The organism is Devosia sp. 919 (assembly GCF_013185965.1).
Classification (GTDB): Bacteria; Pseudomonadota; Alphaproteobacteria; order Rhizobiales; family Devosiaceae; genus Devosia.
The window spans coordinates 504,222-960,424 of sequence record NZ_JABAOL010000001.1 but is presented as its reverse complement, the minus strand read 5'-3'; the positions used below and the strand labels follow the sequence as shown (position 1 = coordinate 960,424).

Below are 456,203 nucleotides of genomic sequence, written 5' to 3'. Positions count from 1 at the left end.
CGCAAAAAGCCGATGCCAAAGCCTGCTTCCACCATGCGCACCAAGGCGGGGAAGCTTTCCACCCGCAGGCTTTCGGTCAGCTTGCGGCCGTCGCGGCGGGCGGCTTCGGCGAGCAGGCGATCGAGCGCGCCGGCATGGTGGATGCCCACAATGGCGTGCTCGGCGACCTCGGCAAAGGCAATGCCGCTGCGCGGCTCGAGCCGGGGCGCCAGCGGATGTTCGGGCGGCGCCAGCACCCAGACGCGGTCATCCTCGAAGGGGCGGGTTTCAAAGCGGGCGAAATCGTAATTGTCCGAAACAATGGCGACATCGGCGCGGCCTTCATCGAGCGCCAGCAGCGCGCGGGCGGCGCCCATTTCCATGATGTCGAGCCCGATGCCGGCATGGTTCTGGCTGTAGCGGGCCAGCAGTTCGGGCAGCCGGCCGGTCAGCGCCGAGCCGGTGCAGGCCAGGCGCAGGCTGCCGCGCTGGCCGGTGGAAAAGTCCACCATGGTGGCGTCGAGATCGGCAATGGCGCGCAGCACGGTGCGGCAGCCCTCGGCATAGGCGCTGCCGGCAGCGGTCAGGCGCACGCCATGGGCAGAGCGATCAAACAGCGCCGTGCCCAGCCGGTTCTCGAGATCCGATACACGGCGGCTGACGGCGGAGGACGCAATGCCCTCGCGCTCGGCGGCGCGCCCAATCGAGCCGGTATCGGCCAGCAGCAAAATCAGGCGTGCGGTGACGCTGTCGAACGGTGCCATCCCATCTCCCTGGCTGAGCCCACTGATAGGGGGTTCAGAGCACCAGGGAAAGGCCGCGCGCAAGATAGAAAATGCCGATGGCCGAGACGATCCAGCGCGTCCAGCTGCGGAAATTGGCGTCGGTCACGCGCTGCAGGATCCAGTAGCCGGCGCTGGTGCCGGCCACCGCGAAAGGCGCGGCGAGCGCCACGCCCAGCCATTCCCCGGCGCTCAGCACCATAGTGGCGTTCCAGTAGAACACCACTTTGGCCCCATGCGAGAGCACCTGCACCGCCGCCTTGGTCGCGACGATCCGCCGCCGGTCCATGGCTGTGCGGATGAAAAAGATATCAACGGTCGGCCCCGATACCCCGACCGCAAGGTTGAGCCCGCCCCCGAGTATGCCGCAAAGCACGGCGTGGTGCGGCTTGCTGGCATCGAGCCGCAGCCAATCGGCGGGAATCCAGACAAGGATCGGCAAGAGGCCAATGGCGATGCAAACGGCTGCGAGGTCGGGCGTATAGCGCACAATGAAGAGGATCGTGGCCGCCACCAGCAGCCCCAGTGTGATCCAGCCCATGATGCGCCAATCGATAAAGGCGCGGGACAGCCAGGCCCGCGACCCGTTGGCGATGATCTGGATGGCGCCCTGCACCGCAATGGCGGTGCCCACCGGCAGCAGCGCCAGCAATATGCCGAGGAGGATCAGCCCACCCGCCATGCCGAAGACGCCCGACAGGGTCGAGGTCAAAAACACCGCCCCCAACAGGGCAAGCACCGCTCCAAGGCTCAGCATCAGGGCTCCCCCACTTCAGCGGGGTTCATGCCCGGCAGGGCAGCCGCGCGCCAGCACGGATCGGGCATGGCCCGGTGCTTTCCTGGCATAGCTGGCGCGTCAGGTGGAGGCGGCCTTGGGGCCGGCGGCGATCACCTCTTCGGGGATGTCGTCAAAGGAGGCGTAGTTCATGTTGTAGAGCCGGGCATACAGCCCGTTCTTGGCCATGAGCTGGTCGTGATTGCCGTTCTCGATCAACTCGCCATTCTGCAGCACGATGATGCGGTCGGCCCCACGAATAGTGGCGAGCCGGTGCGCGATCACGAGTCCGGTGCGCCCTTCGAGCACGGTCAGCAGCGCCTTCTGGATCTGCCGCTCGGTATAGGAGTCGATATTGGCGGTGGCCTCATCGAGCACGAGGATCCTGGCATCGGCCACCAGCGCCCGGGCAAAGCTCAGCAGCTGGCGCTGCCCCAGGGACAGATTGGAGCCGCGCTGCTCGAGCATGGCGTCATAGCCATTGGGCAGCCGCTCGATGAACTCATGGGCGCCCACCGCCTTGGCCGCGGCAACCACCTGTTCGCGCGTGGCATCGGCCTTGTTGTAGCGGATATTGTCCAGAACGCTGCCGGTAAAGAGGAAGGGCTCCTGGAGCACCATGGCCACCTGCTCGCCCAGCGATTCCTGCGTTACATCGCGCACATCATGGCCGCCCACCAACACCGCGCCGCCCTGCACTTCATAAAAGCGGTGCACAAGGGCCATGGCGCTGGTCTTGCCCGAGCCGGTGGGGCCGACCAGGGCGACGGTTTCGCCCGGATTGACGCGGAAGCTGACATTTTTGAGCACGGGATGATCGGCGCGATAGCCAAAGGTGACGTTGCGGAACTCAACCGACCCATCCATGTCCCCGGTCAGCGCCACGGCGCCGGGCTTGTCGGCGATGTCGACGGGTACGTCGAGCACTTCGGTGATGCGCTGGCCCGAGCTCATGGCGCGCTGCATCACCGAATACTGCATGGTGAGCGAGCGGATGGGATCGAAAAAGCGCTGGATATAGAACAGGAACGTGACGATCACGCCCACCTGCAGCCCGCCATTGAGCACCATGGAGCCTCCCACCACGATCACAACAGCCATGGCGATGCCGGTGAGGCTATCAACGATGGGCACCATGACCTGGGCATATTTCGATGCGGTCAGCTGGGTCTTGAGGTTACCAAAGGCCTTGTCGTCATAGAGGTCGAAATTGACCCGCTGGCGATCGAGGTTCTGCACCGTGCGCACGCCATGAATGCCTTCGGCCAGGGCGCCCGCGGTGGAGGAATTGGTTTCGTGCGCGGCCATGAAGGCGGCCCGCGCCCGCGGCAGCCAGAAAATGCGCACGACGAACAGCACCGGCATGGTCGCGAGCGTTAGCAGGCCAAGTCGGAAATCAAGCGTCAGCAGCACGACGACAATGCCGACCAGCAGCACGATGTCGCCCACCGAGATCACGGAGGTTTCCAAAAACTCCTGCATGGAATTGACGTCACCCTGCAGGCGGCTCATCAGGCGACCCACTTCGGTCTTGTCCATGAAGGACAGCGACACGCGCTGGAGCTGGCTGAACATGGCGCGGCGCATATCGAACAGCACGTTTTCGGCCACTTCGCCGACCACGGTTTCCTGCACATAGCTGGCGCCGAAATTGAGCAGCACCACCACGCCAAAGGCCACGACGGCCCCGATCAGGTTGGCGTGATCGCCGCCTGCGGTCATGCCGCGGTCAATGGCAAAGCCGATGATCAGCGGAATGGCCAGCTGGGTCAGCGTGAAAACGATAACCGCCGCCACCGCCAGCAGCATGCGCCGGCGATAGGGATGCACAAAGGCCCAGATCCGGCGGATGGTCTTGGGATCATAGGCCTTGCCAAAGATTTCTTCCTCGATCCGGTGCGAACCCACCGTGGCGCGGGGCGGGCGCTGGCCGCGATCGACCGGAACGTCGTCGTCATGCTCGATAACGCTCATTGGGCCGCACTCCCCACGGCAAAGTCCTCGGCGTCGACCGGCTTGACCTGCAGGTCGTAGAGCGCGCGATAGCGACCGTTCTGGGCCAGCAACTGCTCATGGCTGCCGCGCTCGACGATCTTGCCGCCATCAAGAAACAGGATCTGGTCGGCATGCATCAGCGAACTCAGGCGGTGGGAGATGATGAGGGTGACGCGATCCTGCGCATAGCGCTTGATGGCGCTGCGGATGCGGTGCTCGGTGCCCGCATCGATGGCGGCGGTGGAATCGTCGAACACCATCACCGCCGGCTTGAGCACGAGGCTGCGGGCAATCGACAGGCGCTGGCGCTGCCCACCCGAAAGCGAGACACCCCGTTCGCCCACCACTGTGCCATATTGGGCCGGCAGGCCCATGATGTAGTTGTGCAACTGGGCGCTTTCGGCGGCCCCGGCAATGGAGCGCTCCTTGGCCCAGGGATCGCCATAGGCGATGTTGTTTTCGATCGTGGTGGTGAACAGGAACGAGTCCTGCTGCACCACGGCCACGGCGCGCCGGAGCGAGGCGAGGGTCACGTCGTTGACGTTCTGCCCGTCGATGGTCACAGCCCCGCCCGTCACTTCGTAAAAGCGCGAGATCAGATGGGCGAGCGTCGACTTGCCGCTCCCGGGGGCACCGACAATGCCGATGGTCTGGCCGCGCTTGGCTTCAAAGCTTACCCCGTCAAGCGTGGGATACAGTGCGCCGGGATAGGTGAAGTGCACATCCTCAAAGCGCAGCACGCCTTGGCCTATCTTCAGCGGGTTGGCCTCGGGCTTGTCATCGATCTCGAGCGGCTGGTCGAGAAAGTCGAACAGGCGCCCGCCACAGGTGGCGGCGCGGGCAAAGCTGTTGACCATCATGCCGAGCTGGCGCACCGGCATCTGCAGGATGGTCATGAAGGTCAAAAACGAAGCGAGCGTGCCCACGGTCATGGTGCCGTCGATGACCTTGTTGCCCCCGAACCAGAGCACCAGCCCCATGGCGGCAAAGAACGAAAAGGTCATGGCGCTGGTGTTGCGCACGCGAATGCCGACGCGGGTATGGGCGAGCTCCAGGGCTTCGGCCGAAGCGCGGTCGAACTTGGCGAGCTCGAAGTTCTGGCCCGAAAAGGCGCGCACGACGCGAATGCCGCCCAAATTCTCTTCCATCACACGGGTGACGGCGGACAACTTATCCTGCAGCATCAGCCAGGTCTTGCGCAGGGTCAGTTGCGCGACCGAGGAGCGCCAGGCGACAAAGGGCACAAAGCTCAGGCTCAGCACGCCCAGCAGCGGATCGGTCGAGATCAGCAGATACGCACCCAGCCCGATCAGCACGGACAGCAGCACCATGCGCACGAGCCCCGTCGAGAAGAACATGCGTACGCCATCGAGGTCGAGCAGCCCGATGGTGATGAGATCGCCGGTATGGATGCGGTCGTGGAAGGAAAAGCTTAGGCGCTGCACCTTTTCATAGAAGGCCAGGCGCAGTTCGTAGCCGATGGTGTGGCCCACCGATTCACTGAAATAGTTCTGCGCCAGGGTAAAGAGCCCGCGGGCCACAGACACGGCCAGCAGGAGCAGCGCCGTGGTCCAGAGCGCCCGCTCGCCGGCATCGCCCGCCACCAGAATGCCCTGCGCCTCGTCCACTGCGCGGCCCAGCAGACGCGGAATGGTCAGCTGCAGGCCCGCCGCGATCACCGTCGAGCCGATGGCAATGGTGACCTGCCAGGGATGGCGCAGCGTGAGCTTGGTGATGCGCCACAAGACGCCGGTGCCTTTACCGGCATGGACAGAGGCCAGGTGAGCGCGGGGGTCAGCGCGCCCACGGACGCGGCCAGCCGAGGGGGTGGTCACAGCAGATCCAGACTTCAAAAAGGGTGCTCCGGTGGGGCGCAGGGCAGCCACCGGGTGCGACAAATCAACTCGTGGAATTATTCAACGCCCATCGTCCGTACCATTCAAGAGGCAATTTGCGCAAAAAAGCGCCACGCCCGGCGCTTTGTGACGGAACTGTCACTTAGGTTGATTGAGCTCGGGATAGATTACGGCCGAGCAGCGCCGGTTGCCGGCATCGAGCAGGGCTTGCTGTTCTGGCGAAATGGTGCCGGAAAACACCGGATCCCACAGATCATTGGCTTCCACTGTCTCGAGCCCGCACTGGCAATAGGTGGTGCAGAGGCCAGGCGTCGTGCCGCCCTCGACGCAGGTGCGCTGGCAGGCATTGAGGAAGTCGGTTTGCCGCATGGCGATCTGGGGCTGCAGCCAGCCGGCCAGCGGAAACAGCACGGCGAGCAGCAGTGGCTGATGCACGAGATAGATCAGCAGGCTCCAGCGACCCATGGTTTGCAGCACCCGCGCCAGGGCGTTGGTGGGAGCGATGGCGGCAAGGCGCGCGCTCCAGCGCGAGCCAATCAACCAGCGCCCGGCCAGAAGCCCCAGCAGCACCACGCCAAAGGAGGGAAACACCGGCACGAGATCATTGGTGGGTGGCGCCACCGTCCAGAACCCCAGCCAGGACCAGGCCTTCGCGTTGAAGAGTTCGTTGGAGAAAAACGCGGGCAGCGCCAGCACCACAACCGCGATGAGCCCGATCACCCAGGACGGCGCCCGGCGCAGCGGCAGCGCCAGGAGGGTAAAGAGCGCAATGGCGTGCAGCACGCCGAAGTAAACGAAGGTGTCGGGGAAGGCGATGAGGGTCGCAACCGTAATCGCCAGCGCTCCCAGGACCAACAACCCCCAGCGGCGCCAGAACCGGCGCCAATCGGTAGGGCCCCGGCTCCCAAGGGCGATCCCGACGCCCACAAGGAACAGGAAGCTATACAAAATGCTGCGGGCAAACAGCACCCAGCCCGGATCATAGCCGACATCGGCGGGGATGAAGCGGAAATAGGCGAGATCCCAGCACAGGTGATAAATGATCATCGCGATGATGGCGACGCCACGGGCGATATCGATCACCGGAAAGCGGGCGCGCACCGGTGGGGAGGCCAGTTCGCTCACCGCGCCCCATCCAGAATGGCCAGGAACGCCGCGCCATAGCGCTCGAGCTTGGCCTGCCCCACGCCGGGGATATTGAGCAGATCGTGCAACTTGGCCGGCCGGGTTTGCGCCATGGCGCGCAGGGTCGCGTCGCCGAACACCACATAAGGGGGCACGCCCTGCGCCTTGGCGATGCGCAGCCGTTCGGCGCGCAGGGCATTGAAGACGCCCATATCGGCCTCGTCGAGCTCCACCGCGCCCGCCAGCTGGCGGCGCACTTCCGCCGCTTTTTTGGGCCGATCCTGGCGCAGGGTGACGGTGCGCTCTTTGCGGAACACCGCGCGCGCCCCCTCCCCCAGCGTCAAGGCGCCATGGGCGGCATGGTCGACCCGCACCAGCCCCGAGGCCGTCAGCTGCCGCAGCACCGATTGCCAGGTGCGGCTGTCATGTTCCTGGCCCTGGCCGAACACGGCCTGCTTGTCGTGGCCAAAGCGCTCGACCTTTTCGGTCCGCTTGCCCAGCAGCACATCGATGATGTGCCCCGAACCGAAGCGCTGCCCGGTGCGATAAATCGCGGCCATGGCCTTGATCGCCGCTTCCGTGCCGTCCCAGCTGGCGACGGGCGAGCGGCAGGTATCGCAATTGCCGCAAGGGCCCTCGTAGACTTCGCCGAAATGGGCGAGGATCGCCTGACGCCGGCATTCGGCGGTTTCGCAGACGCCCAGGAGCGCATTGAGCTTGGCGTGTTCGACGCGCTTGATCTCGTCGGGCGCCCCGCCCTCGTCGATCATGCGCCGGCGCTGCACCGCATCGGCCATGCCATAGCTCATCCAGGCGTCGGCGGGCTGCCCGTCGCGCCCGGCGCGGCCGGTTTCCTGGTAATAGGCTTCGATCGAGGCGGGGAGATCGAGATGGGCGACATAGCGCACATCGGGCTTGTCGATGCCCATGCCGAACGCCACGGTCGCCACAAGGCACACATCCTCCTCGCGCAGGAAGATGTCCTGGTGGGCGGAGCGAAGGCCGGCATCCATGCCGGCATGATAGGGCAGGGCGCGAACGCCCTTACCCTCCAGCCATTGCGCGGTGTCCTCCACCTTGGCGCGCGACAGGCAATAGACAATGCCGCTTTCGCCCTTGTGCCCTTCGAGGAAGCGCAAGAGCTGAGCGCGGGCATTGTCGCGCTCGATGATGGAATAGGAGATATTGGGGCGATCGAAACTGGTCTCAAATACCCGCGCGCCCCCAAGCCCCAGCCGCTCGATGATATCGGCGCGGGTGGTGGGGTCGGCCGTCGCTGTCAGCGCGATGCGCGGCACGCCGGGAAACAGTTCAGTCAGCTGGGCCAGTTCGCGATATTCGGGCCGGAAATCATGGCCCCATTGACTGACGCAATGGGCCTCGTCGATGGCAAAGAGCGCAATATCGAGCCCATCCACCATGTTGCGGAAGCCCGGCGTCGCCACCCGCTCGGGCGCCACATAAAGCAAGTCCAGCTCGCCCCGACGCAACTGCCCGCGCACCTGGGCGGACTCTTCGGGCGAAAGCGAGGAATTAAGCGCCGCCGCCGCGACCCCGGCCTGGCGCAGCGCCTCGACCTGGTCGCGCATCAGGGCAATCAGCGGCGAGACCACAATGCCCACGCCATGCCGGCAGAGCGCGGGGATCTGGTAGCAGGCCGATTTGCCCGCGCCCGTCGGAAACAGCACCACCGCATCGCCGCCATCGGCGACATGGCGCACCACTTCTTCCTGCTGACCGCGGAAACTCTTGTGGCCGAACACATCGCGCAACACCGCCAGGGGATCGGGGCGAAGATCAAGCGAGGTGGTTTGGCTCAAGGCTGCTGCCATGTGATGGAGGGGCTCCGAAGCGGCGAATCCCGCCGCACCGTGCTTCGAGCATAGCTGAGCGTGACGGGCAACTCACAGCTGATTCAACAGCTAGACATAGCCCAGCGCGGTGAACTGGCTGTCGAACCACCACCAGCCCATTGCGGTCAGCGCCACGACGACGGCAAAGGCGATCCAGCCTGCAGCAGTCAGGTTTTTGTGGTCGGCCGTGCGATATTGGAAGCGCTCGCCCCCGAGCAGAAACACCAGCCCGAAGACGAGGCATAGCGGCACCAGCGCAAAGGCGCGCAGCTGATAGTGCACCTCGGGCGCGCCGCTTTGCGCCTGCCCGAGCGGCACCAGCAAAAAGAAATACAAAACCGCGGCGCCAATGGCGATCGCCGCCAATCCGCCCAGCCGCACCAAAACACTGCGCCCCATGCCTCACCCCCGCTGCATCGCGCAACAAGGAGTGGCATGGGGCCCTCAAGAGATCAATCTGCCGCCGGCTTAGCCCCCGACGATCTCGCCGCCATTGGGGTGGAGCACCTGACCCGAGATGTAGGAGCTCTCGTCGCAGGCCAGGAACAGGTGGCAGGTGGCCACTTCATTGGGCTGGCCGGGGCGCTTCATCGGCTGGGAGGCGCCGAATTCGGCCACCTTGTCCTCGGGGAAGGTGGCGGGGATCAGTGGCGTCCAGATCGGGCCGGGCGCCACGGCATTTACGCGAATGCCCTTTTCGGCAAGGCTGCCCGAAAGGGAGCGGGTGAAGGCCAGGATCGCGCCCTTGGTCGAGGAATAATCGAGCAACTCGGGCGAGCCGCGATAAGCGGTGACCGAGGTGGTGTTGACGATGGAGGCACCCGACTGCAGATGCGGCATCGCTGCCTGCGTCATGAAGAAGTAGCCGAATATATTGGTGCGGAAGGTCTTTTCCAGCTGTTCTTCGGAGATATCGGTGATCTCGTCCTGCGGATGCTGCTCGGCCGCATTGTTGACGAGGACGTCGATCTTGCCAAATTCCTCGATCACCTTGCCCACGACATTGTCGCAAAAGGCCTTTTCGCCCACATCGCCGCGCAGCAGCAGGACATTCTTGCCCTCCGCCTTGATCGCCTCGGCGGTGATCTTGGCGTCCTCGGTTTCCTCGAGATAAACGATCGCGACCTCGGCCCCTTCGCGGGCAAACAGCACCGCGCAAGCCCGGCCAATGCCGCTATCGCCGCCGGTGATGATCGCGACCTTGCCGGCAAGCCGCCCGTTGCCAGGGAATTTGGGGGCAAAATCGGGTGCCGGGCTCATTTCGGTTTCCCGGCCGGGCTGATGGTCCTGGTGCTGGGGCGGATTGATCTGGTCGTCGGACATGGGGGAACCTTCTGGGTTTGGTGGGGAACTAGTGCTTGCCGCCGGAGCCGGATTGCTTGCCCCCGCCATCCTGCTTGTTGACGGTGGCCCAGGCCCGGCGCTCGGCCTCGTCTTCAGGCAGGCCACGCTTTTCGTAGCCTTCCTCGATATGCTCGGCCTTGCGCTTTTGCTTGTCGGTGTAAGCGGATTTGTCGCTTTGAGGCATGGTGGATCTCCCTCTTGCGGAGCGGCAAAGGTGGACCAGCGCTGACGGGAAGGACCCGCGCGCTGCCGTCACTGCCAAGCCGTCGATAAAGGGAAAAAGATCGGGCGCCCGGATTGTTCCGCCGAGCGCACCAAGATTAGCCCAAGGGCAGCGGCCGGCTCAAAAAGGGCGAGCCCGGTTCGGCAAAGCGCCAGGGCGTATCGGCGCCCTTGGTGATGCCGATGCGCGGCCCGGTGCCGACGCGCGCCTCACCAGTTGCCGCCAGCAGGGCAAAAGGCGGCTCGTCGAGCGGCAGGCCATTGTGCCTGCCATCAATCCCCAGTGCCTGGCACAGCTTGCCCGGCCCCGAACAGAGCTGGCGATCGGGCAGGCCGCCCCGCCGCTCCCGCATCTGCGCGATGCCGGTGGTGGGCTCGAGCGCGCGGATCAACACCGCGCTGCCGGGCTCGCAAACGAAATTGAGGCACCAATGGATGCCGTAGATCTTGTAAACATAGGATTGGCCGGGCGGCCCGAACATCGCGGCGTTGCGCGGCGTCGGGCCCCGAAAGCTATGCGAGGCCGGGTCGGCCCCGTCATAGGCTTCCACCTCGACCAGCCGTCCGCCGACCCCGTCGACGAGCAGGGTCGCGCCGATCAGCTCGGCCGCGACCTGCGTCACCGGACGGTTGAAAAACGCTGCGCTTAGCAACGTTTGTGCCACTCAGGGATCCTTGAAGGCGACGCAGTCGATCTCGACCTTGCAATCCACCATCATGTGCGACTGCACGGCCGAGCGTGCCGGCGGATGTTCGCCGAAATAGCTCTTGTAAACGGCGTTGAAGCTCCAGAAATCGCGGGGATCATCGAGCCACACGCCGCAGCGCACCACATGTTCGAGCCCGTAGCCGGCTTCCTCAAGGATCGCGATCAGGTTCTTGATGGTCAGATGGGTTTGCTCGACGATGCCGGCGCCAACGATCTCGCCGTCCTTCATCGCGACCTGGCCCGAGACATAAAGGAAGCCGCCGGCTTCCACCGCGCGCGCAAATGGCAGGTTCTGCCCGCCCGCACCGCTTTTCTCCGCCCCATAGCGCTTGATCGGCATGTATCCGGCTCCTTTTCGATTTTTCCTTCTGGCCAAAACCTAGCCGCTTTCGCGCCCCCTTGCGCCCCGCGACCTCCAAAAGCCTGTGCAAAATCTTTGCGGACCGCCCGCGCAGAACCCGAGCGCCGCCGCCAACTCGATCAGTCCCCTCCCCCTTGAGGGGAGGGCTAGGGTGGAGGTCCATCGGCGGGTCACCAAACCCACCCCTCCCCAAGGAGGAGGGAGGGCAAATCACCCACATCTGGGATGAATGATCGGCCTGTTGGCCACTGATCGAAGTTAGTGCTTACCGCCGCTGCGATTGCCCTTGCCCAAGTCGCGTTCGGCCCGGACATCCTTGTCGAGCTTTTCGAAGCTTTCGATCAAACCATCGGTTTCGCCCTTGGCGCCGGCCTGCGCCTGGCGCTGGTTGACCACATTGGTTTGGTTGTCGCCTTGCAGGCTGTTCTTGCCCTGGATATCGGCGGCAAGGTCGAACTCGTCGAGGGTGGCGCCGGGCTCGCCCTGGCCGGCGGTTTTAGCGCCCTGCTGGCCGCCGCTGCGATTGCCGGTATTGCTGGAAGGATTGGCCATGTTGGTTCTCCTTTGGGTTGCACCAAAACCAACGTGTCCTTTCCCCAGATGTTCCCCCGCCATCGACTCACAGTCGCGCCAGCAAGCTTGCTGCAGTGGCGCTTTACGCCACCTGGGAGTGCACATAAGGTGGCAGCGCCGGGGGGCGTGAGGGTGGGACCAATGCGCTTGATGATGCGGAGTGTCGTGGTGCTTGGCGCCACGCTGGTTGCCATTCTGGCCAGCGGGGCGCTGGCTCAGCAAAGCCGCACCGAGCTGTTGCCCGGCATCGATCTGCCCGGCTTTGATTATGCCGTGCAACAGAACACCACCATCGGGGCCTGCCAGGCCGCCTGCGAAGACGACAATCTTTGCCGCGCCTTCACCTTCAACACCGAAGCGAACTGGTGCTTTCTCAAATCGGGCAGCGCCGATGAGGTCCCCTTCGCCGCCGCCAGTTCCGGCCGCGTCAGCCATGGCGCTTCCCCCGAAGAGATCACCGCGGCCCGCCAAACCGAACTGCCCTTTCCCGCCGCCGACCTGATCGATGCCGCCCGCCGCTTTGCCGCCGAGCTGGAACAAACCGATCCCCCGCCGCCCAATGCCAGCTATGCCGATCTCGTGGCGGAGGGGCGTGCTGCCGCCGCCGAAGCCAATCCAGCCGCCGCCATGTTGAACCTGCGCCAGGCGCTGGCGATCAACGGCAATGACCCCGCCGTTTGGCTGGAGCTGGCCGAGCTCGCCCTCACGCAAGCTGACGCAGTGGCCGGCCAATCCGAGGGCGACAACAGCTATGATCTGGGCGTGGTCGGCACCTCCGCCGCCCTCAACGGCTTTCTGGCGTCCGAAGGCGAAGCCGAGCGCGCCTATGGCCTGTCCCTCCTCGGCAGGGGCCTGGCGCGCCGCGAGATGTGGCGCGAAGCCATCGCCACCTATCGCGCCAGCATTGCCCTTGCGAATGATCCCGCCACTGCCGAGCGTCTCGAACAGGCCGTGGCCGAACACGGCTTTCGCGTTGTCTCGCATGAGGTGGATGCGGAAGCCGTATCGCCGCGCATTTGCGTTGTGTTTTCCGATCCCCTGCCCGCTGGCGATACCGACCTAACCCCGTTCGTCATGGTCGAAAACGCCCCCACGCTGGCGGTGGAAACCGAAACCAGCCAGATCTGCCTTGATGGTGCCGAACATGGCCGCCGTTACGAGATCCGCCTGCGCGCCGGCTTGCCTTCGGCTGACAACGAGACCCTGCGCAAAGATGTGGCGCTGAGTGTTTACGTGCCCGACCGCTCGCCCTTTGTGGGCTTTGCCAACAATGCCTATGTGCTGCCCGCGGGCCTTGGTGGCGGGCTGCCGATCTCCTCGATCAATGCCGAAACGGCAGAAGCCGTGATCTACCGCATCGGCGACCGCTCTATTGCCGCCGCCGTGCGCAATAATGTGTTTCGCGGCACCCTGACCGGCTATTCCGCCGAAACCGTCGCCAATGACTATGGCGAAAAGCTCTGGGAAGGCGAGGTCGACCTTGCCACCGGCGCGCGCAATGCCATGACCACGACCGCCCTCCCCGTGGCCGATGTTCTGGCCGGGGTGGCGCCCGGCGCCTATGTGATCACCGCCAGGGTCAAGGACAGCAAGAGCGAATATTGGGACGAGATCGCCACCCAATGGTTCATCGTCACCGATCTGGGCCTCACCACCATTGCCGGTGAAGATGGCGTGCATGCCTTTGTGCGCTCGCTGACCAGTGCCGAGTCGGTAGCCGATGCCAGCTTGCGCCTGGTTGCCGTCAACAACGAGATCCTGGGCGAAGGTCGCAGCGATGCGCAGGGGCGCTTCGACTTTGCGCCGGGCCTTGCCCGTGGCACCGGTGGCCGCGCGCCCCAGCTGCTCGTCGCCGAAACAGCTGCTGGCGACTATGCCTTTCTAGATGTGTCCCAGACCGCTTTCGATCTGACCGACCGAGGCGTCGAAGGGCGTCCCTCGCCCGGTCCGCTCGATCTGTTCGCCACCACCGAGCGCGGTGTGTACCGCCCCGGTGAAACCGTGTTCCTCACCGCCCTCTTGCGCGATAACCATGCCGATGCGGTCAAGGACCTGCCGCTGACCCTTGAGGTTGAGCGCCCCGATGGCGTCATTGCCTCGCGTCAATTGCTGTCCGACGGGGGTAGCGGCAGCTATCACCAGGCCCTGCCCCTGGCGGCCGAAGCCATGCGCGGCTCCTGGCATCTGCGCCTCCTGGCCGATCCCAAGGCCGAGCCGCTGGCCAACATCGCTTTCCTCGTGGAAGACTTCGAGCCCGAGCGGCTGGCCTTCGAGGTCACCGCCCCCGAGGGCCCCGTTGCGCCCGGCGAAACGGCAGCCATCGATGTTGCCGCCCGCTATCTTTATGGCGCCACCGCGCCCGATCTCAAGCTTGAGGCCGATCTGGTGCTGCGCCCGCGCACCACGCTCCCGGCTTTTCCCGGCTACCAGTTCGGCCGGCTCGATGATGCCATCGAGACGGACCGCCGCCCCCTGGGTGTCATCGCCACCACCGGCATTGACGGCACGGCCGCGGCCGAACTCGCCATCCCCGAGCTGCCCGTCACCACCAAGCCGCTCGAAGCGCAGTTGCTGTTCCGGCTCGTTGACACCAATGGTCGCCCCGTCGAGCGCAGCCTTACCCGCCCGGTACGTGCCGCGACCAACCTCATCGGCATCAAGCCCCTGTTTGGTACCGGCGACCTGCCCGAGGGCAGCGAAGCGCGGTTCGACATTCTCGTGGTCGGCCCCGACGGGGAACCCGTCGCCGCCACGGACCTGCAATGGACGCTGTCGCGCATCGAAACCAGCTACCAATGGTATCGCGACGGCAGCACCTGGAAGTGGGAGGCGATCAGCACCAGCCGCGAAGTCGCCAATGGCGAGCTCGACACCCCGGTCGATGGACCCGCCACCATCGCCGCACCCGTCGCCTCGGGCCGCTACCAGCTCGACATCGATAGCCGCGGCCCCGGCGCCACCGCTAGCAGCTACGGCTTTTATGCCGGCTACTACTATGCCGAAGCGGGCTCGGACACGCCCGACACGCTCCAGGTCGCCCTCGATAAACCAGCCTATCGCGCCGGCGACACCGCAACGCTGCGCCTTGAGCCGCAATTTGCCGGCACGGCGCTCGTCATGGTGGTCGATCAGGGCATCATCGACATGCTGGCCGTCCCCGTCCCGGCCGAAGGCACTTCGGTCTCGCTCCCCGTCACCGAGGCTTGGGGGCCGGGCGCCTATGTCACCGCCATTCTGTATCGCCCCTCCGACGCCGCCGAAAAGCGCATGCCCGCCCGCGCGCTCGGCCTCGCCTATGCCGATGTCGATCCCGGCGATCGCGTGCTCGATGTCAGCATCGAAGCGCCCGAGGTCACCCTGCCACGCCAGCCGGTGACCGCGCGCATCAAGCTCGGCAATGTCGCGCCGGGCAGCACCGCCTATGTGGCGGTCGCCGCCGTTGATCTGGGCATCCTCAATCTGACGAACTTCGCCACGCCCGATCCCGATGGCTGGTATTTCGGCCAGCGCCAGCTCGGCGTCGCCTTCCGCGATCTTTATGGCCAGCTGATCGATCCCATGCAGGGCCTGCCCGGCGCCATGCGATCCGGGGGCGATGGCGCTGGCGTCCGGCTGGGTACGCCGCCACCCACTTCGGTGCTCGTCGCGCTTCATTCAGGAACCGTTCAGGTTGATGGCGATGGGGTGGCCGAAGTGACGTTTGACCTGCCCGATTTTGCCGGCACCGTGCGCCTCATGGCCATGGCCTGGACCGATACCGCGCTAGGCCATGCCCAGGCTGATGTCGTGGTCCGCGACGCCGTGGTCACAACCCTCAGCCCACCCCGGTTCCTCCGGGACGGCGACACCTCGCGCCTCCTGCTCGAAATCAACAATATCGAAGGCGCAGCAGGAACTTACGCCCTGGCCATCAGCACCGGCGAAGGCCTTGTGGCGCAGCTGCCGCAGCCCGATGTGACCCTCGCGACCGGCGAACGGGTGGCGCTTGAGGTCGCGCTTTCGGGCACGAAAATCGGCGATTTCCCGCTCGAGCTCACCATCACCGCCCCCGATGGCACCACCCAAACCAAGCTCCTGACCCTGGGCGTGCGCGCCACCAGCAATCCCGCCACCACGCGCAACCTCCTGCCGCTCGAAGCCGGCGCCACCCTTGTGCTCGACGCCGGCGATTTCAATGGCTTGCTGCCCGGCACCGGTGAGTTGACCCTGGCGGTCGGCCCCATCGCGCGGCTCGATGTCCCCTCGCTCCTCGCCCAGCTCGACCGCTATCCCTATGGCTGCTCCGAGCAGGTCACGAGCCGGGCCATGCCCTTGTTGTACCTCAACAATACCGCATCCATGCTCGGTCTGGGCAACGATACCGAGCTTGATGAGCGCATCCGCGGCGCCATCAGGAGCCTCCTCGCCAACCAGAACTCGGGCGGCGCCTTCGGCCTTTGGGGCGCCTATGACACCACCGATCTCTGGCTCGACGCCTATGTCACCGACTTCCTGCTGCGCGCCAAGGCGCAAGGCTTTGCAGTTCCAGAGCAATCTCTCGAGATGGCGCTGGATAACCTTGCCAACCAGGTCGCCTACGCCAGCGAATTCACCGATGGCGGGGAAGGCATAGCCTATGCCCTGCATGACCTCGCCCGCGCCGGCCGCGCCGCCATCGGCGATCTGCGCTACTACGCGGAAGCCCGCCTCGACGCTTTCGCGACGCCCCTGGCCAAGGCGCAATTGGGCGCGGCGCTCGCGCTTTATGGCGATCAAACCCGCGCAGCTGCTGCGTTTTTGGCTGCGACCGACGCGCTCGCAGGGGGCGATGACCGTACCGGTTACCGCCCCGATTACGGCAGCCAGTTGCGCGACACCGCCGCTGTGCTGACCCTGGTTGCGGAGTTCGCCCCCGCCGGAGTTGATCCATCCGCTCTCGCCGCTCGCCTCAGCAAGCAGCGCAACACCGCCCAATACACCTCCACTCAGGAGGATGCCTGGACGCTCCTCGCGGCAGCAGCACTGGCCGACCAGACGGGCGCCAGCAGCATCACCCTTGCGGGCGAGCCCCTCGCCGGTGACATCTACCGGCGCTGGAGCCAGGAAGAGCTAAGCGAAAGCCCGGTCGAGCTGAGCAACACCGGCACCACGCCCACCGAAGCAATGGTGGCAGTGACGGGGGTCCCGGCCGTCGCCCCTCCCGCGAGCGAAAACGGCTTCAGCCTCAACCGGCAATATTTCCGCCCCGACGGCACCCCGGTCGACCCCACCGCCACCCCCATTGCCCAGAACGAGCAATTGGTGGTCGTGCTGACGGTCACCCCAACCACACTCGGCTCCGGGCAATATCTGGTGGTCGATCCCCTGCCCGCCGGCTTTGAGATCGAGAACCCGCGCCTGACGGGCGGTGAAGGCGTTGCCGATTTTGCCTGGCTGGAAGTCGCCACCCCCGCCCATGTGGAAGCGCGCACCGATCAATATGTCGCCGCCTTCCGCTACTGGTCCGAAGCGCCCGAGTTCTCGACGGCCTATCTCGTTCGCGCGGTCACCCCCGGCCAATTCGCCCTGCCTGGGGCTACGGTGGAGGACATGTACCGGCCAGAACTGCGCGCCAATGGGGGAGCCGGGAGCCTTGAGGTTGTCCCGGCCGGGCCATGAGCCCGGCCCTTCGTCGGCGGTGGGGCGCCCGGCGCCTCCTCGCGATCGGCCTCGTGTTGCTGGTTGTGCTGGGATCGGGCGGCGCCCTTTACCTGCGCGCGACCATCGAGGAAATCCGCGCCACTCTGCCGCCCCTGCCCGATCTGGCCACCATGCCGGTCTCGAGCGTCGTGGTGGACCGCGACGGCGCGCTGCTGCGCCCCTTCACCATCGCCGGGCGCTGGCGCTTGCCAACCACTTCCGATGCCGTCGACCGGCAATTCCTGCGCATGCTGCTGGCCTATGAAGACCGCGATTTTGCCAGCCACCATGGCATCAACTGGTGGTCGATGCTGCGCGCAGCGGGGCAGTTCGTTGGCGCGGGGGGGCGGATCGTTTCAGGCGGCTCGACCCTTTCCATGCAGGTCGCGCGGCTACTGGAGGGAGAGCCGACGCGCAATGGCTGGGGCAAGCTGCGCCGGATGGTGCATGCCGATGCTCTCGAGCGCGCGCTCAGCAAGGAGCAGATCCTTACCCTTTATCTGACCCTTGCGCCCTATGGCGGCAATCTTGAGGGCATTCGCGCCGCGAGCCTGGCCTATTTCGGCAAGGAGCCGGTCCGCCTCACCCCCGCAGAAGCTGCCCTGCTGGTGGCCCTGCCGCAATCGCCCGAAGCGCGCCGGCCCGATCGCGACCCGCAGGCGGCGCTGGCCAGCCGCAATCTGGTGCTGGAGCGGATGGTGAGCCGCGGCATTCTGACCGCCGACGATGCGGCAGCAGGCATGAGCGAACCGATCCCTACGGCCCGCCATCCCTTCCCTTTGCTGGCGCCCCATCTCGCCCAGGCCGCGCTCGTGTCAGCGCCCGGCCAACGCGAAATCCGGCTGACGCTCAAGCGCCCGCTCCAGGCCGCACTCGAGCGGCTGGGGGCGGTGCGAGCCGCCCAGTTGGGACCCGGCGTTTCGGTAGCAATCCTCGTTGCCGACCAGAGCAGTGGTGCCATTGTGGCTTCCGTGGGCTCGGCGGGCCTTTTTGCCGAGGACAGCGCCGGCTTTGTGGATATGACCAAGGCGGTTCGCTCGCCAGGCTCGACCCTCAAGCCGCTAATCTATGGGCTGGCCTTCGAACTGGGGCTCGCCCATCCCGAAAGCCTGATTGAAGACCGGCCCACCGCTTTTGGCAGCTATGTGCCGGTCAATTTCGATGGTTATAGTCGCGGGACGGTCAGCATCCGCCAGGCTTTGACGGAGTCGCTGAACATCCCTGCCGTGGTGGTGCTCGACGCCGTAGGCACTGCGCGGCTGGTGTCGCGGCTGCGCCGCGCAGGCGCTAACCCGCTCTTGCCCAAAGGCGCCGCGCCGGGGCTGGCGATGGGCTTGGGCGGCGTCGGGTTGACCTTGCGCGGTCTGGTTGGGGTTTATGCTGCGCTTGGCCGCGGCGGCACCCCGGTCCACTTGCATGAAACACTGACCCAGGCCGACGAACCACCACTGGCAGCCCCGGTGCTGGATGCCACCGCGGCCTGGTATGTCGCCGACATTTTGGGTGACGTGCCGCCGCCGCTCAATGGCTCTCCCGGCCGTATCGCCTACAAGACTGGGACCTCCTATGGCTACCGCGATGGCTGGGCGATCGGATTCGATGGTCAGACTGTGATCGGTGTCTGGGTTGGCCGCCCCGATGGCGCGCCAGTTCCGGGCCTTTCGGGTGTGTGGAGTGCTGCGCCGATCCTGTTCGAGAGTTTTGATCGGCTCGGGGCACCCGCCGTGCCTCTGCGCCAGCCGCCTCCGGGCGTGCTGCACGTGGCGAATTCGGAACTGCCTCAGCCCCTGCGCCGCTTTCGGCATCCTGATGAAACAAGGGTAGCCCAGCAGAGCGGGCCAGAGATTGCTTTTCCCCTCGACGGGGTCGACCTTGATCTGGGGCTCGCAGGGGGATCCGACAGCCCCTTGACGGTCAAGATCCGCAACGGCGCCCCACCCTTTACCTTTTTCGCCAACGGCGCGCCGATCGGGAGTTCGGCCTTTGCTCGCCAGAACAGCTGGCATCCCGATGGACCTGGCTTTGTTGAACTGGCCGTGGTCGATGCGCAAGGGCGCGCAGATTCGGCCACGGTGTTTGTTCAATAACGGCCATGACTTATGTATGCTCATTTGTGATGCAACCGAACTGGTTAGCCGTTTATTTACCGTGTTAGAAATCAGTCGGGGATTGCGTGTTGATCAAACTTGAGCGCCTGTTACCCAAAACTCGGGTGCCCTGGGACGCAGTGGTGGTGACCGTGCGGGAGTCTCTGGGGCGAACTGTGGCCGATGTTGCCGCAGTGGATGTAATCGCCGACTTTCCCCTGCCGGTGCCGGCGGCCCTGGCCGCCGCCGAGGAGCTACGGCGCAAGACGGGTCTCAACCGCATCGTCGTAATGGTGGAAGACGAGCGGCTTTGGCGCAATGACTGGGGCGAACTGGCCTGAAGTCACCGAAGTTCGCCGGCCGATACCTGATAAGCTGCCGCGGGCTTTACTTTCCCACCGCGAGCGCTTATTTGTGCAGCATACGCGTTTCCAGCCCAAGCGGCTGCGGATTTTCGGCGCGGCTTCCTTCGTTTTATTGCGCAGGTTTATCAACCGCAGGCTCATGGCCGAGCGGTTATTGAGCTCGACCTGATAGGGTTGGGAAGCGCTGCCATCGCCACGATGCTAACCATCATGGTCGATTTGCCGGAGAGCTGAAACCGAAGCGCGTTGTTCGCCCTTACTCGTCGAGGGGCAGGCTTGGCGGCCAGGTTCAATGTGAACCGACCGCCGAGGCGGCGCCGGATTGGTGCCAGCCAGCCCTCCCCTTGCCGAACCATCAACCCTGCGCGCGCCCAACTCTTTTTGGCCCGCAGGAACTCGCCCCAAAGCGCCACAGGCGCTCAGCGAGTTAGCATAGCCCCCGCTCCAGTGGGGCTCCTAGAACGAGACCGAATGACACATACCGACTACACTGCCCCCGCCGAGCTTTTCCTTGGCCGTGATCACCAGACTGCCTTCGAACAGGGGGCCAAGCGGTTCCCGACCGCTGCCCAGGCCATCCGCTTTGCCGTTGAGGAAGCTGCACCCGTGAGCCTGCATGGGGCACTGCTCCAGGTGGGCACCAAGGCTTATCGTAAGCATGAACTCACTCAGCTTTACCGCAGCGCCGATTTCCCGCTGCCGCGCAAGCACTGATCAACTTGGCGGCAACGCGCCGCACAACCTAGCTGCAAAGATCAACAGACCGGCGCCAGAAGTGATCTGGCGCCGGTCTTTTGTTTCGGGCGTGGTTTGCGGGTCGTCCGGCTCACGCGGCAAGCTTTACTGGATCTTGACGCCCGCCTCGGCAATCACTGGCGCCCAGCGCTGCACTTCGGCCTGCACATATTCCCCCAGTTCCTCGGGTGTGGAGCCGACCACAACAGCCCCTACTTCCGCCAAACGGGCCGTCACAGCGGGATCCTTGACCGCGGCGACCGCTGCCTCGTTAAGCTTGGCGATCACTTCGGGCGGCGTCCCAGCTGGCGCGAAAAGCGCATTCCAGGTGTTGGTTTCGTAACCGGGAACTCCAGATTCATCCATGGTCGGCAGGTCGGGGAAGCTGGGCGAGCGCTCGAGCGTCGTAACCGCCAGCGCCCGCAGCGTACCGCCCTTCATGTGCTCGCTCGCAGATGGCAGATTGTCGAAGATGATGGGCACGGCGCCGCTGATGGCGTCCACCAGTGCAGGGCCCGAACCCTGATAGGGAACGTGAACCATCTCCACCCCGGCCATGGATTTGAACACTTCGCCTGAAAGGTGGAGGGGCGTGCCATTGCCCGAAGAGGCGTAGGCATATTCTTCGGGCTTGCTCTTGAGCTCGGCAATCAGCTCCTCGACAGTGTTGGCTGGGAAATCAGGATTGACCAGAAGCACATTAGGCACCGTCACCAGCAGGGAGATCGGCGTGAAGTCGGCCACCGGATCAAAGGGCGGCGTGGTGTAAAGCGAGGCGCTGAGGGCATGGGTGGCGATGGTGCCCATCAGGATCGTGTAGCCGTCTGGAGCTGCGTCGGCCACCGCAGTGGCGCCGAGCACGCCCCCGGCACCGGCCTGGTTGACCACCAGCACCTGCTGGCCAAGTTGCTGGCTCATGGCTTCGGCAACAACGCGCCCCACCAGATCGGTGGAGCCGCCGGGTGCAAAGGGCACAACGAGGTTGATGGACTTGGTGGGGAAATTGTCTTGCGCCAAGGCTGGAGTGACCAGGGCTGAGGCGAGTGACAAGGCGGCGACAAGCAAAGACGTTGGTTGCATATATTCCTCCCGAATGATGGGGCGAAGCCGCTCTGCGGCGGACATTCGCCCGTTTGGTGTAGCTTGAAAAGCGGTCTCAGTCCTCCTCGACAAAAACCTCCTGCCGTTTCTTGCGGATATTGGGCAGCACCGCAATCACCACCGCCAGAACCGCCAGGGCGAGCAGGGTTGCCGAGATGGGCCGGGTGACAAAGATCATCGGATCGCCCCGCGAGATGATCATGGCGCGGCGCAGATGCTCTTCGAGCAGCGGCCCCAGCACAAAGCCCAGCAGCAGCGGCGCCGGCTCGCAACCGAACCGGATCAGCACATAACCGACAATGCCGAAGAACCCGATGGCATAGATGTCGTAGATGTTCTGGTTGATCGAGAAACACCCGATGCAGGCGAAGAGCACGATGGCCGGAAACAGCGCCCGGTAAGGAATGGACAGCAGTTTCACCCAAAGCCCGATCAGCGGCAGGTTAAGCAGCACCAGCAGGACATTGCCGATCCACATCGAGGCGATGATACCCCAGAACAGCGCCGGCTGGTCGTTGATGACGTTGGGGCCAGGCGTGATGCCCTGAAGAATAAAGGCACCCACCATCAGCGCCATCACGGGATGAGCGGGAATACCCAGCGTCATCAGCGGAATAAAGCTGGTTTGGGCCGCAGCATTATTGGCCGATTCCGGCCCGGCCACGCCTTCGATGGCGCCGTGTCCGAATTCCTGTGGATTCTTGCTCAGCCGCTTTTCAGCGGAATAGGAGGCAAAGGACGCCAGTATATGCCCGCCACCGGGCAGGATACCGAGCACCGACCCCAGTGCCGTGCCGCGCAGCACGGGCCCCGTGGAGCGGCGGAAATCTTCCTTGGTCAGCCACAGATTTTTGACGGCCTTGACCATGATCTCGCGGCCTTTTTCGACCTCCAGATTGCGCAGGATTTCGGCGACGCCGAAGATGCCCACGGCAACCGACACGAAGTTCAAGCCGGAATAAAGCTCGCGGATGCCGAAGGTGAAGCGCGGCTGGCCGGTATAGATGTCCTGCCCAACCATGCCCAGCAGCAGGCCCAGCACGATCATGGCGAGCGCCTTGAGGATCGAGCCATGGGCCAGGGCAATGGAGACCAGAAGCCCCAGCACGATCAGAGCGAAATATTCAGGCGCCCCGAAATTAAGGGCAGCGCGCGCCAGGGGCGGCGCGAAAAAGGCCAGCAGCAGCGTGCCAACGGTCCCGGCGAAAAACGAGCCCAGCGCCGCGGTGGCGAGGGCCGGGCCCGCCCGACCCTGCTTGGCCATCTGGTAACCGTCGATGGCGGTTACGGCCGAGGAGGATTCACCGGGCAGATTGATCAGGATCGCCGTGGTCGAGCCGCCATATTGCGCGCCGTAATAGATACCGGCGAGCATGATCAATGCGGTAGCCGGCGAGAGCGAAAAGGTAATCGGCAGGAGCATGGCGATGGTGGCGGTAGGCCCGATGCCGGGCAATACGCCCACCAGGGTGCCCAGCAGGACGCCGATGAAACAATAAAAAATGTTGATCGGATCGAGCGCGACGGAAAAGCCAAGTCCAAGCGAAGCAATGATATCCATGGCTGTCTCCTATCGCCCGAGCCAAGGGCCGACGAGCGGCACGGAAAAGCCAAGTCCGATCACAAAGATCAGCGCGCACATCACCGTCAGTCCCACCGCCAAGATCGCGGCAAAGACGGGCGAATTGTTGCGGCTGGCCATCGCGGTGGCGAACGCAGAAATGAAGACCACGGGCACAAAGCCGAGGCCCCGGATCGTTGCGGCAAAAAAGATGATCGTGCCGAGAATCAGCACGATCGCCCGCCAGGACGGCGGCGAACGTGTTTCCTTGTCGGGCTTGCCCAAACCGCTGATGGCGACGGCAGCGCCCAGCGCTACCAGTACCCCGCCCAGCATGAGCGGCATGAAGCCGGGGCCCATGCGGAAAGCCGTTCCGATTTCATAGTGGAGGGCTTCAGTGGCGAAGTAGGTCCCGAAGGCTACGAATAGCCCGCCCGAAACGAGCTCCTTAGTCGATGCATTGACCGCCATCAGCCGGTCACTCCTTTTTCTGCGCTCAGGTGCAGTGTCGATACGCCCGGGGGTGAGGCCGCGGCACATGGCGCCACGACCTCGACACTGGACAGCTCACGAAGGGCCGAATCCGGCCCCGCGCGCGTTATTCGGCGAACACGCCGGCGGCTTCGATGACACCCTTCCACAGCGCGATCTGGCTGGTCAGGGTTTCGGCAAGCGCTTCGGGAGTGGCTTCATCGGCAGACACCGGGACCGTGCCCAGTTCGGCAAAGCGGCTCACCACGGTCTCGTTGGCCAAAGCGGCTTGGAGCGCGGTTTCGAGCTTTTCGATGATGGCGGCATCGGTGCCGGCGGGGGCATAAAGGCCGTGCCAAACGCCGATCTCGAGCTCAAGACCGCCTTCGGCCGTGGTCGGCAGGTCGGGCAAATTGCTCAAACGGTCTGGCGTCGTCACCGCATAGGCCTTCACTTCGCCGGCCTGGATCTGGCTCGTCGTATTGGTGGTCTGGTCGCAGATCATGTCGATCTGGCCGCCGATGATGTCGGTCATGGCCGGGCCGGCACCCTGATAGGGCACGGTGGTCATTTGCGTATCAAGCGCGTTCATCAGCAGCATGCCGCACAACTGGCTCGCCGAACCGATGCCGGCATGGGCATAGGTGATGTTCTCGCCATTGGCCTTGATGTATTCAAGCAGCTCGGACAGCGTGCTGGGCTCGAAATCCTTGCGCGCCACCAGGGTCATCGGCACCGAAGTGATGAGCCCGATCGGCTCGAAATCGGTGGTCGGGTCATAGGGCAGACTGCGATAGAGGCTGGGCGCCGTCGACATGCCGATATGGTGCAACAGCAGCGTGTAGCCGTCATTGGGCGCGGTCGCGACCTGGCCGGCACCCAGCGTGCCGCCCGCGCCACCCACATTTTGAATCACCACCTGCTGGCCCAGATCGGCGCTCATCACTTCGGCAACAAGGCGCGCAACCGTGTCGGTCGGCCCGCCGGCCGAGAACGGCACCACGACCGTGATCGGCTTGGTCGGGTAATCCTGCGCGAAGGCGGTGGAGGCAAGGCCGAGGCCGGCAACGAAAGCGCCAGCGGCAAGGGCAGTCAAAGTCTTTTTCATTGTTGATCCTCCCGGGGGATAAGCAAGGGGCAGCAGATCGTGCCCACCCCGATGCTGGAAGCTTTGCAATCGCCGTGCCAAGCGGCATACGCAAGGCAGATATGCATGGAGCTTCTGGCGTGCTAGCAGTTCCGGCAAGAACTTGCCGAGCTTCTACCAAGATCTGGCAAAAACCTGCCAGGGAGACGAATGCCCCAACTCTTCACCCCATTGGCCAGCACCAACCGCGCGCAGCTGGCGCGAGCACTGGGCGCATTGGTGCTGGTGACCGCGGTAGGCTGGGCGTGCCTCGAGTTCGCCTTGGCCGGCGCGATCCGCAATGCTGGGCATGAAGCGGATCGGCGGCTTGCCCTCTTCGATCGCACGCTTGAGGCCATCATCGAGCGCTTTCATTATCTTCCCTCCTCGGTAGCCCTTGCCGCCGAAGCGCGCGACCTGCTGCAAAGCCCCGCCAACGACGAGTTGCGCGAGCGCGCCAATGGCTTTTTGTCCAAGCTCAATGATGCGGCCGGCGCGAGCGAATTGTTCATCATGAGCACGGATGGGCAGGTGGTCGCCGCATCCAACTGGTGGGCCTATGACAGCTTGCTCGGCGAGAAACTCGGCTATCGCCCTTATTTCGAAGAAGCGATGTTCGATGGCGACGCCAAATTCTATGCGGCGGGCACGGTCACCGGTGTTGCCGGCTATTTCCTGGCCCGCCGGATCGATGGCCCGGACGGGCCGCTGGGCGTTGCAGTGACCAAGATCAATCTCGGGGAGATCGAGGCGACCTGGTGGCGTTCGGGCGAGTTGATCGCCATTGTCGATAACAACGCTGTCGCCATCTTGTCGACGCGGCCGGACTGGCGCTATCGCCCGCTCCTGGCGCCCTCCCCAGCCGAGCTGTCCCGCATCACCGACCAGCGCCGCTATGGCGACGGGGGCTGGGTGGAAACGCCTATCGCCGCCGATATCTGGCCCTCGCGCGGCACCCAGCTGGCTTATCTCACCGGCCAGGACAGCGAAACCCGGGGCCTATTCACTGTCGATGAGATGCGCCTGCCCACCCATCAATGGCGGCTGGTGTCCTTTACGCCCATGACCCCGCTGTTCCGTTCGGCCTGGATTGCCGCGGCTGCGGGCGGGCTGGGCGCCGCGGCCGTGCTCCTCATCCTCGCGCTTCTCTGGCAACGCCAGCGCATCGTCGCCCAACGCCTTGCCGATCACGAACAGCTCGAGCAGCGCGTGGCCGAACGCACGGAAGCCGTTCACGTCGCCAATGAAGCTTTGCGCGCCGAGATTGCCGAGCGCATTCACGCCGAGCGCGCGCAGGCTGAAGCGCAGGCGGGGCTGGTGCAGGCGGCCAAGCTCGCCAGCCTTGGCCAGGCGCTTGCGGGGGTAGCCCATGAGGTCAGCCAACCCGTCGCGGCGCTGACCACGCACTTGGCCAGTGCCAAGCTCATCGCTACCCGCTCGCCCAATACGGATATCACCCCGATCCTGGTCACCATGGACAAGGTGGTCGATCGCCTCGCGGCCCTCACGAGCCATCTCAAGACCTTTGCGCGCAAGGACACGCGCACCGAACAGCAGTCCGAGCTGGGCAGCGTCATCAACAACGCCCTCGACCTCGTCGACCACAAGCTGCGCGCCTTTGGCATTGATGTGGAATATCAGCGCCATCGCGCCGCGCTGCCGGCCACCGGCAATCCCGTTCATCTCGAACAGGTTGTGATCAACCTCCTGTCCAACGCCGCCGATGCGATGGAACATAGCGCGGTGCGGGTGCTGTCAATTGGCGTGCACCGGCATGAGCGCAGCGCCGAGATAGTGGTCACCGATACCGGGACCGGCATCGCCCCGGCCGATCTGGGCAATGTCTTCGACCCATTCTACACCACCAAGGAAGTCGGGCGCGGGCTGGGCCTCGGCCTTGCCATATCCTATGGGCTGGTGCGCGATCTGGGGGGCGCCATCACCGTACGCAGCTCTCCCGAGCAGGGCTCCACCTTCACCGTCCGCCTTCCCCTTGCCCACTCCAGTGTTGCGGAGAAACTATTCGCATGAGCGATCCCCTGGTTCTAATTGTTGACGATGAGGAGATGGTGCGCACGGCCCTTGCGCAATGGTTGCGCCTCTCCGGCTTTGCCGTGGAGGTCGCGACCAGCGCCGCCGAAGCCCTGCTGGCGCTCGATGATGTGCATCCCGATGTAGTGCTGACCGATGTGCGCATGCCGGGGCTGTCGGGCATGAACCTGTTGCGCACTGTTCGTGACCGCGCGCTGCCCACCGAGGTCATCCTCATCACCGGTCATGGCGACGTGCCAATGGCGGTTGAAGCCATGCGCGCGGGCGCCTTTGATTTTCTGCAAAAGCCCTATGTGCCGGACGAACTCGTCGCCAGCCTGCATCGCGCCGTGTCGCAGGCCGCGCTCAAGCGCGAAATCGCCCAGCTGCGGCGGCGCCTCGATGGGGGCGAAAATGAACTCGCCGCCCGCCTGGTCGGCGCCTCAGGGATCATGGAAGAGCTGCGCCATGCCATCCGTGAGCTCGCCCCCATTCCCACCGACGTCGTGGTGCTGGGGGAAACCGGCACGGGCAAGGAAGTGGTCGCCCGGTGCCTGCATGATTTCTCCCCCCGCGCCAAGGGCCCGTTCGTCGCCGTTAACTGCGCCGCGATCCCGGCCGAGCTCATTGAATCGGAGTTGTTTGGCCATGAAGGGGGGGCCTTCACCGGCGCCAAGGGCCAGCGTATCGGCAAATTCGAGTTCGCCAATGGCGGCACGCTGCTGCTCGACGAGATCGAATCCATGCCCCTGCTCGCCCAGGCCAAGGTGCTGCGGGTGATCCAGGAGCGCACCGTGGAGCGCCTCGGCTCCAACCGGCAGATCCCGCTCGATCTGCGCATTGTTGCCGCGTCCAAGGTCGATCTGCGCGCCGAGTCAGAGGCGGGGCGGTTTCGCGCGGACCTGTTTTATCGCCTCAACATGGCGACGCTCCAGCTGCCCCCCATGCGTGAGCGCGGTGACGATTGCGTCATGCTGTTCCACCATTTCCTTGCCCAAGCCGCCCACCGCTTTGGCCGACCGGTGCCTCCGCTCCACCCGGCCGACATCAATGCCCTGGTGATGCATTCCTGGCCGGGCAATGTGCGCGAGTTGCGCGCCGCCGCCGAACGCTTTGCGCTAGGTCTTCACCCGTCGGGCCATTCGCTCCAGGCGATCCTTGATCCGCGCATCAAGGCGGTGCCAGTTTCGGGCCTGAGCCTGGCCGATCGTGTCGCGAGCTATGAACGGCACGTCATCGAGGCCGAACTGTCTCTCCACGCCGGCTCGGTCGCGGCCGTTGCCGAAACCCTCCAGGTCCCCCGGCGAACGCTTAGCGAGAAAATGACCCGCCTCGCGGTCCGAAGAAGCCTGCAGGAGACGTAAACGCATCTGGTTGCCAGCCGGCGCGGCCGCCGGCTGGCAACCGTCTCCCAAGGGAAAGCTGGCGCACTCACAACCGACCTCGCCGAGCACTGCGGCAAAGGCGGGTGGAATAATCTAAGTCATGGAAAAGAAGTGGCGCGCCCTAAGAGATTCGAACTCCTGACCCCCAGATTCGTAGTCTGGTGCTCTATCCAGCTGAGCTAAGGGCGCGCAGGCCATGTCTGGCCGCCTGGTGTGGGAGGCGGTTGGAACCGCTCTCTGCAGCAAGCGCGGCAACCCATACATGGGTGATCCGGGGTTGGCAAGGCCGTGCCGGGAAAATCCACAGGGCCTCACGACAAGCGCAGCGATAAGGGCAAGATCAGCTCGAAGCGGGTTCCCTGGTCCTGTTGGGCCAGCACCAGCCGCCCGCCATGGGCCTCGGCGATTTCGCGCGCGATTGCCAGACCAAGTCCGGTGCCGCCCGCGCGGGCGGAGCCTTCAAAGGCGACGAACAAATTGTCGCGGGCGCGCGGGGGGAGTCCTGGCCCATTGTCGCTCACCGCAATAACAAGGCCATCGTCGCGCTCCCCGGCGGATACGCTGACCTGGGGCGACTCCACCTTGACGCCAGCAGCCTCGAGCGCCTCACGGGCATTCTTCAACAGATTCACCAGCAATCGGCCGAGCTGGGTTTGGTCGACATTGAGGCGCAGCTCCTGAGGCGTTTCATTGTGGAAGCTGATCGTTGGGTGCCCCACAAGGCGGGCATCAAAGGCTGCGTCCTCCACCAGGGCACGCAACGCCACCGGCGCCAGTACCGGCAGCGCAGCGCTTTCACGGCCGTAATCCAGCACCGATTGGGCAAAGCCGATTGCCTTGTCGAGGGTGGTCACGAGGCGGGGCGCGAGGCGCTGCACCTTGGGATCGTCAAGGGTGGCCACCTGGTCGGACAGCAATTGGGCCGAGGTCAGGGTGTTGCGCAAATCATGATTGATCTTGGCGACGGCGAGCCCGAGATCGGCCAGATGCTGGCGCTGACGCAGCATCGAGAACAGATCGGCCTCCATGGCGGCCAGTTCCCGCTCGGCAATGCCGATCTCGTCGCGGCGGCCGGACGGGGCCAGGATCAGGCTCGCATTTTCCGGCGCCTGCCGGAAGGCCAGCATATTGGCGGTGAGCCGGCGCACCGGATAGATGAACAGCCGGCTGACCATCAGGTAAAGAGCCACGGCAGTCAGCGCGGCGATGATGAAGGACACCAGCACAATATCGCGGGAATAATCCAGCAGGTCCTGCCGCAATGGGCGTTCGGGCATCAGCACTTCAAGCAGGCTTTCGTCGACATCCCCCTCCCCCACAATACGCAGGGTCCGTCCCGGGCCGGCAAACAGCGTATCCATGGCACCCATGATCAAGGCAAAGGGATTGGATTCGCGGATATCGGCCGTAACCACGCGGTCGGGCGTGATCGGCTCGGTCAGCTCGATCATCTGACTTTGCCCTTCGCGCCGATACACAATGGCGTTGGCACCCGCCGAGGTCAAAAGCCGATCGGTGAGGCTGCGCGGGAGGGCTGGCACATCGGGCACGGCATCGAGCACGCGGGCTGCCACCATGCCGACGCGCATGCGGTCATTGAGCCAATTGGCGCGGAAGCTGGCGACGGACGGCAGATACACCACCACCTCCACCGTCAGGATCACGGCGATGATGGTGACAATGAGTTTGATGGACAGGCCGGAGAACCGGCCCGGCATAACATTGCGCGCGGCTGTCATCCCAGCCATTATAGTCAATTGAGGCGCGCTGGTAAGCCCCGCTCAGCCCAGCAAGCGCGGCAGCTTGAGACGGCGCCGTGTGGCGGGCGCAGATGCAGTTTTGCCCTCGAACTGCTCGGCCGCGCTACGCAGCACTTCGGCAAAACTGGGATGAGGCAGCACCAATTGCGCCAACTCGGCCACATGCAGGCGCCGCTCCATCGCAAGGACGATAATGGCCAGCATTTCGGCCGCCCCAATCCCGACCAGCGCCGCACCGGCAAGGGTTCCGTTATTGTTGACCACGAGCTTGGCGGCACCATGCGCAGCACCCAAGGCGCGGGCCTTCGGGTTCTCGCTCCAGTTGGCCCGCAAGATCTGCTGCCCGGATGCACCGTCGTGCGGCTCCGTGAGGCCGATCTGGGCCAGTTCAGGCGATGTCATCACCAGGGTGGGAGCAAGCTTTGAATTCGAGGTCTTCTTGCCCAGCAGCAGGCGGCCCAACAGCGCTTCGCCGGCGCGGCGCGCGGCATGGGGATGATTCTCGTTGGTAGCGCCGCCCACAGCGCTGACGCGATTATTGGTCGTACGACCGACCGCGCTCACCTTGATCTGCTCTGGCTGCTGGTCTGGGCGGGCGATGCCGGCCTTAGCAAGGTCCAACCCTTCGAGATCAGGGATGCGGCCCGTGGTCACCAGCAGGTGGGAGGCATCCAGCAAGGTGGTTTCGCCTCCGGAGTGCTGGAACTGCACCCCGATGCCCAGCTTGCGCGGCAAAACCGTAATTTCCACATTCTCGTGGAAGGCGATCCCCTCTTCCGCCAAGGCGCGCAGGAGAATGGCTCGGCTCTCCGCATCCGCTTCTGACAGGATCGCCCCGGGCGAGGTTAGCGTCACCTGGGAGCCCAGCCGGGCATGGACCTGTGCCAGTTCGAGTGCTGCGGCATCGCCGCCAATCACCACAAGATGGGTCAGCTTTCGCGTGTTGGCGACAATGGTGTCGGGGGTGAAAAACGGCACATCCTCCAGCCCGGGAATCGCCGGAATCTTCGGGGTGGCCCCCGTTGCAAGAATGAAGTGGTCGGCCCGGATGGTGGTCTGGCCGACAACCAGCGTTTGCTTGTCTGCAAATGCCGGGGCACCGGTGCGGATAACAATGCCAAGCGCCTGCAAACGCTCGGTCGAGCGCTCGGGGGCTAGTTCCGCCACGACGCGACTCACCTGCTCGCTAACCGTGCGGTGGTTGATCTTGGGCGGATCGCCGGCAAGACCGACCGCAGGGCCAGTTCGCCAGCTGTGGGCGCGCGCAGCGATACCGGCCAGGGCAGCTAAGGCCGCTGTCTGGGCCACTCCATCGCCCGCCTCGGGGTGACCGCGATCCACCAGCACTACGCTCGCGCCATAGCGGCGGGCGCGACACGCCAGTTCCACGCCCAGCGATCCGGCGCCAATGATGCAGAGATCAGGTTTGCTCAGTTCCGCCATTGCCGCTGGCCAAGGTAAAGATAGCGCGTTATGGGGCGATCCGCGGTTGAAAACAACAGCGCTCCGCTCTCCCCAGCCGATCTTGCGCAAGGGTGTGGTGGCGCGTTGACTTGCCGCCCCGTTTTGCCTATAGACGCCACCAACCGGCACCGTCCGAGCCCCGCGCTTGACCTGTGCCCCCATTTTCTTGCGCAAGCAGAGCCAATAAGAGGAACCGGGCGCAGGCGCGGTTTGATGTTATGAAGCGTACATATCAGCCCAGCAAGCTCGTGCGTGCCCGTCGCCACGGGTTCCGCGCCCGCATGGCAACCAAGGATGGTCGCGCGATCATCAACAAGCGTCGCCGCGACGGTCGCAAGAAGCTCACGGCCTGAGTGCCGCTGGCCGGATGACGGCCGTGGATGAAGCCGTAAGTTCCTTGCGTCGGCTGCGTAAGCGTTCGCAGTTTTTGCGGGCCGCCCGGGGCAATCGCGCCGGGCGTTCCGCCTTTTCGCTGCAGGCCATTGCCGCGGCGGATCCGGATGCGGGCATCGGCTTTACAGTTACCAAAAAAACGGGCAACTCGCCCCAGCGCAACCGCATCAAGCGCAGGCTTCGTGCGGCTGCGACCGAATGCGCGCCTTTTTTTCGGCCCGGCCATGATTATGTAATGGTCGGCAGGCCCGAAGCGCTCAGCGAGCCTTTCATTAAGCTGGTCAAGGACCTCGGCATCGCCATTGGGCGGGTGCACCAGGAGCGCTCACCAGACCAGCGCAACCCTTCGGGCCGCAGTGGCCACCGGAATCCCCGACCATGACAGACAACCGCAACGTGATCATCGCCATCATCTTGAGCATGGTGGTGCTGTTCGGCTGGCAGTTCTTTGTGGCAGGGCCGCAGCTGGAGCGCGCCCAGCAGCAGGCGCAGATCGCGGCGGAACAGGCCCAGAGCGAAGCGGCGCTCGCGACACCCGCGACCACCGAAGCGGGCACATCAGTTGCACCTGGCGCCATTGGTGCGGATGGCAACCCTTCTTATCCCGATCGCGAAACCGCCGTCGCGGCAACGCAGCGCATCACGATCGACACGCCTGACCTGCTCGGCTCGATCAACCTGACCGGCGCGCGGATCGACGATCTCGAACTCAAGCAATATCGTGAAACGGTTGAGCCGGATTCACCCATCATCACGCTGCTGACTCCGGCCGGCGCGCCCAATGCTTACTTCATCGAGCAAGGCTGGGTGGCCGCTGGCGGCGCCAATGTCCCGCTGCCCACCGCGCAAAGCGTATGGACGCTCGAAGGCGACAATACCGTTCTGACGCCCGAAACGCCGGTCACGCTGCGCTTTGACAATGGGGCGGGCCTTATTTTCCGGCGCACCTTTGCGGTGGACGAGCATTACCTGTTCACCGTCACCCAGAACGTGGAAAATCTCAGCCCCACCCAGGTGTCGCTGTTCCCCTATTCGCGGGTTGTTCGGTATGGAACGCCCAAGGTGCAGAACTTCTTCATCCAGCATGAAGGCCCGCACGGCGTCCTTGGCTCGAACAATCTCGTTTCGCTGAAATATAGCGATCTGCAGAAGGATCAGCGCCGCCAGATCGACAACACGCAGGGCTGGCTCGGCTTTTCGGACAAGTATTGGGCAACCGCCGTGCTGACCAACCCGCAGGCCAGCATCAACGCGCTGTTCTCCTGGAAGAACAATGCCGGCTATGACGATTACCAGACCAGTTTCGTGGAAACGACGCCGGTTGTAGTGCCACCAGGCGGCAGCGCCACGCACGAGACCTATGTCTTTGCCGGCGCCAAGGAAGAAGCCGTTATTGCCTCCTACGAGCAGCAATATGGCTTTGACCGGCTGGAGCTGTTGATCGACTGGGGCTGGCTGCACTTCATCACCAAACCCATGTTCCACCTGCTGACCTTCCTGCATGGTGTTCTGGGCAATTTCGGCCTCGCGGTCCTCGCGGTGACCGTGATCGTCAAGGCGATCTTCTTTCCGCTGGCGAGCCGTTCCTATGCCTCCATGGCGGCAATGCGACGCGTGCAGCCAGAGATGAAAGCCATCCAGGAGCGCCTCAAGGACGACCGTCCCGCCCAGCAACAGGCGATGATGGAGCTCTACAAGAAGGAAAAGATCAATCCGCTGTCTGGATGCTGGCCGATCCTGATCCAGATCCCGGTGTTCTTCGCCCTTTACACCGTTATCTTCATTAGCCTTGAAATGCGGCATGCGCCATTCTTTGGCTGGATCCGCGATCTGGCTGCGCCCGATCCCACCAATATCTTCACCCTGTTCGGCCTGATCCCCTGGGATCCGACCGCCCTGCCCCTGATCGGTGGCTTCCTGCATCTCGGCGTATGGCCCGTGATCATGGGCATCACAATGTGGGTGCAGATGAAGCTCAATCCGCCGCCGCCAGATCCGACTCAGGCGATGATCTTCAACTGGATGCCAGTGATCTTCACCTTCATGCTCGGCACCTTCCCCGCAGGTCTCGTGATCTACTGGGCCTGGAATAATACGCTCTCGATCACGCAGCAGTGGTTCATCATGAAGCGGCACGGCGCCGAGGTGAACCTCCTAGGTAACATCCTCGACAGCTTCAAGCGCAAGCCCAAGGCCGCCGAGCCGCCCAAGGCGTAATCGCCAAACACCACTATCCATGCTAGAGCCCGCCGGAGCCACACCGGCGGGCTCTGCCTTTTGAATGACGAGACCCCATGAGCGCACCAGACTATTCGCCCGACATCATCGAAAAAGGACGCCTGCTCTTCGCGCGCCCCTTTGTGTTCGTGAAAGGCTGCGTACGCATCGCCGACCTGCCGCCCATGGACAAGGTCGAGATCGCCTTTGCCGGGCGGTCGAATGTGGGCAAATCCTCGCTGATCAATGCCCTTTGCGGCACTTCGGGGCTCGCCCGCACGTCCAACACGCCCGGACGGACGCAGGAGCTCAACATCTTTGAGAGCACCAGCGCCGAGTTGCGCATCGTTGATATGCCGGGCTATGGCTACGCCAAGGCGCCCGAAGACAAGGTGCGCGCCTGGACCAAGCTCATTCACCAGTATCTGACCGGGCGGGCGACGCTGCGCCGGGTTTATGTGCTGGTTGATGGCCGCCACGGCCCCAAGGACAATGACCTGACGGTGATGAACGAGCTCGACAAGTCGGCCGTCAGCTACCAGATCATCCTCACCAAAGCCGACAAGCCTTCGGCGGAAGAGCTCAAAAAGGTCATCGCGGCGACCCAGGCGGCGATCGCCAAGCGCCCGGCGGCTCACCCGCAGGTGATCCTCACTTCCAGCGCCAAAGGCGATGGCTTGCGCGAACTGCGCACCGAAATCGCCATGCTGCTCGAGAGCTGAGCCCCCGCTCAGCGGCTGGCAAGGAAGCTCGCGATATAGCCCGCCACTGCCCGGCTGTCCGATGGCGTCGTGAAGGATGCACGCGCGGCCGCAACGACATTGTCGGCCGCAACGCCCTGACGCAGTTCAGCCAAAGCCAAAGCGTAGTCGTCGGTGAATTCGGGATGAGGCTGCAGGCTAAGCGCGGCCCCGTTGCGGTAGATCAGGCCGGCATTGGGCGTGAAAGCTGACGCGAGCAGGATCTGGGCTTCGGCGGGGGCCGTGATCACCTGATCCTGGTGCGAACAGCTGATCGCAAAGCTTGCTGGCGCCGCGCCCATGAAGGCGGGTTTGGCCACAACATCATAGCGGTGACGCCCGATACCCCAGCCTTTCTCGGATTTGCGCACCGTGCCGCGCAGTGCATCGGCCATGATCTGGTGACCAAAGCAGACCCCGACCATGGGTGTGCTCCGCGCATAGGCCCGGCGGATGAAGTCGCGCAGCGGATCGAGCCAGGGCAGATCGTCATACACCCCGGCCGATGAGCCGGTAATCAGGATGGCTTCCACCCTATCGAGGTCGGGCGGAGCGGCACCTGCTCCCACAGGCACCACATCATAGCTAAAATCGGCGCCGGCTTCCTCGAACATGCGCCGGAACATCGATGAATAAGGCCCGAAGCGCGAACGCAGTTCGTCGGGGACTTCGCCGGTCTGCAGGATTGTGAGTTTCATGAGGATGCCGATCGGATGGACCGTCGATCCTTATCGGACAAGCAGTTGCCCCTGCAAGACCGAGCTACGCCGTGGCGGGGACAAACCGCATCGCAACCCCATTGATGCAATAGCGCAAGCCGGTCGGGGCGGGACCATCCTCGAACACATGGCCCTGGTGGCCGCCACAATTGGCGCAGTGCACCTCGGTTCGGGTCATGAACAAAGAAGCATCCACTGAAGTGCCGACACCCCCTTCGATGAAGGTGTAAAAGCTGGGCCAGCCGGTGCCGCTATCGAACTTGGTGGCGGAGTCGAACAAGGCCTCGTCGCAACCGGCGCAGTGGAAAATTCCGGTGCGATGCTCGTCATTGAGCGGGGAGGTGAAAGCGCGCTCGGTGCCTTCGTGGCGCAGCACATCATAGGCGGCGGGCTCGAGCTTGGCCTGCCATTCGGCGTCGGTGAGCTTGAACGGAAAATCGCCTTCAGCGGCGCTGCTGTTGGCGGGGCGCAGCATCGAGAAGGCGCCGAGGGCTGCAACAGCACTGCCACCAAGCAAAATGGTTCGACGGGAAACGGCCACGGCATGCTCCTCAAAAAACCAGAACCGCCTGTGCGGCGGCGCTGATGGTGCAGTCTAGGTAGCGCTTGAAGGCTGCGCATCACAAGATTTGGTGAGGGTCCGCCCGAAGGCGAACCCCCTCAGCTTAGGGCGGGTGCGGCCGCCCCTCGCTGATTACATGTCCGACTTGGGCGTCAGCACGGCGTCGATCACGTGGATCACGCCATTGGACTGGATCACATCGGCAATGGTGACATTGGCGACGGTGCCGTTTTCGTCGGTAACGGTCACGCCGCCATCAGCTGCAGCGAGGGTCAGCGTGCAACCGCCAACGGTCTCGACTTCGTGCTCGCCGCCATCTTCCTCGACCATGGAGACGATGTCAGTGGACAGCGCCTTAGCCGGGATCACGTGGCAGGCAAGGATGGTCGCGAGCATTTCCTTGTTTTCGGGCTTGAGCAGGTTTTCGACAGTCCCTTCAGGCAGCGCCTCGAAGGCTTCGTTGGTCGGGGCCAGAACGGTGAACGGGCCCTCGCCCGAAAGCGTATCCACGAGGCCGGCGGCCTTTACGGCAGCAACCAGGGTGGTGTGATCAGCTGAATTGCTGGCGTTCTCGACGATGTTCTTGTCGGCAGACATGGCTGCGCCGCCGACCTCAGGATTATCCTGGGCAAAGGCGACGCCGCCAAAGGCGACGCCGCCAAAGGCGGTAACCGAGAGCATGGCGGTAACAGCAAGTGTGGAGAGCTTCATTGTAGAGTTCCTTCCTCGTGATTGTTTGCCCGTTATTGGCTCGGACATGGGAAGGTACGGAGGCCTGCCGTGGGCAGTTTCGGCGATTTCAGCACCGAAACCGAGAAAAGCGCTGAAACTTTTTGCCGCTCGGGTTCGTACGCCGGCAGCGCGTATTGCTTGAGAGACGACGTAGAAAAGGGCGCGAACCAGGTCGCGCCCTTGAACCACCCGAGCTAAGCAGAGGCCTCTGCTAGATGCGAGTGACCTGGCCCTGCGCCACGATCGGGCCGGTGGCCACCCCGGTGGGCGAGCCACCCTTGGGCTCTAGCGTCAGCGCCAGGCTCGAGCCTTCGCCCCAATGCTCGAGGATTTCGGGAGAAACCTTGACCTCGATCGCCTCGCCAATGGGCACAACGCCCATGGAGATCACGCTGTCATCCTCGATGGCCCAGAGTTCGAGGTCCTGGTCGGCCGCGGTTGCCCCGGAAAGAGCAGTCAACCGCAACGTTCCCGCGCCGTCGTAAAAGGCAAGGAAGCGAACATCGCTGCCTTCGGCCTCGAGCGCCGCCACCAATTGGGTCGTCAGCGCCTCGGCGCTGAGTTCGGGGCGCAGCAGGTTCGCGCCGATGGCGAACACGGCGATCGCCGCCGCTCCGGCCGCCACAGCGCGCCAGAACGCCAGACTATCCCAGAAACTGCCCCAGCCCCGGGCTGGCTCTGGCTGGCCGAACAGGCGCCCCTCGATCCGCGCCAGCAATCGCGCCGGCACCGGCGCTTCGGCGAACTCGGCATCCAGAGCGGCGAAGCTGGAGGTCCAGAAGTGCTCTTCTTCCTGCAGTGTCCGATCATCGGCGATCATCTCTGCCATGCGACGATGCTCATCCGGCCCGAGCAGCCCGAGCACATATTCGGCAACAAGCGCGCGTCGCCCGCTGGCATCTCCGCCGCTCTGATCACCCATGCTCATGCCGAAAGACACTCTCTTAATCTGAGCAAACTGCGCCGCAGCCAGGTTCGCATCGTGTTCAACGGGATGCTGTGCCGCTGGGCCAGCTCCTCATAGCTAAAGCCATCCAGATAGGCGCCGCGAACCGCTTCGGCCCGGTCGGGCTCGAGGGTTTGCAGGCAACTATCGATCTGCCCGCGGACCTGGCGATCCGCGGTCGCCTGCTCGGGGTTGGGTGCGTCGTCCGCAATATCGAGCGCCGTGTCGATGTCGTCGGCAACAGGGCGGCGGGCTCGCAAAATATCGAGCGAATGGTTGCGCGCCACGGCCACGAGCCAGCTGATCGGGCTGGTATGGCCAGGAACATAGCGATCGGCGCGCTGCCAAATCTTTACATACACCTCCTGGATAGCCTCTTCGGCTTCCGAGCGGTCCTTCAAGATACGCAGCACGACGCCGAATAGTTTCGCGCTGGTGCGCTCGTAAAGGCTGCGGAACGCCGCGCGATCGCGCAAGGCACAGCGGGAAATCAGCTCGGCGATCTCGGGGCTCGGTGTCTGCATAACCTGTGTTGTAGCGGGCGGCGGCAAATCCGCAAGGGCTCAGCGCATCGAGGCGTTGGCAAATGGCCGATAGCGTCTTTTCCTTTGCCGCGTCATGCTCTAGACCCTCAACCGTCTTTTGGCCCGCTTTGGGGAGAAATGGTCTGTCCATGACGCAGGAAAACAACACAGTCGACCGGTTCTCCCATGATGCGGGGATCCTGGCTCAGGCGCTGCCCTATATGCAGCGCTATGAAGGCAAGACCGTCGTGGTCAAGTATGGTGGCCATGCCATGGGCGACCAGGCCCTCGGCCAGGCCTTCGCGCGCGACATCGCGCTGCTCAAGCAATCCAAGGTCAATCCGATCGTGGTGCATGGGGGCGGGCCGCAGATTGCGTCCATGCTCAAAAATCTCGGCATCGAATCCAAGTTCGAAGGTGGCCTGCGCGTCACCGACCAGCGCACCATGGACGTCGTGGAAATGGTGCTGGCCGGCTCCATCAACAAGGAAATCGTTGCCCTCATCAATGCCGAAGGCGAATGGGCGATTGGCCTCTGCGGCAAGGACGGCAACATGGTCTTTGCCCGCAAGGCCGAAAAAAAGGTGCGCGATCCCGGGTCCCATATCGAGCGCGTGCTCGATCTGGGTTTTGTCGGTGAGCCGGTGGAAGTGGACCGCACCCTCCTTGACCTCCTCGCCCGCTCCGAGATGATCCCGGTGATCGCGCCGGTCGCTCCCGGGCGCGATGGCATGACCTACAACATCAATGCAGACACCTTTGCCGGGGCCATTGCCGGCTCGCTCGGCGCCAAGCGCCTCCTGTTCCTGACCGACGTGCCGGGGGTGCTCGACGCCAATGGCAAGCTGATCCCGGAACTGTCGGTGCGCGAAGCCAAGGCGCTGATCGCCGATGGCACCATTTCGGGCGGCATGATCCCCAAGGTCGAAACCTGCCTCGAAGCGCTCGACAATGGCGTTGAGGGCGTGGTGATCCTCAACGGCAAGACCCCGCATGTGGTACTGGTCGAACTCTTCACCGAGCATGGGGCCGGCACGCTGATCGTGCGCTAAGCCGGGCCGTTGTCACTGCCCAAAACACGAAGGCCGCCCCGAGGGGCGGCCTTTTTTTAGTGTTCCACCACCACTTGCGGGGCTGGAGCGCCCTGCCCCTGCCCGCCGCCACGCTTGAACAGCGGCACCGCCAGCAGCACGAGGAGGAAACTGGCCACCTGGTACCAAAGGGCAAAGCTCGCCGCATCGGCAAAGGCGATCTGGGGCATGTTGCCGGCGGCCAGTTCGCTCCCCAGCCGGCCAAAGAACATCTCGCCCACCAGCGCAATGCCCAAGGCACCACCCACTTGCTGAAAGGCCTGCAGCGCCCCCGATCCGGCCCCCGCATCGCGCGGCGGCACATAGCGCAGCACCAGCTGGAAGAGGGACGAAAAGCCCAGGCCCAGCCCGATGCCCGCAATCAGCAGTGGGGCGAGGAAGCTCCATTGATCGATGCTGTCGCGGGCGGCCGCAATGATGAAGTGGAGCCACAAGATCCCCGAGGACAGCAGGATGCCCGAGGCGGCGAGCCGGCTGCGCAGCTGGCGCGAACCCAGCCGCCCGGCAATAAACGAGGCCAGCAGCACGCCCACCGAAAAGGGCGTATTGGTCAGCCCCGATTGCAGCGGGGTAAAACCGAAGCCCGATTGCAGCAGCAGCGAAATCACCATGAACATGCCCGGAATCCCCGACGCAAAGACGGTGATCACCAAGGCACCAAACATGAAGTCCTTGTTGGTGATGAGGTCGAAGTTGAGCAGCTGTGGCTCGCCGAGGCGCGCCCGGTTACGCGTCCAAAGCGTAAAGAGGACGAGCCCGACCACCCCAGCCACAATCATCGCAAAGCACCAGGCCGGCCAGCCATAGGCACGTCCTTCGATGATGGGAAACACCAGCAGCACGATGCTGGCGCCGAACAGCACGATGCCGACATAGTCATTCTTGAGCCCGGCATGGCCTGGCAATCGGGGGATCAGCAGATAGCCTGCAACAATGGCGGCAATGCCCACCGGGATGTTGACGAGAAAAATCGGCTGCCATTCCAGACCGAACAGATTGGCGGAAATCAGCAAGCCACCCAGGATGGGTCCGCACACCGAAGCGAGGCCCGCCGACAAGCCGAATAGGGAAAAGGCCTGTCCTCGTTCATGGGGCGGAAAGGTCACCGTCGCGATGGCCAGCACCTGCGGCGTCATCATGGCGCCGGCAAGACCCTGGATCACGCGGGCGATGATCAGGAATTCGATATTAGGCGCCATGCCGCAAAGCGCTGAAGCGGCAGTAAAGGCGCCGACGCCCCACAGGAACATGTGGGTGCGGCCCACAATGTCGCCCAGCCGCCCGAACGGCAGCAGGCCTAGGGCGAAAGCCAGCACAAAGGCGGCAACCACCCATTCGATCTGGCTGTCGGTCGCCCCCAGCCCCTCGCGCATGCTGGGCAGGGCCACATTGACGATGGTCACATCGATCAGATTCATGAAGTTGGCGATCAACAGCACGAACAGCGCTGGCCAGCGCCGGGGATCGGCCGTGTCGGGCATGGCCGCCGACGCGGGATTAGCTGTGGACATGATCTTGCTTTCCTTGGACAGTGGTGGGAGCGCCAAAGGCGCGCTCAAGCTCGGCAAAGATGTGCTCGAGCGGGGTGCGAAGCGGCGTCCATAAACGCCAGTAATCGGCAAGGGTGCCGGTGGTGATGAGGGCAGCAGCCAGCGGGTCGAGGTCGGCGCGGAACGAGCTATCGGCGATGCCGAGCTCGAAGATCTCGGCGAACTGGCTACGCCAGAAGTCGTGGATGGGCGCCATGATCGCAGCGATCGCTTGATCGCGCCGGGCGCGCTCCATCATTTCGGTCAGCACGATGATAAGTTCGGGCGTTTCTTCCACCGTTTCGCGGAAGTCGTCGAATTCCAGGCGCAGCTGCTCCAGGGCACTCTTGCCGGTACGGGGCCGGCGTTCGGCCTGGGCCCGGAAGTCGGCTCGCAAGCTCTCGGCGACGAGGGCAACAAGGGCTTCCTTGCTGGGCACGTGATAGTGCAGGGTCGCGATGTTGATACCCACGCGAGCGGCAATGTCGCGCGTACGCAGGCCCCCCAGCCCGCGCTCAACAATGATTGCGCGCGCCGCCAGCGCTACGGCGCGCCGACGGTCATCGCCGCTGCAACGTTTGGGAAGGGGTTCGCTGGACATCGCGCTCAACTCTGGGGAGCGGGGTCCTAGCGCACCTGAAAGCGCCAATCAATCATTTGATTGGGACCGCGATGATTTTCAGCCATGCACTGATCGGCTGTTGACATCGCTGCTGGCGAGGTCGAGTTCCCCATTGCCATCGTTAGCGGAGCGCACCATGCAGGATTATGTCCGCCGGATCTTGACCTCCGCGGTTTATGAAGTTGCCCAGGAAACCCCGCTCGAGCGCTTGCCGCTGCTGTCGGCGCGCTTGGGGGCCGATGTGCTGCTCAAGCGCGAAGACCTGCAGCCGGTGTTTTCCTTCAAGATCCGCGGCGCTCATAACCGCATCGCCCAGCTCACCGCCGCCGAGCGCGTGCGCGGCGTCATCTGCGCCTCGGCGGGCAACCATGCCCAGGGCGTTGCGATGTCTGCCACGCGGCTCGGCATCCGCGCCATTGTAGTGATGCCCACCACCACCCCTACCATCAAGATCGGCGCGGTGCGCCGTCTGGGCGGCGAAGTGGTGCTGCATGGCGACGGGTTCGATGCCGCGCGTGCCCATGCCGCCGAGCTGGCCGCAACCCATGGCTATGTCGTCGTGCACCCGTTCGACGATCCCGATGTGATCGCCGGGCAGGGCACGATCGGGCTCGAACTCATGCGCCAGCAGCCCGGCTCGATCGGCGCCATCTATGTCCCAATCGGCGGGGGCGGGCTGGCAGCCGGCATTGCCGCCATCGTCAAGTTCCTGCGCCCCGATATCCGCGTCATCGGGGTCGAACCGGAGGAAGCTGCCAGCATGAAGGCGGCCATTGCCGCTGGCCATCCCGTGCCGCTCGACGAGGTGGGGCTGTTTGCCGACGGCGTTGCTGTGCGCCAAGTGGGCGACGAGACCTTCCGGCTCTGCCGCGAGCTGCTCGACGACATCGTGCTGGTCTCGGCCGACGAGATCTGCGCTGCGATCAAGGATATTTTCGATGATACCCGCGCCATTGCCGAGCCCGCCGGCGCCCTGGCGCTGGCCGGCTTGCGGCGCCAGGTCGAGCTGGGCACCGCCCCCAAGGGCCCGCTCATCGCCATCAATTCGGGCGCCAATGTCAATTTCGACCGCCTGCGCTATGTGGCCGAACGTGCCGAGATCGGCGAGCGCGCCGAAGCGCTCCTGGCCGTCACCATTCCCGAGCGTCCCGGCAGCTATCGCGATTTCATCCGGCTGATCGGCCAGCGCTCCATCACCGAATTTAACTACCGCTATGCCCATGGCGAAGCCGCGCGCATCTTTGTGGGCGTCAAGCTCAGCCGTGGCGACGCGGAAAAGGCCGAGATACTCTCGCTCCTCGCCAATGCGGGCCTCTCGGTCATCGACATGACCGACAACGAGGTCGCCAAGCTGCATGTGCGCCATATGGTCGGCGGGCGCGTCGCCAATCTGGCCGACGAGGTGATCTACCGCTTCCAGTTTCCCGAACGCCCCGGCGCCTTGCTGCGCTTCCTTGAGGGGCTGACTGAAGCCTGGAACATTTCGCTGTTCCACTACCGCAACCACGGTGCCGATTATGGGCGCGTGCTGGTGGGCATCCAGGTGCCGCCCGAAACCCGGGCTGCCTTTGAAGCCCATCTGAACGCCATCGGCTTTCCGTTCTGGGAAGAAACGGGCAACCCGGCCTATAAACTTTTCCTTGGAACCTGAGATCGGCGGAACCAGCAGGCGCTCCGGGGCGTCATGCTGTTGCCACCAACAGCCAGCATAGTCACCCTTCACCCCACTCCAAAAAGCGGAGCCGCCATGACGCCGACCAGAAACAAGCACCTTTTTGCCCTGGCCGGGATGGCCACCCTGGCCATGCTCCAGCCCGCCATGGCCTTGGATGCGCAGAGCTTTGTTGATCGGGTGGAGGCCATTTACGAGCCGCTTGGCTATGAGCTGAGCTTTGGCGAGGCAACGCTTGAAGGCGACACCATCGTGGCCAAGGCTGTTCGCATCGGCGTTGGCGGGACGGCCGGCGAGCCGGCGCCCTACACCGTGACGACCGACATTACATTTAGCGGCGTTACCGAGCTGGCCGACGGCGCCTATATGGCTGAAACGGTTACGGTTCCAGATATCGACACCGACTTTGCCACCGATCCGGTGGGGCACCTCACCCTCAAGGATGTGCGGCTCGAGGGCTTCTACCTGCCGGCCGGCGAGACGATCTCGGCCGATGCCGTGTTGCAGCTGGTGCGAGCGATCAAGACGGGGCCGATGACGGTGACCCGTGATGGCGCGCGGGTGGCGAGTGTCGCCTCCATGGAAGCGGTTTCGACCTTCAATCCCGAGCCTGGGACCGGGCCACTGGTGGATTTGACCTCGACGCTGGCGATCAATGACATTGTTCTGGACCTGTCGACCATGAAGGACGACGACCCCGAAGCCGCCGCTGACATTGAGGCCCTGGGGCTGACGCAGGTGCAGGGCGATGTCAGCCAGTCCATGAGCTGGGCCATGGCCGACGGGCATCTGGTGGTGGATAAGTTCCTGTTTGATTTCAACGATGTGGGCGCGCTCGACCTCCGGTTCGACCTGCTCGGCGTCACGCCGGCGCTGATGGACAAGCTCGGCAAGGCGCAGGCCGCGACCGAGGCGCAGGGCTATGATCCCGAGAGCAAGGAAGCCCAGGCCGCCCAGATGATGATGGGCATGGAGTTGCTGCAGGGCGTGACCCTGGTCGGCGCCTCGATCGCTTATGACGACGCATCGCTGGCCGACAAGGCGCTCGATTTGTATTCGGCAAAACAAGGAGTTGAGCGGGCTGAGCTGGTTGAAGGCCTCAAGGCCAGCCTGCCGCAGATGCTGGCGGGTACCGGCGTTCCGGCGCTGGCCGATCTCGTGACCGGGCCGGTTTCTGCGTTCCTTGATGACCCGCAGAGCCTTGAAATTGCTGTTCAACCGGCGAGCCCGACGACCCTCCTTGTGTTGACGGCTGCAGCGGCAAACCCCGCGGGATTGCTGTCGATGCTGGGGCTGGCGGTTACCGCCAACGAGTAAGCCCAAGGTGCCAAAAAGGCCGGTTCGCCGGCCTTTTTCTTCCCCCGATAGTGGTGAATTCATTTAGATGAACGTGTTATGAACGGCTTATGAACGAGCTTTTGCCGCCGCGGATTGCAAGCCTATCGCATGTGCAGGATTGGGTGTTTGATCTCGACAACACCCTTTATCCGCGCACCTGTAATTTGTTTGCGCAAATCGATATCCGCATCACCAATTACGTGATGGACCTGACGCGCCTAGACTTCGAGGCGGCGCGGGCATTGCAGAAAACCTATTACCGCGATTTCGGCACGACGCTGAACGGGCTGATGCATGGCCACAAGGTCGACCCCGACCATTTCCTCGATACTGTGCACGCGATCGATTATTCGCCCGTCGCCCCCCATCCCGAACTGGTGGAGGCCATTCGCGCCCTGCCCGGGCGCAAGTTCATTCTGACCAATGGCGATGTCAGCCATGCCCGCTCGGTGCTGCGCCAACTGGGTGGCGGGGATTTGTTCGAGCATGTGCACGACATCCGCGCCATGACCTTCGTGCCCAAGCCGCACCGGCAGGCCTATGAGGGTTTTCTCAAGGCCCACGACATCGATCCCAACCGGGCGGTGATGTTCGACGATCTCGAAAAGAATTTGCTGGCGCCCCATGAGCTGGGGATGTCCACCGTGCATGTGGTGGCCGGCGAGGACTTCGTGCATGACCAGGTGGAAGCCTGGGAACTCGGTCGTGGCGCCGGCGCGCATGTGCACCATATCACCGACGATCTGGCGCGGTTCCTGCGCGAGCTGCCCTAGGGGCTGCACCGCTACATAGTGTTGAGGTGCAGGATATTGCCGTCGGGGTCCTTGAACCAGACCATGCCGAAATCGCCGGCATGGTGGATGTCGCCCCGCAGCTCCATGCCCGGATAATGTTCGAACACCACACCTTTGGCAGCAAGATCGGCGGTAATCGCCTCAAGCTCGTCGCCGACGCCCCAGACCACGGCATTGGCCTGGTTGGTGCCGGCATAATCGGAGCGGTAGACGACAAGCCGGGTGCCGCCGGTACGAAAGGTCAGCACATCGTCGTCACCCCCTTCGAGCTCCAGCCCCAAAATGGTGCCATAGAAATGCTGCGCCCGCGCGATATCGCTGACTGCAACAATCGCCGAAGAGTCTTTCTGCTTGAGCATCCCATCCTCCCTGCAGGCTTATCCTGACCATGGCTGAGATCGGCCTTATTGTGCGCCCAGTGGGGGCGATGAAACAAGCCAGCACTGCTGACCTGCGCTGCTCGTGCGGTCCCCTTCGCGCTAGGCTGAAGCCATGAGCCAATTTGCTTCCCGCCGTCTACCACCGGTTCCCGAGGAAGCCGCCAGCTTTCGCGAACGCATGCGCAATCTGCGCCATCTCGGGCGGCTCCTGGCGCAGATCTGGCGGACCAGCCGGTTCCTCACCGCTGCAAGCATTGGATTGCGGCTAGTGGCGGCGGTGCAGCCGGTCGCCATGCTTTATGTGGGCAAGCTGATCATCGATGAAGTGGTGCGGCTTTCCGGCTCGCCAGCGCCTGGCTCAACCCTGGCGGAATGGTGGGCGAGCGGGTCGCTCAACACGATCGCGGTGCTGCTGCTGATCGAATTGGGGCTGGTGATCGGCTCGGACCTGCTGTCGCGCCTGACCGGCCTGGCGGATTCGGTGCTGGGAGAATTGCACTCCAATACGGTCAGCGTCGAGTTGATGGCCCATGCCGCCAGGCTCGATCTGCGCCACTTTGAATCGGCGGAATACCAGGACCGGCTGGAGCGAGCACGGCGGCAGGCCGCGGGCCGCAATGCGCTCCTGAGCCAGATCTTCGGGCAGGCCCAGGATATCATCACCGTCATCACGCTGGGCGCAGGCCTGTTTATGTATGCGCCCTGGCTTATTGCGCTGCTGCCCCTGTCCTTTGTGCCGGCGATCTGGGGCGAAACGCGGTTCAATACCCTCGCCTATTACCTCTCGCGCGGGCGCACTCCCGAGCGGCGCGAGCTGGAATATATCCGCCATGTCGGGGCCAGCGCCGAAACTGCCAAGGAGATCAAGCTGTTTGGCTTGGGCGGCTTCCTGATCAACCGGTTCCGCACCCTCGCGCAGACCATCTTTGTCGAGAACCGGCGCATCGCCATCCAGCGGGCGGGCTGGGGTGCGTTGTTCGCCGCCATCGCCACCCTCACCTATTACGGCGCCTATGGCTATATCGTTTGGCGCACCATCACCGGGGCTTTTTCCATCGGCGATCTCGCCTTTCTCTCGGGCTCGTTCCTGCGCCTCAATGGCTTGTTCCAGCGCATCCTGCTGGGCTTCACCAGCATTGCCGGCCAGTCGCTTTATCTCGACGATCTGTTCTCGTTTTTCGAGATCGAGCCCACCATCGTGCCGCCAGCCCATCCCAAACCCTTTCCCCAGCCGATCCGGCGGGGCGTGGAGTTCGAGAATGTCGGGTTCCGCTATCCCGATACGGATACCTGGGCGATCCGCAATCTGAGCTTTACCCTTGCCGCCGGGGAAACCTTGGCGCTGGTGGGCGAAAACGGCGCGGGCAAGACCACGATCGTCAAGCTGATGACCCGGCTCTACGACCCCGATGAAGGGCGGATCACCGTCGATGGCGTGGATCTGCGTGACATGCTGATCGAAGATATCCACGCCCATATCGGGGTGATCTTCCAGGACTTCATCCGCTATAGCCTTACCGCGCGCGAAAATATCGGCGTGGGGCGCATCGAGTTGCAAGACGACATGGACCGGATCAAGGCCGCGGCCGAGCAAAGCCTCGCCGATGGGGTGATCGCCAAGCTGCCCCTTGGCTATGAGCAGCCGCTGGGGCGCCTGTTCAACAAGGGCCGCGACCTGTCTGGCGGGGAATGGCAAAAGATCGCCATTGCCCGCGCCTATATGCGCGATGCCGAACTCATCATTCTCGATGAACCCACCGCCGCGCTCGATGCCAAGGCGGAAGCCGAGGTGTTTGCGCGCTTCAAGAGCCTTGCCGCCGGCAAAACCGCGGTGATCATCTCGCATCGGTTTTCAACCGTGCGCATGGCCGACCGTATCCTCGTGCTGGAAAACGGGGCGATCCTGGAATCCGGCTCGCACGAGGATCTGGTGGCGCTAGGCGGGCGCTATGCCGAACTGTTCGAGTTGCAGGCCGCCGGTTACCGCTAGGATGGGCATCTGAGCCCGTCCCTGCCGGGCCAGGGTCGGTTTTGGCCTTGGCAAGCTGCACAGAACAGCCTTAGCTCTGCCCGAGTCCTCAAGAGGTTGCATGATCACCCCGAACGACAGCCAGATCACCCTCATCGCCGAAACCTATCGTCTCCTGGGCGATCCGACGCGGTTGCGGGTAATGCTGGCTTGCCTGGCGGGCCCGATCGCCGTCGGGGACATTGCCCACACGCTCGGCGTGTCGCCTTCTCTCGTCAGTCACCATCTGCGCTTGCTGCGCTCGGCGCGCCTCGTGCGCGGCACGCGGCGTAACAAGCAGGTGTTCTACGAGGCAGAAGACGATCACATCGCCCATATGCTGACCGATATGATCGAGCATGTTGGCGAGGAACAAGGCGGAGACGCCGGGTCTTGATCACAGCAGCGTGTGAGTCTTGCATCCGACATATGAACAGCTATTCATATGATAGAGGATGAGGTGACGTGGATGAACGCAGATGGCCATGAGGGGGATGCCAGGGCGGCGGCCGGTGCGGGCGCAACTGTGGCCGGGCATGTCCACGATCACCACGATCATGATCACGCCTCCCACAGCCATGGGCACGACGATCATGGCCATCGCCATGATCGTGGCGGGCACAGCCACGCCCCTAAGGTCGGGGCCAATAATGAACGCGTGGTGCTGATCGGCTTTGCGCTGACGGCTGGCTTCATGCTGGTGGAAGTGGTGGCAGGATGGCTGTCGGGCTCGCTGGCGCTGATCGCCGACGCCGGCCACATGCTGACCGATGCGGCGGCCCTGCTGCTGGCCTGGGCCGCGTTCCGTTTTGGGCGGCGCGCTTCCGACGCCACGCACACCTTTGGCTTCATGCGGCTCGAAGTGGTCGCCGGGCTGGTCAATGCACTAACCCTGTTTGCCCTGGCTGGCTGGATCCTGTTTGAGGCGGTGCAGCGGGTGATGTCGCCCCAGCCGGTGCTGGCGGGGCCGATGCTGGTGGTGGCGATCCTCGGGCTGGGGGTGAACCTCCTCGTTTTCCGCACGCTCCAGGGCGGGGATAAGGATCACGTCAATATTCGGGGCGCCGCGCTCCATGTGCTGGGTGACATGCTGGGTTCTGCCGCGGCGATCGTTGCTGCCATCGCGATCTGGCTTACGGGCTGGATGCCGATCGATCCGATCCTGTCCTCCCTTGTTTCGCTGCTGATCCTGCGCAGCGCCTGGAGCTTGCTGCGCAATTCGCTGCAGATCCTGATGGAAGGAGCGCCCGGCAATGTGGTGGTGGAGGAGATCGGCCCGTTTCTGACCAAGACCGTGCCGGGGCTGGGGGCGGTGCGGCATATCCATGTCTGGTCCATCACCTCCAGCAAGCCCTTGGCGACGCTGGAAATCGCCCTTGCTCCCGGAGCCGACCCGGCTGCCGTTACCCGCGCCACCAAGGCGGCGCTGTTGGAAGCCTATGGCATTGCCCATTCCACGGTGGAAATCGATTGGAGCCAAAGCCCGACCCATTGTGCCCTGGGTGACGCAGCGGCGCCGGCCTGAGACGTCGCAACTGCCCACCGCGCGCCCCCTTGGCGCCGCCGCACATCCGGTTCCATCGGGCGGGCGAAAAATACCCCTTGGTCTGTTGTCGCAAACCCGTGTTCTCGGGGGGAACCAATTGGGGGTCGTTCCGATTGAGTCCCCGAACGCCACAAGGCAAATTAACCGAGGAAATCAACATGGCTGAAGAAAAGAATCTTAACGATTTGTTTCTCGATACGCTCAAGGACATCTACTACGCCGAAAAGCAGATCGTAAAAACTCTGCCTAAGATGGCCAAGGCTGCCCAGTCGCCCGAACTTGCTGCCGGCTTCGAACAGCACCGCGATGAAACCGACGTGCATATCGAACGCCTCGAGCAGATCTTCGAATTGCTCGGTAAGCCCGCGCGCGGCAAGACCTGCGACGCCATTCTCGGGATCATCGAGGAAGGCAAGTCCATCATGGACGAGTTCAAGGGCACGCAGGCGCTGGATGCCGGCCTGATCGCGGCGGCACAGGCCGTCGAGCACTATGAAATGGCCCGTTACGGCACGCTGCGCACCTGGGCCCAGCAGCTGGGGATGACCGACGCGGCCAAGCTGCTCGAGACCACGCTGGGCGAAGAAGAAGCGACCGACAAGAAGCTGACGACGCTCGCCACCGGCGAAGCCAACGCCAAGGCCGCCTGAGCCCTAGCAGGGGACTAAAATCAAGCCGGCAGGCCGCCCACGCGGCGGGGCTGCCGGCTTGCGCATGTTGCAATAACCTACTGTAATTTCAAGACAATTAAGGGAACTTCCGTCCGCTCGCGGCATTGTGTGCTCACTTGACGTCGGCCACGGAGCGGCCAAGGCGACGTTCTCTAGAACCTAAAGGAGTCGGAGCGATGAGCCCCCAAGATCCTAGTCAATTCTCAGCAGACCAGACATCGAGCACCGGCGGCGCCGCGGGGATCGTCCCCGATCAGGCCAAGCAGGACCTGAGCGCAGCTCAAGAACAGGCCAAGCACGATTTTGCTGCGGTCAAGGAAACCGCCAAGAGCGAACTTGACGCGGTCGCTCAGCGCGCGGCCGAAGAAGTGCGCAACCTCAAGGGCCAGGCGCAGGAACAGCTTGGCGCCGCGACGGAAAAGGCCCGCTCCTTTGCCAGCGAGCAAAAGGACATGGCCGCGGGCCAGCTCAGCGGCATTGCCTCGGCCGTGACGCGGGTTGCCGATGAACTCGACAACGACCAGCAGAGCACCATTTCGGGCTATGTCCGCGACCTGGCCAATGGCCTTAATCGCGCATCCGAAACGGTCCAGAACAAGAATGTCGACGACCTCGTGGGCATGGCCCAGGACTTCGGCCGCCGCCAGCCGCTGGCCTTCCTGGGCGTTGCAGCCCTGGCCGGCTTTGTGGCCAGCCGCTTTGTGCTGGCTTCCGCCAACCGCCGCAGCGGTACGGGCGGGCAGACTTCGGGTGAAACCGGCTATACCGGCAATTCCTCAAGCTATGCCAGCTCGGGCGGTTTTGCCACCGGCGGCAGCGGTTCGGGCACGGGTTCGAGCGATTATGGCACGGGCAGCAGCGGCTATGGCTCCACCGGCAGCACCGGTTCGACCGGCAGCACCGGCTCCAGCTATGGCTCGACCGGCGGCACGGGTTCGGGCACCGGCTCCAGCTATGGTTCCACCCCCGGCACCGGCAGTTCCTATGGTTCGACCGGCGGCAGCACTTCGGGTTCGGGCCTAGGCTCGGGCAGCGGCTACGGCTCGGGTTCCACGGGTGGTTCGACCACCCAGAATGGGGAGAAGGATAATGTCTAACGTCAATGACAGCCGGCCACTATCCGAGCTGATCGGCGGCCTTGCCGGCGACATCTCGAACCTGTTCCACAAGGAAATCCAGCTGGCCAAGGCCGAGGCCTCGGAAAAGTTCTCCCAGACCATGGGCGGGGTCGTGTTCCTCCTCGCCGGTGCCGTTCTGGCACTGGGCGCGCTGGGCGTGTTCCTCTCGTTCCTCGTGTCGCTGATTGCAGCGTTCTTCGAGGCGCAGGGCATGGACGAGACCATGGCCACTTCCATCGGGGCGATCATCGTCACCGTGGTGGTCGGCATCATCGCTTATGTGCTGGTGAACCGCGGGCTTAATGCCCTCAAGGCCAGCAACCTCAAAATGGAGCGCACGGCCTCTTCGCTTGGCCGTGACGCCGATGTGGTCAAGGAGAGACTCTAATGGCTTACGATGACGACAACAAAAGCTCGGCCGAACTCCAGCGCGAAATCGACATGCAGCGCAACCAGGTCGAAAACCGCATCGACCAGATCGCCGATCGCCTTTCGCCCGGCCAGTTGGTCGACGAGTTCATGGCTTACACCAAAGGCGGCGGTGGCGAGTTCATCGGCTCGCTGCAGCGCAGCGTGACCGCCAATCCCCTGCCAGTGGCCTTGCTGGGCGTGAGCCTGGCCTGGCTGATGGCCAAGCCCGGCGGTTCGTCCAAATCGGAGCGGACAACGACCACCCGCGCCTATGGCGACGATGCCTGGGATGACAGCATCAATGCGCGTCGCGGCTATGGCGCCACGGACTACGACACCGAAAGCGTTTATATCGAGGAAGAGTTCTATGACGACGAAGACTATCCCGTCGCCACGATCTCGGGCTCGAGCATGCAGCGGCTGGGCAGCGTCAGCGACGATGCTGGCCGCAACTACAGCGAGTTCACCGACGATTCCGGCAAGAAGTTCCGCGCCCTGACCGACAAGACGGGCCAGCGCGCCGGCCACTTCATGGATGAGGCGGGCAATCGCTTCAAGGGCTTCGCCGATGCCGGCGGCCAGCAGGTGCAGCATTTCCGTGACGAAGCGGGCAATCTGCTCGATGCGGCTACGGGCTGGGCCTCCCATACCTGGCGCCAGGCTCGTCGCAAGCTCCATGATGCCCGCGACGCGCTGAGCTCGGGTGCGAGCCATGCCGGCAGTGCCGCCAGCGGGCTGCGCAGCCAGGCAGGCCATGCCGGCAGTGCCATCCGCAGCCAGGCCGGTCATGCCGGTTCGGCGATCCGCCACCAGGCGGGCTCGCTCAACCACACGCTGATGGACCAGTTCCGTGAGCAGCCCCTGGTTGCCGGCGCCCTGGCTTTTGCCGCCGGTGCCGCCCTTGCCGCCACCCTGCCCCATACCGAGCAGGAAGACGCGCTGTTGGGTGAAAGTGCCGACCAGCTCAAGGCCATGGCCGGCGAGCAGGCCAGCCAGGTTTATGAGCAGGGCCGCGAAAAGGCGACCGAGCTTTATGAAACCGCGACCGGCAAGGCTGGCGAAATCTACCAGCAGGCCAAGGAAGGCGTTTCCAACGTGGCTGGGACCGCTACCACCTCTTCGACCGGGCAGTCCTCGACTGGCCAGGGCTCGACCGGAGAGTCGACGACCTGACCGAAAGAAAAACAAGGGAAGGCGGGTAACCGCCTTCCTCTTTGGGGGGAAGAATGCAAGACACGTCATCGCTTTACGCCGGTCAACAAGGTCGGGGGCGAGACGCTGCTGCGCCCACCGAGATCCCAGCCGCAGGCTGGAAAGACATTCTCTACCGCCTGTTCCGGTCCATCAATAATGACCGGATCCTGCTCACCTCCGCCGGCGTCACCTTTTACATGCTGCTGGCGCTGGTGCCGACGCTGACCTCCGTGGTCGCGATCTATGGCCTGTTCAACAGCACCACCGATGTTGCCAACCAGGTCGATCTGCTGGTGGGGCTGGTGCCCCCGGGCGGGCTCGAAATCATCCGGGACCAGCTGACGCGTCTCACCACGGAAAGCAGCCGCACCCTCAGTTTTACCCTTGTGATCTCCACCGCCATTGCGCTTTGGAGCGCGAGCGCTGGCGTCAAGGCCATGTTCGAGGCAATGAACATTGCTTATCACGAGCAGGAGCGCCGCCCTTTCCTCAAGCTCCAACTGATTGCCCTGTTGTTCACCCTGGGTGGCGCCGTGGCAGCGATCATGGTGCTGGCGACGGTGGTGATCCTGCCCGCCATTATTGCCCTGTTGCCGACTACCGGCGGGTTTGAATGGGTGGTGCGGGTCGCTTCTTATGCCGTGATGCTCCTGGTGGTCTGGCTGAGCATCGCAGCCATTTATCGCTGGGGACCCAGCCGCGAGGAAGCCAAATGGCGCTGGATCACCCCGGGCGCCGTTCTGGCCGTGGTGTTGCTCGGAGCGACCTCTATCGCCTTTTCCTGGTATGTCACCAATTTCAGCGACTACAACCGCACCTACGGCTCGCTTGGGGCCCTGATCGCGCTTTTGACCTGGCTGTGGATTTCGGTGACCCTCGTGATCCTCGGGGCCGAGCTCAACTCGGAAGTGGAGCACCAGACCGCGCGCGACTCCACCACCGGCCCCGAAAAGCCGCTGGGCGAACGCGGTGCCCATATGGCCGACCATGTGGGGCGGGTCTGGCCGTGGGACCGCAAGAAGCTGGAAAAACCACCCAAGCCGCCGGCCGAGCGCCGGCCCCTGCCCTGGAGCAGCCTCGCCTTTTCGGCTCCGGCAGCCTGGCTGCTCGGGCGAGCCCGCAAGCGCGGCAGGAGCTGACCCATATCTAGTGCAAGCCAAACGGGAGCCTGATCCGTGATCCCAACACATGCCGGCCTGCCCGGCAAAGAACCACGGTGAAACGCGATGCCGCGCTTCTTTTTCGATATTCACGACAGCGACGGCCTGTTCCGCGACGATGCCGGGCTCGAACTGGAAAACATGGATGTGGCGGTGGGCATGGCTCGCCGCACCCTGTCCGACATGGTGCGCGACGCGTTTCGCGACTCCCAAACCACCGAGCTTTCCGTGCAGATCCGCGATGGCAGCCAGGGTCCGGTAGTGCTGACCGTCAAGCTCGAAACGCGCGATGAAGCGGAGGATCAATCTAGGTGAGTGACATCAGCCAATTGGGCTCCTCAGACGTTGCTGGCAAAAGAGGATTCCCGATGAACCAAATGGCCGTCCCCGCCCACAAGACCATCCGCCGCGAACAGGAAATGAAGTTCGGCACCCAGATCACCGGATCGGGCGTGCGCTTCCGGCTGTGGGCACCCCAGGCGCAACGCGTCGAGCTCAGGCTGATCGGCGGGAAAACCCTGCCTATGATGGCGAGCGAGCGCGGCTGGTTCGAGCTCGAAGTGCCCGGCGTGGGCCCCGGCACACGCTACATGTTTGCCATCGACGGCGCGCTCGAAGTGCCCGACCCGGCATCGCGCTACCAGCCCCAGGATGTGGACGGGCCCAGCGAAGTGCTCGATCCGCTTTCCTATGAATGGCGCGACCTTGGATGGCGCGGCCGCCCTTGGGAAGAAGCCGTCTTTTACCAGCTCCATATCGGCACCTTCACCGAGCAAGGCACCTTCCGGGCGGCAATCGACAAGCTCGATTATCTGGTGGAGCTGGGCGTGACAGCGATCCAGCTGCTGCCGCTGGCCGAATTCAAGGGCGATTGGAACTGGGGCTATGACGGGGCGATGCTGTTCGCGCCCGATGCCAGCTATGGCCACCCCGATGATCTCAAGGCCCTGGTGGATGCCGCCCATGAACGCGGCCTGATGATGTTTGCCGACGTCATCTACAACCATTTCGGGCCCAAGGGGAATTACCTGCCCGCCTATGCCCCGGTGATGACCGAAAAGCACAAGACCCCCTGGGGCGCCGCCCTTAATTACGATGATGAAGGCGCCCATACGGTGCGCGACATCGTCTTTGCCAATGCCCGCTTCTGGATCAACGAATATCGCTTCGATGGCCTGCGGTTCGATGCGGTGCATGCGATCCAGGATACCGGCCCCAAGCATATGCTGCAGGACCTGGCCGAGCAGACCCGGGCCGCCACCGACGGGCGCTATATCCATCTGGTGCAGGAGAATTCCAAGAACCAGGCCGGCTGGTTCAAGCGCGGCTGGCATGGGGGACCGTGGCTCTATGATGCACAATGGAATGACGACGTGCATCATTGCCTCCATGTCGCGGCGACGGGCGAAAAGTTCTGGTATTACGAAAATTATGAAGGGCGCACCGACCTGCTCGGCCGCTCGCTCGCGGAAGGCTATGCCTATCAGGGCGAGATAACTCCGCATGAAGGCGAGCCCAAGGGCGAGCCCAGCGCCTTTTTGCCCAGCACCGCCTTTGTCGCCTTTATCCAGAACCATGACCAGATCGGCAATCGCCCCTTTGGCGAGCGGATTGGCCAGCTGGTGCCGGCAGCGGTGACGCGGGTGCTGGCCACGATCTATCTGTTGTCGCCCCAGATCCCGATGGTGTTCATGGGCGAGGAATGGGACAGCAAGCGCCCCTTCCTGTTCTTTACCGATGTGGGCGAGGATCTGGCCGAGGCCATCCGCAAGGGCCGCCGCGAAGAAATGCGCCATATGATCGGGGACAGCGAGCCCGACCGGCTGCCGCCCGACCCGATGGCCGAGGCAACGTTCCGGGCCTGCAAGCTCGATTGGGAAGAGACCGACGAGGCCGGGCCCACCAGCCATTTGTCGCTTTATCGAACCCTGCTGGCGTTGCGGCGCGAGGAAATCGTGCCCCGGCTTCGCGGCATGCAAGGCTATGCCGGGCGCTACCAAATCCTGGGCGACAAGGCGGTGCGCGTGAGTTGGACCCTGGGCGATGGCTCGACGCTGGTGTTGAGCGCCAATCTAGGCTCCGATCCCGTCAGCGGGGTCGATCTCTCCCATCCCCATCTCTGGGTCGAGGGCACTGTGAGTGGCGATACGCTCCAGCCCTGGAGTGCCGTTTATGACCTGCACCTCGCCCCCGCGCAGGGAACAACTGGGGTCCAGGACAGTTAATTCGGCACAAGAACCGGAGGCTCGAACAGTGCAACTTCACGTTTATCGTCTGTTGCCGGTGGCAAGGGAAGGCGACCCCAATTGGGGTCGCGCCGTCCCCCAGGGCGAAGTTGTGGTGCGGGCGCGCTCCTCGGGCGATGCCCGGGTGGTGGCCTCGCATGCGGAGGCGGCAGCGATTACCCTGCGCGAGCCATTGGCGACCACCCAGGTGGAAGCCAGCGCGCTACGCGACCCAAAACTTTACCATGTGGTGCAGGATGATAGCGGGCTTTACCCAAGCGACGGGCCGCGCACGGTGCTCAAGGCGATGTTCCAGGTGCCCGACGACTATATCGTGAGTTCAGACTAGGGGCTCACCCCCTAGTCGCTGCCTACATCGGCTTCGCTACCCTGCGGATCGGGCAATGAGCCGGTGCCGGGGGTTTTTTCGTTGTCGATCAGGTCTGGGCGCGCATGGGGACCGGCGGGCGGCATGGTGGAGGGCGCATCCTTACCGGGCTTGTGGTCGGGCTCGTCAGGCTTGGCGTCTGGGTGCTGGCTCATGGACTTAACTCCTTGTTGTCGAGGGAGAACGCGGCGTCCGAACGCCTGTTCCCTGCGCAGGGACGGGCTGCGTTATTGCCGGTTTGAAGACCTGGGCGCTCGGTGCTAGGGGTTTGCCGCGCCACCACAGCCAAAGGACGCGGATGTGAGCTCGACCGACGACATGGGCAAGGCCCCAACCCCGCTCAAGCGGCCCACCCGGCTGGGGGACGAGGTTTACAACGCCATTTACGGGCAGCTGATGTCGCGCCAGATTCCGCCAGGCGGGCGGGTATCGGTTGACCGGATGGCGCGTGAACTGGGCGTGTCGCAAACCCCGATCCGCGAGGCACTATCGCGGCTCGAGGCGCAGGGGCTGGTGGTCAAGACCCATCTCGTGGGCTACAGCGCCGCCGAGCAGCTCGATCGTGCCCGGCTCGAGCAGCTGTATGAATTGCGCTTGTTGCTGGAGCCGTTCGCCGCGGGACGCGCGGCCAAGGCGATGAGCGCGGAAGCGCGGGCCGGATTGAACAAGCTGGCCGAGGAGATGCGCGAAACCGAACAGGATCCGCCGGCGGAGGCTTATCGGCGCTTTGCGCGGCTCGATAGCGATTTCCACGATGCCATCGCCCAGGGCAGCGGCAATGAGCTGGTGCATGAAACGCTGACCAATCTGCACACCCATGTGCATCTGTTCCGATTGTTCTACCATGCACGCGCCACCAGCGACGCTCTCGAGGAGCACCAAGGGATCATCGATGCGCTGACCGCCGGCGATGCCAAGGCTGCGGAAGCGGCGATGCGCCACCATCTGGAGCGCTCGCGCGAGCGCTTCATTGGCGCGTTCGAGCGCTAAGGAGCATGGCTCTCGCGCACCCGATGGCGCACGAGAGCTGAAAAACGGGCCGCCTTAGGCCTTGGCGGCTTCCACCTGGATTTCCACCAGCACGTCGGGAGCAGCAAGGCGCGCTTCCACCGTGGCGCGCACCGGGGTGTGGCCAGCCACGACCCACTTGTCCCACACTGCGTTCATTTCATCGAAGGCCGCAATGTCGCGCAGCCAGATCGTGGCCTTGTAGACCTGTTCCTTGCTGGTGCCGGCATCGGCCAGCAGCGCGTCGATGCGCTCGAGGATCTCGGTGGTCTGCTCGGCGACCGAAGTGCCGCCGCGTTTGTCGGCGGTGATGCCGGCGAGGAAAACCGTATTGCCGTGGATGGCAACCAGGCTCATGCGGGGGCCGACATGCTTGCGTTCGATAGTCATGGCTCTTCCTTGTTGTTCTTGGGCGCCGCGCGGAGCGGCACGCAGCCTTTCTAGGCTGGGTCGCGCCCAGGAGCCAGCCCGCAGCGCCGCTATTGTGCTGAGGGAACAAGAGGAATGGGGTCGCTGCAATTGTTCGACACCCCCGTCCTACCCAGCAGCGTGAACCGGGGCAATGGAGGACGGGCGCACCCGGATGGAGAGGCTCGGACCCGCCAACAACCGCTAGTTTACCCTGCGCATTTACTTGGCCGTAATTTGGCGCTTGCTATGCAGGTTGCTGGCCTCGTGGCGGAGCGACACGCGGGGGATTGCAACTCCTCACATCCTTGGTTCAACTCCAGGGCGAGGCCTCCAGCATTTCGGCAGGTCCGGGGACGGCTTGGCTGCGACACGTGCGCTCCTCGGCAAGATAGTCTCTGGCAAGTCGGGGACGCGCTCCCCATCTGAGGGGTTTAGCGCGCAGGAGACGCCCATGAAGTGCCCCATCGATAACACCGAACTGGTGATGAGCGAACGCCAGGGGATCGAGATCGATTATTGCCCGCAATGCCGGGGTGTGTGGCTTGATCGCGGTGAACTCGACAAGATCATCGAGCGCGCAGCGCCACAACCCGTGGTGCCAACGCCGCAGCAGCCCTATGACGCGCCGCGCGGCCAGCAGCACCGCTATGGCGATGATGACCGTCGCGAGCAGCAGCAGCGTTATAGCGACGATGACCGCGGCTACCGCCCCAAGAAAAAGCGCGAGGGCTTTTTAGGCGAGATCTTTGATTTCTAGGGCCATGGCAAGGCGCTAGTCCGCCAGCCGCCAGATCGGACGGGTGAACCGGGGCGACGAGCCCCGGGTGGGGCGGTCAGCTCGCCAGGCGTTCGGCGTCCAGGGTGATGGTCACGATGATGCCTTCCTCGGACCAGTCGATATGAATGGCGCCGCCAAGCTGGCCCGCAACACTGCGCCGGATCAGCTGGCTGCCATAGCCTTCGCGGCTGGGCGGGCTGACGGGTGGGCCGCCGCGCTCGGTCCAGGCAAGGGTGACTTCCTTGTCAGTGGAGCTGCCCGAAATGTCGAGCATGCCGGCTTCAACCGAAAGGGCGCCGTATTTGAGGGAATTGGTGGCCAGCTCATGCACCACCAGCGCCAGGGTGGTGGCGGATTGTTCGCCGATGCCCATGCGCGGCACTGCGACGCGAATGCGCCCGCTAAAGGCGCCGGAATCGTCATAGGGCGCCAGCAGCACCGCGATCAGATCGCCCAGCAGGGCAGCCCGGCCCTGGTTGCCCGGCAGCGGGCGGACCACGTCATGGGCGCGCCCGAGGGCAGACAAGCGCTGGGTGAGCTCGCGCGCCATATCGGCCACGGTAGTGGTGGAGCGCGAAGTCAGATGCGTAAGCCCCGCCGCAATGGCAAGCAGGTTCTTGACCCGGTGGCTCATCTCGCCGGCCAGCAACTCATGGCCCTCCTCGGCCTGCTTGCGCCCGGTTACATCGAGAAACACACCCGACATGAAGTCGCCATGCATGCCTTCGTCATTGCCGAGGCCACGGGCCGAGACCCAGCGGATCTCCTGGCCCAGCAAGATGCGGAAGTCGATTTCATAGGCGCCGACCATCGCCCTTGTCGCGGTGAAGGCGGCGCGGACGCGATCGCGATCTGCCGGATGGATGCGCGAGGACAGATCCTCAAAGCTCACCTTGCTGGTGGGCGGCAGCCCCCACAGGACAAAGGCTTGCTCATCCATGGCGAAGGCGTCGCTGGTGACATTCCAGGACCACAAAGCGACGCCCGCGGCATGCAGGGCACGTTTGAGGTTGTTCACCTCCCAAAGGGGGTGGCTGTGGTCGCTAAATGGCATGTCGCCTCCGTTCCCTGATGGTTTGATCAGATTGCACCTGCCCGCGCCAGCTTTGTGGCGGGCAAGTGCCGCTGAAGTTCCCTAATTGTGCGGTATTGTCACGCAGGGGCAACCATTGCGGTCCCCGAGGGTTGAACCTAAAGCCCGTAGTGCACGCATTCGTGCCGCTTCCGGCAGGAACACTCCCCATGCAGCATTATCCAGCTGACGACCAGGTCGTCTCGCAGATCGAGACCGTTCGTACTGCCTCGCCGGAATGGGTCATCAGCACCGTCGAACTGGTTGAGCTGGCCGAAAATGCCGAGCGAGCCGCGGTGCAGACCAATCCCGAAACCGCGGAGCGCGCGCGCAAGCTGATCGTCGAAGTTGCCGAATGGCAGCAGAAGCTGAGCGAATGGCAGGGGCTGAACCTGTCGCCGCGTTTGAAGGCTGAACTGCGCATTCTCAAGGCAACGCTGGACGCCTCCATGGACGAGGCCAATGCCGCAGCGGCCGAACTGCACCTGCTGAACTAGCGCCCACGCCGTTGCCTTACCAAGCTGTCTGCATCGTAATCTGGATTGCCGAACCTTAACTGGCGAGCCAGGCCCAGCAGGAATCTACTTCTCCACCACCCTATGCTGGAGACAGGAAATGCAGCGCAGAGAGGCGATGAAGCTTGGGCTTGGAGCCGGGCTGGCGGTGAGCATGGCGGCCCTTTCCGGCCGCTCCTGGGCGCAGGAGGGGGATGCGAACCTGCAGTTCGATCCCGAGGCGTTCACCGAGCTGACGACCACGATCACCACCGCCGCGGGCGACCGCGAGGTGGTGTACCATTTCTACAAGGCCATTCCCTATGTGGCCCGGCCCGTGGACGTTACCTATCAATGCCTCAATGTCTCGGTGCCGATCCGCATTGATGGGCAGGCGGTGGATGCGTCCCAGGCGCCGATCCTCTTTGCCAACAGCGTGGGTGGCTACATGCCCTCCTCGGTGGCCAATGCTAATGGCATCGATGACAGCCCGCCCATGGGCCTGCCTCCCGGCGCGGCACCAGGCGGCATTCCGGGTGGTACTCCCGGCGGCGCGCAGGTGGAAAGCGGTGGCAATGCCATGCTCGACCGCGGCCAACGCGTCAGCAATGCCAAGCTGGCACTTGCCGCCGGCTATGTGGTGGTGGAGCCGGGCGCGCGTGGGCGCACCCTGACCAACAGCAATGGCGATTACATCGGCGTCGCGCCCGCCCCCATTGTCGATCTCAAGGCCGCGGCGCGCTATATCAGCGCCAATGCCGGCCGGGTGCCGGGCAACACCAAATTGATGGTGTCCTCGGGCGTCAGCGCCGGCGGGGCGCTTTCCGCGCTGCTCGGCGCTTCGGGCGATAACGCCATTTATGCCGATGCGCTGGCGGAACTGGGGGCCGCCGAGGGGAGCGACGTGATGTTTGCCTCAGGCGCCTGGTGCCCCATCACCGATCTTGAACATGCCGATATGGCCTATGAGTGGAACTGGGGTCAAAATCCCCTGCCCTCGGGGTCGCTGGTGGACAGCAAGCTGTCGAGTGCGCTGGCGGGCTTGTTCGAGGGTTACCAGGCCTCGCTCGGGCTGCAAGGTTTGGGCGATTTCGGGCCGCTCACCACGCGTACCTATGGCGATTACCTGGTGCAGACTTACTTGGCCCCGGCGGCCACGGCTTATCTCGCCGGTCTCTCGCCTACGGACCGGGAAAGCTACCTCGCCGCCAATCCCAACATCGCTTGGTCGGGCGGCAAGGCTGATTTCACCTGGGAAGAGTTCCTCGAGCATGTCGGCGCCCGCCGCAAGGGCGTGCCGGCCTTTGACGCGCTCGATCTCTCCACCCCCGAAAACAACCTGTTCGGGATCGATCAAACCGAGGCGCGCCACTTCACCGCCTTTAGCCTCCGCGAGGCGATGGGTGACCCCAATGCCGAACGCGCGCTCGATATGCCGGGCAAGGTCATCCAGATGAACCCGATGCCGTTCCTGCGCGAAGCCAACCCAACCCGCGCCAAGTTCTGGTGGTACCGCGTGGGCGCCAAGGATACCGACACCGCCCTTACCGTAGTCGGCAATCTCACTGCCGCCGCGCAAAAGCTGGGCGATGATGTCGATACCGCGTTTTACTGGGATGCCGGGCATGGCGCCAATGAGGACGCCGACGCCTTTATCGACTGGATCGGGGTGATCACCGGCTATCCCCCGTTCAGCCCGCCAGCCAAGCCGCCCGGCGGGGGCACCCAGGCTTCGGCAATCGGCGTGGCCTAGGCCACGTCGAGAGCGGAAAACAGCTCCACTTCGGAGTCGTAGTTGGCCAGCTCGGAAGCGGCGGTTTCGAGCAGCGACAGCCGGTGCAGCGCTGCCCGGTGCGCGCCGAGCTTGGTCTTGATCTGCTCGTTGAGCCGATCCACAAACAGGTTCGCCGCTCCATCGCGCCGCTTGATGCGCGAGCGCAGGTCTTCGAGCGCCTTGATCTCGGCATCGGCGCTTTTGCGCTTTTGCTCGGCATCGCTGATCTGGGCTTTTACCACCGAGCTCATCTGCTCGATGAAATCGACCCGATTGAGCGGCAGCGCCAAGCCCAGGGCGGTGCTGACGGCCGAATCAAACATGTCGGCCAGAACGACAACGACTTCCTGCCGATAATCGCGAACACCGGCCTCGTCGATCTCGCCGGTTTCGTCGAACAGGCGCTTGGCCACGGGATTGGACAAGATGCCAAAGGCCTGCACCACGGCGATGAAATGGGCAGCATCGCCACCCCGATCGGGATGGGCGACCCGCACGCTTTGCCGGTAGGCAGCCTTGATCGCCTTGGCGTCGGCCGCGCGCGGCACGCCCAATGTGGCGTATGGATCGGTTAGTTTCATGGACCCAAGATTATCAGACTGTGCCCGCCCGCAGCAATCCATGCGGCGCGCTGCGGCACCTTGCCCTCCGGCAAGCTCAGAGCTGGGCCTGGGCCACCGCCACCAGCGGCGAGCGGGCGCGCGCCAGATGCTGGCCGGCGGGCGCGGCGCCGGTGGGCTCGCCATCGGCCATCACGACGACGCCGCGCAGCATGGACAGCACCGGCCAGCCATTGATGTGCAGGCCCTCATAGGGCGTGTAATCGGCGCCATGGTGGAGCCGCGCCTGCTCGATCGGGGCGCTCTTGCCTGCGTCCCAGATGACGATATCGGCGTCTGAGCCCACGGCGATCACGCCCTTTTGGGGATAAAGCCCATAGAGTTTGGCATGGTTGGTGGAGCTCAGCGCCACAAAGCGCTCGAGATCGATCCGCCCTTTGGCGACGCCTTCGGAAAACAGGATCGGCAGGCGCGTTTCCACGCCCGGAATGCCATTGGGAATATAGCGGAAGCTCTGCTGGCCCGCAGCGCTCAGCTTGCCGTTGGGATCGTCATAGCGGAACGGGCAGTGGTCGGACGAGAAGATGTCGAAAACCCCCGTCTCGATGCCTTCCCAGCAATCGGCCTGGCTTTGCGTGTCGCGCGGCGGCGGCGAGCAGACGAATTTGGCGCCTTCCCAATCGGCGAGATCGAGATCGTCGGCGGTCAGCACCAGATATTGCGGGCAGGTTTCGCCCACCACCGCCCGGCCGCGCTCCTTGGCCGCGCGGATTTCGCGCATCGCCGGGCCATTGGAGACATGCACGATCACCACCGGCACATCCACCACTTCAGCCAGCGAAATGGCGCGGTGGGTGGCTTCGCGCTCCACCACCTGCGGGCGGGTCGTGGCGTGGTATTTGGGCTCGAACTTGGCCTGCGCCTCGTGCTTGCCGATGAGGTAGCGGATCGCATCCTCGTTCTCGCAATGCACCATCATCAGCGCGCCGGTTTCGCGCGCGCAATCCATGGTGGCGAGCACCTCGTCGTCATAAAGGCGCATGCCTTCATAGGTCAAAAACACCTTGAAGGAGGTATAGCCTTCCTCCACCAGCGCCGGCAGTTCCTGGCCCAGTACATTGGGCGTGGGGTCGGTGATGATAAGGTGAAAGCTCACATCGGCGTGGCAATTGCCCTCGGCCTGAGCATGATAGTCCTTGAGCACTTCGCGCAAGGACTGGCCCTTTTGCTGCAGGCAGAAGGGCAGCACCGTCGTCGTGCCCCCGCACACAGCCGACAGCGTGCCGCTGGCAAAATCATCGGCCATGACCGAGCCATCGCCCGAAGGCTGGGCGATATGGACATGGCTGTCGATACCGCCGGGCACCACGATCTTGCCGGTGGCATCGATCTGCTCGCTCGCGGTACCCAGATCGGTGCCGAGCGCCGCGATCACCCCGTCGCGAATGCCGATATCGCAGCGCTGCTGGCCATCGGCGTTGACGACAAGGCCGCCGTGAATGATCAAGTCGTAATGGGTCATGGCGGGCTCTTTCGGCACGGTTAGGGCAAAGGGGCTGGCGTCGGCAACGGCGTCAGCGCGATGCCGGCCGCGGCGGCGGTGTTGCGGATATGGGATTGCATGATCGCGGTGGCCCGGTCGCCGTCATGCCGGGACAGGGCATCCACCAGGGCGAAATGCTCGTTGGCGGATTCGGCGAAGCGCTGCGGCCGTGTCGCCGGCAGGGGATAGCTGCGGGTGGCGGCAAATTCATCGGCAACGCTCATGCAGAGGTTGAGCAGCAGCTTGTTGGGACAAACAGCCCAGATGGCGTGGTGGAAATCGCGGTCATGGTCCACGACGCCGACAAGATCATTGCGATCCCAGGCCGCGCACATCAACGTGGTGTGCTCGTTGAGGCGGGCCACCGTGGCCTGGGTGATGCCCGGCGCGACGAGATTGACCACGAGGCTCTCGAGATAAAGCCGCGTCTGGTAGATATCCTGCTTGTCATGGCGTCCACTTAAACCCCGGGGGGCGAGTTGGCCGCTGCCGCTGGGAGTGGTGCTGGCAATAAAGGTGCCGCGCCCCGGCTCGATACGCAAAAAGCCCAAGGTCTCGAGCATGGAGATGGTTTCGCGCAGGGAGGCACGCGAAATGCCAAGCTGGCGCGACAGCTCCAGCTGCGAGGGCAGTTGCTGATCGGGCTGCAACTGGCCCGTCTGGATCATCTCCTGCAGCTTTTGGGCCGCAGCGCTGGTGACATTTGACCGAGCCATACTCCCCCGAACCTATTGGGCACTCGCTGGTGGATCAACCGTTAGCGCGCGGGTCGGGCCCCGTCACCAGCAATGATCACCGAATAAGCACAGATTCAATCTTGCCCAAAAATCGACGCCAAGTTAGACCGGTCAGACCGGCCAGACCAGCATGCGAGTGGGCATGGCCTGCCGTACACTAGTGGATCGTGACTGCAACACATGCCAGCGCTATCGGCGCCTTAGAAGGGGATACACGATGAGATTACAGAGTTTTTTCGCCTCCGCTACACTGCTCGCAACCCTGGCCTTTGGCGGCCTGACCGGAGCCAGCCAGGCGGCTGACCTGACGGTTGGCGCCAATATCGGCAATGTGCCGTGGGAATTTCAGGATGCGTCCGGCACCGTTGTCGGCTTTGAAATCGACCTGATCACCGAAGTCGCCAATCGCCTCGGCAAGACCGTTGCCTTCGAGAACATCCCGTTCAACGGGCTTTTCCCCGCTGTGCAGTCTGGTCGCATCAACATGGCGGTCTCCTCGATCACCATCACCGACAAGCGCCTGGAATCGGTCTCCTTTGCCCAGCCCTATTACGACAGCGACCAGTCGCTGACCGTTCTCGCGGCCTCCGGCATCACCGGCACGGCCGACCTCAAGGGCAAGACCATTGGCGTCGATACCGCCTCGACCGGCGACATCTATGCCACCGAGAACACCGAAAAGCTCGGGCTTGCCGGTATCAGCCGCTATGAGGGCCTGACCCCCGCCATGCTCGACCTGCAGGCCGGCCGCATCGATGGCTATGTCAGCGATATTCCGGCGCTGCTTTACTACACCAAGGACAAGCCCGAGTTCAAAGTGGTCGAGCGCATCGTCACCGGCGAAAAATACTCGGTGATGTTCAACAAGGACGATCCGCTGGCCACCGAAGTCAACGCGGTGCTGACCACACTCAAGGGCGAGGGCTTCATTGCCGAGCTGCACGAAAAATGGTTCGGCGCTGCCCCTGAGGACACCACGTCGACGGTCGCCGTCCTCGACATGCCTGCGGCCCCCTGATCGGGCGAGCCCTTCTCAAGCGATGCGGTTCGCGCCGCATCGCCCTTCTTCTTAGCTAGGGTTGCCCGTTGGATATCGTCAAAACCTTTTTCAACTGGTCCGTCTTCGTGGACAGCCTGCCCCTGCTCCTGGCCGGGCTCTGGGTCACGGTGCAGCTGGGCGCCGCCAGTATCATCGCCGGGCTGATCCTGGGCCTCGGCGTCGCCTTGCTGCGCCTTTATGGCCCGACCATCGTGGGGCTCATTGCCAAGATCTATATCGACATCTTTCGCTCGATCCCGATCCTGGTTCTCTTGATCCTCGTTTATTACGCCCTCCCCTTTGTCGGCATCCGCCTCAGCTCGTTCTGGGCGGCCTGGACGGCGCTGACCCTCGTTTCGGGCGCTTACACCGCCGAGATCTTTCGCGCTGGCATCGAGGCCATTCCCAAGGGCCAGTTCGAGGCCTCCCAGGCGCTCGGGCTCAACTACCGCTACACCATGGTCGACGTGGTGCTGCCCCAGGCGGTGCGCATCGTCATTCCGCCGCTGACCAACAACTGCATCAATGTGATGAAGGACACCGCGCTCGCTTCGGTCGTGGCCATGCCCGACCTCCTCAAGCAAGCAACCCAGGCCCAGGCGCTTGCCGCCAATCCCACCCCGCTGATCGGCGCGGCGGTCATTTACCTGGCCCTGTTGTGGCCCATGGTCGTGGCTGTGTCCCAGCTCGAAAAGCGTTTCAAGGCAGGAACACGCTGATGGCGCCGTTTATCTCGATCAAGGGCGTCTCGAAGTCCTATGACAAGTTCCTCGCGCTCGACAATGTCAGCCTCGATATCGCGGCGGGCGAGGTCGTCTGCATCATCGGCCCGTCCGGGTCGGGCAAATCCACCCTTGTGCGCTGCGTCAACCTGCTCGAACAGTTTGGGCCCGGCGAGATCAGCGTCGGCGGCGTGCCGGTGCGCGCCGGCAAGGAACTGGCTGCGGTGCGCGCCGATGTGGGCATGGTGTTCCAGTCCTTCAACCTGTTCCCGCATCTGACAGTCAAGCGCAATGTCATGCTGGCCCCCATGCGCACCCGCAAGCTCGATGAAGCCACCGCCAGCGAACGCGCACTGACCCTCCTCAAGCGCGTGGGGATTGCCGAGCAGGCCGACAAATATCCCGGCCAGCTTTCGGGCGGCCAGCAGCAGCGCGTCGCGATTGCCCGTGCCCTCGCCATGGAGCCCAAGGCGCTCCTCTTTGACGAGCCCACTTCCGCGCTCGACCCCGAAATGGTGGGCGAAGTGCTCGATGTGATGCGCGGCCTCGCCCATACCGGGGTCACCATGATCGTCGTCACCCACGAAATGGGCTTTGCCCGTCAGGTCGCCGACCGCGTCATCGTCATGGAAGGCGGGCGCATCATCGAAGCGGGCACTCCAACCGAAGTGTTCGACCATCCCAAGCAGCAACGCACGCAAGATTTTCTCAAGGCCGTGCTGGCCCACTAACGCCACCCGCCCCAACCAGAGACTTGATAGATGAGCCTAGATCTCGATTTCGTTCGCAACCAGTTTCCGGCCGTGGGCAAGGAATGGGCGTTTTTCGACAATGCCGGCGGATCGCAGATCCTCGGGCGCTCGGTGGAGCGGATCACCGATTTCCTTCTTACCCGCAACGTGCAGACCGGCGGGTCCTATGATGTTTCGATCAAGGCCAAGGAAGCGGTGGAAGCCAGCCGCCGCGCCATTGCGACCCTGGTCAATGCCAGCCGGCCCGAAGAAGTCGTCATGGGCCCCTCGACCACCGTTTTGCTGCAGAACCTGGCCCGCGCCATGGCCAGCCAGCTCAGCGCGGGCGACGAGATCATCGTCACCAATGCCGATCACGAGTCCAATATCGGGCCCTGGATGAGCCTCAAGGAACGTGGCGTCGTCATCCGCACCTGGGAGGTCAATCGCGAAACCTTCGAGCTCGAGATCGAAGACCTGCTGCCTCTCTTTGGGCCGCGCACCAAGCTCGTGGCCGTCACCCATGTGTCGAACCTTCTGGGTACGATCAATCCGGTGGCCGAGATTGCCCGCATCACCCATGAGCATGGCGCGCGCATTTGCGTCGATGCCGTCGCCTACGCCCCCCATGGCGCGGTCGATGTCACCGGCTGGGATGTCGACTACTACGCCTTCAGCTTTTACAAGGTGTTCGGACCCCACCACGCCGTGCTCTACGGCAAGTATGAGCATCTGCTCGAGCTCGACGGCCTCTACCATTATTTTTACGGCAAGGACAAAGTCCCCCACAAGCTCGAGCCGGGCAATGTCAATTACGAGCTCTCCTGTGGTGCCGCGGGCATCGTCGATTACCTCGTCGAACTCGGTGGCAAGTCGAACAGCACGGGCGACGACCGCGCCAAGGTCGTGGCCGCATTCGGCCAGATCGTCGAGCATGAGCGCATCATCGGCGAGCAATTGCTGAGCTATCTGCGCGAGCGCAACGACACCCGCATCATCGGGCGCACCCATGCTGTTGCCGGCGAACGGGTGCCCACGATCAGCTTTGTCGTGGATGGCAAGGATAGCGGCGAGATCGCCAAAGGCATCGACCCCTACAAGATCGCCGTGCGCTTTGGCGATTTCCACGCCCGCCGGCTGGCCGAATATCTCAACCTCATGGGCAGCAGCGGCGTCGTGCGCGTCTCGATGGCCCATTACAACAGCCCGGCCGAGGTCGATGGTCTGATCAAGGCACTCGACGCTACGCTCTAGATTTTTCCTTTAGGCGAGAACCAAAGGCGGCGAGCACGGGCTTGCCGCCCTTTTTTGTTGGCGAGGGCCGTCTTGCTATCTCCTTGTCAGCACTGGCAAAGCGCCTTGGGACAAGCCGCGCAATATTGTTGACGGTCATGATCATGTTTCGTAGAAGCCGAAAACTGGTCACGGAGAGTCAACAAATGAAGCGCACTGCGGCAGCCCCCTTCGGACTGGCCCTGGCCATGGCATGGAGTCTCGGCGCCGGCTTGACGCTCGCCCAGGACGCAGCACCCCCAAGCCCGCCGCCCGCAGCGGTTGCGCCAACGACCATCACACCCGCAGCACCGGCTGCCGTGCCCTCGGCACCGGCTCCAGCTGTTGATACGGCCGCGCCGCTGCCGCCTCCCGCCACTGCTCCGGCCGACCTGCTGGCGCCCGAAGAGCCCCAAGCTGGCGTCAATGCCGACCTGCCACATGACCTTTCCCCCTGGGGCATGTTCATGGCTGCCGACTGGGTGGTCAAAGGCGTGATGATCGGCCTGCTCCTGGCGTCCGTCGTCACCTGGACGGTCTGGCTGGCCAAGACCCTTGAACTGGTTGGCGCCAAGGCCCGGCTGCGCCGCACCCTGCGCGCGGTTCAGGCCTCCACCACGCTGGCCGACGCAGCCACGGCCCTCACCGGCCGACGCGGCGCCGGTGTGCGCCTCGTGCAGGCTGCCCAGCAGGAAGTAGCGCGCGCCCACCAGGTCATCGATTTTGCCGCCAATAGCGGGCTCAAGGAGCGGGTTGCCTCGCGCCTCAACCGCATCGAAATCAGCGCCGGCCGACGCTTGATGCTGGGCACCGGCGTGTTGGCCAGCATCGGTTCGGTGTCGCCCTTTGTGGGCCTCTTCGGCACTGTCTGGGGCATCATGAATTCGTTTATCGGCATTTCGCAGGCGCAATCGAGCAGCCTCGCCGTCGTGGCCCCCGGCATTGCCGAGGCCCTGCTCGCCACCGCCATGGGACTTGTCGCCGCCATTCCCGCCGTCATTTTTTACAATATCTTCGCCCGCGCCATCACCGGCTATCGCCAGCAGCTGGGCGATGTTTCGGCGGCCGTTGAGCGCCTCGTCAGCAGTGATCTCGACCATCGCTATGTCGCGCGCCACCATCCCGGGGTGCTCCACCCCGCAGCGGCGGAGTAAGCCCACATGGCCGGCGGCATCCGCGAAAATTCGGGCGACGAGCTCGCCGAAACCCACGAGATCAACGTCACGCCGTTTATCGACGTGATCCTTGTCCTCCTGATCATCTTCATGGTCGCGGCGCCCCTTGCTACCGTCGACATCAATGTCGATCTGCCCGCCTCGAGCGCCGCCCAGGCGCCACGCCCCGACGAGCCGGTCTATGTCACCTTGCGCCAGGATCTGAGCCTGTCGCTGGACAACGACCCCGTTGGGCGCGAAACGCTCGGCACCGCGCTCGACACGCTGACGCAAAGTGATCGGGAAACCCGCATTTTCCTGCGCGCCGACCAGAGCGTCGATTATGGCGAGCTCATGGGCCTGATGAACCTGCTGCGCGCCGCCGGCTATCTCAAGATCGCGCTGGTCGGGCTCGAAACCGCCCCGCCGGTCGCTGCCGCCGCGCCCGCGCCATGACCGCAGCCGCCGGTTCAACCCCCATCGATGATGACGGCCGCGCCGGTTGGCGCGGCGTTTTGGTGTGGGCCGGCGCCTTTCTTGTCGTCCTGGGCACGCAAGGGGCCGGCGCCTATTGGCTCCTCAACCGTCCGCCCGAAGATTTTGCGCTCGCGGGCAACGCGCCCGAGGCCATCATGCTCGAGCTGGCGCCGCTCCCGGCCCCGCCCGAAACCGCACCGGCCGAACTCCCGTCCCAAGAGCCCGATCTCGCCCCCACGCCAGAACCGGTCGAGGAAGCCGTCGATCCCCCACCGCCCGAACCCGAGCCGATCATCGAGGAACCGCCCCCCGAGCCGGCCATCGAGCCACCGCCTCCTGAGCCCGAGCCAGAGCCAGAGCCCCTGCCGGAACCCGAGCCTGAGCCCCTGCCAGAGCCAGAGCCAGAGCCAGAGCCGCTGCCCGAACCCGAGCCCGTGGTGGAAGAGATCATTCCCGAGTCCGTGGAAGCACCCGAGCCCGCCGTGGTGGCGCCGTTGCCGGTGCAGCAATCGGCACGGCTGCTGGAGCGCCGCCAGCGCCCTCGGACCACCACTCCGCGCCCGCCTGCCCAAACCGCGCCAGCCCGCACCGCTGCGCCCACTGCCAGTGCTGCCGCCAAGCCGGCGCCCGCCGCCAGCGCCCAGCCCGCCGCGCGCCCATCGGCACCCAGCGTGTCGCCCGCCCGCTGGCAGTCGCAGCTGGTGAGCTATCTCAACCAGCGCAAGCGCTATCCGCGCGCCGCGCAGAACCGGCGCGAAGAAGGGCTCGTGCAGCTCGAATTTTCCATCGACCCGCGCGGCAATGTGCTGTCGGCCCGCATCGCGCGTTCATCGGGCTATCCCGATCTCGACGAGGCGGTGATGAGCATGATCCAGCGCGCTTCGCCCGTGCCCGCCCCCCCGGCCGAGCTCGCCCAGTCCCGCATGACCCTCACCATCCCCATCCAGTTCGAGCTGTGAGCGCCCGTGCCCGCCTCAGCCAAAGCTGGTGAGGAAGGCGCCCGTGACGGTGTGGTCGGGCGCGAGATTGTAGATGATCGCGTGCCGGTCGATGCAGGTGCAGGGATGGGAAATGCCGAACTCGATCACGTCCCCCACCTGCAGCACCACGCCTTCGGGCAGCGCCACAAACGCATGCTGGTCGTTGAGGCGCAGCACCGAGGCCTCGCCCAGATCGACCTGAGCCGGCGCGCCGTCGCGATACAGGGCGAGCGGGCGCGGCAGCCCCTGGTCCATCGCCACATCGCGCAGGCCCATGCCGCAGATCGCGAGCCCCGCCTCGGGCAGCGACAGCACTTCGGCCCACAGCCGCAGCGCCGGCTTGAACCCGCTCGAGGCCGAGCGGACCTGCCCGCCAATGCGGAATCCCTCACGCGCATCGAGCCCGGCAATGCCACGCTCATAGGTGCCATGGTCATGGAAAAAGATCGCGCCGCTGCGCAGCACCAGCCGGCAATCGGGGTCCGCCGCCACCGCCGCTTCCAGCCCCTTGACCACGAGGTCGAAATAGACCGACCCGCCGGCCGTCACGATCAGCGGCCGGCTGTCGCCCACCCGCGCCCGCACCAGCGGCAGGAAAGCGGCCGTCATCGCCATCAGCCCCTCGATGCGCTGCAGGGTTTCACTGGCGTCGGCGGTCGCGGCCGCCCCTTCATAGGTGGCAATGCCCGACAGTCGGAAATTGGCGGTTTCGGCCGCGAGGATCGCCTCGAGCATCGTGCCCGCCCCATCGGCGCTGCGCAGCCCCGCGCGACCGGTGCCGAACTCCACCAGCAGACCTAGCGCTGGCAGGTCGTCCCGCTCGCTCCAGGCGGCGCGAAGCGCCTCGAGCAGCGCAAGGCTATCCACGAACAGGTGGATCTCCGCATCGGGGTAGCCTGCCAACATGGCCGCCAGCCGGCGCGCCGCCGCGGGACCACCCACTTCATTGGCGAGGATCAGCCGGCGCTGGCCCGCGGCCAGCAACACGGCGGCCTGGCGGATATCGGCGACGGTCGAGCCCCAGGCCCCCGCGGCCAGCAGTGCCGCCGAAAGCGCGGTCGACATCGGCGTCTTGGCATGGGGCGCGATGGCGACGGCATGATCGTTCACATAAGCCAGCATCTCGGCGACATTGCCCGCAAACGCCGCTTGATCGAGCGAGATCAGCGGCAGCGCCATGGCGCCATCATAGGGCTTCCAGCCCTGCTCCCCGATCGCGGCCAGCGGCAGCGGCTGGTGACCCGGCGGAAAGCCGCGGATGCGCTCATCGATCACCGGATTGTCGCTGTTGGCCAGGTGCAGGTCAGACATGGATAGGCTCCGCCGGCCGTGGCCGGATTGGTTATCTTGGGGTCGCACCGGCGGTGCTAGCGCGCCCGAGGGGGGCAGGCAAGCCCACCCGCCCCGTCCCGCCGTTTCAATAGGCTTTCATCGCCTGCGCCAATGGCCGGCTTTGCAGATGCCAGGCCGGCAACAGGGCAATCACCAGCCCGAGCACCCAGATTGCCCCGGCCAGCAGCAGTTCGTCGCGCCCGATCGAGGGGCGCAGGGCAATGCCGATCTGCTGCTCGATGATCGCACTCAGCCCCAGCGACAGCAGATAGCCAAAGCCCAGCCCCAGGCTGACGCCGACGGTAAACAGCACGGCAATGAAGCCCCAGGCGATGGCGAAGATATAAAGTTTGGGCGCCCCGATAGCCCGCAGTGTCACAAATTGCGGCATCAGCAGGCGGAACAGGATCAACACACTCGCCACGATCGAGAGCATCACCAACGCTTGGGTGACCAGGGCCATCAGCGTCATCAGTTCGCGCACATCGCCCAGCGTCTGGTAGAGTTGGATCAGCACTTCGGCGGGAAAAAACGCCATGGACTCGTCGGTGTTGTATTCCTGGCGCAGCCGGTAAGCGTCGGCGACCGAAGCGGCCTTGAGCACCGCGGCGGGCACGCCCGGCGTTTCCCCTGCAAGATACGGTCCGCCAATAGCGTGCTCGTTGTGCTCGTGGCCATGCTCTTCATGGGCATGGTCGTGCCCCTCGTGGTCGGCTTCGGCGGTTGCTCCCCCGACTTCTTCCCCCTCGCTGTGCAGCAGGCCATGCAGGTCCCACACCAGTTCCACCGGCACGACGATGGCGCGGTCCCAGGGCGAGCCGGTCGCTGCCATCCGGCCCACCACCGTGATCTCGACATCATGGCCTTCGGCATGGTCGAGATCGGCCCCCTCGTGGGTGCCATGGGCGGGGGTGAAGCTGGTGCCGATTTGCAGCGGCACCGAGGCCCCCACCACCGCTTCGTTGATGGCCTCGAACACGCGCCCATCGAGCAGCGCGTCGTTGGACAAATGAGTAACCAGCGGCGCCGTCGCGCCCACCAGCGGGGCGCGCTGATAGCTGTCGCCGAAGGCCAGCGGCGAAGTGAAGGCGGCGCGCTCGTCATTGAGCACCCGCGCGGTCATTTCGGGGGACAGCAGCCGGGAGGAACCGGGCTGCAGGTAAACCGAGGTCAGCAGCGCATCGGTGCGGCTGCTGACCGGGGCAACCACCACATCGAATTTTTCCGCCGCCTGGGCGCTGCCTGATTTCAGCGCCCGTTCCTGGGACACGATGGCCACCGAAAGCGCGGTGCCCGCCACGATCAACACGATAAAAGCCAGCACCGTCATGCGATAGCGCAGCAGCGCGGCCAGAACGATGGGCCAGGGGTTCATAGCTGCACCTCGACGCTATCGGCGGCGGGATAAGCCCGCGATCCAGCCAGCAACTGGCCATCCTCGATCTCGAACACCTGATCGGCGCGTCGCGCCACCCGCTCGTCATGGCTGACGCAGATCACGGTTTTGCCCTGGCGGGCCAGGCGATGCAGTTCCTCGATGATGAGTTCGGCATTGGCCTTGTCGACGCTCGCGGTCGGCTCGTCGGCCAGCACAATGCCGGGCTCGAGCAACAAGGCGCGCGCCATGGCGACGCGCTGTTGCTGGCCGCGCGACAAGGCCTCCACCGGGCCCGAGCGCACCGGCACGTTGAAATGGGCCAGCAAGGCTTCGGCGCGTTCGCGCAATGCCGCTGGCGTCTTGAGATGGGTGAACCAGGCGGGCACCAGCACATTGTCGAGCGGGCCCAATTCGTCGATCAGCCGGAAATCCTGGAAGATCAGCCCGCAATTGTGCCGCCGCCAGGCGTCGCGCTTGCCTTCGCTCATCGTGTTCAGTGCCAGATCGCCCACCCGGATCGTGCCACCGCTGGGCTGCAGGATCGCCGCGATGATGTGCAGCAGCGTGGTCTTGCCCGACCCGGACGGGCCGATAATGGCGTAGAACCGGGCGGGCGCGAACTGTAGCGACACCGATTGCAGGGCCTCGATTTCCCCGCCGGTGCGATCGGCAAACCGCGCCGAGATATTGTCCAGCATGATCATTGCAGCAAGGTGCTCCTCCGCCCACCCCCGGGTGAGCCACCATCCCCGAAAGGTTGGCAATCGCTGCTGCGCCTGGCCGGTGCGCTCAGCGTGTGACGCTTCAGGGAACACCCGCCCGGGCCAGCAATCTGGGCAGTTGTTCATCGACGAATTTGCGGCTGATCGGTCCGGGATGGCTCAGCAATAGCCGGCCCTGCGGATCGATGACGAAACTATGGGGCAGCCCCACCATGCCGAGCCGATTGGCCACCGACTTGTCGGTGTCGGCGCCCGCCAGGGCATAGGGATTGCCGAGCTCGGCGAGAAAATCGGTGGCGTTTTCCGGCAGGTCGGTGACGTTCATGCCGGCGAGCACCACGCCCTCGCCGGCGGCAAGCTCCACCAGCAGCGGATGCTCGGCCCGGCAGGGCACGCACCAGCTGGCAAAGGCATTGAGCAGCGTGACCTGGCCCTGCAGCGCGCCCGCGTCAAACCCCGACCCCGCCAAGCCTTCGATGGGTTTGAGGGTAAAGGCGGGAAGCGGCGCGCCGAGCGCGAGCGCCGGGGCATTGTCCCGTTGCGCGCCAAACCACCAGAGCCCGGTGCCAATCGTGACCAGCAAGGCAAGGGCAATACCTTGACGCTTGCGCCAATGTGTCTGCCCGCTTGCTGCCGGACCCATCCCGCCGGGCCTTGCCTGTGCTAGGCCTCGTAGAAATCGGCATTGAGCAAGCGCACGCGGCTGACAAACCCGGTGGCCTCATCGGTTGCCGGGCCGATATCGAGAGTGCCCCGGGTCCAGATCAGCGTACCCGGATTAATGGCTTCCTGGCGTTCGCGCATCACCACGAAGATGATGGTGTCGATCCAGTCATCCTCGCTTTCGCAGAAGGGGCAGGATTCAACGGGCTGGTTGGACAGGACGAAAAAGTCGGAATCCACCTTGAGATGGGGCGCCATGAAGCCCTGGATCTCGACTTCGGTGCCGGCCAGTTCCTCAGCCCGGTCGGAAAAGGCCATGTCGTTGTCGTAGTCATAAAGCGAGCCCATGCGAATGCGGGTCGGCGCCGCAAAGCTCGGCAGGGTCAGGAGCGGCAGCGCAGCGAGGCCAACAAGGCCGGTGGTAAAATCGCGACGGGTGATCATTGCAGTTGTCTCCTCGAAATCGGGTGGGAGGCGGTGCAAAACCGCCTCCCACAAGAGCAAAAAACCCGCCGGCGGGGCCGGCGGGCGATTAGGACTTACTCTGCAGCCATGCCGGCATTGGCCAGCACGACAGCCAGGGTGGCCTTCATGTTGGGCAGGGTCTTGTCCTTGGCAGTTTCCAGCCATTCGTCGAGCGAATGGCCACGCCCGCCAATGCCGCTATTGGCGCCAATGGTGAGCGCAGGAATCCCCAGGCTCATGGGCATGTTGGAGTCGGTCGAACCAAAGCCTTCGCCCTTGAAGTCACCGATCGTGGCTTCGAAGGCCGCCTTGGTCAGCTGGAAGATCTCGGTGTCCTCGGCGGTCTTGCCGGCAGGACGCAGGCCGATCTGCTCGAGTTCAACCGTGATCGGGCCTTCGGCCACGGAACGGCGGGCGTTCTCATTGGCGGCAGCCTGTTCGGCGATCACCTTCATGCGCTCATGCACTTTGTCGAGTTCGGCGGGCTCATTGGAGCGCATGTCGATATCGGCGGAAACGCTGAAGGGGATCGAGTTGACCGAAGTGCCACCAGTGAGAATGCCGACGCTGTGCGTGGTCTTGGGCTCGGTCGGAACCTGGATCTGGGAGAAGGAGGTCATGAAGTCAGCCAGGGCATAGGCCGGGTTCACGAGGCCAAAGGCACCAAAGCTGTGGCCGCCCGGGCCCTTGAAGTGCACGCGATAGCGCACCGAGCCCGTACCACCCACGGTGGCGCTGCCGGCCGAGCCGCCTTCAACCGAAAAGAAGCCCTTGATCTTGTCGGCATATTCGCCCTCGTTGAAGAGGTAGCGCACGCCGCGCAGATCGCCCGGGCCTTCTTCGCCCACGGTGCCAACAAACAGGATATCGTCCTTGGTCTGGATCCCGGCATCCTTCATGGCGCGGGCATAGGCCAGGATAATGGCCGTGCTCATCTTGTCGTCACGCACGCCGGGGGCATGGGCCTCGGTGCCCTTCCACTCGATGGTGACATCGGTGCCTTCGGGGAACACGGTATCAAGGTGCGCCGAAACGACGAGGAACTTGCCGTCGCCTTCGGTACCCTTCCACACGCCGATGGCATTGCCTTCTTCGTCGACCTTGACCTCGGTCAGGCCCGAAGCTTCGAGCAGTTCGGCATAGCGGGCGGAAATGGCTTCTTCCATGAACGGGCCGGAAGGAATCTCGGTCAGTTCTTCGAATTCGGTGATCATCTGGTCGTAATTGGCGTCGAGATACTGCACGGCAGCATCGAACTTGGGATCGGCCAGGATGGAGTCAACAGCCTCGCCATAGGCTGCGGTATCGATAGGAGCGGCAGCTTCTGGTGCTGCCTCCTGCGCAAAGCTGGCGCCGCTCGCCAACATCGCTGCGGCCAGCGCGGCCGCCGATACAAACTTTGTACTGATGAAATTCACAGTCTTTATTCTCCCTACCTTGACCAAGCCCCAAGATCCGGCCGGGCAGAGTGGAAGAGGGATAACAAGCCCGTATTCGCCGAACCAAAGCAACTTCTCATTGCCCCATCAAACTTGGGGATTTTAAAGCTGGCAAGCCGTACTTTCAGGAAATTACGTATCTTCGCCGTAGTTCAAGGCCAACAAAGGAATTAATGTCCCCGCTTGTGGGGAGAAAGAAGTACTGCCCCGCCCCTCCGCGTGAAATGGTCTGTTCCAGCCGGCTCCGCCACTGCGCGAATGCAGCGCGATAGCGCTCCAGCACTGCGGGATTGAGCGACAAGTCGAGCGCTTCCCCGGTTTCGGCATCGCTGAGCCGCACCGGCCCGCTACCCAGCGCTGCTGGGTCGATCTCCTGGGGCGAAGCGAGGTGGATGGCCACGATGTCGTGCCGCGCCCCCGCCAACAGCTTGAACTGGGCGTCCACCCCCTCATCCATGAAATCGCCCACCAGCACCACCATGGCACGCGGCTTCATCTCGCTGCGCGCCTGGGCCAGCGCTTGGGAAAAGGGCGTGCGCCCGCCGGTGGGGCGTTTACCGAGCCAGTCAAACAGCATCTCGGCCCGGCTCTGCCCCTGCAACTGGGGCGACCAGTCCACCCGTTTGCCGCCGGACACGCCCAGTTGCACCCGGTCGCCCGAAGCCAGCGCGATGAAGCCCAGGACTTGCGCCAGAACAGCGCCGAATCGGTATTTCTGCGGCTCACCCGTGAGCATGGAGGCCGAGCCATCGAGCAGCACATAAACCGGCAATTGCCGGTCCACGAAATATTCGCGCACAAAGGGCTCGCCCAATCGCGCCAGCAGCCGCGGATCGAGTTTGCGCACATCGTCGCCCTCGCGGTAGGGCCGATGGGCGGCAAATTCCATGCCCGCGCCCTTGTTCTGCGAGCGCCGCTCGCCCACCCCCACCGAAGCCTGCGCCCGGTTGAGCCGGTAGCGCGCCACCACCAATTGCTCGAGCAGGCGCGAATCGGGTCTCACGCGACCGCCCGCACGCTTTGCTCAAAAAGCTTGCCCACCAGCGCCTCCAGCGACACGTTCTCGGCACTCCCTTCGAAATTGAGTTGCACCCGGTGCCGGAGCGCCGGCAGCAGCACGGCGCGCAGATCATCAAAGGCCACGTTGAAGCGCCCTGCCAGCAAGGCATGCGCCTTGGCCGCCAGCACCAGCGCCTGCGCGCCGCGCGGGCTCAGCCCAAAGCGGATAAAGCGCTGCACGTCGGCGCTTGCCCCCGGCGCCGAAGGCTGGGTCGCCAGCGCAAACAGCGCCACCGCCCGGCGCACATGTTCGGCAATGGGCACGGTGCGCACACTTGCCTGCAGCGCCAGGATTTGCTCGGGGGTCAGCACCTGTCGCGCCACCGGCTGCTCGGCGCCCGTGGTGGCCTGCAAAATCGCGGCCAGCGTTTCGGCGCTGGGATAGCCCACATCGATGCGGAACATGAACCGATCGATCTGCGCTTCAGGCAGGGCATAGGTGCCCTCCATCTCGATCGGGTTTTGCGTCGCGAGCACGCAAAAGGGCTGGGGCAGCGGCATGCTGGTGCCCGCGGCGCTGACCGTGCGCTCCTGCATGGCTTCAAGCAGCGCCGATTGGGTGCGCGGGGTGGCGCGGTTGATTTCGTCGGCCAGCAGCAGCTGGGTAAAGATCGGCCCCGGCTGGAATTTGAGCACATTGCGCCCGTCCGCTTCGGGCGTCAGCACCAGCGATCCCGTGATATCGGCCGGCATCAGGTCGGGCGTGAACTGCACCCGCGAAAAACTCAGACCCGTGACCTCGGCCAGCGTCTTGACCAGCAGCGTCTTGCCGGCGCCGGGCGGGCCTTCTAGCAACACATGCCCGCCCGCGATGAGCCCGATCAGCAATTGCTCGACAATTGCTTCCTGGCCCAGCACCGAATGACCGATCTCGGTGCGCGCCGCCCGCAGCGCCGCCAGCAGCGCGTCGAGCCCGTCGCGGTCGGCCGGCATCGGGGCGGGGCGCGTGGGGGAAAGAACTGTCATATCGGCTCCTCTGCGGCAGCCCGCCGGGGGCGGACCAGACGGGTGAAAAGATCGGAATAGCGAACCACCAGGTCCGCAATGAACACGAGGAGCGCCAGCCCGAGCCAAAGCGGCCCGGCCGGATCGAGCGACCAGCGCCCCGCCGGGGGCAATTCGAGCGCCGCGCCAGCAGCGTAGTGCCGCCCGCCCGTCGCGGCAACCAGCGCCGCCGCACCGTCGGGGCGCCGCAGCGGATCGAGGCGGGCGGGATAATCGAGATAAAGCGCGGTTTGTGCCTCCGCCTTCCCCGCATGGGCGACAAATTGGTAGGCCCCGGGCCCGCCGGCCACGAAACTGCCCCCGAACAAACCTTCCCCGGCGCGGTGCAATGGCACGACGTTTCTGCCGCCATCGGGCGCCACAGCTTCAAGCACCGGCTCTGCTGCATTGCCCGCCTCAGTCAACCGCAAATGCACCACATCGCCCTGCCGGCTCGCGCTCAAGCGCAGCCCCGGGGGCTCGGTAGCGGGCAAAAAGCTGCGCAGCGCCTGGGTGAAGAGGCGGGGATAGTCACTGCTCCCTTGCCAGGTCCGGGTCCAGTCGCCCGCCGCATCGGTGGTCATGGCCAGCACCTGCCCGGCGCCATATTGCCAGGAGGCCAGCAGCGGCACCGGCTCGCCGAATTGATCCTCAACCACCGCGTGGGTTGTTGCCTCCGGCTTGGGCGTGGCCAGCACAAAGCCTTCGATGGGCGGGAAGTCCTCGTCCATGCCGCGGAGGAACTGCGCGTCCCGGTCCAGCCAATAGGGTTGTGCCGGCCGCTCCTCGAGCGGCTCGCCGGCCAGCAACATGGCTTCCTGGGACAGGATGGAGGGGAGCGCGGCAAAATCACTGGTGGCGTGGAACAGCCCGCCCCCTTCGCGCGCCAGCATTTCGATCAGCTCGCGCTCGGAGCCCGCGCCGATCGCCACCGAAGAAACGGTAATATCGGCCTCCCCAATCGCCTCCATCAGCGTATCGTAATCGGCCGGCTGACTTTCCCCGTCGGTCATCACCACGATGTGGCGGGCCGAAGCGGTCACATCGCGCAATTGCTGGTAAGCGGTGACAAGCCCGCGATACAGCGCCGTGCCGCCCCCCAGGCTCACCTGATTGACCGAGCGGGCGATGAACTCCTTGTCCGTTACAGCGGTCATCGGCACGGTCAGGCGGGCGCCCGAGTCAAAGGTCACCACGGCCACTTGGCTTTCCGGGCTCAGCAGCTCGATTGCCGCCAGCGTGGCTTGCTTGGCGACATCGAGCCGGGTCAGTGGCCCCACCGGCTGCTTCATGCTGCTGGAGCGGTCGAGCACGAACACCATGGCGACGCCCGGCTTGTCGCGCGGCACCCGCGCGGAAATCGGCGAGATCGCATCGAGCGGGGTTTCCAGATAGCCGCCCGGACCAAAGGTGTTGGGTCCACCCAGGATCAGCAGCCCTCGCCCATGATCGGCAACCGCGGTTTGGATCAGTTCCTGCCGGGCAATGGTCAAGTCGATCGCCGGCAGGTTCATGAGGACGATCCCAGCATAATCGAGCCAGCCATCCAGCGTTTCGGGCGCCTCCGCGGCCGGCACGAGTTCGGCGTCAAAGCCCTGGTCCGCGAGCATGGCAGCAAACGCGGCGCCCTGCCCGGCTTGCCCCGCCAGCACGGCAATTCGCCCGGGCGGCAGCGCCGAAACAACGGTGCCCGCCACATTGTTGCGCGGCTCGGGGTCACCTGCCGCCACAACCTCCATCTGATAGGGCGTCAACCCCGCCGCCTGCACCGAAACCGGCACGGTGACGCGGTTGCTCCCGGTGGTGAGGGCAACATTGTCCCGCCATATCTCGCCCCCGTTATCTCTGACCACGATCTCGGCCTCAACCGGTGCCGGCGCCTGCACCAGCCCTACAAGCTCGATCCGGTCGCCGGCAAAAACCGGCGCGGGTGCACGCAAACTGACCGCAAGATCGCCCTGCCGGCTTTCCCCTCCCGCCACTGCATCAATGGGGATGCCGCGCTCCAGCAGACCCGCTGCGCGGCCCGGTTCAGGCCCCACATCCGCGCCCAGCACGATTCGACCCGGCCGGTCCGGCGGCAACAGTGCCGCCGCCAGTTGCAGCGCTGCGGTCCCGGAGCCGCTAAAGCCTCCTCCCCTTGGCGCCATCTCCCCGCTCGATAGTCGCGGCTGCTCGGCCAGCACGAGAGTTTCGGCCCCAGCCACCGGTGCGGCTTCCGGGCCGATAATGGCCACCGCAGCTTGGTCGGCTCGATAGATCCAGAGCGGCAGGTTGAACCAAGCCCCGAGCGCGAGGGCCAGCGTCAGCAGGCGCGTGCCCAATACGAGACGGCGGCGCCGGCCGGTCGCGCCGCGGCTCAAGAGCTCCCGGGTGGCAAAGCGCTCCTCGCCGCGCCCCGCCAGAACCGCCTCGATCAGCAGCACGGTCAGTGCCGCGCCGATCAGCCAGGGCCACAGCGCCACGGGGCGATCGGGCATGGCAATGGCTGCGCCACCGGTGGCGAGCCGACTTTCCGCCCCCACGAGCGGCGGCACCGCCACAAGGGCGCTCCGACCCTCCCGCTCCAGCTGATACAGCCCCGCCCGGTCCGGCACAAAAGCCCCGGCCAGCGTAGTGGCCGCGCCCGTTCCCGCGTCTAGCCGCCGCATTGTTCCGCCGGCGAGGCGCACATCGAGCGGGCACGTCACCCCAATCTCGCAATGCGGCTCCACCACGGCTCCCGGCAGCGGCCCGAGCAGTTCCATCAGATTGACCGCGAGAACCGCCAGCGCCGGCTGGCCGGCCCAGCTGCTCGCCGCGGGATCAAAGCCCAGCCGGAGGTCATAGCCTTCGGGCCGCCGGGCCAGCGTCACCAGCGGCGCGTCCCCGGCCCAGGCGATGATTTCCGCATCGGTCGGCGCCGGCTGGCGATAAGCCGCCGCGAAAACGAGGCTTTGCCACCCCATGGCGCGCGACAGGGGGTGATCATCGCGCCAGCCCGTCACCGCTGCGGCAGGCAGGGCCTTCGTCATTTCCCCCGCCTGATGCGCCGCACCGATCCACACCAGATTGGTGGCGGGCGCTTCCTCGACCGCCACCCCATCGATCAGCACCAGGTCAAAACGGTCGGCGTCAGCGGGCAGGCTCGCCGCTTCGGTTAGCGTCACGCCATCGATTGCCGCAAGCGCCTGCGCCAAGGGTTGCTCGCCCGGTCCCACATACAGAACGGCTCGTTCGGATGGGGCAGCATTGACCACAAAATCCACCCGATCGTCGAAGCCAGCTGCATCAGGCGCCAGTTGCACCGAAACAATGCCGGCGCCCGGCACGGCCAGGCTCTGGGTAAACGCCCCCGCCGCGGCCTGCTTGAAACTTAAAAGGGTTTGCCGCTCGCCACCCTGCGGCTGGAACTCGACTGTCACGACCGTTTGGTCCATGCGATCCGAGAAGGTCACTTCACCGGCAAGGGTCCATTCCTCCTGCCCGGCCGACGGTGGGGCCAGCACCGCCCGCACACCGGCATTGGCCGCAGGCGCCCCGACCGGCACCAGCGCCAGCCGCAAGCTGTCGTTGCGGACCAGGAAATCGGCAGGCGGCGCATCGGACACCACGATCACCTGGGTGATCTCGTCGGGGCGATGAAGTGTTTCCACCAGGGCGCGCGCGCCGGGCCAATCCGCCGCGCCGTCCTCGGGCGCAACCCGCGCCAGGGCATCGGCGAGGAGGTCGGGCAACATGGCCTGCCGCGCCAGTTCGGGGCGGGCGCTGTTGCCGGCAATGATTAGCGAATAGCGCGCCAGGTCGCCATCCCCCTCGGCATGCGCGCGGACCAGCGCTTCGGCCTCCGCGCGGCGCGTCGCAGTGCCGTTGCTCGCGCCCATGCTGGCGGAATTGTCGAGCACATAGATCCAATGCCTGATCTCGCGGTTGGCGCCCCAGAATGGCTGGCTGAGCGCCAGCACGATCAGCACCAGTGCCAGCAATTGCAGCAGCAGCAGGAGGCTTGGGCGCGGCCATTGCCACAGCGCCCGCATGCCGGTCGGCGCCATGTCGATCTGCTTCCAGATCATCAGTCCCGGCACCGTCACCGGACGACGGCGGCGCACATGCAACAGCGCGATCAGGATACCCAATGCCAGCAGACCCAACATGAATGGGGCCAGCAAACTCATGGCGCGATCTGCTCGTCGCGGCTGAACAAGCGCTTCACGGCCGGCGCGGCGCTTGGGGGAACGGCTTGCCGCACCACGGGCATGGCGTCCTGGCGCGGCCATTGCCGCTGCGCGACAGTGTCGTTGACCCGGCTTTGGCGCGCCTCGGTGGTTTCGCTGCTGCGCACCCGTTCGGCATCAATGGTTGTTCGCGCGGCCAGCGTCTGGCTTTCGGCAAACCCGGCCGGCGGCGGCAGGCTTGGCGCCGAGGCATTGGCAGCCGGACCCTCGCCGGTGCCGGCCATGTTGCTTTCGGCTTCCCCCGCCCCCTCTGCGGCGCCCTCGGCGGAGGGCTGGGGAGCGCTGTCATCAAAGCCCTCCTCCTCGCCCATGCCCGAGCTTTGCTGCTGGTTGGATGGCGGGGCAATGCCGAGACCCTCGCCTTCGTCTCCCGATGCCGGCAGCGCACTGGGCTTGACCTGCGCCGCATCGCCCGCGGGCGCCGCCGTTTCGCCCCCAGGCTGCCCTGCGCCGCCATTGCCGCCCGCGCCCGCGCCGGGATTGGCGGCATTGTTGTCGGCGCCGGCCGAGCGCGCGGCGGCCATGCGGTCAGCCAAGCCGGTTTCGTCGCCCTCAAAGGGCGGCCAATCATGGAGCGGATTGCCATAACGATTGCCGGCCCGGTCCAACTGCTCGGCAAGTTCACCGATCTCGGCCGAGTCGGGCCCGGCCTCGTCGAGCCCATCAGCAAGGGCCTGCATCTCCGCAGCGACTGCGGCCAGTTCGGGGTCGTCGCGCCGTTCGGCATCGGTCGCGATCAACTCGGCGGCGGCGGCAATGTCGCTGCCACTCACCTGGGCTTGCGCCGGAACGCTCAACCGCTCGCGGTCCCCTGCCACCGGCACGGCACCCACCCAATGGGCGGCAATGGCCAAGGTCACGGCGAGCAGCGGCGCTGCCATGGCCCAACCCATCCGTTTGGTGAACCACGGGGCCACTTGCGCCGGGTCGGCCTGCTCGGCCGCCTGCCCGGCATCGAGCAACAAGGCCTCACCCACTGGTCCGGCCTGTAGCCCGGGCACCACTTCAAGCGCACTGGCGAGCTTTTCGGCCAGCGCATAGCGATCGTCGGTTACCATCGCCAGCCGCACTGGCGCGGGCGCCTTCGCGGTGATCATGGCGGCGAAAATCGCAAAACCCAGCAGCCCCGCACCCAGCCCCAGCGCGATTGCGGCACCAGGATTGCCGGCAGTCAGGGTCCCGGTAGAAATGATAAATACGACGATGCCCGAGGCCAGGGCATAAAGCCCCGCCTCGACCAAGCGCAGCAGGCGCCAGCGATGGCGCAATTGTTCCAGCAATCGGGCCATGCTGGCCGAAGCGGATACAGGCAGTAGGTCAGAGTTCAGCCGCGACAAACTCAAGAATGGGCAAACCACGCTTGGGCCGGTGCACATCCCCGACCTTGCCGGTGATCCGATCAACTGCACGCCCAGCCGCATATACGACTTTAGTCTCACCTGGGGTGATCCAAGCAGCCGGTCACCCCGTTCAGAACCCGTTCATCTTTGTGGCTAAAAGGCGGAACGGGCCCAGCGTGACAGCAAAAGGCGCGGGAACAGGGGCGCTCGTCACACGCTTCCACTGCCATCCCGCGCCAGTATTAGCAAGTATACGCCAGTAATTCAGCCGGTCGACCCAATCGGAAATCCATTGAACTGATCGGAGTCAACGGCCGCGACAACGGTGTTTCCGGCCACGAAACTGGCGCCCCCGCCAAGCAGAACGCTCCGGACGATTTCCCGGAAAACTTCGCGGGACCGGAATGATCCTTCCACGATCAATGCAGCCAAGTCTTCAACGCTGACAATCTGCCCGTTGAAGGCAATGTCGGTCACGCCAATGGCCTGCAGCCGCACCAATAGCCTCAGTGCATCCTGGTCGTCTCCGGTCTCGACAAAATTCTGCACCGCCTGCAGGTACAGCCCTGGCTCGACGTCATAGGCAATCGCAGGCGCGGCAACGCTGGCCATCATCGTCGCTGACGCGATGGCGATGGTCAGTTTTCGAAGATCAGATCGTTTCATTTCAGGCTCCTTTGAAGTCCCGAACTCAATGTACCGCCCCAAGCTTGGTTCAAAGATACGCCAGCAGTAGTGGCCCGCCCGTTAGTTGTTTCGTAACAATCTTAGACACGCAAACGCGATTTGGACTGTCGCCTCTCGGCGCTTCTCCTTTTCACGCAGTATGATTTTGCGCGCGTTTTGCAGTAAATAGACCTGGCTGTGCCATTTTGGGACACTCAAGCAAGGTCCAGCAGGCACAAGTCCACTGCCACTGTTGCAAGCGCTGCCCCAATCCCACCGAGCTCGCCAACACCATCCTCGGCCGGTCCTTCCACGTAAAGATTGCGGACCCGGTCACGGCCGTACAGCAGGCCGAGCGCTATCGATACCCGGGTCTGGTCGGCGAAAAACTCTGCATTGGTATGGACTTGGCCAAAGGCATGCAGCGCAGAGCTGCGGGTTTCAGGGAAAACGAAATCGCCCGACCAGTCCAGCCGCGTCAAAGGAACCGTGTCGGGTAAGCGCGGCACGACGGGCGTGCCCCGGTCGCCCCGAGCCTTCTCGCAAACAACATCGACCTCTCCGGTGGATATGGTGCGGAAATGACCATCCACATTGTTGATGTTGGCCCCCTCGCGCAACACCATCCGGATCGCGTCCGCATAGTCCACACCGATCTTTGTGCCAGCAAACTCGAAGACTTCACCGCAATAGCGTGCCGTTAATATTGCTACCGCCAGAGGTAGGCTCTGGGATTTGAGGTCAATATCCTGCTGCCGAAAGATGATCACCGGCAACATGGGCAAAGCATCGGTATAGCAGTTGCTCGCAAGCTCCACGCGGGTTTCACCGAGAACGGGATCGTAGCTGGCCTCGAACTTCATGATCAGTGCCCCTTGGACCCAAGCGTAAGCTCGCTGAGTTCCCCGTTGGAGGCAATCTGATGGAAAAGGAGGCCGGTTTGCTGCTCAAGGCCGAACTTGAACTGGCGGATTTCATCATAGCCTTTGATCGGCGGCGAAACGAGGCAGTAGACTTGCCCCCGCTCGTTGTAGTCGGAAACGATCCGCAGGGTTTGCCCCATGGCCGAGCGCCCATTCACCATATTGAGGCAGGCCATGAGGGTGGAAAGATCGTTGAATTCTTCGGACCTGAGCACTCGCTCGCCGGCCTTGACCGCCAGGTCCTTCCAGTTGAAGGGAACCTCACGGTCGAGCTCCCCTTGCCGAACGGAAGTGAGATGGCAGGGAAGATGCAGCAAGGTTTCCATCTCGCCCTTGAGCTTTCTCGCCCGTTTGAGCCCCCGCACTGGCGCGGAGCGAAAGTAGATGGGCTGGTTAAGACCCGCCCGTCTGGTACACAGATCACCCGCAGACACGGCAAAGACCGATTCAAGCAAGCCGCCATTGACCTTGAAGCGCCCACTGGACGGCTGATCCTCCCCGGCTCCACCCGCAGCATCCGGCACGGCCTTTGCCGAAGCTCCGGCTGGGCCAGGCGTCGCCGCGGCGGTTGCGCCATCACCGGTGAAGGCAGAGATCGGGACATAGATTTGCCACTGCCCGACATAGCCTGGAATCAGCTCGGCGAGAGTATCGATCGACAGCTGGTTGCGACAGTAAACTTCGTTGTCGCTTTCTTTGGCTTTCTGCGCCAGACCTTCATTTTTGTTCCAGCCGTAAGTATTTACCACCCTGGTTCGCGCAGTTTGCCCATTTGATGCTTGCCGCGCCGTGCCCGTTATCGTTACGTTGCTTGAATGATAACGCCGCAGGGTTACGAAGCTGCCGGTATGGCCGATCTCAAAACCCATCACCGCCATGCGCAGGGCAAGATCGAGATCGGAGCCCAAAGAGAAAGCCTCATCATAGGGAAGCGCCTGCAGCACATCCCGGCGATAGAAGCTGGCGGGATGGGCGGTGATCTTGCCGGTGCCCCGCAACAAGGTCGCCGCAGTACGCTGCTTGCCGCTGTTGCGCTCGATCACGCCCGTGCTCTCGTCGAAATCGATCCAGCCCCCGTGCGAGCCATGGAGTTGCCCATTGCGCTCGAAATTGCGCAGGTGATCGCCCAGGCGGTTGGGCAGGGCAATGTCGTCATCATCGACAACGCAAATATAACGGCCGCGGGCGCCTTGGGTGATGAGGTTGCGCGCGCCGGGAATCGAGGCGATCTCCGTGGATTCGAGGCGAAGTAGCCCCCCGGCCCAAGCGATCTTGTCCAGGGACCTGCGCAATTCCTCCACTGCCTCTGGACTGGAGCCATTGTCGATCACGAGGATTTCGAAGTCTTCATCGATCTGGCCGCGGAAGCTGTCGATGGCTTCCCGGATCATGCGCAAATGGTTGGGGCGCTCGGTGGTGGCGATACCGAGAGTCACCAAAGGCGTACTGCCCTTGAGGACCTCTGGAGCCGCGAGTTCGGCGAAGTTGGAATGGGGAAAGAGCATCGAGCGCAGCACGCTCTTGTCGGTATGAGCGATTTTCTGGTTGGTTTGACGCAGCTTGAGGATGCCGTTCATGCCCGTCGAGGGCGCGTGCCAGACGTGGAAGATTTGCAGCGCTTGCGGATCGGCCCAGTGCAGGGTGCGGCCGGAGCGGCGCACTCGTTCGGCGAAATCGTTGTCCTCATTGCCCCAGCCCGTGAAGCGGGAATCGACGCCGCCGATCTCCTGCCAGGTGGAACGGGAGAAGACGACGAGGCCACCCTGCCCCCATTTGGCGCGCAAGCGGCCGTTCGGGCGTCTGCCCTCGAGTACCAGTGCCAAGGCATCGCCGACGGAATAGCTTTGGTGCAAGTCGGTCGCCTGGGCGATACCGACGCCCAGCCGCCCCGCGGCAGCTTCGGTGACCAGGCGCTCGAGTTCCCCCTTGCTGCTCGCCGAGATCAGCATGTCGGAATCCGCCTTGGCGATCACGTCGTTGACCGCCAGCAGAACGCCGGCATTGATGGCTTCGCCACAACTCCACACCTCGGCCTCGAGCCGAACCACGCTGGCTAGCGGCGCGATGTCGTCCCGGAGAACAATCGGCTCATCCGAGCCGAAATCGATCACCAAAATTTCGGTCAAAAAGGGCGCATCAAGCGCGGCAAAGCTGTCGATGCAGGCCTCTATCCGTTCGGTGGGCCAGTTGCGAACAGGAAGAACCAGCGAGAGCATGGGTGATATCCTTGCCGTCGAACCAACGGCGGCTCGCCGAACTCCTCAGGGATATGTCTCAAGCACGGCGCCACAACGGACCTCTAAGATGACCGCGGCGCTTTGAGTTAATCTCCAATCAGCAATGGTGCGTTTTCAGCGGCTAGTTTGTGGCAACATTTCACATCTGCCACCTGCAGCGGCCACGGCCGCGAGGATGCGCGCAGCGCATCCTCGATCCGGCATGGCTTAGGCCCACCGGGGACAGGGTTGCCGGGCTGGTCCCATCACGTGGGACCCACCCAATTGCCCCCCAGCGACTTAGCGCTGGCGGGCCTTGCGCGCAGCATAACGTCGATCCCGCTCAGCTTTGCGTTCAGCCGCTTCGGCTTCCTTCGCCGCCGCAGTCGCGGCCGCGTCAGCCTCGGTATTCAGGCTCGCTTCGGCTTGGGATTGGGCGGCAGCTGCCTGTTCAGCCGCTTTGCGCTCCGCTTCGGCTTGCTTGAGGCGCAGCTTTTCGGCCTCCCGGGCCTCACGAGCCACTGCGGCGGCTTCCTTTTCCGCCCGCTTGCGATCGAGCTCGGCCTGATCGGGCTTGGGGGCAGATTTCACCCGCTCAAGGAGCTGCTTTTTGGCTTCTAATGCGGTCTCCCGGCGCTTGGCAAAATTCTCTCTTTCATTCTTCACGGGCTTTCCTAACAAGGTCGTTGGCGATAATGGCGCCTTGATAAACGAAAAGCGGGCGATGTGGTGCAATTTGCCCGGTGCACAGTGTCGCTTTTTTCGAGTGCAACCGGGTCAGCGCCAAACCGGGGTTTAGGAAAACCGCCAAGCCCCAGCGTTGCCCGACCGGCACTCAGCGCTTCAGACTGCTTCCAAGGCCACCGCAATCCCTTGGCCAACCCCGATGCACATTGTAGCGAGAGCCCGCTTTTTGCCGCCGCGCGAAAGTTCCAGCGCCGCGGTTCCCGCGATGCGCGCCCCGCTCATGCCCAGCGGATGTCCAAGCGCAATCGCGCCACCATTGGCATTTACCTGCAGGGCGTCCTCGGGAATGCCCAACTGCCGCAGCACTGCGATGGCTTGGCTGGCAAAGGCTTCGTTCAGCTCGATATGGTCGAAATCGGCGGGGGCCAGTCCCAAGCGGGCGCAGAGCTTTTGGGTCGCCGGCACCGGACCCATGCCCATGATGCGGGGTGGCACGCCGGCCGACGCTCCACCCAAAATCCGCGCAATCGGGGTCAAGCCGTGCCGAGCGGCGGCCGCTTCGCTGGCGATGATCAGAGCCGCGGCGCCGTCATTAACGCCCGAGGCATTGCCAGCCGTCACGGTGCCGCCGGCAAACAGCGGGCGCAGCTTGCCCAGCGTTTCGAGGCTGGAGCCGGCGCGGGGATGCTCGTCAGTGGCAACGCTGAGGGGCTCCCCCTTTTTTTGCGCGATGGCGACTGGCACAATTTCGAGCGCCAGGCGGCCATTGGCTTGGGCGCGCAAAGCGTTTTCCTGGCTGCGCAAGGCAAAGGCGTCCTGCGCCTCGCGCGTGATTGCATAGTCACGCGCGACATTCTCGCCGGTCTGGGGCATGGAATCGACCCCATAAAGCGCTTCCATCTCGGGGTTGACGAAGCGCCAGCCGATCGTGGTGTCGTGGATCTCGGCATGACGCGAAAACGCTGTCTCGGCCTTTGGCATGACGAAAGGCGCGCGGCTCATCGATTCGGTTCCGCCCGCGATCAGCAACTCCGCCTCTCCCGCCCGGATAGCGCGGGCGGCGGTGATCACCGCATCCATCCCCGAGCCGCACAAGCGGTTGATGGTCGTGCCGGTGATGCCCACTGGCAGACCGGCCAATAAAAGGCTCATGCGCGCCACATTGCGATTGTCTTCGCCGGCCTGGTTGGCATTGCCGAAGATCACGTCGTCAACCGCTTCCCAATCGAGTTGCGAAAACTGGGCCATGAATGCCCGGAGCGGCACCGCTCCCAGATCGTCGGGGCGCACGGACGACAAGGCGCCGCCGAAGCGTCCAATTGGGGTGCGCCTATAGGCGCAGATGAAAGCGTGGGTCATTTCAGGTCCTCCGGAGCGGTGAGGTCGGCGATGTCGCCCTCGATGATCAGTTCGGCCCCGGTGAGCGCCTGCAGTTCCTCAAGGCGCACCCCGGCAAGCTTTTCGCGCAGCACAAAGCCGCGCGCGTCGATGTCGATCACGGCCAGGCTCGAGTAGACCCGGGTAACGCAGCCCACCCCGGTCAGCGGCAGGCTGCAGCGCTTGACTAGCTTGGGACGGCCATCCCGGGTGACATGGTCGGTAATCACCGCAACCCGTTTGGCGCCGTGCACCAGATCCATTGCCCCGCCCACTGCCGGCACGCCCTTGGGACCGGTGCTCCAATTGGCAAGATCGCCATTTTCGGCAACTTCGTAGGCGCCCAGGATCGCAACATCCAAATGCCCGCCGCGCACCATGGCGAAGCTGTCGGCGTGGTGGAAAAACGCAGCTCCGGGCTTGAGCGTCACAGCTTTCTTGCCGGCATTGATCAGGTCCCAGTCTTCTTCGCCCGCGGCGGGGCTCTCACCGAAGTTCAAAATGCCGTTCTCGGTGTGGAAGATGGCCTGCCGCCCCGGTGGCTGGAACTTGGCAACCATTTCGGGAAAACCGATACCCAGATTGACATAGGAGGCGTCCTGGATGTCCTGCGCGGCGCGCCAGGCGATCTGGGCGTTGGAGAGCTTGGGGGTCATGCGTAGGCTACTCCGGCGCGCATCAGCGCTTCTTCCTGTTGTGCATCTGCGATTTCAATGACCCGGTCGACAAAGAGGCCCGGGGTAATCACCTGCTCGGGATCGATCTCACCGGGCTCGACTACACGCCTGGCCTGCACGATGGTGAGTGCCGCGGCAGAGGCCATCAACGGCGAGAAATTGCGCCCCGCTTTGCGGTAGGTCAGATTGCCGTGGCGATCCGCCAGCTCCGCCTTGATCAGCGCTGCGTCGGCCTTGAGCCAACGTTCCTGCACATAACTGCGGCCATCGAACTCCCCGATCGGCTTGCCCGCGGCAAGGTCGGTGCCAAAACTGGTCGGGGTGTAAAAGGCCGGGATACCAGCGCCGCCGGCTCGGATGCGCTCGGCCAGTGTGCCTTGCGGCACCAATTCCAGCTCGATCTCGCCGGCCAGGTATTTCTCGGTGAAGGCGCGCGGATCGGCGGAGCGAGGGAACGAGCACACCATCTTGGCGACCATGCCGGCGTCGATCATTGCAGCGATGCCGATGCGGCCGTTGCCCGCATTGTTGTTGACCACCGTCAGGTTGTTCGGGCTACCCGTCTGCCCGAACTGATCGATCAGCGCATGGATCAGTTCTATCGGGGCGCCCGAGCCACCAAAACCGCCGATCATCAGTGTCATGCCCGATTGGATGCCTGCCAATGCAGCAGGCAGATCGGCGACCGTCTTGTCCATGAGCAACCCCTTTGCTGTTGCGCTGGGATACCCAAATGGTGGGTTGGCCGGCAATGTGAATTGTGCGATATCTGTTTTTTGTTGACATATCGCACAACGGACAGGTGACGGTGGCTGTATTGCAGCGCGACATGATGGGCGGGTTGGCCAAGGGGCTAGCGGCGATCGAAACCTTCACCGCCGAGCGCCCCCGCCAGTCCATTGCCGAGGTCTCCGCCGCTTCGGGGCTCGATCGCGCCACCGCGCGGCGATGCCTCCTGACCCTGGCGCAGCTGGGCTATGCCGATTACGACGGGAAATACTTCACCCTGACCCCGCGGGTGCTGCGTCTGGGAACGGCCTGCCTCGCGACAATGCCGCTGCCACAGCTGGTGCAGCCGCTGCTCGACCAGCTGTCCGAGCAACTGGGGGAAAGCTCTTCGGCCTCGATCCTTGATGGTGACGAGATCGTTTACGTGGCGCGGGCAGCGCAGCGGAAAGTGATGTCGATTGCCTTGATGCCGGGCTCGCGCTTACCCGCCTTTTGCACCTCGATGGGGCGCGTCATGCTCGCAGCCCTGCCGGAAAGCCAAGCGGCGGCCCGCTTGGCTGGACCACTGCCGCCGCGCACGCGTTACACCCGGACCCGGAGCCAGGATATCCTGGCAGAACTGGGCCGGGTGCGGGCCCAGGGATTTGCCTTGATCGACCAGGAGGTTGAGCTCGGCTTGCGCTCGATCGCCGTTCCGGTGATTACCTCGCGAGGGCAGACAGTGGCGGCCATCAATGTGGGCGTTTCGGCCAGCCAAGCTTCAATCGAGGCCCTGCCTGAGCTCTATCTCGCGGGCATGCAGTCCGTTCAGGCGGAGCTCAGGACAATGTTGCGCTGACCTATTCCCCTTAGGCGCGCCCCGGAACGTCTCGGGCCTGTTCCTCGTCCAAGGACAAAACTACCTTTCCCAACTGCTCGTTGGCATCCAGCACCGCGTGAGCCTGCTGGACCTGGGTGAGCGGGAACACCGAATGAATTCGGGTGGTCATACGGCCGGTTTCAAGAAGCGGCCAAACCTGGGCGACAAGTGCCTGCGCGATCTTTCCCTTATAGGCTGGCGGGCGCGGGCGAAGGGTGGATCCTGTGAGCGTCAGCCGACGCCGCACCAGATCGCGGATATTGACCTCGGCGGTGGGACCCTGGTGACTGGCGATGAAGACCAGCCGCCCGTCAGGGGCCATGAGATCGAGTTGCACTTGCACATTGGGGCCGGCCTGAGCGTCAAGCGCAACATCGACGCAATGTTCGCCAGCATGGCGGCGAATGGCGCCGGCCCAATCCTCGCGATAGTCGAACACGGCATCGGTCCCCAGTTGGGTGCAGGCATCCCGCTTTTCAGCGGTGCTGGCGGTTGCAAATACCCTGGCCCGCCGCAGCAGTTTGGCCATTTGAATACCGGCCATCCCAACGCCGCTGGAGCCGCCCTGAACCAGCAGCGTTTCTGCTTCGCCCAGCCGGCCCAACCAGATGATGTTGTTCCAGGCGGTGAACAGCGCTTCGGGCAGCGAAGCCGCCTCGATGAAGCTGAAGCCCGCAGGAACCGGCATACATTGCACAGCCGGCACGACAACCTGATCGGCATAAGCCCCACCATTGGTGAGGGCGCAAACTGCGTCGCCAATCGCAAGGCCCGAGACGCCCTCGCCCACCGCCGCGATCCGACCTGCAGCGTCGAGGCCGGGAATATTGGTGACGCCTGGCGGCGGCGGATAAAGCCCACGGCGCTGCTGGATGTCGGGGCGGTTGACGCTCGCGGCAAGCACCTGCAACAGGACTTCGCCCCGGCCAGGCACCGGCACCGGACCTTCAACGATCTGCAGCACTTCGGGCCCGCCAGGACGGGTAATTTCAACAATGCGCAAGCTGGCTTGCTCCTGTACTGGTGGAAGGGATCACCCGCCCGCGGGCTCATGGCGGAGCGCCGGGCAAAACGCCGCCGAACCGCACTGATCAAGGGACCGACCGATGCCGGCAATGACCCCGCCGGCTTGTATACGGTTTTTTGTCGTTGCCGGTGGACAGTTATCCGGCCAATCGCGACCACCTATCCACCCTTGCGCGGCAGCGACAAATCCGCTTTGAGTGAGTTCCGACAGGCGGAACGGAGGGGTGGATGCGGGAGCGTGACGACGAGGTGCGGGCGGCAAGCCGGGTGCTGGCCATTCTGCAGGCCATGAACCGGGAGCCGCACTCCACCATTCTGTCGCTGCATCAAACCACCGGGCTGCCGAAGCCAACCTTGGTGCGCCTGCTCAAGACCCTTGTGGGCAATGGCTTTGTCAGTAATGACCGGCGCCAGGCAGGCTACCAGATCACCTCCCTCGTTACCTCGCTCAGCAGCGGCTTTCACGGCGACCCGCTGGTGGTAGAGGCCGGGCGCGCCTGGGCAATGGAGCTCAGCGCACGCTTCAAATGGCCGGTTGCCATTGCGGTGTTTGACCGTAACGCCGTGATCGTGCGCTATTCCACGGTGCATGACAGCCCGATTTCGCCCTTTCACGCTACCATCAATATGCGGCTGAGCCTCTTTACCCGCGCCTTGGGCCGCGCTTTCCTCGCCGCCTGCAGCGACGCCAGGATCGAGGAGCTGCTGGCCGAGACATCTGCGGCGCCGGAGTTGGAGACCCCTTTGGATCGGGATCCCGACAAGGTTCGGCGCATGGTTCGCACCATCCGTGATCGCGGATATGCCATGCGCGATCCCGGGGCCGAACCGCGCACCTCCGACACGGTGGCGGTGCCGATCATGGGACGGGGTGGGGTGCAGGCGAGCATTGGCCTGACCTATTTCCGCACAGCGACCAATGCATTTGGCTCACGCGATGATTCCGTCGCCGCGCTCAAGCGCGCTGCCGAAGGCATCAATGCCGAGGTGGAACGGCTCACCGTGCATCGTGGCTAACCGTTCCGCGCAGCGGAATCAGCGCGGGGCAGCATTGTTCGATCGACATGCTCTAGCGAGGGTCGCTGCGTTGACTCGGTCGGTGCTCGCGCGCCGTTTCTGACTTTCCTGCCATTTGGACTTCCCACCATGACAATACATGCCGACCTTCTTGCCGCACTGATCTTCCTGGTCTTTGGCGCGATCGCCACGGTGGTGGGATGGGGCTATGGCTTTGGCACCTTCTCGGCCCTAGGGTCGGGCGCCATGCCGGTGCTTGCCGGGTGCGGCCTGTTGATCATGGGGGTCGCCCAACTGGTGCAAACGGCGGCAGCACGGCGGGCTGGACAGGCCTTTGTTTCCGCATTCCCCGGCGCCGAGATGCGCCCACTGCTGGTGATCCTGGCGGCAGTGTTGGCCTTTGGCCTGCTGGTGGGTCCCCTTGGATTGCTGCCCGCGCTGACGGCGCTGGTGTGCATCAGCTGGTTTGCCGAAAGTGGCGGGCGGCGGCTTGAGATGCTCGCCGTTCTGGTTGTCGTGGCAGTGCTGATTGTCGCCATCTTCTATTATGGCCTTGGCATCCCGTTCCGCCTTGTGGCCTGGAGGTTCTGAGCATGGATCTCTTTGCTTCGCTGGCCCTTGGGCTCCAGGTTGCCGTAACCCCGATCAACCTGATGTATTGCCTCCTGGGGGTGACCCTCGGAACCGCTATCGGCGTGCTGCCCGGCGTTGGACCGATCATCACCATCTCACTGCTGTTGCCGCTTACCTTCGGGCTCACGCCCGAAGCCTCGATCATCATGCTGGCCGGCATCTTTTATGGTGCGGCCTATGGTGGCTCCACCACGTCCATCCTCGTTAACTTGCCGGGGGAAGCGTCTTCGGCGGTGACCTGCATCGACGGCCACCAGATGGCGCGACAGGGCCGTGCCGGGGCGGCTTTAGCGGTAGCGGCGCTGGGCTCGTTTTTTGCCGGCACCATCGGCACCTTGCTGATCGCGCTCGCTGGGCCGCCATTGGCCCTTATCGCTATGCGCTTTGGCGCGGCAGAATATGCAGCCCTGGTTTTCGTCGCCCTGCTCAGCACCGCGGCGATGACGCGGGGTGGCGTGGTCAAGGGCGTCGGGGTGGCCCTGCTGGGGATGGCCTTCGGTTCGGTTGGCTCGGACGTGTCGACCGGCATGTTCCGGTTCACCTTTGGCATTCCCGAACTGCGCGATGGCATAGATTTCGCCGTGCTGGCAGTGGGACTGTTCGCCGTTGCCGAGATCATCGGCAATATCGGCGCGCCGCAGGGCGACGCAGTGTCCTCGCGGAATATTGGCCGGCTTTGGCCGAGCCGTGAGGACTTCCGGCGTTCCTGGCCAGCGGCGCTGCGCGGCACCGGCATGGGCGCGCTGCTGGGCGTGCTGCCGGGGGCTGGCTTGGCCATGAGCTCGTTCACCGCCTATATGGTCGAGCGCAGTGTTTCCAAGCATCCCGAGCAGTTCGGCAAAGGCGCCGTCGAGGGCGTTGCCGGGCCCGAATCGGCCAACAATGCGGCCTCCCAGACTGCCTTTATTCCCACGCTGCTGCTTGGCATTCCGGGCAGCCCGACCATGGCGCTGATGCTGGGGGCCTTCATGATCCATGGCTTGCAGCCAGGCCCGCGCATGATGGGTGACCATCCCCAGCTGTTCTGGGGGCTGATCGTTTCGATGTGGGTCGGCAATCTGCTTCTCGTGATCCTCAACCTGCCCCTGATCGGGCTCTGGGTGCGGCTGCTACGGGTCCCCTATCACTGGCTTTATGTGTTCGTGCTCGCCTTTGCCTGCGTGGGCGTGTTCACCATGGGCTCATCGAGCTTTGACATCTATTCGCTCGTGTTCTTTGGTGCCCTTGGCTACCTGCTCAAGGCGGCAGGGTGCAACCCGGCCCTTTTCATCCTCGGCTTCATTCTCGGGCCCATGTTCGAGGAGAATTTCCGGCGCGCCATGACCTTGTCGCGCGGCGATCCGATGGTGTTCCTTGAGCGCCCGATCAGCCTGACCTTCGTATTGATCGGCATTGCGGTGCTGCTGGCGACCACGACTTCCTTTGTGCGGCGTGGGCGGGCGGAGGTCACCGAGTGATGGCGACGGTCGAGCAAACGGCCGGTTGCCCGAGCTGCGGGAAGCCAGCCTAGGCGACGGCGACCGGATCGGTGTGCATGGCTTGGGATCGCTAGGGGCTGGCAGGCACGGTGGTGCCTGCCCTGCCGGATGTGTTGCCCGGCCGGTCCAGTTCACGCGCCCCCGCGAAGTCGCCTGGGACACGAGAACCGGTCATCACGCTTTGAGCTTGGCAAACAGGTCGTTGATGTCGTCGGCGCGCTCGAGCCGCAACAGCGATGCCAGGAGGGCGTTCGCCCGATCCGCGCCGATAACGTCATCGACATTGGCGTGGAACTTGGCGAAGTAAACACTGTCAGGCGCAGGGTTGCGGCGTGTGCCGACCATGTCCTCCACCGTATGGGTGAGGCTCCTGCCATCGGCCATCACCAGGGTCACCACTGCACGCGAGCGCGAAGTGTCGGCATCGGCCAGCGGATCGGCCACATGCACAACCTTGTCGGCGAGTGCATTGATGACCGGATTGCCCAGGCTTTCCTTGCTGTAGGAAGACTTGTTGAACCGCCCCAAGGCCAGCGCTTCCGCCACCGTATGCTGCAGGCTGATGCGGCCGTGCCAGGAGGTGCGCGGACGCCGCTTGTCCTCAACCGGCTCGCAAACGGTGCGGAAGGAGCGCCGCATGATCTCGCAGCGGATTTCGGCGATGTCCTCGAGGGCGAAGTCGTGCTGCGCCCGCAATTCCAGCGCGGCCGTAATGAAGGGCATCATCGTATAGGCGCATGGGTATAGCTTGGGCGCGATATTGAGCACTTCCCAGCGCGAACCCAGCCCCTCAACAAGGGTGTCAAAGCGGAATTGCACATCGGACTGAACATGGCTTTTGTACCAGCCAAAATTACCCTCGAACACGGCCGATGGCCCCGTCAGACCCTGCTGCGCCAGGGCAACGGCGCGGATGCCCGCCGCTGCGGCAAAGCCGACATGGAGGGTTTTGCTGTCGGCACCGTCCTGAAAGGCGCTGATCGAGCCCGCTGACAGGCTGGCGGCTGTTCCAACCGCATCGGCCATGACGCCGACCGGCAGGCCACGGAGCCGGGCTACTGCATAAGCGGCGCCAAAAACGCCATAAACGCTGGTCGGGTGGAAACCCACTTCATGCATGCGCACCGGGGAAACCAAGCCTAGGCGGCACAGGATTTCGGAGCCAACCAGAACCGCTTCAAGCAGTTGCCGGCCGGTCTGGGGCGTCTTGTGCGCTTCGGCCAGTGCCGCAGCCAGAATAACGCCCGTTGGATGGATATTGCTCGCGATATGGGTGTCATCGAATTCGAGCACCGCCGAAGCTACGCCATTGATGAAGGCAGCGCCGGCCAGCGAGGTTTCGGCAGCCTCGCCAAGGGCCTGCGCGCCCCGCCCCCCCCCATCGGCATCCTGCTGGGCGCGGCGCGCTGCTTCCACCGGGCCCAGCCGATGTGAGGCCAACATCACCCCAACCAGGTCAACTATGCGCAGCTTGGTGTGGTGAACCACCTCGGCGGGCGCATCATCGAGGGAAAAGCCAACGGCCCACTCGGCCAGTTGGGAACTCAAATTCGGCATGGGTGAGCCTTGATCGCAAAGAAAAACTGGCCGCAAGGCCGTTGTAAAGTACAGAGCAGTTGCAGCGCGGCGCGGGTGGAATGCAGCAGCCCCCTCGCGCCCGGCGGCAAAAATATAGCCGGCAGCAGATTGCCGCCGGCTACGGGGAGTCTCGCTTATTTTGCGAGGCCGATTTCGGTCAGCACTTCATCAAACCGGTTGTACTCAGCCTGCAATGCGGCACCGAGTTCCGAGCCGGGCATGAAGCGCGGCGACACGCCGGCCTTAACCAGCTTGTCGGCAAATTCGGGCGTGTCATTGGCGGCCTTGAGGGCGTCCTCGATCATGGCAACCACTTCGGCTGGCATGCCGGCCGGGCCCATCACCATCTGCCAGCCCGTACCGCTGATGCTGTCAATCCCCTGCTCTGCCAGGGCAGGCACATCGGGGAACTCGGCCAGGCGATCAGGGCCGGGAACGGCCAGCGGGGTCAGCGCGTCCTGGCGGACCTGGGGAATGGCGGCGGCATCCATCATGAACTGTACATCCCCCGCCAACACGGCCTGCACCACCTGGGCGGCACCGGTATAGGGGATGTGAGTTGCCTCGATCCCCATCGCATCAAGCATATCGACCGTGGCCACATGCCCGGTCGAGCCAACGCCGACCGAGCCGTAGTTCAGCTCGCCTGGGTGTTCTTTGCCATAGGCGATGAACTCTTCCAGCGTGGCCACAGGCAGGGTCTTGGACGAGACCAGCATGCGCACGGCTTCGCTGACATTGGCGATCGGGGTGAAATCGTCGAAGGGGTCAAAACCCACTTCGGCCATATGCGGCGCCGTGGTGAAAATGGCATTGCCGCCCAGCAACAGCGTGGAGCCGTCGGCAGCTGCGCGCGAGACCTGTTCTGCTCCAATGGTGCCGCTGGCGCCGCCAACATTTTCCACCACGAAGTTGACGCCCAGTCGCCGGCTGAGTTCGTCAGCGACAATGCGCCCCACAATATCCCCGGCGCCACCGGCCGCATAGGGCACCACCATGGTGACGGTGTCGACGGGATAAGCCTCCTGCGTCAGGCCAGGGGCAGTTGTGGCGGCGCTCAGCAGCACTGCCAGTGCTGCGCTGCATGCGATCTTGGATTGTTTTGTCATGTTTCCTCCCGTTGGCCCTTTTGGCGCTCAGGTCCATGTTTCTGCCATGACCTTGCCGCGCCCGATAAATGCCTTGGCCGCATTTCGCATATCGGAATAGCCGCTCATGCTCGCGCTGCATATTCCTCGCGCCGACCCGTCCTGGCCCTTTTTGGGCTTGCCGTAAATCAGTGTCCCTGCCCTGACTTGCGGTGAGCTAATACGGACATTCTCTTACAGTCGCCGTGCGTCAGCCCAAGCAAAGTTGGACCGTTCCGCAAGGAGAAACTCAGGGGTTATCTTCAAGCCCTGCGGACTTCCAGAGGTGCCCACGCATTCCCGCCCACGGGGCATGCAGTTTGTTGTCGCTTTTGTTGGCAGCGTGTCGGAACCTCGGCGTCCAGATCGTCGCTGGAGTGAGCCATGCTCGCGCCACCGATATTGAGGAGTCCAAAGATGATCCGAGCCACCATAGCTGCAGCCTTGCTGTTGACGGGTGCCCTGGCCCATGCCCAGGAAGCGCCCAAGGGCGACTATGCCGAGGTGAACGGCATGCGCATGTATTACGAGGTGTCGGGCCAGGGCGAGCCGCTGGTGGTGCTGCACGGCGCTTATATGAACATCCCCGCCATGGGGCAGATCATCCCCATGCTGGCCCAAACCCACACGGTTTATGCGGTGGAGCTGCAGGGCCATGGGCGCACCAACGACATCGATCGCCCGATCACCTATCCCAACCTGGCCGACGATGTCGCTGCCTTCATGGACGCCGTTGAGCTCGAAAAGGCCGATGTGTTCGGCTATTCCATGGGCTCGGCCGCGGCCCTGCAATTGGCCATTCGCCATCCGCAAAAGGTGGACCAGCTGGTTGCTGCCTCGGTTTCCTATGACATGGCAGGCGCGCAGCCTGAATATCACGCCATGATCCCCACGATGACGCCCGAAATGTTTGTGGGCACTCCGATGGAGGACGAGTGGAAAAAACTCGCGCCTAACGCCGAGGCGTTCCGCCCCTTTGTGGAGCGCTTGATCGCGCTCGAGCATGAACCCATGGCCTGGCAGGAGGATGTGAAGGCACTCAAGCACCCGGTGCTTATTATCGCCGGCGATGCAGATGTGGTGACGCTTGAGCATTCGGTGGCCATGTTCCGCCTCCTCGGTGGCGGGGCCATGGGCGATCTGGGCAATCCCCTGCCCGCATCGCGGCTCGCGGTTTTGCCCGCGACCTCCCACACCGCGGTGATCGGGCAGGCCAACTTGCTCCATGCATTCATCGAACCATTCCTGAAGGGTGAAGCGCCCAAGGGCATGTTCGACAACTAAGGTTCTTTCTAGCTTTGCCCGTCTCGGGCGGCTGCCCGTTCTTGAAGCTGGCTGCGGCAGCACCTAATAAGAAGTTATGCCCAAGCCCAAAGCCGAGATGAACACTGACAACTGGCTGCGCCAGGAATGGCCGCTGCCCAGTGCCGCCACTTTGGGCTCCTTTGTGCGCGCCAAGGGGATTGTGCTGGAAATCCGGGCGCGCCTGCCGGGCCCGGTGAAGAAGTCGCTCGACCTAGAGGCCGGCCGGCTGGTTCTGAAGCTGCCCCCCACCGCCGGGGCTGAGTTTACGGCGGCGTCGACGATTGTTGCCAAAGCCCTTGAAGGTATTGAAAGCCTGCCGGTGATCCCGCGCGAGATCGAGGATATCCTGACGATCTCCACCACTGAGCGCCACCGCTGGCTCAAGGATGGTCGCCTGCCTAGTGCTGGCACCCGCACAGTCAAGCTGGCCGGCCGCGCCAAGAAGATCACCTTCCACGTGTTCGACCCGCGCAAGGTCGAGGACATCCTTGATCGCGATATGGTGGTGAACTGGCGTGAAGAGGATGCGGCAACCAGAGCCGACAACCGGCGGCAGGCGGCCTGGAAGGCCAAGGTGAAGCGGGCGCAACAGAGTGGCACCGCAACTGCTGCTGCCCAAGAGAGCAGCCCTGACGAGGCCCGGCCGCAGCTGATTGGCTGGGAAGAGTTCGAGCGGGATGGTCCGCTGCGCTGATCTAGCGCTTTGTCCGGGTGGGAATATGCACCCCACCCGGAGCCAGGACAGGCCTAAGCCTTACTTGGTCGCAAAATAGTTGCCGAGCGCCTCGAAGGCCGGCAGGCTCGTCGGATCATTGGCCGAGTTGGTTGCTTGCGGATGGGAGCTGAACCGTGCGATCACCATCCGGGCTTCGGGATCGACATAGATGGACTGGCCGTGCACGCCCCGGGCCATGAAGGCGCCATGGGGGTTGTTGGTGATCCACCACATCGCCCGATAGCTCCAGCCCTTGAGCAGGTCATAGCCGGCCTTGGCAAAGGCTTCCGGGCTGCCGCCCGCACGGATACTGGTAATAGCTTCTTCGGGCACCAGTTGCTTGCCGTTGATGGAGCCGTTGTCGAGCATCAACTGGCCAATGCGGGCCAGATCGGTCAACCCGGCATTCAGGCCACCGCCTGCATAGGGCGTGCCGATCGAGTCCACCGTGTAGTACCCGGACTGATCCGCGCCCATCTGGCTCCAGATGCGTTCCGAAAGCACCTCGTTGATCGGCTTGCCGGTGACGCGGGAGATGATCCACCCCATCACGTCGGAATTAATGGTTCGATAGCCAAAGGCTTCCCCGTGTTCCCCGGATTTCTTGACGGTTTCCAGATACTGGAAATAGGTCCGGGGCCCCTTGTAGTCAGCGGGCTTGGGCAGAGGATTGCCCGCCGCCGAATAGGTCCAGATATCGGAATTAGGGTCGTTATAGTCTTCGGAATAGTCGAGCGCGGTGGTCATATCGAGCACCTGCCGCACCGTTGCATCGCCAAAACCGCTGTTCTCCAGCTCCGGGATGATCGAGCCGACGGTCGCATTCTCGTCGAGCTTGCCCTCCACCACCAGCGTTTCACCCAGGAGGCCCGTAACCGACTTGGTCACCGACATCAGGGCATGCTGGCCCAAATCGGTCAGGCAGCCTGAATAGCGCTTATAGACCACCACACCGTCATGCATGACGATGACGCCGTCCGAGTAGTTCGCCTGCAGCGACTCCGCCCATGTCATCGTGGTGTCGCCCCCGAGAGGGGTGAAGGTGATCGCATCAATGGCGGGATCGAGCACTTCCTCGAGCGGAACGGGGTCGGTCAGCCCGCGGCTGACATTAACGGTCGGCATCAGCTGGCGGAAATGGCAGACCGTCCAGCGCAGTTTGGGAAAGGCATAGGCGTCGGGATCATCGACGCGGATGATCTTGTCTTCAGGCGGCGGCGACCCAACCATCCAGCCCATCTTGTTGGGGTCAGATTCGGCGGCGTTGAGCACCGGTGCATCTTGGGCCAGCGCCGGAACCGCCAGCAGGGCGCAGAACAGGCCCGTCTTCAGGCTCAGCCTAGAAATTGACCACGACATTGACAAATCCTCCTGACCAAATCGTGTCCTTCTGGGTGATCTCGCGAATGCCTTCACCCGGGATGGACACGCTGAACCCGGCCGTCAAAAAGGCATTGGGGCTCAGAACGCGGTTGTACTCGATGAAAAAATCGTCGCTCAGATGGGCGTTGGTGACGCCAGCGATCTGATAGGGCTGGCCACTAACTTCGATGGTTCTTGCGCCCTGGCCGAACTGAATTGGGCTGCCCAACTCATTGGCCCGAATATGGGCGTAACGCAGCGTAATCGTATCCACCTGGGTCGGCTTGACTGAAAGCGCCAGTTGGTGCGCGTTGACATTGGAATTGTTGAAGACCAGGGATGACTTGGAGCCGGTGGCCCAGGCATCGGGACTGCCTTCGTAATACAGCGGATCGAAGCGTTCGAAGCGCGAGGTCGTGGGATCGTCGCCCGAAAAGGTCTGGAAGGTGTAGGACAGGGATGGTGTCCAGGGCGCATCGGCAAAGGTGTAGCCGATCTGCGCTCGCCCGCCCCAGGCCGACATGTCGATCCGTGGGTTCCATTCATAGGCGATGTCGCCAGACAGGAAGAAGCTCTCGTTCTCCGGATTGAACGGGTTGCCGCGACCATAAAGGTTGATGAAGCTGAGCCCCTTGCGTCCATCCGGGATCAAATCGGGCGCGCCGATGCCGCCGGGTGCCGCTTTGGGATAGGGCGACGTGGACTCCGGCACATGGCCAAGCGTGCCGCCGACAAAAGTTTGCGTCGTCTTGTCATAGCGCAGATCGACGCCGACGATCTTGGTGCCGGTTTCGTTGTCGCGCTGCTCGTTGGGCTCAAGGTAAAATGCCGTTCCCTTGACGTCATCGAGCCCGATCGTGCCCAAGGCTGCCATGCCCCACGCCTTGTGCGGTCCGAGCTTGAGGGCCCCGCGCTCAAAGCCGTTCGAGCCGCCATTGGCCAGGAGCATGCCACTGCCGGCAACGAAATCCCTCGGCCCCAGCGACAGATCGATGGTCGGGCCGTTCTGGTTGGTGGTGCGGAGCGCCAGATAGCCTTCTTCGAGGGTGATCGCCCCGGTATTGCCGGTATCGAACGCGTCAATGCCCAAGGTGCCAGAGGCAATGGCGGACACCTTGCCGTAAAGTACCACCGAATTGTCGAGATCAAGAGTAAAGCTCAGCCCCGGCTCGATATAGCCCTCCAACCATTGCGCGTCGGTATCGACGCCGGGGGCAACCAGATCGGCCAGATCCCAGAATAGATTGTGCTCGACGACCCCGTTCACACCGGCTTGCAGATGTCCGCGCAGCATGAAGCCATTTTGGTCGATCAGCAGCAGCGGGTCCTTGCCGCCTTGGCTTTGAGTAATTTGTTCCTGGCTAGCTTCATCCTGGCTGGATCGGTCCTGCCCCAAGGCAGCCGGAACAAAAACGAGACTGGCGCAGAACAGGATCGTGGTGGCGCCTTGGGCGCAAAGATGAGGCATAACCGATACCCACCTGATGTAACACTCCGGCTTGATGCCGGGCACGGCCAGTATTCGGCTGGCTCAAGCCAACCACAATCGGGGATTCCCTGAGAGACTTAGCTTCGCGTTGCTGGCGGGGAGCTAGAGTGGGCTGAGGTTATGGCGGATGGCGTAGCGCACCAGATCCACCGCCGAGCGTGCTCCGATCTTGCGCATGATGGTGGCGCGGTGCGTCTCGACGGTCTTGATGCTGATCCCCAGCAGCTGGGCCACCTCCTTATTGCCGAGACCTTCGGCGAGGTGGCGCACAACCTCGAGCTGGCGCGGCGTCATGGCATCGCCGCCACCTCCATCAGCCCGGCACAACGCGAGTTGCAAGCAGGCCTGTAGCTCCGCTTCAGAAAGCGCGGGCGAGAAAAATGGGCGGCCAAAATGGAGGGCACGAATGGCGCTGATGACGATCTCGGGTGGGTCGTTCTTGAACACGCACCCCTTGGCGCCGGCAAGGATCAGCTCACGAAGTTCGCTTTCCTCCCTTGGCAGTGAGAAGATAAGAACCTGGGACTCGGGACAGTCGATGCGCAACAGGTCCAGTATCCCGGTGCCCGCCAGATCCTGCATGGCGGGGTCGAGCAGCACGAGATCGGGGCGCAGCTGAAGGGCAAGCTGTACGGCATCGTGCCCGCTGCCTGCCTCGCCGCACACTTCAAGGCCAGGCTCGGCACCGATGAAGCGATGCAGGCCACTCCGGACCACCGGATATGCATCAGCCACCAATATTCTGATCAGAGGCCAGTCCATAGACTATCTCCGCCGACGACATGCCATGCCCACTACAACCTGTTGATCAAAGCAAACCATACGCCGCGCCACCCCTAATCGGTTTAGGGGTATTCATGTACTAAAGCCTGCAGAAACAGCCTAAAACTTGCCGGAGAGTCGCCGCGATCTGGGCAAGCGGCCAAGTATGGCTGCGCCAAGATGTTTTACATCACGGCGCTGGCAGGCGGTCCCACCGAGCCTGCCAATCGGGGAGGGCGCCAGAGCGCAACCGCTATTCAGCCGCGGTTGCGGCCACGCTTTCTGCGGGCTCTAGGGCGGCGGCAACGGCTTGGTCGATGTTCTCGAGCCAGACAAATTCAAGCCGCTCGCGCACATCTTGGGGAATGTCTTCATAGTCGCGGCGGTTGCGAGCTGGCAGCAGCACCCGCTTGATCCCGGCAGCCGCCGCGGCAACAACCTTTTCCTTGATGCCGCCCACCGGCAGCACAAGACCCCGCAGCGATATCTCGCCGGTCATTGCCGTATCGCTGCGCACGCGGCGGTCGAGCAGCAGCGAAACCAGCGCCGTCGTCATCGCCACCCCGGCGCTGGGTCCATCCTTTGGCGTAGCGCCCGCGGGCACATGCACATGGATGTCGCTTTTTTCAAACAGCAAAGGATCGATCCCCAGCACGCCCGCACGGCTCTTGACCAGGCTCATCGCCGCCTGCGCGCTTTCGCGCATCACATCGCCAAGCTGGCCAGTGAGGATCAGCGCCCCCTTGCCTGGGACGCGCGTGGCTTCGATGAAGAGGATATCGCCGCCCACCGGCGTCCAGGCAAGGCCGGTCGCCACTCCGGCAACCCCGGTGCGCATCGCTACTTCATTTTCGAAATGGGCAGGACCCAGCAGTTCCTCAAGATCGGCGGCCTTGATGCTGACCTTTTCGGCCGTGCCTTCGGCTACCCGCATGGCGGCCCCGCGCAGGACGCGACCGATTTCGCGTTCAAGGCCGCGCACACCGGCTTCACGGGTGTAGCTGTGGATGATGGCCTTGAGCGCCTCATCATCGATCTCGGCCTGGTCGGGGCGCAGCCCGTTGGCCTCCAGCTGCCGCTGGACCAGATAGCGCCGGGCGATCTGCAGCTTTTCGGGCTCGCTGTAGCTGGCGAGGCTGATGATTTCCATGCGGTCGCGCAGCGGCCCGGGAATGGTGTCGAGCATATTGGCCGTGGCGATGAAGACCACGCGCGAAAGATCGAAGGGTACGGCAAGATAATTGTCGCGGAAGGTCCGGTTCTGCTCGGGATCGAGCACTTCGAGCATGGCGGCGGAGGGATCGCCCTGGACGCCCCGGCCCATCTTGTCGATTTCATCAAGCATCATCACGCAATTGCGTGCCCCCGCCTTGCGGATGCCTTGGATGATGTTGCCGGGCAGCGCGCCGATATAGGTCCGGCGGTGACCGCGGATTTCCGCCTCGTCATGCACGCCGCCAAGACTGACGCGCACGAAGGGCCGGTTCATTGCCCGGGCAATGGATTGGCCTAGCGAGGTCTTGCCGACCCCGGGAGGGCCGACAAAGCACAAGATCGGCGCCTTGCCATCGGGGTTGAGCTTGCGAACGGACAGATACTCGATGATCCGGGTCTTGATCTTTTCGAGCCCGAAATGGTCCTCGTCGAGGATGCGCCGAGCCGCCGCGATGTCAATCGGGCTTTCCTCGGGCAGCGTCCAGGGCAGCTCGATCAGCCAATCGATATAGGTGCGGATCATGCCCGCTTCGCCGGCCGCTTCGGGCATTCTCTCATAGCGCCGCAATTCCTTGCGGCACTGGTTTTCCACCTCTTCGGGCATGCCGGCCTTGGCAATCGCCTCATTGAGATCGGCAATTTCCTGGGACTTGCCTTCGTCCTCGCCCAATTGGCGCTGGATGGCTGCCATCTGCTCGCGCAGCAGGGTTTCGCGCTGGCGCTCGTTGAGTGCGGTTCGCGTTTGCTGGCTGATTTCCTGGGAAAGCCGCAGCACTTCGACACGCTGCGCCAGGACGCGCGAAACCTTGTCCATGCGCGCCGTGACGTCGAGGGTTTCGAGGATCTCCTGCTTTTCCTCGGGTTTCATGTCCATATAGGCGGCTGCCAGATCCGCCAGCTGAGATGGCGAGGTTGTGCCCTGGATCGCGGCCAGCAATTCCTGGGGCACCTGGGGCAGCAGCTGCACGGCTTCAACCGCAAGGCGCTGCAAGTTGAGGAAACGTGCCTCGATTTCGGGCGAGCGCGTATCAACCTCAGGCAAATCAAGCACGCGCGCAACGGGGAACGGTGTTCCAGGGAAGTAATCGAGCACGCGGAACCGGTGCACGCCCTGGCACACCAGATGGTGCGACCCGTCGGGGGCCGTGATGTAGCGCACGATATTGGCCATAGTGCCGGTGCGGTGCAGGTCGTCGGGACCGGGATCGGCTTGCTGGGGATCGCGCTGCAGCACGATGCCGATCTGGCGTTCCTGCTTGACCGCCTGCTGGGCCGCGGCAATCGATTTGGGGCGCCCCAGCGTCAGGGGCACAACAATGCCGGGAAACAGCACCATGTCCCGGACCGCGACGATGATCAGGGAATCGCTGGGCAGTTCCAGGGGCTTGTCGTCGCTTGCGGCGCCTTGGGCATTCTGGGTATCGGTCACGGCACGATCTCCTCACCCGAGCTTGGTCAGGCTGAACACGACGCAGCCATTGGTGGCAAAGCGGCGCACGGAATAACGCCCAGGCGGCAGCGCAATGCGCCGTTCAAAGCGCCCTTGCGGCAGTTCCAGCCGATGGATCACCGCCGCACGCAGTTCGGGCGGCAAGGTCCGGCGGCCTGCCACTACCAGCGATCCGTCTTCGATGCCGGCTTCCACCTGTTCAGGATCGACACCCGGCAAGGCCACAAAGACCAGAACTTCGCGCTCGGTTTCCAGCACATCGATGGGCGGTTCCCAGCGCGGCTCGCGCGCGGCCGTCGCGGTCGAGATGCGAAAGAACTGGGATTGGATGCGTTCGGCGCGGGCCAGCGCCTCAAGCGCTTCGGAAAGCATCCAGTTGGGAGAGTCTGTTCTTGCCATTCGTGCTCTCCACGCGCTTGGCTTTGCCGGCACATCTAGGCTTGATGTCTGTCGGTGCGGCGGGAAGGCTTTGCCGGGTTCTTGGCGTGCCGCCGTCACACCGGACGGAGCGGGCCCACCCCATTGGGGTAGGCGGGCATTATTGCGGGCAATGCGCTCGTGCCCGGTCTGGTTCCGATCCTCGCTCGCCGCGCAGCACGCTGCCGGGCCCGCCAAAGTGCAGGAAAGAAGGGGTGCCCAAGGGGGTGGCCCCGGGCGTTCCCCCTACATGTTGGGTTCAGGGCTGCGCTTCGCCGCCCTCGATTTCACTGCGATCATGGTAAACATGATCTACCAGTCCCCAGTCGCGGGCTTGTTCGGGGGTCATGAAATTGTCGCGTTCGAGGGCCTTCTCCACTTCCTCATAGGTGCGGCCGCAATGCTTGGCATAAAGATTATGCATCCGCCGCTTAAGGCGCATGCTTTCCTCGGCATGCAGGAGAATGTCGGTGACCTTGCCCTGAAAGCCGCCGCTCGGCTGGTGCAGCATGATCGACGCATTGGGCAGGCAGATGCGGCTGCCCGGCGCGCCCGCCATCAAGAGGAACGATCCCGCGGACATCGCCATGCCCATGCACAGCGTTCCCACCGGCGCCTTGATGAACTGCATCGTGTCATACATCGCCATGGCCGAGGTCACCGCCCCACCGGGCGAGTTGATGTAGAGGTAGATCTCCTTTTTAGGGTTTTCCGCCTCAAGAAAGAGCAACTGCGCGCAGACCAGCGAGGCCATGTTGTCCTCGACTTCGCCATTGACGAAGATGATCCGCTCGCGCAGCAGGCGCGAATAGATATCAAACGATCTCTCGCCGCGGCTGGATTGTTCCACGACCATAGGGACGAGCTGCATCATGTCGCGCATCGGCGATCTCCGTTCGAACTTGCGGTTTGGCTAAGGTCAGGCGGCCAGCATCAGGGGGCCGCGCCGGTTATCATTGGCGCCGGCCGGGGCAAGCAGTGGGGCGTGGGTCAGGGTCAGCCAGGTTCCGCCTTCAGGGGTTGGGGTGAGCTCGAAGGTCACGAGGCTTTCCTCTGCCCCGAGGACGGCCCCCTGCCCCTGCTCGCGCCAGCGATAGGTGAGGGTACGGTTTTCCTCGGCGTTGACCACTGAAAGCTCCAGGCCCGGCGCAGGGCGCAGCCAGCGCTCCAGCAACACCGGGATGGTCAGCGCCCGCCACACCTGTTCAGGAGCGGCCTCGAGCGCGCATTCGAACACCAAGGCATCTGCATCGATCTTCACTGGTCCATCTCCTTGAGCACATCCTTGAGGGACTCGATGCGATCAGGCCAGAAGGCGCGATATCGAGCCAGCCATTGATGCAGTGGCGCCAAACCATCGGGTTCAACGCGGTAGTTGACGAAACGGCCCTCGCGCCGCTCGCTGATCAAACCCGCCTGACGCAGCACTGCCAGGTGCTGCGACATAGCGGGTTGGGATATCGCGAGGCCCTGTCTCAGTTCGGTCGCCGTCATTTCGGCGGCAGCAAGCCGCTCGAGCACACCACGACGGGTCGGATCAGCCAGGACCTTGAAGATATCCACGTCACTCATGTCCAACACATAAGCACAGACTTATGTGTCGCGGCAAGGTGGTGTTGTGGAGGGATTTGATGAAACTGCAATCCGGGTAGGCCGCCACGCCATACCCGGCAATCTCAGCGCAGCCAGCCCAGCCGGCTTTCCACCCGGCGAGCGCTGTCGCGCACCAGGGCGATGAGATCGGGGTCTTTTTGCTGCACTTTGTGTTCGGGTACCACGATCGACATGGTGGCGTGGCAGTGACCGCTCCGATCCAAGACGGGTGCGGCGATGCAGGCTACGGCATAATCGGACTCGCCGGCCTGGATGGAGAGGCCCTGCGCCAGCGCCTCATGGGCATTGTCGGCGAGCACCGCCGGGTCGGTTTCGGCCCGGCCGGTCGGGGACACGCGGGCGGAGCGCGCGAAGATGCCCAGCAGTTCGTCGCGTGGCAGGTGGCCGACCAGCAGCCTGCCCGAAGCGGTCCAGTTGAGCGGGCTGCGCGAGCCCACTCGAGAGCTGACATTGAACTGACCGGTGCCATCTTCCATGGCCAGCACCACCATCATGTCCTGGTCGCGGCCGCAGATCTGCACCGTCTCGCCCGACAGCCGCGCCAGTTCGTGCATCTCCTGGGTCGCCGCGCTCAGCAAATCGAGGCTGCGCGCATAGCTCAAGCCATAATGATACATCCGCGGGCCAAACCAGATCAGCCCGTTGCTGTCGCGGTCCAGCAGATCCTTGTCGACGAGATCGTCGATGATTGCATAAATGGTCGAGAGCGGCGCGCCGACCGCTCTCGCGATTTCGTAGGCAGTGGCGGATCGCTCGAGCTGCTGCAGATGATCAAAGATCTGCAGCGCCCGATCGATGCCGCTGGTGCGCGTACGGCGAACCGGCTCAGTTGCACTAAGGATGTCGCTCACTACTCTGTCCCGTCGTTCAACCGATGTGCCGCCCGTCTAGGCGTTTAGTCGAGCCACTTCAATATAGCAGCCTCTTGCGCACGCCAATGTTCATGGATTGGCGTGGCAATGATTTCATTGGAGCCGCGGGCCGCTTCGAGCTCTTCGACCAGCCGTTCGGCCACGACGGTTTCTTCATTGGGGTGCAGATTGCACGGGTCGAGGAAGAAGTGCCCATGCTCGGCTTCGTGGTCGCGCACGATGATGGGGCGCGGCCCGGTTGCTAGGGCGCGGGCAAGGTCCCAGGCCGTGATGCGTGCCAGTTCTGGATTGATCGTCACCTTAAGTCGATCCAGCGGATTGTCGGTGGGATCGGGCACAATGGTGGCGGTTACGCCGGCCTTGTCGGCCAGGGTTTCAAGCCAGAGATCGAGTGCGGCCTGTTCGCGCGCGCGGATGCCGTCGTGGTCGCGCACTTTCCAGGCTTCCAGAGCCGCGATGACGCCGGCAATGCCTTCCTTGCCCACCTTCATGCCCCGGCCGATGCCGCGGTTCTGCAGGTAGATGTTGCGGATCAATTCCTTGTCGCCGGCGCAGATACCCGAGGTCGGCCCACCCAGGAACTTGTGGCCCGAGTACAGCACCACATCAGCGCCATCGGCCAGGAACTTGCGCAGGTCGTATTCGGATGCGGCGTCGACGATCACCTTGACGCCGCGGGCATGGCAAATCTCGGCGAAGGTCTTGAGCGGGATCTGCGCGTAATCGACGACGTGGTGCGACACAACAAACACCGCAGCAACAGTCCGCTCGGTGATGGCGCCTTCAAGCTGATAGCCGTGGGCGCTGGTGGCCTGGCCGACCGGCACCACCTTGCCGCCGGCAATGCGAATGGCCTGTTCCACCGGCGCGCCATAGCTGACCATATGGCCGGTCTGGATCAGGACTTCATTCTTGAGGCTGCCCGCATCGGGAAGCTGCTCGATCGCCCAGAGATTGTCGCCCGTAATCGCGGCCGCCACAGCGAGACTGATCGCCGCCGAGCATGAAGCGGTGACAAAGCCGGCCTCGGCACCCGTCAGTTCGGCGATAGCGTCGCTGGCCCGTCGATGCAGGGCGCCCATTTCCACGAACTCGGTGAGGACGCGCGTAATGGCATCCACGGCTTGGGGAACGACGATCGAGGCGCCCAGGGAGGTCATGGTGCCCGAAACGTTGATCACCGGACGAAGTCCCAGCTGGCTGCGAATATCCTGTGTCATGCAAATAACTCTCGATTGATGGGCTGCCCGGTTGATGCGGCAGCGATTGGGTTGGGCCGGATCGGCTCAGTCAAAGGCGACGATGGCTTCGATTTCCACGGTGATCTGGTTGGGCAGCGAGCCAAAGCCCACGGCGGAGCGCGCATGCACCCCTTGCTCGCCGAACACTTCGATCATCAGATCCGAGCAGCCATTGATGACAGCGGGATGGGCCTCGAAATCGGGCGTCGCATTGACCATGCCGAGCAGCTTGACGATGCGGCGCACGCGCCCCAGATCGCCCAAGGCCGCCTGCATCACGGCAATCAGATTGATGCCGGTAAGGCGGGCATGGGCATAGGCCGCATCAACCGAAACATCGGCGCCCACCTTGCCGGTATGGAGCGTGCCGTCGGTCTCGGTTGGCCCCTGCCCTGACAGAAACAACAGCTTGCCATCGATCACATGGGTCACGAAATTGGCGATCGGCGAGGGCGCTGCGGGCAAGACGATCCCCAGCGCCTTGAGCCGCTCATAGGGGGACGCATCCGGGCGCGTGGCCAGCTCGGAAATGCTCATAAATGGAACTCCAACAAATACTATAGCTCGCCGTGGCGAATGCAGGCGACGTGATGATTGGCGCCGATATGCTCGACGGGCGGAACGACCCGCGCGCAAGCCTCGATGGCCATGGGGCAACGCGTGCGGAACACACAGCCCGAGGGTGGATTGATCGGCGAAGGAATATCGCCCTGCAGGGGCACATGGGTGCGCTTGCGGGTTGGATCGGGCACGGGAGCGGTCGCGAGCAAGGCCCGCGTATAGGGATGGCGCGGATGGGCGTAAACCTGGCGCGAGGGGCCGCGCTCCATCACCCGGCCGAGATACATCACCACGACTTCATCGCAGAGATATTCAACGACGCTTAGATCATGGGCAATGAACAGCATGGCCAGACCAAGCCGCTGCTGCAACTCGCTGAGCAGGTTCAGCACTTGCGCCTGCACCGAAACGTCGAGCGCGGAAACCGGCTCGTCGGCAACGATGAAATCGGGCTCAACTGCCAGGGCGCGGGCAATGCCGATGCGCTGGCGCTGGCCGCCTGAAAATTCATGCGGAAAGCGCCGGGAATAATCGGCTGGTAGGCCAACCAGGGTCAGCAATTCGGCAATGCGTTCACGCCGCTTGGTCCCGCGCGGATAACCGCGGGCATCAAGGGCTTCCCCGATGATGGCATCGATGCGCAACCGCGGATTGAGGCTCGAATAGGGGTCCTGGAAGACGATCTGCAGGCGCTTGCGCCACTCTTTCATCTCGCGGGGCTTGAGCGCAAAGATGTCGGTGCCATCAAAGATCGCCTGCCCGCTGGTGGGCTCAACGAGCCGCAGGATCGAGCGCCCGGCAGTGGTTTTGCCGGAGCCGCTTTCACCGACAAGACCCACGGTGGTGCCGCGCGCAATGTCAAAGCTCACATCTTCGACGGCATGGACGATCTGGCCGTTGCGGCCGCCAAAATGCTTGGTCAGCCCGCGCAGGCTCAGAAGGGGCTTGGTATCGACTGCCTCAATCATAGCTCATGGGTCCTGATGCAGCGCGAGAAGGTGTCTGGTCCTGCCGGGATCAAGGGCGGCAGGGCCGCTCGGCAGGCTGGGATGGCCATGGGGCAGCGCGGCTCGAAGGCACAGCCTGGCGGCAGATTGGTGATGGGGGGAACCGAGCCGGGAATGGAATACAGCGCCCGGCGCTCGCCGTCCTGCCCAAGGTCGCGTGTCGCATCGGGCGTGCAGGCCAGCAGTCCCTTGGTGTAGGGGTGCTTTTGGTGGGCGAACAGCGCATTGACTGGCGCTTGTTCCACCACGCGCCCGCCATACATGACCACGACGTCATGGGCGATCTCGGCTACCACACCAAGATTGTGGGTGATGAAGAGGATCGACATGCCGAACTGCGCCTGCAGGCGCTGCAGGAGATCGAGGATCTGCGCCTGGATGGTCACGTCGAGCGCGGTGGTCGGCTCGTCGGCGATCAGCAGCGAGGGGTCGCAGCTGAGCGCCATGGCGATCATCACGCGCTGGCGCATGCCGCCCGACATCTGGTGCGGGTAGTCATCCAGGCGCCGCGCCGCATCGGGGATCTCCACATGCTGGAGCATTTCGAGGGCCTTGGCCCGCGCCTCGCTGCGGCTCAGACGGGTATGGAGCGAGATCATCTCGCCGATCTGGTCGCCCACCGTATAAAGCGGGTTGAGCGAGGTCATCGGCTCCTGGAAGATCATCGCGATTTCGCTGCCCCGCATGGCGCGGAACTGGCTGGGCGCGAAACGCGCCAGATCGTGCACCTTCTCCTTGCGATCGCGGAACAGGATCTCGCCACCGGCAATGCGTCCCGGCTTGGCCAGCAAGCCCATGATCGACAGGCTGGTGACCGATTTGCCCGAGCCCGATTCCCCGACCACGGCGAGCGTCTTGCCGCGCTTGAGATCAAAGGTTACCCCGTCCACCGCCTTGGCGGTGGCGCGCTTGCTCTCGAACCAGGTCCGAAGGTCACGAACCGACAGGATGGTGTCTGCTGGCAGCGTTCCCGTCATGCAGTCCACCCGCAGCTGGGGCATTTGTGGCCCGGCGCTCCGGCGGGAATCGGGTGGTGGCGATGTGCAACCACGGCCTCGGCCCCCAGAATGGCGTAGCGTGGCTCAAAGGTCTGATGCAGCGTGCTCGTGGCGCCCTGGCTATCGGTCACCACCAGATCGCCATCGACGAGGTCGAACAAGGTGAACTCGGCCGGCTTGCCCTTGGCCAGCAGATTGTCGGCCGGCTTGCGGATCGCGCGCTTGGGCGCCGTGGACGAGGCGATGACCACATCCTCCATGCCCATGCCCAGCGAGAGCAGCTTGCTCATGGTGGTGGCGAGATCCCATACCGAAGTGTCGAGCGAGCGATTGTGCAGATCCGTGGAAATGGTGTTGGGCAGCAGACCCCGCTCGAGCGCGGCCTTGCCGACATCAAACGAGAACGACGCGCCGCCATGGCCGACATCGAGGATGATGCCGCGCTTGGCGGCGTCTTCGGCCAGCCGGAACAGATCATCGTCCTCGATGATCGAGCCGCCCTGCTTGCCGTTGAAGCAGTGGGTGACGATGTCGCCCTCGCTCAACAGGCCCAGCACGTCATCATAAAGCGGAGGGGGCTCGCCGACATGCACCATTACCGGCAGATCAAGCACGCGGCTCAGTTTTTTGGCCAGCTTGAGCGGCACCAGGTCCCAGCCGCCCGAGATCACCGCGCTGGCGCGAACCTTGATGCCAATGATGACGTCACGGTTTTCCCGGATCACGGCGATGGTGCGATCGAGATCGATCGAGCGCATGTCCTGCAGCTCGGTCACGCGGTTGCAGGCGACGAGGCCAATCGAGCCGAGATTGAGAAAGGCGTAGATGTTCTCGCGCGCCGGCTCGATGATGAATTCGCGAAGGCCATGGAAATTGGCTTCGCCGGCCGATCCCGCATCGACGATGGTGGTGACGCCACGCGCCGCGCCGCCCTGTTCGGGGCGAATGGAGATATCGGTGCCGCCATACCAGACATGGGCATGCAGATCGGTCCAGCCAGGTGAAATGAAGGCGCCGTTGGCGGCAACGGTCTTGGCGTTGTCAGCCGCCAGGCTCGCGCCGATATCGAGAATGGCCCCATCGGCGCCAACCAGCACATCGAGAACCGGCGGCAGTTCCGGCTGGGCGAAGCCGACGGGCTTGGCGCCCTTGATCAAGAGGTTCTGCGCTTGCGGTTTGAAACGGTTATCGAACATCAGACATCCTTGGCGAGGCGCGGATCAAGAAAATCGCGCAGACCATCGCCCACGAGTTGCAGTGAAAGTACGGTGAGGATGATGGCGCCGCCCGGGAACCACATGATCCAGGGGGCCTGTTCCAGATACTGGCGGCCTACGGAAATCATGGTGCCCCAGGTGGGGATATCGGGTGAAATGCCGACGCCCAGGAACGACAGCCCGGCTTCGGCGAGGATGGCATTGGCAAAGATGAAGGTTGCCTGCACCAGCAGGGGCGAGGTGACGTTGCGCAGGACGTGGCGCACCAGGGTAACATGCGTTGGCACGCCAAGTGCCCGCGCCGCTTCCACATAGGGCAGTTCGCGGATGACGAGCGTCGAGGCACGCACGACGCGAGCAAGCCGAGGCGCATAAACCACGCCAAGCGCGATTACCACATTGGTCGCCGACGCCCCCAGCGCCGCCACCAAGGCAATGGCGAGCAGGATATCGGGAAAGGCCATCATAGCGTCGATCAGGCGCGACACTGGCGTATCGAGCCTGCGGAAAAAGCCCGACATCAGCCCCAGGAACACCCCGATTACCGAGGCGAAAATCACCACGGCAAAGCCAACCGCGATCGAGGTGCGACCCGAATACAGCACGCGGGTAAGGATGTCGCGACCCAGATCGTCGGTGCCGAACAGATGCAGCCAGCTCGGTGGCTGCAGCCGGTTGCGCACTGACAATTGCGCGGGGTCATAGGGCGAAATAACCGGCGCCAGCAAAGCCAGCAGGATCATGGTGACGATAATCACCAAGCCCGCCAACGCCGTGGGGCGGCTGGCGATCTTCATCAGCAGATTGGGTTCGCGAAACCCGCTTTGTGCAACAGCAGCCATCAGTAACGCACCCGAGGGTCGACGAGGAGGTAGAGCATGTCGATGATGAAATTGACGAGGACATAAAGCCCGGCCACCACCAGCAGGGCACCCTGGATCAAGGGATAGTCGCGGCGCAGCACGGCTGAAACAATGAGGCTGCCCACGCCGGGCAGGCCGAACACGGTTTCAGTAACGATAGCGCCCGAGATCAGCAGGGCTGCGGTCAGGCCAATCACGGTTAGGATCGGGATCAGGGCGTTCTTGAGCGCATGCTTGACCACGACACGCCACTCGCTCATTCCCTTGGAGCGGGCGGTGCGCACATAATCATCGTTTAGGACATCGAGCATCGAGGCGCGGGTGAACCGGGTGATCAGCGCCGAGCTGATCAGGCCAAGGGTCGTCGCGGGCAGCACCAGGTGATGCATCCGTTCGCCAAAGCTGGCGCCAGGGCCGCCATAGCCGGAGGTATCGAACCACCCAAGCTGCACGGCAAAAACCTGCATGAAGATCAACCCGAGCCAGAAGCTGGGGACCGAGGCCGCGAACATGGCAAGTGCGGTTGCTGCCTGGTCAAACACCGAGCCGCGCCAATAGGCCGACAGCACGCCAACGGGCAAGGCGATCAGGGTCGCGATCAGCAGGGCAAATATCGTCAGGAAAAAGGTCGGTTCCGCGCGCTGCATCAGCGCTGTGGTCACCGGCATGTTGAGGAAGATGGACTGTCCGAAATCGCCGCGCAGTACGCCCCCGACATAGCTGATGAATTGCTGCGGAATGGAAGCATCTAGGCCAAGGCGCTGGCGCAGGCTGGCAATATCGGCTGCGGTTGCGTCGGGGCCGAGCATGACGGCTGCGGGATCGCCGGGCGTCACGCGCACAATGACAAACACGATGGTAACCACCAGCGCCATTACGACCAACATGCCGAATATGCGGTTGAGTGCGGAGCGGATCATGATGCTCTGGAAAATCCCCGTCGAAGCTGATGGACAAAAGGCCTGCCGCGACCGAAGACGCGACAGGCGGCACGAAGCCGGATAGGGACCTATTCGGTCAGATAGGCATTCCAGAAATAGGGCCATGGAGCGGGTGTTACGCCGTCGAGAGCCGGGTTCTGTGCGGCCAGGGCATTGAAGTTGCCGACCTTGTAGCCGGGTACTTCGTCATAGATGACCTTTTGGACCTCAACGAACAACTCGGCGCGCTTGGCCGGATCGCTTTCGGCATTAAAGGCTTCCAGGACCTTGTGCTTGGCATCGCTCACCCACCAGCCAGGGCCGGTGTCGGACATGATGCCCATCAGCGAAGGCTCGGGCAGGAACGGGCTGTGGGTGATGTAGACATCCCAAAGGGCCGGATCGGCGCGATTGGTGGTGAGCGTCGCCCACTCGACCACGTCCATTTGCACCTTGAAGCCGGCAGCTTCCAGGTAGGACTGGGCAACCAGTGCCATCTTGTAGTGGAACTCATACTGGCGGCTGGTCAGGATGCGCAGCGGCTTGGAGCCATCATAGCCGGCTTCCGCCAGCAGGGCCTTGGCTGTTTCGGTGTCGCCCATGGGCTTGTAGGCTTCGGTGCCAACATCGGAATGCCAGGCATAGCCTTCGGGATACCAGGCACCCTCGGCGGTGAAGAACTCGTCCGAACCAAAGGCGGCAAACAACATGTCCTCGGGCGCGAGCGCCGCCTGGATTGCCTTGCGCACCCGGATGTCGGAGGCGAGGCCTTCGGAATGGTTCATCATGAACACGGGCCAGCCGAATGGCGCAAAAACGACCGGTTCGGTGGCGCCACCGCTGATCTGGTCGAAAGCCTCGACCGGCAGTTGATCGACATAGTCGTACTGGCCAGCCACTGCCGCGCCGATGCGCGTGTTGGGATCGGGGACCGGCACGAAGCGGATTTCGTCGAGATACTGGTGCCGCGCACCGCCATAGCCATTGCCCTCGCCTTCAAGCGACTGGTAGCCGTCAAAGCGCACGAGCTGGATATACTGGTCAGGAACGCGCTGCTCGAGCTTGTAGGGACCGGTGCCGATGAAGCTTTCGAGCGGGTCCTGGCTGGCATTGGCCGCCGGAATGATGATTGCGGCCGCGTTGTTGAAGGCAAGGAGCGGCAGCAGTGGGGCGTAAGGCTTGCTCAGCGTGATAGTGACCGTGGCGTCGTCGGTTGCGGCGATGTCGGTGATGACTTCGGCTGCCTGCTTACCGCGGGTGGCAATCTTCATCCAGCGCTCAAGCGATGCGACCACATCGGCCGAGGTCATGACGCTGTCGTCGTGGAACTTGATGCCGGTGCGCAGCGGGATGGTATAAACGGTGCCGTCTTCCGAAATTTCGGGCATTGCTGCGGCGAGCAATGGGGTGGTGCCCCACTGGGCATCGAAGGTGTAGAGCGTTTCGAACATATGCTGGCTGACAATGCCGACCAAGTCGGCTGTCGAAGCCATCGGATCGAGCGTTGGCGGCTCCCCGATGGTTGCCACATCCACGATCCCGCCAGCCGTCTGGGCATAGGCCAGACCGTTGGCGGAACACAGGGCAACCAGGCTGGTCGCCAATGCTAGAGCAAAATGCCTCATTCCAATCCCTCCATGTTCCACAACAGTGGAACATATGTTGTTCTTACGGACTGATGGTTTCACTTCGAGCTAATTTGGTCAAGCGTCCGCGCAAAAAGAGGCTGGGCCGCTCCTGGGGGTGGGCAAAGGCTGCATTCCTGTCATGCTAGGCCTGAGGGCCTGCTGCTAAGCGCCGCGGGTGGCAACGTATCGCGCGGTTGAGCTTTGTAGTTGGCCAGCAAGAGATGGCATCAAGCCACTAGCAAAGGAGCCGCATGCAATGAGCGTTGGTTTAATCGGTCTGCTCGACGATATCGCCGGCATCGCCAAAGTGGCGGCGGCGTCACTCGATGATGTCGCGGGCATGGCGATGAAGGCCGGACTCAAGGCCAGCGGCGCCGTGATCGACGATGCGGCAGTTACTCCCAAATACCTCACCGGGTTTACCGCGGATCGTGAATTGCCGATCGTGGGCAAGATCGCGGGCGGCTCGATCAAGAACAAGCTGATCTTCCTGCTGCCGGCGGCCCTGATCCTGGGGACCTTCCTGCCCTGGGCCATCACGCCCCTGCTGATGCTGGGCGGCGCCTATCTTTGCTATGAAGGCGCCGAAAAAATCTGGCATCTGATGGCACCCAAAGCCGCCCATGCGCACGAAACTGGGCTGGAACCGGTGGCCCTTAGCCCCACCAACATGGAAGACACCAAGGTCGGCAGCGCCATCAAGACCGATTTCATCTTGTCCGCTGAGATCATGGCGATTGCTCTGGCCGAACTGCCAGGCGAAAGCTTTGTCACCCAAGCCATCGTGCTTTTCCTGGTGGCCGTCGGGATCACGGCTGCCGTTTATGGTGCGGTCGCGCTGATCGTGAAAGCCGACGATGCTGGCCTCTGGATGGCCCATCGCGGCGGCAGCTTCACTCGAGCTATCGGGCGTGCAATCGTCAAGGGCATGCCCTATTTCATGACCGGCCTGACCATTGTCGGCACTGCTGCCATGATCTGGGTGGGCGGCAGCATCATCGTGCATGGGGTGCACGATTTCGGGCTGCACGGGGTGGGCGACCTGATCCACGACGCAGCGGTGGCCGCGGCCGCGTCCCTTGGCGGCGTGGTCGGCTGGGTGGTCGAAACACTTGGCTATGCCATTGCCGGCCTGGTTGTGGGTGCAGTCGCGATCCCCGTCGTGGGCTATGTGATTTCCCCGCTCTGGACCCAGATCAAGAAGCTGCTCCCCGGCGCCAGGGCCGTGCGAGCCTAGTTCACGGGGATTACTTGCACCTGCTTGCGGCACACTCCTCATGTGCTAGGAAAGGAAGCAACGCCGTCTGTCTATTCAGCATTTCAGTCGCAGGGAGAAGATCTGCATGCACCCTGCGACTGCTGACTTGAACCGCCGGAGACTTCCCTCAGCACCCAAGAAGAGCATTGATCATGGAACGCGTCGGCATCGGCATCATTGGCACGGGCAAGATTTCCTCGGCCTATATCGAGGCCAGCAAGCACTTCCCCATCCTCGACATCGCCGCAGTGGCCGACCTCAATCCCGCGGTGGCCCAGGCCAAGGCGGATGAATATGGGCTGCGGGCCACGACGCTCGATGCCATTTTCACCGACCCCGCGGTCGACATCATACTCAACCTCACCATCCCCAAAGCCCATCTGGAAGTGGGCTTGCGGGCGCTGGGCGCGGGCAAGCATGTGTATTCGGAAAAGCCCCTGGGCATTTCCTTTGCCGAGGGCCAGCAGCTGGTTGCCGCCGCCCGCTCCAACAATCTGCGCCTTGGCTGCGCCCCCGACACCTTCCTTGGTGGTTCACACCAGACCGCCCGGGCCCTGGTGGACCAAGGCGTGCTCGGCACGCCAGTAGGCGGCACCGCATATTTCATGTGCCCGGGCCATGAGCGCTGGCACCCTAACCCCGCCTTTTATTATGAGGTTGGCGGCGGCCCCATGCTCGATATGGGGCCTTACTATATCACCGATCTGGTCAATCTCCTCGGCCCGGTAGCGCGCGTTGCCGGCGCTACCGCCACCCCGGTCAGCACCCGCACCATCACCGCCAAGGAGCGCGCCGGCGAGGTGATCCCCGTGCATGTGCCCACCCATGTGAGCGGCACGCTGATCTTCCAAAACGGGGCGGTGGTGCAGATCACCATGAGCTTTGACGTGGCTGGCCACCGCCATGTGCCGCTCGAGCTTTATGGCACCAATGCCACCCTGCTGGTGCCCGATCCCAATCATTTCGGCGGCCAGGTCGAGCTGTTGCGCAAGGGCGGGGAATGGGAAAATGTGGAGACGTCCCTTCCCTATGGCGAGGGCACCAATTACCGCTCCATTGGCTTGGCTGACATGGCGCATGCACTGCGCAGCAATCGGCCGCATCGCGCCAGCGGCGAATTGGCCCTGCATGTGCTCGAAGTGATGGAAGCCTTCGGCACTTCCATGGAGACCGGCCGGCATGTGGAAATGACCACCAGCGTGGAGCGACCGGCACCGATCAGCACTTCGCTCGCCGAGGGTCGCTTGGCTTAGCACACAAGCATCGAGGAGGATGCCGCTCCCCTAGCGCTGCTGCGCCAGACGCTGCCTAGGCGTAGCCGGCGAGCATTTGCGCGATGCGTCTGCGGATCCATGGCGATTGGCCCGCTACGGCAAGGAGGCGATCGCGCAGCCATCGCGGGGCTGGCGCTTGCAGGGTCGCCAGCTTCGTCAACCGACCCGTGCGGTTCAGGACCTGTTGTGCCATTGCCCGTCGTTGCCGGGCAAAATCGTCAAGCCCGGTGCCGCCCTGATGCAGGAAACCGGCCAAGGCGGAGGCCAGCGCTTCGGCATCGCGAAGTCCCAAGTTCATGCCCTGCCCGCCGGCCGGGCTATGGACATGGGCGGCATCGCCAACCAGGAGGAACGGGCCGGCGCGGAAACGATCGGCGAGCTTGTGGTGGACCTGGAAGCGCGAGCCCCAGATCACCTCATGAACCTTGACGCCACTGCTGGGACCGCGCAGCTCGAGCACACGCGTCACATCCGCGATGCTTGGCTGGGACGGCGCGTTTGCCAGTTGCGCGACCACCCGGAAGCGGGACCGGGACATGGGGGCAACAACCAGCGTGCCGCCTTGGGCAAAAAACAAGCTGACTTCGCTCGTCGCGATGGGCCAGTCCATGTGGACATCGGCCAGCAGGAACGAACCATAGGTCTCCCCCGGAAATCCAATGCCCGCCGCTGCGCGGACGAGGCTTTTCTCGCCATCGGCCCCGACGACGAACCGCGCCAAAACGTCCGCCTGGCCGGCTTTATCGTTGAAGGTGGCGAGGACCCTGTCCCCATCACGCACCAACTGGGTGACCTCCGCCGGTCGGCGCACGCAGTGGCCCAATTGTTCGAGCCGCGCGGTCAGGATCGCTTCGGTTTCGTCCTGCGGGATCATCAGCGCAAAGGGCGTCGGGCTGTCCAGCACCGAGAACTCGGCCTCGAGCAGCACCTTGTCGCGGTCGCGAACCTTGAATTGGGGCGCCTTGATGCCCTGGGCAATCAGCGGTTCGGCCACCCCGAGCCGCCCCAGGGTTTCCAGCGTTGCGGCGTGGATAACCGCGGCCCTGGAGGTGTTTTGCGCCTGCGGCAAGGCATCGACAATACGGAACTCCACGCCGGCTTGCGCCAGGCTGATGGCAGTGGCGAGGCCCGCCGGGCCGGCGCCGACGATCAGGGTGTTTATTGCTGTAGTCATAGCATTTCTCCCGTATGTAAACGCTTGCTTACATATGGATCACACGCTATGTCAACACTTGTTTACATGAGAAGGCATGATGGTCAGGAATTCTGAAGCCACTCAGGAGCGGCTGCTCGATGCAGCAAGGCGGCACTTTGCGGTGAACGGCTTCGAACGGACCACGGTCAGGGATATCGCAGCCGAAGCGGGAGTGAACGTGGCGCTGATCAGCCGCTATTTTGGCGGCAAGGACGAGTTGTTCGCCCGAGCCGTTGCTATCGATCTTGCACTGCCTGACCTCAGCGGGGTGCCAAAGGCCGAGATCGGCCGGCACTTGATCGAACACTTCTTCAAGCGCTGGGAAGGGCGAGAGGCGGACGACCTGCTCCGCGTGCTAGTCCGAACCGCTGCTACCAATAGCAGGGCCGCAGAAAAGATCCTCGCCATACTGCACGGCCAGATCCTGCCTCTGGTGGCGCGGCTTGCCGGCGAAAAGGGCGCGCAGCACCGCGCCAGCCTCATCGCTACACAAATCCTCGGCTTGGCTTATTGCCGTTACGTGCTGAACCTGGGCGATGATCAGCTCGACCCGGCGCAAGCGGTCGCAGCCATTGGCGCCACATTGCAGCGCTACCTGTTCGAGGATTCTTAGCAGCGGCGAATGCTCGCCCTTGCCGGGCCAACCGGAACGCGTTCGGGCGGTCACCGGATGATGCGACTTCCCGTGCCGCCGTCAAACAGGTGCAGAAGGCTGCTGTCAAAGGCAATGCCGATCCGTTCGCCGGGTTGTGCGCGGATCCGCTCGCGAAACACGCCAACGAGATCGTGCCCGCCCAGGTTAAGTGTAACCTGGGTTTCTGAGCCGGTCGGTTCGACCACGACCACCTCCGCCATGGTTCCAGCCGGATCGAGACGCAAATGCTCGGGACGCACGCCAAGGGTCATCGGGCCATCCTCTACCCCCGCCGGTAGCGCTCCCAAGTCGATAGTCGTTCCATCGGGGAAGCGAAAGGCGGAGCCGGCAAGCGAGCCGGCGATGATGTTCATTGCCGGAGAGCCAATAAAGCCGGCGACGAACAGATTGGCGGGATAATCATAGAGCTCCAGCGGCGTGCCGATCTGTTCGATATTGCCGGCATGCATGACCACGATGCGATCGGCCATGGTCATGGCTTCGATCTGGTCATGGGTGACATAAACGGTCGTCGTCTTGAGACGCTGGTGGTTCAGCTTGATCTCGCTGCGCATCTGCACGCGCAGCTTGGCATCGAGATTGCTCAAGGGCTCATCGAACAGGAAAAGCTGGGGACTGCGCACAATGGCCCGCCCCATCGCCACGCGCTGCCGCTGCCCGCCCGACAAATGGCGCGGATAGCGTTGCAGGTAGGGATCGAGGCCGAGCACGGTTGCAGCACTGGCCACCCGCTGCTTGATCTCGTCCCTCGGAACACGACCCAGCTTGAGCGAGAAGGCCATGTTCTCCTCGACGGTCATATGCGGGTAAAGCGCATAGGACTGGAAGACCATGGCGATATCGCGGTCCTTGGGCGCCAGGTCATTGACCACATTGCCGGCAATGGCGATCTCGCCCCCGGTGATGTCCTCGAGCCCGGCAATCATGCGCAACAGGGTGGATTTCCCGCATCCCGACGGGCCGACGAGAATTACGAACTCCCCGTCATTGATGTCGATGTTGACGCCATGGAGCACTTCGAGGCTGCCATAGTTTTTGCGAACGTCCCGGATCGTCACGGCGCCCATCTGTCCCTCCCAGATCGATGGTCAACGGTCACGAGCCAGCAGTTTCAAGACAGCTGGCCAAGGGCTGGCGCGTGTGGACACGCGTTCCGCCCTCCTCGACGAAACAGTGTCTGCACGCCTTGCCTGCAATCCTGTCTAGAACCAAGGGGCAGCCGGTTCAAGTATATTGTGGGACAAAAGATTGACTCCGCCGCAATATCTGTCCTAACTCTAGAGTATTCGCTGTCAATGATGGGACAAAAGCCTGCTTTGACTGTGATGGGCGCTAGAGCCAAAGAGCTCAGCCCCAAGGAGGATAATACAGCTTGCGATGATTGCTGACCCATAGGCTTGCTTCGCGAGCGCTTGGCCATGTTCCAACAGGAGGAAACGGAAACATGACGTCGGACAAGTTCAATCGCCGTGACATATTGAGAAGGGGCGGCGCGGCTGGCGTTGGCCTTTGGGCCGCAAGCCAGGGCCTGCCGGTTTTTGCCCAGGAGAAGCCAGAGGCCGAGCTGCCCCAAGGGAGCGCCGGCAAGCTGACGGTGATCCATCGCACCGAATATTTCGAGGCGGCACAGAACCTGTTCCGCGATGCCGTGGCCAAGTTCGCTGCCGCCAACAACGCCCAACTCGATATCTCCACCACCAATCCCGAGGCCTTTGGCGATTTCCTGGGCAAGATGTCGGCAGCCGTGCGGGCCGGCAATCCGCCCGATCTGGCCTATACCAGCACCGTTTCCATTCCCCAGATGCACCTGCTGGGCCTGCTCGAAGACGTCAATGACGTGGTCGAGGACGCCATAAGCCGCTATGGCAATGTCATGCAGGGCATCAATGCCGAAAGTATTGGCAAGATCGATGGTCGCTGGGTTGCGGTTCCCTTTATAGCCAACACCACGGGCGCCTTCTTCCGCAAGGACAAGCTGGCCGAAAAGGGTATCGACCCGGCAACCTTGCAGACCTGGGAGCAGCGCCGTGAGGCCGCTCTGGCCATCTCCGATCCCGCCAACGGCTTTTACGGCTGGGGCCTGACGGTCAACCAGTCCGGCGATGGCTGGGGGGTGGCAACCTCGATCCTCAACGCTTTTGGCGGCCACTTTACCGACGAAACCGGCATCAAGGTTGAGTTCGACTCGCCTGAAACCGTGGCAGCCTTTGAGTTCGTCCGCGAAACCTATGATCGCAACGGCAAATACGCCGCCATGTTGCCGCCGGGCGTGGAAAGCTGGGGTGATATCTCCAACAACGAAGCCTGGCTCGCTGGCAGCACCGGCTATACCCACAATCAATACTCGCTTTACGCGGCAGCAAAGCGCGACAACAATCCGGTCTTTGCCAACACGGTCATGCTGCCACAGCCCACCGCCAATAATGGCGATCACCGCAATGGTGGCGCCGTGGGCGGTTGGCTCACCATCTTCAAGGGCGCTCCCAATGTGGAGCTGTCCAAGAAACTGGCGCTCGAACTGCTCGATCCCGTTAACTTCACGCCCATGTCCACGGTCGCCGGCGGGCTCTTCATGCCAGCCTATCAAAGCCTGTGGACCGAGGAACTCCTCGCCGCCGATCCAAACTACGCGATCATCAAGGAGCAGGTGGACACCCAGGATCCCTTTATCGGGGCCTCCTGGCCAGCACCACCGGCCGCGCAGATCGACGCCATTCGCGCTCAGGGCGTGCTGGAGCAATCCATGGGCAATGTGATCTCGGGCCGCATGACCTCGCAGGAAGCAGTGACCGACGCGCACAACAAGATCGTCCAGATCTTCGAAGAAGGCGGCATTCTCTAGCCGGCCGCCGGCGACGGGTGTCCAACAATGCCCGTCGCACCAACGCTACCAATGCTGGACATTCCGGACATCGGCGGCCACCCGCAGGTGGGAGCGTCCGGCCCGATGGAGGTGCGCATGGACGACCGCATGAGTGTAACGATGGCACCTGTTTCCCGCCGGCTCGGCCTGCGCAAGCGGCTCGATGGCATCCTGGGGATGGACTGGAAGGTCGGCTATCTGTTTGTTCTGCCCATGGTGCTGATCATGGCGCTGCTGATCTTTTGGCCCTTTGTCAGTGCCATCTTCATCAGCATGACCTCGCTCAATTTCCTGACCGGCGAAACCACCAATGTCGGTCTGCGCAATTACCAGCGGCTTTGGGCCAGCAGCGACTTCCTGCAGGCCATGCAGAACACCATCCAGTTCACCTTCTGGTCGCTAAGCCTCAAATTCGTTATCGGCATGACCGTCGCGCTGATCCTCAACAGCCGCCTGCCGTTCCGCAGCCTGCTCAGCGGCATCATGCTCCTGCCCTGGATCGTCCCGGAAATCGTTACGGCTCTGGCCTGGAAGAGCATCTACGATCCCTTGTTTGGCGGGCTCAATCCGATCCTGCAGGGCGTTGGTGTCATCGACCGGCCGCTGGGCTGGCTGTCCGATCCCAATATGGCGATGGGCAGCGTCATCTCGGTCAATGTGTGGAAAGGCATTCCGTTTTTCGTCCTGCTGCTGCTGGCGGGCCTCAAGGCCGTCGATCGCGAACAGATCGAAGCGGCGCAGGTCGATGGCGCCAATGCGGTGCAGCGCTTCCGCAATGTGACCCTGCCCAGCCTGCGCTATGTGATCGTCGTCACCCTGCTGCTGTCGTTCATTTCCACCTTCAACCAGTTCGGCCTGCCCTTCCTGATGACCGGCGGTGGTCCGAGCGGGGCGACCAAGCTTTATTCCATTCTCGCCTATGAAAAGGCGCTGGGCTCGCTGCAATATGGTCCTGGCATTGCCGTCGCCTTCAGCGTCGCGCCGCTCATGGCGATCCTGATCTGGCTCCTGGCTCGCTTCATGCGCCAGGACGACCGGCGTGACGGCAGTGCCGAGCGGGGCCCCGGCTTGACCGACCGGCTGCTGGCGGGCGCGGCGCGGCTCGTCAACATCATCCTTGATCTGGTTTTCCTCCCCATCGAGCTGATCTTCGCCGGGCTCGAATGGATGGTCCGCCGCATTCGCGTTGCCACCGGGCGCCCTGCCGCCCAGCCGATCCTGCGACGCACCGCACGGTCCAATGCCGGCCCGCTCACCCGCTTGCTGGTCCTGGTGCCGTTCCTCGCCTTCGTGATCTTCCCTTTCTACTGGATCATCACGACCTCGCTCAAATCCACGCCGCAGATCAGTGAGCGTCGATCGATCTTCTGGCCCGATCCACCTACGCTGGAGCAATATTCCTCGCTGCTGCAGGATACGCCGTTCCTCACCTGGCTGATGAACTCGGCCTTTGTCGCCGCCCTTAGCACGCTGGTGTCCGTCGCCCTGGCGTCGCTGGCGGCCTATGCGCTGACGCGGCTGCGCTTTCGTGGCGCCGGCTTGCTGACAACGCTGCTGCTCATCACCTATCTGCTGCCGGGCACGCTGCTGTTTATTCCCCTCTACCAGACCCTGACCAATCTTGGCGTCATCAACAGCCACGCCGCCCTGATCATCACCTATCCGACCTTCCTGTTGCCCTTCGCCACCTGGGTGCTGATGGGCTATTTCCGCTCCATTCCGGTGGAACTGGAGGAAGCAGCCCGGATCGATGGCGCCAGCCGGCTTTATATTTTCTGGCGCATCACCCTGCCCTTGGCCGCGCCCGCAATCCTGTCGGTGACGCTGTTTGCCTTCACCAATGCCTGGAACGAGTTCCTTTTCGCCTTTGTGTTCATCACCAGCGAGTCGCTGCGCACGCTGCCTATCGGCCTGCAATCCATGGTGGTGGGAGATATCCTGCCTTGGGGCAAGCTGATGGCAGCCTCGCTGCTGACCGCCATTCCTGTTGCCGTGCTTTATATCTATGCGCAGCGCTTCCTGTCGGAGGGCCTGACAGTGGGGGCGGTAAAGGGGTGAACGAGGCATCGCGGGTCGGAAGGGCAAGCGGAGCGCTGAACGCCTCCGTGGTGCGCAGCTCCATCCCCTCCGCGGTGGACGGCATGGTCCTCAAGATCCGCGGCCTCATCTCCGATGGCGGATTGGGCGTGGGTGACAGCCTGCCGACGGAGCGGGAGTTGTGCGAGCGGTTCCAGGCCAGCCGCAACACAGTGCGCGAAGCCATGCGTATCCTCAAGGCCTATGGGGTGGTCTCGGTGCGTCCCAAGGTTGGCGCCACCATTATCGATGACCGGATGGAGCGGGCACTCGATCTGTTCTCGTTCAACACGCTCGACATCTCGCGGCGCACCTTCAACGACATCCAGGGCTTCCGCCGGCTCATCGAAGTGGGCTCGGTGGACACCATCTTCGATCAGATGCAGCCCGAGGACATCCTCGAGATGCGCAAGGTCAACGATCAACTTCGCGCCGCCGGCTCGATCGTGGAAGCGTCCGAGCTGGATTTCCGCTTTCACCTGCGCCTGGTGTCGATCCTCACCAATCGTGCGGTCACCGACGTTTATCGCATCATGAAGCCGATCATCATCCGCATCATGGAGCGCGCCAAGCAATTGCATAACTTCACCGGCGAAACCTTCGAGCAGCACGCGGCGGTGGTGGACGCCTTGGAGCAGAGGGACCGGATCCGCTACCAGTATGCGCTGCAATCACACCTGCATATCGGCATCACAGCCTTCCAGGATTATTCGGAGGAACCCTGAGGACGGGCGACGCACAGTTCAGTCTGGCCGCAGCAGCAGACCCGAGGCCAGGGAGCGGAACGCATCGACGGCCTTGGTCAGGACATGCTGAGGATTGTCGGAGGCGGCGATCCAGAGCGCCGCATTGAGGGCAGCGCCACTCAATAGCCGGGCGGCCGCTTCGGGATCAACGGGCTTGAGAACCCCGGCGGCCATGAGGTTTTCCACCGCGCGCTTGGTCACCTGCATGCAGTTGTTCTGGCTGGGCCATTGCGAGGGATCCCCCAGCACGGCCGGGCCGTCAAGCAACACAATGCGCTGAACCTCTGGGTCGAGCGCCATCTTGATATAGGCTTCCCCCTCCGCCAGCAGGGCCGACCATTCGTCACCCGCGCGCTCGCCGATGGCTTGTGCCTTCCCGGCCATCTCGCTGTCGATCTGGTCGACCACGGCCGCCAGCAGGCCCCGCTTGTCGCCAAAATTATGGTAGAGCGCGCCCCGCGTCAGGCCAGCATCGGCGGTCAGATCATCCATGGAGGCAGCGCTATAGCCCTTCTGCGCAAACGCCTTGCGGGCTGCGGCAACAAGCTTGCTGCGCGTTTCTTCCATCGCAACAGCGCGGGTTTTCGCCATTTCTCGTCATCTCTTTTTGCATACGCCGCGTATATCAGTTGACATACGGAATGCATGTCGAATATCAGGGCATACGCACCGTATATCAAATCAGCGTCCGGCGAAACCGCTGTTGCCTCGTCAAGTGCCGGACGGCCCACAGGAAAGAGAGATCGAGATGACTGAACGCCAAGCAATTTTCCCGGCCAACCGGCACGCCCTTTACGAGCAGCATGGCTATTCCGCAGCAATCCGCTCGGGTGACCTGCTGTTTGTGTCGGGACAAGTGGGCAGCCGGCCCGATGGCAGCCCGGAGCCGGACTTCGAGCGTCAGGTCCAACTCGCCTTTGACAATCTCAAGGCGATCCTCGCAGCCGCGGGTGGCGGTTTGGACGATATCGTTGACGTGACGACGTTCCACACCGATCCGGAACAGCAGTTCCCGACCGTCATGGCGGTGAAGCAACGAAATTTCACCACCACCCCCTACCCCAACTGGACTGCCGTTGGGGTGAACTGGTTGGCCGGCTTTGATTTCGAAATCAAGGTCATCGCCCGCATCCCGGCCGCGGCCGTCTAGCGAGCACGAGCACGGTTCTCCGTGGCCGGCCCGGCGTCCCTTGGTCGAGCCTCGCCGCCGCTGCCGGCCCCTTCCGCGCCTCGCTGGCCGCCCGCTATTGGCGATGATGTCAGCGGCCTTACCGGGGGAGTGGCGGCAGCCTTTTTTCTCCCGCTGTCGAAGAGCTCGACTGTGATCCGTCCTAGGACCGAGCGGCAAAACGAGAACGGGTTCTGATGAAACTGCATTTTAGTCGCAACCCCAATCCGAGGCTGGCAGTGGCCGTCGCCAAATATCTGGGCGCGGATATCGAGTTCCACTTCGCTGCACCCCGGGATCCAAGCCGAGCCGGGGACTATCTGCACCTCAACCCGAACTTGCTTTTGCCCATTCTCGAGGTTTCCCCGAGGCCGATTTGGGAAACGGATGCAGTTGCCTGCTTTTTGTCGCGACAGGTCGGATCGCAGTTTTGGCGCACCGATGCCGACGAACCCGAGATGATCCGCTGGATCAGCTGGGGCAAGGACAACTTCGTCAAAGCTTGTGACACCGTACATTGGGAGCGCGGCACCAAGCTCCGTTACGGTCTCGGGCCCTACGATGCCGCTGCAGTTGCGGAGGGGCTCGAGCGGTTTCACACCGCAGCGCAGCTGCTCGAGGCTGAGCTGGCGAATCGCACCTGGCTCGTCGGGGACGCTGTGTCTTACGCCGATTTCCGCATGGGCACATTCCTGCCCTTCAACGATATCGCGCGACTGCCCATCAAGGATTACCCGGCCGTGAGCCGCTGGTACCGGCGGATGGAGGCCATCGAGGCATGGCGAGATCCCTTCGCGGGAACCACTGCCCCCGAGCTTCCTCCCGTGCCAAGCTGATCATCGAGCCGACACCACGCGCGCAAACCTGGCTGCGGGGTGTAGACATCCAAGGATCGGCAGCACATGAATTTGGTGCTGCCACAACTGACCTCAGAGGCCATGGCTGAGTCGCTCTCCATTCTGTTGATTGACGACAACGCCATTCGGGCCTCGATCATCGAGGCCGGTTTGCGCGAAGCGGGACACGCAACGGTGCAGATCGTCACCGACATGGAAGATGTGGCTGGCCGAATTCGCGCGTTTGCGCCCGATGTCGTCATTGTCGATCTCGAAAATCCCAATCGCGATGTGCTCGAGCATTTCTTTGCCCTCAGCCGCACGATCGAGCGGCCCATCGCCATGTTCGTCGACAAATCGGACCCCGCCGAAATCGAGGCTGCGGTGGAGGCCGGGGTTTCGGCCTATGTGGTTGATGGATTGCGCAAGGAGCGCATCAAGCCGATCCTCGACATGGCCATTGTGCGGTTCCGTGCCTATTCCCGGTTGCGCAACGAACTCGAAGCCGCCCGTTCGGAACTTCAGGGGCGAAAGATAATCGAGCGCGCCAAGGGTATCCTGATGCGGACCCGTGGCTTTTCCGAAGAAGAGGCCTATGGGCTGCTGCGCTCCACCGCCATGAACCAGAACCGCAAGATCCTCGAAATCGCGCAGGCGCTGGTGACGGCTTCCGAGCTCCTGGGACCATGAAGAGGGACACAGCATGGGCCTGACCCAAATTGTTGCCGGCTATGTGCCGCTGCTCGACAGCGCCGTGCTGCTGGCCGCGGAAGAATTCGGCTTTGCTGAAAGCGAAGGGCTGCACCTGCATCTGGTGCGCGAAACCTCCTGGGCCAATATCCGCGATCGCGTCGCCATCGGACATCTGGACGTCGCCCATATGCTGGGGCCGATGCCGATCAGCGCCAATCTGGGGCTAACGCCACTCGATGCCGCCGTGATTGCACCCATGGCGCTGGGCTTGGGCGGCGCCGCAATCACCATGTCCATGGCGGTGTGGGCCGCCATGGCCGCGGCCGGCGCGCCCGAAGATGGCTCGCCGGGGCCCGTCGGCGCGGCACTGCGCGAAGTTGTCTTGCGGCGGCACCGCGCGGGCGAGCCGCGCTTGCGCCTGGCGGTGGTGCATCCGGAAAGCGCCCACAATTATGCGCTGCGCTACTGGCTGGCCGCTTCCGGTATCGACCCCGATCGTCAGGTCGACATTGTCATCGTGCCCCCGCCCCTCCAGGCTGATGCCCTCGCAGCCAAGCGCACCGATGGTTTTTGCGTCGGGGAGCCCTATGGCTCGATGGCTGTCGCGCGCGGGGTCGGACGCATTGTCACCACCAAGGGGCAGATCTGGCAGATGAGTCCCGACAAGGTTCTGGGCACAAGGCTGCAATGGGCGCAGCGCTACCCCGAACAGCTCGCCGCATTGCTGCGCGCCGCGACGCGAGCGGCACGCTGGTGCGAGGATCCGGCCAACCACTCGGCGCTCGCAAGCATGCTGGCGCGCGATGACCGGCTGGGTGTGGAGGGGGACCTGCTGTTGCGGGCCATCACGGGCCGGCTCGAATTCGAAGCGGGCAAGGAACATGCAATGTCCGAATTCTTCGTGCCCTATTCCCGCGCGGCCAACTTCCCCTGGGTCAGCCACGCTCTGTGGTTCTACTCGCAGATGGTGCGTTGGGGTCAGGTCGCCCATAAGCCAGAGCATGCGGCGCGTGCCGCAGCGAGCTACCGGCCCGACCTCTACCGCGCCGCGCTTTCGGGTATAAACATGCCCGTGCCTGGCGCGAGCAGCAAGATCGAAGGCGCCCTCGCCGAGCCGACCGAAATGGGCGCGATCGGCGGTCGCCTGACGCTGGGTCCAGATATGTTTTTCGATGCGGCGCAGTTCGATCCGGACCGGCTGGACGATTACATTGCCGCCCAACAAAGTTGACCAAGAAAGATGCAGCTTGCTGAACTGCCGGGCAAAGGCAGGGCTGTGCTTGGATTATCGCAAACCGGCGGAGTTCAGCTAAGCACCTGATCCAGCGTTCGTATTGTGCCGCCCGACTGTTTGGCACGTTTCCTGCACTACCATTTTCGAGCGCTCCGGCGCACTGACTTCGGCGTCCAATGAAGGGCGCCACATCTTTGGCAACGCCGCCAACCTTCAGAAGCCTCGTCTTGCGACGGGGGTCCTGCTGGTTGGCGGCGTTTTCGTTTTTGGTTTCCGGGTCCGATCACGACCCAAGCTTGATGGGAAGAACATGGCCGAAAAACTCGTCATCATAGGCGCCGGCATGGCCTCTGGCCGGATGCTGGAACATTTGTTCGAGGCGGCGCCTGGCCGGTTCGATGTCACCCTGTTCGGCGCCGAGCCGCGGGGCAATTACAATCGCATCATGCTTTCGCCGGTGCTGGCCGGCGAGAAGCGCTATGAAGATATCGTGACCCACGCTCCAGACTGGTACGCCAGCCATGGCGTCCAATGCCGCTTCGGCCAGGCGGTCACCAGGATCGACCGCCAAGCCAGGACGGTGTGGGCCGAAGGCGTCGAGACCCGCTACGACCGTCTGGTCATCGCCACGGGCTCAGCCCCCTTCATCCTTCCCATTGCAGGCCGAGACCTGCCGGGCGTCCGCGCCTTCCGCGACCTCGATGATGTAGACGCCATGGTGGCGATCGCCGGGCAACCCGGCGCCAAGGCCGTGGTCATCGGCGGGGGCCTGCTAGGGCTTGAAGCGGCGGCGGCGTTGCGCAGGCGCGGCATGGATGTGGTGGTGCTGCACCTGGCGGCCCATCTCATGGACCGGCAGCTCGATGCAGCCGCCGGCTATCTTTTGCAGCGCGAGCTGGAAGGACGCGGCATCAAGGTCCACTGCAAGGCGCAAACCAAGGCCATTCTGGGCAATGGCCGGGCGGAAGCCGTGTTGCTGGAGGACGGCACGGTTTACCCGGCAGACCTTGTGGTCATGGCGGCCGGCATTCGACCCGAAACCCGGCTGGCGACCGATGCGGGCATCGAGGTCGCCCGGGGCATTGTCGTCAACGATGCAATGGCCACTTCCGACCCGGACATTCTCGCTGTGGGCGAATGCGTTGAGCACCAGCAGACAGTCTACGGCCTGGTCGCGCCGCTTTATGAGATGGCCAGAGTCGCGGCCAGTTCTCTCCTCGGCGTGCCGGCCCGGTTCAGCCCGGTCAAAACCGCCACGCAGCTCAAGGTAACCGGGGTGAACCTTTATTCGGCCGGCGACTTCGCCGAGGCCGACGACCGCCAGGAGATCGTGCTGCGCGATGCTGCGGCTGGCGTCTACAAACGGGTGGTGCTCAGGGACAATCGGGTGCTGGGCGCGGTGCTTTACGGCGATACGGCCGACGGCAACTGGTTCTTCGACCTCCTCAAGCGCGGCACCGATATCGCCCCGATGCGCGATACGCTGATCTATGGCCAAGGCTATGGGGGCGGCGCTGCCGTCGATCCCTTGGCTGCGGTTGCGAGCCTCCCTGCTGACGCCGAAATCTGCGGCTGCAACGGCGTGTGCAAGGGCGCCATCACCGGTGCCATCGCCGCCCGGGGCCTGACCTCGCTCGATGAGGTCCGCGCCCACACCAAGGCCTCCGCCTCCTGTGGCTCCTGCACGGGGCTGGTGGAAAAGTTGCTGATGTCGACCCTGGGCGACCGCTACAATCCGGCGGCGATCCAGCCCATGTGCCCCTGCACCGAGCTTGGCCATGACGAAGTGCGCCGCTTGATCATCGCGCAAGAGCTCAAATCCATCCCCGCGGTGATGCAGGAATTGGGCTGGAAAACCTCCTGCGGCTGCGCCAAGTGCCGTCCCGCGCTCAACTACTATCTCGTTGCCAATTGGCCGGGGGAATACGAGGACGATGCCCAGTCGCGCTTCATCAACGAGCGCGTGCATGCCAACATCCAGAAGGACGGCACCTATTCTGTGGTGCCCCGCATGTTCGGGGGCATCACCAACGCAGCCGAACTGCGCGCCATTGCCGACGTGGCCGACAAGTTCAACGTGCCCACGGTCAAGGTTACCGGCGGCCAGCGCATCGATCTGCTCGGCATCAAGAAGGAGGACCTGCCCGCCGTCTGGGCGGATCTCAACAAGGCCGGCATGGTGTCCGGCGCCGCTTATGCCAAGGGGCTGCGGACGGTCAAGACCTGCGTCGGCTCGGACTGGTGCCGCTTTGGCACCCAGGATTCCACCGGCCTTGGTGTCAGAATCGAAAAGTTCATGTGGGGCTCCTGGACCCCGGCCAAGCTCAAGCTGGCGGTCTCGGGCTGTCCGCGCAACTGCGCCGAGGCCACTTGCAAGGACATCGGCGTCATCTGCGTGGACTCCGGCTACGAGATCCATTTCGGCGGCGCCGCAGGTCTCGACATCAAGGGCACGGAAATTCTCTGCCACGCCAAGACCGAAGACGAGACTGTCGAAATCATCGCCGCCCTGACCCAGCTTTATCGCGAGCAGGGCCGCTATCTCGAGCGCATCTACAAATGGGCCAAGCGCGTCGGCTCGGCTTCCATCAAGGCCCATGTGGTGGAGGACCTTTCCAGGCGGCGGCAGCTGTTCGAGCGCTTCGTTTATTCGCAAAAATTCGCCCAGATCGATCCTTGGGAAGAGCGGGTCAACGGCAAGGATGCCCATGAATTTGCAGCATTGGCCGATTTCCAGATGCTGCAGGCAGCGGAGTGAGCGCCATGACCGATTGGATCGATATTGGCGGCCTCGGCGACATTCCCGCGCGGGGCGCCCGGTGCCTCAACACCGCCTTGGGCAAGATCGCCGTTTTCCGCACCGCCGAAAACGAAGTCTTCGCCATTGATGACCAGTGCCCGCACAAGGGCGGACCGTTGAGCCAGGGCATCGTCCACGGCGCGCAGGTCACCTGTCCGCTGCACAATTGGGTTTTTTCGCTCGAAACCGGCATAGCCCAGGGCGCCGACGCGGGCGCCGTCCGCACCTATCCACTGCGCCTCCACAACGGCCGCATCCTTATTGACGCGCATTGTTTGCGCGCCACCACCGCAGCCTGACCGCCGCCAATCTCACCCGCACCCTTCAGGAGAACATCATGGACTATGTTGCCCCCAAAGACTTCATCAAGAAGATGATCGACGCCGGCGAGATGAAGGTCTTCATGTCGACGCGCGACACGCTGATCCGCGCCTTCATGGCCGGTGCCATTCTGGCGCTTGCCGCGTCCTTTGCCATCACCATCACCGTGCAGACCGGCCAGCCGCTAGCCGGTGCCATTCTCTTCCCCGTCGGCTTTTGCCTGCTTTACCTCATGGGTTTTGATCTCCTGACCGGCGTGTTCACGCTGGTGCCGCTGGCCCTGATCGACAAGCGCGCCGGGGTGACAATGCGCGGCGTGTTGCGCAATTGGGGGCTGGTGTTCACCGGCAATTTTGCGGGCGCCCTCACCGTGGCGCTGATGATGGCCGTGGTCGTCACCTTCGGCTTTTCCCAGGCACCCGATGCGGTGGGCGAACGCATTGGCCATATCGGGGAAGGCCGCACGCTTGGCTATGCCGAACACGGCGCTGCGGGCATGCTGACACTTTTCATCCGCGGCGTTCTTTGCAACTGGATGGTTTCAACAGGCGTCGTGGCGGCCATGATGTCCAACTCGGTGACCGGCAAGGTGCTCGGCATGTGGATGCCCATCATGCTGTTCTTTTATATGGGCTTTGAGCATTCCATCGTGAACATGTTCCTGTTCCCTTCGGGCATTCTTCTGGGCGGCCAGTTCTCCTTTTGGGATTACATGGTCTGGAACGAGATCCCCACCGTTGTCGGCAATCTGGTGGGCGGGCTGACCTTTGTGGGCCTTACCCTATACGCCACCCATAGCCGCACCGCCCCATCGCGCAAGCAGCCCGAAGCAGTGCTGCGCGAGATCGACGTCAATGCCGTCGCGGCCGAGTAAAAGGGAGGCGCAGATGCACATCGTTCCACGCCAACCCAGCCCTGCTCCCCGCCCGCGACTGGCTCCGCTCGCTGTTCTCCCAGTCTTTTACCGTCTCGCCGGCAAGCGCATCCTGCTTGCCGGTGGTTCGGAGGCTGCCGCCTGGAAAGCCGAACTCCTGGCCGCAACTGGCGCTGCCGTCGAGGTTCATGCACTGCCAGCCGAACTCTGCGAGGAAATGGCCAGCTTGGCCGGGACCGGTCAGGTCAGACTTGTCCCAGGCCATTGGGGCGCCGCCGATTGGCAGGGCTATGCCATGGCCGTGGGCGATTGCGAGGACGAGGCGGAAGCCGCCGCTTTCGCTGCTGCCGCACGCCGCCTGGGCGTGCCGGTCAATGTCATCGACAAACCCGATTTCTGCGACTTCCAGTTTGGGTCCGTGGTCAATCGCTCACCGCTGGTGGTCGGTATCTCGACGAGCGGTGCTGCCCCGATCCTCGGTCAAGCAGTGCGTCAGCGCATCGAAACCATGCTGCCGGCCACGCTGAGCGAGTGGGCGGGGCTGGCTCGGCGGGTGCGCCAACGCGCCACCGACCTGCTCCGGCCCGGAGCCGAACGGCGCTGGTTCTGGCAGCGTTTGGCCGACGAGGCTTTCCGCACGAGCCCGGAACACGCCAAGATCGACGACTGGATCAACCAGGCTCGGGGCGCACAAGTCGGGGGCGTGACGTTGGTCGGGGCGGGCCCGGGCGATGCCGAATTTCTCACAATCAAAGCCTTGCGGGCGCTCCAGGCGGCTGATGTCATCCTTTTTGATGATCTCGTTTCCGACGAGGTGCTGGAACTGGCCCGCCGGGAAGCCAAGCGCATCCTCGTGGGCAAGCGCGGTGGCCGGGAAAGCTGCCGGCAGGAAGACATCAACCGCACCATGATTGCCCTCGCCAAGGCGGGGCGTCACGTGGTGCGGCTCAAGTCAGGCGACCCGATGATCTTCGGTCGGGCTGGCGAAGAGATAGCCGAGCTTGAGGCTGCGGGCGTAGCCGTGAACGTGGTTCCTGGCATCACCACCGCGCTGGCGCTTGCGTCCGAACTCAAGCTCTCGCTCACGCACCGAGATTGCGCCCAGTCGGTGCGCTTCGTCACCGGTCATGCCCGCAACGGGCAGCTGCCGGAGAACTTTGACTGGCCGGCACTCTCGGATCCATCGACCACCCATATCTACTACATGGCCGGACGCACCTGCTCGACACTCGTCCATGGCTTGCTGCGCCACGGCATGCCGACGCAAACGCCCATGGTCCTGGCGAGCAATATCAGCCGACCGGGGCAAGTCATCGTGCACTCGTCCCTTGCCGACGCCCCTTCGGACATGGCGCAGCTGGATCTGAGCCAGCCTATCATCATCGCGATCGGCGCGGCGATGGGTCTTCGCCCATCGCTTGAAGTGGAGAGGGTACTGGCGCTTTAACCAGGCAGCAGGGACCGGGCCGTGCCGCTTTATGCAGAAAGCTGCAGTGAGCGGCGTTCAGGTAGCTGGAGGGCAGCAACCAGCGCGCGGTATTCGTGGCGAGCGTTGACATGCGATATCGACGGTGCCCCGCCGAGGAGGCCTGCATCGAGCGGATCGAACACCGTCATGCCGCTTAAAAACAGCGAACGGAAAATGACGCGCTCGGCGATGCCATCGGCGACGCGGCAGCCCAGACCCTGCGCCAGGCGCTCCACTGTGTCCTGCACCCGGCTGGCATTGTGTGAACTTAGATTGGAGACGCGGTTGCGCACCAAAACCCAGTCTATGCTCCGGCCCGAGCGTTGCTGGCGTTCCGCCCGCGCCTTCTGCACATTGCGCGAATAAGGGCTGGCCTCGAGCGGCTCGCCCGTTTTGGGATCGATGCGGGCGAGAACGTCGAGATCGATCATGCTGTCATTGATGGGCGTCACCAGCGTATCGGCGGAGCCATGGGCAAGGCGCGCGAGATTGCCGTCAAATCCGGGCGTGTCGATAACCACGAAATCGACCTCACCGCGCAGTCCATCCATGGCCCGGTTGAAGATGTCTAGCTCCACCCGCTGGTTCTCGCTCACGGAATCGCCCCAAGCGGTGGGAAGATGGACATGCTTGGGCATGAGGATGTCACGGCCGCTGGTGTCAGCCGTGTTGCGCCGGTTACGCATATAGCGCGTCAGCGTTTGCTGGCGGCTATCCACATCGATGGTGGCGACGCGATGGCCCTGATGCAGCAGGTAAACAGCCAAGTGCAGGGCCGTGGTCGATTTGCCCGAGCCACCCTTTTCATTCCCAACCGCAATGATGTGCGCGCCGCCCTCGGCCATTCGTCGACTCCAATTCGGGGTTGAGCTTCCCCGGCATCAAGGGATTTCATGGTTAACAAAACGCTAATGCTGGGCACTCTCCAGCACTTTGCAGTGGACAAGTTTAGGTGAGAACCGCGTCGCGGGTTTCGGCATCAACGAACAAGGCGGCAACGGCGCCAAGCATGAGGAGGCCCGCGAACAGCGCTACTGCCAGGGAGAAATCCTGCGCGATCACAACAGCCAGGGCCGATGGTGCTAGCAAGCCGCCAAACCGCGCAACCGACCCCGCGGCCCCCATGCCCGTGCCGCGCAGCGCCGTGGGAAACAGCTCGGGCGTGAAGGCATAAAGCGCGCCCCAGGTGCCCAGTAGCGCAAAGCTCATGAGCAGGATGGCGCCCCCGATCAGCACCGGGCTGCCGGCAAGGAAGAACAAGGCGCAGCCCGCGGCGCTGAGCAGGAGGAAGCCGATCAGCGTCGGCTTGCGGCCGATCGCTTCCACGCCATAGGCGGCCAAGGCATAGCCGGGCAACTGCGCCAAGGCGACGATGACCAGGAAACCATAGCCGCGCACATAGCCAAAGCCCTCTTCGGCAAGGCGACCGGGGAGCCAGGTGAACACGCCATAATACGAGATCGACACCAGAAACCAGACGCTCAGAATGGCCAATGTGCGTCGGCGCAGCGTGGGCGAGAACAAACTGCCGCCGGTCGCCACCACATGGGGCGCCAAGGTCTGGTCTTGCCTCAGCTCCGGCTTGCCATTGGTGCGCAGCACGCGGTTGAGGGTCCGGCGCAATTGCGCATCCTGGCCGGTGCGTTGCAGGTGCAGCGGGGATTCGGGCACCCAAAAGCGCAGGAAGATACCGATCAGCGCAGGAACTGCGGTGGCGGCAAAAATCCAGCGCCAGGCATCGCTCGTCACAAAGATGCTGGCGGCCCAGGCCGCCACCGCCACTGCGACGGTCCCCACGGCCCAAAACCCTTCCAGCATCACCAGCCAGCGACCACGGTTCTTGGCCGGCAGGAACTCGGCCATCATGGCATAGTCCACCGGCAGCGTTCCACCCACGGCCATGCCGGTCAGGAACCGCAGCAGGAACAGCACGGCAAGGTTGGGTGCGAATACCGACAGAAGGCCAAACACGGCATCGCAGATCACCGTGACCAGCAGCACCCGGCGGCGGCCAAAGCGGTCGGCGAGCCGTCCGAACAGGCTTGCGCCAATCAGCATGCCCAGGAAAAATAGCGTTCCGGTCTGGAGCGCTTCGGGTATGGACACGCCGAAGGTCGCGGCGATGGACGCGCTGGTGAACCCGACAGCGAGGACCTGCATGGCATCAGCCGCCCAGACCAGCCCAAAAATGCCGAGCAGGTGCCACTGAAAGCGACCCGCACCCGCCCGCTCCAAGACGCTTTCTACAGTCTCCTGCATGGTCATATTCTCACTCGCGACTAGTCTGCCGAACAACGACTTAGCGCAAATCGGAGGTGTTGCCGACCTGTTCGGGCAGTGCTCGATGTCGCCAAGACAGGCTGTTAGCGCTGGCCCTGCAGGTCGGGTTGCACAAAGACGCCGGCGGTCCCCAACTGCACCCGACGTCGCGCCATTTCTTCGGTATCCCCATAGCGATCAATCGCCCAGGACAAGGCGAGAACCAATTCGAACACCTCTTCGGCGGCAACATCGGCGACCGCTCGGTGCTCCGCCCGGGCGGCCTGCAACAAGCGCCCGGTTTCCTCGATGATGGGCTGACAAGAGTCGTTCAACGAACCGGAGGGATCTGCATGGGCCGCAGCCAGACAATAAGGCAGATCGTGCCAGATATGCAGCCGCCACGCCAGTCCGACCAGCCATTCCGCCAGCGCCTGGGCTGGCTCGAGCCTGTCGGAGAGCGACTTTCCATAGTTGAGAGCGTCAACAAAGCTTGATTGCATCACCGCGGCGAGCAGGTCGTCGCGCGTGGGAAAGTTGCGGTACAGCGTGGCATTGCCAACCCCGGCGAGCACGGCAATGCCGTCCAGCGGCGCCAACACCCCTTCAGCTTCAAAAATTTGGCGCGCTGCATCAAGGATCGCCTGACGGTTGCGCAGGGCATCGGTGCGCGGACGGCGCAGCCGCCGCTCGTTTTCCACGCCCTCGTTTTTTCCTGTCACATGCGCCATCGGCCCTCCTTGCCAAAGTGGGGACAGTCCCCATATAAGTTTTGTGGGGAACATCCCCACTTACATAGAGAGTTCACATGGAAAAGTCACTCGCGGGCCGTACAATCCTGGTTACGGGCGCCAACGGGGGTCTGGGCGAGCAGTTCGTGATCCAGGCATTGGACCGGGGCGCCCGTAAGGTTTATGCCGCAGCGCGAACCCCGCGCCAGTGGGACAACCCCCGCGTCACCCCGGTTTCGCTCGATATCACCAATGCGACGGCAATTGCTGCCACCGCAGCCATGGCCAGCGATGTCGATCTGCTCATCAACAATGCCGCCATTGCACCCGCAAATGACTCCCTCGCGGGCCCAGAAGACGCGTTGCGGCATATCTTTGAAACGAACTTCTTTGGGACCCTGGCCACCGCCAATGCTTTCGCGCCCGTGCTGGCGCAACACGGTGGCGGAACAATTCTCAACATCCTCTCGGCTGCCGCCTGGAGCGGCCTGTCGACGGGCTACGCCGTTTCCAAGACGGCGATGTGGGCAGCCACCAATGGCCTGCGCTCGCAGTTGCAGGGACAAAATACGCAAGTGGTTGGATTGCTGGTGGGCATGATCGACACCCCCATGTCGTCGCGCTGGGATGTCCCCAAGGTGACCGCCGCAAGCGTCGTCGCCCAAGCCTACGACGGTATTGCTGCCGGCGCGCTCGAAATTTTGGCCGATGAACCGACCCGAGGCCTTAAATCCATGCTGAACATGAAAGGTGAGCAGCTGTATCCCATGCTCCAGGAGCAACTGGCCTCCTTCATCCCGTAACCTGCAAAGCCCCCCAGGCGCTCGCCCGGGAGTTCACGGGTCTCAACCAGCCTCGCGCCCTATCAATGGGCAGCAGGATGCCCGCCACGGCTACGGGGGGCTAGTTCCAGTTGAAGGTGGCATGAGGCTCGCACCCAACTCTCGATCACCATTAGCGCCAGTGGCGCCTGGGGGCACAGGGCTCACCGCTAAGGCGCTACTGACGGGTACTGCGATAACCTGCGCCGGTCGCCTGACACCCGCTCAGCCCTGGAACCAAGCCTTGGTGGCGCCCGAACAGCGACGTAGACGCAGGTAACGGATAGACGACACTCTCTTTTACCAGCCTGAACGATTCAGAACGGATGCAATGCCCGGCTGCCGGGGGCGACCAATGCCAGCGCTTTACCAGTCGCGCACGCAGGAAAGCTCGTCCTTGCTCACCTGCTCGTGCACCTTTTCGGCGAGGCAGTCGCACTGCGCCTTGAAGGCCTCAGCCTCGTCCGACGTCAACTTCCCACCTGAGATTAAAAGCTCCAGCTGCGACTTGCACAGCTCGAAGTCAGGCGCGGCTTCGCCAGCCGCCTGAGCAGGCCCTACCCACAAGAGCGCGGTACAGATTGCGGCTGCGATAAACGTCGTCGGCGTGCGTCGTGACATTGGTGTACTTCTATGAAATGGGCGGCTAGTCCGTGCCTCATGCATACCGCGGTGTCACACGCAGGTTGATCCCCGTGTCGGGACGAATGGTCATCAGCATGGTCGGGGAAGGCAGCGCACGCGGGCCCGGGTCGAAGTGGAAACGAGACAGTAGGGTCCCCAGAATGATCTGCGCTTGCATCATGGCAAAATTGGCGCCGACACATACGCGCGGGCCTGCACCAAAGGGTAGATAGGCATAGCGATCACGGGCCTTGACCTGTTCGGGCAGGAAGCGGTCCGGGTTGAATACATTAGGGTCTTCCCACAGCATGGCATGGCGATGCAGCGCATAGAGCGGCAGGAAAATCACGTCATTGGCGTAAATATCGCGGCCCGCCAAACGGTCGCTGGCGAGCACTTCGCGGGCCAGCAACCCCACTGGTGGATAAAGCCGCATGGATTCCTCAAGAATGCGGCGGCCCAGCGGCATGGCTTCAAGATGATCAAGCCCTGCAGGCTGATCGCCAAGAACGCTCCGTGCCTCCGCGCTGGCTTCTTCTTGGATCTGAGGGGAGATGGCCAGGAGCTGCAAGGCCCAGCTGAGCGCGAGCGCGGTGGTTTCGTGGCCCGCGACGATGAAGAACTGCATGTTGTGCAGCACATCCTGAGGCGACATTGTGCGCCCGGTCTCCGGATCATTGGCCTTGAGCATGAAGTCGAGTAGATCATCAGCCTGGCCGGTGGCTTGCTCGCGGCGAGCCTCGATGGCCTTGGCGACCATGTCGTGCATGGTGTGGACGGCGCTATACCCCAGCAGTTCTCCTGGGCGCGGAAACCAGCTGGGGACGCGCAGAAAGTCCAGAAGCGATGCCCGTCCGGCGGTCTCGAAATACCGAATGATGGCCGCGCCATAGGCTCGTGCATCGAAATGCTCACGGCCCGACAAGGCGACCTCGCAGATGACGTCGAAGGTAGCGGTCAGCATTTCTCCTAGCATTTCGGCATGCGGCCCTGCCGTGTGCAGCCGCTGTGCGGCGCGTTCCGCGGTTGCCGTCATCACTGGCGCGAGTGCTGTAACATTGCGCTGCGCAAAAACCGGCGCGACGGCGCGGCGTTGCCAACGCCAGTCGGCGCCTTCGGCGGTGAACAGACTATTGCCGATGGCTGGGCGAAGCATGCGCAGCATGACCTCGGACTTAGGGTAGTTGGCCGCATTGTCGAGATAGATCCGCCGCAGGGACGCCGGATCCTGCACCATGTGCCAGCGCGCCGCGCCCATTCGCCCCGACACTATAGGTTGCTGATAAGCAATGGCGGGAATGATCTCGAGCACGCTGCGGCGTGCAGCCCGCACCGACTGGAGGATAGATAAGGGCTTGCGATGGGGCTCAACATGGGGCGGCAGGATAGGCCGGTCGGTCGCGGGCAAGGCCGTGCTCCTCGTTCGAGGTGAGCCACTCCTACCGCATCACCTCCCTAGTCCAAAGCCACACATGGGTGATTGCTGCGCCGGATGCGGCTCCCAGAGGCGGCCGTACCTGGCTCAGTTCTCGGAGAGGCGGTAAAGCACCATTCCGCCATGATGGAGAACACCATCGAGGAAATCGCCATCGGCGGTGAAACCGGTATCGTCCCAATACTCGATATGATCGCCCTCGATCTCATAGCGACCCTGATAGGCACTTTCGCGGTTTCCCCGGGCTTCGTCATACCGGCCATCAGGCAGCAGTTGGTGACGGACATATCCATCTTTCGTAACCCACATGCCGACATAGGGGTGAGCCTGCATAGCGTCTGCTCCGTCTTGAGGAAATGTCGGGGTACTGGCCAGGACGAGAGTCATAGCCAGGCAAATTGGCGCCAATCTCATGATTGTCGCCTTCCTCAGTGCGCCGCCGCAGTGGGCCGAATGGTGATCTCATTGGTGTCGACATTGTCCGGCGCTTCGATGATGTGCCGGACCGCCCGGGCGATGGCCTCTGGCTGGAGGCTGATCCTCCGCCATTCGGTCATCGCTTCTGCCGTGGCTGGGTCGGTTATCGAGGATGCAAGTTCGGATTCCACGACTCCAGGATTGACGCAGGTCACCCGGATTGTGTCACTCTCCTGCCTGAGACCATCCGAGATGGCGCGTACCGCGAACTTGGTCGCGCAATAGACCGCGGCCGTCGGAGTGACGGCGAGCGCGCCAATCGAGCCGACATTGATGATCTGACCCGATGCTTGCGCCTTCATCGCGGGCAGCACCGCCGCAATACCCCAAAGCACACCTTTGATGTTGACGTCGATCATGCGCTCCCACTCATCGAGCTTGAGAGCATCGAGCGGTGAAAGGGGCATTACGCCTGCATTATTGACGAGCACATCGATACGCCCCCACTTGCCCAGCGCAGTCTGGGCAAAGTGCGCCATGCCCTCGCGGTCGGTGACGTCGAGTTCAGCGAACTCGGCTTGACCGCCAATCGCCCTGACTTCCTCTGCTAAGGCCTTGAGCCGGTCCGTTCGGCGGGCGCCGAGCATAAGCTTGGCCCCACTTGCTCCCAGTTCTCGGGCGATACCGGCGCCGATGCCACTGCTGGCCCCGGTGATCAGAATGACTTTGCCTTCGCGACCCATGGTGTTCTCCTTCTTCCCGCTTGTGGTGCCGACGGCAAGTCCCCGACCGGTCTGTCCACGCTGCCGTCGGCCTGAAGAATGGCAATTTAGTCCGCAAACACAATTTGCCTTCTGCCCTATGCTGAGGTTAGCTTTGCTAACCAATGGCCATTGATCTGAACCTTTTGCGTGTCTTTGTGGCCGTCGCCGAGGGCGGCACGTTCCGGGCCGCTGCCGACCGGCTCGGCGTCACGCGCTCTGCCGTGAGCCAAGGCATTCAGCGGCTCGAAGACATCTTGTCTCAGCCCTTGTTTCAGCGTTCGACACGAAGCGTCCGCTTGACGGAATTTGGAGAAACGCTGCTTGAGGGAGTTGCCCCTCACCTGGCCGAGATCACAGCCACCCTAGAGACTGCGATGGACGCGGTTGGAGCGCCCAAGGGCCTTTTGCGGATCACCGCCACCTCCATCGCCGAGCGGTTCCTCTCGGGCCCTCTTATCGCTTCATTCGCGGAAGCTTATCCGAACATCACGTTGGACGTGACGGTCTCGGACGATGAATTCGACATCGTTGCCGCAGGATACGACGCTGGTGTCCGTCTCGGTGAGGTGATCGAAAAGGACATGGTCGCCATTCCAGTGACCGGACAGCAACGGCAAGTGGCCGTAGCATCGCCGAAGTATTTCGAGAAATACGGTTGGCCCCGGCATCCCAAAGAACTCACCAATCATCGATGCGTCGGCTGGAGGCCACATCCACAATCTGCGCCCTATCGGTGGGAATTCGAGCGGGACGGTCAGGCCTTCGACGTTGCCGTGGAACCTCAGGTGACGACCAATGACATGTTGTTGATGGTTCGCACGGCGTTGGCGGGCGGCGGCATCACCTTCGGCATCGAAGAAACCTTCCAACCCTACTTGGAGAGAGGGGAATTGGTTTCGGTGCTGGACGATTGGCTGCCGCCCTTCGCAGGTTTCTTCATCTACTTCCCCAGCAGACGCACGGTCTCTCCAAAATTGCGGGCGCTTCTCGATCACATTCGTGATCTGCGGAGCAAAGAGTAGCCCCCGCAAACGGACGGGGATAGGCGATAGCAGCACCTCCAAGCTTGAACCGCAATGGAGCCGCGGCTTGCCCGACACCATCAGAGCGACAGTCGAGCCTGCAAATCCTTGAGTAGCCACTGCCCGGCCGGGCCGGGCACTTTGTCAACCATGCGCGCGGCATAGATGGTCAACGCATCTCCGGGCGCCTGGGCATCTTGGGCCAGATCCAGGCGAACCAAATCTCCTGCTGCGACATGGTCGGCAATCAGATGTTCGGGCATTCGGCACCAGCCGAACCCGGCCAGGAGGAAGTCCAGCCTGCGCCCCAGATCGACGAAACGCCAGGGTGTAGCGCCCGTCAGGCCGTAGTTGTTTGCATCGCGCTCAACCGGATCCGAAAGGACGAGCTGGATGTGGCTTTCCAGGTCGGCACGAGTTGCGGGCCGATCGAGCTTGGCTAAGGGATGCTCGGCCCCGACGACCGGCGTAAGCGCGACGCGAAACAATGATGAAGCCACCACGTCAGGGGGCACAACCGGCAGCAAAAGGCAAAACGCCAGCGCAACATCGCCGTTGCGCAAACGGCGCAGGGCCCCGCCAAGGCCTTCGGTGGAGAAACTGATGGGGAGATGCGGATAGGCCTGATGTAGGGCGCGCAAACTTTCGATGAGCGGGCCAGTGGGCACAAGTGGGTCGATAGCCAGAGCCAGCTCGGGCTCGATCCCGCCTCGGGCGCCAGCGGCTACGGCTTCAAAGCGTGCTGCGCTCGACAACACCATCCTCGCCTGACTGACCAACACCCGGCCGGTTTCCGTCAAGCGCGGGCGATGGCCGCTGCGGTCAAATAGCAATACGCCCTGCGCCGCTTCCAAAGTCGCCACAGATTGGCTGATTGCCGATTGCGCACGGCTCAATTGCCGCCCAGCGGCGGAAAAGCTGCCGGCATCCGCGATGGTAACCAGGATACGTAGCTGGTCGAGACTAAGATTGCCAATCAAGGTCCATCTCTCCAGCCGATGGTTTGTATCAGTTTATTATCGCTCCTGCTGTGAGGGCAAGGGCACTAAACCTGCCTCGAATTTTCCGGCTGTCTCAGCCAAACTCGAGGACCAACTTCAATGCCCAAAATTCTCGTTGTCGAAACCAGCCCGCGGGGCGAAGCGTCGATTTCCCGCCAGCTTACGAAACGCGTTATCTCTAACTGGCGGCTCTTGAACCAGGATGGGGAAGTCATAACGCGCGACTTGGCAGTAGCTGCGCTGCCCCATGTTACCATGCCGTGGCTATCGGCTTATTTCACCCCACCGAATACTCATACGCCGGACATGGCAGCGCAGCTTCGTCTCTCAGATGCTTTGGTTGAGGAACTGCTTGCGGCCGACGAGTTGGTCATTGCCACGCCAGTCTACAATTATAATATCCCCGCCAGTCTCAAGGCCTGGATCGACTATATCGTGCGCAAGGGGTTGACGCTCGGATTTGATGGCAAGGGTCTGCTGACCGGCAAAAAGGCCACTGTGATCATCGCGTCCGGCGGAATCTATGGAGCCGCCTCACCAATCGAGCACCTCAATTTTGCGCCGCGATATCTTGAGTCCATACTCAACGTTCTCGGCATCACGGACGTGACGATCATTCATGGCGAAGGCGCAAAGGCCGTGGATCTTGGAGAAGCAACGATGGACAAGTTCGTTGACGCCGTGGTTCCCGAAATGAAGCGCTCTGCGGCAGCTTGATTGCTCAGGAGTATGTGGGCTTCTAGCGGGGCCTGCCTACGCTCCTACTCCGGTCTCAATTGGCCCCAGGACCTTTCCACTCTCGCCACGGAAAAGGTCCGCCGTGGCGGACCTTCAAGCAGTGGTGTCTAACGACAGAAAGGGAAGCCCGGGGCACCTATCGCACAGGGCTTTTGCCCGTTGGATGCGCCGGGGCCGGGGCCAGTGTTCGGGCCGGGCCTGCTGTTGCCGCGGCCATCGTTGTTGCCATGTCCTGCGGGCCCATCTTTACCCGGGCCTGCATTCCCAGGACCGTTGTTGCTACCGGGACGGCCGGGACCATCGTCGCCGGGCCTGTGGGGACCAGGACGGCTTGCGCCTGGCCGGACCGGGTCATGGCGGCGGGGCGCCTCAAATCGGGGCGGGCTGCCGAAGTCGGATTTAAACGTCGGCGAAGGACGTGTCGGGCGGCTCGACTCTGCCAGGTATTGCCAGGAGACCCAGCCAGCCGGCCCTCTTTTGCTGACATAGCACCAGCCAGCGCGACAACCTTCAACATTGACGCGTTCGCCGCGCTTGAGCGTGGCGGCAACTGCGTAGCCGGTGCCGGGGCCTGTTCTGACGTTGACGTTTGTCGTCGCTACTGCCGGTGCGGCGAGCGCCGCAGCTGCCGTTCCAAAAAGGATTGCGCCAGCCAGCACGGCACCGAGAATGGGTTGAGTAATTCGCATCTATATTCCTAGTTCGCGGACGATAACGCCCTAAGCGCCAAGAGCGCCCTCGTTCCTGAAGATTGTATGAACGCCGCAAGCCTGCGCTGCTTGAACTCACGGGAGCGAGTGGCCTTTGCCCGTTATTCATCGGGTATCACTCGGCTGGCAACGATCACCGGCATCAAGCGTTGCGGTCATCCCGTGCAGGCCTTGCCTGCCGCGTTCCGGCGCTCGGCGCCCGACCGCATGCTAACACGCAGATCGGCCCACACTTGCGCAAATACCAAGCCGTCCTACTCGCCGTGATGCTTTGCGGCCTGCCCTCATCCGTTTGGGCGCAAGCACCGCAGCCCGTGGGTTCAGCCAAAGTACACGGGGTAACCCTGCCGGACGAAGCCCGCACCGAAACGCAGCCGCCCGAACAAGGCGGTCAAGCCCAGCAGCTGATGAAGGAGGCCCGGATCCAACTCGAGCGCGCGGCCCACAAGCTGGACCTCGAGGACGAAACCGGGCTTGAGGACGCGCTCCGGTCCGCCAGGAACGCCCTTGAGGAGTTCGACGTCAGCCTCGAGCAGCTGGACCAGTCATTACCCGGCTATGTTCCGCTGGAGCTGGCGACCAGTCTGTCCAAGCAGGTCGATACCGCTCGCCTGCTGTTGGATACCGATCGGCAGGCAGCCGCGTCCAATATGTACGAGCTGGTCTTGCGCGTAACGGACCTGACGGCGGAGGCCGATCTGCTCATCGGCAGGCCATTGCTCGGCAAATCCGGCCAGGCGCTCGGCGACATTTCCAATGTGCTGATAACCGCTGACGGTCGGGTGCAAGCCCTTGTCGTAGATCGACAGGGTGCCGGCACCGACCGGCAGTTCACCGTGGAGTGGAGAACCATATCCATCTCCGGAGCGAACCTGACGGCCGACCTTGCAGAGGACGATCTGCTCCTCTTGCCGGACTATGTCGCGCAGTGACCGCATCCGGTTGGGGTCAAGTTCACTTCAGCAGTCGAGCGCTTGCGGGCTTGGGTAGCGACTGTCTGTTTCTTGCGTTCTTCGGAGATAAGCAGAACCAGCGGCGCCTCGAACATCCGTTTGGGTGCCGAAACACTGCCCGCAAGCAATGTGCCCCATTAGGGTGACGCCCCCTGCCGCACGCCCCTAGATCCATGGCCGCTCCTGGGAAACCTTCGCCAAAATTGACGGCCATCAAGCTCCTGCCCCCCGTCCACGCTATTCTGGCAGACCACAAGGGGAGAAGTGCCATGGACGATGATGTCGCTGCCAGCTCAAGCCCATCCACGGTCGCCGCGCCGGTGCGCAAGACTCAGGTCCCCCAAATGAAGGCGGCGGTGTTCGTTGAGCCGGGACGGATCGAGCTCGAGTCCAAACCCGTTCCAGATGTGGGCCCGCTCGCCGCCCTGATCCGCATCACCATGACCACAATCTGCGGCACGGACGTGCACATCCTCAAGGGGGAATATCCCGTCGCCAAAGGGCTGACCATCGGCCATGAGCCGGTCGGCATCATCGAAAAGCTTGGTTCGGCCGTGCAGGGTTTCAGTGAGGGCCAGCGCGTGATTGCCGGTGCCATCACCCCTTCGGGCCACTCCATGGCCTGTCTTTGCGGCTGCCTTTCGCAGGATGGGCCCGACACCAAGCACGGTTTCAAGGCGATGGGCGGGTGGCGCTTCGGCAATACGATCGATGGCGCCCAGGCCGAATATCTGCTGGTGCCCGACGCCATGGTCAACCTGGCGCCCATTCCCGATCATCTCAGCGACGAACAGGTGCTGATGTGCCCCGACATCATGTCAACGGGCTTTTCCGGCGCCGAAAGCGGCAAAGTGCGTATCGGTGACACCGTCGCCGTTTTTGCCCAGGGGCCGATCGGTCTTTGCGCCACTGTCGGCGCCAAGCTGATGGGAGCAACCCGCATCATCGCGGTGGAAAGTGTGCCGGCACGGCAGGAGATTGCCCGCCAGCTTGGTGCCGACGACATCGTGGACTTCAGCAAGGTCAATCCCGCCGAAGAAATCATGCGGCTCACCGATGGCCGCGGGGTCGATGTCGCGATCGAGGCGCTGGGTCGGCAGCAAACCTTCGAAGGGGCGCTGCGCAGCCTGCGCCCCGGCGGGACCTTGTCTTCGCTCGGGGTTTATTCCACCGATCTGACCATACCGCTCGATGCCTTTGCGGCTGGGCTCGGCAATCAAAGCATCGTCACTACGCTTTGCCCCGGCGGCAAGGAGCGGATGGCCAGGCTCATGGATGTCATCGCCTTCAAGCGCGCCGACCTCACGCCACTCGTCACCCACCGCTTCCGGCTCGATGACATCGTGGCGGCCTACGACCTCTTCAGCCATCAGCGCGACGGCGTCCTCAAGGTCGCCATCACGCCGTAAGCGGCGTTGGGAGCCCATCTGCGCACCCGACGGCAAATGCGTCTAGCCCAAGGGCGCTGAGCCGAACCGGGCAAAGAAATGCGCGCTCCATCCACCAGCCGGCGCTCGCAAATTGCCAGGTTCCCGGCAAAAACCCTCTACAGCGGACATTGACCTGACAGGAGGTCAGGCGACCATCTGCCGAGATCCGGGTCATAAATCTGAGTATCGCCTACGAGCTCGCTTGATGGCAGGCGTCGAACTGTCCGAGATCGACGAAAAGCTCTTCGACACTCCGGCAAGGCACAATCGAGAATGAAGAGATGCGTTGTCCCAGAACTGGTTCTACCCTGAGGTCTACATCAAGATCAGGGAAAGAACTGTTGGCGCACCCGACAGAATTCGAATCTGTGACCTCTGCCTTCGGAGTGCTTTACGATGCCTTTCCACGCCGGGGCTTATACTGCTAACGCTTGGAAATATAACGTCTTTCTTAATACAATGGAAGATGGCGTTGCCCGTTTTTGTATGGGGTGTTGTCCCAAAGTTGTCCCAAAATTTCAGGCAGCCTAGGCGCGACTGCAGGCGTGCTATAGGCCTACGAGGATCGCCATGCTCCACGCCTGGCAGCGTAGAGTCGACGGGAGATGAGACATCGACGGCTGGTAACACTTCGAGGTTGCTACAGAGACGCGATGGGATGCCTAAGCCAGTCAGGCCGGGAACACGGACAACCTTTGGCTAAGCCGAAGCGTCCTGAGAAGCAGACTAGGACCTTGCTCGCCGAACCATGAAGCCTTCAGTCACCTAAGTCTCCATCCGGTCCGGACAGAACTGCCCCGTTGCGGTCATCATCGGAATACTCGGGGGCAAGAGCCAGCAACAATCCCCCGCGCAATCGGATGCACCAGCAACAGAGCGTCCACCTCCTCACGTCTTCATAGTGATCGGGTTTACCCGATGTCCAGAACCCTCGCCAGCGGGCCCTTCAAGTGCGCCGTAGCCCTTTGCCTCGTTACTCGGCGGTTTTTTCACGCAAAGGGAACTAAAAGCGCAGCAACAGCAAAAGCAGTAGAAGGACGGGTAACACCTTTGTCACCACAGGTAACACTTTTCGCACTTTGAGGAGCGTTGCGTGAAAAGTGTTACCCGAGCTGAATAGAGTGTTACCCGCAAGGGCGAGCAAAAGCACTAAGGTGCCAAGCATTCACAGGGTCGACCGGATCAATTCTTCGTCGCGAGGGGATCGGTTTCAGCCGATCTGACGAAGTGCCGGCAAAGGGAACGCAGACGTCTGAGATGGGGGTGGATCGCGTAGACTCCTCCGCGCTGAAACAAGCCGTCTCGCCGAGCGAGACTTGTAGTGAGGTGCTGTGAGAATTATGCAATGCAGTCTGGCTGGCTAAGGCGCACTGGCGACAAAGCGCCCCACAACGGTCATTCCGGCCGTGCTTTCGGTTTGCCGTTAGCTGCCATTCATGCCGCGGCCCGCTGTCGTTTTTGGGGTGGGTTGCCGTCAGTCCGCTTCCGGGTTGGCTCTACCGGGAAACTGAACGTCCGGTTTCAGGTGGCGCCTGCGATCAGGGGACAATGGTGGTCTGACGGCGTAGGTCGTCTGTCAACCTTTGGTACCCCTTTTAAGAAACATTGATGATAACTTCTCGGTGGCCCCTACGACCACCATCACATCAGGGAGCCTGCCTCACACTCAGAGCAAGCCCGATTACGGATGCTTTTGGGTGGACCCCAGAAAAAGCTGACGCCGGCCGATCGGCAAACTTGTTGCCACAAACGGAAGCAATTCTCGGTGTGTTGTGGTGTAAGCAGATATTCTCTCGGCCAGATAGAAGGACTTCGACGGTCGTTGTTTGGCCCTGAAGCGTACGTTCGTACGCACCGCAGAGGACGTTCAGGGACATAAGGAAGCCCAGATGCGCCGCGTGAAAGCCAGGCTCAGCCGCCGCGCAGCCTGCAATTGGTAGCACTGTGCCAGAAGAGGGTGAAAAAGTCGGATTGAAGCACCAAGCCGACAGGATGGCGACGACTAACTTCCTGCGCCAAGCCAAGATAGAATGCGAATCACCCTCCCGCCGAAATCCGAACACCTCAGTAAAAACATCATTGCTGCCGGCGTTGGAGGTGTTCGTAAACAGACTGAAGATGGCTACGCATTGCGGCTTCGGCGGCAATGGGGTCGCGATCTTCGAGAGCAACAATGATGCTCTCGTGCTCTGCAAAGACGTCGGAACGGCGAGATTTCGAGAACGTATTCTGCCGGGCAACGCGCCAGTCGGCACGCCGAAGCGTGGCCGTCGCCAGATCGTACATGGCCAGCAGCAGGATATTGTTGGTACCGATAGCAATGGACCGATGAAAGGCGAAGTCGGCGTTTTCGAAACCATGCGCGTCATCCGCATGGGCGACGAATTCAGCTTTCTGCCGAATATCCTGGATCTGTTCGCGAGACGCCCGCAAGGCGCAGAGGCGAGCCATTATAGGCTCGAACTCGATCCGCACTTCCATCATTTCTGCCGGACTGGTTTCGGCGGCCTCTTCAAGAAAGGCCTGGGGATGCGGGGGATGAATGGAGGAGATGAAGGTGCCCTGCCCCTGGCGGCGCCAGATGATGCCCTCCGCTTCAAGCCGATCAAGAACCTGACGCAGACCATAGCGGCCCACATCGAAGTGCGCACACAAATCCCGTTCCGGAAGCAGGCGCCCACCCGCGCTGAGTTCACCCGCTTTAATGGCTTTCCGCAGGCGCTGTGAAATCTCTTCGGTGTTCGCGCGCGTCACAACCTTTCCGACCATCGTATTCCCTTGCCGACGCAATTAGCGATGTACGCCCAACATTAGTTCTGCACACCATGGAGCATACAGACCAATGCGGCAAATGGTTTTTCTGTCTGAAGCTAATTGCTAACTTGACGCTCGTTTTCCGCCATAGTTCTATCACACCGCAAATTGGTTGTAGGACCAATGGCTCGAGTGGTTCGATAGAGCGCTTGGGGTGGCGTGAACCGGAGGCTGTTGGTGGCAAGGGGATTTCAGATGACGAATTACAAGACTGCGCTTTCTGCAGGCGTGTTGGCGCTGATTGTCAGCACCGCGGCCTTTGGGCAATCCGAGCTTCGCATTGGCATGCGTGACGATCCTGGCTCCCTGGACCCGGCAACTAATGCGACCTTTGTTGGCCGAGTCTCGCTGCAGTCGATCTGCGACAAGCTGGTTGATATCGACGCACAGGGCAATCTAGTGCCGATGCTGGCGACCGACTGGACCTGGTCCGCGGACGGCACCCAAGTCACTCTGACGCTGCGCCAGGATGTGGTTTTCCACGATGGCACGCCGTTCAACGCTGAAGCCGTCAAGTTCACGCTCGAGCGCTACAAGACGCTCGAAGGCTCTCGCCGCGCCAGTGAGATCTCGGCCATCGAGAGCATTGAAGTCACCGACGAATTCTCCGTGGCCCTCAAGCTCAAGGCTCCATCGGTGTCGCTGCTGACGCAACTGACCGACCGCGCTGGCATGGTCGTTTCGCCGACCGCTGCCCAGGCCGTTTCGGCCGAGGACTTTGCCAATGCACCGGTTTGCGCCGGCCCCTATTCGGTTGCCGAATATCTTCCCCAAGAACGCCTGGTCATTAAGAAGTTCGCTGACCACTGGAGAGCTGACGAATATGCATTCGACACCGTGACCTATCTGCCGATGACGGACACCAATGTGCGCCTCCTCAACCTGCGCTCGGGTGACCTCGATCTGGCCGAGAACATTGCGCCCAACGATCTGCCCTCGATCGAGTCCGACTCCTCACTGCAGATCGCCGTTGGCGACCAGCCCGCTTACGAAATGATCCTGTTCAATCTCAACGGCGAAGGTGCGAACCCCACCGTTGCCGAGAATGTTGCCGTCCGTGAGGCCTTCAACCTCGCCATCGACCGCGAAGCGATTAACCAGGTCGTCTTCGGTGGCCGCTATGCCGCCGGCAACCAGCCGTTCCCGCCGACCAGCCCCTGGTACAACACCGATTTCCCCGTCCCGGCCCGCGACGTGGAAGCAGCGCGTGCCAAGCTCGCAGAGGCCGGTGTCGAAAGCGTCGAGATCGACCTCATGATCTCGACCTCGCCGGAACGCCTCGCCGTCGCCGAAATGATGCAGGCCATGCTGTCGGAAGCCGGCATCACCCTCAACATCGAGCCGACAGAGTTCGTCTCTATGCGTGACCGTGCGACCGCCGGCCAGTTCGAAGCCTATGTGATCGGCTCGTCCGGCCGCGTGGACCCGGACCTCAACGTCTCTCTTGTTCTCGCCTGCGGCGCCGCCAACAATGCCGGCAAGTACTGCAACGATGAGCTCGACGCCCTCTTTGCAGAAGGCCGCGCCAACTCGGAAGACGCTGCCCGCAAGGAGATCTACCGCAAGGTTATCGCCACCATCATGGCCGATATGCCGGGCATCTATCTCTACAACCAGCGCGCTGCGTACGCGATGACTGCCGACATCGCCGGCTTCACCACCTACCCCGATGGCATCATCCGCCTCAACGGCGTCTCCCGCGACTAAAGCCTCTGCCGGCGTGCCCTCGGGCGCGCCGGCATTTCCTGCAGAACGCACTAGCGCCACGGGGCAAGCGTGACTGATCCAACTCCAACTCTGCTCGATGTGCGCAACCTCTCTGTGACCTTCGCCAAGGGAACAGACGAGCAGTCTACGGTCGTCGATGACGTAAGCTTTTCCATCAGCCCGGGCCGCACCCTCGGCATCGTCGGCGAATCCGGCAGCGGCAAGAGCGTCACCTCGCTCGCCATAATGGGCCTTCTCGGTGGCGGCGTAGCCGTGGGCGGTTCGGCTGAATTCGACGGCACTGACTTGTTCAAGCAAAGTCCTTCCGACTGGCGGGATGTGCGTGGCAACCGTATCGCCATGATCTTCCAGGAGCCGATGACATCGCTCAATCCGGCCTACACGGTTGGAATGCAGATCTCGGAATCCCTGATCCGGCACAAGAACCTCGACAAGGATCAGGCGCGTGCCCGCGCCATCGAGCTGCTCAAGCTAGTCCGCATTCCCTCGCCAGAGCGACGTTACGACGACTATCCGCACAAGCTCTCCGGCGGTATGCGGCAGCGCGTGATGATCGCCATGGCTCTGGCCTGCGAGCCGCAATTGCTCATTGCCGACGAGCCGACGACCGCGCTCGACGTGACCGTGCAGGCCCAAATTCTCTATCTCATCGGCAAGCTGCGCGAAGAAACCGGCGCGGCCATTGCCCTGATCACCCATGATCTGGGTGTCGTTGCCCAAGTCTGCGACGATGTCGTGGTCATGTATGCCGGCCAAGTCGTGGAACAGGCGCCGGTTGAAGATCTCTTTGCCTTCCCGCAGCACCCCTACACGGTCGGGCTTCTCGGTTCGCTGCCGAAATTCGGTGAACGCAAGACGCGCCTGCCCGTGGTCGAGGGCTCCATGCCCGCGCCGGGCGCACGCTCGGGCGGATGCCGCTTCGCTGATCGGTGCCCGTTCCGGATCGAGAAATGCGACACCCCACCACCCTTGGTGAACCTGTCCGAGACGCGCACGTCTCGCTGCTGGCGCACGCCCCTGGAGACACTGGCGTCATGAACTTGCTCAAGGTTGAGAACCTCTCCAAGGAATTTGTTGCTGAACGGACGATTTTTGGCCGACCACTCAAGACTGTGCGGGCTGTCGATGACGTTTCGTTCGAGATCGCGAGGGGTGAAACACTGGCGCTCGTGGGCGAGTCGGGCTGTGGCAAGTCTACGCTCGGCCGGTTGATCATGCGGCTAATCGAACCCAGCGACGGAACCGCCGAGCTTTCGGGGGAGGATATTTCCACCCTCAGCGGCAAGGCTCTGCTGTCGCTGCGCAAGCGGGTGCAACTGGTGTTCCAGGACCCGTTCTCCTCGCTCAATCCGCGGATGACGGTCGGCCAGGCCATTGCCGAGCCGCTGATGCTGCATGATATCGTGCCAGCCGCAGAACGCCCGGCACGCGTCCGGGAATTGTTGAGTGCGGTCGGCCTTTCGCCCCAACACATGCATCGCTATCCGCACGAATTTTCCGGCGGACAGCGTCAGCGCATCGTCATCGCCCGCGCGCTCGCCTCCCAGCCCGAATTCGTGGTCTGCGACGAACCGGTTTCGGCGCTCGACGTCTCGATCCGCTCGCAGGTGCTCAACCTTCTGGCCGATCTCCAGAAAAAGTTCGGCTTCACCTATCTCTTCATCTCGCACGATCTCTCGGTGGTCCGGCACATCGCTGACCGGGTCGCGGTGATGTATCTCGGCCGGATCGTCGAAATCGGCGACACCGAGGATGTGTTCGTGCGGCCGCGCCATCCCTATAGCCGTGCGCTCATTGCTTCGATCCCGCAGCCGGATCCGGCTGGTCGGGACAACATGCGCCCGCTCGAAGGGGATATGCCGAGCCCGCTCAATCCGCCCTCCGGCTGCCACTTCCACACGCGTTGCGCCTTTGCCCAGGAACTGTGCAAGCAGGACCGCCCTGCTCTCGTCAGTAGCAGTGGACGCCAGCCTGCCGCCTGTCATTTCCAGGACGAGCTTCCGCTGCCCGACGACCTAGCCGCCGCAGCCCAGGTAGACCCGCGCCTCGAGCGACTCTTTGCAGCCTTCCGCGCCGGCAGCTCGAAAGCGATAGAACCATGATCCGCCTGATCGGGAAGCGGCTCCTAGAAATCATCCCGACGCTGCTGATCCTCTCGGTCATCATTTTCCTGCTGCAGCGCCTGTTGCCCGGTGACCCCGCCATCGCACTTGCCGGCGAAGAGGCGGGTGCCGAGCTGATCGAGCAAATCCGGCAGCAATATGGGCTGGACCAGCCCCTGCCGCTGCAGTATCTCGACTGGATCGGCGGCGTGCTGCACGGCGACCTCGGGCAGTCAATGCGCATGAGCCGGCCGGTGATCGATCTCATCGCCTCGCGCCTGCCTGTAACCCTGCAACTCGCCGTCATGGCGATGATCCTCGCCCTCGTTGTGGGACTGGTCGCGGGTGTCATCGCCGCCGTCAAGAAGCGCAGCGCCTGGGACTATGGCGCCAATGTCTTTGCGCTGGCCGGTATTTCCGTGCCCAATTTTTGGTTGGGCATCATGATGATCCTGGTCTTCTCGGTCACCCTCAATTGGCTGCCGGCCTCAGGCTATGTCAGCCCGTTCGCAAACCCCGGCCGATCCTTCCTCAGCCTGCTCATGCCCTCCATTGTCCTGGGCAGTGCCATTGCCGGCGTGATCATGCGCCACACGCGTTCCGCTATGCTGCAGGCGCTGCAGAGCGACTATGTCCGCACGGCGCGCGCCAAGGGTCTTGATGAGCGGACCGTCGTCATTCGCCACGCCATGCGCAATGCGCTGACCCCGATCATCACGCTTGGGGCGCTCGAATTCGGCAGCCTCCTAGGCGGCGCCGTGCTGACCGAGCAAATCTTCAACATCCCGGGCTTCGGCAAGCTGATCGTCGATGCGGTCTACAACCGCGACTACGCAGTTGTTCAGGGCGTGGTGCTGGTCACGGCACTTGTCTACGTAATTCTGAGCCTACTGGCCGATATCGGCTACATGCTCGCCAACCCCAAATTGCGGGGCTAGAACCATGACCAACACAACCAGCCCGGCCATTCCTTCCGATCACGAAAACCGGTTTGGCCAGTTCGCCAAGCGCCTGTTCCGGCACAAGGGCGCCATTGTTGGCTTGAGCTTTATTGTCCTCGTCGTCCTCGCCGCGATCTTTGCACCCATCGTTACGGGCCTTGACCCGAATGCGCAGGACTATACCGCCATCCGGCAGGGACCGAGCCACTTGCACTGGTTTGGCACGGACGAACTCGGACGCGACATGTTCGCCCGCGTCATCTATGGCGCGCGCGCTTCGCTGCTTGCGGGCCTCGTCTCGGTGATGATCGCCATTGCCATCGGCGTGCCGCTGGGCCTCGTCGCGGGCTATTTCGGCGGCTGGACAGATGTCGGTATCAGCCGCGTTGCCGATGCGATGCTGGCCATGCCATTCCTGATCCTCGCCATTTCGCTAGCAGCGTTCCTCGGGCCCAGCCTCATCAATTCGATGATCGCAATCGGCGTGACGGCGGCCCCGCTCTTTGTCCGCCTTACCCGAGGACAGGTCATCAGCGTCAAGTCAGAGGACTATGTCGAGGCGGCACGCTCGATGGGCAATTCCCACGCCCGCATCGCGTTCCGGCACGTCCTGCCCAATGTGCTGCCGGCGCTGATCGTCCAGGCAACCCTCACCATCGCGGCAGCCATCATTTCCGAAGCCAGCCTGTCCTTCCTCGGCCTTGGCCAGCAGCCTCCCGCGGCATCCTGGGGTTCGATCCTCAACACCGCACAGCGCTCGCTGTCCACTGCGCCCTGGATCGCCGCGTGGCCGGGCATGATGATCTTCCTCACAGTTATCAGTTTCAATCTCCTCGGCGACGGACTTCGGGACGCTTTCGATCCCCGTAGTCGCTGATTTTCTGAAAGGTATTCCCATGCATATCGTAGTTATCGGTGCCGGTATCCTGGGCTCCAGCGGGGCTTACCATTTGAGCCTGCGCGACAATGTCGAGGTGACGGTCATTGATGAGGCGCATCAGGGCAAGGCGACGCTTGCCGGCGCCGGCATTGTCTGCCCTTGGGCTACAAAGGTCACCGACCCTGATTTTTACCGCTTCTACGCTGCCGGCGGCGCCTATTATCGCCCGCTGGTGGAAGGTCTTGCGGCCCGTGGCGAGACCGAGTTTGGGTACCGTCAGGTTGGCGCACTGGTGCTGGCCGAAACTGAAGAGCAGCTGGCCGAGATCGAAGCGCGCGTCCTGCCACGTGTCGCCGATGTTCCCGAGGCGGGAGAAGTCCGCCGAGTCAGCGCTGCCGAGACCAAGCAGATGTTCCCCCCGCTGCGCGATGGCCTGATGGCCCTCCACATCCCCGGTGGCGCCCGCGTCGAAGCGCGCGCCATTGCCGGCGCCATGCGCCGCGCCGCTGAAGCCAATGGCGCGGTTTTCCGTCAGGGCCACGCCGAGATCGATAGCAAGGACGGCAAGGCGAGTGTGAGCCTCGATGGCGAAGCCATTGCGGCCGACATGGTCATCGTTACCGCCGGCGCCTGGGCCAACCAGGCCCTCACGGCAATCGGCGCGACCATCGCTGTTGAGCCCCAGCGCGGCCAGATCGTGCATCTGGGCGTCAAGGAAGACACCATCGACTGGCCGGTGCTGCTGCCCCAGGTGTCGCACTACATGCTGGCGTTCGACGACAATCGCGTCGTTGCCGGCGCGACCCGCGAAAACGGCGTCGGGTTCGACTATCGCCTCACGGCAGGTGGACAGGCCGAAGTGCTCAACTTCGCCCTCGACCTCGCGCCGGGCCTCTCCGATGCCACCCATATCGAGACGCGCATCGGTCTCCGCCCGATGGCGGAAAACTACAGGCCCCTGATCGGCGCCCTGCCCGGCTTCGACAATGTCCTGATCGGCAACGGCCTCGGCGCCGGCGGCCTCACCATGGGCCCGCTTGCCGGCAAGCTACTGACCCAGCTGGCCATGGGCGAAGCGACCGATATCGATCTCGCTCCCTACGCCGTGGGAGCCTGACGCCACCATGACACAATCGTCAGTCGCACCGCACCGGACGCGCCATATCGGCACCAGGCACATGGCCGCTGCTGGTCACTATCTCGCCGCGCAGGTCTCCCTGCAGGTTCTTGAGGCCGGCGGCAACGCCGTCGATGCCGGCGTCGCCGGGGGCATTACCCTTGGCGTCGTGCAGAGCGAATATGTCTGCTTCGGGGGCGTCGCTCCAGCCATGATCTATTGGGCCGAGACTGACGAGGTTATTTCGATCAGCGGGTTGGGCACATGGCCCGCCCTCACCGATGCCAGCCTTTTCCGCACGGAGCATGGCAACAAGATGCCGCCGGGCCTGCTGCGCACGATCGTGCCGGCAGCACCGGACAGCTGGATCACCGCACTCGAACGTTATGGCACGATGTCGTTTGGCGAGTGCGCGGCCCAGGCCCTGCGCTTTGCCCGCGACGGTTTCCCCGTCCCTTCGCTGATGGCTGAAATCATTGCCGACCACGAAGCCGAGTATCGGCGCTGGCCGGCCAATGCGGAGATTTACCTGCCGGGTGGAAAGCCTCCGAAGGCTGGCGACATTCTGGTGCAGTCCGACCTCGCCAACACTATCTCCTATATGATCGAAGAAGAGCGCGCTGCTGCTGTCAAGGGCGGCCGCGCCGCCGGGCTCAGCGCCGCTCGCGACGCCTTCTACAAGGGCGACATTGCTAAGGCCATCGTTGCCTATCACCGTGAGCACGGCGGCTGGATGCGGGAAGACGATCTCGCCAACTTCCGCGTCGAGGTCGAGAAGGCTGGGGCGGTGCAGTTCGGCGACGCCGACATCTTCACCTGCGGTCCGTGGTGCCAGGGTCCGGTGCTCGGCCAGACCTTTGCCATGCTGGACGGCATCGACCTGCGCGCGCTGGGACACAACAGCGCCGACTATATCCATCTTCTGGTGGAAACCATGAAGCTGGCATACGGGGACCGCCATGAACTCTATGGCGATCCTCTATTCATCAATGTCCCGCTCGCTACGCTGCTCAGCCCCGAATATGCAGCGCAGCGGCGGGCATTGATCGACCCCGACAAAGCCCATCCCGGCATGCCTGATGCGGGCCTCCCGTCGAATTGGGGCCGCGACCCGGATCCAGACCCGCGGAATGGGCGACGCGACCCCGGCGAACTCGACACCTCCTATGTCTGCGTCGTCGACAGGCAGGGCAATGCCTTCTCGGCAACGCCTAGCGACGGCTCGGTCGGCGCGCCCGTCATCCCCGGCCTCGGCTTTGTTCCATCGGCGCGCGGTGTTCAGTCGTTCCTTGATCCCCGTGCGCCCGCCGTCGCCGGCCCCGGCCGCCGTCCGCGACTGACCCCTGCCCCTGCGTTTGCCCGCAAGAAGGGGGAGTGGATCATGCCGATTGGTTCGCCGGGCAATGACGTCCAGCCGCAGGCAATGCTGCAGACCTATCTCAATCTGCACGTCTTCGGCATGACCATGCAGGAGGCCGTGGACGCGCCGCGCTTTGCGACCTTCTCCTACCCCCGCTCTTCCATTCCGCATTCCTACGACCCCGGGCTGCTCAAGCTCGAGGCCCGCATCGATGCTTCGGTCGGCGAGGGGCTGACGGCCAAGGGGCACGATGTGAAGTACTGGAAGGACTGGGAATACGCCGCGGGTGGTGTCTGCTCGATCATCAAGAAATTCAACACCGGGACGCTCGAGGGCGGATCGGACTCACGCCGCCCGACGGCAGTAGCAGGGTGGTAGTATGACCGAGTTTTCTTACGCTACGCCGTATGGGGCGCCGCGCCGTCCCGTCATGGCGCGCAACATGGTGGCCACCTCGCAGCCGCTCGCCGCTCAGGCGGGCCTGGCTGCACTGGCCAAGGGCGGCAACGCGATCGATGCCGCGATCGCCGCAGCCGCGACCCTGACGGTCGTCGAACCGACCGGCAATGGCCTGGGCAGCGACGCCTTCGCAATTGTCTGGGATGGACAGGAACTGCATGGCCTTAACGCCTCCGGCCGCTCGCCTGCCGCCTGGACGTCGGAGCGTTTCGCCGGGCAGGACCGCATGCCGGTCCGCGGATGGGAAAGCGTCACTGTACCCGGTGCAATCTCGGCCTGGGTCGATCTCTCAAGCCGCTTCGGCAAGCTCGATTTTGCGGCGCTGATCGCTCCGGCAATAGAATATGCGGAAAATGGTTTCGCCGTCTCCCCGACCATCGCGGAGCTTTGGGCCAAGGGTGGCGCGCTGCTCAAGGACCATCCGGGATTTGCCGAGACTTTCCTGCCTGGGGGGCAGGCCCCGATGCCGGGCGAAATCTTCTGCAACGCACCGCTCGCGGCGTCTCTGCGCGCCATTGCCGAAACGCGTGGCGAAGCTTTCTATCGAGGTGCACTCGCTGAGCAGATCGCGGCCTTTGCGGCACAGCATGGAGCCGCTCTCACGGCGGCCGACCTCGCCAGCCACCGCAATGACTGGTGTGGCACCATCGCTATGAGCTACCGCGATGTGACGCTGCATGAAATCCCGCCCAATGGGCAAGGCATCGTCGCGCTGATGGCGCTTGGCATGCTCGAACATTTGCCGCTCGACGCCCTCGGTCCCGATAGCGCCCAGTCGTTCCATTACCAGATCGAGGCAATCAAGCTCGCAACGGCCGATGCCGAACGCTATGTCTCCGATCCGGAGACGATGCGCGTCCCTGTCGAAGCGCTGCTCGAAAAGTCTTACCTCCAGTCGCGCGCGAAATTGATCGATCCCACGCGAGCGCAGGATTTCGGCGCTGGCGCTCCGGTGGCCGGGGGCACGGTCTACATCACCACCGCCGACGCCAGCGGGATGATGGTCTCCTACATCCAGTCCAATTATTCCGGCTTCGGATCCGGCGTGGCCGTGCCCGGAACTGGCATTCATCTGCAGAACCGTGGCTCCGGCTTCACGCTCGAAGAAGGCCACCCCAACCAGATCGGGCCGAACAAGCGCCCGTTCCACACCATCATCCCGGGCTTCCTGATGCGCGACGGCGCACCTCTCATGAGCTTTGGCGTCATGGGTGGACCGATGCAGGCCCAGGGCCATGTGCAGATGGTCGTCCGGACCCAACTCAGCGGCCAGAACCCGCAGGCGGCGAGCGATGCGCCCCGCTGGCGCTTCGTCAAGGGCAAGAAGCTTGCCGTCGAGTGGACCATGGCGGCCGAAACCGTCGCGGAACTCGAAGCCCTCGGGCACGAGGTGATGCGCGAGAGCCCGGATGAGAGCTTTGCCTTCGGCGGCGCCCAGCTCATCCATCGGCTAGGCCAGGGATATATCGGTGGCTCAGACCACCGCAAGGACGGCATGGCCGTCGGCTACTGACCAATCACACAAGGAGAATAGCTTTGGACCGCATTAAGAAGGGTAAGTCCCTGCACGCCGTGACCATCCACAACGGCGTCGTCTACACTTCGGGCCTTGGTGCCAACGACATCGACGTCGGCATGGAAGACCAGACCCGCCAGATCTGCGAAAAAATTGAGGGTTTCCTCAAGGAAGCCGGCTCGGATAAGACCAAAATCATTCGCGCCCAGATCTTTGTCACCGACATGACCAAGAAGCCCGACCTGGACCGCGCTTGGCTCGCATGGCTAGGAGAAGACCTCCCCTGCCGCTGCACCGTGGGCGTCGCCGATCTGGGCGACCCGCGTCGCCTGATCGAAGTCGTCATCACCGCAGCACTCTAGGTACCCCAAATGGCTCTGCAATCGGCCCTCAAGAAGTTCGGCATCGATGCCTATCTCATCATGCTGCTCGGCGTCGTCGTGCTTGCAAGCATCCTGCCGGCGCGCGGGCCCTTTGCAGAGTTTGTCGGGCAGGCAGCCTATTACGCTGTCGCCCTGCTGTTTTTCGTCTATGGAGCCAAGCTCAAGTCCGAAGCGGTTATCGCCGGCTTTTCCAACTGGCCCCTGCAGCTTAGCATTCTCGGGCTGACCTATATGGTCTTCCCGGTGATCGCGCTTGCGCTCGCCTTTGCCGGCCGCTCCTTCATCACCGAAGAGCTGGCCATTGGCCTCATCTATATCGGCATCCTGCCCTCCACGGTGCAGTCCTCCATTGCCTTCACCGCGCTCGCCAGGGGCAATGTGGCAGCCAGCGTCTGCGCTGCGGCTGTCTCCAATCTGCTCGGGGTCATTCTCACCCCAGTGTTGGCGACCCTCATTCTCCAGACCGGAGATGGTGGCCTCAATCTCGCCGCCGTCCTCAACATCTTCATCCAGATCGTCCTGCCGTTCGGGCTGGGCCAACTGTGCCGGCCGCTCATCGGGGAATGGATCAATCGCCACAAGCTAATCTCCCTGACGGTCGACCGCGGCTCGATCCTCCTCATCGTCTATGCGGCCTTTAGCGCCGGCATGGTCGCCGGCGTCTGGACCCAGGTCGGGCTGCCCCAGCTGGCCGCCATCATGGTGCTGGTCTGCGTGATGCTGGCCGTTGTCCTGGCGCTTTCCGCCTGGTTCAGCCGCGCTGTCGGGTTCCAGGACGCCGACGGCAAGTCTATGATCTTCTGCGGCTCCACCAAGAGCCTCGCATCTGGCGTCCCCATCGCGAATATCCTTTTCGCGGGCGGTCCGCTCAGCCTCATCATCCTGCCGCTGATGCTCTACCACCAACTGCAGTTGATTATCTGCGCCATCATCGCCCAGCGCTTGGCGGGTGCCTCAAAAACGTCGCTTGGCAACGGAGGTACCATCAAAGAAAGACCGTAAGACGTTCTCCATTGGCGGCTACTATGTGACGACACCGTCTTTCAGGTACTAACAACAGCTTCGCGGACCTTCAGTCGTTCTCGTGAATTTGGGGGGAAGGTCGGATAGATTCTTGACGGATGGAGGCGCAGATCTTGAGAAGCAGGTCCTCGATCATGTCGATAACCAGCGGGCCACGGCGCTGTTTGGGCTTGAGCAGCCAAAGGTCCAAGTGCTCAACAAGATGTATCGGACGCCGCGCGACCAAGCTCCCATCGATGTCGATGCCAGCAAAGGGCGGGACGATGGTGACGCCCGCGCCCTGCGCGACCAGCTGCGCCCAGCAGCACTCGTCGCCCAGCCGCGACTTCCGGCAGAACGGTGACTAACCAGAAGAGCCCGGCATCCACGTAGGATAGGGGCGCCATGAAGCCGATGGCGGCTCCATCTGCCACGCTGTCTGCAAGTATCCGAGATAGCGATCTGCTCCGATGCAGGATGGCTTGTGCATCTAGCCGGTTGATTCGTATCTCCATGGCGGCTCTCCTCGAGGTCGGCGCTCAATGGCGTCGGGCTGATCAACCGCTACTTCGGTGGCAAGGAGCAGCTGTTCGCGCAGGACCAGTCACGGCAGCCGTGTTTGCGAGATGACGTCTAGCTGGAGCAGAGGCCAGTCCTTGGTGATGTCCCTCGCTGCTAAAAGCGAGTTCGGTCAACCAACCACTTTCGCCAACCGCTGAAACCACAGCATATGCACCTCACCAAATGTTATCGCCGTCTACCGCAATGGCTATTTTTCCTCGAACGCCGTAGTTTCGCGTCTCAAGACGGGCATGCGCCACCGGAATATCGGCAAGTGCATAGACCGCGCCAACATGGGGTCGCAGCTGACCGCGCTCTATCAATGCACTCAGCTCATCAAGCTTGCTGCGGTTTTGCTTGGTGAACACAAAGTGATAACTCGCTCGCGAAGGACTCGTGGAGAGCCTCAGCACGTTCCATCGTCGCTTCGATAATCAGCTGAGCCTCGACGACATCCCCGCATGCAAGCAGCGCCTCGCAAAGCGCCAGCCCGACCATTCTGAAGTGGCAGCTTTCGGGTACCAAGCGAATGGCCTCGTACGACTGGAACGGGGTCGATTGCTGCCGGGCAGCAACGCGCCCCTGCCCTGCCCTGCCTCCGTCCAGCCATCCATCTGATCAGGTCGAAGCGATCACAGCGGCCCTTCGATCAGCGGTGCTGGATCGCCCTTCCAAATCATGCGGTAGACGGCGCCCTGGCGAACGGACTGAACGGCGGCCGGGCGCAGGGCGACAATGCAGGTACCACCCGGGTGCCGTACGGATGGGTAGATAATGCCGTTGAGGCCAGTGGCCCGGGCGCGCTCGGCGATGGCGTTGCCGACCGGGTAGGCCCTCGCCGTGTCCGGACCGAGCGCAGGATGGTCGGGTGCCTGCCGAAGGTCCAGGAACTCGCCGGCAAGGCTGCAAAACATCTCCGCGTACTCCACGGTGGCGTTGAAATCCCCCGCGTCTGCCAGCATGTTGGTCAGGTGATATCCGACCTCGCTGATGCAGGTGGCGACATCCAGAGCGGCATACCAGGCGCCACGATAGGCACCGTTGAAGCGGTTCGGCTGCTGTGGCTTGGCATAGGCGAAGGACGCGTTGATAAAAGGCGCATGCGTCACATCGTAGACGAGCTCGTTGGCGGCGAGCCCCGCTATGCCCCGGTCCTGCGCCATCAACCGGCTGCTTGTCCCACCCTCGATCTCGGACAGCACGGCGAGATCATCCTCGTTGTCGACCAGGGGCGTCAACACCGGCGCCCGCAGCCGCGCTGTCGTTACCAGTCGAACCGTCCTCGGAAAGGCTTCGGTGACGACCGGCACACCGTCGATCGGCAATCACAAGCCTCCGCGGATGGCGTCCACATAGCGGCGCACCTCGAGCATTTGCGGAATGCCGCCCTTGAGCATGGAGTCGATTGGGCTCATCCCGGCAAACAGCGGTGCCTTGTTGTGCAATCCGGGCCAGCGGTCGGCCATGTCATCGGCGAACAGCAGATGCAGCCCCTTGTAGATGCCGACCAAGGCGGAAATGCGCGTGAGTTGATCCTGGCTGAGGGCCTTGTCCTTGCCCTCCTGCTTCATGCGCTCCCAGGTGCTCGTGGACACATCGAGCAGCGCCGCCGCCTGTTCACCCTTGAGACCCCACTCTTGGACTAGACGCTTGTAGGCTTTCAGGGCGACCTTCGACAGCCGTACGCGGTCACTCTCGGCCGAGAAGTCCTGCCGGTTGGGCATCGTCGGCATTGGAACATCGATCTGCAACACCCTTATCTCCCTCGTTTGATAGTCAACAAATACCCATTTGACGGCCCTTTGTCCACAGATCAAGCTCTGGGCTTGCCATCAACCAAGGAAACCCCGTTCCTCTGAGGCAACATGCAACCGAAGTTGCTCAGCTGGCTCAAGCGCAGGCCTAAGCCCAGACTGCAGCAGCACCGGCAGTTAAGGCAGAGATGACACTATCGAACTTGTCGCCTCGATGGGACCGGCCTGCAGATTAGGCTCTCGATCGTGGGCTTGCTGCAAGTGTGATGGAGGCATTCAGCCGGTGTCGGGTACCTGGAGTACAACTATAATCAAGCGCACTACACTGTTGACCGCCGTTACGGCCCTTCTGCTCAGCTCTTTGCCGGCCAGTGCTCAGCAGCAGGCACAGCCGCAGCTCAGCATGTGCGGCAATCAGCGCCCCCCCCCCACCAAGACCTGTCTGGTGGATGGCGACAAGCTGTGGCTCCAAGGCGAGAACATCCGGCTCAAGGACTTTGACACGTCAGAGCCGCAAAGCAGCATCTGCGGCGGCGCCAGGGAAGTTGCTCTCGCTCACAAAGCAAGCGCCCGCATGCTAAAGCTGCTCAACAGCAACGACTGGACCATCGAACGCTTCGGGCTGGACAGCACCCGCAGCAAGCGTCGGCTGGCCACCATCAGGATAGACGGCCGTGATGTGGGTGATATCCTGATCGAGGAGCGGCTGGCCCGTCGATGGCCGAACGCCAAAGAGTGGTGGTGCAACTGATGCGCGTGCCGAGCATACCGAGGCGTAAACCGGATCTGCTGGACGAGGTGGAACGCCTGGCTGTCAGGCGAAGCTCAGGGCGATGAAGCCAAGGCGCTGCTGCTCGACAACCAACTTGACAGCCAGTTCCAGTGCCATCGGATCAGCAGGGCCGTAATCAACAGCCGATACGAGAGAACTGACGTCAAAAAACCCCTGGTCAACCCGCTTTGATCAGGGTGGAAGGAGATCGCTGAGGTCAACGCCCCCACCTTCCGGCTTGCCGCGCCGATATGGAGGACGCGGGACCGAAACACGCTTCCTTGCCTAGTCCCTCGCCGTTACCCCATGTCCGGGTACGCTATTGCGGCGGCGAATGGCGCGCTGCGGACGATAGGGGATGTCGTCAACCGGATAGAAGGGGCGAGCAACGGTGAAGGGGAGATCCTTGGCATTGTAGGAAGTCATCCCCGGAGTGCCGACAACAACGCAGTCGCCGACATGGGCAAAGTTGAGCGTATAATGATAGCCCGATCGGGTAACAACGATCTGCTTGGCTGCCGGATCGATGCCCATGGCTACGAAGTTGTTGGGGTCGATGTAGTGTGACGGATTGTCGGTGAGGATCACGTCAATCTCACCGATCCGCACGATGGCGAACGGCCCTGTGTTGGCGATCAGACCTTCGGCCATGGGGCCATGCATAGTGTACTGCTCGTTCTCGCTTCGCGCAGTCAGGATGCCGGTAATGGTGATCGGGTCGTAGTAGCCCTGCGACATGGCGCCCCCAACGCTAAGCGTTACGGTATCGCCGATGGTGTGCCGCCGTAGTATCTCGACGGCGATCGGATCGGTGACGGGAACCGCAACCTTGAGTTCGGGACCGAGCTCGAGAACACGGCTCAGTATATAGGGGCTGTCGCCAGGAGATCCGGCTGCAACGCGGTCGCCCTGGTCTCCCAATATCAACGTTACCTTTTGCTTCCCCGACTTGGCACGGGCGATCTGCTCGTCAACGGAGGGGAATACTTCCACGAGGCTGTCGCGCGCGGCCCAGAGCTCACCGCCGATGTCCTCGGCCAAAGCCAACGCATCCCCGTGAACTCCATTTCCGTACACCAGAATGGTCTGCCCCATATTGGAAATGTCGAGGAACTGCTGGACGGTGAACACACTGACATCGACGACGCGACCCAGAGCTTCCGCAGTGCGGCATCGCCTCATGATCGACTGCAGTGGTTCCTGATCGGTACGGTCGTTGCCCAGCGTGAGCATGGGAAAGTGGACATAGGCGCAAACCGGCTCGAATTCGCCCTTCACGATGTCGTCGGTCCGCGCAAACAGGCGTTGCCCGGTGACCGCCATGTCGCCGTGCGGATTGGTGCGGTACGCAGTCAGGAAGTCGCACTCCGCAATCGTCAGCTCGGTCACGTGAGCGTGCAGGTCGAACCCGGCGGTGATCGGGATCTGCGGACCAACCACCTGGCGCACCGAACGCATAAGATCGGCTTCAACGTCGTCGAGTTCCGTGGTCATCATGGCACCATGCAGGGCCAACAAGACGGCATCAAATCCACCCTGCCGCGCAGCATCGAGCATGGTGTTCTTGAAGCGAAGGTAAAGCGCATGATCGACGCGGCCGCCCGCCGGTGCGTGCATGCCGACGGGAAAGATGATGTCCACGCCTGCGGCTTCAGCCGCATCGACGATGCCGCCGGCAACCGTGTTGGTTCCGCGGTATCGGTCCAGGCAGTCTGGACCTTCAACGATCGCGAAACTGGCTGCTCTCATAACCTGAGGATTGAAGCTATGAGACTCCTGGTGCAAATCACCTACCAAGATCCGGCTCATCTGCATGGTCGTACTCGTTCGTTCTTGCCGGGGATGAACCCGTAGGAAGTTGAAGAAAACCATGGTGAGAGAGGTCAAAGCCGCGGTCAACGTGACCCGCACAAGCGTTCGGAATAATCACCTGAACGTGGTGTATCCGGTGGTGCTTCCTTCGGTGCACTGCGCAAACGCAGGAGGAAAAGCTGGCGAGACGCATTGTTCGCGGCCTTTGTGGACGCCTCTCAGGATAGTATACTAGACGGAGGCTTTTTGCCCGCTGTTGTCACCCGCTTCCCTCGTACACTCTGCCGCCCAGGTGTTTGCAACAAAGCGCACGAAAACCGGGAGAAACTCGCATGAAACGTCGCAGCTTCCTTGCCCTCGGGGTGGCAGCCTCTGCTCTGGTGGCTGCTGGGGCCATTCCGGGCACTGCTTTTGCTCAGTCCGCTCCAAAGACACTCAAGCTTTTCACCACGACGAATCTCGTTGCGCTCGATCCCGTGATCTCCACGGCCGAAATCGCCGTTCAACACGGGTACTACGTTTTCGATACCCTTTATGGCGTGGACAACGACCTGGTTCCCCATCCGCAGATGGCTGAATCCCACACGGTTTCAGACGACGGTCTGACTTGGACCTTCACGATCAGGGACGGTCTCGTGTTTCACGACGGCGGGCCGGTCACCGCGGCTGACTGCGCGGCGTCTATCGACCGCTGGAGCCAGGTGGACGGTTTCGGACGCCTGCTGAACGCTGCAGTGGACGACTATGAGGTTATCGATGAGAAGAACTTCTCGATCAAGCTCAACTCGCCATTTCCCCGTTTGCTTGAGGCAATCTCTAAGCCGCATTCTTCCCCCTGCTTCATCATGCCGGCGCGCCTTGCTTCACAGCCGACATCAGAGCCGGTCACCGAAATGGTGGGGTCGGGTCCATACCGCTTCGTGGCCGAAGAGTTCAGCTCCGGGAACAGGGTCATCTACGAGAAGTTCGTGGACTACAAGCCCCGGACGGAACCGGCAAACCTTACGTCCGGCGGCAAGGTGGCCAAATTCGACCGCATCGAATGGGTAGTCAACACCGACTCGGCAACCGGCGTGAATGCCCTGTTGCAGGGCGAAGTGGACGTGCTGCAGTACATTCCGGTTGACCTCATGGCGCTGATCGAGGGACGCGATGACGTCAAGTCCGTCGCCTTCAACGGCCAGGTGCCGATCATCCGCTTCAACAGCACACAGGCACCCTTCAACAACGCGGAGCTCCGCCGGATAGCCGCTCGCGCGGTATCTCAGGTCGACATCCTTGCATCTCAGGTAGACGGCATCCCTGAGCTCTATCAGGAGTGCAAGGCGGTTTTCCCGTGCGGTCTCCCCGGGGTGGTCGAAAACGGTGGTGACGTTCTTGACGTGTACGCCGGCGATTATGAACGTGCCAAATCGGACCTCGAGGCAGCGGGCTATCAGGGAGAGAAGGTCGTCATTCTCAACCCGACCGGCATGGCCTCGATTTCTTCCATGGCCGTCATAACCGCGGATCAGCTCAAGAAGGCCGGCTTCAACGTTGAGCTGCAGGATATGGACTGGGGAACGCTTCTGGAACGCCGGCGCTCACGCGAGTCGACCGACAATGGCGGCTGGTCGATCTTCTGTTCGGCTTGGCCGCCGATCTCGATTGCCAATCCTGCGCTCAACGTCGCCATGCGTGGTGATGGTGCCAGCGGCTACGCCGGCTGGTACGAAAACGCAGAACTCGAAGCCATGATCGGTGAATGGCTTCAGGCCACAAGCGAAGACGACGGCAAATACCTGTTCGAGCGTATTCAGGCACTCCTGATCGAAGAGCTGCCGACCGTTCCGCTCGGCACGTATTACACGGCGGTGGCCTTCCGGTCGGACATCAGCGGTCTTGACCCGGCGCCCGTCATCTATCCTTGGCTGCTCGATCGCAGCTGACCCCATTCGTGCGGAGGCCTGACGCCGGCCTCCGCACCCTCCACCATCGCGGGACACCGTTCTCGATGACCTGATCGAAAGATAGCCAATGCTGCCGTTCGTTTTCTGGCGTTTGCTAGCCTCAATTCCAGTGATGGCACTGGTCGCACTGCTTGTCTTCAGCATGCTGTATCTCACCCCGGGCGATCCCGCCGCCGTCCTCGGAGGCGAAACGGCAACCGATGCGGACATCCTGAACATCCGGGAGTCGCTGGGGTTGAACGGAGGGTACTTCGAGCGCCTGGCCCGGTGGTCCATGGCGCTACTGCAAGGGGATCTTGGCAACTCCATCTTCACCAAAACGCCGGTCCTCGACACCATCATGGCCCGCCTGGAGCCAACAGCGTCCCTGATGGCGCTCACATGCATCATCGCCGTCGTGGTGGCGGTCCCCCTCGGCGTCGTAGCTGCTTGGAAGCGTGGGACCGTTCTGGACAAATTCGTCGTGGGTGGTGCCGTTCTTGGCACATCCGTGCCCGTGTTCGTCATGGGCTATGTGCTTGCCTACGTCTTCTCGGTTAAGCTCGGATGGTTTCCGGTCCAGGGCTACAGCCCTTTGGCCAGCGGCATCGATCGATGGTTCATGAGCCTGCTCCTGCCGGCGATCGTGTTATCGTTGGCCTTCATTGCTTCTATTGCCCGCATCACCCGCGCAACAATGCTCGAGACCCTGTCGCAGGATTACATCCGTACGGCCCGGGCCAAGGGCATGCCAGAAGACGTAGTGCTCTTTGTCCATGGTTTGCGAAATTCCGCAGTCCCGGTGCTAACGGTGATCGGCCAGGGGGTGGTCATGTTGATCGGCGGCGCCGTGGTGACCGAAACCGTCTTTTCGATCCCTGGCGTGGGCCGCCTGACGGCTGACGCAATCTTCCAGCGTGATTACCCGATCATCCAGGGCATCGTGCTGATGTTCAGCTTCGCTTATGTGCTCGTGAACCTGGTCATTGACGTGTTTTATGCGGCAATGGACCCGCAGATGCGCCGTTGATCCGCAAGTGATCCCCCATGCTGCTCTCCTGATCCGGATTTGATGACGACCATGCCAGTTCTCCATGCCATTCGTCGCCACCCGAGCGTGGTCTTCGGCGCGGTCATCCTGACCCTCTTCGCCTTCATTGCCATTGCGGCACCTTGGCTCGGCACCGTCGACCCAACCTCGATGTCTCCGGCATTGCGCAACCGCGCGCCCTCGGCCGAGCATTGGTTCGGCACCGACGCCTTCGGTCGAGACGTCTATTCGCGTGTGCTCTACGGCAGCCGGGTATCCCTCACGGTCGGCCTGAGCGTTGCGGCCATTGCCTCGGTTGTCGGTATCATCATCGGCTTGCTGGCGGGATATATCACGATCCTGGAGGGCCCGTTGATGCGCTTGATGGACGCCGTCATGTCGATCCCGTCGATCCTGCTTGCCATTGCGCTTATGACCCTTATCGGCGGCAGCGTAATGAATGTCGTGATCGCCATTTCCGTCGCTGAAATTCCCACCGTTGCCCGCCTGGTGCGTGCGGGTGTGCTCACGCTTCGCCACAAGCCATATGTGGAAGCTGCCCTGACCGGAGGAACACCGGAATGGAAAATCGTGTTGCGGCACATCCTGCCCAATACGATCACTCCCGTGATCATCGCGGCGACCTTCATCTGCGCCACGGCGATGGTTGCCGAGTCCATCCTTTCTTTCATCGGTGCGGGCACCCCCTCATCCATTCCGTCCTGGGGCAACATCATCTCCGAGGGGCGCACTCTCTGGCAGGTGAAGCCCCACATCGTTTTCTTTCCTGCGGCCTTCCTGTCGCTGTGCATTCTTGCCGTCAACATCATGGGTGATGGCCTGCGTGACATGTTCGATCCACGTTCGCGTTGACCCGGAGCCAGCCATGACAACGACGACCGCCTCCCAAGCTGCAGCCATCGCTCCACTGCTTTCAGTGCGCGACCTGAACGTCTCTTTCCGCACCGCAAGAAGCTGGAAGCAGGTTCTTAACGGCGTTTCCTTCGACCTTCATGCCGGCCGGACGCTCGCGATCGTCGGCGAAAGCGGATCGGGCAAGAGCGTCAGCGCGCTGGCCGTGATGGGGCTGCATGATCCCGTGCGCACGCAAATCACGGGGAGCGCCACCTTCGAGGGTGAAAACCTTCTTGGCCTTCCGATGTCGGGCATGAACCGCATCCGGGGCAACAAGATCTCGATGATCTTCCAGGAACCGATGACCTCGCTCAACCCGGTGATGTCGGTGGGCCAGCAATTGTGCGAGACCATCCGGCGTCATCGCGGGTTATCCAGGGGCGAAGCGAAAAAGCAGGCGATCGAGCTGATGGACAAGGTCCACATCCCGTCTGCGGCCGCGCGGTTCGACGAGTATCAGCACCGTTTCTCAGGCGGCATGCGCCAGCGCATCATGATCGCTATGGCGCTCGCATGTCGCCCCAGGATCCTTATCGCGGATGAACCCACAACGGCCCTTGATGTTACGGTTCAGGCCCAGATCCTGAACCTGATCAAGGAATTGCAGCGCGAAGAAGACATGGCCGTGCTGTTCATCACCCACGACATGGGCGTGGTGGCCGAAGTCGCCGACGAGACCATGGTGATGTTCCGCGGGGACATGCTCGAAACGGGCAGCTCGGAACGGATCTTCCGCTCACCTCAACACGCATATACGCGCAAGCTTCTTGCGTCAGTGCCCAAGCTCGGTGAAGTGGCGGACGCTACGCAACCGGTGCCGTTCCCGGAGGTGATTGATGGGGTTCAGCAGCCAGTAGACCAGTGCAGGGACACTGTTCGGCGAGACCTCGAGCCTGTGCTGCGCGTCAATCAATTGCAAACTCGCTTCGACGTGCGCTCCGGCATCCTCAACCGCGTCAAGGCGCGGGTCCATGCCGTCGAGGGAATTTCGTTCGACCTCCGTCAAGGGGAAACACTATCGATCGTCGGCGAATCCGGTTGCGGAAAATCGACCACGGGCCGGAGCTTCATGGGCTTGGCACCGGTAGTCGGGGGTACCGTGACGATCGACGGCCAGCAAGTCGCCGGAGTCGGTGGCGATGGCCGCCTTACCCGCCACACGACGTCGACGCGACCGAAGATCCAGTTCATCTTCCAGGACCCATTTGCCGCCCTCAACCCGCGTCAGCGTGTCGGGGACGCAATTGTCGAACCCTTCCTTGAGCAGGGCCTTGGAGTTGCGGCAGACACGCCAGAACTGATCAGGAATCTTCTCGACAAGGTCGGCTTACCGCAGGATGCCGCCGACCGTTTTCCGCACGAATTTTCCGGCGGTCAGCGTCAGAGGATCTGCATAGCGCGTGCCCTGTCCGTCAGCCCCAAGATCCTGGTCGCCGACGAAGTCGTATCGGCGCTCGACGTGTCGATCAAAACACAGGTCATCAACCTGCTTCTGAAGCTGCAGGAAGAGACGGGCATCTCCCTTATCTTCATCAGCCACGATATGGCTGTCGTCGAGCGGGTCAGCCACCGTGTGGCGGTGATGTATATGGGTGAGATCGTCGAAATCGGACCGCGTCAGCAGATATTCAACGATCCGCGGCACCCCTACACCCAGGCTCTGATCGCCGCCGTTCCCATTGCCGACCCCGCATCCCGAACCGTTCTGCGGCCGGTTGCGGCGCGCGAACTTACGTCACCGATCCGGCCACCTGACTTCGTGGCACCAAAGCGGCAGTATCGGGAGGTCGGACCAGAGCATCTCGTTCGCCTCGACTGAACGGCACCCACTCCCGGCACTCAATACGTCGGCGGGCTGATCGCGCTGAAGATTTCGCTTTCGCCGGCGGCAACGTTCTTGAACGCATGCGGGACCTGGCTGTCGAAGTAATAGCTGTCGCCGGGCTCAAGGACGCGCGACTGGTCACCGACCGTAACCTCGACGGCTCCGCTGATGACGATCCCCGCCTCCTGCGCCACATGCGAGAAGAGGCTTCCGGTGCTGGTCCCTTCGCTGTAGCGCTCGTGCAGGACCATCATGTTCCGGTGCGGGAAATCGAAGCCCACTACTCGGTACGAGATGGCATCCACACGACCGATCTCAACCAGGTCTTCAGCCCGATAAAACGGGCTGTATCTCTGTCCTGAATCGTGACCAGAAAAGAAGCCGGACAGGGTTATGCCCAAAGCATCGAGGATCGCCCCCAAGGTGTCCACCGAGGGGCTCATCTTGTCCCGTTCGATCAGGGAAACCGTGGAATGCGATACCCCAGAACGTGTAGCGAGCTCCCGAACGGTCAAATTACGCCGGCGTCGATGCTCATAGATCTGGCTTCCTATCTTTGGCATTGATGGTTTTTCCTTCGCGGCCCGGGTCGGTCTAGGTGAGTTTTATCACCAGGCCTTCTCGCCTGAATTGTTGTTGGGTTTCAAGTGCTTCATGTTGCAGGCATCACCTGAATTCCAACGGGATCGCGAGCCAATGACAAGCCGCTTCACCACCATCAAAAACCGTGTCGAATACATCAAGGCGCCTGTGGCAGACGTGGCTGCCGATACGACAAAGGTCGAGAACACGGTCAAGGAGGTCCTATCCGCAGTTCGCGAGCGTGGCGATGCCGCGGTGCGCGAGTTCTCGCAGCGTTTCGACGGCTCGGCGCCGGACAGCCTCGAAGTGACCATGGAAGAAAGGCTGGCCGCTGTTGCGGCGCTTGACCCGCAGACACGTGCCGACACCGAGTTCGCCATTGCCAACGTGCGCTCATTTGCGGAAGCGCAGCTCAAGACGTTGGCCCCGCTCGAGATCGAACTGCTTCCGGGTCTCCACCTGGGACACCGCATCATCCCGATCGAAACCGTAGGCTGCTATGTTCCGGGTGGACGCTACCCACTGCTATCGGCGCCGATCATGACGATCGTTCCGGCCCGCGTTGCCGGTTGCGATAACGTCATCGCCTGCCTTCCGCCCAATGCGCATGAAGCTATGGTCGCCGGCTGCCACCTTTCCGGGGCTGACCGCATCTTCCGCGTTGGCGGGGCACAAGCAATTGCCGCCATGGCCTTGGGCACCGAGTCGATTCCACAGGTGGACAAGATCTTCGGGCCCGGGAATGCCTTCGTGAACGAGGCCAAGCGGCAGGCCTTCGGCCGGGTGGGTATCGATCAGCTCGCCGGCCCTTCGGAGATCTACGTGGTTGCCGACGACACTGGTGATGCTGAACTGATCGCCACCGATCTTCTGGCCCAGGCCGAGCACGACATCCGCACCCGGGTGGGACTTATCACCACCTCACGTCGCTTGGCCGAGGAAACCCTCCAAGCCGTTGAACGCCAGCTCCTAGATCTGCCTACTGCGCAGACGGCCGGCCAGGCGTGGCGAGAATACGGAGAGATCGCGCTCTGCCCGGACGAAGCAGCAATGATCGACTATTCCGATTTCATTGCTGCCGAACACCTTGAGGTACATACGGCCAATGCGCGGGAGTTCTCGCTAAAACTGCGGAACTACGGCTCTTTGTTCATCGGAGAAAATGCGAGCGTGGTCTACTCCGACAAGTGCTGCGGGACGAACCACACGCTTCCGACAATGGCGGCCGGCCGATACACTGGTGGCCTATGGGTCGGATCGTACGTAAAAACTTGCACCCACCAGTACCTCGATGAGGCCGGTGTCGAGCAGGTTGCATTGCCAGCCATCCGCCAGAGCGCATCCGAAGGTCTGGAAGGCCACAGGCGCGCTGCAGCCGCACGTTTAAAGTAATCTGATTGCGCATGAACCACGCGAGGGTTCGGCTCGGGCGCCGTGCCTCGCGTGGTTTTATCGTCTGACTTGTAAGTAGCCGCCAGCACCTGAGAGCGGCATAAAGAGGTGCCTACACCTGTTCAACGGGCCCCGCGATTGGGGTTTGGCACGCCATTCTAAATCATGCGGTAGACGGCGCCCTGGCGAACGGACTGAACGGCGGCCGGGCGCAGGGCGACAACACCCTTGCGCTCATCGTGCATGAGCTCGCGACCAATTCCCTTAAATATGGGGCTCTGTCGGTGGATACCGGCACGCTCGACGTGTCGTGCTCGGCTCAAGACGAAGCCGTCACCATAGTGTGGACGGAAAGAGGCGGCCCGCCCGTTCAGCCGCCTACAGGCAACCCCGGCTATGGCAGCAAGCTGGTGGAACGCAGCGTCACGGGAGCTCTTCGGGGTTCGATCTCCTACGATTGGGATAAAGCCGGGGCGGTCATTACCCTCAAGCTCCACCCTGATCGCCTCGCACAATGAGCTCACATGGAGGGCTTGCGGAAGCAGACCCTCAGGCAGCGCAGGATGACGACGATCAATCTGGCGACCGATGCCTGGGCAACTCCGCTGAGTATTGGTTTGGGTGTGCGACGGGCAAACTAATGCTAAGCAGAATACGGGCCCGTACCGATAATCCTTTACTCGGACGCTCCTACGTGCAATAAAGTATTTACGTTTTCAGCCTCCGTTGGCTGCCTGTTCTGCCGGTTTACCGGCCCCTGGCTACCCTCCTATTTTGCGAACGTTTAGACATCTGCAGGCACATCGCTTGTGGATCATCTGCCCGCTCGCTTTAGCTCCGGGCTACAATCTCAGGACTTTCTAATGATTAACGGCACCGTTAAATTCTTCAATGCCACCAAGGGCTTTGGCTTCATCTCCCCTGAAGGCGGCGAGAAGGACGCGTTCGTTCATATCTCCGCTGTCGAGCGTTCGGGCCTGAATGGTCTCTACGAGAACGATAAGGTAACCTACGAACTCGAGACCGGCCGTGATGGCAAGGTTTCGGCGACCAATCTGACCCTCGTCTAAGCGACTTCAGCCGGGCCAAGGCCCGGCTCCTGCCTCCCGTTTTGGTCGAGGCACACCATCCGAAGCAATCCGCGACTTACAGCTGGAACTTCGAACACTCATCTCCACTAGTCTTGCTGCCGGTGCCCCTTTTGGGGGCATGCCGTGCATGCATGATGTCGTCCACAAGGACCTTCACCATGAGCAACTTCAACTATGCCGCCCGGGCAGAGCTGTTCGCCAGCCGCCGGTACGCAAAGAACAATCAAACCCAGTATCGCCGGTTCAATACGGCCGCCGAAGCGGTGCGTTTCGTCATAGAGGATTTGCCGACAGCTGCACGAGCCGGGTCCTACCTCGAGGTCGACGAGCAAAGGTATGAAGGCGGGTCCATCAAGGAACTATACGATGCGGAAGCCTATCCTCTCGAGCGAACCTTCGCTTGAGGTCGCTCCGGTGAACCCGCCACTTAGGTCTTCGTGAATAGGTCAGGAACATTTTATGTCAGATCAGACCACCAGCCGAACGATCACCTTCCGCTTCCCCTTCACGCTCCCCGGCATGACAGAGCCTCATGCCCCCGGAACGTTCGAAGTCATCACGGACGAGGAACAGCTCGACGTCATGTGGGACGCACGTCGCTCGAGCACACGCGTGATGCTGGTCTATCCCGGACGTATCGAGGCATTTCCGGTGAGGGCAAGTGACCTGGAGGAAGCCATCGCACTGGATCGGCAAGGTAAAGCCTGAACAAGAATACCCAAAACGGTGGAATTGGCGACCGCATGATCTTGGCAACCGAGAACACTCGGGCCCGGGTTGGTCGAGGCGAAGGGATTCGCTTCCCAAGGATCATGCGGTCACCAGTGTCACCCTCAGGAGGATTCCGAATTGCAAAACTATCCCGCGGATCAAGACGTCGTCTCGAAGCTGGAAACACTGCGAGAAGCGTTGCCTACCTGGGTGATCAGCACAGTAGAACTAGTCGAGCTCGCGGAAAATGCAGAGCGCGCTGCCGTGCACTCCAACCCGGAAACACTGGACCGCTCGCGTAAGCTCATCGTTGAAGTTGCTGAGTGGCAGCAGAAATTAATTGATTGGCAGGGGCTGAACCTGTCCCCCCGGCTCAAGGCCGAGTTGCGCATCCTCAAGGCGACGCTGGATGCCTCTATGGATGAGGCCAATGCGGCTGCCGCTGAGTTGAACCTTTAGCTCTAAGGCACGACTTGGACTCAGCAGTGATCTCGCCAATGGCGCGGCCTGCTGCGGTGATGGACATTACGCCGTCTTCGTTGACCGCAAGGCCTCTCGATGTGAGGAACTGCACAAGGCCCTCGTCGCTGATACCGTGCATGGTGCTCACCTCATTGAAGAATGAGCCAGCCGGCGCAGCACGAAGTAGGCCTGAACGGGTGTGTGCTCCAAAACCAGGTGCGAATGAGCCCTTGCCAATCTTGGAAGAACATTCCCATCCAGTTCATACAGCGCTCTGATCGGCAGAGGTGGCCCGGATAACGCGCGCCAGCGTGAGTCCCTGCACAACCAGGGTAAAGATCACGACCAAATAGGTGCAGGCCAGCAGAGTTGATTTGTGAGGTCCTTCGGGAAGCGACAGAGCCAAGGCGACCGAAATACCACCACGCAAGCCGCCCCAGGTCAGGGCCGCCACGGTTCCCGGAACAAAGTTCATCCATCGTGACAGAACCGCCACGGGCAGCAGCACGGAAACAAAGCGCCCCGCAAGGGCCAGGGGCACGGTCAGCAATGGCAACCATCCAAAGCTGGCATCCAGACGTAGCACCAGAACCTCAAGCCCGATAAGGAGGAACAGGACGGCATTAAGAATCTCATCAATGAGCGTCCAGAAGCCGAAGAGGTAGCGCTGGGTGATCTCACTCATCGCCCGTCCCGGTCCACGGTTGCCGATCAGCAATCCGGCCACCACGACGGCCAGGGGTCCGCTGGTGCCAAGCCGTGCAGCGAGCGCGGATGTTCCGGCGACGAGCGCTAGCGAGATGAGAACCTCGAGCGAATAGTTATCGATAGCCTTCATGGCGCGATAAGCGAGGTACCCACCAGCCAGGCCCAACAGGACCCCTCCAATTGCTTCTACGGCAAGCAGGTGAAGAGCGCCGCTGAATCCTGTAGCCCCATGGCCGCTCCCTGCCGCGATCGAGAGAACGATCGCAAAAAGCACGACGCCAATGCCGTCGTTGAACAGAGACTCGCCGCTCATGTCGATTTCTAGGGTCTTGGGAACCTTGATCGCTTTAAGCGTTGCCAGTACTGCAACTGGATCCGTGGGACTGATGAGCGCGCCAAAGACCATCGCCCAAATAAAGGGGATCGGAGCGCCAAGAAGGTTCGATAGTGCCCACAAACCGGTCCCGATCAAAGCAGTGGAGATCAGCACGCCGAGTGTGGCCATTGAGCCCACCACCCACGCTCGCTCCCGCAGGGCGCCAAGATCGACATAGAGCGCACCTGCAAACAGCAGAAACGCCAGCATGCCTTCCAGTACAGTTTGTTGGAAATCGATCTCTCGCACGATCTCGGTCAGATCGTCGTAAAGAGTAACCTGTGGCAGGGCCAACTCCAGCAACAGCAGGAGGATCGACGCTGCCAGTCCCATGACCAACACGCCTACCGTGCCGGGCAGACCGAAGAACCGCTGATTGACCCATCCGAAGGAGGCGGTCAGGACGAGCAACAACGCGATCAGTTCGAAGACGGACAAGCTGCCCCCGCGTCGGTTGGATAGCTGAGCGCTATCGGGGTGAAGCTGGTAGTGGACAACCTAGGGTTTATCGACAAGTTCCGCTAAAAATCCTTCCGCACCGATGATGACGGACGCGAGCTCAACACGCGCGATTAGCTCAGGGGATGCTCAATGCTTCTGTTGCATTGCTATCTATGGATACCCGATGATCTGGGTAACGCCGAGAGCCCAGATGGCACCAGCGTTGGAATGGCTATCGGCCATAGTCTGCTAGATCGACTTCAGGCCGACCCGCTCCTCGAGTTGGGCTGCCGCTTCCTTGCGCTCGCTGTAGCGGGAGGTCAGGTAGCTGGAGACGCCGCGATTGATCAACGTGAACTTCACCAGCTCTTCCATGACGTCCACCACCCTGTCGTAATAGGACGACGGTTTCATGCGGCCGGCTTCGTCAAACTCCTGGAAGGCCTTGGCGACCGAGGACTGGTTCGGGATGGTCACCATCCGCATCCAGCGGCCCAGAATACGCATCTGGTTCACGGCGTTGAATGACTGCGATCCGCCAGAGACCTGCATAACGGCTAGGGTACGACCCTGAGTCGGGCGGATGGCGCCGCCCGGCAGGGGTATCCAGTCGATCTGGGACTTCATTACCGCAGACATGGCTCCGTGCCGTTCCGGCGAAGTCCAAACCTGGCCTTCGGACCACAGCATGGCCTCGCGAAGCTCCTGCACTTTGGGATGGCTTTCGGGCGCATCGTTCGGCAGCGGCAGGCCGTTGGCATGAAAGATGCGGACCTCGGCGCCGAGTGCTTCAAGAAGACGCTGCGCCTCGAAGGTCAGGAAACGGCTGTAAGACCGCTCCCGCAGTGAGCCATAGAGCATCAGGATGCGAGGCTTGTGGTCGAGGACGGGAGCGATGAGCTTGGAGAAATCCGGAGCATCGAAGGCTGCCGGCGTGATATTGGGTAAATCAGGCAATACGCTTCCCTTCGGCGTCGATGATGACTTCGCCATCTTCCTTCGTGAACGGGCCGATGTCGGGGTTCTCCAAGATGTCGAGCACGACCTCTGATGGGCGGCAGAGGCGCGTGCCGATCGGCGTCTCCACGAAGGGGCGGTTCAGCAGGATTGGGTTTGCCCCTATGGCATCCAGAAGCTCGTCATCCGTCTTGGCGGGATCGGCCATCCCAAGCTCCTCAAAGGGCGTATCCTTCTTGCGCAAGGCATCTCGCAGCGAGAGACCTGCGGCGGAAACCAGCTCCACGATACGGTCGCGGCTCGGCGGCGTCTTGAGGTACTCGACGACAAATGGCTCGACGCCGGACTGGCGGATCATCGCCAGTGTGTTGCGGGACGTTCCGCAATCAGGATTATGATAGATGGTGACGCTCATCCGGTGGCCCCCGTTTCGGTGTTGTGACGTACGGCGGGGCCGCGTTCGTACCAGCCCTTGGAGCGGTTCACGATCCAGACGACAGACAGCATGACGGGCACCTCGACCAGGACGCCGACGACCGTCGCCAGGGCTGCACCGGAGTTGAATCCGAACAGGGCAATGGCCGCGGCCACGGCCAGTTCGAAGAAGTTCGATGCACCGATCAGCGCGGAGGGGCCAGCGACGCAGTGCTGTTCTCCGGAGACCCGGTTCAGGTAATAGGCCAGGCCGGAGTTGAAGTAGACCTGGATCAGAATTGGCACCGCCAGCAGCAGGATGACGGTCGGCTGTGCGATGATCTGCTCGCCCTGGAAGCCAAAGAGCATGACCAGGGTCAGCAGCAAGGAGGTGATCGATATAGGCTGCAGGACGGACAGCACCCGGTTCATGGCGTCGATGCCCCCATTGGCCAGCAGCCAGCGTCGATAAAGCTGCGCGGCGATAACCGGCACGACGATGTAGAGTCCGACCGAGAGCAACAAAGTGTCCCATGGCACGGTGATTGCCGACAGTCCCAACAGCAGGCCGACGATGGGAGCAAAGGCGACGACCATGATGGCATCGTTCAGCGCAACCTGAGACAAGGTGAAATGCGGCTCTCCCCGCACCAGGTTCGACCACACGAACACCATGGCTGTGCATGGGGCTGCCGCCAGGATGATCAGACCGGCGATATAGCTGTCGATCTGCACCTCAGGCAGCATCGGCCGGAACAGCCAGCCGATGAAGAGCCAGCCGAGCAGAGCCATGGAGAACGGCTTGATGGCCCAGTTGATGAAAACAGTGACGCCTATGCCACGCCAATAAGAGCCGACCTGGCGCAGGCTCATGAAGTCGATGCGGACCAGCATCGGGATGACCATGAGCCAGATCAGCACCGCCATGGGGAGGTTGACCTGGGCGTACTCGAACGAGCCCAGCCCCTGGAACACGGCAGGGAAAAAGTGGCCGGCGGCGATGCCCACAACGATGCAGGTTGCGACCCAAAGCGTGAGGTAGCGTTCGAAGATGGACATGGTTCTACGCGGCCTTCGACGACTTGGTTGTGGTGCCGACCATTGCTCCGATGCCTTCATGTCTCGAGTTCAATGCCATGCGATCGATGCTGGCGATCGGCAGGTTGATGAAGGTGCCGATGCGGTTGCGAAGGTACCGCAGGGCATCCTCAAACGCAGCGCGCTGCTTAAACTCGGGCCGTCAACCGCTGCAGGATCTTCGATGCCCCAGTGGGCAGTCATCGGCTGGCCGGGCCAGATCGGGCAGGTCTCGCCGGCGGCGTTGTCGCAAACTGTGACGATAAAATCCATCTTGGGCGCGCCCGGCACCGCGAACTCGTCCCAGGCTTTTGAGCGAAGGCCAGCGGTTGAAATTCCCACTTTGCAGAGGGTTTCCAACGTCATCGGGTGCACGGCACCCTTTGGCGTGGAGCCGGCGGAGTATGCCTGGAAGCGGCCGCCGCTTACATGGTTGAGGATAGCCTCGCCCAGGATGGAGCGGGACGAATTGCCAGTGCAGAGGAATAGGACGTTGTAGACGCGGTCAGACATGGCTCGTCTCCTTCGGAGAGCAGCACGGGGTGAATTCAGCGACTAGGGGTTCGCACAGTTCCGGGCGACCCCCGCAACAGTCCTGCACCAGAAAGCTCGCAATCTCGCGCACGCGTTCCACTACGGCGCGGTAGACGATCGAGCGGCTATGCCGTTCCGACTCAACAAGCCCAGCTCGCGCCAGAACCGCTAGATGCGACGACATCGTGTTCTGCGGAACTCCCAGGCGCCGCGCGATCTCCCCTGCCGGAAGACCATCCGGCTCGTACTCCATCAAAAGACGGAACGTTTCGAGGCGTGTTGCCTGCGATAAGGCAGAGAAGACGTCGATGGCTGCATTTTGTTCCATATATCTGGCTTTATGGATTAACTGGTTCTCCGTCAAGTATACTTACGCCGCGACCCTGGTGCGGAAACATTTGGACTGATGTGTTGGCTATCTCGTCGCGGCCTTGACCGTGCTGGTGCATGGGCTCAGGCTGATCCGCGCCATTGGCGCCATTTCTGCTGATCGGAGCAATGCATGAACTGGACCGGAATGTTCTTCCAGGACTGGCAAGGGCTCATTCGCACCTTGGTCGTCGGTGTGCTGGCCTATGGCACGATTGTGCTGTTCCTGCGCATCTCGGGCAAGCGAACGCTGGCTAAGCTCAACGCCTTCGACCTTGTCGTTACCGTTGCACTCGGCTCAACGCTGTCTGCCATTCTGCTCCAAGAGTCCATTGTCCTGGCAGAGGGTGCCTTGGCTCTGGGGCTGTTGATCCTCATGCAGTTCCTGGTCACCTTTGCCTCCGTCCGGTGGCGACCTTTTGCCAAGGTGGTCCGCTCCGAGCCGACGCTGCTGGCCCGAGACGGAGCCTTTTGTTCTAGGGCAATGAAGCGCGAACGGGTGACCGAAGACGAAGCGCTCAGCGCCATCCGCTCATCGGGGGCCAGGGGCATCGCCGAGGTCGAATATCTCGTGCTGGAGAGCGACGGCACGATAAGTGCCTCACTGCGCCCGGCCCCAGCCAAGGATCCTGCATGAGTAAGGTTTCGTTCTATCTCCGGCGCTTGCTGCGCAAAATGTGGTTCTTGCCAGCAGTATTTTCCGCGCTCGCCGTGCTCACGATCCTGGCAGCGTTTTATCTAGCGCGCTGGGCACCCGAGGAGCTGCCCTTCACCATCACCCAACAAGCTGTGCAATCCATATTGGAAATCCTTGCGACCAGTCTGTTGACGGTGTCGGTGTTTGCGCTTTCCACGCTGGTTGCTGCGTTGTCGTCGGCTTCTGCATCTACCACGCCGCGCGCTGCTCAGCTCATCGTGGGAGATCGATCTGCCCAAACCTCCATATCCCTTTTTATCGGGGCATTCCTGTTTTCCATCCTGGCGATCCTTGGGCTATCGGCAGGTATCTATGGCTCGGCGAGCCGAATGCTCCTGTTTTCCGTCACCTTGGGCGTTGTTGCACTGGTGGTTGTGGCCCTTATTCGATGGATAGCTCAAATCTCGGACATTGGGCGAGTGGGACATACAATCGATCGGGTCGAGACTGCCACGGCTCATGCACTTCGCACCCTAGAGGAACATCCACTGTTCGACTGCCGCTTATTGGAAGGAGAGCCTGAAGGGGTACCAGTCAGCACTGACAAGCTCGGATACATCCAGCACTTCGACGCAAAACGGCTGCAAACGCTCGCTGTCGAGCATGATCTTCAGATTGCTGTCACTGCACGTCCGGGATCGTATGTGTCAGCGGCACGGCCGCTCATGATGGTGGAAGGTGAACTCAACGATAAGCTCACAGCGGAACTGATCAGAGCTTTTGTTGTAGGCGGTCAGCGGAGCTTCGACAGCGACCCGCGGTTCGGCCTGGTAGTTCTTGCCGAAATCGCGGATCGGGCGCTTTCGCCAGGGGTGAATGATCCCGGCACAGCGATCGATGTGATTGGGACACTCACAAGACTTTTGTCGAGCTGGCAGCCCAGCACCCCGACTGATCCTGAAAACGACCGGGTTGTCGTCCCGCCACTCGCCCCTCAATATCTCCTGGAAGATGCCTTCCGTCCCATAGCACGCGACGGGGCCGGCATTATCGAAGTGGTGCTGCGTCTTTTGCACAGCTTGGAGATCGTGGCCGAATTGAACCCGGAACTACGCAAAGCCGCGCTCGCCACTGCCCGGGATGCTGCAGGCCGCGCCCAACAAACACTTAAGGCGCCAGGCGATTTGCATGCATTGCATGCTGCTGCCCATTACACCCAGAGCGCCTAGGCAGTGCTGAACAGGCGAACCCAGGGCCCTTGAGCTCGCAGTAAGGAGTTTTGACCACCAGAGTGTTCGAGGGTGCATCTATGCCTTGCCAGGGGCGCAAAGCGGCAATGTCCGGCCCCCCCCCTGATGAAGCGAAAGCACTGGAACGACCCAAATATGAGGCCGGCGAAAAAAGGCGGCGGTGACTGCCCTAACAGCAACCGAACTCGCACCGGCATTGGTCATCCGCCAGCCAATTGTGGTGCTGAGCGCACCATCGGCAAGCATCAGTATGGCGAGACTGGCAAGCACCGGCAGGATAGGACGGATGGATAGCAGCATACTACCCTCTGCGCTTGTACCGACCTTAAGGTTGCCGGTGCATCCGTGCAGGCCGAGTCTTGGGCCGGCTTGCATGCCAGCCCAGTTGCGGTGTTCAGCCTTGTGCTACGAAGCGGCAGACCGTGCTTGTTCAATCCAGCCATCGACCAGATCGCGGTTGCTTGCAATCCATTCTGCTGCACTGCCCGCGCTGAATAGCCGGGCTATTGAGGCCTTGACACCAACTGCCCCCAGTCGCTCCGCCACAGCGCATCATCGGTCAGTACCACACAGATGCGCTGCAGCCTGAAGCGCTCGCAAAGCTGCTCAGCGCGCTCCAGGGCAACAGGAACAGGACGTGGGAATTCAGCTACGGCGTAAGCTTCCGCCGCTGGGCAGCTGCAGTTGAGGTCGGCTACGGTGCGGCCGCCTGAGTGCCATATGGTGATGATAACAGCGTCAGCCGGACGGACATCTGCGGCAATCTTCTCTAGCATCATAATTGAGGCCCCCGCCTTTAACGTTTGTTAAAGCGCACAGATCAGTTCCGCAAGGACGGCAGGGCGCGGATCCGTTCACTTGTTCTTTCCGGATGTCCCGAAGTCAGACGGACCTTGACGCTCGGCGGTGTTGCAACGGAAACCCTTGGGCCCTTCGTGCGGCGTTGCAGGCCGGCTCGGTCAGTGAGGTGCCGCTGGGACACCGAGAACAGGCAGTAGTTGCCATAATGGCCCGGGTAACCCACTCGCACTGCAGGTGCGCCTGCTGTCCCGCGACCCACGATCATGGACAAGAGGGCTGTTTATGATCAGCCAGGTGCCACGAGACGCGTGCTTGGGCAGTGAGGCGTCATATCGAAGGGTGTCTTGGCGCCGCCTACGATGTCCGCTTTTCGGCCTTCGCCCCTGGGTGCCGAACGGCAGAAATGGGGTCGCTACGTTTCGGCATTTTTATGCCTGCTTTTGGTAATTAAGACTGGGCTCGCGTTCAAAAGTGTACACTGCCTATGCCGGCGTGCGCTATTCTTCTTCGGTCATAACTAACTGGAACCGCGAGCCTTGAACACTTCGGACACCCAGTCCACGAATATTCTCAGTTTAGCATTTAGGTGCCGGTTGGGAGGATAAACGACATGGAGAGGATGCAGCGGCCGCGTCCACTCTGTGAGAAGCGGTATCAAGCTTCCGTCCTCGATAAAAGGTTGCGCCATAACACCGAACGTCTGGCCGATGCCGAGGCCAGCCTTGATTGCCGTCAAATGGGCAGTGATTTCATTGACGGCCACCTGTGCGTCGCCGCCTGTTTCGATTTCCTCGCCGCTCCGGTGAAAGAGCATCGGAAAAGGCTTAGACGTTAGCGACGAGAAATAGTTGAGGCTGACATGCCCCCGATCAAGATCGGACGGGTGCTTGGGGATGCCATGGCGTTCAATATAGCGGGCGCTGGCGCAGGTCACATAATCAAGCTCGCCGATCTTGCGAGCGATCAGTGAGGTGTCACCCAATTCACCGCCACGGATGACGCAATCCACGCCTTCGCCAATTAGGTCAACTGGGCGATCACTGATACCCAAATAGAGTTCGATATCGGGATAAAGGTCGCGGAACCGCGGCAATGCGGGAATCAGTACGCAATTTGCCAACTGCGATACGATATCGATCCTCAGTCGACCCTTCGGCTGCGCCTGGTTTAGCCTCACCGCCGCATTCATGTCCTCCAGTTCGGTGATCAGCCGATTGGAGCGTTCATAATATGCGGCGCCCTCTGGAGTCACGGCGACTTTGCGGGTTGTCCGCTGGATCAGCTTCGTGCCGAGAGAGGCCTCAAGGTCAGCGATCAGCTTGCTTGCCGTTGACCGCGGTAGGTTGAGTTGGTCGGCAGCTTTGGCGAATGTGCCGGCCTCGACGATGCGCACGAAAGTTCGAAGTGCCAGAAGCTGATCCATGAGTCCAAGCTAATTCTGACTATGCATGACCGTGCATTATGAAATCAAAACTACGATCTTTAAGCAATAGGATGGCGGCTCTAAATCCTGCCCAGAACTTACCCTAAGGACTGGATATATCATGCACCAGAGATTTGACGCAAAAGTCGCTGTCATAACAGGCGGCACATCTGGCATAGGCTTCGCGACCGCAAAGGCCTTAGCACAGGAAGGCGCGTTCGTATTTATTACCGGCCGTCGACAGGCAGAACTCGACGCCGCAGTAGCCGCGATCGGCGACAACGCTGTTGGCATCCAGGCGGACTCTTCCAACATGAAAGACCTTGATCAGCTTTTCGATAGTATAAAAGCGCATAAAGGCCGGGTCGACATATTGTTCGCAAACGCCGGTGGTGGCGCGATGCAGTCTCTTGGCGAAATTAATGAAGAGCACTTCGACGATACGTTTAACCGGAATGTTAAGGGGGTGCTCTTCACGGTGCAAAAAGCTCTTCCGCTTTTGGCCGATAACGCCTCTATCGTTCTGACTAGTTCGACTACCAGCATCATGGGCACCGCGGCTTTCAGCGTTTACAGCGCATCCAAAGCCGCCATTCGCAATTTTGCTCGCAGCTGGATCCTCGACGTCAAGGACCGCGGCATTCGCATTAATGTCGTAAGCCCCGGCCCAGTCCGGACGCCTGGCCTAGTCGATCTTGCTGGTCCTGATGCGACGGCCCAGCAGAGCATGCTCGATCATCTGGCCAGCCAGATCCCGCTCGGTCGCATTGGTGAGCCCAACGAAATTGCCAGGGCCGTGTTGTTCCTCGCCTCAGACGAGGCGAGCTTCGTCAATGGCGCGGACCTGTTTGTCGATGGTGGATTGGCGCAGATCTAGTGGCAGTGGTCCACGTCTCTAGGCATCCTCGCCTTTGCGGCTTGCCGGTAAAAGCGACACGTTGACCAGGGGTGACATCAGTGTCTGAAGGTGAGACCGCGATGCGGTACGGAATCGATTAACCCAGCCGACCTCCACGCCTCTGCAGCCTTAAAAACAGTCAGTCGCGCGTACTAAAACGCCAGCGCGCGACCGGTTCTCGTGTCGATCAAGCGGTGGAAATCGACTACTATTTTCCATCTTGAAAGAATGCTGGAAGATATGGCGTCCCCAGGCGTAGGCGAGTGCCAGCGCTCCACCCACGTGGAATTGTTCAAGCTTGGCGGGGCGAACCCGAGTTGTGCAGCCATGGCCGCCACTGGAGGGATTGGTCCTCGCCGCCACTGCAATGAAAGACCCGGTGGCTAGCTGACGTATAAATGTATGTCGACTGCTGTGACCATGCGGCTCTCCAGCAATACGTTCAGCAGCAACTACAGTGCTGCTGGGCTGATGCCGAATACCGTCCGCTTATTGGCAGCTGCAAAGTGGGCTCGAACGGCAGAAATGGGGTCGTTAGCAGCGCCCTACCCCACTTCGTATTGGGGTGGGTTGCAGACAGTCTGCTATTGCTTCACCCGGACATGGAAGCGGACGTTCCAGCTCCGCTCCAAGCCAAGGCATTTTGCCTGCCGGCAGTTTTAAATGATCATACCGGTCGATGTGGAGGCTCTCGCCGGCCCGTGACCTTAACGGGCGAAGGTCAGGTGAATGGTGCCACTTTCGGCGGTCTCGGATGTGACCGATGGCAGGCGGGCTTCGAGACCGCGCTGGTTGTCCCACAGGCGAACGCCGCTGCCGAGGACAATGGGCGCGATAGCGACATGGAGGTAATCGACCAGATCGGCCTCGAGGTAGGCGCGCACGGTGGTGGGACCACCGCCGATGCGGACATCCTTGCCGGCGGCAGCGGCGGTAGCGCGTGCGAGTGCGTCCTCAATGCTGGTGTCGATAAAGTGGAAGGTGGTGCCTGACACCGTGAGCGTGGGACGCGAAGTATGACTGAGGACGAAGACAGGGCAGTGGAACGGCGGCTCATCGCCCCACCAACCTTTCCAGTTCGGATCGTCGGGGAAGTTATGGAGGCCAAATTTGCCGGCGCCCATGATTTCAGCACCCGTGTTCTCAAAATAGGCGCGGGCGTAGGCGTCATCTACACCAGTGGTGCCGGCACCTGAGTTGTCGTGAAAGACACGCTCACGGAAGGTGCGCGTGGCGACGTAGGAAGCGGTCAAGCGCCCCCAATCTTCACCGAAGGGCTTTTCGGGAGTAGTATCTGTAGTCGTGGCGAAGCCATCGAGCGAAATCATTAAGTCGACGCGTACAGCCATAGCGAACTCCAGGTGTGCAATGTCAGTAAGGCAGGTACCTTCTTATTAAGACTCTGACAGTAAGGCAAGTGCCTCTTTAAGATTGACCAGATGGAAGGTCCACGCTAGGCCTTGGACATGCCTTATCACTCGACCCCACTGGACCTGGCCTTCCATGCTCTGAGCGACCCAACACGGCGCGCTGTGGTGTCGCGATTGCGCGAGGGAGAAATGCCGGTCAGTGCGCTGGCCGCGCCGTTCGACATGGCGTTGCCCTCGTTTTCGCAGCACCTCAAAGTGCTGGAAGAGTGCGGCCTGATCATCAGTGAGAAGCGTGGACGCAGCCGCTGGTGCCGGCTTGTGCCGGAGCGGTTCGACGAGGCGGCAGACTGGATGGAAATAGAGCGCCATCGTGCGGCCGAGCGGCTAGATCGGCTTGAACGCTATCTCGACAGGACGTGAAGGGAACCCCGATGACGATGCTGTTCGAGAACGTGCTCGATACCTGGTCTATGGACCGCGAGATCGTCTTGGTGAAAGTGCTGAAGCACCCGCGCCCCAAGGTGTTTGCGGCGTGGATGGACCCGACGGCGCTTAGTCAATGGTACGGCCCGGACGGGCTAAGCATCGAGAGCTATGAGGCCGATATGCGCGAGGGCGGGTTCTGGCGCTTCGACATGGTGGGGGTATTCGAGGGCAAGCAGCAGCGCTTTCCCAACCTGATGCGGTTCATCCAGATCGTCCCTAATGAACGGATTGTCATCGACTATGGCGCGGAGAACAGCGACCCAAACGGCTTCCACATGGTGGTCACGTTCGACGAGCAGGCCGACGGTAAGACCGTGCTGACGATGCGTCAGCTGCATCCTAGTCGCGAGCGGCGGCAGGCGGTGGTGGCCTTCGGTGCAGTCGAATATGGGCTGCAGACGTTGGGTGCGCTGGAGCGATGGCTGGGCTAAGGAAGACCCCCGGCCTATTTGCGCCCTGCACCGGAAACGTTCATCGCGGGGCAGCGCGATAAAGGCCGATGGGGGGGTGGTTTTCAGACCGGCAGCTTTTGAGCTTCAAGGTAGTGCAAGCGGACATTTGGTGCGTCAGTGCATGCAATGTGACGATGGGAAACGCACGACGTGACGTTTGCCCCTGTAGCCGTTGTCGTTCATCCCCCTTAATCAGCGCGGCATGGCTAGAGACGGTACGGGCACCAGCACGTGTGTTTTTCCGCGTCGGTTAGTTGATGAAAAAGTGCGATCATTTTGCTACACACTCTGTAGCACCCGCGTGCCCCGCTTCCTATATACGGCAAATGGAAAGCCCGAACCGAGGCCTTGTGGAAGCCCGCCCGCATTATCCCAGCGTTCAGGCGCGCTCCGCGGATCTGTTTGTACATTTGCTGGGTCTCAGCCTTACCCTCCTTGGCGGCGCCATCCTGCTTTGGATGGGCATCCGGGATCCAGCCCCTGGCAGGCTTGCGGTCATCGCGATCTACTCGCTTGGCGCGGTATGCATGTTCGGGTTCTCCACCGCGTACAACTTCGCGCCGGCTGAATGGAAGCCCGTGCTGCGCCGGCTCGACCATGTCGGCATCTTCCTGATGATCGCAGCCACTTATACGCCGTTCACCGCGTATCTGCTGTCGGGGGCCTGGGCCTGGTCGCTGACGACCAGCCTGTGGGTGCTGGCCGGCTTGGGAATTGCCGGCAAGATCTTCCTGCCGCCGATCAGCCAGAGGGTCTGGGTGCCTATCTACCTGGGCCTGGCGTGGATCGGCGCCATCGCAGCAGTCCCCCTTGCCGAGATAACCTCCGCGGTGGTGCTGTGGCTCCTGGCATTTGGCGGGCTACTCTATTCAGCTGGTGTTCTTTTCTACACCAACAAGCGCCTGCAGTTCGCCAAAGCCATCTGGCACGGCCATGTCGTGGCCGCGGCCGCGACGCACTGGGCAGCCGTGCTGGTGGGGCTGTTTGTGGTCCGCTCCTGATCGCCGCTCCCCCAATCCGCCTGGCGCAGCGTTGAGGAAGGGATGCTGGGCTTTGCCAGTTTTCTAGGAGCAGCAGGTCCGTTCCGCTGCGGTGCAGATGTTGATAACGGGCGGGAAGACCGTGCTCGTAATCGCCTGCACTCGCCGCCCGATGCGCATGCAGCAGCGCTAAGCCGTCGCTATGGGGTGCATGGCGCAAAATGACGTCCAGATAATCCTTGAGGCTCTGGGGATCCAAAGCCCCCGCCGATAATACAGATTTTCACCTGACCCTCCCTGTTGGCCCCGCAGTCGGAAGTGACCGGCAGCAGAGTTGATTGTGTAGCGGCACGTGCAAGACCCAAATGCACCGTGTGAGTCGAGGTTACCCTTTCGGCTCACAAGTTAGTTGTTCATCGCTCTGGAGGCCGTTGGTCTGGCGCTCAAGGGCCCTCTGACCCAAAGGCGCGTTCCACTCCAGCGGTAACGTTCGATATCCTACAGCTCAAGTTAGCATGATTGACATGGGTCGCTTGGATCCCGCCCACTGTCGCGTGAAAACAAGGGATGGCTTTCTGGAGACCGCGGAGCCTCAGCACGTCCGGAGAGGTTCCGGTGCACCACTGAACTACCGGTACCCTTGAAGACGAAGGCTCCCGGCTGGCTCGGCGCAGCGCCATGTTCAGGCAGGAAGTCGAGGAGCGTGCTCCCATCCTGGGCAAAGCTCCCGTTGCCGCCTCGCGCTGGAATATCAGTAGCCACAGCGCGCGCTCACACGGCCGTTCAAGCGTACGGTTGAAGACCAAAATCCAGACGCAGGTTTATCGGGGATAACTAAGCTGGTTCACTGAGGAGATCACCAATGACGGCCACGGCTGGACTGATGATTGTTGAAGACCAGCCCTTGATTGCAATGATGATCGAGGAAATGGCGGCCGGCCTCGGCTGGGTTGTGGACGGGATCCTCTATTCCGAAGCTGACGCGCTAACCTTTCTCGACGCTAACCGACCACACCTTGCGCTTCTCGATACCAATCTTGGTTTGACGACCAGCCTCCAGGTCGCGGCCGCCTGCCAAGAACGAAAGATTCCGGTGGTTTTCACCACGGGCTACAAGGCTGCCGACGTATTGGCGCAATGCGGTAATGCGCCGGTGTTGGCCAAACCGTTCTCTACCGATGGCACCAGTTGCACCATCATCACGGCGCCGGCGGTCGAGCATATCGCCGATATCCATGGCCGCATGCCGGTCATCCTCGAGGAGAGCGCCTACGATGCCTCGTTGTCGGGCGATGCCAAGGGAGACGATGCCAAGGCGATCCTGCTCGACAACCATCTTGACAGCCAGCTTGAGTTCTTCCGGGTCGGCCGCGAGGTGAACAATAGCCGGCACGAGGGGGCGGATACCAAGAAGCCTCTTTTGAACGCGCTCTAGGAACCGAATTCGGGGTCGCTCATTATCAGGCCAAACGGCGCGCGATACCCCTCCAGCGCGGTTTAAGAAAGCCGCAGGCGGTGTGTCCCCACCGCGGGCGGCTTTCTCTTTCACCCTCGCCGTTCAGCTTTCGCGCTTCGCGGCCTTCTTGAGCTGCTCCGGCATGATGTCGTCCGGCATAATCTCCTGGAGATGGTCGTAGACGACATCTGCCGAGAAGGGCTTCCCAATGAAGACGGCGCCGTCCGGCATGTCCCCGGGCTGCGGTTTTAGATGACCTGACGAAACCACGATGGCGATATCCGGCCAATTCTTCGCGCAGGTGCGGGCGAGGTCGAAACCGTTAAGTTCACCCGGCGGCATCTCCACATCGGTGAACAGCAACTGGATGCTGGCGTGGGACTCCTCGAGGATCGCCAGGGCCTCCCCAACTTCCCCCGCCTCGTACACCCGGAAGCCGGCGTCTTCGAGAATTCGCGCCGCATCCATACGGATGAGCACGTTGTCATCCGAAACCAAGGCAAATGGCGTGTAGTCATCTGACATAACGTGCTCCAGCAAGGCGTTTGGGGACAATGCATGGATTAAGGAAGCGATGCTTACCTACGCTCCGCCATCTCGTTCCACCTGTCAGTGAACGGTGTCTTTCAGCCCTGGAAAGTCGATCCAGAACTTGGCACCGGCTCCGTCTTCCCGAGTTCCGAACTGAAGAGTCCCGCCTAGTTGACGGGCCAATGCCACGACGACCTTCATGCCCAGCCCACTCGTATTCGCCGGATTGAAGTCCGCGGACAGGCGGTCACCCGAGTTGGCAACCGAAAGCCTATGCCTTCCGGGTGACGGCTCTTTGAAGCTTACCTTGATCTGACCGCCCCCGTGTTTGATCGCATTGATGACCAGCTCGTTCAGGACCAGGCCCAGAGGTACGAGCAGGTCCGCCGCCAATGAGGCAGGCTGTACATCGACCAGAATGGGCACATCCGCGTTCAACGTACCTTGCAGCTCTGCCATGAGATTTTCAATGTAACCCTTCGCATTCACCGAACCGGCACTCTGGTTCTTGAAGATATGCTGGTGTACCCGGGCCACCGACGCAACTCTCAGAGCCGCCACACGAAGCTGTTCGGCGGCATGCGAGCCCTCCACCTGCCTTGCCTGGAGCTGCAGCATGGATGAAACCAGCTGCAGGCTGTTCATCACGCGATGGTCGATTTCCTGCCCGAGCATGCGAGCTGTCTCGAGTGCGTCGGAAAGCTCTGCAACCGCTTTTCGTGCAGCCAGGCGCAGTTCCATCTGGTCCATGACAACCGAAGCAAGATGACGAAGTTGCTTGATCTGTTCTTCGGTGACCGGGCGTGGCTCGCGATCGATTACGCAGAGCGTGCCAAGTTTGAATCCATCTGCCGTGGTTAGCGGAACGCCTGCGTAGAACCTCAGACCGAACTCTCCGGCGACCAGTGGATTGGCCAGGGAACGAACGTCTGTCGCCGCGTTCTCGAGAACCCAGACCTGATCCTGTACGATCGCCGATGCGCATAGTCCCGGCTCTTTGCCGATCTGCTTGACACCATCAAGCCCGTGATGGGACTTGAACCAGACCCGATCCGTATCGACTAGGCTGATGATCGAGATCGGCACGTTAAACAGGCTAGCTGCAAGCGCGGTGATCCTGTCGAACGAGCCGTCCGGCGGCGTGTCGAGTATGTCGTAGCGCCTCACGGCGGCCAAGCGCGCTGCCTCGGCTTCGGCATCCGTCAAATTCGATTCTGTCGACGACATCGTTCTTCCCGTAGAGGCTAAGAGCATGGTGTAACTCTCAGTCATCCGCGCCCTTGTTCAGTGGCCATTGATATTCACAGCCTACAGCATTTCCGCTTCATCGATAGCATGCCGCTGCTGAGATATCGCTTACGTTATCCCCCCGTCAGCGATCTTGACGGTCAAATTGCCGAGCGGCAGTTTTTGGGATTTAGCTATGTCATATCGAAGGTCTGAATGGGGTCGTTAGCAGCGCCCTACCCCACTTCGTATTGGGGGTGGTTTTCTGCCAGTCTGCAAATGGGTGATGCTCAGACTAAGCGGACAACACCCGCCGGCACCACGACCGGACGGCGGGATCGTCGTGCGCAAAGCACCAGCAACTGGCTATCCATCGCTTGGCACTCAGATAGTCGCTATCCAAGCCCTTGGACCTAAGCCATTCGAGAGCCAAGCCTCTGTCATCTTCGGATGCCAACGGAGAAAGTTCGTGGTCGAGATAAGCGACTGCCGACCAAACATCGAGACGCCTGTCCGCCATCCTGGATGAGGGGCCGAAGTCGATTATGGCGCTGACACTGCCCCCTTCCACCAACACGTTGTCAGGGAAGATATCGAAGTGCACCAAGGAAGGGGTCGAGCAGTCCGGCATTTCTCCGGGCTCCACCATGACAAGTTCGGCCAAAGGCCCACCGACGAGCTGGACGCTGCGCAACTTGTCAATGAGGTACTCGCTGTAGGTGGTGGAACGAATGCCGGGCGGCGCAAAAATATCGCCCCAGAAGGGCATGTGGATTTGGATGTCGCCTATCGATGCCGCTGCGTCCAAATAGCTGCAAACCAGGCGATCGCGAGATCGACCTTGAGTAGTCTTCAAGGTCTCGGTCAGCGTTATGCCGGTCAGCCTTTCCTCGATCACCGCCACGCGCCCGCCGAGGTTGAAGATGTCGATCACTTTGGGTGTTCTGAAGGCTGCCGCCGTGTGCGCAGCGGAAATCTTCTGCAAGAGTTCTGCACGCGTCCGCTGAGCGCCTGCTTGCCCGCCGGGCCGCACCAATCTCAGAACTCGATCACCGCCGATGTCGAACACCCGCGCTTCGCTACCCTCACCGATAAGAGGAACGCCTCCCCATCTGAGGTGCGACAGCACTTGTTCGTCGGACCACTGGTTCTGCATCGGTGAGCTTTCCCACTGCAAGGAGGCTGCAACAGGTGGGTCTCGGAGCTGCGTGGTCAATCGTTACGTGTGGAGTGACCGCTTCCTTGCTCACCCCTAAGATCTACAACCAGGTGGCATTCTCCGCGGGACGTGGCCCCGGACGGCAGGCGGACCTCTCAACGACCACTTATGAAAAGTGGCGGAGGGGATGGGCCTACCGTCGAACCTTCTCCACCAGCGGAAGCCGCCGACGGCCCGTGCAAGCACTGTGGGCGTGGGCGCCTGCCGTCTCAGTCGCGAAAATCTTCCTTGAACCTGTCGATCTGGTGCATGCGCTCATGCAGAATCGCGACGATACCGATATCGCCGTCGGACAGTCGGCGCCAATAAACGAAGTGGTGCTCGTACCGGAAGAAGAACCCTTCGACGCCGAACTCTGCCGGGATGGGCTTTGAGGCGACGCCATGCGCCTCGATCCGTTTGAACGCTTGGAACATGCCGGTAATGTAGCGATCGGCCTGAACCTCGCCCCATCGGTCGCGCGTATAGCGGTAGATGTCATCGAGGCGGAGTGATGCCGCCTCCTGAACCCGGATCGCCATCCGGTCAGGGCCGGTTGCGAGCGATGACTTCGGCCGCTGTCAGCTGCCCGTAGCTGGTCTCGGGCGCGGCGAATGCGCGGGTCAGCTCGGCCTTCAGCCGGTCGAAAGCCTCCTGCTCGGCCCGCTCCTTGTCTCGCCGGATCAGGTCACGGACATATTCGCTGATGTTCTCGTAGGAGCCGTTCTCGCCGACATTGGCCGCGACGAAATCGCTGAGCGCACCGCTCAGACGTACGGTCATGGTCGTCGTGGTCGTAGTGCGGGACATGGAAGGCTCCTCATGCTTGGCGTGTATTCAATATAACCAAAAAACACGACACATCAAGGAAGGCGGCGGCCCAGTTTGGGCTCCGCGCCGTGGCCGGACCCCAGGCCACCTCAAATCTGGATTCGATAGTGAACTAACTTCCACCGTCGACCGACCGCGTAGCTACATCTGTTGTCAGACATGTCTGCTTTTCGGAATTTGCATAAGTCCATTTATCGGCTGGAATGGGGTCCCAGATCCGACGCCGGTCACGTTGCCATAGTCGTTCTCTCCACGGCCGCTTTGGCCGAAGGAGAAATGTGATGGGTATCTCTCAGTACGACCCTGCTGCTGCAGGGAGACCTGCCTGGAATGCCGGCCGGCAGGTTGGCGCCAAGCGCGCATTAAAGATCAGACAAATCTGGTCAATCCGCTTCTTCCTTGACCGAGAAGGAAGGATGAGAGACCGAGCACTCTTTGACCTGGCGATAGACAGCAAGCTCCGAGGCTGCGATCTCGTGAAGATCAAGATCGGCACACTCGTGGCAGGACCGGCCATCCGGTCACGGTCAATGGTGATCCAGCAGAAGACGGGGAGGCCCGTCCAGTTCGAGATCACTGCTGACACACGAGCCAGCCTACTTGCCTGGCTCGAGCGACGCGGGGGCACGATTGATGACTTCGCGTTCCCGAGCCGAGTTGTGGCCAATGGCCACTTGAGCACCCGCCAGTACGCCAGGCTGGTAGACGAGTGGGTCACGGCCATCGGACTAACGCCTGAGGAGTATGGCACCCATTCTCTGCGCCGCACCAAGGCGTCGCTCATCTACAAGGCCACAGGAAACCTGCGAGCCATCCAGATACTCCTCGGTCATAGCAAAATCGAGAACACAGTGCGGTACCTTGGCGTGGACGTCGACGACGCTCTCTCGCTGTCAGAGGCTACCGAGATCTGAGCAAGCGACTTCGCCGGCAGCCGTTTCTGCACCGTCGGCGAGGCGCCCCATCTCGGTCGTTCAACCGGCTCACGCGAGTTCCCGATAGCTGCCGTTCCAGCTCTGTGCCTCAGAACGGCTCCGTCGGGGTGGTAAGCCGACGGGCAGCTTTTCGGCCAGAAGGCCTGACAAGCTGCCGCTCGATTATGCTCCTCATTCTTGGTTTCAACGGGAAGAAGAAGGCCCTCTTAGATGATATCGGCTGCAACAGCGCGTCCCGATCGCAAGAGGGGCGCGGTCCCAAGTGCCCGGCATGTAAGGACGCATTGCCGCCGAGGGGAATACCGCGTCATCGGGCGTTGTCGTAGCTGGCCCGGCTGTCGCGAATGAATTCCCGATGTTCAATGGCCCAAACAGCAAGATGCCGTGCGGTTTGAGCCAGGGACATTCCCGCGGCGCTTAGCGAATATTGCACCTGTGGCGGCGTGGTGTTGCGCACTGCCCGATGAACCAGTCCGTCACGTTCCAAGGCCTTTAGCGTCCGGGTTAGCATCTGCTGCGAAATTCCCGGCACCTGCCGCTTGATGCTGTTGAAGCGTTCCGGGCCGCGGCTTAGCAGCACCACAATCTGAACTGTCCACTTGTCACCAATCCGTGCGAGCACGTCCCCCACGCCGGCGCAGTTCGGAAGTTCGTCGAGCACATCAGTCATAACTGTAGGACCTGGTCACAAGAAAATGCGTTCTTGGAGCAGCATAAGAAGTCACATATCCTTAGCAAGTCTATAAATTAGACCTGACGCTCACGGATTGCGGGTCGAGGTAAAAGGAAGTTTGCATGATTGGCATTTCGACCCCCCGTGAAGCCAACATGGATGCGCCAATGCCTGTAGCGTCGGTCCGGGCACTGCGGTTGCAGTCTCCCGGCCGAGGTGAGGACCTGCAGTTGCGTGTGTCTGCACCGGTTGTCGGTAGTGACTTGCCTGTGATCCTGTTTTCACATGGCTTTGGGTCGTCCATGGACGCCTATGGGCCTCTGGCGGACTATTGGGCGGCACATGGCTTTGTCGTAATTCAGCCGACCTACCTCGATTCACGACGGCTCGGACTGGCACTTGAAGATGAATCGCGGCACTCGATCTGGCGCATCCGTGTGCATGACGCGAAGCGCATCCTCGACCATCTCGACCAGATCGAGCGAGGGTTGCCCGGCCTTGCCGGAAGGGTCGACCGCACCAATGTTGCGGCTGCAGGCCATTCTTTTGGCGGCCAGACAACGAGCATGCTGCTTGGCGCCCGCATGTTGGCGGGCGGTCTCGACGAGGACATGTTTGATCCGCGGATCAAGGCGGGCGTCCTGTTGGCATCAGCGGGTAGGGGCGGAGATGATCTAAGCGAGATTGGACGAGCCATCACGCCTTACCTCCACACCAGCTTTGACCACATGATCACGCCTGCGCTCGTCGTCGCAGGTGATGCGGATCATTCCGCATTGACAACCCGGGGGCCCGATTGGTTCTACGAACCTTATCAGCTTGCCCCTGGGAGTAAGACGCTTCTCAACGTTTTCGGCGGCGAGCACATGCTGGGCGGCATTTCCGGCTACGCAGTTACAGAAACTACTGATGAATGCCCCGAACGTGTGGCGCTCATCCAGAAGGTCACCTTGGCCTATCTACGCCAGCAATTGCTCGGCGACGAGAAGGCGTGGTCCAGCATTTGCGCAGCTCTTAGTCACGACCCTGTCCCCAAGGGCCGTCTTACGACCAAGTTGAGTTGATGAGCAGGTAAGCGGAGCGGTACGTCCCAGAGGCTCTACAAAGGTGCGCTCCTCAGCGATGTGGCAGCTTGTCGCCTAGCGTGCGGCCACAAGCTGGGTGCCGTGAGCCAGATGATCCCCAGCCATCCATGGCTCGTCCTCAGGGGGCAGGCCCCGCCCATAGCACAATCTCAAGACGGCCGGGCGACATGTCGCACATTTGCATCAGCACACCCTGCATTTCACCGAGGCAGCATGCAGGAGTGATGTCCCCTGCATGCTGACATAGCCGGAACTAATGGGAGATACTCGCCGGAGCACTGTTCCGGGTCTCCATTACCGCCCCAGAGCTGAGAGGCTGAAGTGTGTCCTTGTCGAGGAGGAGGAAAGAGCCGTGTCCATCGGCGCCGCGCACGTCAACCCGAATGGCTTCGCCCCATTGCTCCACCGCGTCAGCATCAATGCCCCGGTGAGCCAGGCTCGTGATAACGCTGGACGCAGAACGCCCATGGACTTCCTGCTCCTCTTCCGTCAACGACTGCCCGGCCAAGGCACTTACGGGGAGCAGGGTCACTGCAGCTGCGAGGAGAGCTGTCGTCACCATGACTATGCTCCCGTTCTTGACCGTCTCGGCCGTCCGCCCGCTCGATTGCGCATAGGCCTCGGAAGCGCTTGAGGCGATGCACCCGATTTGCGAAATCTCTGGATCATTCGAACTAAGTCTAAGTTTTGGCATGACAATTCCTTCTATCTTGAAGGCATTATAGCTAGGACGTTGGTGTCGCCGTTGCGTGCCGAAAACTCTCGGATGCCTGCCTATTCCTCTTGATCTCGCCGATCGATCGTGGTGGCTGGACACTGCTGCGGTGTGGCGAAACAGCGACCAAGAAAGCCGTTGTTCAAAGCCGCAGGCACTGAGCACCCAACCCTGAGCCGCTGCAACGAGCAGGCGCCCCGAGGCGGCAGCCGCGTGTCTCGCTTGTAAGCATTCGGAAACAAGTGGCCAAGCCGACGCGGATTGCTCGGCGGGATCGATTGGCATCCCTTTGGTGATCAAGCCACCAAAGGGACGACGCATCATTTCCACTCAGGGATCATGCTCGGCATGGCGTAGCGGGCGCCAGCAGCGCCCTCGGGCAGGATTGCCGTGATCCGGGCCAGATCTTCTGCCGTCAGCTGGACCGCAGCCGAGCCGATGTTCTCCGCTAGGCGTTCCTTGCGGCGCGTGCCCGGGATGGGAACGATGTCGTGCCCTTGCGCCAGCAGCCAGGCGAGAGCCAGTTGCGACACGGTAACGCCCTTTGACGTGGCCAGCGCCGTGAGCTGCTCGACCGCAGCCTTGTTCTTCTCGAAATTGCCAGGCTGCCAACGCGGATCGCTGCGTCGCAGGTCGTTCTCGGCATAATCTGCAGCCGGCTTGACCTCGCCCGTGAGGAAACCGCGACCAAGGGGAGAATAGGGCACAAAGCCGATGCCCAGTTCGCGCAAGGTGGGGAACAACGCCTCAACCTCCCGTTCGAACACCGAATATTCGGTCTGCAGCACGGCCACCGGCTGCACGGCATGGGCGCGACGGATGGTTTCGGGCCCCGCTTCGCTCAGGCCGAAATACTTCACCTTGCCGGCAATGATCAGGTCTTTGACCACGCCGGCCACGTCCTCGATCGGCACATTGGGATCGACCCGGTGCTGGTACATTATGTCGATGTGGTCCACACCCAGATTGCGCAGGCTCCTGTCGGTAAGCTCGCGGATGAAGTCGGGACGGCTGTCGATCCCCCAATCCTCGGTGAAGCCGAACTTGGAGGCAATCACGATCTCGTCGCGAAATCCTTTGACGGCGCGGCCGACAATCTTTTCATTCTCGCCCCAACCGTACACGGCGGCCGTATCGAAAAAGGTGACGCCCCGGTCAAAAGCATAGCGGATTGTCTCGATGCCCTGGGCTTCATCGCTGTCCCCATAGGCAATGGAGACGCCCATGGCGCCATAGCCGATTGCCGAAACTTCCGGACCATTCAAACCGAGTTTACGCTTTTCCATGACAATTCTTCCATCTTGCAGGCCTCATAGCTACGGCCTTGGCCTCACCACTGCGTGCCGAAAACTCCTGAATGCTTGCCTATTCCTCCTGATGCGTTGCGGTAGGCCGCTTGCCGGGACTAGTATCGCGAGATGAGCACCACCACAGACTTGAAGCGCCTGATCCGGCCATACGCCCTGCAACCCAAGACGGCGACGTCGATCGCCCGGCTGGAAATCATGCGGCTGGACCATCCCACGGATTTGCAGCCGGTGATTTACGAGCCTGCTGTTTGTCTCGTGCTGCAGGGTGCAAAACGGGCCGTAATCGGCGAAAAGGTCTTGGCTTATGGCGAAGGCGATTACTTCATCGCCGCAGCCGAGGTAGCAGCGCTTGGCCGGATTTCGGCAGCGACGCCGGATGAGCCTTATCTGGCTCTCACCCTGCTGCTCGAGCCGCAGGTGATCGCCGGCGTGCTGCTGGACTTGCCGAGAGGGATCGAGCCCCCGGTTTCGTCCGGGTTCTACACCAGCACGGCAGACAGCAAGCTGCTCGATGCCTGGCTGCGGCTGGTGAGTGTGCTCGAGCGACCCGACGAGGCCGCAGTGCTGGCCCCCATGATCGAGCGGGAAATCCTGTTCCGGCTGCTGCAGGGCCCGAGTGGCGTTCTGCTGCGCCAGATTGCTGGGAGCGACAACCGGCTATCCAGCATCCGCAAGGCAATGGCCTGGCTACGCCAACACTACGCTGAGCCGGTCAGGGTCGAGCAACTTGCCGGTATTGCCGGGATGAGCCCATCCGTGTTCCACAAGCACTTTAAGGATGTGACGGCGCTGTCCCCCATCCAGTACCAAAAGCAGATCCGACTGCACGAGGCGCGCCGGCAACTGTCGCAGGCACCGGTGGACGCAGCCGGTGTGGCCTTTTCCATTGGCTATGAAAGCGCCTCCCAGTTCAGCCGAGAATACAAACGCTTGTTCGGTGCCTCACCCGTGCAAGATGCCAAACAATTGCAGAGCCTAATCGGTTAGGAAGTCGTTGGATCGCCATCAAATCCTCTAGTCAGCCCGTTGATACCCTCCAATTACCGGCCATCCGCGGGGTCAGAGGTCTTGTCGCCGCGCGAGCCGGCAAGGAAAGTCAGGGCGGCCGCGAGCGCGAGCAAACTCCCCGCAGTAAAGGCGCTGTTAATACCGTTGCCATCTACAAGAACGCCGCCAGTGAATGCGCCTAGCGCCAGAGCAACTTGGAACACAGTAACCATCATCGCCGAGCCAATCTCGAAACGCTCTGGCGCGGCCGCATAGAGCCAAAGTTGCACGCCTAATGGTACACCGCCAAATGCGAGACCCCACAGCGTTACACATGCGATGGCGGCCAAACTGTGCCCGCCAAAAAGCATAGCCAGGAACAGGGCGACAGACAGCAACAGCATGACGCCCGCAAACCCCACGCGCAAACTCTGATCCAGCGCCTTTTCAGCTGCGAAAGTGCCCAGCAGTCCGGCCACACCATATGCCGCAAGGACGCCGCTGAGCATTGACGGGCTCAGGGCTACAACCTGCTTCAAGAACGGCTCAAGGTAGGTGTAGGCTGCAAAATGTCCGGTAACGATCAAGGCCGTCGCCAGCAACCCGATCCGCGCCTGGCGCACCGCAAACAGGGCGAAGATGTCACCCACCCTCACCACCCGGGTTGCTGGAAGCTTGGGCAGGAGCAAGGCCTGGCCGATCAGGGCGGCAACCGATAATACCGCCGTCGCCAGGAACGCCGAGCGCCACCCCGCCCATTCACCAATCAGCGCGCCGGCGGGAACACCGGCCACTGTCGCGACCGAGATGGAGGCAATGATAATTGCCGTCGCACGTCCGCCGGCGGACTCCGTGACAAGCCGCCTCCCGATCGCCGCTGAAAAGGTCCAAAACCCTCCAATACATAGCCCCAACAACACGCGGCCCAGCAGCATGACAGCGAAAGACGGCGCTAAGACTGCCACCACGTTGCTCAGAACAATCAGCGCGGTCAGCACCACAACAAAGATCCGGCGATCGATTGATCCTGCGGCAACTGTTAACACGGGGGCGGCAATTGCCGCCGCGATGCCGGGAACGGTCACCATCAAACCGGCAGATCCCTCGGAAACCCCCATGTCCGACGCTATGGCGCTCAACAGGCCAATAGGCAGGAACTCCGTCGTTACCATAGCAAATGCGCCGATGGCGATGGAGGCAACAGCAAGCCAAGGGCGAATTGATGGGCGATCCCCGATTGTGCTCGAGCTTGTCATCGGATCAATGCCCCCGACCAGCGTTATGCTTGGAAGTCAGCAGGACCGTGCCGAGCTTGCCCGAGCGTTCAGCTTCGCTGACAGCTAAGCCCACCTGGGCGAGATCATACTCAGCTGCGACTCTGAACAAGCTAGGGGCGTTCCGCGCCAAGCCCATCGCGAGGGCCAGGTCGGAAGCGCGCACTTCGTCGGGCAAATTGCTCCATCGTCCAACGGATACGCCAGTGATCGTTATGCCCCCTGCGGAGAAGGCAAGCGCAGGCACACGGATCGGCTCCCCGGAAAGGTCGCCATAGGAAATGACCGTGCCGCCATCCATGCCCGAAATGACTGTACTCAAAACGTCTCCGCCGACAGGATCAAGTACCATGCGGATGGGCCGGCGATCAGCGATTGTGCGCAACTCTTCCTGCCATTCTGGATTTTCGGTGCTCGCCATTGGCATACCGGCGAAATCGCCTTCGACCGCTGCCATGCTGATGTGGGAGCGGACCAACCCGACAGGAAAGTAGCCCTTGTTCAGCAAAAGAGAGGCGGTAAGCTTTGCGACTTGAGATCTGGCGGCTGTCAGAACAACTGCGTCGCCTTGCTTAAGGCCAGTTTCCTCGGCAGCGCGCACGATCATGGCTGCAGTCAGCGGATTAACATGCAGTTGGGCGGCCGTCTCCGCAGCGATGTCGTCTGGGACCAGCGTAACAAAGCGGGCGGGAACCAAGACCTTCTCGCTCCAGGCGCCGCGCGCCGGGAAAAAGGCGACTCGCGCACCTGGCACAAGGCCGCTGGACGGGCTCACCTCCTGACCAATCGCCTCGATGGTTCCGGTCCCCTCAAAGCCAATCTGCGCGCCGGCCGGTCCAACCGGCGTTATGTTGCCGCGTGACCGGTAAAGCCCCCGAACGCCGATTAGATCTCCCGGACGAACGGGACGATGCGTAGCTCGAACCAGGACTTCTCCGTTTCCTGGCTCAGGTAATTCTGGCCTGTCCGTTAGTTGCAGCACGTCGGCCGGTTCGCCATAGCGGTAGTAGATGATGCTTTGCATGATATGCCTCAGCGCAATGATGGAATGCCAGTAAGAAGCTGCTCGGTAACAAAGGTGGGGGTTGGTCGGGCGCCGCGAAGTGCCTGCCTCGACGGCTTCGTTCCAGTAGATCAGCCTGGAATAGGTACGATTGCCCCCCAGAGCCTGAGCGGCCGGTACATTTCTCTAGGATAGACGCCGAGTGCCGCCGGAAGGTCCAGCATCTGCCTGTAAGGGCGCCGGCAATGCCGGGGTCAATTGTTGGCGGGAGCGGCGGGTTCTTTCGTTCTGCGGACGGTGTCGCCCCAATGGAACCTCGCCCGGTCACTGCTGGTGAAGTCCGGGTCTACATAGACATGGACGCGCTTGATAAGCAGGTCATCGAACACGAACACGTTGCAGAAGCGGCCTTCTGAGCGCTCCGGATTCGGCCAAACCTTCCCATCCTTCGTTGTGCCTCCCTCGTAACCTTCCACGACGACGTAATCGCCACTGGTGATGAAGTTCAGGCGATCGAAGTCATGTTTGATAGTCGCAATCTCGGTCATGAGACCCGCGGCACTTTCCGCGACAGCAGCCTTGCCGTAGCCCACGCCAAACTTGGGAAAATAGAGCTGAACGTCGTCGCTCATCAGGTCGAGAACTGCGGGATCGCCGGCGTCCACCCTCCGGAAGTACTCAGTTGTTATTTCGATGCGTTGGGCGGTCAGTGCATCAGGCTGGTTCATTGTGGTTCCCATGTTTTTGCGAGTTAGCTGCGGCTACTTCGACCCACCAGAAGAATACCGTTCGGTAGGGTATCGATCAGTACTGAAATTGCATTTAGGTGTCAATGCCGCTCGTCCGCCCTCTTCTCGCGGCAGCCCCGAAGCAAAGCTTTCAGTTTTGCGTACGACAGCCGATAAACCTCTGGCCCCTTGTCACGGCTGGCGTGACCGCATTCTGGTCCGATGCAGCACAGCTGCTTCGTCTGGCCGATCGTTGACCATCGCGACGGTCCGGTGTCCGGTCGATATGCCCCCCAGTTCAACAACATCGATGCGGTGCATGAGGCGGTCTTGCGAGGCATGAAGGCCGTTCCACGCCAGTCTCCGCCACATTGCTGATCGAAGGCTCCCTCTTATGAGAAACCATCTCGACTGCCCGGACGGTTAGATGCTTTGCCCGTCGAGCGAATCTCTCTCGCCGGTGGTCCGCTTCTTGGTCGGTTGCCAAGGCATCTTCAGGAGCAGAAGTCCAATCCCCTACGTCCGCAGGCAAAGAATGGACGAGGGGCTGGATCGGCTTTCACCCGCCACCCACGGCCTCCAGAGCTGCATCGTTCCGGAGCGTGCTCGAAGTGACTCGCTGAAAATCCCGGCTCCAGAGCTTCAAATTGGCAGGCTTGCTCAGGCTTTGGTCGGCCAAGTTGTCAACACGTGGTCGATAACCAGATCGAGAGCACTTCTTTCAACCCCAGCCTTCGCCTGCACGGCCATGCCTTGGGTGACGATCATCACGAAGCGTGCCAGCGCGGCACAGTCAGCCGATGCCGGCAAGTCGCCTTCCGCACTTGCTCGCCCGAGTCGCTTACACAGAGCTGCCTCGTTGGCCGAGCGCCGGCGGATCAGTTCTTGCCGTACGGGTTCGTTCTGGTCCGAGCAGGCAAGAGCGCCGTTAACCCCGAGGCAGCCTGGATGCACTTCATACCGGGTCTGCTGCTCGGCTGAACCACGCAGAATGCGTTCCACCACCTTAAAGGAACTCGGCTCTGACAGCGCCTCGGTGATGAAAGACAGATATTCAGCTTCGTAGCGGTCGAGCGCCTGAAGGAACAGTGCTTGCTTGTTTCCGAATGCCGCGTAGAGACCGGGGCGGGCCACCCCGGTTGCGGCAGTCAGGTCTTCAAAAGAGGTGCCTTCGTAGCCCTTTTGCCAGAAAACACCCAACGCGGCTTCGAGCGCGTCGTTTACGTCGTACTGCTTGTGCCGGCCCATGGTCCGTCCCCTTCTTGCTCAGCTACGGCCATCATCTGCAGTTGACGACCGCTGCCCACATACTATACCGACCGTTATTGTACTTCTTGGTATTGAAATTGGCTAGCACCTTGATGCGAGGCCAACCGCAGAAGGCACTAGCGCAAGGATGAGGAAACCATGAGCGATAGCCCGCTCGGCATGTATGAGGCCTCCGTTCCGCTGTTCCTTGGCGGCTTCCGAACCCTTTCCGGCCTGCTCACGAAGGCCAACGAGTACGTCGCGTCCGGCCGCATTGCAGAGCACGATCTCATCGAATCGCGGCTTGCGCCGGACATGGACCCGTTGCGTAGCCAAATCCAACGCGCGAGCGACACCGCCAAGGGATGCGCCATGCGGCTTGCCGGCCGGGACGTGCCGAGCATCCCGGACGATGAGACGACGTTGCAGGACCTTCAGGATCGCGTGGGAAAAACGCGGGCGCTGCTGCTTTCCCTGTCCCCGGGCGATTTCGCTGACAGCCATGCCCGCTCGATCAAGATCAACATGCGCCGCCGTTGGGTCACGTTTGATGGCCGGGACTACCTGCTGGAATTCGCGCTGCCAAACTTCTTTTTCCACGTCACAACCGCCTACGCGATCTTGCGTCACAACGGGCTAAAGATCGGCAAGCTCGATTACCTTGCGGATGTCCGCGAGCGCTGGCACAGCCAGCGAAACTCGGGCGCGTAACCTTCCCGCGCGCGCTTGGGCGCATTGGCAACCAGGTTCCACCGCAATCCCTTTGGGTGCGGGGAGCCGGTTTGAATGCGGACCGTCTCGGCCGCACGCCTACCCCCGCCCCGCGCGCCGGCCAATGCCCGCGTTGGATCGCGGCCCAAGATACAGGAAGGGGTGGTAAGCGGTCGGCTGGCTCTGGGCCAGAGGCCACCGGAAAGCAGCCGCAGGACGCTAACTTGCGGGACAATGAGACACCAGAGATCGAGCGCGCTGGGTGCTTGCAACGGCCTGTGATGCGCGGATACGCTCGACTTCAGCTTGTATTAGGTAACACCGCGCCTTGAAGCTGATCGCCAAAGGGTCGCTGAAGCGTCCCCGAGTAGACTGTGGCGACGCTTAGATGCACGCTTGATGCTAGGAGTCATGGGAGATTGTCAGTCCGATGGCGGTCAATGCTTATGACTTCCTCTGATTGCTCCACTACCGCACTGCGCTAGTGTAGCAATGGTGTTGGTAATGGCGGTTTAGCTGGCGAGCTCAAGAAGAGGATAGTCGGTGTAACCGCGGGCGCCCTCGCCGAAGAAAGTCGTCGGGTCGGGAGTATTGAAGGCCGCTCCAAGGCGTAGGCGCTCCACCAGGTCGGGATTGGCGAGGAAAGGCACTCCGAACGCAACAAGGTCCGCATGTCCGGCGGACAGGACTGCATCGCCCTTCGCCCGGTCAAAGCCGCCATTGACGACCAGCGTGCCCCGGAACACAGAACGGAATGTCTCAGCAACATTCCCAATCTCAACGGGCCCCGCGTCATAGGCGGCCTCGTTTGGCTCGGTGAGATGAAGATACCCAACCCCTAGGCGATCGAGTTCGCGCACGGCATAGCTAAAAGTCTCGCGCTTATTGCTGTCGTGCATGCCGTAGAGCACGGAAGAGGGAGACAGCCGAACGCCCACTCGTTCCGCCGACCAGGCCGCTATCATAGCCTCGGCCGTTTCCAGTAGGAGCCGGGCACGACCAGCGATGGACCCGCCCCAGCTATCGGTTCGGTGGTTAGATCCGTCCTGCAAAAACTGGTCCTGCAGGTAGCCATTGGCCCCATGCAGCTCGACACCGTCAAAGCCAGCCTCGCGAGCGTTGTGTGTGGCCTGCGCGAAATCCTCGATGATGGCGGGTAATTCAGCCGCGTGCAGTTCGCGTGGCTTGGGGAAATCTACCCTTCCGCGGGGCAGGAAGAAATTGCCAGACGCGGCGACCGGCGAAGGCCCGACAGGTAGTTCGCCTCCGCGGATTTCCGGGTGGGAGACACGGCCAGCATGCCAGATCTGGTTGTAGATCCGACCTCCCGCAGCGTGAACCGCATCGGTGACTTTACGCCAGCCGGCAATCTGGTCATCGCGATGGATGCCAGGGGCCCGAATGATCCCATGCGCTTGATCGGAGACCTGCGTGCATTCGGTGATGTTCAGTCCGGCACTGGCGCGCTGAACATAATAGTCGATCATCAACTCAGTGGGGACGCCGTTTTCCAATGCTCGGGTCCGAGTCATGGGGGCCATGACAATGCGGTTGGGCAGGTGCAGCCCGTTGAAGTCGTAGGGCGTGAATAGACTTGTCATTGTCTGTAGTCCTTGGTTCAGGTCAAGCATGGTGTTGCCGCCGTCCGCGACGATGGCGTGGCCGGTGAAGAAATCGCTTTGGGAGAGGTGAGGAAGAAGACGATGCTGACGAGGTCCTGGGGGACCTCGTCGGACTTCAATCCTCAACGAATGATCCTGAACGCCTTGCGAAGTTCATCCGTGAATAGGGCCGGCTGCTCGAAAGCCGCGAAGTGGCCACCATGTTCTACCTCGTTCCAATAAAACAGGTTCGGCCACATCTGCTCCGCCCAGGATCTTGGCGCGCGCCAGATTTCACGTGGGAACACGGTTGCGGCCATTGGCAGCTCGATTCTGCCGAAATTGAAATCCGGTCCCGTGGGCGCATTCTCCCAATACGTGCGTCCAGAGGAGGCCGCTGTATTCGTGAACCAGTATAACGAAATGTCATCCAGCATCTCGTCGAGGGTGAGCGCGTCTTCCGGGTTTCCTCGATTGTCGGTCCAGGCATGGAATTTTTCGTAGATCCACATCGCTTGGCCGACCGGACTGTCAGCCAGGGCATAAGCGACCGTCTGTGGCCTCGTGCCTTCAAGGTGGAAATAGCCCGAACCATCACCCTTGAAGGCTGCAATGGCGTCCAGAGCGGTTTTCTCGACAGGCGTAGGATTGGTCCGGGGCATGTTATCATGGACAAATTGCCAATTCACATGTGCGGCCACCAAGCCTTGCGGTCTCTGGTTGGCAAGAAAATGCGTTACTGCGGCACCCCAGTCACCACCCTGCGCCACCCAACGGTCATACCCTAACCGTTGCATCAGAGTTGCCCAAGCACCTGCGGTGCGCGGGATGTTCCAGCCTGTTTCGCTTGGTTTATCCGAGAAGCCATAGCCGGGCTGCGAGGGGATGACGAGATGGAAGGCGTCCTCTGCTCTGCCGCCATGAGCCGTAGGATTGGTCAGCGGATCAATGACTTTGAGGAATTCGATAAACGACCCTGGCCAACCATGCGTCATGACCATAGGCAGGGCGCTTGCGTGCTTTGAACGCACGTGCAGGAAATGAATCCCAAGGCCGTCGATATTTGTCCTAAACTGGGGAAGCGCGTTGATTTTCCGCTCGAACCTTCGCCAGTCATAACCGCTGGCCCAGTATTCGACGAGTTCGCGTGCTTTAATTAATGGTACACCTTGGGACCAATCTGCCACCGTCTCCTTGTCGGGGAACCGTGTCCGAGCGAGCCGTGCCCTAAGATCAGAGATGCTAGACTCCGGCACATCGACCTTAAATGGTGTTACGGCCTCCGTAGCGGGGGGTAGCGCCATCTCGGCACGCGCTTCCAATGCCAGCGCCGCTCCCAGTGCAATAGCTGCCGGCGCCGCTGCCGCGTGCCTGAGAAAATTCCTGCGTGATGATCGAATAGCGTCGTTCGGAATATCGTTTCTCATAGTCTTATCCAAGGTTGGCATTAAGGGCAGGTAGATTGTCACACCCATGCTAGATCTGGGCGCTGCCACCGTCGGCGAAGAGCTCAGCGCCGGTTACGTAGCTGGAATCGTCTGACGCCAGGAACAGGGCGGCAGCCGCGATTTCGTCGGCTTCGCCGACCCGACCCATCGGAATGGTCGTGGCGAGGTAATCGAGAAGGCCCTGCTGCTGCACGGCATCGGGACCGGCAAGGTCGACGAGCCCGGGGGTGCGGGTAGCGCCTGGGCTGATCGTGTTGATGCGAATGCCGCGATCCTTGAGATCCAGGATCCAACTGCGGGAGAGGTTGCGAACGGCGGCCTTGGATGCGCTGTACACACTGAAAGCGGCAGTCCCCTTGCTACCGGTGCTCGAACCGGTCAGGATCACCGAAGCACGCTCGCTCAATAGCGGAAGGGCCTTCTGAACCGTGAACAGAACGCCCTTCACGTTCCGTTCGAACGTCGCGTCAAATTCGGCCTCCGTGATAGCGCCGAGCGGCTGCATTCCGCCGCCCCCAGCATTGGCGAACAGCACGTCGAGCCGGCCCTTCTCGTCCGAGATCACCCGGAAGAGGCGATCGAGATCGTCGAGTTTTGTGGAATCCGCGTTGATGCCACGGGCATTCGTACCGATCGCCGCCACGGTATCGTCCAGCGCCTGCTGCTGGCGTCCGGTGACGAACACGTAGGCGCCTTCCGCCGCGAAGCGCTTCGCTGTCGCTAGCCCAATGCCCCTTGTGCCGCCCGTAACCAGGGCGACCTTCCCTTCAAGTCTTCCAGTCATTTCAGTTCTCCTTGGTTGGATGGCAATGAGATATGGACGTGCGCGTGCATTCGAAATAGAAACGAATGCAAAGCATCGTTTCAGGAATGGTGATGTCCAAGCTGCCCGATCTCGAAGGCTTGGCGATCTTCGCTAAGGTCGCAGAGGAGCGTTCCTTCGCCCGCGCAGCGCGACTCATGGGACTATCGGTGGCCACGGTTTCCCGTTCCGTCGGCCGCCTGGAAGACCGGCTGGGAACCCGATTGTTCAACCGAACCTCGCGCCAGCTAGCCCTGACCGATATGGGAGCGAGCCTCGCGGCCCGGGCTAGCGCGATCTACGCCGACGCGGAGGCAGCCGAGAACCTTGTACTCGAACAGTCGAGCCAGCCTCGCGGTCTGGTCCGGCTGGCGATCCCCATGTCGTTCGGTTTGCGCTGGGTGACACCGCTGCTGCCTGCATTCTTTCGTCAGTATCCCGACGTCTCGATCGATCTCCATTTGAGCGACGCGGTGGTGGATATCGTGGGCGAAGGGTTCGACGCGGCATTGCGGATCGCCGTCCTGCCCGATTCCTCATTGGTCGCGCGGCATCTGGCCGATATCGGCGGGGCGGTAGTTGCCGCCCCCGCCTATCTCGAAACGCGTCGGCTGCCAGAGCGACCGGCCGACCTGGAGCCGGCGGACTGCCTCGGCTATGCGTATCGCCCTCGACAGGACGTGTGGCGTTTCCGCAGCCAGGCAGGCGAGGAGGAGTCGGTCACGCCGGCCGGCAAGCTGCGGGTCACAAACGTCGATGCGCTCCTCCCCATGGTGCTTGACGGTCAAGGCATCGCGGAACTGCCCGCCTTCATCGCCGATCCATACCTGGCGGAAGGGCGCCTCGTGGCCCTGGTACCCGGGTGGACATTGCCCCGGGGGGCGCTGTATTTCGTCACCCCTTCGGCCCGCGCTCGACCGGCTAAGGTCAGCGCTTTGCTGGAGTTTCTCGCCGCTCAGCTGTCACGACCGGTTTGGTCGTAGCTGCAGCAGGCTAATGCGCTCGCGCGCAGCCAGAACGAGACAAGGAAGCGCAGTTCTGGCGGGGCCTTCATCAAGAAGGCGACGGAGCCCGCCCGATATTCCCGCGTGGTGGCTTGGTACCAGCCGCTGCGCGCCAATCTCAATAGGGCCGGCATTGGCGGGTCTGCTGCTGGACGAAAGCGGAGGCCCGCTGATCGCTTGCCTCGCCTTTCTCCAGGCCAAGGTAGCGGAGAAGAACTGGCAATGGCAGCTTTCCGGATAGCCGCACGCCACTACGAACGGCAGAAACGGGGTCGGTTTCGGACTGGCCGATGCGGGGTGGTTTCCAGACTGGCGGCTTTTAACACAGCTGATGGAAAAGCAGACGAACGTCGCTAGTGATTGCACCAATTTCCAGTCAGACGTCTGACGCTTACGGGTTGGCGGACTTGCTGCGCCGCGGTGTTGCCAGCAGGGCGCCGAGGGCCGAACGACACAGGCGGTTTTCAACAGCATCGACCGGGCACCCGGGTCTCTCGAAGCCCTCGTACACCGGACAGAAGCGGCGTGGATGATGCCCAGCTGATCAAGGGGCCGGGCCTGGCAATCGAACGGGCGCGCTTCGAAGAGGCCGCGCCCGTCCAAGGTCAACCCAGCATCTTGAGTTGGGTCATCAGCTCCAGCTGATCCGAACTGAGCCAGTACTCCGCCACCTTGCCGTTTTCGATGCGCAGGAAGTCGGCCCCGGCAAATCGCAGCGCTGTGCCGGGCTCGGCCTGGGCACCGGGAAAACCGCCTTGGTAGACACCGCTCGCCAACCACCGCCCGGCAATCATGCCATCGCCGAAGAGTGGCGGAACCTGGACATCGGAGACGAAAGGTTTGATCGCCGCATGAAGCTGGCCGATCCAGGCGGCCATCCCGGCCGCGCCGGCATAAATGGATAGGTCGCCGCCACCGATGGGGTACATGTTGAGCTTGTAGTCTTCGGCCATGATCTGCTCGGCCATTGCAAGATCGCCATTCCACATGGCAATCCACTTGTCCCAGATCGCCATCAGTTCGCTTTCACCGGACTGTGCCAGGCTCATTGATGTCATTCCCAGCAGCGGCACTGCCGCAAGGCTGGCAGTCATCATCGTACGTCGTTTCATTGTTCAGCTCCTGGCTTGATGGTGAACGCAGTCTTGTAGTCGGCGAGGAAAGCCGCGAATGAACGGGCCTCACGCCCCGTCACCGCTGACACTGCCGGGCCAACCCCGTCGGCCTCGTGGCGGGCGTAGTGGGCGTAATCCTCGATCAGGCCATCGGCTTGCCATTGGGGAAAGCCCGCCGTGAGCGCGGCATCGCGCATGACATCGGGCGAGATCTCGACAAAGGTGACGGGTTGGCCGATGGCCATGCCGATCTGCCTTGCCATATCCTCATGGGTCAGCGCCTGCGGACCGGTGAGATCATAGACTTGGCCCTCGTGACCGGAGGTGGTCAGCACGGCGAGGGCGACAGCGGCAATGTCACGGCTATCGATCAGGCTGACCCTGGCGTTGCCGATGGGCGCAAACAGCTTGCCCGTGGCCGCGATGGCGCCGCCGAAACCCACAAATCCCTGCATGAACAGATTGGGCCGCAGGAAGGTAAAGGTCATGCCGCTGTCGCGGATCGCCTGCTCCACCGCCGCGTGATAGCGCAGGAAGCGCACCGGGGAACTGGCTGCGGCATGCAGTTGCGACAGCTTGGTGATATGCCTGACCCCCGCCCGCTGGGCCGCAGCGACAAAGGCCAGTTGCTGCTGCTCGGCCCGCTCGGTGGAATTGGTGAGCAGGAAGGCCCGCTCAACGCCCTGCAAAGCCGCCCCAAGCGAGGCCGGGTCGTCGAAGTCACCAGTGACCGGCGTGATGCCCGCAAGGCCTTTGAGCTTGTCGGCGGCGGCGGCGGAGCGTGTCATGGCCGTGGCCGCTCGGCCCTGAGCGGAAAGCTGTTTTGCCAGTTCAAGGCCGACCTGCCCGGTGGCACCTGTAAGAAGGATCATCGTGAGCTCCTGTTGTGTCCCACCAATATGAATGCGGACAGCCATCAAGCAAATTGACAAGAGCATTCAGGCAGTTACTATAAAATGTATGATGGCAAGTGCCCCGAATGCGAGCATCGACTGGGAGCGGCAGCGGGCCTTCATGGCAGTGATGCGCGAGGGCAGTCTGTCGGCTGCGGCCCGGGTCCTCAATGTCGCCCAACCCACCGTTCGGCGTCGCATCGAGGATCTGGAGCGCGAGCACGGCATCGTGCTGTTCACCCGGTCGCCCACTGGACTGCTGCCGACCGCCATTGCCCATGAGCTGACCGCGCATGTCGAGGCCATGTCGAGCGCCGCCCGGTCCTTTGCGCGTGCCGCCTCTGCCGAGGCCGGATCGCTCGCCGGTGCGGTGCGGATCACCGCCAGCGAGGTCGTGGGGGTCGAAGTTCTGCCGCCAATGCTGGCGGCGCTGCGGGCGCGCCATCCGGGACTGGTGATCGAACTGGGGCTCAACAATCGCACCGAGAATCTGCTCGATCGCGAGGCCGATATAGCCATTCGCATGGTGCGTCCGGTGCAGGACGCGCTGGTGGTCAAGCGCATCGGCGCTATACGGCTCGGTCTTTACGCCTGCCGGAGCTATCTGGCCGCCCATGGCACGCCCACCTCGTTTGAAGAGGTCAGATCCGCCGGACTGATCGGCTTTGAAAGCGAGACGGCTGGCATCCGCACCTTGCGTCAGCGCGGCCTTTCATTCGGGCCCGAGGATTTCATCTTCCGCACCGACAGCGACCTTGCCCAACTAGCGGCGATCCGTGCGGGCGTTGGGATCGGCGTCTGTCACGTCGGGCTGGGCGAACGCGACCCCGAGCTGGTCCGGGTGTTGCCGGACGCGTTCAGGATGGAGTTTGAGACATGGGTGGTCACGCATGAGGACCTGCAGCAGGTGCGGCGGGTGCGTCTCGTCTTCGACGCCCTGGTCGAGGGCCTGACAGCCTACGCCCTGTGAGCCGGCTCGCGACAGCTCGCTGATTGTACACGGCAGGCGCCAAGCCGTTCGGGTGACCCGATGCGTCGACCGAATGCTGGCCATGCGAAAACCGCCTTCCGCATCGCGTCATCAAGGTCATTTGCATAATGAGCTGCTTCCTGCCTGCCACTGTGACGGTTGCCGCGGCATGAAGGAACGGCGGCTTCCGGGAAATGGAGGCGCTGACGCTCACCGCCGATAAGGGGTCGGAGGGAGCCGTGCTGGTATTATCCATAGTCCAGGGCATCCGAGCATAGAAAATACCGAGTGATAACCGTCGCACGCCTCACAGATAGACCGTCCCTTACGGTGGTGTAGTAGCGTGCGATGGCCTCAACTTTGTCGCTGGAAGCACGAAGGTCCCCGTCCTCGAAGCCCCTGGCCAGCCGTTCCCTGATCACTTCCAACTGAGCGCGTAGTGCACACCAGCCAGGAACCCCCGCACCTGATGGTCCTCGACCCACCCGTCGGCGCTGACAGTGGACGAAGTTGTTCATCTGACCGGCATCACTCGGGGGTGTCGTTCCACCCCGGGTAACAGCTCAACCGAGTGCTCGAGGACGGTCACGTCGGCATCGCTGGTGATCAGCAGGACCGGGGTTTTGAGCGCCGCGCCGCGACGCCCTCCTGCCAGTCGAACTCCTCGTGCTCGAGGGCGATCATCCTGTCGATGAACGCCTCAAACCCATCGGGATTTGGGGCGAGTGGCTGCACCGGCATCCGCGAGGTGATTGCCGGCGTCAATATCACTGCCCGCTGCCGTTTCCATGAGGAGGCCCTGTCAACACCGCCGAGTGGCTCGTGTTCCTCCGGGGCAACTGGGATTTCGCCGTCTGCATCACCGACGCGGGCCTCTGGTGGCTTGCCGACCCCGCCTTGCTGGTCATCAGCACGGTGGGTGCGCTTCTGTTCAAGTTCGGGCCCAAGGCTCCTGGCGTTCGGCGCCGCTAATCTCGGAGAATATCTGAGGCTACTTGGACTGGGACTTGGCCTGGTAGTGCGCCCCGCTACCCTTGTTGTGGCACTTTCCCAAATCACCCTCAACGCGCTAACTCTTGACGATGTTGCCACGGAGGGAAGGCGGCTCTGCCGAGGCGCAACTCCGACGCGGTAAGGTGCATGAGAGGTGCTACTGACTTCCCCTGGCACTGACCCGTTCTATTATCCCGTCCGGAAGTCTGGGAGGCACTACGATATGCTGGTGCAGCAATGAACGATGGCAAGGGTGTATGACAACAGAAACAGCGTTTGTCATGATTTCAGATGTTGGCTTTCTTGTGCCGTCGTTGGTTCTGGCGCGCCAGATATCCTCAAGGTTATCGCCAGGGCTCGCTGACATCCTGCTGTTCACAATCAATCTGGATGCGGAAACTCAGAAGCGCCTCACGGAGGACTTCGCCGGTGAGTTGCGGGTGTTAAGTTTGCCAGACCAACTGGTAGACCTGCCGGCGAGCGTCACTTTCAAGGAAAGCCACGTCCCAAGGGCAGCGATGGCAAGGCTGCTGATGTACCAATTCGTGCCGGAGCAGTACCAAAACGTCATCTATATAGATGGAGATATGCAGGTCGCGGGAGACCTAACTTCTCTCGCAAACTACCGAGTTCCAGATGGGGAGGTCTTAGCGGTAGCTGAGAACTTCATCGTTCTTGGGGAGCGTCTGTCTGATCTTCCAAAATGGTGTTCTACATTCCTAAGCAATCTAAAACTGGAGCGCACAGACGACTACTTCAATTCTGGCCTTCTTGCCTTTAGGAGAGAAACTTGGAAGGAAATAGGCCCGCGGGCGTGGAAGTTTTTCCTTGAGCATTCGGAAGTATGCGAACACCATGACCAGTCAGCATTAAATGCCGTATTGGGTGGCAGGTGGAGGCGAGCGTCCCCGTCGTTCAACTTCAACTCTCACTTTGCGCTGGCGCTGCCCTACAGCAAGTTTCGACCTAACCTCATTCATTTCACCTCCGCGCCTAAGCCGTGGGCCGGGGCATCGTTGGCGTGGCCCATCAAGCTTTCGGAGCCGTATGTCGCCCTTGTGAAGCAGTACGCCTATCTAAGGGCAACCATCTACATGGACCCGTTGCTTAAGCGGTCGGCACCCCGAAGAGCCATTCGGGATATCAAAAGGCGGTTTCTAGCGCGCAGCGAAATCGCGGAACGTAGAAGGCGATTTTTTGAGTACCTCGCACGTTCGCGTTTCGACGTTTCATAGTACCGCACCATCCCAATGCCTTCTAACCGGGGGCCTTTTTCTTCTCCAATTGTAAGGGTCTGTACTAACTATCCGCGATATCGCCCTGAGATACGGTGGCTCTAAACACTTGGGCGGTGGCCATTTGCTTGATGTTAGCGTGATTGTTTGCACTCTGAACCGGGCCGAAATCTTGGAACGGTGTCTTGCCTCCATTATTCAAGCCGCCCAGAGCGCATGGGCGATTACTCAGGTGGCTATTGAGCTCATTGTTGTAGACAATAACTCCACCGATAGCACCCAAGCTACGGCCAAGGTGTTCGCCGCGGGAGCGTCGATCCCTGTCCATGTTCTTACGGAGCGCCGACCAGGAGTTTGTCGGGCCAAGAATACTGGGGTGCGGCAGGCAAACGGCAAGGTGCTTGTGTTCACTGATGACGACTGCGTCATGGATCCGAACTATTTCCTCGACCTGAAGCGTCACTATGATGCCGACACCGGGCCGATTGTCCGCGGCGGCCGGGTCGAGCTAGGCGACAAGTCTGACCTCCCGATCACCATCAAAACGGATGATAACAAAGCCCGCCTCAGCGACTGGAACCATCCAGGGGGCTTTATCCACGGTTGCAACCTAACGATGAGCCGGGAAGTATTCGACGCCATTAGCGGCTTCGATGAGGAGTTCGGCCCTGGTGCCGTGTTCATCGCAGCGGAAGATACCGAACTACTATTCCGAGCCAGGGAGCACGGCTTCCCCATCGAATACGTTCCCGACATGCCGGTTCACCACTTCCATGGCCGACGGGATTACAGCCAGGTCGCGAAGCTATGGCGGCAGTATCAGATCGGCAACGGAGCCCTGATAGCGAAATACCGAGGGCGGCGCGCGCTCGGAAAGCACCTTTATTGGGACGCTCGCAAGGCCGCGATGGAGATCGCCGGCGGGAAGCCCTTTGACGTGGATCTGAAGCTATCGCACGCCACCTTCGTGGCCGGACAACTGCAAGGGATGCTCCTCTACTTCCGGCATAAGGCACTCCATCGAGACCGGGCCTAATTCCAGCCAAACATCCACTGACCAAACGAAGACCCCTTAGTCGGGGCCTTTTTCTTGCCCCATCCCTCAAAACTATAGGTGACCTATGAGCTTCGTAGGAAGCGCTTCCCGCCCGGGACTGCATACGGTCTCAAGCGCAACGGCCAACTTCTAGCCGCCACTTACGAAACCCGAAGGGTTCTTTGCAGGCGAGCACAAGGCCAGGCATGAAAGCTAACAGCTTCATTGTTACTTGGATCGATGACTAGGAGGCGTTCGTCCCGATCTAAACCCAAGTCCCTCACGCCGCTCGTCCATCGTCCGGGCGTTCGCCACAGCGTTCGAAGCTCCACAACCTCGCTGCGGCGACACAGTCCAGGTGGCTTGATAGGGCCAAGTTCGATGGGATCTAATGCTTCGCGATGTTGTCTGAGCTTCTACGGATGTGAGTGGCCGCCGTTACCCTTATAGGAAAGTGACGGGCAGCAAGAAAGTTTTGCAATGGGGCATCCATGTCTTTCCTCAATTCAGCGGCAGTCACAGCTTTTGCATACGGCACTGTCGGCCGAGGTAAAGGCGGGACAGGATTGGGTGCTAGTAGACTTCCCGGATCATGCCAACGTCGGGGACTCGGCCATATGGGTAGGCCAGTACAAGAAGCTTAGGAAAATTACCGGGCGCCACGCGGCCTTTGTCGCGAGCTGCGGGAGTCCTGTTCTGACCGTCGACGAGTGGCGCTCACTTCCTGGCCAGATATTCCTGCACGGCGGCGGAAACTTCGGGGATTTGTACCCCCAGCATCAGAATTACCGACTCGGCATCTTGAACGCGGTAAAGGGGCGCCGGATTGTGCAACTGGCCCAGTCGCTCCACTTTTCGGACGCGTCAGCGGTGAAAGATACAGCCCGTGCTATCCGGGAGCACGGCAACTTCTGTTTTTTCGCGCGAGACCAGGTCACTTATGATTTCGCGTGGCGCAATTTCGATTGCGAAGTGAAGCTGGTTCCCGATGGCGCATTTGGGTTGGGACCGCTCGCGCGCACGCGACCCGCTACCGTGAAGACGCTTCAATTCCGCCGAGAGGATGTTGAGGCATTAGGTGGGCCTATACCGGGCTCCGTGGATTGGCCCCTCGAAAATCCAGCAGAGTCAGCACGGGTGCGCTGGCCTGGCAAAATGCACAATCTGCTTCGTGGCAATATCAGCAGGGCTTCTCGACTTCGTGCTGGCTGCAATGCTGTCGCCGAGTGGCGGCTGAAGAGAGGCCTGGATCTTCTTTCTTCCGCGGAGGAGATTGTTTGCGATCGTCTGCACGTACACATTCTATCCACGCTGCTTGGTATTCCACATCGCTTCAGCGATAACACCACGGGTAAGATCTCGGCCTATTATAAAACGTGGACACATGAATGCTCCTTGGGAAAGCCGCTGGCTGGTGCACAGATGTTTGACCTGTTGCAGACTAATTGAAGTCTCACGTTTGCACCCAAGGCTTAGACCCCGCTAGCTATGGCAGTCCTGCTCGATCGTCTAGCGCTTGTGCGCCCTAGGTTCTCTTCGCGGGCGCAGCTCGCCGGACCTGAGACAAGAGTTTGGATGCAAGGCTCACAAATTCCCGCTCCGGACCAACGGGACGGCCACTTGCCATCCATAGCAATGCAGATGAGCTTAGATATAGTGCCGCTCCGCTTGAGACTGCAGCCGCTAGATATCTGAGGTCATGCACCAGTCCGTTGCTATCCAGAAGCTTCATTACGGCCGAAGTCCCCATAACCATAACCGCTACGCACACTAGGCTGCGGAAATTGGCCCCAAGTTGCCTCAACAGCCCGAGCCCCGTTAGGCGCCGCACCAATACCATGTTTACACAAGCGGCAATGAGACCTGTAAATACCCGGGCGTAAACCAAGCCCGGTAACCCCCACAGAAGCATGGCACAGGTAATAGTCGGCAGACGCACAAAGAACATCTGCAAATCTCGCATAAACAACAGCTTGGTGGCGCCTAGCGCCATTCCAAGTGGTTGCGCCATTGAGCCGAGGGTCTGAAGCGCAAACACTGAAGACAGCGCTTGGATGATCGGGACCGCTGGCAGCCACTTCGTGCCCATCGTCAACAAAACAAGGGGTTCAGCTACAAGGGCGAAGCCTACGCCGACGGGCAATGCAATTGCTGTTATTAGGCTCTGAGCACGTTGGTAGCCGGCTCGCAGTCGGTCAGGATCAGAAGCGATACCGGCAAGAGCTGGAAATAAGGTGCCGGTCAGCGGACTGATCGCCTCACGAGTCGGCATTTGGGCTAAAGAGTCGCCAACGGTATAGTGGCCAAGCGCCGAACGGCCAAGAAGGTGCCCAACGAGAAGTTGGTCGAAACGCCAGTTGATGGTGTTCATGGCGTTTCCGAGCGTCAACCAAACTGAAAACGACCATAGCTCGCGCGCATGTCTCCAAACAATGCGGGGCCGGAACGGGAGAATGAAGTAAGAGAGAACAACGGAAGTGAATTGGCCTACGACAACCCCTGCAACTAGAGCCCAGTAGCTTTGAAAATGCAGGGCAACGCCTATCGCCACCGCGAGCGAAACCAGTCGCTCTGCCACGCTAAGAAGAAATTCCTGCCAGAAGATAAGTTTCTTGGACAGCATCACCGTTCGGGGATTGGCAAGTCCGCTCAGGAACACGCTGAATGCAAAGGCGTAGATCAACGTTTCCAATCGGGGCTCTTCATACAGAGCTGCCAAGGGGCGACCCAAGATGGTCATCACCGCGGCCAGCAAGAGACCTCGAGCAGCGCCTAAAGTCCAGGCAGTGTGAAAATGATCTGCTTGCGGGTCTTTATGGTGCACTAGTGCCTGAGAGAGAGACATCTCGGTCACTGCTGTCATTATGGCAAGAATCGTAGTTCCGAGGGCCACCAGGCCGAAGTCCTCTGGGGCAAGCAGGCGGGCCAGCATGATGGTGCTAAAAAAACCGGCAGCATTGACCACGGCGCGTGCGCCGGAAATCCAAAGACTGCCCTTCATCATGCGGACTGCGACGCTCGACATAAAGACCCCATTGTGAGCGCTGCGGCTCTCGCGGGCGTCCTCAAGAGATAGCGCCAGCATAGTCTGGTCTACTTACAAGGGCTTTGGTTGCGCTTCAAATAGCGGAATGTAGTGGCAGCCTGCGTGTGAATGCGTACCAGCCAATATTATTGGTGTCGAAAGGTGGTCTTGGGCGTATGGCGAAGGGGCAGTTGCCTTGGCGGGGGAGGGAAGGCATTGATTATCACGGTCGTCATGTGCACCCGCAATCGCGCCGAACAACTTCGGCTTGTCCTAGACAGCGCTGTTGCATTGCGGGTGCCAGAAAGTCTGGCCTGGGAATTTGTCCTTGTGGATAATGGCAGCACCGACCATACGGCGGAAGTCGCGGCAAGCTACGTTGACCGTTTACCCTTACGCTGCGTACGGGAACACAACCCAGGCCTTTCTAATGCTCGTAATCGAGGGGTAGCGGAGGCGAAGGGCGATTATATCTGCTGGACTGATGATGACGTCATCATCGATCCTAACTGGGTCGCCGCCTACGCCGAAGCTTTCATCCGCCATCCGGAAGCGGCATTCTTCGGTGGCGTTATCGAGCCGGTTTTGGAAGGGGAGACCCCTAACTGGTTCAAAGAAAACCCGGTAACCCTCAGCCATCTGCTCGCAGAGCGAGATTTCGGCGAAGTAGTTTTACCTTTGTCTCCTAGCGAGCAGCGAATGCCATATGGCGCAAATTATGCCGTACGGACCAAAGAGCAGCGGACGCACCCTTACGACCCTAGCTTGGGCGTAGGGCCTGGAATGAAGCGTCTTGGAGAAGAAACTGATGTTCTGCACAGCATTTTCGATGAAGGCGGTGCTGGGTTTTGGGTGCCGGGAGCCCGTGTTCGCCACATCATACCGGAGAGCCGACAAACTGAAGAATACGTGCGGACCTATCATAGGTCGGCCGGCGACACTTGGGCGCACTTAGGTGGTCGATATAGCAGGTCAGAGCCAGAAGTGCTCGTAGGGGGCAAAGTGTTGTTCGGAGCGCCAGTGTGGATCTGGCGGAAGACATTTACCCACACGTTGCTTTACATCGGCACGAGATTAGTCGCGCCTTCGAACGTCTGGTTGCATCATTCGTCGAAAGCAGCCTTCTACTCAGGAGCGCTGGGCTATCTGCGGCGGAGCAAGAACTCGTAGGCGTAATACCGCAGTTCCCCAGGCCCCTTAACCGCGGCCCTTTTTCCCCATCCAACATCACAGGTGACCTATGACCACGGAAGCAACGAGTTCATGGAGCACCACAGTCAGCCCCGCCACCTCGGCAGTCGCCGCGTTGATGGCGGTGGGATCCACGATCATAGCCGCGACAGTTGCTGAGGGGCAGCGGGCGAGGGCGAGCCCCTGCGGCCGCAATGCCCCGCCGCGTCACAACGAAGAACACGCCTGCGCTGGTGGCGAAGTTGATGATGGCAAGGACCTGAGCCCAGACCGGCAATGCCATCGCGCAGATGGCTAGCGTGCGAAGCCGATAACGGTGTCGGCTACTGGCGGATCGGCATCGATGCAGCAATGGAAAACGTTATCTTGATAGCAACACGGAACCGAGCCACGGCACTACTCATCTACATCTCGGTAGGATTTCTGACCCTGCTCGGGATCGGCAATGGCCTGTTCATGCTTATCTCGCCGGAGGCGTGGTACTACACGGTCCCCAATGTCAGACGGGCCTCTACAACCAACATTTCATCCGCGACATAGGCATTATATATCTTTCCATTGGCGCGGCTTACGCCATGGGGTTGTTCAGGCCAGCCCTTCGGATTGAAATATGGGGGGCGCCCAGTCTATGGCTTACCGGGCATGCGATCTTCCATTTCTGGGAACTCGCGGTTGGCATTTGTTCTCCCTCTGTGATCGCAACTGATTTTCCGGCTGTGACCTTTCCAGCCATGGTTGGCCTGGCGATCACTGTCTGGGCGACTTACCGAGTCCGGGCTAACCGTGAACAGTGAGATCTTGTATCCGTCCCGCCTCAGAGAGCCAGCTCTGGCGGATCCGCGCGAAGAGCCGGCTTTGCTCATGGCCACCAAATCGAGCTACGTCCGCTTTTTTACAATGCGGCATTGTCGTTGAACGGCTGGAATGAGGTCGGCTCCGGACCGGCGTCTTTGGGGTGGGAAACAGTCGGTCCGGTTTGTAGTCCGCAAGTTCAATTAGCGGCCATTCCTGATGCGGGCTCGACGTTTGGATCACCGTGCCTTCGTAATCTAAGAAGACTTCTGGCCGGACCCGCTCCTCGAGTCTGGCTGCCGCTTCCTTGCGCTCGCTGTAGCGCGAAGGCAGGCAGGGTGAAGACGCCCCGGTTGATCAACGTGAACTTTCACCAGCTCTTCCATGTTGATCAACTGCTGGCCAGGACCCGTTCCATCGGTCTCGCTGTTCAACGCCGCTTATCCCAATTGTTACGACGCTGGCCACCGCCTCGGTTGCCACTTCAAATATGCCGTAACCGGGTGATCTCTGAGAGATTGAGTGATTACCCAGTTTGCGCTTTACTCCCCCGCTGGGGAATGCAATAAGGAGCTACGTTTTCAGCCTCCGTTGGCTGCCCGATCTGCCGGTTCTTCTGGCCCCTGGCTACCTCCCTACTTTGCGAACGTTTAGAAATCCATTGGCATATTGCCTCTGGATCATCTGCCCGCTCGCTATAGCTCCGGGCTACATTTTCAGGACTATCTAATGATCAACGGCACCGTGAAATTTTTCAACACGACCAAGGGTTTTGGCTTCATCTCGCCTGAAGGCGGCGAGAAGGACGCATTCGTCCATATCTCCGCTGTCGAGCGTTCGGGCCTCAATGGCCTGTACGAAAACGACAAGGTTACCTACGAACTCGAAACCGGCCGCGACGGCAAGGTTTCGGCTACCAACCTGACCTTGGTCTGACGTTGGTCGGGCCCATTAGGGCCCGCCTAGCCTCCCACTGGTAGAGGCACCCAGCGCGTCCGCGTAGGAAATATTTCAACATTCCAGTCCGGCATCCGCCACGCACCCATTCCGGGCGCGTGGCTTTTCACGCTTCCAAGGAAATCCGCATCATGGAAAATTTCAACTTCGGCGCCCGAGCAGAGCTGTTCGCCAGCCGCCGTTACGCCAAGACCAACCAGGCTCAGTATCGTCGTTTCAGTACCGCAGCTGAGGCAGTCCGGTTTGTTATCGAGGACTTGCCTGTTGCCGCGCGCGCAGGATCCTATCTCGAGGTCAACGAGCAGCGTTTCGAGGGCGCTACGATTCGAGCTCTTTACGATGATGTTGCCTTTCCATTAGAACGCGCGAACTGAGTGAGGCCGCAAAGGTGTCAGAAGCGATATGAGTGAAGCCGTCGAGACATCGAGTTCGCTCCTTCGGGATGTCAAGAATCTCGCACGTGCTGTGGATGCTGCCGGCATTGCCCTCTGGTCGTGGAACGTCGATACCGACGCGCTCACCATGGACGACCAGGCCTACGACCTATGGGGTTTGCGGCGAGGCGCCAAGGTCACGTTCGAGGATCTATCCGCCCATATTCACCCTGCTGATCGGGATCGGGTCCGAGCTGCCTTCACCGCTACGCGGGCAATACTCGGCCCCTATGAGATCGACTTCCGCATCATGGTTGGTGAGGAGCTTCGCTGGATCTCGGCCCGTGGCAAAGGAGACGATGAGGGTATCGTCCAACGTATTATGTTCGGTGTTTTTCTGGATGTCACCGGCCGCAAACAGGCCGAAGAAGGACGAGAACTCCTTGCCGGTGAAATGAGCCATCGCGTCAAGAACCTGCTGGCCATTGCCACCGGTCTGACTGCGATCACCTCCCGATCCACGTCCACTGTTACCGACATGGCGCGAGAACTGACGCAGCGATTGACAGCATTGGGGCGAGCCCATGATCTTGTTCGTCCATTACCGGGTCAAACCGACGCCGCGGCAGCTTTGCTCGGCGACCTGCTTTCCGTGCTGCTCGCGCCCTACGACGACCTAGGAGCCTTCAGTGGGCGCATCCGGGTCTCGGTACCGCGTATGATCGTAGGCGAAAGCGCAACGACCACGCTCGCATTGATCGTGCACGAACTGGCAACGAACTCCCTCAAGTACGGCGCGCTCTCATCACCGACTGGTATGATCGATGTTTCCTGCTCGGCCAGAGACGAGGCGGTAACGGTGGTCTCGACGGAGCGAGGAGGTCCTGAGGTGGTACCAACCAGCGTCCCAAAAGGGTACGGCACCAAACTCGTCGAGCGCAGCATTACCAATGCGCTACGCGGGTCCATCCACTATGCGTGGGAGGAAGATGGTCTCATCGTCACCCTTAAGATCGACCCCGCCCGCCTGGCAGCCTGACAGCAGGCAGATCAATCAGAGGTGGAGGCCGGCAGCGGCGCCGTTGGCTTCTCCATCGGATCATCCAGTGTTGCCTTCGTGAGGCGCAACTCGGCTTGGAGTACGATGCGCCCTCCTGTTCTAGCCTTGTGTCCGGGGGTGCTGCGATCTCGCCTATAATATTGAGGGCTTGCATTGGGATCAGCCAATTGCCGATGTGTTGGCGCACATGAAAGACATTTCTCGGACAAGTGACCTTCGCCGGCCGGTCATTCCCCTGTCAGAAATGGGATGAGACCCCCTTCGGGATCTGGGTCGCGAAGGTGAGTGAGAGCTGCAACACGGCCTCGCCTTGCTCGTTGCGGACCCACATTGTGACATTCTTCTGCAGCGGGCTCCCAGCAATATACTCTTTAGCGAGCTCAGCCATGGTCAGCGACGCCTCATCACGCGCCGCTTGTTCATCGGCCAGCTCAGAGCCTTCGTTGTCTCTAAGCAACTCGGTGCCGTCGTCCGTGTCGAAAAAATAACGGGGCATTGTAGCTCCTGATTGCTTTGGAAAACGGCGGACTGGCCCCGCAGTTTCGTGCATATCCTATGTGGTACCCAGGCTCTTTGTGTAGAGCCGGTACAGTGACACAGTGCCGGTAGGCGCCTCATGGTAGACCTTGACGCGCAGGTTTCCAGCAACCCCGTTCCGGCGCAGATCCAGGCCAAGGGCCAACCGCGCGGCCTCCTCAGGTGATCCCGCACTCTGGATGAACTCAGCGGCTGCGCCCTCAGATGGGGTGCAATCCACAACTCGGAACTTTCGGCTCAACCGTCCACCTCTGTCTGTCGTCACTTAATCAAGGCTAGCCGTCAGCTGTGGTGTGCTGGGCTAGTTAGTTCATTCCGGCACATCGCCGTGGCGGAAGACGACGGATCGTTCCTCAAGCTCGCCACTGGCACCATGGCTCGGCTGAGTCCACGCCATCACCGCCGGATAGGATTGCACTAGCTGCTCGGCAGCGTTGTACGCCGATGCTTCATCTCGCATCTTCCGGGGCGCGAACGCCGGCACCATCTTGCCGCCTTCGTCTGGCCGGAAGGCCTGGAGCAGAACCAGCTTTGACGAGGCGAATTTATTCTTATCCATGATGCATTGTATCGTGAAACCGCTGCCAGATGGCGAAGAACACGACATTCTCAACAACGTACTCGAAAGCGGTGCTCGGGTGCAGGTGGCCAGGTGCCAGCCGAACAGGTCGAGTACCCCAAGGCGTCAAGCCTAGCTTACGGATCCGAGGGCTTCTTGTTTGGGTCTGGTGGCGTCTTGCCTGGCTCCCCAGCTGGGGTCGCATCGGCATCGCTCCCCGGCTCAACGTCGGCGAGGGCCGGGTCGGGTTTCTTTTTCTCTGTGTCCTTGGTGGGGATGGGCATTGTTCACCTCCGTTGAAATCAAACCAATTCTCGCTGACGACCATTTGTTCCAGTGCGGGGGATTGAACCCGGCTTTGCGCTGCCCCGACGGAGCTACCCGCAATTTAGCAGACACGATCCTGTGCCAATTTGAGGTGCAACTTCGATGACGGGCTACGGCGGCTCTCGGGGCCATTGCACGACGCTGCGAACGACCGACTTGGGGTCGGTTCCTGCCGGACGGCAGAGCGCCCCATTTCCGTCGTTGAACAGCATCCTGTAGGTTTCCGAAAGCTGCCATTGGGGCATCCTTCTCTGCGTGGGATATACAGGCACCAATCTGCTAGCCGCTCGCCCATATGCTCTTGCGGGATTTGAAATCAGTTGGCTATTGGCGGCTGTCTTCGATTGGCCGTTAAGGCAGCCGCCAATTATTGCCAGATCCTGCTGCTAGTACTCGAAGGCTTCACCGGGAAGTTCCGGGAACAGCTCCGGGACCTTGCGATGCAGAGTGGCCTGCTCATAGGCAAAGGCATAGCCGAGCAGCTGCGCCTCGCTATATGGACGTCCGAGGAAGGAGATCGTTGTGGGCAGGCCGCGCGACGTATATCCGGCAGGAACCTGAACGTCCGGAAATCCGGAATACGTCGCAACCAGACTAGCACCCGGCCCGCTCGTGCAAACGCGATCGGGGTCCGGGAGCGAGTAGATCGGCTCAGCGGTGCATCGCGACGTCGGCCAGACCAGGGCGTCCACCTCATGCTCGTCCATGAATGCAGCCACCGTAACCTTGACCTCGGAGACCGCCGCCAGGGCTTCGATATAGTCCGGATTGTCCTTGCCCCCGATAAGGAGGTTCTGCAGATGCGTTTCGATGAGGCCAGGATTTACCGGGCGCGGTGAGTTCAGCACCTCCGGAGAAACCGAAATCCTCACCACTTCCTCGAGCGACTTGGGATAGCCCTCATCCAGTTTCGCCAGATACTCCTCAAGGTCGGGCTCGAATTCTGCATTGATAGCCGCACGGAGTGGAGCCAAGGACGACACGAATTCATCCTTGAAATTCAACTCCACCACCTCGGCTCCCAGCTTCACGATGTCGGCCACGGCCGCATCGATAAGAGCATCTACTTCCGGATCACCCCCGAAGTAGTTGCGCACGACGCCGATGCGCGCACCGTCGAGGGCATCCTTGTTTAGCATCGCGGTATAGTCAGCCTGCTTGAGGCTGTCACTTTCGACCGTAGTCGGATCGGCCGGGTCTGTGCCAGCAAACACGCCTAGGGCAATTGCTGCGTCGGTCACGTTGCGAGCCAGCGGCCCTGCAGTGTCCATGGTCAGCGCCTGTGGAATGATGCCGGCACGGCTCACCAGACCGTATGTTGGCCTCACTCCCACCACCCCATTAGCCGCTGCAGGACCACGGATCGACCCACCCGTATCCGTTCCGAAGGCCAGCGTCGCGAAATTCGCCGCCGCGGCCGCCCCCGATCCCCCACTTGAACCCGCCGGGTCGCTCTCGAGACGGTGGGGATTTTTGGTGACATCGTTCATTGAGCTGTAAGCGCCGCGTCCGGCTGGTGTGGCGAATTCACTCAAATTTGCCTTACCTAAGATGATGGCGCCCATGTCCCGCAAACGGGCTACAGTGTGCGCATCTTCATGGGGAATTGAACCCGCAAGCGCCACCGACCCGCCAGTCGTAGGCATATCCGCCGTGTTGTAGTTGTCCTTCAGCAGCACGGGAATACCGTGGAGCGGCCCCTTCAGCTCCCCCTCGGCGAGTTCTGCGTCCAGCGCTCGGGCCTGCTCAAGGGCATCCGGATTGATGGTGATGATGGCATTAAGCGCAGGGCCATGATCATCATAGGTGGCGATGCGGTTCAGGTACAGTTGGACCAGCCGTTCTGCCGTTAGCGCCTCTGCCTTGAAGGCAGCGTGAATGTCATCAATCGTTGCCTTGTCGAGGTCAAATATCGTCGTTTCCTGAGCTTGCGGCGCAGCGCAGGTCAAGAGGGCGGCCGTGAGAGTGGCGAGCACCAGTCGGCGGTTGCGCCGGCTAAATGCAGACGGCGAGTGTTCGCGAGGTGGCATTGAAGTCTCTCCAATTTTGACTGTCCGCGAGAACGCGAACCACAAAATTCCTGCAAGACCTGTGCCAGCACAGTCAGAGAGCCAACACTGCCCCAATTGCTAGGGCTCGCAGGACATCCTGCCTTCAAAGGCAAAAGGGTCGTACCCAACGTCGGATCATTCGTGGGCATGTTGATGATTTTTTCTCAATCGGTGGATTGCTGCGATCCGATATCGAGCGCTTGAGCAACGCGACCATGGGGCTTACTTCCATGCCGCATGCGTCACACAGTGAGATAGTCTTCCTGAGAGCGCCCATTCTGGTCAGCGCCCGCGCGGCATTGCTCAGATGATGCGCGCCGGCCAGTTCAAGCCGGTGCATGTGAAGACGCTGGCAAGCCAGGAAAAGCGGATGCTGCTGACTGCGCGCAAGCTGGTGCAACGCAAGATGCTGGACGTTGATGCGGATCGGCGTGGCACTTTGCGCAACTTCGGCCTGAAGGTTTGCGTCGTCGGGCAAGCTGGATTCAGGACGCGGATCCGCAGCTGGTTAGAGGGTTACCCAGGCTTGCCGCCATCGTCGAGCCGATGCTCACCATCCGCCGCGTCATGCGCCAGGAGTTCACCAGGCTGCACAAGATGCTGCTCGACGTCGTGCGGCGTGATCCCGTCTGCCGGCGGCTGATGACGGCCCCTGGTGTCGGTGCTGTTGTTGCGCTGACCTACGGCCGACTGTCGACCAGCCGCAGCGCTTTGTTCATTCCAGGGCCGTGGGGGCTCATGTGGGGCTGACGCCTCGTCGTCACCCGTCAGGTGAGATCGACTACGATGGCGGCATCTCGAAGTGCGGTGACACCATGCTGCGCACGATGCTGTACGAGGCCGCGCAGATCCTACTCACCCAGCGCGGTAAGTGGTCTTGGCTGAAGGCGTGGGGCATGCGGGTCGCGCAGCGGCGAGGCCGGCGCCGTGCCATCGTTGTCGTAGCCCGCTGTCTGGCGGTGATCCTGCACCGGATGTGGCCCGACCGTACCGATTCCCGCTGGGAAAGTGAGCCCACCACAGCGGTCGCCTGATTACTTATCTAAGAGATTTATCGGTTCTGCTTCGGCAGGAAAAAGGTCCTCACGGGGACGAGGGTGACGTGAGATCGTACCGGCAGCAGCCCTGCAAGCTGGTAAGGGCGCCTAAAAGATTGATCCACTCCGCCTTTCTTACCCCATGCGGCCGCCACAGCGCCAACCGCGATGAGAAGCGCGAGCCCGTGTGGCACGGACCTCATGCCCAGTAGACCCTGACCCTGTGCGTGTACCCCTCGTGGTCGCACCTCCAAGCCTAATCAATGCCGTTCTCCGCGGCAGATGCCGTCGTACGCCCCTTGACACAAACCGGGATGAAGAAGGTGCCTTTCCGCTCAATCCGTTTAGCCTCTAAGGACCTGAGTTTTCTAGGATGCACGGATGGCGGCGGCTTGCTCGGCCAGTTCGGTGGCTTCGGCGGCGGGAAGTTCGACCAGGGGCGGCCGCATATGCGCTAAGCCGGGATCGTTGCGGTTGACCGACAACATCGCCTTGACCCCTGAAACAATGCTAATCCCACCAAAGAGATTGCGGATGGCCACTGCCTTTTCGGAAGCTACAGTGTCACCCTGATGGAAAGCTCTTGCGCACAGATCGGCATTGACATTCGCGCTAGCTGAGATGCAGCCCGCAAACGCGCCGGTCCGGGCCTCGAGCAACGCCGCCTCAGTCGCCGGGAATACGGACAGCTTGGAAGAAATCGCCGCCACGGTGCGACAATAGGGTAGATCGCCCGAAGAATCCTTAACGCCGGCAATACGGGGTCCAATGCGTTTGACTGCCTCAGCAATGATCTCGGGGGTATATGCGATGCCGGACATGGCCGGAAAATTGTAAAGATACAGCGGGATGCCTGAATCGGCCGTAGCATCGGCCACCAGCTGCAGATACTCCAGTACGCCTTCGGCCGGCACGTTCTTGTAGTAGAAGGGCGGCAGGAGCAGAGCGCCGGCAAAGCCCAGCTCGGCCGCATTGCGCGTCAGCGTGATCGCATCGGTCACCGCCGCGGCACCGGTGCCAACCATCAGACGGTCTCTGGGCAAGTTGGCAGCAACAGCTTCCATCACCGCAGTGCGCTCGATAACCGAAAACGAGGTTGCTTCGCCGGTCGTGCCCAGCACGTTGAGCGCGTCGCACCCGTTGTCCAGAAGGTCGCGCGCAAGCTTGAGATAGGCTGGGATATCAGCATTGCCCGACGCGTCGATCGGCGTGGGGATAGCGGCGATCACGCCACGTAGCGACTGATTAAGCATGGGCAGACCTTTTCGAAGCAGGAAGTGAAAAACTGGTACGCGCGAAAGCGGCCCAGGGGGTCGACTGTGACAAGGGAAGCCGCCAACTATCGGCTTCCCCGAACGCAGATCCGGTGTGTCTACCCAGCCGGCGATAACCGACCAGAGCGCCGGAACAAGAAGGGCATCGCCACGAACACGGCAATGACCACGATCAACACCACCGCGAAAGGTCGCGTCAGAAAGATCATAGGGCTGCCGAGTGACAACAGGAGCGACTGGCGGAGGGACTCCTCCATAAGCGGAGCGAGGACGAGCGCAAGAACCAATGGCGCTCGTGGCAAATCCAGCTTGATCATCACGTACCCTATCCCCCCAAACACCATCGCGATTATCATCGTGGAATAGCTGAGCGTTGCCGCAAAAGCGCCGATCAATGAGAACATCACTATGCCTGGCGCGAGATAAACATACGGCACCCGAAGAAAAGCCGCGAACAAAGGCGCAAGCGGAAGGTTCATGATGAGCAAGATGACATTACCTAGCAGCATCGAAGCAATGAGGCTCCAGACGAGAATAGGCTGATCTGTCATCAAGGTTGGTCCAGGCCGAACACCTTGCAATATAAGCGCCGCAAGCAGAACAGCTGTGCCGGTAGAACCAGGAATTCCCAAAGCGAGCATTGGAGCGAGCGCGCCGGTCACAGATGCATTGTTGGCAGTTTCTGAAGCTGCGATGGCATCCAATGAGCCTTTTCCAAATCGCTCAGGTGATTTGGAGAAGCGTCGTTCCACCACATATGCCAAAAAAGCCGCGATAGTGGCCCCCGCTCCCGGCATAAGTCCTACAACGAACCCGATGCCAGTTCCTCTTACAATAGCCATGCGTGAGGACATCCACTCCGCTTTGGTAAGCCACATGTCCTTGAATTTAGCGGCCAGAACTGGTTCGCGCTTGATTGACTCCAAAGAGGCGAGCACTTCAGCAATCCCAAACAGCCCGATAGCGACTGGTAGAAAATCAATCCCGTCCAAAAGGGTCGTACTGCCGAAGGTCAGTCGATTGACACCGCTGATCGGGTCCACGCCGATCAGCGCGATTGACAAACCCACACAGGCCATCAGGAGAGCCTTGACGGGGGATCCTCCGCCCAGACTCGCAGTGGCGATAAGGCCCAGCAGCGCAAGTAGAAAGAACTCCGGAGCGTTGAACCTCAAAGCGACCGCACTTATCGCCACCGCTGCCAAGGCCAGGGCGAACGTGCCTACGATGCCGGCAACGAACGATCCGATAGCGGCGATCGACAGCGCTGCACCGGCACGCCCCTGAAGAGCAAGCTGGTGGCCGTCTAGAGCTGTCATCACGCTGGATGACTCCCCGGGGACGTTGATGAGAACCGAGGTGAGGGTACCTCCATACATGCCGCCGTAGAGAATACCGGCTAACATCATGATCGCTGCTGTGGGATCCATGCCAAAGGTGATCGGCAGCAACAGAGCCATCCCAGCCGCTGGTCCCAGCCCAGGCAAAGCTCCGACGATCTGGCCGATAAGGACTCCGAAGAATACGGCAAGAATACCCTGCCATGTAAAGGCAACGGCAAAACCCTGTACGATTACGTCCAAGTTATCCATAGCTCACAGCCTTATTATATTCCGAAGATTCCAGTGGGGAGGCGCATTTGGAGCCAGGCAACAAATATCGAATAGATGATCCCCACCGTGATTGCTGATGCGAATAGGCTCGGCAGCACGGGTTGCCTAAGGATCGTTACAAGCGTCAGGATAACGAAGACAAACGCAGAGACAACAATTCCCAGCAGCATCGACATCACAGCGAAGAACACGATGGCGAGTGCGACAAAGAGAACTCGGAGTCCGTCGCTCCCCCGAGGAAAGGTCGCCGGCGTTTCGCCGGCGACGCACATTGTTTCGTACGCATAGGCAGCGGACAAGATGATCAGCGCCGCTGCAATCAGAAGAGGCATAAAGCGCGGTCCGGGCGAGATGCCGCTCCAAAATTCCAGCCCCGACGTGCCGAAGAAAATAACCGTAGCCACAATGGCCAGAACTGCTGCAGCGGCTAGCTGTAAGTGCTTCATGCGCTACTTCGCAGCGCCTATGAGTTTCAGCACGTCAAGCCTGCGTGCATAAAACTCATCCATGTTCTTTGACAGGTCTGGTCCGACGTAGACCGTCCCCCCGAGAAAGTTGGTCTCCAAAGAATCCGTCCAAGCGTCCGTTGCAGTTAGGGCTTGGATCTTCTCGCCCCACCACTCCGTAATTGCAGGATCCAAATTGGGTGCACCAAGCAAACCGAACACCTGCTCCCAGCTTACATCGATGCCCTGTTCCTTTGCCGTTGGGATATCCTTGAGGGAATCTTCTGTGCGACGTTCCTCGTTGAGGATTGCCACCGCCTTCGCGTTTCCGGCCTCAATGTGTGGAAGCGCTTCGTCAAGAGTCAGAACGATCAGTTCCGTGTTGCCGCCTAGAAAAGTCGCTTGCGCTGCTCCACCGCCAGAATGCGGGATGAAGGTCATATCCACGCCACCTGCGCGCTCAAGAAGACCCATGACCTGGTCGTCCGTTGCACCCGCGCTCGAACCAGCGACCCGCACTTGTTGCGGCCGTGAGCGCGCATCTTCGATGACGTCTTTCAGGGTGTTTGCGGGGCTATCCGGCTGTGTGAGTATGAGCAGCTGCGTCTGAACAAACACTCCCAAGGGAGTAAATTTGTTGTAGGCCGGCTCCATCCCTTGGACGACCGGCGTAGAAAACACCGGTTCTGCAAGTGCCATCAAGTTGTTTGTGTCGCCGGGCCGTTCAAGAACGTAGTTCATGGCCGTGGTCATTCCACCGCCTGGACGATTAACAATCACAATAGGATTTTCGATGATTTTCTCATCGTTCCATATCTTTGCAGCTCTGCGCATTAGGATATCCGGAGTACACCCCGCAGCACATCCGACCGTAATCTCAATAACGCCTTCGGGCGCCTTGGCACCTTGCGCAAACGTCGGGGATGTAGCCGCCGCGAATGCGACGACGGCAAGCGCTGCTGCGCTCGCGGAATTGAATCGGTTTAGCAAGAGTTCCTCCCAAAACTTTGGCTCTCAGCCAATAATGCAGTTAAACCTAGTTTTCCCCGGCTAACCCCGGGGACTGGCTCACCAAGGGTGAGTTTCGTTTTGCCGCAGCAAATTCATCGAAGCCGTACAGGGCCGATGGATTGTCGACAAACAGCATCCGTCTGATTGATGGGTCGGTCACCCAATCACCAAGCAGATCAAGAAGATGAGCATCGTGAGGCATTGGCTTGACCTGCATCACGTGCGGCCAGTCGGACCCCCATATCAGTCGCTCGGGAGCCGCTCGGACCAGCGCATCTGCAAACGGGCGAACATCGGAATAAGGGACGCCCCCCTCGTCGGATATTCGGTAGGGAGCCGTTAGCTTTACCCAACAACGGCCCTCTCTGACGAGGCCAAGGAAGCGATCATAGCCAGGGTGAGCCACCGTTAAAGCCGCCTTTGTGTATCCAAAGTGCCCAACCGAAATCGGCACGGATAGACGGGAAGCTAGTTCCGGAAGCTCCTCAACTTCTTCCACATGGGCAAGCAGTTCTATATGCCAGCCCATGTCTGCAATCCGGTCTGCCATAGCCTCCAGCTCGTCGAGCGATTTGAAGGGCATGCCTCCCTTATCAACCATGTTGACGCGAATTGCTCGGACGCCACCTTCGTGCAACCGCGCAAGTTCCCGATCAGAGACCTCGGGCGATACCGATGCCACCGCTCGCAACCGTTGAGGAGCTAACGCTACCGCGTCGAGTATTGCTGTGTTGTCCGTGCCATGCACACTCGCCTGAACAATGACTGCCCTCTGTATTCCCAGTGCGTCATGCAAATCAAACAACATGTCCGGTGTGCAGTCATGTGGCGTGTAGGCCCGCTTAGTTTGGTACGGATAGCGTTCCGCAGGCCCAAAAACATGGACGTGGCAGTCACACGAATTCTTAGGCAGTGCCAGAGAGGGCGTTAGAAGCTCCTTATGTGGCGGCGAGCAGTAAGGTGCCTCAACCATTGGAGATCACTTCACTTTAGATGAACTGGTGAAAAAGCGCTTTGATAACCAGTCCGCAGCGTAAGCCACACCCGCGGGACGATCATCTACATGCGCATGAGAACTCCCGTTCGTCTCAAAGATCATCAGCGTTTTGTCAGTGTCGCTCGGTATGGCATCGAAGAGCCTGGTGGCGTTTGCAACCGGAACTACGCGGTCTTGGGCCCCGTGGGTCACCAGAAACGGGCACCGTATTTCATGGGCTACGTTTTTGACGCTAAACTGCTCGGCAATTTCCAGCGCCTCGTCCGAATTCGACGCTCCGACGACCCACTGAAACTGGAATTTGGGCTGAGCAACGGCCTTCTGCTCGGCCTTTGCCTTCTCTCTCGCTGCTCGCTGGAACTTGGCAAAGTCCCAGTGCCCGGCAGTCAGTGCTATGCCAGCCGCAACTCTCGGTTCTTTTGCGGCAATCCGGGCAGCATAATATCCGCCGAAGCTGTAGCCAAGGACGGCAATCCGATCAGCATCAACTTCTGATCTCTCGCTAAGCCAATCAATGGCAGCTCCTGCGGGAACCTCATAATCCGGTCGAGCCGGGATATTGCGCAACCGCATCGTTTCGCCCTGGCCAGGACCATCAACAGCGAGCGTATGGAAGCCTCGAGCCGACAGGTCCAACCCCGCAAAGAGAATGCTCATCTCCTTGCAGTTGTCCATTCCGTTAAAGACGATCACGCAGGGAGCTTTGGCGTCAGCATTCTGAGCCGGCATGAACAGTGCCGGCAACGTTTTGTCGCCGTAAGGAACCTCAACAAACTCTACTTGAGGGAAGCGCAAGCGGATTCCTCGATGATAACACTGGAAAGCCTGCTGGCTGGCAATCACCTTTTCTGGACCCGGTTCTATGAACCTCTCGCCAGTGTAAAGGTAATTACCCGCCCGCAAAAAGTAGGAACCTGCCGTGACCAGGTCCCCTTGCTGCTCAGCAGCTTGAGCACGTTCTTGGCTTTCCTCTCCAACCCGCTTCCAGGCTGTGAACCAGTTGTCGCTTGTGACCTCGGCTTCTACGAGCTCAGCAACCACTCGGTCTAAATCAGCAAGCGAAACGGCCCCGTACGGCGCCATGCCCTTGCACACCAGAAGGGCATTAGACCACTGAAAATTTCCTGGGAACTGCTCCACCCACGACGGTCGGACATTCATCGATGCGCTTCCTCCAAAGTTCGATATGACTAGCGCAACCCAGTAAACTGGGCAACCCAATTATCTAGCTTAACCACTGTTCCCTGGTGTGCAGACCCTGCTAATGGTTGTTCAGCTTGGCAAAGTTTGGAGTTGGTTTTGACAGAGAATGCTTCGGGACCTGAGTTCGCACCGATCAAGAACACCCGTCTTTCTGAAGTGATTATCGCGCAGATAGCCTCCCTGGTGGAGCGCGGGCACATAGAGCTCAATCAGCGTTTTCCAAGTGAGCGTGAGCTGCAGGAGCGGTGGCGCGTTTCTAGGCCGGTGCTTCGAGAGGCTTTCCGGGTCTTGGAGATGCGGGGCGTAGTGGAGAGCCGACAAGGGGGAGGGCGCTACCTTCGATCCACCCATGTCATTGATCCCAGTCGAGTCCGCACGTCAGAGTTAGCAGCCAACCGCGACGTCTTGCTTCGTATTTGGGAGGCTAGAGAAGCCGTAGAGACCAAACTTGCTGAGCTTGCGGCGCAGCGCGCTACAACTGACCAGCTGGCCGCCATCGAACGCCCCCTTCTAGCAATTGCATTAGAACCTGCCGAGAAGCTCATGAGTCTGGACCTCAACGGAGAATTTCATGCGGCCATAGCCCGAGCAGCCTCAAACCCGATCCTTGAAGAATTTAGCGAACGCCTCCTTCAAACGTCCAAGCAGGTAGGGTTCAAATCGATTGTTGGTCTGCAGGATTGGCGTGCTCTGCAAGGCGAACACCAGCCAATCTTTGAGGCGATCCGACAGCAAGATCCAGCTTCAGCTCGGCAAGCGATGGCGGCGCACTTCCATAATTTGCGCCTCCGGGTGCTTGAAGCCAGTTCTTAGCACCGCCTGTCATTTTCACGGACAACCCCCTGCAGCTTGTCAGGAGCTCTCGGGGCTGCAATCCTTGACTATTGGGAGGGCGACGCCATTGACTGGGTGGTCTGAGATCGTACGCGACGCATTCTGATCGAAAAGGTGATGTACCAACCGGAATCCTCCGGCGCTTCTTACCTCGCGTTGGGCAACATACCCATCGAGTTCGTCATCCAGCCCCACAAGTACGGGACGGGTAGGCCCGGTGCTTCAGCAACGCGCCCCATTTCAGCCGTCGGACCGTGTCTCGTGCGCGCCGAAAAGCGGATATCGGCCAGCGGGCCTCGTGAAAGACCAGAGTTGCGAGGCCGGTCTTGTGCCGATCTCAACCAACCAGAGTGCTCGCGTCAGGTTCTGAGCTGCTTCAGGCTGCGTTTTCTGTGCCTGAATTCATCAGTTGCAGCAGGGCAGACGGCGTCAGGGCTTCGCCGGATAGTTCGCCGCATATGGTGCCACGGTGGAAAACCAGGACCCTGTCGCAGCCGGTGGCCAGTTCGGCGGGGTCGGTTGATAGGTAGACTACTACCGCGCCATCGGCGGCGGATTGGCGCAGAAGCTGGTTGATTTCTTCTCGCGCGCCGATATCGACGCCACGCGTCGGGTCATTGAGCAGAATGGTCGATGGTTTCCAGTCCAGCCACTTGGCCAGGACCACCTTCTGCTGGTTTCCGCCAGAAAGAGAACCTGCATTGTTGAGGACGGATTTTGTCCTGACGCCGACCCGCGTCGCCAGCGACGAAGCCCTTTCCCGCAGCGAGCGCGTCTTGAGCCAGGCGCCGTCGCGGGCCATGCCGACCGAGCGCACTTGCACAATGTTTTCCCAGATGGGCTTGTCTAGCATCAAGCCAAGTTTGCGGCGATCGCCGGAAACGTAGGCGATGCCATAGGCGATAGCCTGGCGCGGAGAAGCAGGTTGGGTTTGACCACCTGGCAGCGTTATTGCGCCAGAGGAAATTCGATTGAGCCCGGCAATGGCGGCAAGCATGGCCTCTGGTCCGGAGCCCACAAGGCCCGCAAGCCCGACAACTTCGCCGGGCCGCACCGAAAAACTGACGTCGTGAAGCCCATTGCGCGAGCTTACATTTTCAACGCGGAGGCTCTTTCCGTCATCTCGAGGCTGAAGGACGACGGGAGCGGTTGTCCGGGGAGCAGGCGGCTTTTTTGGCGCGTCTGCGGCCTTGCCGAGCATTTCGTTGACGATCATGTCCATGCTCATCCGTGCCATGGACGCACTGCTGACCACGATGTTGCCGTCCCGCAGGATCGTTACCTCGTCACAAAGGCTCATCACCTCTTCGAGGATGTGCGAGACGTAGACAACGCCAACTTGCCGATCGCGCAGAATGCGGAGGATTTTTAGCAGGCGATCACTTGCGCCTGTCTCCAGCGCCGAGGTGGGTTCGTCCAGCAACAGCACTTTTGGGTTGGATACCAGCGCCTTTGCAATTTCCACCAGCTGCCGCTCAGCGAGCGAGAGCTCGGCAACGGGGGTGTATATATTCCGCTCGATGCCCAGCTCTTCGAGCACAGGCACGGCCAGATCGCGCATCATGGCGCGACTGATGAAGGGTCCCCTCCGCGGCTCGCGCAGAGGGAACATGTTGTCGAGAATATCCAGGTGGGGGAAGAGGCTCAGCTCCTGCGCCACGACGGCAACGCCGTTGGCAAAGGCTTGCGCTGTATTGCGAAAGCTCACCTGCTCGCCGGAGAGACGGATGCTGCCTTCATCGGGCTGGACGGCCCCGGTCATGATCTTGACCAGGGTCGATTTTCCGGCGCCGTTTTCTCCCAGCAGCGCATGGACACTGCCGGGACGAACGGCGAAATCGGCAGCCTTCAGGGCGACCACACCACCGTAAGTCTTGCGAACCCCACGAGCCTCTAGCGCCACCATGGATCTGACTTTCTCGCTTATTGCGGCGGCCACGGACCGACAATGTAATTGCCGGCATTGGCGAGGATGTCATCGCCGATGGGCGCAAGGGCGGCGGCCACGGTTGTGGCGTTTTCCTGACGGGCAATGACGGCGTCGATGTTGTCAGCGCTGACCAGTTCGCCCGGCACCAGCAACAGGCCTTGCAGCAATTCGCCTTCACCCAGCGCCGCGTTGGCAAGCGCGCGCGTGGCGAGATAGCCGCTCAGCCAGTGGCTCGGGGACATGATGTAGTCGACATATCCATCCTTGACGGCCTGCAGATTGCCCGCCTCGAGGTCGAACCCGCCGGAGGGCAGGTCAAAGCCGGTGCGCTGGGCGAGAAGTCCCCATGCGGAAGGATCCTGCGCACTCGGCGCCATCACGGCGACGGCGTCGGGATTGGAGGCAAGCAACCCCTGCCAGGCGGCAAAGACTTCGGCTGAGGACGAACTCACGCCATTGGTGGCAACCGGGCCGACGATCTTGAGATCGGGGCGCAATTCCTTGATCTTGTCGACCATGCCCTGCGCGCGCATATCGAGCGGGGGAACGCCCACGCCGGTATTGCCGATGATGACGGTGCCCTTGGCATCAGCGGGCACCAGAGCCAGTACCTTCTCGGCGATCTGCGCGCCAATGCCGGTATTGTCCGCGGTGATGAACAGTCCAATGCCTGCGCCGTCCGGTGGCGGAGCGTCGATTGCCACCATGGGCGTACCGGAGCCGGTTGCGTCGGCCGCGGGGCGCGTCATGGGACCCGAAACCAGGCTCTGCAGCACGACGCCATCGGTCTGGGTCTGTGCGATCGGGCCAAAAAGGGCAACCTGACGCTGCGGATCGCCGGTATCGGGCGCGGCCGTCAGAACGTTGACGCGCGGATCAAGATCACCCACCGCCTTGCCGCCATTGGCCATCTGGACGAAGGCGTCAGTCTTGGTTTCCCAATAGACGAAGCCCAGCTCCACCTGTTTATCCTGCGCGCTGACACTGCTAAGGCCGCTTGCCAGGATCAGTGCCGCGAGCGATGCGCGACACACTAGCGTTCGCCGACGCATCGGCTTCCCAATCATGCTCATTCAATTCCTCCCAGAGTTATGAGCCAAATCTGACTTAGTCTTTTTGATCGGCGCGCCGACGCTGGCGCTGCACCAGCCCATCGACGGAAACTGCGCCAAGAATGACGGCGCCGGTGGCGAACTGCGCCCAGGTCGCGGGGATCTGGAAGTAGACGAGGCCTACCGCCACTGCCGTAAGAAGGATGGCGCCGACCATGGCGCCGAACACCGTCGCCTTGCCGCCGGCGAGCGGCGTACCGCCAATGACCGCCCCTGCGACCGCGAAGAGCTCGATGCCGCCGCCACTCTGCGGGTCACCGACGGTGAAAAAGGTGAGTGCAACAATACCAGCAAGACCAGCCATGAACCCGGCAAGGACGAAGCCAAGTGTGCGGGTGCGGCGTACGGGTATCCCCGAAAATTCCGCCGCATCAGGGTTCGAGCCGATCTGGCGGACCCGGTAGCCAAAGGGCGTGTTGCGCATAACCAAGGTCAGCACTACCCCAACGACGATCAGCAGAATGATCGAGACCGGCAAGCCAAGCACCCTCCCACCGCCCAGAACGGAAACGATGGGATCGGAAAGTGGTACGCCAGTCACTTGCGTGCCCCCCGCGAGGGCAAGGGCGAGGCCGCGCAACATCCAGCTCATGGCCAGCGTGCCAATGAGCGATGGGATGCCGATAACCTGGCTGGTGAAGGCATTGAGCAGGCCGATACCCATAGCCACCAGCAGGGCGAGAACGATTGCCAGCAGGGGGAAAAGTCCAGCCTTCATCAGTAGCGCGGCCACTATCCCCGTCAGCACATAGTTCCCACCGACCGAAAGATCGATCTCGTTCTGGGGAATAAGGAAGACCAGTCCTGCAGCGATCAGGGCTGCATAGACCGAACTCTGCACCACATTGATCAACTGGTTCGGCGCAAGAAAATTGGGGTGGAAGCAGCCAACCACCGCGACCACAAACACAAGGGCGAACACTGCACTCGACCAGTCGGCGGTTGCAACCCGACGGATAGTCCAGGCTGGCGGCGTCGCAAGATCGGGCTTTGCGTCATGGTTGTCGGATGATGCGTCTGTCGCCACTGCGTTTGCCCTCTGCCAACGGCTTCGATGCGAAGCTCTTGTTTTGATAGCAGTGTCGATCAGCCTGTGACGCTTGGCTATTTCAATAGGGCGCAGCACGCATAAGTTTTTGCTATTGAGATGCACAAGCTATCGGTCGCGTGCAACGATCTCGGCACTGATGGCGCAATCGACTTCGTCGGACCGGCCCAGCACTTACCGCGTGCTGGTACAGGAAAAAATAGGTAATTCTGGCTCATCCTATAGTGAAAACTTATGCCGCTTGCGCTCTTTCGCATGAGAAGGATCGCAGCGATCCGGACATAGATAACCGGCACTCAAGTTGTGTACGTCGTACGAGGCCGAGACCAAAGATGACCGACTATTCCGCCGACCTGCGCCTCGACGGCGAACGCTATGAGCTGCTGCATGTGCTGGTCGACGGAGAGAGTGTAGAGGTTCGCAAATACGAAGCCACTTATGTGGCCTTGCCCATTGCCATGTCAAAAGAGCAGCCGTCGCGCGGGGTGCCGCCTTCGGGGGAGCCGGACGCAGGGGTAGGTTTTGCTCTAAAAGACCCCAACGCCTACCACAAGCTGCACATCTATATCCCGGTCTGTAGCAGTCCTGTGACTAAGCCTCGGCCGATCATCCTGCAGGTGTGGAACAACGGCTGGTTTGCCAGCGGACCACACGACATGGTCTTCGATGGCTCCAACTATTCCAGTACCGGTGATGGTGACTTCGTCGGCAAAATCCTTTCCGAGGGTTTTATTCTGGTCAGCGCGGGCGCACGTAGCCGGGGGGCGCTCAGCGCAGACGACCGTTTTGTTGGCAAGGCGCCCGCTGCAGTCGTTGATACAAAGGCCGCGATACGCTTCCTCCGCCTGAACAGAGATGTCATTGCAGGGAACACGGACCGTATTGTCATCACGGGCACCAGCGGCGGAGGCGCCCTTTCTGCTATCGTCGCGGCAAGCGGAAATGCGCCTGACTATTTCCCCTATCTTCGTAAACTCGGCGCGGCAGGCTTTGCCCCCGACGGCACAAGCATTCTCACCGACGACGTCTTCGCCACCATCGCCTATTGCCCGATAACCGACTTGGGCAATGCAGATGCGGCCTATGAGTGGCAATTCGGCTCCTACCGCACGCCACAAAACACGGTCGGCGGCACGTTAACCACCAGTGCCACAGAGGCATCCGCTGCGCTGGCCCAAAGCTACCCCGACTATGTTGCGAGCCTGGGACTCAAACTCGAGGGGCGCACTCTAACGGCGCAGACACTGGATGCGCTGCTTTTGGCTGAAGTTGCCCGGGAAGCTGAACGCATGCACGCTACTGGGAAGCCCATTCCTCCCTTGGGAGGAATGTTCACGTTAGGCAACGATCGCGAACTCGCCAATGACTGGTTGAGTTTCGAAGAGGGTGGCAAGGCGGAGATCGACCGGAACGCGTTCCTGCGCTTCGTGACATCATGCGAAAAGCTCAAGATCGTCCCGGCATTTGATGCGACGGGCAACACCGGCGATGCTGGGTTGCGTGGCGAAAATTCATTGTTCGGCACCGATAGCCAGCGCTACTCAAACTTCACCCCCTATGGCTGGGACAATAACGAAGTCGCGGGCGATCATTCGGGCATAGACGATACCGGGATGACATTCGCAGAAGTCCTGGCAGCCCCCGCCAGCCTGCTCGCGACGCAGCTCCGTCTCATCAATCCCATTGCGCTCCTCAAGAGCGGCGAGGCCGATATCGCGCCCTATTGGTATGTCCGGCACGGCATGATCGATCGCGACACGGCCTTTGCCGTTATTCTCGTGCTCTATGTTGCCCTCAAAAATGCCAAAAGCGTTCACGACGTCAATTTCCGGCTGGCGTGGCTCAAGCCACATGCCGGCAACTACGACGTTCAGGAAGCCTTTGCATGGCTGTTGGAGAAATTGGAGCGCACAAAAAGCGCATGACTCCCTGCTCTCTGCCTCCCCATAGCGACAGTTAATGCAAGTGCATGTAGAGTGAATTTTATCCCCATCAGGTAAGGCCATAGGCTCCCTTCAACCTGCGACTATGCAGCACACATGGGAGGCTAGATTGCTGAATTTCCTCACACGAAGGGTCGTCACATCGAGGGGCGCAGTGGGCAAGAAACTCATCGCTTGCGGACTGGCGGCCGCGTTGCTGGGAACAACGGCCCTGCCAGCCATGGCTGCGGGTGCCCACGATGCCACGCTCAAATTTGACGCCGAAAACTTCGAGGTGATCACGGTCAATCTCGACGGTCAGCCGGTGAACGTCCGGAAATATACCACGGTATATGTCGGCAAGCCCATCGAGATGGCTGCGGTTCAGCCGCCACGGGGCGTTGGCCCAAGTGGGGCGCCCCCTTCTACAGAGGGCACGCCCCTGGCCGATCCGTTCGCCTATCAGACCATGAACATCTATGTGCCTGAGACCGCTGCGGAGGATGGCAAGACGGCAATCCTCCTGCAGGTGCGGAACAGCGGCTGGTACGCGGCCGGTCCGGCAGAGGTGGTCGAAGCTGGCAAGGATTATGTCAGCACCAGCGATACCGATGCTACCGGCGCAGCCCTCAAGGCCGGGTATATCATCGTCAATGCTGGATCCCGCAGCCGCGGCGCGGAGGCCGCGGACAGCACTCTGGTCGGCAAGGCTCCAGCTGCGGTTGTCGATGCCAAGGCAGCGGTACGCTACCTTCGGCTCAATGATGCCACGATGCCTGGCTCAGCCGAGCGCATTATTATCACCGGGACCAGCGGTGGCGGGGCTTTGTCGGTTGCAGTGGCAGCCAGCGGAAATAGCGCCGAATATTACCCCTATCTCGCTGAAATCGGCGCCGCAGGGATGAGCAAGGCGGGCGAAAGCTTCCTTAACGACGACGTCTTTGCGACCCTCGCCTATTGCCCGATCACCGATCTGGGCAATGCCGATACCGCCTATGAATGGCAGTATGGTTTCCTGCGCAGCGCCGACAATGTCGTGGGAGGCACTCTTACGGACGCGCACAAGGCTGGCTCTGCGAAACTTGCAGCGGCCTACGACAGCTATATCTCCAGCCTCGGTTACAAGCTGGAAGACGGTTCGCCGCTCACCGCCGAAACCATGAAGAAGGCCATCGTCTCCCATCTCACCCGCGAAGTGGAAGAAGCCATCGCTGAAGGCGCCACCATTCCGGCGATCGGCGAAGATTTCGGCGTCGAGGGACGCGACGGCAGTCGCAGCTTTGCCAATGACTGGCTGACGGTCGAGGCGGAGAAAGTCACTGACCTCAATTACGAAAACTACCTCAAGTTTGTCTCGAGCGTTTCGGCACTCAAGATCGTTCCGGCGTTCGACGCCACCGCCAATACCGGCAATGAATATCTGCGTGGCGAGAACTCGCTCTTCGGCTCCAGCACTGACACCTATGCTAACTTCACCGAATATGGCTGGAACAACAACGAAGTGGCCGGGGACGGTTCAGGCCCCGACGACACCGGCAAAAACTGGGCTGACTATATCACGGGTGACGGCGCCGACCTTGCCAATCAGTTGAAGCTGATCAATCCGCATGCCTTCTTCAACACCGAAGCCGATACCGCCCTCTACTGGTATATCCGCCACGGCACGCTCGACCGTGACACGGCCTTTGCCGTCGAACTAGCGCTATATTACGGCGTGCTCAGCGACGAGAGTGTCCAGGATGTGAACTTTGAACTCGCATGGATGAAGCCGCATGCCGGCAATTATGACGTGCAGGAAGCCTTCGCCTGGCTTGCCGAAACGCTTGCCGCTGCCGGCGAGCCTTGAAATCTTAGGGCCGGGTGGAAATCATCCGGCCCTTTCCGATTGGGTAGCGTTGCTGTGGAGCTGTGCGGATGCGTGACGAATGGCGTCAAGGAAATGCGATTGCGCTCGCGTCGGCTCCCAACCCTTGCGTGTGCCAATGCCAATGGCGCGCGTGGTCTGCGGCAACGCTGCCGGAAGCTCGACCAGACTGCCCAATCGCACATCAGAAATGATCTGTCCGGACGAGACAAAGCCTAGATGGTCTGAAACCGCCAACAACTCGCGCATCAGCATGACCGAGCTGGTTTCAACGAGACTTGGGGGCGCGTTGCCCTCGCAGAAAATCCGGTCAAACACGGCGCGCGAGGGGGTGCCTATGGCTGACACCACCCATGGATAGCGAGCCAGTTCCCCAAGGGTTGGCTCCCTGTCAGACCGCATCGGGTGATTGGGGCCACAAACGACAGACAATCCGTCCTCAAACAGCAGTTCCTGCTCAAGATCGTCGACTGGCGCGGGATAGCGTAGTGCCCCGATAAGCAGATCAATCTTGCCACGCAGCAGCCCGGTCAGAAGATCGCAATAGGGTCCCTCTACCGCCTTGATCGGGAGTGTCGGAAACTGTTCCCGAAAGCGGGCAATGGCAGCTGGAAGGATGGTAGCGCGGGACAAGGGCATGGCACCGACGACAATTTCGCCAACCTCCCTGCCAAACAGCGCCCCGAGTTCAGCTTCCGCCTGCGCCAGTTCGGAAAAGGCGAGTTCAGCCGCCTGGGCAAGACCGATCGCCGCGCGGGTCGCGATCATACCGCCGGACGTTCGTTCAAAAAGCGCCTTGCCACATTCCAGCTCAAGCTCGGCGATAGCGCGGTGAACTGTGGGTTGCGCGAGGCTAAGTCGACGCGCCGCCAGCGAGAAATTTTGTGCATCGACCGCCGCGATGAGGGCCGTCAGCTGTGAGGTAGTTGCCGTCAGGCTCAGGCGACTGGATAGGCCTGTCAGAACCCGATCGAGCCGATCAAGCGCCCGGCGGACACGGCGCGCCAGGATTTGTCCCGCTTCAGAAGTGAACAGCCCTCTCGCCGTGCGTTGGAACAGCGGCATGCCATAGGCGTGTTCAAGCTTTCTGATGGCCTGAGTTACGGCAGGCTGGGAGACATTGTTGAGCTCTGCCGCCCGAGTGATTGATCCAGTTTCGACTGCGGACAGGAAGGTTCGCAGGTGGCGGAGATTGGACTTCATTGGATCCGGTCAAGAATGGCATCGAGTTGATCGAGCAATGCCCTCTCGCTCGAGTCATCGCCCAGGCTCCCGAGCTGGTCCTGCCACGCAACGGTTGCCGCGGATACTCGGCTGGGAATGCCCAGTTCGTCGAGTGTTGTCACCACCTCGCGCATTTCTGCCGCGCGACGCATTCCGTGATGCGTCATTCGTTCGAGATTGTAGGCTGTGCGCGCAGCCCAATCGACGTTGGCATCCGATCGGACGAAGGAAGCAATGACACGATCCTCGACGCCTGCCCGCCTCGCAGCCAGCATGCATTCTGCCGTGACGGCCTCAATCCCCTTCACAAGCACCGAGCGGATCATTTTTACCGCTGAGGCCTCGCCGATGGCCTCACCAGCCAGCTCCGCCACCATGCCGAGTTCTGTCACAGCGATGGCCTGCGCGTCACTGGCATCTGGTCCGGAAAGAAGGACTGGCGTTTTGTGCAACCGCGGATGGACTGGCGCCATGATCGCCATATCGACATAGCGCCCGCCGGCGCCATTGATGATGGCTGCGGCATCGCGCTTCCGCCCCGGAGAACTTGAAGAGCCATCGAGCCAGAGCACGTTCGCGGCCAGATGCGGCGCAGCAGCCTGTGCAGCGGCGATGGTCTGGTCGGTGGGAACGAGGGCAAAGACCAGTTCGGCTTCACGGACACATAGCTCCGCCCAGCGGCACGGATCGACATTGAGCGCATTAGCGGCCGACAAAAGGTCAGCATTGTCGTTGAGCTGATCGAATTTGAGGTCATAGCTTTTCACTCGACCGGCCGGTAATTTGAACCCCTGGGCAAAAGCCTGCCCTGCTTCCCCAAAACCGATCAGCGCAAGCGTCAACTCTGCCTCCTAGTAGACCCAGCCATCCATAAGTTTGCGCGCTGTGCGCAATACGCCCGCCTTGGCGATGCTTCCCGCATCGTCCAGTTGCGCGACCACGGTAAACTCACCCGTGGGATGTTCAACGGAAAGCGAACGCTCCTGCCCAGTAGTCTTCGCCGCAATGCGCTGAGCCGGACCTTCGGGAAGCAGGCAAGCACTTGCCACGGATACCGCGGCAAGAACGCCTATGGCATCGTGACATTTGTGGGGGATGAAGCTGCGAGTGGAAATGACACCGCAAGACCGTGCCGGACTCACCAAAGTCATCTTTGGAACGGTGGCATCGCGCACGTCGCCGAGGTTCATCATCGGCCCAACAGCCAGCCGTATTTCTTCAAGGCGCTGGCGCAGGGTGTCGTTGGCATCGAGCTCAGCTGGCGTTTCCGTGCCAGTCACGCCGAAGTCCGACGCATCGAGGATGACGCAGGGCATGCCATTGTCAATCAGGGTGACATCTACCCCCAGGACCCGGTCCACCGCATTTCCGGTGGGCAATAGTGCGCCGCAACTGGACCCAGCCGTATCCTCGAAGAATATCGGCACTGCCGCGGCAGTCCCCGGTACGCCGTCGATGCGGGCATCCCCATCATAGACGACTGCACCGTCCGGCGTGGCGACAGTGGAAACGGCGATCTGGCCGGTATTTTCCATGAATATCCGGACGCTGGTCGTTCCGTCCTGCGCCGGGATCAGACCGCGCTCGATCGCAAATGGCCCGACCCCTGCAAGAATGTTTCCGCAATTCTGCTTGTCGGACACCACCGCCTTGTCGACCGAAACCTGCAAGAACAGATAGTCGACATCGACGCCCGGTCGCACCGAGCGCTTCACCACCGCAACCTTGGATGTCAGCGGGTTGGCTCCGCCCATGCCGTCGATCTGTCGAGAGTCAGGCGAACCCATTATCCGCAACAAAAGCGCGTCCCGGGCTGCAATATCTGCGGGGAGCTCCTCGGCAAGAAAGAACCCGCCCTTGGATGTGCCACCGCGCATCCACATGACGCGCGTGCCGGGTTCAGACATATTTCAGCCCCTTCCCGGCGAGCCGTTCGCGCATCTTGTAGATGTCGAGGCCCAATTCTCCTGCTGCAAGGCGCTTGCGCTTCTCCTCCTCGGCAGCGACGCGGGTTTCGGCCGCGTCGGCTACAGCGGCAGCCTCTTCCCGGCGAACCACGCAGACCCCGTCATCGTCGGCAATGATGACGTCACCGGGGTTGATGAGCGCGCCGGCGCAGACGACCGGCACATTGACCGAACCCAGCGTTTCCTTGACCGTGCCTTGGGCAAAAATGGCCTTGGACCAGACCGGAAAATGCATCGCCGTCAGGTCCGCAACATCGCGCACTCCAGCATCGATGATCAGCCCTTTGCAGCCCCGAGCCAGCGCCGAGGTTGCGAGGAGATCGCCGAAATAACCGTCTTCGCAGGGACTGGTTGGCGCCAGCACCAGAATGTCTCCATCCCGAAGCTGCTCGATGGCAACATGGACCATCCAGTTGTCGCCCGGGGGCGCTGAGATGGTGACAGCGCTCGCGGCAAGGCGGGCACCCGAATAGATCGGGTGCATATAGCTGGCGAGGAGCCCCTTGCGCCCCTGCGCTTCGTGAACGGTCGCGACGCCACAGGCGGCAAGCCGGTCGATGATGGCGCGGTCGGCCCGCTCAAAATTCTGGACGACGACGGCCATCAGAGCTGATCCACGGTGCGCGGATAGACCGACTGGAAGCCCTCGGCATATTTAGCCGGACGCCCGCCGGATTGGCCGCCGGAATTGCGGGTGAAATGGTTGGCGCGGTTTTCAGCGACGTTCTTGTAGTAGTGCCAGAGATGCTCCTGGCCTTCCATGCACTGGATGGCGGCCCATTTCTTGTCCCAGACATCGGTGATGTCGAGGAAGGTATCGGGCTTCCAGTCCATCTGCTCGGTCTGGTGCGGCTCGAACAGATAGACCTGCGGCGCGCCGAGGATCTTCTGCCCCGGATTGTGCCCCCAGGCCTGCGCAATGGCGCGGCATTCGAGCGTCCACTGCGACACATACATATGGTCGGTATTGTAGGGGTCGTATTTGGAATGGGTCATCATCAAGTTGGGCTGGACGGCCCGCATCACATCGACCAGGCGATCTTTCGAGGCGCGATCCATTTCCAGCGGATAGTCGCCCAGATCGAAGAACTGGATATCGTGCACATCGAGCGCCTTGGCAGCGTTCTCGGCCTCGCGACGCCGGTCGGTCTTGACCTTGTCGAGGCTCATGTCCGGCTGCTTCCAGAGCTTGGCGCTCTCCCCGCGCTCGCCATAGGAAAGGCAGACGACAGTCACGTCATAGCCGAGGGCGGCATGGGCAGCGATGGCACCACCGCAGCGCCAGACGAAATCGGCCGAATGGGCGCTGACTATCAGCGCGGTCTTGTTGGTCATCTTCCCTATCCTTCAAGCACGAAACCGCTCATCCCTCGTGCGGGACTGGCGGCGTTCCGTGGGTATGAAAACTCTCGATGGTCTTGAGACCCCAGGCCTGACCCTTCTTGCGATCTGCCTCAGTCCAGACCACCGGCTCCCAATCGGGCGCGAGCAACAGGCGCGCGCCGGCATTGGCGACTTCGACGCGATTGCCCGCTGGTTCGTAGACATATAGAAAGAACGTGCCCTGGATGGCGTGCTTGTGTGGGCCTGTCTCGATATGAACGCCGTTCTCGAGGAAGATGTCGGCTGCGCGCAGCACGTCTTCCCGCTGGTCCACGGCATAGGTCACGTGGTGGAAGCGCCCGGTGTGGCCGGTGTGATCTTCGGTATAGGCGACGTCATAGGTCTTGTTGTTGACCGTGAACCAGCAGCCACCGATACGGCCATTGTCGAGCTGGATATATTCGGAAACGCGGCTCCCCAGGGCCTGCGTTATCCAATCGCGCACCGCCGAGACGTCCTTGGCAAGGAGGTTGAGATGGTCAAGCCGGCGAACGCAAACACCCTGCCCATGGAAACGGCTGGCAATGTTTTTCAGCGCGGCCCGACTGCTATCGTCGGCCACAAAGCGGCGAGTGTCGTAGTAGATCTCGAACGTATGGCCATCAGGATCGGTAAAGCGATAAGCCCGTCCGTGCCCCTCATCGCCATCCACCCAGCCCAGCCCGCAGCCCAAGGCCTCGATGACAGCGACGCGACGCTGCAGGGCCTCAGGCGAAGATGCACGATAGGCAACGTGGCCTATGCCGGTGGTGGTTGCCGCCGTCAGCTTGAGCGTGTGAAACTCATAGTCGTCAAAACCGCGCAGATAGGCGACGCCTTCGGATTTGGCGCTGACGCTCAAGCCATAGACGCGCGTGAAGAAATCGAGACTGTCCTCGAACCGATCGGTGAGCAGCTCCACATGCGCAAGATGGGCAATGTCGTGGCACGGTTCGACCATGGTTTATCCTTTTAATCCGGCTGTTCGCGCTACTGTTCCAGACCGGCAGTGCTGCGCCAAGGGATAAGCGGACAGCCGGTCGGAGGAAAATTCGAAGCACCGCAGGTGGCATAAGTTTGAGCTATTGCTCGGCACATCCACTGGCCAAGACGCATCGCTCGCCGCACTCCGCGAGCACGCTTAAAGTCTGTGGCTAAACGACTTTCTTGATCGGAGGCATTGTATCGGGGCATGTTGGATCATATCCACGCATTCTTCCCGGAAGCCTCGATGCGGCACCGCTATAGCTCAAACTAATGGACAGCGTTGCAATTTGCATTGGCGAGGAGCGGCTCCACGCCTTTACCTCGTCGGCAACTAACCCGACGAAGCGCTCAATGGGAGGAAACCTGATGCGCCTGAAGTCCTTGGTCGCTGGCGCCGTAGCCAGCCTCGCGATGACGGCCGTGCATGCCGACGAACTCAGCTTTGCCAATTACATGGCCCCGACCCATCCCTATGTTGGCGGTGCCTTCGAGCCATTTGCCAATCTGGTCGCGGAAAAGACGGGCAATGCGCTGACGATCCGCCTCTATAACGGTGGCGAGCTGGGTGCGGGGCCGGATGCGCAATATGACCGCGTCGTCGAGGGGGTAGCCGACCTTGCCGTCAGCCTGCCGGGTTATACTGCATCGACCTTCCCGCTCACGCTTCTGACCGAACTTCCTGGCGTCATCGACGAAGCCACAGGAACAGAGAAAATCTGGAAAAACATCCAGCTTTTCGAGCCGGAATATCAGCGCGTCAAACTGATCTCCCTTTGGTCCTCGGCTGCCAACCTCCTCTACACCAAGAAGCCGGTTCGCACGCCTGCTGACCTCGCCGGTCTCAATATCCGCGTTCCGTCGCGCAATGCCGGCCTGCTGGTCGAAGCCTGGGGTGGAAGCCCGGTCTCGATGCCTGTTTCGGAAATCTACACTGCGCTGCAGACCGGCGTGATCGACGGCGCCATGATCGACGGCACCGCCACCACGGCCTTCAAGCTGGGCGAAGTCGCAGACTATCTGACGGTGGGCATTGAATCGACCATCTCGCCCTTCTCCATCGTGATGAACCGCGACGAGTTCAATGCGCTGTCTGCCGAGCAGCAGGCCGCCCTTGAAGCCGCGGGCAAAGAGGCCTCGGCTCTGGGCAGCAAGACCCAGCTCACGGTTGCCGCTGGCGGCATCAAGGCCTTCGCCGATCTTCCAGGCAAGGAAGTCATCAAGCTCACCGAATACGAGGCGCGGGCTTTCCACGAGCTCAATGCCCCGGTGGTCGCCAAGATCATCAGCGACGTTGGCGGCAATGCGCAGGCCGTCGTCGACGCCCTTGCCAAATAATATGCCCAAGACAACGCTTCATGCCTGGTCGAGATTTATCGGCCAGGCGACTTACGCCCTCACCTGGGTAGCGGCGGCTGCCATGGTGATGATGATCGTCCTGATCGTGGTCAGCGTCTTCATGCGCTATGCGCTGCATCAGCCGCTCCTGGGCAGTAACGAGCTGATCCAATTGACCTCCGTTGTCCTGGTCATGGCGGCCCTGCCTTACTGCACGTTCGAAGAGGGCCATATCCGTGTGGACATCCTCGACAATTTCATCGGCCGCTGGGGCCGACTGATCGGGGATCTGGTTTTCCGGCTGACATCCATTTTCGTCCTGTCACTGCTCAGCTATCGCGCGGTGATCAAGGGCCTCGACGCGCTCCGCTGGGGCGACGCGACCAACATGCTCTCCTTGCCGATCTGGCCGCTCTACATTGTCCTGGCGACAGGTTCGGCCCTCTGCGTCCTGGTTTTCGTTGGCCAGACCATCCTCATCGTCACCGAAAGAGACGCTTCATGAGCGCTGCCGTCATCGGCCTCATCGGCGTCGCCGCCCTGTTCGCGCTGATGCTGTTTCGCACGCCCATCGCCTTTGCCATGCTGATCGTCGGCTTTTTCGGCTATGCCATGCTGCGCGACTTCAATTCCGCGACGGCACTGCTGCTCACCGAGAGCTATTCGACGGTTTCGAGCTACACGCTCATCGTCGTTCCCATGTTCATTCTCCTGGGCAATATTTCCTCGGCCGCCGGGTTTAGCCGTGGCCTCTATGACGCCGCCAATGCCTGGGTCGGGCGTTTTCCCGGTGGTCTCGCCTCGGCATCGGTGCTCGGTTGCGCCGCTTTTTCGGCCGTATCGGGCTCCTCTGTCGCCACCGCCGTGACGATCGGCAAGGTCGCAATGCCGGAGATGCGGCGGCTCGGCTATGCTGATGGCCTCGCGGCCGGTTCCGTTGCGGCCGGCGGTACACTCGGCTTTCTCATCCCCCCTTCGACCGCCTTCGTCCTCTACGCCATCCTTACCGAGGAATCGATTGGACGCCTGTTCATGGCGGGCGTTCTGCCCGGCCTGCTGATGACCGGTCTGTTCGTCGCAACGGTCTGGCTCGTGGTGCTTTTCAATCCTGCATCCGGCCCGCGCGGCGAGAAAATGCCGCTTCGGCAAAAGCTCATCACGCTCATCGACTCCGTGCCGCTGATCGCCATCATCGTCATCTCCATCGGAGGCATCTACATCGGCGCCTTTACGCCCGTCGAAGCCTCGGGGATCGGCGCTGCGCTCGTTATCGTATTGGCCCTTTTGCGGCGCCGGCTGAGCTGGGCAGGGTTCAAGGGCGCTGCTCTCGAAACGCTCAAGACGTCGGCGATGCTCTATTTCATCGTCATCAGCGCCAATGTGCTCAACCCGTTCATGGCCATGACCGGAATTCCCCAGACACTGGGCGGGGGCCTGAGCTCGATGGGGCTTGGTGCCTACGAAACCCTGTTCGTCATCCTCTTAATCTATGTCCTGCTGGGCATGTTCATGGACGAACTGGCGATGATCGTGCTGACCATTCCGATTGTTTTTCCCATCATCGTGGGCCTGGGCTTTGACCCGATCTGGTTCGGTGTCGTCCTCGTCATCGTAGTCCAGATGGGGCTGATTGCCCCGCCGGTGGGCCTCAATGTCTTCGTGGTGAGGAGCGTAGTCCCCGAAGTGCCGTTGATGACCATCTACCGGGGCGTCATGCCCTTCCTGGTTGCCATGATCGTCGCTCTGATACTGATCATCATCTTCCCACAGATCGCATTGCTGATTCCGAACTCAATGTTCGGTACCAGCTAGGAGGTGGCATCAATTCTTGTCATCTAAACCGACGATTGAAGATTCCTGGCGCCCCTTCGGCAACCGTTAGGGCCTGACGATTGCGAAGGCGCGGCGTGGTCATCAGACCAACGCAACACTGGGGCTTGCGTGGTGTTGCCAGGGCAACCAGTACTTAATGGTCCATCGTCAACGGCCGCTTGCTACGCTGGTGTCCCGAAAGCGGCCTGTCTGCTCACGGCCCCAAAGTCGCACTTTACTCCACATTCGATAGCCTTACAGTCTGATTGAATAACGCGGCCCAACGATACCGCGTTAGCATCCGGCGTCTGATCATTTTCGAGCAGCAAATCTACCGGTTCCATACTTGCCTGCATAAAGACAGGGCAAGTGCCCATCCAGTTGACCAGGTGTGCGGTCTGATCGGCAGTGCACGACAGCATCCCGCCGACGAGGCCCGCGCTAGATCGGAAACCTGGAGGTATGCTGTTTGAAAGCATCTCAAGGGAGGACTCAATGCATTCGAGTGTAAATAAAATGGGCCGACGGCCCCTATTGGGGAACTTGCTCGCCGGAACAGTGCTGTTGAGCGGGCTCATGGTGACCCTGCCTGTCGCTTTCGCGGCTCCGATCGACGTTGTCGAGGTTGTCGGCGGCAAAGCCCAAGGTGTTCCAACTGACATTGCGGGCGTGCAACTGTTCAAGGGAATTCCGTTTGCGGCTCCTACATCGGGCGCCAATCGCTGGCGCGGCCCGCAGCCGGTTGAACCCTGGGAGGGCGTCAAGGTCATGGACCGGTGGCCTGACCAGGTAGTGCAGGACATCAACCTTAATCCCGTTGGCCAGTTCTGGGGCGACGAGTTCTACTACGACCGGGCCTTCCTACCGCCAGCAAGCGAGAACTCCCTCGCGCTGAATCTTTATACGCCCGCCAAAAGCGCGGATGAAAAGCTGCCGGTTTATGTCTGGATCCATGGTGGCGGCAACGATCACGGCTATGCTTCCGAGATCGAGTTCTGGGCGTCCAAGCTGGCAGAACAAGGCATCATCGTCGTTCAGGTCCAGTATCGCGTCGGTCCAATGGGATTCCTGGCCTTGGACGGACTGAGCCAAGAGGGTCCGGAAGGGGCCTCGGGCAATTATGCTCTGCTCGACCTCGTCGCGTCCCTGCAATGGGTGAAGGACAACATCTCTAATTTCGGCGGTGATCCCGCCAGCGTGACCATTGGGGGGCAGTCCGCCGGAGGGCGTAACACCATCACCCTGCTGAGAAGCCCGCTGGCAAAGGGCCTGTTCCAGCGCGCCGTGGTACAGAGCGGCTTTGGCGGCATCCTGCCAATGGAGTTTAAATCGCTCGAAGACGCTCAAGCCGATAACGCTGCCGCCATCGAGGAAATCTTCGGCAAGCCCATGAGCCTGGACGAGCTTCGGGCCCTGCCGACCGATGACTTCATGCAAAATAGCGTCGGGGATGACATCCTTTACATGGCGCTCGACAAGAAGGTGGGCGAGTACATCATCGACGGCTATTCGCTGACCACGGAGTCGGTTGATCTGCTGCAGCCAGGAGCCTTGGACGGCATTGATCTGATGATCGGTGGGGCGTCGGACGAGCGGACGTCGCAATGGGGCGGCCCTGACAAGACCATGTCGGACGAAGAATTCGCCAAGACCATGACGGACCTTTATGGCAACGAGGACTGGAAGGAGGTCTACCAGCCTTCGGACCCACAGGATGCCTATCGTATGACACTGCGAGCCAGTGCTGACCTCGAGTTCCAGAAGGCGTTGATTTCGGCTGAGTATGTCAAGGCCAACAACCAAGTCAGCAATGTCTACGCCTTCTACTTCAACCACAGCCCTCCGGGCCGGAACTCGGAGTTCTACGGTGCCTACCACTCGTCCGATCTGTGGTACTTCTTCAACTCCATGCGCGACTGGCATGGCCAGCGCCATTGGACCGACGCGGACAGGCGGATGGGCGAGACGATCTCCACCTATCTGGCCAACTTCGTAAAAACGGGCAACCCAAATGGCGAAGGTTTACCCGAATGGGTGCAGCCCGACGGGGCGCCGAATTTCACGCGCTTCAATGCCGGCTACGCTTATTCGGTGACCGAAACGCCTTATCCCTCGCGCGACGAGGTAAACCGCATGCGCGTCTTTGAGCTGAGCGGAATCGAGCAGTCTGCCCTGACGAACTAAAGAAAGATGCGGTCGCGCCCTTGGCGTGGCCGCATCCCCAGTAGCTTCTGGCGGCGTGCGACCCGCGTGATCCACGCTAGAAGCTGCCGCGAAACCCTAACGATGTTACGCTGCTGAGGCATCGCCAGCCGAGCATCCCGGCAACGACAGGGTTGCCGCCACTGCCCTGAGATGATCGAGAAAACGGGCATGATGAGGCGGTGCAAAGAATGCCTCTCTCCGGTAGATGACCACCTCGCGTGGAGGGATAGGCAAGGAAAACGGCAGGGCAACGAGGTCGGTGCCGTTTCCGCCAGCTTGCATCTCGTGCTCCGAGACGATCATCAACCGATCGCTCGAGCGCAGCATGGCAAAAGAGAGCGCGGCCGAGCGGGTTTCGACCGAAATTCCGTTAGGAAGACCGGTATCCTTGAAAACCTCGTCGCAGGCGAGCCGCAGCGGCGTTTGAGGAAGTGGCAGAATCCACTCAAACCTGGCCAGGTCCTCGACCAAAACGCGACGGGCAGTGGCGAGTGGATGGCTGCGGCGGCACGCTACGGCAAAGCGGGTTTGAAAGAGGTTTTCTGCTTCCAGGCCCCGCGTATCCACGCCAGCTTTCTTGGTGCAGATTAGATAGTCCAACTCTCCCGCCCGCAACTTGGCTGCCATCACGGGAAAGGTGTCGTCGATAACTCTCAGCACCAACGAGCTCTCTTTGGCAGGGGAGTTCGAGATTGCCAAAGGGATCAAGACCAAGCGCGCAAAACCGAGGCAGCCTATGGCAATGGTCGGGCGCGCTGTCTCGACATGAGCCGCAAGATCATCCATCGCATAGTCCAGCTCCCGGAGAGCCTGACTAAGCCCCTCAGCCAAGACCTGGCCGGCAGGTTTGAGGAGAATCTGGTTGTCTCTGCGCTCGAATAGAACGCAACCGAACAGTCTTTCGGTATCCCGCAGCCTCGTCAGAATGGCGCTGGCGGATACCCCTAACGCGGTTGCCACTAAACGCGCCTGGGTGAGCCTGGCGATCCCGACAACGGCGAGCATGTGCTGCCAGGTTAATGCTCCAGTGAGGCGAACGCATTCATGCTCCTTGCTCAATTGCGCCTGCATCAGGGTTGCCGCGACCGCCGCTTCAAACAACCTGAAGAACGCCGACAGTCGTCGGCTCACCAGTTCGCCCGCCGGGGTCACTCGGCTTCCACTGGAGCCCCTCTGCAATAGCGGGGTACCAAACATCTGCTCGACCCGGTTGACCGCATAAACGACGCTCGACTGCGACATGTGGACGGCTTCGCTGGCCTGATTGAGACTTTCCAGCCTTGCCGCCGCATCGAACGCCCGCAGATGCCGTATGTTGATGTCCGGGCCTCGGCCCGTCGATCTGAAGCAGGTGTTCAATCTGGCGGTCATCGAAAATCCCCTCTCGGTCTCTCCCCTGCGACCGGTCGGGCTTGGCCCGAAACGGACCAGAGTTTACGTCTCTAGAATTTGCCCAAGCATTCCACGTTGGACCCGTTGCAGATGGCCAAGCATGAATTGCTCGGCCGCTTCGGGTTCCTGCTGCTCAATCGCGTCGACGATCCGCCGGTGTTCTTCAAGACTGGGGTTGGACGGCGATGGGGGCTGCTTGTCCTTGAGCCGTCCCCAGAAGGCCACGTGACGGACATTGTGCAGGGTTTCGAGGAAATGGGTGAGAGGCACATTGCGCGTGGCTTGGGCGATAACGATGTGCAACTTGCCGTCCCAGAAGGCATATTCCTGAAAGGTCTTGGCGGCCTCGGTTCGCTTGAGGCATCGATGCATCTCGTTGATCTGGGAAGAGGATGCATTGAGCGCGGCGAAGCGCGCCGCGCTCGGCTCCATGATGAGCCGTGCGGTCATCACATCGGTCGGGCTGGTGCGCGCCGCCAATGCGGAAGTACTTTCCCCGGCGTCCTCGGGGCGCGCGCCAACAAAGGTGCCTTTACCCACATGGCGCCAGATATAGCCCTCCGCTTCCAGCTCGCCGAGCGCCTGGCGCAGCGCACCCCGCGAGATGCCCAGTTGCTCGGCAAGTTCCCGCTCAGGCGGCACACGGCTGTTCAACGGCCACTGCCCGCTCGAGAGCCACTCCTTCATCTGCTGCGTCGCGGCGATCCGATTGCTCACTATGGTGACCGTCAAGCTGCTCCTGCAACCATGCGCTCGTCATGGTCCGGATTGGTTTCAAAGCGCGAAGGCGCATCAAGGATCATGGTTTGTGCCCCATCCGGTGTTACGCAGGGCCAGGCCGGCAATCCGGGATGTTCAGGATTGCCATGCCGGGCAAAAGCGATCCAGGCGTCGGCTACGATTTCACCCAGCCTGACGGCCTCTTGGCCACCCCCCGTGCCGTGGCTGCAGCGCTCGACATTGTTGAAGACAAACGGCAATTCGGCATTATGGTAGGCTCTGGGGCGTCCGTCCAGCAGCGGCGTTTGCCAGCAAAACCAATATAGCCAAGCGGGGGCTGCGCCAAGAGCTGCCTTGCTCTGCGCGTGCTCAACGGCGCATTGCCGGATGGTCGCCGAATAAGCGCGCGACATGATGTCGAAGGGCCGATCGGCGGGATAGCGGTCCCGGAATGTCGTGAGTACCGCTGCGGCCGAAGACCCGAACGAGAGGGCGAAGTCGGCTGCCACTTGCTCGAAACTGAGCTGTTCCAAATCAGGCTGGCCGATGGCGTGAGTAAACTCGTTAAGCGTGGTTCCCACCAGCATCGGCACCGAAGCGCTGATGGCAGGGGCATCCGGCCAGCCGCCATGGCGCGGAAGGACATTTCCGTCAACCACCGGCTCCCAACGAATCCGTCGATTGCGACGGGCCGGATTGGACGGCGGCGAGAGCCTCGCGACTGCAGCGAGTTCAGCGCGACTCAATTGAGCATAGGGCACTTCCTGCAATTGGCTTGCACCGGCTTGGGGCATGCCGAGTTCGTCCAGCACGGCAGCAGTCAGCGAGAGCGAGGTCGCGACATCCATTTGGCGCAGGGCGCAATTGCTTTGGACGATGGCGCGGTGGAACAACCCCTTGGCCGCAGGCATCGCCATCAGTGTCGTGACTTTGCCGCCACCGCCCGATTGTCCAAAAATGGTGACGCAGTCGGGGTCGCCGCCGAAGGCGGCAATGTTGTCGCGCACCCATTGCAGCGCCAGCACGATGTCCAGCATCCCTACATTGGCTGAAGAGCCGAACTCGTCCCCAAAGCCACTGAGGTTCAGGTGTCCGAGGACATTGAGCCGGTGATTGAGCGAAACCACGACGACATCGCCGCGGCGTGCAAGATTGCTGCCCTCATACGCCGCCAGGTCGTGGCCGGAGCCCAGGGAGTAGTGCCCCCCATGCAACCAGACAAGCACAGGCCGGCGGGCAGTATCGAGCCCTGGGGTCCAAATGTTGAGGCGCAGACAGTCTTCGGATTGGGTGCCAGCCTGCAGCCCATTGAGCAAAGCATCTTCCATGAAGGCGCTATCGTCGGGCGAGCTTGGCCGTCGCGGCGCCTGGGGTGCGATATCGCCATGGCAGTACGCCAGCCGAACCCCCGTCCACGGTGCGGCCGGGCGTGGAGGCATGAAACGCCCCCGACCAGAAGTGTCCGCTCCATAGGCAAGGCCCAGAAACGTGTGAACGCCGTGGTTCTCAAACCCCTTCACCTGTCCGGCATTGGTGTGGACCACGGGCATGTCGGTGCGAAACTTAGTCATCATTGCCTGCCATTGCTGCCTGCGCCAGCACACCATTTTTCCGGCGGGCACGAATAAAGGGGAACACTGCCGAAGCGAGAGCCATGAGCCAGATCACGTTGCCAATTGGCGACGAGAACAGGATCATCGGGTCGCCCTGACCGACTCGAAGAGAGCGCAGCAGATAGGACTCGAATAGTGGCCCCATCAGTACGCCGATCAGCATGGCGGTGACTTCATAATTGGTTTTGCGGGCGATGTAGCCGATTACGCCGAACACAAGCGCCACGCCGATATCGAAGATGTATTCGCGCTCGGAGAACGCGGCGACGGCGATCATCGACAGGATGAGTGGCACCAAAAAGCGCGTAGGTATCCACACCACCCGGCTCATATATCGCGCCAGCGGCACGATCAGGATCAGCATCAGCAGATAGGCCACGAACATCTGCACAAAGACGCCATAGGCGATTTCGGGATTGTCGGTGAACAAACGGGGCCCGAAGATAACCCCATTATAAGCCAGTACGATCATCATCACGGCGCCGGTTGCGCCGCCGGGGATACCCAGGGCCATGACGGGAACCAGCGTGCCGGAGGTCACGCCATTATTGGCGGATTCTGGTGCGATGACCCCGCAAGGGTGTCCCTTGCCGTATTCGTCCGGAGTCTTGGAGAAGAGCTTGGAGTAATGATAGGCGATGAAGGCCGCAACGGTGGCCCCGGCACCGGGCAGAATGCCGATAATCAGACCAATCAACGAGGTCCAGACGATCTGCCACCAGTATTTCACCGTGAGGCGTAGGCCATCGAAGGTATCGAGCCAGCTCGCGCGACGAGCCGTTGACTGGTCCTTCTTGTGCACGACGGAATCTTCTTCGAGCATCACCAATGCCTCGGAGATGCCGAACAAACCGATCAGGGCGGCAATCAGAGGAACGCCGTCATAAAGCTGGGCGAAGCCAAAGGTCGCACGCGGCGTGCCGAAGATGGGATCGGCCCCTATCGAGCCGATCATCAGGCCCATGAAGCCGGCGATCAAGCCCTTGAGCATGTCGCGCGAGGCAATCGCCGCGATCAGGGTCAGTCCGAGTACCATGAAGGCGATCATCTCGACGCTGCGGATCACGTAGCTGAGCTGGGCCAACAGCGGCAGCGTCGCGATGGTGACTGCGGTGGTGATCAGGCCTGCAAGGACCGAAGAGGAAAAGCACAGCACCAAAGCCTGCTGGGCCTTGCCCTTCCGCGTCATCGGATAGCCGTCGATGGCAGTTGCCGCGGCCCCCCCTTCCCCGGGCATGTTGAACAGGATCGCCGGCACGCCGCCCCCCAGTTGGGTGGCGCAGTACAGCGCGATCATGAAAGCCAAGGCCGATGTGACGTCCATGCTCAGCGTGAGCGGCAGCAGCATCATCAAGGTGTTCTGCGCGCCAAACCCGGGCAGGATACCGACCACAATGCCGATAAGGGTCGCGGGCAGAATGATCCACCACAGACCCAGGTTCTGCATAAAGAGATCGCCCACGAGAGCGAAAGGGAATTCCATGGCTTTTGCTCTTGTTAGGGCAGGATCGACAACAGGGCGTGCTCAAGCGCACCCTGCGGCAGCCGGCTCCCGGCCAGCCAGATCAGCAGGATGAAAACGAAGCTGGCAGTCGCCAGGGAAATACCCGCCAGTTGCCAGATGTTACGCACACCCATGATCAGCATGCCGGCACAAAGCACCAGGGCCAGGCCAAGCGTGGTTCCGGTGAACGGTAGCAGGGCGGTGAAGACGGTCACTGCGAGCAGCAGGGCCAGGCGGCGCCGGTTGTTCTGGGAATTCTCGAACAGGTCGCCAAAGCCAAAGCTGATCCTGCCAGCCACCGCCTGACGAAGCGTCAGCAGCACCTGAAGGGCGCAAAACAGCAGCAGAACCGAGCCAATCAACCAGCCGGTGCTACGTGCTTCCCAGGTCAGCCCCACCGTCGAAATCATGTAGTAGGCCGTCAATCCTGCCGCAAGTGCGGGTATGATCAGGTTCGCCAAGGCGGATTCGTTGTCACCCCGGCCATCGGCCGGGGCTTGATTGGGGGACCTATCCGTCATGGTCGTCAGCTGGCTGCCGTGATCTGAGCCTTGAAGCGCTCCGCGACCTCGGCGATACCCCTGGCGTAGGCCATGCAGCCTTCCTGATCGAGATAACGCATCGCGTCCCAGGGCTGGGTTGTTTTCTTGATGCCTTCCTCGAAGCTGGGCTCCGCGAACACCTTGGCTGCAGTGGTCTTGAGCATCTCGAAATTTTCGGGATTAGCCTCGATCCAGTCATTGTGCATGGCAAAGGACCGCGTCGTGTAGAAGTCCGGCAGATCCGTGCCCAGCACCTCGTTCACCAGCGGCGCGTTCTCGTTCATGTGCGCGAGCTGGTTCTTGGTCCGATTGAACACCGTAAGAACCCGCAGCGCGCCATTGGCTTCGTTGGGCACGCCCGAGATGCCGCCGCCACCCAGCTCGACTTCGCCATTGACCACAGCCGTCAGGGCCGGGTTCCCGCCACCGTACGGGATCAGGTTGAACTGCGCCCCGGTTTCTTCGGCCAAGGCAAGCAGCCCAAGGGCGCCCGGATGGGCCATCCGCGTCATCGAGATGTTGATCGGAGCCTTGCGCGCCTCTTCGATCACGTCTTCAAGGGTCTGAAAGCGGCTGTCGCGGCGGGTGTAAATGCCGCAGTCATCCACGTCTACACCGCAGAAATACGTGTAGTCTTCAGGGAACTTGTAGCCAGGATTTTGGGTGACATACATGATCATCTCAGGACCCATGTTGCCAAACAGCATGTTGTAGCCGTCATGAGCCCGCTGGTTGATGAACAGCTCGTAACCGACCTGCCCGCTGGCGGCGGGGTGGTACTCGAACTCGAAGGACTGGTTGTTCAGCATGGGCGACCATGAATTGGCGAAGGCACGCACCATCATGTCGGCATTGCCACCCTGCCCGGTCGGCACAATGACATTGAACCGGCTTGAGGGATAATTGTCCTGCGCAAAGGCTGGCCGGATGGCGCCAAGCGCCATCGCGCCCCCCATCCCGATCAGCATATTTCGGCGATTAATCTTGAAGTTGGTCATGAACTCCTCCAGGGGCTTGGCCAGTTATGGGCGGACCAATTTTTATATTGGTGTGCTTGCGCCTACAATGAAATCTGCTAATCAGCCTGTCAACAGGCGTTTGGGCTTTGTACCAATCGCACCATTGGTCTATTGGAGTGCAAACCGTGGGCAATATTGAGCAGCAGGATTTCTCTCTGGAGAAGGCCGAGGGCGTCCAGCTTTTCGCCAGGCGCAAAGGTCCCGCCGATGCCAAGGCGGCACGTGGCAACATCGTGCTCGTGCACGGCTCTTCGCAGGCCTCTCTGCCATGCTTTGACCTGATCGTTGGGGGAGGTATGCAGTATTCATTGATGGAAAGCCTTGCGGCGCAAGGCTGGAACGCGTGGACCTTCGACTGTGAAGGCTACGGGAAATCATCCAAGCACCGCGACCGGCTCTTCGACATTGCCGACGGCGCCGATGACTTGGCAGTGGTGATGAAGTTCATCAATGAGATGACCGGGGACACCAATATCCACGTGTATGGCGGGTCGGCCGGCGCCCTGCGGGCGGCCGTCTATGTCGCGCGCGACCCCGCTTTGGTTGGCCGCCTGGCGATGGACGCGGTGGTGTGGACCGGCGAGGGCAGCCCGACCCTCGAACAGCGGCGCAAGCGCCTGCCTGAACTCACCACCTCGCTGCGCCGCCCTATTGATCGGGCAAGCCTCGTTTCGATTTTCAACCGGGACCATCCCGGCAGCGCAGATGAAGTGGTTGTTGAGGCATTTGCGGACGCAGTTCTTGAACTGGATACTTCCATTCCCAACGGCACCTATATCGATATGTGCACCAAGTTGCCGGTGATGGATCCAGCAACCATCGCGGTGCCGGTGATGATCATGCGTGGGGAGTGGGACGGCATCGCTTCCGAGGACGACGTCCTCGCGTTCTTCACCCGCTTGCCCAACCCCGACAAGCAATTGATCATCCTGCCTGGCGTTGCCCATGCCGCACTGAACGGCAAGAACTACGCACTGGCCACCCACACCCTGCTTTGCTACTTCTCCCGCCCTGACCCGGTTTATCTCGGCTAGGCACCGGCGCGATGCTCGCGCTTGGACTCGCGGCTGTTATAACGCTGACCTCGTTCATGTCGGGCGTGTTCGGCATGGCGGGCGGCATGGTGCTCCTGCTTGTGCTTCTTGCCATGGGGCTCGACGTCGCCACCGCTATGGCGCTGCACGGATTGGCGCAGGCGACCGGCAATCTTTGGCGGGTCGTCACCTGGCGCCGGTTCACACGCTGGCGCATCGTGGGCTACTTCGCCGGAGGCACCCTCGCCTCCGTGGCAATCTTCAGCTTGTTCCGCTTCGAACCCAATCGTGCCGTGGTGCTGATCATGTTGGGGCTGGCACCATTTCTTGCCATGGCGTTGCCCAAGCGCTGGGTGCCCCAGGCCGACCGGCCGGCGGGCGGACTGCTCTGCGGCTTTGCGAGCATGGCGGTGACCCTGGTCGCTGGCGTTGCCGGACCCTTGGTGGATTCGTTCTTTATCCGCACCGGCTTTGACCGCAAAACGATCGTAGCAACCAAGGCCGGCTGCCAGCTCATCGGCAACCTGACCAAAACGGCCTACTTTCTGGCGCTGTCGGGCATGTCGGTCGCGCTGGGTCCGGAACTTCTCGCCGTAGCCCTGATATTTCCAATCCTTGGAACCTTCCTCAGCAAGTTCATCCTCGAATGGATGAGCGAGGCCCATTTCCAGCGCTACACACGCTTCGTCATTGGCGTAGTCGGCTTGGTCTCGATCTATAATGGGGTGATGGAAATCTACGCCTGAGCGGCTGCTGTTTGGATTATCTCTGTCAGGCTCGGGCACTGTTGAGAGCGGCGGGGGCGGGCATATCCAGCTCGCCGGGCTTGCACCCAGCTGGTTCACCTATTCAGACGCGCAAGCCCGAACGATTGGGGCCTTACGCCAGCAAGCGCCACCGATACCTGTGGTGGCGGTCCCCACAATACTGCAGGGCCTCCGCAACTACGCCGCGAAACTTCTCGTCGTTCCAGAGGGCAACCAGCAAGGGCAGGTCGAGGCGACCGGACTGCTGTGATCCGCAATAACTCCAGCCCAGAAACACATCCAGGCGTTCAGCAGAATTTTCCTTGTGCCGAGCACTGGGTATCGAGGGGAAAATGTCTTCGTCAGCGGTTCTGATGACCCATGGGGCAAGTTTCCCTTCCAAGACTTCGAACACGCATCCGGCGCGACCTGGGAAACTGAGCTTGGACGAAAGCGGACTGCATAAGACTCCTCCCCCGAGCAGTGGGGGCCCGCCAACCCACTGGGCATGTTCCAGTACGGCCTGGGCATACACGATGGCAGCGCCGGGGGAACCTACTGCCGTGAGCACCGACAAGCGCTCCAGAAACGGGATTTGTCCCACAACGCCAAGGTTCTTGGACTCGATGGTGAGCTCCAGATAATCTTGGCTAGCCCGAGGGGATAAACAATGAACCATGCCGATCTGGTCCCTTTCTTGTCCCTCATCCATGCGGTTGCCACGAGGTTTTCAAGCTTGCGTGCAGCGGAGCCGCGCCGAACGGAACCGAGGCTGAGGGGGTGCCACTATGCCGCCTGACGGCGCGCAGCTGACTTTAATGATCTTCCCGGAGTCCATTGTGCTCGCCTGCAAGACGAACGGGAGCGGGTTGCCCGCTCCCGGGGATTCAGGGCTTCGACGATACGGACGTAATCAGCTGGGCCAAGCCTTCGATGATCGCCGGCTCGGCACAACCGGGCTTCATGCGGGAGCTCGTGACCTCAAACGTCGTTTTCGGGTAACTCTCGTCATCTGGGATATAGCCGATCGATCCAGCAGTATGCGTGATCAGGATCGTCTCTTGGGCCGGAGACTGTTCCATGAACCGGTCGCCGATCACCGTGTTGACCTCGCCGTTTACCCCGGTGAGCGCAACGTCGTTGAGGGTGATGGCCTGCAGCCGCAACTCGACATCCGGAGCATCCTCATTGGTCACCGCAGCGGTCTTGGGATCCATGATCACCTTGCCGCCCGGGCAGACGGCGGTAGCCACGCCCGCTCCGATGGCAACTTCAGTGGTATCGGCTTCGGTCTTCTCGGAAACGCGGATCACTTCTTCGGCCAGCCGCGCGCTTTGGGCATGCAGCAGGGCCCAGCCACCTGTGCCCAGATCGGTGCTGCCCGGTTTGACCCGGCCCTCATTGGACTGGTTGTAAAGGGCCATAAACAGCGGATTCTGGTCGCCCGCGGCGCCCATTGTCCACAAAGCTACAGGCTTGTCGTCGTAGTGGGTCTCCACGAAATTGGAGGTCCAGCCGGCTAGATCGCTGGTAACTTCCGAGCCACCATCCTTGGTCACTGCGGTCAGCATGACCACACTGTGCACGGCATAGTTCACCAGGAAAGCAATCGGCTCGCCGGTCTCCACAGACTCGAACTTGAGCACATCCACACGCTTGTTGGACGGGCCTTCCGGGTTATAGCCGATCACATAGCGATCATCGATGAACTCGTCCCGGTTCACATTCACATAGGCTTGGCCGGCTCCGTGGCCCATGCGGGCATCCTGCAGGTCCGCCTTGGCCTGCACCACCGCCTCAACGGCTCCTGCAAGGATCTTGTCCAGCATTGCCTTGGAAGCGGGGTCGGACGCCTGATCGGCTATCCCACCGGGCGCGCGCCCTACTGAGGGCATGCTGTGATTATGGGTTGCCGCTAGCCAGATACCTTCAGGTGCAATGCCGGTTTTTTCGGCAATCATTGCGGTCAGATCAGCCGCTACGGGCACGCCGCCGACATCCATGGTAACCATGGCAACTTCGGTTTCGCCATTGTTGATCACCATGGCGCGCGCATAAACCGGGTCATGGGTGCCGGTCCAGGGCAACTGGACATTTTCCATTTTGACCGGGTCAAAGAAGCTGCGACCCTGCGCGATGGGATAAAGCTCGTCAGGCGGAGAAATGTCCACCTTGGCCGCGCCTACTTGGAAAACTCCGTCCGCCGCGAAGGCTGCCACGGGGGCAAGACCGACCAGGCACGACGACAGCAACAGAATGCGACGTAAGTTCACGCGCTCCTCCTTCAACGAACAATCTTGGTGCGTCAGCTTGCTTTACTGACCTGCAATCACTGGCAAGCCAGCTCACTTTCACGCCCCTGCAGCATAAGACCCCGACTGGAGCGGGAGGGTATCGAATGTGAGAGCGGGCTAACCAAATGGCGCGCCCGGAAGGCGTGCCTCGTTGACTTGTGGACGCGCTACCATTTCTACTGCTGGTCGCGAGCCGTTCAAATGAGAGAGCAACGAGACCGTCGGAGGAACTTGATCGGGCCCGTTGTCAATCATCAGAACTGAGCGTCATGTAAACAGCCTCGTCGCCGAGCCTGATGCATGTGGGCCCCATGAGGGTCAAACGGGAGTTGGCCGGATTAGGCCGACCATGAGGAGACATCAATGACTTACGCTTACGGGCTGCCCAAGTGGCGGCAACGGTCCCGCTATGCCTTGTTGGCTGCAGCGGCAATTGCATCCTCGGTAGTGGCGAGTTCCGCCATAGCCCAACAAGCTGGTGCTGGCGTTGTCGTTCCGACCGTGACCGGGCCCTTCGCGAGCGAAGGCCTCGACAGTCCTTCGAACGATTACATTTTTTTCTCGACCGATATCGCTCTTGAAAGCCGAGGTTATCGCGAAGAAGAATATTTCGTCAGCGGGGTAGGAAACACCTATGACGCCCCCGATAGAACGCCCGATACCCTCCCCACTGAGAATGCAAGGGTAGTCGAGACGGGCATCCCTTATCACACCCGAATGGTTGTTCGGCGTCCCGTTGACCCGGCTGATTTCAATGGCACTGTGGTCGTCGAGTGGCTCAACGTCTCGGATGGGTTCGACGGCGAGTATTTCTGGGTGCAGTCGCATCAGCATCTGTTGCGTGACGGCTATGTCTATGTGGGCCTGTCGGCGCAGGATAACAGCATTTCGCATGAGGAGCTTGGCCTGAAGAAGTTCAGCGCCGAACGCTATGGCAAACTGGATGTCACGGGCGGCAGCGACGAGTGTTGCCTCGACAGCCAAACAGCCTACGACATTTTTGCGCAGGTGGGCACGGCCCTCAAAAACAACGGCGAGATTCTTGGGGGCCTCGACGTCAAGAACCTGATTGGCGTGGGCATGTCACAGTCGGGTCGGCGCATGAGCGTCTATGCCAATTACCTCCATCTTGGCGCTCCGATCTATGACGGCTTTCTGTTCCAAGTCCACAATTCGCCGTTGCGCGACGACCTTAAGGTCCCGGCAATCCGCGTTCTTAGCGAGAGCGAGTACGACGACGTTTTCGAGGAATCTGAAACTGAGCTGCGCAAGTCCTACTGGGTATCCGGCTCGTCGCATGGCGATATTCTGCAACGCGTCGGGCGCAACGGCGTGAGGCTGCGCGACCTCGGCATTGGCTTGACCGGCAATGATGCCTGCGGTCCGACCGGCCCGCTCGGCGAAAGCCTGACCCGCACCCGTACCCCCATCAGCCATGTTATTAATGCGGCCGTTCACCACCTCAAGGCCAACATCGAAAATGGCACTCCGCTCCCGTCTGGGCCAATCCCCAAATGGGCACCCGCCGAGCAATGGGTGGAACGAGATGAAAGGGGTAACGCCATGGGGGGCATCCAGCTTGCTGATATGGCTGTACCTACGGCTCGATCAGATGGCCTCGAATGCGGGAATATCGGTGTGTGGGAGCCCTTCCCCACCGAAACACTCACCCAACTCTATCCGACGCACGAGGCCTATGTTGAAAAGGTCCGCGCAGCCGTGGAGGCCAATATTGACGCTGGATTTGTTCTCCCAGAAGATGGCCAGCAGACGATTGCGGAAGCCAACGCCTCGGTCATCGGCACGGGCCTGGAATGCGGCACGTATTGCCTCGACCGCAGCCACTACCGCCTGGACTTCTCATCCACGGGCGTCCTTCGCTTGAGCACCGATTATTACAACATCGTGGACGGCGAAGAACTTGTGGCCGCGATCGATGCAGCCCACCGTAATGTCGCTGAAGGCGATACTGCGGAGGCCCCGCAGAACGCCCAGTTCCACGCCCTTGCCGTTCATCACCTTCGCGAATACCTCGACCTGCTCAAGCAGGCGCGTGAAGATGGCAGGGTGACCGATACTGCCTCGGACGTCCTGTCCATGCAGGCATATGCGATCATCAAAGGCCTACAACGCTAGGCTTGCCGCACCTGCACACAAACTGAGAAGGGTAGCTTTGGCTGCCCTTCTTTCTATGGTGGCGCATCCTCAGATTGCGAAGGAAAGGGTGTGGTATCAATCAAGACAACTCGCAGGCGTCTACCGGGCTTCTTGTATCGCTTGATCGACGACAATGCCGTGGGTGGCGAATGTCAGGTTCTGACCGCCGCTCGCTAATAGCAGTCAGTCCGTTATCGCCCCATTCCGGACGTTCAACCTGCCCGATCAAAATCCTATAAGCTGCCTGTCCGGTTCGTCGCTCGCGACCTTTAGCCAGAGTGCAACAAAGCAGAAAGCCGATGGACCGAAAGGTGGGGGATACGCTACCCCGGCGTTGCCGAGGTAGCGACCCGTCGGCCTAGTTGGACGCCAGGGTAGCGCCCCAAAGGTAAACCCGCTCATCGCGGCGAGCTTCCCAATTGATCCGGTTAGCAACGCCATAGAAGTCGGGCTGGAAGTAGAGCATCAGCCATGGTGGGTCGTTGTAGAACACTTCAAGCATGCGATCGATGATCGGGCGTTGCTCTTCGGGCGTACTAGTTTGGGCGATCTCGGCCCAGCCACTAAACCAATCCGGGTTTGCCCAGCTGGTATAGTTGGTACCTGATTCAACGGTGGCCAGATCGGTCATGTCATTGAGCGCGCTCGAGAGATTGCCGCCGGTGCCAAGAAAGAACAGCGGCCCCGCATCGTGTTCGCGGATTAGAGGCACGTACACGGAGGCGAACTCCATCAACTCCACCTCGGTTTGCACACCCACATCGGTCAGATATTGCCCAATGGCCTGGATTACATCGGCATCGTTGAGATAGCGGCCGCGCGGACCCTGGAGGGTTATCTCGAATCGGACCCCATCTTCCCCGCGTGGGTAACCAGCCTCATCGAGCAGCTTTTCAGCCATGTCGGGGTCATAGGGGTAAGGCTCTAGGTTCTGGTTGTCGTTCGGGGGATTTACCAGTCCATCAGCGCGTTCGCATTCGAAATTGAGCAGCTGAGTGCAGATCGAAGGCACATCGACCGCATATTGCAGAGCCTTGCGGACATCTGTTTTCTGGATGGCTGCTCCCCCTTCGCTCGCTTCGGCGAAGTCTTCGCGCAGGTTGAACCCGACATAGATCCGGCGCGTTCCCTGCACAGCTTGAACCACGGCAGCCCCGGAACTGTTCACCGCATCGATCTGATCGGGCGAAACATTCGTAATGATATCGACATTGCCGGCGATGAGCTCGGCGGTGCGCGTGGAGGCCTCAGGAATGATCCGATAGATAATCTTGTCGAAATTCGCCTCCCCCCGGAACTTCTCGAGCACAATTTGCGATGCCCGGTCCCAGGCAGCTAATCGATAGTCGCCTGAAGCTACCGGCTTTTCGAGAGCTTCCTCTATGGACATGGCCTCGTAGCTGTCCTTGCAATGGATCAGCACGTCGGCGAGCAGGGTAAAGGCTATCGGGTTCTTTTGGCCGATCGTCACCTTGACCTCAAGATCGCTCACCGCCTCCGCCGATTTGAACCCGACTGAAGAAAAGATATACCCAGGCGTGTTGCCGGTGAACTTGTTGACGGGGTCCCCAGCGCGCTCAAATGAATAGGCGACATCCTCGGCAGTCAGTGGCTCGCCATTCTCGCAGGTAAGCCCCTCCGCCAAGGTGTAGGTGTAAGAAAGCCCATCATCGGAAATTACATAGGAAACGGCCAGATCCGGCGCGGTGTCCCCGGACGGCAAGCCTTCATACAGCGTGCGGAACATATGCCGAGCAACGTTGGAATTGTCGCGCGCTGAGATCTGCGCCGGATCGAAGGTATTGGCATCGGTCGACAGGCCCACAACCAGGGTGTCGTCCGGCGGAGTGGCGCGAGCAGTCATCGTGGGCAACAAAGCCGCCACGGTGCCGGCAAGCAGCAGGGTTTTCATGGTCGTCATCGGAGTTCCTTCGCTGGGGTGCTGAGAGGTTGACTTCGGCGCCGATCTCGCGCTTCGCGGTCTTTGCGGAGATCGGCAGGGGTTGCGGAGCGGATTTGGAGGCGGCGGGCCTTCCATTAGGTGGCCACTTCCAGCAGGCGGGCGATGGGCTTGCCGCCCAGATAGACGCTGAGATTTTCACGCCGGCGCAGGATGGAAAGGTCATCGAGAGGATTGCCGGCGACGACGAGGATGTCGGCGAGCTTGCCCGGCAGCAGGCGCCCGGCGTCGATCTGCATGAGGTCGGCGCCCACGGCGGTGGCGCAATGGATGGCTTCGAGCGGCGAATAGCCGCCCTTGACCAGCAGCTCGAGTTCGCGGCCATTGCCAACGCCATGGGGCATGAAGAAGCCCGCATCGGACCCGGCAGCGACGCGAACACCGAGCTTTTTGGCGCGGGTCAGGCGCTCCCACTTAGCCTCTTCGGAAGCTTCTGCCCAGCGCCTCGTCTTGGGGGACGCATTGGGTTGGTCAAGTATATAGGTGGAGGACGCCTCGTTGACCGCCAGAGTCGGCACCAGATAGGTACCGCGCTCCACCATCACTTCTAGAGTGGCGTTGTCGATCCAGTGGGCGTGCTCGACGGTGTCGCAGCCGGCGGCAATGGCGGCCGTCAATGGCGGGCCGCCAGAGGTGTGCGCCCCGACCATGAGACCCTGCTCGTGAGCCTCCTCGCAGGCGGCGGTGATTTCGGCCACTGTCATCTCGAAGCGATAGAAGCGCTCGTCACGGCGCGAGCCGACGCAGGGGTTGAGCTTGATGAAATCTGCGCCGCGCTTGGCCTGGGAACGCACGCCCTTGCGGAAGCCGTCCGGACCGTCGCACGCCGCATTCATGTCGCGAAATTCAACGAAGTCCGCAAAGCCGGGCTGATCCATGTGACCGCCGGTGACGGTCAGCCCGAGGCCGGGGGCCTTGATCCGCGGGCCTTGGAGATAGCCGCTATTGATAGCGTTGCGCAGATCGATGATAACGCCCCCGGGCGCATGCATGTCGCGCAGGGCAGTGTAGCCATATTCCAGGGATTCCCGGGCATAGCGCGCGGCGCGAAGGGCCATAGCCGGATAGTGGATGGAGGTACTTTCGGCGCGGAACGCGTCGGGATCAACCTCCCCGCTATAGGCCAGGTGTACGTGGACATCGACGAGGCCGGGCATGAGTGTGGCGCCGGGCGGAGCGTCGAGGATTTCAGCCCCCTCTGGTGTGCCGATATCGGCGACGCGGCCGACTGCCTTGATACGGTCGCCTTCAATGAGCACGGCGGCTCCGGCCAGCGGGGCGGCGCCGGTGCCGTCGATCAGCCTATTTGCGCGGATCAGTTTCATGCGGCAAGCTCCGCTGGAATGGATGAGAGGAGAGTCCCTCGCTCCGCTACCTTGAAGCCGTCCTTGTAGACGGTGAGTTTTTCGACATCGGCCAGAACGCTGATATCGGCGAGCGGATTGCCGGCGACGACCAGCATGTCCGCGTGGCGGCCTGCAGTGAGAATGCCGGCGTGGATGCCCATGATTTCGGCGTTGACGGCGGTCGCCGCCACGATCGCTTCCATCTCGGTGAAGCCGCCCTGCACGAGGAGTGCCAGTTCGCGCCAGTGCATGGTGCCATGGGGGACCATGAACCCGGCATCCGTTCCGGCACCGACCTTTATGCCGGCCTTGCGGGCCTTTTCGAGCGAGATCCATTTGGCTTGGCGCGAGGCATGAGCCCAATCGGAAATTACTTGCCCGGGCGCGAGGGCCACTTCGAAATTGCGCTCGTTGACCAGCAAGGTAGGGACGAGGAAGGTGCCGCGCTCAGCCATGAGCTCGATGCAATCGTCGTCGATCCAGTGGGCGTGCTCGACACAATCCACGCCATTTTCGACGGTGGCTGTCAGCGGCGGCCCCCCCGAGGTGTGGGCGGCAACGAGGAGGCCCTGTGCGTGAGCTTCATCGCAGGCAGCCCGGATCTCCTCGGGGTTCATTTCGGGACGCCAGTATATGCCCGGCTTCTTGCGGGAGCCGACGCAGGTGTTGAGCTTGATGAAGTCGGCGCCGCGCTTGGCTTCGAGCCTAACGCCACGACGAAAGGCATCAGGCCCGTCGCACGCATGCGCGAAGTTCTCGAGCGTCACATGATCGGCATAAAACGGCAGGTCCATGTGGCCGCCGCTGACTGTGAGCCCTCTGCCCGGCGCCGCCAACCGCGGGCCGACCACATCACCCCGAGCGATGGCATTCCGCAGATCGATGATCGCGCCGCCGGGGGAATGCATGTCCCGCAGCGCGGTGAATCCGTGCACAAGCGATGATTGCGCATAGGCAGCCGCGCGCAGGGCAACGGCGGGATAGGACACGTCCATGCGGTCGGCACGGAGACGCTTGATATCCTCGCTGCCTGAATAGGCCAGATGGACATGGGAATCGATAAGGCCGGGCAGAAGCGTCGAACCGGGCGAGGTGGTGATGCGCCTTGCGCCGTTCGGCAGCCCTAGGTCAGTTTGTCGACCAACAGCAATCACCTTGCCATGCTCAACGAGCACCGCACCTTTTTCCAGGGGGGGCGACCCAGTTCCGTCAATTACCGCATCAGCTTCAAATAGCAGCTTCAATATACATCTCCATTTGGAGCAAACATAAGCTGGACAATATTGCGCAATGCCCAAGCACACAGCCATCAGGCATCGCCTTCTATTGTCGAACCTTGTTTTATTCCCTGGCAGGTGTCATCAACAGGAAAACCATTGTATCTTTGTATTACAATCTACATTTTAGATGCTGTCCATAGGCTCTCGGAAAATGAGGGTTGTTTATGCGGCGCAGGTTGCCAAGATTTGATCAGCGGTGCGCAAAGCAAAAGCCTGCGCGGTGGCCGTGGGATTGATGGCGGCGGAGGTAACGAAGGTGCTGGCGTCCGCGATGAAGAGATTGGGCACATCGTGGCAGCGACCATAGGCATCAACAACGGAACGCTCCGGGTCGGCGCCCATGCGCGCCGTACCCATCAGGTGAAAGCCCGCTTCGGCGCGCAATGGGGTATGGGCCGTCTCGATCGCGCCTGCAGCACGCAGCACTTCGTCGGCCCGAGCCATGCCGAAATCGAGAATGTTTCGGCTGTTTTGCGAAAGCGTGTAGATCATCTTTGGAGCCGGCAGCCCGTCGCTGTCCACCAGCGTTGGGGAGAGCGAGATGCGGTTTTCTGGATCGGCCAGATCCTCGGCGCAGACAGTGAACCCGCAGGTGTGGTCGAATCGTGCCTCAAAGGCGGCGTGGTGGGCATCACCCCACGGCAAGCGCGTGCCGTAGACCGCGCCCTTAGCCAAGGCCAGAGGCCCTGGCCCCCCGGTCAACTGCAGCTTGAGGCCGCGCTTGAAGCCGTTCTCGGGGCGGGTGGCGTAGAACTCAAAGGAAATCAATCCAGCTTTTTCGCCGCTGACCCAGGCCCCCAGGGGCTCCTCAAAAATGCCGTCTACCCGTCCATACGGATGGAGCATCAGGTTGCGACCTATGAGGCCAGAACTATTTGCCAGTCCATCGGGAAAACGACCGGACCCAGACAGCAACAAGAGGCGCGGTGTGCCCATCCCGTTGGCGGCGACGATAAATCGGTCTCCGGTGACCCTGAAGGTGCCGCCGCCCCCCTTACAGACCGCCGCGGTGACCAGGCCGCCAACGTCGTGTTCGAGCCGCTGGACGCGGGCGCCGGTGACCAGACGAGCGCCAGCAGCCAGGGCATCGGCGACAAAGGCCCGGTCGGCGCCGGAGCGCACCCGGCTGGGGCAGCCCAGATCGCAGGGGCCGATGTGGGTGCAGTGACCATTTTCCGGAGCATCGCCGTCGCGCCCGACGACCAGATCGACCGGCCACCAGTGCCAGCCAAAGCGATCGAAAACCTGGGCGATGCGCCTCCCATGGGCGCCGATGGTCGGCAGGGTCAAGGCGTGGTCGCCGCGAGGGGGTGCGGAGGGATCGCCGGGATAGCTCGCGACACCCCAGCGCGCTTCGTTGAGCGCATAATAATCAGCGAGATCAGCATAGCTGATCGGCCAGTCGTCGCCTACGCCATCAAGAGTGTTGATGCGGAAGTCCTCGGGCCGGAAACGAGGCACGTGGGCGGACCAGAAGATCGAGCTTCCACCAACTCCATTACCGACCATCGGCTTGATGGGTGTTTCGGCATCATCGACAGGATAGTCGTCCGGGCTGCGCCGGATGTTAGGATTGGCGTGGAGTTCGGCGCTGCGCCTGCGTTCCCAGTCAGGGCTGTCGCGACCAACACCGTTATAGTCGAACCAGTGTCCCCGTTCAAGCATGACCACTGAGATGCCTTTAGTCGCCAAGCGCCACGCCGCCGCTGCGCCGGTGGGACCAGCACCTATGACCACTACCTCTGCCTCAAGATCGGCCATCATTCACATCCTAAATCCCTGAGCCAACACCATGAACCTGAAGAACGACACACCGACCGAGACCCTTCGTTTCCTTATTTCGCTGCTGATCCCGAACAGTCAGGCCGATACAATGGACGGTGTTCTGGACGCCGTAGCTGGGCCAGAACTGACGCAGCTGCTGAGCGATATCGCCGGTCTCGATCGTGCTGCCGCCACGGCAGAAGTCGCGAAATTCGAACGGGAGCACCCGGAGCTTTTCGGGAGGCTCTATGATGGTGTGCTGGTGGCGCATTATTCGGCAGCGGGGACGCAGGAGCAGGTCCGGGAGCTAGCCAACCGAGGGCCTCGCGAGCCATCAACGCAGTTCGATCCACCCCTGCTGGACCGGGTGATCGCAACACAGGCCGGTAAACGGCGACTATGATAGCCTGATCAAGCTGCAACGGGCTGCGCTCCCATTGGCATGATCCGGTCGAGTTCGTGGGCGCGCCAGCAGGCGGTTTCGTGGCCGTCGGCACGCACCACCAGAGGCGGCTCCTCGCTGCGGCAGCGATCAATTGCCACGGGGCAGCGCGAGTGGAAGCGGCAACCGCTCGGTGGGTTCATGGGACTGGGGAGATCGCCATTGAGGACGATGCGGGTGCGGGTTCGCTCGACTCGGGGATCGGGCACGGGGACGGCGCTGACGAGCGAACGCGTATAGGCGTGGTTAGGTGAGGCGAAGAGGCGGCGCCGGTCGGCTTTTTCGACGATCTTGCCCAGATACATGACGGCGACATCGTCGGAGATGTGTTTCACCACGCCCAGACCGTGGGCGATGAAGATGTAGGTCAGCCCCAACTCGCGCTGCAGGTTCTTAAGCAGCCGCACGATCTGGGCCTGGATGGACACATCAAGGGCCGAGACCGGCTCGTCGCAGACGATGAGGTCGGGCTCGCAGGCCAGAGCCCGGGCGATGCCGACGCGCTGGCGCTGGCCGCCTGAGAATTCCTGGGGGTAGCGCCCGGCGTAGGCTGGGTTGAGCTCGACCAGCTCGAGCAGCTCGCGCACCCGCTGTTGGATTGCGGCGCTACCCTGGCGTAGGCAGTGAAGCCGGATGGGTTCACCGATGATGTCGCCGATGGTCATGCGCGGATTAAGACTCGCATAGGGGTCTTGGAAGACCATCTGGATGCGGCGTCGATCGCGTATACGCTCGACCTTGGTGGACTGCTCGACGTTGCGTCCCTTGAAGATCACCTCTCCGGAGGTTTGCCTTGTAAGCCCCACGACTGCGCGACCCAGCGTGGACTTGCCGCACCCGCTCTCTCCTACGAGGCCCAGGCTGGATCCGGCTTGGACCTTGAGCGAGATGCCATCGACCGCCTTGATCGCGCCGACCTGGCGCTGGAAGACTAGGCCACGATGAACGGGGAAATGGACCTTGAGATCGATCAGCTCGAGCAGGGGGACAGGGATCATGAGGGCACGCCTTCATAAGCCGCTGCAGGGGCAGCGAGGAAACAGGCAGCGCCGCGATCGACGCCAGTTACAAAAAGCGCAGGCTGCTCGCGCAGGCACCGGTCAAACATCACCGAGCAGCGGGGCGAAAAACAGCAGCCAGGCGGCCGTTTGGCGGGATCGGGGGGCGTACCCGGGATGGGGATCATCTCGGCGTCGTCGAGGTCGAAACGCGGCACCGATCCAAGAAGGCCGCGGGTATAGGGCATGCGCGGATCGGCAAAGACGTTCTCGGTTAGCCCGTGTTCGACCACCCGCCCCGAGTACATGACGGCCATACGGTCGGCGATGCCGGCGACGACGCCGAGATCATGGGTGATCATGATGATGGCCATACCGAAATCGCGCTGTAGTCCCGCGATGATGTCGAGGATCTGCGCCTGGATGGTGACATCGAGGGCGGTGGTCGGCTCGTCGGCGATCAGCAGTTTCGGCCGGCAGGCGACAGCCATGGCGATCATGACGCGCTGTCGCATGCCCCCGGAGAAATGGTGTGGGTAGGCGTTGAGCCGCTCTTGGGGTGAAGGGACTCCCACCAGCTTGAGGAGATTTATGGCCTCCTTGCGAGCCGCGCCCGCCGACAGGCCCATGTGCAGCTCGAACATCTCGGTCAGTTGCCGGCCGACGGTGAGCACGGGATTAAGCGAGGTCATGGGATCTTGGAAGATCATGGCGATCTCCTTGCCCCGAATGGCGCGCAGCTGCGCTTCAGTTGCGCTGAGAAGATCAGTGCCGGCAAAGCGCATGGTGTCGGCGCTGACCCTGGCCTTGCCAAGGAGGCGCATCAGCGCCAGGGCGGAAACAGACTTGCCCGATCCGCTTTCACCAACGATCGCCAGCGTTTCGCCGGGACTGAGGCGGAAGCTGACGCCCTGGACCACATCGATGACTCCGCGCTCGGTGGGAAAGCTGACGTTGAGATTTTCGACTTCGAGCAGAGCGCCCATCAGCGTGCCCTTATCTTTGGGTCGAGCGCGGCGCGGAGACCATCGCCCAGCAGGTTGAAGCCGATTACGACCGTAAGGATGGCGAGGCCGGGAAAAGCGGAAATCCACCAGGCACGTTGCAGCAGTTGCCGGCCTTCGGACGACATCAACCCCCATTCCGCCGTAGGCGGCTGGGCGCCCAGGCCGAGAAAGGAGAGCCCTGCTCCGACCAAGATGGCGTTGCCGACCTGGAGGGTGGTGAAGACGACTAGCGGCGCATTAGCGTTGACGAAGATGTGGCGCGCCATGATGCGTAACGGCCCGTTGCCAACCAACCAAGCGGCTTCGACATAAGGCTGTGACTTCACGGCGAGCACGCTGCCGCGCATCAACCGCGCATATTCAGGGACGGCGGAAATGCCGACCGCGATCATGACGTTGAAAATGCCCGGGCCCAGCGTGGCAATGATGATGAGGGCCAGGATGATGCTGGGGAAGGCCAAAAGCGCGTCGACGAAACGCGAGATAAGGGCGTCGACCCAGCCGCCGAAGTAGCCAGCGGCGAGGCCCAGTGATACGCCTGGGACAATGCCGAACAGAACGCTGATGGCACCAAGCATCAGTGAAACGCGGGAGCCATGAAGTACCCGGCTAAGCATGTCGCGGCCCAGCATGTCAGTGCCGAACCAGTGCTCGGGCGATGGGGCCTGGCGCGCGCGGCCGACCAGGACATTTGGGTCATAGGGGGAAACGAGATGGGCAAACACCGCAATCAGGATCCAAGCGAGGATCAGAGCCAAGCCGATGCGGCCGCCGGCGTCACTAAGAAAGCGCTGGAAGGCGTCGCGCCACGGCAGGGAAATGGTATCGGAATTCGCCATCGCGGTAGACTCGGCTCTAGCGTCCATAATGGATCCTCGGGTCGAGCCAGGCATAGGCGATGTCAACCGCCAGATTGACCAATACGTAGAGCACAGCGAGAAAGAGGACCGAGCCTTGCACCAAGGGATAGTCCTTGGCGATAATAGCGTTGACGACCATGCGACCCACGCCGGGGCGGCTGAACACGGTTTCGGTGACGACGGTGCCTGCAAGCATATTGCCGAATTGCAGGCCCACCATCGTGACGACGGGGATCATGGCGTTCTTGATCCCATGGCGCCACAGCAGAAGCCTGGGCGGCAAGCCCTTGGCCCGACCAGTGCGCATATAGTCCTCCCGCAGCACCTCGATCATGCTCGAGCGGACCAGCCGCGCAATGAGCCCGGCATTGATCAGACCCAAGGACAACGCGGGCAGCACGAGACGATCGAGGCTGCCGCCGCCCGAGGAAGGAAACCAGGCCAAATTGAAAGCAAAGATGAAGACCAGCATCAGGGCCAGCCAATAGACCGGCACCGAGGCGCCGAGATAAGACAGGGTCATGCAGAAGGCATCGATCCAGCCGCCCTGTCGCACTGAGGCGACGATGCCGAGTGGCACGCCGATCGCGAGCGAGCAGGCGATGCCCGCCACGGCCAGCTCCATGGTGGAGCCGAGGCGATCAAGAATCATATCGAGCACGGGCTCGCGATGGCGCAGCGAATTCCCTAGATCGCCAGTCAAAGCCCCTGATAGAAAGTTCCAGTATTGAGTTAACAGAGGCTCGTTAAGGCCCATCTGTTGACGCAATTCAGCCAAGCGCTCCGGGCCTATGGCACCGCCTTCGGCGCCAGCCAACATCAGCAGTGCCGGGTCGCCGGGAAGCAGATGCATGATGGCAAAAACGATGATGGAGATAAGGACCAGGACCGGCAACAATTGCACGATACGGCCAACGATGTAGGTGCCCATTGGACGCCCGCCTGACTATGCGTTGTCGAAGAATCTAGGTCGGCGGGCGCCGAGCGCCCGCCCTCGTGGACTAGTCATCAAGAGTGACGTTGTGCAGGTAGAAGAAGGTGCCTTCAGCCCCGAGTTCGAAGCCTTCGACGGCACTGCTGGCCACCACGAATGAGGGGTCACTGAGCGTAGGCACCATGAGAGCTTCAGTCATGATGAACTCCTGCGCCTGCTTGGCCGCTTCGCATCGGGCTGCATCATCGGGATTGCCGGCAACTTCCTCAAGCAGCGCGGTCAGGTCCGGATTGTCGTAGCCCGTCCAAGCCCAGCCGCCCGGCTGGTCGTATTTGGGGTTGTAAATGTCGTCGAGGATCTTGGGATCGGTGTTGCGCAGCCGTTCGTACATAATATGGAAGGTGCGCTGCTGGACCTGTTCGAGCTGAACGGGGCCGGGGACGATCTCGACCTGCAGGTCGATCCCGACTTCGCGATAGAGCGCCTGCAGCGCCTCGCCGATTTCCTGGTGGTGCAAAACCTGCCAGCGGATAGAAAGTGGGCTTCCGTCTTCCACGCCTTCGACGCTTTGGGCCACCCGAATGCCATCAGGTCCCTCAACCCAGCCGGCCGATTCGAGCAGTTCCATCGCCTTGGCCGTGTTGTGGGGGTACATCTCGATCGCGCCAGGCCAGAAGCAGCGATGGATATTGTTCAGGGGACCATCGGAGGCTTCATAGAGCCCATCGTAAAGCAGGTCATTGATCAGCGGCATGTCGCGCGCATACAGCAGCGCCTGGCGCACCGCGACATTGTCGAGCGGCGGATTGCGCACGTTCATGACCATGGACAGCCCCGTGCCCGCTTGGCCCTTGTTGAAGAGGGCAACGTCATCGCGGTCGGCATATTGAGAGACAGATAGAGCCGGGATCTGGAAGGCGATGTGCGCCTCGCCGGCATCAACCACGCTGCCGAGAACGGCAGGCTCGCCGATGAATTGGATGGTGACGGAGTCGAGCGATACTGGGCCTGGTTTGGGCATGATGGAATTCCATCCACCGTACTCGTTCCATCGGGTCATGCGGATGTGATCGTTGGGCACCCATTCATCGAGAATGAAGGGGCCCGTGCCGACCAGCTGCTTGTCGAAGTCCTGAAGGGTTGAGGCGGCGATGGCAGTCGGGGACCACATGGGGGCCTTGCGTGCTACGTCCATAAACGTCACCCATGGCTCTTCGTAGACGAAGCGCACAGTGTATTCGTCTAGGACCTCGACGGCGCTCAGAGGACCGACATTGTTGGCGAGCTGGGCGGAAGCAGTTTCCGGAGCAAGGATGCGATCGAAATTGAATTTGACCGCCTCGGCGTTGAACGGCGTGCCGTCCTGGAACATCACATCCTGGCGCAAGGTGAAGGTGTATGTGGTAGCTTCCTTCGATATTTCCCAGGCAGTCGCCAGCGCCGGCTGATAGGTGCCGTTGGGCGCCAAGATCACCAGGGGATCGGTCATGAAGCTGTCGAAGAGGATAGTCGTAGTATAGGGGTCGATCTGATAGTCGAGGTTTGCCGGCTCAATGCTTGCGGGCACGGCGATGATCAGATCTCCAGCCGCAAAGGCGGGCGATGCGGCCAGAGCAAACGCGCTGGCGGCGAGCAGAAGTCGCGCTGGCGTAAGGCGTTTCTGGAATGACGTCATTGATGACCCCTGTTTGGCGCTGTGTGGCGCCGATTGTTCGAAGTCTCCCTGGTAGTTTCCGGCCGCTGCCGCGGCTCTCTTGTTGATCGGCGCTAGTGGATTTCTACGCCGCCCTTAAACACGCGTAGACGGTCGTGCTTGCCGAGGACCGTGATGTCCTCCAAGGGGTTGCCGTCGACGATGACGAAGTCGGCCAACTTGCCGTTGGCCAGGCGCCCTGCTTCGATTTCGAGCAGGTCGGCGCTGGACGATGTGGCGGCGATGATGGCCTCCATGGGGGTGTAGCCACCACGAACCATAAGCTGGAGCTCGTAGGCCCCCCATTTCCCGTTTTCGAGCTGGAAGCCACTGTCAGTGCCGGTGCACACGCGGATGCCGGCGGCGCGCACCCGTTCCAGCGTTTTCCACTTAGCGGCGCTCGACTCGCGATGCCAACGCTTGCCCTTTTCTGACACCGCAGGGTTGTCCAGAGCGTAATTGGCGTGGACGTCATTAATGGTCAGCGTAGGGACAAAGGTGGTGTTGTGCTTCACCATCAGCTCTATGGTGGGCTCATCAATCCAGTGTCCGTGCTCGATGGTGTCGACCCCGTTACGAACCGATGCAGCGACGCCTTCGGGGCCATAGACGTGGGCGGCGACGTGCACGCCCTGCGCGTGCGCTTCGTCGCAAGCTGCCGCAATTTCTTCGTCGGTCATTTCCCTGCGCCAGAAGCGCGTGGGGCTGTTGTGGTAGCTCACCCAGGTGTTGAGTTTGATGAGGTCCGCGCCTCGCTTGAGCTGCTCCCGCACGCCGGTCCGGAAGCCAATCGGGCCGTTGCATGGGGAGAAGGTATTGCTAATCTCGACATGCTCAGCCCAGCCCGGCGGATCCATGTGGCCACCCGTGACGGTGAGGCCCATACCCGACGCCTTGATACGAGGGCCGGTGACGTAGCCGCTGTCGATGGCTTTGCGCAGGTCGATGATGACCCCTCCAGGCGCGCCGACATCACGGACCATGGTAAATCCCGACTTAAGGGTCGCCAGCGCGTAATGCGAGGCCCGTAACGCCAGATCGGCGAAGGACATGTGCAAGAATTCATCCCGGTGGATCCCACCCTCGGTGGGGGTGCCGGGCGACCGCAGGTGAACATGCACGTCAGCCAAACCCGGCAGCACTGTCCCAGTTGTCTCGATCAACTCCGCATCGGCAACGTCACCAATGTGTCCGGCGCCACCAATGTCGAGGATGCGGTCACCCTCGTACAATACGGCGCCACGCTCAATTGCGCCGCCCATCCCGTCAATCACCAGGTCTGCTCGAATGACATGACGCATCAAAATCACCGTAGTTCCACCTCCGAGGCAGACTTTCATACAATATACAATGGCGCAATATTGTGCTTTCGCATTTTATGATGAAAATACGCTCAGTGCTTGAGCAGTAATGGAGGCGCCGGTTCACCGGCAGAGCGCCGAACGGGTTTACCTGACTATTATGTCCATGGATCCAATTCAAAGCCGACGTCCAATTCTGTCCGCGAGCCAGTTCATCCAATAGGGTGGGTCCGAGCAAGCGTCCGCTCCACACGATCATTCGAGGCTTTCCTGGTCCCGAAGAAAAATTACCAATGAGCTTTGAAGTTATGGGCGGTTTATGAAAGCGTAGGGTATGTGTAACCGGGTTTCCCGCCACAGCGTATTGGGCAGAACACCCGGGTAGCCAGCAATGCGCCGTGATTACGCCATGTGAGCGGCAAACAATTGCGCCGGGATAGGCGTGCTCGAGGCGATCGTAGCCGGGCACTACCCCACGCGCCTAACTATACCGGGAATTCTGAGCGGGAGCGTTGCTTTGGGGAGCGCAAATGCTTCATCGCTGAGGTCGGGGTGTGTGGATGCTTAGATCACAGCAAGGACAGCATGGGAGTCGGCAGTTGAATACTGCAGGTGACCACGTCGCCAAGAGCACCGTCGCATGAAAAAGAACCTCCCCGACAGCCCGGGATACGAGCCCACCGCCAGCATGCACCTTGGCACACTCGGTGGGCACGGGAAGACATCGAAGCTGGGCGGGCAACCAGATCGAACGCGGCCATTCACTCGTTGGCACCCGACGGCAGCTTGCTATCCCCAAGTCGACACTCAGAAGCAGACTGTCTGCGAACGGCCCCGTTTCCACCGTCCCATCCACGTGCCAGAGTATATAATGGCGCCGGCCGTACAGGACTTCTTGATGGGAAGGGCGGGAGGGTTGATCTGAGGTGGGGGTTCTTTGTCCTCCCCTGATGCGGCCACTATCAAGCTTTCTTGGAATCTGGCGGATTGGTGTCGACAAGGGGCAGCGACGGCGTAGTCGCTGAACGGCAGCTCGGAAATCAAATATTTTGTCAGAGGATCTCGAGAGCCTGTCGGATCACGTGCGTTGCAAACTAAAGCGCCTCTTCGATCGAGATAGTTGGATCCGACGTCTGCCGCCCGCGCCGTTGCCGTCATGATCATCCTTAAGCGAAGCAACGTTAACCAAAACGTCCGAGGTTTCTGGCGCGATCTGAGCGCCCATTCGACAATCGTTACAGAGGCAGATTCGCGACGTCAGTCTTCATGCAAGCTCGCATCCGCGAGCAGCCGCACCTCAAGTGTGCGGGTTTCCGCAGCTCCGCGGCGCCACTCCCCTGCCCCCTCGGCGCAATGACGCCGTTCCTTGCTTACGCTCGGATGGGGCATCGCAGGGGTGCGTTACTCGACGTCCACTTAGGGAAAGGACCTTGCCCTGACTTATGACCATCCATCCGCTGCCAAGCCGACTTTATGGCCGAAGCTCGTTCTATGCACCTCGATTTCGCGGAACTACTTCGTTCCTTGGGGCGATGGCGACGAGGATCCGGACCCTTCCGAGGAAGCTCTTCGCAGAGCCATCCACACGCATCTGGTGACGGCGTTCCAATCAATCTTCGTCGATCTCGAGAGGGAACTTGAAGAAGCCGGTTATGAACTCTTCCCCGAATTCTACACCGACATGCTAGATGAAGACTACCAGCTGAACGTCGGAGGCAATCTTACCGACGAGATCGAGCTGATCATGGAGCGTTTTCACGAACGCGCCCAGCAAATTCTCACCGACTTGCCGGCTGAAATCACTAATCTGCAGGCCTCCCTTACAGACTAACGAACACTTCGTCGGCGGAGACATCCGCCGGCGCTCCGGTTATTCCTAGGTAGGCTTTAGCGCAGTGTTAGGCCGCCTGAATGGTATTCCAGAGCGAACACACAATGCCACTCGCCAGGATCACCGCCGTCACGGCAAGCGACCAGCCGGCGAAGTAACTACTCCCATACCAACAGGTCGGCCGGGAGCAGGTCGCGCACGACAAAAAGGCCTGACCCATTTGGCTGCTAGCTCACCAGGTGTCGTTGGCGAAGACATTCTCTGCAATGGCCGAATTCGCAGCCTTCCGCCGGGTCTATGCAGGTGCCCGGTATCAGTGGTGGTTAAGGTGGACGGAGCACTGCGGGCCTCGATTACGCCAGCATTAACCATGCGATCGAGGCCGCTCTTGCAAGATTGATGCGGATCCTCATCTTGGTGTGGTCGGCACCACACGGACCGATATGGTCGGGACGCTCCCTGCAAGGAGCGGCCGACGGAGGTCTGCAAACCGTCCGTCGACCTGACCATGAAACCTCCTGCTACCACAGGTGATTACATGGCTGATTCCTTTTCTACCGACGCAAATGCGTCGGGCAAGTCCTATTGCACTTTCATGCCCTATTCCCCGCCGGTACTGGTTGCCGGCTTGGTCCAGCACGAGCTGGTGGCTGGGTCTACGCAGTTGACCATCCTGCGCGTCGTTGACGAGACAGGGAGTGCCAGCCTCGGGGACATCACCGAAGCATTGGGCGATCATCCCGATCCCACCAGCGCTGTTCTGGTAATGGTCGATCTCGCAATCCTGGTGATCGAGTATGCCGACGTGATTGATCAGCACTCGGTGGTGCGTCGTGCTCCGAAGACACCAGGTCAGGCCGGCGAAGAGGCCGAAAGCTGCTGGCCCTTGGGTAATGGTTGTGGGCCCACTGCTCCTTCGCCCGCCGCCAGCGAGATGCCTCTTCCCCCCGGCATCGAGCGGTTGACTATTTCCTCCTTTGCGCCCGCAGTCATTGTGGCCAGTGTGGCGGCGCGGCGCTCCTTGGGCAAGCTGGACAACCTCAACCGTCCTGGAATCTACGCGTTGGTTGGCGAGCGTCAGGTTTATGTCGGCTCCAGCTCCTCTGTTGGATCGCGTGTCGCTGCGGGACAGCAGCCCATCAGCGACATCAAGCAGATTGTGGTCATCACTGATGCAACTGATGCTCTTTCCGAGAATGACGCCCGCGCCGAAGCTCTCGATGGTCCATTCATTGTTGTTGAGCAGCTCGAGCATGCGGGCACTAGCCTCCTGGGCCAGGGCCACTTCCCGCTGGCCGCCGCATATGCTGCTCTGAGGCTCTGGACTGTCAAAGTCCTTGAGCCGAATGTTTTCACCATTGAGCCATAACGTGTCGCCATCGACCAGGCATGTCTTGGCGGGCGTGTTCCACTGGTTGCCGCACATTTGGAGCTGAGGCGGCTCAGCCTGCACCGGAACTACGGCAAGGCATGCCATGGCTACCGCAAACACCAACTTCATCATCGACCTTCAGCGCAAAACGCCGGCGCTAAGCGCAAGCTGGATAGCCTTCACGTTCGTGCCGTGCTTCAGGGTCCGTTGAATAGGGTTGTTATCGGCGGATATCCAAATCTTCAGCTCAGCATCCATGTCGAACGTGCCGGCGGTTTCGAGTGAGTACCGCGTTATCGAGCGGTAGGGAATGGACAGGTACTCCACCTTCTTTCCGGTGATTCCTTGCACATCGACGATGAGCATCCGCTTCTCGGTGAACACGAAGAAGTCCCTCACCAGCTTGTAGGCGAGTGATAGTTCCTCGCCAGGCAGTAGGATCCCTTCCAGCTTTCCCGCTACCTTGCCCGCATCAATTGCGTTGGCATTGCCAATTAGGGCGTCGAAGATACCCAACCCCTAGTCTCCTATCAGATTGCGAGCGGATCATTACCTGCCGTCCCGGGCGCGCGATGCTGATGTGGGGCAGGACAGGTGAGCCGGGCCCACATCAGTTATTGGTCAGTTGCCGCCGGGACGTTCAGACGCGGCACGGGCGCCACAGCGCGAGCCATCGGATGCTCGATCCGACGGAACATTGCAGGGCCCGGCGAACACAGAAGTGCTCATCACCGAAAGGGCGATCAGTGTAGCTACGAAGATTTTCATTAAGTCCCCCAGTAGACGGATGCGTTTCCGTCCAGGAGTTCTTGGATCAATTCTTTGTTGCTGGCAATGGGTGTGCGGTGTCTACTGGAGAGCCTCAGAGGCTTAACTGAGCGCACAGGAGCAGGGAGCAGGCAATCTCCGCTTCTGCTCAGAGTCGCTCTTACCCCTTGGTCAAGTTTCAGGTGGGCCAGTGAGAATGGTCAGCTGGCTGCTTAGTGTGGCTCACAGCTTGCTATTGCAGAGCGGATCATTGCGGCGATTTCGCTAGCCTTAGCGGGAGACAGAAGAGAGGCTGGAATAGCAATGGACACGGCGGCGGCAGTTACGCCCTGGCTTAGGCGGATCGGCACCGCAACACCGCCGGCATCGGGATAGGTCTCTCCGATATCGTAGCTAAACCCGAGAGTCCGGGCGCGCGCGAGTTCGCGCTCTACCTTAGCACGGTTGGCGTGATTATACTGGGCGTACCTCTCCTCGTTCTGATCAAGAACATTGGCGATCGAGGCGGTGTCTACTAGCGTCAATATGCTAATCGTTCCCGGCCCAATGCCGAGTGGAACGCGGCCGCCGATGCCGCCGGTCAGGGTTTGAACGAAGGCCGTGCCTTCATGCATGTCAACGCAGATTGCATCGAAGCCGGCCCGCACCATCAGATAGCTCGATTGCTGAGTGAGCGCCGCCACTTCCATAACGGCGGGACGGTAGCGCCGCACCATCTCGCTGACCGACGTAGTGCGGTTGGCAATCCCGAACACAGCAGGCCCAATCCGATAGTGGCCGTAGCGCTTAGCTGGTTCAACGAAGCCGCGCTTTGAAAGCGCCACCAGCGCCCGCCGAGTACCCGATTTGGCGTCGTTGAGCGCCAATGACAAATCTTGCAGCGACATCCCCTCAATTCCGGCATTGCCTAGGTGGATCAAGATCTCGCCAGCGCGTTCTGCATTGCTAGAGCTTTCACTAGCCATCGAAAAGTTTCCTTCAGAAACCGCCTGTGTTCCGCTTATCGGAATACATGTTATAGATAAAAACCGACTATTACACTATCGTGCGTTACTCAATGATGTCGTCAGGGTGAGCGCTTTGTTTGATTTTGCGGTAGTTGGAGCAGGAATAAGCGGGTCGGCGACGGCCTATGAGTTGGCAAAACGCGGGCACTCCGTTGTGTTGATAGATCAATACGGTCCGGCGTCAATGGCATCTGGCTGGACGTTGGCCGGCGTGCGGCAATCGGGTCGTCACAAGGCCGAAATGCCGCTGGCCCGCGCGGCCGTGGAGCGCTGGCAGACGCTGGGCAACGAGTTGGAAGGAGAGACTCATTACCGGCAAGTGGGTAATCTGCGCTGCGCTCGTAATGATGAGGAGGCTGACCGGATCGCCGCTATCGTCGCCGAGCATCGCGCGCTGGGGCTAGAGATGCACCTGGTGACAGGCAAGGAGGTGCAGGAGATCGCGCCGATGGTGTCGCCCGATGTGGTCTGCGCCTCGTTCTGTCCCACCGATGGGCATGCCGATCCGCACGCCACGGTCAAAAGCTTTGTCGATGCCGCAACGCGCCTCGGCGCCGAAACTCGGTTTGGTGAACTGGTTACCGCGCTCGAGATCACGGAGGGCAAGGTGAGCGGAGTGGTCACCGTTAAGGGCGTCATCGCCGCAGGGCAGGTTGTCGTTGCTACCGGAATTTACGGTAACAAGCTGATTGGACGCTTCGGCTATCACGTCCCCTATGAGGTGATGAGCGCAACCATGATGAGATCGGTCGCGACGCCTGCTCCGCAAATGCCAGTCATCGGCGTCGCGAATGGGGATACCACTTTGCGCCAGGAAGTGCTGGGCCAGTTCCGTATCGGCGGCGGCCATGAAGTCTGGGACGGTCACCTCGAGCTCGATCCATGGCCGCAGGTGCGCCCGCCCGCCAGCAGTGTGGCCGAGTTGATCAAGCGGTATAGCGCTCTAGTGCCCGAGTTGGCAGGGGTGAAGCTGGATCGGTTGTGGTGCGGGCTGATCGACCAAACCGTCGACGCCCTCCCGGTACTGGATATTTTGCCTGAGGCTGGGGGCATCGTGCTGGCGACTGGGTTTTCCGGGCACGGCTTTTGCCTTGGCCCCGTCACGGGGGCGATTCTCGCCGATTTGGCGGAAGGGGCGACACCCGACCTGCCGATCGAACCCTTCCGCATGTCTCGTTTCGCGGGAGTGGCCGTGTCGAGCACCGTGGAATTGCACGGCTAGGCGCCAAACATTGGGGCCCTGCGCATTGCAGGGCCGAGCTCAGGCGGGTTTTAGATGGCTTCGAGCACCATGTGTCCGGGCCCTACTTCGCGATAGCGCATCGGCGGTGGAGTATAAAGCGGGCCGCGCAGCGGGCTACGCAGCTCTTCGGTAGTCTGGCCGGTCCGGCGCTCGCGCCGCGCCGCAGGATCGGCGACCGGAACGGCCGAGAGCAGCCGCTGGGTATAAGGATGGGCCGGCGACCCAATGACTGCGGCGCGCGGTCCCATTTCCACGATTTGGCCGAGGTACATAACTGCGATGCGGTGGCTGATCCGTTCAACTACGGCCATGTCGTGGCTGATGAAAAGATAAGCCAGCCCTAGATCTTCCTGCAGATCAAGCATCAAATCGGTGACCTGCGCCTTGATCGAGACGTCGAGCGCCGAGACGGCCTCGTCGGCAATTACCAACTGCGGGTCGAGTGCCAACGCCCGGGCGATACAGATGCGCTGGCGCTGGCCACCGGAAAACTCGTGCGGAAATCGGATGGCCAGCGCCGGATCGAGTTCTACCCGTTGCAGCAGTTGCGCTACGCGATCATCAGCCTCATGCCGATCCACGATCCCGTGCACCAGCATGGGCTCAGCAAGGGCCGACCCGATGGTCTGGCGCGGATCAAGCGATCCATAGGGGTCTTGGAAGATCATTTGCATGCGCTGGCGTATCCGGCGGAGATCGCGCCCTTCGCTGCGCAGCACGTCTTGGCCTTCGAACATTACCTGCCCTGACAGAGGCTCGGTCAGGCGCAGGATCGATCTACCTGTAGTTGACTTGCCGCACCCCGACTCCCCTACCAGAGCCAGCGTTTCCCCGCGCTTGATGGCGAACGAAACGTCCTCCACCGCATGCACGTTGGCCACGTGGTGGCCTAGCATGCCGCGCTTGACGCTAAAGCGCGTGATCAGATTGTTAACAGTAAGAACCGGCGTGTCTTCGAGGACAGCCGCCGGAGGGACCGGAGCAGCGCTCGCTGGCGCACGTTCGCGGAACCGCTTGGGGCCGGCATGATCGCCCATCCCACCCAGCCGCGGCACGGCCGCGAGCAGGTCCTGGGTGTAGCGATTTTGTGGGCGAGCGAAGATTTGGTGCACGTCTCCTTTTTCCAGTAGCTCGCCATAGCGCATTACCAGCACATCGTCGGCGATTTCGGCCACCACCCCCATGTCATGGGTGATGAACAGCACGCTCGTGCCGGTATCGCGCCGCAGCTCGGCCAGCAGGCCCAGAATTTCGGCCTGTATGGTCACGTCGAGCGCTGTGGTCGGCTCGTCTGCGATCAGCAGTTTGGGCTTGCAGGCGAGCGCCATGGCGATCATCACGCGCTGCCGCATGCCGCCCGAAAAGGTATGAGGGTGCTCGGAAAATCGACGTGCAGCATCGGGGATACGCACCCGGTCAAACAAGCGCAGTACCTCCTGCTTGGCTTCTGCCGTGGACAGCTGGGTGTGATAACGCAGCGCCTCGACCACCTGGTCGCCCACCCGCATGACAGGATTGAGACTTGTCATTGGTTCTTGAAAGATCATGCCAGCGAGCGATCCCCTCGCCTTGCGCAGTTCCTCGTTGCGCAGGCTGATCATCTCCTTGTCGCCGAGCCGGATCGAGCCCGAGAGCTTGGCCTTTTCGGGGAGAAGCCTCATGATTGAGAGGGCAGTGACGCTCTTGCCCGACCCTGACTCTCCGACCAGCGCCATGGTCTTGCCGGCATCAAGGCTGAATGAGATGCCCTTGACCACCTGGCTCTTACCGAATTGCACGCGCAGGTCGTCGACCTTGAGAACCGGTCCAGTCATGAGTTCGTCCCCAGTTTGGGATCGATGGCGTCCCGCAGGCCATCGCCGATCAAATTGAGCGCTAGCACGAGGATTAGCACGGCAAGGCTGGGAAACAGCGCGACAGAATAGCTGTCGAGAATGTTCTCAAAACCCTCCCGGACCATCCCGCCCCAGGTGGGTGTGGGTGGCGCGATGCCCAAGCCGATGAAGGCCAGCGAAGCTTCCGTGCGCACGGCCGTCGCCATCCAGAGCGAGGCCATGACGATGATTTCGGGCACGATATTGGGCAAGATATGCCGGAACATAATTCGCAGGTCAGAAAATCCTAGCGCTCGGCCAGCCTGCACGAACTCGCGCTCGCGCAGCGTCATAACCGGTGCCCGCGCGATGCGGGCAAAGGCGGGTACCGCAGTAAAGGCGATGGCAATGATGATATTGACCACGCTCCCGCCCAGAACGGCGACGAGAATGATGCCCAGGATCAAAGCGGGAAAGGCCAGCACCACATCCATGATCTGCATGATAACGATGTCGATCTTGCCGCCGCAGTAGCCTGCGACTAGCCCGATTAGCGAGCCAACGACCACCGCGAGGCTAATAGACAAGATGCCGATGACTAATGAATAGCGCGCACCGTGCAGGAGGCGCGAAAGGATGTCGCGACCGTAATAATCTGTCCCAAGCCAGTGTCCCCAGCTTGGTCCCTGCAGGCGGTTGATGATGCTCTGGGAAATCGGATCATAGGGCGCGATGATCGGAGCCAGCACCGCCAAGAGAATTATGACGGCGAAGATGAACGTGCCGATGAGCGTGGTCGGGTTGGAAACCAACGCCTTGCCCGTGAAGCGCAAGGCGTTGGCGGTAAGCAGCAGAAACTCGTTGCGGCGCTCCGGTCGGGCAGTCGGGATCGCTTTGGTCATTCGTACTGCACCCGTGGGTCAATGAGGCCGTAGATCAGGTCGGTGACCAGGTTCACGATCACCACGATAAGCGTGTAGATGACCATCATGCCCTGCAGCATCGTGTAGTCGCGCTGGTTAAGCGCGCCCACGATAAGCTTGCCCAGGCCGGGCCGGTTGAAGACAATCTCGGTCAGCACCGAGTTGCCGATGAGAATGCCGAGATAAAGCCCCACTACCGTCACCACGGGGATGAGGCAGTTGCGCAGGGCGTGGCGCCAGACTACGGCGGTGCCCGAGGCGCCCTTGGCCATGGCGGTGCGAACGTAATCCTGGCTAAGCACTTCGAGCATGGATGAGCGCGTGACCCGGGTGACATAGGCGGCCATGATAAGGGCCAAGTTCAGCGCCGGAAGGGCCAAGTCGCGAAGTTTCCCGAAGAGATCGGTACTCTGCCCGCTGCTGATCACAGGAAACCAGCGCAGCACGATGGCGAACAACAGCAGCAATACGATGCCCGAAACGAACGCGGGGGCTGATAGCCCCAGCAGTGAGACGATGCGAGTTAGATAATCGGGAATTCGGTTGCGGTTGACGGCCGCCCAAATACCGGCTGGGAGACCAAGCGCAATGCCCAGCACCAATGCCAGCGCCGTCAGCTCCAGCGTGTGGGGCAGCACGTTGAAGATTTCTTGGATGACGGGACGTCCGGAAACCAACGAGGCGCCCCAGTCCCCACGCAGGGCGCCTCCCAGAAATTGCAGATACTGCATGTAGATGGGCTGATTGAGACCCATCCGCTCCTGCAGCAGGGCGATGCTCTGCGCACTTGCCTGGTCCCCCAGTATGACCACGGTCGGGTCTCCTGGCAGGATCCTGATGACGAAGAAGACCAGGGTCAGGACCGCAAACAGCGTTATCACGGCGAAGCCAAGTCGGCGCAGAACAAAGCCAAGCATCAGTCGACCAATCGCGTCGTTTCATCGATGGTGGGGGACAAGTTCAACGACCCGGCCAGCGGGGTGGCGAACTGGACTCGATTGTTCCACGCATAGGGCTGACCCATTTCATACATGGGGACGGCGCATACTGCCTCCACGATCTTGCGCTGGGCTTCGGCCCACAGCTCGAGCTGGCGATCCGGGTCGAGCTCGGTACGCGCCGCGTCGATTTCGGCATCGGCCACCCCGCAATGGGAGAAGTTGGTTACTGCCGTCGGCTTCAGCACGATCGAGTCGGAGTCGAAGAACTGAGTGAGGAAAATGTCCGCCACTGGCAGGCGCGAGGCCCCGTAATAGACCACCTGTGACAGATCCTGCCGGATCTGCTCGTGGAACGTGGGGTGATCGACCAGCGAGAAGTTGAGCCGGATGCCGACCTCGGCTAGCTGCGCCTGCACAACTTCCATGGTGGTCAGCATTGCGGGCAGAGAAGTCTGGACGGTATTGAGGTCAATACCATCAGGATAGCCGGCTTCGGCCAGCAGTTCGCGCGCGCGTTCCGGATTATATTCCGCAAGCTCCTGGGGGGCATAGCCTAGATAGCCGGAGGGAATGACCGAGGTCGCTTCGCGCGTCAGCATCTCGCCACGGAACGCGACCAGACCGGCGCGGTCGATGGCATGGGCGATGGCCTGCCGCACGCGGATATCGTCGAGCGGAGGCTGGGAGAGATTGAGATGCAACTGATGCAGCTCAAAGGGGCCAATTACCTGCACGGTCGTATCAGGCAGTTGCGCAGTGCGGTCGAGCCAGGACTGTTCGAACCGTCCATTTACTAGATCGACTTCTCCGGACTGGAACGCTAGATCGCGGCTCGAATCCGAACCGAGATAGCGGAACATGATTTCTTTGATTTCAGGTGCGCCTCGGAAATAATCCTCATTAGCGACCAGCCGCACAAATTGCTGGGACTGGTATTCGGCGAAGGAAAAGGGGCCGGTGCCGACCGGATTGCGGCCGAACTCTTCGCCGAGGGCTGTACCGGCAGCTTCGCAGATGATCGATCCGCCATTGAACGGAACCAGCAGGCCGAGCACGCTCGGGATCGGATTGGCCAGCGTGATCTCTACGGTATAGTCGTCGAGCGCCGTAATCTTTTCAAAGGCGGCATAGTCGGCCGAATAGCTCGAGGTATCGGGCGAGGCTGCCCGATTGAGCGAATAGACGATATCGTTGGCTGTAAGCGGGCCGTATTCGCCCTGGCAGGTCACGTCTTTGCGGAGGCTGAAAGTCCAGGTTAATCCATCTTCCGAGGTGGTCCAGCTTTCGGCGATATCGGGTTCGATGGTATCGAGGGCGAACTGCCCGGGTGCGGTACGGACTAGACCGTTGAACATCCAATTGATCACGTTCTTGTCGAAGGTGGCACTAGCGCGATGCGGATCGAGCGTAGCCAAATCGTTGCCGGGAACGGCGACATTGAGGGTCTGCGCGAGCGCCGTACCTGCTCCCAGTGTTAAAAGCAGCGCCGCTGCTGTAGTACCCAGCGCCAGTCTAGTCATAGTCATGAGTAGGCTCCTCCAGTGAGTAACGTGAAAATATATTCGCCTAGCCGTGCAGGGTTGCCCCTTCGGTAAAAGAGCGGCTGTTGTGGAAGCGGCTGTATTTGAACGGCTCAAGGGGCAGGCGCGCCTGACGCTCCTGCACCAGGTCGCTCACCAGCTTGCCGGTGATCGGCCCTAAGCAAAAGCCGTGTCCCGAAAAGCCCATGGTGACTACCAGGCCCTCGATACCGACATCGCCGTCGATCACCGGAATTGCGTCCGGCGTCAGATCGATGAGTCCGGCCCAGTAATCCTCGATCTGGGCGGCGGCGAACGCCGGCACAATGTCGCCGAATAGCTCGACCACCTCGGCGATGCTGTGCCCGGTGGGCAGCACGCGGGGCCGTAAGCCCGCGTCAGTCTGTTTTTCGAGCAAGCCGCCATGCCAGTCCTGAAGGCCGCTGGTGACGCGGAAGCGCCCGTTGAATTCCTGCCGACCAGCGCAATCGGCGTTAGCGACGCCGATCACCTGATTGAGCACTGCATCGATAGGCGCGGACCGCAAAACGGTCACCATCGGCACCTGCAGCGGCACGTCAATGCCGAGTGGACGCAGGATCTCGTTGCCAAAAATGCCGGCCGCGACGACCACCTTGCCGGTTGGTATCCGACCTTTGTCGGTCACAACGGCAGTCACCTTGCCATCAACTACTTCGATGAACTGCACCCGTTCGCCGAACCGCGTTTGAACGCCTAGTCGCTCGGCGGCCCGCACGAAGCCGAGCACCGTGCTGGTGGGGTCGGCACTGCCATCGCTGGGGCAGAACGAAGCCGCTAGCACGTGTTCGGCCAGCGCCGGGGCAATCTCACGGATCTCTTGATTGGTCTTGAGCAGTTGCAGGTCAAGGCCCGCGGCGGTCTGCTCGCGTACAATCTCCTCGATCACCGGCACTTCCGCTTCAGTGCGTGCCAGCCGCAGATTGCCGCCGCGGGTGTAATGGGTAGGGCTGTCCAGCTCGTCGGCCAAGGTCTGCCAGATATCTACGGCCGCCTTGGCTAGCGGCAGCTCGGCTGAGTGGCGGCCGGACTGGCGCACGCCGGCCAGCGTCCAGCCCGAGGCCATAGCCGCTGGACCAAACCGATCGATCAGCACCACCTCCAGGCCCTCTTTGGCCAGTTCATAGGCGCTAGATGAGCCCGAGATGCCTGCCCCAATAATGACGACGTCAGCCATTGTACTCTTCCTCCTGCTTACACCGTCACTTTGGTGACGATATCGGGCGTGGCCGGATCGCGGATGTAGGCAATGACAGCAATCTCGAGCTTCATCTCTTCGTGCGGCATCGGGCCGATGGAGATGGTGTGAGCCGGATCGTTAGCTTCGACGCGCTCGGCAATCACCGCCAGCACTGGCTCGAGATCCTCAGGGCTACGAACGGCGATGTGGAACCGCACGGTGTCTGAGAGTTTGGCGCCAACCCCGGCAAGCGCACCTGACAGATTGTCCAGCGCTTGATGAGCTTGCTTGACCGTGTCTGGCGACATTTCACGCGTTTGGTAATTTCGCCCGGCAGTGTTGGATGAATAGATCCAGTTGTCCACCTTCACCAACCGCGAGAACTTGAACATGTCCTCATACTTGCTGCCGCTTTTTACCCGCTCCACCACTGTCATCGCATCTATCCTCAGTTGTATTTTTGAGCACCAGTGCACGACTGGCCATTCAATGAGCATATGAGAATGCGGAAAAACGTCTGTCAAACTAATTCCGATAAGTACAACCGTGAATGCGTCAGAGTTCCTATATCCGGTATTTGGCGGGGTGCGGTGGGGTGCGGTGCGGGGCGGTGCGGTGCGGTGCGGTGCGGAGAACAAACCTAAGGAGAGCAACGGCGAAGAAGGTCCGCTGGAATATTGATCGACAGCCGATACCGCATGGGAAATGTGAGGCACCCCCATCATCCGTTCTGCACTGCCAGGTAGTCCCCATTCGCCATGCGCGATCTGGAAGGAAGAGGCCGGCCGGAAACCGCAAACCCATGGTTCCTATTGAGGGTATCCAAGCCTGTGGTAGCGATGGGTCGAGCGCGATTGGGCACCAACTGGCTAGACAGAGTGCTAGCGAACAGATTTGTGCCCTGCCCCAGAGCGAAATTCACGAACCGGCTAAATCTCGTGGATTGTGCTATCCAAGGCAGAAATGCCGGGAGTCCATGGTCTATGCGTGCGTTGCGCCAAGCCTTGAAGTTGTTACTCCAATCAAGCCATATGAGCTTCCATAATGAATGGTCAACGAACGGGCAGCTTTGTTAAGGCAGGTCACAAAGCTGACGACGCTACCGACCCTCGGCCCCTTCCACCGAACGATGGTCCCACTACTTACTTCGCTATATGGCGACGCTGTAAAGACGAGCCACGTGGTCAGGTTCATCTAGCTTGGCAGGGGCGCCCTTAAGCACGTCCGCTGGACGGTCTGGCTATAAACCAGAGCGACCGAGGATCCCCAGACAACTATATTATAATTTCGACCAATCGGCGAGATCAGGCTCATGTCCCTTCGAAGGCACGAGCGCTACAATCTGTCCTGACTATCAGCAGCTTCATATGGTCAGACCCTGCAGGTAATCAGTGACGCCACTTTGCGTCTTATCACCGCAACGTCGCTAATTTTAGTGACAGCTCTTCATCACCCATATTTTTCCTTTTCTTGTTTGGAGGCCATGGCCTGTGCGATGATGGCGCAGGCGATAAGCTGGATCTGGTGATAGAGCATCAGCGGCAGGATGATTAAGCTCAGCGGACCGCCGGCGAATAGGATGTTGGCAATTGGCACACCCGAGGCGAGGCTTTTGGTCGAGCCGCAAAACACCATGGTCCTGTTGTCTTCGCTCTTGAAGCCGCTCAGCCGGCCAAGACCAAAGGTGATCCCAATGATTATCGCCAAGAGCAGGCCGACCAGGCCGATCAGTGAAAAAAGCTGGGTGGCATCGATTTGAGACCAGACCCCGGCGACCATCCCGGCGCTGAAAGCCAAATAAACGATCAGCAGGATAGAGCCGCGGTCCACCGTCAGCGAAATCAGGCGGTGACGGTTGATCCAGTCGCCGAGAAGCGGCCGGAGCAGTTGTCCCAGGCCGAAGGGCAGCACGATCTGGATGGCGATATTGACGACCGCCGCGCCATTGAGGCCTCCATCGCCGGCATTAAGGATCAGCGTTGCCAAGATGGGCGTAAGGATAACGCCCAGGAGGTTGGAAACCGAGGCGGCACAAACGCTCGCCGCCACGTTGCCGCGGGCTAGAGCAGTAAAGGCGATCGAGGACTGGACGGTCGATGGCAGAATACCGATGTAGAGCAGGCCAAGGGCCAGCTCATCGGTGATCAGGGAGCCGCCTAAAAACACCAGGGCCAAAGCCAAAAGCGGAAACATGACGTAGGTCAGGCCCACAATCGTCAGTTGCAGCCGCCAGTTGGCGAAGCCCGCGACGACCGCCTCGGTCTTGAGCTTCGCTCCATAAACGAAGAACAGCAGCGCCACCGCATAGTAGGCGACCTGCTTGACGATGTCGGCAAATGGCCCTCTTGCCGGAAACAAGAATGAAAACGCGACGGTACCCAGAAGCAGCAAAAGATAGGCGTCGACGCCGATTTTCCTGAGTTTTGCGAAGAGAGCCATGCTGGGTTCTATTGCGCTGCGGTAATGACGACTTCGATTAGGCGACGCGGATCACCCAAATCATCAACTCCAACCGTGCAACGACAGGGAAGGTCGTCACCTAGCCAGTCCAGCCAAGCGGTGTCCATATCCGGCTTCTTGCTCATTTCCGTGATATAGATCTGTGCTCGGATCAACTTGGTCTTGTTGGTACCGGCTTCCTTGAGCAGATCGTCTACCTTTTCGCAGATTTGGCGCGTCTGACCGCCCATGTCGGTGTCGATGTCGTCCGCGACCAGGCCCGACGTATAGACCACGCCACCATGAATGGTGACGGCATGCAGGGTCTTGCCCTGTTTGATGCGATTCATGAGATTCTTCTTGAGGTTGGGGTCAAAAGCCGACGGCCATGCCGTCCTTGCGATAGTCGGAACCACCGATATATCCGCTGTCCAGTCGATGGATGAGTTGCGCGCCGCCAAAGGCGAAACTGGCGTCTGGGCTCTCGCGCGTGGTCGCGTGGCCCAGGGCCTCCAGCGCCGCTACAGTTTCGTCCGGCATGGTCCACTCGATGGCAACGCTTTTGCCGCGAACATAACGCCAGCGTGGTGCATCGCTGGCTGCCTGCGGGTTTTGTCCATACAATTGGGTGCGCAACACCATCTGTACATGCCCCTGCGCCTGCATCGGCCCACCCATGACGCCAAAGCTCATCAGGGGCGCGCCATCGCGCATCAGGAAGCCTGGAATGATGGTGTGGAACGGACGCTTGCCGGGTCCGACTTGGTTTGGATGTCCCGCTTCGAGAGTAAAGCCGGAACCGCGGTTTTGCAGGTGTATGCCGGTGCCGGGGACGGCAATGCCTGAACCAAAGCCGGAATAGTTTGACTGGATATAGGACACCATCATGCCACTGGCATCCGCCGTCGTGATATAGACGGTGCCGCCGGCTGTGGGGGCGCCAGCGCCAAATTCCTGGGCCTGTCGCGGGTCGATCAGTGCGGCCCGGCGCTTGAGGTAGTCGCGATCGAGCAAGGCCTCAACAGGCACTTTCATGAAGGTTGGATCGGAAACGTAGCGCTCCGCGTCTGCCATGGCCAGCTTGATTGCTTCGATCTGGAAGTGAAAAGACTGAGCACAGTCGCAGCCGGAATCTCCGACGGGCAGGTGTTCCAGCATGCCGAGCGCCATCAGTGCGACGATGCCCTGCCCATTGGGCGGTATTTCGTGCAGCGCCACGTCGCCAAAAGGCATCTCGATGGTGCCACACCAGTCGTTGCTGTGACTGGCGAGGTCTGCTGCCGTCAAGACTGCGCCGTGCTGAGCCGCGAACTCAGCAATCTTATGGGCCAGTTCGCCAAGGTAGAACGCTTCGCCCTTGCTCTCGGCGATGGCCCGAAGCGATGCGGCCAGTGCGGGGTTGCGGAACAGCTCTCCGGGTTTGGGGGCTCGGCCGTCAACGAGAAATGTCTCGGCAAATCCAGGGTGCTCCGCCAGCGTCGCAGCGCCCTTGCTCCAGAGTGCGGCAATGGTTGGCGAAACCGCAAAGCCATCTTCGGCATAGTCGATGGCGGAGCTGAGTAGGCTAGCGAAATCGAGTTTGCCGAAACGCGCGGAAAGATCCACCCAGGCGGACACGGCGCCGGGAACCGTGACGCTCTCCCATCCACGACCGGGCATTTTGGTGTGGCTGGCAAAGCGATCGGGGGTCCAGGCGGCAGGCGAACGACCGGAAGCGTTGAGGCCATGCAGTTGCTTGCCGTCCCAGACAATGGCGAAGGCATCGCTGCCCAACCCATTGCCGGTCGGCTCAACGACCGTTAGCGTCGCTGCCGCGGCAATGGCGGCGTCCATGGCATTGCCGCCCCTGGCAAGGACCGCAAGCCCGGCTTGCGCCGCCAAGGGCTGAGACGTCGCCACCATGTTACGTGCCATGACCGGACGACGTGGTGCGCCATAGGGCATCGAGTAGGAAAATTTCATGCTAGTGCTCACCAAGCCAGTGCCGCGGTAGGCCGGCGCGGGTCGGCCCCACCTTCAAGCACCCCGCGCTTTTCATCTGCCAGGATTGTGCAGACAGCCCCGGCGGTCCACTCCCAATCCGGCCAGTTCTGCACATCGTGACCAAGCGCTGAAAGACCATTGGCAATAGCCGCATCGATCCGCCCTTCAAGCTTGAGCAGCCCCGGATCGTAAGAATGCGGAGCGGATGAGCGTGGATAGCTGAACGTGGCAAACCGGGGTGCTTCCACCGCGTCCTGCGGGGTCATGCCGAATACATGCATATTTAGCGCCACTTGCAGGATTGCCTGTGGCTGCACGTCATTACCCGGAGAGCCAATGGGCTGAACAAAATGGCCTGGCTTGCAAAGAATGACAGGATTGGGCGTCAGTCTTGGCCTCCGGCCTGGTCCGACGACTGCCGGAGCGTCCGCCTCGACCCAGGATTGCACCCCACGCGCCGATGGCACGAAACCAAGCCCGGGAATAACCGGCGCACTGGCCGAGCCATCGCTCGGGGTGGCCGAAAAAGCATTGCCTAGCTTGTCGACGACGCAGATGTAGGAAGTGTCAAGCTGGTCCGCTTCGTCAGCGGATCGAGCCGGCTGCGCCATCGGAGCCGCAAAGCCAAGCGCGTCGCCAGGCTTAGGCATGCCGGGTGATGCGCTCGTCATCGATATGGCCCGGGCCCGCTCCGCCAGATATCGCGGCGAGATCATCTGATGATAGGGCACGTCGACGAAATCGGGATCCCCGACATAAGCATGCCGATCTGCATAGGCGAGCTTGAAGCTTTCGGTCAGACGGTGGATGTAGTCGATGCTGTTGTGCCCCAGGGTGCTCAGATCATGTCCATTGAGCATGCCGGCCGTCTGGGCCAGCACGGGCCCCTGGCACCAGGGCCCGCAGGTGAAAAGATCGATATCGCCAAGCCGCGTCGGTTTGACTTCTTCCACTTGGACGGCGAAGTCGGCCAGATCGCGCGAACGCAGCCAACCACCATTTTCCGTGTTGTACTGAACGATGCGGGCAGCGATGTCGCCGCGGTAAAACGCGTCGCGGGCAGCGCGAAGGCCCGCCAGGCGGTCGCCGGTTGCTAATGCGGTTTGTTCCTCATCGATCATGTACTGGATCACCCCGGCTAGGTCCGTTTGAACGAACTTCTCGCCGACCGCCGGCGCCCTTCCGCCTGGTAGGTAAATGGCAGCGTTGGCTTCATAGCTATTATAATCGTCGCGATGCTTGCTGATGATCTCGTGCATCAGTGAGGGCATAGGAAAGCCATCGCGCGCAAAGCGCAATGCCGTGCCGGCGACCTCGCCATAGGTCATGCTTCCAAATTTTTCGAGCGCCGCGATCCAGGAAGCCGGGGCCGCGGGGACCACCGTTCGCAGCACGCCGCGCGGAATGCGGCCGCCATATCGATTGCGGAACACTTCGACATCTGTTGCCGCTGGCCAGTGCCCGACGCCGGCAAAGGTCCACGTGCGGCCCGTTTCGCCCATCCGCACCATAATTGGCGCCACGCCGCCAAAACCGACGTACTCGCTCTGCACCACGCCAAGCGCGATGCCGCCTGCAACACCTGCATCCACAGCGTTTCCGCCCGCTTCCAGCACTTGGAAAGCCGCTTGCGCCGCAAGATAATGTCCCGCGGCGACCGAGTGGGTGTGCCCCATGACTCGTGTACGGTGAGGAGCGACACTGGCTCCACTGTTATGGTCCGAATTTTGCACTGCGTTCTCCTAGGTGGCCGAAACGTCGGCACCGCTGGAGCGCCGATCGGAAGGGTAATCAGGCGTCTTCCTCGAGTGCCTCGAACTTCTGCGACACATCTTTACGGAACACGCGCAGCAACACGACTGCCGCCAGGATTAGGATGGTCCCGGCCCACAAGGCGCCCGCAATTGGGCGTTCGACGAAATAGGTGAGATCACCACGCGACAGGAACAGGCCCTGGCGCATGTGCTTTTCGATCTCGGGACCGAGGATGAAACCTAGGATCAGCGGTGAAAGGCTGAAGCCAAGCTTGTTCAGGAAGTATCCGGCCCCGGCTGCACCAGCCAGCAGATAGACGTCCACCATATTGTGCCGGACGCTATAGGTGCCCACCGTGGCGATCACCAGAACAAAGGCGCCAAGCAGCCAGGTCGGGACCCTGAGCATGGACACCCAAATCCCGATCATCGGGATATTGAGCACCAGCAGCATGATATTGCCGACAAACATCGAGGCAATCACGCCCCAAAAGATGTCGGGGTGTTGCGTCGGCAGCAATGGCCCGGGCTGGATACCGTGGATCATTAGTGCCGCCAGGATCAGGGCCAATGTGGCGGAGAACGGCAGTCCCAGCGATAGCACCGGAATCATGCCCGAAGTTGCGGCGGCATTGTTGGCCGCTTCAGGCCCGGCGACGCCCTCAATGGCGCCTTTGCCCATTTCTTTGCGACCGATAGCAAATTTCTTTTCCACCTCATATGAGGCGTACGAGGAAAGAGCTGCGGACGGACCGGGCAGCAGCCCGAACACGAAGCCGATCAGCGAGCCTCGGCCCCAGGGACCCCAAGAGCGGCGCCATTCGTCGCGGCTGGGCAGCATGTCGCGCACCCGGATTTTCATGACTTTAGGAGGCGCTTTTGGATTTTCGACCATCCGCAGGATTTCGGCGATACCAAACAGCCCGATCGCGATAGCCGTCAGCTCTAGCCCCGCAATGAGCGGAAAGTAGCCAAAGGTAAATCTGGTAACCGAACTGACCGCTTCCTGCCCGATCGTGCCGGCAACGATACCGATCATGAGCGGAAAAACATTACTAACGAGATTGCCGCCAGACACGCGCGACAACACGATCAACCCGCACGTCATCACGGCAAAAAATTCGGCGGGACCAAAACTCAGCCCAAACCGAGCCAGCCAGGGCGCCCAAAGGGTCACCAGGATAAGCGAAATAAAGCCCGCGATTGCCGAGCCGATCGCCATGATAAAAAGCGTAGGGCCAGCACGGCCTTTCTGGGTGAGCGGATACCCATCGAGCGTCGTGATCACCGAGGCCGTCTCGCCGGGCACATTGAGCAGCACTGACGTGGTCGAGCCGCCGTACATACCGCCATAATATATCCCCGCGATCATGATGATTGCCGCGGTGGGGCTCATGGCATAGGTAAACGGCAAGATGAGCGCTGCGCCGCCTAGCGGTCCAAGCCCGGGAAGAACGCCAACGGCCGTTCCCAGCGCCGCTCCGATCAGCGCTGCCAGGAGGTTTTCAGGCATCAGGGCGATGCCGAAGCCCTGCATCAATCCAAGAAGAGCGTCCATTTTATCCCCAGAGCGATGTCGGCAGGCGTACGCCCAGAACAAAGACGAAAATCGCCCAGATCAGCAGGGTAAGGCCGATGCCGCTGGCCGCAGCCTTGAACCAGGAAATCTTGCCCACGATGCGCGTATAGAAGGTAACCAGAAGGGGCGTTGCGACGATGAAACCGGCGACGTTCAGCAACGCCACATAAAGGACGAAGGCGCCAAAGGCGGTGGCAACGCGCCGAAGATCCTTGCCTGTGGGAAATGCTGTCGTTCCGGCCACGCGGCTCCACAAAGCGCCGGCGATGACGGCAACGCTGACGAGCGCCAGGATACTGCCGACGACGACCGGGTAAATCCCTGGTCCTGGTGCATTCATCCGGCCCAGTGGCAAGGTGCGCGCTTCAAATAGATAAATCAGGGCGAAGATCAGCCCGAACGTACCGGCCGCAGCGCGGCCGATACGCCAGGTTCTTATGTCCTGGATGGATTTCTCAGTTGGCACTTAGCTCACCGAAGCTGTCGAGGTCGGCCATGAGCTGAGCCCGGTACTCTTCGGAATTGGCAGGATCGACGAGGTAGCTGTCCGCTTCCAGCACGGCCAGGAACTCGGGGTCCTGCATGATCTTTGCGTGCGACTGCTCGAGGATCGCGACGATATCTTCAGGCACGCCGGCCGGTGCGATAATGCCTGACGAATCCTGCAGGTATTTCATGCCCGGATAGTCTTCCGCAGTGATCACCTCGAAACCGTCAATGGTTTCTTCCTCGGAATTGGCAAAAATGGCGAGCGGTCGCAGATCGCCCGATGCAATCTGACCACGAACGCTAGACGCGTTCACCGAAACGCCGTCGACAATTCCTCCCATCGCGGCGACGACAGCCTCGGCACCGCCACCGGCAAAGGGAACGATATTGAACTGCACGCCTGCCGCCTCCTGGAACTGTTGGAGCTGCATGTCCTTGACATTGCCCGCGCCGCCTACCGCAATCGAGAGCACGCCAGGATCGGCCTTCGCGGCCTCGACAAACTCGGCGAACGTTTGCCAGGGCGCGTTGCCGCTGACCGACACGGTGCCCGACTGGTGGCCGATCCCGCCGATAGTGGTGAAGTCTTCGGCGCTCCTGTAGGGCAGGCCGGCATTGTTGTTTGGCGCGATCGCCAGGGGCGAATTGTGCCCGTAGCCCAGAGTATAGCCATCGGGGTCGGCGCCAAAGACTTCCACAGTGCCGATCGTGCCCGAGCCACCCGGGGAATTGGAAATGACGACGGTGACGCCTAGGTCTTCACTCAACAGAGCAGCATATTGGCGCGCGAGAATGTCCCCCGAGGCGCCGGGCGCATATGGCACGATCAGCGTGATGTCACGCATTGGATAAGCGTCTTGCCCTGCGGCGGTTCCGCCGGTGGCCAGTAGGCCAGCAAAAGCGGCTGCAAGCGCGGAGAACCCGCGGCGATTAAAGATCGATGTTTGCACGAACGTTCCTTCCCATGATGTAGGTGCCGGATTCCTCCCTCCGGCATTGGTAAACCTGAAGCTCCTCAACGATAGTGCCCGGCATCCAAACTAAACGCGGCTGCAACCCCCCCTGATCATCCGTCTATGTTGACTGTCCGGCTGTCTGACAAGACTAGACTAGACACAGCTTTTGCATGTGGTCAACGGCTAAGCACAACGATTTTTTGCCCATATAGAGTGCAATCTTGACTTGCCTTCGCCGAGCATCGTAGGGCTGTATGACAGTCAGACGTGCAGTGGCCGCAAGGCGTTTTTTTGCTGGTAAGGGAGTGCGATTGTCATGAATGTAGCAGTCATCGGGGCAGGGGTGATTGGCGCCACTGTGGCAGCACGGCTAGCGCAAAAAGGTGCTGCAGTAACGCTGATTGAGCAGGCGACTCCTGGCTCTGGCACAACCAGCACGTCCTATGCCTGGATCAATTCCAACGGCAAGGAACCCCCCGCCTATTACAATCTGAACCTGGCCGGCCTCCAAGCGCATATGCGGCTGTCACCCAAGGACGAGACCGGCTGGCTGGGATTGGGTGGCCATGTCGAATTTGCTGTCGACGATCATCACCGCGACAATCTCGCCGCGCGCGTAAAGCGGCTGCAAGGCTGGGGGTATGGAGCAGAAGACATCAGCCCTGAACAGGCGCAGACGCTGCTTCCAGACGTGCGCTTGCCCAAGGGGATCCAGCGCATCGCCCATTACACTGACGAAGCCTATGCCTATCCGGCGAAATATCTGGCCTTCATGCTGACCGAGGCGCGCCAGGCCGGTGTCGAAATGCGCACCGGTGTCGAAGTGACGTCCTTCGAACCCGAGGGCGACGCAACAGCTTTGACGCTGTCCGACGGTTCAACCTTGCGCGTCGATAAGGTGGTTTCCGCCGCCGGGCGCTGGACTCGCTCGGTTGCGGCCTTGGCGGGGGTTGACGTCCCCGTGCGCGAATTCACCGAGCCAGGCGATGTCGTTGTCGGCTACTTGGCGGTGACCAATCCGCTTCCTGTGCAGCTTTCGCGTCTGATAACCAGCCCTTGGCTCAACGTCCGGCCAGCTGGTGGCGGCCGGCTGATGCTGCAGGCGCTGGATCTCGACGCCACTGCCGATCCGCGCAATGTTCCCGACCCGGATTCGCGGCTGGCCCGAACCTTTTTGGAGCGCCTGCGCGCTTTGCTCGCAAATACCGAAGGCGCGCGGATCGAGACCATCATGGTCGGCCAGCGCGTCATGCCGGAAGACGGGCGCACCATCGTGGGCCCGGCCCCAAACCTGCCTTGGCTCTATGTCGTAGCCACGCATTCCGGGATAACCCTTGCCCCTTACCTTGGCGAGGCTATAGCTGCAGAACTGTTTGGGGAAAAACAGGATGCTTTTGAAGAATTCCGTATTGAACGTTTCATGACTGACACGACATATGGCCAGCCTTATGCACCGCGGAAGCCCGGGGAGCAGTAAGGGGATTTGCAGAGGGCGTGATCTGATGTCGAGCGGAAGCGATCATGCGCGTTAAACGTGAGACTATTGCCGAACAATGCATAGAGCTGCTGCGCGGCGATATCTTTGAACGCCGCTTGCTGCCGGGCGCTGTTCTCACCGAAGAAGCGCTGGCCCGCAATATGGGCGTGTCCCGAGCCACGGTTCGAGAGGTCCTTAATACCCTCACCGTCGAGGGAGTGCTGACGCGCAATCCGAGCACCCGCAGTCTTTCGGTGACGCGGCTGGGCGCCGAACAGATCCGCGAAATATACCGGGCTCGTCGGCTCTTGGAAGCCGGTGGCATTCTAGCCTATGCCGATCTTGAGGACGCAGCGCTTGAGCCTTTGATCATCGCAACCAATAAACTGCTCGCGAGTATCGACGCCGGTGATCACCATCAGATCATCAAGCATGACATCGACTGCCATCTGGCGATTGCAGGGCTGACAGGGTCCTCCGATCTCACGGAATTCTACCGCGGTCTTCTGGCCAAGTTGCAGTTGGCCATGGCCGAGGTCACCCGCTCACACGAATACGACATGCAAGTTCTCCGCCACGACCATGTCCTTCTCGTTGACCTGCTCAAGCAACGCCGGATCGGGGAAGCTGAGGTACTGGTCAAAGACCGCATTGATCGCGCAGAAAAACACCTGCTCGCCGCCGCTAGCTGATCGCACGGCCCGCTACGACCTTTTCAATGATAACTTTGTCTCGTCTCGACACTGCCCGCAAGATTTTGGAGGGCGCGCGCGATAAGTCCACATCCATCGGCGTACCTATGTGCATTGCTGTCGCCGACGAGAGCGGCAATCTGATCGCGTTCGACCGCATGGATGGCGGAAAAAAAACACCAGCAACACGATCGCCATAGACAAGGCATTCACCGCAGGTGCCGCGCGCAAGGCTACGCATGGATACGGCACAGCGAGCCAGCCCGGAGCCCCCGCGCACGGCATCGCGTCTGCAATCGGAGGCAGGTGGATGGTAGTCGGCGGGGGTCTGCCCGTTCTCGTCTAAGGAGAGGTAATTGGCGCACTCGAGGTCAGCTCTAGCTCGCCGCAACAGGGCTCAGAAGTAGCGCAAGCAGGCGTTGACCACTCCGTCGGGCGAGGCGACGGCAGCGTTTAAGAAACGCCAAAGGTCTTGAGACGGCTGCAATGGGGCCGGGTCGAAAGCCGGCTATGCTGCTGATTTCCAAGGTGCGCTCGCCAGCACTGTTGAAAGCAAGGGCTTCCCCAAGCCTTGGAAATGAGCGTGCTCTCCCCCAGCTTTTCACCCGTTATGTGGGACGCTAGTGTGGGAGAGTGAGTGACAAACTCGCTAATTCATTGAAGTTATTGGCGCACCCGACACGATTCGAACGTGTGGCCTCTGCCTTCGGAGGGCAGCGCTCTATCCAGCTGAGCTACGGGTGCATCCGTGGGGCGGGACTCAGGAGCCCCGGCTGAACAGGGCGCAACCTAGCCAATGCCGGCAGGCGGCGCAACGGGGTGTCGCAACAATTCTGCCGGGCCGGAACCCCGCCGCCCATCCCAGTCGCCCATCTCCTTGATCCCCTTTACCTGCATGGGCCGAGCGAAGCTGCAGCTTAAATCCCCTTTGCCTGCCTGGGCTGAGCCAAGCTGCTTGCTGGTTTCCCAATCTAGGTGCAGATGGCGTTCGCGATCAGCCGGCTCCACCTGCCTCTGCCGCCGCGCCGCGTAACGGCTGCTCCTCGCCCTTGGGCCACACCACGCCGGGGTCACAGGCTCCGGCAACGCTGCCGCTTGGGCGCAGCATGCCGCATCAGCACTATCTCCCCACCCTCTCCGCCCAAAAACTGCCATGAAGCTGCCCTTTTCGGGCCCTATGGCCAATTTGAGCAAAAACAGTAAGATGGCGCCATGATCGACCTTTCCGCTCCCCGACAGGCCAGTTCGCGCGCCCGCGCCGCTTCAGCCGGAGCTGCCCTCATGCTGGCGCTGCTGCTGGCGGGCTGTTCCATGGGCTCCATCAAACCGGCCCCCGCTACCGCGGCGATTGCGGCGCTCGCGCCCACCAAGGCCGGCCATGTGCCCCGGGCGGATGCCATTCCCCCCGCCCCCGCCGCCTTGGCTTATGCCGGCAGTGGCAGCGGGCTCAATGGCATGATCGGCTATTATGCCAGGGCCTATGATGTGCCCGAACGCCTCGTGCACCGGGTGATCGTGCGCGAGAGCAAATATAACCCCGCCGCCCGCAACGGGCCCTATATGGGCCTGATGCAGATCAGCCACGCCACGGCGCGAGGCATGGGTTATCGCGGCTCGGCCGCGGGCCTGCTCGATGCCGAAACCAATCTGCGCTATGCAGTGAAATATCTGGCCGGCGCCTATATCACCGCCAGGCGCAGCGAAGACCGCGCCATGCGCTTTTATGCCAGCGGCTATTATTACGACGCCAAGCGGCAGGGCCTGCTCGAAGAAGCGGGCTTGCGCTAACGCCCCACGCCGCGCTGGCGCGGCGTTACTCCCCCATCTTTAGCCCACCGCCACCCGTGCGACGGCGATCCGCGCCCGGCACACCAGGCCCGTGGGTGCATAGATCAACTCGGCCCGGCCCAGATTGCTGGCCAAGCCCCGCTCGATCAGGCGCGAGCCAAAGCCTTTTTGCGTGGGTTCCTGCACCGGCGGGCCACCCCATTCGCGCCATTCCCAATCAACGAACGCCACCCCCGTTTCAAGGTCCTCGCGCCGTTCACTCCAGGTGATGTCGACCCCGCCGCCCGGAACGCTCAGCGCGCCATATTTGAGCGCGTTGGTGGCCAGTTCATGCAGCATCAGCCCCAGGGCCAGCACGGCCTTGGGCGTCAGCTCGAGATTGGGGCCTTCGACGCGGAAGCGCCCAAAGGTTTCGCTGTGCAGCTGCGTTGCTGCCGCGACCACATCGGCAATGCCGGCGGCCACGCTGCCATGGGTCAAGAGGTCCTGCGCCTGCCCCAGCGCCACCAGCCGCGCGCCGATCGCGTCGCGTGCTTCGGGCAGGGACGGCGCCGTGCGCAGGGTCTGGGTGGCGATGGCATGCACCATGGCCAGCATGTTCTTGATCCGGTGCGCTGATTCCTGGGCGATCAGCGACAACTGCAGTTCGGCATCCTTGCGCTCGGTCAGGTCGAAGGCTGCACCCAGCACACGCTCGGGCTCGCCCTCCTTGTTGCGGACCACCACGGCCTGGCGGGCAATCCAGCGCACGCCTGTTGGGGTGAGCACCCGGTATTCGGTGCGCCGGAACCCCTCATCCATGCCGGGGCTCGGCTCGATCACCAGCAGTTCGCGATCCTCGGGATGCACCACTTCAGCAAATTCGGTGATGGGCAGCTCGGGCCGGTTGGGATCAAGGCCATAAAGGCGCAAAAAGGCGGGGGAGCCGCTGACGAGATTGGTGGCGAGGTCCCATTCAAAAGTGCCGACGCCGCCCGCTTCCTGCGCGAGGGTCAGGAATTGGGTTTCGCGCTCGAGCGCCTTTTCCACGCGCTTGAGCTCGGTGATGTCGTGGCCTTGCGCAAAAATCCCCACCACTTCCCCATCCGCCCCACGAATGGGCTGGTAGATGAAGTCGAGAAAGGCTTCCGTAGGCGGCGCGCCCGGGCTTTTCTGCAGCCGGATCGGCACGCCGCGCCCCACATAGGGCTCGCCGCTGCGGCGCACGGTGTCGAGCAGCTCGAGAAAGCCTTGTTCCACCACTTCGGGCAAGGCATCGGCAACGCGCCGGCCCAGCAGTTCGCGATGGCCCACCAGCTGCAGATAGGAGGCATTGGCCAGCTCGAACACATGCTCGGGCCCGCCGACCACCGCCATGAAGCTGGGGGCCTGTTCAAACAGGCGCCGGACATGGCTGGCCTGCGCCGCTAATTCGTCGTTCTGCGCCTGCACCGCGGCGGCTCGGTCCAACAGGCCCGCCTGCCACTGATTGCCCGCGCCATCGCCCTGGCGCAGCCGCTCCAGTTCGGTCACATCGGTGGTGTGCTGCAGGATAAAGGCCATGCGCCCGTCTTCACCCATGATGGGTGTATGGGTGGCGCTCCAATAGCGGACCTGCGCGGGCTCGCCGGGGCGGCTGGTATCATAGGGCACCAGCGCCATGTGATCGGGCTGCCCGTCAGCGAGAACCTTGTTGAGCGAAGCGCGCAGCAGGCGCCCGCCTAGGGAAGCGGGATCGGAGGGGAAAGCGTCAAACAGCTGCTTGCCGGTGATTTCCTCGCGGGTGCGGCCGGTGACGCGCAGATAGGCCTCATTGGCCCCGACAATGGTCAGGTCGAGGTCGAGAACAACATAGGGGTTGGGGGCGGCATTGAACAATGCCGCCAGGTCGATCCCAGCAAAACTTGATGCGCGAAACACACGGCCTCCGGCCAATTCGTGCTGTCGCCGAGCCCCGCGACATCAACAACAGCATCTTGGCGCGGCTATAATGATCAGCCCAGCCGATTTGGCAAGCTCTGACCGCTAGGCGAGCAGGCGCGCCAGGTGTGAGGCGAGGTCCGACTGCTGGTACGGCTTGGCCAGCCGGGGCAGGTCCACGGGGGTGCCATTGGGCAGGTCCGCATAGCCAGTGGCCAACAGGATAGGCAGGTCCGGGCGCAGTTCGCGCGCCTTGGTGGCCAGCTCAACCCCGGTCATGCCGGGCATGGCAAAGTCGGTGATGAGGGCGTCGATCTGGCGGCCACTGGCGATGATCTCCAGCGCCTGCTTGCCCGAATAAGCCTCAAGCGCGGTATGGCCGAGATCCTCGATCATATCGACAGTGTTCATGTTGATGAGCGCGTCGTCATCAACCACGAGAATGGTGGATGCGGGGGTTTCGAAGCTAGCAGGCTCCAAGGGGAGAACCTCCGTGACGGGTGCAGAAGAAACAGGCAGCCACAGCGCGGCCGTGGTGCCTTGATTGGGCTGGCTGGCAAGGTGCAGGGCGCCGCCGAGCTGAACGGCCAAACCGTGCACCATCGACAAGCCCAGTCCAGTACCTTTGCCGAGTTGTTTAGTCGAGAAAAATGGCTCAATTGCGCTCTTGAGCGTCTGCGCGTCCATTCCGGTGCCGGTATCGTGCACGCAAAGGCGCAAAAACGAGCCGCGCAGCCCCATTGTGCCCGAAGCGCCATCGCGTTCGGTCAGGGTAATGGTCAGCGTGCCCCCCTCGGGCATGGCGTCGCGCGCATTGACGGTCAGGTTCAAAATCGCCAGTTCGAGCTGGTTGGCGTCGACCTTTGCGGGCGGCAGATTGGGCGTGATGTCCATGTCGAGCGTGATCAGCGGTCCAACCGAGCGCTCGATCAGTCCGCGCATATTCTCGAGCAGCGCTGAAAGATCGGTGGGTTCGGGCCGCAGGTCTTGCCGGCGGGCAAAGGCCAGGAGGCGCGAGGTCAGCGAAGCGCCGCGCTGGGCGCCCTGCATGGCGCCATCAACGAAGCGCTGCAGCTGCGGGTCGGGCGGCAGGCGCTTGCGCAGGAGTTCGAGATTGCCCTGCACGGCTGCAAGCAGATTGTTGAAGTCGTGGGCGACGCCGCCGGTGAGCTGTCCGATGGTTTCCATTTTCTGGGCCTGGCGCAATTGCTCCTCGGCCCGGCGGCGGTCGGTGATGTCGCGGAAAAACGCCGCCCCGCCCACCACGCTGCCATCGCCCCCACGCAGCGGCGCGTGCTGGCTTTCCAGCACCACCGTGCCGGCCTGGGCGGTGGCGAGTTCCACTTCTTCCACCGGCCCGGCAATTCCGGCCAGGGCCTCGCGCAGCCGGGCTTCGATGCTGTCATCATCGGCCCCGCCAATGGCGTCCACCAGTGGCCGGCCCAGCACAGCAGCCGCTTCGCGGCCAAACAAGCGCTCCATCACCGGGTTCCAGATGGTCACCTGCAGCGCCGTGTCATAAGCGACGATGCCCGCCGGCACCCCGGTCATCAGCAATTCGGACAGCGCCCGTTCGCCGCGCAGGGCCTCCTGGGTGCGCTCGCGTTCCGAGGCCAGGGCAAAGAGCAGCTTTTCGCGCTCGGTTTCGGCCGACTTGCGCTCGGTGATTTCGGTGGACACCCCGACCACGGTTTGCGGCTTGCCCCAGCGATCATTGAGCACCCGGGCCTGGGCTTCCACCCAATGCTCGGAGCCATCCGGCCAGGTCACGCGATATTCGATCACGAGATCGGCGCCGGTGCGGATCGTGTCCTCGAGCGCGCGCTGCACCCGGCGCTGGTCGGGCAGCGACACCGCTTCCACCAGATCGGCGAAAAGAAAGGTCTGCTCGGGCCGCCGGCCGTAATTGGCCTTGAACTGATCCGAGCCCGTCAGCACCAGGTCCTCGATATCGAGCTCCCAGGAGCCCATGCGACCCGCCAGCAGCGCGGTTTGCAGCCGCTGCTCGCTTTGCCGGACATCGTCGAGATAGCGTCTTGCCAGATATTGGCGGCGCCGGCCGCGCAGCGCATTGCTGACCACATTGACCAGCGCGCGGGGATGAAACGGGCGATCCAGGAAAATGACGTTGGCGAGCGAAGCCTGAAGGCTATTGTGAAACGGGCTGTCGGCCGGAAGGGCAGTCAGTTGGGTCAGCACCACAAAGGGGAAATCGGACCAGGAGGGTTGGTTGGCGACCCAGACCAGCAGGGGGTCCAGATTCTCGTCGCGCAGCATTTCATCGGCGACAAGGGCGACGCCCGCGCCTTCATGCAAGCCGGCAACGAGTTGGTCGAGCGTGTCGACCGGCGTTGCCGCCCAGCCGGCCTCATCGAGCAGGTCGACCGCCAGCAGGCGGTCAGGACCGCGCGGCACCAACACCAGGGCGCGTTCGGAGTTGATCACGCCGACCTGCCTTGCGCAGCCGCGCCAGTGACAAATTTCTGCACCCAAACCTGGGTGCGCCGACAGCTTGACGTCGCCAGCACTAGTTCTGCGGAACGCACGAGGTTACCGAATGCATACTTCCCCCTGATTGACCTCGAACGCACTGCGCCCCATTTGGTTGCAACATTGTGCGGCAACTTGGAGCGCTTGGTCCCCTGCCCTATCTGCTTTAAGGTTGAGGCTCACTTCGTTCGGAATCGCTTTTCATGCATCTGCTGCTCGTCGACGGCTCGGCCTATATTTTTCGCGCCTTCCACGCCCTGCCCCAGCTCAACCGCAAATCCGATGGCCTGCCCGTCGGCTGCGTGCAGGGGTTCTGCAACATGCTGTTCAAGCTCACCGAGGATCTCAAGGGCGAGGACGAGCCGACCCATATGGCAGTGATCTTTGATCATTCCGCCAAGACCTTCCGCGACGATCTCTATAGCGAATACAAGGCGCATCGACCCTCTGCGCCCGAAGAGCTGGTGCCCCAGTTCCCCCTCACCCGCGCCGCCACCCGCGCCTTTGGCATTGCCTGCATCGAGCAGGAAGGCTGGGAAGCCGATGACATCATCGCCACCTATGCCTGCAAGATGCGCGCGGCCGGCGGCAAGGTCACCATCGTGTCCTCCGACAAGGATCTGATGCAGCTGGTCGAGCCCGATGGCTCCATCCGCATGCTCGACACCATCCCCCGCCCCGGCCAGCCGCCGCTGCGCTGGATCGGCGCCGAGGAAGTGTTTGCCAAATTCGGCGTTGGCCCCGACAAGGTGATCGAGGTGCAGGCCCTGTGCGGTGACAGCGTCGACAATGTCCCCGGCGTGCCCGGCATTGGCGTCAAGACCGCGGCCGAGCTCATCAATACCTTTGGCGATGTGGAAACGCTGCTGTCGCGCCTCGACGAGATCAAGCAGCCCGCCCGCCGGCAAAAGCTCGCCGACAATGCCGAGCTCGCGCGCATTTCGCGCCAGCTCGTAACCCTCTCCCAGGACGTGCCCGTCGAGCTGCCCATCGAGGCGCTTGAACGCACCCCCATCGATCCGGCGACCCTTTTCCCCTTCCTCAAGGCGATGGAATTTTACACCATCACCAAGCGCCTTGGCGGCCTCCTCGATGCCGACCCCGATGCCTATGAGCCCGATCCGGAGCTGCGCGCCGGCGGCCCGCAGGGCGTCAAGTCGACCGACCTCAGCGTCGCCCGCGCCAAGCTCAAGGCCCCGCAGGTCCCTGGCACCGGCCCGGCCCTGCATGCCCGCGCTGTCCACGACGCCATCAAGGCGATCCCGGTCGATTACGACGCCTATGAGATCGTCTCCACCCATGAGCAGCTGGCGGAGTGGATCAACCGCATCGCCCAGACCGGTTATGTCTCGATCGACACCGAAACCACCGGGCTTGATCCGCAAGCCGCCGATCTTGTGGGCATTTGCCTGTCCACTGCGCCGGGCAATGGCTGCTACATCCCCTTTGGCCACCGCAAGGCCGGCGACCTCCTCGACCAGGGGGGCCTCCTCGAAGGCCAGCTCCCGGCCCGCGAAGTGCTGGAAGCACTAAAACCCATGCTCGAGCACCCTTCCGTGCTCAAGATCGGCCAGAACATCAAATACGAGATCACGATGTTCGCCCGCCACGGCATCACGCTTGGGCCGGTCGACGACACCATGCTCATCTCCTATGCCCTTGATGGCGCGCGCTACAATGGCATGGATGTGCTGGCCGATGCGTGGCTCGGGCACAAATGCATTTCCTTTGGCGAGCTGGCCGGCACCGGCCGTAACCAGAAAACCTTCGACCAGCTCGAGATCGCCCCCGCCGCGCGCTATGCCGGCGAGGACGCCGACGTCACCCTGCGCCTCTGGCATATCCTCAAGCCCCGCCTTGTCGCGGAAAACGCCACCACGCTCTACGAGACCCTCGAGCGCCCGCTGGCGCCGGTGCTCTCGCGCATGGAATCGCGCGGCATTGCCGTGGATCGGGGCATGCTGTCGCGCCTGTCGGGCGAGTTCGCCCAGCGCGCCGCCGCCTTTGAGGCCGAAGCCCATGAACTGGCCGGCGAAAGCTTCAATCTCGGCTCGCCCAAGCAGCTTGGCGATATTCTGTTTGGCAAGATGAACCTGCCCGGGGGCTCCAAGACCAAGACCGGCGCCTGGTCCACCGGCGCCGATGTGCTCGAAGATCTCGCGCTAAAGGGCGTGCCGCTGGCGCGCACCATCGTGGAATGGCGCCAGCTAACCAAGCTGCGTGGCACCTATACCGACGCGCTCCAGACCTATATCAACCCGCGCACGGGGCGCCTTCACACCTCCTATAACCAGGCTTCGGTGCTGACAGGGCGCCTGTCCTCCAACGACCCGAACCTGCAAAACATTCCGGTGCGCACCGAGGACGGGCGCAAGATCCGCTCGGCCTTTGTCGCCGCCCCCGGCAAAAAGCTCATCTCCGCCGACTACAGCCAGATCGAGCTGCGCGTCCTCGCCCACATCGCCGATATCCAGGCGCTCAAGGATGCCTTTGAAGAAGGGCTCGACATTCACGCCATGACCGCCTCGGAAATGTTCGGCGTGCCGGTGGAAGGCATGCCCGCCGATGTCCGGCGCCGCGCCAAGGCGATCAATTTCGGCATCATCTATGGCATTTCGGCCTTTGGCCTGGCCAACCAGCTCGGCATCGGCCGCGGTGAAGCGGGCGATTACATCAAGACGTATTTCGAGCGTTTTCCGGGCATCAAGGACTATATGGACGAGCAGCGCCGCCGCGTGAAAGTGGATGGCTTTGTCACCACGCTCTTTGGCCGGAAAATCCAGTTCCCTAACGCCAATTCCCACAATCCGAGCGAACGCGCCTTTGTGGAGCGCGCCTCCATCAACGCCCCCATCCAGGGTTCCGCCGCCGACATCATCCGCCGCGCCATGATCCGCATGGAACCGGCCCTGGCGGAAGCCGGCATCGAAGCCGACATGCTCCTCCAGGTACATGACGAACTGATCTTCGAAGTCCCCGAAGGTACCGAAGCCGCCGCCATGCCGGCGATCAAGGCCGTCATGGAAGGCGCCGCCGAGCCGGCAGTGCGCTTGTCAGTGCCAATCCAGGTCGACGCACACGCCGCAAACAATTGGGACGAGGCGCACTGACACACCAGCAGCCTCTGCACCCCTCACCCACTCCCGATCTCACCCCGGCCTTGAGCCGGGGCCCATCTCGACATCTCTCCACCCGCCGCCAGCACTCGGAACCACCCCAGCACCTCAGGATGGATCCCGGCTCAGGGCCGGCATGACAATCGGGGCTTGGCACCATCAAACCCCCTCACCCGACCCTCGCGCCCATAGCCGCGCATTGGTCGCCACCAGTTGCGCCAGGTAGATCACTACAGCGCAGCCGAGCGGCGAGCCCAGTTCGGTGACGGCCATGGTACCCAGGGCGAGCCAGTTGCGGCCGCTGCCGTCGAGGCCCTGGAGCATGAAGGTCAGGAACAGGAGCGCGCCGCCGAACAGCACCGCGACGCACCCGCCTGCCAAGGCATAAGGCCAAAGCCGCCGCTCCTGGCGCTGGGCGAGCCAGGCCAGGACCCAGGCGAGAATGCCGTATTCGAGCGCGCGCACGACGCCGATCGTGGTGAGGGAAATCAGCCCCGGCTGCTCGACCGCATCGAGCACGCTCAGCATCACCTTTTGCACCGATTTGGCCGCCGCCAGCGCGACGGGCGCAAACACCGCTCCGATGAAGCCCGCCAGTGCCCCGCGCGCCTTGCCCAGCGCCGTGCCCAGCGCCACCCCGGTGCAGACCAGCACCGACCAGGTCACGGTTTGCGCCAGCTCGGCCAGGGTCAGCAGCCCCGGCGCGGCCCCGGCGCCCACCAGGCGCAGGAGGATGATCAGCCCCTGCATCAGGAGCCCCAACCCGATGCCGAGCGCGGCTACAACGGCGATACGGCGCATGGCCTGCTGCGCCTGGCGGGCGCGGCGGCTGGGCTGGCGGGGAGTAGCGGCTGGAGTGGTCATGGCATCGACTCCGGACGTTGGCCGCAAGAATAATGCCGCGGGCAGCCGGTGTCGAGCAGTGCGGCTGCTGCACCAGCGCCACCTTCACCGCGCGGGGGACGTGCGCCTCCCTCCCCCTTGAGGGGAGGGATCGAGGGTGGGGGTTCGGACCTTGCCCCTGGCGTGATGCGGGTTGGGTGCTTGGGTATTCGCCCTTTGGCACAGTGCGTGTTGAAGCGCCTGAACCCCCACCCCGGCCCTCCCCTCAAGGGGGAAGGAGAAGGTCAGTGCATGCCCGCAGAAGAGGGCAAGTGCGTCTTCAAAATGCAAAATGGCAAAAACTAATCCCCGCCGCCTCCGCCCTGCCCCATACTCCACCCATTCCCACGCATGGAGCGGCGCTGCAGCGACCGGATGGCAGTGGGGACCGCCGGGACGGGGAAGGTCGTGCTCCCCGTGGGTTCGAGCGGCGTCGGACAGTTCAGCCCCTGCCGATTTGGGGGCTGCGCGACGCCAGCTGAATCGGTAAATCCCGGCTGCCCCGAGGCGGTTGTCGCCTCCTTTTCCACCCCTCCAGAGGCGATCATCGCCTCGGGGCCCGCTCTACCCACGCCAACACCGACGGGCCCGCCCGGCGGCGCCTTCGCACGCACAAAAAAGCCGGGCCCCCAAGGACCCGGCACTTAAAATCCTTCACGGACCAAAAAACCAAATTATTTGTTGGTGCGCCCGGTATGCTCGGTGCTGACGCTGCCATCGGGCTCGACATCGTTCATCACGTCGCCCTCGACCGTGTTGTCGGCTTCGGTGTCCTCGAACACGGTGCCGGTCTGGTCGATCCCGCGCGTGGTTTGCCCGATGCCGGGATTACGCTTGAGGTCGAGATCGCTCGGGGTCTGGGTTTTGGGATGCTGGCTCATGGGACTGCTCCTTGTTGCCGTCAGCAAACCAATCCCCCGGCCCCGCCACAGGTTCCCCCTTATCGGTCACGAAAGGGAAACCTCCCCGCTCCGCCTGCGTTGGATTTTTGTCACCTCAAGCCAAGGATGCTCCCCGATGTTCACCCATTTCCTCGAGGCCCAGAACCTGGTGTATCCGCAGGTGCTGACCGAGCTGCGCGCAGGGCAGAAACGCACGCATTGGATGTGGTTTATCTTCCCCCAGATCGCGGGCCTTGGACGCAGCGAGATGGCGCAGCGCTTTGCCATCAAGGATCTGGAGGAAGCGCGGCTTTACCTCGCCGATCCGGTGCTGGGAACGCGTCTGCGCGAATGCACCCGCGCCGTGCTGCTGCACGCCCCCGACAGCGCCGCCCCGCGCAGCCTCGATCACATCTTTGGCTCGCCCGACAACATGAAGTTTCATTCCTCCATGACCCTTTTCGCCCGCGCCGCCCCGCAGGATCCGCTGTTTCGCGAAGCGCTCACCGCCTTTTTCGGTGGCCGGGAAGATCCGGGCACGGTGAGCCGGCTTGAGGACGCAGGCGCTAGTCATCCCCCAGCTTGACCGTGCGCCAGGTCTGGATGGTGCGCACTTCGCCGGGCCGGCGGATGCTGAGATGACCATAGTCGCCCGGCAGCGCCGAGGTCAGCCTAACCGTGACATAGTCGCTTTTGCCGCAAACCGAGCAGTTGAACGGGGGCTGCAGGGCGTCCCGGTCCGGGCAAAACAATTCCACCAGGTCAGTTGCAAGGTAGCGCACCAGCCGCCGGCACAGGCTGCAGCGACAGATGATGATCTGGTTGTTGGCCGCGGCGTGGCGCAGCTGATAGCGGGTGCCGGGATAAGGATGGGCCGGCGGATTCGTCTGGGGCATGCGACTCGGGTCTCCGCCTTCCCCATAGCGTCAGAACAAACAAAGAACAAATAACATTCCCGCCCCGTCCAGTCGTGCTCGTCTCCCCGGGCGTGATGATGCATCCCTTCCTGCCCCGGAGCGTTTGTCTTGCTCACCAACAGGAGAAACCACATGTCTGATCTCAGCGGCATTCGCGAGCATATGGAAGTGATTGGGGCCGATGGCGTGCATGTCGGCACGGTGGACAAGGTCGAAGACGGGCGCATCAAGTTGACCAAGGCCGATTCGGGCGAAGGCAGCCATGCCGGCCACCACCATTATGTTGAAGGCTCGCTCGTGGCTGAAATCGAGGGCGACAAGGTGCGCCTGTCGGCCAATGCAGCCGTAGCGGTGCTTTTTGAGGAAGAAGAAGACGGCGGGCAGGCGTAAGCCGGCCAAGAGGAGCGGTTTGAGCCTGCGGCTCGCCGCTCCCGTCCTTCAGGCCCCCGGTGCGAAGTGCTGCACTTCGACCTGGCGACCGGCCCCGCCCGGGGCTATCTCTAGCAGGATCCGCCAGCTCGCCGCTGCCAACAGATGCGGTGCTCGCTCGGCCCATTCCACCAACACAATAACCTGCGGCACATCGAGCAGCCCGAGCTCGTCCGCTTCGCTGGCATCCCCCAGCCGATAAAGATCGGCATGCAGTACCGCGCCGCTCGCGGTGTCATAGGGCTGCACCAGTGCAAAGGTGGGCGACGGCACCTCCAGCCCGGGATCGCCCGCCAGCGCCCGGATAATCGCCCGCGCCAGCGCAGTTTTCCCCGCCCCCAGTTCCCCCTCTATACTGACGATGTCGCCGGGCTTGAGCATTTGGGCCAGTTCGGCACCAAAGGCGGCGGTGGCGGCATCGTCGGGGAGGAAGCGGTCCATGTTAGCTTGCGATACCCGCCATGGCGCTGTCGCGTGGCAGGTTGACGGTGATGCGGCTGCCCCGCGGCTCGCGGCTTTCCGCCGAAATCGTGCCGCCATGCAGGTTGACGAAGGTCTTGACGATGGCGAGGCCTAGCCCCGCCCCACGTTGTCGGCCGGTGCTTTGCCCATCGATCCGGGTCAGGATTGCGGCCTTCATCTCGTCGGTCAGGCCCGGCCCCTCGTCCTCGATCACGAACAACATGCGCTCGCCTCGGCTCATCACCCGAAGCCGGATTTCCCCGCCCGGCGGCGAGAAGCGGGCCGCATTGCTCAAGAGGTTATAGATCACCTGCACGATGCGCGTGCCATCGGCCACAAAGGGCGGCAGGTCATCGGCGATATCGATCACGAGATTGATCGGCTTTTCCCCCGAAACTTCGGGGAAGGTCGCCGACAGGCCAGCCCGGGCCTTGTCCACAATGGCGGCGACATCAAGCCGCTCGGGTTTGAGTTCGGCAATGCCGGCATCCACGGACGCCAAGTCGAGAATATTGTCGATCAGCACGCCCAGGGTGACGCTCGAGGCGCGGATATAGTCGATATAAGCGCGCTGCCGCTCGTTCATGTTGCCGCCATCAGTGCCGGCCAAGAGGTCGGCAAAGCCGATGATATTGGTCAGCGGCGAGCGCAGTTCATAGGAAACATTCTCGACGAACGCATCCTTGAGCAGGTCAGCCGCCACCAGCGCATCGTTGCGTTCCTTGAGCACCTGCGAATAGCTGGCGCTTTCGGTGACATCGAGAAAGGTCATCATGGTTTGACCGTCCGACAACCGGGTAATGGCGTAGTCCAACAGCCTTCCATCCGAGCGCTTGATGCGACCGGTCTGGTCGCCGCGCGTCGGGTTGAGGTCGATAATCCCCCGCTTCAAATCCCGCCATATACTGGCGCCATCGATGGGAATGGCCTGCCCACTGGCTTCGGCGATCTGGTCGATATGGGGGTTTTGCCCCAACTCGTTCATCGGCAGCTTCCAAAGGGCCGACAGCTGGGGATTGGAAAGGGTAAGCCGGCCATTGGTGCCGAACACCGCCACGGCCTCGGAAAGCGCGTTGATGGTTTCGCGCTGCACATTGGAATAGGCCTTGTTGGAGGATTCAAGCTGGAGGCGCTCGGTCAGGTCTTCAAAGACATAGATGACACCGCCATTGGGCCCGGCCGGCGCGGAAATAACCTTGATGCTGCGCCCGTCCGGCAGGTGCCATGGTTCGTTCTCGCGCGGCACCTTGAGCTGGTAGGAAGTCAGGTGCTGGGCCCGCCAGGTCTTGTAGTCGACCTCGTTGGGCAGCATGCCTTCGGTGCGCAGCTTGTCAAGGATTGCCGGCTCGTCGATCCCCAGCACCAGGAACTTGGGATCGAGGTTCCACAGATCGGCATAGGCCTGGTTGAACTGCACGAGTTCGCGCTTGGCATTGAACACCGCAATGGGCGTCGCCAAGGCATTGATGATGCTGCCCATATAAGAGACTGCAGGCTCCGGGGGCTTGGCAGCCGTTTCGAGCGGGCGCAGATAGCCCGCATTGCCGCCGGCAATAGCAAACTCAGTCAGCTCATACTTGCCACGTGCACCCAGGTCGAGCCGCAGAACAGCAGGCTTGCCATCAGGGGTGCAGGCGTCGAGATGGCGCTGGCGCTGGGTGCCTTCGAGCAATTCAGGGGGCTCGGCATCGGTGCCGGTCTTGCCGAGGGCTCGCGCGAGTTCGAGATAGGCATTATTGGCGAACACCAGCCGCTTGTTAGCGTCGCGCAGGAAAGCCGGCTTGCTCAACAGCCCCAGAATGGCGCGGGCACTGGAAAGATCACCCTGCGCGGCTGCATCCTCGAGGCGATGCTGGGGATGGGCTTGCAGAAAGGCGGGCCGCAAACGCATCGCCGCGCCGCCGCCCAGCACCCAGCCATGCGCGCGGATCAGCCGTCCATCGAGCGCATTGACACTGGTGGTGAAAGAGTGCCCGCCAAGGCGCAACTGCTCGAGCAGTTCAGCAAGACGGTCGGCGTCGCCCGGCTGCAGCCAGCTTTGGAACTTGAGGACGCTTTCGGGCTGCCGTCCTGCTGGCAGCACCGCCGCTACCTGCCCCAGGAACTTGGCCGCCCCGCCACTATTTTGCGTCCACAGCACCGTGAGTTCGCGAGTGCCCGAAAGCAGGGCCTCATATTCGTCCACCAGCGCCCGCAGTCCAGCGATTTGCCCGGAGGCCTTATGCCGTTCGACCTTGCTGTCGCGCAGCATGGTTCGAACGATTGCCATGGCCGTTACGGCAAAGGCGCCAGCGCCGATAGCGATTGCCAGCGGCGCGGCGGCGGCAAGCGAACCAGCGTCCGGCGTCTGGGAAAGGGCGGGTGCGGCAGTCAGAAGGGTCATGGGGGCCGCTGTCAGCGTGACAAATCCCCAGTGCTTCCGGAATCGATCCGGCGCCATGCATAGCCCTCGTGTCTTGTTGCGTTTGGGTCGGCCCGAACGGACCGCTACGCTTGCACTCGAAAGAGGCCCGATACACACCGGATCGCTGACGATCCTGGCTGGCCCCCAAGCGGCTGCCTGTCCCGGGCAGCCGATTCGCCTAACCATAGCGAGGCGCGATTCTGGCTAAAAGACTCTTAATGGTTGTGCATTCCGGGCAAAGACCGCTTTGACCCACTTGACCATGAACGAAGCAGGAACTCCGCTGCTGACAGAAGGCCGCACTCAACGCCTCCCGCCAGCGCATTACGAACCGCGGATTACCCGCGTCCTAGTAGCGATACTCACCGGATTTGAATGGGCCAGAGGGGGAAACCCCAATGTATTCAGCCTGTGCCGGCGAGAGCCTGGTCAGCTTGGCACCCAGCTTGGCGAGGTGCAGTTCTGCAACTTTCTCGTCGAGGTGCTTGGGCAGCACATGCACCTTTTTTTCCATAGTGGTGCCATTGGTCCACAGTTCGATCTGGGCCAAGGTCTGGTTGGCAAAGGATGCGCTCATCACAAAGCTCGGGTGACCCGTCGCATTGCCCAGATTGACCAGCCGACCCTCGGAAAGCAGGATCAGGCGCTTGCCGCTAGGCTGCTCGATGAGGTCGACCTGCGGCTTGACATTGGTCCACTTGAAGTTGCGCAGGCCGGCCACGTCGATCTCATTGTCGAAATGGCCGATATTGCAGACAATGGCCATATCCTTGAGCTTGCGCATGTCATCGACCATCAGCACATCGCGATTGCCCGTGGCGGTCACAACAATGTCGGCGCGCGGGGCGGCCTCCTCAAGCGTAACCACCTCAAAGCCTTCCATGGCCGCCTGCAGCGCACAGATCGGGTCGACTTCAGTCACCAGCACGCGCGCACCGGCGCCGCGCAGGGACTCAGCCGAGCCCTTGCCGACGTCGCCATATCCGCAGACGATGGCGACCTTGCCCGCCAGCATGACGTCGGTGCCGCGCCGGATGGCGTCGACCAGCGATTCACGGGTGCCGTATTTGTTGTCGAATTTCGACTTGGTGACGGAGTCATTGACGTTGATGGCCGGGAACGGCAGCTCGCCCTTGGCATGGAGCTGATACAGCCGCATCACGCCCGTCGTGGTCTCCTCCGATACGCCGCGGATATTGTCGCGGATGGTCGAGAAGAAGCCGGGGCTTTGTGCAAGCCGCCGCTTGATGGTGGCAAAGAAGATTTCCTCTTCCTCATTACCCGGCTTGTCGAGAATGGAGGCGTCCTTCTCGGCCTTGGCGCCGTTGAGGACATACATGGTAGCGTCGCCGCCATCATCGAGGATCATGTTGGGGGTGAGCCCATTGCCCCAGTCCATCATGCGGTCGGTGAATGCCCAATATTCTTCCAGCGTTTCGCCCTTATGGGCAAAGACCGGGATACCGGCGGCAGCAATGGCGGCGGCTGCATGGTCCTGGGTCGAGAAGATATTGCAGCTGACCCAACGCACCTGGGCGCCGAGCGCTACCAGCGTCTCGATCAACACAGCCGTCTGGATGGTCATGTGCAGCGAGCCGGCAATGCGCGCGCCGCGCAGGGGCTGGGCCGCAGCATATTCCTCACGAATGGCCATGAGGCCCGGCATCTCGATCTCAGCGATCTGGATTTCCTTGCGACCGTAGTCGGCGAGAGAAATATCTTTGACCGAGTAGTCGGTGTTCTGGGTGGGCATGGCGCGCTCCGCGTGGATGATTGCCCTCCCTATACGGCAGGCCAAAGCCGCGAGCAATCGGGATATAAAGATCTGCTTATATCCCGCGGGCTGCGAGTCGATGTCGGTGCCAGCACCAAGGCAGAGCCAGCAGCCGATAAACGGCCGACATTAGCGCAAAGCCCAGCAGGAAGCCGGCACCAGCATAAAGCAACCCCTCAAGCGTCAGCGGCACTGCTGGCTTGTAATGCTCGATGGTCCGGCGACCGATATCGGTGTCCACATAGGCAGGCAACAGTTGCAGCCGCTCGATTGGTCCGGCACCCGCAACACGGTTCAGGGTGGCCTGCAGTTGCTCATAGCGCGTGAAAGTGGCGACCATGCTGATGCCGCGGCCGGCGAGAAACTCATCATTGGATGCCGTATAGCGGGCAATTGCCGCTTGACGGTCCAGCCCAGCCGTTGAAGCGGCGCGATCAAAATCTTCGACGATGATGCGCAACTCGTCCACTGCGCCGCCCAGCCGCTGCGTGTACTGCTGGGCATATTCAGGAAACTGACTCATAAGGGCGGCCAAAGCGAGCCCGCCCACTCCGGCTATCAGGTGCCGCATGCCGGTTCCTCCTCAGGTTCTCCCGCCTCAGGGAGCGCCGTCACTATCCTCGTCAAAGCCGTTGTTGACCAGTTCCACAATGGCTTCCAACGCTTCGCGGGCCTGCTTGCCGCTAGCCTGAACCAGAATGGTCGAACCCGGTCCTGCGCCCAGCATCATGAGGCCCATGATCGAATTCCCTGCGACCGAGACGCCGTCCTTGACGACGCTGATGGCCGCGTCGAAACACTCCGCGGTCCGCACGAAGCGCGCCGAGGCTCGCGCATGCAGGCCCTTGCGGTTCACGATGGTGAGTTGCTGAGCTACAGCGCGCCCACCCGTTGCTGCAGAATCCATCAGGTTAGCTCGCACCCAGAATGCTGGTCGCTACATTGATATATTTACGCCCGGCTTCCTGGGCGAGATTGACGGCCTGGTTGAGTGGCATATCCGCCCGCACCCGAGCGATTTTGACCAGCATCGGCAGATTAACGCCAGCGATCACCTCCACCGGCCGCACCTGCATCACGGAAATGGCTAGGTTTGATGGCGTGCCCCCGAACATGTCGGTGAAGATGATGACGCCCGAGCCGTTATCGGCCTTGTCCACGGCGGCGAGAATATCGTTGCGCCGCGTCTCCATGTTATCCTCAGGACCGATCGCGATCGTCTGGCAGAACTCCTGCGGCCCGACAACATGCTCCAGGGCCGACTTGAACTCATTGGCAAGCGCGCCATGCGTTACCAGAACCATACCGATCATGCAGTCATCCCCAGGCCGCCGAAATGCGCCAGCAGACGCCGGCAGCCGTTTTCGTCCTTGATGCCCCTGCCACCAGTCTACTCCGACAGAGTTGCGAAGCCGTATACCGTAGGCTGACCAAGGCAGGCCTCACCTTTGTCCCAAGGGCGACAGGATTCAAGTGGTATTTTGCCCACTAGGCTGACCGAGGGTGTTGACGGCCTCCATCACCAACAGAACCTGATGCCCCAGATCAAGCAACGAGCCCTGCGGGACAGGCGCCCTCGCGACGGGCACTCCAAGCAGATCGGTGCAGAATGCATCGGCCTCCGGCATCCGCACCGGGTCGGGCACAAGATCGACAATGAGGTGCAAGTCGACGGGGCTTTGATAGGCGCGGCTGACGATCCCCCGGAAGCGAAGCTCGATCAGGCCGGCGAGCAACTCTGGCGCCGCCATGCTTAAGCTTTCGCCTATCCTGCTCAGTCGAACCTGATCATCGGCAACCAGCGCGGCGCCCACGCCCAGGCTGTGGCAATAATCCAATAGAGCCAAGGCTAGCAGCGACTTGCCCGAGCCCGAGGCTCCGCGGATCAGGACACCGACCTGCCCCAGCAGCACGGCCGTGGCGTGCACATGAACCGCAGCGTCATTCATCCGGCATCTATCTGCGGGCTCGGGGCAGGACAATGGTGAACACGGCCCCGGTCCGGTCTTTCCGATTTTCAGCCCGGATCGTCCCTTTGTGCGCGTCGATAATCTGCTTGGAAATCGAAAGCCCAAGCCCCGAATGGTTGCCAAAGCCGTCACTGTCCGGACGATCGGTGTAGAACCGCTGGAAGATTCGCGCGACATCGCCGGTGATGCCGCTGCCCTCGTCGGTGACAGTCACCGTAACGTCGTCGGGACTTGTGGCGAGGGCAACAGTAACTGTTCCGCCCGCAGGCGAGAACGAAACCGCGTTGTCGATCAAATTGGCAAAGACCTGGGCCAAACGACTTTCATGGCCATTGACCACCGCCGAGCCACGACCGGTGCGCTTACCGAGAACGACAGACACGTTCCGGGCAGCGGCAATGTCCTTCTGGATGCTCACCATGGTTTGGGCGAGCTTGTCCACATCCACCAGTTGGGCGCTTTCGCGGGCCAGTTCTGCATCAAGGCGGCTGGCATTGGAGATGTCGGAGATCAAGCGGTCCAGTCGGCGCACATCGTGCTGGATGATTGCGTTGAGGCGCTCCCGATCCTCGGCCCGCTTGGCCAGCGGCAGGGTCTCGACCGCAGAGCGCAACGAGGTCAGGGGGTTCTTCAACTCATGGGCCACATCGGCAGCGAAACGCTCGATGGCTTCGATCCGGTTGTAAAGCGCATCCGTCATGCGGCGCAGCGCGCCCGACAGATGGCCAATCTCGTCGGGGCGATCGGTAAAGTCGGGGATCTCTGCCCGCGCGTCACCAGCAGTCTGCACGCGTTCGGCCGCGGCCGACAGGCGCCGCATGGGCCCCGCAATGGTGCCGGCCAACAGCAACGACAAGCCGATCTGCACCACCGCCGCAATCATGGCGATGCGCAAAATACTCCAGCGTTCCTGCGAAACGATGGAGTCGATGTCCCCTGGCGCCGTGGACAGGAGAAGCACGCCAACGATGGCCCGCAGGCGCTGCACAGGCACGGCGACAGACACAACCAGGCGGTTCTGATCGTCCACCCGCACGAAATCGGCTGGCGCCCCTTGCAGTGCGGAGGCAACCTCCGGGTACCGGCGGCCCTCATCGATCCCGTATTCCTGATATTGGGGAAAGCTGTCGCCTGGCGCCCAGGAGAGAATTGCGTTCCACCAGTCCCAAAGGAAAAAAGATGGACTGTCCTCTCCGGGCGGTCGGATCACTTCGCCGCGAGCGTAGATATTGTCGCTGTCCAGGATCAATAGGCCGCCCTGATCATAGATCCGGGCCCGGGTGCCCGTTGGCGTAATCAAGTTGCGCAACAAGGGCGCGACCCGTTCGGGGCTGATCGGAAATTCTAGCGTCGGATCGAAATAAGAAAGGGGCGATACTCCACCGCTCTGCAGCTCAAGCAGTCGGTCGGGATTCACGGAAATAACGTCGCTATCCACAGTAGCAGAGGCGGCAATGGCAGCGGAGATGATTTCACCCTGAACACGCAGTGATTGCACCCGGGCGTCGATCAGGCCGGCGCGCCACTGGTTCAGGTAAAGAATGCCAACCACCAAAACCAGCAGCCCTGCCAGATTCAGCGCGATGATGCGTCGCGTCAGGCTAGAGAAGATAGTCAGATCAAGGAGGTGGCCAAAGCCTCGGGCGAGTTTGGCGAGTGGCGTCAGGAGCAAGCGCCGCCAGTTCCGGCGGGGTCGGCGCACCTTGTGTGTGCGCCCGACGGTCGCGGACGAACGCGGCCCAGTATCTGCCTTCTCCCCTAGCTCGGGGTCAATGATGGCCACTTGGTACTATTGTTCCTTGAAGCGATAGCCGACGCCGTAAAGCGTCTCGATCATCTCGAAGTCGTCGTCGACCATCTTGAACTTCTTGCGCAGGCGCTTGATGTGGCTGTCGATGGTGCGATCGTCCACATAAACCTGGTCGTCATAGGCGGCATCCATCAGCGCGTTGCGCGACTTGACCACCCCCGGCCGCAGAGCGAGCGCCTGCAGGATCAGGAACTCCGTTACCGTAAGGGTGACCCGCTGGCCCTTCCAGGTGCAGGTATGGCGCTCCTCATCCATGACCAGCGAGCCGCGCTCGATGAGTTGCTTGCTCGGCGCCGCTTCCCCAGGAGCGCCGGCAGGCGCTGATGGATCGCGAGGGGCCGAGCGGCGCAGGATTGCTTTGACGCGCTCAACCAGCAACCGCTGCGAGAACGGCTTGGTGATGAAATCGTCGGCGCCCATCTTGAGCCCGAACAACTCGTCGATCTCCTCATCCTTGGAGGTCAGAAAAATAACCGGCACATCCGACTTCTGGCGCAGCCGGCGCAGCAGCTCCATCCCGTCCATGCGCGGCATCTTGATGTCGAGGATCGCCAGATCGGGCTTATCAGTGGTTAGACCCTCGAGCCCCGAGGCTCCGTCTGTGTAGGTTGCAACCTGATAGCCCTCCGCTTCCAGGGTCAGGGACACAGAAGTGAGAATGTTGCGGTCGTCATCCACAAGGGCGATCTTGGGCATAAGCTGCCTTTCTATTGTTCTTACATTGTCCGCGTGGCGCGGCCGTTGCAGGGGATGAGTAGTGTTATATAAGGCACGGTCAAGGCAGGCGCCACCTCAGCACGCAGCTGCAGGCCCATTCAACTTCCGTCTTAAGACCGATTTGGGGATGGCTCCCCACCTCTGGGCTCACCTAGACTCCCCTTGAAGCACGCAGGCCCGCTGCACGCGACGCCCCCAGGGAGAACCCCGATGCCTCTTTTTGATCATGGACCCATCCGCAACCAACTTGCGGAGCAAGCCGCGTCGTTGTCGCTGAACGAAGACGTGCCCGAGCTAGTTGCATCCGCCCTAAGGCAGGGGGAAGCAGTGCTGTCGGCCGATGGCGCTCTTTGTGTGCGCACCGGCAAGTTCACCGGCCGCTCCCCCAAGGACAAGTTCATTGTTCGCGACGCACTCACCCAAGAGCGCGTCTGGTGGGAAAACTGCGCCGCCATGACCCCGGCGCACTTCGAAGCGCTGCTCGCAGACGCCATTGCGTCCCTGGCGGGTAAGGACCTCTACCAGCAGGACCTGCTGGCCGGAGCCGACCCGACTTACCAGTATGGCGTCACTGTACTCACACCCAGTGCCTGGCACGCGCTCTTTATCCGCAATCTGCTGATACGACCCGGCGAAGCGGTACCCGCAGCTCCGGTGCCAACGCCGGTCACTATCGTGCATGCCCCACGGTTCCAGGCAGACCCGGCGCGGCATGGCAGCCGCAGCGAAACGGTTATCGCGCTGGATCTAAGCCGTAACATCGTCATCATCGCCGGAACGCTGTATGCCGGGGAGATCAAGAAAAGCGTATTCTCGCTGTTCAATTTCCATGCGCCCGACCGCGGCGTCCTGCCGATGCATTGCTCGGCCAATCAGGGACCAGATGGCGAAACGGCGCTGTTCTTTGGCCTTTCCGGCACGGGCAAGACGACACTCAGCAACGATGCCAATCGCCCCCTGATCGGGGATGACGAGCATGGCTGGAGTGAGGAAGGTATCTTCAATCTAGAGGGTGGTTGCTACGCCAAGACGATCCGGTTGAGCCCGGAAGCGGAGCCGGAAATCTTTGCCGCTAGTCGTCGCTTCGGCACCGTTCTCGAAAATGTCCTGCTTGACCCTGCCAGCAAGCTGCCGGATTTCAACGACGTCTCCCTCACCGAAAACACGCGGGCGGCCTACCCGCTCACTGTTCTGCCGCGAGTGGCGGAAGGAAGCATCGGACGCACTCCGCGCACCGTAGTCTTTCTGACCGCAGACGCCTTTGGAGTGCTGCCCCCGATCGCTCGCTTGAGCCCCGAGCAAGCGGTTTATCACTTTCTCTCCGGCTATACCGCCAAGATAGCTGGTACCGAGCGCGGCATCACCGAGCCACAGGCAACGTTCTCGGCCTGCTTTGGCGCCCCCTTCATTGCACTTCATCCAACCGTCTATGGAGCCATGCTGGCCGACAAACTCCGGGACAGCGGCGCTTCAACCTGGTTGATCAACACGGGCTGGACCGGCGGCGGCTATGGCGTTGGCCAACGGATCGACATTGCCTCTACCCGGCGCCTGCTGAACGCGGCGCTCCAGGGCGAACTCGACGACACCGCAACGCGGATCGATGAGTTGTTCGGTTTCGCTGTGCCGCTTGAGGTGCCGGACGTAGACAGCAAGCTGCTGACCCCGCGCCTCACCTGGGCGGACGCACAAGCCTATGATCGTCAGGCCACCCATCTTGCAGGATTGTTCAGCGCCAATTTCGAGAAGTTCGGCGCTTTGGCCAGCGCCTCGGCAGGACCGGTCGTCGCACAGGCGGCCGAATAAGCCAGAGCGGATAAAAAGAAGGGCGCCTCGAGGGGCGCCCTTTTTGTTCGGCTTGGATGGCTCTCAGTTGGGCGAATAGAAAATGTGCGACCCGATTTGGGCCACCTGGCTGAAAGTGTGCGACCAGGACGGGCTCACAGCGGTGGTGTGGTAGAACAGCGCCGAACGCGGCAGTGAGCCGAGCTTTTCGCCCTTGGCATATTCCGCATAAACTGTTTCGGCCAGGGCGGCCGAACGAGCCCAGGCACGCCGCTCACCGGGCGTATCGGCGCGGCCATCGCAGGCGAAAGTGAACTGGCAGCGATAACGGCCCTTGTCGGCGTTTTGGTAGATAACGCCGCAAAGGGTGGAAGGAAACTTGCCCGAGCGGGCCCGGTTCACGATCACATTTGCGACAGCCATTTGCCCAGCTTCGCTTTCGCCCCGGGCCTCATGGTAGATGGCTTGGGCCAGGCATTCACGCTCGGTATTGGCCTGCTCGATGCGCTTCCCCGTCGGCAGGAAGCCTTCATCGATATATTTGGCCAGGATTTCGGAGTTGAGCCCGGAAGCCTGCTTCGGTCCCGCCGGAGCCAAGCTGTCAATCGCGGACAGCGCACCATTGCTGCCGCCAAAGGAACCACGAGCGATGTAACCCATTAATACTTGAGAGTTCAGCTCTCCGGGCTGCTGGACTGCGCTGACGTCAAACGAACGCAAGGCCTTTTGACGTTCTACGTAATTGGCCAGCAGGGCTGGGCTGAGCTTGCGCTGGTCGGACGCCAAAGGCGCCGAGGTCGGCCCAAGCGCGGACTGTTGCCGGACCTTTTGAACCGAAGGAGGAATTTCGAGCGGAGAGACGTTGGCAGGGTCCACTGATTCAGCATGGGTCGGCACGAGAGTAACGAAGAGCACCAGGGCCACTGCGCAGAGCGCGAGTAGGTGAGAGAACGCACGTCTCGTTGTTGCTTGCCAGCTTTTCGTCAATGTCCCGTCCTTGCCCTTGGGCTCCGGCAGCCATATCCGCCGGGCCTTCGTTGGTATGCCCCCGAAGGGACGCTCGTCACGCCGGCGGCACCCTAGCCGAGGCTTGCTGAACTGCAAACCGAAATTTACGCTGTATTAACCATAGCGCTTAGGAACTTAAGACAGGGTTAACGCACGCAACGGCGCTTGAAAAGCGTGATATTTGAATGAATTGCCGGCTGCCTAGCGCCGGTTTAACGCAACCGATAAAGCTTTATGGGCTTAACGTCGCAACGACGCGATTGCCTGCGCAGTGTTGCGGCGAGGCACTGGATTTACCAGTGCGGCAGAGATTCGGTCTTAAGTAGCTGGAAAAGCAGCCCTGCGAACGTGGTGCAGACTTTCGTGAATCGCGATTCCGAGTTCGCGAATTTCGTCGCTGGGATGAACCAGATCCGGAACCATCACGGTCTGCATCCCGGCCGCATGCGCAGCCCGTACCCCGGTATGGCTGTCTTCGAGCGCCAAACAATGTTGCGGCTCGATCCCGAGCCGCTTGGCGGCCAAAAGATATGGCTCAGGAGCGGGCTTGGGATTCACCACATCGTCGCGGGTGACAATGGTGTCGAATAGATCCAACAGGCCAGCATTGCCCAGATGGGTCCAGGCATGCGCACGACGCGAGGAAGTGGCGATCGCCGTCGGGATATTGCGCTCGCGCAACTCGGTGATCAACTCGCGGGCACCGGGCTTGACCGGAATCTCCGTATGCATGCGGTCCCGCATGATCACCCGGCAACGGTCGTCAAAGATCGTGTAGGGGAAAGCAACGCCATATGCTTCCATCAACATCTGGCTGGTGTGCTCATGGCTCGCCCCGACCATGTTCATGTGCACGGCATCGGTCATCTCAAAGCCAAGCTCGGTGCACACTTCAAAGACGATAGTCTTGAACACGCTTTCGGTGTCAAGGATCGTGCCGTCCATGTCGAAAATGGCGGCTTGGAAAGGAGCCAGGTGCAGATGATGCGGTTCGCGTGTCATCTGTTCGCATATAGGGCGATTTGACTCCGGGCGCTAGGTACCGGGGACGCCTCTGCCATGCAACCGCATCAATGCAGGGGAGCCAAGGCCAAGCGTGAGCGTTGTTGATTCATGAGCCAGTTCCAACCCGCCAAGAACCATCAAAGCCTGGGCGACGCATTCTTCGATCGCGTCGCGCCGGCGGCCTTTCCCAAAACCATCTTGCGCCATCGCGATCAACGCTGGGCCGCCCGCCTGGGGCTCGAGAACCTGTCGGACGAGCAATGGATTGCTCACTTCGGCCGCTTCGAGCCGTTGACGGGCTCACTCGAGGCTCCGCTGGCGCTACGCTATCACGGCCACCAGTTCCGCTCCTACAATCCCGACCTGGGCGACGGGCGCGGGTTCCTGTTCGCCCAGGCTGTTGACCTTGAGGATGGCCGCTTGTTGGATTTGGCGACCAAAGGGTCCGGGCGCACGCCATGGTCGCGCGGCGCCGATGGCAGGCTCACGCTCAAGGGCGGCGTGCGCGAAATTCTCGCTACCGAGATGCTGGAAGCTCTGGGGGTCAACACCTCAAAGAGTCTGTCGCTGGTGGAAACCGGCGAGGAACTTGAGCGCGGCGACGAGCCGTCCCCTACCCGAGGCTCGGTTTTGGTGCGGCTTAGCCATAGCCATATCCGCATCGGCACCTTCCAGCGCCTCGCCTATCTTGAGGAAACCGAGAACATTGCCCGACTGCTCGATTACGCCATCGAGCACTACTATCCGGAACTTGCCGGCGCGGCGGATAAGCCAACCGCATTTCTCGAAGCCGTGGTCGCACGCGTTGCCGAAATGGGCGCACAATGCATCGCGGCAGGCTTTGTGCACGGCGTGCTCAACACCGATAATATCAACATCACCGGCGAAAGCTTTGATTACGGCCCATGGCGGTTCCTGCCGCGCTATGACCCGAACTTCACGGCGGCCTATTTCGATGAAACCGGACTTTACAGCTTTGGCCGGCAACCCGAAGCGCTGGCCTGGAACCTGACGCGTCTGGCCGAGTGCCTCGTGCCTTTGTCGAGCGTTGAAGCCCTTGAGCCGGCGCTCAACACTGTCTGGCCCCGGTTCAGGGCCGCCCTGCCAGCAGCATTGCTGCGGCGGCTGGGACTGCAACCGCTAGGAGCCGAGCCGGACACCGCTTTTGTGAACGCACTCTTCACCTTCATGCTGTCGAGCCAAACACCCTACGAGCAGTTCTTTTTTGATTGGCGCGGAGGCGCAGTCGGTGCGGAGCGGGCCGCGCGCAGCCCTTCGGCCAGCCACTATGCCAGCGAAGCCTTCAGGCCCGTCGCTGACGCATTGGAGGCCTATAGATCCGTTGAGGACCTCAATCTTGATCACCCCTACTTCGCCCGGGAGCGGCCGCGCACCATGCTGATCGAAGAGGTGGAGGCGATCTGGGAGCCAATTGCCGCGACCGATGACTGGTCGACCCTGCATTTGGCACTGGCCGAAATCGCCGAGATGCGCGAGGCTTATGGCATCAAGCCATAAGGAGAAACCATGCCCATTTACACCCTGGATGGTGTCGCCCCGCAGATCGACAATGATGCCGCCTGGATTGCCCCCGATGCTGTGCTGGTGGGACGGGTTATGGTTGCCGCCGATGTGGGCATCTGGTTTGGCGCCGTCGCGCGGGGCGACAACGAGCCCATCACGATAGGGGCGCGTTCCAACATCCAGGAGCATGTCGTCCTGCATACCGATATGGGCTTTCCGCTCTCGATCGGCGAGGGCTGCACCATCGGCCACAAGGCGATGCTGCATGGCTGCACCGTAGGCAACAACACGCTGATCGGCATGGGTGCCACAGTGCTCAATGGCGCCGTTATCGGGGCTAATTGCCTGATTGGCGCCGGAGCCCTCGTCACCGAAGGAAAAGCTATTCCAGATGGGTCCCTCGTCGTGGGTGCGCCGGGCAAAGTGGTGCGCCAGCTCACGCCCGACGATATCGAGCGCCTGCGGCGGTCCGCGGCGGGCTATATCCGCAATGCGCGCCGTTTCGCCGCCGGCCTTGCCTTCTCCGCTCCCGTGGCTGTTGAGTTTGACCCGGCATGATCGGTCGGCTCAACCATGTTGCCATTGCCGTGCCAGACCTGGCGGCAGCGTCCGAGCGCTATCGCACCCTGTTGGGCGCCAGCGTTTCATCACCCCAGACTTTGCCTGAGCATGGCGTTCGTCTTGTGTTTGTTGACATCGGCAACAGCAAGATCGAGCTGATGGAGCCGCTCGATGAGACTTCGCCCATCGCAGCCTTTATGGCAAGAACGCCGGCCGGCGGCCTGCATCATGTCTGTTTTGAAGTAGCTGATCTGGCCTCGGCCGCTGCCAAATTGGCCGCCGGGGGCGCCCGCGTTCTGGGTGATGGTAACCCGCGCATTGGCGCCCACGGCAACCCAGTGCTGTTCCTTCACCCCAAAGACTTCGACGGCACCCTTATTGAACTGGAACAGATTTGACCTGCGCCTGTTGTCAGGCCCTTTACCATTCCATTTGCTTGTTCTGCTTGTGCAGCCAATTTTAAAACTTGGCACGCTAGCTTTGCGCCATGGAGGGGCGGAAGACAGCTGTGGGGGCGCAACACAATTTGCAGAGCAGAGCGATCACTTGGCTTCGGCCAATGCTGCTGCCGGCCATTCTCGCGCTGGTTGTCATTGCCACGGCGGGGGTGTGGCTTGATCGGCAGAACACCACGATTGAGCAAGGCCGGATCCGCAGCTCTGTAGCGAGCCAGGCATCCTTGATCCGGGCGAGGCTTGAAGGAAACATCAACGCCAATCTGCAGCTGGTGCGGGGGATGGTCGCGGCGATCGCCAGCGAGCCCGATATGACCCAGACCCGCTTTCAGGAGCTTGCCGGCATCCTGTTCGAGCAGCCCACCCAACTGCGCTCCTTGGCGGCCGCACCTGACTTCGTGGTCCGCATGGTTTATCCGCTTGCCGGTAACGAGCGGGCCATGGGGCTCGATTACCGCATTAATGAGGTGCAGCGCGATGCTGCCATGCGCAGCCGGGACAGCCACAACCTCGTAATCGCGGGGCCCGTTGACCTGGTACAAGGGGGCCAGGGGATCATCGGTCGCTTTCCCATCTACACCAAGACGGCGCAAGGGGAGCGTTTCTGGGGCATCTTGTCGGCCATTGTAGATGTTGACCGGCTTTACGCCGAAAGCGGGTTGCTGGATCGTGGCCTGCCGATCGAAGTCTCCATTGCGGGCAAGGACGCGCAAGGCAGCGATGGCGAGCTTTTCTTTGGCCGCGATCTGGCTGCCCAGAACCCAATCCGAGCGACGGTTCTGCTGCCCTCAGGCTCTTGGGAACTCACCGCCATACCAAAGGGCGGTTGGCCCGCGGCCTCGTCATCCTGGATATTCCGGCTGGTTCTGGTGGGGGCTGGCGCCCTGGTGCTGCTGCCCATTCTCGTGACTGCACGGATGCTCAACGAACGGCATGTGCATTTTCAACGCCTCAAGCAAAGCGAGCAGGACCTCGCACGCTTGTCGCGACGGCTGGGCCTCGCCCTGGCCACCTCCCAGGTTGGGGTTTGGGAGATGGACATCCACACCCAGGAATTGCTCTGGGATGACCGGATGAACGAACTTTATGGCCTCCCCGCTGATGGCGGGCGGCGCTCCTATCGAGACTGGCAGAAGGCCTTGCACCCCGACGATCGGTACAAGGCAGAGCACGACTTTGCCGAAGCCATGCTGCGGGGCCACTACCATTCGGATTTCCGCGTTCAGCGCGCGGACGGCGCGGTCCGGCACCTGCGCGGAATGGGCGCCGTGTTTACCGATCCCGGCAGCAATCCTAAGATCGTGGGCGTGAACTGGGACGTCACGGCCGATGTGTCCCTCAACGAGGACCTGCAGCGGGCCCAGCGCCTCACGGCGGCCCGCAATATCGAACTGGAAGCGGCCCGGGTCAGGATCGAGCATAATGCGCTGCACGACAGCCTCACGGGTCTGCCTAATCGGCGCTTCCTCGACGATATCCTCAAGGCGCTCTCCAGCAACTCCGAGAACCCGGGGCGCCACATAGCGCTGCTCCATCTCGACCTTGATCGCTTCAAGCAGATCAATGACACGATGGGTCATGCTGCAGGCGACGCCATGCTGGTCCATGTCAGCCGCGTTCTGCGCGATAGTTGCGAGCCGGGAAGCTTTGTTGCCCGGGTGGGCGGCGACGAGTTCGTCGTGGTGCTTACCGACAGAACTGGCGATGCCGAACTGACCGAGCTCGCTGAGCGCATCATCTCGCGGATGCAGCAGCCGATCAGCTTTGAGGCCCATGAATGCCGCTGCGGTGTCAGCATTGGCATAGCCGTGGACGACAACTCGCCCGCTGCGGCCGAGCAGTTGTTGATCAATGCCGATATCGCGCTGTACCGGGCCAAGAAGCGCGGCCGCAACCGCCATGAGTTCTTCAGCGCAGCATTGCAAGCCGAGGTGGTCAACACCAAGCGGATCGCCGACGATATTCTGAGCGGGCTGGAGCGGAACGAGTTCATCGCCTTTTACCAGCCGCAGTTCGACGCCCGCACCCACAACTTGGTCAGCGTCGAGGCCCTTGCCCGCTGGCAACATCCACGGCTGGGATTGCTGACCCCGGATGCCTTCCTGGCCGTCGCCGAGGACCTCAACGTCCTATCAAGCATCGACCGAATTCTGCTGGACCAGACCCTGAACGATCTGCGCCATTGGGATGGGCTGGGCCTGCAGGTACCGCGCGCCTCGGTCAATGTTTCCCTGCGGCGACTGCATGACGAGAACCTGATCCAGGGCCTGAAACAACGGGACATCGAGCCCGGCCGCCTCGCCTTCGAGCTCGTGGAGTCCATCTATCTCGACGAGCAGGATCCGGTGGTCGCTTGGAATATCGACCAGCTCAAGGAGCTGGGCATCGACGTCGAAATCGATGACTTCGGTACTGGCTACGCGTCCATTGTTTCGCTGCAGCGGCTGCGCCCGCGGCGCCTCAAGATCGACCGGCAGTTGGTGCGCCCCATCACTGTTGACCCTGCCCAGCGGCAGTTGCTCGCTTCCATCGTCGATATCGGCAAGTCCATGGGCATCCAGGTGGTTGCCGAGGGCGTGGAAACCCTCGAACAAGCCTCGCTGTTGCGCGATCTGGGCTGCGATATTCTCCAGGGCTATGCCTTCGCTCGACCGATGAGCCGGGATAATCTGGATACTTTCCTGCAGGTCCAGGCCTGGCGGCACGCCTCCTAGGACTACCTGACGGTTTTAGCTGGCCGCCTCCAATGCCGCCTTGCGCGCGAGCCGCTCCCTGATGCTGGCGATGTCCGTTCGGGGCGTCGCGGCAAACAGGGTCTTGGTGTAGCCGTGCTGCGGATCGCTGAACACCGCGTCGCGGGTGCCGTGCTCCACCACATCGCCGAAATACATCACCATCACCTCATCGGCGATATAGCGCACCACCGACAGATCGTGGCTGATGAACACATAGGTCAGGCCGAACTCTTCCTGAAGGTCTTTGAGCAGGTTGAGGATCTGCGCCTGCACCGATAGGTCCAGCGCCGAAACCGGCTCGTCGAGCACCAGGAACGAGGGATTGAGCATCAGCGCCCGGGCAATGGCGATGCGCTGGCGCTGCCCGCCCGAGAACATATGCGGATAGCGATTGAAGTGCTCGGGCCCAAGGCCAACCTTGAGCAGCATGGACATGGCCTTGTCCGCCCGCTCGGCCGCGCCCATCGAAGTGTTGAGCAGCAGCGGCTCGGCGAGCACGTCGCCGATCTTCTGGCGTGGATTGAGCGAGCCATAGGGATTTTGGAACACGATCTGCACCTTCTGGCGCATTTCGCGGGTCAGGGCATGGCTGGCATCCACCTTGGCGCCATCGATCAGAATCTCACCCGAGGTCGGGGGATCGATCAAGGTGATCATGCGCGCCAGGGTTGATTTGCCGCAGCCACTCTCGCCGACCACGGCAAGGGTGCGGCCTTTCTGGAGCGAGAAATTGACGCCCTTGACCGCATGGACGACCTTGGCCGGGCGGAATAGTCCGCCCGCCGTAACATAGTCGCGCGTCAGGTTCTTGACTTCCAGAACGGGGGTGCTCATCGGGCTGCCCCCGTTTCGGGATCAAAGGCGAAGTCCGCCACGGTGGGCAGCCGATCCCTGACAGCGTTTTCCGGCAAGGCCGACAGCAGCGCCTTGGTATAGTTGGACTGAGGGTTTTCGAACAAGGATAGCACGTCGGCTTCCTCCATCTTGTGGCCCTTGTACTGAACGATGACGCGGTCCGCCGTTTCGGCGACCACACCCATGTCGTGGGTAATCATGATCAGGGCCATGCCATGCTCGGCCTGTAGGCGCACCAGCAGGTCGAGGATTTGTTTTTGAATGGTGACGTCGAGTGCCGTGGTCGGCTCATCGGCGATCAGGAGCTTGGGGTTGCAGGCGATGGCCATGGCGATCATCACGCGCTGGCATTGGCCACCCGACATCTGGTGCGGAAAGGCGCCGAGGCGTTCGGCACCGTCGCGGATGCCAACCAGATGGAGCAGTTCCACCGCGCGAGCGCGCGCGGCCCGGCCATGCAGGTCCAGATGCTCGCCGAGCACTTCCTCGAGCTGAAAGCCAATGGTGAAACAGGGATTAAGGCTGGCGACCGGCTCCTGGAAGATCATGGCAATGTCCTTGCCGATGATCTTGCGCTTGGCCTGGGCGCTCATCCCGAGCAGGTCAAGGCCCTCGAACTCCATCTTGTCGGCGGTCACGGTAGCGGTAGGGGGCAGGAGGCCCATAACTGCCAACATGGCCACGGATTTGCCCGAGCCGCTCTCGCCCACAATGGCGAGCACTTCGCGGCTGTCGACGGAGACGTCGATCCCGTCCACGGCCTTGAACAGACCCGCGGAGGTGTCAAACGAGACGGTAAGATTACGAATGTCCAGCAGAGGCATGGGTCAGCTCCGCTTCAGCTTGGGATCAAGGGCGTCGCGCATGCCATCACCGATGAGGTTGATGGCCAGCACAGTGACGAGGATGGCGAGACCCGGGAATGTCACCACCCAGGGTGCGCGCAGGATGAACTCGCGCGCGGTGGCGAGCATGGTGCCCCATTCGGGCGTAGGCGGCTGGGCCCCCATCCCCAGGAAGCCCAGTGCCGCCGCATCGAGGATAGCGTTGGAAAAGCTCAGCGTGGCCTGCACGATCAGCGGCCCCAGGCAGTTGGGCAGGATGGTAACGATCATCAGGCGCAGGTGGCCGGCGCCCGACATCTTGGCGGCGGTGACATATTCGCGGTTCTTTTCCGCCATCACCGCTGCGCGCACCAGCCGGGCGAAGTGCGGCTGCAGCACCACCGCGATCGCGACCATGGCATTGAAAAGCCCCGGCCCGAGAATGGCGACCAGAACCAGCGCCAGCAGCAGCGAGGGAAACGCCAGGATAATATCCATGAGGCGCATGATCAGCGCATCGACCCAGCCGCCGAAATAGCCGGCCAACACGCCCAGGACCACGCCCACGACCAGCGCGCCGACCACGACAAAGAGGCCGATAAACAGCGAATAACGGGCGCCATGGATTAGTCGGCTGAGGATATCTCGGCCCACGGGGTCGGTGCCCAGCAGGAACCGTGGATCACCCATTGCGTCCCAAACCGGTGGCTTGAGGAGAGCGTCGCGAAATTGCTGGTCAGGCGAATGAGGTGCGATCAAGGGGGCAAAGATCGCCACCAGCACCAGGAGGGTGAACACGACGAGGCCGATAACGGCGCCGCGGTTGACGGAAAAATAATGCCAGAATTCGCGAAGACTGGCGCCCAGGTCGGCCTTGTCGGCGACGGGAGTGGCTTGCAACTGGCTCATCTACTTCACCCTGATGCGCGGATTGATGACGGCATAGAGCACATCGACGGCCAAGTTCACGGCCATGACGATCAGGGCAATCAGCAACAGGCCGGACTGCACCACGACATAGTCGCGCTTGGAGATGGAATCGATCATCCACTTGCCGATACCGGGCCAGGAGAAGATCGTTTCGGTGAGAATGGCGCCGCCCAGCAGCAGACCGACCTGGAGACCGATCGTGGTGATCACCGGAATCAGCGCGTTGCGCAGGGCATGGACATTAATGACGCGGCGTTGCGAGAGGCCCTTGGCGCGCGCGGTGCGGACATAGTCCTCGCCCAGCACTTCAAGCATAGCCGAGCGGGTTTGCCGGGCAATCACCGCAAGCGGGATAGTGCCCAGCACCACGGCCGGCAAGATCAGGTGGCGCAGGGCGGACACGAAGGCGGGCCAGTTGCCGTAAAGCAGCGTATCGATCAGCATGAAGCCGGTGATCGGGCGCAAAAAGAAGGTCAGCGCGATGCGTCCGGACACCGGGGTCCAGCCCAGATAGCCCGAAAAGAAGATGATCAACAGCAGGCCCCACCAGAAGATGGGCATGGAATAGCCGGTCAGCGCGATCCCCATGGTGAGCTGGTCGAACCACGAGCCGCGCTTGACGGCGGCAAAGATACCGGCCGGAATGCCTACGATCACCGCAAAGAGCATGGCCACGAGGGCCAGCTCGATCGTGGCTGGGAACAAGGTCATGAACTCAGTGAGCACCGGGCGCTTGGTGGCTAGCGACACACCGAAATTGCCCTGCAGCACGTTGCCCAGGTAATTGAAGTACTGCTGCCAGAGCGGCAGGTTGTAGCCAAACTGCTCGCGCAGGATCTCGTAGCGCTCAGGGGTTACGCCATGCTGGCCGGCCATGGCCAGAATTGGATCGCCCGGCAGAACACGCACAAAAAAGAACGCGCAAAGGGTGATGCCGATCATTGTCGGCACAATCAGCGCCAGTCGGCGCAGGATAAAGTTGAGCATGGGTTGGGTTCGGGGCCCCTTGTATATGGAAAACCTCGGTCCAGCCTGGACCGAGGTTCCATCTTGGACGGGCCGGCGCGCGGGGCGCCGGCGATGATCCTTATTCCTCGATGTCCACGCCTTTGAAGGAGTGGTTGCCCAGCGGGCTCATCTTGTAATTCAGGACGGTCTTTTTCATGGGCATGAACACCCGGCTATGAGCCAGAGTCATGGCGGGTTCTTCGGCCTTGAAGATTTCCTGGGCCTGGCGGTAGAGTGCGGCCCGCTCTTCCTGGTCAGAAGTGGTCTTGGCCTTCTGGATCAGGTCTTCGAATTCCTGGTTGCACCAGCTCGAATAATTGGACACGCCAATGGCCGAGCAGGAGAACAGGGTGGCAAAGAAGTTGTCCGGATCACCATTGTCCCCGGTCCAGCCGATCTGGAATGGACCCTTGCGGTCCTCGGCCTTGCCGCGCTCGCGATACTCGGTCCATTCATAGGTGACGATATTGGCCTTGACGCCAATAGCGGCCCAGTCCGACTGGATGAGTTCGGCAACGCGCTGAGCGTTTGGATTATAGGGACGCGAGACCGGCATGGCCCAAAGGTCAGTGGTCAGCTCGGTGATGCCGGCTTCGGCAAGCAAGGCCTTCGCCTTTTCCGGGTCATAGGTGTCGGCCGGAATTTCTTCGTTATAGGACCACATAGTGGGCGGGATCAGGTTCTTGGCGTCTTCGCCAGCGCCCTGATACACCGCCTCGATAATGGCAGCCTTGTCGATTGCCATGCTCAACGCCTTGCGCACATTGACATTGTCAAACGGCGCTTCGGTGACGTTGTAGGACATGTAGCCGATATTGAGGCCTTCCTGCTCCATCACGTTCAGGTTCTGGTCAGCCTGCAGCTGCGAGATGTCGGCAGGCGCCGGATAGGACATGATATCGCATTCGCCCGCCAGGAGACGCTGCGCGCGCACCGAAGGATCGGTGGTGATGGCGAATACCAGGTCATCGATCGGCTGCTTGCCATCCCAGTAGTCGGGGAAAGCCTGGTAGCGGATCACGGTATCGAGCTGATAATCCACCAGCATGAATGGGCCGGTGCCGACTGGCTGGGTGGAGAAGCTCGCCAGGTCGCCGGATGCTTCGAGCTGGTCGGCATATTCCTTGGAGACAATGGCTGCAAAGTCCATGGCCAGGTTGGCGATCATGGGCGCATTGGGTTCGGTCAGAATAAAGGTCACCGTCAGGTCGTCATCCTTGCGGATTTCCTGCAGGTAGCGGGCCATGTCCATGCCCTGGAAGTAATCCCAAGTCATGCCCTCGAGGTAAGCATACCACGGGCTGTCTTCCTTCCACTGGCGCTCAAACGAGAAGATCACGTCATCGGCGTTGAGATCGCGCGTGGGAGTGAAATAGGACGTGGTGTGGAACTTGACGCCCGGACGCAGGTGGAAGGTGATCTCCTTGCCGTCCTCGGAGATGTCCCAGCTTTCGGCGAGACCGGGAATGGTCGCCGTGCCACCGGGCTCGAACTGCACCAGGCGGTCATAGATGGTGTGCGAGCTGGCGTCGAAATCGTTGCCACCGGTCAGCGGACCGGGATCGAAGTGAGCCGGCGAAGCTTCGGAACAATAGACCAGCTGCTTGGCCTGGGCCGCGCCGGCAGTCAGTGCGAGCACGGCGGTCGCCGCCAGCAGGCTCTTCATCAATGTCATATTTGGTGTCTCCCGGGACAGTTTTTTGCGCCCGGTTTGCCGGCCGGGCTTAACGGTCAACAAAGCGTAGAAAACAAAGGAGCGCAATGGGGGAGTTTTACCGTTTGGTCAATGCTGTGACCCTGCGGCCTTTTTTCACAATGAAGGCGCCATCCAGCTCTTTGCTGGCCCGCTCTTGACCGCTGCTTTGTAGCAGTGCTCCATCACCGCATGGCCCGATCGATTGCAACAGTTACCCTGGTGGTCCGCGAATACGATGCGGCCATCGCCTATTACTGTGACCTGCTGGACTTCACGCTTCTTGAGGATACCCCGCTGGGCGGCGGCAAGCGCTGGGTGGTGGTCGCCCCTAGGGAAAGCCGGGGCGTGCGGCTGCTCCTGGCCCGGGCAGATGGGCCCGAGCAGGAAGCCGCCATTGGCCGCCAAGCCGGCGGCCGGGTCATGTTGTTTCTCCAAACCGACGACTTCGCCGCCGACTTCGCCGCGATGACGGCAAAGGGCGTTCAGTTCCTTGAAGCACCCCGTCAGGAGCCTTATGGAAGTGTCGCGGTGTTCGCTGATCTCTACGGCAATCGCTGGGATTTGATTGAAGCGAGGCCCCTATGATCCTGTTGCGTATAGTCTCGGCGGGCCTGCTGCTGCTCCTGCCCGCCCGGGGACAGGAAGAGGGCTGGCATTATTCTCCTCTTCCGGGTGAAGGCGACCGGGCGACCCTGGGCTGCGCGCTGCGCTCAACTGCCGAGGAGTTCAACTGCATCGCCGTGCGCTGCGAAGACGACTTCTCGGTCGGCATCTATGCCCATACCAGCCGCACCGAGCCCCATACCGGCGAGTGGCTGATCACCATCGACAGGGTCAACCGCCCGTTCCCTGCCGAAAAGGGCGAAGCACCTTATGGCGCCAGGCTCCCCGATCCTGACGGGTGGCTGCTCCACAATCTCCAGAATGGGGCCGTGGCTTATCTCCACCCGCTTGAGGGCCCGCCCGCCCCGCTCAACTTCATTCCCCTGTCCGGCTCGCTCTACGAGATCAATCGCGCGCTGGCTTATTGCGTCCCGCCCAAGCCGGCCGAACCGAATGAGCCGCCGGGCGTTACCCCAGCGAACCCCTGAAGGAGAGCCCAATGGATCGTCGCCCGCTTGGCCGCAGTGAACTTGTGATCGAACCCCTGGTGCTGGGCGGCAATGTGTTCGGCTGGACCGTTGACCAGAACACCGGCTTTGAGGTGCTGGACGCGTTTGTGGACGAAGGCTTTACCGCCATCGACACGGCCGAAGGCTATCCCAACTGGGTGCCAGGCAACCCGCCGGGCCAGAGCGAAACCATTATTGGCGAGTGGCTCAAGGCGCGCGGCAACCGCGACAGCGTGCATATCTTCACCAAGGTCAACTCGGCCAAGAACCCCGGCGGCCTGGGCGCCGAAGCCATCAAGAGCGCCGTCGAAGACTCGCTGCGCCGCTTGCAGACGGACTATATCGACCTCTACCAGAGCCATTGGCCCGATCCGGCTACCCCGCATGAGGAAACCCTCGCGGCCTATGATGTGCTGATCCGCTCGGGCAAGGTGCGCGTGATCGGTGCCTCGAACTACACCGCGGCCATGATGCGCGAGGCCCATGAGATTTCCGTCATCAAGTCCCTGCCCCGTTATGATGTGCTCCAGCCGCGCTTCAATCTCTACGATCGCGAGGAAGTCGAAGGCGAGGTGCAGGAAATGGCGGTAAATGGCGATATCGGTATCATCTGCTATTACAGCCTGGCCGCAGGATTCTTGACCGGCAAGTACCGCTCCGAGGCTGATCTGAACAAAAGCCCGCGCGGTGGCGGAGTCAAGAACTACCTTAACCCCAAGGGCGAAGCGATCCTCAAGGCGCTCGACAATGTTTCGGCGCAGGTCGACGCTACGCCCGCCGAAGTCGCACTGGCCTGGATCGTTGCCCAGCCCGGCATTTCAGCGCCCATCGCTTCGGCAACGTCCGTTGAGCAGGTCAAGAGTCTCGCCAAGGGCGTGCGGCTAAAGCTCAGCGACGAGCAGGTGCAGACCCTTTCGGCGGCAGGTCGCTAGCGCCTACCACTCAAAAGCGGGGCCGTTTTCCCGCGCACCGAGCAGGAATACATCGGCCATCAAGCGCAGGGGAGCGGCGTCCACGTCGCTCTCGTGCCGCTCCAGCAGGGCAGCGAAGCGCTCGTAGATTCCCTCATATTCTTCCGAGGGATTTTGCACCACGACGGCGTCATCGACGCGCAGCACCGTGCCGCCCTTTTCCAGCTTGAGCACGTCGCCGCTTTGCGTCTCAAAACGGATGGTCCAGATCTCCCCGTTTTCCTCGAGCCAGTTGAAGCCTGCGCTCATCTGGGGCTGATGCGGCTCACCCGACTTGAACGCGATCTCAACATCCACTGGCGTTTGCCGGTTTTTCGGGAAAGTCAGCCGGCTGCTTTGCACAAAGACCGGGAACGGCATCACCTTGGTGAAGATGGAAAGGGCATTGATCCCGGGGTCGCACACGCCAAAGCCACCGGGCTCCCAGACCCAGTCCTGTCCCGGATGCCATTTGCGCACGCTTTCGCGCCAGTCGATCCGCACCGAAGCAACGCCCTGCTCCGCCAGCAGCTCGCGCGTCCGATCCACCGCCGCGTTGTACTGGGAATGCCAAGTCTGGAACAGCACGCGATCGAGGCGCTTGGCCTGCGCCACTAGGTCATCGAGCTCGCAAATCGTGGTGGTAGGCGGCTTTTCCATCATCACGTCCTTGCCGGCCTCTAGAGCCTCGCGGACATATTGGTGACGAATGCCAGGGGGCGTGCAAACCGAGACGAGATCGACTTCCGGCATGGCGGCGTAGAGCTCGCCCGGCGTCTTGAACACCGGAACCCCGTTATGGCCAATGCCGCGCGTCGACACCGTCGCCGCAAGTTCGAAATGCTCGGACTTATCGATCACCGGCAGGTGCTGGTCTTGGGCGATCTTGCCCACCCCGATAACGGCAATCTTGCGCTTGGCCATGGTTCGGCTCCTCCATGAGCGGTTAGAGCAGAGCCTTGGCGATCTGCCAAGCCCGGCAGGCGGACCATCAGGGGGGAGGTGTGGCCGGCTCCCAAAGCTCGATCGCATTCCCCTCTGGATCCTCGATGCGGGCGAACCGGCCGGTCTCGGGATGATCCCATTCGTCGGGCCGGGTTTCCACCGCGATGCCGGCGCTGGTCAGTTGCGCAATCATGGCGTCGAGGTCATCGACACGGAAATTGAGCATCCACTGCTTGGCAGCCGGAAAATAATCGGTGTCAGCCGCAAAGGGCGCAAACACCGTCAGGCCCGCCTCCTGGTTCCACAAACCGGTCACACCGAGATGCTGCTCATACCAGGCCGCGAGCGCCGCCTTGTCGATGGCGCGAAAAAACACGCCGCCAATACCCACAACGCCTGCCATCACTTTCTCCCTCAACGGATCAGGATTGCCCGGAAATCATTGACATTGGTGCCCGTCGGCCCGGTGACCAACAGGTCGCCAACGGCGGCAAAGGCACCATAGGCGTCATTGCTGGCGAGGGCCGCCAGCGGGTCGATGCCGGCATGGCGCATTCTTGTGGCTGAACTGCCATCACAGAACGCCCCGGCATTGTCCTCTGAGCCATCAATGCCATCCGTGTCCGCCGCCAGCGCCGAAATCCCATTCACCCCATCCAATGCAATGGCGAGCGCCAGCAGGAACTCGGCATTGCGCCCGCCCCGGCCGTTGCCGCGTAACGTCACCGTGGTTTCTCCGCCCGAAAGCAGCACGACCGGCTTGGCGAACGGGCGGTTGCGCTGGGCAATTTCACGAGCCATGGCGGCGTGAACGAGGGCCACGTCGCGCGCTTCCCCTTCCACCGAGTCCGAAAGGATTGCCGCTTCGACCCCCCGGCTCCGGGCGAGTTCGGCGACCTTTTCCAGCGACACCGCCGCCGACGCAATGGTGCGCACGGTGTGAGTTGCAAAGATGGGATCGCCGGGTAGCGGCGCGAGGTTTTCGTCACCCGCCAGCAGCAACGCCGCGGCGGGCGGCAATTGCAGGCCATAAAGCGTGGCATACTTCCGCGCCAGTTCGCGCGTTCCAGCCAGAGCGACCGTCGGGCCTGAAGCTACAATGGCTGGATCGTCTCCCGGCACATCGGACACGACGAGTGTCGCCACACGCGCAGGCGCTGCCAGTGCAGCCAGCCGCCCACCCTTGAGGGTCGAGAACTGGTTGCGGATCAGGTTCATCACCCCGATCGGGGCGCCTGAAGCCAGCAAAACGCGGTTGATGGCCTGCTCGTCATCCAGCGTCAGGCCCGGCGCAGGCGCCGGCAGCAGCGCCGAGCCGCCGCCCGAGATCAGCGCCACGACCAGATCGTCAGGGCCAAGCCCCGAAACTGTTTCGGCAATCCGCCGGGCTGCCAGAAAGCCCGCTTCGTCGGGCACCGGATGGGCGGCTTCCACGATCTCGATGCGCTCGCAGGGCGCGCCATAGCCATAGCGCGTGACGACCAGCCCCTTGAGCGGTCCGTCCCAAGCCGCTTCAAAAGCCTGCGCCATCTGGGCAGAAGCCTTGCCGGCCCCAACCACGACGGTGCGCCCCCGAGGCTTGGGCGGCAAGTTATCGCGAACCGCTAGAGCGGGTTGGGCCTGGGCAACGGCGTGCCCGAACCAGGCTTGGAGCAGGTCTCGATCCATAAGTGTGGCTTGTCATTCCTTGGGACGCTCGATAGCCACAACTTGGCGAAGCCCATCGTTACTGTCCAGCAGGCGCTACGCCCGCAGGCAGATATTCTATTCCCCGCGAGGATCTTATGGCTCCACGATATGCAATCTACTATGCGCCTGATGTGTCGGACCCGCTTTGGGCAAGAGCCAATCAGTGGCTTGGGCGCGATCCCGTCACCGGGAGCATGGTGCGCGAGCCCATCCCGCCGCTTGGCCGCGAGGAGCTCGACGGCCTCACCGTCTCGGCCCGCCGCTACGGCTTTCACGCCACCATCAAGGCGCCCATGGCGCTGGCCAGTGATGTCAGCGAAGCCGAGTTGCAGGATGCGCTGGCTCGCTTTGCGGCCGAGCACGCGCCGGTATACTTAGGGCAGCTCGAACTCGTTTCCTTGCACGGCTTTCTTGCGCTGATCCCGCAGGCAAACGAGGCTTTGCAGGATCTTGCGGCCCATGTGGTGGAAAGTTTCGAGCCGTTTCGCGCGCCGCTTTCGCTCAAGGACCAGGCTCGCCGCGCAGCGGCTGGGTTGACGCCACGGCAGCAGGAACTGCTCGGCGCCTATGGCTACCCCTATGTGTTTGAGGAATTCCAGTTTCACATGACCTTGACCGATCGGCTGGGTAAGGCCGATCACGACCGGGTCCTGGCTGCCGCCGAGGCGTGGTTTGCGCCCGTGCTGGCAACCTCAGTGCGGCTAGACCGGATTTGTCTTTTTGTTGAGCCCTCTCCAGGAGAGCCGTTCCGGCGAGCCACGGAAGATCGGCTGCGCGACGGCCCGCTGGGCGTTTAACGCCGCGTATTGAACCGATCTTCGCTTATCGCGTTGGAAGTTGTTGGAGCCGGGTTTCAGGAGCTTTTCGTGTCCAAAAACGGACTTTACGTCGTGATCGGCATCCTGCTGGTCGCAGTTCTTGCCTTCGGCATCTACATCTATCAGCAACAGACACGCCCCGGCATCGAGGTCAGGGTGGACGAACAAGGGATATCGATCGATGGCAACGGATAATCCGGGTGCTGGCGAGGATCGCCGCGAAACCATAGCAGAGGTGATTGCCAGCGAGCTTGACCGGCAGGCGCATGACGGTGCCATTCGCGTCGATGTGCCGGCGCTGGCGGAAGCCATCGACGTCGCCATTGCCGCTGAACTCGATCCAACTCACGCCGCCGGAGCCGAACCAGCGCCGCTGGACGAGGGCAAGCGCCCCGAAGAGCTCAATTCCACCAATGATGGCTAAGACGGAGCTGGCGTCGCCAGCCCCTTAATCTCGTCAGTGGCCGTTGCCTTTATCAGCGCGCAAGGCCACTGACGCCGCGCGGCGTGCTTCTTCTATGGTTTCGAAATGCCGGCCATCGATGGCGAAGGCCGGCAGCCTGACCGCAACAAAGCGAAAGCCGCCGTTTTCAGGCACGACAATGCCCTGCGGCTCCCCGCCAACCTCGACAATGATGGGCCTGACGGTCTTGGCCCGGCCTAGATTCTTTTCCTGCATGGGTGGATGCTCCACTTGCGCGTCCGGTCAGCCCTTGGCTGGACCACAAACCCGCCAAGAGGCGGGGACGCTGGGCTTCTATCGGTCTTGTGAGACAAACGAGTGACGGGTGGTCACATTCGTTTGGAGCGACAGAGTCCTTGCCAACGTTTGGTGCGGCGGAGCAGTTTGGCTACGGTCATGGAACCAGCATGGATGGTGAAGGTCGTCGATGATGTCATCTTCATTCCTCTCCTGCGGCGTTGACCCGAAGCAGTTTGGCTGCAACACCAAAATAACGCAGCCGAGCCGGAAAAGCCAGCTACAGTGAGCCTGCAGAAGCCCGTTTAAGCGAAAAAGCCTGCTCAACTTTCGTCTTGGTCCGGGACGCCACGCGCGACGGACTTCCCTTAACCGGCTATCGGCGCTAAGGCGTTGAAAGGTCCGACGCGATCTGATGGGTGTCGGACGATAACAGCGCAGCCGGGAGCCCGCCCGGCTCGGAGGAAGTTGCAAGTGTCCGAGCACAACCTGCCTGCCCCTGTGCAGCCCAAGCGGGGCGTCAAGCCGTCCGGCAAGCCCACCCTCAAAACCATCGCACAAATGACCGGGCTGGCGGTCACCACCATCTCGCGCGCCCTCAACAATGCCCCCGAGTTGGCCCAGGACACCCGCGAGCGCGTGCAAAAGATCGCGGCCGAGATCGGCTACCTGCCCGATCGAGCGGCCCTACGCCTCAAGACCGGGCGCACCAATGTTCTTTCCTTGGTGCTCGAACCCGACGAGCAGATCTATGGCTTTGGCTCGTCGATCGTTGCCGGGCTGACTGAAGCCATGCGCAACACGCCCTTCCATCTCATCATCACGCCATTGTTTCGCAATGTGCCCTCGATCGAGCCGATCCGGCACATCGTTCGCAATGGCATGGCCGATGGGGTGGTGTTTTCCAAGGTGGAAACCTTCGACGACCGCATCCGCTTCTTGCTGGATAACGATTTCCCCTTTGTCAGTCACGGCCGCTGCCTGTGGCCCGAAGCGCATCCCTATGCCGATTTCGACAATGAGGCCTACGCCTATGGCGCGGTCAAGCGCCTGGTGCAGAAGGGGTGCCGCAAGGTTTCCATCGTGCTGCCCGACAGTGCGCTGACCTATACCGAACACCTCAAGACGGGAATGCTCCGCGCCGCCGGTGAGGCCGGTATCGAGTGCGAATTCGCCGCTGATGTCACCCTGGCCAGCCCGACCGACGCCATCCGCACCTATGTGATCAAGCGCGCCAAGCGGCCTAATCCTCCCGACGGCTATGTCGGAGCCTCTGAGCTCTCAGCCCTCGCCATAATCGGCGGCCTCAACGACAGCGGCCCCGTCGTGGGCCAAAGCGTGCATGTGGTGACCAAGCAAGCCTCCCCCCTCTTCGCCCAGTTTCAGCCCGGGGCCGAAACCGTGTTCGAGGACTTCAACAAAGCCGGCTTCAATCTGGGCTCGCTGCTGCTGCGGCGGATTGCGGGCGAGCCCGTCGAAGACCTGCACGCCCTCGACACACCCGTTTTCCCCTGGGCCGACGGCGCCTAGCCCTCGAGCGTTTCGCGCAGTTCCTCGAGTTCAAGCCATTGCTGCTCGGCGGTGTCGCGCCGGCTTTGGGCTGCAACCAGCGCTTTGGACTTTTCAGCAAATGCCGCGGGGTCGCGCGCATAAAGCTTGGGATCGTTCAGCGCCTGGTTGATCGCCTTGATCTCGGCCTCGAGCTTTTCGATGTCCTTGGGCAGGCTCTCGAGCGCATGCCGCTCCTTGAAGGAAAGCTTGCGCTTGCCGGTTGCCGCAGTCACCGGCGCCAGCGAGGTCTTGCCGGGGCGGTGGGTCGCCTTGGTTATGGGCGCGCGGGCATTAACCCCAGCGCCGCGCTGGATCACCATATCCGAATAGCCACCGGCATATTCGGTCCATATGCCATCCCCCTCGGCAATGATGATGGAGGTCGCAACCCGATCGAGGAAGTCCCGATCGTGGCTCACCACCACAACGGTGCCGGCATAGTCCGAAACCATTTCCTCGAGCAGATCGAGCGTTTCAAGGTCGAGATCGTTGGTCGGCTCGTCGAGCACGAGGAAGTTCGACGGCAGCGACAAGGCGCGCGCCAGGGCCACCCGGGCCCGCTCGCCACCCGAAAGTTTGCCGATGGGCGTATTGGCCTGTTCGGGGGTGAAGAGGAAATCCTTCATATAGCCCACCACATGGCGCGGCTCGCCATTGATGTGGATGGTGTCGCTACCCCCGCCGGTCAGGGCATCCTTGAGGCGCGTTTCGGGCTGCAGCTTGGCGCGGCCCTGATCGAGCATCGCCATCTCGAGCGCCGCGCCCAGCTTGACGGTGCCGCTATCGGGCGGCAGCAAGCCGGTCAGCATCTTGATCAGCGTGGTCTTGCCCGCGCCGTTCGGCCCGACAATGCCAATCCGGTCGCCTCGCAAAACACGGGTGGAGAAATCGGCGACAATCACCCGGTCGCCATAGGTCTTGCTGATGTGCTCGGCTTCCGCCACCAGCGCACCCGAAGTGCGACCCTCGGACACCTGCATGTTGACCGAACCCGTGACCCGCCGCTGCTCGCGCCGGTTTTGGCGCAGTCCGGACAGGCGCTCGAGGCGCCCCACATTGCGCTTGCGGCGCGCCGTCACGCCATAGCGCAGCCAATGTTCTTCGCGCACGATCTGGCGGTCGAGCTTGTGGCGGTCGCGCTCTTCTTCCTCGAGCACTTCGTCGCGCCAGGCTTCAAACGCCGAGAAGCCCTTGTCCAGCCGCCGCGTTACCCCGCGATCGAGCCACACCGTGGCGCGGGTCAGGTCGGACAGGAAGCGACGGTCGTGGCTGATCAGCACCATGGCCGAGCGCATGGAGTTGAGTTCCTGCTGCAGCCATTCAATGGCGGGCAGATCAAGATGGTTGGTGGGCTCGTCCAGCAGCAGGATATCGGGCTTTGGCGCCAAGACTCGCGCCAGCGCCGCCCGTCGTCCCTCGCCGCCAGAAAGGTTTTTCGGATTTTCCGTGCCGGTCAGCCCCAGCGATTCCAGCAGATACTGGGCGCGATAAAGATCATCGCCGGGGCCAAGGCCCCCCTCGACATATTCGAGCGTGGTGGCAAAGGCCGACAGATCAGGCTCTTGCGGCAGGTAGCGCAAGGTGGCGCTGGGCTCAACGAAGCGAACGCCCCCATCATGCTGCACGTCGCCGGCCGCGATCTTGAGCAAGGTGGATTTGCCCGAGCCATTGCGCCCCACCAGCGCAATGCGCTGGCCCGGGGAAACAATCAGTTCGGCGCCCTCGAGGAGGCGCGTGCCGCCAAAGGTCAGTTGGATATTTTGTAGGGAAAGAAGCGGGGCAGCAGCCATAAGTCGTCCAAGCGTTTGGGCGCGATAAATCACGAAGGTGGGGCGGATCAATGCGAGACAAGCGCAAAGGGCCGGTCGGGACACGATGGTCCCAACCAGCCTAGATAAGGCAGCAACGGGCCTGTTGCTAGGCTGGGCTGGCTTCCGGCTCGATTTCCTCGATCTCGTCGGCTTGACCGACTTCCTCGAGCATCTGCAAGCCAAGCCGCTCGCGGATCGAGCGCTTCTTGTGCGCCAGATCGGCGATCGTGTAGCCTTCCAGCACGGTGAAGAACGCACCCAGCGCTTCGCGCAGGGCTCCGTTCAGGTCGCATTCGCCGATCAGGGGACAATCGGCCCCTTCTTCAAAGCACTCTGCCAGGGCGAAATTTTCTTCCGTCAGCCGGATAGTTTCAAGCAGCGTGATCTGGTCAGCAGGTTTGCCCAGCGTAATGCCGCCCTTGCGCCCGCGCACGGTGCGCAGCAGGCCATTTTCGACCAGCGGCTTGATCAGCTTGAACAAAAACAGCTCGGAAATGGCATAAGCGCGGGCGATGTCGGCAACGCGGCTCAGACCCGGCTCGTTAACTGCACAGTAAACCAATGTGCGGATGGCGTAGTTGGATTGGCGCGTCAGTCTCAAGATCGACCTTTCTGTCCGCTCCTCTCGCGGAGCGCGGAGCGGCTGCATCGTTTGATCGCTGCACCTTATAACCATTCTAAAATGTGTCAACCAAACATGATGTCGCTATTCAACTTAGTTCACCGCCGCCATGCGCTGTCCTGCGCGATCCCCCTCATGCTGGGCAGCCGGAGCCACTTGCCCCGTTGCGCATTGAAGCGCTGAGGAGGACGGGGATGGCGCAGGTTTATCTGGATTGCGATGGGGTTCTGGCCGATTTCGACAAGGGGGCGGAGGCAATTTTCGGCATGTCCACCCGCGACTATGAGCGCCGCTTTGGCCTGGGCAAGTTCTGGAAGGCGCTGGCCAGCGCGCCCGAGTTCTTTGCGCGGCTTGAGCCCTTGCCCGACGCCATGGAATTGTTCGATGCCGTAAAACATCTCAACCCCATCATCCTGACTGGCCTACCCCGGGGCAATTGGGCCGAGCCGCAAAAGCGGCGCTGGGCCGAGGAGCATTTCCCCGGTGTGCCGGTGATCACCACCAGCGCCGCCCTCAAGCGCGAACATGCCCATCCCGGCGATGTGCTGGTGGACGACCGCGACAAGTACCGGCATCTCTGGGAAGAAGCCGGCGGCATTTTCGTGCATCACCGCAGTGCCGCCCAGTCGATTGCCGAACTGCGCGAGCGCGGCTTTATTTGAGCTAGAACCGGCCGGGCAGCAATCGCACGCAAACCGGCTCGATGTCGGTCCAGCCCAGGCGAGCCAGGACTTCGTTGCTGTCGACTGGCTTGCGCCCGGCGCCTCGATCCAGCGACCAGGTGATGTGGTAGGTCCCGCCACCCGGCCGATCGCTCGTGCCGCCGATCCGCAGCACCAGGGCTTCCAAACCCACGCCGTCATCGACCCGGCCGATGATGTCGCCAGCTCGTTCCGCGGGGAGCGCTGCCCAGGCGGGCGCCCCAAATCGCAGCGTCACATGGTGGGCAACCACATCAGGATAAACCGGCACGAAGCGGGTCAGCAGGGCCATGCGCTCGGACGGCACCAGCGTCCAGCCAATCACCAAGGGTTTCTTGCGCATCAGTGCGACTACTCCGGTTTTTCCTGCCCTCGTCCGACTGTAGAAAAAAGCGAACGACTTGCGCTTCTGTAAGTTATGTCTGCAGCCACTCTTTTCCCCTCTAGAAACGAGCCCCCGTGCCCAAATCGCGCCAGCCCTTGATGGGCAATTATTTGCTACGGACCATGCCAGCAGACAGCTTTGCTGCGCTTTATCCTCATCTCAAATTTTTGCGCTTGCCCACCAACACGGTTCTGGCCGGAGCAGGACAGGCTGTACAGTGCCACGTCTTTCTGGAAGCCGGGCTCGCTTCGGCTGTGGCGCGCAGCGGGGACAACCAAATGGTCGAAGCCGCCCATCTTGGCCGCGAGGCGATGATTGGCCATCAGGCCTTGCTTTCCGTGGGCACCAGTCCCTATGAAATTTCCATGCAGATCGAGGGCAGCGGCTGGCAGATCAGCGGCGAAGCGCTGCGCCGGACCATTGGCGGGCACCATGCCACCATGCAATTGCTGCTCCGCTTCGTGCACGCGCTTGAATTGCAGATCATCCATTCGGTGGTCGCCAATGCCCGCTACAGCGTGCACCAGCGCCTTGCGCGCTGGCTGTTGATGACCCATGACCGGCTCGATCGCAACGATCTGCCCCTCACCCATGAATTGCTGGCCACGCGGCTCGGCGTGCGCCGCGCTGGGATCACCGACGCTTTGCACACGATCGAGGGGCTGGGCGCCATCCGGGCCACGCGCGGCAATGTGCAGGTGGTCTCCCGTGCGACGCTTGAAGCAGTGGCCCAGGGCAGCTACGGCGTCCCCGAAGCCGAATATGAGCGCCTGATCGGGGTGCCGCTGCGGCGCGGCCAGCTCGCTCAAGTTAGTACCGATCGGTAGGGAACGCCCCCGTCTCACGGGTGTTGTTCTCCCATGACCACCCAACAGTCGAGTTAATCGATGACTATCATGTTGATCGCTGTAACCACTGCCGTTCTTGCAACCCTGACTGTTGCTGTCGACGGCGACTAAGGGAGTTCAGTCATGCCCAACCAAAATCCGCGCGGACCCGCTCAACCCATCGGCAAGGCGGTCGATGATGAGGATCCCAACTACAGCCCGGTTGCCGATCGTGCCCCCAAGCCGGCGGGGCCCCGTGGTGCCGCCGAACAGGCCGACAAGGACAATGAGCGCGCACAAAAAGGCGCACCATAAGGAACCGTTTGCGCGCCACTGACGTTGAGACGTAGCAGTGGCCAACTGCGACCTCCAAAGAATAGCAAGACCCAGAGCCATGCACACAGCTCTGGGTCTTTTTTTGCGCGCAGTTGGCGCCCAGCAGCCGAGACGCCGCGCGCAACACCGCTCAAGCGGGCTCACTGGCCTTTTCGCGCGTCTTCCAGGTTTCACCCGCCCATTCGCGCACGGTGATGACGATCATGCCGTCCTTGAAATCAATGAGGTTGTAGGCATTAGGCTCACCGCGCAGGCGCGTTGAAATGGTAGAAGACGCCTGCGCCACCAAAATCGGCGCCACGGCCGATTTACGCAGCCCTGTAGGCGCCCCTGCCTTGACCGCACCAACCGCCTCGTGCTTGCGCACATAAGAGAGGTGGAAATGCCCCGATAACACCAGCCGCACGCCCAGACGCGAAAAGGTCTCGAGCGCCTCGTCGGCACGCTTGACGATCCGGGCCTCGGTTTGCTGCATGGGCTGGGTGGGATAAAGCAGTGGATGGTGGGCAACGACCACTCGGATTGCATCGGGAGAGGCCTTGCTGAACCGCTCCTCAAGATGCTCCAGCTGATCGCGCGAAATGGTGCCATGGCCCCAGTTCCATTCCAGCCGCATGCGGCGGGATGTGCGCATACCCACAAAGGCGACGCCATTGAGCTCCAGGAACGGCTCCAGCTCCTCAGCGATATAGCGGCGGTAAAGACCATAGGGGTTGAGGAACCGGCGTACCAGATTGATCGCCGGGACGTCGTGATTGCCGGGAACTGCAAAATAGGGCGCGCTCAGGGAATCGAGAAAAGCTCGCGCGGTAACGAACTCTTCCCGACTGCCGACCTGGGCAAAATCGCCGCTCACCACTACCAGATCGGGCTGTTGCAATTCGATATCGGCCGCCAACCCTGCGGATATGCGTGTGTCATGCTTGCCGAAATGCAAGTCGGAGAGATGGACGACCTTCATGGAGCCAGCCCCTCCTCCAAGGGGAGGGGCGCATCGGCGGGCGCTTCGGGGGAAGCCGGCGCCAGCACCGAAAGCGCCAGGGGCAGGATCTTGAAATGCAAGGGCGTCGAGAAGGTCTCAACCTCTCCGTCCAACATTACCTTGAGCGCCTTCTTGCGGGTTTCAATGGTCAATTCGTCAACGCTTTCAATGGTGAGAGCCTCGTCGTCACGCCACCGTCCGAGCAACATGCGCGCCGTCAGCCGCGCCACGTCACCCAGATTGAGGTGCTTGATCACATAAAGCGTCAGGCTCCCGCGATCCAGCCGGTTGCGGGCAAAGAACTTGCCGAACCCCTCCTCATAGGCATTGCTCGACACGGCAATGGACTGCACCCGCTCCACCCGCGCCTCGCCCGAGCGCGGCACGATGCGCACGGCCATGCGCCGTGCCCGCGCCAGGCGGCGAGTGAAATAGCGGAAAAAGGCGATCTTGGTGCCGATGCTCATGGTACCGCGAATATGCTCGCGCCCGGCTGCTACCCCGGGAATGGTGCCGATGACGACCTTATGCAGGAAGGTTTGCCCGTTGATCTGCCCCACATCGATGCGCCGCAACTCGGCGGTTTGCAGCTGCTTGACCGCGTCGGGAACTGTCAGCGGCAGATGCAGGTCCCGCGCCAGCAGATTGACGGTCCCGAGCGGCAGGATGGCAAGGTTCTTGTCCGTCCCGACCAGCGCATGGGCGAGCGCCGTGATCGTGCCATCACCACCGGCGGCAACTATGGTATCGGCGGGGCTTTGCAGCGCCCGCTCGATGCGCTCCTTGAAGGGCGCGTCGCCGTCGGCGTCGATAGTGGCCTCCAGCCCCGCCTCGGCGAACATGGCCGCCAGCGTCTCACCCGTCGTGCCGGTTGCATGGGCCGTGCCGGCATTGGTGTTAAGGATCACATGGAAATGTCGTTCGACCATCAGTGTCGCCCGCTGAAAGGAGGGGAATCGCTGTCACACAACGGTGAGAGCGCGCTATGGTTCAATGCAGCGGCGTCGCACCACAAGGCTCACCTGCGATTGTGGAACATCGCGACCTCCGGCGGCGTTGCTCGCCCACAAATAGAGGCAAACATGGCAAGATCGCTTTCCCAACTGTTGAACCTGCGCAGCGTCGTCAACTTCGCTCGTGGGGAAGCGAGTGTGCTGGCTGGCATCGCCATGGTGAGCGGGCTTGTGCTGGCGTTTCTGTCACTGGCCGACCAGGTCAGCGAAGGCGATACCGAGGCTTTCGACACCGCCCTCCTGATGCTGTTTCGCACGCCCGACCCAAGCCATCAGTTGATCGGGCCGCTTTGGGTGCAGGAGATGATGCGCGACGTCACCGCGCTGGGCAGCTTCGCGTGTCTCGGGCTCCTTGTCGTGGGCGTGGCGATCTATCTGGTGCTCGCGGGCCTGCGCCATGCGGCCCTTCTCATGGTGGTGTGCGTGCTGAGCGGCACCGCGCTCAGCACCTTGCTCAAGATGGGTTACGACCGTCCCCGCCCCGATCTTGAATCCTTTACCCACCAGTTCACCTCGAGCTTTCCCAGCGGGCACTCGATGCTCTCGGCGGTGACCTATCTTTCGATCGGCGCGCTGCTGGCGCGGCTGGCACCAACACTGGCGCTCAAGATCTATGCCCTGAGCGCTGCGGTTTTCCTCACCCTCTTGGTCGGGTTCAGCCGGCTTTATCTTGGGGTGCATTTCCCCAGCGACATCCTGGCCGGCTGGTGCATTGGCGCCGCTTGGGCGCTGCTCTGGAGCGTTATTGCCATCTGGCTGCAAAAGCGGGGGCATGTCGAGCAACCCCCCGCTGAAACCTTGAGCGACCGGACCGCTTAGGGGCCGCCGGCCACCGACCCGAGCACGGCCATCACCAGATCATCGAGATTGACGTCGCCTTCGACGCGCAGCCGATCGTCCTGAGCGGTGACTTTGAGCTTGTCGGGCTGGTTGCTGGCTTGGCGCTGCAATTCGCCGATAATGGTTTCGCGCAATTTGTCTTCAATCATCTCTGCCTCCTGGTTGTGCACCATTAAGCCGAGGCAAAGGGTGGGGTTCCCTCGCGAGCCTAGTTAAAGACGCGTCGCGGCTGGAACTGGCCGAACTGCACCGAGCCAGTGGCAATGGCCCGACCGGCATGGCTGGCCCAGGCTTCATCCAGCGTGACCGGGGCGCGTGCGCCGGTCAGCAGCACCGCATTGCCGTGGCGCACCGCATTGGCCTGCAGCGCATCGAGCCGCAGCTCGGGCAGCTCCACCAGGCCCGCGGCCACCGGCAGCAGCATGGCGTCGCGCGCCTCCGGCTCAACCGCTTCGAGCTGCTCGATGGTGATCGCGTCAGCGTCGGTGAAGGGCCCAACGGCCGCGCGGTGCAGCATACCCACATGGCCCCGCGTGCCCAAGGCTTCGGCGATGTCACGCGCGAGCGAGCGTACATAGGTCCCCTTGCCACAGGTTACCTCCAGCACCGAGCGTTCCGCGCCATGCTCCATCAGCTCGATAGTATCGATCTGGACAGGGCGAGGCGCCAGTTCCACCGCTTCGCCAGCACGCGCAAGGTCATAGGCGCGCTCGCCATCGATCTTGAGCGCCGAAAAGATTGGCGGGCGCTGCAGCAATTCGCCGGTGAACCGGGGCAGCACCGCACTCAGCTCGGCCTCGGAGGGCCGATGCTCCGACTGGGCCACAACCGTGCCTTCGGCATCGTCCGTGGTTGTCGCCGTGCCCCACTGGATGGCGAAGCGATAGCGCTTGGTGCCGTCCTGCACCTGCGGCACCGCCTTGGTCGCTTCCCCTAAGGCGATAGGCAAGATGCCGGTCGCGAGGGGATCAAGCGTGCCGGCATGGCCAGCCTTGGCCGCGCTGAACAGCCAGCGCACCTTGCCGACGGCCTGGGTGGAGGTCATGTCGAATGGCTTGTTGAGCACCACCCAACCCGAAACGGGGCGCTTGACGCGCTTGGGGGCACTCACGCTTGCGTATCGTCCTCGTCGTCCTCGCCGGCCTGCAGGTCACGCTGCACGCGATCCGAGCGCAGCAGCGCATCGATCCGGCTGGCTTCCTCGAAGGTTTCGTCGACGAAAAAGCGCAGCTCGGGCGCAAATTTCATGTTGATCTGCGGCGCCACCTGGCCGCGGATGAACTTGCGATGCCGGTTCAGCGCCGCCACGATCTCCTCGGCATGCTCGCCGCCCAGCGGCATCACATAAGCATTGGCGATCTTGAGATCATTGCTCATGCGCACTTCGGGCACGGTAATCACGGCGCCATGCAGCGCATCGTCTTCGACGTCGCCGCGCGCGAAGATCGCGGCCAGCGCGTGCCGCACCAGTTCGCCGACGCGCAACATGCGCTGGGTTGGCCCGAGGGGTTTTTGGTCTCTGCTCATTGCGGCCCCATAGGCCCTCGCCGGTTGCTAGTCAACGCCCCAGCGCCTGCCCCCTGCTCACGCGCTGGCGAGGCGAGCGGGTTTGGGCACGCCATCGGGCAGCACGCGATGGGGCGGCTGGTGGCCATCCATGAAGGCGCGGATATTGACGATCACCGTTTCTCCCATCTCCACCCGCGCTTCGATCGTCGCGGAGGCCATGTGGGCGGTTAGAACGACTTTGTTGTTTTCCGCCAGCGCCAGGAGCTTGGGATTGATGCCGTGGCGATGCTCGAACACATCAAGCGCGGCCCCGCTCAAATGGCCCGCTTCGATCGCCGCCACCAGCGCTGCTTCGTCCACAAGTTCAGGTCGCGACACATTGACCACGAAACTGCCCGCGCGCATCCGCCCGAGCCGCTCGGCGCCCAGGATCTGGAGCGTTTCGCGCGTCAGCGGCGTATGGAGCGAGACAATATCGACCGCCCCGAGCATGGCATCGAGATCTGGCCAGAAGGTTGCGCCCAGCGGCGTTTCGAGGCCCGGCGGACGCCGGTTGCGCGACCAATAATGGATATTGAGCCCAAAGGCGCGGGCGCGCTGCGCCACCGCGGTGCCGATGCGCCCCATCCCGACGATCCCCAGCGCCTTGCCGCGCAGGCGGTGCCCCAGCATAGAGGTCGGGGACCAGCCCCCCCAGGCGCGATCGCGCATCAGCATCTGGGTGCCTTCCACCAGCCGGCGCGGCAGCGCCAGCATCAGCGCCATAGCCAGGTCAGCGGTGTCATCGGTCAGGACGCTGGGGGTATTGGTGACGGTCAGCCCCGCGGCCCAGGCCGCTTCCACGTCGATATTGTCCACGCCATTGCCGAACTGGGCGATCATGCGCACCGAAGGGGGCAGTGCGGCAATCAGCGACGCATCGATCCGGTCGGTGATGGAGCATACCAGCACATCCTTGCCGATGCAGCCTTCGGCGATGTCGGCGGGCGCGAGAATGCCATCGGCCTCGTTGACGTCGGTCTCGAACAATGTCGCCATACGCGCCTCGATCGCTTCGGGCAGGCGGCGGGTAACGAGGACTTTGGGTTTCGTGCCGGTCATGCAGTCCCGATGCGTGGCGGAGGACAAGGCCTTCCGTTTTCAGCGACCATTAAGGATCATGCCTTAGTGATAGGACAAATGTATTCCTTGTGCAAAGTCATGTTTAGCGTGTTCCGCAGCGCAATGCGGTCCTGTGCCCGTTTGGCACTTGTTCCAATTCTGGCAGCGCTGCTGGCGCTGCCGGGCCCCCTCACGCCGGTCCAGGCCTGGGCGCAGGCCGACAATCCCAGCGGTTTGCCCCTGCCCCGCTTTGCCAGCACGCGCTCGACGCCCATCAATGTGCGCGTCGGCCCCGGCACCAAATACGACATCGCCTGGATCTACCGGCAGTCCGGCATTCCCGTGGAAATCGTGCAGGAGTTCGATACCTGGCGCAAGATCCGCGACCAGGATGGCGACGAGGGCTGGGTGCACCAGAACCTGCTGTCAGGCAATCGCGCCGGTTATGTGGCGCCGGTCGTCGCCAATGGCGAGATCGCGCTGCGCTCGGGCATGAACGACGATTCGGGCGTGCGCGCTCGACTTGGCGCGGGCCTGCGCGTCCAGATCAAGGAATGCGATGGCACCTGGTGCGAAGTCAGCGCCGCCGGCGGCGACGGGCAGCGCACCGCGACCTATTCGGGCTTTTTGCACCAGGAGGAAATCTGGGGCGTCTACCCCGACGAAGTGTTCAACTAGCCCGCTTCGGCCTCGAGCTCGGCGCATTGGCGGACCAGCCGGACCGCCCTGGTTTGCTTGGGGCAGGACGCACAAAGCCGGTCCGGCCACACCAGGTAATCAAGGCAACAGCCCTTGCGCGCCAGCACCAGCTTTTGGCGCCCATCCGGCAGCACCACGGGCTCCAGCGTTCCCTGCCCGACCAGATCCAGTGCCGCAAGCCAGCTCTGTGCATGGCGGCTGATCTCGTCGGGCGAAATCCCCGGCTGCATCCGTTCCAGCAGCGCCACGACCCCCAGCACCCGCGCGGCGAGCAAACGTTGTGCCGGCACGGGCTTGAAGCGCACGATCGCGTTGATCTCTTCGAGGAGTGTTTCGGCCGTGGCTCTCAAGTCCGCCGCAGCCCAGCCGATCATGGCCTCGACCTCGCCCTGCCGCTGGGGCCCGGGGGGCAGGCGAAAACCGTTGATGTCGAGCAGCTGGCGGCATTGTGCCATCGCGCGCAGGTCGGGAACGGCCCCATGCCCGTGCACGGCGATCACCGCCAGGTAAGCCGGCTGCCACAACAGATTGGTCCACAGCCGCAGCGCCCAAAAGGCGGGTCCGCCCGCCGGATAGGCTTGCGCCAGCGCGTCGTAGAGGTCGCGCAGCATGGGGCCGTTATCGAGCCCGTGCCGGTACCAACCCGGCTTGTGGCTCCCGGGCGCACCCTTGAGAAAGCCGGTGACCTCGGCCGCCCTGGCCAGGAGCCGGGTTAGCGCGATATCGGCATCATTGGGCGGAAACAAAAACGAACGGGCGGTCACTGGGAAGGTCCGGAACAAGCAGGGCTTAACCTATCGCGCTCCGCGGCCCGCTGCAAAGTCAGCGCGCGGCGCAGATTGACCCACCCCCTCAGCGTCCTATCTATTCCTGACGCGAGGAGCTCAGCCGTGATCGATTCAGCGCGCAACAATTGCCGTCAGGACCAAAGGTCGCGGATCGCACGGCCCATCCGGGCGTTGCCTCAGTGTGCGCCCCTTGCCGCAATCGCCCCCTTACTCCGAGCCGGGATCCAACGATGACTGAGCCCTCCGCCCGCATCGAGCCGATCGTCACTGCGCGTGGCTTGCGCAAGAAGTTTGGCCGCAAGGAAATCCTGCATGGGCTTGATTTCGATATTCCGGCGGGCCGGATCTATGGGCTGATCGGCCATAATGGGGCGGGCAAGACCACGACGCTCAATGCCATGCTGGGCCTAACCGATTGCCGTGGCACCATCCGGGTTCTCGGCCTTGATCCTTTTGCCCACCGAGCCCGCCTCATGCGCGACGTCGCCTTCATCTCCGATGTGGCGAGCCTGCCCCGCTTCTTGCGGGTGCGCGAACTGTTTTCGCTGGTGGCCAGCATCCACCCCAATTTCTCACCCGCCAAGGCGCAGAGCTTCCTTGAGGGCACCGATCTTAAGCCCGAGCTCAAGATCAAGAACCTCTCCAAGGGCATGCTCGCCCAGCTGCATCTTGCCGTGGTGATGGCGATCGATGCCAAGCTCTTGGTTCTCGACGAGCCGACCCTTGGCCTCGACATCACCTATCGCAAACGCTTCTACCGGCGCCTGCTGGATGACTACATGACCGGCGAGCGCACCCTCATCATCACCACCCATCAGGTCGATGAGATCGAGTTCATGCTGTCTGATGTCATGTTCATCCGAGACGGGGCGCTGATCCTGCATCAGCCCATGGAAGCGGTGGCGCAGAACTTCATCCAGCTGGTCAGCAATGATCCCGAGAACCAGGCCGTCGCCCGCGGCCTTGGCCCGGTCTACGAGGAAACCCGCTTCGGCCAAACGGTGATGATCTTTGACCATGTGCCCCGCGAGCAGCTCGAGGGCTTGGGCGTGCTGTCGACCCCGACATTGTCCGATCTCTTTGTCGCCCTGATGCAGCGACCCACCGCCAATGCGGAGCCAGTCCCATGAAGGCCTTTGCTGCCCTGATCTGGCGCGAGTTCCTCGAACATCGCGGGGCGTTCCTCTATGGGCCGCTGCTGCTGGTGGCGGTCCTGCTCGGCTCCACTATCCTCGCCTTTACCGTGGGGCGCATCGATATGCGCTTCTCGGGCGCCCTGTTCACCGCCGCGCCCATGCGCATCTATGAATGGGGCTTTTTGGGCTTTGCCTTTGCCTGGTTGCTCTACCTCTTGGCGACGCTGTTCTTTTACTGCGCCGACAGCTTTGCCGCCGACAAGCGCAACAATGCCATGCTGTTCTGGAAGTCGATGCCGGTGAGCGATTTCACCGTGCTGCTGTCCAAGCTCGTCGCGGCCATCACCATCTTCCCCGCCATCATCTACCTCATTGCCCTGCTCAGCGGCCTGCTGCTGTTTGGCGTTGCCGTATCCACCTCTGCCATGAATGGCGGGGGCGGCTATGCGCTGCTAGGCAATGTGGCGGGGGTTTATGGCCAGATCGCCGCCAGCCTTCTCGTCGTGCTGGTGGTGGGCCTCTTGTGGTACCTGCCCTTCATGGCCTTTGTCGGCGCCCTCGCTGCCGTGGTCGGGCGCTGGGCCATTCCCCTGTCCCTGCTGTTCCCCTCCATTCTCTCCACCCTTGAATGGGTGGTGTTTGGCGGCGGCTGGCAGCCGCTCAGCACCCGCACCTGGGAATATCTGCAATACCGCGCCGACTTCCCGTTGACGCAAGGCTATATCGAGGCCTGGACCACCACCGCCGCGACCTTCAGCTTTGTCGACTTCGCCACTGACCTCGTCGCTCGCATCAGTTGGACCCAAATCGGGATCGGCATCGTGCTCGCCCTCGTCTTGGTGTTTTTTGCCAGCCAGTATCGCCGCCGCGGCATTGGCGAGTAGCGCTCGGCGCACAGCATGGCGGAACCGGCGCCCGCGGCCGGGGTTACCTTGTGCAACCCCAAGCGGAGGCGACCATCATGCTGGATCCCAAGGATTTGCTGGGCGGTGCCGAGCGAGCCCGCCTGTCTGTCGACCTGCCCCATGAAGTGGCGGCCTTTGCCAGCCGGCATGGCCTGTCCATCGATGAAGCGCGCGAAATCCTGGCGCGCACCGGCGATCGCGAAGACCCGGACGCAGCCGCCGAACGCCACAAGCGCCCCCTTTGACCCCCACGAGTATGCCCATGCAGCCCCATCCCGACCTCAGCCCCATCCCCGATCTTGATGCCGACCTGCTGCCCGGCATTGACCGCTTCGTGGCCGATCATAGCCAGACCTCGGCCGGCCAGCTCAGCCGCAATGATGCGATCAACCGCATCCTGCGCGACTGGCTGCAGCGCGAGGGCTATATCGAGCCTGACAACGAGTCCCGGGATTTCGACGATCCCAGCCACTAGAGCCGGGTGGCGCGCCGTGCCATGCTAGCCCCAAAGCTTGGTGGGGAGGCTGCGCAATGAGCCCGTCCGAACAACTCGACCACTTGATTGCCGAACTCGGCGACTGGCGGGGTGACCTCCTCGCCCGCGCGCGGCGCGCCATTCTCGCCGCCGATCCCGCGATCATCGAGGAATGGAAATACCGGGGCAGCCCCGTCTGGTCCGCCAATGGGCAGCTGGTGGTGGGCAATGCCCACAAGGACAAGGTCAAGCTCACCTTCTCGCATGGCGCCAAGCTCGAGGATCCCCACCGCCTGTTTAATGCAGGGCTCGAAGGCAACCTCTGGCGCGCCATCGATCTGTTTGCCGACAGCCCGTTCGACGAATCCGCCCTTACCGAGCTGGTCGCCTCAGCCGTCGCCTACAATCGCGCCCGGCAAGCGTCCAAGCCGCGCCAGGGTAAAACTGCGCCTCCCTCCCCCTAAACCTCGCTGATCAGGGCCGCGGCGCCGGATCGCTGGGGCTGGTCAGGCTGGGGTCGGCGGCGGCTGGGTCGGGCTGGTTCGACCCTTGGCTGAACACCAGCAAGGCGACCACCACAATGGCAGCAACGATCAGTCCGGCAATCCATTTACGATCCAAGGCAGGCTCCTCCACTCGCGCTGCACCCCAACGGGCAGCCCGGCATTTGGCTCCGCGCTCCAAGCCTCTTGCAAATGATTTGCAATTGCACTAACTTCTGAGGGTCAACTGAAACATGCCTGGGATGCCTATGCCTCGCTATCTTCTTTCCGTGCTGCTTGCCGTTGCCGCGCTCTGCTCCACCCTGCCCGCCCAGGCACAGGATCGGTTCAAGGCCGTCACCTCCTTCACCATCATTGCCGATATGGCGCGCAATGTTGCGGGCGACGCTGCCGAAGTGGTGTCCATCACCAAGCCCGGCGCCGAGATCCACAACTACCAGCCGACCCCCGGCGACCTCGTGGGTGCGCAGGACGCCGACCTCATCTTGTGGAACGGGCTTAATCTCGAGCAATGGTTCGAGCAGTTCCTGGGCAATTTGCCCGATGTTCCGAGCGTCGTGGTCAGCCAAGGCATCGAGCCCATTGGCATTGGCCAGGGCCCCTACCAGGGCAAACCCAATCCCCATGCCTGGATGTCGCCCACTGACGCGCTGACCTATGTTGCCAATATCCGCGACGCCTTCGTCGAGCACGATCCCGCCAATGCCGAAACCTACAACGCCAATGCCGAGGCTTATTCCGCCAAGATCGAAGCCGCCATCGCCCCCCTGCGCGCCCAGATCGAGGCCATTCCGCCCGAACGCCGCTGGCTCGTCTCCTCGGAAGGCGCCTTCTCCTATCTCGCTCGCGACCTTGGCCTTAAGGAGCTCTATCTCTGGCCCATCAATGCCGATCAGCAGGGCACGCCCCAGCAGGTGCGCCGCGTGATCGACACTGTGCGCGCCAACAACATCCCCGCAGTGTTCTCTGAATCCACCGTCTCGCCCCGGCCGGCCGAGCAGGTGGCGCGCGAAACTGGCGCCCATTATGGCGGCGTGCTTTATGTGGACTCGCTGTCGGACCCCGATGGCCCCGTGCCGACCTTTCTTGATCTTCTTGCCGTAACCACATCCACCATCGTTGCGGGGTTGCGCCCTTGAATGCCCTTGTCGAACCCGGCCTCGAGGTCGCCGATGTGACCGTTGCTTATCGCAACGGCCATACCGCCCTGCGCCATGCCAGCTTTGCCATTCCGCGCGGCACCATCACCGCGCTTGTGGGTGTCAACGGCTCGGGCAAATCCACCCTGTTCAAGGCCATTATGGGCTTTGTGCCCCTCAGCACCGGTTCGGTCAGCATTCTGGGCCTGTCTGGCAAGGCAGCGCTCAAGCGCAACCTCGTCGCCTATGTGCCGCAAAGCGAGGATGTGGACTGGAACTTCCCGGTGCTGGTGGAGGACGTGGTGATGATGGGGCGCTTCGGGCATATGAACATGCTCCGCATCCCCCGCGCCGTTGACCACCAGATGGTCACCTCCGCCCTTGAGCGCGTCGACATGCTTCCCTTCCGCAAGCGCCAGATCGGCGAGCTATCGGGCGGCCAGCGCAAGCGCGTCTTCCTCGCCCGGGCCCTCGCGCAAGAGTCGGCGGTGATCCTGCTCGACGAGCCGTTCACCGGCGTGGACGTCAAGACCGAGGACGCCATCATCGCCCTGCTCAGCGCGCTCCGGGACGAAGGCAAGGTGATGCTGGTTTCAACCCACAATCTGGGCTCGGTGCCTGAATTCTGCGACCGCACTGTGCTGGTCAAGGGCACCGTCCTCGCCCATGGCCCCACTCCCGAGATCTTCACGCGCGAAAATCTCGAACTCACCTTTGGAGGCGCCCTGCGCCATTTCGTGCTCGCCGGGCAGGGCCTGCATGCCGATGACGATCCGCGCCAGGTCTCGGTGCTCACCGACGATGAGCGGCCACTCGTCATGTATGGCGAAAAGGGCAAGATGACCACGCAGCAATCGGGTACCGAGCCATGATCGAAGCGCTGCTGCAGCCCTTTACCTACAACTACATGATTAACGCCATGTGGGTGTCGGCGCTGGTCGGCGGCGTTTGCGCTTTTCTGTCGGCCTATCTGATGCTCAAGGGCTGGAGTCTCATCGGCGACGCGCTTTCGCACTCCATCGTGCCCGGTGTCGCGGGCGCCTATATGCTGGGCCTGCCCTTTTCACTCGGGGCGTTCCTGTCGGGCGGTCTGGCGGCCGGCGCCATGCTGTTTCTCACCCAGCGCACCAAGCTCAAGGAAGATGCGGTGATCGGGCTGATCTTCACCGGCTTTTTCGGGCTGGGGCTCTTCATGATTTCGCTCTCGCCCACCTCGGTCAACATCCAGACCATCGTCATGGGCAATATCCTGGCCGTCACGCCCAACGAAACCCTGCAGCTGGTGATCATTTCCTTGGTGACGCTAGGCGTCATGCTCCTCCTCTGGAAGGATCTGATGGTCACGTTCTTCGATGAATCCCATGCCCGCTCCATCGGGCTCAACCCGCCGCTGCTCAAGGTCATCTTTTTTACCGTGCTCAGTGCCTCCACCGTCGCGGCCATGCAAACCGTGGGCGCCTTCCTCGTCATCGCCATGGTCGTGACCCCCGGCGCCACTGCCTATCTCCTGGCCGACCGGTTCGGGCGCGTCATCACCATCGCGGTGCTGGTGGGCACCCTTTCAAGTCTTGTCGGCGCCTATCTCTCGTTCTTCCTCGATGGCGCCACCGGCGGCGTGATCGTGTGCCTCCAGACCATCGTGTTCCTGCTTGCCTTTGTGTTCGCCCCCAAGCACGGCATTCTCGCCAATCGCCGTCGCGCGGCGCGGGAGATCGCGCAATGAGCGAGTTCTGGCTCTACGCCCTGTGGCCCTTCAGCTTTCCCTTCATGACCAATGCCATGCTGATTGCGGTGCTGGTTGCCGTGCCCACGGCGCTCCTGTCCTGTTTTCTGGTGCTCAAGGGCTGGTCGCTGATGGGCGATGCCATTTCACACGCCGTGCTCCCCGGCGTCGTGCTCGCCTATATCATTGGCCTGCCCTTTGGCGTCGGTGCCTTTATCGCCGGCATGGGCTGCGCCCTTTCGGTCGGCTTTCTGACTGAGCATAGCCGCATCAAGGAAGACACTGTGATGGGCGTGGTCTTTGCTGGTCTCTTTGGCCTCGGCATCGTGCTCTACACCGCCATCCAGACCGATGTGCATCTCGACCACATCCTCTTCGGCGATATCCTGGGTGTCGATGGCGGCGATCTGGCGCTGTCGGGGATCATCGCGGTCCTTGTTTGTGGCGTGCTCGCCGCCAAATGGCGCGACTTTCTCCTGTTCACCTTCGATCCCCAGCAGGCCGGCGCTATCGGCTTGCCCGTGCGCGCCCTGCATTACGGGCTGCTGGTGCTGCTTTCCCTCACCATTGTCGCCGCCCTTTCGGCAGTGGGCATCGTGCTGGTGGTCGCCATGCTGGTGGGCCCCGGTGCCATCGCCTTCCTGTTGTCCAAGCGCTTTGGTCCAATGATGCTGCTGGCCACGGCTATTTCCGTGAGTTGCTCGCTCCTGGGCATCTATCTCAGCTTCTTCATCGACTCCGCCCCCGCTCCCACGATCGTGCTGCTGCTCAGCGGCGTCTTTGTAGCAACCTTCATCTGGACCACGCGTCGCCCCGCGCCGCTGCCGGTTTGACCCCGGGGCATATCCCCGCGCCGATCACCTGTGATGGCGTGGGGCCCTTTCGCAACGCCTGTCCCCCTCTCCCGTTAACCCAACGGCAAACAGCCCAAGGGAAGAGGAGAAACATTCATGTTCAAGCGCACCACCGCATTGGTTTTGTTGACGGCGGGCCTCTGCAGCCCCGCTTTGGCGCAGGCCCAGCAGATCAACGGCGTCGACGTTCCCGCCGATCAGTTGGGTGCGGTGCAGGCCCGTTGCGACGAGCTGTCCAACAACAATGCTCCCGCGGGCACCGGCCAGGCGAGCGCCGCCACATCAGCGGCCACCCCCGACGCTACGGCGGGCACCAACCCCTCGGCCCCTTCGATCGGCGGCACCTCGCCCCTGGGCGGCAATGACGGAGCGACCGACGCCTCCAACAGCAATGCTGCAGGCTCGGTTGCTGATCCAGCCACCCCCGCTGCCCCGGCGACCAGCATTGACCTTGCCAGCATCGATATTGAAGCGTGTCAGGCTGGCGGCTTCACCACTGGCGCGGCTTCCAATTCGGCGGCTCCGGAAACGCCCGCTGCAACAACCACCAATTCCGGCGCGTCCGCTGCCCCCACGACCAATTAGCCTTTGCTGGCGCGCGGCAGGTCCGCGCGCCAGTTCGTTTCCCCATTTGACTACCACCCTCAATGCTGGCGGGGCGTCATCCAAAGCGCTAGCTTGCGCCCGATTCTGGGGACCAACGCATGAGCGCCGCACGACTTGCCAACAACCATTCGCCTTGCCGGTATGAGCGCTGAAGCCTCGTGAGTGCGCCACCCATTGTCTCGTTCTGGCATGGCCCCATTGGCTGGCTCGAGCGATTGTCGATCACCTCGTTTTTGCGGCACGGCCATTCCGTCGCCGTTTACAGCTTTGATCCGCTGGAGCTGCCTCCGGGCGCCGAGCGGCGCGACGCCGCCGAAATCCTCGGGCGTGAAGCGCTGGTGTTCTACAAGGACCGCGGCACACCGGCGGTATTTTCCGACCGCTTCCGGCTCGAACTTCTGCGCGCCGGGCGCGGCATCTATGCCGATCTGGACGTTTATTGCGTGCGCCCCTTCCCGGAGAACCCCGACTACCTGATGGGGTGGGAGCGCCCCGGCTCGATCAACAATGCCGTGTTGCATATTCCCGCGGACGCCCCGCTCCTGGGGGATCTTCTGGGCATATTCGAGCCGCATAATCGGCCGCTGCTCGAGCCCCACTTACCCTTGGGCCGGCGAGTCGAAGTAGCGGCGCGGCGCCTGCTCGGGCAAAAAGTGCTGCCCCACCAGATGCAGTTCGGCGCCACGGGACCTTTTGCGCTTACCCATTTCATGGCCAAGCGCGATCTGCTCGACCGGGTGCAGCCCCAGCCGGTGTTTTATCCTCTCGCTTATGAGCAGATCCCGGCCCTGATGCAGCCCGGCAGCAGCGTCGGCCCGGCGCTCCGTCCCGAAACCCTCAGCATCCATCTCTGGCGTTCGCAGCTGACCAATCGCGGCCGCGCCGCCCTGCCCGCACCGCCTCCCGGCAGCGCCATGCGCCAGCTCTGCGACCGCGAAGGCATCACGCTGGACTAAGAGAAGGCCGCTGTCGCTCCCCGGAACTCGCTGTCAATCCGGCCTCGAGCCGGGATCCGTCCTGAGCTGTCGTCCTGGGCAGTTCGCCTCGCCCTAACGCCCCAGTTTCTTCATCCACCAGCGCTTCCAGCGGTGCCGGGCGAAGCGGTAAAACAGCTCATTGCCCATCACATGCCGGTAGAGCCGCCCAAAGGCCACCCAGTGGAACATGCCGGCAAAGATGCCCCAGGGTTTGGCTTCCCCGGTATAGTGCAGAATGGCGGGGTCGAGCCCTTCATGGGCGTGGCGGGCATCGATCGTGTTCCAGCGCCAGGGCAGTTGCAGCCAGCGCCGCTTGAACACCAGGTTCAAGAAATCCTGGTCATAATAGATGCGCTCCATCACGCCTTCGCGCAGCGCCACTTCGAGCTGACCCAGGATGTCGGCGTCGCGCCATTGGGCGACATCGATCAGCACCAGCCCCGCATTGAAATAGGGATCGGCGGGATCCAGAATATCGCGATTGGCCTTGAGGTCACGGCCCCCGGTGATGAAGGCGCCCATCGTGTCGCGCACCGCCGCGATGGGATGGCCCAGCATGTCCATCTCCACCAGCTTTTCAATGGCGTCGCGCACCAGCATGTCGCAATCGAGATACAGCACCCGCTCCACCCCCGCCGGCAGCAGGCGATCGATCATCAGCCGGGCATAAACAATGTTACTCAGCCGCTTGTTGAGCGGCATGCGCGCTGCCACATCGGCGAACAGGGGGGAAGCGTCGAGGTCATACCATTCGAGCCGCGCCCCGAACTCGCTCTCAATGGCGAGCAGGTCCTCCTCGTGCTCCACTGTGAGGGTGCGATGGAACAGGTGAAACACCAGGTCGCTGCGCCGATGGGTGAACAGGCACACCGAGCGCATCGTGGCATAGGCCGGCGCCCAAAAATTGTCGTCAAAGGTCAGCGCGATATGGATGGGGCGGTCGCTCAAGGGAAACTCTCTTTAGGCCGGCCGGCGAGCACCGCAATCAGCGACAGCAGCACGGTGTAAACCAGCGTCTGGGCCAACACGCCGAACATGGCGTTGGTCAGCCCCATGCCCGCATAGCCGACGCTGGCGACCAGCGCCAGATAGAGCGCTGGTGCGCGCTGCGACCCTTGGGCGCGCCAGGCGCCGGCAAACGGCGCGAGGAGGATCAAGCCATAGGAGAGCAGGCCCAAAAGGCCCCCCGAAACCGCAAAGTCGGCGATGTCATTGTGCAGATGGTCGTATTTGGGAAACCGCGCCCCTGGAGGGGCAAACTGGGCTGCGGCCTCCATGAAGTGCCCCAGCCCATGCCCCCAGACCGGCGAGGCCATGAAGGCCGCCAAAGCGCTGCGATACATGATGAGGCGCTGGCTGGTGGAATCGTCGCCAGGCTCGCCCGAACGGAACAGCGACACGATCTCGCCAAAGGGCCCCGTGCGCTCGATCCAGCCGGTGCCGATCAGCGCGGCAAACACCAGCAGCGCGGCAACTGCACCACACCCGATCAGCAGCCAGGCGCGCCGGCGCGGCAGATAATGCAGCGCGGCACCGGCGAGCGCGGCCATGCTCATAGGCACAAAGGCCACCAGCGGCCCGCGCGAGCCGGAAAACCAGATCGCCAGCAGCGCCGCGATCGGACCAAGCAGGAACACTGCCCGCCAACGCCATCGGCTCAACACCCCCACTGCCGCGACAAAGCCCAAAGTCAGCGCCAGGTCGGCCAGGTGGATGGGGTTGTTGACCAGCACCCCCCCGCGCGGCTCGCCCATGACAAAGACGTCAAATCCCGCGACCACCGCTCCTGCGATAGCGCCCAGCAACGCCAGCGTCCCCACCGCCGTTAGGGTCAGGCGCGCGCCCAATTGCCCAACCAGGGCAGCATGCGGCGCGGCCAGAAACAGGGGCACAAGAAAAATGATGGCGCCAAACGACATCGGCTCGCGTGCGGAACCCGCGATGGCCAGCAGCATCAAGCCGCCCGCGACCAGCGGCAACCAGGTCGCTGGCTGCCAAAGCGCCCGGCGCCCTTCGGCCGTGGGCAGCAAGGTCAAGCCCACCCCGATCAGCACCAGGGTGAGCATATTGGCGGCCCCCGGCGCTAGCGTCGGCAGGGTCAGCCCGCAAACCAGGGCGCACCATGCCAGCATGGTAAGGGTTGATCGAAGCAAGCGCAGGTCCTGGGCTGAGTGGCTGGGGCGACCATGGTCGCTGCCGCCCCGGCCGTCAACCGGCGCTCACCCCCTGACCACATGAGTGTGGCTTTCGCGCCCCGCTTGACGCGCCGCAATTCTGCAACTAAAGAAGTTACATGAAAAGATCCAGTCGCCTTTCCGTTGCCCTTCATGCCCTTGTGCATCTGCACGCCCAGCCCGAGGACGCGCTGACCTCAGGGGTTCTGGCGGTGTGCCTGCAAACCAATCCAGTGGTGGTCCGCCGTGTGCTCGGCAGCCTGCGCGAAGCGGGTTTGGTGGGCTCCAGCAAGGGCCATGGCGGGGGCTGGCAGTTGGCGCGCCCCGCCCCCGAGATCAGCGTCTTTGATGTGTACCATGCCTTGGGGGAAACCCTTCTCGTGCGCACCGAAAGCGAGCCGGGCGATCCCGGCTGCGCCATTGTGCGCACCGTTGACGGGGTGATGAACGAGGTGCTGGCCGATGCCGAAGCCCTGCTCGCCAACCGGCTGCGCCGCCTGAGCATTGCCCAACTCGCGGCGGGCGCAACTGCGCTTCCCGCTCTTTCCCATTCTTCCGAAAGCCATTTTCATGGATGACGTACTTGTTGTCGGCGGCTCGTTCGCCGGCCTTTCCGCAGCCCTCCAGCTCGGGCGCGCGCGCCGCAAGGTGAGCGTGCTCGATACCGGGCTCAACCGGAACCGCTATGCCGACAGTGCCCACAATGTGCTGGGTCATGACGGCGTGCCGCCCGGCGACATCCTCGCTGCCGCCCGCCGCCAGCTCGAGGCTTATCCCACGGTCCGGCTGATCGAGGGCCGCGCCAGCACCGTTTCAGGCCAGCCCGACGATTTCACGATCACCACCGAGACCGGGGACAGCTTTGCCGCGCGCCGATTGATCCTGAGCTATGGCATCACCGATGAAATGCCCCCCATCCCCGGCTTTGCCGAAGCATGGGGCAAGACCGTCATCCATTGCCCGTTCTGCCACGGCTATGAAGCAGGCCCGCGCTGGGGGCTGCTTTACAGCACCCCCATGTCGCTGCATGCCCCGGCCCTTTATGGCGACTGGACCGAGGACATCACGCTGATCCTGGATGGCAATGCCATCCCCGACGCGGAGCGCAACAAGCTGCAGCGACGGGGCGTCAAGATCCATGATGGCAAGCTGGCCGCGGTCCACCAGGACAACGGCCACATGTCGGGCGTGAGCCTCGAAGATGGCACCAAGGTTGAACTCGATGCGCTTTACGCCCATCCCCGCAATCATCCATCCGCCGACCTGCACGAGCAACTCGGGCTCGAGACCGACACCACGCCCACTGGCACCATGGTGGTGGTGGGCGAGCGCCAGGCCACCTCGCGCGAGGGGGTCTTCGCGGCGGGCGACCTCACCACCCCCATGCACAGTGTCACCAGCGCCGCCTATGCCGGCTCGATGGCCGCCATGGGCGCGCAGCAGTCCATGCTCCTTTAGCGCAGCCAGCCCTTGGGGCTGGGGTGCAGCTCCATCTGCCCCCCGGCCGTGGCCGCGTCGATCGCTGCGATCTCCTCGGCGCTGAGCGCAAGATTGTTGAGCACGCCCAGATTGTCCTTGAGCTGGTCGAGATTGCGCACCCCGATCAGCGCCGAGGTCATTTCGGGCCGGCGCAGCACCCAGCTCAGCGCCAGCTGCACTAGGCTCTGCCCGCGTGCCTTGGCGATTTCGCCCAGCTTGTCGACGGCCTCGAGCACCCGCGGCTCGATATGGCTGGCGCGCAACGAGCCATTGGGGTTCTCCCCGCGCGTGCCTTCCTTTTTGCCATTGTTGTATTTGCCCGACAGCACGCCCTGCGCCAGGGGCGAAAAGGCGATCATGCCGATCCCTAATTCCCCACAGGCGTCGATGGTGTGATCGTTCTCGATCCAGCGATTGAGCACGGAATAGCTGGGCTGGTGAATGGTGGTCTGCACCCCCATTTCCTTGAGGATCCGGTAGGCCTCGCGCGTTTGCGCCTCGGGATAGGACGAGATGCCGACATAAAGCGCCTTGCCGACCCGCACCGCATGGGCCAGCGCCCCCATGGTCTCCTCGAGCGGCGTGTTGGGATCAAAGCGGTGGGAGTAAAAGATATCGACATAGTCGAGCCCCATCCGCCCCAGGCTTTGGTCAAGGCTCGCCAGCAGATATTTGCGGCTGCCGAACTCGCCATAGGGGCCCGGCCACATATTGTAGCCCGCCTTGGTGGAAATGATCAGCTCGTCCCGATAGGGGCGAAAATCGCGCGCCATCACCTGGCCGAACAGCTCTTCGGCCGAGCCAGCCGGAGGCCCGTAATTGTTGGCGAGGTCGAAATGAGTGACACCGGCATCAAAGGCGTGGCCCAGGATTTCCATGGCGCTGGGGTAGTCGCGCGTGCCCCCGAAATTCTGCCACAGGCCGAGGCTCACCACCGGCAGCTGCAGGCCCGAACGGCCGGAATGGCGATATTGCATTGTGTCGTAGCGCGCCGTATCAGCCCGATAAGTCATGGTTCTTGCCTCCCAGAAATGTGCGATTGCGCGACCGCGCGCTGCTTGGCGCAGGGCGTGACGCGATGATAGAGAGCCAGACGCCATTCAGCGTCTGCCGGAATCCCGATGCCCGATAACTTGCCGCAAGCCGCCCTGCCATACAAGGTCATGGCCGTTTATAAGTTCGCTGATCTGCCTGATGCCGCGGCCATTCAGCCGGTGCTGACGCAGTTCTGCTGCGTGCGCGCGATCAAGGGCACGTTGATCCTCGCGCCTGAAGGCATCAATGGCACGGTTGCCGGCACCCCCGAGGCCATCGACGCCCTGCACGCCTTTTTGCTCGAAGATCCGCTATGGGCGAGCCGACTCGACGGTGCCGAGATCAAGTTCTCCGGCGCTGCCGAAATGCCGTTCCTGCGCATGAAGGTTCGCCTCAAGCACGAGATCGTCACCCTGCGCGCCCCCGAAGCCAATCCGTCCCAAACCGTGGGCACTTATGTGGCGCCCGCCGACTGGAACAGCCTGATCGAGCGCGATGATGTGGTGCTGGTCGATACCCGCAACGACTACGAAGTGGGGCTGGGCACCTTCAAGGGCGCGCTCGATCCAGCGACCGCGACCTTCACCGAGTTCACGGACTATGTGGCGACCCATCTTGATCCCGCGCGCGACAAGAAAGTCGCCATGTTTTGCACCGGCGGCATCCGCTGCGAAAAGGCGTCGTCGTACCTGTTGAGCCAGGGCTTTGCCGAAGTCTTCCACCTCAAGGGGGGCATTCTGGCTTATCTGGAAACCGTGCCCGAGCAGGACAGCCGCTTTGAAGGCGAATGCTTTGTGTTCGATGATCGCGTCGCGGTTGGACATGGCCTCGCGCAAGGTGAGGCGACCCTCTGCCGCGCCTGCCGCCACCCGCTCACCCCCGCCGATCGCGCCGATCCGCGCTTTAGCGAAGGCGTCGCCTGCCCCCATTGCGCTGACGACACCGCCAAGCATGCCGCCGCTGCCGAGCGGCAAAAACAGATCGAACTCGCCCGCCAACGCGGCACCGCCCATCTCGGCGACGAAGCCGCCGAAGCGGCCCGCCGCGCCAAGCAGCGCAAACGCGACCAAGCCGAACAATCGCGTCTGAGGAACAACCGGGGCTAACGCGCCGGCGCACCTTACCGGCAGGCGCACGCCCTCTCCGACCCACCAGCTGTCATCCCGGCCCTGAGCCGGGATCCATCCTGAGATGCGGGTAAGGGGCCTCTACCCCTTGACCCCGTACCGCAGCATCACACCGCCGGTTTGCAGGGGCCGCGCTTCCAGCAGGGTCCAGTTCTGCGGCTGCTCGGCGGGCTTGAAGAGGGGCGTGCCGCGTCCCTGCACCACTGGCGCCAGGCACAGCCGGTATTCATCCACCAGCCCTGCCGCGAGCAGGCTGCCCAGCAGTTGCGCGCTGCCAAACACATAAAGATCGCCGCCATCCTCGCGCTTGAGCGCCGCGATGGTTTGGGCCGCATCGCCCCCGAGCACCCGCGTATTGTTCCACTCGGCGGTTGTGAGCGTATTGGACACCACTATCTTGGGAATGGCGTTCATGCGCTCGGCCACCAAGCCTTCATCGGCCGCTGTGGGCCAGTAGGCCGCCATGCCTTCATAGGTCTTGCGCCCGAAGATCAGGGTTTTGTCGCCCTCCATCTGTTCGCGCGATTGCGCCTCGAGTTCGGGGCCCCAGACCACATTGTGAAAGCTCAAATCCCAGGGCTGGGCGCCTTCGAAATAGCCATCCAGCGTCATGACGTTCCAGGCCAGCAATGAACGCATACAAACCTCCTTTTGGTTGCCGGGCGCGATCCATTGGCTGACAAGCCGGGGCTCGCTCCGCTTACGGATCAAAGAGTGGGCATCAATTGGCGAGCGCGAGTGCCAGAGCGTCCATCAATTGTTCCGTGCCTTCTTGGCGTTGGCGCGAATTGTCGAGCCCGTCCAGGAACGCCCCCTGCTCGGTGACGATCATCCGCGTGCCCTCGCCTTCGGGCACCAGCTCGACCGTCGCGACCGACACCGAAATACGCCGGCCGTCCATCAGCATCTCGTAGGCATAGACGATGCGCTGGTTGGGGACGATGTCGTGATAGCGCACATCGAACACGAACTGGGCGCCATTGGGCCCGTTATCGGCCTGGTATTCCCGGCCGCCGACCTTGAACTCGAAAATCTCGCCCACCGGAAACCACTTGGCCTTTTGTTCCCGGTCCGACCAGGCGCGAAACACGCGCTCTGGCTTGGAGGGAAGAACCCGGTCAATGGTGAAGCTGCCATGGGAAACGGAACGATCGGTCATGAATCTCTTCCTTTGGATGGTGTTGGCGGTGAAGGCTCGTCATCCTCGGCCAGCAAGGCGCCCAGTCGATCAAAGCGCTGCGCCCATGCCTGGCGGCGCTGGTTGATCCAGCGTTCGGCGCTCCCCAGAACCTCGAGGTCGAGCGTGCAGGTGCGCACCCGGCCCACTTTCTGGGTTTGCACCAGCCCGGCGTCTTCAAGCACCCGGAGGTGCTGTGTCAGGCCCGGCAGCGACATGTCGAACGGCTCGGCCAGCTCGCTCACCGTGGCCGATCCGGCGGTCAGCCGCTCCACCACCGCCCGACGGGTCGGATCGGCAAGGGCGCGGTAAATCTGGTCGAGTTGGTCGTCTTGGTTAAGCATGCACTTAAGTATCGCACTCCAGCCGGAGCGTCAACGCTTAAGTTTTCGCTTAAGTATCTGAATACCCAGTTGCCTGGCCGGGCTCAGCCGCGCGACTGGTGCACATAGCCCCGCGCCGAGGCGGGTATTTCGGCGGCCAGCCATTCGCGAAAGCGGCGTAGCTTCGTCGTTTCGCGTCGCCCTTTGGCCGTCGCCAGCCAATACTGATTGGGCCCGCTCACTGGACCGGTGAAGGGGCGCACCAGCCGGCCATCGCTGACCGCATCGGCACTCATCATGTCCACCGCCATCAGCACGCCTTGTTCGGAAATCGCCGCATCAAAGGCGAGCGAGGGATCGGAATAGGTGGGACCATGCAGGCGCCGCTCTGCGTCCAATCCCACCGATTTCAGCCACAGATCCCAGGACAGCATGGTAGTTTCGTCGCGGATCACGGGCACCCCATACAGATCGCTGGGATGCTTGAGGGCCCGAGCAATGGGCGGAGCACACACGGGCTGGAACTCGGCGCCCCCGATCGGTGTCGCGATCACGCCCGGCCAGTTGCCGGCGCCGAAGCGAATGCCGCAGTCGATATCGGGGCGCTGCAGATCGAGCATGGCACCCGTCACTGTCAGCCGCACCTCGATCTCGGGATAAAGCGTCGTGAACTTGTTGATCCGCCAGATCAGCCAGCGCGAAGCGAAAACGCTCCCTACCGTCAGGTTGAGAATGGCCTCGTCACTGCCGCTCAGTTCCGCCAGCCCGTCCTGGAGCGCGGCAAAGCCGGCGCTGAGCTGGGGCAAGGCAGCGCGCAAGGCTGCGGTGGGCACCAGCCCCTGCCCGGTACGCTCGAACAGCTCCATGCCCAGCCGCGCCTCGGCCCGCCGCAAGTGCTGGCTCACGGCGCCAAGGGTCACGCCCAGCTCCTCGGCCGCGGGCGCCAGCGCGCCACGCCGCGCCACGATCTCGATCGCGCGCACCGCATTGAGGGGAATGGGAAAGCCCTTGCTCATGGAGATTTTCTATAATGGCGCCGCGACCTTGTCGATTGCCCGAGCTCCGACCCGCGCGCATTCTGGGCCCCATCTCACACCTTGCCCCGGAAAGGAGCCGACAAAATGTTTGTTCTTGCCCGTCTCCGTCAATGGCTGTTGCCCTGGTTCGGCCTGCCCGCCGCGCCACCGCCCGAGCCGGAAGCGCCGGGGCTGCGCGACTGGGCCGATCTGCCCCCGCACCACCCGGTTTGCGGGGGAGCGCCGTAGACAAGCCACATTCGCGCGTTCCAAGGGGAGCAACCCCGCCGGGCCCTGCCCGCCGCCCCAAAGGAGCTGTTCCATGTTGCGCCCACTCGTTCTTGCTGCCGTCCTGATCTTGCCGCTCACCGCCGCCCAGGCGCAGCAAGCCGCGCCGACGACGACCCCCGCTCCGGCCGAAATCAGCATCGATCCGGCCGCCCCGGTTAACGCCACGCCCAAGCAGGCCAATCTGCTCACCGGGCTTTATGCAACCAAGGCCATCATCGAGATCTGCGCCATCACCGTGGATGAAAATGCCACCTCGCGCATGAACAACGACCAGAAGCGCTTCGAGGCGGGCCTGGGCATGGATGACGCGGCCGCGACCGAAGCCTATGCCAAGATCAAGGCCGATGTGGAGCGCACCACGCCCGATTGCGCCGAAGGTGGCGCTGACCGGCAAAATGCCGAAGCGGTGGTGAACATCTATGCCGGGATGAAAAGCGGCAGTTAACGCGCGCTAAACCATCTTTGCGGTCCCCCGCGGTTCTGCTAGACGCTTGCCCATGACAACGCCGCAGAACCGCATCCGCAATTTTTCCATCGTCGCCCATATCGACCATGGCAAGTCCACCCTGGCCGACCGGCTGATCCAGCTCACCGGTGGGCTGGAGCTGCGCGAGATGAAGGAGCAGGTGCTCGACTCGATGGATATCGAGCGCGAGCGCGGCATCACCATCAAGGCGCAAACCGTGCGCCTCAAATACCACGCGGCGGATGGCGAGGATTATATCCTCAACCTCATCGACACGCCCGGACACGTCGACTTCGCCTATGAAGTCAGCCGGAGCATGGCCGCCGTCGAGGGCTCGCTCCTTGTAGTCGACGCTTCCCAGGGCGTTGAGGCGCAGACCTTGGCCAATGTGTACCATGCCCTCGACGCCGGCCACGAAATCGTGCCCGTGCTCAACAAGGTCGACCTGCCCGCCGCCGATATTCCGCGCGTCAAACAGCAGATCGAGGACGTGATCGGCATCGATGCGTCCGATGCGCTCGAGATCTCAGCCAAGACCGGGCTCGGCATCGACACCGTGCTCGAAGCCATCGTCACCCGCCTGCCCCCGCCCAAGGGCATTCTCGACGCCCCGCTCAAGGCGCTCTTGGTTGATTCGTGGTACGACACTTATCTCGGCGTCGTGGTGCTGATCCGCGTTGTCGATGGCACGGTCAAAAAGGGCCAGCGCATCCGCATGATGGCGTCTGGCGCCGTGTATGAGCTCGACCGCGTCGGCGTGTTCACCCCCAAGCTTGTCGATGTCGGCGAACTCGGCCCAGGCGAGCTCGGCTTTTTCACCGCTTCCATCAAGGAAGTGGCCGATACCAATGTGGGCGATACCATCACCGATGATCGCAAGCCCACCAGCGAAGCCCTCCCAGGCTTCCGCCCGGCCCAGCCGGTGGTGTTCTGCGGCCTCTTTCCCGTCGATGCCTCCGATTTCGACGAGCTGCGCGCCGCCATGGGCAAGCTGCGGCTCAACGACGCCAGTTTCTCGTTCGAGATGGAAACTTCGGCCGCGCTCGGCTTTGGCTTCCGCTGCGGCTTCCTTGGCCTCCTCCACCTCGAAATCATCCAGGAGCGCCTGAGCCGCGAGTTCAATCTCGATCTGATCGCCACCGCCCCTTCGGTGGTCTACGAGGTCGAGATGACCAACGGCGAAGTGGTGATGCTCCACAATCCCGCCGATCTGCCCGATGTGATGAAGATCGCCGAGATCCGCGAGCCCTGGATCAAGGCCACCATTCTCACCCCCGACGAATATCTCGGCTCGATCCTCAAACTCTGCCAGGACCGGCGCGGCATCCAGCGCAATCTGTCCTATGTCGGCAACCGCGCCATGGTGGAATATGATTTGCCGCTCAATGAGGTCGTGTTCGATTTCTATGATCGGCTGAAATCCATCTCCAAGGGCTATGCCAGCTTTGACTACCAGCTGGCCGAGCATCGCCCCGGCGATCTCGTCAAGCTTTCCGTGCTGGTCAACAGCGAGCCGGTGGATGCCCTGTCGATGCTGGTGCACCGCACCGTCGCCGAATCGCGCGGCCGCATCATGTGCGAAAAGCTCAAGGACCTCATTCCGCCCCATCTGTTCGTCATTCCGATCCAGGCGGCGATTGGCGGCAAGATCATCGCCCGCGAAACCGTGCGCGCCATGCGCAAGGACGTGACGGCCAAGTGCTATGGCGGCGACGCCACCCGCAAGCGCAAGCTGCTCGAGAAGCAAAAAGCCGGCAAAAAGCGCATGCGCCAGTTCGGCTCGGTGGAAATCCCGCAAGAGGCGTTTATCAAGGCGCTCAAGATGGGTGACGACTAGTCATTCCGCACTCGTCTAAGGCGGAGAACCAGATCTAGTAGAACCTAGGCTTGACAAGTCCACGATTTTTGTTGAGCTCACAGCATGAAATGCGTGAGTCTCTTTAGCGGTGCTGGCGGCCTCGATTTGGGCCTAGAGGCAGCAGGCTTTAATTTGGTCGCGTCCATTGAGATGGACACCGACTGCTGCCGAACGCTGCGCGCGAACGGCCGTGCGGGGGTACATGAAACCGAAGTGGCAAATACCGATTTCGGTGGCATCTTAGCGGCGAACGGGGAAATTGACCTGGTAGCCGGCGGCCCCCCTTGTCAACCCTTTTCGAAGTCCGCCTTATGGACGAGCGGAGGAGCAAGGGGCTCTGCTGACCCGAGAGCATCGACCATTCGCGACTACTTCAATGCCGTCCGCATCCTTAAACCGAAGGCATTTCTTTTAGAGAATGTTGAAGGATTTGTAAGATGGGGCGGCACCACAATCGTGGAGGAAGAACTTGAGCGCCTTGCCGCGGAAGGCTTAACCTACCGCTGGTCTTCCAAAGTCCTGCGGGCAGCAGAACACGGAGTTCCCCAGAAACGCTCTAGACTATTCATCGTCGGCAACAGGGTAGACATACACAACTCCTTCCCTGAAGCGAGCCACGGCTCCACAGGCAGACCTTTTACCACCGCTTGGGATGCGTGTTCAGCGGCTGATAATGATGGATACGACGAGAACTTGAACCTGAAGGGAAGATGGGCGGGCCTTTTGCCGTCGATCCCGCCCGGGCACAACTATTTGTTCCATACGGCGCGAGGCAAAGGGGAGCCGCTTTTCGGCTGGCGGACGCGTTATTGGTCCTTTCTTTACAAGCTCGATCCAGCACAACCGTCACCCACAATTGTAGCCAGCCCGTCCCAAAACTCAGGCCCCTTCCACTGGGAAAACAGACTCCTCGCTACAGGCGAACTCGCAGCGATTCAGACTTTCCCGGCGAACTACCTTTTTTGCGGCGATAGAGCATCCCGACAGCGCCAAATCGGTAACGCGGTGCCACCCCTGCTCGCTACGGGAATAGGTTTATTTGCCTCCGGCCTATCCCCTCTCAAACTCACCCCTAAAAAGTCCCGCGTTCCTTCCGAGCGTATGGATAGGAATAATAGAGAGAAACGGCTTTCGACCTCACTCCAGTCGAAGCCCTCTGTTTCCTCCATCTGCAACAACATTTTGAAGGCAATGTAGGTTTGGCGGACGGTGTCAGTTCGGCTCCCAATCTGCTTGGCGACCTCTCTAAAGGTAAGCTTTTTGTCATCCACGAGCGACGCTATAAACTCGGCGTTTCCTGCAGGTTTCCACTCCTTGATTCCAGTCACATGCCGGAACCCGAGGTAGGCAGAGACATCATCTCGGCTATCAGCGACGAGCACGGGAAGGCTGGTGAACAATTCGTCGTCCAGTTCCGGCCTGAACGTTGACAAACGATCGGCGAGCCACCGAGGTGGAGCGAACTCGCCAGACACCGCTCCGTGCAGCAGCTTTAGAGCGGCGAGCCTTCGATTTCCCTCAACGACAATTAGGTCCCCTGTAGGTTTGTCATCGACCTCTTCAGCTATAGCAATAAGTGCATCTTGCGTCCAAAAACCGCCCGACTGAGAAAACGAGTCGATAAGTTCCTCTAGGGTCCAAGAAGACATTTCCTCAAGGAGTTCCGGCTGGCTCAAATTCGCGCGACGCTTATCTCTGCCTAGCCTAGGGTTCAAGGAATCCAGCTTCAGACGATCTATAGGCACATACTGAAGACTTTTACTAATTGCCATTGTTGCTCTCCCCCACAGATAGTTTTCTGGAGCAGCTACGTTAGTCAAGGGGAAGTAAACCGAGCCCCAAAACAATCCCCGACTCTCCATTGGGCCTTATCTTCACCTGTTCACAGTCGTGCTCAGGAGAAAGTCCAAAAATTATGCCAAAAATCCTCCGCATCACCCCCGCCTTGGCCGAGCGCCATGAAGCCTTGTGGTTGCGCCTGACGGCGCTGCAGGAGCAGGCTCGCAGCGTCGCGGCGAAAAAGCCCGAGGCGCTGTTGGGCGACGAGGTGCGGATGGCGGCCGAGGCCGTGTTGCATGATGCGCAGCTGTTTGGGCCCAAGCGGCGCGCGCCCGAAAAACTGCCGGCGGCAGCGCCCAGTTGGGGCGGGCTGGCGGTGCAACTGGGGCAGGCGCTGGCGCTGCTCGCGGCCTATGAAGCCAGCCATACCGGCTGGAGCGAAGAAGATCGCTTTCGGGTGTGGCTGACGCGGCCACTGCCGATGCCGGTGCGGCGCTTGTTGCCGGCCGAACAGTTTTCGCCAGAGGGGCGCGACGAGATGCGCTCGATCCGTCAGAAACTGGCCTTGCGCATGGACCGGGCTTTTCGCGATCACTTCAGCCGCGGCTACCAGGCGGGGATTGCCGCCGCCCGGCGGGCCGAGCCGCTCGGGGAAGCGGTGCCGCCGGCGCGGCTTGATCCAGGGTTTCCCGCCATTCGCCAGCTCTAGCGCGCAAAAAGGGGCGGGCAGTTATCCCCGCCCCCTTGCCCGGGGTGTATGGTGCTGCCCATTCCCCCGCAGGAGCGGCGCTGCAGCGACCAGATGGCGGATGGAACAGCCGGGACGGAGTGCGTCGCTGCACGCCGTGGGTCCGAGCCGCATTGGACAGTTCGCCCCCCTGCCGAATTGGGGGGCGCGCTTTGCGAGCTGGATCGGTAAATCCCGGCCGCCCCGAGGCGATGTCGTCTCATTCCAACCATCCCAAGAGGCGCCACCGCCTCGGGGCACCGCTCCCGCCTAGCCGCCCTTGCGGCTATGCCCGCGCGTCCGGAGGACGTCGCGCCTTCCCCTCCCCCGCGGCCCCGGCCAGCGGGCGCGTTCGCACGCCCCTTGCACCCGGCCCCGGCGCGGGCCATCTATGCCCGGCCGCCAACCCCCGGGAGATCTTTGCCTCATGCGCCGTATTGCTCGCCTTGCCGCCCTTGTTCTCCCGGTGCTGGCGCTTGCCGCCTGCGGCGATTCCCGCGAAGTGGGAAGCGTGGGCGTCGACTGGACCGGCAATGACATTGCCATCGATGCCGTGCCCGATCCGGAAGTCGCGGGTGTCGTGTGCCACCTCGCCTATTTCAACCGCGGCTTTATCGATCGCATCTCGCAGGGCAACTGGTTCGAGGACCCCTCCTATTCGGCGCTGGATTGCTCGGCCGTCGGCCCGATCACCGTGGGCGATATTTCCACCCGCCCGGGCGGCGAGGAAATCTTTCGGGAAAACCGCTCGCTGATCTGGAAGTCGCTGCGGGTCACTCGGATCTATGACGCGACCAATGATGCGCTGGTTTATCTCGGCCATGCCCGCCAGATCCAGCAGGGCTCGGGCAAGATGAGCCTGTCGGTCGTGCCGCTGCGTGGCGAAAACGTCACCTGGCTCAACGCCCCGCCCGCCGCCGCGGCCGCCCCTGCCCCCGCACCGGCCGCGCAATAGCACAGCATGGCGCTGCGGACCCTGCCGGCACAAAATCATTCCGCCGCGCCCGGCTTCAAACGGCGTGGCGGAGTACGATATTGTCCTCACAAGCAAACGCCAACGAGCCCAAGGATTGCACCATGGCCATTCTGATCGGCGACACCGCCCCCGATTTCACCCTCGAAAGCACCGAGGGCACCATCCATTTTCACGATTACATCGATGGCTCCTGGGCGGTCCTCTTCTCCCACCCCAAGAACTTCACCCCCGTCTGCACGACCGAACTGGGCTATACCGCCAAGCTCAAGCCCGAGTTTGAAAAGCGCGGCGTCAAGGTGTTGGGTCTTTCGGTCGACAAGCTCGAGGACCATGCCGGCTGGGCCGCCGATATCGAGGAAACGCAGGGCTCCGCCCTCAACTTCCCGCTGCTGGCCGATACCGATGGCACCGTGGCGCGCCAATACGACATGATCCATCCCAATGCCGACAATACGCTGACCGTGCGGTCAGTGTTCGTCATCGGGCCCGACAAGAAGGTCAAGCTCAAGATCGAGTATCCCGCCTCCACCGGCCGGAACTTTGATGAAGTGCTTAGGGTGATCGATTCGCTGCAGCTGACGGCCAAGCACCAGGTGGCAACCCCGGTCAACTGGCAGAACGGGGATGACGTGATCATCGTGCCGGCCGTATCCAACGAGCAGGCCAAGGCAAAGTATCCCGAGGGCTGGACGGAACTGAAGCCCTATCTGCGGATTGTTCCTCAACCCCGCGCCTAAGTGGCGCGACTGTCTTCTCCCTGACCACTCGGGCGGCAGCAATGCCGCCCTTTTCTTTGTGGTGCGTGCGGGCCGCTTATTCGGCCGCCACCCCGGTGCCGATGGCGCAGGCGACCCCGGTCCCCTGCAGCCCGCAATAGCCGTTCGGGTTCTTGGCCAGGTATTGCTGGTGATAAGGCTCGGCATAAAAGAACGGCCCCGCCGGGGCGATCTCCGTCGTGATCGGGCCAAAGCCACGTGCCTTGAGCTGCGCTGCATAAGCGTCGCGGCTCATGCGCACGATCTCCGCCTGCTCGGGCGTCGTGGTATAAATGGCCGAGCGATACTGGGTCCCCACATCATTGCCCTGCCGCATGCCCTGGGTGGGGTCATGCTCCTCCCAGAACGTCTTGAGCAGCTGCTCGAGGCTGATCCGGGCGGGGTCGAACACCACCTTGACCGCCTCGGTATGCCCGGTGCGGCCGGAACACACTTCCTCATAAGTGGGATTGGGGGTGATCCCGCCCTGATACCCCACCGCCGTCACGATGACGCCCGGGAGTTGCCAGAACAAGCGCTCGGCGCCCCAGAAGCATCCGAGCCCCAGATAAATGGTCTGGGCGCCGGCAGGGTAAGGACCTGCGAGCTTTTCGCCGCTGACATAATGATTTTCAGAGGTCACGAGGGGCTGCTCGCGGCCGGGCAGGGCCTCGGCAGCAGTAGGCAGGCTCGTCGGCTTGGTTTTAAAGAACATCGGTTTTCCTTTTGTGCTTTGAAGAGGCGTCAAATTTGACTCTGACGGACAAAGCGCTCTGTTCTGGGCGTGCGGCCCATCACCGCCAGAATAATGCCTGGCACGCCAATCACCGCGAAAGCGGGGTAGGTCAGCAGGACCGCCAAGGCGGTGCCGAGCAGATCAGCAAAGAAACGGCTGGCGAAGAATTCTTGGACGGCCACGAGACTTGGCAGGTGCCAACCGCTCCAGGCCTGGGCGAGGCTGGTAAATTGCAGTGCGTTGGCTGCCAACGACCTGGTTCCATCGACCACCAACAGGACCAGGGCCAAGCCGATCAACCAGGTGCCCACGATCCGAACAAAAAGCCGCATTGGAACCTCTATGGCGTTGCGGAAGCTCGATTAGCGCTTAGGACGAGCGCTTGCCATCGCACACCGCTCCTTGTGACACGCTAGCGCTTGTCCTCACAAGATGGGGATGCTGGAGCCATAAAACAATTGGGTTTACCGTACTGTGATCCCTTGCGTCGGCAGAGCCGATGGGTATATTGCGCCTCGCTCGCACCGGGCTTTCCAGACCGGTCTCCCTTGCTCAACACCAAGGGTACAGGCGATGCGGAGAGATGGCCGAGTGGTCGAAGGCGCACGCCTGGAAAGTGTGTAGGCGGGGAACCGTCTCGAGGGTTCGAATCCCTCTCTCTCCGCCATTTTCCGTAAAAATCCATAGAAATCCTGGAAGTCCTTGTATAGCAAGGCTTTGCCGCACCTGATCGATACAGGAAGGTGATACAGGAATGACTCTAAAACTCTCTCCCCTTTGGAAGCATCCTCAGAGCGGAATCCTCTATGCCCGTCTTTGGGTGCCGGTGGACCTGCAACCGATCGTGGGAAGGACGGAAGTCCGAAAGACCCTCGGTACTCGCGACCCCAGGATCGGGGCGCGCATCTACAAGCAGACCGTGGCCCGCATCGAGGCCGAATAGGAGGAGCTCCGCCTAGCGGCCGCCGAGATGTCAGTGGTACCGGCTCGCAGGAGGGGCGTTGTTGCCATGGCGACTGCGGAATGCCGCAGACATCGCTACCGTGGAGCCGAGGACCGCACTCGTCATCAGCGTCAACGCCTTGGACAGTGGTCTGGCCTATGCTCGTGCCGGCATGGGGATCATCGGTGCATTCAGCAATTGGTGTAAGCATGATTTTCAATCCGGCACGCTGGTACCCATCCTGCAGGATTGCTGGATGGCATTCGATGGTCCCCGCCTATATTACCCCAGCCGTTTCGCCAGCGCGCCGTTAAGGGCGTTCATTGATCTTTGCCAGAGCCGCGCCAGCAAAGGGTAGCGACAGATGTCAGGTCGCTATCGCACGCAACATCATCTCTCTTGTCCTTGTGCGATCGGAATCATGTCGTTCGTGGCCCATCATGCCTTGCGCCAATGTCCGCTCTTAGGAAGGGACTTGAGGTCTCTGAACGGCCTCTGTGGATGGCTCCCGCATTGCAAGAGATAATTCGACGTTCTGGCGTTGGTCGGGTGCAGTCTTCTGTGCGGCCTGTTGATGCAGCCGTAGAGACTGCTGGCCTTGATGGGGTCGGCAAACAAGGTCCCAATCTGAAATTCAGGCTATTGCGCCTCGGTCGTTCGACGGGTTGTCTCTGTTCCGGCCTGACCGGTTTCGCCATCACATCGCTTCGCTCTCACAACCTCATGGAGCCGGTTGATCGGCTCAAACTGGATCTTGCTTCAAGTTACAATCTTTTCCTGGTTTTACGCTGCAAGGCTGCGGGCACGGCGAGCTTGGTAGACCTCGCCGCGAGCCATGACCGCCCAGACAACACGGGCCATTTTGTTGGCCATGGCCACGCTCTCAACACGCGCCGGCTTTCGGGCAAGGAGCGCCAGTAGATAGGGATCGGCTGCCTCGGGCTTATACCTGGCCCGGCGGACCAGAGAGGTCGCGCCGATCACCAAGAGCTTCCTCAGATACCGATCGCCCATTTTGGTGATGCGACCGAGCCGGTCCTTGCCACCACTCGACTTCTGCGAGGGTGTCAGTCCCAGCCAGGCGGCGAATTCTCGACCAGAACGGGACTGTCCCGGGTCGGCAACCGATGCCGCCAGTGCTGTGGCGCCAACAGGACCTATGCCAGGAATGGTCGATAGTCGTCGCGCCACCTGGTCAGTTCTCTGCAGAGCGATGATCGCGCGGTCAATCGCCTGCAAACGGACATGGGTGTCGAGGACCTGAGCACAGAGACGATCGAGAATCTGCTTGGCTACAACGGGCACATCTGGTTCGAATTCACTGACCGCGATCTGACGCGCCAGCCCAAGCGCCCGCTCCAGACCTACTGGGATGTCGATGCCGACCTCGGCCAAGAGGCCGAGGATCATGTTCACCAACAGGGTGCGCTGTTTAACCAGAAGATTGCGTACCCGATGCACCGACAATGCTGCTGCTGCTCGGTCGACTTCTTCGCCACGAAACGCATGGTGGGGCGGGTCACGGGCTCGCAAATCGCTTCCGCGTCCACCGCATCGTTCTTGCTGCGCTTCACATAGGGACGTAGGCCGGCGGCATGATACGGATCTCATGACCAAGGTTTGTCAGCTGGCGAGCCCAATGGTGGGATGTGCCACACGCCTCAATGCCGATCAGACAGGGTGGTACCCTGGTGAAGAACGGCAGAACCTGCGATCGCCGAAGTGTTTTGCGTACAACAACACCTCCAGACGCATTAACGGCATGAACCTGAAAAACACTCTTGGCCAGATCTAGTGGTAATCTGCGTGGCGGATGGCTCCTTTGCTCGGGTTGCCTGATAGCAAACCCACTTTGGCACTCAGATGCCGGGAGCGGAAGCCATCCACCTCATCTGAAATGGGGGCAAAACTGACGGACAGCGTCTGGAATCTTGATTGCCGTCATTCTGATGGGCACGTAAACTGCCGAAGTCGGCTCCCCTGCTGACCCTCACCGAGTTGACCGCCAGGGGGTGCTTTTGTAAGGATCTACTAAGGAACCTTCTGACTAGAAACAAATGCTATTTGGAGAAACGTAACGCGGCCGCTGCCCGCACCACATTTGTGTGCCCTGCGCTATAGATCAGCCTCGCTGCCGGACGGCCCCGCGAGCGCAACATAGGCTTGTGTGAGAGAGTCGGTCCCGGCGATCAACTTCAGCTCCGCCGGCGGGCCGTTGTGTAACACAGAACCGTTTCTGATCAGCACGACCCGGTCCGCATCCTCTACCTCATCGACCAGGTGGGTGGCCCAAAGGATCGAAGTCCCCTCTACCCTGCGGATGGTTTCGATGTGGCGCACGAACAGGCGCCTTGTTGGGATGTCCAAGCCTACGGTAGGTTCATCCATCAGCAAGAGCTTAGGCCGATTGAGAAGCGCGCGGGCTATTTCGAGCCGCCGCTGGTTGCCGCCGGACAATGTCCGGACCGGCTGGTCAAGAAGGTCCGTGATTTCTAAAAGATTCGCCAGTTCACCAATCCGTGCCCGCAAGTTACGTCCCGCAAGGCCGAACAGCGCTCCGTGAAAGGAAAGGTTAGCTTGCCCAGTCATTTCGACATCGAGCGATCGGCTCTGGAACACCACACCTAACTTGGAGAGAATTGCCGAGCTGCTCTTACGGTAACAAGAGCCGAAGAGTTTCACCTCACCAGAATCAGGTCGAAATAGGCCGGCAGCAATTTGAAACAAAGTAGACTTTCCTGCCCCATTTGGACCAAGCAATGCTACTAGCTCCGAGGTTCCCACGCAAAAGCTCATCCCCCGCAATGCTTCAGTCTGGCCATATGACTTTCGTATGGCGATCAATTGAAGAACCGGTTTGCTGATCATGCTCGCGGGCCACTCTGTATCGTGAAACAGGCAAGATTTCGCGGTAGCAACCTAACCGTGCAGCTTGGCTTGGCTTTGTTAAGGTTGCGCCTCCAGGTTATGCTGCTAAGCTTACCAGGGTCAGGCTAACACAAGAGACCTAAGAGCAGACATAAAAAATAGTTGTTGCAAATGCAACATACGACCGGGAGGCGAAATGACAAACCTGATGAGCAGGGCTTTATTTGCCCTGAGCGTAACCCTTGCTTGCCATTCGGCAATCACACCAGCTGTGGCTGAAGGCAATTTAGCCTCGAACCCCACCGCTCTGGATTTACATATCAATAGTGACGAATTGACTTTCTCTAGCACGGAATACCGGCTCGAAACTGGCAAGTACTACAACTGGAACATTGAGCACGACGGGGGTGAGGAGTTCTCGGTGGTCGCGCCCGAGCTTTTCCGCAATGCCTGGATTAATCAGATCGTGATCAACGATCTGGAGGTAAAGGCGTTCGGTCTCTACTCGGTCGAGTTCGACGACGCAGGCACTATCAGCGTTTCTTTTGTGCCAATTAGACCCGGTGAGTATGCCTTTTATGTGCCCGGCTACGAAAATCGCGGCTTAGCCGGCAAGTTCATTGTTAAGTGATGTAGAGGGCACTGCAATGAAACTGGCAATTCGCCTGCTCACCCCCTTCTTCCTAATGCTTGTCGCGGTCATAGGTGTCGAAGCCGCAGGCACGGGGCTGATGTTCGTGTCCGCCGAGAAGGGTAACGAAGTTGTCGTCCTCGACCAGGAACACAACATCATCAAGCGCATTCCGACGTCACGCCGACCACGAGACATGCACTTCAACTCGGAGAAGACACTGCTCTATGTAGCCTGCGGGGACGATGACGCCATCGACATCATCGATGTCGCCACACTCGAGGTCGTGGACTCCATACCCACAGGGCCGAGTCCAGAAGTGTTTGCCTTCACGCCTGACGAGAAGATCATCTACGTTTCCAACGAAGAAGACTCTGCACTGGAGGCCATCGAACTCGAATCCCGCTTGACGGTCAGCAACATACCTACAGGAGCAGAACCCGAGGGGGTGTTGGTCACACCCGACGGCAAGACTGCCTACGTCACCTCCGAAGTTGCCGATATGGTGCATGTGATCGACACTGCCACGAGTGCGGTGATCGAGAACATTGTGGTCGGCACCCGTCCTCGGCGCTTTATTCTTACACCCGATGGATCGGAGCTTTGGGTGTCATGCGAGCTTTCGAGCGAGATCTACATCATAGATACTGCGACGAACGAAATCAAAGGCGATAGCTTGGTATTCGTGCCACCTGGGTTCCGCGAGGAAGACGTTACCCCGGTCGGAATGGCCATCACACTCGATGGCAGCAAGGTGCTGGTCAGCCTTGGTCGGGCCAATCACATCGCCGTTGTGGATACCAACACCTATGAAGTTCTAAAGTATGTTCTGGTTGGTCGCCGCGCATGGTCAGTTGACCTCTCTAGCGACGAGAAGACGGCAATCGTAGCGAACGGGCTTTCCGACGACATAACAATAGTCGACATGGCCTCCATGGAACCAATTCGCTCAATTCCGGTGGGTCGCGTCCCCCATTCGGTGGTCATCGATGATTAGCGCCAAAGCACTGTTTGTGTCAGCCACCATTCTGCTGTGCGTGGTGGGAACGGCCTTGGGTCAGCAGCAAGTCAAGATCGGATATCTCGGCCGCGAGGACGATCCTCGGTACGATCCCGATGTGGTCTATGCCCGTATTGAGGTTGCTCCCGGCGGCAACCCGGTCGAGGGCGCCATTTTGGGAATCGAAGATCTCAAGATCATATCCGAAGCTTCAGGGCGGGCATTCGCCCTCGATCACCAGCAAGCCTCTGAACTAGCAGGGCTGACAGTAAAGCTCAATGAGATGGTCAAGGGTGGCGAAAGCTTTGTCATCCTAGACTTGCCCGCTCCTTTGCTGGACCAGCTTGCAGCGTTTGCTAGAGATCTTCCGGTGACTTTGGTGAACGCCACAGCCCCTGAAGACTTCCTGCGCAACCGCTGCTATCCAAACCTGCTGCACACGGCAGCTTCAGACCGGATGCACGCGGATGCCATTGCCCAATATCTGCGCACGCGCAACTGGACCCGGGTTCTTGTTCTAGTGGGCGAGCAATCACGTGACAAGGCAATTGCCGAAGCGTTCCAGGGGGCGGCCGACCGTTTGCGACTCGATGTGGTGGATACCCGCTCTTTCACGCTCGCGACCGACCCCGCAAGTCGGGAGGCTAACAACACGCTCCTGATTACGGGTGGCGCGGATTACGACGTGATCTATGTCGCCGACTCGGACGGAGAGTTTGCACGTTATCTACCCTATGCCACGCAGTTGCCGAGACCGGTTCTGGGATCGACAGGACTGATATCCTCCGAATGGCAGTGGTCCTCCGAACGCTACGGCGCACCACAGGTAACATCGCGCTTTGCGGACCTCGCTAGTGGGAGACGCATGGCCGGCTCTGATTGGTCCACCTGGATGGCAGCGAAGGCGATCGTCACCGCCTACGCTAAAGCGCGCTCCGATGATCCTGCTAAAATTGCAGAGTATATGCGGAGCTCCCGTTTCAAACTGGACGGTTCGAAGGGTGTGCAGCTGGGCTTCCGTTCTTGGGACGGGCAGATGCGGATGCCACTCATGCTTGCGACGCACAACGCCGTCATTGTGCAAGCACCGCTTGAGGGTTTTGCGCACCAGATCAACGATCTTGATACGCTAGGCACGGACGAACCGGAACATCAGTGCGAATAACGGCTGCCTATCTATGGCTCGGCTTGTGGGCGGTAACACGCCGAGAAATTGCGAAATTCGTTCGTCAGACCGAGAGGTTGTTGGCGGCCTTGGTACGCCCGACACTTTGGCTGCTTGTGTTTGCTTCGGGGCTGCACGACCTCCTTGGGGTATCGATAATCCCTCCTTATAGAACTTACACGCCGTACCAGGAGTACATATTACCCGGGCTCATGGGGATCGTGATCCTCTTTCAGTGCATGCAGTCGGCGCTATCCATGATTTATGACCGTGAAGCTGGCGTCATGCGAGTAATGCTAGTCAGCCCCCTACCCCGGAGCTTCTTGCTATTCGCTAAAATTGCTGCAGCTACGATCCTCTCAGTTTTACAGGCTTATGCTTTTTTGATCGTTGCGCTCGTCCTGGACACCGGTCTGCCAAGCGCGGGCTACCTAACAGTTTTGCCTGCCATGATCCTTACCGGCATAATGCTGGGCTCAATTGGGCTGCTGGTGTCAGTATATACGCCGCAAATCGAGAACTTTGCTGGGATGATGAACTTTGTTGTTTTCCCGATGTTCTTTCTGTCATCCGCCCTATACCCACTGTGGAAGTTGAGGGAGGCCGGAGCGGAGGCAATCTATTACGTGTCCCTGTGCAATCCGTTTACCCACGCCGTCGAATTGATGCGCTTTGCGGCATACGGGCAGTTCAACGTTGTGTCTGCTGCGGTTGTCGCGGGATCGGCTTTCATCGCGTTTGTCCTAGCGGCGAGGGGCTACGATGCACACACTGGTGCCATTCGCCGGATTAAACGCCCTAGCGCCCTGACTAGGTAGGTCGCAGCCGCATAACCGGGCTCATTGCGGCCCGCCAATCAGCTCGACCGCCAATCTCCATGCAGGAATTGAACAGGCCGGGCCTTGCCCAGCCTGATGGTACTCATAGACCGGCCAAGTCGGCACTACACGCCGTCAAAATCGGATACAAAGAGCAGGATTGTCCCGTTATCCGCGCTTTCGGCCCAGACCACATGCTCAGGGGTTAGCCCCTCATCCTCAAGGTAGCCGACAGCCTCCTGATTATCAGAGATCAAAGCTCGCAAGGCCTCGATGTCCTGCGCATGTTTGTCAATTTCCGTCTGCAGGCTCGCCTTGTCAGCGTTTGCAAGTGATGCGATTGACACGACTGTATAGGTGGACGTTCCTTCTAAGGCAGTGTTGGCTGCGGTGAAATCCGCGTTTCCAAAGGTCTCCAGGAAAGCGCTGAAGTCGTGGTACTCGCCTTTTTGTTGGCTTGTAACATCAGCGGAGGGTGCAGTCGTCGTTCCGGCGTTCTGGCCGGTAGAATTAGCAGACTGCGCATGTGCAGTCGCGGCAAAGGGCATGCTCAGCACTATGGCGAGCACCAGGGTATTCATCCTCATTGTAGGCTCCTCTCTTTTTCTAGGGTAGTGCGTTGGGCCTACCCTGATCCGGGATCAATGCCCTTGCCTAACCACAGTTCCGGTTTCTGCTACGAATGACGCAGACTTGGGACGCTTGATACTATTCTAGCAAGTGAGCTGCGCCACGCGTCCCAAAGTCAGGCTGAAAATCTGCTTTAGTCGAGCTTAATAAAAGCCATAGCGTTATTGGGGTTCATCGGGATGACCAGCTGATTGGCACCTGCATCATAGCACATCGAGGCAGCACTCGGGATACCGGTCGCGATCAGCTCGGCAGCGCCCCCACCAGCGGGTATTCGTGATACGCCTCCCCTCAAGACGCTGCTGACATATTTGGTACCGTCCTGCATGATCACCAGGCCATCATTCCCGTCCTGTGCGGCTTCCTCCGTGGCAACTAGCTCCCCATCTACTGAGAAGGTTAGGACGGCCTTGTCGCCAATATTGACGACTACCAGGTTGCCCGCCCCATCTAGGGCGATGCCGTTAGGTCGATTAAGGGGGGCACCTTCCACCACCACGGACGATTGCCCGTCCGGCGTGACCTTGAAGACTTTAAACGTGGTCGGATCGGGCGGTGTGCCACTTCCCGTCTGCGTGGCATAGATGGTGCCGTCATCAGTCACTTCGATGTCGTTGAAGCCTGTCGACTCAGCCGTTCTTAACTCGCCGGCAGGCGCCCCGGTCGCGATATCGAAGATGCGGACCACCGAAACGCTCGGGTCGGCATCGCTTGTCCCCCCGTCACGATCTGCCAAGTATAACTTGCCACCACTGATATCGCTGCCGAACGGCTGATTTAGTGTCAGGCCGTTGCGATTTACCCCGATCCAACGGGCAGTGTGAACCGAACCGTCGTGATTGATCAGAGACACGAAGCCATCATTTGCCACCTGGTTCTGGTTCACGCCGCGGTTGACCGCCAGTATCAGATCACGTGTCTCGTCGTAGACACAGCTCTCGGCGTTGACGATCGCGCCGAAGACTTTCACGTTGTCCGAGATGGGGATTGTCTCGCCATCTTGGACAACGCCGAGTGGAAGACCAGCCTCAAAAGGCTGAGTTGCGGGGTCGGGTGCTTGCTGTGCAAGGGTAGGACCGCACTGCATCAGTGCAGCCAACAGTGTTGCCGATGTAAGGGACTTCATAGCGCTTCCTCTGCTCTCATCATGTTGTTCTTGGTTCGGGATAGATGGCTATCGCTTATCCTTGCTGCCGCCCGAGGGCGTACGTGCTCCTCCACGCCATTCAGCAACCTTACTATGCGCAGAGACTCGTCCGTCGACCAACCAGTTAATGCGCCGCGCCCTTCTAGTACTTTTGTAGTAAATTCGAGCTTTAAGGTGATCGAGGCTTGTTCCGCAGGCCTGGTGTGCTAGCCTTGAACTAATGCGAGGAAACAAGGGCGAAGCGCCCGAGCCCGCAGTTGAATGACATGAAATATCAACGGGAAGAGAAAATTGGCCGATCAAGAACAGAACGATGATAGCGGGACTCAATGCTGCCAGATGCACCGGCGTGCGGTTCTGGCGGGGCTCGCGGGAGTTGCTGTCTACGGTATGGCAGGCGGAGCCTTGAGCCAAGAGGCAGACAGATTACCTCCGCAACCCGGCGATCTTCTTGTACGTGCCTCCGGCGACGATCAAACCACGCCGCTGACTCCGTCTGATCTGGAGGTTGGCGGCGGCCCTCTGCAGGCTTGGCCAGCCGATCCAGTCACTGGAGAGGCGCGGTCGCGCTCCTTGTTTAACCTGCTCGTGCTGTCGCGCTGGGATGATGCCGAACTCAGCCCTGATACGCTGCCCAATGCTGCGGGTGGCGTGGTCGCCAACACCGTAATCTGCACCCATGCAGCCTGCGAAGTCACCGATTGGCTGCCCGATGCCAAGATTATCGAATGCCCATGCCACCTGTCGCAATTTGATCCTAAGAGGAACGGGGCGGTGGTTCAGGGACCAGCGACCCGCAAGCTACCCTCGATCGCTCTCGGGCTCGAGGGCGACAGGCTGGTTATTGCCGGCGCATTCGATTCGCGTCTGGGTGGCGACGCCGAATAATCTGTCCGCGGTCCAAGCGAAACATCGTGGTGCCGCTCAACACTAGGAGGAATGTTACCATGATTGCATCAACACGCCCGATGCTTGCCGCATTGAGCCTGGCGCTGCTCACCAGCAGCGTTCTGGCTCAGCAGGCGGCCCCTGCCCCCGCAGCGCCAGCTGCAACCCCGCCGCCTGCGGCAACGAGCGCCGCCCCGCCGGCAGTTCCGCAGCTTCCAGTCACAATTCCTGATTATACACCAGTGACATTGGACATGCTGACCAACCCCGCTGATGGTGACTGGCCCATGTACCGTCGGACTTATGACGGCTGGGGTTACAGTCCGCTGGACCAGATAAACACGGAAAATGTGGCCGGTTTGAAGCCTGCTTGGATGTTGTCCACGGGCTTTTCTGAAGGTCACGAGGCGCCCCCAACCGTAGTCAACGGCGTCATGTTTGCAGCTACCGCAGGTAACCAGGTGTTGGCGATCGATGCGGCGTCTGGAGAGATCCTATGGCGTTATCGCCGCGAACTCCCCGCCGACATGCTGGGCTCTCATCCCACTAATCGCGGCGTGGCGCTGCTGGGCGACAAACTGTACTGGATGTCCCGTGACTCCATTCTTGTGGCGCTTGATGCCAAAAGCGGGAATGAAGTGTGGACCACGACCGTGCAGGACTACCGCGACGGTTACTACGCCAACCTGGCTCCTCTTGTTGTAGAAGACAAGATCGTGGTTGGCACCTCGGGTGGTGAACGCGGGGTTCGCGGCTATGTGGCTGCGTTCGATGCTGAGACCGGTGAGGAGGCCTGGAGAACCTTCTTGGTGCCCGCGCCGGGTGAGCCCGGCTCAGAAACATGGCCGCAACCGGGCGACGAACATGAGGATGCCTGGAAGACCGGGGGCGGGTCGAGCTGGATTACTGGACAGTACGATCCAAAAACTAAACTGATCTATTGGGGCACCGGAAATGGTGGACCCTGGATGGGTGACCAGAGGCCCGGCGACAATCTTTACCTGACATCTGTGGTGGCGCTCGCCGCCGACTCCGGCGCAATTGAAGGCCACTTCCAATACCATCCCAACGACTCCTTTGACTGGGACGAAGTCGCTGCGCCTATTTTGGTGCCTTTGCAAAAAGATGGTCAGGAAGTGCCCGGCCTCGTTCACGCTGCACGCGATGGTGTGCTCTGGATGCTCGAGCGCACTGATGAGGGTCCTATCAACTTCATCGAAGGAACGCCTTACGTCGCGGAGAACTGGATCAAGAGCATGGATCCGGAAACCGGAAAGGTCGAATACAACGAAGGCACCAAGCCTGGTACTGGTATTCTGGGAGATTTCTGCCCCTCGTTCTGGGGTGGCAAGGATTGGCCGCCGATCGCCTACAGCCCAGAAACCAATTATGTTTACATCCCCGCGAACGAAAATCTGTGCACCAGAATGCAAGGCGGAACGGTGGTTGAGTACCGGCCCGGGGCCAGCTTTACTCGCGGCACGCAAGGGGACCTCTCCGAGCTCTATCTCACCGAGACAGCCGATCACATCGGGGAAGTGCAGGCGTGGGACCTGACGACAGGGGAGAAGGTCTGGACGCATACCTTCCCCAACTCGGCCAACTGGGGTCCGCTGCTGACTACCGGCGGGGGCTTGGTGTTTGGGGGCGGAACCAATGACAAGATGTTCCGGGCCTTTGATGCCAAGACCGGCGACGTCTTGTGGGAAATGCAGCTAAACTCGGGAGTCATCGGCGTTCCTTCAAGCTTCGAAGCAGATGGCAAGCAGTACATCGCTGTCCAGGCCGGTTGGGGTATTGATGCGGCTGGAATGCAAACACGCCTGGCTACGAGCTATCCAGACCGCTTCAAGTCCGGAACCTCGGTACCCATCGGCGGGGTGATCTGGGTCTTTGAAGTGGAAGATCAACCCACGCAGACTACCGCCTCGAAGTGAGTCCGGCCTTTAGTGAACACAGGAGCGGGGTGAACATCCCGCTCCCAACCGGCCGGGGCTAATTGTGCTTGCCATCCGTCTACGCGCTACTGTCATCTTGCTGTTAGTTACCTCCTGCGCTGTCCTTCTCCCCTGGACGGCGGGAGCCTCGGCGCAAGAGTTAACCAAGCCCGGTGTGTCCTCCCAGAACTGGTTGAGCAATCTAGGTGGTCCCGCAGGACACCGCTTCTCTACATTGCAAAGCATCAATCAAGAAAACGTAGCCGGGCTCAAGGTCCGCTACAGCATAGTGCTTGGAGGCTTGATGGATGCAGCGGGAAATACCGATGCAACCCTGCCGATCAGCCCCCTCGTCAAGGACGGCTTCCTGTATGTGGTGGATGGCTGGGGAGCCGTCTCCAAGATCGATCTTGCGGCTCAGGGGCGCGTAATTTGGCGGAAGGATGCGGGCCAACACAATCTTGATGCCTGGCTACAGGCAAGTCGTGGATTGGCTTTTTACGAGGACTCGTTGCTGTCCATCGCGGCCGACGGACAACTGCACTGGATCGATGAGGGCACCGGTGAAATCACCCGATCTGTCCAGGTGGGAAATCCAATTGAGGGTTACACCATTTCAGCACCCCCCTTAGTCGTCGGTGACACCATCGTCGTGGGAGGATCAGGAGCGGATCGCGGAGCTAGGACGCAGATTGACGGCATAAATGCCCGTACTGGAGCTCGGTTGTGGCAACGCCACCCAAAACCCGGCGAGGGCTGGGCGGGTGCATTCCTACAGACTGGTATATATGATAATCAGACGCATACGACCATTTGGGGGACGAGCCGGCCGGAGCTTAGTGTAGCCGATGCAGGACTGGCTCTGCCCAGCACCAACGCCGTTGTCGCGCTCGACTTGGTGACGGGCGAAGTCCAAAACGTGTTCAATTATCCAGATACCACACCCGATATGCTGTCTGAGGCATCCAGCTACCTGTTGACTCCGGGGGCTCCACCACTCGGAAGCGGCGTCGCCCACTTTGGCACCGATGGTCGGTTCTATTCGCTCGACTCTCAAACTCTCGAGCGCCGCGTTGAAACGGAGTATCTCCCAAGCGACTGGCAGGCCGTAGCGAATGCCGCTCAAGGTCCGGCAGAGGCCGGGGTAGTAGTCCCACTCAGTTCTGCGCAGCCTGTGTGGTCCCCTGGATGCCCAAACCTTCGGAGCGCACCCAGCTTCACCTCTGCTTTCAGCCCGCGCACCGGTTTGGCGTATGGCGCCGCAGCCGATGGATGTCATCCAGGCGTTCGGCCGATCGTCACAACCTCCGCACCCGGCTGGCTTGGGGCATACTACTCAGGAGTGGACAATGCACTTGGGATGCTAGCCGCGGTGGATCCGGCAAGTGGGCGAGTGGTGGAGCAGCGCCTGTTCGATTTTCCGCTTCATGCAGGCGCCCTCGCGACCGCAGGAGGACTGGTTTTCACTACGACGGCTGAGGGTACGCTCCATGCTCTGCATGATGAGACATTAGAAACGCTTTGGTCCGCGGGTTTCGGAACCCTGACGCCCAATCCTCCAATCACATTCGAGGTCGATGGAGAACAGCTATTGGCGGTGGTTGTTGGGGGGAACCGCTTCAACAAGGATCTATCCTACCAACCCGAGCAGATGAAGATGAACGAGGCCTTATTTGTCCTTGTCGTCCTCGGTGTAGGAGCTCCCGTCGAATGAAGGCAATTGCGCAAAATTGCGCTGCACTTCTTATTGCCTTCACATGTTCACCGGTCCTCGCCGAGGAGCGGCACAGCGTCTGGGACCTCCAACTCGGTCAGACAGCCACCACCCTGCCCCGGGACTTCGTCGAACTAGCCTGCGGTACAAATGGAGGGCCACCAGCACGGCCGCTAAAGAGCTTCACCGATTACCTTAGCTGTAGGCCTAGTGGCGACGAACTCTATGAAGTTTACTTCCGATACAACGACGAGGGCGAGTATGTGGCTCGGGCCCTAGAGCAGGCCCATGATATAGAACGGCTGCGCGGCACCCGAGTTTACGGCTTTGATGTAATGACCTCCGCCTTGCTGGACGGTGCTGGCGTTCTACGTGGCATCAGGGTTGTTACGGATCCAAGAGGCGTCGAGCCAGGAACTCGGAACGATCATTGGCGTCTTGGAGCTTTGTTCATGCGTCATTTTGGCGAGACAGATTGGGACTGCCAAGAACTGCCCTTGGCTGAACGGGAAACCGCCATAACGAGCTTTTTTGTAAAAAGGCGATGCACCAAGCTGACCGCAGATGCGTCGCTCAAAGTCGAGCAGGACTATTATCACCGCAGGGGAGAAAGCTTCACGGACGAGTTCGGCAAGGTGCAGCCAACTTACTTCGTCAGCACCAGTCGGTTCGAATTGATGGCCACAGCGGCGACAAGTGACGATCGATAATTAAGGCACCGCCGGTCCAATGACCGCATTGTCGAAATTCGCACAAACCAGCTCCGCGCCATCAATCCGGACATTCCGAAGATCCGCGTTGACCAAACGCGTATCTGTTAATGTCGCTGCCAGAAAATCGGCATTAAAGGCTGAGGCCTGTGTAAGGTCGGCTGAGGTAAAATCCGCACCCACAAAGCCTGCATTGGCTAGGTTGGCTTGTCGCAGAACAGCCTGCTGAAATCTGGCGTTCTGGAAGTTGGAAAGCTGCAAATCTGCTTGTCGCAGATCAGCTGCGGCAAGATTAGCATCACGTCCTAGAGAACGAACAAGTACGGCCGCTTCGAGGCGAGCCCGCATCAAGCGCGCATGTTGCAGGCGGGCGTCGGTTAAGTCCGCTCGCACCATGGTCGCGCCACTCAGGTCCGCACCATAAAGCAGAGCTCCGTTCAGCTTTGCCTCCACAAGAGAGGCACCTCGCAGATCTGTCTTGTTAAGGTTCGCACGGACTAGAATTGCACCGTCTAGTTGCGTTTCAGCCAACACCGCGCGGTGAAGCACTGCTCCTGAGAGGTCAGCGCCTCTCAGGTCGGCACCTGACAAATCCCATTGCTGTAGTTGAGCGCCCTGCAGATTGCAGCGCGGGCAATCGCGAACTTGGCCCGCAAGAAATCGGTCCCGATTGCCGACCGCAGGAACTTCGCGTTCGTCATAAGCCACGTAGGGGTGAGCGGATGCTGTGTTGAACGGCCGACATACAACATTAGTCTGAGCAGTAACTGGATGTGTCGCGACGGCCACTAGCAGCAAGGCAAGAAAAACCCGCATCATGATCATCAATGCCGCTCCTTTTTTGCTTGTTTTTTCAACAGCAACTGTCGATAACGTGTGCACCCAGCACCATCAATCTAGCGCCAGGTGGAATATACCCTGCAGTGTTCACCACGACCTGAAACGACTAACTTTAGCTTAACTCTGTAACGTCATAACTTGGGCACTATAAACGAGTAAGCCGCATAGTCTAGTTCGCTCCAAGCCAGCTCCGGTACTGGATATCCAGGAAACAGGGGCTGCATTACAGGATCGAAGGTAATGCGGATCCGGATAGCTGATCGGCCTTCTGTAAAGGCTTTGGGTAAGAGGAACTCGTCCTCTCGGAACCGGCGGTTCGATACCATCACCACGTGCTCAGCCGCCCCTAGTTCATCGGGCGGATCCGAGAAGACGGATAGGTTTGAGCCTGCCAAATACCAAATGCCGGCTGACTTGAAATCAATATCATCCCACAGCTGGTCCGGCTCACTCGCGTCAGCGACCGCAATACTCGCCCGCTGATTTGGAAAGCCATAATCTAACGTTCGACGCAAAAGAACTCCGACATTGTCTGGATCAATCCTAAGCGTAAACTCGGATGTGCCCGTCGTGGTCCGTCCGTCCTCGGTGTGGGCAGGGTAGATTTCCACCCCGTCCAGACTGTCGGGACCCAACTCGAAGCGGGACGTCAGCTCTACCTTCTGGCTTGCCTGTGGCGAAGAGTAGGCGTGGCCTTGCTCACTTTCCGCATTGCCGATGTCCACCTCGTCAGTCTTGACCAGCGATGCGCTAGGCAGTCCATACCAGAAAGTCGCCGTCTGGTAGTGCTCGACTGACTCGTTGAGCCCGCCGTGCTCTAGCTGAACCCGAGCATTGCGCCCAAATGGCATCAGGTCCGCCAACAGGAACCGGTAAGCCGACTCTATCTTGTCAGCCTCCGAGCGCGGCGAGCCCTGTGGTCCTCCGACTGGGTGGCCGGCGAACGGCAGCGTCACGGTCTGCCCACCCCAGTAATCGCCACCCCCGGCCCACTCCTCGGTGCCAGTTCCCTGCGCTTGGGGTGTACGGCTGTCGTCGAAGAAGAACCGGGGGTCGCCCTCTAAGGTGGTCAGGTTCGCCTGATGAGAGAATATAAACGAAGTCCCGACGAGGTGACCCGCCCAGTCGCCGCCGCCCTCGACCACAGTTGTGTCAAGCAGGACCAGATCCTTGCCTCTTTCGGGGTTTGGGAAGTCTCGATAGGTCGCATGGAAATACCCAACGTGGTTGGTAGGTGCATCTAGTGGCTGGGTACGAACCGACCAGCGCAGGTCAGGTATGATCAGGCCGGCTTCGGGCACCAGTTCGAAGCGGGCCGAGTGAAAGAACGGCATAGGGAAGTAGGCGGCAAGCTCGATCCGCTCACTGTCGAACCGCACTGTGACGGGAAAAGCTTTGACGAGAAATTCGCGATTGTCGTGGTTGTAGAGCGAGCCCGTCCCAAAAAAGAGGGGTACCGGCACATCTATAGAGGGTTGCGACCTTCCATCCCAAGTCACCTTCAGCCGAACCTTGGCAAGATCCAGTGCCCGCTCGCGCGGGATGGAAATTTTGAAAGCCCGGAGAAGGCGCTGAGCGCCGCTCAGGAAAGCAATATCCCTCGGCTTCCCCTCAAGCGCGAGAGTACCGGAGAGCTCTTCTAGTCCCAGCCGCTTGCCCGCCAGGGAGTCCTGCGTGGGCGCGATGTCGGTTCCCGAGCGCCCAATCAGCTCCAGCACCTCGGCTGGTGGCGGAGAAGCGTCCCAACTGCGGATGGGGCTGGACAGGTTGGCACCTGGAACGAACTGGTGGAAGATATAGTAGCCCGTCCCATAATGAGTGCGGCTATACTCCATTTGAAAAGAACGTTCGATCGGTATCGGTACCCAGGACAAATCTGCACCCATGGTTTGCGACCAGGTCCAGGTCAGCGGACTGGGGAATGCCGCCAAAGGTAGAAACACGGAATTCGGCACTGGATTGTGGGGTGTCGAAGTCGAACTTTCTTCGACCACATATTCCGCGCCATCCACGACATAGCGCCAGGGACTGCCATGCCAATGGTTGTGGCGAACAAAGGCCAGGATGGCGGGGCCTTGGATGTCAAGGGTGACGTTGCGGTCGTCGGCCAGCTGATAAAGAAAGTGGCTGGCATCGGCGTGGTGATTACCACCAGCTCGGTCATAGGTGCTTCGCATGTAAGCACGCGCCCCGATGCGCAGATGGTGCCAGCGATCCCACATCCGAAATGCGTCTACTCCGATCGGAATAAGAGGCGGGTTCAACTTGTTCGGCGGCTGCTGTAGGACAAGCCTAGGCTCTAAGCCGGGCGATCTTAGGTCACCTGCCAAGCTTTGGGGGGACATGCCAAAGAAGAAGTAGAGGCCGATAACAAACCATAGAGGCACGATCGAACCTCCGTGCGGTGCGCACCATTGCTAGGTTGGTACAGTGTCTGCAGTCTCGAAGATGGTCAACATATGCGGCGCGAGGACAGAAATACTGCCGATTTTTCGGAACGCGATGCTGACGAAACAACCAGCATTCTGAACACCAGTGCGAGCATTTTAAGGCCATTGACACAAAGCAACTTACCGCGCGCCATCCGTCAGATCTGGTGACGGCCTGGGCTTTGTAACCCAGGCTATCAGCTTACCGTCTGGTTACTCTTGAACGCCTTTGAGCACTAGGTTGAGATACACTCGGCCGTCGCGACGCGGTTCATATTGCAGACGTGGGGCCACGCCGTACAAGGTCGGTTCAGTAAACAACCACACCACGGGCGCCTGCTCAGCGACATATGCTTGGGCGGCGTTGCACATCTCGGACCACTTGGACTGATCGAATTCCTGGTTGAAGGCCACGAACATTGCTTCGAACTTGTCGTCCACCCAGCTCATACGGTTCGAGCCGGAATCCTTTTGCACCAGAAGCAGATCCCCCTGACATGTATAATCGGGACCAGACGAGCTGTTCATTAGGTCGCGGTAACCGGCACCTTGCTGCGCCCGCATTTGTGAGCTGACCGAGGCATCAATCACCCGCAGGTCAGCAATTTCGATTCCCACTTCCTTCCAGTACTCCGCCATGACCTGCGCCATGTCGCTGTCCATCAGATAGGAGCCGTTTGTGGTGTCGAAGTTGAGCGACAGTCGCACTCCGTCCTTTTCGCGAACACCGCCGCTTCCAACCACCCAGCCCGCTTCGTCCAAGAGCTGCTTGGCCTTTTCCGGATCGTAAGCATAAGGCTTCAGGTCGGGATCTTGGTGGGGCGGATTGACGAGGTCAATGGAACACTCCGCCATTCCGCCAAGCAGAGCGTCGGCCATTTCTTCGCAGTTAATAGCGTAGTTCAGCGCTTGACGCACTTTGACATCAGCTAGTGCCGGGTGGCGGCCCTGCTTGATAGCCACAAACAAGCGGCGGTAGCTCGCGGCAACGATGACATTTACCCCTGAACTCTCGAGGTCTGCTTTGAGGTCCGCGGGGACCCCCACCATCAGATCGGCAGACCCGGCCTTCATCTCGCTGATACGGGTCGCGACTTCCGGCACGGCCCTGATCACAACGTCGTCTACCGGCGGCTTGCCCGACCGGTACTTCTCGAAAGCCTTGAGTACCAGACCCTCACCTGGCCGGTACGAAACGAACTGGTAGCCACCTGCACCCACCGGGGCGAATGCGACCTCCTCGGGCGTATGCTCAGAGTAGTATTTAGGTGGGAGAAGAGACAGTTCAGGATTGACCATATGCGAGGTGATGATCGGATCGGGCGCGGTCATCACGAGCTTCACGGTTAGGTCATCCACCTTCTCCATGTGGTCGTATTTCAGCGCCCCGAGCGCGAAGGTCAGGTCGCCCTCCCCAGCTTCGAATAATTTTTTTGCGCGACCGAATGTGAACACCGCCGCATCGGCGTTGATCGGTTCGCCATTATGGAACACCAAGTTGGGTCGGATCTTGATCTCCCAGTTCAAGGGATCGATCATGGTAATCGTCTCGGCGATCGCGGGCACCACCTCGCCTGCGTTGTCGAGGCGGAACAGTGTTTCATGGATCGACAGGATGACATTGGCGTCAGCCTGCGTGAACATCGGATCGAGACTGACTGGCTCGGCACGTTCAAGGAAGATAACCGGCTTGCTCTGGGCCATCACCGGAGAAGATGCAACAGCACCTACACTCAGGCTGAGCGCAAGGAGCGCCGTTCGTAAAAGACCGCGTGGTTTCATTCTACTCCCCTTCAGCTGCGATGGCGTGCATGTCACGCTTTGACGAATTTATTGGAGAATGTTCTTCAGGCGCGGATCAAGGTAATCCCGCAGCCAGTCTCCGATGATGTTGATAGCCAGAACCGTCAACGAGATCGCTAGGCCGGCTGGGATCGTCAGCCAGTCTGCCACTCCGATATACTGGCGCCCATCCGCCAGGATGGTGCCCCAACTCGGCACGCTTGGCGGCACGCCGACGCCCAAAAAACTCAATGAGGCCTCCGCCACGATATTGCTGGCGACCGTGAAGCTGGCGATGACGATGATCGGGCTCCAGATGTTGGGCAGGATATGCTGGAACAGAACGCGCCATTGGCGCTCCCCAGTCGCACGCGCGGCCAGCACGAACTCGTCGTTCTTGATCGACAGCACCTGGCTGCGCACAATGCGGGCGTACTGAACCCAGCCGGTCAACCCCAGCACCAGTATGAGCTTATCGAGCCCGCTGCCGAGCACGGCCATGATGGTCAAAGCCAGCAGGATTGTGGGGAATGACAGTTGGATATCGCAAATGCGCATGAAGACGTCGTCGACGATCCCGCCAAAGTAGCCGGACAAGAGCCCAACGAGCAGGCCCACCGTTCCTGAGATCACGACGGCGGATATCCCGACCGTCAATGATACGCGCGCGCCATAGATGATGCGGCTCAACACGTCACGGCCAAGTGTGTCGGTGCCGAGCCAGAAGGTTACGCCAGCGCTGTTCTGGTAGCCGGGGGGCTTCAGCCGTTGAATAACCTTGATGGCATAGGGATCGCTGGGCGCCAGCCACTGTGCAGTGAGCGCGGCAAGAATGACGAGCAGGAGAATGAACACGCTCACCAGGGCTGCCTTGCTGCGCAACAAGCGCGGCAGGAACTGACTTTTCGAGGCGGGATTTACCTCCAAGGCGGCAGATGACGCCAGAACCTCCTGCTCGGCTGGGATCAAGGCATCGCCATTAGGAGGTTGTTGGATCAAGGTCATGAGCCATACCGGATGCGCGGATCGATCCAGGAATAAGCCAGATCGATGAGCAGGTTCACGCCTGCGAAGATCAGGGCCAGCATGATCACGCCGGCCTGCACGACATAGAAGTCCTTGGAGCCAATCGCCGAAACGATCTCCCGACCAACGCCCGGCCAGCCGAAGATGGTTTCCGTGATCACCGAGCCACCAAGCAGGAAGCCAAGTTCCAGCCCTATGGCGGTGACGATCGGCAGAAGCGCATTGCGGAGCACATGGGCATAAACAACGCGGTTTTCGGAGATGCCCTTGGCCCGGGCGGTGCGCGTAAAGTCGCGCTGCATAAAGTCCAGCATGGACGAGCGCGTCAGCCGCATATTGCGAGCGATGGGAAAGGCAGCCAGCGTAAGGGCTGGCATGACCATATGCGCCCAGGTGCCGCTACCGGAGATCGGCAGCCATTTCAGCTGTACCCCAAACAACAGGATCAGCAGAATGCCGAGCCAGAAGCTGGGGATGGATTGGCCCGCTAAGGCGAAAAAGGTGGCGACATGGTCCAGGGGCTTGTGGGCCTTAATTGCAGACAAGACGCCAAGTGGTATGGAAATCAGCAGCGATAGTACAAAAGCCACCGCCGCGAGGGTCACCGTAGCGGGCAACTTGTCCATGATCACCTGAAACGCAGGCTGATGGCGAACAAAGGAGTAGCCAAAGTCTCCATGCAGCGCGTTCCAGACAAAGCTGCCATATTGAACAAACCAAGGGCGGTCGAACCCCATCTTGACCCGATACTCCTGGATCTGCTCCACGGTCATTCGATCAGTCGCTTCGCCCAGGATCACCTCGGTAGGGTCCCCGGTGACAAACAGCATGCCAAACGCAACTACGCTCACTCCGACGACGACGATTAGAGACTGCAGCAGGCGGCGGATAACGTAACTCACTGCCGGGGGACGCCTTGTTGCTGACCCGGAGATACCCCATCCAGGGTCTCGGCGTAATGACATGCAACCCAGTGACGAGGAGCGGCTTCCCGGAACCCCGGCTCGACAGCGCGACAGTGATCGGTCGCAAAGGGGCAGCGCGTGCTGAACTGACAGCCTGTGGGAGGATTGGCAGGGCTGGGAAGATCACCTTGCAGCAGTATGCGTTGACGCTGCCGTTCCAGGGGCGGATCGGGGATGGGAATGGCCGACAGCAACGCCTTGGTATAGGGGTGTAGCGGATGCTGATAGAGTTCGTCGCTCTCGGTTAGCTCCATCATCTTGCCCAGATACATGACCCCGACGCGAGTGGAGATGTACCGCACCATGCTCAAGTCATGGGCGATGAAGAGGTAAGTCAGCCCCAATTCCTCGCGCAACTGCTCAAGCAGGTTGATGATCTGCGCCTGGATGCTGACATCGAGAGCGGAAATCGGCTCATCGCAAACAATGAAGTCGGGGGAAGTTGCCAATGCCCTGGCGATGCCGATGCGCTGACGCTGCCCTCCCGAGAACTCGTGCGGGAAGCGGTCGCGAAACGCAGTCCTGAGCCCGACCTTGGCCATCAGGTCGGCAACCACCTCCTTTTCCTCCCGGGGATTCTTCACCAGGCCATGCACGCGCAGCGGCCGAGCGATGATCTCCCCTACCCGCATATGTGGATTGAGCGAAGCATAGGGATCCTGAAAGATCATCTGCATATGCCGGCGCGCCTGGCGGATCTTTCCGGAATCTTGCTTCAGCAAGTCAGCGCCCTTGAAATGGACTTCCCCGGCAGTGGGACGATAAAGCTGCAGGATTGCACGGCCGGCAGTGGTCTTTCCGCAACCGCTCTCCCCTACAAGCCCCAGCGTTTCGCCTTTTTGGATGTCGAAGGTAATGCCATCAACAGCCTTTACAGCCCCGATCTGGCGATTGAGGACGCCGGCGCGGATCGGGAAATGCATCTTCAGGTCTTTGACGCGAACAAGGGGTTGGGCGCTCACTGACGTGTATCCCCATGCCGCAATCGATCATGCCAGCAGGCAGCCAGATGGCCAGGTGCCACTTCTGCCAAGGGCGGCATTTCTCCCCGGCAGATCTCGGTCGCATGGGGGCAGCGCGGCACAAAGGGGCACCCGGTGATGGTGCCAAGCATATTGGGAGGCAAGCCGCCGATCGCCTGCAACTTACGCTTGTCGCGCGCATCCAGCCGCGGCAGCGAATTCAGCAGCCCGATAGTGTAAGGATGAGCAGGACGGGCATAAAGCTCGTCCACCGGCGCTTTTTCCACGATATGACCGGCATACATAACCGCAACATTGTCGGCCAGGCGGGCTACAACTCCAAGATCGTGCGAAATCCAGATCACCGCAGTGCCCAACTCCGCCTGCAGTTTCTTGATCAACTCCACGATTTGCGCCTGGATGGTCACGTCCAATGCCGTGGTTGGCTCGTCGGCGATAATCAGTTGAGGCGAGGACGACAGCGCCATGGCGATCATGACGCGCTGGCGCATGCCCCCCGAGAACTGGTGTGGATAGTCATTGAGGCGCTTTGCCGGCGTGGGTATGCCCACCATGCCCAGCAAATCTGCGGCCTTGGCGCGGGCTTGGCGGCGCGTCAGATTCTCGTGCGCCTGAATGCTTTCCGTGATCTGGGCTCCAATCCGCATGACCGGATTAAGCGATGTCATGGGATCCTGGAAGATCACCGAAATCTCGCGCCCGCGCACATTACGCATGGCGCGGTCGCCCAATGAAAGCAGGTCGACGCCATTGAAGTGAATGGAGCCGCCGACGATTCGTCCAGGCGGCGATTGGATAAGACGCAAAATTGACAGCACGCCAACTGTCTTGCCGCTGCCGCTTTCCCCCACAATGGCCAGGCATTCGCCCTTGTTGACGGTGTAGGAGATGCCGTTAAGGGCGTTCACCACACCATCGACGGTATAAAACTTGGTCTCAAGACCTCGAACTTCTAGGACCTTCGCTCCGGGAGCGGCGGCAGATCTGAGATCGGGGGCACTCGCAGAAGTTGCGCTAATAGCCCGACCGCTGCGAGCATCAACTCGTGCACTAGGCGTGTAGGCGTCAGTCATCCGGTATGGTTCTGCCTTTCCGAATACTCCAGCCCTTCTGTTCACCCTGCGGTGTTCACCTCGGACGGGAGCATCATCCCAAATAACAGCAGATACGTACCTGCCTCCGAAATCAACTCACAAAAACAGCTGCTCACCAAGTAAGCACCCGTATTATACACTTCTTACCTCGGTTCGCGGAGAGCGCAGACTTCACGCAAAACGGAACGCGGATGAGCAAACGGCGGCCCCGGCAGCGGCATGGCTGCACAGGCCGCCGGCCCTCCACTCCGCATCTATCATGTCGGTCTTAGTAACCGCGCTCTGACTCATAAACATTGCGCAGGGGTTCCCCACGAGCAAAACGGCCCAGATTGTCGATGAAGATGTCCACGATCCGACTATTCTCGGCGTCAACGGTGCTCGCCGAGTGAGGGGAGATCAGCACGTTTGGAAGGTCCCACATCGGGTTCTCCTTGGGTAGCGGCTCGGTCTCGAACACATCAAGGGCGGCGCCTTTGATGCGGCCTGACCTGAGCCCCTCATACATGGCAGCTTCGTTGATCACCTGGCCGCGGGCAACATTGACGATAACGGCACCTGGTCTAAGAGCGTCGAGTTCGGGCTTGTCGATCAGCAAGCGTGTTTCCTCCGTTAATGGGCAGGCAAGGACCAGAGCATCTACATCGGGCAAGACCCGCCGAATGTCTTTTTGATCAATCATGCGACTGACCCCTTCTGGTGCTGCGCCGCCTGTGCGCCGAGTACCCCAGACTTCCACCCCGAAATGAGCGCAATCACGGGCGATTTCCCGCCCAACTGAGCCGAGCCCTACGATCAACGCGCGCGCCCCTTCTAAACCCCGGACGGTGTAGCGCTCCCAATGATGCTCACGCTTCCGAACATCGAGATAAGGCACGTCACGGAAAAAGTAGAGGAGCCCAAGCGAGGCGAACTCCGCCAGGGGCCGAGCATGTACACCTGACGCCGTGGTGAAGATGATGTTGCTTTGGTCAAGTTCGGTACGGCGGAGGAACTCTCCAATGCCAGCGCTAGTCGCTTGCACCCAGCGCAGGTTGGGCGCGTTGACAGGCATATTGCTAGGATCTAGGCGATCAAAGTCGAACAGAATATGAGCCTGAGCCATCAGTTCTGACCAGCGAGCGCGCTCGTCTTCGCTCAGCGTCCTCGGCGCTCCATTATGGTCAGCGACATAGCGTGGTCTGGCGAGCAGATCAGGGTGGTGGATTACCTCGTATCGAGCCGGATCGTAGGCCTTGATTCGCTCGACATGCTGGTCTTCCAATGGCGAAGCAATCAGGATGGTAAGCTTGTCGGGAGCATGTTTGATGTTCATGGGGTCTTTGTTCGCATAGGATTATCTCGGAGCCGAGCGCCTTGACGCGCTGCAAGTCTCGCCGTTGGGGCCACTTGCCTACTGCGGTGGAAGTTACCTCGGCTTGTGCCGGAACTCGGCCGCGGTAATTGCGTCCGTCCATCGTTAGCCAATAAGAACCTCAGCGGCTACTGCGATGAGTGTGCTTTCGCACAACGAAGAGGTGGATTTTAAATTCCCAATCCAGGTCTTACACCCTTCTTGTACTTGCACATGAGCAATCATCAGGCGACTTTCCTGTCCCGCAACTCGAATGCCAAGCTTGTGCAAAGTATCTTATGTGCGCCATACCTGCGGAGGTAACCGACGCGCAAGGAGCGGATGCACCGGGGCGGAGCGGGATGCCGGCTGTGTAGGCGGGCGGTCGATAGCAGATACTTAGGGGCCTCGGCATTGCCTGGCGTCTCCAGCATAAGGACGACGCGCGCGTCGAGATAGCGGACCGCCTGCTTTCGAGATGTCAGGTCGGTACACTGCACGGCGGAAACGGCGCGCCTTGACGCCATCAGAGCTTGGAAAGCCAGAGCATGGTTCAGAGGGGCCGATGTTCGGTGTCAAAGCAAGGTGCCGCTGATCCCCTCAGCGGACAAAAAGGTGCTGACCCGTTCAGCGGCCGCGAGGTCGAATTTCGGCGAGGGCACTTCACCTGCGAACGTGTGCTTGAACCCTGAGGCAGTGATCAAGCAAACGGTGCCTAAGCGTGCCACGCCGGGATTTCTCATCAGATAAGCCACACCCGCACAGGCGGAGATTTCTGCGTCCAGACCGTCGTGCCGTAACAATGCTGTTCTGGCTGCGTCGAGCTCTTGGTCGCTCACCGCCATAACGAGCCCGCCGCTCTGGCGCACGGCATGCAAGACCCTCGTGCCGTCTGCGGATATCCCTCGAGTCGGTCTGCCATTGGGGTGGCCTTGGTCTCGACTGCACTGACCCAGGGCATGACCGTTTCGCCATCCTCGGCACCGACCAATGTCGTCCAGCATTAGGTCCAACGAGAACACCGGCGGATTGCTCGAGGGCTGGGCCTAATGACCACAGCCATGAACGGGCGCCTGCTGCCAGCAAGGGGTCTGTTTTGCTGCGTAAGCTAACTTCAACGACGGAACAGGCCGTTAGGCGGCAACGCCATCTACAATGACATGGTCGAACTGGCGCGAGCACTTCTCGATGCGGGCATCCACGCCATAGACACGGCGCAGCATGTCGGCATTGATGACGTCGAGAGGCGAGCCGCAAGCCTGCATCTTGCCATTGGCAATCAGCAAGACCTTGTCGGCAAAGCGCAGCGCCTGGTTGAGATCGTGGATCGCGATCAACACGATCATGCCCTTTTGCCGGGCTTGTGCCTGCATGAAGCTGAGCACTTCCACCTGCCGGTGCAAATCCAAGGCGCTGGTGGGCTCGTCCATCAACATCACGTCGGGCTCGCGCACGAGGGTCTGGGCGATGGATACCAGTTGCCGTTGGCCGCCGCTGAGCGCCCCAAGGTCGCGAAAGGCGATCGGCTTGATGTTGAGAGCCGCCATCACCTGGTCGATGAACCGCAGATCGGCATCGTCCACCGACCAGCGGCTGCCTTGCTTGCGGGCCGAGAGGATCGACTCGTAGACCGTCAGCACCGCATTGGCCGACGTGTCCTGCGGCATATAGCTGATCGCCTTCTTGCCCTTGCTGGTATGGGCAAGGCTGGCCTCGCCGGGCCCGTTGAGAAGCCCGGCAATGCGCTTGAACAGCGTCGACTTGCCCGCCGCGTTGGGGCCAATCACCGCAATGATTTCGCCGGAGTGGAATTCGGGCGTGCTGACGGCAGCGATGGTGAGCTTCTTGCCGTAAGACGCACCCAGGTCCCGGAGCTGAAGGCTTACCATGAGCGCCTCACATTGGAGAGGATCAGCGAAATAAAGAACGGCACGCCAACCAAAGCGGTGATGATGCCGATGGGGAAAACGACCCCGGGAATGATCGACTTGGAGACAATCGAGGTGACCGACAAGAGCAAGGCTCCGGCGAGCACCGAGCCCGGCAGGAAGAAGCGCTGATCCTCACCCAGGATCATGCGGGCAATATGGGGACCAACGAGGCCAACAAAGCCGATCGTGCCGACAAAGCTCACCGGCACCGACGCCAGGAGCGAAATGATCAGCATGGTCTCGAGCCGGATATAGCGCACATTGACGCCAAAGCTCGCCGCCTTGTCTTCGCCCAGCCGGATGGCCGTCAGGGCCCAGGCGTTGCGGGCAAACAGCGGCAGCGCCACCAGCAACACGGCCAGCGTGATCCAGATCTTGGGCCAGGTCGCCTTGGTCAGGCTGCCCATGGTCCAGAACACCACCTGCGACAGCGCCTGTTCGGACGCCAAATATTGCACAAACGCAAGGAGCGCATTGAAGGTGAAAACGAGGGCGATGCCCAGCAGCACCACGGTTTGCACGGTGACGCCGCGCATTTGCGACACGAAATGGATGAACAGCGTGGCGAGCAGCGCCATGACAAAGGCGTTGACCGGAACGATCAGCCCGGCAGCAACCGGGATGAGTGGCACGGTCGTGACAATGCCCAGTGCGGCGCCAAAGCTCGCCGCGGCCGAAATCCCCAGCGTAAACGGGCTGGCGAGGGGATTGGCGAGAATGGTCTGCATCTGTGCGCCGGCCACCGATAGCGCTGCGCCGACGATGATCGCCATGACGGCCACGGGCATACGGATGTCCCAGACCACGGTGCGTACTTGCGCCGACACCGCATCCGGATTGAACAGCGCCAGCACCACCTGATCGAGACCATAGCGTGCCGGCCCCCAAGCGAGGTCGACCGCAAAGGAAAAGCAAAGCGCCAGGCTCAGCCCCCCCAAGATAAGCAACTTGCGACGGGTGCGGGCGCGATATTCACCGCGCCCTTCAGCCACCGCTTCCGTCAGCAGAGAGCTATCCGCGGCGGCCATGATTTACTCGTCGGCCTTGAGCGACAGCCAGGAGCCGGGCTCGTATGCAATGGGCAGGAAGCGATCATAGAAGGCCTTGAAGGTGGCGTCAGGATTGGTATCGGCGAAAAGGTCGGGGTGGAACCACTTGGCCATCTCGGCAATCGCCACGAACTGGTAGGGGCTCGTATAGAACTGGTGCCAGATGGCGTGCACATTGCCCTCGGCGACCGCCGTGGAGCCGGTAAAGGCCGGCGCCTCGACCAGCGACGCAAGGATCGCGCGGCTCGCTTCGGCATCATCGGCAGTGCCCGGGCCGACGCTGACAAAGCCAGTGGCATCGGGAGAATTGGTCCAGTCCGAGCCGGTCACCACGATGATGTCGGGGTCCGAGGCGATGACCTGTTCGGGATTGATCGAGCCGGTATAGCCGGGCAGGAAATCGGAACCGAGATTGTTGCCGTCCGCTAGCTCCACCATGAGCCCGAAATTGTCGGGACCAAAGGTGCCGCAGCATTCAACCAAACCGGCAGCGCGATACATGAAAACGTCGGGCCGCTCGGGATTGTTCGCCGCCAGCACGGCCGCAATCTTGTCCATTTCGGTCTGCCAGAAGTCGGCGACTTCCTGGGCGCGCTCTTCCTTGCCAAACAGCTGCCCCAGGATGTGCAGGCTGGGCACGGTGTTGTCGATGATGTGCTCGCGGAAGTCGACATAAACGATCTTGACCCCGATGCCCTCGAGCATCTCCTCGAGCTTGACCTCGTCGGCTGCGGTCTTGTTGCCGATGGGCAGGATCAGGACGTCTGGATCCAGCGTCACCACGGTTTCGGTCTGCAGCGTGCCATCGGTCAGATTACCCAGGAATGGCAGGTCCTTGGCCTCCGGGAACTTGGCCGCATAGGCATCGAAGGACTTCTGATCGGTGGTCCACAGATCATTGCGCCAACCCACGACCTTGGCGAAGGGGTTCTCGGTTTCGATCGTGGCCAGCGAATAGAGCATACGCCCTTCGCCCAGGATGACCCGCTCGACGGGCGCATCAAAGGCGACTTCGCGCCCGGCGACATCAGTAATCGTGAACGCTTGGGCCCACGCAGGCAGAGAGAACGACGTCAACACGGCCAGCGCCGGCACGAGCATCAGACGCGACATTTTCATTTTGCTGTCTCTCGGAAAACTTGATACGCAGAGTCAGCTATAAAAGATGAACTCCAAGATCAAGAATTATCTTTTAGAGCAATTATAAGGTGTTAGGCAGAAACATGAGTGGCTTCGGCGCAAACTATTCTATCCGCGATGAAATCCGGGAATTCTGGTCCGAACGCGCAGCGACCTTCGACCAGAGCGTTGGGCATGAAATCTTCTCGGAAGCAGAGCGCCGCGGCTGGCACCAGCTGATCCGCAAGCATCTGGGCGATGGCGCGGGAAGAAAGGCGCTCGATCTGGCGAGCGGCACTGGCGTTATTTCCCACCTGCTGCACGACATGGGCTTTGCAGTGACCGGTGCTGATTGGTCCGAAGCCATGCTGGCCCAGGCGCGCGCCAAGTCGCTCCAGCGCGGCTCCAATATTCGCTTCATCATGCGCGACGCGGAAAATACGCAGGAGCCGCGCGCCAGCTACGATGTCATTACCAATCGCCACCTGGTCTGGACGCTGGTCGACGCGCCGGCCGCCTTCGAGGAGTGGTTCGAGCTGCTCAAGCCGGGCGGCAAGCTGTTGATCGTCGATGGCAATATGGGCCGCAAGAGCTGGGTCACCCGGCTCCGGCTACGCTTTGGCGGCAAGCCCGGCCACGGCAACCTCGCCCCGGGCATGGCCGAGCGGCTGCAGCGCATCCGGGAACAGGTCCACTTCTCCGGCGAAATGCCCGCTGAAGCGGTGGTCGCCGAACTGCTCAAAGTCGGCTTTGTCGATCCGGTCATCGACCGCCAGCTCATCGGCATTCACTGGCCCCAAGCCCGGAAGATGAGCTTCTGGCGCGGGCTGGAGCGGCTTACCCAGGACCGCTTTGCGATCTGCGTTCGCAAGCCGTGATATTTGCTCCGGCTCTTCTGATCCAAAGCGGCGCTACATTTTAAGCCAAGGTTATGCCTTTGCCCTCCACCGGCGGGGATACACCCCCGCTTGGTGGACGGCATTCCAGCGGGTATGGTGAAACTTCGGTAGTATCCTGCCCTTCCACGATGGCGTGACTAGTCGGTCCGGCACTTGCGGGCGCTCTCTGACACACACATATTCGGAGAATGGCAGGAAAAGACCCATCAGGGCGTAAAGCCGACGGCACCGCTCTCCAACCAGGAGTGAGCGGTGAGGTTGCTGCATTCGTCAGGAACGTGAGGGAGTTAGCGAGGCCAAGCGCCCGCCATGACGGACGTGTGCTCTTCGCGCTCGACGCGACGCTCAGCCGCCAGCCAACCTGGGATCTCGCCTGTTCGCTGCAGGCGGAGATGTTTGAGGCGATCCCGAGGGCCAGCGCACTTCAGGTCCAACTGCTCTACTTTCGCGGCTTTGGCGAATGCCGCGCCAGCAAATGGGTGGTCGATGGAGGCAGCCTGGCCAAGCTCATGAGCGGGATTCAGTGCCAGGGAGGGCGGACGCAGATCTCCAAGGCCTTCGCCCATGCCCGTGCGGAGCACGCCAGGCGCCGCATCAATGCCGTGATCTATGTGGGGGACGCGGTGGAGGAGAGTGTGGACGAGCTGGCGGAGACCGCCGGACAACTAGGCCTTCTCGGTCTGCCCCTGTTCATCTTTCAAGAGGGGCGGGATGCGCAGGTGGAGCGGGCTTTCCGAGAGTTTGCCCGACTAAGCAAGGGCGCATATGCACGTTTCGACTCGTCGGCGCCCCAAGAGCTCGCAGCGCTGCTCAAGGCGGTGGCAGCTTACGCGAGGGGCGGTAGCGACATGCTGAGGCTGCAAGCCAGTCCACAGGCCCAAGCGCTGCTCTCGCAACTGCGTCCATGACCTATATCCTTTTGGGCAGCCTGGCGCTGCTCGCCACACTGGCCATCTTCAACCAGATCAAAAGGTACGATCCTCAACTGCTCAGACGTGGACTTCGCTGGGTGGTGGGCGGCCTGGGCGTTGCAATCGCCAGCCTTTTGCTCGTGGCCCGGCGCTTGGATCTTGCACTGTTTGTCGGGGCGGCGGCATTTGCAGTGCTGCGTACTGGCCGGATTGGCCCCTTTTCCCTCCAAGGACCACTCGGGCCAGCCCACAACATCTCCAAAGTGCGCAGCTACCGCTTCGCGATGGAGCTGGATCACGACACCGGGGCCGTTTCCGGCAGGATTCTTAACGGTGAGTTCGCTGGGATGGACCTGCTTGATCTCGGCGAGGCTGACACACGCACCCTTCTGGCCGAGGTAGCGGGGGATGCCGACAGCCTCAGCCTGCTGGAGAGCTGGCTTGACGCCAACCGCAGCGGCTGGCGCGAGTACTTCGCCCAACAGGACAGCGGTGGAACCGGGGAAGCTGCCCCTGAACGCGATCCACTGGAGGAAGCTTACGCCATTCTGGGTCTCGAGGCTGACGCGACCGAAGAGCAAATCCGCACCGCTCATCGCGAGTTGATGAAGGCGGTGCATCCGGACCATGGCGGCTCGAGCTATTTGGCAGCCAAGATCAACCAGGCGCGTGACCTGCTACTCAAGCACGCCAAGTAGGGCCGGCTGTCTGCGGCGATCACCTGGCCGTCTTCCTTGGTAAACCCGCCACTACCAGGATGGATCGAACTGTCCAGGACCACTTCTGACGGTCCGCCAGGGCAGGGCACGGGTGGCGTCTCCGCCTAGGGCCGGTTCGGAACCTCTGCCTTGTCGACGCTTTACACCCTGAACATCACCACCGCAGCTGACAGCGTTTGGGCTCGGTCATGCGCTGACACGACGCTCAAGGACATGGCGGCATGTTAACGCCCTTCATCATCAACAAGCCGGTATTCTTCGGGTCCCTTCTCGTCATAGGGGCCTTTGTCGCCATCGGCGTTTTCTTCCCGACCCAAGCTGACGACATTTTCGGCTCGATGCAGGCCGGTATTTTGCAAAGCTTCGGCTGGTTCTACCTGCTGGCCGTCGGAATTTTCCTTATCACCGTCGTGCTCCTTTGCTTTGGCCGTTATGGGCGCCTCAAGCTCGGCCCCGATGATTCCACGCCCGATTTCAGGTTCACCTCGTGGATCGCCATGCTTTTTGCCGCCGGCATGGGGATTGGCCTGATGTTCTATGCCGTGGGCGAACCGATGACCCACTTTATGGCGCCCCCGACCGCCGAGCCGCGCTCTATTGCCGCGATGCGCGAAGCAATGACCGTCACCTTTTTTCACTGGGGCATCCATGCCTGGGCGATCTATGCGGTGGTTGGCTTGTCGCTTGCCTATTTCGGCTACCGCTACAACCTGCCGCTAACTATTCGCTCGGGTCTTTATCCGCTGCTCAAGGAGCGTATAAACGGTCCCATCGGCCATGCGGTCGACATCTTTGCGATTGTCGGCACCATGTTCGGCATAGCGACCTCACTCGGGGTGGGTGTTTCCCAGATCAATGCAGGGCTGGCTTACCTGCTGGGTGTTCCCATCGGTCCTGTTGTTCAACTGCCGCTTATCGCACTGGTAACGGCGCTGGCGACCGTCTCGGTCGCCACTGGACTGGACCGAGGCGTGCGCATCTTGTCGGAAACCAACCTGGTAGTGGCGATTCTGCTGATGCTGTTTGTGCTAGTCGTCGGGCCAACCACACAGTTGTTTCGTGATCTGGTACAGAACCTGGGGCTTTATCTCGATACCCTGGTACTGCGTACCTTCAATATCTACGCCTACCAGCCGACACCCTGGATCGACGAGTGGACATTGTTCTACTGGGCCTGGTGGATTTCCTGGTCTCCCTTTGTCGGGATGTTTATCGCCCGTTCTCCCGCGGTCGCACCGTTCGGGAGTTTGTGACTGCGGTGCTTTTCATTCCCGCCGGCTTCACTTTCATCTGGATGACTGTTTTCGGCAACACGGCAATCTTCATCGACACGGGTATAGCAGCAGGCGCGGTGGGACAGGCTATTGCGGCGGACGTTTCAACTGGCCTCTTCCACTTCTTCCAATACCTTCCGTTCAGCAACATCACCTCTATTTTGGCAATACTGCTCGTCGCCATTTTCTTCGTTACTTCAGCAGACTCAGGTTCATTGGTCATTGATTCCATCGCCGCAGGTGGCGAAACCCAGACCACCACCGGCCAGCGGGTTTTCTGGTGCTTCGTGGAAGGAATTGTTGCCGCAGCGCTCCTCGTTGCCGGAGGCTTGGGCGCATTGCAGTCGGCAACGATTGCCACCGCCCTGCCCTTCACCTTCGTCATGCTGGGCTTGGTTTGGTCATTGTACCTCGGAATGCGCGCCGACCTGGCACAGCTTTATCCCCAAGGTGGCGCTGCTGCCGTGCCCGCCCATGCGGCTGTGGGGCTAACCTGGCAACGCCGCTTAGCCTTGATGATGCGGGCTCCCAGCAAGCAAGAAGTTGAAAGCTTCATCACCACAGAGGTTCGACCCGCGCTCGAACAGGTCGCACGTGAATTGGCCGCACGTGGTCGGCCCGCCTGGGTTGAAGCGGACGAAGCTGGCGCTGTTGCCTTGCGTTCTCCTGCCCAAGGGGTGCGCGATTTTGTTTACGGCGTCAGCGTTGCATCCCAGCCAGTCGCCAATTTTGCCCCTCTCGCGACCGGCAAACCAGAACCGCGCTATGAGGCGCGCACCTATTTCTCCAGTGGTGGGCGCGGCTATGATGTCATGGGCTTACATCGCGATCAGCTGATTGCCGACGTGCTGGCACAGTTCGAACGCTACCTTCATCTTACACAAGCCCCGGAGTCCCAGCTCCTCCATGGGGCTCCGGAACACACGCTGGATAGCTGACATAGCCGGCGATGTTTGCCGGTTGGGACGCTGTTGGAGCTGAAATATACCATCGCAACGCGAAGGCAGAGTGGGAGTGCCCCCTGGCGGCAAGTGGCTCACTCCGGCCATGCGGAACGAGTTTTCAATTCTGAAAGCTTCCATCAAGCTCATCCTCGATCCGATGCGGACCTAAACGGTCGGCATCGGACTTCTCGAAGCTCCGACTAGTCAGCGAGCGCAAGCGCATCGGCGCCGGCCGGAATACGCACTGGTGCTGCCGGGTTGGTTGCCGCGTACCAGACTGCCTCCGCCACGTCCAAGGATCGGGTTTTAGGAGCCCCAGGCGCCCTCATGGCCGTAAACACCGTTTCCGCAAAATCGGCGTAGGCGTCGGGGAAGCCACCATGGTCCTCCAGGCGGGAAAGAGCCGTGGTGCCAAAGCTGGTGTCAGGTGCGGCACCAGGAAGAACGATCTTCACCGCGATGCCGAAGGGCGTAAGCTCCATGGCGAGGGATTCGGTAAATGCGTTCACGGCGGCCTTGCTTGCGGTGTAGACGGACAGCAGAGGCAGCGGCTTCATCGTGACGCTCGAGGTCACGTTGATGATGAGCCCCGCCCTTCTGGCCCGGAACTGAGGCAGCACGGCCTGGACCATCCGCATCGTTCCGAAGGTGTTGGTCTCGAAGACGGACCGCACGACATCTATCGGCGTGCCCTCCAGAGCGTTTAGCCAGCCGATACCGGCATTGTTGACGAGAACATCGATCGGACCTGCGGCCTCGATCGCGCGGGCTACGCTGTCGTCCTTGGTCACGTCGAGCGGCAGCAGCACCAGGTTCTCCGAGGTCGGGAACAGATCCGGGCGCGGGGACCGCATTGTGGCAATGACCTTCCAGCCATGGCCCAGAAAGTGTTTGGCGATGTCGAGACCAAAGCCGGACGAGCAGCCTGTGATGAGAACGGTATTCATGGAAAGATCCCTTGGCGAAGTTCGAAGTTGCTTATGTGGACGTGCCAAGGAGGACGCGCTACGATAGAGCGTCTTATTTGCATTAGCGAGCGTCCGATTGATCGACCCCCTTGCCGAAATTGTCACCATGCTGCAGCCGAGCATGCCCTTCTCGAAGGCCGCCAGTGGTTCAGGCAGTTGGCGCGTGGAGGGCGCAGCTGAAGGCAGCCCGTTCTTCGCCGTCATTCTGGACGGCTCTTCGAGGCTCAGCGTCGATGGGGAACCGGAAGCAGAGTTGAAAGCAAATGACTTCGTGCTCGTTCCGGCATCCTGTCGCTTCACCATGTCGAGCAGTGAAGCCGACGTGGAGGAAGGTGTTGATCCCCTGCGGGTGACCCGGCTTGGGGAGGAGACCCGGCACGGCGACCCAAGTGGGCATCCGAATATGCGGGTGTTGGTGGGTCGGCTGTCTTTCGGCTCTCCAGACTCAACCCTCATTGTGGCCTTGCTGCCGCGCGTGCTTCTTGTCAGGGGCCAGGCTCGCCTTACCGATCTGGTCCGGATGCTCCGCAACGAAGCCCAAGACACCCGACCAGCGAAAGACATCGTGCTCGAGCGCCTGTTGCAATTGCTGTTGATCGAAGCCTTGCGATCGAACTCCGCGAGCCCGGAAACGCCGGGTATTATGCGTGGCCTGGCGGACCGCCATCTGGGCCCAGCTATTCGCCTCATGCACGGAACACCAGCCAAGGCGTGGACGATCGATGAATTGGCGAAGGCGGCCATGTTGTCTCGATCGGTGTTCTTTGATCGCTTTCAAAAGCAAACCGGCATGGCGCCGATGGAATACCTGCTCTCCTGGCGCATGGCCCTCGCCAAGGACATGCTGCGGCGTAGGGATGGGGGCATGAAAGAAATCGCCAGCCGCATCGGCTATGGCTCCGCAAGTGCATTCAGCGTCGCGTTTTCCCGGTTCGTTGGCCTGCCGCCGAGCCAGTATGCAGGCCTGACCGAACTGGACCACGCATCGGCGCGTACAACCGTTCCTACGGCTTCTTAGCGGCCCTATCAATGGTTCGAACCGCCGATCTGCTGACCCGCGGAACGCATGAGGGAAAAGCCCATTGATTGAACGGCCCCCTCATTCTTAGGACCAGTCATGGAGCCTTTCGAACTCAAACGCCTTGGCCGGTCAGACCTCATGCTGCCCAGGCTGGGGTTCGGTGCAGCCGGGCTGGGCAGTACTGAAGTGTCGGAGACCCAAGCGTCCTCTACAGTTGAAACGGCCTGGGAGACCGGGGTTCGCTTCTACGATACCTCCCCGTGGTATGGACGCGGGCTGAGCGAACGCCGGATTGGGACGGTGCTGGCGAGCAAGCCGCGCGACGAGCTGATCCTCTCGACCAAGGTCGGTCGCATCTTCGTCGCGCCCGCCAATATCCGCGCCTTCCGGAGCTCGGATCGGTTCGCCCCAACTGCCCTGCCGTTCGATTACTACCACGACTACTCCTATGAGGGCGTCATGCGGTCCTATGAGGATAGCCTCCAGCGGCTGGGCATGAACCGGGTCGACATGCTGATCATCCACGATCTCGATCGCACCAGCTTTGGCACCGATGCCCTGGTGCAGGCCCACCTTGCCCAACTCGCCACCGGGGGCATCAGAGCGCTCAAGGAGCTGAAGCAAACTGGGCGAGTTCAAGCGATTGGAGCGGGGGTCAACCGGATCGGCACCATCCCCTTGTTCCTCGAATGCCTAGAGCTCGACTTTTTCCTTGTCGCGCTTCCTTACACCTTGGCAGAGCAGCCTGCACTCGATCGGGAATTCCCCCTGTGCGAGGAAAAAGCGGTCGGTATCATTGTCGGCGCCCCGCTTGCATCAGGCATTCTGGCCACGGGCCCTGTCCCTGGAGCTCGATACAACTATCACGAGCCGACCTCCGAGGAGAGCGAGCGAGTACGCCGGATGGAAGAGGTTTGCCGGGATCACGAGATTTCTCTAGCCGCCGCAGCGCTGCAATTCCCCCTGCACCATCCGCTTGTGGCTTCAGTTATTCCGGGGGGAGTAGAACCCGCCCACCCCTCTCGGAACCACAGCGATATGTTGCGGGACATACCTGTTGCCTTCTGGGCTGAATTGAAAGCGCGCGGTCTTCTGCGAGCTGATGCTCCTGTTCCCTCGAGATGAGGTGAAGAAATCCGGGATGCCGCCGCTGATCCAAATGGTTGACTTGAAACGCTGCCGCCGCCCGGACCTGTCAAAAAGCGACCCTTCGGACACCAACCTTGTGCCGACAAGGATCGATCCTACAGGTCCTGCGTTGCCCTGTACCCAGTGCATCGAGGAAGCCATGACCAGCAAGATCACCGTCCTAGTCGTGGAGGATGAAGCCCTGCTCCGAATGAACACTGTCGAGGAGCTGACGGATCAAGGGCTTGAGGTGGTAGAAGCGGCAAACGCCAGGGAAGCCATTGCCATTTTCCAATCCGGCAAGCGCTTTGAATGCCTGTTTACCGATGTCGACATGCCCGGTGATGTGGATGGTCTGGAGCTGGCGACAATGGTAAAGGACGCCTGGCCGCCGATCGAGGTCATAGTGACATCCGGGCACCGCAACGTAACGCATGACGACCTGCCGCCTCGCGGGGTTTTCGTAGGCAAGCCATATAGCTTGGACACGGTCGGAGACTTGATCCGTCGTCTCACTGCCGCGGGTGAGCAGTTTCACGCATAGCCGCCAAGCTTGTTGCCTCTGCGGCTGGCGCAGCATTCCCGCAATTGCCAGTATCGCCAAAAAGAACGATAGGCGCCCCAAGACGGGTGGACGAACAACACCGCGGTTGTTCCACTTTGTCTCATTGCGGACTACTAAGATGGTGAACCCTGCCGAGTCATCGCTTTCAGTATCCGCAAAGTTGCGCAGGCTTTGACGCGTCGGACCGATCCACGCAGTCGTGAGGAGCTGCCATGTTCAAGGGCATCAACGTTGTCTCCATCACAGTGCCTGACCTTGACCTTGCACGCGATTTCTACCGGGACATATTTGGGCTCGGTGAGCCCGTTTATGATCTTCCCGAGATCGCCTGGGTTGAATTCTCGACTGGCGGGAGCGGCGGAAACCTTGCGATCACCTTGCCCGAGACTGGTGAATTCCTTGCCTCGCATCACACCACCTTGGTCCTGAACGTCGAGAACTGTGCTGAAGCGGTCTCAGCGCTCCGGGCCAGAGGCGTCGAATGCGGAGAGCCGGTTCCCGTACCGGGCATGGTCACCTATGCCCATGTCTTTGATCCCTTCGGCAACCGACTGCAGATCGTGTCGGATCTGCCAGCGTAGGGCTCAGTCCCTCATCAGTGCGGTCAATGCGATTAGAACAAAAGGAACGAGCATGGCGTGGATACTGCGAGGAACGTTCCTGTTGTTGTTGCTGCTGCTGTCGTCTCAACGCGCGCAGGCACAACATTGCGCATCGCAGCAATTTGCAGGCAACGGATACCTTGTTTGCACCGTGGACCCGGCGAGCGATGATTTGCGCCTGTACTGGCGGTCCCCAGATGGGCGTCCCTTCCGGCATTTTCGCGAACTCGCTGACGCCGTGGAGAGTCAAGGAGAGAAGCTGGGTTTCGCGATGAACGCCGGGATGTACTTGCCCGATTTCACCCCTTCGGGGCTTTACGTTGAAGACGGTAAGGAATTGCGGCCGCTGAACACCAACTCCGTCAACGCGGAACCTGGCCGAGTGCCCAATTTCTACAAGAAGCCGAACGGAGTATTTTTCCTCAGCGAGGAAGGCGCGGGCGTTCTAACCACCGAAGCCTTCCAAGCAGGGCGCCCCCCTGCCCGCTTCGCCACCCAGTCCGGCCCCATGCTGGTGATCGAGGGCGAGATCCATCCGCTCCTGATCCCCGGCTCTTCCGATCGAACCCGCCGAAGCGGCATCGGTGTGTGCGAAGAGGGCGAAGTGCGCCTCGCCATCAGCGACGGCAATGTCAACTTCCATGACTTTGCCGAACTGTTCCGGGATCATCTTCAGTGTCCCAATGCGCTCTTCCTTGATGGGGGGCGAGGCACGGGCATCTACGATCCAGCCTCGGGTCGGCGTGACTACTCATGGCATGGTGGCTTTGGACCGATGTTTGGTCTGGTGAAATAACCGCTCCCAGAGCGTTGTTGAAGAGATTGCCTGCCGGGCAGGAGAGCCCCAGGAAGAGAACAGGTCGAGCTAGACCTTGCGGAACACGGTGTCGATCTCGGCCTGCGGCTGGACCTGAACTCAGCAACATCATTGGCAATGCCGGCGTCGATCAGCTTCCCTGCTCTAGCGACTGTGAACAACAGTGTGTTGAGTTGGGCCATCGGCAAGCGCATCATCGTTCCCGCTAAGGTCGAGCACGAAGTGAGGAGGTTGCGATGCAAAAGAATGTGCGCGCTCCGTCAGCGAGCAAGGATCAGGCCACGGCTCCAAAGAAGCGGCAAGGCGGCGGATTGTTGGCCGGCCTCGCCGTAATCGCGTGGGCACTGGTGTCAGCAGTATCGGCAGAAATCTAAGGCGAGTACGGGACGAGGAGCGGTTCCCTGGCTCCCTTCTTGTAAATAGAAAACGCTCGGCGTTGGTGCCGCTGCAGAAATGACGACCAGGCTGCAGCCTGGAGAGCGTTGGCGACTAGAACCGCTAGGCACTACCCAGTCCAGGATTGAGCAAGGTGAGGAGGTCAGGAGACCTCCTCACCTTGCAATTTGCCTATTGGGCGGCGAGAAAGTCGGCGACGTCCAGGAGGATGTACTCATTGTCATCGGCGCGGCCGGCTTCACGACCGGTGGAGCCGGGATAGTTGTTATCGTTGGCGACGATGATGGTGGTGGAATCGACCAAGTCGACGTCTTCGATGGTCACGAATGGGAACGTGAAGACCCCGTCCTTGCTGCCGCGCGGGGCAATGCCATCGGGATCCTGAATGGCCATCAGGTCGATATAGGCGATCTTTTCAAGCACGCCGTTCTCGTCTGCACGGGCGAGATCAACCAGATAGATGCGCTTAAAGGCGGCGGCCTTTTCGCGACCATCGTCACCTTCATTATTGTCACGCTCAATGATCAGGCCACGGGTGCCCTCAAATAGGTTGAAGTCTCCGATGGCGTGGCCGGCATCATCGAGCGGATAGCGGCGAACCGTATCGCTCCAGGATGCGCCAGCGGCATCAAATTCCAGCATGCGAATAACCGGCTGCCCGTCTACGGTCTCCAGCGACCCCGCCTCTTCATCGTAGAACTGCTTTTCGAGCAGTGGATACAGCGTTTTCCCGTCCATTGACTGCGCCATGCCTTCGTAGCCACCGGAGCGGCCGGTGTTGATACCGGTGACGGTCGCGCCCGCCGCAGGCTGCGAGGTAAACTGGTTGTCCGGAGACCTGTAGTCGATGCCGCCAGGATTGGTCTTGATGACCTGCAACACGACGCCCTCGCCGTCAACTTCGATCAACCAAGGGCCGAACTCGTCGCCGATCCAGTAGTTTTCGCCCACAGGCTGGATCGACTCAGGGTCGAAGTCAGCCCCGGTAAGATACCGGCTGTCGCTATGTTCGGTGACGATCGGGAACGGCACGACCCGATTGGGGTCCTTGAGGAAGATCGTTTCCTCGATACCAACCTTGCCGGCGGTCCAGTCCATTTTGAGCATGTTGAACATCAGCATCGCGTCGGCGGAGTTGGCCTTGTTGCCAAAGCCATTATCCGTCAGAAACAGGAAGCGGTCATTGCCGAGCGAACGCACGCCGCTCATGCCCTGGAGGGGCTGACCCGGAAAAGGCATAGCAATACCCGAAGCCGGATTGTCCCAGCCGTAAGGCGTCTCGACCCGCGTGCCAGAGGTAAAACGGCCCGAAAGCTGAAGGCCGGGAGGCGCGTCGGCCGGGACCGGGAGGAATGTCTGGGCGGGCAATTGCGCATGAGCCTTGAGCACAGCGTCGAACTTTGCCGGACCTTCTGCGCCGTCCTGAGCCAGGGCGAGAGCGGAAAGGCAACTGAGGCTGACGCCAAGCGCGAGAGCTTTAAGCATTGTATTCTCCAGGAGAAACTGACGCTTCTTCCTAGTCACCTCGCATGTCGCAACCATCACAACGGCATGAAAGCCCTGTCATAAACCACGCGAGCCGCTGCCACCGTGTGCTGGGTTCGAGTGATGCAATTGGGCACGCGGCAGGGCTGCTCTCAAGATTGGCGGCAGCCTGAGCCGCCGAATTCGCCTCATACGCGGGATCGGCCCGGCCGTCGTTTAAACGGCAGCTGTTCCCGTCTGTGGTGGGGCACACGTCCGACGCATGATGCAATGATCTCGTCGGCTAGCTCCCCATTCCTGAGCCTGGTATGGGCAGAGCGCGCGGACGCGCGATGCTCATTGAGCAACAGCGGGCCCGCTTGCCGAGGCAAGCGGGCCCAAATCGGTGTTGAGCTAGCTCCGGTTAAGCGGCCTGCTGGTTCGCGGAGCTTTCCGCAAGTTCAGTGAGCAACTGGTCTGCGTTCTTTTCTTCGTTGAGGGTCTGCTCCAGCAAGTCCGCAGCATCCTGCAGTCCCAACTGCTGCGCCCATGACTTCAGCATGCCATAACGAGCAATCTCGTAGTGCTCCATTGCCTGGGCACTCCCGATAAGAACGGCATCCGAGGCTTCACTGTCCTTGAAGTCCTCCAGATGCTCTTCCATTTCAGCCATCAAACCCTGGATAGCCTCGCAGGTCTTGCCTCGCGCCGCCTTTCCGAAGATTTCGAACACCTGCTGAAGGCGCTCGACTTGTTCTGCGCTTTCTTCGCCATGCTTTTCCAGGGCTTGCTTGAGCTCGGGCTGCTTGGCGGCTTTCGCGGCCTTCTTGAGTGCCCGCACCGAGGTGCGCTCGGCGAAGTAAACATCCTTGAGAGCTTCGTAGAAAGCGTCGCTGAGTGTCTTTTCCGTTGCCATTTTCATGTCCCAGATTGAACCGATAGGGGTGTTGGTCAACTGGACAGGTGCGGAAACGTTGCCTGGGCTTGCACTTAGATCATAGGAGGCAATGACTGCAGCGCTGCCACGCCCGGGGCTGATGCTCTCCGGCGCTCGCGCAGACTAGATTGTAAGCACACGCGTCAACGCTTGCATGCCTGCGATGGACACGCATGCCCTTAACTACTCGCCTGCAGTGGAATAGCTGCTCAAGTTGGCTCCGCTCCGAATTGCCAGGCTGCTCGAGCCGTAGGTTCGACCAGGGCGTGATAACCAAACACATCTTAGTGGAACAGCGTCCGGAGAGACGCCTACAATATACGGCTTAACGCACTGTGTCGTTCGTTGATTAATCGTCGATGGCGAATGATATATATTAACGCACTACTTCGGTATTGTTTTGGCAGCGCACTTCCTGTCATGATCATGACGGTCCGGTTATCGATTTGTCAGGCTACACACGGATAGACAATTAACAAATACACGCAACCGCTGGCGAGTTTGCTTCGTTCTTCCGTCATGCCTGGATAAAACCAGGCTTCGTCCTTCTTGGTCAGGCCGATCCTTATTCGCAAGCGAGCACTCTCATGGTCACCGCATTTATGATCCTTTGCTGTTTGTCCCTTGGCTGCCTTGCTGCGGCAGGGCTCATCATCAGCGCCCAATTGGGGCAAGCGCCCGCAGCTGACGTAGCGGCCAATCAAAACCAGAACGCCTACACTCCAGACGAAGCAGTCGCGGCCGCTTAAGGTCCTGCGCGGCGTCGAGCTAGCGAAAGCGGCATTCGTAGTGTGACGCAAAGCCCACCTGCATCGGCGCGGCCGAACTGCATTGAGCCGCCATTCAGGTCCAGAATCTGTGCAGCCATGGCAAGGCCGAGGCCAGTTCCTGGCCGGCTCTCGTCCAGTCGGCGGCCCCGAATGCCAAGCTGGGCAATCTGCTCGGGGGGTATGCCCGGGCCATCATCGCCAATTTCGAGCACCGCGAAACCACCATCCCTTCGGCTGTGCACCGAAACCCTGCTATGGGCCCACTTCGCCGCGTTCTCGAGGGTAATGCCAACCAGCTCCAGCAGATCCTGGCGGTGCATGTCGACGTCACAATCATCGCCCAGTTGCGCCACCCAGTGCAGATGTTCGCCGTGGCCGGTTTTCTTGAGCACTGTCATTGTGCGGATCACCGCGGTGTTCAGGGACGCGCTGGCGGCATGGGCGGCGGTTCGCACGCGCAGGGAGGCGAGCCGCAATTGATAATCCATGCGTTCGGCCATTTCCTCCGTCAGGCTTTCGATCATGTCCGCGTCGGCGGGATTACCCCTGTTGCGCAGCCGTTCGGCCACTCCGGTAAGGGCTGCAAGGGGGGTTTTCAGTCCGTGCGCGAGGTCGGAAGCCCGCGAGCGGGCCTTTTCTGTAGCGGCATCGCGCGTGGCGAGGAGTTCATTGACTTCATCGATCAGCGGCTCAAGCTCGCTGGGATAGGGCCCTTCCAGCCGCTCCACCTCGCCCCGGCGGATCGCCTCCACTCCGCGGCGCACTGACTGAACCGGGGCGAGGCCCAGCTTGATATGGACCCAGGCCGCCAGCACGATAATGGCGCCCAGCAGGGCCAGCACCTTGGCTGCGTCCCAGGCGAATTCCACTTTGGCGGCATCAAGGGCGGATCGGTCCGCCCCAATCGTGACTAGGAAGGGTCGCTCACCGGTCGAGGTCTCCAGCTCCAGTCTGCGGGTCAGCAGGATTAGCGGCTGCTGTTCTGGGCCTTCGGCATGATGCAGTAGCTCGCCACCAGTGGCGACCGGCGGTGTGGGCAGTACGAAGTCCCAAAGTGACTTGGACCGGGTGACCCCGCCATTGTCGAGCGCCTCGATCTGCCAGTATCGGCCGCTAAATGGGGTTGAGTAAAGCGGGTCCGGCAGGGGCGTGCCGATTGCGGGCGTCGCCACTTCCGGCACGATCTCTGCCGCCAGCCGGTTCAATGCTGCCGCCATTTCGGCGCGCGCGGTGCGCTCGATATTGAGAGTAAAGAGGAATTGCAGAGCCAGCGCTGCGCCCAGAAGGGACAGAACCACCCAGATCAGGGCCAATCCCATCATGCGCAGGCGAAGTGATCTGGGTCTCACCCCTCGTCACCCAGCACATAGCCGAAGCCACGCCTGGTCTTGATCACATTGGGGCCCAAACGCTTGCGTACGCGCCCGACAAGAACTTCGATGGCATTGGAGTCCCGCTCGAAATCCTGGTTATAGATGTGCTCGGTGATCTCGAGTTGCGACACAACCCGTCCGCGCTGGTGCACGAGGTATGCAACCAGCTTGAATTCCTGCGGCGTCAGATCAACGGGAGTGCCATTATTGGTGACCTGCATGGTGCGCGTGTCGAGCAGATATTGCCCAAAGGCAATGCGCGAGGAGGCAAGGCCCGCGGACCTTCGAACGAGGGAGCGGATCCGGGCGATGATCTCCATCATGTGGAAGGGCTTGACCACGTAATCATCAGCTCCCGCCTCGATGCCGTCAACGCGTTCTTCCCACTGGCCCCGCGCCGTCAGGATCAGTACCGGCGTCAGGCGCCCGGCGTTGCGCCAGCGCTTGAGTATTGTCAACCCATCCATTTGCGGCAAGCCGAGATCAAGAATGATGGCGTCGAACGCCTCGGAGTCCCCGCGGAACCAGGCCGATTCACCATCGCTTTCGCGCTCTACGGCAAAGCCGGCGCGGCTCAACGCCGCAACGAGCGTCTCGGCGATCCGATCGTCATCTTCGGCAATCAGCACCCGCATCAGCGGTCCCTCACGGGTCGGCCCGAATTGGCGTAGTAATATTGAACGCTGACGCGGCCAGCCGGCGTCAGTACCTTGATGCCGTATAGCAGGAAGCCGTCCACGGTTAGCAACTCAGCGTCGATAACCTCGCCGCCAGTATTGGCCCTCACATCGGGGAGCAAGCTTTCGAGTGGAACTGCCTTGCCGGAGCGCACTGCTTCTAGAGCTGATCGTTCCGGGCTTTCCCCAACCGGCTCTTCCCTGGATCGCGACTGACCCGGCGCTCCAGCGTTCGCGCGCCCGTTGCTGCCAATCCCTCCTCCCCCATGGCCCGAATTGTTGCCAGGCCCAGCGTTTTCGTTGCCCGGATTGGACGGACCTGCTTCCCCGGCACTACCCGAATTGCCATTGCCGTTCCCCTTGCCGCCGCCATTATTGCCGCCGCCATTATTGCCGTTGCCATTATTGCCGTTGCCGTCCCGGTCACCAGCATTTCCGTTTCCGTTCCCTCCACCGGAGTTCCCGCCAGTCCCGCTGTCGCTGCCCCGGCTTTCCCCTCCACTATTCCCATTCCCATTCCCATTTCCATTTCCATTGCCTTGCGCCCAGCTTGGCTGGCCAAGCAGGGCGAAAAGAGCAAGCGCAGCAATGAGGGTGCGAATTGGCATAACGAAATTGTACCCCTTGTTGCCTGACAAACACCTGACAAAGCCTATCACCGATGGGTCACGGCAGGTGGGTTATGGTGGTAGCGTTGACTTCCAAGGTCCCATGCCTTCTTGGATTGCCCATTCTTGGAGCGTCAGCTAGAAAACGGCGCCAGAAGTATCCCCCCGCGCTTCTGGTGCCGTTTTACTGACCAATCAGCTGACCATTGGCAGGTCGCGGATCCGCCTCAGCGAGGGCATGCCGGGTTCATCGTGGGAAGACACTTACGTCTCAACGCGCTCGCGGGTCGGCCCTGTTCTGAAGTTGGAGAGCAAAGCCGCAGGCAAGTTCGGAGCGGGCCTCGGGTAGCGGGAAAGCCGCATGGTCTCGCCTGCCGAATCTGAAATTTGCGGGACCAGGAACCGCGCGGCCCCTGGGTTTTCAACCCGCATAGGCTGTAGCGCTTGAGCCGCTTACCCGCAGTCAGCGACGGCCCCGAGCAGTTCAACACACCACCAGAGGTGAAAAGAGAGGCAGCGCAGTCGAGAGGAAGCCGGCCGGTTATCTGAACCAGCCGGCGCGTGATCAGCGAACGACGTAGACGATCTGGCGGGTGGCGGGGTCAACCAGAACGGGCTGGCCGTTGATGTAGACGTACTGGTATTCCGTGTATTCAGGGATAGCCTGCAGGGTCACCGTCTCAGGAACACCGGCGCCGATCACGACCTCCCCATCCAGATAAACTGACTCCTTGGGGTTGGAGGTGATGTAGGTGCGAGCGACTTCCGGCGGATCGATCACTGCACCGGCGGTGGCGCCGCTTGCTGCACCGACAACACCACCAATGGCCGCGCCGATGGGGCCGCCGATAAGGGCGCCAACGATAGCACCGCTGGTTGCACCAGCTGCCGCGCCGCCGGGAGCAGCACCTTCATCCTCATAGGTGACGGTCGCAAGCCCCACATCGGAGTAACGCTCCGTCAGCACCACAGCTTCGCCCGAAAGATCGGCCGTAAGATAATCCGAATAGGACCAGCCGGTGGCACCATCATAGCTGACCTGGCACCACTTGCTGCCCTGCAGACAACCACCCACCGTCGCGCTCTCCCCAGCGGCAATGAAGCCTACTGACGCATATTGCGGCCCGGGACCGGAGCGGATGGTGAGATCCGTTGCAGCTGTGGCTGTGGTCGTGGCTGTTGATGTCGGGCTCTGCGCCGCAGCGATGCCAGCAAAGGCGGTGGTCGCCAGAGTGGCAGCGGTCATGAAAGTGAGGAGCTTGTTCATTGTGGTTCTCTTGTTTGCACAACCCAACCCTTACACAGCCCGATCGTTCCACTAAGTGCTTGAAATATTTCTGAAAATCTCTCCGGTTGCGTGTAAGGGTATTGTCATCCAACCAGCGCTACCAGTGCGGCTGAAGCTGCCACTCGGGCCAGCGACCGGCCCCCATTCTGCGGCTACCTGCGGCGCACATCGGCTTGAGCTTCCGATTGCTTAGCTTGAGGCGAAGCAATTACGCTAAAATTTCTATCCACGGTCGAGCAATTCTGCCGGACACAAACACTACCCCTGTTCACCCGCTTTGAAGCCATTCATTGACCGGCCGCAGCTGGCCAATCACATCTGGACGGCAAGGAACAATCCATCAGGAACCATGAGCGGGGTCGCAAGTGGAGGGATGACGCCATGGAAAAAGCCCTGCGGGCGACCTCGCTGCTGCCCCTGATCGATCGCAATCTGTCCCGAGCAGGTCTTGTGGTTGGGGTGATCCTGTTCTGCTTGTCGCTAACCCCTTCGCTGCTGCCCAGAACACCCCCAATTCAAGGCCTGCTTTCGGGCACCACCTTTGCCTTCGGCTACGCCATTGGCGCGACGCTGCAGTGGCTGTGGGACTATATCGAGCTCGGCCGCCCTTTTGGCGCCTATACGCGCCTTGTCAGCTTCCTTGTCGCCGTGCTTTGCGCCGCATTGGTCCTTTACAGCCTGGTGCAGATCGTGCCCTGGCAAAACTCGGTGCGCGCAGCCATGGGCGAGCCACCCGTGCATCGCGGCCACCCGTTTCAGGTGGTGCTCGTAGCGCTGCTGCCCGCCGTTGTGCTGGTTACCCTGGGCACCCTCCTTGTCCACAGTGTCCAGGCCGTGGCGCGGCGGATGAAGCGCTATGTGCCACGTCGGGTGGCGCTCCTCTTGGGTATCACCTTAGTAGGCGTGGTCACCGCCGTGCTGTTCAATGGCGTGCTGCTGCGCTTTTCCCTCGCTTCGGCGGACCGCTTCTTTGAGCAGCTTGACCAGGTCGCGGGCCAGTTTGGCGAACCACCCGCCAATCCGCTCCAGTCAGGCAGCGCCGCTTCGCTCGTGGCCTGGAACACGATCGGGCGGGATGGCCGGGTTTATGTGCAGTCGGGCCCCAGCCAGTCTGCTATCGCCGCCATGATCAGGCGGCCTGCCGAACAGCCACTGCGTGTCTATGTCGGCCTGCGCTCGGCTGCGACCCTTGAAGAGCGCGCCCGCCTCGCTTTGGAGGAAATGCTTCGAGTGGGCGCGTTCGACCGGTCCGTGCTCGTTGTCATCATGCCGGTCGGCACGGGCTGGGTGGATCCGCCCAGCATTGATAGCCTCGAATATCTGATGGCGGGGGACGTCGCCAGCGTTGCGCTGCAATATTCCTATCTCACCAGTCCGCTTTCCCTAGTGGTTCAACCTGAATACGGCACAGAGGCGGCCCAGGCCCTTTTTTCTATCGTTTATCAATACTGGACCAAGCTACCACGCGATACTCGGCCAAGGCTTTATCTCAATGGCCTCAGCCTTGGGGCCAATAGCTCCCAGGCCTCGGCGCAGATCCTTGACCTCTTTGCCGACCCCTATAATGGTGCACTTTGGGCAGGCCCGCCTTTCACCAGTTCCATCTGGGGCTATGCCACCGCCAATCGTGATCCCGGCTCCCCCGAATGGCGGCCCCGCTTTGGCAATGCATCGACGGTACGCTTTGCCAATCGCGGCGCAGAATTGGCTGACCCTGGCACCCCTTGGGGACCGCTGCGGATCGCCTTTCTGCAATATCCAAGCGACCCCATCGTCTTTTTCGAATGGTCGAGCTATCGCACCGAACCGGCCTGGATGATCGGCCAGCGCGGCCCGGGGGTGTCCTCGGCCCTGACCTGGTATCCCCTGGTCACCTGGCTGCAACTGGGCATGGATATGGCTCTCGCCCAGACCTCCCCGATCGGCTATGGCCACAACTACGCCATCGATGATTACATCGACGCCTGGCGCGCCCTCGTCGACCCGCCCGGCTGGAACGATGCCAGCATTGCCGAACTCAAGGAACGCATGGCCTCCTATCCGGCAGGCAAGCCATGAGCACGAGCGTGGAAAAGAATTCTGCCCGCCCTTTGGCGGCACAGCGCTGGCTCTGGAGCCTCCTTGCTGGCCTCGCCTTTGCTGTAACCGCCTTGCTCGCGAGCGCCTCCGCCCAGTTGCGGATTAACCCGGCAGCCTTGGGCAATAGCGGCGAAATCACCGTCGCCAATATTCTCCTCGGTGTCTTCCTTTGTGGCTCTCTAGTCTGGTGGCTGCTTGTTATTCGGCCGGGGCAGGTCAGCTTGGTCAGGGGCGCTGTCGCGGGCGTGCTGGTGGCCTGCTTCTCCTATCCTGCCGTGCTGTTGCTGGCCGAGTTCCTCCATTCGGACGCGCGCGTGGCCGCAGACCTTGCGTCCCTGCTGCGCCAACTCGGCTATGTTCTGGTTCAGTCCGCGTTGGGCTTGGTCACCACCGGCTTTGCTTCTACCATCGCGCTGGCACTGACAGGCATGCTGATCGCCTTCCTGCAGCGCCGCTCTGCCGTTTACCTCGCGCCGTCGACGCGCGGAACGAAGCGGGAAGTGGGCCTGTTGCGGCGGATGTTTCGAGGCCTGGTCTTCTGCGCCGCCTTCGCAGTGGTCACACTAGTTGCCGTGTTTGTCGGGCTGACCGTGCTGCCCACCCCTCAGCTCGCCGCAAGCACGCCCCCTCGCCCGGCTGAAAGCTATGCGCAGGCCCTGGCCGGCTTTGCCGTCATCCAGGCGCAGGAAGCCACTCTGCCGCTGCGGCCGGAATGCCGCTCGCAGTTGCAAACGCATGGGGACAAGGTCGCGGGGGTCGTGATCTATTTCCACGGCTTGACCAGTTGCCCGGCCCAAGGCGACGAACTGGCTTCCCGGCTCTTCGGCCTTGGCTATAACGTCCTCGTACCCCGCCTGCCGGGACATGGCGAAGCCGATCCGCTCACCTTGGCATTGGCCAGTGTCACCGCCGAAGACTTCGTCGATACAGCCGAGTTTGCCATTGCTCTCGCGCAGGGCCTGGGCGACGAGGTGATCATCACCGGCCTTTCGGCAGGGGGAACGATCACCACCTTCGAGACACAGAACGACAGCACCCTGGCGGGTGCAATCTCGGTGGCGCCCTTTCTTGGGCCGGCCTTCTTGCCGCCTTGGGCAACGCAGGCCGCAACGAACCTGCTCCTCCTCTTGCCCAATATGATGCTCTGGTGGAACCCCGAAACGCCCTATAGCTCCCCCCGCATGCCCTATGTTTATCCACGCTTTGCTACCCGCGCCGTGGCCGAATTGATGCGCCTGGGGCGGATCACTGCGGCCCAGGCGGCGTGGGAAGCCCCCGCTGCGCAGGGCATCGGTGTTCTCCTCAACGAGGCAGATCACTCGGTCAATAACGCACTGGCCCAGCAGTTGGTGGCGCAGTGGCGCGAGGATGGACGAACAGTGGACTTGCGATTCCTGCCCCAGGCGGACGGATTGCCCCATGATGTGATTGACCCGCGCGAACCGCATGGCGGGGTGAGCATTGTCTACCCAATCCTGCTCGACATGATTGCGGTCGATAGCAAATGAGCTTGGGCGTGGGCACCATGGCAGCACTGTTCAGTATGGGCCCCGCCTTGCCTGCCTGCATCGGGTGGGGAGCCTATTGATGTCAACAGACGCTCCTCAACGCCGCGCCGCTTGGTACCTCCCCTGGACCCTTGCCGCCGGACTGCTTTTCGCCCTTTTAGCCTTGGGGCTGGCCCCATTACTCGGTCTCAACATCGGAGGAGCCGTTCCCAACAGGGCGGGGAGCGTGCCCTGGCCGGTGCTGCTTGCCGGGGTGTTCCTATGCGGCTGGTTGGTTTGGTGGCTATTGATGCCTAGTTGGACGAGGGTTTCCCCGCTCGCCGGCACTGCAGCGGGGATACTGGCGGCAACCCTGTCCTATCCGGTCGTTCTCGGCCTCAACGAAATGGTGGTCTCCGACACTCCGGCCACTGGCGGCATCCAATGGGTGGTTTGGGTTGCGGGCCTTGGCCTGATGACCACGGGCTTTGCCGCCGCGATGGCGCTGGGGCTGGCGGGCGGGATTTTGGCCTGGGCGCTGATTGCCTTCATCAGGCCGCACGACGCGGCGCGAAATCGCCCGTCCCGGTCTGTTAGGACGCTTTCCCGGAATCTTCGTCGGGCAGCCCGGGTCGGCGCCCTGATCTTTGCTGTCGGCCTGACCGGCTCCTTTGTCATTCTCTCCCTCACCCCTGTGCCGGTGCAGGGATTAAGCGCAAGGCCATCAGCCACCGCGCCGGCGCAAAGCTATGAAGAGGCATTCGCGGCCTTTTACGCGGTGCGGGGGGCGGAAGGCGAACTGGCGCTTCATAAGCGCTGCTCCTCCCAACTCCTCACCCATGGCCGCAAGACCACCATTGCCGTGGTCTTTTTCCATGGCCTTACCAGTTGCCCCGCCCAGGGCGAGGCGCTGGCGCGCTCGGTCTTTGCATTGGGCTACAATGTGTATCTGCCCCGCATGTTCGGCCATGGCGAGGCCGATCCCGACACCGTTTCCCTGGCCGCTCTCACCGCCGAGCACCTGGTGGATCTGGCTAATAGCTCAACCGATCTGGCGCAGGGGCTGGGTGATAACGTGGTGGTTGTCGGTCTATCCGCCGGAGGTACGATCGTCACCTGGGCGGCACAGCACCGATCCGACATTCGCCTGGCCGTCCCGGTATCGCCCTTTCTTGGCCCCTATATCGTGCCGCCCTGGGCCAACACGGCGGCGACCAACCTGCTCCTGTTGTTGCCCAACATGATGTTCTGGATCAATCCGCTGGCGCCGGTGACCGCCCCACAGACCGACTATGTGTTCCCTCGTCCATCGACCCACACCTTGGCCCAGGTGATGCGGCTGGGCGAGGCGGTGATGCATGATGCCGCGCGGGAGCCACCCGCAGTCGCGCGCATCTCGGTTGTGCTCAACGAGGCCGATGTTGCCGTCAACAACCAGTTGACCGACCAATTGGTCAATCTGTGGCGCTCGCGGGACCCGGACGTCTCAACCGAACGGCTGGAGTTCTCCAACCACCTGCCGCACGACCTGATTAATCCGCAGGAGATCTTTGGCAATACCGACCTCATTTATTCTTTGCTCGCGGACATGATCCAAGAGGCGCAAGAATGAATGAGCGCGAGTGGTCCGGGCGGGCGACGTAACCTAGGAACTGACCAGTTTGCCCGAAATTGGCCGACTGCCCATCCCGACGTCCAGCCAATACGTATCTGGCGGGCCAAGTAACCCGTAGGGTTGAGAGCCAGGGTCGGCATCCCGGTGGACGACAGATTTGATTTCGGCCATTCGCCTTCCTGAAGCTCCGGCCCAAACCTGTCCACCTGGCGCCCCCGCCAGCTACCTGACCTTGCCCATATCGGGCAGGAACACCGTCAGCAAGCCGGCGAGTGGCAGGAAGGAGCAGAGCCAGAAGACGTGCTGGATGCTGGTGAAATCCGCGACGGCACCCAGTGCCGCCGCAGCGATCCCGCCAGCGCCGAACGCGAAGCCAAAAAAGATGCCCGCGATCAACCCAATGCGGCCCGGCATCAACTCCTGCGCAAAGACCACAATGGCGGAAAAGGCCGAGGAAAACACCAGCCCGATGATGATGGTGAGGATCACGGTCCAGGTCATGTCGGCATAGGGCAGCGCAAGCGTGAACGGCAGCACCCCCAGGATTGAAAACCAGATTACGAACTTGGCCCCGAACCGGTCCCCGATCGGTCCGCCGAGGAATACGCCGACAGCCGAAGCACCGAGATAAACGAACAGCAGCAACTGCGCGTCCTGCACCCCGACCTGGAATTTGTTGATGAGAAAGAAGGTGTAATAGCTCGATAGGCTGGCGGTGTAGGCATTCTTGGTCAGGGTCAGAACCGTCAGCACGGTCAGCGCAATCATGGTGGTGCGCTGACCGAACATCAACGACTTGCTTGCGGGCGCCTTGCCAGCATTGCTGCGCTGGTGCTCGGCATACCAGTTGCCCACCCGCCACAAGATGAATATGCCGAGCAGGGCGCCGGCAGCGAACAGGCTGATGCTCCATTGCCCGCGCGGCAGCACGATGAAAGCGGCCAGCAATGGTCCGATGGCCGAGCCGGCATTGCCACCAACCTGGAACATCGATTGGGCCAAACCATGCCGGCCGCCCGAAGCCAGGCGGGCGACTCGGCTGGATTCAGGATGAAAGATCGCCGAGCCTAGTCCCACGAATGCGGCACCGATCAGCAACAACCAGTATGTCTGTGCCATGCCGAGGATGATCAGACCCAATAGGCTCGCCGCCATCCCGACGGGCAGGGAATAGGGCAACGGGCGTTTGTCGGTATACATGCCGATTGCCGGCTGCAGCAGCGACGCTACGCATTGAAAGGTCAGCGTCAGCAACCCGATCTGGATGTAGTCGAGCTGATAGTTGACCTTGAGCAATGGATAGATCGCCGACAGCATGGATTGCATGACATCGTTGATGAGGTGGCAAACGCTTACAGCAATGATGATGGGCAGCGTGGTCTTGCCGGCGAGATGAGTCACTGACGAGCTGGCGGTAAGATTCACTTTGGAAGGTCCGGGCGGCGGGAGGATGCTCTTTTCCTCGTAACATGTTAGCTTGCGCGTGTCCTTGCCTGTGTTCAGTCAGGGCATTTCGAGCTGCTGCTAAAAGCAGCATCTCACGAATAAGCGCTGGCAATATCCCTCCTGCTGGCATCAACTTCGGCAACAAAAGCCAGCATCGCCTGGGCCAACCGCTCCGGCGCTTCAAGAGCCGGGTAGTGCCCTACTCCAGCGAGAAGAACTGATCGCACGGTGCCCGCGCTGACCTTGGCCATGGTCGTGGCCGTGAACTCGCCACCACCCGCGCCCACTGCGAGCACGGGCATTGTCAAAGCCTTATCTTGGGCAATGGCGCGAATATCTGCCCCTTCGCGCAGCATGGATCGGTACAGTTTGGCGGCACCTTCCCAGGCGCCCGGACGGGAATAGCTGCGGGCGAATTCGGCAAGGTCGGCGTCCGACACGGCCTCGGCGGTAGCGGACATCGAGCTGAACATGACCCGCAGGAATGCCTCTTCGCGCCCAGCCAGCAACAGCTGGGGAATTTGCGGAGCGGCCAGCACGCCGATATGCCAGGAGCCGGGGTGAAGGGTAACATCGGCAAGCGCCTCAAGGCCAAATCCAGCCAAGCCCATTTCAATGCCGGTGAAACTCGCGACATGCTCGGGATAGGTCGCAGCAAGCCGGAAAACGCCGCCGCCAGCAATGTCTTGCCCGCTCAGATGCACGGGGCCAACATCGAGGTGAGCCACCAACCGGTGTAGATCCTCGGCCACCGCTCTGCTGTCGTAATCCTGCATCGCCCCGCGGGAGCCGCCAAAACCGCGCAGGTCGACGGCAAAGACCCGATGATGCTCGGCGAGGAGAGGCAAGAGCTTGTGGAACGCCCACCAGGTTTCCGGAAAACCGTGAACCAGCAGGATTGGCGATCCCGCGGTACCTGCTGAAACATAATGGATGTCGGTGCCGTCAAATCTCACCAGTTGGTGGCTGAATGCGGCATTGGTTGAGCTCACGGGAGAAAAGTCCATGTCGACCTCTGCTAGACAACCTTGTTGTCTTTCTTCACCAACATAGACAACCTAGTTGTCGTTGTCTAGGGTTCGGCAACCTGGTTGTCATTGCCGGCGCGCAATTGTAGGTTCCGGCTATGGCACGGACCGGCGCTGATCTTGCACTTCTGCTTCTTGGCGGCTTCCGCTTCCTGGCCGATGCGGCCACTGCGGAACTGGCGCGACGCGGCTACGAGGATGTGCGTCCGGCCCATGACTTTGCCATGCGCGCCATTGCGGCTGGCGCTTCCAACGCTTCAGATCTGGGCCGCCGACTAGGGGTGAGCAAGCAGGCAGCGGCAAAGACCATTGCCCTGCTGGAGGAGCGCGGCTATCTCACCCGGGCCGACGATCCTGCGGACGCGCGGCGCAAACTCGTGCAAGTCACCCCAGCGGGATACGGCGTGATGCGTGAAGGCGAGGCGATCTTTGAAGAACTGCGCGCAAGATGGGCAAGCCAGATCGGCGCCGATGAACTGTCGAGGCTGGAAGGCAGCCTCGTTGCCCTTCTGGGCCCCCAACCGATCGATCTCGCTGCCCCGGGGCAGATTGTCTCTGACATCGGCGAAGCTTGACCAGAGAAGCTGCCGGCCGCTAAGCGGCGCTTGATTCAGCAAAATGGGGCGCCTCTGAAGCGCCCCACAATCTTGAGACTGCTTCGGAAAATCAGAACGGGCTGTCGGGGAAGTAGAACTGCTCGGCATTGTCCTGGGTCACGAGCGGCGCGCTCAGGATATATTGCCCCTGCACCGGTGCGTTGGACATGAAATTGGCGACGGTCACGTCCATGGCGGTGGCGATCATGGCGGGTGGATAAAGCACATCGACCGGGATCAACTCGTCCCCATCCATGATGCCCTTGATCACGTCCTTCATCCCGGCGCCGCCGACGATGAACATATCGCCCTCACGGCCCGCCTGGCGCACGGCTTCCACCACGCCCATGGCGATGTCGTCGTCCTGCGCCCAGACGCCATCGATATCGGGGAAGCGCGACAGGAAGTCCTGCATCACTTCAAAGCCGTCATCGCGGTTCCAGTTGGCAAACTCGTTGTCGAGCACAGTGATGCCCGAGCCTTCGATGCCGGCCATGAAGGCGTCGAAGCGCTCGGTATCGATCACGGTCGGGATGCCGCGCAGGATGACGATGTTGTCGCCCTCGCCCAGCCGGGTCTTAAAATATTCGGCCGAAGTGGCGCCCAGCTCGGTGTTGTTGCCGGCGACATAAACGTCCTGGATGGTTTCGTCGGGCAGGCCACGGTCGACCACGGTGATGAAGGCACCCGCTTCCTTGGCCTGGCGCACCGGCTCAACCAACGGGTCGGACTCGAAGGGCAGCACGACCAGGGCGTCGATCTGCTGCACCGAGGTCATGTCCTCGATATCGCCGGCCTGGTCGGCAGGGCTGTCGGCGGTCACGATGGTAATGTCGAGATTGGGATACAGCGCTTCGAGGCGCTTTTCGGCTTCGTTGGCGTGGTAGTTGAGCCCCCCGGTCCAGCCATGGGTGGCCGCCGGAATGGAAACGCCGATCTTGACCTGGTCCTGGGCGAGCGCCGGGGCCGCGAGGGCCGTGGTCGCGGCCAGAGCCAGGGTCAATGCCTTGATAGACATGGGTAGTCCTCCCTTGTGTGGCGCGTTGTGCGCCGGTTTTGCCCCGCCCACTTGGGCCGGGAAATTTCGCTATTCAGCCTTTTTGCGGATGGCGCGCTTGAAGCTGCCGCGCTGCAGGTAGACGGCGGCGACGATGATCACCCCCTGCACGGCCCCATTGAGGTAGTTGGAGATGATATCGGTGAGGTTGAGGATATTGCCGATGGCGGTGAGGATCAGCGCGCCGATCACCGTGCCTCCAATTCGTCCGTAACCGCCCTTGAGCATGGTGCCGCCTATGATCACGGCCGCAATGGCTTCGAGCTCCCACAGAACGCCCGTGGCCGAGGAGGCCGAGCCGAGCCGGGGCACATAGATGATGGTGGCGAGCGATACGCAAAGGCCCTGCAGCACATAGGTCCAGGTGCGGACGCGATCGACCTTGATCGCCGAATAGCGCGCCACCTGCTCGTTGGAGCCGATGGCCATGCAATAGCGCCCGAAGGCCGTGCGGTTCATCAGGATCCAGCCGACGACAGCGACGATAATGAACACCCAGACCGGATAGGGTATGCGCAGGAAGCTATCGTAATAAACCGGCCGGTAGATCTCGCGCGCGCCGCTGTTGAGCGAGAGCGTGCCGCCATCGGCGAAATAGGTCACGAGCGAGCGGTAGATGCCCATCGTGCCCAGGGTGACGATGAAGGCTTCGATCTTGGCCTTGGTGGTCAAAAAGCCGTTGATGAAGCCGGCGCCCAAACCCAGGATCAGCGAACAGCCCACGCCCAGCAGCACGGTCCAGATCGAAGCGCCCATGCTGTCGACGGCCGAGTTCATGATGATGATCATCATGCCGGCAATGAAGGCGGCCATGGAGCCGACCGACAGATCGATGCCGCCGGCCGTGATCACAAAGGTCGCGCCGACGGCGATGATGCCGATAAAGGCCGAGCGGGTCAGCAGATTGGTGACATTGCCCTCGCCCAAAAACAGCGGGTTGAGGCTGTAGCCGAGAATGATCAGCAGGATCAGCGCCAGCAGCGGCCCCAGGATCTTGAGATCGATCTTGAAGCTCTTGGCCGGCTTGCTTGCGGTTTCAGGCACTGACACGCTCATTTTCCACCCCCAGCTTGATGCCGGCCGCGTAACGCATGATCTCGGCCTCGGTGATCTCAGCGCCTTCCAGCACCCCGGCCATGCGCCCGTTGCGCATGACGACGACACGGTGTGAAAGGCCGATGACTTCCTGCATTTCCGAGGAGATGACGATGATCGCCTTGCCCTCGGCGGCCAGCGCCGCGATGATGTGATAAATCTGCTGCTTGGTGCCCACATCGATACCGCGCGTGGGCTCATCCATGATGATGATGTCGGGTTCGCTTTCCATGGTCTTGCCCAGCATCAGCTTTTGCTGATTGCCGCCCGACAGCTTGCCCACCGGCACCGACGGATCGCGCGCGCGCACATCAAAGCGCCGCACCGCGCGCTCGAGCGCCTGCGCTTCGCTGCGCCCGTCGAGAAAGCCGTGGCGCAGGTGCTTTTTCAGCGTCAGCAAGGTGAGATTGGGCTGCAGGCCGGCATTGAGCAGCAGCCCCCGCCCCTTGCGGTCCTTGGTCATATAGGCCAGCCCGGCATCGAGCGAGCTCGCGAGATCCGGGAAATCGGCGGGAGTGCCATGCACCTCCAGAGCCCCGGCAGTTTTACGCGTGAGCCCGACAATGGCTTCGGCCACCGCGGTGCGGCCCGAACCGATCAGCCCGGCAAAGCCGAGGATTTCTCCGCGCCGCAGCTCGAAGGAGATGCCCGAGACCCCGGGCGCGGCGAGATCGCGCACGGAAAGCACGACTTCGCCATCCACATCAGGCTCGTGCTTGGGCGGATAAAGATTGGAGAGTTCGCGCCCCACCATCATCTGGGCAATGGAATCGGGCGTCAGGTTCTCGGTACCGACCGTCGCGATCAGCTGCCCGTCACGCAGCACCGTTACGCGGTCGGCGAGCTCCATGATTTCCTCGAGCTTGTGGGAGATGAAGATCACCGCCACACCCTTGGCCGTCAGCCTGCGGATCTGCTCGAAAAAGGTCTGGGTTTCCCCGACCGACAGCACGGCGGTCGGCTCGTCCATGATGATGACGCGCGCATCGCGGCTGATCGCCTTGGCGATTTCCACCATCTGCTTGTCGGCGACCGAGAGCGTGTTGATGCGCGCATCGGGGTCGATATGGACATGGAGCGTGTCGAGGATGGCCCGGGTCTGCTCGCGCATCTGCTTGAGCTGCAAGAATGGGCCGCGGCGCAATTCGCGCCCGAGGAAAATGGAGTCGGCGACACTCAGATGTTCGGCCAGCAGCAATTCCTGGTGGATTACGACGATGCCCATGGCCGCCGCCTGCCCATCGGGCGGCAAGACCACGGTTTGCCCCTGATAGGTGATGGTGCCCGAGGTCGGCTGCTCGATACCGGAGAGAATCTTGATCAGCGTCGACTTGCCCGCGCCATTCTCGCCGATAATGGCGTGAACCTCGCCGGGCCTGATGTCGAAATCGATGCTGAACAGCACCGGGATATCGCCAAAGGACTTGGAAATGCGGTGGGCCGACAAGATCGGGGACGCATTTGCGTCTTGCGCATCGATCATGCTGCCGCCCTCCCCCAAGCATGGCGCACTTGCTGTGCGGCTCTCTGCTTGAGTGCCGGTGTAAAGGTTTTCAGGATTGATGTAAAGGTTTACACAGGTGCATAACTGCTATGGGGGAGTGGTAGAGCGTGCCGCCTGGATCGACCTCTGCTAAGGGGCACAGGCGCACTGTTGATCGCGCAAATGACACTTGTCTGGGCGTAAGCCGGTTGCAGCGCAACCGAGCGGCGCGGGGGGCGGAGCGGGGCCGAGTGCAGCAGCAAAAGCTGGCGACCATTGAAGATGTTGCGGCCATGGCCGGGGTGTCGATCGCCACCGTCAGCCGCGCCATCAACGAGCCGACCAAAGTCGCCGACGCCACCCGCCGCAAGGTCGCCGAAGCCGTTGCCCGCACCGGCTACACCACGAATGCCCTGGCGCGCTCGCTGCGCATGCGGCGCTCCAACATGATCCTGATCCTTGCCCCCGATGTGGGCGACCCCAATTTCTCCAACATCCTCGTGGGTCTCGAGACTGAAGCCAGCAAGCGCGGCTATGGGGTACTGATCGGCAATACCCAGAACGATCCGAGCCGGGAAACCGATTATCTCCGGTTCATCAGCTCCAACCAGGCGGATGGATTGATCCTCTTTACCGGCCACCTGCCGTTCGGCTTCGGGCAGGATCGCGGCGAAACCCGCCTGCCCCCGACCGTCGCCGTCAACGAGCCGGTGACGGGGCAAAGCATTCCCTTTGTCGGGGTCGACAATGTCGAGGGCGCCCGCGTCGCCACCGAGCACCTGATTTCGCAGGGGCACCGGCGCATCGCCTTTATCGGCCATTCCAGCAGCCGGGAGATTAACCGCTTGCGCGAAGCGGGCTATCGCGCGGCCCTTGAAGGGGCCGGCATCCGCATCGATCCGCGGCTGATCCTCGATGGCGATGGCACGACGGAAAGCGGGCGGGCTGCCGCCGAGTTGATGTTTGTGCGCGATGCGCTGCCCAGCGCGTTTTTCTGCGTCAATGATGCAACGGCCCTCGGGGTCATCATCGCGCTCAACACGCGCCGCTATGAACTGCCGCGGCAGTTTTCGGTGATGGGGTTCGACGATATTTCCTTTGCCAGCTTTGTCAGCCCGTCGCTGACGACGATGAAGCAGCCCCGGCACCGGATCGGGGAAGCGGCGATGGAATTGCTGCTGACCCTGCTGGCCGACGAGCAGCCCAAATCCACCAATATCCTGTTGCGCGCGGAACTGGTGGTGCGCAGCTCGGTGGCGCGGCTGGCGAGCGGCTGACCGCGACACCCCCTCCGCCACTTCCCCCTTGCCCAGGGTCCGACGCGCCGCTAAGACGGCGGGGTCACGGTTCCGCCATCGAGCGCGGATGAAAAGGGAATACGGTGCGGATTACCCATCAGGGGCCAAAACCGAAGCTGCCCTCGCAACTGTAAGCGGCAAGTTCACCGTCCAAGCCACTGGTCAAGCGACCGGGAAGGGGACGAGGAGCGCCAGAGCCGCGAGCCAGGAGACCTGCCGGGACAACGACCAGCAAACCGAACGAGGTGTTTCGGTGGGGTGCGGACCGGCTTTTGGCTCGTCCGATCGTTGCCGTTGCGCCTCTTCGGGGTCGCGGGAGCATGACCTCAACTTTCCCCTCGTGTCTGGCTGATCGTTTGGCTTGAACAGCATCACGAGAGGTTTCGATGCGTCTATTCTCCCTTCTGGCCAGCGGCATTTTTGTTGCCACGGCCAGCACGGCCTTGGCCCAACACGCAACCCAATACCCCCTGCAGCTCGAAAATTGCGGGGTCGAACTCACCTTTACCGAGGCACCGCAGCGGGCCGTCGGCATCGGGCAGAACAGCTCGGAAATCCTGCTGCTGCTCGGTCTGGCCGATCGCATGGTGGGCACCGCCACCTGGGTTTCGCCGGTGCTCGAAGAGGTTGCCGCCGACAACGCAAAAGTGCCGCGCCTGGCCGACAGCACCGCGAGCTATGAAGCAATCCTTGGCACCGAGCCCGATTTCATTGCCGCCCAGTTCGGGATGCGCGATGAAGCGGGTAACCGCGAGCAATATGCTGATCTCGGGATCCCGAGCTATATCTCGCTGACCACCTGCGCCATGAAGGATGCCAGCAATGGCGATGGCGTGCGCCTCGAACCCTGGACCACCGAGTTGCTCTACCAGGAGATCAGCGAATTGGCGGCGATCTTTGACGTCAATGAGCGGGGGGCCGAACTGGTCCGCGAGCTGCGCAGCCGCGAAGCGGCCGTGCGCGCGCAACTGGGGAAGCGCGCGGCGGGCGTTTCCATGGTGTTCTGGTTCTCGAGCCCCGAAATTGCCGGGGATGCTTGGGTGGCCGGCCGCAATGGCGCTTCGGCCTATATGATGAAGGTGATGGGCGCCCGCAACATCGTCGACAGCGAGGAAGACTGGCCGCTGGTCAGCTGGGAAGCCATTGCCGCGGCCGACCCCACGGTCATCGTCGTCGGCACGATGGACCGGCGCAACCGGCCGGCCGATGACCCCGCCCTCAAAGTGGAGTTTCTCAAGACCGACCCCATGGTCAGCCAGCTCAGCGCCGTCGAGGCGGGCCATCTGGTGCTGCTCGACGCGCAGGCAATGAACCCGACCCTGCGCACGATTGGCGGGCTCGAAACTCTGGCGGAGGCGCTGCAGAGCCAAGGCCTGCTGCAATGAGCATGGCCATGACCCAGCGGCGCCGCGCGCGGCTAGGGGGATCGGTGATCGGCGGGGCAGCCTTGCTGCTGCCCCTTGCCGTGGCGCTGGGGGTGGGCATTGGCGAAATGCCCATTTCGCTCCACACCACGCTCCAGGCCATCACCAATCGCCTGGGCTGGACGCAGTTCGAGATCAGCCGCATCCAGGAAAGCGTGATCTGGGATTATCGGCTCAGCCGCTCACTGGTAGCGGCCGCCTGCGGGGCGGGGCTGGCGCTGTGTGGCGCGATCCTGCAATCGCTGCTGCGCAATCCGCTGGCCGAGCCCTATGTGCTGGGCGTTTCGGCGGGCGCCTCGACCGGGGCGGTTTGCGTCATCGTGCTCGGCATAGGGGCGGGTAGCGCCGCCATTCCGCTGGGCGCCTTTGCCGGAGCCCTGGCCGCCTTTGCCTTTGTCATTCTCCTCGCGCGAGGCGCGGCGGGCAGCGCCGAGCGCACGATCCTGGCCGGTGTCGCCGCTTCGCAATTGTTCAATGCGCTGACCTCCTATGTTGTCAGCACTTCGGCCGATGCCGAACAGGCGCGCAGCGTCATGTTCTGGCTGCTGGGCAGTTTTGCCGGCGTGCGCTGGAGCGATGTGGGCCTTGCGGCAGGCGTGGTTGCCGCGGGGCTTGTCGTCTGCCTGCGCTATGCCCGAGCGCTCGATGCCTTCACCTTCGGGGATGACGCGGCCCGTTCGCTCGGCGTGCCCGTGGCGCAGGTGCGGGTGGTGCTGTTTGCGCTCACCGCCCTTATGGCCGCGACCATGGTGTCAATGGTGGGCTCGATCGGTTTTGTGGGCCTCGTGATTCCCCATGTCGCCCGCTTCATCGTGGGCCCGCAACACTTGCGGCTGCTGCCCGCCTGCGTGGTGGTGGGAGCGGTGTTCATGGTGCTGGCCGACATCGTTTCGCGCATCATCCTGCCCCAGCAGGTGCTGCCGATCGGGGTGGTCACCGCGCTGGTCGGGGTGCCGTTCTTTGCCGTCATCCTGTATCGCGGGCGGGGTGCGCGATGACCATTGCCGCCCATGGCGTGAGCTGGAAGGCTGGCAGCGAGATCATCGTCGATGGCGTGACCCTCGAGGCGCAGCCCGGCATGACGCTGGGCCTGCTCGGGCCCAATGGGTCGGGCAAATCATCGCTGATCCGGCTCCTCGCGGGTTTGCGCGCGCCCGCTGGTGGCGAGGTCACCCTTGATACCGCCCCGCTGGGCCGCTTCGGCCGGCGCCAGCTCGCCCAGCGCGTAGCGGTGGTCGAGCAACATGCCACGACCGAAGCCAATGTGACGGTGCTCGATGTGGTGCGGCTGGGGCGCACGCCGCATCGCTCGGCCCTGTCGCCCTGGACGCAAGCGGACGACGCCATTGTCGAGCAATCCCTGCAGCGGGTGGAGCTGGCCGACCGGCGCCACCAGCCCTGGCATACGCTTTCGGGCGGCGAGCGGCAGCGCGTGCAGCTGGCGCGGGCGCTGGCGCAAGAGCCGACCGATCTGATCCTCGATGAGCCCACCAACCACCTCGATATCCAGCACCAGCTTGATATCCTGCGCCTCGTCGCCGGGCTGCCGCTCACCACGATCGTGGCGCTGCACGACCTCAACCTCGCCGCCATGTTCTGCGACCGGATCGCAGTGATGCGCGAGGGGCGGCTGGTGGCCGCGGGCACGCCACATGCAGTCTTGACCGAGGCGCTGATCGCCGAGGTGTTCAAGGTGCGCGCCCAGGTGGCCCCCTCGACGCTGCACCGGGGCCTGCAAATCCAGTATCTGCCGTGACGCGCAATTCGCCGCGGGATGGGTATCCAGGCTGTCAGATCGGCCCACCACGCCACGCGTCCACCGGACAGCGCGCCCCGTCAATACCAGCCCGGGTCTGACCGATATCAAGAGCTTAAAGGTTGGACGGCTTAGGGTTTGGCAAAGAACGACGGGAGCACAGCATGTATGACCCGGACAAGTTCCGCCTTGATGGGCAGGTGGCGGTGGTGACCGGCGCCGGTTCCGGGATCGGGCTTGGCATTGCGCGCCTCTTCGCGGGTGCGGGGGCCGCCATTGTGGTCAGCGACCGCAAGCCCGAGGCGGCCCAGGCGGCTGCCGCCGAAATCAACACAACAGGGGGCAAGGCGGTCGCGGTGGCTTGTGATGTCACCCGGGAAGATGACCTTGAGCTTTTGGTGCACACCGCGCTGGACCAGTTCGGCAAGCTCGCCATCCTCGTCAACAATGCCGGAGGCGGCGGCCCCCAGCCCTTCGACATGCCGATGGAGGATTTTCGCCGGGCCTATGAACTCAACGTCTTTTCGGCGTTCCGGCTCACGCAGCTGGCCGCGCCGCATCTGGCGGCAGCAGGGGGTGGCGCAGTGCTCAATATCTCGTCCATGGCCGGCGAGAACCGCAACCAGCGCATGGCCTCCTATGCTTCTTCCAAGGCCGCGCTCAACCATTTGACCCGCAATATCGCCTTTGATCTTGGGCCAATGGGCGTGCGGATCAACGCCATTGCGCCCGGCGCGACAAGGACCGCGGCCCTGGCGAGCGTGCTGACGCCCGAGATCGAACAGAGCATGCTGCAGCACACCCCGATCCGGCGGCTCGGGGAGGTCGATGACATCGCCTATGCGGCGCTGTTTCTGTGTTCGCCCGCGGCGTCATGGATCAGCGGGCAGGTGCTGACCGTTTCGGGGGGTGGGGTGCAGGAGCTGGACTGACCGGCTCGCTCCCCTATCCTCGTGGCGCGAAAGCGCTGAGTTCGCCCTTGTAGGGCTTGGGCAGGGGCGGGGCATAGCTGCCGCGTTTGCTGGTGCGCAGACCCAGCGCGATTAGCGCTTCGGCCTGTTTGACCGCGGCGCCGACGCCATCGATCACAGGCAGCCCGAGTTCCTCCTGCAGCGCCCGCGCCAGGTCGGCCATCCCGGCGCAGCCCAGGACGATGGCCTCGGCCTTGTCCTCGCTGATGGCACGAACAATTTCCGCCCGCAGCCGCTCGCGCGCCCCCGAGGCTGGATCCTCGAGCGCCAGGACGGGAATGTCGGCGGCGCGGATACGGGCGCGTTTGGACATGCCATAGCGTTGCGCCAGCTCCTCGATGGGCACGCGGGAGCGCTCGGTGGTGGTTACGACCGTGAAGCGCTTGGCGAGGAAGGCCGCGGTGGCGAGCGCCGCTTCGCAAATGCCGAGCACCGGAATGGTGGCCATGGCTCGGGCGGCATCGAGCCCGGTATCATCGAAACAGGCGATCACTGCGGCCCGGGCCCCCTCCCCCTCCGCCTGGCCGATCTCGCGCAGCAATCCAGGCAAGGCGAAGACTTCGTCGTAATAGCCTTCGATGGAGACCGGCCCCATGGAAGAGGTGAGCGGCACGATCTCGGTCGTGGGCGCGGCCACTAGCCGGGCCGCTGCGGCAATGATCGCGGTCATGCTGGCGGTGGTGTTGGGATTGATGACGGCGATGCGGTTCATGCCCGCACCCGCCGGCGGTTGATCCAGAGGATGGTGCTCAGGGTCACGAGGATCACGAGGAACGAGAACAGTGTCGTGACCGTCCCTAGCGCATAGAGCACCGGGGTCGTGACATTGGTGGTCATGCCGTAGATTTCGAGCGGCAAAGTGTTGGCGCTGCCCGAGGTCATCAGCGTCCTGGCAAACTCGTCATAGCTCAGCGAGAAACCGAAAAGCCCCACGCCGATCAGGCTGGGTGCGATCATGGGCAAGACGACGTGGCGAAAGGCCTGCCAGTTGCTGGCGCCCAGATCGCGCGCGGCTTCCTCGTAGCTGGGGGAAAAGCGGTTGAACACCGCAAACATGATCAGCACGCCAAAAGGCAGCGTCCAGGTCAGATGCGCGCCAAAGCCGGAACTGAACCAGTTGGGGCGCCAGCCGATCTGCTGGAACAACACGCCGATGCCGAGCGAAACGATGATGGAGGGCACAACGAGGCTCGCGACCGTCAGGTAGAAGAGGGGCGTTGCGCCAAGAAACCGGCGGCGAAAGGCCAGCCCCGCCAGCAACGAGACCAGCACGGTGCCCGCCATGACCATCAACCCAAGCGCAAAGGAGCGCCCGAAGCTGGCGCCGAAATCCCCTACCGCCTGCGTTTCAAAGAGGTTCTGAAACCAGCGCAGTGACACGCCATTGAGCGGAAAGGTCAGCCCGCCCTGCGGCCCCTGAAAGCTGAGGATAAACACGGCCGACAAAGGGCCGTAGAGAAACAGCACAAAGAGGCCGAAAAAGCCGGCCAGCAGGTGAAAGCCGGGGCTGCGCTTTTCGCGTTCCATCCTAGAGCTCCTTGCGAATATCAACGATGCGCAGCATGCCCGCGACCATGAGGAGCACCAGCACCAGCAGCACGATGGCATTGGCGGCGGCCGCCGGATATTGCAGCAGGCTCATCTGGTTGCGCATCATCAGCGCTACCGACGCGCTTTGGCCCCCGCTCATCACCTGCACGGTGGAAAAATCGGCCATCACCAGGGTGACGACAAAGATGGTGCCGATAGCGATGCCGGGCTTGGCCAGCGGCAGCACCACGTTCCAGATCACCTGCCAGTCCTTGGCGCCGGCATCGCGCGCCGCTTCAACGAGAGATTTGTCGATCCGCATCATGGCGTTGAAGATCGGGGTGACCATGAAGAGCGTATAAAGATGGACCATGGCGAGCACGACGGCGAAGTCGGAATACAAGAGCCACTCGATAGGCTGTTCGATGATCCCCGCTCCTGTCAGCCCCGAATTGATCAGCCCGTTGCGCCCCAGCACGGGGATCCAGGAAATCATGCGGATGATGTTGGAGGTGAGGAACGGCACGGTGCAGATGAGGAACAGCACCATCTGCATGGTCGCGGTGCGCACATGAAAAGCGAGGAAATAGGCGACCCAGAAGCCCACGAAAGCGGTGATCGCCCAGACGATGACCGCATATTTGAGCGTATTGGCATAGATGCGCCAGGTGACCCAGGAGCCCAGCGCTTCGGCATAGTTGAGGGTGAGGAAATCGGGATAGATGCCGGCAAAGTCATAATCCCAGAAGCTGACCACGAGCAGCAGCAGGATCGGGACAGCAAGGAAAAAGCCGAGGATCAGCAGCAGCGGCGTCGCCTGCAGATAGGGCGTGGCGCGGGCGAGCAAAGCGTTCATTGTAACGATATCCCCTCCGATCACCCCCTCCCAGCCTCCCCCATCAAGGGGGAGGTGCGGGCCGGTGGTGTGAACAGATCGTGCCAAACACTCGATGCGTCACCTCCCCCTTGATGGGGGAGGTCGGGTGGGGGTGGAGAAAGCCTCGATGTCCGGGCTTTCCACCCCCTTGGTCGCGGATCAGGCGGCGATGAACTCGTTCCAGCGGCGGACCATGTAGCGGTCCTCGTCCATCACCGAGTTCCAGCAGGCGACCTTGCCCATGCGCTCTTCGAACGAGCCGCCATCGCGCACGGCGCCGGCCTTTTCCATCACCGTGCCGTCGGGCGCGAGGATGTCACCCTGAGCGGGCTTGCCTTCGATCCAGAAGCCCCATTCGTCGGGGGTCATGTGCTGCTTGGCCGTTTCCATATTGGCCGAATAATAGCCCTGCCGGTTGAGATAGCCGCCGACCCAGCCCGAAGTGTACCAGTTGAGATATTCATAGGCCGCGTCGAGCTGGGCACCCGACAGGTGCGCCGCGAGACCCATGCCGCCGCCCCAGGAGCGATAGCCTTCCTTGAGGGGCTGGTAGGTGCAGGCAATGCCCTTGGAGCGCACCGCCGCCACGGCCGGCGACCACATGGACTGGATCACCACTTCGCCCGAGCTCATGAGGTTGACGCTCTCGTCAAAGCTCTTCCAGAAGGCGCGGAACTGGCCGTCCTGCTTGGCCTTGATCAGGAAATCGACGGTGGCATCGATCTCCTCGGTGGTCATGTTGCCCTTGTCGCCATAGGTGATGAGCCCCATGGCTTCCATGATCATGGCCGCATCCATGATGCCGATCGAGGGCACGTTGATGATGGCCGACTTGCCCTTGAAGGCGGGGTCCATGATATCGGCCCAGGAGGAAATCTCGCGGCCCACCAGATCGGGCCGGATGCCCAGCGTATCGGCATTGTAGATG

General features: G+C 61.7%; 426 protein-coding genes, 3 tRNA genes, 6 pseudogenes and 1 riboswitch (2 of these 436 cut by a window edge). Of the genes and pseudogenes, 194 read left to right on the top strand and 241 right to left on the bottom strand.

Going from position 1 to position 456,203, the window contains the following annotated elements; genetic code table 11:
- From HRQ64_RS04590 to HRQ64_RS04535, 12 genes and pseudogenes are all read right to left on the bottom strand, one after another.
- Positions 1-743, bottom strand: partial view of a LysR family transcriptional regulator gene (locus tag HRQ64_RS04590; protein ID WP_172122381.1) — the 5' portion only. It extends 169 nt beyond the left edge of the window; 743 of the gene's 912 nt are visible here — the first part of the coding sequence; it begins with the start codon at positions 741-743; its stop codon lies beyond the left edge, outside the window.
- 34 nt (positions 744-777) lie between these two features.
- On the bottom strand, positions 778-1,518 hold the full coding sequence (locus tag HRQ64_RS04585; RefSeq protein ID WP_172122380.1) for a TSUP family transporter: 741 nt from the start codon (positions 1,516-1,518) through the stop codon (positions 778-780).
- Positions 1,519-1,617: 99 nt separating this feature from the next.
- Positions 1,618-3,510, bottom strand: coding sequence for an ABC transporter ATP-binding protein (locus HRQ64_RS04580; RefSeq protein WP_172122379.1), 1,893 nt, complete (start codon positions 3,508-3,510; stop codon positions 1,618-1,620).
- A complete protein-coding gene (locus tag HRQ64_RS04575) occupies positions 3,507-5,366 on the bottom strand; it encodes an ABC transporter ATP-binding protein (RefSeq protein ID WP_172122378.1) in 1,860 nt (619 codons plus the stop codon). The genes HRQ64_RS04580 and HRQ64_RS04575 overlap by 4 nt, the downstream gene beginning before the upstream one ends.
- 159 nt (positions 5,367-5,525) lie before the next feature.
- Positions 5,526-6,512, bottom strand: a complete 987-nt coding sequence (locus HRQ64_RS04570) for a heparan-alpha-glucosaminide N-acetyltransferase (protein WP_172122377.1) — start codon at positions 6,510-6,512, stop codon at positions 5,526-5,528.
- On the bottom strand, positions 6,509-8,344 hold the full coding sequence (gene recQ / locus HRQ64_RS04565; protein ID WP_172122376.1) for a DNA helicase RecQ: 1,836 nt from the start codon (positions 8,342-8,344) through the stop codon (positions 6,509-6,511). Before recQ ends, HRQ64_RS04570 begins: the two co-directional genes overlap by 4 nt.
- 90 nt (positions 8,345-8,434) lie before the next feature.
- Entirely contained in the window at positions 8,435-8,764 is a 330-nt protein-coding gene (locus HRQ64_RS04560; RefSeq protein WP_172122375.1) for a hypothetical protein, read from the bottom strand.
- A gap of 69 nt (positions 8,765-8,833) precedes the next feature.
- The gene (locus HRQ64_RS04555; protein ID WP_172122374.1) at positions 8,834-9,688 is read right to left on the bottom strand and encodes an SDR family oxidoreductase; all 855 of its coding nucleotides are present in this window, start codon (positions 9,686-9,688) and stop codon (positions 8,834-8,836) included.
- A 40-nt stretch (positions 9,689-9,728) separates the two neighbouring features.
- Positions 9,729-9,893, bottom strand: a pseudogene (locus HRQ64_RS04550) (plasmid stabilization protein); the annotation flags it as partial.
- 136 nt (positions 9,894-10,029) lie between these two features.
- Positions 10,030-10,596, bottom strand: a complete 567-nt coding sequence (locus tag HRQ64_RS04545; RefSeq protein ID WP_349236669.1) for a DNA-3-methyladenine glycosylase — start codon at positions 10,594-10,596, stop codon at positions 10,030-10,032.
- On the bottom strand, positions 10,597-10,980 hold the full coding sequence (locus HRQ64_RS04540) for a RidA family protein (RefSeq protein WP_172122372.1): 384 nt from the start codon (positions 10,978-10,980) through the stop codon (positions 10,597-10,599).
- A gap of 279 nt (positions 10,981-11,259) precedes the next feature.
- Positions 11,260-11,553, bottom strand: coding sequence for a hypothetical protein (locus HRQ64_RS04535; RefSeq protein ID WP_127751943.1), 294 nt, complete (start codon positions 11,551-11,553; stop codon positions 11,260-11,262).
- Positions 11,554-11,724: 171 nt separating this feature from the next.
- Here HRQ64_RS04535 and HRQ64_RS04530 point away from each other — a divergent pair, with 171 nt between their 5' ends.
- The 4 genes from HRQ64_RS04530 to HRQ64_RS04515 all read left to right on the top strand — a co-directional run bounded on the left by HRQ64_RS04530 (position 11,725) and on the right by HRQ64_RS04515 (position 20,398).
- Complete coding sequence (locus HRQ64_RS04530; RefSeq protein ID WP_248307239.1) at positions 11,725-17,211, top strand: alpha-2-macroglobulin family protein; 5,487 nt, start codon at positions 11,725-11,727, stop codon at positions 17,209-17,211.
- Positions 17,208-19,319, top strand: a complete 2,112-nt coding sequence (gene pbpC, locus HRQ64_RS04525; protein WP_172122370.1) for a penicillin-binding protein 1C — start codon at positions 17,208-17,210, stop codon at positions 19,317-19,319. The genes HRQ64_RS04530 and pbpC overlap by 4 nt, the downstream gene beginning before the upstream one ends.
- A gap of 86 nt (positions 19,320-19,405) precedes the next feature.
- On the top strand, positions 19,406-19,660 hold the full coding sequence (locus HRQ64_RS04520; RefSeq protein WP_127751940.1) for a hypothetical protein: 255 nt from the start codon (positions 19,406-19,408) through the stop codon (positions 19,658-19,660).
- A gap of 495 nt (positions 19,661-20,155) precedes the next feature.
- Complete coding sequence (locus HRQ64_RS04515; RefSeq protein WP_172122369.1) at positions 20,156-20,398, top strand: hypothetical protein; 243 nt, start codon at positions 20,156-20,158, stop codon at positions 20,396-20,398.
- Positions 20,399-20,524: 126 nt separating this feature from the next.
- Here the strand turns inward: HRQ64_RS04515 and HRQ64_RS04510 are convergent, their stop codons facing one another.
- The 4 genes from HRQ64_RS04510 to HRQ64_RS04495 form a co-directional block, all read right to left on the bottom strand.
- A complete protein-coding gene (locus tag HRQ64_RS04510; protein WP_172122368.1) occupies positions 20,525-21,499 on the bottom strand; it encodes a tripartite tricarboxylate transporter substrate binding protein in 975 nt (324 codons plus the stop codon).
- Positions 21,500-21,575: 76 nt separating this feature from the next.
- Entirely contained in the window at positions 21,576-23,081 is a 1,506-nt protein-coding gene (locus HRQ64_RS04505; protein ID WP_172122367.1) for a tripartite tricarboxylate transporter permease, read from the bottom strand.
- A 9-nt stretch (positions 23,082-23,090) separates the two neighbouring features.
- Positions 23,091-23,552 (bottom strand): tripartite tricarboxylate transporter TctB family protein, encoded by a 462-nt coding sequence (locus HRQ64_RS04500; protein ID WP_172122366.1) that lies wholly within the window; start codon positions 23,550-23,552, stop codon positions 23,091-23,093.
- Positions 23,553-23,679: 127 nt separating this feature from the next.
- Positions 23,680-24,660: a tripartite tricarboxylate transporter substrate-binding protein gene (locus HRQ64_RS04495; RefSeq protein ID WP_172122365.1), complete on the bottom strand. Its 981-nt coding sequence runs from the start codon at positions 24,658-24,660 to the stop codon at positions 23,680-23,682.
- A 189-nt stretch (positions 24,661-24,849) separates the two neighbouring features.
- On the opposite strand from HRQ64_RS04495, the gene HRQ64_RS04490 reads away from it, so the two are divergent.
- Together HRQ64_RS04490 and HRQ64_RS04485 are read left to right on the top strand one after the other, a co-directional pair.
- Entirely contained in the window at positions 24,850-26,709 is a 1,860-nt protein-coding gene (locus HRQ64_RS04490; protein WP_172122364.1) for an ATP-binding protein, read from the top strand.
- Positions 26,706-28,073 carry a sigma-54 dependent transcriptional regulator gene (locus HRQ64_RS04485; protein ID WP_172122363.1) on the top strand — a complete coding sequence of 456 codons (1,368 nt, stop codon included), beginning with the start codon at positions 26,706-26,708 and terminating at the stop codon, positions 28,071-28,073. Before HRQ64_RS04490 ends, HRQ64_RS04485 begins: the two co-directional genes overlap by 4 nt.
- Before the next feature lie 133 nt (positions 28,074-28,206).
- Here the strand turns inward: HRQ64_RS04485 and HRQ64_RS04480 are convergent.
- From HRQ64_RS04480 to HRQ64_RS04470, 3 genes are all read right to left on the bottom strand, one after another.
- Positions 28,207-28,283: transfer RNA gene (locus tag HRQ64_RS04480), tRNA-Arg, on the bottom strand.
- Positions 28,284-28,405: 122 nt separating this feature from the next.
- Positions 28,406-29,842: a HAMP domain-containing sensor histidine kinase gene (locus tag HRQ64_RS04475; protein WP_172122362.1), complete on the bottom strand. Its 1,437-nt coding sequence runs from the start codon at positions 29,840-29,842 to the stop codon at positions 28,406-28,408.
- A gap of 33 nt (positions 29,843-29,875) precedes the next feature.
- Positions 29,876-31,297 (bottom strand): NAD(P)/FAD-dependent oxidoreductase, encoded by a 1,422-nt coding sequence (locus tag HRQ64_RS04470; protein WP_172122361.1) that lies wholly within the window; start codon positions 31,295-31,297, stop codon positions 29,876-29,878.
- Positions 31,298-31,536: 239 nt separating this feature from the next.
- Here HRQ64_RS04470 and rpmH point away from each other — a divergent pair, with 239 nt between their 5' ends.
- The 4 genes from rpmH to yihA all read left to right on the top strand — a co-directional run bounded on the left by rpmH (position 31,537) and on the right by yihA (position 34,650).
- The gene (rpmH, locus tag HRQ64_RS04465) at positions 31,537-31,671 is read left to right on the top strand and encodes a 50S ribosomal protein L34 (RefSeq protein WP_127751898.1); all 135 of its coding nucleotides are present in this window, start codon (positions 31,537-31,539) and stop codon (positions 31,669-31,671) included.
- Between the two features lie 23 nt (positions 31,672-31,694).
- Complete coding sequence (rnpA, locus tag HRQ64_RS04460) at positions 31,695-32,093, top strand: ribonuclease P protein component (RefSeq protein WP_349236668.1); 399 nt, start codon at positions 31,695-31,697, stop codon at positions 32,091-32,093.
- Complete coding sequence (gene yidC, locus HRQ64_RS04455) at positions 32,090-33,928, top strand: membrane protein insertase YidC (protein WP_172122360.1); 1,839 nt, start codon at positions 32,090-32,092, stop codon at positions 33,926-33,928. The genes rnpA and yidC overlap by 4 nt, the downstream gene beginning before the upstream one ends.
- 77 nt (positions 33,929-34,005) lie before the next feature.
- Positions 34,006-34,650 carry a ribosome biogenesis GTP-binding protein YihA/YsxC gene (gene yihA / locus HRQ64_RS04450; protein WP_172122359.1) on the top strand — a complete coding sequence of 215 codons (645 nt, stop codon included), beginning with the start codon at positions 34,006-34,008 and terminating at the stop codon, positions 34,648-34,650.
- 8 nt (positions 34,651-34,658) lie between these two features.
- On the opposite strand, the gene HRQ64_RS04445 is transcribed toward yihA, so the two are convergent.
- The 5 genes from HRQ64_RS04445 to HRQ64_RS04425 form a co-directional block, all read right to left on the bottom strand.
- A complete protein-coding gene (locus HRQ64_RS04445; protein WP_172122358.1) occupies positions 34,659-35,366 on the bottom strand; it encodes a type 1 glutamine amidotransferase in 708 nt (235 codons plus the stop codon).
- A gap of 64 nt (positions 35,367-35,430) precedes the next feature.
- Complete coding sequence (msrB, locus tag HRQ64_RS04440; protein ID WP_172124829.1) at positions 35,431-35,862, bottom strand: peptide-methionine (R)-S-oxide reductase MsrB; 432 nt, start codon at positions 35,860-35,862, stop codon at positions 35,431-35,433.
- Between the two features lie 219 nt (positions 35,863-36,081).
- Positions 36,082-36,630: a fasciclin domain-containing protein gene (locus HRQ64_RS04435; protein ID WP_248308236.1), complete on the bottom strand. Its 549-nt coding sequence runs from the start codon at positions 36,628-36,630 to the stop codon at positions 36,082-36,084.
- Between the two features lie 262 nt (positions 36,631-36,892).
- Positions 36,893-37,609 carry an anti-sigma factor gene (locus HRQ64_RS04430; protein WP_172122356.1) on the bottom strand — a complete coding sequence of 239 codons (717 nt, stop codon included), beginning with the start codon at positions 37,607-37,609 and terminating at the stop codon, positions 36,893-36,895.
- Positions 37,606-38,151: a sigma-70 family RNA polymerase sigma factor gene (locus HRQ64_RS04425; RefSeq protein WP_172122355.1), complete on the bottom strand. Its 546-nt coding sequence runs from the start codon at positions 38,149-38,151 to the stop codon at positions 37,606-37,608. The genes HRQ64_RS04430 and HRQ64_RS04425 overlap by 4 nt, the downstream gene beginning before the upstream one ends.
- A gap of 149 nt (positions 38,152-38,300) precedes the next feature.
- On the opposite strand from HRQ64_RS04425, the gene argB reads away from it, so the two are divergent.
- Positions 38,301-39,203, top strand: a complete 903-nt coding sequence (gene argB, locus HRQ64_RS04420) for an acetylglutamate kinase (RefSeq protein ID WP_127751890.1) — start codon at positions 38,301-38,303, stop codon at positions 39,201-39,203.
- Positions 39,204-39,259: 56 nt separating this feature from the next.
- On the opposite strand, the gene HRQ64_RS04415 is transcribed toward argB, so the two are convergent.
- Both HRQ64_RS04415 and HRQ64_RS04410 read right to left on the bottom strand, forming a co-directional pair.
- Positions 39,260-40,753 carry a DHA2 family efflux MFS transporter permease subunit gene (locus HRQ64_RS04415; protein ID WP_172122354.1) on the bottom strand — a complete coding sequence of 498 codons (1,494 nt, stop codon included), beginning with the start codon at positions 40,751-40,753 and terminating at the stop codon, positions 39,260-39,262.
- Positions 40,740-41,372, bottom strand: coding sequence for a TetR/AcrR family transcriptional regulator (locus tag HRQ64_RS04410; RefSeq protein WP_172122353.1), 633 nt, complete (start codon positions 41,370-41,372; stop codon positions 40,740-40,742). The genes HRQ64_RS04415 and HRQ64_RS04410 overlap by 14 nt, the downstream gene beginning before the upstream one ends.
- A gap of 157 nt (positions 41,373-41,529) precedes the next feature.
- On the opposite strand from HRQ64_RS04410, the gene ilvA reads away from it, so the two are divergent.
- The 3 genes from ilvA (at position 41,530) to HRQ64_RS04395 (ending at position 45,176) form a co-directional block, all read left to right on the top strand.
- Positions 41,530-43,044 carry a threonine ammonia-lyase, biosynthetic gene (gene ilvA / locus HRQ64_RS04405; RefSeq protein WP_172122352.1) on the top strand — a complete coding sequence of 505 codons (1,515 nt, stop codon included), beginning with the start codon at positions 41,530-41,532 and terminating at the stop codon, positions 43,042-43,044.
- A gap of 96 nt (positions 43,045-43,140) precedes the next feature.
- Positions 43,141-44,382 (top strand): hypothetical protein, encoded by a 1,242-nt coding sequence (locus HRQ64_RS04400; protein WP_172122351.1) that lies wholly within the window; start codon positions 43,141-43,143, stop codon positions 44,380-44,382.
- Positions 44,383-44,471: 89 nt separating this feature from the next.
- Positions 44,472-45,176, top strand: a complete 705-nt coding sequence (locus HRQ64_RS04395; RefSeq protein WP_172122350.1) for a pyrimidine 5'-nucleotidase — start codon at positions 44,472-44,474, stop codon at positions 45,174-45,176.
- An 11-nt stretch (positions 45,177-45,187) separates the two neighbouring features.
- Here the strand turns inward: HRQ64_RS04395 and HRQ64_RS04390 are convergent, their stop codons facing one another.
- Positions 45,188-45,556, bottom strand: a complete 369-nt coding sequence (locus HRQ64_RS04390) for a VOC family protein (RefSeq protein ID WP_127751884.1) — start codon at positions 45,554-45,556, stop codon at positions 45,188-45,190.
- Positions 45,557-45,689: 133 nt separating this feature from the next.
- On the opposite strand from HRQ64_RS04390, the gene HRQ64_RS04385 reads away from it, so the two are divergent.
- The 11 genes from HRQ64_RS04385 (at position 45,690) to HRQ64_RS04335 (ending at position 56,259) form a co-directional block, all read left to right on the top strand.
- Positions 45,690-47,567 carry an ABC transporter ATP-binding protein gene (locus HRQ64_RS04385; protein WP_172122349.1) on the top strand — a complete coding sequence of 626 codons (1,878 nt, stop codon included), beginning with the start codon at positions 45,690-45,692 and terminating at the stop codon, positions 47,565-47,567.
- Positions 47,568-47,667: 100 nt separating this feature from the next.
- Positions 47,668-47,982 carry a metalloregulator ArsR/SmtB family transcription factor gene (locus HRQ64_RS04380; protein WP_172122348.1) on the top strand — a complete coding sequence of 105 codons (315 nt, stop codon included), beginning with the start codon at positions 47,668-47,670 and terminating at the stop codon, positions 47,980-47,982.
- 72 nt (positions 47,983-48,054) lie between these two features.
- Entirely contained in the window at positions 48,055-49,110 is a 1,056-nt protein-coding gene (locus tag HRQ64_RS04375) for a cation diffusion facilitator family transporter (RefSeq protein WP_172122347.1), read from the top strand.
- A gap of 179 nt (positions 49,111-49,289) precedes the next feature.
- Complete coding sequence (locus HRQ64_RS04370; protein WP_127751880.1) at positions 49,290-49,781, top strand: ferritin-like domain-containing protein; 492 nt, start codon at positions 49,290-49,292, stop codon at positions 49,779-49,781.
- A gap of 197 nt (positions 49,782-49,978) precedes the next feature.
- Entirely contained in the window at positions 49,979-50,899 is a 921-nt protein-coding gene (locus tag HRQ64_RS04365; protein ID WP_172122346.1) for a hypothetical protein, read from the top strand.
- Positions 50,892-51,308 carry a phage holin family protein gene (locus tag HRQ64_RS04360; RefSeq protein ID WP_127751878.1) on the top strand — a complete coding sequence of 139 codons (417 nt, stop codon included), beginning with the start codon at positions 50,892-50,894 and terminating at the stop codon, positions 51,306-51,308. Before HRQ64_RS04365 ends, HRQ64_RS04360 begins: the two co-directional genes overlap by 8 nt.
- Positions 51,308-52,504 carry a DUF3618 domain-containing protein gene (locus HRQ64_RS04355; RefSeq protein ID WP_172122345.1) on the top strand — a complete coding sequence of 399 codons (1,197 nt, stop codon included), beginning with the start codon at positions 51,308-51,310 and terminating at the stop codon, positions 52,502-52,504. Before HRQ64_RS04360 ends, HRQ64_RS04355 begins: the two co-directional genes overlap by 1 nt.
- Positions 52,505-52,557: 53 nt before the next feature.
- Positions 52,558-53,664 (top strand): YihY/virulence factor BrkB family protein, encoded by a 1,107-nt coding sequence (locus HRQ64_RS04350; RefSeq protein WP_172122344.1) that lies wholly within the window; start codon positions 52,558-52,560, stop codon positions 53,662-53,664.
- 87 nt (positions 53,665-53,751) lie between these two features.
- Positions 53,752-54,000 carry a hypothetical protein gene (locus HRQ64_RS04345; RefSeq protein WP_172122343.1) on the top strand — a complete coding sequence of 83 codons (249 nt, stop codon included), beginning with the start codon at positions 53,752-53,754 and terminating at the stop codon, positions 53,998-54,000.
- A gap of 53 nt (positions 54,001-54,053) precedes the next feature.
- Complete coding sequence (gene treZ / locus HRQ64_RS04340) at positions 54,054-55,910, top strand: malto-oligosyltrehalose trehalohydrolase (protein ID WP_172122342.1); 1,857 nt, start codon at positions 54,054-54,056, stop codon at positions 55,908-55,910.
- Positions 55,911-55,938: 28 nt separating this feature from the next.
- Positions 55,939-56,259 carry a hypothetical protein gene (locus HRQ64_RS04335; RefSeq protein ID WP_127751873.1) on the top strand — a complete coding sequence of 107 codons (321 nt, stop codon included), beginning with the start codon at positions 55,939-55,941 and terminating at the stop codon, positions 56,257-56,259.
- Between the two features lie 11 nt (positions 56,260-56,270).
- Here the strand turns inward: HRQ64_RS04335 and HRQ64_RS04330 are convergent, their stop codons facing one another.
- Positions 56,271-56,453 (bottom strand): hypothetical protein, encoded by a 183-nt coding sequence (locus HRQ64_RS04330; RefSeq protein WP_172122341.1) that lies wholly within the window; start codon positions 56,451-56,453, stop codon positions 56,271-56,273.
- A gap of 145 nt (positions 56,454-56,598) precedes the next feature.
- Here HRQ64_RS04330 and HRQ64_RS04325 point away from each other — a divergent pair, with 145 nt between their 5' ends.
- A complete protein-coding gene (locus tag HRQ64_RS04325) occupies positions 56,599-57,288 on the top strand; it encodes a GntR family transcriptional regulator (RefSeq protein ID WP_349236667.1) in 690 nt (229 codons plus the stop codon).
- Positions 57,289-57,342: 54 nt separating this feature from the next.
- Here HRQ64_RS04325 and HRQ64_RS04320 read toward each other — a convergent pair whose 3' ends face one another.
- Positions 57,343-57,696 carry a RidA family protein gene (locus tag HRQ64_RS04320; RefSeq protein ID WP_172122340.1) on the bottom strand — a complete coding sequence of 118 codons (354 nt, stop codon included), beginning with the start codon at positions 57,694-57,696 and terminating at the stop codon, positions 57,343-57,345.
- A gap of 472 nt (positions 57,697-58,168) precedes the next feature.
- Here HRQ64_RS04320 and HRQ64_RS04315 point away from each other — a divergent pair, with 472 nt between their 5' ends.
- Positions 58,169-58,474, top strand: a complete 306-nt coding sequence (locus tag HRQ64_RS04315; RefSeq protein WP_127751870.1) for a zf-TFIIB domain-containing protein — start codon at positions 58,169-58,171, stop codon at positions 58,472-58,474.
- Between the two features lie 76 nt (positions 58,475-58,550).
- On the opposite strand, the gene HRQ64_RS04310 is transcribed toward HRQ64_RS04315, so the two are convergent.
- Positions 58,551-59,549, bottom strand: a complete 999-nt coding sequence (locus HRQ64_RS04310; protein WP_127751869.1) for a sensor histidine kinase — start codon at positions 59,547-59,549, stop codon at positions 58,551-58,553.
- A gap of 188 nt (positions 59,550-59,737) precedes the next feature.
- Between HRQ64_RS04310 and HRQ64_RS04305 the strand changes: the two genes are divergently transcribed.
- Both HRQ64_RS04305 and HRQ64_RS04300 read left to right on the top strand, forming a co-directional pair.
- On the top strand, positions 59,738-60,064 hold the full coding sequence (locus HRQ64_RS04305) for a hypothetical protein (protein WP_172122339.1): 327 nt from the start codon (positions 59,738-59,740) through the stop codon (positions 60,062-60,064).
- Between the two features lie 118 nt (positions 60,065-60,182).
- Entirely contained in the window at positions 60,183-61,814 is a 1,632-nt protein-coding gene (locus HRQ64_RS04300; RefSeq protein WP_210258507.1) for a subtype B tannase, read from the top strand.
- On the opposite strand, the gene HRQ64_RS04295 is transcribed toward HRQ64_RS04300, so the two are convergent.
- The 3 genes from HRQ64_RS04295 to HRQ64_RS04285 all read right to left on the bottom strand — a co-directional run bounded on the left by HRQ64_RS04295 (position 61,811) and on the right by HRQ64_RS04285 (position 64,654).
- Positions 61,811-62,416 carry a J domain-containing protein gene (locus HRQ64_RS04295; protein WP_210258506.1) on the bottom strand — a complete coding sequence of 202 codons (606 nt, stop codon included), beginning with the start codon at positions 62,414-62,416 and terminating at the stop codon, positions 61,811-61,813. The genes HRQ64_RS04300 and HRQ64_RS04295 overlap by 4 nt on opposite strands.
- Positions 62,417-62,492: 76 nt before the next feature.
- Positions 62,493-63,917 carry a dihydropyrimidinase gene (gene hydA / locus HRQ64_RS04290; RefSeq protein ID WP_127751866.1) on the bottom strand — a complete coding sequence of 475 codons (1,425 nt, stop codon included), beginning with the start codon at positions 63,915-63,917 and terminating at the stop codon, positions 62,493-62,495.
- A gap of 20 nt (positions 63,918-63,937) precedes the next feature.
- Entirely contained in the window at positions 63,938-64,654 is a 717-nt protein-coding gene (locus tag HRQ64_RS04285; RefSeq protein ID WP_172122337.1) for an FCD domain-containing protein, read from the bottom strand.
- A 238-nt stretch (positions 64,655-64,892) separates the two neighbouring features.
- Between HRQ64_RS04285 and HRQ64_RS04280 the strand changes: the two genes are divergently transcribed.
- From HRQ64_RS04280 to HRQ64_RS04250, 7 genes are all read left to right on the top strand, one after another.
- On the top strand, positions 64,893-65,693 hold the full coding sequence (locus HRQ64_RS04280) for a transporter substrate-binding domain-containing protein (RefSeq protein WP_172122336.1): 801 nt from the start codon (positions 64,893-64,895) through the stop codon (positions 65,691-65,693).
- Between the two features lie 68 nt (positions 65,694-65,761).
- Positions 65,762-66,433: an amino acid ABC transporter permease gene (locus HRQ64_RS04275; RefSeq protein ID WP_172122334.1), complete on the top strand. Its 672-nt coding sequence runs from the start codon at positions 65,762-65,764 to the stop codon at positions 66,431-66,433.
- Positions 66,433-67,167: an amino acid ABC transporter ATP-binding protein gene (locus HRQ64_RS04270; RefSeq protein ID WP_172122332.1), complete on the top strand. Its 735-nt coding sequence runs from the start codon at positions 66,433-66,435 to the stop codon at positions 67,165-67,167. The genes HRQ64_RS04275 and HRQ64_RS04270 overlap by 1 nt, the downstream gene beginning before the upstream one ends.
- Before the next feature lie 30 nt (positions 67,168-67,197).
- Positions 67,198-68,421 (top strand): cysteine desulfurase-like protein, encoded by a 1,224-nt coding sequence (locus HRQ64_RS04265; RefSeq protein WP_172122330.1) that lies wholly within the window; start codon positions 67,198-67,200, stop codon positions 68,419-68,421.
- Between the two features lie 185 nt (positions 68,422-68,606).
- Positions 68,607-69,593: a tonB-system energizer ExbB gene (gene exbB / locus HRQ64_RS04260; RefSeq protein WP_172122328.1), complete on the top strand. Its 987-nt coding sequence runs from the start codon at positions 68,607-68,609 to the stop codon at positions 69,591-69,593.
- 6 nt (positions 69,594-69,599) lie between these two features.
- Entirely contained in the window at positions 69,600-70,049 is a 450-nt protein-coding gene (gene exbD, locus HRQ64_RS04255) for a TonB system transport protein ExbD (RefSeq protein WP_172122326.1), read from the top strand.
- Positions 70,046-71,029, top strand: coding sequence for an energy transducer TonB (locus tag HRQ64_RS04250; RefSeq protein WP_172122324.1), 984 nt, complete (start codon positions 70,046-70,048; stop codon positions 71,027-71,029). The genes exbD and HRQ64_RS04250 overlap by 4 nt, the downstream gene beginning before the upstream one ends.
- 15 nt (positions 71,030-71,044) lie before the next feature.
- Here the strand turns inward: HRQ64_RS04250 and HRQ64_RS04245 are convergent, their stop codons facing one another.
- From HRQ64_RS04245 to HRQ64_RS04165, 17 genes are all read right to left on the bottom strand, one after another.
- A complete protein-coding gene (locus HRQ64_RS04245) occupies positions 71,045-72,361 on the bottom strand; it encodes an alanine racemase (RefSeq protein WP_172122322.1) in 1,317 nt (438 codons plus the stop codon).
- Positions 72,362-72,467: 106 nt separating this feature from the next.
- Positions 72,468-73,757 (bottom strand): ABC transporter permease, encoded by a 1,290-nt coding sequence (locus HRQ64_RS04240; RefSeq protein WP_172122320.1) that lies wholly within the window; start codon positions 73,755-73,757, stop codon positions 72,468-72,470.
- Positions 73,754-74,464 (bottom strand): ABC transporter ATP-binding protein, encoded by a 711-nt coding sequence (locus HRQ64_RS04235; protein ID WP_172122318.1) that lies wholly within the window; start codon positions 74,462-74,464, stop codon positions 73,754-73,756. Before HRQ64_RS04235 ends, HRQ64_RS04240 begins: the two co-directional genes overlap by 4 nt.
- A gap of 100 nt (positions 74,465-74,564) precedes the next feature.
- Positions 74,565-75,065 (bottom strand): redoxin family protein, encoded by a 501-nt coding sequence (locus tag HRQ64_RS04230; RefSeq protein ID WP_172122316.1) that lies wholly within the window; start codon positions 75,063-75,065, stop codon positions 74,565-74,567.
- An 80-nt stretch (positions 75,066-75,145) separates the two neighbouring features.
- Positions 75,146-75,589, bottom strand: a complete 444-nt coding sequence (locus tag HRQ64_RS04225; RefSeq protein WP_127751854.1) for a hypothetical protein — start codon at positions 75,587-75,589, stop codon at positions 75,146-75,148.
- 95 nt (positions 75,590-75,684) lie between these two features.
- A complete protein-coding gene (locus HRQ64_RS04220) occupies positions 75,685-77,028 on the bottom strand; it encodes a M20/M25/M40 family metallo-hydrolase (RefSeq protein WP_210258505.1) in 1,344 nt (447 codons plus the stop codon).
- A gap of 145 nt (positions 77,029-77,173) precedes the next feature.
- Positions 77,174-78,052, bottom strand: a complete 879-nt coding sequence (locus HRQ64_RS04215; protein WP_172122314.1) for a DUF58 domain-containing protein — start codon at positions 78,050-78,052, stop codon at positions 77,174-77,176.
- Positions 78,049-79,074, bottom strand: coding sequence for a MoxR family ATPase (locus tag HRQ64_RS04210; RefSeq protein ID WP_248308191.1), 1,026 nt, complete (start codon positions 79,072-79,074; stop codon positions 78,049-78,051). The genes HRQ64_RS04215 and HRQ64_RS04210 overlap by 4 nt, the downstream gene beginning before the upstream one ends.
- Positions 79,071-83,246 carry a VWA domain-containing protein gene (locus HRQ64_RS04205; protein WP_172122312.1) on the bottom strand — a complete coding sequence of 1,392 codons (4,176 nt, stop codon included), beginning with the start codon at positions 83,244-83,246 and terminating at the stop codon, positions 79,071-79,073. Before HRQ64_RS04205 ends, HRQ64_RS04210 begins: the two co-directional genes overlap by 4 nt.
- Positions 83,243-84,595, bottom strand: a complete 1,353-nt coding sequence (locus HRQ64_RS04200; protein ID WP_172122310.1) for a hypothetical protein — start codon at positions 84,593-84,595, stop codon at positions 83,243-83,245. The genes HRQ64_RS04205 and HRQ64_RS04200 overlap by 4 nt, the downstream gene beginning before the upstream one ends.
- A 315-nt stretch (positions 84,596-84,910) precedes the next feature.
- Positions 84,911-85,312 carry a hypothetical protein gene (locus HRQ64_RS04195; protein WP_172122309.1) on the bottom strand — a complete coding sequence of 134 codons (402 nt, stop codon included), beginning with the start codon at positions 85,310-85,312 and terminating at the stop codon, positions 84,911-84,913.
- 215 nt (positions 85,313-85,527) lie between these two features.
- Positions 85,528-86,175 (bottom strand): hypothetical protein, encoded by a 648-nt coding sequence (locus HRQ64_RS04190; protein WP_172122307.1) that lies wholly within the window; start codon positions 86,173-86,175, stop codon positions 85,528-85,530.
- Between the two features lie 2 nt (positions 86,176-86,177).
- Positions 86,178-88,451, bottom strand: coding sequence for a glycosyltransferase (locus HRQ64_RS04185; RefSeq protein ID WP_172122305.1), 2,274 nt, complete (start codon positions 88,449-88,451; stop codon positions 86,178-86,180).
- Between the two features lie 300 nt (positions 88,452-88,751).
- Positions 88,752-89,117: a DUF6481 family protein gene (locus HRQ64_RS04180; RefSeq protein ID WP_127755134.1), complete on the bottom strand. Its 366-nt coding sequence runs from the start codon at positions 89,115-89,117 to the stop codon at positions 88,752-88,754.
- A 177-nt stretch (positions 89,118-89,294) separates the two neighbouring features.
- Positions 89,295-90,497 (bottom strand): 3-oxoadipyl-CoA thiolase, encoded by a 1,203-nt coding sequence (gene pcaF, locus HRQ64_RS04175; RefSeq protein ID WP_172122303.1) that lies wholly within the window; start codon positions 90,495-90,497, stop codon positions 89,295-89,297.
- Positions 90,494-91,171, bottom strand: a complete 678-nt coding sequence (locus tag HRQ64_RS04170) for a 3-oxoacid CoA-transferase subunit B (protein ID WP_172122301.1) — start codon at positions 91,169-91,171, stop codon at positions 90,494-90,496. The genes pcaF and HRQ64_RS04170 overlap by 4 nt, the downstream gene beginning before the upstream one ends.
- The gene (locus HRQ64_RS04165; protein WP_127751845.1) at positions 91,168-91,890 is read right to left on the bottom strand and encodes a 3-oxoacid CoA-transferase subunit A; all 723 of its coding nucleotides are present in this window, start codon (positions 91,888-91,890) and stop codon (positions 91,168-91,170) included. The genes HRQ64_RS04170 and HRQ64_RS04165 overlap by 4 nt, the downstream gene beginning before the upstream one ends.
- A gap of 110 nt (positions 91,891-92,000) precedes the next feature.
- Here HRQ64_RS04165 and HRQ64_RS04160 point away from each other — a divergent pair, with 110 nt between their 5' ends.
- Entirely contained in the window at positions 92,001-92,759 is a 759-nt protein-coding gene (locus tag HRQ64_RS04160) for an IclR family transcriptional regulator C-terminal domain-containing protein (protein ID WP_172122299.1), read from the top strand.
- 10 nt (positions 92,760-92,769) lie between these two features.
- On the opposite strand, the gene HRQ64_RS04155 is transcribed toward HRQ64_RS04160, so the two are convergent.
- Positions 92,770-93,783, bottom strand: a complete 1,014-nt coding sequence (locus HRQ64_RS04155; RefSeq protein WP_172122297.1) for an NAD(P)H-quinone oxidoreductase — start codon at positions 93,781-93,783, stop codon at positions 92,770-92,772.
- Between the two features lie 251 nt (positions 93,784-94,034).
- Here HRQ64_RS04155 and HRQ64_RS04150 point away from each other — a divergent pair, with 251 nt between their 5' ends.
- The 3 genes from HRQ64_RS04150 to HRQ64_RS04140 all read left to right on the top strand — a co-directional run bounded on the left by HRQ64_RS04150 (position 94,035) and on the right by HRQ64_RS04140 (position 96,913).
- Positions 94,035-94,823, top strand: a complete 789-nt coding sequence (locus HRQ64_RS04150; protein WP_172122295.1) for a helix-turn-helix domain-containing protein — start codon at positions 94,035-94,037, stop codon at positions 94,821-94,823.
- Positions 94,824-94,952: 129 nt separating this feature from the next.
- Entirely contained in the window at positions 94,953-95,414 is a 462-nt protein-coding gene (locus HRQ64_RS04145) for a tripartite tricarboxylate transporter TctB family protein (protein WP_172122293.1), read from the top strand.
- A 2-nt stretch (positions 95,415-95,416) separates the two neighbouring features.
- Positions 95,417-96,913: a tripartite tricarboxylate transporter permease gene (locus tag HRQ64_RS04140; protein WP_172122291.1), complete on the top strand. Its 1,497-nt coding sequence runs from the start codon at positions 95,417-95,419 to the stop codon at positions 96,911-96,913.
- Positions 96,914-97,108: 195 nt separating this feature from the next.
- Here HRQ64_RS04140 and HRQ64_RS04135 read toward each other — a convergent pair whose 3' ends face one another.
- Both HRQ64_RS04135 and HRQ64_RS04130 read right to left on the bottom strand, forming a co-directional pair.
- On the bottom strand, positions 97,109-98,491 hold the full coding sequence (locus HRQ64_RS04135; RefSeq protein ID WP_172122289.1) for an MmgE/PrpD family protein: 1,383 nt from the start codon (positions 98,489-98,491) through the stop codon (positions 97,109-97,111).
- A 155-nt stretch (positions 98,492-98,646) separates the two neighbouring features.
- The gene (locus HRQ64_RS04130) at positions 98,647-99,621 is read right to left on the bottom strand and encodes a tripartite tricarboxylate transporter substrate binding protein (RefSeq protein WP_172122287.1); all 975 of its coding nucleotides are present in this window, start codon (positions 99,619-99,621) and stop codon (positions 98,647-98,649) included.
- A gap of 435 nt (positions 99,622-100,056) precedes the next feature.
- Between HRQ64_RS04130 and HRQ64_RS04125 the strand changes: the two genes are divergently transcribed.
- Together HRQ64_RS04125 and HRQ64_RS04120 are read left to right on the top strand one after the other, a co-directional pair.
- Positions 100,057-100,923, top strand: coding sequence for an alpha/beta hydrolase (locus tag HRQ64_RS04125; protein ID WP_172122285.1), 867 nt, complete (start codon positions 100,057-100,059; stop codon positions 100,921-100,923).
- A gap of 76 nt (positions 100,924-100,999) precedes the next feature.
- Positions 101,000-101,638, top strand: a complete 639-nt coding sequence (locus HRQ64_RS04120; protein ID WP_248307214.1) for a hypothetical protein — start codon at positions 101,000-101,002, stop codon at positions 101,636-101,638.
- 60 nt (positions 101,639-101,698) lie between these two features.
- Here the strand turns inward: HRQ64_RS04120 and HRQ64_RS04115 are convergent, their stop codons facing one another.
- The 17 genes from HRQ64_RS04115 to HRQ64_RS04035 all read right to left on the bottom strand — a co-directional run bounded on the left by HRQ64_RS04115 (position 101,699) and on the right by HRQ64_RS04035 (position 119,272).
- On the bottom strand, positions 101,699-103,018 hold the full coding sequence (locus HRQ64_RS04115) for a serine hydrolase (protein ID WP_172122283.1): 1,320 nt from the start codon (positions 103,016-103,018) through the stop codon (positions 101,699-101,701).
- Positions 102,999-104,489 (bottom strand): alginate export family protein, encoded by a 1,491-nt coding sequence (locus HRQ64_RS04110; protein ID WP_172122281.1) that lies wholly within the window; start codon positions 104,487-104,489, stop codon positions 102,999-103,001. Before HRQ64_RS04110 ends, HRQ64_RS04115 begins: the two co-directional genes overlap by 20 nt.
- A gap of 123 nt (positions 104,490-104,612) precedes the next feature.
- Complete coding sequence (locus tag HRQ64_RS04105; protein WP_172122279.1) at positions 104,613-105,272, bottom strand: response regulator transcription factor; 660 nt, start codon at positions 105,270-105,272, stop codon at positions 104,613-104,615.
- Positions 105,273-105,525: 253 nt separating this feature from the next.
- Positions 105,526-107,916: an endopeptidase La gene (gene lon / locus HRQ64_RS04100; RefSeq protein WP_349236666.1), complete on the bottom strand. Its 2,391-nt coding sequence runs from the start codon at positions 107,914-107,916 to the stop codon at positions 105,526-105,528.
- 12 nt (positions 107,917-107,928) lie between these two features.
- A complete protein-coding gene (locus HRQ64_RS04095; protein WP_248305214.1) occupies positions 107,929-108,336 on the bottom strand; it encodes an Hsp20/alpha crystallin family protein in 408 nt (135 codons plus the stop codon).
- 277 nt (positions 108,337-108,613) lie between these two features.
- Positions 108,614-109,237 (bottom strand): ATP-dependent Clp protease proteolytic subunit, encoded by a 624-nt coding sequence (locus tag HRQ64_RS04090; protein WP_127751833.1) that lies wholly within the window; start codon positions 109,235-109,237, stop codon positions 108,614-108,616.
- A 36-nt stretch (positions 109,238-109,273) separates the two neighbouring features.
- On the bottom strand, positions 109,274-109,615 hold the full coding sequence (locus HRQ64_RS04085; RefSeq protein ID WP_172122277.1) for an SRPBCC domain-containing protein: 342 nt from the start codon (positions 109,613-109,615) through the stop codon (positions 109,274-109,276).
- Positions 109,612-109,926: a metalloregulator ArsR/SmtB family transcription factor gene (locus tag HRQ64_RS04080; protein ID WP_127751831.1), complete on the bottom strand. Its 315-nt coding sequence runs from the start codon at positions 109,924-109,926 to the stop codon at positions 109,612-109,614. Before HRQ64_RS04080 ends, HRQ64_RS04085 begins: the two co-directional genes overlap by 4 nt.
- 104 nt (positions 109,927-110,030) lie before the next feature.
- Entirely contained in the window at positions 110,031-110,819 is a 789-nt protein-coding gene (locus tag HRQ64_RS04075; RefSeq protein WP_172122275.1) for an IclR family transcriptional regulator, read from the bottom strand.
- 44 nt (positions 110,820-110,863) lie between these two features.
- On the bottom strand, positions 110,864-112,060 hold the full coding sequence (locus HRQ64_RS04070) for an aminotransferase class V-fold PLP-dependent enzyme (RefSeq protein ID WP_172122273.1): 1,197 nt from the start codon (positions 112,058-112,060) through the stop codon (positions 110,864-110,866).
- A 66-nt stretch (positions 112,061-112,126) separates the two neighbouring features.
- The gene (locus tag HRQ64_RS04065) at positions 112,127-112,618 is read right to left on the bottom strand and encodes a RidA family protein (RefSeq protein WP_127751828.1); all 492 of its coding nucleotides are present in this window, start codon (positions 112,616-112,618) and stop codon (positions 112,127-112,129) included.
- A gap of 20 nt (positions 112,619-112,638) precedes the next feature.
- The gene (locus tag HRQ64_RS04060; protein WP_172122271.1) at positions 112,639-113,610 is read right to left on the bottom strand and encodes an ABC transporter ATP-binding protein; all 972 of its coding nucleotides are present in this window, start codon (positions 113,608-113,610) and stop codon (positions 112,639-112,641) included.
- Positions 113,607-114,626 (bottom strand): ABC transporter ATP-binding protein, encoded by a 1,020-nt coding sequence (locus tag HRQ64_RS04055; RefSeq protein ID WP_127751826.1) that lies wholly within the window; start codon positions 114,624-114,626, stop codon positions 113,607-113,609. The genes HRQ64_RS04060 and HRQ64_RS04055 overlap by 4 nt, the downstream gene beginning before the upstream one ends.
- Positions 114,623-115,843: an amidohydrolase/deacetylase family metallohydrolase gene (locus tag HRQ64_RS04050; RefSeq protein WP_172122270.1), complete on the bottom strand. Its 1,221-nt coding sequence runs from the start codon at positions 115,841-115,843 to the stop codon at positions 114,623-114,625. Before HRQ64_RS04050 ends, HRQ64_RS04055 begins: the two co-directional genes overlap by 4 nt.
- Positions 115,843-116,661, bottom strand: coding sequence for an ABC transporter permease (locus HRQ64_RS04045; RefSeq protein ID WP_248307232.1), 819 nt, complete (start codon positions 116,659-116,661; stop codon positions 115,843-115,845). Before HRQ64_RS04045 ends, HRQ64_RS04050 begins: the two co-directional genes overlap by 1 nt.
- Before the next feature lie 44 nt (positions 116,662-116,705).
- Positions 116,706-117,647: an ABC transporter permease gene (locus tag HRQ64_RS04040; RefSeq protein ID WP_172122266.1), complete on the bottom strand. Its 942-nt coding sequence runs from the start codon at positions 117,645-117,647 to the stop codon at positions 116,706-116,708.
- A gap of 89 nt (positions 117,648-117,736) precedes the next feature.
- Positions 117,737-119,272 (bottom strand): ABC transporter substrate-binding protein, encoded by a 1,536-nt coding sequence (locus HRQ64_RS04035; RefSeq protein ID WP_127751823.1) that lies wholly within the window; start codon positions 119,270-119,272, stop codon positions 117,737-117,739.
- 259 nt (positions 119,273-119,531) lie between these two features.
- On the opposite strand from HRQ64_RS04035, the gene HRQ64_RS04030 reads away from it, so the two are divergent.
- Both HRQ64_RS04030 and HRQ64_RS04025 read left to right on the top strand, forming a co-directional pair.
- Complete coding sequence (locus tag HRQ64_RS04030) at positions 119,532-120,512, top strand: DUF808 domain-containing protein (protein WP_172122264.1); 981 nt, start codon at positions 119,532-119,534, stop codon at positions 120,510-120,512.
- A 173-nt stretch (positions 120,513-120,685) separates the two neighbouring features.
- Positions 120,686-121,786, top strand: coding sequence for a Gfo/Idh/MocA family oxidoreductase (locus tag HRQ64_RS04025; RefSeq protein ID WP_172122263.1), 1,101 nt, complete (start codon positions 120,686-120,688; stop codon positions 121,784-121,786).
- A gap of 55 nt (positions 121,787-121,841) precedes the next feature.
- Here the strand turns inward: HRQ64_RS04025 and HRQ64_RS04020 are convergent, their stop codons facing one another.
- Positions 121,842-122,981: an FAD-dependent monooxygenase gene (locus HRQ64_RS04020; RefSeq protein ID WP_172122261.1), complete on the bottom strand. Its 1,140-nt coding sequence runs from the start codon at positions 122,979-122,981 to the stop codon at positions 121,842-121,844.
- A 76-nt stretch (positions 122,982-123,057) separates the two neighbouring features.
- Here HRQ64_RS04020 and HRQ64_RS04015 point away from each other — a divergent pair, with 76 nt between their 5' ends.
- Entirely contained in the window at positions 123,058-123,615 is a 558-nt protein-coding gene (locus tag HRQ64_RS04015) for a TetR family transcriptional regulator (RefSeq protein ID WP_172122259.1), read from the top strand.
- A 50-nt stretch (positions 123,616-123,665) separates the two neighbouring features.
- Here HRQ64_RS04015 and ugpC read toward each other — a convergent pair whose 3' ends face one another.
- Positions 123,666-124,724, bottom strand: coding sequence for a sn-glycerol-3-phosphate ABC transporter ATP-binding protein UgpC (ugpC, locus tag HRQ64_RS04010; RefSeq protein WP_172122257.1), 1,059 nt, complete (start codon positions 124,722-124,724; stop codon positions 123,666-123,668).
- 377 nt (positions 124,725-125,101) lie between these two features.
- Between ugpC and HRQ64_RS04005 the strand changes: the two genes are divergently transcribed.
- The 3 genes from HRQ64_RS04005 to HRQ64_RS03995 are packed head-to-tail and all read left to right on the top strand — an operon-like array spanning position 125,102 to position 129,321.
- Entirely contained in the window at positions 125,102-126,499 is a 1,398-nt protein-coding gene (locus tag HRQ64_RS04005; RefSeq protein ID WP_172122255.1) for an extracellular solute-binding protein, read from the top strand.
- Positions 126,500-126,526: 27 nt separating this feature from the next.
- Positions 126,527-128,578 (top strand): ABC transporter permease subunit, encoded by a 2,052-nt coding sequence (locus HRQ64_RS04000; protein WP_172122253.1) that lies wholly within the window; start codon positions 126,527-126,529, stop codon positions 128,576-128,578.
- A complete protein-coding gene (locus tag HRQ64_RS03995; protein ID WP_172122252.1) occupies positions 128,575-129,321 on the top strand; it encodes an FCD domain-containing protein in 747 nt (248 codons plus the stop codon). The genes HRQ64_RS04000 and HRQ64_RS03995 overlap by 4 nt, the downstream gene beginning before the upstream one ends.
- 18 nt (positions 129,322-129,339) lie before the next feature.
- Here HRQ64_RS03995 and HRQ64_RS03990 read toward each other — a convergent pair whose 3' ends face one another.
- Positions 129,340-129,933 (bottom strand): TetR/AcrR family transcriptional regulator, encoded by a 594-nt coding sequence (locus HRQ64_RS03990; protein WP_172122250.1) that lies wholly within the window; start codon positions 129,931-129,933, stop codon positions 129,340-129,342.
- A gap of 157 nt (positions 129,934-130,090) precedes the next feature.
- Here HRQ64_RS03990 and HRQ64_RS03985 point away from each other — a divergent pair, with 157 nt between their 5' ends.
- The 8 genes from HRQ64_RS03985 to cysG all read left to right on the top strand — a co-directional run bounded on the left by HRQ64_RS03985 (position 130,091) and on the right by cysG (position 138,715).
- Complete coding sequence (locus tag HRQ64_RS03985) at positions 130,091-130,492, top strand: RidA family protein (RefSeq protein ID WP_172122248.1); 402 nt, start codon at positions 130,091-130,093, stop codon at positions 130,490-130,492.
- A 215-nt stretch (positions 130,493-130,707) separates the two neighbouring features.
- The gene (locus HRQ64_RS03980) at positions 130,708-131,346 is read left to right on the top strand and encodes a glutathione S-transferase family protein (protein WP_172122246.1); all 639 of its coding nucleotides are present in this window, start codon (positions 130,708-130,710) and stop codon (positions 131,344-131,346) included.
- 66 nt (positions 131,347-131,412) lie between these two features.
- The gene (locus tag HRQ64_RS03975; RefSeq protein ID WP_248307213.1) at positions 131,413-132,036 is read left to right on the top strand and encodes an ANTAR domain-containing protein; all 624 of its coding nucleotides are present in this window, start codon (positions 131,413-131,415) and stop codon (positions 132,034-132,036) included.
- Between the two features lie 13 nt (positions 132,037-132,049).
- Positions 132,050-133,270, top strand: a complete 1,221-nt coding sequence (locus HRQ64_RS03970) for a CmpA/NrtA family ABC transporter substrate-binding protein (protein WP_172122245.1) — start codon at positions 132,050-132,052, stop codon at positions 133,268-133,270.
- A 313-nt stretch (positions 133,271-133,583) separates the two neighbouring features.
- On the top strand, positions 133,584-136,031 hold the full coding sequence (gene nirB / locus HRQ64_RS03965; protein ID WP_172122243.1) for a nitrite reductase large subunit NirB: 2,448 nt from the start codon (positions 133,584-133,586) through the stop codon (positions 136,029-136,031).
- 5 nt (positions 136,032-136,036) lie between these two features.
- Positions 136,037-136,372 (top strand): nitrite reductase small subunit NirD, encoded by a 336-nt coding sequence (gene nirD / locus HRQ64_RS03960; RefSeq protein WP_172122241.1) that lies wholly within the window; start codon positions 136,037-136,039, stop codon positions 136,370-136,372.
- 38 nt (positions 136,373-136,410) lie between these two features.
- Positions 136,411-137,268 (top strand): formate/nitrite transporter family protein, encoded by an 858-nt coding sequence (locus HRQ64_RS03955; RefSeq protein WP_172122239.1) that lies wholly within the window; start codon positions 136,411-136,413, stop codon positions 137,266-137,268.
- A gap of 13 nt (positions 137,269-137,281) precedes the next feature.
- Positions 137,282-138,715 (top strand): siroheme synthase CysG, encoded by a 1,434-nt coding sequence (gene cysG / locus HRQ64_RS03950; protein WP_172122237.1) that lies wholly within the window; start codon positions 137,282-137,284, stop codon positions 138,713-138,715.
- 29 nt (positions 138,716-138,744) lie between these two features.
- Here cysG and HRQ64_RS03945 read toward each other — a convergent pair whose 3' ends face one another.
- From HRQ64_RS03945 to HRQ64_RS03935, 3 genes are all read right to left on the bottom strand, one after another.
- Entirely contained in the window at positions 138,745-139,581 is an 837-nt protein-coding gene (locus HRQ64_RS03945) for a division plane positioning ATPase MipZ (protein ID WP_172122235.1), read from the bottom strand.
- Positions 139,582-139,684: 103 nt separating this feature from the next.
- Complete coding sequence (locus tag HRQ64_RS03940) at positions 139,685-140,995, bottom strand: MFS transporter (protein WP_172122233.1); 1,311 nt, start codon at positions 140,993-140,995, stop codon at positions 139,685-139,687.
- A 104-nt stretch (positions 140,996-141,099) separates the two neighbouring features.
- Positions 141,100-141,726 (bottom strand): TetR/AcrR family transcriptional regulator, encoded by a 627-nt coding sequence (locus tag HRQ64_RS03935; protein WP_172122231.1) that lies wholly within the window; start codon positions 141,724-141,726, stop codon positions 141,100-141,102.
- A 77-nt stretch (positions 141,727-141,803) separates the two neighbouring features.
- On the opposite strand from HRQ64_RS03935, the gene HRQ64_RS03930 reads away from it, so the two are divergent.
- Positions 141,804-142,529 (top strand): SDR family oxidoreductase, encoded by a 726-nt coding sequence (locus tag HRQ64_RS03930; protein ID WP_172122229.1) that lies wholly within the window; start codon positions 141,804-141,806, stop codon positions 142,527-142,529.
- 384 nt (positions 142,530-142,913) lie between these two features.
- Here the strand turns inward: HRQ64_RS03930 and HRQ64_RS03925 are convergent, their stop codons facing one another.
- The 4 genes from HRQ64_RS03925 to HRQ64_RS03910 all read right to left on the bottom strand — a co-directional run bounded on the left by HRQ64_RS03925 (position 142,914) and on the right by HRQ64_RS03910 (position 145,766).
- A complete protein-coding gene (locus HRQ64_RS03925) occupies positions 142,914-143,168 on the bottom strand; it encodes a hypothetical protein (RefSeq protein ID WP_172122227.1) in 255 nt (84 codons plus the stop codon).
- A 37-nt stretch (positions 143,169-143,205) separates the two neighbouring features.
- Positions 143,206-144,579 (bottom strand): cytochrome P450, encoded by a 1,374-nt coding sequence (locus tag HRQ64_RS03920; protein WP_210258504.1) that lies wholly within the window; start codon positions 144,577-144,579, stop codon positions 143,206-143,208.
- Positions 144,580-144,693: 114 nt separating this feature from the next.
- On the bottom strand, positions 144,694-144,939 hold the full coding sequence (locus HRQ64_RS03915; protein WP_349236665.1) for an Atu4866 domain-containing protein: 246 nt from the start codon (positions 144,937-144,939) through the stop codon (positions 144,694-144,696).
- Between the two features lie 95 nt (positions 144,940-145,034).
- Positions 145,035-145,766, bottom strand: coding sequence for an SDR family oxidoreductase (locus HRQ64_RS03910; protein ID WP_172122223.1), 732 nt, complete (start codon positions 145,764-145,766; stop codon positions 145,035-145,037).
- 143 nt (positions 145,767-145,909) lie between these two features.
- Here HRQ64_RS03910 and HRQ64_RS03905 point away from each other — a divergent pair, with 143 nt between their 5' ends.
- On the top strand, positions 145,910-146,809 hold the full coding sequence (locus HRQ64_RS03905) for a LysR family transcriptional regulator (RefSeq protein ID WP_172122221.1): 900 nt from the start codon (positions 145,910-145,912) through the stop codon (positions 146,807-146,809).
- A gap of 80 nt (positions 146,810-146,889) precedes the next feature.
- Here the strand turns inward: HRQ64_RS03905 and HRQ64_RS03900 are convergent, their stop codons facing one another.
- Positions 146,890-147,789 carry a LysR family transcriptional regulator gene (locus HRQ64_RS03900; RefSeq protein ID WP_172122219.1) on the bottom strand — a complete coding sequence of 300 codons (900 nt, stop codon included), beginning with the start codon at positions 147,787-147,789 and terminating at the stop codon, positions 146,890-146,892.
- 120 nt (positions 147,790-147,909) lie between these two features.
- Here HRQ64_RS03900 and HRQ64_RS03895 point away from each other — a divergent pair, with 120 nt between their 5' ends.
- The 15 genes from HRQ64_RS03895 (at position 147,910) to HRQ64_RS03820 (ending at position 166,307) form a co-directional block, all read left to right on the top strand.
- The gene (locus tag HRQ64_RS03895) at positions 147,910-148,527 is read left to right on the top strand and encodes an NAD(P)H-dependent oxidoreductase (protein ID WP_172122217.1); all 618 of its coding nucleotides are present in this window, start codon (positions 147,910-147,912) and stop codon (positions 148,525-148,527) included.
- A 1,045-nt stretch (positions 148,528-149,572) separates the two neighbouring features.
- Positions 149,573-150,190, top strand: a complete 618-nt coding sequence (locus tag HRQ64_RS20430) for a PRC-barrel domain-containing protein (protein ID WP_172122213.1) — start codon at positions 149,573-149,575, stop codon at positions 150,188-150,190.
- A gap of 365 nt (positions 150,191-150,555) precedes the next feature.
- Positions 150,556-151,620 (top strand): NAD(P)-dependent alcohol dehydrogenase, encoded by a 1,065-nt coding sequence (locus HRQ64_RS03880; protein WP_210258597.1) that lies wholly within the window; start codon positions 150,556-150,558, stop codon positions 151,618-151,620.
- A 1,992-nt stretch (positions 151,621-153,612) separates the two neighbouring features.
- Positions 153,613-154,368: a hypothetical protein gene (locus tag HRQ64_RS20055; RefSeq protein WP_248308190.1), complete on the top strand. Its 756-nt coding sequence runs from the start codon at positions 153,613-153,615 to the stop codon at positions 154,366-154,368.
- A gap of 282 nt (positions 154,369-154,650) precedes the next feature.
- Entirely contained in the window at positions 154,651-156,162 is a 1,512-nt protein-coding gene (locus HRQ64_RS03870) for an ABC transporter substrate-binding protein (protein ID WP_172122208.1), read from the top strand.
- A 69-nt stretch (positions 156,163-156,231) separates the two neighbouring features.
- Entirely contained in the window at positions 156,232-157,221 is a 990-nt protein-coding gene (locus HRQ64_RS03865) for an ABC transporter ATP-binding protein (RefSeq protein WP_172122206.1), read from the top strand.
- Positions 157,218-158,285, top strand: coding sequence for a dipeptide ABC transporter ATP-binding protein (locus HRQ64_RS03860; protein WP_172122204.1), 1,068 nt, complete (start codon positions 157,218-157,220; stop codon positions 158,283-158,285). Before HRQ64_RS03865 ends, HRQ64_RS03860 begins: the two co-directional genes overlap by 4 nt.
- Positions 158,282-159,223, top strand: a complete 942-nt coding sequence (locus tag HRQ64_RS03855; RefSeq protein ID WP_172122202.1) for an ABC transporter permease — start codon at positions 158,282-158,284, stop codon at positions 159,221-159,223. Before HRQ64_RS03860 ends, HRQ64_RS03855 begins: the two co-directional genes overlap by 4 nt.
- 4 nt (positions 159,224-159,227) lie before the next feature.
- Positions 159,228-160,103 (top strand): ABC transporter permease, encoded by an 876-nt coding sequence (locus HRQ64_RS03850; protein WP_172122200.1) that lies wholly within the window; start codon positions 159,228-159,230, stop codon positions 160,101-160,103.
- Positions 160,104-160,122: 19 nt separating this feature from the next.
- A complete protein-coding gene (locus HRQ64_RS03845; protein WP_172122198.1) occupies positions 160,123-161,223 on the top strand; it encodes an FAD-dependent oxidoreductase in 1,101 nt (366 codons plus the stop codon).
- 7 nt (positions 161,224-161,230) lie between these two features.
- On the top strand, positions 161,231-162,961 hold the full coding sequence (locus tag HRQ64_RS03840) for a gamma-glutamyltransferase (protein WP_172122196.1): 1,731 nt from the start codon (positions 161,231-161,233) through the stop codon (positions 162,959-162,961).
- Between the two features lies 1 nt (position 162,962).
- Complete coding sequence (locus HRQ64_RS03835) at positions 162,963-164,555, top strand: gamma-glutamyltransferase family protein (protein ID WP_172122195.1); 1,593 nt, start codon at positions 162,963-162,965, stop codon at positions 164,553-164,555.
- Positions 164,556-164,578: 23 nt separating this feature from the next.
- Complete coding sequence (locus HRQ64_RS03830) at positions 164,579-164,920, top strand: RidA family protein (RefSeq protein WP_172122193.1); 342 nt, start codon at positions 164,579-164,581, stop codon at positions 164,918-164,920.
- A gap of 9 nt (positions 164,921-164,929) precedes the next feature.
- Positions 164,930-165,943 (top strand): bile acid:sodium symporter family protein, encoded by a 1,014-nt coding sequence (locus tag HRQ64_RS03825; protein ID WP_172122191.1) that lies wholly within the window; start codon positions 164,930-164,932, stop codon positions 165,941-165,943.
- A 112-nt stretch (positions 165,944-166,055) separates the two neighbouring features.
- On the top strand, positions 166,056-166,307 hold the full coding sequence (locus tag HRQ64_RS03820) for a hypothetical protein (RefSeq protein WP_172122189.1): 252 nt from the start codon (positions 166,056-166,058) through the stop codon (positions 166,305-166,307).
- Positions 166,308-166,680: 373 nt separating this feature from the next.
- Here the strand turns inward: HRQ64_RS03820 and HRQ64_RS20050 are convergent, their stop codons facing one another.
- The 3 genes from HRQ64_RS20050 to HRQ64_RS03805 form a co-directional block, all read right to left on the bottom strand.
- Positions 166,681-166,872, bottom strand: a complete 192-nt coding sequence (locus HRQ64_RS20050) for a zinc-binding dehydrogenase (RefSeq protein ID WP_349236664.1) — start codon at positions 166,870-166,872, stop codon at positions 166,681-166,683.
- Between the two features lie 264 nt (positions 166,873-167,136).
- Positions 167,137-167,829: an RES family NAD+ phosphorylase gene (locus HRQ64_RS03810; RefSeq protein WP_172122187.1), complete on the bottom strand. Its 693-nt coding sequence runs from the start codon at positions 167,827-167,829 to the stop codon at positions 167,137-167,139.
- Complete coding sequence (locus HRQ64_RS03805) at positions 167,830-168,258, bottom strand: antitoxin Xre-like helix-turn-helix domain-containing protein (protein ID WP_349236663.1); 429 nt, start codon at positions 168,256-168,258, stop codon at positions 167,830-167,832. It lies immediately after the preceding gene.
- 328 nt (positions 168,259-168,586) lie between these two features.
- Between HRQ64_RS03805 and HRQ64_RS03800 the strand changes: the two genes are divergently transcribed.
- Positions 168,587-169,009: a thermonuclease family protein gene (locus HRQ64_RS03800; protein ID WP_172122185.1), complete on the top strand. Its 423-nt coding sequence runs from the start codon at positions 168,587-168,589 to the stop codon at positions 169,007-169,009.
- A gap of 306 nt (positions 169,010-169,315) precedes the next feature.
- Here HRQ64_RS03800 and HRQ64_RS03795 read toward each other — a convergent pair whose 3' ends face one another.
- Complete coding sequence (locus HRQ64_RS03795; protein ID WP_172122183.1) at positions 169,316-170,839, bottom strand: M81 family metallopeptidase; 1,524 nt, start codon at positions 170,837-170,839, stop codon at positions 169,316-169,318.
- A gap of 335 nt (positions 170,840-171,174) precedes the next feature.
- On the opposite strand from HRQ64_RS03795, the gene HRQ64_RS03790 reads away from it, so the two are divergent.
- From HRQ64_RS03790 to HRQ64_RS03775, 4 genes are all read left to right on the top strand, one after another.
- Positions 171,175-172,770: an ABC transporter substrate-binding protein gene (locus tag HRQ64_RS03790; RefSeq protein ID WP_210258503.1), complete on the top strand. Its 1,596-nt coding sequence runs from the start codon at positions 171,175-171,177 to the stop codon at positions 172,768-172,770.
- A gap of 88 nt (positions 172,771-172,858) precedes the next feature.
- Positions 172,859-173,800, top strand: coding sequence for an ABC transporter permease (locus HRQ64_RS03785; RefSeq protein ID WP_172122181.1), 942 nt, complete (start codon positions 172,859-172,861; stop codon positions 173,798-173,800).
- A gap of 42 nt (positions 173,801-173,842) precedes the next feature.
- Positions 173,843-174,673 carry an ABC transporter permease gene (locus tag HRQ64_RS03780; RefSeq protein ID WP_172122179.1) on the top strand — a complete coding sequence of 277 codons (831 nt, stop codon included), beginning with the start codon at positions 173,843-173,845 and terminating at the stop codon, positions 174,671-174,673.
- Between the two features lie 13 nt (positions 174,674-174,686).
- A complete protein-coding gene (locus HRQ64_RS03775; protein WP_172122177.1) occupies positions 174,687-176,534 on the top strand; it encodes an ABC transporter ATP-binding protein in 1,848 nt (615 codons plus the stop codon).
- A gap of 20 nt (positions 176,535-176,554) precedes the next feature.
- On the opposite strand, the gene HRQ64_RS03770 is transcribed toward HRQ64_RS03775, so the two are convergent.
- The gene (locus tag HRQ64_RS03770; protein WP_172122175.1) at positions 176,555-177,103 is read right to left on the bottom strand and encodes a cupin domain-containing protein; all 549 of its coding nucleotides are present in this window, start codon (positions 177,101-177,103) and stop codon (positions 176,555-176,557) included.
- 133 nt (positions 177,104-177,236) lie between these two features.
- Here HRQ64_RS03770 and hisD point away from each other — a divergent pair, with 133 nt between their 5' ends.
- The 6 genes from hisD (at position 177,237) to HRQ64_RS03740 (ending at position 180,775) form a co-directional block, all read left to right on the top strand.
- A complete protein-coding gene (gene hisD / locus HRQ64_RS03765; protein ID WP_172122173.1) occupies positions 177,237-178,514 on the top strand; it encodes a histidinol dehydrogenase in 1,278 nt (425 codons plus the stop codon).
- A 239-nt stretch (positions 178,515-178,753) separates the two neighbouring features.
- A complete protein-coding gene (locus tag HRQ64_RS03760) occupies positions 178,754-179,032 on the top strand; it encodes a sensor histidine kinase (protein WP_210258502.1) in 279 nt (92 codons plus the stop codon).
- Between the two features lie 345 nt (positions 179,033-179,377).
- Positions 179,378-179,584, top strand: a complete 207-nt coding sequence (locus tag HRQ64_RS03755; protein WP_172122172.1) for a cold-shock protein — start codon at positions 179,378-179,380, stop codon at positions 179,582-179,584.
- A 179-nt stretch (positions 179,585-179,763) separates the two neighbouring features.
- Complete coding sequence (locus tag HRQ64_RS03750; protein ID WP_172122170.1) at positions 179,764-180,009, top strand: hypothetical protein; 246 nt, start codon at positions 179,764-179,766, stop codon at positions 180,007-180,009.
- Positions 180,010-180,064: 55 nt separating this feature from the next.
- Entirely contained in the window at positions 180,065-180,313 is a 249-nt protein-coding gene (locus HRQ64_RS03745; RefSeq protein WP_172122168.1) for a hypothetical protein, read from the top strand.
- Between the two features lie 141 nt (positions 180,314-180,454).
- Positions 180,455-180,775: a hypothetical protein gene (locus tag HRQ64_RS03740; protein WP_172122166.1), complete on the top strand. Its 321-nt coding sequence runs from the start codon at positions 180,455-180,457 to the stop codon at positions 180,773-180,775.
- A 265-nt stretch (positions 180,776-181,040) separates the two neighbouring features.
- Here HRQ64_RS03740 and HRQ64_RS03735 read toward each other — a convergent pair whose 3' ends face one another.
- From HRQ64_RS03735 to HRQ64_RS03710, 6 genes and pseudogenes are all read right to left on the bottom strand, one after another.
- A complete protein-coding gene (locus HRQ64_RS03735; protein ID WP_172122164.1) occupies positions 181,041-182,300 on the bottom strand; it encodes a sodium:proton antiporter in 1,260 nt (419 codons plus the stop codon).
- Positions 182,301-182,552: 252 nt separating this feature from the next.
- Positions 182,553-183,296: an arsenical resistance protein ArsH gene (arsH, locus tag HRQ64_RS03730; RefSeq protein WP_172122162.1), complete on the bottom strand. Its 744-nt coding sequence runs from the start codon at positions 183,294-183,296 to the stop codon at positions 182,553-182,555.
- Complete coding sequence (arsC, locus tag HRQ64_RS03725; protein ID WP_172122160.1) at positions 183,253-183,675, bottom strand: arsenate reductase (glutaredoxin); 423 nt, start codon at positions 183,673-183,675, stop codon at positions 183,253-183,255. Before arsC ends, arsH begins: the two co-directional genes overlap by 44 nt.
- Positions 183,672-184,733, bottom strand: coding sequence for an ACR3 family arsenite efflux transporter (gene arsB, locus HRQ64_RS03720; protein ID WP_210258501.1), 1,062 nt, complete (start codon positions 184,731-184,733; stop codon positions 183,672-183,674). The genes arsC and arsB overlap by 4 nt, the downstream gene beginning before the upstream one ends.
- 4 nt (positions 184,734-184,737) lie before the next feature.
- Positions 184,738-185,264: pseudogene (locus tag HRQ64_RS03715) on the bottom strand (arsenate reductase ArsC).
- A complete protein-coding gene (locus tag HRQ64_RS03710) occupies positions 185,257-185,613 on the bottom strand; it encodes a metalloregulator ArsR/SmtB family transcription factor (protein ID WP_172124789.1) in 357 nt (118 codons plus the stop codon). The pseudogene HRQ64_RS03715 and the gene HRQ64_RS03710 overlap by 8 nt, the downstream one beginning before the upstream one ends.
- 174 nt (positions 185,614-185,787) lie before the next feature.
- Between HRQ64_RS03710 and HRQ64_RS03705 the strand changes: the two genes are divergently transcribed.
- On the top strand, positions 185,788-186,291 hold the full coding sequence (locus tag HRQ64_RS03705) for a YetF domain-containing protein (RefSeq protein ID WP_172122156.1): 504 nt from the start codon (positions 185,788-185,790) through the stop codon (positions 186,289-186,291).
- Positions 186,288-187,520 (top strand): DUF2254 domain-containing protein, encoded by a 1,233-nt coding sequence (locus HRQ64_RS03700; RefSeq protein WP_172122154.1) that lies wholly within the window; start codon positions 186,288-186,290, stop codon positions 187,518-187,520. Before HRQ64_RS03705 ends, HRQ64_RS03700 begins: the two co-directional genes overlap by 4 nt.
- A gap of 1,339 nt (positions 187,521-188,859) precedes the next feature.
- Here the strand turns inward: HRQ64_RS03700 and HRQ64_RS03695 are convergent.
- Positions 188,860-189,765, bottom strand: a complete 906-nt coding sequence (locus HRQ64_RS03695; RefSeq protein ID WP_172122152.1) for a LysR family transcriptional regulator — start codon at positions 189,763-189,765, stop codon at positions 188,860-188,862.
- 121 nt (positions 189,766-189,886) lie between these two features.
- Between HRQ64_RS03695 and HRQ64_RS03690 the strand changes: the two genes are divergently transcribed.
- Positions 189,887-190,642, top strand: a complete 756-nt coding sequence (locus HRQ64_RS03690) for an SDR family oxidoreductase (protein WP_172122150.1) — start codon at positions 189,887-189,889, stop codon at positions 190,640-190,642.
- Between the two features lie 728 nt (positions 190,643-191,370).
- Here the strand turns inward: HRQ64_RS03690 and HRQ64_RS03685 are convergent.
- The gene (locus HRQ64_RS03685) at positions 191,371-192,012 is read right to left on the bottom strand and encodes a dihydrofolate reductase family protein (RefSeq protein WP_172122148.1); all 642 of its coding nucleotides are present in this window, start codon (positions 192,010-192,012) and stop codon (positions 191,371-191,373) included.
- A gap of 117 nt (positions 192,013-192,129) precedes the next feature.
- Between HRQ64_RS03685 and HRQ64_RS03680 the strand changes: the two genes are divergently transcribed.
- From HRQ64_RS03680 to HRQ64_RS03665, 4 genes are all read left to right on the top strand, one after another.
- Entirely contained in the window at positions 192,130-192,453 is a 324-nt protein-coding gene (locus HRQ64_RS03680; protein ID WP_127755372.1) for a metalloregulator ArsR/SmtB family transcription factor, read from the top strand.
- A 17-nt stretch (positions 192,454-192,470) separates the two neighbouring features.
- Complete coding sequence (locus HRQ64_RS03675; protein WP_210258595.1) at positions 192,471-192,950, top strand: SRPBCC family protein; 480 nt, start codon at positions 192,471-192,473, stop codon at positions 192,948-192,950.
- 371 nt (positions 192,951-193,321) lie between these two features.
- Entirely contained in the window at positions 193,322-193,972 is a 651-nt protein-coding gene (locus tag HRQ64_RS03670; protein ID WP_210258500.1) for a hemolysin III family protein, read from the top strand.
- An 841-nt stretch (positions 193,973-194,813) separates the two neighbouring features.
- The gene (locus tag HRQ64_RS03665; protein ID WP_172122143.1) at positions 194,814-195,386 is read left to right on the top strand and encodes an SOS response-associated peptidase family protein; all 573 of its coding nucleotides are present in this window, start codon (positions 194,814-194,816) and stop codon (positions 195,384-195,386) included.
- A gap of 123 nt (positions 195,387-195,509) precedes the next feature.
- Here the strand turns inward: HRQ64_RS03665 and HRQ64_RS03660 are convergent, their stop codons facing one another.
- The 5 genes from HRQ64_RS03660 to HRQ64_RS03640 all read right to left on the bottom strand — a co-directional run bounded on the left by HRQ64_RS03660 (position 195,510) and on the right by HRQ64_RS03640 (position 199,173).
- A complete protein-coding gene (locus HRQ64_RS03660) occupies positions 195,510-195,932 on the bottom strand; it encodes a response regulator (protein ID WP_127753243.1) in 423 nt (140 codons plus the stop codon).
- A gap of 84 nt (positions 195,933-196,016) precedes the next feature.
- Entirely contained in the window at positions 196,017-197,210 is a 1,194-nt protein-coding gene (locus HRQ64_RS03655; RefSeq protein WP_172122141.1) for a histidine kinase dimerization/phosphoacceptor domain -containing protein, read from the bottom strand.
- 250 nt (positions 197,211-197,460) lie between these two features.
- Complete coding sequence (locus tag HRQ64_RS03650) at positions 197,461-198,321, bottom strand: aminoglycoside phosphotransferase family protein (RefSeq protein ID WP_172122139.1); 861 nt, start codon at positions 198,319-198,321, stop codon at positions 197,461-197,463.
- Between the two features lie 272 nt (positions 198,322-198,593).
- Positions 198,594-198,905 (bottom strand): type II toxin-antitoxin system RelE/ParE family toxin, encoded by a 312-nt coding sequence (locus HRQ64_RS03645; protein ID WP_172122137.1) that lies wholly within the window; start codon positions 198,903-198,905, stop codon positions 198,594-198,596.
- A 4-nt stretch (positions 198,906-198,909) separates the two neighbouring features.
- On the bottom strand, positions 198,910-199,173 hold the full coding sequence (locus HRQ64_RS03640) for an addiction module antitoxin (RefSeq protein WP_172122135.1): 264 nt from the start codon (positions 199,171-199,173) through the stop codon (positions 198,910-198,912).
- A 302-nt stretch (positions 199,174-199,475) separates the two neighbouring features.
- Here HRQ64_RS03640 and HRQ64_RS03635 point away from each other — a divergent pair, with 302 nt between their 5' ends.
- Positions 199,476-200,108 carry a tyrosine-type recombinase/integrase gene (locus HRQ64_RS03635; RefSeq protein WP_172122133.1) on the top strand — a complete coding sequence of 211 codons (633 nt, stop codon included), beginning with the start codon at positions 199,476-199,478 and terminating at the stop codon, positions 200,106-200,108.
- A 328-nt stretch (positions 200,109-200,436) separates the two neighbouring features.
- On the opposite strand, the gene HRQ64_RS03630 is transcribed toward HRQ64_RS03635, so the two are convergent.
- Positions 200,437-200,799, bottom strand: a complete 363-nt coding sequence (locus HRQ64_RS03630; protein WP_172122131.1) for a helix-turn-helix domain-containing protein — start codon at positions 200,797-200,799, stop codon at positions 200,437-200,439.
- A gap of 125 nt (positions 200,800-200,924) precedes the next feature.
- Here HRQ64_RS03630 and HRQ64_RS03625 point away from each other — a divergent pair, with 125 nt between their 5' ends.
- Positions 200,925-201,866 (top strand): alpha/beta fold hydrolase, encoded by a 942-nt coding sequence (locus tag HRQ64_RS03625; protein ID WP_210258499.1) that lies wholly within the window; start codon positions 200,925-200,927, stop codon positions 201,864-201,866.
- Positions 201,867-202,140: 274 nt separating this feature from the next.
- Here the strand turns inward: HRQ64_RS03625 and HRQ64_RS03620 are convergent, their stop codons facing one another.
- Both HRQ64_RS03620 and HRQ64_RS03615 read right to left on the bottom strand, forming a co-directional pair.
- Complete coding sequence (locus HRQ64_RS03620) at positions 202,141-202,449, bottom strand: hypothetical protein (RefSeq protein ID WP_172122129.1); 309 nt, start codon at positions 202,447-202,449, stop codon at positions 202,141-202,143.
- 473 nt (positions 202,450-202,922) lie between these two features.
- Complete coding sequence (locus tag HRQ64_RS03615) at positions 202,923-203,888, bottom strand: aldo/keto reductase (RefSeq protein ID WP_172122127.1); 966 nt, start codon at positions 203,886-203,888, stop codon at positions 202,923-202,925.
- Positions 203,889-204,020: 132 nt separating this feature from the next.
- Here HRQ64_RS03615 and HRQ64_RS03610 point away from each other — a divergent pair, with 132 nt between their 5' ends.
- The gene (locus HRQ64_RS03610) at positions 204,021-204,899 is read left to right on the top strand and encodes an AraC family transcriptional regulator (protein WP_172122125.1); all 879 of its coding nucleotides are present in this window, start codon (positions 204,021-204,023) and stop codon (positions 204,897-204,899) included.
- Between the two features lie 53 nt (positions 204,900-204,952).
- Here HRQ64_RS03610 and HRQ64_RS03605 read toward each other — a convergent pair whose 3' ends face one another.
- The 4 genes from HRQ64_RS03605 to HRQ64_RS03590 all read right to left on the bottom strand — a co-directional run bounded on the left by HRQ64_RS03605 (position 204,953) and on the right by HRQ64_RS03590 (position 209,152).
- Positions 204,953-206,155: an MFS transporter gene (locus HRQ64_RS03605; RefSeq protein WP_172122123.1), complete on the bottom strand. Its 1,203-nt coding sequence runs from the start codon at positions 206,153-206,155 to the stop codon at positions 204,953-204,955.
- A gap of 4 nt (positions 206,156-206,159) precedes the next feature.
- Positions 206,160-207,197, bottom strand: a complete 1,038-nt coding sequence (locus HRQ64_RS03600) for a zinc-binding dehydrogenase (RefSeq protein ID WP_172122121.1) — start codon at positions 207,195-207,197, stop codon at positions 206,160-206,162.
- A 233-nt stretch (positions 207,198-207,430) separates the two neighbouring features.
- Positions 207,431-207,904 (bottom strand): nuclear transport factor 2 family protein, encoded by a 474-nt coding sequence (locus tag HRQ64_RS03595; protein WP_172122119.1) that lies wholly within the window; start codon positions 207,902-207,904, stop codon positions 207,431-207,433.
- Positions 207,905-208,564: 660 nt separating this feature from the next.
- The gene (locus HRQ64_RS03590) at positions 208,565-209,152 is read right to left on the bottom strand and encodes a TetR/AcrR family transcriptional regulator (protein ID WP_172122117.1); all 588 of its coding nucleotides are present in this window, start codon (positions 209,150-209,152) and stop codon (positions 208,565-208,567) included.
- Between the two features lie 159 nt (positions 209,153-209,311).
- Between HRQ64_RS03590 and HRQ64_RS03585 the strand changes: the two genes are divergently transcribed.
- Positions 209,312-209,863, top strand: coding sequence for a DUF1993 domain-containing protein (locus HRQ64_RS03585; protein ID WP_210258497.1), 552 nt, complete (start codon positions 209,312-209,314; stop codon positions 209,861-209,863).
- 512 nt (positions 209,864-210,375) lie between these two features.
- On the opposite strand, the gene HRQ64_RS03580 is transcribed toward HRQ64_RS03585, so the two are convergent.
- Genes HRQ64_RS03580 through HRQ64_RS03570 form a run of 3 tightly spaced genes read right to left on the bottom strand, consistent with a single transcriptional unit; the run spans position 210,376 to position 213,696 of the window.
- Positions 210,376-211,611 (bottom strand): alkene reductase, encoded by a 1,236-nt coding sequence (locus tag HRQ64_RS03580; protein ID WP_248308188.1) that lies wholly within the window; start codon positions 211,609-211,611, stop codon positions 210,376-210,378.
- Entirely contained in the window at positions 211,608-212,891 is a 1,284-nt protein-coding gene (locus HRQ64_RS03575) for an epoxide hydrolase (RefSeq protein ID WP_172122115.1), read from the bottom strand. Before HRQ64_RS03575 ends, HRQ64_RS03580 begins: the two co-directional genes overlap by 4 nt.
- 49 nt (positions 212,892-212,940) lie before the next feature.
- Complete coding sequence (locus tag HRQ64_RS03570; RefSeq protein ID WP_172122113.1) at positions 212,941-213,696, bottom strand: SDR family oxidoreductase; 756 nt, start codon at positions 213,694-213,696, stop codon at positions 212,941-212,943.
- Between the two features lie 92 nt (positions 213,697-213,788).
- Between HRQ64_RS03570 and HRQ64_RS03565 the strand changes: the two genes are divergently transcribed.
- Entirely contained in the window at positions 213,789-214,697 is a 909-nt protein-coding gene (locus HRQ64_RS03565; protein ID WP_172122111.1) for a LysR family transcriptional regulator, read from the top strand.
- 626 nt (positions 214,698-215,323) lie between these two features.
- Here HRQ64_RS03565 and HRQ64_RS03560 read toward each other — a convergent pair.
- Both HRQ64_RS03560 and HRQ64_RS03555 read right to left on the bottom strand, forming a co-directional pair.
- Positions 215,324-215,830: an ester cyclase gene (locus HRQ64_RS03560; RefSeq protein ID WP_172122109.1), complete on the bottom strand. Its 507-nt coding sequence runs from the start codon at positions 215,828-215,830 to the stop codon at positions 215,324-215,326.
- Complete coding sequence (locus tag HRQ64_RS03555) at positions 215,827-216,705, bottom strand: SDR family oxidoreductase (RefSeq protein ID WP_172122107.1); 879 nt, start codon at positions 216,703-216,705, stop codon at positions 215,827-215,829. Before HRQ64_RS03555 ends, HRQ64_RS03560 begins: the two co-directional genes overlap by 4 nt.
- A gap of 88 nt (positions 216,706-216,793) precedes the next feature.
- On the opposite strand from HRQ64_RS03555, the gene HRQ64_RS03550 reads away from it, so the two are divergent.
- From HRQ64_RS03550 to HRQ64_RS03530, 5 genes are all read left to right on the top strand, one after another.
- Positions 216,794-217,696, top strand: coding sequence for a LysR family transcriptional regulator (locus tag HRQ64_RS03550; RefSeq protein WP_349236662.1), 903 nt, complete (start codon positions 216,794-216,796; stop codon positions 217,694-217,696).
- Positions 217,697-218,518: 822 nt separating this feature from the next.
- Positions 218,519-218,668, top strand: coding sequence for a hypothetical protein (locus tag HRQ64_RS03545; protein ID WP_172122103.1), 150 nt, complete (start codon positions 218,519-218,521; stop codon positions 218,666-218,668).
- A gap of 278 nt (positions 218,669-218,946) precedes the next feature.
- Complete coding sequence (locus HRQ64_RS03540) at positions 218,947-219,924, top strand: glycosyltransferase (RefSeq protein WP_172122101.1); 978 nt, start codon at positions 218,947-218,949, stop codon at positions 219,922-219,924.
- A 124-nt stretch (positions 219,925-220,048) separates the two neighbouring features.
- Complete coding sequence (locus HRQ64_RS03535) at positions 220,049-220,960, top strand: glycosyltransferase family 2 protein (RefSeq protein WP_172122099.1); 912 nt, start codon at positions 220,049-220,051, stop codon at positions 220,958-220,960.
- Positions 220,961-221,530: 570 nt separating this feature from the next.
- Entirely contained in the window at positions 221,531-222,409 is an 879-nt protein-coding gene (locus HRQ64_RS03530; RefSeq protein ID WP_172122097.1) for a polysaccharide pyruvyl transferase family protein, read from the top strand.
- A 76-nt stretch (positions 222,410-222,485) separates the two neighbouring features.
- Here HRQ64_RS03530 and HRQ64_RS03525 read toward each other — a convergent pair whose 3' ends face one another.
- Entirely contained in the window at positions 222,486-223,985 is a 1,500-nt protein-coding gene (locus HRQ64_RS03525) for a lipopolysaccharide biosynthesis protein (RefSeq protein ID WP_172124781.1), read from the bottom strand.
- A 216-nt stretch (positions 223,986-224,201) separates the two neighbouring features.
- Here HRQ64_RS03525 and HRQ64_RS03520 point away from each other — a divergent pair, with 216 nt between their 5' ends.
- From HRQ64_RS03520 to HRQ64_RS03505, 4 genes are all read left to right on the top strand, one after another.
- Complete coding sequence (locus HRQ64_RS03520; RefSeq protein WP_172122095.1) at positions 224,202-225,155, top strand: glycosyltransferase; 954 nt, start codon at positions 224,202-224,204, stop codon at positions 225,153-225,155.
- A 1,542-nt stretch (positions 225,156-226,697) separates the two neighbouring features.
- Positions 226,698-226,904, top strand: a complete 207-nt coding sequence (locus tag HRQ64_RS03515; protein WP_172122093.1) for a cold-shock protein — start codon at positions 226,698-226,700, stop codon at positions 226,902-226,904.
- A 152-nt stretch (positions 226,905-227,056) separates the two neighbouring features.
- Positions 227,057-227,299, top strand: a complete 243-nt coding sequence (locus HRQ64_RS03510; RefSeq protein ID WP_172122091.1) for a hypothetical protein — start codon at positions 227,057-227,059, stop codon at positions 227,297-227,299.
- Positions 227,300-227,327: 28 nt separating this feature from the next.
- The gene (locus HRQ64_RS03505) at positions 227,328-228,338 is read left to right on the top strand and encodes a sensor histidine kinase (RefSeq protein WP_172122089.1); all 1,011 of its coding nucleotides are present in this window, start codon (positions 227,328-227,330) and stop codon (positions 228,336-228,338) included.
- A gap of 259 nt (positions 228,339-228,597) precedes the next feature.
- On the opposite strand, the gene HRQ64_RS03500 is transcribed toward HRQ64_RS03505, so the two are convergent.
- From HRQ64_RS03500 to HRQ64_RS03490, 3 genes are all read right to left on the bottom strand, one after another.
- Positions 228,598-228,855, bottom strand: coding sequence for a hypothetical protein (locus HRQ64_RS03500; RefSeq protein ID WP_172122088.1), 258 nt, complete (start codon positions 228,853-228,855; stop codon positions 228,598-228,600).
- A gap of 351 nt (positions 228,856-229,206) precedes the next feature.
- Positions 229,207-229,455 (bottom strand): hypothetical protein, encoded by a 249-nt coding sequence (locus tag HRQ64_RS03495; RefSeq protein WP_172122086.1) that lies wholly within the window; start codon positions 229,453-229,455, stop codon positions 229,207-229,209.
- Positions 229,456-230,168: 713 nt separating this feature from the next.
- On the bottom strand, positions 230,169-231,812 hold the full coding sequence (locus tag HRQ64_RS03490; RefSeq protein WP_172122084.1) for an amidase family protein: 1,644 nt from the start codon (positions 231,810-231,812) through the stop codon (positions 230,169-230,171).
- A gap of 316 nt (positions 231,813-232,128) precedes the next feature.
- Between HRQ64_RS03490 and HRQ64_RS20045 the strand changes: the two are divergent.
- Positions 232,129-232,867: pseudogene (locus tag HRQ64_RS20045) on the top strand (IS110 family transposase); the annotation flags it as partial.
- A gap of 371 nt (positions 232,868-233,238) precedes the next feature.
- Here HRQ64_RS20045 and HRQ64_RS03480 read toward each other — a convergent pair.
- From HRQ64_RS03480 to HRQ64_RS03455, 6 genes are all read right to left on the bottom strand, one after another.
- Positions 233,239-234,123 (bottom strand): dihydrodipicolinate synthase family protein, encoded by an 885-nt coding sequence (locus tag HRQ64_RS03480; RefSeq protein WP_172122082.1) that lies wholly within the window; start codon positions 234,121-234,123, stop codon positions 233,239-233,241.
- A 119-nt stretch (positions 234,124-234,242) separates the two neighbouring features.
- Positions 234,243-235,736 (bottom strand): tripartite tricarboxylate transporter permease, encoded by a 1,494-nt coding sequence (locus HRQ64_RS03475; RefSeq protein WP_172122080.1) that lies wholly within the window; start codon positions 235,734-235,736, stop codon positions 234,243-234,245.
- A gap of 14 nt (positions 235,737-235,750) precedes the next feature.
- The gene (locus HRQ64_RS03470; protein WP_172122079.1) at positions 235,751-236,203 is read right to left on the bottom strand and encodes a tripartite tricarboxylate transporter TctB family protein; all 453 of its coding nucleotides are present in this window, start codon (positions 236,201-236,203) and stop codon (positions 235,751-235,753) included.
- A gap of 3 nt (positions 236,204-236,206) precedes the next feature.
- Positions 236,207-237,037, bottom strand: a complete 831-nt coding sequence (locus HRQ64_RS03465) for a tripartite tricarboxylate transporter substrate binding protein (protein ID WP_172122077.1) — start codon at positions 237,035-237,037, stop codon at positions 236,207-236,209.
- A 202-nt stretch (positions 237,038-237,239) separates the two neighbouring features.
- Positions 237,240-238,187 (bottom strand): amidohydrolase family protein, encoded by a 948-nt coding sequence (locus HRQ64_RS03460; protein ID WP_172122075.1) that lies wholly within the window; start codon positions 238,185-238,187, stop codon positions 237,240-237,242.
- Positions 238,188-238,193: 6 nt separating this feature from the next.
- On the bottom strand, positions 238,194-239,372 hold the full coding sequence (locus tag HRQ64_RS03455; RefSeq protein ID WP_172122073.1) for an alpha/beta fold hydrolase: 1,179 nt from the start codon (positions 239,370-239,372) through the stop codon (positions 238,194-238,196).
- A 138-nt stretch (positions 239,373-239,510) separates the two neighbouring features.
- On the opposite strand from HRQ64_RS03455, the gene HRQ64_RS03450 reads away from it, so the two are divergent.
- Positions 239,511-240,227 carry an FCD domain-containing protein gene (locus HRQ64_RS03450; protein ID WP_172122071.1) on the top strand — a complete coding sequence of 239 codons (717 nt, stop codon included), beginning with the start codon at positions 239,511-239,513 and terminating at the stop codon, positions 240,225-240,227.
- A gap of 397 nt (positions 240,228-240,624) precedes the next feature.
- Here HRQ64_RS03450 and HRQ64_RS03445 read toward each other — a convergent pair whose 3' ends face one another.
- From HRQ64_RS03445 to HRQ64_RS03435, 3 genes are read right to left on the bottom strand one after another with little or no spacing between them, the layout of a single operon-like run.
- Positions 240,625-242,154 (bottom strand): sugar ABC transporter ATP-binding protein, encoded by a 1,530-nt coding sequence (locus tag HRQ64_RS03445; protein ID WP_172122069.1) that lies wholly within the window; start codon positions 242,152-242,154, stop codon positions 240,625-240,627.
- Positions 242,155-242,171: 17 nt separating this feature from the next.
- Positions 242,172-243,251: a sugar ABC transporter substrate-binding protein gene (locus HRQ64_RS03440; RefSeq protein ID WP_172122067.1), complete on the bottom strand. Its 1,080-nt coding sequence runs from the start codon at positions 243,249-243,251 to the stop codon at positions 242,172-242,174.
- A gap of 34 nt (positions 243,252-243,285) precedes the next feature.
- Positions 243,286-244,317, bottom strand: a complete 1,032-nt coding sequence (locus HRQ64_RS03435) for an ABC transporter permease (RefSeq protein WP_172122065.1) — start codon at positions 244,315-244,317, stop codon at positions 243,286-243,288.
- A gap of 353 nt (positions 244,318-244,670) precedes the next feature.
- Between HRQ64_RS03435 and HRQ64_RS03430 the strand changes: the two genes are divergently transcribed.
- Complete coding sequence (locus HRQ64_RS03430; protein ID WP_172122063.1) at positions 244,671-246,263, top strand: subtype B tannase; 1,593 nt, start codon at positions 244,671-244,673, stop codon at positions 246,261-246,263.
- Positions 246,264-246,435: 172 nt separating this feature from the next.
- Positions 246,436-248,106 (top strand): subtype B tannase, encoded by a 1,671-nt coding sequence (locus HRQ64_RS03425; RefSeq protein ID WP_210258493.1) that lies wholly within the window; start codon positions 246,436-246,438, stop codon positions 248,104-248,106.
- Between the two features lie 21 nt (positions 248,107-248,127).
- Here HRQ64_RS03425 and HRQ64_RS03420 read toward each other — a convergent pair whose 3' ends face one another.
- From HRQ64_RS03420 to HRQ64_RS03395, 6 genes are read right to left on the bottom strand one after another with little or no spacing between them, the layout of a single operon-like run.
- Positions 248,128-249,327, bottom strand: a complete 1,200-nt coding sequence (locus HRQ64_RS03420; protein WP_172122059.1) for a LysR family transcriptional regulator — start codon at positions 249,325-249,327, stop codon at positions 248,128-248,130.
- A complete protein-coding gene (locus tag HRQ64_RS03415) occupies positions 249,324-250,190 on the bottom strand; it encodes an NAD(P)-dependent oxidoreductase (RefSeq protein WP_172122057.1) in 867 nt (288 codons plus the stop codon). Before HRQ64_RS03415 ends, HRQ64_RS03420 begins: the two co-directional genes overlap by 4 nt.
- A gap of 9 nt (positions 250,191-250,199) precedes the next feature.
- A complete protein-coding gene (locus HRQ64_RS03410) occupies positions 250,200-251,255 on the bottom strand; it encodes a 4-oxalomesaconate tautomerase (protein ID WP_172122055.1) in 1,056 nt (351 codons plus the stop codon).
- Positions 251,248-251,919 carry a 4-carboxy-4-hydroxy-2-oxoadipate aldolase/oxaloacetate decarboxylase gene (locus tag HRQ64_RS03405; protein WP_172122053.1) on the bottom strand — a complete coding sequence of 224 codons (672 nt, stop codon included), beginning with the start codon at positions 251,917-251,919 and terminating at the stop codon, positions 251,248-251,250. The genes HRQ64_RS03410 and HRQ64_RS03405 overlap by 8 nt, the downstream gene beginning before the upstream one ends.
- Positions 251,919-252,650 carry a PIG-L deacetylase family protein gene (locus HRQ64_RS03400; RefSeq protein WP_172122051.1) on the bottom strand — a complete coding sequence of 244 codons (732 nt, stop codon included), beginning with the start codon at positions 252,648-252,650 and terminating at the stop codon, positions 251,919-251,921. The genes HRQ64_RS03405 and HRQ64_RS03400 overlap by 1 nt, the downstream gene beginning before the upstream one ends.
- Before the next feature lie 28 nt (positions 252,651-252,678).
- Complete coding sequence (locus HRQ64_RS03395; RefSeq protein WP_172122049.1) at positions 252,679-253,638, bottom strand: VOC family protein; 960 nt, start codon at positions 253,636-253,638, stop codon at positions 252,679-252,681.
- 392 nt (positions 253,639-254,030) lie between these two features.
- On the opposite strand from HRQ64_RS03395, the gene HRQ64_RS03390 reads away from it, so the two are divergent.
- From HRQ64_RS03390 to HRQ64_RS03375, 4 genes are all read left to right on the top strand, one after another.
- Complete coding sequence (locus HRQ64_RS03390; protein ID WP_172122047.1) at positions 254,031-254,999, top strand: TRAP transporter substrate-binding protein; 969 nt, start codon at positions 254,031-254,033, stop codon at positions 254,997-254,999.
- A 1-nt stretch (position 255,000) separates the two neighbouring features.
- On the top strand, positions 255,001-255,504 hold the full coding sequence (locus HRQ64_RS03385; RefSeq protein WP_172122045.1) for a TRAP transporter small permease: 504 nt from the start codon (positions 255,001-255,003) through the stop codon (positions 255,502-255,504).
- Positions 255,501-256,811 carry a TRAP transporter large permease gene (locus HRQ64_RS03380; RefSeq protein ID WP_172122043.1) on the top strand — a complete coding sequence of 437 codons (1,311 nt, stop codon included), beginning with the start codon at positions 255,501-255,503 and terminating at the stop codon, positions 256,809-256,811. The genes HRQ64_RS03385 and HRQ64_RS03380 overlap by 4 nt, the downstream gene beginning before the upstream one ends.
- A gap of 462 nt (positions 256,812-257,273) precedes the next feature.
- Positions 257,274-258,995: a carboxylesterase family protein gene (locus HRQ64_RS03375; protein WP_248308185.1), complete on the top strand. Its 1,722-nt coding sequence runs from the start codon at positions 257,274-257,276 to the stop codon at positions 258,993-258,995.
- 105 nt (positions 258,996-259,100) lie between these two features.
- On the opposite strand, the gene HRQ64_RS03370 is transcribed toward HRQ64_RS03375, so the two are convergent.
- The 6 genes from HRQ64_RS03370 to HRQ64_RS03345 all read right to left on the bottom strand — a co-directional run bounded on the left by HRQ64_RS03370 (position 259,101) and on the right by HRQ64_RS03345 (position 265,785).
- Complete coding sequence (locus HRQ64_RS03370) at positions 259,101-260,387, bottom strand: LysR family transcriptional regulator (RefSeq protein ID WP_172122041.1); 1,287 nt, start codon at positions 260,385-260,387, stop codon at positions 259,101-259,103.
- Positions 260,388-260,450: 63 nt separating this feature from the next.
- Positions 260,451-261,140: a FadR/GntR family transcriptional regulator gene (locus HRQ64_RS03365; RefSeq protein ID WP_172122039.1), complete on the bottom strand. Its 690-nt coding sequence runs from the start codon at positions 261,138-261,140 to the stop codon at positions 260,451-260,453.
- Complete coding sequence (locus HRQ64_RS03360) at positions 261,137-262,702, bottom strand: carboxylesterase/lipase family protein (RefSeq protein ID WP_172122037.1); 1,566 nt, start codon at positions 262,700-262,702, stop codon at positions 261,137-261,139. Before HRQ64_RS03360 ends, HRQ64_RS03365 begins: the two co-directional genes overlap by 4 nt.
- Entirely contained in the window at positions 262,692-264,224 is a 1,533-nt protein-coding gene (locus tag HRQ64_RS03355; RefSeq protein ID WP_172122035.1) for a tripartite tricarboxylate transporter permease, read from the bottom strand. The genes HRQ64_RS03360 and HRQ64_RS03355 overlap by 11 nt, the downstream gene beginning before the upstream one ends.
- A 14-nt stretch (positions 264,225-264,238) precedes the next feature.
- Positions 264,239-264,706, bottom strand: coding sequence for a hypothetical protein (locus HRQ64_RS03350; protein ID WP_172122033.1), 468 nt, complete (start codon positions 264,704-264,706; stop codon positions 264,239-264,241).
- Positions 264,707-264,771: 65 nt separating this feature from the next.
- Complete coding sequence (locus HRQ64_RS03345) at positions 264,772-265,785, bottom strand: tripartite tricarboxylate transporter substrate-binding protein (RefSeq protein ID WP_172122031.1); 1,014 nt, start codon at positions 265,783-265,785, stop codon at positions 264,772-264,774.
- A gap of 146 nt (positions 265,786-265,931) precedes the next feature.
- Between HRQ64_RS03345 and HRQ64_RS03340 the strand changes: the two genes are divergently transcribed.
- The gene (locus tag HRQ64_RS03340) at positions 265,932-266,840 is read left to right on the top strand and encodes an alpha/beta fold hydrolase (protein ID WP_172122029.1); all 909 of its coding nucleotides are present in this window, start codon (positions 265,932-265,934) and stop codon (positions 266,838-266,840) included.
- 11 nt (positions 266,841-266,851) lie between these two features.
- Positions 266,852-267,586 carry a TSUP family transporter gene (locus HRQ64_RS03335; RefSeq protein WP_172122027.1) on the top strand — a complete coding sequence of 245 codons (735 nt, stop codon included), beginning with the start codon at positions 266,852-266,854 and terminating at the stop codon, positions 267,584-267,586.
- Between the two features lie 133 nt (positions 267,587-267,719).
- Here HRQ64_RS03335 and HRQ64_RS03330 read toward each other — a convergent pair whose 3' ends face one another.
- Both HRQ64_RS03330 and HRQ64_RS03325 read right to left on the bottom strand, forming a co-directional pair.
- Positions 267,720-268,298 (bottom strand): hypothetical protein, encoded by a 579-nt coding sequence (locus tag HRQ64_RS03330; protein ID WP_172122025.1) that lies wholly within the window; start codon positions 268,296-268,298, stop codon positions 267,720-267,722.
- Between the two features lie 175 nt (positions 268,299-268,473).
- Positions 268,474-269,859: a neutral/alkaline non-lysosomal ceramidase N-terminal domain-containing protein gene (locus HRQ64_RS03325; RefSeq protein ID WP_172122023.1), complete on the bottom strand. Its 1,386-nt coding sequence runs from the start codon at positions 269,857-269,859 to the stop codon at positions 268,474-268,476.
- A 384-nt stretch (positions 269,860-270,243) separates the two neighbouring features.
- Here HRQ64_RS03325 and HRQ64_RS03320 point away from each other — a divergent pair, with 384 nt between their 5' ends.
- The gene (locus HRQ64_RS03320) at positions 270,244-272,016 is read left to right on the top strand and encodes an alpha/beta hydrolase domain-containing protein (RefSeq protein ID WP_172122022.1); all 1,773 of its coding nucleotides are present in this window, start codon (positions 270,244-270,246) and stop codon (positions 272,014-272,016) included.
- Between the two features lie 379 nt (positions 272,017-272,395).
- Here the strand turns inward: HRQ64_RS03320 and HRQ64_RS03315 are convergent, their stop codons facing one another.
- The 4 genes from HRQ64_RS03315 to HRQ64_RS03300 all read right to left on the bottom strand — a co-directional run bounded on the left by HRQ64_RS03315 (position 272,396) and on the right by HRQ64_RS03300 (position 278,387).
- Positions 272,396-273,958 carry an ABC transporter substrate-binding protein gene (locus HRQ64_RS03315; RefSeq protein WP_248308183.1) on the bottom strand — a complete coding sequence of 521 codons (1,563 nt, stop codon included), beginning with the start codon at positions 273,956-273,958 and terminating at the stop codon, positions 272,396-272,398.
- 116 nt (positions 273,959-274,074) lie between these two features.
- Positions 274,075-275,322, bottom strand: coding sequence for an amidohydrolase family protein (locus tag HRQ64_RS03310; RefSeq protein WP_172122020.1), 1,248 nt, complete (start codon positions 275,320-275,322; stop codon positions 274,075-274,077).
- Complete coding sequence (locus HRQ64_RS03305) at positions 275,319-276,587, bottom strand: amidohydrolase family protein (RefSeq protein ID WP_172122018.1); 1,269 nt, start codon at positions 276,585-276,587, stop codon at positions 275,319-275,321. The genes HRQ64_RS03310 and HRQ64_RS03305 overlap by 4 nt, the downstream gene beginning before the upstream one ends.
- A gap of 198 nt (positions 276,588-276,785) precedes the next feature.
- Positions 276,786-278,387 (bottom strand): GMC family oxidoreductase, encoded by a 1,602-nt coding sequence (locus HRQ64_RS03300; RefSeq protein WP_172122016.1) that lies wholly within the window; start codon positions 278,385-278,387, stop codon positions 276,786-276,788.
- A gap of 28 nt (positions 278,388-278,415) precedes the next feature.
- Here HRQ64_RS03300 and HRQ64_RS03295 point away from each other — a divergent pair, with 28 nt between their 5' ends.
- A complete protein-coding gene (locus HRQ64_RS03295) occupies positions 278,416-278,790 on the top strand; it encodes a hypothetical protein (protein WP_172122014.1) in 375 nt (124 codons plus the stop codon).
- 8 nt (positions 278,791-278,798) lie between these two features.
- On the opposite strand, the gene HRQ64_RS03290 is transcribed toward HRQ64_RS03295, so the two are convergent.
- The 6 genes from HRQ64_RS03290 to HRQ64_RS03265 all read right to left on the bottom strand — a co-directional run bounded on the left by HRQ64_RS03290 (position 278,799) and on the right by HRQ64_RS03265 (position 285,622).
- Complete coding sequence (locus HRQ64_RS03290) at positions 278,799-279,827, bottom strand: oligopeptide/dipeptide ABC transporter ATP-binding protein (RefSeq protein WP_172122012.1); 1,029 nt, start codon at positions 279,825-279,827, stop codon at positions 278,799-278,801.
- Positions 279,824-280,813: an ABC transporter ATP-binding protein gene (locus HRQ64_RS03285; RefSeq protein ID WP_172122010.1), complete on the bottom strand. Its 990-nt coding sequence runs from the start codon at positions 280,811-280,813 to the stop codon at positions 279,824-279,826. Before HRQ64_RS03285 ends, HRQ64_RS03290 begins: the two co-directional genes overlap by 4 nt.
- Positions 280,813-281,673 carry an ABC transporter permease gene (locus HRQ64_RS03280; protein ID WP_172122008.1) on the bottom strand — a complete coding sequence of 287 codons (861 nt, stop codon included), beginning with the start codon at positions 281,671-281,673 and terminating at the stop codon, positions 280,813-280,815. The genes HRQ64_RS03285 and HRQ64_RS03280 overlap by 1 nt, the downstream gene beginning before the upstream one ends.
- Before the next feature lie 16 nt (positions 281,674-281,689).
- Complete coding sequence (gene nikB / locus HRQ64_RS03275) at positions 281,690-282,625, bottom strand: nickel ABC transporter permease (protein ID WP_172122007.1); 936 nt, start codon at positions 282,623-282,625, stop codon at positions 281,690-281,692.
- A gap of 70 nt (positions 282,626-282,695) precedes the next feature.
- A complete protein-coding gene (locus HRQ64_RS03270; RefSeq protein ID WP_172122006.1) occupies positions 282,696-284,303 on the bottom strand; it encodes an ABC transporter substrate-binding protein in 1,608 nt (535 codons plus the stop codon).
- A gap of 92 nt (positions 284,304-284,395) precedes the next feature.
- Positions 284,396-285,622 carry an amidohydrolase family protein gene (locus tag HRQ64_RS03265; RefSeq protein WP_172122005.1) on the bottom strand — a complete coding sequence of 409 codons (1,227 nt, stop codon included), beginning with the start codon at positions 285,620-285,622 and terminating at the stop codon, positions 284,396-284,398.
- Positions 285,623-287,216: 1,594 nt separating this feature from the next.
- Between HRQ64_RS03265 and HRQ64_RS03260 the strand changes: the two genes are divergently transcribed.
- A complete protein-coding gene (locus HRQ64_RS03260; RefSeq protein ID WP_172122004.1) occupies positions 287,217-287,453 on the top strand; it encodes a hypothetical protein in 237 nt (78 codons plus the stop codon).
- A 664-nt stretch (positions 287,454-288,117) separates the two neighbouring features.
- Positions 288,118-288,822 carry a hypothetical protein gene (locus tag HRQ64_RS03255; RefSeq protein ID WP_172122003.1) on the top strand — a complete coding sequence of 235 codons (705 nt, stop codon included), beginning with the start codon at positions 288,118-288,120 and terminating at the stop codon, positions 288,820-288,822.
- Positions 288,823-288,963: 141 nt separating this feature from the next.
- On the opposite strand, the gene HRQ64_RS03250 is transcribed toward HRQ64_RS03255, so the two are convergent.
- On the bottom strand, positions 288,964-289,341 hold the full coding sequence (locus HRQ64_RS03250; RefSeq protein ID WP_172122002.1) for a PH domain-containing protein: 378 nt from the start codon (positions 289,339-289,341) through the stop codon (positions 288,964-288,966).
- Positions 289,342-289,805: 464 nt separating this feature from the next.
- Complete coding sequence (locus HRQ64_RS03245; RefSeq protein WP_172122001.1) at positions 289,806-290,558, bottom strand: IclR family transcriptional regulator C-terminal domain-containing protein; 753 nt, start codon at positions 290,556-290,558, stop codon at positions 289,806-289,808.
- 106 nt (positions 290,559-290,664) lie between these two features.
- On the opposite strand from HRQ64_RS03245, the gene HRQ64_RS03240 reads away from it, so the two are divergent.
- Positions 290,665-291,822, top strand: coding sequence for an FAD-binding oxidoreductase (locus tag HRQ64_RS03240; RefSeq protein ID WP_349236730.1), 1,158 nt, complete (start codon positions 290,665-290,667; stop codon positions 291,820-291,822).
- 50 nt (positions 291,823-291,872) lie between these two features.
- Here the strand turns inward: HRQ64_RS03240 and HRQ64_RS03235 are convergent, their stop codons facing one another.
- The 13 genes from HRQ64_RS03235 to HRQ64_RS03175 form a co-directional block, all read right to left on the bottom strand.
- Positions 291,873-293,657, bottom strand: coding sequence for an ABC transporter ATP-binding protein (locus HRQ64_RS03235; protein WP_172121999.1), 1,785 nt, complete (start codon positions 293,655-293,657; stop codon positions 291,873-291,875).
- Positions 293,654-294,559 (bottom strand): ABC transporter permease, encoded by a 906-nt coding sequence (locus HRQ64_RS03230; RefSeq protein WP_172121998.1) that lies wholly within the window; start codon positions 294,557-294,559, stop codon positions 293,654-293,656. The genes HRQ64_RS03235 and HRQ64_RS03230 overlap by 4 nt, the downstream gene beginning before the upstream one ends.
- On the bottom strand, positions 294,556-295,497 hold the full coding sequence (locus tag HRQ64_RS03225; RefSeq protein WP_172121997.1) for an ABC transporter permease: 942 nt from the start codon (positions 295,495-295,497) through the stop codon (positions 294,556-294,558). Before HRQ64_RS03225 ends, HRQ64_RS03230 begins: the two co-directional genes overlap by 4 nt.
- Positions 295,497-297,047: an ABC transporter substrate-binding protein gene (locus HRQ64_RS03220; protein WP_210258492.1), complete on the bottom strand. Its 1,551-nt coding sequence runs from the start codon at positions 297,045-297,047 to the stop codon at positions 295,497-295,499. Before HRQ64_RS03220 ends, HRQ64_RS03225 begins: the two co-directional genes overlap by 1 nt.
- A 40-nt stretch (positions 297,048-297,087) precedes the next feature.
- Positions 297,088-298,257 (bottom strand): FAD-binding oxidoreductase, encoded by a 1,170-nt coding sequence (locus HRQ64_RS03215; RefSeq protein ID WP_172121996.1) that lies wholly within the window; start codon positions 298,255-298,257, stop codon positions 297,088-297,090.
- Positions 298,258-298,274: 17 nt separating this feature from the next.
- Positions 298,275-298,697 (bottom strand): Rid family hydrolase, encoded by a 423-nt coding sequence (locus tag HRQ64_RS03210; protein ID WP_172121995.1) that lies wholly within the window; start codon positions 298,695-298,697, stop codon positions 298,275-298,277.
- Positions 298,698-299,709: 1,012 nt separating this feature from the next.
- Complete coding sequence (locus tag HRQ64_RS03205; RefSeq protein WP_172121994.1) at positions 299,710-300,699, bottom strand: bile acid:sodium symporter family protein; 990 nt, start codon at positions 300,697-300,699, stop codon at positions 299,710-299,712.
- Between the two features lie 8 nt (positions 300,700-300,707).
- Positions 300,708-301,049, bottom strand: coding sequence for a RidA family protein (locus HRQ64_RS03200; protein ID WP_172121993.1), 342 nt, complete (start codon positions 301,047-301,049; stop codon positions 300,708-300,710).
- A gap of 22 nt (positions 301,050-301,071) precedes the next feature.
- Complete coding sequence (locus HRQ64_RS03195) at positions 301,072-302,661, bottom strand: gamma-glutamyltransferase family protein (protein WP_172121992.1); 1,590 nt, start codon at positions 302,659-302,661, stop codon at positions 301,072-301,074.
- Between the two features lie 8 nt (positions 302,662-302,669).
- Positions 302,670-304,358 (bottom strand): gamma-glutamyltransferase, encoded by a 1,689-nt coding sequence (locus HRQ64_RS03190; protein WP_172121991.1) that lies wholly within the window; start codon positions 304,356-304,358, stop codon positions 302,670-302,672.
- Between the two features lie 115 nt (positions 304,359-304,473).
- Positions 304,474-305,994 (bottom strand): tripartite tricarboxylate transporter permease, encoded by a 1,521-nt coding sequence (locus tag HRQ64_RS03185; protein ID WP_172121990.1) that lies wholly within the window; start codon positions 305,992-305,994, stop codon positions 304,474-304,476.
- A gap of 1 nt (position 305,995) precedes the next feature.
- On the bottom strand, positions 305,996-306,481 hold the full coding sequence (locus HRQ64_RS03180) for a tripartite tricarboxylate transporter TctB family protein (RefSeq protein WP_172121989.1): 486 nt from the start codon (positions 306,479-306,481) through the stop codon (positions 305,996-305,998).
- Entirely contained in the window at positions 306,471-307,454 is a 984-nt protein-coding gene (locus HRQ64_RS03175; RefSeq protein ID WP_172121988.1) for a tripartite tricarboxylate transporter substrate binding protein, read from the bottom strand. The genes HRQ64_RS03180 and HRQ64_RS03175 overlap by 11 nt, the downstream gene beginning before the upstream one ends.
- Before the next feature lie 322 nt (positions 307,455-307,776).
- Between HRQ64_RS03175 and HRQ64_RS03170 the strand changes: the two genes are divergently transcribed.
- The 4 genes from HRQ64_RS03170 to HRQ64_RS20335 are packed head-to-tail and all read left to right on the top strand — an operon-like array spanning position 307,777 to position 309,975.
- A complete protein-coding gene (locus HRQ64_RS03170) occupies positions 307,777-308,937 on the top strand; it encodes an FAD-dependent oxidoreductase (protein WP_172121987.1) in 1,161 nt (386 codons plus the stop codon).
- A 44-nt stretch (positions 308,938-308,981) separates the two neighbouring features.
- Positions 308,982-309,629: a GntR family transcriptional regulator gene (locus HRQ64_RS03165; protein ID WP_172121986.1), complete on the top strand. Its 648-nt coding sequence runs from the start codon at positions 308,982-308,984 to the stop codon at positions 309,627-309,629.
- A 26-nt stretch (positions 309,630-309,655) separates the two neighbouring features.
- Positions 309,656-309,829 (top strand): heme-binding protein, encoded by a 174-nt coding sequence (locus HRQ64_RS20340; protein WP_282568069.1) that lies wholly within the window; start codon positions 309,656-309,658, stop codon positions 309,827-309,829.
- Positions 309,820-309,975, top strand: a complete 156-nt coding sequence (locus tag HRQ64_RS20335) for a heme-binding protein (RefSeq protein WP_349236729.1) — start codon at positions 309,820-309,822, stop codon at positions 309,973-309,975. Before HRQ64_RS20340 ends, HRQ64_RS20335 begins: the two co-directional genes overlap by 10 nt.
- 321 nt (positions 309,976-310,296) lie before the next feature.
- Here the strand turns inward: HRQ64_RS20335 and HRQ64_RS03155 are convergent.
- Positions 310,297-310,373 (bottom strand) — tRNA-Arg (locus HRQ64_RS03155).
- Positions 310,374-311,072: 699 nt separating this feature from the next.
- Here HRQ64_RS03155 and HRQ64_RS20040 point away from each other — a divergent pair.
- Positions 311,073-311,417, top strand: a pseudogene (locus HRQ64_RS20040) (lytic transglycosylase domain-containing protein); the annotation flags it as partial.
- Between the two features lie 39 nt (positions 311,418-311,456).
- Here the strand turns inward: HRQ64_RS20040 and HRQ64_RS03145 are convergent.
- Together HRQ64_RS03145 and HRQ64_RS03140 are read right to left on the bottom strand one after the other, a co-directional pair.
- A complete protein-coding gene (locus tag HRQ64_RS03145) occupies positions 311,457-313,316 on the bottom strand; it encodes a PAS domain-containing protein (protein WP_172121984.1) in 1,860 nt (619 codons plus the stop codon).
- 105 nt (positions 313,317-313,421) lie between these two features.
- Positions 313,422-315,761: a PAS domain-containing protein gene (locus tag HRQ64_RS03140; protein ID WP_172121983.1), complete on the bottom strand. Its 2,340-nt coding sequence runs from the start codon at positions 315,759-315,761 to the stop codon at positions 313,422-313,424.
- Between the two features lie 248 nt (positions 315,762-316,009).
- Here HRQ64_RS03140 and polA point away from each other — a divergent pair, with 248 nt between their 5' ends.
- Complete coding sequence (polA, locus tag HRQ64_RS03135; protein ID WP_172121982.1) at positions 316,010-318,916, top strand: DNA polymerase I; 2,907 nt, start codon at positions 316,010-316,012, stop codon at positions 318,914-318,916.
- A 165-nt stretch (positions 318,917-319,081) separates the two neighbouring features.
- Here the strand turns inward: polA and HRQ64_RS03130 are convergent, their stop codons facing one another.
- Together HRQ64_RS03130 and HRQ64_RS03125 are read right to left on the bottom strand one after the other, a co-directional pair.
- Positions 319,082-319,786, bottom strand: a complete 705-nt coding sequence (locus HRQ64_RS03130; protein WP_172121981.1) for a hypothetical protein — start codon at positions 319,784-319,786, stop codon at positions 319,082-319,084.
- A gap of 692 nt (positions 319,787-320,478) precedes the next feature.
- Positions 320,479-320,685 carry a hypothetical protein gene (locus HRQ64_RS03125; protein WP_172121980.1) on the bottom strand — a complete coding sequence of 69 codons (207 nt, stop codon included), beginning with the start codon at positions 320,683-320,685 and terminating at the stop codon, positions 320,479-320,481.
- Positions 320,686-320,821: 136 nt separating this feature from the next.
- On the opposite strand from HRQ64_RS03125, the gene HRQ64_RS03120 reads away from it, so the two are divergent.
- Positions 320,822-321,271, top strand: a complete 450-nt coding sequence (locus HRQ64_RS03120; protein WP_172121979.1) for a DUF1810 domain-containing protein — start codon at positions 320,822-320,824, stop codon at positions 321,269-321,271.
- On the opposite strand, the gene HRQ64_RS03115 is transcribed toward HRQ64_RS03120, so the two are convergent.
- On the bottom strand, positions 321,252-321,581 hold the full coding sequence (locus HRQ64_RS03115; protein WP_172121978.1) for a hypothetical protein: 330 nt from the start codon (positions 321,579-321,581) through the stop codon (positions 321,252-321,254). The genes HRQ64_RS03120 and HRQ64_RS03115 overlap by 20 nt on opposite strands.
- 153 nt (positions 321,582-321,734) lie before the next feature.
- Here HRQ64_RS03115 and HRQ64_RS03110 point away from each other — a divergent pair, with 153 nt between their 5' ends.
- On the top strand, positions 321,735-321,992 hold the full coding sequence (locus HRQ64_RS03110) for a DUF2171 domain-containing protein (protein ID WP_127751779.1): 258 nt from the start codon (positions 321,735-321,737) through the stop codon (positions 321,990-321,992).
- Positions 321,993-322,040: 48 nt separating this feature from the next.
- Here the strand turns inward: HRQ64_RS03110 and tsaE are convergent, their stop codons facing one another.
- The 9 genes from tsaE to HRQ64_RS03065 all read right to left on the bottom strand — a co-directional run bounded on the left by tsaE (position 322,041) and on the right by HRQ64_RS03065 (position 331,147).
- A complete protein-coding gene (tsaE, locus tag HRQ64_RS03105) occupies positions 322,041-322,472 on the bottom strand; it encodes a tRNA (adenosine(37)-N6)-threonylcarbamoyltransferase complex ATPase subunit type 1 TsaE (protein WP_248307211.1) in 432 nt (143 codons plus the stop codon).
- Between the two features lies 1 nt (position 322,473).
- Positions 322,474-324,876: a PAS domain-containing sensor histidine kinase gene (locus tag HRQ64_RS03100; RefSeq protein ID WP_172121976.1), complete on the bottom strand. Its 2,403-nt coding sequence runs from the start codon at positions 324,874-324,876 to the stop codon at positions 322,474-322,476.
- Between the two features lie 370 nt (positions 324,877-325,246).
- Positions 325,247-326,650: an adenosylhomocysteinase gene (ahcY, locus tag HRQ64_RS03095; RefSeq protein ID WP_172121975.1), complete on the bottom strand. Its 1,404-nt coding sequence runs from the start codon at positions 326,648-326,650 to the stop codon at positions 325,247-325,249.
- Between the two features lie 76 nt (positions 326,651-326,726).
- Positions 326,727-327,242: a DUF2937 family protein gene (locus HRQ64_RS03090; RefSeq protein ID WP_172121974.1), complete on the bottom strand. Its 516-nt coding sequence runs from the start codon at positions 327,240-327,242 to the stop codon at positions 326,727-326,729.
- Positions 327,243-327,269: 27 nt separating this feature from the next.
- Positions 327,270-327,578, bottom strand: a complete 309-nt coding sequence (locus HRQ64_RS03085; protein ID WP_172121973.1) for an HPr family phosphocarrier protein — start codon at positions 327,576-327,578, stop codon at positions 327,270-327,272.
- Between the two features lie 4 nt (positions 327,579-327,582).
- The gene (locus tag HRQ64_RS03080; RefSeq protein WP_127751773.1) at positions 327,583-327,984 is read right to left on the bottom strand and encodes a PTS sugar transporter subunit IIA; all 402 of its coding nucleotides are present in this window, start codon (positions 327,982-327,984) and stop codon (positions 327,583-327,585) included.
- A 156-nt stretch (positions 327,985-328,140) separates the two neighbouring features.
- On the bottom strand, positions 328,141-328,620 hold the full coding sequence (locus HRQ64_RS03075) for an HPr kinase/phosphatase C-terminal domain-containing protein (protein ID WP_172121972.1): 480 nt from the start codon (positions 328,618-328,620) through the stop codon (positions 328,141-328,143).
- Between the two features lie 7 nt (positions 328,621-328,627).
- On the bottom strand, positions 328,628-330,313 hold the full coding sequence (locus HRQ64_RS03070; RefSeq protein ID WP_210258491.1) for a sensor histidine kinase: 1,686 nt from the start codon (positions 330,311-330,313) through the stop codon (positions 328,628-328,630).
- Between the two features lie 117 nt (positions 330,314-330,430).
- The gene (locus HRQ64_RS03065) at positions 330,431-331,147 is read right to left on the bottom strand and encodes a response regulator transcription factor (protein WP_127751771.1); all 717 of its coding nucleotides are present in this window, start codon (positions 331,145-331,147) and stop codon (positions 330,431-330,433) included.
- Between the two features lie 231 nt (positions 331,148-331,378).
- Between HRQ64_RS03065 and pckA the strand changes: the two genes are divergently transcribed.
- A complete protein-coding gene (pckA, locus tag HRQ64_RS03060; protein WP_172121971.1) occupies positions 331,379-332,974 on the top strand; it encodes a phosphoenolpyruvate carboxykinase (ATP) in 1,596 nt (531 codons plus the stop codon).
- Positions 332,975-333,037: 63 nt separating this feature from the next.
- On the opposite strand, the gene HRQ64_RS03055 is transcribed toward pckA, so the two are convergent.
- Together HRQ64_RS03055 and HRQ64_RS03050 are read right to left on the bottom strand one after the other, a co-directional pair.
- Complete coding sequence (locus HRQ64_RS03055; RefSeq protein WP_172121970.1) at positions 333,038-334,057, bottom strand: cell wall hydrolase; 1,020 nt, start codon at positions 334,055-334,057, stop codon at positions 333,038-333,040.
- A gap of 222 nt (positions 334,058-334,279) precedes the next feature.
- Positions 334,280-334,963, bottom strand: a complete 684-nt coding sequence (locus tag HRQ64_RS03050) for an HAD family phosphatase (RefSeq protein ID WP_172121969.1) — start codon at positions 334,961-334,963, stop codon at positions 334,280-334,282.
- A 111-nt stretch (positions 334,964-335,074) separates the two neighbouring features.
- On the opposite strand from HRQ64_RS03050, the gene HRQ64_RS03045 reads away from it, so the two are divergent.
- The 4 genes from HRQ64_RS03045 to HRQ64_RS03030 all read left to right on the top strand — a co-directional run bounded on the left by HRQ64_RS03045 (position 335,075) and on the right by HRQ64_RS03030 (position 340,220).
- A complete protein-coding gene (locus HRQ64_RS03045) occupies positions 335,075-336,484 on the top strand; it encodes a protein adenylyltransferase SelO (RefSeq protein ID WP_172121968.1) in 1,410 nt (469 codons plus the stop codon).
- 9 nt (positions 336,485-336,493) lie between these two features.
- Positions 336,494-337,048, top strand: a complete 555-nt coding sequence (locus HRQ64_RS03040; RefSeq protein WP_172121967.1) for a gamma carbonic anhydrase family protein — start codon at positions 336,494-336,496, stop codon at positions 337,046-337,048.
- On the top strand, positions 337,045-337,449 hold the full coding sequence (gene mce / locus HRQ64_RS03035) for a methylmalonyl-CoA epimerase (protein WP_172121966.1): 405 nt from the start codon (positions 337,045-337,047) through the stop codon (positions 337,447-337,449). Before HRQ64_RS03040 ends, mce begins: the two co-directional genes overlap by 4 nt.
- Before the next feature lie 161 nt (positions 337,450-337,610).
- Entirely contained in the window at positions 337,611-340,220 is a 2,610-nt protein-coding gene (locus HRQ64_RS03030) for an EAL domain-containing protein (protein WP_127751764.1), read from the top strand.
- A gap of 15 nt (positions 340,221-340,235) precedes the next feature.
- Here HRQ64_RS03030 and HRQ64_RS03025 read toward each other — a convergent pair whose 3' ends face one another.
- The 5 genes from HRQ64_RS03025 to HRQ64_RS03005 all read right to left on the bottom strand — a co-directional run bounded on the left by HRQ64_RS03025 (position 340,236) and on the right by HRQ64_RS03005 (position 345,533).
- Positions 340,236-341,075, bottom strand: a complete 840-nt coding sequence (locus HRQ64_RS03025; RefSeq protein ID WP_127751763.1) for a dipeptide ABC transporter ATP-binding protein — start codon at positions 341,073-341,075, stop codon at positions 340,236-340,238.
- Complete coding sequence (locus HRQ64_RS03020; RefSeq protein WP_172121965.1) at positions 341,072-341,920, bottom strand: ABC transporter ATP-binding protein; 849 nt, start codon at positions 341,918-341,920, stop codon at positions 341,072-341,074. Before HRQ64_RS03020 ends, HRQ64_RS03025 begins: the two co-directional genes overlap by 4 nt.
- Positions 341,921-341,923: 3 nt before the next feature.
- Positions 341,924-342,829: an ABC transporter permease subunit gene (locus tag HRQ64_RS03015; protein WP_127751761.1), complete on the bottom strand. Its 906-nt coding sequence runs from the start codon at positions 342,827-342,829 to the stop codon at positions 341,924-341,926.
- Positions 342,830-343,837 carry an ABC transporter permease subunit gene (locus HRQ64_RS03010; RefSeq protein ID WP_127751760.1) on the bottom strand — a complete coding sequence of 336 codons (1,008 nt, stop codon included), beginning with the start codon at positions 343,835-343,837 and terminating at the stop codon, positions 342,830-342,832.
- Between the two features lie 100 nt (positions 343,838-343,937).
- Complete coding sequence (locus tag HRQ64_RS03005) at positions 343,938-345,533, bottom strand: ABC transporter substrate-binding protein (RefSeq protein WP_210258490.1); 1,596 nt, start codon at positions 345,531-345,533, stop codon at positions 343,938-343,940.
- Positions 345,534-345,743: 210 nt separating this feature from the next.
- Here HRQ64_RS03005 and HRQ64_RS03000 point away from each other — a divergent pair, with 210 nt between their 5' ends.
- The 3 genes from HRQ64_RS03000 to HRQ64_RS02990 are packed head-to-tail and all read left to right on the top strand — an operon-like array spanning position 345,744 to position 347,598.
- A complete protein-coding gene (locus tag HRQ64_RS03000) occupies positions 345,744-346,139 on the top strand; it encodes a VOC family protein (RefSeq protein ID WP_172121964.1) in 396 nt (131 codons plus the stop codon).
- Positions 346,136-346,645, top strand: a complete 510-nt coding sequence (locus HRQ64_RS02995; protein WP_172121963.1) for a hypothetical protein — start codon at positions 346,136-346,138, stop codon at positions 346,643-346,645. Before HRQ64_RS03000 ends, HRQ64_RS02995 begins: the two co-directional genes overlap by 4 nt.
- A gap of 11 nt (positions 346,646-346,656) precedes the next feature.
- Positions 346,657-347,598: an aldo/keto reductase gene (locus HRQ64_RS02990; RefSeq protein WP_172121962.1), complete on the top strand. Its 942-nt coding sequence runs from the start codon at positions 346,657-346,659 to the stop codon at positions 347,596-347,598.
- Positions 347,599-347,601: 3 nt separating this feature from the next.
- On the opposite strand, the gene HRQ64_RS02985 is transcribed toward HRQ64_RS02990, so the two are convergent.
- The 3 genes from HRQ64_RS02985 to HRQ64_RS02975 form a co-directional block, all read right to left on the bottom strand.
- Positions 347,602-348,540: a Gfo/Idh/MocA family oxidoreductase gene (locus HRQ64_RS02985; protein WP_172121961.1), complete on the bottom strand. Its 939-nt coding sequence runs from the start codon at positions 348,538-348,540 to the stop codon at positions 347,602-347,604.
- A 67-nt stretch (positions 348,541-348,607) separates the two neighbouring features.
- Positions 348,608-348,964, bottom strand: coding sequence for a VOC family protein (locus HRQ64_RS02980; RefSeq protein WP_172121960.1), 357 nt, complete (start codon positions 348,962-348,964; stop codon positions 348,608-348,610).
- A gap of 11 nt (positions 348,965-348,975) precedes the next feature.
- A complete protein-coding gene (locus HRQ64_RS02975; protein WP_127751754.1) occupies positions 348,976-350,229 on the bottom strand; it encodes a glycerate kinase in 1,254 nt (417 codons plus the stop codon).
- A gap of 116 nt (positions 350,230-350,345) precedes the next feature.
- Between HRQ64_RS02975 and HRQ64_RS02970 the strand changes: the two genes are divergently transcribed.
- From HRQ64_RS02970 to HRQ64_RS02960, 3 genes are all read left to right on the top strand, one after another.
- Positions 350,346-351,047, top strand: coding sequence for a DUF1045 domain-containing protein (locus HRQ64_RS02970; protein WP_172121959.1), 702 nt, complete (start codon positions 350,346-350,348; stop codon positions 351,045-351,047).
- Positions 351,048-351,116: 69 nt separating this feature from the next.
- On the top strand, positions 351,117-351,263 hold the full coding sequence (locus tag HRQ64_RS02965) for a hypothetical protein (protein WP_164854696.1): 147 nt from the start codon (positions 351,117-351,119) through the stop codon (positions 351,261-351,263).
- Complete coding sequence (locus tag HRQ64_RS02960; RefSeq protein ID WP_172121958.1) at positions 351,250-351,492, top strand: hypothetical protein; 243 nt, start codon at positions 351,250-351,252, stop codon at positions 351,490-351,492. Before HRQ64_RS02965 ends, HRQ64_RS02960 begins: the two co-directional genes overlap by 14 nt.
- A gap of 33 nt (positions 351,493-351,525) precedes the next feature.
- Here HRQ64_RS02960 and HRQ64_RS02955 read toward each other — a convergent pair whose 3' ends face one another.
- Positions 351,526-351,747, bottom strand: a complete 222-nt coding sequence (locus HRQ64_RS02955; protein WP_172121514.1) for a hypothetical protein — start codon at positions 351,745-351,747, stop codon at positions 351,526-351,528.
- A gap of 495 nt (positions 351,748-352,242) precedes the next feature.
- Here HRQ64_RS02955 and HRQ64_RS02950 point away from each other — a divergent pair, with 495 nt between their 5' ends.
- A complete protein-coding gene (locus HRQ64_RS02950) occupies positions 352,243-353,298 on the top strand; it encodes a LacI family transcriptional regulator (protein WP_172121957.1) in 1,056 nt (351 codons plus the stop codon).
- On the opposite strand, the gene HRQ64_RS02945 is transcribed toward HRQ64_RS02950, so the two are convergent.
- Both HRQ64_RS02945 and rirA read right to left on the bottom strand, forming a co-directional pair.
- Positions 353,295-355,109: an ATP-binding cassette domain-containing protein gene (locus tag HRQ64_RS02945; protein ID WP_127751749.1), complete on the bottom strand. Its 1,815-nt coding sequence runs from the start codon at positions 355,107-355,109 to the stop codon at positions 353,295-353,297. The two genes, HRQ64_RS02950 and HRQ64_RS02945, sit on opposite strands and share 4 nt — an antisense overlap.
- 127 nt (positions 355,110-355,236) lie before the next feature.
- Positions 355,237-355,731 carry an iron-responsive transcriptional regulator RirA gene (gene rirA, locus HRQ64_RS02940; RefSeq protein WP_127751748.1) on the bottom strand — a complete coding sequence of 165 codons (495 nt, stop codon included), beginning with the start codon at positions 355,729-355,731 and terminating at the stop codon, positions 355,237-355,239.
- Positions 355,732-355,946: 215 nt separating this feature from the next.
- On the opposite strand from rirA, the gene HRQ64_RS02935 reads away from it, so the two are divergent.
- Positions 355,947-356,414 carry a hypothetical protein gene (locus HRQ64_RS02935; RefSeq protein ID WP_172121956.1) on the top strand — a complete coding sequence of 156 codons (468 nt, stop codon included), beginning with the start codon at positions 355,947-355,949 and terminating at the stop codon, positions 356,412-356,414.
- A 1-nt stretch (position 356,415) separates the two neighbouring features.
- Here the strand turns inward: HRQ64_RS02935 and HRQ64_RS02930 are convergent, their stop codons facing one another.
- A complete protein-coding gene (locus HRQ64_RS02930) occupies positions 356,416-356,796 on the bottom strand; it encodes a hypothetical protein (RefSeq protein WP_172121955.1) in 381 nt (126 codons plus the stop codon).
- Between the two features lie 116 nt (positions 356,797-356,912).
- On the opposite strand from HRQ64_RS02930, the gene HRQ64_RS02925 reads away from it, so the two are divergent.
- The gene (locus HRQ64_RS02925; RefSeq protein ID WP_349236661.1) at positions 356,913-357,665 is read left to right on the top strand and encodes a Crp/Fnr family transcriptional regulator; all 753 of its coding nucleotides are present in this window, start codon (positions 356,913-356,915) and stop codon (positions 357,663-357,665) included.
- Between the two features lie 144 nt (positions 357,666-357,809).
- Positions 357,810-357,980, top strand: coding sequence for a hypothetical protein (locus tag HRQ64_RS02920; protein ID WP_172121954.1), 171 nt, complete (start codon positions 357,810-357,812; stop codon positions 357,978-357,980).
- A 151-nt stretch (positions 357,981-358,131) separates the two neighbouring features.
- Here HRQ64_RS02920 and HRQ64_RS02915 read toward each other — a convergent pair whose 3' ends face one another.
- Together HRQ64_RS02915 and HRQ64_RS02910 are read right to left on the bottom strand one after the other, a co-directional pair.
- Positions 358,132-358,962 carry a metallophosphoesterase gene (locus HRQ64_RS02915; protein WP_127751745.1) on the bottom strand — a complete coding sequence of 277 codons (831 nt, stop codon included), beginning with the start codon at positions 358,960-358,962 and terminating at the stop codon, positions 358,132-358,134.
- Complete coding sequence (locus tag HRQ64_RS02910; protein ID WP_172121953.1) at positions 358,959-359,912, bottom strand: diacylglycerol kinase family protein; 954 nt, start codon at positions 359,910-359,912, stop codon at positions 358,959-358,961. Before HRQ64_RS02910 ends, HRQ64_RS02915 begins: the two co-directional genes overlap by 4 nt.
- A 153-nt stretch (positions 359,913-360,065) precedes the next feature.
- Here HRQ64_RS02910 and HRQ64_RS02905 point away from each other — a divergent pair, with 153 nt between their 5' ends.
- Positions 360,066-360,815 (top strand): phosphatase PAP2 family protein, encoded by a 750-nt coding sequence (locus tag HRQ64_RS02905; RefSeq protein WP_172121952.1) that lies wholly within the window; start codon positions 360,066-360,068, stop codon positions 360,813-360,815.
- Here the strand turns inward: HRQ64_RS02905 and HRQ64_RS02900 are convergent.
- From HRQ64_RS02900 to HRQ64_RS02885, 4 genes are read right to left on the bottom strand one after another with little or no spacing between them, the layout of a single operon-like run.
- On the bottom strand, positions 360,812-360,985 hold the full coding sequence (locus tag HRQ64_RS02900) for a hypothetical protein (protein ID WP_164854694.1): 174 nt from the start codon (positions 360,983-360,985) through the stop codon (positions 360,812-360,814). The two genes, HRQ64_RS02905 and HRQ64_RS02900, sit on opposite strands and share 4 nt — an antisense overlap.
- A gap of 59 nt (positions 360,986-361,044) precedes the next feature.
- Positions 361,045-361,947, bottom strand: a complete 903-nt coding sequence (gene truB, locus HRQ64_RS02895; protein ID WP_172121951.1) for a tRNA pseudouridine(55) synthase TruB — start codon at positions 361,945-361,947, stop codon at positions 361,045-361,047.
- A complete protein-coding gene (gene rbfA / locus HRQ64_RS02890; RefSeq protein ID WP_172121950.1) occupies positions 361,944-362,363 on the bottom strand; it encodes a 30S ribosome-binding factor RbfA in 420 nt (139 codons plus the stop codon). The genes truB and rbfA overlap by 4 nt, the downstream gene beginning before the upstream one ends.
- A 57-nt stretch (positions 362,364-362,420) precedes the next feature.
- Positions 362,421-363,446, bottom strand: a complete 1,026-nt coding sequence (locus tag HRQ64_RS02885) for a D-glycerate dehydrogenase (protein WP_172121949.1) — start codon at positions 363,444-363,446, stop codon at positions 362,421-362,423.
- A gap of 141 nt (positions 363,447-363,587) precedes the next feature.
- Here HRQ64_RS02885 and HRQ64_RS02880 point away from each other — a divergent pair, with 141 nt between their 5' ends.
- A complete protein-coding gene (locus HRQ64_RS02880) occupies positions 363,588-364,124 on the top strand; it encodes an SH3 domain-containing protein (RefSeq protein WP_172121948.1) in 537 nt (178 codons plus the stop codon).
- On the opposite strand, the gene HRQ64_RS02875 is transcribed toward HRQ64_RS02880, so the two are convergent.
- The gene (locus tag HRQ64_RS02875; RefSeq protein WP_172121947.1) at positions 364,121-364,909 is read right to left on the bottom strand and encodes a siderophore ferric iron reductase; all 789 of its coding nucleotides are present in this window, start codon (positions 364,907-364,909) and stop codon (positions 364,121-364,123) included. The genes HRQ64_RS02880 and HRQ64_RS02875 overlap by 4 nt on opposite strands.
- A gap of 254 nt (positions 364,910-365,163) precedes the next feature.
- Here HRQ64_RS02875 and HRQ64_RS02870 point away from each other — a divergent pair, with 254 nt between their 5' ends.
- The 5 genes from HRQ64_RS02870 (at position 365,164) to HRQ64_RS02850 (ending at position 367,913) form a co-directional block, all read left to right on the top strand.
- Positions 365,164-366,063: an ABC transporter ATP-binding protein gene (locus HRQ64_RS02870; RefSeq protein ID WP_172121946.1), complete on the top strand. Its 900-nt coding sequence runs from the start codon at positions 365,164-365,166 to the stop codon at positions 366,061-366,063.
- Entirely contained in the window at positions 366,060-366,953 is an 894-nt protein-coding gene (locus tag HRQ64_RS02865; protein WP_172121945.1) for a hypothetical protein, read from the top strand. Before HRQ64_RS02870 ends, HRQ64_RS02865 begins: the two co-directional genes overlap by 4 nt.
- 77 nt (positions 366,954-367,030) lie before the next feature.
- Positions 367,031-367,219, top strand: a complete 189-nt coding sequence (locus HRQ64_RS02860; protein ID WP_172121944.1) for a DUF3606 domain-containing protein — start codon at positions 367,031-367,033, stop codon at positions 367,217-367,219.
- A 17-nt stretch (positions 367,220-367,236) separates the two neighbouring features.
- Complete coding sequence (locus HRQ64_RS02855; RefSeq protein ID WP_172121943.1) at positions 367,237-367,449, top strand: hypothetical protein; 213 nt, start codon at positions 367,237-367,239, stop codon at positions 367,447-367,449.
- A gap of 56 nt (positions 367,450-367,505) precedes the next feature.
- Entirely contained in the window at positions 367,506-367,913 is a 408-nt protein-coding gene (locus tag HRQ64_RS02850; RefSeq protein WP_172121942.1) for a DUF1801 domain-containing protein, read from the top strand.
- 10 nt (positions 367,914-367,923) lie between these two features.
- Here the strand turns inward: HRQ64_RS02850 and HRQ64_RS02845 are convergent, their stop codons facing one another.
- Positions 367,924-368,070: a hypothetical protein gene (locus tag HRQ64_RS02845; RefSeq protein WP_172121941.1), complete on the bottom strand. Its 147-nt coding sequence runs from the start codon at positions 368,068-368,070 to the stop codon at positions 367,924-367,926.
- Between the two features lie 124 nt (positions 368,071-368,194).
- Between HRQ64_RS02845 and HRQ64_RS02840 the strand changes: the two genes are divergently transcribed.
- The 6 genes from HRQ64_RS02840 to HRQ64_RS02815 all read left to right on the top strand — a co-directional run bounded on the left by HRQ64_RS02840 (position 368,195) and on the right by HRQ64_RS02815 (position 373,230).
- The gene (locus tag HRQ64_RS02840; protein ID WP_172121940.1) at positions 368,195-369,091 is read left to right on the top strand and encodes a metal ABC transporter substrate-binding protein; all 897 of its coding nucleotides are present in this window, start codon (positions 368,195-368,197) and stop codon (positions 369,089-369,091) included.
- Positions 369,088-369,963, top strand: coding sequence for a manganese/iron ABC transporter ATP-binding protein (locus HRQ64_RS02835; RefSeq protein ID WP_172121939.1), 876 nt, complete (start codon positions 369,088-369,090; stop codon positions 369,961-369,963). The genes HRQ64_RS02840 and HRQ64_RS02835 overlap by 4 nt, the downstream gene beginning before the upstream one ends.
- On the top strand, positions 369,960-370,814 hold the full coding sequence (locus tag HRQ64_RS02830) for a metal ABC transporter permease (RefSeq protein ID WP_172121938.1): 855 nt from the start codon (positions 369,960-369,962) through the stop codon (positions 370,812-370,814). Before HRQ64_RS02835 ends, HRQ64_RS02830 begins: the two co-directional genes overlap by 4 nt.
- Positions 370,811-371,647, top strand: coding sequence for a metal ABC transporter permease (locus tag HRQ64_RS02825; RefSeq protein WP_172121937.1), 837 nt, complete (start codon positions 370,811-370,813; stop codon positions 371,645-371,647). The genes HRQ64_RS02830 and HRQ64_RS02825 overlap by 4 nt, the downstream gene beginning before the upstream one ends.
- A gap of 117 nt (positions 371,648-371,764) precedes the next feature.
- Positions 371,765-372,253: a hypothetical protein gene (locus HRQ64_RS02820; RefSeq protein ID WP_172121936.1), complete on the top strand. Its 489-nt coding sequence runs from the start codon at positions 371,765-371,767 to the stop codon at positions 372,251-372,253.
- Between the two features lie 179 nt (positions 372,254-372,432).
- Positions 372,433-373,230, top strand: a complete 798-nt coding sequence (locus HRQ64_RS02815) for a hypothetical protein (protein WP_172121935.1) — start codon at positions 372,433-372,435, stop codon at positions 373,228-373,230.
- Positions 373,231-373,323: 93 nt separating this feature from the next.
- On the opposite strand, the gene HRQ64_RS02810 is transcribed toward HRQ64_RS02815, so the two are convergent.
- Both HRQ64_RS02810 and HRQ64_RS02805 read right to left on the bottom strand, forming a co-directional pair.
- Entirely contained in the window at positions 373,324-374,199 is an 876-nt protein-coding gene (locus tag HRQ64_RS02810; protein WP_172121934.1) for a glycosyltransferase family 8 protein, read from the bottom strand.
- On the bottom strand, positions 374,196-375,404 hold the full coding sequence (locus HRQ64_RS02805) for an O-antigen ligase family protein (protein WP_172121933.1): 1,209 nt from the start codon (positions 375,402-375,404) through the stop codon (positions 374,196-374,198). Before HRQ64_RS02805 ends, HRQ64_RS02810 begins: the two co-directional genes overlap by 4 nt.
- A 140-nt stretch (positions 375,405-375,544) precedes the next feature.
- On the opposite strand from HRQ64_RS02805, the gene HRQ64_RS02800 reads away from it, so the two are divergent.
- Complete coding sequence (locus HRQ64_RS02800; protein WP_127751725.1) at positions 375,545-376,003, top strand: Rrf2 family transcriptional regulator; 459 nt, start codon at positions 375,545-375,547, stop codon at positions 376,001-376,003.
- Positions 375,996-376,883, top strand: coding sequence for an NAD(P)/FAD-dependent oxidoreductase (locus HRQ64_RS02795; RefSeq protein WP_172121932.1), 888 nt, complete (start codon positions 375,996-375,998; stop codon positions 376,881-376,883). Before HRQ64_RS02800 ends, HRQ64_RS02795 begins: the two co-directional genes overlap by 8 nt.
- Here HRQ64_RS02795 and HRQ64_RS02790 read toward each other — a convergent pair.
- Complete coding sequence (locus HRQ64_RS02790; protein ID WP_172121931.1) at positions 376,880-377,917, bottom strand: aldo/keto reductase; 1,038 nt, start codon at positions 377,915-377,917, stop codon at positions 376,880-376,882. The genes HRQ64_RS02795 and HRQ64_RS02790 overlap by 4 nt on opposite strands.
- A gap of 108 nt (positions 377,918-378,025) precedes the next feature.
- Here HRQ64_RS02790 and HRQ64_RS02785 point away from each other — a divergent pair, with 108 nt between their 5' ends.
- The gene (locus HRQ64_RS02785; RefSeq protein WP_172121930.1) at positions 378,026-379,045 is read left to right on the top strand and encodes a rhodanese-related sulfurtransferase; all 1,020 of its coding nucleotides are present in this window, start codon (positions 378,026-378,028) and stop codon (positions 379,043-379,045) included.
- Between the two features lie 102 nt (positions 379,046-379,147).
- Here HRQ64_RS02785 and HRQ64_RS02780 read toward each other — a convergent pair whose 3' ends face one another.
- The 4 genes from HRQ64_RS02780 to HRQ64_RS02765 all read right to left on the bottom strand — a co-directional run bounded on the left by HRQ64_RS02780 (position 379,148) and on the right by HRQ64_RS02765 (position 381,582).
- Positions 379,148-379,705: a dihydrofolate reductase family protein gene (locus HRQ64_RS02780; RefSeq protein ID WP_172121929.1), complete on the bottom strand. Its 558-nt coding sequence runs from the start codon at positions 379,703-379,705 to the stop codon at positions 379,148-379,150.
- An 82-nt stretch (positions 379,706-379,787) separates the two neighbouring features.
- Complete coding sequence (locus tag HRQ64_RS02775; RefSeq protein ID WP_172121928.1) at positions 379,788-380,225, bottom strand: SRPBCC family protein; 438 nt, start codon at positions 380,223-380,225, stop codon at positions 379,788-379,790.
- Positions 380,222-380,587: a metalloregulator ArsR/SmtB family transcription factor gene (locus tag HRQ64_RS02770; protein WP_172121927.1), complete on the bottom strand. Its 366-nt coding sequence runs from the start codon at positions 380,585-380,587 to the stop codon at positions 380,222-380,224. The genes HRQ64_RS02775 and HRQ64_RS02770 overlap by 4 nt, the downstream gene beginning before the upstream one ends.
- 83 nt (positions 380,588-380,670) lie before the next feature.
- Positions 380,671-381,582, bottom strand: a complete 912-nt coding sequence (locus HRQ64_RS02765; RefSeq protein WP_172121926.1) for a LysR substrate-binding domain-containing protein — start codon at positions 381,580-381,582, stop codon at positions 380,671-380,673.
- A gap of 105 nt (positions 381,583-381,687) precedes the next feature.
- On the opposite strand from HRQ64_RS02765, the gene HRQ64_RS02760 reads away from it, so the two are divergent.
- The 3 genes from HRQ64_RS02760 to lepA all read left to right on the top strand — a co-directional run bounded on the left by HRQ64_RS02760 (position 381,688) and on the right by lepA (position 384,176).
- Complete coding sequence (locus HRQ64_RS02760) at positions 381,688-381,831, top strand: hypothetical protein (protein WP_172121925.1); 144 nt, start codon at positions 381,688-381,690, stop codon at positions 381,829-381,831.
- Between the two features lie 73 nt (positions 381,832-381,904).
- A complete protein-coding gene (locus tag HRQ64_RS02755) occupies positions 381,905-382,318 on the top strand; it encodes a hypothetical protein (RefSeq protein ID WP_172121924.1) in 414 nt (137 codons plus the stop codon).
- A gap of 52 nt (positions 382,319-382,370) precedes the next feature.
- On the top strand, positions 382,371-384,176 hold the full coding sequence (gene lepA, locus HRQ64_RS02750) for a translation elongation factor 4 (protein ID WP_127751716.1): 1,806 nt from the start codon (positions 382,371-382,373) through the stop codon (positions 384,174-384,176).
- Between the two features lie 974 nt (positions 384,177-385,150).
- Here lepA and HRQ64_RS20035 read toward each other — a convergent pair.
- Positions 385,151-385,969: a hypothetical protein gene (locus HRQ64_RS20035; protein WP_248308182.1), complete on the bottom strand. Its 819-nt coding sequence runs from the start codon at positions 385,967-385,969 to the stop codon at positions 385,151-385,153.
- Positions 385,970-386,112: 143 nt separating this feature from the next.
- Between HRQ64_RS20035 and HRQ64_RS02740 the strand changes: the two genes are divergently transcribed.
- The 3 genes from HRQ64_RS02740 (at position 386,113) to HRQ64_RS02730 (ending at position 388,416) form a co-directional block, all read left to right on the top strand.
- Complete coding sequence (locus tag HRQ64_RS02740) at positions 386,113-386,685, top strand: hypothetical protein (protein ID WP_172121922.1); 573 nt, start codon at positions 386,113-386,115, stop codon at positions 386,683-386,685.
- A 445-nt stretch (positions 386,686-387,130) separates the two neighbouring features.
- On the top strand, positions 387,131-387,658 hold the full coding sequence (locus HRQ64_RS02735) for a CreA family protein (RefSeq protein WP_172121921.1): 528 nt from the start codon (positions 387,131-387,133) through the stop codon (positions 387,656-387,658).
- Between the two features lie 122 nt (positions 387,659-387,780).
- A complete protein-coding gene (locus tag HRQ64_RS02730) occupies positions 387,781-388,416 on the top strand; it encodes a peroxiredoxin (protein WP_172121920.1) in 636 nt (211 codons plus the stop codon).
- Positions 388,417-388,492: 76 nt separating this feature from the next.
- Here the strand turns inward: HRQ64_RS02730 and msrA are convergent, their stop codons facing one another.
- Together msrA and HRQ64_RS02720 are read right to left on the bottom strand one after the other, a co-directional pair.
- Entirely contained in the window at positions 388,493-389,149 is a 657-nt protein-coding gene (gene msrA / locus HRQ64_RS02725) for a peptide-methionine (S)-S-oxide reductase MsrA (RefSeq protein WP_172121919.1), read from the bottom strand.
- A 29-nt stretch (positions 389,150-389,178) separates the two neighbouring features.
- Entirely contained in the window at positions 389,179-389,502 is a 324-nt protein-coding gene (locus tag HRQ64_RS02720) for a hypothetical protein (RefSeq protein ID WP_172121918.1), read from the bottom strand.
- Positions 389,503-389,747: 245 nt separating this feature from the next.
- On the opposite strand from HRQ64_RS02720, the gene HRQ64_RS02715 reads away from it, so the two are divergent.
- Positions 389,748-389,837: transfer RNA gene (locus HRQ64_RS02715), tRNA-Ser, on the top strand.
- A gap of 87 nt (positions 389,838-389,924) precedes the next feature.
- A complete protein-coding gene (locus HRQ64_RS02710; protein ID WP_172121917.1) occupies positions 389,925-390,113 on the top strand; it encodes a DUF6538 domain-containing protein in 189 nt (62 codons plus the stop codon).
- 783 nt (positions 390,114-390,896) lie between these two features.
- On the opposite strand, the pseudogene HRQ64_RS02705 reads toward HRQ64_RS02710, so the two are convergent.
- Both HRQ64_RS02705 and HRQ64_RS02700 read right to left on the bottom strand, forming a co-directional pair.
- Positions 390,897-391,902, bottom strand: a pseudogene (locus HRQ64_RS02705) (IS110 family transposase).
- A gap of 326 nt (positions 391,903-392,228) precedes the next feature.
- Positions 392,229-392,981, bottom strand: a complete 753-nt coding sequence (locus HRQ64_RS02700) for an ATP-binding cassette domain-containing protein (RefSeq protein WP_172121916.1) — start codon at positions 392,979-392,981, stop codon at positions 392,229-392,231.
- 196 nt (positions 392,982-393,177) lie between these two features.
- On the opposite strand from HRQ64_RS02700, the gene HRQ64_RS02695 reads away from it, so the two are divergent.
- Genes HRQ64_RS02695 through HRQ64_RS02680 form a run of 4 tightly spaced genes read left to right on the top strand, consistent with a single transcriptional unit; the run spans position 393,178 to position 396,595 of the window.
- Positions 393,178-393,612 (top strand): hypothetical protein, encoded by a 435-nt coding sequence (locus HRQ64_RS02695; RefSeq protein WP_210258489.1) that lies wholly within the window; start codon positions 393,178-393,180, stop codon positions 393,610-393,612.
- Positions 393,613-393,628: 16 nt separating this feature from the next.
- Positions 393,629-394,609, top strand: a complete 981-nt coding sequence (locus tag HRQ64_RS02690; RefSeq protein ID WP_172121915.1) for a PQQ-dependent catabolism-associated beta-propeller protein — start codon at positions 393,629-393,631, stop codon at positions 394,607-394,609.
- The gene (locus tag HRQ64_RS02685) at positions 394,602-395,777 is read left to right on the top strand and encodes an ABC transporter substrate-binding protein (RefSeq protein ID WP_172121914.1); all 1,176 of its coding nucleotides are present in this window, start codon (positions 394,602-394,604) and stop codon (positions 395,775-395,777) included. Before HRQ64_RS02690 ends, HRQ64_RS02685 begins: the two co-directional genes overlap by 8 nt.
- Positions 395,774-396,595, top strand: coding sequence for an ABC transporter permease (locus tag HRQ64_RS02680; protein WP_172124765.1), 822 nt, complete (start codon positions 395,774-395,776; stop codon positions 396,593-396,595). The genes HRQ64_RS02685 and HRQ64_RS02680 overlap by 4 nt, the downstream gene beginning before the upstream one ends.
- Before the next feature lie 125 nt (positions 396,596-396,720).
- Here HRQ64_RS02680 and HRQ64_RS02675 read toward each other — a convergent pair whose 3' ends face one another.
- Both HRQ64_RS02675 and HRQ64_RS02670 read right to left on the bottom strand, forming a co-directional pair.
- Positions 396,721-397,182 (bottom strand): hypothetical protein, encoded by a 462-nt coding sequence (locus tag HRQ64_RS02675; RefSeq protein WP_172121913.1) that lies wholly within the window; start codon positions 397,180-397,182, stop codon positions 396,721-396,723.
- A 176-nt stretch (positions 397,183-397,358) separates the two neighbouring features.
- The gene (locus HRQ64_RS02670) at positions 397,359-398,351 is read right to left on the bottom strand and encodes an SMP-30/gluconolactonase/LRE family protein (protein ID WP_172121912.1); all 993 of its coding nucleotides are present in this window, start codon (positions 398,349-398,351) and stop codon (positions 397,359-397,361) included.
- Between the two features lie 594 nt (positions 398,352-398,945).
- On the opposite strand from HRQ64_RS02670, the gene HRQ64_RS02665 reads away from it, so the two are divergent.
- The 4 genes from HRQ64_RS02665 (at position 398,946) to HRQ64_RS02650 (ending at position 403,621) form a co-directional block, all read left to right on the top strand.
- Entirely contained in the window at positions 398,946-399,260 is a 315-nt protein-coding gene (locus HRQ64_RS02665) for a Rieske 2Fe-2S domain-containing protein (RefSeq protein ID WP_172121911.1), read from the top strand.
- Between the two features lie 59 nt (positions 399,261-399,319).
- Positions 399,320-401,197, top strand: coding sequence for a PQQ-dependent dehydrogenase, methanol/ethanol family (locus HRQ64_RS02660; RefSeq protein ID WP_248307163.1), 1,878 nt, complete (start codon positions 399,320-399,322; stop codon positions 401,195-401,197).
- 193 nt (positions 401,198-401,390) lie between these two features.
- Positions 401,391-402,911: a PQQ-binding-like beta-propeller repeat protein gene (locus tag HRQ64_RS02655; protein WP_172121910.1), complete on the top strand. Its 1,521-nt coding sequence runs from the start codon at positions 401,391-401,393 to the stop codon at positions 402,909-402,911.
- Entirely contained in the window at positions 402,908-403,621 is a 714-nt protein-coding gene (locus tag HRQ64_RS02650) for a hypothetical protein (protein WP_172121909.1), read from the top strand. The genes HRQ64_RS02655 and HRQ64_RS02650 overlap by 4 nt, the downstream gene beginning before the upstream one ends.
- On the opposite strand, the gene HRQ64_RS02645 is transcribed toward HRQ64_RS02650, so the two are convergent.
- From HRQ64_RS02645 to HRQ64_RS02590, 12 genes are all read right to left on the bottom strand, one after another.
- A complete protein-coding gene (locus HRQ64_RS02645) occupies positions 403,622-404,503 on the bottom strand; it encodes a pentapeptide repeat-containing protein (RefSeq protein WP_172121908.1) in 882 nt (293 codons plus the stop codon).
- Positions 404,504-404,592: 89 nt separating this feature from the next.
- The gene (locus tag HRQ64_RS02640) at positions 404,593-406,683 is read right to left on the bottom strand and encodes a DUF2961 domain-containing protein (protein WP_172121907.1); all 2,091 of its coding nucleotides are present in this window, start codon (positions 406,681-406,683) and stop codon (positions 404,593-404,595) included.
- Between the two features lie 420 nt (positions 406,684-407,103).
- Positions 407,104-408,672: an ABC transporter substrate-binding protein gene (locus HRQ64_RS02635; RefSeq protein ID WP_172121906.1), complete on the bottom strand. Its 1,569-nt coding sequence runs from the start codon at positions 408,670-408,672 to the stop codon at positions 407,104-407,106.
- Between the two features lie 48 nt (positions 408,673-408,720).
- Complete coding sequence (locus HRQ64_RS02630) at positions 408,721-409,677, bottom strand: ABC transporter permease (RefSeq protein ID WP_172121905.1); 957 nt, start codon at positions 409,675-409,677, stop codon at positions 408,721-408,723.
- The gene (locus HRQ64_RS02625; protein ID WP_206524676.1) at positions 409,674-410,600 is read right to left on the bottom strand and encodes an ABC transporter permease; all 927 of its coding nucleotides are present in this window, start codon (positions 410,598-410,600) and stop codon (positions 409,674-409,676) included. Before HRQ64_RS02625 ends, HRQ64_RS02630 begins: the two co-directional genes overlap by 4 nt.
- Positions 410,597-411,586, bottom strand: a complete 990-nt coding sequence (locus HRQ64_RS02620; protein WP_127755121.1) for an oligopeptide/dipeptide ABC transporter ATP-binding protein — start codon at positions 411,584-411,586, stop codon at positions 410,597-410,599. Before HRQ64_RS02620 ends, HRQ64_RS02625 begins: the two co-directional genes overlap by 4 nt.
- Positions 411,587-411,621: 35 nt before the next feature.
- Positions 411,622-412,554, bottom strand: coding sequence for an ABC transporter ATP-binding protein (locus tag HRQ64_RS02615; RefSeq protein ID WP_349236660.1), 933 nt, complete (start codon positions 412,552-412,554; stop codon positions 411,622-411,624).
- A gap of 454 nt (positions 412,555-413,008) precedes the next feature.
- Positions 413,009-414,055 carry a D-2-hydroxyacid dehydrogenase gene (locus HRQ64_RS02610; protein WP_172121903.1) on the bottom strand — a complete coding sequence of 349 codons (1,047 nt, stop codon included), beginning with the start codon at positions 414,053-414,055 and terminating at the stop codon, positions 413,009-413,011.
- Positions 414,056-414,648: 593 nt separating this feature from the next.
- Positions 414,649-414,918 carry a hypothetical protein gene (locus HRQ64_RS02605; RefSeq protein WP_127751664.1) on the bottom strand — a complete coding sequence of 90 codons (270 nt, stop codon included), beginning with the start codon at positions 414,916-414,918 and terminating at the stop codon, positions 414,649-414,651.
- A gap of 288 nt (positions 414,919-415,206) precedes the next feature.
- On the bottom strand, positions 415,207-415,962 hold the full coding sequence (locus tag HRQ64_RS02600) for an ABC transporter ATP-binding protein (RefSeq protein ID WP_172121902.1): 756 nt from the start codon (positions 415,960-415,962) through the stop codon (positions 415,207-415,209).
- Positions 415,956-417,032 (bottom strand): iron ABC transporter permease, encoded by a 1,077-nt coding sequence (locus HRQ64_RS02595; protein WP_172121901.1) that lies wholly within the window; start codon positions 417,030-417,032, stop codon positions 415,956-415,958. The genes HRQ64_RS02600 and HRQ64_RS02595 overlap by 7 nt, the downstream gene beginning before the upstream one ends.
- A gap of 3 nt (positions 417,033-417,035) precedes the next feature.
- Positions 417,036-418,154: an ABC transporter substrate-binding protein gene (locus HRQ64_RS02590; protein WP_248308226.1), complete on the bottom strand. Its 1,119-nt coding sequence runs from the start codon at positions 418,152-418,154 to the stop codon at positions 417,036-417,038.
- Positions 418,155-418,276: 122 nt separating this feature from the next.
- On the opposite strand from HRQ64_RS02590, the gene HRQ64_RS02585 reads away from it, so the two are divergent.
- The 4 genes and pseudogenes from HRQ64_RS02585 (at position 418,277) to HRQ64_RS02570 (ending at position 422,913) form a co-directional block, all read left to right on the top strand.
- On the top strand, positions 418,277-419,050 hold the full coding sequence (locus HRQ64_RS02585; protein WP_172121899.1) for a class I SAM-dependent methyltransferase: 774 nt from the start codon (positions 418,277-418,279) through the stop codon (positions 419,048-419,050).
- 341 nt (positions 419,051-419,391) lie between these two features.
- On the top strand, positions 419,392-419,979 hold the full coding sequence (locus HRQ64_RS02580; protein ID WP_127751659.1) for a VWA domain-containing protein: 588 nt from the start codon (positions 419,392-419,394) through the stop codon (positions 419,977-419,979).
- The gene (locus tag HRQ64_RS02575) at positions 419,976-420,680 is read left to right on the top strand and encodes a DnaJ domain-containing protein (protein ID WP_172121898.1); all 705 of its coding nucleotides are present in this window, start codon (positions 419,976-419,978) and stop codon (positions 420,678-420,680) included. Before HRQ64_RS02580 ends, HRQ64_RS02575 begins: the two co-directional genes overlap by 4 nt.
- A gap of 242 nt (positions 420,681-420,922) precedes the next feature.
- Positions 420,923-422,913, top strand: a pseudogene (locus tag HRQ64_RS02570) (BCCT family transporter).
- Between the two features lie 206 nt (positions 422,914-423,119).
- On the opposite strand, the gene HRQ64_RS02565 reads toward HRQ64_RS02570, so the two are convergent.
- Positions 423,120-423,866, bottom strand: coding sequence for an SDR family oxidoreductase (locus HRQ64_RS02565; RefSeq protein ID WP_172121897.1), 747 nt, complete (start codon positions 423,864-423,866; stop codon positions 423,120-423,122).
- A gap of 97 nt (positions 423,867-423,963) precedes the next feature.
- On the opposite strand from HRQ64_RS02565, the gene HRQ64_RS02560 reads away from it, so the two are divergent.
- From HRQ64_RS02560 to HRQ64_RS02540, 5 genes are all read left to right on the top strand, one after another.
- The gene (locus tag HRQ64_RS02560) at positions 423,964-424,905 is read left to right on the top strand and encodes an AraC family transcriptional regulator (protein ID WP_127751655.1); all 942 of its coding nucleotides are present in this window, start codon (positions 423,964-423,966) and stop codon (positions 424,903-424,905) included.
- Positions 424,906-425,004: 99 nt separating this feature from the next.
- On the top strand, positions 425,005-426,033 hold the full coding sequence (locus HRQ64_RS02555) for an aldo/keto reductase (RefSeq protein ID WP_172121896.1): 1,029 nt from the start codon (positions 425,005-425,007) through the stop codon (positions 426,031-426,033).
- Between the two features lie 163 nt (positions 426,034-426,196).
- Positions 426,197-426,580, top strand: a complete 384-nt coding sequence (locus HRQ64_RS02550) for a response regulator (protein ID WP_172121895.1) — start codon at positions 426,197-426,199, stop codon at positions 426,578-426,580.
- 233 nt (positions 426,581-426,813) lie between these two features.
- Complete coding sequence (locus HRQ64_RS02545) at positions 426,814-427,182, top strand: VOC family protein (RefSeq protein ID WP_172121894.1); 369 nt, start codon at positions 426,814-426,816, stop codon at positions 427,180-427,182.
- Between the two features lie 52 nt (positions 427,183-427,234).
- Positions 427,235-427,999 (top strand): phosphodiester glycosidase family protein, encoded by a 765-nt coding sequence (locus HRQ64_RS02540; RefSeq protein ID WP_172121893.1) that lies wholly within the window; start codon positions 427,235-427,237, stop codon positions 427,997-427,999.
- Between the two features lie 588 nt (positions 428,000-428,587).
- On the opposite strand, the gene HRQ64_RS02535 is transcribed toward HRQ64_RS02540, so the two are convergent.
- The 4 genes from HRQ64_RS02535 to HRQ64_RS02520 all read right to left on the bottom strand — a co-directional run bounded on the left by HRQ64_RS02535 (position 428,588) and on the right by HRQ64_RS02520 (position 433,595).
- The gene (locus HRQ64_RS02535; RefSeq protein ID WP_172121892.1) at positions 428,588-429,901 is read right to left on the bottom strand and encodes an esterase-like activity of phytase family protein; all 1,314 of its coding nucleotides are present in this window, start codon (positions 429,899-429,901) and stop codon (positions 428,588-428,590) included.
- Between the two features lie 403 nt (positions 429,902-430,304).
- Positions 430,305-430,796 carry a DUF892 family protein gene (locus HRQ64_RS02530; RefSeq protein WP_172121891.1) on the bottom strand — a complete coding sequence of 164 codons (492 nt, stop codon included), beginning with the start codon at positions 430,794-430,796 and terminating at the stop codon, positions 430,305-430,307.
- 766 nt (positions 430,797-431,562) lie between these two features.
- Positions 431,563-432,936 (bottom strand): HAMP domain-containing sensor histidine kinase, encoded by a 1,374-nt coding sequence (locus HRQ64_RS20425; RefSeq protein ID WP_172121890.1) that lies wholly within the window; start codon positions 432,934-432,936, stop codon positions 431,563-431,565.
- Positions 432,933-433,595, bottom strand: a complete 663-nt coding sequence (locus HRQ64_RS02520) for a response regulator transcription factor (protein ID WP_172121889.1) — start codon at positions 433,593-433,595, stop codon at positions 432,933-432,935. Before HRQ64_RS02520 ends, HRQ64_RS20425 begins: the two co-directional genes overlap by 4 nt.
- Before the next feature lie 308 nt (positions 433,596-433,903).
- Between HRQ64_RS02520 and HRQ64_RS02515 the strand changes: the two genes are divergently transcribed.
- Positions 433,904-434,272 carry a hypothetical protein gene (locus HRQ64_RS02515; protein WP_172121888.1) on the top strand — a complete coding sequence of 123 codons (369 nt, stop codon included), beginning with the start codon at positions 433,904-433,906 and terminating at the stop codon, positions 434,270-434,272.
- 538 nt (positions 434,273-434,810) lie between these two features.
- Here the strand turns inward: HRQ64_RS02515 and HRQ64_RS02510 are convergent.
- Positions 434,811-435,512, bottom strand: a complete 702-nt coding sequence (locus HRQ64_RS02510) for a DUF1236 domain-containing protein (protein ID WP_248307161.1) — start codon at positions 435,510-435,512, stop codon at positions 434,811-434,813.
- A 402-nt stretch (positions 435,513-435,914) separates the two neighbouring features.
- Between HRQ64_RS02510 and HRQ64_RS02505 the strand changes: the two genes are divergently transcribed.
- From HRQ64_RS02505 to HRQ64_RS02495, 3 genes are all read left to right on the top strand, one after another.
- Complete coding sequence (locus HRQ64_RS02505) at positions 435,915-437,591, top strand: alpha/beta-hydrolase family protein (RefSeq protein ID WP_172121887.1); 1,677 nt, start codon at positions 435,915-435,917, stop codon at positions 437,589-437,591.
- Between the two features lie 8 nt (positions 437,592-437,599).
- Entirely contained in the window at positions 437,600-439,120 is a 1,521-nt protein-coding gene (locus HRQ64_RS02500; protein ID WP_172121886.1) for an alpha/beta fold hydrolase, read from the top strand.
- Positions 439,121-439,199: 79 nt separating this feature from the next.
- Positions 439,200-440,711 (top strand): alpha/beta fold hydrolase, encoded by a 1,512-nt coding sequence (locus HRQ64_RS02495; protein ID WP_172121885.1) that lies wholly within the window; start codon positions 439,200-439,202, stop codon positions 440,709-440,711.
- 225 nt (positions 440,712-440,936) lie between these two features.
- Here HRQ64_RS02495 and HRQ64_RS02490 read toward each other — a convergent pair whose 3' ends face one another.
- The gene (locus tag HRQ64_RS02490) at positions 440,937-442,139 is read right to left on the bottom strand and encodes an MFS transporter (RefSeq protein ID WP_349236659.1); all 1,203 of its coding nucleotides are present in this window, start codon (positions 442,137-442,139) and stop codon (positions 440,937-440,939) included.
- A gap of 113 nt (positions 442,140-442,252) precedes the next feature.
- Positions 442,253-443,167 carry an alpha/beta hydrolase gene (locus HRQ64_RS02485; protein WP_172121884.1) on the bottom strand — a complete coding sequence of 305 codons (915 nt, stop codon included), beginning with the start codon at positions 443,165-443,167 and terminating at the stop codon, positions 442,253-442,255.
- A 119-nt stretch (positions 443,168-443,286) separates the two neighbouring features.
- Here HRQ64_RS02485 and HRQ64_RS02480 point away from each other — a divergent pair, with 119 nt between their 5' ends.
- Positions 443,287-443,763: a MarR family transcriptional regulator gene (locus HRQ64_RS02480; RefSeq protein ID WP_127751640.1), complete on the top strand. Its 477-nt coding sequence runs from the start codon at positions 443,287-443,289 to the stop codon at positions 443,761-443,763.
- A 91-nt stretch (positions 443,764-443,854) separates the two neighbouring features.
- Here HRQ64_RS02480 and HRQ64_RS02475 read toward each other — a convergent pair whose 3' ends face one another.
- From HRQ64_RS02475 to HRQ64_RS02465, 3 genes are all read right to left on the bottom strand, one after another.
- Positions 443,855-444,802, bottom strand: coding sequence for a substrate-binding domain-containing protein (locus HRQ64_RS02475; protein WP_172121883.1), 948 nt, complete (start codon positions 444,800-444,802; stop codon positions 443,855-443,857).
- A 69-nt stretch (positions 444,803-444,871) separates the two neighbouring features.
- Entirely contained in the window at positions 444,872-445,897 is a 1,026-nt protein-coding gene (locus HRQ64_RS02470) for an ABC transporter permease (RefSeq protein ID WP_172121882.1), read from the bottom strand.
- Positions 445,878-447,419, bottom strand: a complete 1,542-nt coding sequence (locus HRQ64_RS02465; RefSeq protein WP_172121881.1) for a sugar ABC transporter ATP-binding protein — start codon at positions 447,417-447,419, stop codon at positions 445,878-445,880. The genes HRQ64_RS02470 and HRQ64_RS02465 overlap by 20 nt, the downstream gene beginning before the upstream one ends.
- Before the next feature lie 251 nt (positions 447,420-447,670).
- On the opposite strand from HRQ64_RS02465, the gene HRQ64_RS02460 reads away from it, so the two are divergent.
- The 5 genes from HRQ64_RS02460 to hdhA all read left to right on the top strand — a co-directional run bounded on the left by HRQ64_RS02460 (position 447,671) and on the right by hdhA (position 452,829).
- Complete coding sequence (locus HRQ64_RS02460) at positions 447,671-448,696, top strand: LacI family DNA-binding transcriptional regulator (protein WP_282567569.1); 1,026 nt, start codon at positions 447,671-447,673, stop codon at positions 448,694-448,696.
- A 50-nt stretch (positions 448,697-448,746) separates the two neighbouring features.
- Positions 448,747-448,953: riboswitch (cobalamin riboswitch) on the top strand.
- A gap of 150 nt (positions 448,954-449,103) precedes the next feature.
- Positions 449,104-450,102, top strand: coding sequence for an ABC transporter substrate-binding protein (locus HRQ64_RS02455; protein ID WP_172121880.1), 999 nt, complete (start codon positions 449,104-449,106; stop codon positions 450,100-450,102).
- Positions 450,103-450,110: 8 nt separating this feature from the next.
- Entirely contained in the window at positions 450,111-451,139 is a 1,029-nt protein-coding gene (locus HRQ64_RS02450) for an iron chelate uptake ABC transporter family permease subunit (protein ID WP_172121879.1), read from the top strand.
- Positions 451,136-451,897, top strand: coding sequence for an ABC transporter ATP-binding protein (locus tag HRQ64_RS02445; protein ID WP_172121878.1), 762 nt, complete (start codon positions 451,136-451,138; stop codon positions 451,895-451,897). Before HRQ64_RS02450 ends, HRQ64_RS02445 begins: the two co-directional genes overlap by 4 nt.
- A gap of 164 nt (positions 451,898-452,061) precedes the next feature.
- Complete coding sequence (gene hdhA, locus HRQ64_RS02440) at positions 452,062-452,829, top strand: 7-alpha-hydroxysteroid dehydrogenase (protein ID WP_172121877.1); 768 nt, start codon at positions 452,062-452,064, stop codon at positions 452,827-452,829.
- 13 nt (positions 452,830-452,842) lie between these two features.
- Here hdhA and HRQ64_RS02435 read toward each other — a convergent pair whose 3' ends face one another.
- From HRQ64_RS02435 to HRQ64_RS02420, 4 genes are all read right to left on the bottom strand, one after another.
- A complete protein-coding gene (locus tag HRQ64_RS02435) occupies positions 452,843-453,580 on the bottom strand; it encodes an aspartate/glutamate racemase family protein (protein ID WP_172121876.1) in 738 nt (245 codons plus the stop codon).
- Positions 453,577-454,395: an ABC transporter permease gene (locus HRQ64_RS02430; RefSeq protein WP_172121875.1), complete on the bottom strand. Its 819-nt coding sequence runs from the start codon at positions 454,393-454,395 to the stop codon at positions 453,577-453,579. Before HRQ64_RS02430 ends, HRQ64_RS02435 begins: the two co-directional genes overlap by 4 nt.
- A 1-nt stretch (position 454,396) precedes the next feature.
- Positions 454,397-455,254, bottom strand: a complete 858-nt coding sequence (locus tag HRQ64_RS02425) for an ABC transporter permease (RefSeq protein ID WP_172121874.1) — start codon at positions 455,252-455,254, stop codon at positions 454,397-454,399.
- Between the two features lie 180 nt (positions 455,255-455,434).
- A protein-coding gene (locus tag HRQ64_RS02420) for a PotD/PotF family extracellular solute-binding protein (protein ID WP_172121873.1) crosses the window boundary here: on the bottom strand, positions 455,435-456,203 show its 3' portion. It continues 524 nt past the right edge of the window; the window shows 769 of its 1,293 coding nt (coding positions 525-1,293); the start codon falls outside the window, past its right edge; it ends in the stop codon at positions 455,435-455,437.

Excerpts from the sequence above, each read along its gene's own strand:
- HRQ64_RS04585 (WP_172122380.1), bottom strand. The coding sequence starts at position 1,518 with ATGCTGAGCCTTGGAGCGGTGCTTGCCCTGTTGGGGGCGGTGTTTTTG.
- HRQ64_RS04580 (WP_172122379.1), bottom strand. The coding sequence starts at position 3,510 with ATGAGCGTTATCGAGCATGACGACGACGTTCCGGTCGATCGCGGCCAG.
- recQ (WP_172122376.1), bottom strand. The coding sequence starts at position 8,344 with ATGGCAGCAGCCTTGAGCCAAACCACCTCGCTTGATCTTCGCCCCGAT.
- HRQ64_RS04560 (WP_172122375.1), bottom strand. The coding sequence starts at position 8,764 with ATGGGGCGCAGTGTTTTGGTGCGGCTGGGCGGATTGGCGGCGATCGCC.
- HRQ64_RS04555 (WP_172122374.1), bottom strand. The coding sequence starts at position 9,688 with ATGTCCGACGACCAGATCAATCCGCCCCAGCACCAGGACCATCAGCCC.
- HRQ64_RS04540 (WP_172122372.1), bottom strand. The coding sequence starts at position 10,980 with ATGCCGATCAAGCGCTATGGGGCGGAGAAAAGCGGTGCGGGCGGGCAG.
- HRQ64_RS04535 (WP_127751943.1), bottom strand. The coding sequence starts at position 11,553 with ATGGCCAATCCTTCCAGCAATACCGGCAATCGCAGCGGCGGCCAGCAG.
- HRQ64_RS04530 (WP_248307239.1), top strand. The coding sequence starts at position 11,725 with ATGATGCGGAGTGTCGTGGTGCTTGGCGCCACGCTGGTTGCCATTCTG.
- pbpC (WP_172122370.1), top strand. The coding sequence starts at position 17,208 with ATGAGCCCGGCCCTTCGTCGGCGGTGGGGCGCCCGGCGCCTCCTCGCG.
- HRQ64_RS04515 (WP_172122369.1), top strand. The coding sequence starts at position 20,156 with ATGACACATACCGACTACACTGCCCCCGCCGAGCTTTTCCTTGGCCGT.
- HRQ64_RS04510 (WP_172122368.1), bottom strand. The coding sequence starts at position 21,499 with ATGCAACCAACGTCTTTGCTTGTCGCCGCCTTGTCACTCGCCTCAGCC.
- HRQ64_RS04505 (WP_172122367.1), bottom strand. The coding sequence starts at position 23,081 with ATGGATATCATTGCTTCGCTTGGACTTGGCTTTTCCGTCGCGCTCGAT.
- HRQ64_RS04500 (WP_172122366.1), bottom strand. The coding sequence starts at position 23,552 with ATGGCGGTCAATGCATCGACTAAGGAGCTCGTTTCGGGCGGGCTATTC.
- HRQ64_RS04495 (WP_172122365.1), bottom strand. The coding sequence starts at position 24,660 with ATGAAAAAGACTTTGACTGCCCTTGCCGCTGGCGCTTTCGTTGCCGGC.
- HRQ64_RS04490 (WP_172122364.1), top strand. The coding sequence starts at position 24,850 with ATGCCCCAACTCTTCACCCCATTGGCCAGCACCAACCGCGCGCAGCTG.
- HRQ64_RS04485 (WP_172122363.1), top strand. The coding sequence starts at position 26,706 with ATGAGCGATCCCCTGGTTCTAATTGTTGACGATGAGGAGATGGTGCGC.
- HRQ64_RS04475 (WP_172122362.1), bottom strand. The coding sequence starts at position 29,842 with ATGGCTGGGATGACAGCCGCGCGCAATGTTATGCCGGGCCGGTTCTCC.
- HRQ64_RS04470 (WP_172122361.1), bottom strand. The coding sequence starts at position 31,297 with ATGGCGGAACTGAGCAAACCTGATCTCTGCATCATTGGCGCCGGATCG.
- rpmH (WP_127751898.1), top strand. The coding sequence starts at position 31,537 with ATGAAGCGTACATATCAGCCCAGCAAGCTCGTGCGTGCCCGTCGCCAC.
- yidC (WP_172122360.1), top strand. The coding sequence starts at position 32,090 with ATGACAGACAACCGCAACGTGATCATCGCCATCATCTTGAGCATGGTG.
- yihA (WP_172122359.1), top strand. The coding sequence starts at position 34,006 with ATGAGCGCACCAGACTATTCGCCCGACATCATCGAAAAAGGACGCCTG.
- HRQ64_RS04445 (WP_172122358.1), bottom strand. The coding sequence starts at position 35,366 with ATGAAACTCACAATCCTGCAGACCGGCGAAGTCCCCGACGAACTGCGT.
- msrB (WP_172124829.1), bottom strand. The coding sequence starts at position 35,862 with ATGCTGCGCCCCGCCAACAGCAGCGCCGCTGAAGGCGATTTTCCGTTC.
- HRQ64_RS04435 (WP_248308236.1), bottom strand. The coding sequence starts at position 36,630 with ATGCTCTCGGTTACCGCCTTTGGCGGCGTCGCCTTTGGCGGCGTCGCC.
- HRQ64_RS04430 (WP_172122356.1), bottom strand. The coding sequence starts at position 37,609 with ATGAGCATGGGTGATCAGAGCGGCGGAGATGCCAGCGGGCGACGCGCG.
- HRQ64_RS04425 (WP_172122355.1), bottom strand. The coding sequence starts at position 38,151 with ATGCAGACACCGAGCCCCGAGATCGCCGAGCTGATTTCCCGCTGTGCC.
- argB (WP_127751890.1), top strand. The coding sequence starts at position 38,301 with ATGACGCAGGAAAACAACACAGTCGACCGGTTCTCCCATGATGCGGGG.
- HRQ64_RS04415 (WP_172122354.1), bottom strand. The coding sequence starts at position 40,753 with ATGTCCACAGCTAATCCCGCGTCGGCGGCCATGCCCGACACGGCCGAT.
- HRQ64_RS04410 (WP_172122353.1), bottom strand. The coding sequence starts at position 41,372 with ATGTCCAGCGAACCCCTTCCCAAACGTTGCAGCGGCGATGACCGTCGG.
- ilvA (WP_172122352.1), top strand. The coding sequence starts at position 41,530 with ATGCAGGATTATGTCCGCCGGATCTTGACCTCCGCGGTTTATGAAGTT.
- HRQ64_RS04400 (WP_172122351.1), top strand. The coding sequence starts at position 43,141 with ATGACGCCGACCAGAAACAAGCACCTTTTTGCCCTGGCCGGGATGGCC.
- HRQ64_RS04395 (WP_172122350.1), top strand. The coding sequence starts at position 44,472 with ATGAACGAGCTTTTGCCGCCGCGGATTGCAAGCCTATCGCATGTGCAG.
- HRQ64_RS04390 (WP_127751884.1), bottom strand. The coding sequence starts at position 45,556 with ATGCTCAAGCAGAAAGACTCTTCGGCGATTGTTGCAGTCAGCGATATC.
- HRQ64_RS04385 (WP_172122349.1), top strand. The coding sequence starts at position 45,690 with ATGAGCCAATTTGCTTCCCGCCGTCTACCACCGGTTCCCGAGGAAGCC.
- HRQ64_RS04380 (WP_172122348.1), top strand. The coding sequence starts at position 47,668 with ATGATCACCCCGAACGACAGCCAGATCACCCTCATCGCCGAAACCTAT.
- HRQ64_RS04375 (WP_172122347.1), top strand. The coding sequence starts at position 48,055 with ATGAACGCAGATGGCCATGAGGGGGATGCCAGGGCGGCGGCCGGTGCG.
- HRQ64_RS04370 (WP_127751880.1), top strand. The coding sequence starts at position 49,290 with ATGGCTGAAGAAAAGAATCTTAACGATTTGTTTCTCGATACGCTCAAG.
- HRQ64_RS04365 (WP_172122346.1), top strand. The coding sequence starts at position 49,979 with ATGAGCCCCCAAGATCCTAGTCAATTCTCAGCAGACCAGACATCGAGC.
- HRQ64_RS04360 (WP_127751878.1), top strand. The coding sequence starts at position 50,892 with ATGTCTAACGTCAATGACAGCCGGCCACTATCCGAGCTGATCGGCGGC.
- HRQ64_RS04355 (WP_172122345.1), top strand. The coding sequence starts at position 51,308 with ATGGCTTACGATGACGACAACAAAAGCTCGGCCGAACTCCAGCGCGAA.
- HRQ64_RS04350 (WP_172122344.1), top strand. The coding sequence starts at position 52,558 with ATGCAAGACACGTCATCGCTTTACGCCGGTCAACAAGGTCGGGGGCGA.
- HRQ64_RS04345 (WP_172122343.1), top strand. The coding sequence starts at position 53,752 with ATGCCGCGCTTCTTTTTCGATATTCACGACAGCGACGGCCTGTTCCGC.
- treZ (WP_172122342.1), top strand. The coding sequence starts at position 54,054 with ATGAACCAAATGGCCGTCCCCGCCCACAAGACCATCCGCCGCGAACAG.
- HRQ64_RS04330 (WP_172122341.1), bottom strand. The coding sequence starts at position 56,453 with ATGAGCCAGCACCCAGACGCCAAGCCTGACGAGCCCGACCACAAGCCC.
- HRQ64_RS04320 (WP_172122340.1), bottom strand. The coding sequence starts at position 57,696 with ATGACTATCGAACGCAAGCATGTCGGCCCCCGCATGAGCCTGGTTGCC.
- HRQ64_RS04315 (WP_127751870.1), top strand. The coding sequence starts at position 58,169 with ATGAAGTGCCCCATCGATAACACCGAACTGGTGATGAGCGAACGCCAG.
- HRQ64_RS04310 (WP_127751869.1), bottom strand. The coding sequence starts at position 59,549 with ATGCCATTTAGCGACCACAGCCACCCCCTTTGGGAGGTGAACAACCTC.
- HRQ64_RS04305 (WP_172122339.1), top strand. The coding sequence starts at position 59,738 with ATGCAGCATTATCCAGCTGACGACCAGGTCGTCTCGCAGATCGAGACC.
- HRQ64_RS04300 (WP_210258507.1), top strand. The coding sequence starts at position 60,183 with ATGCAGCGCAGAGAGGCGATGAAGCTTGGGCTTGGAGCCGGGCTGGCG.
- HRQ64_RS04295 (WP_210258506.1), bottom strand. The coding sequence starts at position 62,416 with ATGAAACTAACCGATCCATACGCCACATTGGGCGTGCCGCGCGCGGCC.
- hydA (WP_127751866.1), bottom strand. The coding sequence starts at position 63,917 with ATGACCCATTACGACTTGATCATTCACGGCGGCCTTGTCGTCAACGCC.
- HRQ64_RS04285 (WP_172122337.1), bottom strand. The coding sequence starts at position 64,654 with ATGGCTCGGTCAAATGTCACCAGCGCTGCGGCCCAAAAGCTGCAGGAG.
- HRQ64_RS04280 (WP_172122336.1), top strand. The coding sequence starts at position 64,893 with ATGAGATTACAGAGTTTTTTCGCCTCCGCTACACTGCTCGCAACCCTG.
- HRQ64_RS04270 (WP_172122332.1), top strand. The coding sequence starts at position 66,433 with ATGGCGCCGTTTATCTCGATCAAGGGCGTCTCGAAGTCCTATGACAAG.
- HRQ64_RS04265 (WP_172122330.1), top strand. The coding sequence starts at position 67,198 with ATGAGCCTAGATCTCGATTTCGTTCGCAACCAGTTTCCGGCCGTGGGC.
- exbB (WP_172122328.1), top strand. The coding sequence starts at position 68,607 with ATGAAGCGCACTGCGGCAGCCCCCTTCGGACTGGCCCTGGCCATGGCA.
- exbD (WP_172122326.1), top strand. The coding sequence starts at position 69,600 with ATGGCCGGCGGCATCCGCGAAAATTCGGGCGACGAGCTCGCCGAAACC.
- HRQ64_RS04250 (WP_172122324.1), top strand. The coding sequence starts at position 70,046 with ATGACCGCAGCCGCCGGTTCAACCCCCATCGATGATGACGGCCGCGCC.
- HRQ64_RS04245 (WP_172122322.1), bottom strand. The coding sequence starts at position 72,361 with ATGTCTGACCTGCACCTGGCCAACAGCGACAATCCGGTGATCGATGAG.
- HRQ64_RS04240 (WP_172122320.1), bottom strand. The coding sequence starts at position 73,757 with ATGAACCCCTGGCCCATCGTTCTGGCCGCGCTGCTGCGCTATCGCATG.
- HRQ64_RS04235 (WP_172122318.1), bottom strand. The coding sequence starts at position 74,464 with ATGATCATGCTGGACAATATCTCGGCGCGGTTTGCCGATCGCACCGGC.
- HRQ64_RS04225 (WP_127751854.1), bottom strand. The coding sequence starts at position 75,589 with ATGATCACCCGTCGCGATTTTACCACCGGCCTTGTTGGCCTCGCTGCG.
- HRQ64_RS04210 (WP_248308191.1), bottom strand. The coding sequence starts at position 79,074 with ATGACAGTTCTTTCCCCCACGCGCCCCGCCCCGATGCCGGCCGACCGC.
- HRQ64_RS04205 (WP_172122312.1), bottom strand. The coding sequence starts at position 83,246 with ATGAGTTTGCTGGCCCCATTCATGTTGGGTCTGCTGGCATTGGGTATC.
- HRQ64_RS04200 (WP_172122310.1), bottom strand. The coding sequence starts at position 84,595 with ATGGCCCGATTGCTGGAACAATTGCGCCATCGCTGGCGCCTGCTGCGC.
- HRQ64_RS04195 (WP_172122309.1), bottom strand. The coding sequence starts at position 85,312 with ATGAAACGATCTGATCTTCGAAAACTGACCATCGCCATCGCGTCAGCG.
- HRQ64_RS04190 (WP_172122307.1), bottom strand. The coding sequence starts at position 86,175 with ATGAAGTTCGAGGCCAGCTACGATCCCGTTCTCGGTGAAACCCGCGTG.
- HRQ64_RS04185 (WP_172122305.1), bottom strand. The coding sequence starts at position 88,451 with ATGCTCTCGCTGGTTCTTCCTGTTCGCAACTGGCCCACCGAACGGATA.
- pcaF (WP_172122303.1), bottom strand. The coding sequence starts at position 90,497 with ATGACCCACGCTTTCATCTGCGCCTATAGGCGCACCCCAATTGGACGC.
- HRQ64_RS04170 (WP_172122301.1), bottom strand. The coding sequence starts at position 91,171 with ATGACCCCCAAGCTCTCCAACGCCCAGATCGCCTGGCGCGCCGCGCAG.
- HRQ64_RS04165 (WP_127751845.1), bottom strand. The coding sequence starts at position 91,890 with ATGGACAAGACGGTCGCCGATCTGCCTGCTGCATTGGCAGGCATCCAA.
- HRQ64_RS04150 (WP_172122295.1), top strand. The coding sequence starts at position 94,035 with ATGCGGGAGCGTGACGACGAGGTGCGGGCGGCAAGCCGGGTGCTGGCC.
- HRQ64_RS04145 (WP_172122293.1), top strand. The coding sequence starts at position 94,953 with ATGACAATACATGCCGACCTTCTTGCCGCACTGATCTTCCTGGTCTTT.
- HRQ64_RS04140 (WP_172122291.1), top strand. The coding sequence starts at position 95,417 with ATGGATCTCTTTGCTTCGCTGGCCCTTGGGCTCCAGGTTGCCGTAACC.
- HRQ64_RS04135 (WP_172122289.1), bottom strand. The coding sequence starts at position 98,491 with ATGCCGAATTTGAGTTCCCAACTGGCCGAGTGGGCCGTTGGCTTTTCC.
- HRQ64_RS04130 (WP_172122287.1), bottom strand. The coding sequence starts at position 99,621 with ATGACAAAACAATCCAAGATCGCATGCAGCGCAGCACTGGCAGTGCTG.
- HRQ64_RS04125 (WP_172122285.1), top strand. The coding sequence starts at position 100,057 with ATGATCCGAGCCACCATAGCTGCAGCCTTGCTGTTGACGGGTGCCCTG.
- HRQ64_RS04120 (WP_248307214.1), top strand. The coding sequence starts at position 101,000 with ATGCCCAAGCCCAAAGCCGAGATGAACACTGACAACTGGCTGCGCCAG.
- HRQ64_RS04115 (WP_172122283.1), bottom strand. The coding sequence starts at position 103,018 with ATGTCGTGGTCAATTTCTAGGCTGAGCCTGAAGACGGGCCTGTTCTGC.
- HRQ64_RS04110 (WP_172122281.1), bottom strand. The coding sequence starts at position 104,489 with ATGCCTCATCTTTGCGCCCAAGGCGCCACCACGATCCTGTTCTGCGCC.
- HRQ64_RS04105 (WP_172122279.1), bottom strand. The coding sequence starts at position 105,272 with ATGGACTGGCCTCTGATCAGAATATTGGTGGCTGATGCATATCCGGTG.
- HRQ64_RS04095 (WP_248305214.1), bottom strand. The coding sequence starts at position 108,336 with ATGGCAAGAACAGACTCTCCCAACTGGATGCTTTCCGAAGCGCTTGAG.
- HRQ64_RS04090 (WP_127751833.1), bottom strand. The coding sequence starts at position 109,237 with ATGCGCGACATGATGCAGCTCGTCCCTATGGTCGTGGAACAATCCAGC.
- HRQ64_RS04080 (WP_127751831.1), bottom strand. The coding sequence starts at position 109,926 with ATGAGTGACGTGGATATCTTCAAGGTCCTGGCTGATCCGACCCGTCGT.
- HRQ64_RS04070 (WP_172122273.1), bottom strand. The coding sequence starts at position 112,060 with ATGACACAGGATATTCGCAGCCAGCTGGGACTTCGTCCGGTGATCAAC.
- HRQ64_RS04065 (WP_127751828.1), bottom strand. The coding sequence starts at position 112,618 with ATGAGCATTTCCGAGCTGGCCACGCGCCCGGATGCGTCCCCCTATGAG.
- HRQ64_RS04060 (WP_172122271.1), bottom strand. The coding sequence starts at position 113,610 with ATGATTGAGGCAGTCGATACCAAGCCCCTTCTGAGCCTGCGCGGGCTG.
- HRQ64_RS04055 (WP_127751826.1), bottom strand. The coding sequence starts at position 114,626 with ATGACGGGAACGCTGCCAGCAGACACCATCCTGTCGGTTCGTGACCTT.
- HRQ64_RS04050 (WP_172122270.1), bottom strand. The coding sequence starts at position 115,843 with ATGTTCGATAACCGTTTCAAACCGCAAGCGCAGAACCTCTTGATCAAG.
- HRQ64_RS04045 (WP_248307232.1), bottom strand. The coding sequence starts at position 116,661 with ATGAAGATCGCCAGCCGCCCCACGGCGTTGGCGGGCTTGGTGATTATC.
- HRQ64_RS04040 (WP_172122266.1), bottom strand. The coding sequence starts at position 117,647 with ATGATCCGCTCCGCACTCAACCGCATATTCGGCATGTTGGTCGTAATG.
- HRQ64_RS04035 (WP_127751823.1), bottom strand. The coding sequence starts at position 119,272 with ATGAGGCATTTTGCTCTAGCATTGGCGACCAGCCTGGTTGCCCTGTGT.
- HRQ64_RS04030 (WP_172122264.1), top strand. The coding sequence starts at position 119,532 with ATGAGCGTTGGTTTAATCGGTCTGCTCGACGATATCGCCGGCATCGCC.
- HRQ64_RS04025 (WP_172122263.1), top strand. The coding sequence starts at position 120,686 with ATGGAACGCGTCGGCATCGGCATCATTGGCACGGGCAAGATTTCCTCG.
- HRQ64_RS04020 (WP_172122261.1), bottom strand. The coding sequence starts at position 122,981 with ATGACTACAGCAATAAACACCCTGATCGTCGGCGCCGGCCCGGCGGGC.
- HRQ64_RS04015 (WP_172122259.1), top strand. The coding sequence starts at position 123,058 with ATGATGGTCAGGAATTCTGAAGCCACTCAGGAGCGGCTGCTCGATGCA.
- ugpC (WP_172122257.1), bottom strand. The coding sequence starts at position 124,724 with ATGGGCGCCGTGACGATCCGGGACGTTCGCAAAAACTATGGCAGCCTC.
- HRQ64_RS04005 (WP_172122255.1), top strand. The coding sequence starts at position 125,102 with ATGACGTCGGACAAGTTCAATCGCCGTGACATATTGAGAAGGGGCGGC.
- HRQ64_RS04000 (WP_172122253.1), top strand. The coding sequence starts at position 126,527 with ATGCCCGTCGCACCAACGCTACCAATGCTGGACATTCCGGACATCGGC.
- HRQ64_RS03990 (WP_172122250.1), bottom strand. The coding sequence starts at position 129,933 with ATGGCGAAAACCCGCGCTGTTGCGATGGAAGAAACGCGCAGCAAGCTT.
- HRQ64_RS03985 (WP_172122248.1), top strand. The coding sequence starts at position 130,091 with ATGACTGAACGCCAAGCAATTTTCCCGGCCAACCGGCACGCCCTTTAC.
- HRQ64_RS03980 (WP_172122246.1), top strand. The coding sequence starts at position 130,708 with ATGAAACTGCATTTTAGTCGCAACCCCAATCCGAGGCTGGCAGTGGCC.
- HRQ64_RS03975 (WP_248307213.1), top strand. The coding sequence starts at position 131,413 with ATGAATTTGGTGCTGCCACAACTGACCTCAGAGGCCATGGCTGAGTCG.
- HRQ64_RS03970 (WP_172122245.1), top strand. The coding sequence starts at position 132,050 with ATGGGCCTGACCCAAATTGTTGCCGGCTATGTGCCGCTGCTCGACAGC.
- nirB (WP_172122243.1), top strand. The coding sequence starts at position 133,584 with ATGGCCGAAAAACTCGTCATCATAGGCGCCGGCATGGCCTCTGGCCGG.
- nirD (WP_172122241.1), top strand. The coding sequence starts at position 136,037 with ATGACCGATTGGATCGATATTGGCGGCCTCGGCGACATTCCCGCGCGG.
- HRQ64_RS03955 (WP_172122239.1), top strand. The coding sequence starts at position 136,411 with ATGGACTATGTTGCCCCCAAAGACTTCATCAAGAAGATGATCGACGCC.
- cysG (WP_172122237.1), top strand. The coding sequence starts at position 137,282 with ATGCACATCGTTCCACGCCAACCCAGCCCTGCTCCCCGCCCGCGACTG.
- HRQ64_RS03945 (WP_172122235.1), bottom strand. The coding sequence starts at position 139,581 with ATGGCCGAGGGCGGCGCGCACATCATTGCGGTTGGGAATGAAAAGGGT.
- HRQ64_RS03940 (WP_172122233.1), bottom strand. The coding sequence starts at position 140,995 with ATGCAGGAGACTGTAGAAAGCGTCTTGGAGCGGGCGGGTGCGGGTCGC.
- HRQ64_RS03935 (WP_172122231.1), bottom strand. The coding sequence starts at position 141,726 with ATGGCGCATGTGACAGGAAAAAACGAGGGCGTGGAAAACGAGCGGCGG.
- HRQ64_RS03930 (WP_172122229.1), top strand. The coding sequence starts at position 141,804 with ATGGAAAAGTCACTCGCGGGCCGTACAATCCTGGTTACGGGCGCCAAC.
- HRQ64_RS03925 (WP_172122227.1), bottom strand. The coding sequence starts at position 143,168 with ATGTCACGACGCACGCCGACGACGTTTATCGCAGCCGCAATCTGTACC.
- HRQ64_RS03915 (WP_349236665.1), bottom strand. The coding sequence starts at position 144,939 with ATGCAGGCTCACCCCTATGTCGGCATGTGGGTTACGAAAGATGGATAT.
- HRQ64_RS03910 (WP_172122223.1), bottom strand. The coding sequence starts at position 145,766 with ATGGGTCGCGAAGGCAAAGTCATTCTGATCACCGGGGCCAGCAGTGGC.
- HRQ64_RS03905 (WP_172122221.1), top strand. The coding sequence starts at position 145,910 with ATGGCCATTGATCTGAACCTTTTGCGTGTCTTTGTGGCCGTCGCCGAG.
- HRQ64_RS03895 (WP_172122217.1), top strand. The coding sequence starts at position 147,910 with ATGCCCAAAATTCTCGTTGTCGAAACCAGCCCGCGGGGCGAAGCGTCG.
- HRQ64_RS03880 (WP_210258597.1), top strand. The coding sequence starts at position 150,556 with ATGAAGGCGGCGGTGTTCGTTGAGCCGGGACGGATCGAGCTCGAGTCC.
- HRQ64_RS03870 (WP_172122208.1), top strand. The coding sequence starts at position 154,651 with ATGACGAATTACAAGACTGCGCTTTCTGCAGGCGTGTTGGCGCTGATT.
- HRQ64_RS03860 (WP_172122204.1), top strand. The coding sequence starts at position 157,218 with ATGAACTTGCTCAAGGTTGAGAACCTCTCCAAGGAATTTGTTGCTGAA.
- HRQ64_RS03855 (WP_172122202.1), top strand. The coding sequence starts at position 158,282 with ATGATCCGCCTGATCGGGAAGCGGCTCCTAGAAATCATCCCGACGCTG.
- HRQ64_RS03850 (WP_172122200.1), top strand. The coding sequence starts at position 159,228 with ATGACCAACACAACCAGCCCGGCCATTCCTTCCGATCACGAAAACCGG.
- HRQ64_RS03845 (WP_172122198.1), top strand. The coding sequence starts at position 160,123 with ATGCATATCGTAGTTATCGGTGCCGGTATCCTGGGCTCCAGCGGGGCT.
- HRQ64_RS03840 (WP_172122196.1), top strand. The coding sequence starts at position 161,231 with ATGACACAATCGTCAGTCGCACCGCACCGGACGCGCCATATCGGCACC.
- HRQ64_RS03835 (WP_172122195.1), top strand. The coding sequence starts at position 162,963 with ATGACCGAGTTTTCTTACGCTACGCCGTATGGGGCGCCGCGCCGTCCC.
- HRQ64_RS03825 (WP_172122191.1), top strand. The coding sequence starts at position 164,930 with ATGGCTCTGCAATCGGCCCTCAAGAAGTTCGGCATCGATGCCTATCTC.
- HRQ64_RS03795 (WP_172122183.1), bottom strand. The coding sequence starts at position 170,839 with ATGAGCCGGATCTTGGTAGGTGATTTGCACCAGGAGTCTCATAGCTTC.
- HRQ64_RS03790 (WP_210258503.1), top strand. The coding sequence starts at position 171,175 with ATGAAACGTCGCAGCTTCCTTGCCCTCGGGGTGGCAGCCTCTGCTCTG.
- HRQ64_RS03785 (WP_172122181.1), top strand. The coding sequence starts at position 172,859 with ATGCTGCCGTTCGTTTTCTGGCGTTTGCTAGCCTCAATTCCAGTGATG.
- HRQ64_RS03780 (WP_172122179.1), top strand. The coding sequence starts at position 173,843 with ATGACGACCATGCCAGTTCTCCATGCCATTCGTCGCCACCCGAGCGTG.
- HRQ64_RS03775 (WP_172122177.1), top strand. The coding sequence starts at position 174,687 with ATGACAACGACGACCGCCTCCCAAGCTGCAGCCATCGCTCCACTGCTT.
- HRQ64_RS03770 (WP_172122175.1), bottom strand. The coding sequence starts at position 177,103 with ATGCCAAAGATAGGAAGCCAGATCTATGAGCATCGACGCCGGCGTAAT.
- hisD (WP_172122173.1), top strand. The coding sequence starts at position 177,237 with ATGACAAGCCGCTTCACCACCATCAAAAACCGTGTCGAATACATCAAG.
- HRQ64_RS03755 (WP_172122172.1), top strand. The coding sequence starts at position 179,378 with ATGATTAACGGCACCGTTAAATTCTTCAATGCCACCAAGGGCTTTGGC.
- HRQ64_RS03750 (WP_172122170.1), top strand. The coding sequence starts at position 179,764 with ATGAGCAACTTCAACTATGCCGCCCGGGCAGAGCTGTTCGCCAGCCGC.
- HRQ64_RS03745 (WP_172122168.1), top strand. The coding sequence starts at position 180,065 with ATGTCAGATCAGACCACCAGCCGAACGATCACCTTCCGCTTCCCCTTC.
- arsH (WP_172122162.1), bottom strand. The coding sequence starts at position 183,296 with ATGGCGAAGTCATCATCGACGCCGAAGGGAAGCGTATTGCCTGATTTA.
- arsC (WP_172122160.1), bottom strand. The coding sequence starts at position 183,675 with ATGAGCGTCACCATCTATCATAATCCTGATTGCGGAACGTCCCGCAAC.
- arsB (WP_210258501.1), bottom strand. The coding sequence starts at position 184,733 with ATGTCCATCTTCGAACGCTACCTCACGCTTTGGGTCGCAACCTGCATC.
- HRQ64_RS03710 (WP_172124789.1), bottom strand. The coding sequence starts at position 185,613 with ATGGAACAAAATGCAGCCATCGACGTCTTCTCTGCCTTATCGCAGGCA.
- HRQ64_RS03705 (WP_172122156.1), top strand. The coding sequence starts at position 185,788 with ATGAACTGGACCGGAATGTTCTTCCAGGACTGGCAAGGGCTCATTCGC.
- HRQ64_RS03700 (WP_172122154.1), top strand. The coding sequence starts at position 186,288 with ATGAGTAAGGTTTCGTTCTATCTCCGGCGCTTGCTGCGCAAAATGTGG.
- HRQ64_RS03695 (WP_172122152.1), bottom strand. The coding sequence starts at position 189,765 with ATGGATCAGCTTCTGGCACTTCGAACTTTCGTGCGCATCGTCGAGGCC.
- HRQ64_RS03690 (WP_172122150.1), top strand. The coding sequence starts at position 189,887 with ATGCACCAGAGATTTGACGCAAAAGTCGCTGTCATAACAGGCGGCACA.
- HRQ64_RS03685 (WP_172122148.1), bottom strand. The coding sequence starts at position 192,012 with ATGGCTGTACGCGTCGACTTAATGATTTCGCTCGATGGCTTCGCCACG.
- HRQ64_RS03680 (WP_127755372.1), top strand. The coding sequence starts at position 192,130 with ATGCCTTATCACTCGACCCCACTGGACCTGGCCTTCCATGCTCTGAGC.
- HRQ64_RS03675 (WP_210258595.1), top strand. The coding sequence starts at position 192,471 with ATGCTGTTCGAGAACGTGCTCGATACCTGGTCTATGGACCGCGAGATC.
- HRQ64_RS03665 (WP_172122143.1), top strand. The coding sequence starts at position 194,814 with ATGACGGCCACGGCTGGACTGATGATTGTTGAAGACCAGCCCTTGATT.
- HRQ64_RS03660 (WP_127753243.1), bottom strand. The coding sequence starts at position 195,932 with ATGTCAGATGACTACACGCCATTTGCCTTGGTTTCGGATGACAACGTG.
- HRQ64_RS03655 (WP_172122141.1), bottom strand. The coding sequence starts at position 197,210 with ATGACTGAGAGTTACACCATGCTCTTAGCCTCTACGGGAAGAACGATG.
- HRQ64_RS03650 (WP_172122139.1), bottom strand. The coding sequence starts at position 198,321 with ATGCAGAACCAGTGGTCCGACGAACAAGTGCTGTCGCACCTCAGATGG.
- HRQ64_RS03645 (WP_172122137.1), bottom strand. The coding sequence starts at position 198,905 with ATGGCGATCCGGGTTCAGGAGGCGGCATCACTCCGCCTCGATGACATC.
- HRQ64_RS03640 (WP_172122135.1), bottom strand. The coding sequence starts at position 199,173 with ATGTCCCGCACTACGACCACGACGACCATGACCGTACGTCTGAGCGGT.
- HRQ64_RS03635 (WP_172122133.1), top strand. The coding sequence starts at position 199,476 with ATGGGTATCTCTCAGTACGACCCTGCTGCTGCAGGGAGACCTGCCTGG.
- HRQ64_RS03630 (WP_172122131.1), bottom strand. The coding sequence starts at position 200,799 with ATGACTGATGTGCTCGACGAACTTCCGAACTGCGCCGGCGTGGGGGAC.
- HRQ64_RS03625 (WP_210258499.1), top strand. The coding sequence starts at position 200,925 with ATGATTGGCATTTCGACCCCCCGTGAAGCCAACATGGATGCGCCAATG.
- HRQ64_RS03620 (WP_172122129.1), bottom strand. The coding sequence starts at position 202,449 with ATGGTGACGACAGCTCTCCTCGCAGCTGCAGTGACCCTGCTCCCCGTA.
- HRQ64_RS03615 (WP_172122127.1), bottom strand. The coding sequence starts at position 203,888 with ATGGAAAAGCGTAAACTCGGTTTGAATGGTCCGGAAGTTTCGGCAATC.
- HRQ64_RS03610 (WP_172122125.1), top strand. The coding sequence starts at position 204,021 with ATGAGCACCACCACAGACTTGAAGCGCCTGATCCGGCCATACGCCCTG.
- HRQ64_RS03605 (WP_172122123.1), bottom strand. The coding sequence starts at position 206,155 with ATGACAAGCTCGAGCACAATCGGGGATCGCCCATCAATTCGCCCTTGG.
- HRQ64_RS03600 (WP_172122121.1), bottom strand. The coding sequence starts at position 207,197 with ATGCAAAGCATCATCTACTACCGCTATGGCGAACCGGCCGACGTGCTG.
- HRQ64_RS03595 (WP_172122119.1), bottom strand. The coding sequence starts at position 207,904 with ATGAACCAGCCTGATGCACTGACCGCCCAACGCATCGAAATAACAACT.
- HRQ64_RS03590 (WP_172122117.1), bottom strand. The coding sequence starts at position 209,152 with ATGGGCCGGCACAAGCAGTACGACGTAAACGACGCGCTCGAAGCCGCG.
- HRQ64_RS03585 (WP_210258497.1), top strand. The coding sequence starts at position 209,312 with ATGAGCGATAGCCCGCTCGGCATGTATGAGGCCTCCGTTCCGCTGTTC.
- HRQ64_RS03575 (WP_172122115.1), bottom strand. The coding sequence starts at position 212,891 with ATGAGAAACGATATTCCGAACGACGCTATTCGATCATCACGCAGGAAT.
- HRQ64_RS03570 (WP_172122113.1), bottom strand. The coding sequence starts at position 213,696 with ATGACTGGAAGACTTGAAGGGAAGGTCGCCCTGGTTACGGGCGGCACA.
- HRQ64_RS03565 (WP_172122111.1), top strand. The coding sequence starts at position 213,789 with ATGTCCAAGCTGCCCGATCTCGAAGGCTTGGCGATCTTCGCTAAGGTC.
- HRQ64_RS03560 (WP_172122109.1), bottom strand. The coding sequence starts at position 215,830 with ATGAAACGACGTACGATGATGACTGCCAGCCTTGCGGCAGTGCCGCTG.
- HRQ64_RS03555 (WP_172122107.1), bottom strand. The coding sequence starts at position 216,705 with ATGATCCTTCTTACAGGTGCCACCGGGCAGGTCGGCCTTGAACTGGCA.
- HRQ64_RS03550 (WP_349236662.1), top strand. The coding sequence starts at position 216,794 with ATGATGGCAAGTGCCCCGAATGCGAGCATCGACTGGGAGCGGCAGCGG.
- HRQ64_RS03540 (WP_172122101.1), top strand. The coding sequence starts at position 218,947 with ATGACAACAGAAACAGCGTTTGTCATGATTTCAGATGTTGGCTTTCTT.
- HRQ64_RS03525 (WP_172124781.1), bottom strand. The coding sequence starts at position 223,985 with ATGTCGAGCGTCGCAGTCCGCATGATGAAGGGCAGTCTTTGGATTTCC.
- HRQ64_RS03515 (WP_172122093.1), top strand. The coding sequence starts at position 226,698 with ATGATCAACGGCACCGTGAAATTTTTCAACACGACCAAGGGTTTTGGC.
- HRQ64_RS03510 (WP_172122091.1), top strand. The coding sequence starts at position 227,057 with ATGGAAAATTTCAACTTCGGCGCCCGAGCAGAGCTGTTCGCCAGCCGC.
- HRQ64_RS03505 (WP_172122089.1), top strand. The coding sequence starts at position 227,328 with ATGAGTGAAGCCGTCGAGACATCGAGTTCGCTCCTTCGGGATGTCAAG.
- HRQ64_RS03500 (WP_172122088.1), bottom strand. The coding sequence starts at position 228,855 with ATGCCCCGTTATTTTTTCGACACGGACGACGGCACCGAGTTGCTTAGA.
- HRQ64_RS03495 (WP_172122086.1), bottom strand. The coding sequence starts at position 229,455 with ATGGATAAGAATAAATTCGCCTCGTCAAAGCTGGTTCTGCTCCAGGCC.
- HRQ64_RS03490 (WP_172122084.1), bottom strand. The coding sequence starts at position 231,812 with ATGCCACCTCGCGAACACTCGCCGTCTGCATTTAGCCGGCGCAACCGC.
- HRQ64_RS03480 (WP_172122082.1), bottom strand. The coding sequence starts at position 234,123 with ATGCTTAATCAGTCGCTACGTGGCGTGATCGCCGCTATCCCCACGCCG.
- HRQ64_RS03475 (WP_172122080.1), bottom strand. The coding sequence starts at position 235,736 with ATGGATAACTTGGACGTAATCGTACAGGGTTTTGCCGTTGCCTTTACA.
- HRQ64_RS03470 (WP_172122079.1), bottom strand. The coding sequence starts at position 236,203 with ATGAAGCACTTACAGCTAGCCGCTGCAGCAGTTCTGGCCATTGTGGCT.
- HRQ64_RS03465 (WP_172122077.1), bottom strand. The coding sequence starts at position 237,037 with ATGCGCAGAGCTGCAAAGATATGGAACGATGAGAAAATCATCGAAAAT.
- HRQ64_RS03460 (WP_172122075.1), bottom strand. The coding sequence starts at position 238,187 with ATGGTTGAGGCACCTTACTGCTCGCCGCCACATAAGGAGCTTCTAACG.
- HRQ64_RS03455 (WP_172122073.1), bottom strand. The coding sequence starts at position 239,372 with ATGAATGTCCGACCGTCGTGGGTGGAGCAGTTCCCAGGAAATTTTCAG.
- HRQ64_RS03445 (WP_172122069.1), bottom strand. The coding sequence starts at position 242,154 with ATGGTGGCGCTAGAGGCTCGTGGGGTTCGCAAGACTTACGGTGGTGTG.
- HRQ64_RS03440 (WP_172122067.1), bottom strand. The coding sequence starts at position 243,251 with ATGAGCATGATTGGGAAGCCGATGCGTCGGCGAACGCTAGTGTGTCGC.
- HRQ64_RS03430 (WP_172122063.1), top strand. The coding sequence starts at position 244,671 with ATGACCGACTATTCCGCCGACCTGCGCCTCGACGGCGAACGCTATGAG.
- HRQ64_RS03420 (WP_172122059.1), bottom strand. The coding sequence starts at position 249,327 with ATGAAGTCCAATCTCCGCCACCTGCGAACCTTCCTGTCCGCAGTCGAA.
- HRQ64_RS03410 (WP_172122055.1), bottom strand. The coding sequence starts at position 251,255 with ATGTCTGAACCCGGCACGCGCGTCATGTGGATGCGCGGTGGCACATCC.
- HRQ64_RS03405 (WP_172122053.1), bottom strand. The coding sequence starts at position 251,919 with ATGGCCGTCGTCGTCCAGAATTTTGAGCGGGCCGACCGCGCCATCATC.
- HRQ64_RS03400 (WP_172122051.1), bottom strand. The coding sequence starts at position 252,650 with ATGACCAACAAGACCGCGCTGATAGTCAGCGCCCATTCGGCCGATTTC.
- HRQ64_RS03395 (WP_172122049.1), bottom strand. The coding sequence starts at position 253,638 with ATGGTCGAACCGTGCCACGACATTGCCCATCTTGCGCATGTGGAGCTG.
- HRQ64_RS03390 (WP_172122047.1), top strand. The coding sequence starts at position 254,031 with ATGCGCCTGAAGTCCTTGGTCGCTGGCGCCGTAGCCAGCCTCGCGATG.
- HRQ64_RS03385 (WP_172122045.1), top strand. The coding sequence starts at position 255,001 with ATGCCCAAGACAACGCTTCATGCCTGGTCGAGATTTATCGGCCAGGCG.
- HRQ64_RS03380 (WP_172122043.1), top strand. The coding sequence starts at position 255,501 with ATGAGCGCTGCCGTCATCGGCCTCATCGGCGTCGCCGCCCTGTTCGCG.
- HRQ64_RS03375 (WP_248308185.1), top strand. The coding sequence starts at position 257,274 with ATGCTGTTTGAAAGCATCTCAAGGGAGGACTCAATGCATTCGAGTGTA.
- HRQ64_RS03370 (WP_172122041.1), bottom strand. The coding sequence starts at position 260,387 with ATGACCGCCAGATTGAACACCTGCTTCAGATCGACGGGCCGAGGCCCG.
- HRQ64_RS03360 (WP_172122037.1), bottom strand. The coding sequence starts at position 262,702 with ATGATGACTAAGTTTCGCACCGACATGCCCGTGGTCCACACCAATGCC.
- HRQ64_RS03355 (WP_172122035.1), bottom strand. The coding sequence starts at position 264,224 with ATGGAATTCCCTTTCGCTCTCGTGGGCGATCTCTTTATGCAGAACCTG.
- HRQ64_RS03345 (WP_172122031.1), bottom strand. The coding sequence starts at position 265,785 with ATGACCAACTTCAAGATTAATCGCCGAAATATGCTGATCGGGATGGGG.
- HRQ64_RS03335 (WP_172122027.1), top strand. The coding sequence starts at position 266,852 with ATGCTCGCGCTTGGACTCGCGGCTGTTATAACGCTGACCTCGTTCATG.
- HRQ64_RS03330 (WP_172122025.1), bottom strand. The coding sequence starts at position 268,298 with ATGGATGAGGGACAAGAAAGGGACCAGATCGGCATGGTTCATTGTTTA.
- HRQ64_RS03320 (WP_172122022.1), top strand. The coding sequence starts at position 270,244 with ATGACTTACGCTTACGGGCTGCCCAAGTGGCGGCAACGGTCCCGCTAT.
- HRQ64_RS03315 (WP_248308183.1), bottom strand. The coding sequence starts at position 273,958 with ATGACGACCATGAAAACCCTGCTGCTTGCCGGCACCGTGGCGGCTTTG.
- HRQ64_RS03310 (WP_172122020.1), bottom strand. The coding sequence starts at position 275,322 with ATGAAACTGATCCGCGCAAATAGGCTGATCGACGGCACCGGCGCCGCC.
- HRQ64_RS03300 (WP_172122016.1), bottom strand. The coding sequence starts at position 278,387 with ATGATGGCCGATCTTGAGGCAGAGGTAGTGGTCATAGGTGCTGGTCCC.
- HRQ64_RS03295 (WP_172122014.1), top strand. The coding sequence starts at position 278,416 with ATGAACCTGAAGAACGACACACCGACCGAGACCCTTCGTTTCCTTATT.
- HRQ64_RS03290 (WP_172122012.1), bottom strand. The coding sequence starts at position 279,827 with ATGATCCCTGTCCCCCTGCTCGAGCTGATCGATCTCAAGGTCCATTTC.
- HRQ64_RS03285 (WP_172122010.1), bottom strand. The coding sequence starts at position 280,813 with ATGGGCGCTCTGCTCGAAGTCGAAAATCTCAACGTCAGCTTTCCCACC.
- HRQ64_RS03280 (WP_172122008.1), bottom strand. The coding sequence starts at position 281,673 with ATGGCGAATTCCGATACCATTTCCCTGCCGTGGCGCGACGCCTTCCAG.
- nikB (WP_172122007.1), bottom strand. The coding sequence starts at position 282,625 with ATGGGCACCTACATCGTTGGCCGTATCGTGCAATTGTTGCCGGTCCTG.
- HRQ64_RS03270 (WP_172122006.1), bottom strand. The coding sequence starts at position 284,303 with ATGACGTCATTCCAGAAACGCCTTACGCCAGCGCGACTTCTGCTCGCC.
- HRQ64_RS03265 (WP_172122005.1), bottom strand. The coding sequence starts at position 285,622 with ATGCGTCATGTCATTCGAGCAGACCTGGTGATTGACGGGATGGGCGGC.
- HRQ64_RS03245 (WP_172122001.1), bottom strand. The coding sequence starts at position 290,558 with ATGGCTAGTGAAAGCTCTAGCAATGCAGAACGCGCTGGCGAGATCTTG.
- HRQ64_RS03235 (WP_172121999.1), bottom strand. The coding sequence starts at position 293,657 with ATGACTGGACCGGTTCTCAAGGTCGACGACCTGCGCGTGCAATTCGGT.
- HRQ64_RS03230 (WP_172121998.1), bottom strand. The coding sequence starts at position 294,559 with ATGACCAAAGCGATCCCGACTGCCCGACCGGAGCGCCGCAACGAGTTT.
- HRQ64_RS03225 (WP_172121997.1), bottom strand. The coding sequence starts at position 295,497 with ATGCTTGGCTTTGTTCTGCGCCGACTTGGCTTCGCCGTGATAACGCTG.
- HRQ64_RS03220 (WP_210258492.1), bottom strand. The coding sequence starts at position 297,047 with ATGACTATGACTAGACTGGCGCTGGGTACTACAGCAGCGGCGCTGCTT.
- HRQ64_RS03215 (WP_172121996.1), bottom strand. The coding sequence starts at position 298,257 with ATGGCTGACGTCGTCATTATTGGGGCAGGCATCTCGGGCTCATCTAGC.
- HRQ64_RS03210 (WP_172121995.1), bottom strand. The coding sequence starts at position 298,697 with ATGACAGTGGTGGAGCGGGTAAAAAGCGGCAGCAAGTATGAGGACATG.
- HRQ64_RS03205 (WP_172121994.1), bottom strand. The coding sequence starts at position 300,699 with ATGGCTCTCTTCGCAAAACTCAGGAAAATCGGCGTCGACGCCTATCTT.
- HRQ64_RS03200 (WP_172121993.1), bottom strand. The coding sequence starts at position 301,049 with ATGAATCGCATCAAACAGGGCAAGACCCTGCATGCCGTCACCATTCAT.
- HRQ64_RS03195 (WP_172121992.1), bottom strand. The coding sequence starts at position 302,661 with ATGAAATTTTCCTACTCGATGCCCTATGGCGCACCACGTCGTCCGGTC.
- HRQ64_RS03190 (WP_172121991.1), bottom strand. The coding sequence starts at position 304,358 with ATGGGGCACACCCACTCGGTCGCCGCGGGACATTATCTTGCGGCGCAA.
- HRQ64_RS03185 (WP_172121990.1), bottom strand. The coding sequence starts at position 305,994 with ATGGACGCTCTTCTTGGATTGATGCAGGGCTTCGGCATCGCCCTGATG.
- HRQ64_RS03170 (WP_172121987.1), top strand. The coding sequence starts at position 307,777 with ATGAATGTAGCAGTCATCGGGGCAGGGGTGATTGGCGCCACTGTGGCA.
- HRQ64_RS03165 (WP_172121986.1), top strand. The coding sequence starts at position 308,982 with ATGCGCGTTAAACGTGAGACTATTGCCGAACAATGCATAGAGCTGCTG.
- HRQ64_RS20340 (WP_282568069.1), top strand. The coding sequence starts at position 309,656 with ATGATAACTTTGTCTCGTCTCGACACTGCCCGCAAGATTTTGGAGGGC.
- polA (WP_172121982.1), top strand. The coding sequence starts at position 316,010 with ATGCATCTGCTGCTCGTCGACGGCTCGGCCTATATTTTTCGCGCCTTC.
- HRQ64_RS03130 (WP_172121981.1), bottom strand. The coding sequence starts at position 319,786 with ATGACCACTCCAGCCGCTACTCCCCGCCAGCCCAGCCGCCGCGCCCGC.
- HRQ64_RS03125 (WP_172121980.1), bottom strand. The coding sequence starts at position 320,685 with ATGAGCCAGCATCCCAAAACCCAGACCCCGAGCGATCTCGACCTCAAG.
- HRQ64_RS03120 (WP_172121979.1), top strand. The coding sequence starts at position 320,822 with ATGTTCACCCATTTCCTCGAGGCCCAGAACCTGGTGTATCCGCAGGTG.
- HRQ64_RS03115 (WP_172121978.1), bottom strand. The coding sequence starts at position 321,581 with ATGCCCCAGACGAATCCGCCGGCCCATCCTTATCCCGGCACCCGCTAT.
- HRQ64_RS03110 (WP_127751779.1), top strand. The coding sequence starts at position 321,735 with ATGTCTGATCTCAGCGGCATTCGCGAGCATATGGAAGTGATTGGGGCC.
- tsaE (WP_248307211.1), bottom strand. The coding sequence starts at position 322,472 with ATGGACCGCTTCCTCCCCGACGATGCCGCCACCGCCGCCTTTGGTGCC.
- HRQ64_RS03100 (WP_172121976.1), bottom strand. The coding sequence starts at position 324,876 with ATGACCCTTCTGACTGCCGCACCCGCCCTTTCCCAGACGCCGGACGCT.
- ahcY (WP_172121975.1), bottom strand. The coding sequence starts at position 326,650 with ATGCCCACCCAGAACACCGACTACTCGGTCAAAGATATTTCTCTCGCC.
- HRQ64_RS03090 (WP_172121974.1), bottom strand. The coding sequence starts at position 327,242 with ATGCGGCACCTGATAGCCGGAGTGGGCGGGCTCGCTTTGGCCGCCCTT.
- HRQ64_RS03085 (WP_172121973.1), bottom strand. The coding sequence starts at position 327,578 with ATGGATTCTGCAGCAACGGGTGGGCGCGCTGTAGCTCAGCAACTCACC.
- HRQ64_RS03080 (WP_127751773.1), bottom strand. The coding sequence starts at position 327,984 with ATGATCGGTATGGTTCTGGTAACGCATGGCGCGCTTGCCAATGAGTTC.
- HRQ64_RS03075 (WP_172121972.1), bottom strand. The coding sequence starts at position 328,620 with ATGAATGACGCTGCGGTTCATGTGCACGCCACGGCCGTGCTGCTGGGG.
- HRQ64_RS03065 (WP_127751771.1), bottom strand. The coding sequence starts at position 331,147 with ATGCCCAAGATCGCCCTTGTGGATGACGACCGCAACATTCTCACTTCT.
- pckA (WP_172121971.1), top strand. The coding sequence starts at position 331,379 with ATGCCTCTTTTTGATCATGGACCCATCCGCAACCAACTTGCGGAGCAA.
- HRQ64_RS03050 (WP_172121969.1), bottom strand. The coding sequence starts at position 334,963 with ATGACACGCGAACCGCATCATCTGCACCTGGCTCCTTTCCAAGCCGCC.
- HRQ64_RS03045 (WP_172121968.1), top strand. The coding sequence starts at position 335,075 with ATGAGCCAGTTCCAACCCGCCAAGAACCATCAAAGCCTGGGCGACGCA.
- HRQ64_RS03040 (WP_172121967.1), top strand. The coding sequence starts at position 336,494 with ATGCCCATTTACACCCTGGATGGTGTCGCCCCGCAGATCGACAATGAT.
- mce (WP_172121966.1), top strand. The coding sequence starts at position 337,045 with ATGATCGGTCGGCTCAACCATGTTGCCATTGCCGTGCCAGACCTGGCG.
- HRQ64_RS03030 (WP_127751764.1), top strand. The coding sequence starts at position 337,611 with ATGCTGCTGCCGGCCATTCTCGCGCTGGTTGTCATTGCCACGGCGGGG.
- HRQ64_RS03025 (WP_127751763.1), bottom strand. The coding sequence starts at position 341,075 with ATGAGCACCCCCGTTCTGGAAGTCAAGAACCTGACGCGCGACTATGTT.
- HRQ64_RS03020 (WP_172121965.1), bottom strand. The coding sequence starts at position 341,920 with ATGCCTCTGCTGGACATTCGTAATCTTACCGTCTCGTTTGACACCTCC.
- HRQ64_RS03015 (WP_127751761.1), bottom strand. The coding sequence starts at position 342,829 with ATGAGCCAGTTGCAAGCCACTCCCGTCGCCGACAAGGCCGACCTGGGC.
- HRQ64_RS03010 (WP_127751760.1), bottom strand. The coding sequence starts at position 343,837 with ATGCTCAACTTTATCCTGCGCCGACTGGCGCTGATTGTGCCGACAATG.
- HRQ64_RS03005 (WP_210258490.1), bottom strand. The coding sequence starts at position 345,533 with ATGACATTGATGAAGAGCCTGCTGGCGGCGACCGCCGTGCTCGCACTG.
- HRQ64_RS03000 (WP_172121964.1), top strand. The coding sequence starts at position 345,744 with ATGGCCCGATCGATTGCAACAGTTACCCTGGTGGTCCGCGAATACGAT.
- HRQ64_RS02995 (WP_172121963.1), top strand. The coding sequence starts at position 346,136 with ATGATCCTGTTGCGTATAGTCTCGGCGGGCCTGCTGCTGCTCCTGCCC.
- HRQ64_RS02990 (WP_172121962.1), top strand. The coding sequence starts at position 346,657 with ATGGATCGTCGCCCGCTTGGCCGCAGTGAACTTGTGATCGAACCCCTG.
- HRQ64_RS02985 (WP_172121961.1), bottom strand. The coding sequence starts at position 348,540 with ATGGCCAAGCGCAAGATTGCCGTTATCGGGGTGGGCAAGATCGCCCAA.
- HRQ64_RS02980 (WP_172121960.1), bottom strand. The coding sequence starts at position 348,964 with ATGGCAGGCGTTGTGGGTATTGGCGGCGTGTTTTTTCGCGCCATCGAC.
- HRQ64_RS02975 (WP_127751754.1), bottom strand. The coding sequence starts at position 350,229 with ATGGATCGAGACCTGCTCCAAGCCTGGTTCGGGCACGCCGTTGCCCAG.
- HRQ64_RS02970 (WP_172121959.1), top strand. The coding sequence starts at position 350,346 with ATGGCTCCACGATATGCAATCTACTATGCGCCTGATGTGTCGGACCCG.
- HRQ64_RS02960 (WP_172121958.1), top strand. The coding sequence starts at position 351,250 with ATGGCAACGGATAATCCGGGTGCTGGCGAGGATCGCCGCGAAACCATA.
- HRQ64_RS02955 (WP_172121514.1), bottom strand. The coding sequence starts at position 351,747 with ATGCAGGAAAAGAATCTAGGCCGGGCCAAGACCGTCAGGCCCATCATT.
- HRQ64_RS02945 (WP_127751749.1), bottom strand. The coding sequence starts at position 355,109 with ATGGCTGCTGCCCCGCTTCTTTCCCTACAAAATATCCAACTGACCTTT.
- HRQ64_RS02935 (WP_172121956.1), top strand. The coding sequence starts at position 355,947 with ATGGCGCAGGTTTATCTGGATTGCGATGGGGTTCTGGCCGATTTCGAC.
- HRQ64_RS02930 (WP_172121955.1), bottom strand. The coding sequence starts at position 356,796 with ATGCGCAAGAAACCCTTGGTGATTGGCTGGACGCTGGTGCCGTCCGAG.
- HRQ64_RS02920 (WP_172121954.1), top strand. The coding sequence starts at position 357,810 with ATGCCCAACCAAAATCCGCGCGGACCCGCTCAACCCATCGGCAAGGCG.
- HRQ64_RS02915 (WP_127751745.1), bottom strand. The coding sequence starts at position 358,962 with ATGAAGGTCGTCCATCTCTCCGACTTGCATTTCGGCAAGCATGACACA.
- HRQ64_RS02910 (WP_172121953.1), bottom strand. The coding sequence starts at position 359,912 with ATGGTCGAACGACATTTCCATGTGATCCTTAACACCAATGCCGGCACG.
- HRQ64_RS02905 (WP_172121952.1), top strand. The coding sequence starts at position 360,066 with ATGGCAAGATCGCTTTCCCAACTGTTGAACCTGCGCAGCGTCGTCAAC.
- HRQ64_RS02900 (WP_164854694.1), bottom strand. The coding sequence starts at position 360,985 with ATGATTGAAGACAAATTGCGCGAAACCATTATCGGCGAATTGCAGCGC.
- rbfA (WP_172121950.1), bottom strand. The coding sequence starts at position 362,363 with ATGAGCAGAGACCAAAAACCCCTCGGGCCAACCCAGCGCATGTTGCGC.
- HRQ64_RS02885 (WP_172121949.1), bottom strand. The coding sequence starts at position 363,446 with ATGACCGGCACGAAACCCAAAGTCCTCGTTACCCGCCGCCTGCCCGAA.
- HRQ64_RS02870 (WP_172121946.1), top strand. The coding sequence starts at position 365,164 with ATGACTGAGCCCTCCGCCCGCATCGAGCCGATCGTCACTGCGCGTGGC.
- HRQ64_RS02865 (WP_172121945.1), top strand. The coding sequence starts at position 366,060 with ATGAAGGCCTTTGCTGCCCTGATCTGGCGCGAGTTCCTCGAACATCGC.
- HRQ64_RS02860 (WP_172121944.1), top strand. The coding sequence starts at position 367,031 with ATGCTGGATCCCAAGGATTTGCTGGGCGGTGCCGAGCGAGCCCGCCTG.
- HRQ64_RS02855 (WP_172121943.1), top strand. The coding sequence starts at position 367,237 with ATGCAGCCCCATCCCGACCTCAGCCCCATCCCCGATCTTGATGCCGAC.
- HRQ64_RS02850 (WP_172121942.1), top strand. The coding sequence starts at position 367,506 with ATGAGCCCGTCCGAACAACTCGACCACTTGATTGCCGAACTCGGCGAC.
- HRQ64_RS02840 (WP_172121940.1), top strand. The coding sequence starts at position 368,195 with ATGCCTATGCCTCGCTATCTTCTTTCCGTGCTGCTTGCCGTTGCCGCG.
- HRQ64_RS02830 (WP_172121938.1), top strand. The coding sequence starts at position 369,960 with ATGATCGAAGCGCTGCTGCAGCCCTTTACCTACAACTACATGATTAAC.
- HRQ64_RS02825 (WP_172121937.1), top strand. The coding sequence starts at position 370,811 with ATGAGCGAGTTCTGGCTCTACGCCCTGTGGCCCTTCAGCTTTCCCTTC.
- HRQ64_RS02820 (WP_172121936.1), top strand. The coding sequence starts at position 371,765 with ATGTTCAAGCGCACCACCGCATTGGTTTTGTTGACGGCGGGCCTCTGC.
- HRQ64_RS02800 (WP_127751725.1), top strand. The coding sequence starts at position 375,545 with ATGAAAAGATCCAGTCGCCTTTCCGTTGCCCTTCATGCCCTTGTGCAT.
- HRQ64_RS02795 (WP_172121932.1), top strand. The coding sequence starts at position 375,996 with ATGGATGACGTACTTGTTGTCGGCGGCTCGTTCGCCGGCCTTTCCGCA.
- HRQ64_RS02790 (WP_172121931.1), bottom strand. The coding sequence starts at position 377,917 with ATGACTTATCGGGCTGATACGGCGCGCTACGACACAATGCAATATCGC.
- HRQ64_RS02785 (WP_172121930.1), top strand. The coding sequence starts at position 378,026 with ATGCCCGATAACTTGCCGCAAGCCGCCCTGCCATACAAGGTCATGGCC.
- HRQ64_RS02780 (WP_172121929.1), bottom strand. The coding sequence starts at position 379,705 with ATGCGTTCATTGCTGGCCTGGAACGTCATGACGCTGGATGGCTATTTC.
- HRQ64_RS02775 (WP_172121928.1), bottom strand. The coding sequence starts at position 380,225 with ATGACCGATCGTTCCGTTTCCCATGGCAGCTTCACCATTGACCGGGTT.
- HRQ64_RS02770 (WP_172121927.1), bottom strand. The coding sequence starts at position 380,587 with ATGCTTAACCAAGACGACCAACTCGACCAGATTTACCGCGCCCTTGCC.
- HRQ64_RS02765 (WP_172121926.1), bottom strand. The coding sequence starts at position 381,582 with ATGAGCAAGGGCTTTCCCATTCCCCTCAATGCGGTGCGCGCGATCGAG.
- HRQ64_RS02760 (WP_172121925.1), top strand. The coding sequence starts at position 381,688 with ATGTTTGTTCTTGCCCGTCTCCGTCAATGGCTGTTGCCCTGGTTCGGC.
- HRQ64_RS02755 (WP_172121924.1), top strand. The coding sequence starts at position 381,905 with ATGTTGCGCCCACTCGTTCTTGCTGCCGTCCTGATCTTGCCGCTCACC.
- lepA (WP_127751716.1), top strand. The coding sequence starts at position 382,371 with ATGACAACGCCGCAGAACCGCATCCGCAATTTTTCCATCGTCGCCCAT.
- HRQ64_RS20035 (WP_248308182.1), bottom strand. The coding sequence starts at position 385,969 with ATGGCAATTAGTAAAAGTCTTCAGTATGTGCCTATAGATCGTCTGAAG.
- HRQ64_RS02740 (WP_172121922.1), top strand. The coding sequence starts at position 386,113 with ATGCCAAAAATCCTCCGCATCACCCCCGCCTTGGCCGAGCGCCATGAA.
- HRQ64_RS02735 (WP_172121921.1), top strand. The coding sequence starts at position 387,131 with ATGCGCCGTATTGCTCGCCTTGCCGCCCTTGTTCTCCCGGTGCTGGCG.
- HRQ64_RS02730 (WP_172121920.1), top strand. The coding sequence starts at position 387,781 with ATGGCCATTCTGATCGGCGACACCGCCCCCGATTTCACCCTCGAAAGC.
- msrA (WP_172121919.1), bottom strand. The coding sequence starts at position 389,149 with ATGTTCTTTAAAACCAAGCCGACGAGCCTGCCTACTGCTGCCGAGGCC.
- HRQ64_RS02720 (WP_172121918.1), bottom strand. The coding sequence starts at position 389,502 with ATGCGGCTTTTTGTTCGGATCGTGGGCACCTGGTTGATCGGCTTGGCC.
- HRQ64_RS02710 (WP_172121917.1), top strand. The coding sequence starts at position 389,925 with ATGACTCTAAAACTCTCTCCCCTTTGGAAGCATCCTCAGAGCGGAATC.
- HRQ64_RS02700 (WP_172121916.1), bottom strand. The coding sequence starts at position 392,981 with ATGATCAGCAAACCGGTTCTTCAATTGATCGCCATACGAAAGTCATAT.
- HRQ64_RS02695 (WP_210258489.1), top strand. The coding sequence starts at position 393,178 with ATGACAAACCTGATGAGCAGGGCTTTATTTGCCCTGAGCGTAACCCTT.
- HRQ64_RS02690 (WP_172121915.1), top strand. The coding sequence starts at position 393,629 with ATGAAACTGGCAATTCGCCTGCTCACCCCCTTCTTCCTAATGCTTGTC.
- HRQ64_RS02685 (WP_172121914.1), top strand. The coding sequence starts at position 394,602 with ATGATTAGCGCCAAAGCACTGTTTGTGTCAGCCACCATTCTGCTGTGC.
- HRQ64_RS02675 (WP_172121913.1), bottom strand. The coding sequence starts at position 397,182 with ATGAGGATGAATACCCTGGTGCTCGCCATAGTGCTGAGCATGCCCTTT.
- HRQ64_RS02670 (WP_172121912.1), bottom strand. The coding sequence starts at position 398,351 with ATGAAGTCCCTTACATCGGCAACACTGTTGGCTGCACTGATGCAGTGC.
- HRQ64_RS02660 (WP_248307163.1), top strand. The coding sequence starts at position 399,320 with ATGATTGCATCAACACGCCCGATGCTTGCCGCATTGAGCCTGGCGCTG.
- HRQ64_RS02650 (WP_172121909.1), top strand. The coding sequence starts at position 402,908 with ATGAAGGCAATTGCGCAAAATTGCGCTGCACTTCTTATTGCCTTCACA.
- HRQ64_RS02640 (WP_172121907.1), bottom strand. The coding sequence starts at position 406,683 with ATGTGGGATCGCTGGCACCATCTGCGCATCGGGGCGCGTGCTTACATG.
- HRQ64_RS02635 (WP_172121906.1), bottom strand. The coding sequence starts at position 408,672 with ATGAAACCACGCGGTCTTTTACGAACGGCGCTCCTTGCGCTCAGCCTG.
- HRQ64_RS02630 (WP_172121905.1), bottom strand. The coding sequence starts at position 409,677 with ATGACCTTGATCCAACAACCTCCTAATGGCGATGCCTTGATCCCAGCC.
- HRQ64_RS02620 (WP_127755121.1), bottom strand. The coding sequence starts at position 411,586 with ATGCATTTCCCGATCCGCGCCGGCGTCCTCAATCGCCAGATCGGGGCT.
- HRQ64_RS02610 (WP_172121903.1), bottom strand. The coding sequence starts at position 414,055 with ATGAACATCAAACATGCTCCCGACAAGCTTACCATCCTGATTGCTTCG.
- HRQ64_RS02605 (WP_127751664.1), bottom strand. The coding sequence starts at position 414,918 with ATGGCGGTGAGCGACCAAGAGCTCGACGCAGCCAGAACAGCATTGTTA.
- HRQ64_RS02600 (WP_172121902.1), bottom strand. The coding sequence starts at position 415,962 with ATGGTAAGCCTTCAGCTCCGGGACCTGGGTGCGTCTTACGGCAAGAAG.
- HRQ64_RS02595 (WP_172121901.1), bottom strand. The coding sequence starts at position 417,032 with ATGGCCGCCGCGGATAGCTCTCTGCTGACGGAAGCGGTGGCTGAAGGG.
- HRQ64_RS02590 (WP_248308226.1), bottom strand. The coding sequence starts at position 418,154 with ATGCTCGTGCCGGCGCTGGCCGTGTTGACGTCGTTCTCTCTGCCTGCG.
- HRQ64_RS02585 (WP_172121899.1), top strand. The coding sequence starts at position 418,277 with ATGAGTGGCTTCGGCGCAAACTATTCTATCCGCGATGAAATCCGGGAA.
- HRQ64_RS02575 (WP_172121898.1), top strand. The coding sequence starts at position 419,976 with ATGACCTATATCCTTTTGGGCAGCCTGGCGCTGCTCGCCACACTGGCC.
- HRQ64_RS02565 (WP_172121897.1), bottom strand. The coding sequence starts at position 423,866 with ATGAATACCGTTCTCATCACAGGCTGCTCGTCCGGCTTTGGTCTCGAC.
- HRQ64_RS02555 (WP_172121896.1), top strand. The coding sequence starts at position 425,005 with ATGGAGCCTTTCGAACTCAAACGCCTTGGCCGGTCAGACCTCATGCTG.
- HRQ64_RS02550 (WP_172121895.1), top strand. The coding sequence starts at position 426,197 with ATGACCAGCAAGATCACCGTCCTAGTCGTGGAGGATGAAGCCCTGCTC.
- HRQ64_RS02545 (WP_172121894.1), top strand. The coding sequence starts at position 426,814 with ATGTTCAAGGGCATCAACGTTGTCTCCATCACAGTGCCTGACCTTGAC.
- HRQ64_RS02540 (WP_172121893.1), top strand. The coding sequence starts at position 427,235 with ATGGCGTGGATACTGCGAGGAACGTTCCTGTTGTTGTTGCTGCTGCTG.
- HRQ64_RS02535 (WP_172121892.1), bottom strand. The coding sequence starts at position 429,901 with ATGCTTAAAGCTCTCGCGCTTGGCGTCAGCCTCAGTTGCCTTTCCGCT.
- HRQ64_RS02530 (WP_172121891.1), bottom strand. The coding sequence starts at position 430,796 with ATGGCAACGGAAAAGACACTCAGCGACGCTTTCTACGAAGCTCTCAAG.
- HRQ64_RS02520 (WP_172121889.1), bottom strand. The coding sequence starts at position 433,595 with ATGCGGGTGCTGATTGCCGAAGATGACGATCGGATCGCCGAGACGCTC.
- HRQ64_RS02515 (WP_172121888.1), top strand. The coding sequence starts at position 433,904 with ATGGCCCGAATTGTTGCCAGGCCCAGCGTTTTCGTTGCCCGGATTGGA.
- HRQ64_RS02510 (WP_248307161.1), bottom strand. The coding sequence starts at position 435,512 with ATGAACAAGCTCCTCACTTTCATGACCGCTGCCACTCTGGCGACCACC.
- HRQ64_RS02505 (WP_172121887.1), top strand. The coding sequence starts at position 435,915 with ATGGAAAAAGCCCTGCGGGCGACCTCGCTGCTGCCCCTGATCGATCGC.
- HRQ64_RS02495 (WP_172121885.1), top strand. The coding sequence starts at position 439,200 with ATGTCAACAGACGCTCCTCAACGCCGCGCCGCTTGGTACCTCCCCTGG.
- HRQ64_RS02485 (WP_172121884.1), bottom strand. The coding sequence starts at position 443,167 with ATGGACTTTTCTCCCGTGAGCTCAACCAATGCCGCATTCAGCCACCAA.
- HRQ64_RS02480 (WP_127751640.1), top strand. The coding sequence starts at position 443,287 with ATGGCACGGACCGGCGCTGATCTTGCACTTCTGCTTCTTGGCGGCTTC.
- HRQ64_RS02475 (WP_172121883.1), bottom strand. The coding sequence starts at position 444,802 with ATGTCTATCAAGGCATTGACCCTGGCTCTGGCCGCGACCACGGCCCTC.
- HRQ64_RS02470 (WP_172121882.1), bottom strand. The coding sequence starts at position 445,897 with ATGAGCGTGTCAGTGCCTGAAACCGCAAGCAAGCCGGCCAAGAGCTTC.
- HRQ64_RS02465 (WP_172121881.1), bottom strand. The coding sequence starts at position 447,419 with ATGATCGATGCGCAAGACGCAAATGCGTCCCCGATCTTGTCGGCCCAC.
- HRQ64_RS02455 (WP_172121880.1), top strand. The coding sequence starts at position 449,104 with ATGCGTCTATTCTCCCTTCTGGCCAGCGGCATTTTTGTTGCCACGGCC.
- HRQ64_RS02450 (WP_172121879.1), top strand. The coding sequence starts at position 450,111 with ATGACCCAGCGGCGCCGCGCGCGGCTAGGGGGATCGGTGATCGGCGGG.
- HRQ64_RS02445 (WP_172121878.1), top strand. The coding sequence starts at position 451,136 with ATGACCATTGCCGCCCATGGCGTGAGCTGGAAGGCTGGCAGCGAGATC.
- hdhA (WP_172121877.1), top strand. The coding sequence starts at position 452,062 with ATGTATGACCCGGACAAGTTCCGCCTTGATGGGCAGGTGGCGGTGGTG.
- HRQ64_RS02435 (WP_172121876.1), bottom strand. The coding sequence starts at position 453,580 with ATGAACCGCATCGCCGTCATCAATCCCAACACCACCGCCAGCATGACC.
- HRQ64_RS02430 (WP_172121875.1), bottom strand. The coding sequence starts at position 454,395 with ATGGAACGCGAAAAGCGCAGCCCCGGCTTTCACCTGCTGGCCGGCTTT.
- HRQ64_RS02425 (WP_172121874.1), bottom strand. The coding sequence starts at position 455,254 with ATGAACGCTTTGCTCGCCCGCGCCACGCCCTATCTGCAGGCGACGCCG.